This window comes from Rossellomorea vietnamensis, assembly GCF_008180615.1.
Classification (GTDB): domain Bacteria; phylum Bacillota; class Bacilli; order Bacillales; family Bacillaceae_B; genus Rossellomorea; species Rossellomorea vietnamensis_D.
In genome coordinates, this window is record NZ_VTEH01000003.1 from 57,672 (window position 1) to 389,577 (window position 331,906).

A 331,906-nucleotide genomic window follows, 5' to 3' on the forward strand; every position below is an offset into this window, starting at 1 on the left:
CATATCCTCTGCTGCGGGCGATAAATTGTCATGAAGGCCCCATCCTTCTGTGTTTTTCTCAAGGGGACTGTTATTCGGGCCGGAATGTTGAACGAATATGAGAGGAATCCTTCTATCTCTTGCATAAGAAATCATTTTTTGGATATTTTTAAGTAGTTCATTCCCTTTATGAACAGGCGGCTCCATTGTAAACATAGCGCGTTGAACATCTATGACTAGTAAAGCTGTCTTCATCCTATTCCTCCTGATTTACATTATCTATTTTAAGCCGGGAGTATTCATTACGCTATTGCTGTCCGTCTGTCCCGCTATTTCTTACTATTATACTTTAACGTTAATGATATTAGGGTGGGAGATAAGTATGTTTTGAAGGTAAATTGAGAGAGTGGAAGCGGGCAAAAAAAGAGGATAGCTCCTGTTTGAGCTATCCATCATCTAGGGAGTTTAGGGGTATGGATCTAGATGTATTTTTATAGTACCCGGCATGCAGGGTACTAAACCTATCTTTAAATATTTTTTAGGATAAATTGTCCATTTTTTTTTGAAGGCAGAATGAAGGAAATAAAAAAGATTATTTGATTGATTAGGGACGGGTAAAATTGATATGATATAGATACTGTATGACTAGCATTTTACAGAAGATGCTATTTTAAGCATAAAGGAGAGTGCAACACATGGAAATGGATTTCGATTTATTCATGAATGACGTTGTCCGACAGGCACGTCAAGAGATGGAGATTTCAGGATATAAACAGCTGACTTCTGCCGAGGAAGTGGAAGAGACGCTTTCCCAAAAAGGTACAACTCTGGTTATGATCAATTCTGTATGCGGCTGTGCCGGCGGTATTGCCCGTCCGGCAGCGGCACATGCTGTACATTATGATAAACGCCCTGACAACCTTGTAACTGTTTTTGCGGGACAGGATAAAGAAGCGACTGCGAAAGCACGCAGCTACTTCACAGGATACCCGCCGTCTTCCCCTTCTTTCGCGCTGCTTAAGGATGGAGAGATTTTGACGATGGTCGAGCGCCATGAAATTGAAGGCCATGACCCTATGTCGGTTGTCAATAAGCTGCAAGGCTACTTCGACGAGTATTGCGAAGAAGTTTAAGCTGAAAAAAGAGTGATTCTGTCACTCTTTTTTCTTTTTCAATCTTTCTTTTCCACCGGATATACACTTTAAATAAGGATTTTTCCGAAAGCAGCAATATATGTGAAAACAGCCTTAAATAAAGATTAATTAGGCAACACTACATAAGAAAAGAAACTAGTTCAGGAGCTGCAGTTTATGTTTCGTATAGGATATCGTACAGCCAAGACTGCTGTTGGCACAGCGGTCGCCATCATGATTGCCCAATGGTTTGGGCTCGAGAATTTTGCTTCTGCAGGAATTCTCACCATACTGTGTATACAGGATACCAAGAAAAAATCCTTGAAAGCCGCTTGGAGCAGGTTCCTGGCCTGTATACTGGCAATAGCTTTTGCCTCTATTTTGTTTGAACTGATTATGTATCACCCGGTTGTCATTGGACTGCTGCTCTTATTTTTCATTCCGACCACCGTCATGCTGAAAATCACTCAGGGAATTGTCACCAGCAGTGTCATTATCCTTCATGTATACTCAGCTCAAAACGTCACAATGGACTTGATTTTGAATGAACTTGGCATTATTGCAATCGGAATAGGGATCGCGCTTCTGGCCAACTTGTATATGCCAAGTGTGGAAAGTAAACTGATCGCTTACCAGAAACAGGTCGAAGAAAATTTTCACCGCATTTTCACAGAAATTGTCCGGTATCTAAGAACCAATGAAGACAGAGGCTGGGCGGGCAAGGAAATCACTGAGGTGGAAGACCTTATAAATGAGGCCAAGACGCTGGCATTTAAAGATGTTGAAAACCATTTTCTCCGTCATGAAAATCTCTATTATCTATACTTTAAGATGAGAGAAAAGCAATTTAATATCCTGCAGCGGCTCCTTCCTCTTGTGACTTCTATTTCCCTCAAGGTGGAACAGTCTAAAATGGTGGCTGATTTCATGGAAGAGTTAAGTGAACATATCCATCCTGGAAATACAGCTTTATTATATTTAAAGAAGCTGTATGATATGAGAGTGAAATTTGAAGAAATGGAGCTTCCCCAAACAAGGGAAGAGTTTGAAGCAAGAGCAGCCCTCTATCAGTTCCTGAAAGAAATGGAAGATTACCTCCTGATCAAAAGTTCCTTTAAAGGGATCAGGCCTAACCAAGAGAATGAGATGAACACAGAAGAAGCAAACTAATTCTTACTAATCCTTGAGAGGGTGTGAAGGAATTGCGTTTGCTTCTTTCTATTTTACTGATTGTTTCCCCTATCTGGCCGCTTGGCAAAAATCCGCTGCCGGGAGATCCATTTTTAATTGTCAATAAGCAAACCAATGAAATTGCCTATATACAGGGTGAGAGGATCCGTGAGCGGTATAATGCCGCAACAGGAAAGACAGATGAGCTTACACCCCAGGGGCTTTTCACTATTATTGTAAAAGCTGAAAACCCTTACTATCGAAAATTGGATATACCGGGCGGAGATGCTGATAACCCGCTCGGAACTAGGTGGATGGGCTTTGATGCTGAGGGAACGGATGGCAGGATATACGGAATTCACGGAACCAACCGTCCTGACAGTATCGGCAAATATATTTCAAATGGCTGTATCAGGATGCATAATGCCGAGGTAGAGGCACTCTTTGACAAAGTTCCATCCGGTACAAAGGTGCTGATAGTCAAGAGCGGAAAGTCTTTTGAAGAGCTGGCGAGAGAATATGGTGCGATGAGGTGAGGAGAATTTTTCTGGTTAGCAAGAAGAAAAGAGCTGCTCTCCAGTTTAGAAAGAAAAACCTTAGTATCTGGCGGAGAGTTTTGTATATGATTTTTACGAAAACCAATAAAAAATTCTATCTTAGGTTTTTAAATGATAACTATTGCTTTAGACTGTTATTTACCTTCATTCCCTTTACTTAGAAGGATTGGAGCGGAAGGCGTACCACCTCCTGCGGGACTAGCGGGACAGGTGAGACCCCCAATCCAGTTGCAGCGCCCAGCCCTCGGGGTCCAATAACCCAAAGCGAATAAAAGGAAAGGCCATCTTTTTTTCGCTTTGGAACATTTGCCTGTCGGGCCTGAGCAGGGCGATTCCCCTTTTTATACAGGCAAAGCAGAGGAGGCTCACCGCCCGCCCCGCGGAGTCGTGCGGCTGGAGTGGAAATCCATTACTTTTCCAAAGCCATACTCTATGTGAAAAGAGCCTAAGAAAAAGAGGTGCATCCCGATAAGGGAAACACCTCTTTTTAGTATTTTTTATAAGAACATGGATAGTCCCATCATGATAGTTGAAGTGATCATAGCGAATAACATTACATAAACAACTGTTTTTTGAAGTTTTTTATTGTTCATTTTTTCAACTCCCGCAGTAAAAATCTTTTTCTCCCTTATTTTATCCTCACTTGCTCAGATTGACAACCCCTGTTTAAGTTGAAACCGCTTTCGGAAATTTAGTTTTTTTGAAGGAATTTGATTTATTTTATCGAATTTATTACATGTTAAGCTTCTTAATGAAGGGGAGATATTCATGAAAAAAGTCGATCATATTGGGATAGCTGTCCAATCTATAGAGAAAGTACTGCCTTTTTATACAGAAACACTGGGGCTTTCTCTGCTTGAAATTGAAGAAGTTCAATCTGAAAAAGTGAAGGTAGCTTTTATAGATGGAGGAAATATAAAACTGGAACTGCTGGAACCTCTCGATGAAACAAGTGTGATTGCGTCTTTCCTTTCGAAAAAAGGGGAAGGCATCCACCATGTGGCATTCGGAGTAGCCGGCATCCAGGAGAGAATCGAGGAACTGCAGGAAAAAGGTGTCAGAATGATCCATGAACAGCCGAAACCAGGTGCAGGAGGTGCACAGGTAGCTTTCATGCATCCAAAATCGGCTCATGGGGTTTTATATGAACTTTGCGACAAGACCAACATCAAGGGGGAGTAAGAATGGATATCTATGAAAAAATTAATGAGTTATATGACCGCCGCAGGGAAGTCGAACGTGGCGGAGGAGATAAACGAATTGAAAAACAGCATGAAAAAGGAAAGCTGACGGCCAGGGAGCGCATCGACATTCTTGTGGACGAGGGCTCATTTGTTGAACTGAATCCATTTATTGAACATAGAAGCACAGACTTTGGCCTCGATGAGATGAAGGGTCCGGGAGATGGAGTGGTAACCGGATACGGAAAAGTGAATGGAAGGCCAATCTACTTATTTTCCCAGGACTTTACCGTTTTCGGCGGTGCACTCGGTGAGATGCATGCGAAGAAAATTGCAAACGTCATGGATCTGGCTGTTAAAAATGGAGCGCCGTTCATCGGGCTGAATGATTCCGGCGGCGCGAGGATCCAAGAAGGAGTCGTATCTTTGGATGGGTATGGCCACATCTTCTATAGAAACTCCATCTACTCAGGTGTGATTCCGCAGATTTCGGTCATCATGGGACCATGCGCAGGCGGTGCGGTCTACTCCCCGGCCATCACTGATTTTGTCTTCATGGTCGATAAAACAAGCCAGATGTTTATCACAGGGCCGAAGGTAATCGAAACCGTAACGGGTGAAAAAATCAGCTCCGAAGATCTCGGGGGTGCGAAGGTACATAATACAATCAGCGGGAATGCTCATTTCAGGGGAGAATCTGAAGAGGAAGTTCTGCAATCAGTCAGGGAACTTCTTTCCTATCTTCCGCAGAACAATGAAGAAAAGCCTCCTATGTTATCAGCCGATGAGGAAGACGACTATCGTCCGGATCTGACAGACCTTATTCCATTTGATGCCATTCGTCCTTATGATGTTAGGAAGGTCATCGGGCAGGTAGTGGATGAAGGGTCTTTCATGGAAGTGCAAAAGGAATTTGCCAAGAACATTGTCGTAGGCCTTGCCCGGATCAAAGGAGAAGTAGTCGGACTTGTGTGTAACCAGCCGAAAGTAATGGCCGGTGGACTGGACATTGATTCTTCCGATAAGGCCTCCCGTTTTATCCGTTTTTGTGACAGCTTTAATATTCCGCTGATCACATTTGAGGACGTTACCGGATTCTTTCCTGGAATCAAGCAGGAACACGGCGGGATCATCCGCCACGGAGCGAAGATTCTTTATGCCTACTCCGAAGCAACGGTTCCAAAGATGACAGTCATTCTTCGAAAAGCTTATGGCGGAGCATACGTGGCATTGAACAGTAAGTCGATTGGTGCTGACCTTGTCTTCTCCTGGCCGAATGCGGAAATTGCAGTAATGGGGCCTCAAGGGGCAGCCAACATCATATTTGCAAGGGAGATTCAAAACAGCGAAAACCCTGAAGCCGTCAGGGAGCAGAAGATCGAGGAATATCGGGAAAAGTTTGCGAATCCTTACGTCGCTGCAGCAAGGGGAATGGTCGATGATGTCATAGATCCCCGGGAAACTAGGATCAAACTGATTCAAGGCCTTGAAATGATGCGAAATAAGAAAGAAGAACGCCCGAAGAAGAAGCACGGAAATATCCCGTTATAAAGCCGGGATTTCTAACATTTGTAGACCTTCACTATAAAAGATATACTTATCTAGTGACTACATAACTGGAGGTATAAGTATGATTAATCATGAGCGTTTACTGAATGAATTCTTAGAACTGGTACAAATCGATTCTGAAACAAAATTTGAAGCGGAAATTGCCAAAGTCCTTACGAAGAAATTCGAGGACCTCGGGGTGGAAGTTTTTGAAGATGATACCATGGAACAGACAGGTCATGGTGCAGGAAACCTTGTCTGCACGCTTCAAGGGACTAAGGAGGGAGCGGATACCATCTACTTCACTTCCCATATGGATACAGTGGTTCCCGCGGTAGGCGTAAAGCCTTCTGTTAAAGATGGGTATGTGTATTCTGATGGTACGACCATTCTTGGCGCGGACGATAAAGCCGGCCTTGCTGCGATGCTGGAAATGGTGCGTGTACTGAAAGAGCAGAACATTTCACACGGTACAATCCAGTTCATCATCACAGTTGGTGAAGAATCCGGACTGGTTGGAGCAAAGGCGCTTGATTCTTCTTTGGTAAAAGCAAAATACGGCTTTGCATTGGATAGTGACGGAAAAGTCGGCAACATCATTGTTGCTGCACCAACACAGGCCAAAGTGAAGGCCACCATCAACGGAAAGACTGCCCACGCAGGGGTTGCTCCTGAAAAAGGTGCATCTGCCATCACTATGGCATCCAAAGCAATTTCCAGAATGCCCCTTGGCAGAATAGACGAAGAAACGACAGCCAATATAGGCCGTTTCGAGGGCGGCGGAGCCACAAACATCGTTTGCGACCGTGTCGATATTCTGGCAGAAGCGCGCTCACTTGTTCCGGAAAAAATGGAAACTCAAGTAGCCAAAATGAAAGAAGCATTCGAATCAGCTGCTAGTGAATTGGGTGGAAGCGCTGAAGTAGAAGTGACGGTTATGTACCCTGGCTTCAAATTCGGGGAAGGCGATCACGTAGTGGAAGTTGCACGCAAAGCAGCACAGCGAATCGGCCGTCCAAGTGAATTGCTGACAAGCGGCGGAGGCAGCGATGCTAATGTCATTGCCGGCTTCGGAGTGCCAACAGTCAATCTTGCTGTGGGTTATGAAGAAATTCATACGAAAAATGAAAGAATGTCTGTTGAAGAACTTTCTAAACTGACTGAAATGGTAGTTGCGATCGTTCAAGAGGTTTCAGGCGAATAATAGTAATCAGAGCAGACCCTGCTCTCAACACGGGGTCTGCTTTTTGTTGTATAAGAAATTAAAAATCACACTCTGTAGAGAACGTATAGCTATATTATTTACGTCCAGCTTCAGCGCCTAGCCCCTCGGGGTCAAATAACCCAAAGCGAATAAAAGGAAAGACCGCCTTTTTTTCTCTTTGGAACATTTGCCTGTCGGGGCTGATCAAGGCGCTTGCGCTTTTGTTCTTTAGTAGAGTGGTTTTTAAGCCAGCCGGTATTCCAGGTGGAAAAATTCTTAGCCGAACACTATATATTATTGTTTTTTTTACCGATAAAAAAGAGAGGTGTATTTATCATCTTCTAATTAGTTCTCACAGAAATTAATTTATATGGTAAATTAGTTCTATACATAAAACTTGGAAAGCTTACCCAATAAAGGAGCGTCATTATGGATATAAACAAAAAAGCAATTATTTTTCATGCGGGAAAAGAAGAATACGCCATTCCGGTCGGTCATGTAATATCAATTGAAAAACCTGAAAATATCACCCCAATCCCTCAGCTTCCTCAATATGTATTAGGTATTACAAAGGTAAGGGGAGAGCTGGTGCCGGTTATCGATTTTGCCAATATCCTTTATGGAAGAACAGAATCCACTTCAGATAAAAAACTGATAGTATTGAAGTCGGAAATTCTTTCACTGGGGATTATAGTGAATGAAGCAAAGGAAATATTGGATATTCCGGAAGGAGCCCTCACGCAAATGGGCTTAATGGCATACTCCCGGACGAAGTACTTCTCTGGTGTCATCAATCTTGAAGACAGGCTGATCACGATGATTGACCCTGATATTCTTGTAGAGAGTCTTGATGGAATCAGGGAAATACAAGAATATATGAAGACTCATCAATAAAAGCCTCGGTGAGGTGCTGCTGGTCTCTCCTAGAGTTGATACATGAAGATAAAAGGGATTTTGATGTACTTTGATTAGACTGCGAGGTACATCATCTTATCGTTTTCTCATTTTGATGTACTTCGCTTCGAGTGCGGGGTGCATCATCTTGTTATTTTCTCATTTTGATGTACTTCGCTTCAGGTGCGGGGTACATCATCTTGTCATTTTCTCATTTTGATGTACTTCGCTTCAGGTGAGAGGTACATCATCTTGTCATTTTCTCGTTTTGATGTACTTCGCTTCAGGTGAGAGGTACATCATCTTGTCATTTTCTCGTTTTGATGTACTTCGCTTCAGGTGCGGGRTACATCATCTTATCGTTTTCTCATTTTGATGTACTTCGGTTCGGGTGCGGGGTGCATCATCTTGTCATTTTCTCATTTTGATGTACTTCGCTTCGGGTGCGGGGTACATCATCCTTTCATTTTCTCCTTTTTATGTACTTCGCTTCGGGTGCGAGGTACATCATCCTTTCATTTTCTCCTTTTGATGTACTTCGCTTCGGGTGCGAGGTACATCATCCTTTCATTTTCTCCTTTTGATGTACTTCGCTTCGGGTGCGAGGTACATCATCCCGTCATTTTCTTATTTTGATGTACTTCGCTTCAGGTGCGAGGTACATCATCTCGTCATTTTCTCATTTTGATGTACTTCGGTTCGGGTGCGAGGTACATCATCTTGTCATTTTGTCATTTTGATGTACTTCGCTTCAGGTGCGGGGTACATCATCTTATCGTTTTCTCATTTTGATGCACTTCGCTTCAGGTGCGAGGTGCATCATCATGTTATTTTCTCATTTTGATGTACTTCGCTTCAGGTGCGAGGTACATCATTTTTATTTTTTTTACATGCAGCGTTCAGCTTGCGAGGTGCATCCCAAAAGTCTTCCAGAGTTCCCAATGCTGTCTTTTGGAATCCCGAACGTGTGCTCTGAGAGATTATATAGTACACTAATAGAGAGGGGAAAAGGGCTTGAGTGCTCATCCCAGAGAGTATTTGAAAAAAAGGGCTGGTTAGCATGCATCCTCACTATCCTAAAAACGGAAGAGTCATTCTTCATGTCGATATGAACAGCTTCTACGCTTCTGTTGAGGCTGCCTATAATCCTGAACTAAAGGGAAAACCTCTGGCAATTGCGGGGAACCCGGATGAAAGGAGAGGGATTATCGTCACCTGCAGTTATGAGGCACGCAAGTTCGGGGTCAAAACCACGATGACCTTATGGGAAGCGAAAAAGCTTTGTCCGCACATGATCATCATGCGTCCGAATTTTGACCGATATCGTGCTGCGTCGCAGGGGATGTTTGAGATATTAAGGCAGTATTCCGAGCTCGTGGAACCCGTTTCGATCGATGAAGGGTATGTTGATATAACGGACAGCCAAACATTGGGAAGCCCGTTATTTATCGCTGAGTCCATCCAGAACCAGATTCTGTCCCAGCTGGACCTGCCTTCAAGTATAGGTATCGCCCCCAATAAGTTCCTTGCCAAGACTGCTTCTGATATGAAGAAGCCGATGGGCATTACGGTACTCCGCAAGAGGGATTTACCAGGAAAGATTTGGCCGCTTGATGTAAAAGAGATGCATGGTATTGGTGATAAAACGGCTCAAAAATTATATACATTGAAGATCAACACAATCGGGGAACTGTCTAAAGCAGACGAAATCCAATTGAAAGCACAGCTGGGCATCAATGGACTCCGCTTGAAAGCAAGAGCCAACGGGCAGGATGACAGGCCCGTGGATCCTGATTCTGTTTACGACTTTAAAAGTGTCGGCAACTCGACGACTCTGCCAAGGGACACCGCGAACCAAAAGGAATTGTTGAATACGCTGAATCAGCTGTCCGCAAAAGTGGCATCAAGGATGAAATCGAAAGAGACACTTGCCTCAACGGTTATGATTACGATGAGATTCAAGAATCGAAAGACCATAACAAGAAGCAAGAAGATGAAGAACCCTGTCGGCTCGCAGGAGGAAATTTTTACAGCAGCTAAAACGCTGTTTCTTCAGCATTGGAATGGCAATTCAATCCGTTTGCTGGGAGTGACGGGCCAGGATCTTGTGGAGCGGAATGATGCCGCCCTCCAGCTTGATATCTTCTCGTTTGAAGAACATGCCAAGAAGGAGCCCCTGTACCTTGCATTAGAAAAACTTCAGACCAAGTACGGAAAAGATATGATTAAAAGAGGAATCTCGGCGAAACAGGAGAAGCGGGATCCCCATAATGATACGAGTTTTAATAAGGATTTTTTGCGGAGAGATAAGTAACCGGCAGCGGATATTATTTTCCAGATTATTTTATCAGGCCTAATGCAACAATAAGGATGAGGTGTATTGTTTGCACTTGGCCCGCTGTCTTTGTTAAATTTATAAAGATTGTTTACTTAACTAAATACAATATGAAAGGACGTATGAACATGTCGAAACAACAAATCGGTGTGATCGGCCTTGCGGTAATGGGTAAAAACCTGGCATGGAATATTGAAAGCAGAGGATATTCAGTGTCTGTTTATAATCGTTCACGTGAAAAAACGGATGAAATGCTTCAACAGTCCAAAGGCAAGAATGTAGTTGGTACATACAGCATAGAGGAATTTGTACAGTCTCTTGAAACACCAAGAAAGATTTTGCTTATGGTAAAGGCTGGAGGTCCTACAGATGCTACAATCGAACAGCTGAAGCCTTTTCTTGATAAAGGAGATATCCTGATTGACGGTGGTAACACCTTCTTCGAGGATACCCGCAGAAGGAATCACGAGCTAAGTGAATCTGGAATTCATTTTATCGGTACCGGCGTTTCCGGTGGTGAAGAGGGTGCGCTTACAGGCCCATCCATCATGCCTGGAGGACAGAAAGAAGCGTATGAACTGGTTGCACCAATCTTCAAGGATATCGCTGCAAAAGTAGATGGCGAAGCTTGTACCACATATATCGGGCCGGACGGTGCTGGACACTATGTAAAAATGGTCCATAACGGAATTGAATATGGTGACATGCAGCTAATTGGGGAATCTTATTTCCTATTGAAGCACGTAGCTGGGTTCAGTGCTGAAGAACTGCATGAAACGTTTGCAGAGTGGAACAAAGGCGAATTGGACAGTTACCTGATTGAAATCACGGCTGACATCTTCACCAAGTATGATGAAGAAACAGGAAAGCCGATGGTGGATGTGATCTTGGATAAAGCAGGGCAAAAGGGAACAGGCAAATGGACAAGCCAAAGTGCGCTTGACCTGGGAGTTTCTCTTCCAATCATCACAGAATCCGTTTTCGCACGCTTTATCTCAAGCATTAAAGACGAGAGAGTGAAGGCAAGCAAGATCCTTTCCGGACCGGAAACGAAACCATTTGACGGTGACAAAAAAGAATTGGTTGAATCCATCCGTAAAGCTCTTTATATGAGTAAAATATGTTCTTATGCACAAGGATTTGCCCAAATGCGTGCTGCTTCTGAAGAATACGGCTGGGATCTCAGCTATGGCGAAATCGCGATGATTTTCCGCGGCGGCTGTATCATCCGTGCCCAATTCCTTCAAAAAATCAAAGATGCATATGATAAAGAGCCTCATCTTTCCAACCTGCTTCTTGATGATTACTTCAAGGAAATCGTTGAAAGCTACCAATATGCTCTTCGTGACGTCATCTCAACAGCGGTGCAAAATGGTATCCCGGTACCAGGGTTCTCTGCAGCTCTTTCTTACTATGACAGCTACCGCACAGAAACTCTTCCTGCCAACCTTATCCAGGCGCAGAGAGACTACTTCGGAGCCCATACGTATGAGCGCACAGATAAAGAAGGAATCTTCCATACAGAATGGATGTCCAAATAATCGAGAAAAGCTCTCCAGGTCTTGCTGGAGAGCTTTTTTTAATGATTTTCCTCATCTTTATAAGAAAAGAGAATCATTTTATAAGGTTTTACGCCTTCTTTTTTTTCGTTCTTCACCTCGCGTTTATCCACGAGCTTCCTTACCTCATCATTCAGGTGCTGCCACTCTTCCGGGGTCAGCTCCAACCCGTATTCAGTGAACATCGCGCTGTTCTCCTGCCTTGCCGAATCACCTTCCAAATCACTCTTTAAAACGTTTAATCCCTTATTTAAACTGAACATCATCTTGGAAATCAGAAACTCCCTGTGTTCCATGGCGAATTCACCTTCGAAATTGAAAGTGATGTCATTATCGTAAAGATGCTTGGATGAATAATATTTTTCTATGATGTTGCCTACTTTTCTTTCCTCTACAACCATGATCAAACCAAGATTCTGCAGCTTTTGGATGGGATAATACAGGCGTGATTGCTTTTCATCCAGCTCTGATGCAATCTCTTTTACTGTTTTGCTGCTGAATTTTACGCTAGTAATAATCCTTTCCAGCTTCGGGTCAAAAATGGCTTTAGCTACTTCCAGATTATCAATCTTCAAGTCAATCACCTCTCACTTTGTTGTCCTCAATCTATTTTATCAGATTATTACGCTGAAAAATATTAAATCGTTAAAATTATTTTTAATGATATGCGTTTACAAAATATATTTTATCGTTTAAAATTATTTTAATGATAAAATATATTTAATTAATGGAGGAGATGTCTTTGTTCCAATTACTCAAAAACCGTTCTTATCGTCGTTTATGGTCTGCTCAGGTGATCTCTGAATTAGGAGATGGAATTTCTCATTTGTTAATATTATTTCTGGCTTCCAAGTTGACCAGCAATCCCATGGTGTTTGGTTACATTCTTATTGCCCGTCACCTTCCTGGAATGTTGTTCGGGACACTCGTTGGCCCATTGGTTGATCGGTTCTCAAGAAAGAGAATGATGATCGGTGCTGATTTATACCGGTTTGTGATTGTTCTATTAATGATTGCCGGCCAGTCATCCATCACGTTGCTGCTCCTCTTGATATTTTTGCAGGGAATTGGGGCTGTCTTCTTTGAACCAGCGAAGTCCGCCGTCATACCGACCATCATGAGAAAAGATGAGATACCCGCAGCTGTGAGCCTTTCTCAATCCACCTACATGATGATGATGATCATTGCTCCTTCCATTGGAGGATTTCTTTTGCTGATTGACCATATTTCACTGATTTTCATATTGGATGCAGCTACTTTTCTCATATCGGCCTTGTTTCTGCTAGGGTTGAAGCTGGATAATAGAGAAGAAGAGAAAAGTCATCAAGAGGCGGGGATCTCTTATCTGCAATCCCTGAAGCAGGGACTTCAGTCAGTAACCAGTAACCGTTTTATCACAGGAATATTCATCCTTCTTACCTCCGCTGTTTTCGTGCTGAGTATTGTAAGCGCCAATGTGTACGCGATTATCCTCAATGTGTTTGAAGTCAGCCAGGTGCATTTCGGTATGATGGAATCTCTTGAAGGGGCTTTTGGCATTCTTGGTGCCCTTGCTGTTCCACTCCTTATGAAAAAGGTCAGCAATAAGGCGCTTATCATGTATTCTTTTGGTTTTTCAGGACTATTAGCGGCAGTAGTGATTCCTGTGTATGACTTACATACAATGGTCCCGCTTGTTTCCCTCTATATATGGATGAGCTTGATCGGAGCCACTAATCCATTCATCAATATCCCTTTGAACAGCATGCTGATGCAGGGAGTGCCGGAAGAACTTCTCGGGAGGATCTCCGGAATCCTGACAACCTGTTTTAATGGAAGTCTGCTTGGCGGGCTTCTGCTCGGAGGATGGCTTGCCACTCTCGCTGGGCCATTATGGACAGTAACCGCAGGCGGTCTTTGTCTGATTGCTGTCAGCTTGATTTTTCCGCTGTCCAAATTCTACAGCTATCTAACAGTGGCGGTGTCTACTCCTGAAAATGCTGAAAGGGCGGGGTGACAGCATTGGAGTTACTAAAGTTTGCAGTAGTAAATAAAGCTGCTGCAGCTGAAAATTGTTAAAGTAATAGGAAACCTTGCGGGATTTCATTCGTAAATACAGTTATTAACCAATAAATGGAGATGGGAAAGAGTGATCATTGAAATCCTTGCCAATATCGGTATGGCGATGCAAATGTTTCTGCGTGGCATGCCGGAAGAAGAAAGAATCAATAAAAATATTGAAAAGCTTCAATCCTTAGAATGGTTTCAGCAGGTGTATAAAGAACATAAGGGAGCTATAGAAGAAGACCCTGATGTTCGTTACCTGATTGGATGGACAAAGGTGGATAAGGTTAAGAGAAGTGAATATCGCTCTGAGAAGTTGAGAGGAAAAATCTTAGGTATCATAAATAATCAATAGATTTTATTTGTATGTGATAATAACCAGCAGGGATATTACAAATGACTTTGACAAGTGCAACGATAAAGGATATAATCTTTAGAAAATTCGATATAATCGAGTGTTGATGAGAACAGTAGTCAGGAAGTAGATATTCACAGAGAGCTCCCTCCCGCTGAAAAGGAGCAATATCCGCCTTGATGAATAAAGCCTTGGAGCTTCTTGCCAATCTAATGAACCGCATTAGGGATAGCGAGACGGGTTCTTCCGTTATGAAGATAGGGTATGACAGTACCTGAAGAGGTTGGTATGGCGACATATCAACAAACTGAGGTGGTACCGCGAAGTGATAACTCTCGTCCTCAAGAATCATTTTCTTGGGGGTGGGAGTTTTTTTATTGTCCAAAAAATGAGTCGATGTTGTGCTCATTGAGAGTAAATCAATTCAGAAATTTTTACGATAATCCGGCTTTACTATAAACTAGTATTTCAGAAAGGTGAGTTCTATGAATCCGATTTTATTAGATGTTCCTTTACAAATTGAAACAGAGAGACTGATCCTTCGGGCACCGCACCAATCAGGGGATGGTGAAATTGTTAATCAGGCAATCAGAGAATCTTTTCCTGAGCTAAAAGCCTGGCTTCCATTCGCGCAGGAAATTCCAGCTGTTGAGGAAACAGAGGTTAACTTGAGGAATGCTCATATTAAATTTCTCCAAAGAGATAGCTTTCGTTTTCTTATCTTCCTTAAAGAGACCAGTGAATTCATCGGAACAACCAGTCTCCAGGGGATTGACTGGGACATTCCTAAATGTGAAATCGGTTATTGGATTAACACTAAGTTCAGTGGTAATGGATATATGACCGAAGCTGTAAAGGGCATAGCGGACTTAGGATTATATCATATCGGATTCAGGAGAATTGAAATCAGATGTGAATCAACTAACCTCAAAAGCCGTTCTATTCCTGAGAAACTTGGTTTTACATTTGAGGGCACGCTGAGAAATGATGACCTATCCGCGGATGGCAGCAAGCTGACTGACACTTGTTTTTATTCGGTGATAAAATAAAATGGAAATAGACTTTTATTAAAGAGGGAGCTGAATCTATATCTCCCTCCTTCAGCTGTCTCATTAGAAAGGATCATTTCATTTTTTTAAAGGAGAGGAGAAAATTGCTTGTAGGTCAAATATTATATTTGTTGGGGTTGGCTTTTGTCTTTTTTAGTATTGTATTTATAATTATGAATCTAATCCTGGGTGGCGTCGGCGGAGTTGTCATCCCGCTGTTTGCTTTGCTGAATGGACTCATTGCAATGGGTGTAGGGGATATGGTAATAGACCTCAATTATAATAAGAAAAAACTTGAAAAGAATAAGAGTAGTATTTGAGAAGAAGATATATCCTGGATTGTAACCAATAATCCGTGTATCTGAATGAGAAGAGTTGCGATGGAAGGTTGATTGTTTCAGTGGCTTGGCTAAAGGGGGGGCTTATTATGAGATTGATTTATATCGGTATATATTTTATTAGTGCCTTGGCGACAATAGTAACGTTTATCCTAGGAAACCTCCTGACCGAACCTTTAATGACTGAAAGCGGATTGGGGGAGGAGGCAACGGCAATCCGGGCCTTTTTCCTTTCGTGGTTTTATTTCCATTCTTCCTCATCTTCATTTACGGAACCTATTGGTTTTTCAGCAAGTGGATTGAAAATGTAACAATCAAGTCTAAATGGGGCTTATCTATTATCAGTTGCGCAGTTTTTACCCTGATCTTTGCGTTCACACTCAATAAAGCTGATTCACTTCGTTATTTGATTGTTAAACAGAACCCATCGTTTGAGAATGTGTCGCAGGTTGACCTTATAAATACTTATTCTAATTCAATATTCTTTAATTTTTATACTTTTATGGCACTGCTCCTCATCATTTTGGTTGCTGCGGGTATTCGGGCTCTTTTAGTGAGAAGATAATCAAACAATTTACGATGGTCGGAAGGGAAACTATTCAAGAGCTTTACCAAATGCAGCTTTTACCCAAAACAGAAAGATTGTTATCCTAGAAGAAGGCTGTTTTCGCATAAATTGTTGCTTTCGGATATCCCCGAATATTAGGTGGGTTCTCTCGAATCAGGGAGAGCAGTTCTTTTCTTTTCACTATCAACAGATTATTGGAGTGTTTTATGGTCATTTTTTTCGTAATTAATTTCAAATAGCAACAAAGTTTACGAAAAGAGTCTAGAATAAAAAGAGGTGATTTTGATGAAGGCTAAAGCAAAAATTGAGGATATAGTTGAACATATGGAATTCCAGATTGACGAATGGAGGAATTTATTAAATATAGAAACGGGAAAAGTAGTTTCCGTTTCAACAGATGAACTGGCTGCAGCTGAAGACGGAGAGCCATTTGACCACCTGCCCCAGTGGCAGAAGGAACAGCGGATGGAAGCTATGGAAGTGGTCGAGAACTTTGAAGATTACAGGGAACTTCCAACCAAGTTCGATATCAATGAATACGACATCATGAAAGATTTTTGTTTCTCTATTACCAATGAAGAACAGAAAAGTGATCTTTTAAGAGCGATCAGAGGGAGCGGCGCTTTCAGAAGCTTCAAGGATACAATCGCCGAGTGGGGTTTGAATGACCAATGGTATTCCTACAGAACAGAAAAATTTAAACAAATTGCCATTGAATGGTGCAGGGGCAACGAGATCAGCTATGTGTAAGAAGAATTGAGATGATGTAGAAAAGACTCGCCAGAATATCTGACGAGTCTTTTTACTATAAATATTTTCTTATCCGATCAACTCATCCATCAAAATAACACGTGCAGGCGATGCATCCGTGCCTTCAATTTTTAATGGGGCGGCTACCATGAAGTAGGAGCCTTCTTCAATGTCTTTCAACTGAAGGCCTTCCATGATGATGATGCGGCTGCCCATCAAGGTTCTGTGAGTCGGATGTCCTTCTTGTGCTCTTTCAATTCCAAGAGAATCGATTCCCGTTCCGGCCACTTTCTTTTCCTTCAAGTATGAAGCTGCGTCTTCTGCTACATAGATGAATTCAAAGTTAAACTCTGTATCCCAGGAGTTCTTTGTTTTAAAAAGAAGGAAATCATTTTCCTGGATATCATAGTTTTCAATATCTTTCTTGGTGATCTTTTCTTCGACAGAGGTCAGGTCCAGTACTTTAACCGGACGGACAAGCTGCTGGATATCAATCGTTTCGATTGTTTCGCCGTCATTGATCATATGAAGAGGGGCGTCCACATGGGTTCCTGTATGAACATCCATGGAGATCCTTGACTCGGTCACATGTCCATTTGTATTCGTGTTGATTTCGGGCTGTTTTTCCGGCTTGTTCTTATATACTGGCATTCCGTTAAAAATTGGTGCAGTAATGTCATAAATTTTCATTGTTCATCATCCTTTCAAGAAATATTAAATATTAACAGTCGTCGACTTCCAGTTCAGAGAATGGCCACCAGAAGAATCCGTCCTGTGCCAGCAGTTTGTCTGCGGCCAGCGGCCCCATTGTTCCTGATTGATAGTTAGGGAATTCTTCCTCAGTTGTGTTTTCCCAAACATTTGATATGGTATCCGTAAATGCCCAGGAAAGTTTAACTTCATCCCAATGCGTAAAGTTGGTTGCGTCGCCGCGCATGCAGTCATGCAGAAGCTTTTCGTAAGCCTCAGGTGTGTTCATGCCGTCGACTCCATTGTTCACAAAGTTAAGTTTGACCGGTGTCGTTTCAATATTCTGGCCCGTTTTCTTGGCATTCAAGTGAAGGGTGATTCCTTCTTCAGGCTGGATATGAATGACCAAAAGGTTCGGCGACAGTTGTTTATCGGTATTGTAATAAAGGTTCATCGGAATATCCTTGAACTGGATGACAATCTTGGTCGACTTGGCTTTCATTCTTTTTCCCGTGCGGATATAGAATGGCATGCCTGCCCAGCGGAAGTTATCGATCATCAGTTTTCCAGCGACAAATGTTTCTGTATTGGACTCAGGATCAACATTGCTTCCTGCACGGTACCCGGGAACTTCTGTATTGTTGATGAATCCGGCATCGTATTGTCCTCTGACAAAATAATCTTTCACTTCTTCCTGTTTCATTGGGCGGAGGGCTCTAAGCACCTTGACCTTTTCACTTCTGATTTCATCTGTCGTCAATTTGATCGGCGGTTCCATTGCCAGAAGAGCGACCATCTGCATCATATGGTTCTGTACCATATCTCTTAATGCTCCGCTCTTTTCATAGTACCGGCCGCGGTCCTCGACGCCCAGTTCCTCACTGGAAGTCACTTGGATGTTCGAAATGAAGCGGCTGTTCCATAAAGGTTCAAAAAGGGCATTTGCAAAACGGATGACTTCGATGTTTTGGACCATTTCTTTTCCAAGGTAATGGTCGATACGGTAGATCTCTTTCTCTGAGAACGCTGCACGAATTTGATTGTTCAGGACTTCTGCAGAAGCAAGGTCATGCCCGAATGGTTTTTCTATCACTAGGCGCTTGAATCCTTGCGTATCCGTCAAGCCATCTTGTTTCAAATGGTCGGTGATGGTGCCGAAGAATTCCGGTGCCATTGCTAGATAGAAAATTCGGTTTCCTTGCAATTCATACTGTTCGTCCAATTGTACAGCCAGCTTATTTAACTCTATGTATGAATTACTGTCGGCCACGTCATTGGACTGATAATAAAAATGAGAGACGAATTCTTCGATGTTCTCATCTTTGCCGATGGATGTCAGGACCGATTCCTTAACATGTGCCTGGAATTCCTCATTGGAAAGCTCGCGTCGTGCCACACCTATAACGGCGAAGTTTTTAGCGATTTTTCCTTTTCTAAAGAGGTGATACAGAGAAGGAAAAAGCTTCCTTTTAGCCAAATCTCCAGTTGCTCCGAAAATCATTAGTAAAGTTGATGGCGTATCATTATGTTTCACTGCTAAGACCTCACTTTTTTTCCTATTAAAATAACTTTTCCTCAAGAAAGGCCCATATGTTAACCGGCTCAAGATACCCTTCTATGCGAAAAGCCTATTATATGCTGTACCTTTTCTGAAAAACACTCTATACAAGTACTTAATTTTAAAGACTTCAGACGTATTTAGCAAATCATATGCTGTGCGATTTCAGACAGGTCCTTCTATATAGTACACAATAATTCTTTTTAGTGACATACTATTTTAGAATTAAGTTATGCTTTATTAAATGACCGTACCTTTTCAATAGTGTTTCCAATTGTGTTCTTATTATTTTGGGTGATGCTTTCTTGCAGAGTGTGGAGTTTTCCCTCAATCAGGTTAGTGGAGAAAGGAGCTTTAATACCACGCATGGTGCTGGGTTGTGCTATTATGGAGGGGATAAAAATCAGGAGAGGAGGAGCTTCAATGGACTTGCTTTTTTTGGGAACAGGTGCCGGCGTGCCTGCCAAGTCAAGAAATGTTACCTCTATTGCTTTGAAACTTTTGGAAGAGAGAGGGGCAGTCTGGCTGTTCGACTGCGGAGAAGCGACGCAGCATCAAATCTTACATACAACGTTAAAACCGAGAAAGATAGAGAAGATTTTCATCACTCATTTACATGGTGATCATATTTATGGTCTGCCGGGATTGCTGGGGAGCCGCTCCTTTCAAGGGGGAGAAACCGAATTGACGGTGTATGGTCCTCCAGGGATCAGGGAGTTCATCCAGGTTTCCTTATCCATCAGCGGAACTCATCTGCTTTATCCTTTACATATTGAAGAAATAGAAGAAGGGCCAATTTTTGAAGACGAACTGTTTTCTGTGGAAGCGCGTCTGCTTGATCATGCGATTCCTTGTTTTGGGTACCGTATTGTAGAAAAAGACAAGCCGGGCGTTCTCCAGGCGGAAAAACTGAAAGATTTGGGGGTCAAGCCTGGACCTATTTTTAAAAAGCTGAAAGAAGGTGAGACAGTCACCTTGGAAGACGGCAGGGTGATAGATGGAACCGACTTTCTCGGCCCTCCTGTAAAAGGAAGGGTTGTTACGGTCCTTGGTGACACCAGGGTTTCTACCGCAGCTGAAAAACTTGCGGAGAATGCTGATGCCCTCATTCATGAAGCCACTTTCAGCGGGGACCAGGAAAAAATGGCTCATGATTATTTTCATTCCACAACGAAGCAGGCAGCTCAAACCGCTTTGTCAGCCGGTGCAAAGAAATTGTTTTTAACCCATATCAGCTCGAGGTTCACAGAAGCGGAATGGCCTGAACTACAGCAGGAAGCGCGCGAAATCTTTCCTGAAAGTTATATAGCAAGTGATTTCTTTGAGGCGTCCATAACGAAAGAGTAGATTATCCTGTACTGATGTGCAGGCAGTGTATCAGCTGTTTGCTTGTCCGTGCCGGATATTTTTATTAATATCGGATAGAAAGCGGGGAATTACAGATGAAAAACTTATATATTGTGCGTCACGCAAAAGCGGAAGGACAGCCCCCTGAAGCAAAGCTTACGGCTCTTGGTGAGAAACAGGCCCATTCTCTGGCTGCTTTTTTTGAAGGCAGAAAAATTGATGCTTTATACAGCAGCCCGTTTTTACGTGCCAGAAAGACGATTGAGCCGCTGGCAGAAAAGAGAGGCGTTCCTATTATAGAGGATGACCGCTTGGGTGAAAGGATATTGAGCGGCACCGATCTTGATGACTGGATGATGCATCTTGAAAAGAGCTTTGAGGACTATGAATATATACTAGATGGAGGCGAGTCAAACCGTACAGCTTATGAGAGAGCTTCCTCGTTTCTTGAAGAGATCATCGAGAGCGATGATGACCATGTAGCTGTTGTTAGCCATGGCAACCTGATTACGCTGCTTCTAAGGTACTTTGATGAACGGTTTGGCTACCAAGAGCTTATGAAACTATCCAATCCGGATGTTTTTCATGTGAGTTTTGAAGATGGGGAACCTTCTGTCGATCGGATTTGGAGTGAGTGATAGATTATAGTGTTGACTCTTTAGGTTCTAACTCACTCAGATTATGGATGGTTTGAGGGATACCCTCTAGTGTCTTTGGTAGATGAGGGAGACCTAAGTCGAAAAGAAGGCTTCTAGGTGTCCCTCGAGATGGCGCCGAGCGACACCAGAGCATGAAAAGAGAGCCTCAGGTGTCCCTCGAGATGTCGACGAGCGACACTAGAGCTGGAAAAGAGGGCCTCAGGTGTCCCTCGAAAAGTCACCGAGAGACACCAAAGCTGGAAAAAAGGATCTCAGGTGTCCCTCGGGAAGGCGCCGAGGGACATCAAAGTTGAAAAAAGGCTTCTAGGTGTTCCTCGAAAAGAGTCAAGCCCTTATTCTTGTGTAAATTCATTTATACAATGTTTCAACCTGCTATAGTGTTTATGATTTTTTTGACAGGAAAGGGGGTACCCCCTTTCCTGTCAAAAAAATTTCGCGCTTCGCTTCACCTGTCATTACCTATTTCTTTTGTTCAATTGAAGGTTCTCATTTTCCATCAGAAAAGCACCTATTAATCGAAATGCTGATTGAGTGTTTGGAAAAATTCTGATGACTCTTTCACGCCTCCTGATTTCCTGGTTTAATCGCTCCAAAGAATTCGTGCTACTTATATTTATTTGATATTTGTCATCTTCATTCAGGTATTGAATAGAGTCTTCAAAGCCCTCTTCCAATATGTTTAAAGCGTTCTCAAGCTTTTTATTATCTCCGTACTTATTAATAAATTCTTCTTTGGTAGCTCTTGCTTCAGATCCTGATGCAGATTTATAAATTTTCCTCAGATCGGATATGACTTGTTTCATATTTTTTTTAGGTAGTTTTTTTATAATATTTCTTTTCAAGTGAACAGTACATCGCTGCCACGAGGTTCCAATAAACTCACGTTCAATTGCTTTTTTTAGACCAGCGTGGGCATCAGAAATGACTAATTTCGGTGATTGTAGTCCACGTGATTTTAACTCTTGAAAGAAGCCTTTCCAAGCTTCAAAGCTCTCTACATGGTCTACTTTCAGCCCAATGACTTGACGTTTTTTCTTCTCGTTCATAGCGGTCATGATATAGACTGCCTTGGACACAACTTTATTATGTTCCCTAACCTTAATGTACATAGCATCGGCATAGAGATATGGGAAATATTGAACATTGAGAGGGCGGTTGGCCCACTTATTTACAATGGGATCAAGCTTTTCTGTTAACGAAGAGACAAAAGACTTTGAAACACCTTGTCCACAGAGCTGTTCAACGATATTTGTGACTTTTCGTGTAGATACTCCGTTTACAACCATTTCAAGCATTGAGAGAGTAAGAGCTTGGTCGACACGTGAGAATTTTTCAAACACAGTAGGAGAAAAGTTGCCTTCTCTTGTCCGTGGAACGCGCAATTTTATCTTGCCGACACCGATTAGGAGATCACGCTCATAATATCCATTTCGATAATCTTGTCTCTCATTGGAGCGTTCATAAGCACCGGCTTGTAAGTAATCATCTCTTTCTTTTTCCATGAGTTGGTTTAACACCAGTACAAGTGAAGATTTCATTATAGTATCAAGGTTAGAATTCATGACAGAATCTTTTAAAATATCCAAATCTAGGCTAAACTGTATTTGAGTCATTTTTATTCCTTCTTTCAATGTTTTTCGTGGTTGAAAACATTGTTGACAAGAAAGATAAAAATGACTCTTTCTTTTTACACAATTATATGGACTTTATCCTCTCGAAAAGTCACCGAGAGACACCAAAGCTGGAAAAAAGGATCTCAGGTGTCCCTCGGGAAGGCGCCGAGGGACATCAAAGTTGAAAAAAAGGCTTCTAGGTGTCCCTCGAAAAGTCGTCGAGAGACACCAGAGCATGAAAAGAGAGCCTCAGGTGTCCCTCGAGATGTCGACGAGCGACACTAGAGCTGGAAAAGAGGGCCTCAGGTGTCCCACGAGATGTCGACGAGCGACACTAGAGCTGGAAAAAAGGGTCTCAGATGTCCCTCGGGAAGGCGCCGAGGGACACCAAAGCTGGAAAAAAGGATCTCAGGTGTCCCACGAGATGTCGACGAGCGACACTAGAGCTGGAAAAAAGGGTCTCAGATGTCCCTCGGGAAGGCGCCGAGGGACATCAAAGTTGAAAAAAAGGCGTCTAGGTGTTCCTCGAAAAGTCGTCGAGAGACACCAGAGCATGAAAAGAGAGCCTCAGGTGTCCCTCGGGAAGGCGCCGAGGGACATCAAAGTTGAAAAAAAGGCTTCTAGGTGTCCCTCGTAAAGTCGTCGAGAGACACCAAAGCTGGAAAAAAGGATCTCAGGTGTCCCTCGAAAAGTCACCGAGAGACACCAAAGCTTGAAAAAAGGGTCTCAGATGTCCCTCGGGAAGGCGCCGAGGGACATCAAAGTTGAAAAAAAGGCGTCTAGGTGTCCCTCGAAAAGTCGTCGAGCGACACAAGAGTCGGAAAAAAGGTTCCCAGGTGTCTCTCATAAAGTCGCTGAGGTACACCAGAGTCGAAAAAAAGAGCCTTAGGTGTCCCTCGTAAAGTCGCCGAGCGACACCAGAGTCGAAAAAAAGAGCCTTAGGTGTCCTTCGGGAAGGTGACGAGTGACACCAGAGCTGAAAATAGCAAGATTCCCCCCACCATTAAGCTACAAGCCATTTGTTCTATGATATTACTTAAACAGACAATCTTCATCCAAAAATCAAACAACAAAAAAGAGTGCAAACGCTATGTTTGCACTCTTTATATTACCAAGCCCTGTCATATTGCTTAGGCGGCTCGATTTCAACTCTAAGTTCTTTAGCAGCAGTTCTTGGCCAGTACGGGTCGCGAAGGAATTCCCTTGCGAGCAGAATAAGATCAGCACGATCATTTTGAAGGATTTCTTCTGCCTGAATTCCAGATGTGATCAGGCCGACTGCGCCTGTCGGAATTTCTGCCTTGCTTCTGATGGTTTCGGATAGTTTAACCTGGTAGCCAGGATAGACATCGATTTTCGCCGGTACGACTGCCCCGGAGCTGACATCGATCAGGTCGACTCCCTGTTCTTTCATCCATGATGAGTAAATGGCATAATCCTCTGCATCCAATCCGCCTTCCGCATAATCTTTTGCTGATACACGGACGAAGAGAGGGCCGTTCCACACCTCATTGACCGCTTCAAGCACTTCGCGGAGGAAGCGGTAGCGGTTCTCAGCAGAGCCGCCGTATTCGTCACTCCGCTTATTGGAAAGAGGAGAGAGGAATTCGTTGATCAAGTACCCATGTGCTGCGTGGATCTCGATTACGTCATATCCGGCTTTCTTGGCTCTTTCTGCTCCTTGTTTAAAAGCAGTGACCGTTTCTTCAATATCGTTTTTACTCATTTCTAATGGTGTTTTCATCTTCTCATTGAATGCGATGGAGGACGGAGCAATGATGTCTCCTTCAATCACAGCTTTCCTTCCTGCATGGGCCAGCTGGATACCGGTATGGGCGCCCTGTTCTTTCATCAGAGATACGAGTTCGCTGAGTCCTTCGATATGGTCGTCGCTCCAGATGCCCAGGTCCTGCGGGGAAATCCGCCCCTGTGCAGTCACAGCTGTTGCTTCCTGAATGATCAGTCCGACGCCGCCTACCGCCCTGCTCGTATAGTGGGTTTTATGCCAATTCTCCACTTTTCCATCTTCATTATGTGAAGAGTACATGCACATTGGCGCCATGACGATTCTGTTCTTCAAAGTAAGATCTTTGATTTTATATGATTCAAATAATTTGGCTGACACGCTATCCGCTCCTTTTTGATAAGCTGTTTTTCGCATTAATTGTTGCTTTCGAAAAATCCCAAGAGCGGCTCTTTTCGAGACAGCAACAAAGTTTACGAAAAGAGCCCTTATGATATTTCGCCTTCCTAAATACATGCTTATTATATCAGCAGAAAATTTTCCGAAAAAGGATTTTGCCTTAGTCCTTCTCCATGCTGCGGAGTTCCTCTAAAGAATATTTGGTGCCCCGCCAGATTACGCCTCCTCGGATAAAGGTCAGCACAACCGCTCTTATGATACTGAATATGAAGATGAGGGCGGTTACCGGAAGTGCCAGGAACAAGGCTGGATGAAAGTCAGTCATTTTTTTGATGACCGATGTGTAGCTGCCCAAAATCAAAAGGATCACCGCCAAGCTCATCAGCCTTACAGTGGTATCCGATGACAAAAGCGTCAGGAAAGGGAATACCTGTGAAAAAAACACTCCGGAAATGGCCAGGAGCACCATTGAATAGCGGTAATAAAGGCCTGCGAATGTATTCTTCTCCAGCCCTTGAAAAGCGGCTTTCAATGTAGGGTACCACTCCACCCGCAGGAGGCTGATGGCGGTCACCATTCGTTGATTTAATTTATATTCTTTGACTTTGAAGCCGAGCTGCAGATCATCATCCGGCCGGTTCTTCAAGCTTTTGTGGGTACCAATCGTTTCATAGGCCGGCCTGGTCATCAGGTTGAAAGCGCCTATTCCCATTCCGATGGAAGACCGTTCATCGTTAGCTTTCCATGGCCGTTTGAAATAAGAAAACCCAAACAGAAAGAAGGCGATGAATGACTGCAGCCAAAAGCCTTTCGCTGTCAGGGAAGGAGCCGCCGTGAGATGATCGGCATTCTCGGTTTGCAGAACTCTCACTGCTTTTGAGATAGCGTCAGGGTTATAATGGACATCGGCATCTGTAAAAAGAAGCAGCTCACCTTCCGAGTGAAGATATCCCTGATAGAGGGCATGGTTCTTTCCAAGCCAGCCCTTTGGCAGCTGAGTTAAATGAAGCGTCTTGATTCTCTTGTCCATAGAGGCGATTCTCTCAATTTCTGCACCCGTTTCATCAGTTGAGCGGTCGTTTACGATGACCCACTGAAGTCTCTTATACGTAGATTTCAACTGCGATTCTATGCTTTTCCTGATAGTGTGGGCTTCATTTCTGGCAGGCACAATGATGGAAATTAGCGGCCCATCATGCTCCGGCTCGGCCTTTTCCAATGAATCGATCTTCCGCAGTCCCAAGGCTATATCTGTAAATAAGATGGCCCAGCCAATCAAATTGATCGCAAGCAATATTAAAAGCATTCATCACTTCTCCTGTACTTTAGTCTCGTCTATTGCAATTCACTGCGTTTTTATCTATTGTAGCAATTAGTGTCTTGTCGTGCAGTTTTCAGTGTTTATCCTAGTATTTCCATTGATGTTTTGAAAAAATTACATCCTTCTCATGACATCTAGTGAGAAAAGAAGTAAAATAAAAGAATGAATACTCATTCATTTTAATTATAGAAAAAGTGGTGAAATATATGAATGCCTATTGGGCTGGAGATATAGCAAAAATAGTGCTGCCGACGCCTTTTGCAGTCGGGGATGTAAATGTCTACCTAGTAAAAGGGGAAGCGCTGAGCCTGATTGATGTCGGCCCGCAAACCGCGGAAGCCAGAAAAGTCCTGGAGTTAAATCTTGCAGAATTAGGGTATTCAATACAAGACATCGAGCAGGTCATCCTGACTCATCATCACCCGGATCATGCCGGGATGCTTGACTGGATGCCGGACCACATCGATATAATCGGCCACCCCGCCAATGAAAGATGGCTTATGAGGACCGATGATTTTCTGGAAGAGCATGACCGTTTTTATGTAAAATTATTTTTGCAGTCCGGTCTGCCGCAAGAATTCCTGCACTTCATCCATAAAATCAGGGCTCCCCTTGAGTTCATGGGAAACAGGGGGTTGACTCGTACAGTAATGCAAGGGGATCCGATTCCCGGCATGAAGGAATGGACTGTATTGGACACACCGGGCCATGCCCAGAGCCATATTTCTTTTTGGCGCGAGAAGGACGGCACGATGATTGCCGGGGACCACATTCTCTCTCATATCTCGCCCAATCCGCTGATCGAACCTCCTGAGAAAGAGGGAGAAGAGCTGCCAAAGCCTCAGCTTCAATACAATCAATCCCTGCAGGGGCTTTTGCAAGTGGATATCAATTTTGCTTATACAGGGCATGGGGAAGAGGTTGTCGATGTGCATTCTCTTATACATAAACGGCTGCAAAAACAGCATGACCGGGCAATGCATGTGAAAGAGCTGTTGAAAAATGATCCGCAGTCTCTCTTTTCACTTTGCCGAAAACTTTTTCCATCCGTTTATCGTAAAGAGCTTGGTTTGACGTTGTCTGAAACACAGGCTCAAATCGATTATTTAGAAGCGGGACATGAGATATCCCGGGAAGAACGGGATGGTGTCCTGCTGTATTACTGTTAAAAAGAAGGTGAAACCGTGAATCAGCGTTTAAAAAATAAAAATGTAGTCATTACCGGAGCGTCCGGCGGAATTGGTGAAAAAATCGCACTCAAAGCAGCGGAAAGCGGAGCAAATGTCGTGCTGATGGCCCGCAGTGAAGACCGCCTAAAAGAACTGCAAAAAACGATCGAGAGCCGGTATAAGGTGAAAGCCTTCATCCACAGTGTCGATGTATCCCGGTTTGATTCGATTCCCTCCGTTTTTCAATCGATTTACAGGGAGGTTGAGAATGTAGATGTCCTCGTCAACAATGCCGGTTACGGAATTTTTGACGAAGCCGATCAAGCAAGCTTTGAAGATATCAAAGGGATGTTTGATGTGAATGTTCTGGGGCTCATTGCCTGTACCAAGCATGTGCTGCCGATCATGAAAAAAAGAAATTCAGGGCATATCATCAACATTGCTTCCCAGGCAGGCAAGCTCGCGACACCTAAATCGAGTGCCTACTCCGCCTCAAAGCATGCTGTGCTTGGGTACACAAACAGCCTGCGCATGGAAGCATCCTCTTCAAACATCTATGTAATGGCTGTCAATCCAGGACCAATTGCAACCAACTTCTTCAACGTCGCAGACCGTTCCGGCACTTATGCCAAAAATATGGAGCGATTCATGCTCGACCCGGATGCAGTTGCCGAAAAGATCGTTGATAAGATGCTCACCAACACCAGGGAAATCAACCTGCCGCGCTGGATGAATGCGGGCAGCGTCCTTTATACCCTGTTTCCAGGGGTTGTCGAGCGTCTCGGGAGAAATGCTTTTTTCAAGAAATGATGAGAAACCCAGGACTATTTGGTCCCGGGTTTTTTCATTGTTTGCTCTCACCATCTATAACCACGCTATAAGAAATATTTAATTTATCCCAAACCCAAGCTTGAAATATTTTATCTATTTGTATCTTCAATGCTTTTTCATCCATCCCCTCGTCGATGCCTAGCTCTTCAAGAGTGAATGTTTCGGCTGCCCCTGTGCCTTCATAATTTGTACTGCTAAAAGAAAAAGTGACTGTTTTACTCAATTTGTCTCCTCCAATTAATTTCAAATATTTACAATTTTATCACAAAGAACTTGCTGGTATGGGTTCTTTAAGTAGTAAACGGTACTGTTTTTAACGGGACGCTTGGTATTGTCCAGCCCTGTCAACTTTCTAATTAAACTGTATTTCCTCGTTTGCCCTCAATTGTCCATTCCTTGCTGATTACCCTTTTTTGTCCAGAATCTCAAAATTTTTCACTGTGTACCAACAAATAATATTTGAAAACGAACGTATATTCGTATACAATTTTAGATAAAATAGAACGAATGTTCCCTTTGAGAAAGGAGTGGAGAAAATGACTGTCGACTATGGTGATCTTCCCGACCAGAAAATTTTATGCATCGATATGAAGAGTTTTTATGCAAGCTGCTCGGCTGTCATGATGGGGCTTGATCCATCCGACTGCTACCTGGCGGTGGCGGGAAAATTGGACCGCCCCGGAAGCGTCATCCTGGCTGCTTCCCCCAAATTGAAAAAGGAATTCGGCATCAAAACCGGTTCCCGTCTGTTCGAAGTGCCAAAGGACCCCAAAATTCTGGTAGTTGAACCTGCTATGGCTGCCTACATCCGCATTTCCACCGAGATCACCCGTCTGTTTCACCGGTATGTACCCAAAGATGCAATCCATACGTACAGTGTCGATGAAAGTTTTTTGAAAATAGACGGAACCTCCCATCTATGGGGTGACGCCCATACCATCGCCTGGAAAATCAAACAGGACATCGAAAGGGAGTTCCAGCTTCCCTGTGCCATCGGAATCGGCCCGAATATGCTGATGTCGAAGCTGTGCCTCGACTTGGAGGCCAAAAAGCATGGAGTCGCTGAGTGGACCTATGAAGATGTTCCTGAGAAGTTATGGCCGGTTTCCCCGCTGAGTGAAATGTGGGGAATCGGCAGGCGGCTTGAGAAAACCCTGAACCGCATGGGAATCTTCAATGTCGGCCAGCTTGCGAAATTCGATCTGCAGAAGCTGGAAAGCAAATTCGGCATCATGGGCAACCAGCTGTATTATCATGCCTGGGGAGTCGATTTGTCTGAAATCGGAGCGCCGATCATGGATGGGCAGGTAAGCTTCGGCAAAAGCCAGATTCTTCTGCGCGATTATAAAGAGGAAGAGGAAATCAAAAGCGTCATGCTTGAGATATGCGAAGAGGTGGCCCGGCGGACCCGGAATCACCGGCAGGCAGGGCGGACCATCAGCTTGAGCATAGGCTACAGCCAGGAGGAATTTGGCGGAGGATTCAACCGGTCGCGATCGATAGAAGAGCCCACGAATATCACCATGGACTTATATAAAGTCTGCCTTCAACTCTTCAAGGAAAACTACAACGGCAAAACCGTCCGCAGCATCTCCATCAGCCTCGGAAACCTCTTTCCGGATGAAAGTATGCAAGTCAGCCTGTTTGAGCCAGACCGCTGGAAAAAACGGGAGCTCGGATATGTCGTCGACCAAATCCGCCACAAATATGGTTCAGGTGCTTTGCTGCGGGCCATTTCCTACACCGCTGCCGGCACTGCCAAACACCGTGCGACTCTGGTGGGAGGACATAAGGCGTAACATGAGGGTCAAGCCGTCAAGGTCCGTCCTGTATATGCTTTCTCTTAGCTTCGCCCTTAGCCTGAAAGAGAAACCCGCAATTTTTGAAGTCAGCCGAAATAGCCAAATTGAAAGAGAAAGAGGTGATCAAAATGAACCGCGACCGTGGAAGAATCAAGTGGACCTCCATGATGCTGCCCGAGCATGTGAAACTGCTGAGGGACTGGGCACACGAAGACAGCTTTGAGCAGCAGAAGAAAGTGGATGAGCAGCATCTTGAGGAGTTGAACGAAATCACAGCGGAAGCCATGGAGTTCAGCCGCCTGGTCACCATTACCCATTATGCCGGCCGGCGCCATGAATTACTGATCGGCCGCATTCATTATTACGACGGATTGAAGGGAAAGCTTCATGTCCTTGACCGCTTCGAAAAGAAATATTACCTGTCAATCAATGACATTGCCGACATTCATTTTACAGAAGAATAATCACAAAAAAAGCCTGATATAAAGGAGGAATCCCTTTCTCAGGCTCATGGAAAACTTATTTATCATCCATTACTTTTTCTGCGCGTACACATGATTCAAACTTGCCTTTATGAGATGCATCACAGAAAGGCATTCTCGTTGAAAGTCCGCAGCGGCAAAGAGAAAATACGTTTTTTGTCGGAAAAACATTGCCTTCTGCGTCCACAAGCTCAACGTCACCTGTTACTTTTAAAGATCCATTGTCATTCACTTTGATTTGCACTTTTGTCATAAAAATCATCCTTTCTGTTTGTAACAAAGAGTCCCCACCTTGATAGTAAGTGGAAGGTTGGAAAAATGCAACAATTTCTGTGATCCTATATAGCGGCTTTTGAAATATCCAAGAGTGGAAATAATAGATGAGCCAGTTTAAAAAGGCCTTATACTTCATAATCCCTAAAAATGAAAAACAGCCAAGTCATATGGTAAACTAACGCCACAGGCATAACGTCAAGGAGGTTTACAGATGAACATCACAATAACCAATGAAGCACAAGAGGTTTTGAAGACAAAAATAGGCGGTCAAAAAGGCTATTTGAAAATAAAGTATGAAACAGAAGGCTGCGGATGCGTCATGAGCGGAATCCCTGTTTTAGAATACGTCACTCAAAAGGGGTGGGATGATATCGAAATCAGTACAGAAGCAATGCCGGTACTGGTCGAGAAATCAAAAACAGTCTTTTACGACAAGGATTTGAAAATCGACTTTTCCTCTTCCGCTAATACATTTCAGCTGAAGAGCCCCAGCCAGATATTAAATGGAAGAATGAGCTTCATCATTCGTTAAATCAAAAGGATGACTCCCTTGAATGGAGTCATCCTTTTTTATTGAGGATAAGTTAAGAAACCGGATGGGGTGCAGAAACGTCCTCCAAAAATTCATCGATAGCTTTTTCATACTCTTCCTTATTCTCATTATAGGATTGCGCATGAAGTCCATTTTCGGCAAGATATAGTTTCTTGCTTCCGCTTTTTTTATCAAACAGTTCCTGGGTCATGGAAGACAGAATAAAATCATCAGGGGTGCTGTGAATAAAAAGCACGGGTTTTTTTATGTTTTCAACAACCGATCGCGGTGAGATGTCCTTCAGGGTATAACCCTCGCGCAGCTTCAAAAACAAATCGGCAAGTGGAAGGAGAAGCCCATGGATCGGCAGCCTGACTTCCTTCGTCATTCGGTAAGAAAGCTGTTCGCCAAAGTCGGAATATGGACAGTCCGCGATATAAAAATCAGCCCGGTCCTCTACAGATCCTGCATAAAGAAGCATGGTGGAAGCCCCCATTGATTCTCCGTGGATCCCAAAGAAAACATCCTCACCCTGACGCCGAATGAGTTCCTGGACCACCGCCTGCAGGTCGTGCTTCTCATAGAAACCATAGCTCGAAGTTTTGCCGCCTGACTCCCCATGCCGGCGATGATCATAAACTACTGCATTGAAGCCCCTTTTAAGAAATAGGTTCATATACTTTAAGGAATTAAGCTTGGTCTCTGTGACGCCGTGACAAAAAATCATATATTTATTGCCGGGGTTTGGATTCACAAAAACCGCCTTAATCGTGTAGCCAAAGGGAGAAGGGATGCTGACTTCCTCCTTAGGCAGCGCATTGTAATCCTCCATATTCAAGCGTCCGGCTGAAACTTCCCGGTGAAGTATTTCCTGTTCATCCTTTTTCTTTAAATACATAAACTGGTTCGTTAAATAAATGCCGAGCCCGGCGGCGGCTGCAAGAGCCCCGCCAACAGCGGGAATCCACTTTTTCATGATAAAAGCCTCCAAGATTTAGTTCTCTATATTTTACCACTTCATGTAAACCAGGTATAGAAAACGCTCTTTCTTAGCCGGGGAAGGGAAGGTGGTCGGGGGAATGGGTCATTAACGGCAGGAAGCGAAGTACATTAAAAAAGAAACAATACATTATGATGTTCGTCGGACGGGGAGCGAAGTACATCAAAAGAGAAAAAACATGATTTAATGTGCCTCGGATCGAGAGCGAAGTACATTAAAAGAGAAAAAACTCAACAAGATGTCCATCGGAGGGAAAGCGAGGTACATCAAAAGAGAAAAAATTCAATATGATGTTCCTCGGACGGGAAGCGAAGTACATCCAAAGAGAAAAAACATGATTTGATGTCCCTCGGATCGAGAGCGAGGTACACCAAAAGAGAAAAAATTCAATATGATGTCCCTCGGATCGAGAGCCAGGAACATCAAAAGAGAAGAAACTCAATATGATGTCCCTCGGATCAGAAGCGAAGTACATCAAAAGAGAAAAAACATGATTTGATGTTCGTCGTGTGGGAAGCGAGGAACATCAAAAGAGAAAAAACATGATTTGATGTCCCTCGGATCGAGAGCGAGGGGAATCAAAAGCAAAAAAAATCAATAAGATGTCCTCCAGACCGGACCACCAATCTCTCCGTCTCCCATCAACAAGCACTCCACCCACAAAAAATAGCCGGTCCGCAAAACATACGGACCGGCCATAAAAAAATTCACATCACTGCTCAGAATTCTGGCGGTTTGTTGGATGCACAGCTTTTTCGAGTTCTTCTTTTGCGATTACATTCTGAACTGTGTCAGCATTCGGTTTCCCTTTTTGGCTGTATCCCTTTTCGCGCTTTTGGCTCATGTTTGTCTTCCTTTCCTAATAGGATATAGGATTAGGATGCTCAAGGGAGTGGGAGCTATTCAGGTTATTGACCAGCAGTTTGCAGTTTGTAATAGCCGGTGTCGATGCTGCGGGAAAGGTGAGGTGCGACAATATTCACCGCGGCAACAAGCCTGTCGAGATCAACTCCTGTGTCGATCCCCATTTGTTCAAGCATAAAAACAACATCCTCTGTGGCCGCATTGCCTGACGCACCGGGGGCAAACGGACAGCCTCCGAGTCCGCCGGCGGAAGTGTCGAAACGATCCACTCCAGCCTGAAGGGATGCAAGAATGTTAGCAAGCGCCATTTTACGTGTATCGTGGAAATGGGCTGTTATCAAAACATCCGGCAGAGTTTTCTTCAGCAAAGAAAAAAGCTCGTAGGACTCTTTCGGGTTAGCCATGCCGATTGTGTCCGCGACACTCAGTTCGTCCACCCCCATATCAGCGAATTCCCTGCACAATTGAAGAGTTTCCTGTGGAGGAATTTTTCCTTCGTAAGGGCAATAGAATGAGGTAGAGATGCAGGCGCGGACATAATGGCCTTTTTCTTTGAGTTCAGCAACAATCGGTTTCAGCTCTTCAAGGCTTTCGGTTGTCGTTTTATTGATGTTTTTCTTGTTGAAACTGTTGCTGACTCCGACAAAAACGGCAACCGCTTTTCCTTTGGTTTCAAGAACACGGTCAACACCTCTCCGATTTGGGGCAAGCACCATGTCCCGTTCGCTGTTCAAACAGGCTTCCACGATTTCACCGGCATCTTTCATCTGGGGCACCCACTTGGGCGACACAAATGAAGTGAGTTCCATTTCCTTCAAGCCCGCCCCTTTGAGAGCACGAATAAACTGTATTTTAATGTCTGTGGGAACAAAGTTTTTTTCGTTTTGCAGTCCGTCTCGCGGGCCGACTTCTATCATTGTGACTTTTATTGGTAAGTCCATTGAAATTCCTCCAGATTCAAAGATAAGTTCTATCTACATTGTAGAAAAATTCAGATTTAAAAAGCAACTATAAATATTTTGACGAATTAAAAGGAATTTAAGCGCTTACATAGAAAATATAATAAGTAGATGTAAAAAAGAGAGGCAGCTTGCCCCGTTTTCTCGCAAGTTCTGCTTAAGGAGGAACAAGATCATGAAAGAAGTAGTAATCGTGAGTGCGGTCCGTACAGCCATCGGCAGCTTCAACGGATCTTTAAAGGATATCCCGGCACCGGAACTGGGAGCGATAGTGATCAAGGATGCACTGGAAAAAGCAGGAGTATCGATGAATGATGTAGATGAAGTCATTATGGGGAATGTGCTGCAGGCAGGTCTCGGGCAGAACCCGGCAAGACAGGCGGCATTAAAAGCAGGCATGCCTGAAACGGTTCCTGCCCTGACAATCAATAAAGTATGCGGATCGGGGCTGAAAACGGTCCATTTGGCTGCACAAGCAATTATCGCAGGTGATGCAGACATAATCGTTGCGGGCGGAATGGAAAATATGAGCCAGGCACCTTATTTGCTTCCAAATGCAAGGAACGGCTATAGAATGGGCGACGGAAAAGTGGTCGACAGCATGATTTCAGACGGCTTATGGTGTGCGTTCAATGATTATCATATGGGAATGACGGCAGAAAATCTTTGCGACCGCTATTCCATCAAAAGGGAAGAGCAGGACGAATTCGCGGCATGGAGCCAGGAAAAAGCAGCGGCCGCAATGGAAGCAGGTAAATTTGACAGCGAGATTGTACCTGTCGAAATTCCTCAAAGAAAAGGGGATTCCCTTATTTTTAAAACCGATGAATTTCCGCGGAAGAGCTCGACAGCAGAGAAATTGTCAGGTTTAAGGGCGGCATTTAAAAAAGAAGGAAGTGTCACGGCAGGAAACGCATCCGGCATCAATGATGGAGCGGCTGCAGTTGTCGTCATGTCAAAAGAGAAGGCGGACCAGCTGGGAATCACTCCGCTTGTGACGATCAAAGCAAATGCCAATGCTGCGGTTGATCCGGCAGTTATGGGCATAGGACCAGTATCTGCCGTAAAGAATGTTTTGGAGAAATTAAGCTTGTCCCTGACAGATATGGACTTGATAGAAGCGAATGAAGCATTTGCTGCCCAGTCTCTTGCGGTTGACCGTGAACTTCAATTTGATAAAGAAAAGCTGAATGTGAATGGAGGGGCGATTGCCCTTGGCCATCCAATCGGCGCAAGCGGGACACGCATCCTTGTGACCCTCATTCATGAAATGGGCCGCAGAAATGCGAAGCGCGGACTCGCGACCCTTTGCATCGGCGGCGGACAAGGTGTAGCAACGATAGTAGAAAAAGTTTAGCCATAAAGCGAAGGAGGAACCTTGATGAAACAAGTATTTACTTCTTTTAATGACGCAATTGAGGATATTAAAGATGGAGCCACATTGATGGTCGGCGGATTTGGGCTGTGCGGAATCCCGGAAAACCTGATTCTTGCCCTTGTTGAGAAAGGTGTAAAAGACTTAACGGTCATTTCCAACAACTGTGGAGTGGATGACTGGGGACTTGGCTTGCTCTTGCGCAACAAGCAGATCAAGAAGATGATCGGATCCTATGTGGGCGAAAATAAAGAGTTTGAAAGACAGGTGCTTTCGGGAGAAATCGAGGTAGAGTTGGTGCCTCAAGGGACACTTGCCGAAAAAATCAGGGCAGGCGGAGCGGGAATCCCTGCATTCTACACCCCTGCAGGAGTCGGAACGCCGATTGCAGAAGGAAAAGAGACCCGGACATTCAACGGAAAAGAGTACTTATTAGAGGAAGCGTACACAGCTGACTTCAGTCTCGTCCGGGCTTGGAAAGGCGATAAAATGGGAAATCTGATCTACAACAAAACGGCAAGAAACTTCAACCCTATGATTGCAGCGGCTGGAAAAGTGACGATCGCAGAAGTGGAAGAGCTGGTGGAAACGGGCGATCTCAACCCGAATGAAATCCATACTCCAAGCATCTATGTGAAGCGCATCATCCAGGCTGAGCAGGAAAAACGGATTGAAAGAAGAACAGTCAGAAGCTAATAAATCCAAGTCAGGGAAAGGAGAGAAGAAAATGGACCGCGCGAAAATGAGAGAAAAAATAGCCAGAAGAGCAGAAAAAGAGATACAGGACGGATTCTATGTCAATCTTGGAATCGGAATGCCGACATTGGTTGCCAACTATATTTCAGACAATAAGCAGGTTGTTCTTCAATCAGAGAATGGATTACTCGGTATCGGGCCATACCCTTCAGAGGAAGAGGTGGATGCTGACCTGATCAATGCTGGAAAAGAAACGGTAACAGCGATCCCGGGCTCTTCCTACTTTGACAGCTCGGAATCTTTTGCCATGATCAGAGGCGGTCACATCAACGTGGCAATCCTTGGCGGAATGGAAGTGTCCGAGAAAGGAAATCTGGCCAACTGGATGATCCCAGGCAAGATGATCAAAGGGATGGGAGGCGCCATGGATCTTGTTCATGGAGCTCAGAAAATCATCGTCATTATGGAACATGTGAACAAAGACGGTGAGGGCAAAATTCTAAAAGAATGCAGCCTCCCGCTGACAGGAGAAGGCGTAGTGAATAGAATCATCACCGACCGTGCCGTCATTGACGTAACGGACAATGGGCTGGTTCTGCGGGAAGTGGCAGAAGGCTACACTGTTGAAGATGTAACTTCGACAACCGAACCTCAATTGATTATTGGAGATAACTTGGTGACCGATGCATTTTAGTTTCTTATACGCGAATTAGGAGTGACACTCAACTACGGAAAATAGAGGTCAGGTGTCACTCGTGCGGTTCACGAAGGACACCAACCCACAGAAAGTAGTATCCAGGTGTCACTCGTACGGTTCACGGAGGACACCTAACAACAAAAAACAGGGATTTGGTGTCACTCATATGAACCACGAAGGACACCAAACCTCGAAAAACAGTATCCTGGTAGTTTTTTGCAGAGGGAAGCGCTATGCTTCTCTTTTTTTATTTTTTTGGTAAAATCATGGTATTGCAGTTTCGGTATGGCTGATTCTCTTTAGTCTGAGAGGAGAGCTCAGAGGTTTTGAGGAAAACGTACCATCAACAAAGAGCGCTCCCTTCGATAACGGTACGATTCAGAAAGAAACGTACCAACATCAAGGACCGAGTGACAAGATAATGGCAGGATCCGGAAAGAAACATACCATTAACAAAGAGCGGGTTCTAAGATAACGGTATGATTTGAGAGGAAACGTACCATTAACAGAGAACCAGCACCTCGATAATGGTAAGTTTCTAGAAAAAACATACCATAAACAAAAAGCACCCCCTCGATATGGTGCGATTTAAAGGAAAACGCACCATCAACTAATTGCGGGTACCGCGTTAACGGTACAAATCAGAAAGAGGAGGAAAATCCCCATGAAGAAAAAACAGCAGCGGAAGCGTCCATCCGCAAAGAATAATGAAGAATTGACATTGAAGGACACATTGCAATCTGATGTTTTTCAGGCGTTAAAGGATAAAAAGAAGGAGCTTGAAAAAGAAGAAACCACCCGGAAGGAAGAGGAAGCGGAGAAAAAAAGGGAAGAAGCGAGACAGCGTGAGAAAAATAAATCATTTGAAGAACTTCTGGGTGAAAGCGGCATGAACTGGAAGGATTATAAGTGATGTCGAGGAAAGTCGAGGTGACTTCTTACCGTCCTCAGTGGAGAGAGCAATATCTTCAAGAAAAGAAAAGGCTGGAAACAGTTTTTCAAGGAACGAACGCGGTGATTCATCACATCGGCTCGACGTCGGTGGAAGGATTGGCGGCCAAACCGATCATCGACTTTCTTATTGAAATTACAGACATTGGTGCGGCGGATGACAGGACTGACAATTTAGAGGCACTGGGGTATGTGGGGAAAGGTGAAAATGGAATAGCCGGCCGCAGATATTTTTTCTTTGAAAATAAAGAAGGCGAAAGGTTGTATCATGTTCATATCTTCGCGTCAGGCAGTGAAGATATCGAAAGGCACTTGCTTTTCAGAGATTATCTGAGAATGAGGAAAAATGAAGCGGAAAAATACGGCAGGCTGAAAAGTGAATTAGCGGCAAAATATCCGAATGATATTGAAGCTTATATAGAAGGAAAAAATGATTTTGTCCAGGAGTTGGAAATGCGAGCTTTGAAATGGGCACGAAGCAGGTGAAATCAAAAGTACAGGCTGCTGCTTTTCCATGGTACAATTCCCTACCCCGCTTTCCATTACAGAAAAAAAGTAGTGTCTGGTCAGAAATCAAATCTGAACAGAACACTACTTTTTTTATGCTTACAGCTGGACTGCATCACAGAGGGATTAAACCAGCAGAAGAAGAGCAAGATACACGGGAAGTTTCATTTTATCTAAAAGGCTCTTTTCGAAAACTTTTTCTCACTTACCGAATTATAGAGTCTGTTTTTACCTTTGAAGACCTTGAATTGGTATAGACAACTATACTGATTGGGTGCTAAGATTAAAGAGAATAAAGGTGTACTGTATATAGAAAGAACCGAATGGTCTCCACTCTGAAAGGATGAAATAAGAATGACGAGCCATAAACCTATTTTGCTTAGAGGAATGCAGATTTATTCCGGGGACTCAAAGCTGGAAAAGGGTTATATAAAGATGAAAGACCACAAGATTGTCGACATTGGGCCAGAGGAGGAGTTAACCGGAGCGGAAGGATATGAAATTCTCGACTTTCCTTCTGGTTCCAAGGCTGTTCCCGGCTTCATTGATGTTCATATCCATGGAGTGAACGGTGCTGATGTGATGGATGCGACAGAGGAAGCATTGGATAATATGGCAAGAACTCTTCCCCAGGAAGGGACCACCAGTTTTTTAGCGACCACCATCACTCAAAGCAGGAATGAAATTGAAAAGGCTTTAAAAAATGCGGGAAGTTACATTCATAGACAGAAAAATAACGGGCAGTCAGAAATCATCGGCATCCATTTAGAAGGGCCATTTGTGAATGAGAAGAAGGCAGGAGCCCAGCCGAAGGAGCATATTGCAGATCCCGACGTGGATGTTTTTAAAAAGTGGCAATCTCTATCGCAGAATTCTATTAAGCTTGTCACATTGGCTGTTGAACAATCTGGCGGCCTGGAAATGGTACGGTACTTAAGGGATAACGGAGTCATTGCATCCATAGGCCATTCTGATGCTGCCTATGAAGAAGTCGGTGAAGCCATTGAGGCCGGTGCCAATCATGTCACCCATCTATTCAATCAAATGAGAGGGCTGCACCACCGTGAGCCTGGTGTTGTAGGAGCAGCCTTTTTAAGAGATGAGTTAAAAGCTGAAATCATCGCTGACGGAATTCATGTGCGTCCTGAAATGATCAAGCTGGCCTATAGGGAAAAAGGGGAAAAGGGAATCATCCTGATTACGGATTCCATGAGAGCGAAATGCTTGAAAAATGGACAATACGATTTGGGAGGCCAGGAGGTCATTGTCCAGGACGGGAAAGCAGTTCTTGAGGACGGCACCCTCGCAGGCAGTATTCTGAAGATGAGTAATGCTGTCAAAAATATGATGGCTTATACCGGCTGCGAGCTCCACGAGGTTATTGAAATGGCATCGGTTAATCCAGCAAAACAATTGAACATATTCGACCGAAAAGGAAGCATCAAAAAAGGAAAAGATGCGGATATCGTCATATTGGATGACAAAATGGATATTCTGATGACCTTCTGTCGAGGAACGATTGCTTTTAAAGAAGAGGAGAATTAAAGTGAAAATCATTGAAGCAGGAGACTACCAGGAAATGAGCCGATTGGCAGCGGATTATATTTCTGGAAAAGTCCGCAGTTCTGAAAAAATAAACATTGGCCTCGCGACAGGCGGAACACCGATCGGAACCTACACCAAATTAATTGAAGATCATCAAAAAAATCAAACTTCATATACAAACGCATCCACATTCAATTTAGATGAGTATGTCGGTCTTTCTGGAGACCATCCCAATAGTTACCGACATTATATGAATGAAAAGCTCTTCAATCATCTCGATATAAAAAAATCAAACACGCACATTCCTCGCGGCGATGCACGGGACATGCTGCAGGAATGTCTGGATTATGAAAAAAAGATAGCAGAATGCGGGGGAATCGACCTGCAGATTCTTGGGATCGGAAGCAACGGGCATATAGGCTTCAATGAGCCGGGAACCTCATTCAATTCCAACACCCATCTGGTACGATTGGCACCATCAACCCGGGAGGCAAATGCCAGGTATTTTGAAAGCCTTGAAAAGGTACCGACGAAAGCCATCACTATGGGAATTTCAACAATCATGAAGAGTAAGGAAATCCTGCTCCTTATTTCAGGTGAAAGAAAAAGAGAGGCTTTTGCCCGTCTCATGGAGAATGAAGAGACCGAAAACTTCCCTGCTTCTATATTAAGAAACCACCCCCAAGTTACAATAGTTGCTGATAAAGCAGCTCTGGGAAATAACAGTTGGTTTTTGTGAGAAAGCTTAAAAGAAAGGGTGTTCGTCTAGTAAAATGATTAAAAAAAATTCCCCTATCCCTATATATTATCAACTTGGTGAAATCATCAAAGAAAAGATAGAAAGCAGTGAGCTGAAGCCAGGTGACTCTCTCCCTGCAGAAAGAGAATATGCCGAGCAATTTCAAATCAGCCGGATGACCGTGAGACAAGCTTTCACACAATTAGTGAATGAAGGGTATTTGCACCGCATACAAGGCAAGGGCACATTCGTAGCGGAACGGAAGCCTAAAATTGAACAGGCCCTGCAGGGATTAACAAGCTTCACTGAAGATATGGTATCAAGAGGATTGAAACCCGGGAGCAAGTTGGTTCAATTTGAAATCATCCCCGCGACAAGCTACATAGCTGCTCAGCTAGGGATACAGGAAGGTGGACCTGTCTATGAAATAAGCAGAATTCGTTTAGCGGATGATATGCCAATGGCACTGGAAACCAATTATTTATCAGCCAACTTCATCAAAGGCCTGACAGAAAAGATAGTAAATCAATCACTTTATGCCTATATCGAGCAAGAATTGGATTTGAAAATTAACCATGCCTCCCAAGTGATCGAATCATCTGTGGCCAGTGAAATGGAAGCTGAACTTCTTGATATTCAACCGGGTGCACCTGTGATGCTGATCCAAAGACATACCTTCCTTACAGACGGAACCCCTGTGGAATTTGTTCAATCATCCTACCGGGCGGATCGTTATAAATTCAAAATTCAAATGAACAGATGATGGAGTGGGGGGATTGGATCGTGCTTAAGCAATATTTTAAGAAGCTTGAAGAGTTATTGAATACTGTAGAGAATGCCGAAATTGAAAATATCAAAAAAGCCGCAGTGGAAATAGCACGGAGCATCCAGCAAGGCGGAATAGTCCATGTATTCGGTTGCGGACATTCACATATCCTTGGTGAAGAATTATTTTACCGTGCCGGGGGATTGGTTCCCATCAGTCCTTTATTAATAGAAGATTCGATGCTCTATAAAGGTGCGGTACGTTCCTCACAATTGGAAAAAGAAATAATAGGCTGAAGGTTATCATACCAATTGGTTTAGATGGCTATTTTATATGAATGGGGAATTTGAGGGGTATCTCAGGCACCGCTTGGCCAAGAAAACCGAAGTGAAGAGGTTTCTAAAAAGTCTTAAGAGACCACATGGCCAGGAAAACCGACGTGAAGAGGTCTCTAAAAAGCCTCTAGAGACCACATGGCCAGAGAAACCGAAGTGAAGAGGTCTCTAAAAAGCCTCTAGAGACCACATGGCCAGAGAAACTGGAGTGAAGAGGTCTGTAAAAAGCCTCTAGAGACCACATGGCCAGAGAAACCGAAGTGAAGTGGTCTGTAAAAAGCCTCTGGAGACCACATGGCCAGAGAAACTGGAGTGAAGAGGTCTGTAAAAAGCCTCTGGAGACCAGCTGGCCAGAGAAACCGAAGTGAAGTGGTCTGTAAAAAGCCTCTAGCCACCACATGGCTGACAACGAAGTAAAATAGAATGTAAAAAAGTTAACACTGAACTCTTTTCCCGCAAAAAAAATCACAGCAATAAAAAAGCAGGGGCCATGGTTCACCACCACGGCTCCCTGCTTTTTACAAAACCTCACCCATCTTCGAAAACCTAAATGCGGTGCTGTTCATATACATTCTGCTTCGTTAATTCCTTCAATACCTGAATCTCCTCTTTGGCAAGCGGCTCTGATTTTACGGCCTTGGCGTTTTCCTGAACCTGGCGGACAGAACTTGCGCCTGGGACGACGGCGGAAACTTCCTCATGGCTTAGGATATATTGAAGGGCGATTTCGTTCATGGATCGCTCATCTGCCAGTTTGCCATGAATGCTTGAAAGGACTTCCTCGAGCTCCTGATAAGAGTAGTCGAGATATCCATTCTCTTTGATTTTTTCTGAAGCTTTTTCAAGCATCTTATCACTAAGCAGCCCCTTTGCGACAGGGCCTCTTGTCACGACGCTCACATTTTTTTCTTTAAGGAGGGGGAACAGTTCCTCCGGACGTCTGTCCAATAAGCTGTACTGCATCATTACAGAGACCAGGTTGGAGGACTCTGTGAAGCGTTTTATGACATTTTGCCGGATAGAGGAGATTCCGTAATAACGGATGATTCCTTCCTGTTGCAGTTCTTCGAAGGCTTCAATTGTTTCATCAGCGGGGTCCTCAATGGTACCGCCATGAAGCTGAAATAAATCAATATAATCAGTTCCTAGTCTTTTTAGGCTGTTCTTAGCAGCTTCCTTTATATATTCCTTAGAAGGATCCCAATGCCAGTTATCCTTGGCATCATTCCAGCGATTGCCGGCTTTAGTGGCGATGATGACATCCTCCCTGGCTGATTGCAGGGCTTTGCCGACGATTTTTTCGTTTTCACCGAAGTCGTAAAGGTCGGCTGTATCAAAATAATTGATACCCGCTTCTAAGGCTGCTTCAATGATGTGCTGAGCTTTATCAGGATTTTCTCCAAGGGACATACAGCCCAGCCCCATTTTGCTTACATACAGTTCAGAATTGCCTAATTGCCGTTTTTCCATGATTGCCTCGCGTCCTTTCTTCCTTTTTGTTAATGATATTGTACCGAATAAGGACAAGAGAAACCAAGTTTACTGTTTCGCATTCTTGGAGGCCTGGATCCACTCTTCAACATTCTGAAACTGTTTACTGTATTCTTTCAGTTTTGCTCTGACTTCCCATGCTTTTCCACAGAGAATGAATCCATTAGAGCGAATAATGACTTTCATCTGTAAAAACCTCCGCAAATGAATTTTAAAAATGATAAGGAATAGACTACAGACAGGTACGGTGTGATTAATACATATTCAAAAGAGGAAATAGTATGAGTGAAAGCAAGAAAGAAGGGATGGTAAAGAAATTTTGCTATAATGGATGACAACTATAGTTTTAGGACAGGAGTGTTATGATGAAGAAATTTGAAGAAAAGACATTGAATACAGAAAAGATTTACCAGGGGAAAATCATTGATTTGCAGGTGGATGAAGTAAGCCTGCCTAACGGAAAGACTTCAAAGCGGGAATTGATTAAGCATCCTGGTGCAGTCGCAGTCATTGCGCTGACAGAAGAGGGCAAAATCGTGATGGTCGAGCAGTACCGAAAAGCGCTGGAAAAATCAATTGTAGAAATACCTGCCGGGAAATTGGAAAAAGGCGAAGAACCTATGAAGACGGCGGAAAGGGAACTGGAAGAGGAAACAGGGTATGGCTGCAGAACCATGAAGCCGCTCATATCCTTTTATACATCACCCGGATTTGCTGATGAACTGGTGCATTTATTTATCGCAGAAGATATTTACAAGATGGAAAATGCGAGCGGGGCAGATGAAGACGAGTTTGTAGAACTGCTGGAGGTCACTCTTGAGGAAGCGCAGTCAATGATTGAGGATCAAAGGATTTTTGATGCAAAGACTGCTTATGCTGTTCAATATTTGCAATTGAAAGAAGCAATGAAGCGCTGATGAAAGAATACTTTGCCGATCTCCACATCCATATTGGAAGGACTGCAAAGGGGCGCGCGGTAAAAATAACAGGATCAAGGACCTTGACACTGCAAAATATCCTGCGTTATTCCGGAGAACCAAAAGGCCTTTATATGACCGGGATCATTGACTGCCATTCCCCTGAAGTCATTCAGGAAATTGAAGAGCTGCTCGGAACTGGGGAACTGATGGAACTGGAGGATGGCGGCTTTCAGCACCGTAACGGTCTTGTTTTGATTCCCGGAAGTGAACTTGAAATATATGATGAGAACTGTAAAGGCCCCATCCACGTCCTAGCGTATCTTCCAGAACTCGCGGCGTTGAAATCATTTTCAGCATGGCTGAGTGAAAGAGTGACCAATATCCATCTCAGTTCTCAGAGAATCTATGCAGGGGGACAGGAACTTCAGCGGGAAGTGAAGTCCCTCGGCGGCCTGTTCATACCAGCCCATATTTTCACCCCTTTCAAAAGTCTGTATGGTAAAGGAGTAAGGAACTCCCTAAGTGAAGTGTTCCTTCCAGACATGATTGATGCCGTGGAGCTGGGCTTGAGCAGCAATACGGAGATGGCCAATTCCATTGCCGAGCTGCATGCTTATACCTTCCTGACTAATTCGGATGCTCATTCGCTTGCCAAGATTGCCAGGGAGTACAACTCCATTACAATGGAAAGCCCTTCTTTTAAAGAGCTTGGAATGGCCCTTCGGAATGAAGAGGGAAGGGGGATTGCAGCCAATTACGGTTTGGATCCTCTTTTGGGAAAATATTATGAAACGACTTGCAGCGATTGCAGTACCATAGTTCCCGATAAAGGGGAAGAGTGCCCGGATTGCGGTCATACTAGAAAAATCAGAGGGGTAAAGCATCGGATCGCGGATTTATCCGGAGAGGCGGTCCCGCCGGCAAGGCCTCCATACATTCCGCAGGTCCCACTGGAATACATTCCCGGCCTAGGCCCCAAAACAATGGAAAAACTGCTGAATCATTTCGGCACAGAGATGGACATCCTTCACTTTGTTCCGAAAGAAAAGTTAGCAGAAGCCACGACTGAACCTCTTGCAGAAAGCATCCACAAAGCAAGGATTGGAAAGCTTGCCATTCATGCCGGCGGCGGAGGGAAGTACGGGAAGGTCTCCAGACAAAATAATAATCAGTAAGCATGTTATCCTTGTCGTCTTAATCATTGGAAAACAGGAGACTGAAAGAAGAGGTTCCTGAATAGTATCGTCGTGTTATCTCAACTAAATGACAATAAAACGTCCTGTGATTTGCACAGGGCGTTTTATTGTTTTAGAAGTTGCTATTGCAGAAAATAGATAACTTTTTGAAACATAATGGAAGCGGTCAGCGTCTAATCGTGAAAGAGTGTTTCAGTTGTAGTAAAGGGATGATGAGATGGACTCCATTAATCTGAGGGTTTCTATGGCAAATTTCATTAGGGATTTCAGCGGTTGCTTTTCTTTTCGGTATCATGAAAAAAATCCTTGGTTCTGCTGTTGATTAGTTTCTTAACCTCTTTATTCTTGCACCTGCTGGCGGCGAAAACGTTCAATAGCAAAAAGACTCGTTTCTTGACGAGTCTTTTTGCTATTGACCAATGCAGGTTCGAGAATAAAACTGGTCCTTCACCCTTTAGGTACTTCCCGCTCAAGTTATCCCCTCTCATTCAAGTCAAGAAACTCACAGATATTACTCACATACTCCTGTTTAGGATACGAGTTGTATAAGATACCGGCAAGGCGGACAGGGTCACCAAAGAAATACCTTTCATATTGAGTCTGCCTGGTGCCAAAGGGGCTCATGGTAAGGTCCCATGCCAGGCGGAATATCCTGGTTTTGTCCTCAGCGGTTTGGTTCGTTCCTTTAAGATACTTATCAAGGTCAGGCTTTATTGGTGAATCAAAGGCGTTTTCTGCAGGGAGGGTGACCATTCCGCTTGCTCCGATCAGCTGAAGAATTTCAGCGAAACGCGGATAGATTTTAGGAAAAATGTTCGTCGCTACCCGAAGAGGGATGATGCTTGGGCGCATGAACCCTTGTTCATCCTGTTTTGCATCATTTTCGGATTTCTCCAGCATGGCTTTCATGGTCTCGAGTCCAATGATGACTTCAGATACTTTCTCTTGAATATGGAGGTATTCTCTCACACCAATTGTCTCTATCAGGAGTTCAGCCAGGCCAAGGACAAACTCCAGCTTGACGATTTGCCTGGTCAGGACCTGGTGGGTAGCAAAGTGATGAAAAGAGCTTTCCAGGATAAGTTTGTTGGACGCGTCTGGATTGTCGTAAAAAAATACAGAGTCCCAAGGGACGAGTACATCATCGAAAACAATGATGGAGTCCATCTCCTCATATCTGGAGCTGAGGGGATGATCAAAAGTCGAACTTCCTCCTACAAATGAATCCCTGCAAATGAACTTCAGACCTTTTGTGTCAGAGGGTATTGAAAAAGCAAAAGCTTCACCAGTTTCGAATAAAAGTTTGCTCGGGGCACTGAAGACCAAAACTTCATCACTTAACCCTCCTTGTGTGGCAAGAAGGCGTGCACCTTTTATAATGAGGCCGTCCTTATTCTTATCGATGACCCTGGCAGAGACGGGGGCATCATCGTCTTCAAAATAGCTCTGCGAACGATTGACTTGAGGAGTGATGAAAGTATGGGTAAAGGACAGGTCGTTCTCCCGCGCCCGCTCGTATACTGTCTGAAAATGAGCGGGAAAACAATTCTCTTGCTCTTTTAAAATAGTCGCAGAACAAGCAAAGCTCATGAGAACCGTGCTGAGGTAATCGGGGCTTCTTCCCATCATCCCGCAAGTGTGTCCAGCCCAGCGCTCCATCATTTTCCGCCTAGTATATAGATCATCTTTTGTTACTGGCTGCAGAAAAGAAAGTCCTACAGGCTCCTTTGTGGACGGAGAAGAGTAGGTCATTTCTTTCATGTGATCCGGATTTCTTTGTAAATCATAGAGAGAGGCTTTTGTCTCGATGACCCCCTTGAAGGCGGGGTGCTCAGATAATCTTCCCTCTAATCGCTTCCCATCAAACCAAATCTCTGTTTCCATGCTATCAAGCCGGTTGATATACGTTTTTCCATTGATGGCTCCCAATTGCTTCATCCCCCCGGTGTAATGAAGGCTCACGGCCGTATTTGCGTTCATTATATTCACAGCTGTCTATGTCCGATTGAGGTATGTGTCCATAGGGGGGAATCCAGATTTGAAGAGAATTGAGTGACAGTTAGGCGGCTTTAATGGAGATGATATTCCCATTCATCCGCCAAAACTGAATATACACAGGTGTTTCTTAGGTTCTTTCCATCAGCGCTCAAGCTGTCACGGCGAAGGATACCTTCCAATGTGTAACCGAGACGCTCAGGAATCCGGCGTGACGCAATATTCAATTCATCACAGCGGATTTCCACTCTGTTGGCTGCAAAGTGTTCAAAAGCAAAGCGTGTCAGTTCTCTGACGGCTTCTGTTATATAGCCCTTTCCGCCATGACTAGATACTCCCCAATAGCCGATTTCAACGCTGCCCGCTCTCCAATCCATTCGGTGATATCCTGTCGAGCCCACCAGCTCTCCACTTTCTTTTTCGAAAATATGGAGCCGGAAATCTTTTCTGGCAATGAATTGAGCATAAGACTGCCGTACCCCTTCTTCCACTTCTTCGATGGATTGTTCTTTTTGGGCAAAGGGCATCCACTCTGACAGTGTTTTGATAGATGAGCTGATTGCTTCGTGCACCATTTTTCCGTCGCCTGGCTGGCAGGGCTTTATGTAAAGGCGGTTGGTTTCAATACGTTCTGGAAAATCAATAAGGATGGGTTTATCCATCGTGATTCCTCCTCAGTTTTCTGAAAATTATAGCGGATAAAAACACTGCCTGCAAGACAATTGGACATTTCCATGAAGGAACCTATTTTTCCAACAGACATAATTACTAGATTTGCTACATAGTATCTAGTAACACGTATTTAGGAGGAAAAAAGATGCGAAAGGGAATCTCAGCAAAAAATCCAGTAATTGAACATGTACAGTCACATTCCTCTATCTATTTATTCATATTGACTCTCTTTTTAATGGGTGTGATCTTCGGTGCTGTGGTTGTTAACAGCCTTTCATTTACTCAAAAAGAAGATTTGTATTTCTATCTCGGACAGTTTTTTGGAGAGATATCTGATGGAAAGATTGCTTCCTCAGAAGAATTATTTCGCCAGAGCTTTCTTCATAATGTAAAGTATTTGGGGTTCATGTGGCTCCTTGGCATATCCATCATTGGTCTTCCGCTCATTTTTATCCTTCTGTTTATGAAAGGGGTAGTGATAGGGTTCTCAGTAGGCTTTCTGGTGAATCAGATGGATTGGGACGGTTTCCTGCTATCTTTCGCAGCAGTTCTTCCACAAAACATCGTGATCATCCCTGCATTCATCTTTATCAGTGTCATTAGTGTCAGCTTTTCCTTGACGCTTATCCGCAAGATATTCATGAAGCTTTCACCGCACTCCCAGGTGCAAATGCTACCGCTGCTATCAAGGTACGTCCTGGCTTTCGTTCTGGCCATAGCTGTCATTACAATTGCTGCCGGGATTGAAGCTTATATTTCACCTAACCTGATGAAGGCGATGGTCAATCTATCTACTAAATAATAATTATTATTTAATATATAGTATAATCTCTTCTTTATAATTATTTTATTTTGCTTATTCCTCCCTTTTTGATATAATAATGTAGACATTGACGAGGGAGGGAGACGGATAATGGAAAGCCGGATAGACCGTATTAAAAAACAACTTTCTTCTGCCAGCTATAAGCTGACACCTCAGCGGGAAGCGACAGTAAGAGTTTTGTTGGAAAATGAAGAAGATCATCTAAGCGCAGAAGATGTATACCTCCTCGTTAAAGAAAAATCTCCCGAAATTGGATTGGCCACTGTCTATCGGACCTTGGAGCTTTTGACAGAGTTAAAGATTGTAGACAAAATAAATTTCGGCGATGGTGTATCGAGGTATGATCTCCGTCAAGAAGGAGCGGCTCACTTTCACCATCACCTGGTGTGCATAGAATGTGGAGCAGTTGATGAAATTCAAGATGATTTACTTGAAGATGTAGAAACCATTGTAGAACGAGATTGGAAGTTTAAAATAAAAGACCACCGCCTTACGTTCCATGGAATCTGCTGGAGATGCCAGGAGAAGCCTGATAATGATGAGGAAAAATAGCAGAAAATTAAGAACTGGCTGAAACGGGTCAGTTCTTTTTTTGTCGCATAGAAATTTATTGAGTCATCTTTTGGGATAACTTACTGCCACGTTATTTACGTCGAGTTCCAGCGCCTGAGGGTCCTTACCCACTGGAACGGTCTCAGTCCCTCGGGGTCAAATAACCCTCAGAGAATAAAAGGAAAGCCCGCCTTTTTTTCTCTGAGGAACATTTGCCTGTCGGGGCTGAGAGAGGCGCTTCCGCTTTTGCACGATAACCTTTCACTTTTTTAACTTTTCCCTGGTATAAATAAGCCCTTTTTCGTCATAGCTTGTTAGAAAAGACCTTTATGGAGGACAGGCGCATGTTTCAATCAGGCATGAAGACGATTTGGCACACTGTAAAAGTGTTTATATTATTCACAGGCTCTACGATTCTTTTTTACTATGGTATCATGTGTATAAGCGAAGAATATGAAAGCTACCACAGATATGATGAGCCGGAAGGTGCCGCTGTCAAGGTATCTCAGACTGTTTCAGAGGAGGAACGCAGCTGGACTGACCGGTTATTACTTTTTTATATGAATGGGGAGTAATGCAGTTTGGAGAGCAGGCTACAAGATTTTATCCATTTTTTGATTGTTGAGAGAGGACTGGCTAAAAATTCGGTGGAGTCCTATCAGCGGGACCTGAAAAATTATTTGAAATTCCTTCAAAATGTGGATTCAGTTCATAAGTGGGATGAAGTAAAACGGGTTAACATAACGGGGTTTCTGGGTCACTTGAAAAATGAAGGGAAGTCCAGTAAAACCATTGCACGGCATGTTGCCTCAATACGCTCGTTTCATCAGTTCCTTTTGCGCGAAAAGGTAACTGAACAGGACCCTTCCGTCCATATTGAATCACCGAAGATGGAGCGTTCCCTTCCAAAGGTGCTCAGTATTGATGAGGTGGAAGCCCTTTTGGAAGCACCGCAGGAAAGCACGCCTCTTGGTATAAGGGATAAGGCGATGCTTGAAGTGCTGTATGCGACAGGCATCCGAGTCTCTGAATTGATCAAGCTGCAGATGGATGATGTTCATTTGAAAATGGGATTTGTCCGATGTATCGGTAAAGGCAACAAGGAACGAATCATCCCCATCGGCAAGGCAGCCATCTCAGTCCTGGAAAAGTACTTGCACGAAGGGCGTTCCCAATTGGTCAGTAAGAAGCATAAAGATGATTCGCTATTTTTGAATCATCATGGCAAAGGATTATCAAGACAGGGGTTTTGGAAGATCTTGAAAGGACTTGCTTCGGAAGCAAAAATTTCAAAAGAACTCACTCCCCATACTCTCAGGCATTCTTTTGCCACCCATCTCCTGGAGAATGGCGCCGATCTCAGAGCCGTCCAGGAAATGCTGGGGCACGTTGATATATCAACCACACAGATCTATACACATGTGACAAAGACGAGAATGAAGGATGTTTATTCAAAATTTCACCCGCGGGCTTAAGGTCCGGGGGCTTTTTGTTATGAAAGAATTGAAGGAGATAGAAGACACTTTAGTTTCAAGAACTGGCAATAATAAGATTACATGATGCAAGAATAATGCTTATAATAGATAAGATTAACTAAGACAGTGCTTAACTTAAAAGACTGTCTTATTATTGTTTAAATAAGGAAGCCACTCGCTGCGAATAATTCTTGAAAAGTGAAAAACTTATCAAAACAAAAAAACAGTGATTGATGTAAACGCTTGTATTTTGAAAGGTTCAGACTTAAAATAAGGTTGTCTGACTTCTGACAAGTCTTCTTTTGGTTACAACATAGTAATCAGGGTATTATAAGCATAATAATGGCTTAAGGCAAAGGTGATGGTGTTCGCAGCCTTCATACTGTCAAAGAAGGAGCAAATTTCATAAGGAGGAAGAGACGGATGAGCAATTATACATATAAAAGAATCCACCTGGTTGTGATGGACTCTGTAGGAGTCGGGGAGGCGCCCGATGCCAAGGAATTCAATGACGCAGGAGCAGATACATTAGGGCATATTGCAGAAAGAATGAATGGACTCAGCATGCCGAATATGGCTGAGCTGGGTTTAGGCAACATTCATAAAGTACAGGGAATCGAGAAGCAGGAAGCCCCGCTTGCTTACTATACAAAGATGGAAGAAGCATCTGTAGGAAAAGATACGATGACCGGTCACTGGGAGATCATGGGCTTGAATATCAGCCAGCCTTTCAAGGTCTATCCGGATGGTTTTCCTGAAGAACTATTGAAAGAATTGGAAGAAAAAACAGGCAGGCCGATAATTGGAAATAAACCGGCAAGCGGTACTGCGATTATTGAAGAACTTGGAGAAGAGCATATGGAAACAGGTGCTCTGATTGTGTACACATCCGCTGATCCTGTTCTTCAGATTGCTGCTCATGAAGACATTATTCCGATTGAAGAACAATATAAAATCTGTGAAATTGCACGCCAATTGACCAAGGAAGAGAAATACCTTGTAGGCCGCGTCATTGCCCGTCCATTTGTCGGGAAACCGGGGAATTTCCAGCGTACTTCGAACAGGCATGACTATGCTTTGAAGCCTTTCGAACGCACAGTCATGAATGAATTGAAAGATTCAGGCTATGATGTGATTGCCCTAGGTAAAATTTCTGATATTTATAATGGCGAAGGAGTAACCGAATCTGTCAGGACGAAAGACAATATGGATGGGATGGATCAAATGGTAAAATCCTTCGAACAGGATTTCACTGGGCTGAGCTTCTTGAATCTTGTCGATTTTGATGCATTATTCGGCCACCGTCGTGATCCTGAGGGATACGGAAAAGCTCTTGAAGAGTTCGATGCCCGTCTTCCTGAAGTATTCGAGCGAATGACAGAGGATGATTTGCTGATCATCACGGCCGATCATGGAAATGATCCTGTTCATCATGGAACAGATCATACTAGAGAGTACGTACCTTTGCTTGTGTATTCCAAACGCATGAATGGCGGAAAAGAGCTTCCGGTACGAAAAACATTTGCTGATATCGGAGCAACAGTGGCAGATAATTTTAATGTGAAACTTCCGAAATACGGAGAAAGTTTCCTGAATGACATTAGTAAGGAGTCGTAATATGAATTTTGATAAAATTGAGAATGCAGCCCATTTTTTAAAAAACAAGTACACAGGAAAACCTGAAATCGGACTTATTCTGGGGTCTGGATTAGGTGTTCTTGCCGAGGAAATTGAAAATCCAGTAGTCGTTCCATATAAAGAAATACCTGATTTCCCAGTATCAACCGTTGCAGGCCATGCGGGACAATTAGTATTTGGCCAGCTTTCTGGAAAAGAAGTTGTCGCTATGCAAGGCAGATTTCATTTTTATGAAGGATATGGCTTTGATAAAGTGACATTTCCTGTTCGCGTTATGAAAGCACTTGGTGTCGATTCTTTGATCGTCACGAACGCAGCCGGAGGGGTAAACGAATCGTTCCAGGCAGGTGACTTGATGATCATTTCCGATCATATCAATAATATGGGTGGAAATCCGCTGATCGGGCCCAATGATGACCGTCTAGGAGTCCGTTTCCCGGATATGTCGGAGGCTTACACAAAGTCGCTCAGGGAATTGGCGAGATCGGTATCCCAAAAGCTTTCCCTCAATGTGAGAGAAGGAGTGTATGTTGGAAATACCGGTCCTGTCTATGAAACACCAGCAGAAGTCCGCATGATCAGAACACTGGGCGGAGATGCGGTCGGAATGTCGACTGTTCCTGAAGTGATCGCTGCAAGGCACTCGGGAATGAAGGTGCTTGGAATCTCTTGTATTTCCAATATGGCTGCAGGAATTCTTGATCAGCCTCTCACTCATGATGAAGTGATCGAGACGACAGAGAAGGTTCGTGAAGACTTCCTTAATTATGTTAAGGAAATCGTTAAATCGATGTAAGCGGCAATATAATGGAGGCCACAGTAATTGGCCTCTTATTTCTTCGGAAGCTTCCAAAGGCGGCTTCCTTTGTTTACTTATTACTTAAAACTTCTACTCCTGACTTCAATTTTTCAGGAGAGCAGCACAGCATAAGACAGCAGCATGACAATATGGTTGATGACAATGCACACGAGGTGAATGGAAATGAGAATGGTGGATGTAATTGAAAAGAAACGGGACGGCAATGAGCTGACCGCAGAAGAAATCAATTATTTTGTTGATGGATATACGGATGGATCGATCCCAGATTACCAGGCGAGCGCTTTAACAATGGCAATCTTCTTTCAAGGAATGTCTGAAAGAGAGAGGGCTGACCTTACAATGGCAATGGTTAAGTCAGGAGATCAAATTGACTTGTCAGCGATTGAAGGAGTTAAAGTTGATAAGCACTCTACAGGCGGTGTAGGCGATACGACGACTCTAGTCCTCGGGCCTCTTGTAGCGGCAGTCGGGGTTCCTGTTGCGAAAATGAGCGGCAGAGGTCTTGGCCACACTGGCGGGACCATTGATAAGTTAGAGGCCGTTCCAGGTTTCCACGTGGAAATCGATAACGATGAATTCATCCGTCTTGTAAATGAAAACAAAATTGCCGTAATCGGTCAAAGCGGGAATCTGACACCTGCAGACAAGAAACTGTATTCTTTGCGTGATGTAACTGGAACAGTGAACAGCATTCCCCTGATTGCCTCATCGATCATGAGTAAAAAGATTGCGGCAGGAGCTGACGCGATTGTCCTTGATGTAAAAACAGGGGCAGGGGCATTCATGAAAGAGCTCGATGATTCAAAAGAACTTGCACAAGCAATGGTCAATATTGGAAATAACGTCGGACGTAAAACAATGGCGGTGATCTCTGATATGAGCCAGCCGCTTGGATTTGCAATCGGAAATGCCCTGGAAGTAAAAGAAGCCATTGATACACTGAATGGAGAAGGACCTGAGGACTTGACAGAGCTTTGCTTAACGCTTGGTAGTCATATGGTCTACCTTGCCGGCAAGGCAGAATCCCTTGAAGAAGCTCGGGGAAAATTAGTTTCTGCCATGAAGGATGGCTCAGCACTGAACAGCTTCAAGCTTTTCCTAAAATCACAGGGCGGGGATGAATCAGTCGTTGACCAGCCGGAAAAACTTCCAAAAGCTGCGCATGTTTTCGAGCTGGAAGCCAAGCAGGATGGATATGTATCAGAAATCATTGCGGACTCTGTAGGAACAGCTGCTATGTGGCTTGGAGCAGGAAGAGCAACGAAAGATTCAGTAATCGATTTGGCTGTGGGATTGGAACTCAGGAAGAAAATCGGTGATAAGGTCCAAAAAGGCGATTCTCTTGTAACCATCCACAGTAATACACAAGATATTGAAGATGTAAAAACAAAGTTGTATGAAAGCATTAAAGTGACAGAGAAACACGTGGACGCTCCTATACTTATACACGGAGAAATCAAAGAAACAGAATAATGGAAGTGCGTGTCCACTATCCAGTAAAGGCAGAAGGCCCCTCGGGGCCCTCTGCCTTTTTTTAAACCCTGGCTATGCCGGAGGTTCCAGAGAACTTATAACCTGGTATAGAACACCCTCTTTCTATACAAAAAGCCGGTTCCTTATCACTAGATGCCATTCCAGCAGGAGGGGAGGTATCCTTTGATTGGCATTAATATAGCCTAAAATAAGCGGAGTTTTTCCGGTTAAGCTTAAGAATTGAATGTGATTTAGGGTATATAAGCGGAATTTTTCCGCTTAAGCACAGCGTAACGAACTATTTTCGCATCTTTTATACAATTAAGCGGAATTTCTTCGCTTATTATAGCTATTTTTTACACTATCGCTATGACTTAAATAAGCGGAATTTCTCCGCTTATTTCTCCACGTTTTTTCAGCCGAAATAAGGAAGGCTTCCAGCCGCAGAGCAAACCACCAGTTTAAACTGGTGGTTTTGAGTATATGAAAGAGAAATTGAACTGCATTAATTTTACAAATTCGTTGGAAATGACTGTATAAAAAAGAGAAGGATGGAAAAAATGGTGCTATGCATGTTATGAAATTTGTACATTGAATGGAGGACCAGGAATGAAACGAATACTATCGGCCATCCTTATGTTAGTCATGATCGCTTCTACAATTGCTCCGTATGCAGCTGCAGAGGAGAAAAAGTCAGAATTGGCTCCTGGAGCTAAGTCTGCTATTTTAATTGAAAGAGACACAGGGACGGTTCTATATGATAAAAACAGCCATGAAAAGCTGCCGCCTGCATCCATGACTAAAATCATGACGATGATTTTGATTATGGAAGCCCTGGACAAAGGGCAGATCAAATGGGAAGACAAAGTGAGGACAAGTGAGTATGCTGCCTCAATGGGCGGCTCACAAATCTTCCTTGAGCCTGGTGAAGAAATGACTGTTAAAGAAATGCTGCTTGGCATTTCAATCGGCTCGGCTAATGATGCATCGGTTGCAATGGCAGAACATATTGCCGGCAGTGAAGAAGGCTTCGTGGAAAAGATGAACACCAAGGTGAAGGACCTGGGATTAAAGGATACCAACTTTAAAAATCCAACAGGACTTCCAGCTGAGGACCATGTCAGCTCAGCACATGATATGTCAATGATGGCAAAAGAACTTTTGAAATATCAGGAAATCACCAATTTCACCGGGACATATGAATCCTATTTACGTGAAGATACGGATAAAAAATTCTGGCTGGTAAACACTAATAAGCTGGTACGTTTTTATCCAGGAGTAGACGGTCTAAAGACGGGCTTTACCAATGAGGCGAAGTACTGCCTGACAGCGACGGCAAAGAAAGACAATATGAGGGTTATCGCCGTTGTATTCGGAGAGCCGAGTCCAAAAGACCGAAACGCTGAAATCAGCAAGATGTTCGACTATGCGTTCAGTCAGTATCAAACGCAGCCTCTTTTTGAAAAAGGTGCGATTGTCGGAAAAACAAAAGTATCCAAAGGGAAAGATAAAGAAGTCGAAGCCATGACCAATGAGCCAATTTCTCTTTTAGCCAAGAAAGGTGAAAAGCTTGACGGTATTGAAAAGAAAGTTAAGTTGGATAAGCTGAAAGCACCTGTCAAAAAAGGAGATTCAATCGGCAAGCTTGTCATTGAAAAAGACGGAAAATCCCTGTCTGAAACTACTTTGATCGCTAAAGAAGATGTCCCTCTGGCAAGCTTCTGGCAGCTGTATAAGCGGGCATTCGGCATGTTTACGAAGAGCGGGAATTAATTGATCGCCTCCTTGTTGAAAAATTCAGCATAAAATGTCTAAATTCTTCTAGTTTTGTCTTGTAGAAGGAATTGGACTATAAAAAATAGAATTGACTCACTATACGACAGAGAAGGAGGCCTGTGAATAGTGAGTCTTACTATTGGTCTGGAAGTTAGAAGTGATGTACTTTGTATACGCCTGAGTGGGGAATTGGACCATCACACGGCAGAGCAGTTGAGGCAGCAAGCCTCTGAATTAATTGAAGAACATGGAATCAAGCACATCGTACTGAATATGGAAGCCCTTGGATTTATGGACAGCTCAGGACTTGGTGTGATTTTAGGGAGATATAAACAAATCAAGCAAAAACACGGAGAAATGGTTGTCTGTGCAATATCCCCGGCAGTCAAACGATTATTTGAAATGTCAGGTCTTTTCAAAATCATTCGTTTAGAGCCGTCTGAAGAATTTGCATTACAAAGTCTGGGGGTTGCATAAAATGAAAAATGAAATGAATATCCAATTCAGTGCAGTGAGCCAAAATGAATCCTTTGCCCGGGTTACGGTAGCTTCATTTATTGCCCAGCTGGATCCGACGATGGACGAACTGACGGAAATCAAGACAGTAGTATCAGAGGCTGTCACAAATGCCATAATTCATGGGTATGACAACAACCCTGACTGCTTTGTATATATCACAGTCAGAATGGAAGAAGGCTTCATCGACATGGAAATTAGGGATGATGGTATCGGAATCGGGGATGTAGAGGAAGCGCGCCAGCCATTGTTTACTACCAAACCGGAGCTTGAACGTTCTGGAATGGGGTTTACCATCATGGAAAATTTTATGGATGAGATAGAAGTAAATTCGCAACCTGGAGCAGGCACAACCGTTCGTTTAAAAAAGCATTTAGCCAATAGTAGAGCGCTATGCAATTAAGGAGCCGTGCTTATGGATGTGGAAGTTAAGAAGGACAAAGAGCAGAGCTTTTTAAAAGATACCGAAGTTAAAGAGCTCATACAGCTAAGCCAGGAAGGTGACCAGTCAGCCAGGGATACCATTGTCCAAAAAAATATGAGGCTTGTCTGGTCGGTTGTTCAGCGATTTTTGAATCGCGGATATGAACCGGACGATCTTTTTCAAATCGGCTGCATTGGCCTTCTCAAGTCTGTGGATAAATTTGACTTATCCTATGATGTGAAGTTCTCAACCTATGCGGTCCCGATGATTATTGGTGAAATACAAAGATTTATAAGAGATGATGGAACAGTAAAAGTAAGCCGTTCTTTAAAGGAAATGGGGAACCGGATTCGGAGGACAAAAGACGAATTATCAAAGGCTTTCGGAAGGGTTCCGACCATCAATGAAATCGCTGCTCACCTGGAACTGTCTCCAGAGGAAGTCGTCATGGCACAGGAAGCCAGCAGAGCACCATCCTCTATTCACGAAACAGTGTATGAGAATGATGGAGACCCAATTACACTTTTGGACCAGATATCCGATAACTCAGATCAGAAATGGTTCGATAAAATAGCCTTGAAGGAAGCGATCAGGGAACTGGACGAAAGAGAGCGGCTGATCGTCTATCTCCGCTACTATAAAGACCAGACCCAGTCAGAAGTTGCAGATAGGCTTGGCATTTCACAGGTGCAGGTATCGCGGCTTGAAAAAAAGATTCTTCACAATATGAAGGATAAAATGAATTTGATATAAGAGTTAAAAGAAGCAAATCGCATGCAGGCGGTTTGCTTCTTTTTTGTATTCGCACAACAGAGAGCATCGAATCAGCATAAACAAAATCGATGTCAACAGATGATTCTCTCTCATTTGAAACTGGGAAAACCACAAAAACACATATCCAACCCATCAGCAAGAACACTATTCATTCCTCCGCAAAAAACAGTTAGCAATTATTGGCTTCATGAAATTTTTGTCTGAAATCCATACTATTTATACAAGCAGGAAAATAATGTTGACCAGGATGTGATCTAGATGGAAGGTTCAGTATATATTCGGCTTAGACATAGGCTGCAGGTTAGACCGGAAAGCAGTATCCTGCTTGAAAATACTGCCCAGATCATCGCGCCTGAACATTATCTTCAGTCCATTCGGAAGATTGTTCTTCATAAGGTGACAGAAGAGGATAAGAATATTATTATCCTCGATCTCATGAGAGTTATTTCTCAAATTAAAGCTGTACTGCCAAATGTGGATGTTCAAACAATCGGGCCTTCCCAGACGATTGTGGAAGTGGTGTACAAGAGGAAAAAGGTTTCACCGCCAATGTTCGCTGCTGTCTGGCTTTTGCTGTTCATTGGGGCAGCTATGGCCATCATGAATTTTCATGAGGATGTCAGTATGCGGGAGGTACATCAGCGCCTGTATCTCATGATGACAGGACACGAAGACCCCCATCCGTTATTATTTCAGGTTCCTTATTCCTTTGGTCTTGGTTTGGGAATGATTTTATTTTTCAACCATGTATTTCGAAAGAGAATCAATGAAGAGCCCAGCCCTCTTGAGGTTGAAATGTTCAACTACCAGCAGGACCTCGATCAATACGTAATAATGCATGAAAATAAAGAGAGCATGAAGCACCTTGATGACCATTAGCATCGTTATCTTATGCTTTGTAGGCCTTGCCGGGGGACTTGCTGTGGGCTCAGGCCTGGTAGCCTTTTTGACAGTGCTGGGAATCATTCCCCGATTGACCCAATTAACCAAGACGATGAAAATGATTCATTTTTATGAATGGGCGGTAGTATTTGGGGCCGTTATTGGAAGCATCTTCAGTTTAAATGAATTCACTTTGATATTCTCGCCGTTTGTTCTAATACCTATTGGCTTAATGAGCGGCACCTTTGTAGGAATGCTGGCCGCAGCCCTAACAGAAGTATTGAATGTTTTACCGATACTCACAAAAAGAATCGGGATCAATGACCGTATCATCACTCTTTTAATGGCGATTGTCTTCGGTAAAGTGCTGGGATCACTGTTTCACTGGTTGTATTTTGTCCGCTTATAAAGGAGGAGAGCTCTTATGGCAGAAAAGAAAAACGTGATAATCATTACTGATGGAGATGAATACGCCAGGAGAGCAATCGAGGCAGCGGCAAGGGAATACGGTGCCCGGTGCATTTCCAGATCCCAAGGCAATCCGTCGGTTCTAAAGGGAAGTCAAATTGCAGGATTGATCAAGAAGGCAAAGGGAGATTTGGTGTTTGTGATGTTTGATGACAGTGGTTTTCTAGGAGAAGGCAGTGGTGAGGCAGCTATGAAATATGTGGTGAATTGCAAGGAATTCAACATTCTTGGAGCTATTGCGGTAGCTTCCAAAACAAGACAGGCTGAATGGACACGAGTGGATGTGTGTGTCGATAAATTCGGGGAACTGACTCCCTATGGCGTTGATAAATTTGGTGTTCCAGAAAATGAGATAGGGCGGCTCAATGGTGATACAGTGTACAGCTTGGACCAGTTGAAGCTGCCTATTGTGGTAGGCGTGGGCGACATTGGGAAGATGGCGAAGAGGGACCATTTCTCCAGGGGAGCTCCTATTACTAAAAAAGCAGTGGAAATAATACTCGAAAGGAGCGGTTATCTTGCCTAATATGGAAAGAGAAAAGACACCAATACCGGGAGAACTTGGAAAATTGGAACAACTGATGATCGACACAACCGGATTGAACAAAAGCTTCGACCTCGGTGTAAGGAAATTGAAGATTCTTCATAAAGGTGTTCACATATATTATATTAACGGTTTGTGTGATACTCAGTTCATTATGAGGATTGTGGAAAATCTGGTTGAGGTTAATGATCATGAAAGGCTCTCATCGAAACTTCCTGAAATTGTTCAGAACAGAATCCCTCATCAATCTATAGCACCGGTGAAAACGGTTGAAGAAATGGTGGATGAGGTCTTGTGCGGCCTGATTGCGGTTGTAGTAGAAGATGAACAGGAAGCGCTGATAGTCGATGTAAGAAGTTATCCAGGCAGACAGCCGCAGGAACCGGATACGGAAAAAGTGGTACGAGGATCACGCGATGGGTACGTGGAAAATATCATCGTTAATACAGCTTTGACGAGAAGAAGGATCAGGGACCCACGCCTGAGATTCGAGATATTCCGGGTAGGTGAAAGATCCAAAACGGATATTTCTATTGCTTATATTGAGGATGTGGCTAATCCTTCCCTGATCAACATCATTAAAAATGAATTAAAAGCTATTAAGATAGACGGCCTCACCATGGCGGATAAAACAGTAGAAGAATTCTTGGTGAAACAAGGCTACAATCCATTTCCACTGGTCAGATACACAGAAAGAGCAGATATTGGCGCGACTCATTTACTTGAAGGGCATGTACTGATTTTCGTGGATACGTCTCCCAGTGTCATCATAACTCCCACTACGTATTTTCATCATCTGCAGCATGCGGAGGAATACAGGCAGTCTCCGGCTGTCGGAACATTCGTAAGGTGGGCCAGGTTCGTTGGACTGCTTGCCAGTGTATTTTTACTGCCGCTTTGGTATTTGTTTGTACTTGATCCATCGCTTCTTCCGCCGCAGCTTGAATTTATCGGGCCGAATGAGGAAACAAACATACCTGTCATCGTCCAGTTATTGATGGCTGATTTGGGAATAGAATTCCTGAGGCTCGCGGCCATACATACCCCGACACCGCTCTCAACAGCCATGGGGTTGATCGCAGCCGTATTGATCGGACAGATTGCCATCGACGTGGGATTGTTCGTTCCGGAGGTCATCTTATATGTGTCAGTGGCCGCGATTGGAACATTCTCCACACCAAGTTATGAATTGAGTGTAGCCAATAAGCTTCTGCGCCTGGCCTTGTTAATAGTGGTGGCGATTTTCGGCATACCAGGGTTAGTCGTTGGATCAACTGTTTTCCTGCTTCTGCTGGTCAGAATCCGCTCATTGAACACACCATATTTATGGCCGTTTATTCCTTTCAGTCCTAGAGCATTTATGCAAATCATCATTAGACGTTCAATGCCGGGATCGAAAATCAGGCCGAGTATCGTCCAGCCGAGAAACAAATATAAACAGCCGGCAAAATCCCGTTAGGATTGCAACACTGCTCATTCTGTGATAAATTTACTTTTAATTACTAAAGCGATAAAGCAGTCAAAGGGATGAGAAGAATGCATTTTAATGGAACTGCCAGAATCAACAGTCGTGACCACTTGGAAATCGGGGGAGTCGACACTGTAGAATTGGCAAAAGAATATGGAACTCCGTTATATATTTACGATGTAGAATTGATCAGAGATAGAGCCAGAGGTTTCAAAGACACATTTGAAGATCTTGGCATTAAAGCTCAAGTAGCTTATGCAAGCAAGGCTTTTTCTTCAGTCGCGGTTTTTCAATTGATGGCTGAAGAAGGTTTGTCTTTGGATGTTGTATCCGGAGGGGAACTGTTTACAGCTATTAAAGCGGGATTCCCTGCTGAACGTATACATTTTCATGGCAATAACAAAAGCGAAGCAGAACTAAGAATGGCGTTGGAGCATGAAATCGGCTGTATAGTCGTTGATAATTTTTATGAAATTCAGCTGCTGGAAGAGGTTTGCCGTGATTTAAACCAGACGATGGATATATTAATCAGGGTAACTCCTGGGATTGAAGCACATACCCACGATTATATCCTCACAGGTCAAGAAGATTCAAAGTTTGGCTTTGGTTTGGAAAACGGGCAGACTGAAGAAGCATTGCTGAGAGCGGTAAAATCCCCTCATTTGAATGTGCTTGGCCTGCATTGCCATATTGGATCACAGATTTTCGAGACGACTGGTTTCGTGCTCGCAGCGAGCAAGATCATTGGCAAGTTGGCTCAATGGAAAGAACAACACGGCTACACGGCAGAAGTGCTTAACCTGGGCGGAGGCTTTGGGATTAGATACACAGCTGAAGATGATCCGATTCCAGCTTCTCAGTATGTTAAGGAGATTATAGCGGAGGTAAGAAAGAAAGCCGAAGAATCCAACCTTGATATGCCGGAAATCTGGATCGAGCCGGGGCGTTCTCTAGTTGGTGACGCGGGGACCACTTTGTATAGCGTGGGGTCCAGCAAAGAAGTTCCGGATATCAGAAAATATCTGGCGGTGGACGGCGGAATGAGTGACAATATCCGTCCTGCTCTCTACGAAGCAAAGTATGAAGCGATTCTTGCGAATAAAGCCGGACAGCCGATTCAGGAAACCGTATCGATTGCAGGAAAATGCTGTGAATCAGGAGATATGTTAATCTGGGATCTTCCCCTGCCTGAATCCTCGCAAGGAGATATTCTTGCTGTATTCTGTACAGGTGCCTACGGGTATTCCATGGCAAACAATTATAACAGAATTCCCAGGCCGCCAGTAGTCTTCGTGGAAAATGGTGAAGCAAAACTCGTCATCAGAAGAGAAAGCTTTGAAGATCTTGTTAAACTGGACTTGTCCCTTAACGAATAATATTCTATAGTGGAGGCGGACACAAAGTGTGTCTGCCTCTTTTTTCAGCAGGGTGCACAGGCGGAATTTTATTGACAAGACAAAGGAGCTGCACGATTATGAGAAAGAAAAATATACTATTATTCATTATTCTTTTAATTATGTCACTGGGTTGGGGAGTTCTCTACTGGATGTTCTTTGCAAGTTGATGCAGGTCTTAAGTTTGATATATCCCTTTTCTCGGAATAAAGTTGAATATTTTTCTTAATTTTAGTAAGATAATAAACGGTTAATACGAATACACGGAAAGAATAAAAAACATTGTGCAGAACATGCGCAAATTATAACGAGGGGTCTTTTATGCTTATACGTTACAAAAAAGCTTTCGAGAAAATTGCGATGGGGTTGCTGTCCTTTATGCCGCAGGAAAAGGATTTGAAAAAGCTGCAGCAGACAATGCTGAATTATGAGCAGGAAGATGACTGGCAGTTATTTCTCTGGAAAGACGAAGATATTGTCGGCTTGATCGGTGTCGTAATCGGGGAAGAAACCATTGAAGTAAGGCATATATCAGTTAATCCTTCACATCGCCATGAAGGTATAGGGAAAGCAATGCTTAGAACCTTAAGTGAAATTTATTCCAACAAAGTGTTAAAGCCGAATGAACATACTGCCGCTTTTTTTGAAAAATGCCATTTGGATGCTAACGATGAAAATTGATATCAGAGGGAATTAACCTCTGCCTTAAATAATACAAAAAGACTGGCATGATTGATGTCAGTCTTTTTGTTTCTGTCTATTTAACAGTGCATCTGATCTCATTTTGATCACGTCCGAGCGGTCTCGGAGTGAATGCCGGTGTATGATGGAATCAGGGATGACGTCCAATTTTCCGATCTTGCGGCATTCCTGTTCACATAGTTGTGTCAGTTCCTCATTGAGAGGAAGATTGATACTCTGATAATCAATTCCGGAAACGATGTTTTTCAAGGTTTCCTCTAGAAGCGGGAGAAGTTTATCAAAGTCAATTCCCAGGCTCTTCAAAGAGTCGGGGTGCTGCTTCAAGATATTGGTCCCTTTTCTAAGAATCCTCACTGCTCCGCTTCTGTTCTTTCGGCGATAATGGTAAAAGCCGACGGCAATCTGTATGAGCCCGACCCAAACAGACTCCCTGTTGCCCGGATCTGTTTCCTTCCAATATTCCTCGAGTACCTCGTGGCATTCAAAATAATCCCGGTCACAGTGGAAATGGATGAGGAAATCTAGATAATCATTTGGATAAGACATTGGCAAATTTCCTCCTTTTCTTCGATTAGTTTACCATATTCCCTATGCCTCGGAAAAACGCAATCCTAAATTTACTATTGGAGAATGCTTTATAATCTACTATACTAATAGATAGTCTTAAAATCGCACAAAATGGAATTGGTGATATTATGGAATACAATGTGAAGATTGATGCCTTTGAAGGTCCCCTGGACTTGCTTCTGCATTTAATTCACTCTTTGGAAGTCGATATTTATGATATTCCGATGGCTCAAATTACTGAGCAGTACTTGTTGTACATACATACTATGAAAAAACTTGAGCTTGATGTGGCCAGCGAATATCTTGTGATGGCTGCAACTTTGCTGGCGATCAAAAGCAAGATGCTTCTCCCAAAACATGAAGAAATAGCTCAAGAGGAAGATTTCGAAGTAGAGGAAGATCCACGGGACGAATTGGTTGATCGTCTGATTGAATACAAACGGTATAAAGAAGCGGCTGAGGAGCTTAAAAGCCGGGAAGAAGAAAGAGGCCGGATGTACACCAAGCCGCCAAGTGACTTATCTGAGTATGCTGAAGAGAAGGCGTCTGGAAAGCTCGATCAAGATGTGACCATTTACGACATGCTCGGGGCCTTCAATAAGCTGCTCCGCAGAAAGAAACTGCAAAAACCGGTAACCACCAAGATCACAAGACAGGAAATTCCCATCGAAAAAAGGATGGACGAAATTCTTACCCATATAAAAGGTTCCAAAGAGAAACAAAGCTTTTTCTCATTATTCCCTGACGAAGACCGTGAACATATTGTTGTTACATTCCTCGCAGTACTGGAACTTATGAAAAGAAAACAGATCATCGTCAGACAGGAACAAAATTTTGACGATTTTACTGTACAGTCATCAGAGGAGGCAGAACTGGTTGGAAATCATTAATTGGAAGGGGATACTGGAAAGCCTGCTTTTCGCTGCAGGAGATGAAGGACTATCCCTCAAACAAGTCTGTGCAGTCTTAGAAATTGAGGAGCACCAGGCAATAGAGATTATAGAAGGTCTTTTTGCCGAGTATAATAAAGACGAAAGCAGGGGCATACAGCTCATTGAATTAGCAGGCACTTACCAGCTTGTGACGAAAAAGGAACATGCCCCGTATTTGAAAAAGCTGGTTGAATCACCAAACGTCAACTCTCTATCACAGGCTGCTCTTGAGACACTGGCAATCGTCGCTTATAAACAGCCGATTACAAGGGTCGATATAGAAGAGATTAGAGGAGTCAAAACCGAGAGGCCATTAAGCACACTGGCGTCCAAAGGACTGGTCAAAGCGGTCGGAAGAGCTGAAGGAACAGGAAGAGCTATTTTATATGGAACAACAAAAGAATTCCTGGATTACTTCGGTTTGAAGGATATAAGTGAACTTCCTCCACTGCCGGAAAATATTGATGAAGAATTTATGTCGGAGGATGCCGATTTGTTTTTTGAAAAGTTTCAGGAAACAATGGATTCTCAGTCCTGACTTTATGGTAAAATTATTACAAGCTGATCGAAGGAGACGGCTTTCAATCTCCCAGATCAGCTTTTTCTTATAGTGTGTTTTCTGAAAGTTCAAAAATCGTCAGTGTAAGAGGAATTGAATGTTTTTTATCTCATAAAGATGGTAAGGAAACTAGTGAGACAATTACACCATTAATAAAAAGAAATTATGGAGGGGTTAGATGAGCAATCCTATCGTCAAATCACAAGTAGAAGAAGTACATACATTCCTGGAAAAAACAGTTGCGGAGCTGGAAGGCTATCTGAATAATATCACCATAGGCTCGCTGCTTCAGGAGAAGAGCGGAGATAGGGCTTACTATGAGGGTGTTCTTTCCAATATTAGAAGGCTCCTTGTTTATTGTGAGGAAGGTCTCGATTCATGTTCTGTTGTCTTGCAAAATGAGCCTTTCATCAAGGGTGCTGCCGAAAAAACACTCTATAAAGTCTACCATCAGTGTATAGAAGAATTTTTCTCCCCTCGCTATGATTTATGGTACGAGGACAGCCGCTCAGCTTACACAGGAAAGAACTCCATCATGTTCCGCCAGGATCTGCCGGAAAGCATCATGAGCCTGATGTCGGCTGCTGAAAGTGGTTTCCAGCAGGTAAGGGAAGAACTTGAATACTATGAAACTGATTTCAGGACTAAAATAACCCAAGCCAGGGGCTGAGTTGAACAGCAGGAAGTGAATCTTTCACTTCCTGCTGTTTTTTGTTGTGCGGGAAATATGTATCCTGCGGTGGCGTGTGGATACATGAGAGAGGAAGTTTGGCGGGAGATATGTATCCAGAGGAGGCGTGTGGATACATGAGAGAGGAAGTTTGGCGGGAGATATGTACCCAGAGGAGGCGTGTGGATACATGAGTGAGAGCGTTTGGCGGGAGATATGTACCCAGCGGTGGAGGGTGGATACATGAGAGAGGAAGTATGGCGGGAGATATGTATCTAGAGGAGCTGGGTGGATACACGAGCGGTGAAGTTTGGCGGGAGATGTGTATCCAGAGGAGGCGAGTGGATACATGAGTGAGAGAGTATGGCGGGAGATATGTATCCAGAGGAGGCGAGTGGATACATGAGTGAGGGAGTTTGGCGGGAAATATGTATCTGGAGTAGCTGGGTGGATACACGAGCGGTGAAGTTTGGCAGGAGATGTGTATTCAGAGAAGGCGTGTGGATACATGGGTAAGAGAGTGTGGCGGAAGATATGTATCCAGAGGAGGCGAGTGGATACATGAGTGAGAGAGTATGGCGGGAGATATGTATCTAGAGGAGCTGGGTGGATACACGAGCGGTGAAGTTTGGAGGGAGATGTGTATCCAGCGGTGGAGGTTGGATACATGAGAGAGGAAGTTTGGCGGGAGATATGTACCCAGAGGAGGCGTGTGGATACATGAGTGAGAGCGTTTGGCGGGAGATATGTACCCAGCGGTGGAGTGTGGATACATGAGTGAGAGAGTATGGCGGAAGATATGTAGCCAGAGCCACCAGGTGGGTACATGAGGGGGGAATTCAGCAGAAGATATGTATCTAAAGCCGTCGGGCAAATACATGAGAGTTGAAGTTTTATAGAAAATATGTTTCCCGAAAGGAGCCAGGTAGATACACAAACGGGCTGAATTTCAGCCAAGATATGTACCTGGAACAGTCAAAAGAAAAAGAGTTGTCTATCGAAGGATAAATGAAATTGTTTTTCTGCAATCATAAATCAAACCGCCCTGCATAGACTTGTACAAACACCTTTGGACAAGGAAAGGGAGTAGATGTTTATGAAGAAGATGAGACTGAGAGCCTTTATTTATAGGGTGATCATCATTTCTATCGTTTTTTCTTCTTTTAATGAAACGGCTGAGGCGGCACCTTCTGTCAGTGCGCAGAGGGCGATTGTCATAGATCAGGATACGGGAAGGGTACTGTACGAAAAAGATGCACATACCCAAAGCCGGATTGCCAGTATAACGAAGATCATGACAGCTATCCTTGCAATAGAATCAGGGAAGTTGGACGAAGAAGCAACTGTAAGCAGCAATGCTGTAAAAGCAGAAGGTTCCTCGATTTACCTTAAGCCGGGAGAGAAGATTAAGCTGGAGGATTTGGTGTATGGCTTAATGCTTCGGTCTGGCAATGATTCTGCAGTTGCGATTGCCGAGCATGTAGGAGGAAGCCTCGATGGGTTTGTTTACTTGATGAACAAGAAAGCGGAAGAAATCGGGATGGTCAATTCCAATTTCGAGAACCCTCATGGATTGGACGATCATGAGAACCACTACTCCACGGCTTATGATATGGCCATCTTGACAAGGTATGCTATGCAAAATGAAACCTACAGGGAAGTCTCAGGTACCAAAGTGCATACATCCCCTGACCCTGAAAACGATTGGGATAGGAAATGGCGGAACAAGAACAGGCTTTTGACGGAAAAATATAAGTATTGCACCGGAGGCAAGACTGGATATACAAAAAGAGCCAAAAGAACATTAGTCACAACAGCGACCAAGAATGAGCAAAACCTGATTGCTGTTACACTTAACGGTCCGGACGATTGGAATGATCATATACAGATGTTTGAATATGGATTCAAGAACTTTGATACCGTCATCGCGCTTCCACAAGGAGAAATCCAGGATATTGAGGACGAATTTTATAGGGATAAGGTCTTTATTAAAAGAGATGTGCTGATGGCAATCAAAAAGGAAGAAGAGGATCGTATAAGGATTGAATACAAGCTTCTAAAGCCTGAAGACTCCTGGAAGAACGGCAAAGTTCCTGAGGTTGTCGGCAGAGCGGTGGTATATCTGGAAGAAAAGGAAACAGAACGAGTACCTGTATTTTTCAAAAATGATGAAACAGAAGAGAAAAAAAGCTGGTGGATGTTTTGGAAACAGTCTTTCATTTCAATCATCGGAGTAAAAGTGGATGGTTAACTATATCTGGGTCGGGATGACCATCATCGGCCTTATCTTTGCTGCTGTGAACGGGAAGATGCAAGAGGTAAACGAAGCTATCTTTCAATCCGCGAACGAAGCAGTCACACTATGTATCGGTCTTGTGAGCATTTTAGTGTTCTGGCTTGGGATCATGCGGATCGCTCAGGATTCAGGTCTGCTGGATAAGCTGTCCTATTTGTTCCGGCCAATTGTCCGACGGTTGTTTCCTGAAGTGCCGCCGGACCATCCTGCTATGGGCTACATTCTTTCGAATATGATGGCCAATATGTTCGGACTGGGCAACGCTGCAACTCCTCTTGGCATCAAGGCGATGGAACAGCTGAAAGAATTAAATGGAGGAAGAGACTATGCCAGCCGTTCTATGATAACGTTTCTGGCGATCAATACATCGAGTTTAACAATAATACCAACCACGGTCATTGCTATTAGAATGAATTATGATTCGGCCTCACCTACTGAAATTGTCGGCCCGACTCTCGTGGCAACCTTTCTCTCTACTATCGGAGCAATTATGATCGACCGTTATTTTTACCACAGAAGAATCCGCAATGGAGTGAAGTGAAATGGAGATTATCTCAACAATTTCATTATGGCTGATTCCAATGCTGATTGGAATCATTCTTTTATACGGAACCTTTAAAAAAGTGCCCACCTATGAGAGCTTTGTTGATGGGGGAAAAGAAGGCATCAAAATTGCGGTTTCCATTATTCCGTTTCTGATCGGGATGCTTGTCGCCATAACGATATTCAGGGCCTCAGGTGCTCTTGAATATTTTGTTTCGCTGATAGAGCCTGTACTTCACGCGATTGGGATACCAGCCGACATAGTTCCGCTCGCTATCATCAGGCCGATTTCTGGTACAGCTGCGCTTGGGATGGTAAGTGATTTGCTGGCTGTCCATGGACCGGATTCTTTCATAGGAAGGCTGGCTTCCGTTCTTCAAGGAAGCACCGATACCACCTTTTACGTCCTAACCGTCTATTTCGGAGCGGTAGGCATCAAGAAAATGGGCGATGCCTTAAAAGTCGGACTGCTCGCAGACCTGATCGGCATCATAGCAGCAATCGTTATCGTGACCCTTATGTTTTCGTGAGGAAAAATCTTAGGACACACTCATAATTATTAGAAAATGTTTTTCAAATGGTTTAGTGTTAGTGCTCTTTTATTTAAACGTTCACATATAGTAGACAAACTCCGCGGCTGCAACAGCGGGGTTTGTCTATTTTACTTAAGTTTTAGAATTCATACTTAATATAGTATTAGCAAGCAGGTATCTACTTTAAAATTTCCTGGTCTATGGGAGCGAGGTTAAGGATCCCTATGTAGAACTGATAGTTTTCTTAGGTTAAGTAATTTAATTGCAAAAATAGAGGTAAAAAACTCCCTTATTTCATTTGTTTCTACAAAAACAGCTAAAATAGAGGAATAAATTTCCTTTACTTGACTCAAAACTTAGAAAATCAGGAGAATTTGCTTAAATAAGGGAAAAAGGTACCCTTATTTACTACCATTGTTAGCTCATAGTTGTGATTAACGGTAAAAACTTCCCTTATTTCTTTCCGCTATCGGCTCAATTAGGGAAATGAAGTTTATTTCATTTATCTTTTTACTGAGAGGGCTGTTCGCAGCAAACGTACGACCTCCTGGAGAACTAGCGGTTTTCCAGTTCCAGCGGCCGAGGATATAGACTTAGTGGAACTGTTTTGCAGGGAAAAGATCCGTCACTCACCTGGGGCATCGCTGCTTTTCTGTCTGTTCCTTTCTTTTGCCACATCAATCACTATGTTTGTTATTTTCCATAACCTATTGCGGAAGCCCCGTAACTGATTCATTGCTGACTGCATGCTTACGATTAAGAATTCATCGACCGGTCTCGGAATCGCAGGCCTGAAACAATAATGAGCAAACTTATTTAAAAAATCGAAGATACTCTAAGTCTTCTTTTTAACAGTGCACCTTTTAAAAAGTCCTTATGTTACCAATACTAATAAAGGACAATCACTTTGCATTTCCCTGCTTATATGTAATAATTCATTCATGTGAATGAATTTCAAAGTATTGATTGTATAGAAGGAATTTTATTATAGAAATCTGAAATAGATCAATGGAAATGAAACACGTATTTAATTAAGAGGTGAATTAGAATGGAACGTTTGCAAAAAGTGATTGCCCACGCAGGTGTGGCATCTAGAAGAAAAGCCGAAGAACTGATACTTGAAGGAAAAGTAAAAGTGAACGGAAAGACTGAAAGAGAATTAGGAACGAAGGTAACAGGTTCAGATAAGATTGAAGTCAACGGAGTGCAGATTGAAAGGGAAAATAAGGTTTACTATCTGCTCTATAAACCAAGAGGGGTCATTTCAGCAGTAACAGACGACAAAGACCGCAAAGTGGTAACTGACTTCTTTCCTCACATCCAGGAAAGGATTTACCCAGTAGGAAGACTTGATTATGATACGTCCGGACTCATCCTTCTGACTAACGATGGAGAGTTCGCCAACCTGTTGACCCATCCAAGCTATAATATCGACAAAACATATGTGGCGAGATTGAAAGGCATACCGCCAAAATTCAAGCTTAAAGAACTGGAAAAAGGAATCATGCTTGAAGATGGCAAAACAGCGCCGGCAAAGGTGAAAGTCTTGAAGATAGAAAAAAAGCAAGACAAGGCAATTGTGGAAATTACGATTCATGAAGGAAGGAACAGACAGGTGAAGAGGATGTTTGAAGCAGTCGGGCATCAAGTTCAAAAGCTGAAACGCGAACGATTTGCTTTCCTTGACCTTCACGGCTTGAATGCCGGAGATTCCAGAGAGCTTACCCCCCATGAAGTAAAGCAGTTGAGAGCACTGGCAGAAACCGGAAATCTCCTGTGAGTGAACTGAAATCGAAAAGTGTCACACTTCCTTCAAAAACAAGCTCCTGAAGGAAAAAACAACAATGCTATAATAGATGAGAATATAATAAACACAGACAAAAGGGACAATCGCATTGTCCCCTTTCGTTTGCAGCAAAAACTGTAAAATGCAAGGAGGCAGTAAAGAGATGGATAAAAAAAAGCGCCGCTTGCTTATCCGGACAATCATATTGGTTGTGCTCGCTGCAGCAGTCATTTATACCTTATATGCTAACTTCACTAAGGAAGAACGGGGAGTCCTGAAAGCAGGAGACCAGGCACCGGATTTTGTGCTTCAGGATATGGAGGGCAATACTCACCAGCTATCCGATTATAAGGGGCAGGGGGTCTTCCTGAACTTCTGGGGAACCTGGTGCAAGCCTTGTGAAAAAGAAATGCCGTATATGGAAAATCAATATCAGGCTTTCAAAGATGAAGGTGTACAAATACTGGCTGTAAATGTCGGGGAGTCAGATTTTCAAGTCAATAAGTTCATTGAAGAACACGACCTTACATTTCCTGTTGTAGTAGATTCCGAGATAGATGTTCAAAACGCATATGGAATAAAGCCATTGCCTACAACACTTCTAGTGGACGAGAATGGAATAATTCAGAGAATTATTACAGGGGAAATGACTGAAACGGACATAGAGCAGCATATGGAAAGCATCAAACCTAATTAACAGGAGGCCGGTTCATCTAAGCAGTATAGCTGCCGGCCTGTAGATTAAGGAGTTTTAGCATGAAGGAAATCAAATGTGAATGCGGTCATGTTAATCCCCGTGGAACGATCCTTTGTGAATCCTGCGGGAGGGCATTGACGGAGGATGCAAAAAAAGACAAGCTTCATGATATGAGATATGAAGGCAGTGCACGACGTTCACAAACGTATAAAAAATCAATCATTGATAAAATTTGGAACTTCTTTTCATCTGTAAAAGTAGGAATCTGGCTAATCTTGATTACATTGATTGCTTCTGCATTGGGAACAGCTCTGCCCCAGGAGATGTATATTCCGAACACGATGCCTGCTTCACAATATTACGGTGAAGTGTATGGCTGGTTTGGTGAACTCTACTATACTCTTGGCTTTCATAATCTATATAGCTCCTGGTGGTTCTTGTTAATGATAGCCTCTATCGGAATTTCGCTTGTTATAGCAAGCCTTGACAGGGTGATACCGCTATATAGAGCTTTGAAAAAACAGAAAGTATCAAGGCACGAAGGGTTCCTGAAAAGGCAGAGATTATACAGTGAAACAGAATTCCCAAAGGCTGAGCAAGCTATTCAGGAAGTCAAGAAGAGGATGGAAGAAAAGAGATACAATGTCCGAGAGGAAAATGGAAGCCTGCTGGCAGAAAAAGGACGTTTTTCCAGATGGGGCCCTTACGTAAACCATTTAGGATTAATCATCTTCCTTATCGGTGCCATGCTCAGATTTGTTCCAGGCATGTACGTTGATGAAGTGCTGTGGATTAGAGAAGGAGAAACCAAGGCGATTCCTGGAACCAAGAAGGAGTATTACCTGGAAAACAAAAACTTTACATTAGAGATGTATGATAAAGACAAAGATAAAGAGGTTTTTGGCGAAGCGCTGGCGAATGCTGGTGAAGTGGCTAAGAATTATCAGACAGACGCTGTCCTTTATCGTGCAGAAGAATCCAATGTTCCTGGAGAAAAGGCTGAAATGCTAGAGGAGAAAGAAAAAGCCATCCAGGTTAACCAGCCTCTTAAGTTTGGATCTTATGCGGTTTATCAGACAAGCTACCAATTAGATGAGTTTAAAGCCATGTCTTTTACACTATCTAATAAAACGACTGAAGAAGAGTTTGGGAAATTCACAGTAGATCTTTTCGATCCTCAGGAAATGTATGAGCTCGAAGATGGCAGAAAGGTAGAATTAATGGGATACTACCCTGATTTTGATGGGTTTGATGAGAAGGGTGAACCTCAAACCAAGTCACCGCTGCCGAACAATCCTGCTTTTCTCTTTAAAATGTTTTCACCTGAAAAGCCAGATGGAGAAATCAGCTTTGTCGGTATCCAGCAAAACCTTGAGCCGTTAGGCGATAACACTTACAAAATGAATTTTGCTGGTCTGGATACAAGGGATGTTTCAGCTTTGACCGTCAGAAAGGACCTGACACTTTGGGTGATTGGAATAGGCGGAGCCATTTTTATGATAGGAGTAGTTCAAGGCGCCTACTGGAATCATAGAAGGATATGGGTCCGCAAATCTGATAAAGGGTTGATAGTTGCCGGTCATACCAATAAAAACTGGCATGGATTGAAAAAAGAGATCACTTTTGTTCTTGATGGAACAGGTATTGAGGAACCAGAAGATCAGCAGGAGATCGATGGAAAAAAAAGAACATGAATTAATTTGGAAAACTATAGCGGCTGCAGGTGAACTATCAGCCGCTGCTTGTAAAAGGAGGATTTCCTGATATGGATTTGGCACAATGGAGTAGTAATCTGTTATATATATCGTTTATTCTTTACCTTATTGCCACGCTCTTTTTTGGCGGTTCCATCCGCGATAAACACAATAAAGAAAAAGGAGTAAACCGCTGGGGTAAGATTGGTATGGGATTGACTTTGGTCGGTTTTGCTGCCCAGCTTGGGTACTTTTTCACCCGCTGGTTTGCTTCTGGCCATGCACCAGTCAGCAACTTGTTTGAATTCACCACGTTTTTCGGGATGATGCTGGTCGGAGCTTTCATCATTCTTTACTTTTTATATCAATCGACCGTACTGGGATTATTTGCACTGCCGATTGCTCTCTTAATCATTGCTTATGCGAGCATGTTTCCAAGAGAGGTCAGCCCGCTTATCCCTGCTTTGCAAAGTGACTGGCTGAAAATTCACGTTACCACAGTAGCTGCCGGTGAAGCGATATTGGCCATCAGCTTTGTTGCCGGTTTGATATATCTTTTGAAAAAAGTAAATCATGCAGAGGATAAGAAGCAGTCATTCTGGCTTGAAAGTGTTATGTATGGCCTGGTGGTAGTAGTCGGATTTATTGTCTCGACAACTGCGTTCAGCCTTATGGGATACAGCGCTGAATTTCAGTATATCAACCAAGCGGGACAGGAAGCGGTTGAAGAATTCAAAATGCCTGCACTTGTTGCTCCCCATGAAGGTGAACTTCTGACTGAAGACCGTTTTGAACCCGCTGCTGACATGCCTGCGCTCATAAACGCGTTAAAGTTAAATACTGTGCTATGGTCATTTATTACTGGAACAGTCATTTACTGGGTTCTTCGTTTGGCGGCCAGAAAGAAAATCAGCTTATGGATTCAAAAATATATTAAGAATGTCAACTTGGACCTTATGGATGAAATCGGGTATCGCTCAGTGTTAATTGGTTTCCCTGTCTTCACTTTGGGAGGTTTGATTTTTGCCATGATCTGGGCCCAAATTGCCTGGAGCCGATTCTGGGGCTGGGATCCAAAAGAAGTATGGGCTCTTATTACATTTTTGTTCTATGCCGCCTTCCTTCATTTCCGTCTCTCTAGAGGATGGCATGGAGAAAAGTCAGCTTGGCTGGCAGTCATAGGCTTTATCATCATCATGTTCAACCTCGTGGCTGTTAACTTGATCATCGCTGGACTTCACTCCTACGCTTAATTGACACGTTTATAGGTATCTATTTCAGGAAATTCGGGCTGTTTTCCGGAGATTTCTTGAAAAGATGCTGAAATAATACCTCCTCCGCTTTTAGTGGAGGCTTTTTTCTATTAAAATAGGAAGTATAGTGTAGAGATTAACTAGTTTAGAGGGGGATATAAAGATGGATCAGGAAGTAAAAGTACTAATCGTAGATGATGAGGCACGGATCAGAAAGCTGTTAAGAATGTACCTGGAAAGAGAAAACTATGTAATAGAAGAAGCTGAAGATGGCGAAGGTGCCTTGGAACTGGCCTTGAATAATGAATATGACTGCATTCTGCTCGACCTGATGATGCCGGGTATGGATGGCATTGAAGTATGCAAGGAGCTGCGTCAGAAAAAATCCACACCGGTCATCATGCTGACGGCAAAGGGAGAAGAAGCTAATCGTGTGCAGGGCTTTGAAGTAGGGACCGATGACTATATCGTGAAACCGTTTTCTCCTCGGGAAGTGGTTTTAAGAGTGAAGGCTCTTTTAAGAAGATCTTCCCAAACAAGTTATATACATACTGATACCAAGGCAAAGGATATGATTGTCTACCCGCATCTGACCATTGACAATGATGCTCATAGAGTTACGGCGGATGGTAAGGATGTCAACTTGACTCCGAAGGAATATGAACTTCTGTATTTCTTATCAAAAGCACCCGATAAAGTATTTGACCGTGAACACCTTCTGAAAGAAGTATGGCACTATGACTTCTTTGGTGATTTAAGAACAGTGGATACACATGTTAAAAGGCTTCGTGAAAAACTAAATAAAGTGTCAGAGCAGGCCGCGAAGATGATTGTGACGGTCTGGGGAGTAGGCTATAAATTTGAGGTTAATAATGAATGAGACTTTGGCGGAGTGTTGTAGGAAAACTCTGGATCACCATCCTGCTGTTGGTTGCATTTGTTCTATTCATCCTAACCATCCTGCAGCTTGAGTTTTTTCAAAATTACCATCTGGAACAGGTAGAGAATGACTTATCTGACACAGCAGAAAAAATTGCTTCTGTGCTGGAAAGTCATCAAGACCTCAGCATGGGTTTGCAGATCTCAAAAGAAATCGTGGATGACCCTCATAATTTGATCGTTGCAGAAGATCGGAACCAGTTGTACTATGCAGAAGATATTACGGCTGAGCACCTGGAGCTTCATCAGGAAATCCTTCAGCAGAAAGAAGTCGCTGCAGTATTTGAACAGCAGGAATCCTTTGTCAAAGAAATTCATTTGAATGGAGAGTCGGTTTCTAACCTCTATGAAAATATTGTGGCAGTTGGAGCGCCTGTACAGCTTGGGAATGGCAATACAGGAGCCGTTTTGATCTTTCAATCTCTCGAAGAAATCAAAGAAACGACTAGGCAGACAACCAGGCTGATTCTGTTGGCAGCAGGAATCGCGATTATATTAACGACCATATTTGCCTTCTTCTTGTCTACGAGGATTACAGCACCACTAAGAAAAATGCGTGAAGCTGCTTTTGAGGTGGCCAGAGGAAGATTCGACACGAAGGTTCCGATCCTTACACATGATGAAATTGGAGAGCTGGCTACTGCCTTCAATCAGATGGGAAAACAGCTGAATTACAATATGCATGCGCTCAGCCAGGAGAAAGAACAGCTGTCCAGTATTTTGAGCAGTATGGCTGACGGGGTTATTACATTTAACCGAGACGGTACCATCCTTATAACAAACCCGCCTGCTGAACGGTTCCTGCAGCAATGGTACTATGAGCAGGAAGGAAATGAGCAGGAAGCGATTCCGCCGAATCTGAAAGAACTTCTCGAGAAAGTCATCCTTCTTGAGAACGAACAAACAGGAGAAGTAAGTCTTCAGGGACGGTCCTACGTGGTGATTGTCAGCCCGCTTTATAATGAAGAGTATGTCAGGGGCGCCGTAGCGGTCGTAAGGGATATGACAGAAGAAAGGCGCTTGGATAAATTACGTAAAGATTTCATTGCGAATGTTTCGCACGAACTCCGAACACCGATTGCGATGCTCCAGGGATACAGTGAAGCCATCATTGATGATATTGCAGCTTCTGAAGAAGAGAAAAAGGAAATCGCTAAAATCATCTATGAGGAATCACTCAGGATGGGCAGGCTTGTGAATGATCTGCTAGATCTTGCCCGGATGGAAGCTGGACATATCACGCTGAATTATGAAAAAACAGATATATCAGGATTTCTCGAACGGGTGACAAATAAATTCCAGGGGATCGCCAAAGAAAAGAATATTGAATTAAGCTTTATAGGTGAAAAATCCAATGACCAAGAACAGTTGATTTATATAGATCCTGATCGCATTGAACAGGTCTTGACGAATCTGGTTGATAATGCACTGAGGCATACCCCTGATACCGGCCATGTCCATGTGAATTATAAACCCACAAAAAGCGGCGTGCTTGTTGAGGTCAGTGATTCGGGATCTGGAATTCCTGAAGAGGATCTGCCTTTTGTATTCGAACGTTTCTACAAGGCAGATAAAGCAAGGACGCGAGGTAAATCGGGGACAGGACTCGGATTGGCCATCGCAAGAAATATCATCGATGCCCATAACGGCCAAATCAGTGTGCACAGCAAACTGGACCAGGGTACGACTTTCTCCTTCTTCCTTCCTCAATAATCGCCAAATTTTTATTGTGGAATAAAGGAGCGGCCGTCCCATAATGGGGATTGGTGACGATTAATCTTGTTACACGGGAAACATTGCAGGCAGCGCCCAGAGAAATCTGGGCGTTTTGTGTTGGGCGGAATTTGTCTTAAGCAGAATAGCCGCTGCATTGAAAGGCTTTTTTCTTTAGGTTAAGAAATGGTATTCTCATATGTGTTTCACCTGCAATACCATATATTTTTTTGTTAGTTTGTAAAATCACCTTCCTTTTTCAAAAAATTAATAATATAGTTGAGGATGTAACTTTCATATAAAAAATCCGTCTAATCCATTGAACGGGGAGGGGAAGAAATGGACTCCGTTTTTGAAGAGCTATATTCAAAATATCATCAGGATGTTTTCCAGTTTTTAATTTATACGGTCAGAAGCCGGCAGCTTGCCGAAGATCTGGTCCAGGAAGTCTATATTCGTGTCTTGAAATCACATAATAACTTTGAGGGGAAAAGTTCAGAAAAGACCTGGCTTTTTTCTATAGCAAAAAATGTAGCGATAGACCACTTTCGTAAACAAAAGGGCTGGAAAGGAAAGATACTCGAGAAATTCGATTGGAGTCAGCCCATTAAAGACGATAAGGATATTCCAGAAGAAGTGGCAATGCAAAAAGAAGAGGTCAGAGATTTATATAGCTGCATCAGAGAGTGTACCACGGATCAAAGAATGGTGATTACAATGAGATATATCCAGGATTTATCCATCTCAGAAACGGCGGATGTACTAGATTGGACAGAAAGCAAAGTAAAAACGACCCAGCATCGTGCCATCAAAACTTTGAAAAGGCTGATGGAGCAGCAAAAACGAGAGGAGGGTGCCAGCAATGAAGAAAAACAATTTGGACGAAACAGAAATTGAAAATCTCCTTAGAGAAATGCCTTCGATGAAAGACAGCAGAAACCGGAAGGAAATTTATGCTGCAGTGGAGAGGTCCAACAATAAGAAAAGGCCAAATACCTGGGGTTATCCAGCAATTGCCGGAATTGCAGCTTTATTGATTCTTTTCCTGATTACTCCATCTCTCTTCAACTCCAGCAATCAGACTCAATATGAAAATTCAGCCGCGGATATGGCAGCAGAGGATTCTGGCGAAGCGGGTTCTGCCCAAAAGGAGATGGCCTCGCTGCAAGAGACTGAAGAAAATGCTGCACTGGACGAAAGCTCCAATAATGCCGAAAGCAGGCAGCAGTCATTAATGGGGAAAGCTGAAACTTCAGAAAGAAGCAATGTTTACCAAGATGATTTGCTGCATTATGATTTATTCACCTTCGGCTTGGTGACACCTGATGCATCCGTTGTTCCGGTAAGTGTCCTTTCAGAAAAAAGAGACTCTGCCGGGTGGCTGGAAAGGTTTGTTAATGTTTCTGAGGAGATCCCTGAACAAAGCTGGGGATTTGATGAGTACTATCCTCTGACAGGTAAATTAGATTTGAATGAGGATAACAGTGAATTGATCTATACTTTAACGGAAGAAGAGATGACGAATCCCGGCAGCGGAGGTGAGGACATTTTCTATGACTCCATTGCTATTACTTTGGAAGGCTCTGACTATGAAAAGGTGACCCTTCAAAAAGAAGATGGTACAGTTCCTTTGTTTTCGCATATGGGTAAAATCTCTGAAATCCCAAAAGCGGGCTCCTCGAATAAAGGGTACTATAAATATTCACTCTCAAATGGAGACACATACCTTGTTCCAGGAGAAGAAGATCATAAAAACATTAGTGATGCGCTGGAGAGGATGAAGATGTCGCCCAATAGTCTGTACGAACCGCTCATTCCTGAGCAGCTAAATCTAGAGGCATCTGCAGAAAATAACCTCTTGACCATCTCATTTGGAGAAACGCTTAAACTGAATGAAGAAATTGATCCTCTTTTTGCCGAGGCACTATTGCTGACAGCCAAGGAGTTTGGCTATGAAGAAGTGTTGTTCAAAAATATTGAAGGTACTGGACGGAATGGATTTGACTTTTCAGAGCCGATATCCGTCCCTGTCAGTCCAAATAAAAAAATAGTGAATTAAAACAGGTAGTGCAGATAAAGAGAGAACAATCTGCTGCCGCTTCTATCAGAGTGATAATAAAGCAGGAGAATGGACGGAGTTAAAAGGAAGTAATTTTTTGAGGTGTATTAAGGCAAAATAGAACCCTGGTCTCACAGCGGATCGGAGTGAACCTCACAATCATGTTCCGGGTCAAAAAGGCTTAAAGGCGCAGTCCTTTAAGCCTTTTTAGATTGTCTTTTAGTCACTAAAGCAGAGGTGGTGGTAAGAGGAGATACTTCTTTTATTAAGGCTCTTTTCGTAAACTTTCTTGCTCCTTGATACTAATTCCGAAGAAATATCAATATTAAGAAGTGAAAAATATGGTAATGATGAAAAGAAATCAGCCACTTTTCCCTGATAAGAGATAAAACACTTAGTATCCGGGGATATTCGAAAGGATTCGGGCTGCTGACTCAATAAACGTTAAAATGGTTATTTTACTCTGCTTAATCAGAGTAACTCCGCAAAAAATATCCCGACCAAAGTTCAATGCTGCAATCTAACCGGTCAATACTACTTCAATGTTAATTCTCTATTTGAATCACGTACTCTCTCATCATGAATTCATTCGCTATGATTTACTATCTTAGTTAGTAAAAAAGTCGCAATTATAGATTTCTTAAATCATATTAGAAATGTCCGTCAGTAAATAGTGCAGAAAGTGCTGCACCCCGTTTGCACCTGTAAAGTAAATACGTAAATTTACTTTATGGAATTTTTTATTGTTCTTTTTTTACTGTCGCGGTATGAATTTCAAGAAATCAAAAACTCTCTCCTCCCAACTCGGTCCATATGACTTGTAGCTGAAAAATTATTTATAGCAAATATAAACCTATGTTGCCAGGAAAATACATAATTAAGGTGATAGGAGCATATGCTATTAGGGTGGACTTTGTCATGAATAAAGCCCTTTATGTCCCTGTGGTTAAGGAGAAATGATACATTTGCCTGTCAGGGCTGAGCAGGGCGCTTCCGCTTTTGTTCCGTCCAGCTGCAGCGCCTAGCCCCTCGGGGTCAAATAAACTCAAGAGAATAAAAGGAAAAACCGCCTTTTTTTCTCTTGAGAACACTTGCCTGTCGGGGCTATACAGGGCGCTTCCGCTTTTGTTGTTCTATCGTGGTACAAGCTGTCATAGTTTTAGAGCGTACCCGAAATTAAAGGAGGATATTAATGGTTGTCGATTATATAAGAAGAATTCTGATTGTCAGTTTGCTTGCCCTGTGTGTTAGTTTGTTATTCTGGAGCGGTTCAGCAGCCCACGCGGAAGAATCAGGAATTTCTACGTGGGTTTTTCCGGCTGATGGGTATATTACCGATCATTATGGAACCAGAGGAGGAAACCACAAAGGGATGGATATAGGCGGAGAGCATGGTTCTCCTGTCTATTCGGTGGATGAAGGAGTTGTTAGTAAATCTTATTATTCTTCAAGTTACGGCCATGTAGTCTTTGTAAAACATCCCAATGGTTATGAAACAGTATACGGCCATCTGCATGAAAGAGCAGTGTCAGAGGGACAGGCTGTGGGGAAGGGCGAAAAGATAGGGGAAATGGGCAATACAGGCAGATCAACGGGCACCCATCTGCATTTTGAGGTCCATAATGGTGAGTGGACTGAACACAAAGACCATGCAATTGACCCTTACCTGGTTTTTGGGGAGGGTGAAACAGGACAAACGGTATTCGCCAAAGAACATGATCCGTATCAAATCCGTGAAGTTGCTCTGAAGGTTACTAAACTAGAGGCTCTGCAGCCCTTATCAGCTGCGATAGGGCAAGAGGGTTCTGATGGAAATGTGTTACATAGAGTAGCAAAGGGAGAAACACTTTGGGGAATATCTCAAGTTTACGGGGTGAGCACCTCCCAGCTAATGAAACAAAATGGTCTTGGTGATTCTACCATAATTTCCGGGCAGCAGCTTATCATTCCTTCCGGAAAAAAGTCGGTGCACCTGGTGAAGTCTGGAGAGACCTTATTTGGGATAGCCAGACTATATAATGTTTCTGTTGACGATTTACTTGTTTGGAATGAAGTGCAGAAAGATGATCCGATTATCCCTGCACAAGAACTAATTGTGAACAAAGATTAAGGTTTTTGGAATAGGCTCTTTTCGTAAATTTTGTTGCTGTTTCAAATAAATTTCTAGATTTACCACCGTATGCAGTCAAAAGCCCGCAGACTTAATTGAGCGGAAATAACTTGATAAGCAAGAAAGAAAAGAGCTGACCTTCCTGGTTAGAGAAAAGTCGGGTTCCAGGGATAAAATCCGGCACTTGGGATTTTACGGAAAGCCACAATGTGTAAGAAAACAGCCTTTCAAGAAAGAAAATAGCTTCGTAATCTGGTTAGTATACAACACTTGCAAGGCTGTGCACAGGCTTGCCGAAGCATATGAGCTAAGTATGTTCTGTGCCAAAGAGCTCAATCACTGCAGCAAGAAACTGTAGTTTTATGAAGCGGTGTAAGCACAGTGATGCCTTAACTGCGGGAGGATATATTTAAGGCTTCACCGGCTCTTCCGAAAATTAATGTCTCGAATTCGAATCAATCTCTTCACACAACAGCCATTCTTTTGTATAATGATGGTGTAACAAAAAAATATAGATTCGTCTTCGGGGCAGGGTGAAATTCCCGACCGGCGGTAATGAATGTTTAATTCTGAGCCCGCGAGCCTGTTTTTTGGGCAGGATTTGGTGTGATTCCAAAGCCGACAGTACAGTCTGGATGGGAGGAGATGAAGGTGGAGCCGCGTTCAAAAACGGATGTTTTGAACGTCTATTTGGGCATGCCTTTGACTTCTCAAGAGAATCTCTTGAGTTTTTTTAGGTTGCTCTGGCAATACTTTTCTTCTAACGTGAGATGAGTCACAAGGGAGAGAGAAAGTATGAAGAAATTGAACACCAGAGGATTTATCCTGATTGGAATGTTGAGCGCGGTATCGTATGTGTTAATGCTGCTGAACTTTCCAATTCCGCCATTCCCTAGTTTTTTGATGGTCGATTTCAGTGATGTACCTGCATTGATCGCAGCAATCACTTTGGGGCCGCTTGCAGGGATACTGGTAGAATTGATGAAGAATGTGCTGGATTATGTCATGACAGGAAGCGACACAGGAGTTCCGATTGGCCACTTTGCCAATTTCATGGCGGGCATTTCATTTATCTTACCGGTGTACTATATTTATAACCGTATTCAATCAAAAAGAGGAATGGTAACGGGGCTTGTTGCAGGAACAATGATTATGTCTATCTTAATGAGCGTATTAAATTACTTTATCATTTTGCCGGCGTATAAGTATTTCATGAACTTTGAACTGCCGACAACCATTATTGTAACCGGAATCCTTCCTTTTAATATACTGAAAGGTATCTTGATCGCCATCGTCTTTGTCCTGTTATTCACCAGGATGCAGGTATGGCTGAACAAACAATTTGCCTTTAAACGTGCGTAATGGAAAGCGGCTGACTCTGTCAGCCGCTTTTTTATTTTGTTATTTAGGCAGGGAAGGGCTTACCTGTTTCATTAAATGAAGTTTGTAATATGGATTTCCGTTCAAGCCGCCCGACTTTGTGAGAATGGCGGTGACCTTTTAAGCGAAAATGCCCGTTCAGCAGAGGAAGGATTTTTTGGCTCTCATTTAAGGAAGGGGATATACAACGAATGTAACGAGTTGAATATAAGGGGAAAATATCCCTTTATTCACCAACTAATTGTGCTTAAAGCTGAGATTAAGGGGAAAAATTCCTCTTTTTTTTTACCGCTGGACTTTTAAAGAAAAGAGCTGCTCTTCCAGATCTGAGCGAAAACCCATAGTATTTAGGGGAAACTCCGGCTCATGGGATTTTTCCGAAAGCAACAATGTATGCGAAAACAGCCATTTATAAAGCACAAACGGCTTGGTTCACCCCTGTTGTGAAAATGTTCTTAAGGTAAATAAAGGAGCTGGGTACTCAAAAAACAGTCTGTTAAAAAACACCTTCAGCCATGAATGAGGTTGTGGACATAGTGATATGGGCTGAAATTCAACCAATGGAACACTCCCTGGACACTAATATTAATTTGTTAAGAAAAGAATTTAAAGTATTTAGACACAAAAAAACGGCTGAGAGTTCCAGCCGTTTCACATGATATTTATTCAAATTTCAAAGCGTCTCCGTTGAACGGCTCATCTGCAACCTTGATGGAATCCGTCGGGCAGCCTTCGAAAGCATCGATCATATCATCTTCGAGTACATCAGGTACTTCAACTGTACCTTCGTTATCATCCAGAACCACAAATGCAATACCTTCATCATCGTAATCATAGATGTCTGGAGCAGCAGCGCCGCAAGCCCCACATGCAATGCATGTATCTTTATCAACAATCGTATACTTTGGCAATGAAAAAACCTCCTGAAAAATGGTCGATATTGTTAAGTATCATACACTTGTTCCAATAAGTGTATTAATATTCATATTATTATTCTAATGGTGATTCAGAAAACTTTCAATAGTTAAGGTACCCATCGGTGATAATTTCTATCTTGGCTACTGTAAAGTTAAGTAGGAATAAGTCGCAAAATGTCGGTTTCGTGATACAATAATTTAAATAAGAACAAGTGTTTAAAGGAGTTAGCATATGACCTATATCGAGGCTGTCGTATTGTATTGCCTTAAGGAAATCAAAGGGGAGAGAACCATTTTCTCCATATTCCACTTGCTTAAAGGGAAAAGGTCTTCCCAAACTATACAGGATGCTCATTTATACTCTTTGACTTCTTTGTTTTATTCTTATCCCCCGATTGACCGGGACAGCTTTACAAAAGTGGTCAGGGGTCTTTATAAGAAGAAGCTGATTGCTGAGAGTGAGGCTGAAAAATACATCCTTACAGAAGAAGGAGACCAGCAATTAACCATTTTTTTTAAGGAGAAGCCCTTTCCTGAGTGGTTAAACGGCTGGCTGTATGGGTCAACTGTGGAAGTTCTTTGGAAAAGGCTGTCCCTTTTAGTTCAGGTGCTGTCTCATTACATAAGAGCCAGTCAGCGGTACTATCCTGTTCAGAGAGAGCGTGATGTTCAAACATGGATAAAATCATTTCTTAATGAACCGCCCGTTCCGTTGAAGCAATTAAACAATTTGTTATTTACAGATATAGTGTCTTTAGCCAGACAGGAATCTTTTCCGGATGATCCTGATATTCTGATCTGCCGGCTTACTGGCGGGGAATTTATAGGTCTTACAAGAGGGCAGGCAGCTGATCGATTGGGTATGGGGGAGGATGAATACTGGTACCGTTTTTTGAATGTGCTGCATTATACAGCCGGCGAAGTAACCTCAGAAAAAACAAAGTATCCTGTACTTTATGCCCTTATTAAAGATTTGGTGCCTGAAATTACGCTGACTCAATCCAGTGAAGAAACGTATAAGCTTTTAAAACGAGGCATGGATATAAAGCGGATTTCTGAATTGAGAAGGTTGAAGGAGAGCACTATCGAGGATCATGTAGTAGAAATTGCACTTAATGATAAAGTTTTCTCTATTGAACGTTTCGTCCCCGAAGCTGATATAGAGCATATTCTTCACATAGCCAGAAAAGTGAAGATGCGGAAGCTGAAACCGATAAAGGATGCTTTGCCGCAGCTTTCCTATTTTCAAATCAGATTGACTCTTGCCAGGTATGGTGATCAAATATGAATTTGCGTAATGAACTGAATAAATGGTTTGGTTATAAGGACTTCAGACAGGGACAGGAAGAAGTGATACAGTCGGTGTTAAAGGGGAAAGATACGATTGCAATGCTTCCAACAGGCACTGGTAAATCATTGTGTTATCAGCTTCCTGCGTATATTACTGGAGGGACGGTGCTGGTGATTTCCCCTCTTTTATCACTGATGCAGGACCAGGTGGAGCATATGAAGGTTATGGGAGAGAAGAAGGCTGCCGCGCTGAATTCTTTTCTTGATTTCCGGGAAAAGAATTACTTATTGAATAACCTTGGAAAGTTCCGTTTCATCTTTATTTCTCCTGAAATGTTGATGGGAGAGAAAGTGATAGAAAAATTAAAAAGGATAACGGTTTCTCTATTTGTCGTTGATGAAGCTCATTGCATTTCCCAGTGGGGCCATGATTTCCGTCCGGATTACCAACGCTTGGGAGAAGTAAGGAAACTGCTTGGTTCTCCGGTGACACTCGCCTTGACGGCAACCGGAAATGCGGAAGTGCGGGAAGATATTAAAGACATCCTGCGAATGAAGGACAGTCAGGAAATTGTCTATTCAGCAGACCGGCCAAATATCAGTCTGTCCATCACCAACGTTTCTTCCTATCACGATAAGATGGAACGTCTTCTGGAATATGTCTCTGCCTTTCAAAATCCTGGAATCATTTATTTTTCCAGCAAAAAGATGGCCGAGGAGACAGCTGTTTGGCTTAAACAAAACGGTCTTCATAAAACCTCTTTTTATCATGGTGGAATGGAACAGGAGCAGAGGATCCTCATTCAGCAGCAATTCCTTCATGGCCAGCTTGATATTATTTGTGCTACAAGCGCATTTGGCATGGGCATCAACAAACCCGATATCCGGTTTGTCATTCACTTTCACCTTCCAGCCAGTGCTGAAGCTTATTTGCAGGAGGTTGGAAGGGCAGGAAGGGATGGAGAAAGTAGTATTGCAATGCTTCTCTATTCTCCAGGAGACGAAGGACTATTATATCAAATGATAGACAATGAAATGCCATCAGATTTTCAGATTGAGGAGTATTTTAAACAGGCTGGAATCAAGGCAGACCAGGAATTAATGGACCTGCTTGGATTGAATGAAATCCATTTTAGGTTTTTAAGCTTTTATAACCAGGTATATATAAATAGAACCAGGGATTCAGTTCCCGATGCTGGCAATGCTGCTTCATTTGTGAAGAGGATTAGAGACGTGCGGATGGAGAACAAGCGTATGAAGATTGGTTTGATGGCAGGATGGGCTATGGAAGACGGATGCAGAAGAAAAGGGATTCTGGAAATGTTCGGAGAGGAACCGAGAGAGCTTCAAGAAAAGTGCTGTGATTCCTGCGGCTTGGATTACAGGGAATTTAAAGGTAATCTTTTTCCTGATACCCCTGCAGAAAATTCTTTTACATGGGAAGAGCAGCTGCGTAATATGCTGCTAAACAGCGTTTATGAAAAATAATCAAAAAGAACTTGTCATGCAGATTACAGACCGTGAGTTAACCTTTCATCTCTATGCCACTCAAATAATCCTATTAACTTTGGCTATTATTATGGGTATATTTTTAAATGACGATATTTCAGATTTTACTAATCAATTTGCCTGGAATCGTCAAATCTTGCTATTTGGAGTGAGCAGCGGAATCGCTATTGTCATCATTGATCTTCTTCTGATGAAGCTGCTGCCGGCAAAGTATTACGATGACGGGGGGATTAATGACAGGATCTTCCGCAATAGGAGCATTATTCATATCATGCTTCTGGCAGCCGTTATCTCAGTATGTGAAGAATTATTATTCAGGGGGATCATTCAATATCATTTTGGTTTCTTTGCAGCAACCCTCATTTTTGCCCTCGTACACATCAGGTATTGGGGGAATTGGTTCCTTATTATTAATATTGTCCTCCTCAGTGCCTGGATTGGAATGGTTTATGAATGGACAGCCAATCTTGCTGTCACTATGGTGATGCATTTTATCATCGACTTTTTATTAGGACTGGCCATTAAGTTTCAAGCAGAAAATCAAGAAAAAAGAAGGGATGTTTTATGAGAAGAGATCCTTATCGTGCTCAAGCCGAAAAACTCCGACAAAAAATTGAAAGAGTGGAACGCGTGCCGGAGCAGGAAGTTAAACAGAAGAAATCACTCCCAAAAAGAAGTGATATACATCAGGAGAAAAGGAAGAAAATCAAGTACCCTCTTATAAAAGGAATGCTGGCATTTTTTGTCCTGTTACCAGTTTTAATGTATGGTCTTTATTCATCCTTAGACGTGAGTGGAAATGAGAACAGAAGTGTGGTTACAGAACAAGGACAGCCGGAAGAAGTTACTTATGAAACAAAAGAAGTGAAAGAAAAAGTAGAAAGCGGAGTGGCTGCAGAAGAAAAAAAGGAAACTGGTGACTCTGAATCAGCCTCAGCAGCCGATGAAGCTGAAGAGCCCGTGCAAGCAAAAGAAGTAGAAGAGGAAACACAAGTAGAAGAGGTGTCTAATGAAAATCTTCTGCAGTTAACTGATCAGGAAGAAACGGTTCAAGAAGATGAATACGGAGCAAATGTACAGATTATAGAGCACACTGTAAAACCTGAGGAGACTTTATTCCGAATAGCGATGAATTATTATAAGTCTCAAGAAGGAATCGACAAAATCAAAGAATGGAATAATATTGATCACCATGATCTGGAGGCAGGACAAGTACTAAAGATTCCTCTTCCTGTGGATTGATGCGTGAAAAAGTTATCAAAGCCTCATTAAGGGTACTCCTTTATGAGGCTATTTTGTTGTGAAGAAATTATAAAATTATGCTCTGTGAATGGCTTATCCTGTAATATCCACATCCAGGGCACCTAAAGGCATGTACCCAAACAAGGCAGGTGGGTACTTCAGTGGAGAGGTAAGCCTGCAGACATGTACCCAAACGGGGCAAGTGGGAGCACGAGTGAGGCAGTAAGGTCGAAGATATGTACCCAGAGTCCATTCTTCTTGTGCATGTTGTTTCAACAAATCTTGACTGATTTATACAATCGCCCCAAATGCTCCTGCTAAGTTTCACGAAGACACCATGAGCTTAGGCGTATTACAGACACCTTAATGAAATATTTACATTCTGTTACAAATACACTAACAAACTTCCCATACAATAATAATGAAAACAGTTAGAAAAGGGGATGCGTATGGAAAGGGTAAGGTCGAGAATTTTTCATTATGATGAAAGCCTGTTTTACCACTTTAACGGACATCAAGGATTTATTTTATCTTTCTTCCATATGATTACTCACTTGGGAGGGGCAAGATTCACAATCAGCGCCATGCTGGTTATGTACCTGCTGGCTGAACAAGGAACCTTACTTAGAAAAACGGTTATCATTGCGATGCTTGCACTAACGGTCAGCCACTTGATTGCAGCGGGAATCAAGAAGCTTGTCAAAAGAATTCGCCCCTACGCAGCTTTGCCCAATGCTAATTTATATGGCCATCAATTCAAAGACCATTCTTTTCCTTCAGGACATACAACCGCTGTTTTTTCCATTACAGCACCCTTTATGATTCATTATCCTGCACTCATAATGGTTCTATTACCAGTTTCCCTGTTAACGGCTTTATCCAGGGTGGTGTTGGGCGTCCATTATCCCAGCGACATCTTGGCGGGGTCTTTCCTCGGCACAGTGACAGCGGTACTGATATTGATACAGTTTTATTAAGAAGTGGTTTGGGAGTGTTATCTAAAAAGCTTCATTCAGGAGGGGATAATATTGAGAATCGCTGTTTTCTCAGATACTTATGATCCACAGGTGAATGGTGTAGCCAGAACGCTGAAAAGACTGACTGATCACATGAAAAAGAGGGAAGTGGAGTTTGAACTATTTGTACCGGAGATAGGGAATGACGGCCGGACTTATCCTAATATCCATCAGCACACAAGCTTCCCGTTCTTTTTCTATCCTGAATGCAGAACCGCCATTGCCAACCCTAGAAAAATTGAAAAAAGACTAAGAGAGTTTTCCCCTGACCTTATTCATCTGGCCACTCCTTTGACAATGGGTCTGTATGGGCTTCATGCCGCCAAGAAGCTGGGAATTCCGTTGGTAGCCTCTTATCATACACATTTTGATCGATATCTTGATTACTACAAAATGTCTTGGATTTCTCCTTTCTTATGGAAATATATGAAATGGTTTCATGCTGACTGTGAGAAAATATTTGTGCCTTCCTTAGAAACACTGCAGCATCTGGAACAACAAGGTTTGAGCAACCTTTCTATCTGGACGAGAGGAGTGGATTGTTCAATGTTTACTCCCGAAAAAAGAACTTGTGAAGTAAGAGAGAAATATAACATTCAAAAAAAATTTATTATACTATTTGCCGGGAGGCTCGCTCCTGAAAAAGATCTCACCACCTTGATGTCTGCCATAGAAGGACTCTCCCCGCACATAAAAGAACAAGTTCATTGGATTATTGCGGGAAATGGTCCTTGTTATCATGAAGTAAAGAAAAAGATGCAGGGAGAAAGTGTCACGTTGACAGGTTATTTAAACAGCAATGAGCTTTCTGAAATTTATGCATCATCGGATCTATTTGTCTTCCCCTCGCCTACCGAAACATTCGGTAATGTAGTACTCGAAGCATCCGCTTCAGGTATTCCTTCAGTGGTTGCGGATCAAGGAGGAGTGACAGGCATCATTAAAGATAACTTCAATGGCCTGGTATGTCCCGCGCATTCCGATTCTGAATTCATTAAGGCAGTAGAGTATCTGGTTAATAATGAAGGCGAGCGGAAAAGAATGGGCCAGCATGCAAGAGTGCTTGCCGAAAAGCAATCATGGGAGAGGATCTTTGACGGGCTGCTCAATGAGTACGGAGAGGTAGTAGACGCATATAAAGAGATCAGACAGCATGCCTAGAAGTGCATGCGCCTCTATTAGCCTCCAATCACGCGCTGAGTCTGTAATTGAACCGCTGTTTAATTTTAGTCAAAAAATTTTATACTTCATTCACTTTTAAAGAAGGGGGCACAGCTCCCTTTTTCATTTATGAATTGAAGAACGAATTTTTAATTGGAAAACAAAATAGGGGGAAAATTGTTTTCTAAGTGAGGGACCTGAAATAAATAATGATAAAAAATAAACTCCTGCCACTTTATTAACGAGCCTGCAATAGATGAAATGCAGTAAGCAGCTGATGAAATATATCAAACTGCATGATAATCCCTTCTATTTTCAGGACAAGTTCATATATTTATAACAGAAGATAAATGGACTTTGAGGTGAAGGCGATGAATCCGCATATTTTAAGGCTTAACGACAGAACTGATTTGGCGACAAAACAGATGCTGCATAATGTAATCGATAAAAAACAAAAATGGGACAAGTTAAAACGCCTCCACCTTCTGCTGCTGTGGAGCAGCGTCTTTCTTGCTTTCTGTTTCCTATATTACTTCTATAACAAAATTATTGATCCATATTCTTATTCTTTCGAAGCTGTATTCTCTGCCATTTTTTCTAAAGAAAGCCACTTGTATGTATTTCTTTTCCTTGTCGGGATGTTTGGTGCAGTGAAAGTTCTTTATACGAAAAGAGAAAAAGCTGAAAAAGAGTACCATGCACTAAGAAGTGAAATCATCGATCGGAGCAAAGACCTATGGAAGGAAGACTCATGGAAAAAGAGGAATGAAGTATACGAACTGATGAAAAAAGAGTGGGATATCAATTTATACCATGTGAGCAAGTAGGTCAGAGGAAACTCTAAGAGTTATGCAGAAAGAAAGAGAACCTGCAATAGATGCAGGCTTTGTTCTTGCTTAGTAAATTATAAAATTAATCAGTGTGGACAAGTTTCAGAGAATAAAAGGAAAGAGCTCCTTTTCTTCTCTAAGGAACATTTGCCTGTCGGGGCTGGACAAGGCGCTTCCGCTTTTGTTTGTTCTAAAATATTTTCTTTCGGTCCCGCTCATCTTTAAGGATTTCAACAGCTTCCCTGAATCTTTGGGAATGGACGATTTCTCTTTCCCTCAAGAAACGAAGACCGTCATTTAAATCTGGGTCGTCACTCATGTTGATAATCCATTGATAGGTAGCTCTGGCTTTTTCCTCAGCAGCAATATCTTCATATAAGTCTGCTATCGGATCGCCTTTTGCCTGAATGTAAGATGCGGTCCAAGGCACGCCGGCAGCATTATGATAGAACAAAGCATTGTCATGGTTCACATAATGCGGTTCCAGTCCTGCTTCCTTAAGCATTTCTGGCGTTGCGTCCTTTGTTAGTTTATAAATCATCGTAGCAATCATTTCCAGATGAGCAAACTCTTCTGTGCCTATGTCAGTCAGCAGCCCAATGACTTTGTCAGGTATAGTATAGCGCTGATTTAAATACCTCAGAGCAGCAGCGAGTTCGCCATCAGCACCTCCGTACTGTTCAATTAAGTATTTGGCAAGTCTGGGGTTGCAAGTGCTTACTCTTACTGGATATTGCAATTTCTTCTCATAAACCCACATGTAGATGATCTCCCTCCTAGTTAATAAAGCTTATACCTGCCATGGCCAAGGCGCTTCAGGCCATTCGTATGGATATCGGGAGTAGCTGTACCCGAAATTTGTCAGCATGCCAAACCTTTCCTCAAAAGCTTTTTTTATTTGTTTCCGCTGTTTGACGAACTGGTTGTACTGCTGGATGGCATTTGAATCATCAGGATGTGTATCCAGGTATAATGTGAGATCGACGATGACAAAATCGGCTGTCTGCAGTTCTTCGAGCAATTGATAATATTCAGCAGGCATTTGTTTCACCGAAATCACTCCTTGTATTTTTCATAAGGACTGTAATATGGGTCATAGAATACCTTCCATAACGTTCCAGCCTTTAAAGCTTCTTTTGGAGTGAATTGCGGCAGGTCCGGAGGCTGGTATCCCAAATAAAGATTGGGAGGAGTAGAATAGGTTTTTACTTTAATAGGCGGACACGGATCGAAAGGGGAAATATAAGGTTTGTAGCTTTTATACAAACTATGCAAAGCAATCCCTCCAGAAATTAGTAATTCCTATTAAATTGTATGAATGACAAAGTAATACATTCCAAAAGTTTTAGTTTTGCTACGTTAAAAAGAGGTATTTACCGAATGAGTGGTGAATTATAATAATATAGTTAATTTAAAATGAGGTGATAGGTATGTTTGTGAAAAGTGCAATGATTCCAAAACACAAATGTTATGTTGTCCAGGAAAATGATTCTGTTGAAAAAGCTTTGGACGTGCTTGAACATCATCAGATAGATGGTGTACCGGTTCTTTCAGGAGATCAATATGCTGGAGTCGTAACACGATATAATATTTATCAAAACTTTTTCTCTTCAGAAAAATTAAAAGCCGATTTCGTTAAAGAAACCCTAGTTAAGGACATTGTTACTCACCATGATAAGTATCTGGTCGGAGATGAAATGTTTGAGAAAACCCTGCTTGAATTACAGGACTTCCCGATTTTGTCCGTAGTGGATGAGGATAACAGATTTCTTGGACTCGTTACGCGTTATGATATTCTTGAACAGTTCCAAAGTGCTTTCGGCATGCACCGTGAAGGAATCAGGATTGCCTTTACTTCAGTAGAAACAGAAGGCCGGATCGCGCGTTTAGGCGAGATCATCCAGCAGCATCATGAATCCGTTATTTCTTTGGTCACATTTGATGCGACGGATAAACTGCTGCGAAGAATTGTACTGAAGATTGAAAAGAAAGACAATGTCGATAAGTTTTTGAAAAAACTGGAGAAATCTGGTTTCCGGATTTTAGATATTACCGAAGACTGAATTCATTAAAAAAGATCCCTCTCATAAGATTTATGGGAGGGATTTTTTTGCTGGTTTATATACTTAAGATTTTCATGTCCTTAGTAACAGGGTATCTTTTTATAATGTGGTGCCCTGTCATTGAATTATTAAGCTTCTCAGATATCATCGTGAAGCTTGTGTTAAATCCTATTCAGTTCTTTGCTTCTTCAATTGCCTTTATGGCGGGTGTACTTGTAAATGCCGACCTGATCAAAAAAGAATTCTTTTTGCTGGCCCATTTTTTTCAGGGAGAGTATTCTTTTGAGGTTCTGGCCATACCGCTGCATATAGCCGGACTCTGCTTTCTTAGTACAATCGGGATATGGCAGACACTCTTATTTTTATGTTTGGCTCTGTTTTATGGTATGCTTTCTGTAGATTTTTCAGAGAGCAGGAGGGCTCCATGGTAGTGTTTATTGGAATAGTATTAGTCAGTGGTTTATTACTGCTGTTATATATGCTGAGAGAAGCATTTCTTAATAAGGTTAAAATAAATGAGCTTTCCTTTGAAAATTATCCAGAGAATGCTTCGCCGCTGAGTATTTTCTTTATTTCGGACGTCCATAGAAGGGCGATACATGACAGCCTCATCGAGAAAGTTAAAGACAAAACGGATTTAGTTGTCATTGGGGGAGACCTGACCGAAAAAGGTGTCTCATTTGACCGCGTCAGTGAAAATATCCATAAACTGAAAAAAGCAGGACCTGTATACTTTATATGGGGTAACAATGATTATGAAGCGGGCATTAAGGAATTCCGGAATTTATTAAAGAGCTTGGGTGTCACAGTGCTGGAAAATTCATCTGTACTCCTTAAAACAGGTTATGAACATTCGATTGCCTTGATTGGTACGGAAGATCTCAGCTTAGGAAGGGACAATGTGGAAAAAGCATTTGAGAATGTTCCTGAAAAAACATTCCGAATCTTCTTGGCCCACAACCCTGACACAATAAAGAAATTAAATAAGCAGCACAATATCAGTTTAATGCTGAGCGGGCATACTCATGGAGGGCAAATACGTATCTTTGGATTTGGTATGTATAAAAAAGGAGAAATCAGCAATGTGGCTGGGACGACAATCCTCATAAGCAATGGCTATGGTACGACAGCATTACCACTGAGGCTCGGTGCACCCCCTGAAACCCATTTAATTACAATAAAAGGAAAATCATAGAGAGTTAGAGGAGTACTTTAATTTTACAGTTGTAAATCACTCCATTATAATTTTAATACATGGTACATTTGGAGGATTTGAAATGACAAAGCAATCTGAAGGAAAATATAATATTAAAGCTATTTCCAAAATGCTTGGTATCCAGCCGGGAACTCTAAGAGCATGGGAAAGAAGATATAAGATGATTGCGCCTGTCCGGAATGAATCCGGACACCGTTTATATTCAGAAGAACATTTACGAGTATTAAAATGGCTGGTAGGCAAAGTGGAACAGGGCTTTACCATCAGCCAGGCGGTTTCGCTTCTGGACAAGCAGGGCCTCACAGAAGAAACAGATACAGCAAGCCCCACCGGCAACAGGGTAGACGACTTAACGGAGGAATTAATGCAGTCTCTGCTGAATTTTGATGAGACCAAGGCCCATCAGTTGATGAACAGGGCATTTTCAATGTATACAATTGATAAAGTGGTCATTGATGTTCTAGGGACATTGCTTGTCAGAATCGGTGATCTATGGGAGCACAATCAAATTACGACTGCCCATGAACATTTTGCCACTGCTGTATTAAGGGCCCGCATATCAAATCTTATGCAGACATTCCCTCATAACGGACTGCTGCCTAAAGTAATAGCCGTGTGTGGACCGAATGAACACCATGAGCTTGGGCTTCTCATGTTTACGCTTTATGTGAGACGGAAGGGCTTTGAAGTGATTTATCTTGGATCCAGCATCAAGGAAGAAGATATGGAAGTGGTCATTGATACCGTGAAACCCCGTTTTCTTTTTTTATCTTGTACAATGAGGGAAAATATCGACCAGACACTTGGTGTTATCGATCAGCTGCAGAAAACGAAAGACTTCGTGCATGTAGGCATCGGAGGCCTTGCCGTCAACTCGCTGCCTCAGCGTATTAAAGAAGCATATAAGGAAAACCTAGTAGGATCAAGCAGGGAAGACTGGGACACCTGGTTGAAGACAAATCTATAAAGATGGCCACCGGCTCAAACGATAGGTTCCGTTTGAGTAACGGGTTCTGTTTTCGAGAACCAAATTAACAACTTTAAATAAAAAGGAATGTCAAATCGCATTGATTTAGGCACTCCTTTTTTGTTGATTTAAGGGTATTCATGCTGGTAAATCTGTTCAATAGGTAATACAAAATGTACCCCTAAATAGCAAATGACAGAACTTTTTGTTCTGCAAAATTTGTGGCACAATTTCCTATATACTTTCAATCCTAATACTAATATATAGGAGAGTAGTTAATTATTAAAAATCTAACAATAATTTGATTGGAACGGAAGGTGCGTGACTTCCTGCGGGACTAGCGTGCGTCTGCGATAAGTCAACATCAACTCACTACGTTTGTTGTGTTTCCTTTATCTCATGCGGAGTCAGTCCAGTCCGTACGCCGCTGAGCGGGGCCATTCCACTTTATAAAGATAAGTCATCATCGAATCGCTATCGCTCTTCGTGATTCCTTTATCTCATACGAGAGCCCTAAAATCTGTACGTCGCTGAACGGCCGCTTCCGCTTTTACTTCACCGCACGCCCCGCGGAGTCACACACCTGAAGTGGAAATCAATAGACATTGTTTTCGGGTACGAATAACTTAACCTTTTCTTTGGCTAATTAGAAGTTTGTACTTTAAAACAGAACCCGTTACTGTTTGAGCTGTTTCTTTTTATACGCAGGGATCCATTCATCACCTTTCTTTGAAGCATTGATTGCCTCTAAATACATCCTCCGGCAATTTGCGAACCTTCTTTTTCCTCTTACATACTATGTTGGTAACCATTCATACTCAGGGGGCGGAAAAATGAAGCTTGAGAGGTTATCGAGTAATACAGTAAAGTTTTCCATAAGTATAGCCGAATTAGAAATGAAAGGTATCCTCGAGGATGACCAATGGAAAGATTCATTGGTCTGGCATGAATTTTTCGAAGGATTGATGGATGAAATGTACGATGAATACGGAATCGATCTTGAAAGCACAGTTACAGTTGAAATCAATTCAGTTAACGCCAGTGAGATGGTTTTGATATTGACATTGAGTGAAGAAGGTTTCTTTGAAGATGATCCTTTTAAGGAAAAGGAAATAGTGGATGAAGATCTTCTGTTATATAAGTTTGGGTTGTTTGAGGATGTTTTGGCCTTTACTTACCGCCTGAACTGCGGAGACTATGAGGAAATCTCTCTTTATTCCAAGGGAGAAAGCTATTTTTTGGAGGTTTATGGAGGAAGCGAAAGGCTGGCGCCTTTAGCAGAAGAATATGGGGAAAAGGCAAGTGAAACCATATATACATTGAAGGAATATGGAAGTAAAATCATAGACAAAACATGCAGAGAAACTCTGTTGCAATATTTTCAATAAAGGAACGTTTTGGGGGCAGGAAGTACAGCCTCCTTTTTTGTGCAGTCCTGCTCTTGAATAGGAGTTGGACCGTGCGTTTCAGCTTTTGTCCTTTACTATAAAAGATTGAACATTTTAACGGGATTCCCCAAAATTCAGGGTAATCCAATAAAAACATTCATTATTACGAATATGAAGAACTCTTTCGGGTAAAAAACTAATGGAAGAAGAAATAGAAAGATAAGGCATTCAGCAGGGATGACAGCGTTTTCAATAAATTGAACTTTTTTTATTTTAGTATCTTTGCAACACCATATCTAACGTGTATACTATTGCTTGTAAAGACGGACGTGTTTCCGTAATACAGTGAAATACAGTGAACAAACTGGGAGGTTTACTAATGGTAGCCGAGAAAGATGCAGCAAGCAACAATCCTGAAGATAAAAATGATGTACTGAAATCAACTCAAACCGTAATTCAGCTAGCTCTGGAAAAACTGGGATATTCAGATGAAGTATTCGAGCTTCTTAAAGAGCCATTGAGAATGCTTACAGTTAAAATACCTGTCCGAATGGACGATGGAAAAATAAAAGTGTTTACTGGTTACCGTGCACAGCATAATGATGCGGTCGGCCCTACGAAAGGCGGGATCCGCTTCCATCCGAATGTGACTGAAAAAGAAGTTAAAGCTCTTTCCATCTGGATGAGCCTTAAATGTGGAATTGTTGATCTTCCATATGGTGGAGGAAAAGGAGGAATCATCTGTGATCCCCGCGATATGTCCTTCAGGGAATTGGAAAGATTGAGCCGCGGTTATGTCCGCGCCATAAGCCAAATTGTGGGGCCTACAAAAGATATTCCGGCTCCTGACGTTTTCACTAACTCACAAATCATGGCGTGGATGATGGATGAATACAGCCGGATAGATGAATTCAATTCGCCAGGATTTATTACAGGAAAGCCACTGGTCCTTGGAGGGTCGCATGGCCGGGAAACAGCGACTGCCAAAGGGGTAACAATATGTATCAGGGAAGCAGCTAAGAAGAAAGGCATTGATATTGAAGGAGCGAGAGTCGTCGTTCAAGGATTTGGTAATGCAGGAAGTTTCCTCGCGAAGTTCATGCATGATGCAGGAGCTAAAGTCATTGGTATCTCGGATGCATATGGCGGCCTTCATGACCCAAATGGTTTGGACATTGATTATTTGCTGGACAGGCGCGACAGTTTCGGAACGGTTACAAAGCTCTTCAACAATACTATATCAAATAAAGAATTGCTGGAACTTGATTGTGATATCCTGGTTCCGGCAGCAATCGAGAACCAGATCACAGAAGAAAATGCAGCAAATATCCGCGCGGGTATCGTTGTTGAAGCGGCAAATGGCCCTACTACACTTGAGGCTACCAAGATCCTTACAGAGCGGGGAATCCTGCTAGTGCCGGATGTATTGGCTTCTTCAGGTGGAGTGACAGTTTCTTACTTTGAGTGGGTACAAAACAATCAAGGATACTACTGGACAGAAGAAGAAGTCGAAGAAAAGCTTGAAAGGATTCTTGTGGCTTCCTTCAACAATGTATATGAAGCTGCTCATACCCGCCGAGTGGACATGAGGCTGGCAGCTTACATGGTAGGCGTTAGAAAAATGGCAGAAGCCAGCAGATTCAGGGGCTGGATTTGATTTGTAAGGGAGGATGTCTTTATAAAGGCATCCTCCTTTTTAATTTTCCGGATATAAAAAAGGCTGTTTTTGCATATAGTGTTGCTTTCGGAGTTATTACTTTCTAATCGGGAAGAGCAGCTCTTTTCTCTTCCTGTTTACGAGGTTATAGCTGTGAATTACGATTATTTTTTCGGAACTAGTGTGAAATAGCAGCAAAGCCTTTTAAAAAACAACTTACATCATTATTAAAATCATTTTTGCTGACACCTAATGTTTTGCATCTCCGCTAAAATTCTCCTATCATATTATGGTGGGAGAATTTTTTATTAATAAGTAAATTAGTTATGATATAGATTAGTGAATAGTGATGAACGACCTCAAGAGGAGTGAAGGCAATGAGACAAGAAGAGTGCATTATAGTCGGCGGAGGTCCCTGCGGATTGTCAGCTGCTATTGAATTAAAGAAGATTGGGATAGATCCGTTAATTATTGAAAAGGGCAATGTGGTCAATGCTATCTACAACTACCCTACCCACCAGACATTCTTCAGTTCAAGTGAGAAGCTGGCAATCGGAAATGTGCCCTTTATAATCGAACAGCATAAACCAAAACGGAACCAGGCATTGGTCTATTATCGTGAAGTGGTAAAAATGCATGATTTAAGGATAAATCGATTTGAAGAAGTGGAGGCTGTATTCAAGTTAGATGACGGCCGGTTTTCTGTTAAAACTTCCAAAGACCAGTATCAAACCCGGAAGGTCATCATTGCCACTGGATATTATGATCACCCTAATAAATTAGATACAGAAGGGGGCGACCTTGAAAAGGTACACCATTACTTCAAAGAGGCCCACCCGTATTTTGATACTGATGTGGCAGTCATTGGAGGCAAGAATTCCGCCGTTGATGCAGCCATAGAATTAGAAAAAGCAGGTGCTCGTGTTACGGTCATTTACCGGGGCAGTAATTATTCCAGCAGTATCAAACCTTGGATTCTGCCTGAGTTCGAAGCTTTGGTCAAAAACGGGAAAGTGATGATGGAGTTTGAAGCAGAAGTAGAATCCATCACTCATCACAAAGTAAACTATACGGCGGCAGGTGTATCCAAAGAGATAAAGAATGATTTTGTATTTGCAATGATCGGGTACCATCCTGATCATTCATTTCTTACTAAGATGGGCGTGAACATTGACCAGGAAACGGGAAGGCCGGAATTTAACCCTGATACAATGGAGACAAACGTAGAAGGGATTTACATTGCCGGTGTGATAGCGGCTGGGAACAATGCGAATGAAATCTTCATTGAAAACGGCCGCTTTCATGGCGGGATAATAGCAGATGCCATAAAGAATTCCTAATAAAAGGCCGGAAACCAGGTAACAGGTTTCCGGCCTTCGTCTTTGCTTAGGAAATTATTAAAACATCCTCTGTGGATAATTTATTGATAAATTATCCACGCCCAGCTTTAGCGCCAAGCCCCTCGGGGTCAAATAAACCTCAGAGAAATAAAAGGAAATAGCACCGTTGATTCTCTGAGGAACATTTGCCTGTCGGGGCTGATCAAGGCGCTTCCGCTTTTGTTCTTAAATCAATTAATTTTTAAAGATATCTTCAAGTTCTTTTAAGCTTGGTGCATTGGCGGTTGACAAGGCTACAAGCAGTTTCATTCGGGCCTTTTGCCCATTTAAGCCGTTTGAGAAAATCACACCCATTTCTTTAAGTTGTTTTCCTCCCCCTGCATACCCGTATATATCCTGGGCGATGCCGTTAAAGCACCTGGAAACAAGAATCACAGGGATTTCAGAGCGCAGAAGAGACTCCACTCCCTCTACAGCGCCTGGAGGAAGATTTCCCTGACCCAGCGCTTCTATAATTACTCCGTCAAATTGAAGGTCCTTCAAAGCAGACAACAGGGCTGAATCCATACCGGCATGTGCTTTTATAAGAGCAATTTTCTTAGAAACAGATTTCACAGGATATTTCTCAAGTGACGTAGGTTTATGGTGAAAAATCACTCCGCGCTTAGTGACAATTCCTATGGGACCATATTGCGGGCTTTGAAAGGTGGAAACATTGCTTGTATGGGTTTTGGTTACATTTTTAGCAGAATGGATTTCATCATTCAGGACGACGAGAACGCCTTTGTCAGCAGAGTCTTCATTAGATGCTACCTTAACCGAAGAGAGAAGGTTATAAAGTCCATCTGCGCCAATCTCATTGCTCGACCGCATGGCGCCGGTTACCACAACGGAAATGGGCAAGTCGACAGTTAAATCGAGAAAATAAGCTGTCTCCTCAAGAGTATCGGTTCCGTGCGTAATGACAACTCCTTGAATTTTGTTTTTCTTGTATTCTTCTTCAATGATCTTTTTCAGCTGCAGCATATGATCTGGTGTTATGTGCGGGGAAGGCAGGTGAAATGCTTCCTTTACTGTTATGTCAGCCAGCTGGCTCAGGGATGAAGAATGTGCGGACAAAGGATTTTCTTCACTGGGCTGGACTGAACCGGTGGCCGCATCTTCCATCATGGAAATGGTCCCGCCTGTATGTATGACTACTATATATTTTTTCATAAATAATCTTCATCTCCTTCGAATATATTTATGTAATTGCATTCTGATATTTTCTTTCTTCCTTCTACATGATACGATTAAGAAAACAGAAAGAAAAGAGGACAAATTATATGCTGGTGATTTTATCAGCTGGTTTTGCACCGGGGCTGGCACTGCTCAGCTATTTCTATCTGCGTGATGAATTTGAATCAGAACCGGTTTCCTTCATCATTAAGACGTTTATGTATGGTGCAATTCTGACTTTTCCCCTCATGTTCCTGCAATATGTACTGCAGGCAGAGGCCGTTGTTTCTTCACCATGGATTCATGCTTATTTTTCCGCAGGGCTTTTAGAAGAATTCTTTAAATGGTTCATATTGTTTTTTGCAGTCTTTCAGCATGTTGAATTCAACGACCCCTACGATGGAATTATTTATGGAGCAAGTGTCTCGCTTGGTTTCGCTACTGTTGAAAATATTTTATATCTTGTAGCACATGGAGTTGAATTCGCCATTGGAAGAGCGCTGCTTCCTGTATCCGCACACGCATTATTTGGTGTACTAATGGGGTATTATCTCGGCAAAGCAAAATTTGCGGGCGAAAAAATGAAATGGAGAAGTATCTTCATCTCTTTCTTTCTTCCATTCATTTTGCATGGGACCTATGATTTTATCCTTGGTTCAGGTAAGAATTGGATCTTCTACATGATTCCCTTCATGCTGTTTCTATGGTGGACCGGAATTAGGAAAATCAAGAGCGCCCACCGCATGACCACTTCACATTATGACCAAAATGATATCAATAAAAAGATCTCAATATAGGCCTCTTATTCAGTAAAGACTGAATGGGGGCCTTTTTGATTGCAAAGGAAATTAGAATCTACATTTGTGGATAACTTTTAAGTATTTGATGTGCGGCCAGCTGCAGCGCCTAGCCCCTCGGGGTCAAATAACCTCAAGAGAATAAAAGGGAAGACCGCCTTTTTTTCTCTTGAGAACATTTGCCTGTCGGGGCTGGACAAGGCGCTTCCGCTTTTGTTCCTTATCATTCCTAAACGGAAATAGAACACCTGAGTATGTATAAAATGGATTTTACTACAGAAACTAGCCTTAATGTTAATACAAGATTTGGAGGGTAGTATGATGAAAAAACGTATCAAGTTGTTAACGGTCTTTCTGCTCATGGTACTTATATTAACAACTTTATCATTCAAGGGCGAGATTGACCACGCTGAGGCATTTTCCAATCAGGTGATCCAAAAAGGAGCAACTGGCGAGGATGTTATCGAACTTCAATCGCGCTTGCAGTACGTCGGCTACTATAATGGAAAAATCGACGGGGTGTTCGGCTGGGGTACATACTGGGCTCTAAGGAACTTTCAGTATGAATTCGGGCTGCCCATCGACGGACTTGCCGGGCAGGAAACAAAAGATAAACTTGTCAAAGCATCCAAATATAATAAAGATTTTGTGAAGAAACAAATTAATCAAGGCAAGGATTTCAGCCATTATGGCGGAACCGATTTATCCAGCCAGTCGAAAGGCGGCGGACAAGGTGGCGGCGGTACCCCGGCCAAGCAGGGAACTCCTCCACAGCAGGCAGAGCAGCCAAAACAGCCCACTGCTGTCAATATGCCGAACGGATTTTCGCAGAATGATATTCAGCTCATGGCCAATGCGGTTTATGGTGAAGCCAGGGGTGAACCGTATGAAGGGCAGGTTGCAGTTGCTGCAGTCATTTTAAATAGAATCGACAGTCCATCATTTCCAAATACAGTTTCAGGCGTCATTTTTGAACCGGGTGCATTTACAGCAGTTGCAGATGGACAAATCTGGCTCACACCAAATGAAAAAGCGAAAGAAGCAGTGATGGATGCCATTCAGGGATGGGACCCTTCAGAGAACGCTCAGTATTACTTTAACCCTGTCACCGCCACTAGTAAATGGATCTGGACAAGACCTCAAATCAAAAAAATTGGAAAACACATATTCTGTAACTAAAGAGGTGAATAGAATTGATACGAGGTATATTGATTGCAGTTCTGACGATCGGAGTAGCAGGAACAGCTTACTGGGGTTATCAGGAACATCAAGAGAAAAACGCTATACTCATTAACGCTGAGAATAATTATCAGCGTGCATTTCATGAGTTGACCTACCAAATCGATTTATTGCATGACAAAATAGGAACTACACTTGCGATGAATTCAAGGAATTCACTCTCGCCTGAACTAGCAGATGTATGGAGGCTGACTTCTCAGGCACATAGTGATGTCGGGCAGCTCCCGCTTACGCTTCTTCCATTCAACAAAACAGAAGAATTTTTAGCGAATATCGGTGATTTCAGTTACAGGGCTGCAGTAAGGGACTTGGATAAAGAGCCCCTGTCTGATGATGAATACAATACCCTGCAAAAACTGTATGAGCAAAGTGCAGATATTCAAAAAGAGTTAAGGAATGTTCAGCATCTAGTCATCGAGAACAATCTTCGCTGGATGGATGTCGAGCTGGCGCTGGCTACTGGTGAAGAACAGGCTGACAATACGATCATCGACGGTTTTAAAACGGTTGAAAAGACGGTTGACGGGTACGATGAAGCCAATTTTGGAGGACCTACGTTCGTCAACACTCAAAAGAAAAATGATGATTATAAGAACTTAAAAGGTGAACCGATTTCTAAACAAAAAGCTGTCGATATTATGAAGAAATACACAGAAATCAAGGATGTAAAAGAAGTGAAAGTAACCGAGAATGGAAAAGGCGCAAACTTCGGGTTTTATAGTGTTTCTATGCAAAACACGGACAGCGAAGCAAGTATGGATGTGACTAAGAAGGGCGGTTACCCGATTTACTTTATTCATAACCGTGAAGTGAAAGAAAACAACATTGGTTTGAATGAAGCGGCGAATAAAGCCGTATCGTTCCTTAAAGACAATGAGTTCAAAGATATGGAATTGTTTGAAAGTGCACAGTATGACAATGTCGGAACGTTTACTTTTGTCACTATTATTGATGGAGTGCGCGTTTATCCGGATGCATTAAAGCTGAAGGTGGCACTTGATAATGGCCAGGTAATCGGATTTGCAGCGGAGGAATTCCTGAAAAATCATCAGGACCGGGAAATACCTGAACCGCAGATCAGCAAGAGTGAAGCAGAGGGTAAAATTAACCCGAAGGTAAAAATTATGGAAGACAGACTGGCAGTCATTGTCAATGATCTGAATGAAGAAGTATTATGCTATGAATTCTTAGGAATGCTAGGAAATGACACTTACAGAATTTTTATTAACGCAGACAGTGCCATTGAAGAAAAAGTAGAGAAGCTGAAGAATGCTGAACCAATATTTGAAGAAACGGTGTAAGAGAAAACCAGGCAGCAGGTTGGACCAGCTGCCTGGTTTTTGTTCATTCTATAAACCAGGTGAGCCTCAGGCGGCGGAGGTGCAGATTCGTAAGCGGCTGGCGGCTGCATAACCTGGGTGGTTTTACGTGAGAAAAGTATCCAAGCCGGGGTGAGGGCTGTATGGGTTGTGGTGTTTCAGGTAGAATTTCATGGCATACAAATCAAATAGGTACAAACTCATAAAAACTATGGCAGAAATAAAAAAATCATGACATAATATACCTATAAGAATTTATTGGTTGAATTTTGAAAAAATCTCATCACAGCTTGAAATGCTGCAAACGTATAGGAAGTGTAGTTATGTTAAAAATAGGTACCACTTTGACGTTAGAACCAATCCAGACGGATAAAGCCGAAAAGTTCAGATGTAAAGCCGTTGAATTCAAAGACTCTAAGCTATATATTGATTACCCTGTTCATACGGAAACGGAAAGGACTGTGTTTTTGATTGATGGAACCCAGCTGAAAGTAAGCTTTGTTTATAATGAAAATACTGTCTTTTCTTTTCAAACAGAAGTCACTGGAAGAAAGAAAAGCAATATTCCGATGATCTGCCTCCACTATCCAGGCGATGGTGAATTGGTTAAGGTACAGCGAAGGCAGTTTGTACGGGTTGAAACTTCGGTGGATGCAGCTGTCATTACCCCATCAGCCTCTTACACGACCATCACAACAGACCTCAGTGCAGGAGGCTGCGCGGTCAAGGTTCATAAAGACCATAGGTATGAGGCAGGAATGGAAGTGGAGATTATACTGGTGCTGCTCATGCAGACAGGGGAATATCATTATTTCAATGTTCCCGGCAAAGTCGTCAGAGTCTGGGATAAGGGATCCGGCAGGATTGCTTCACTCGAATTCAACGAACTTAAAGACAATCAACAGCAGAACATCCTTCGTTTTTGTTTTGAGAGGCAGCTTTCCTTAAGAAATAAAGGGCTGGTTGAGTATTAAGGTTAGAAAAAACAGTTAGGTTGTGGAGAAGTGAAGGCCAATGGGGATAAGTAGTTAATGAAAAGTATGAAGAAAAGAATAAAAAATATCAGGATAACCCATACTTTTAGTAAACCTAAAAGAATGGAAGATAAAAATGAAAGCAGTCGAACGAATTATTATTAAACTCGCATTTTTTCATTTTATTCTGCTTCTCGTTATTCAAATAGCTGTCCATGCCTTTCAATTTCTGCCGGAAATGAATAAATTGGCCTTTTATGAAGGAGTCAACAAGCAGGAGCATTCTGAAATCATCGAAGTATTGAATAACAGCACAGAGGGAGACTGATGACTCTCTCTTTTTTTGTTGCTTTTGAAATTCATAAAATCAACCTCTGTGGAAAACTATAATTATGTTACCCGCGGCTGCACCGCATGACTCTACGGAACAAATAATAATCAGTCAGAAAATAATAGGGAAGACTAACGGGTTCTGATTTGAAGTACAAACTTCTATTTAGTAAAAGAAATGGTCGAGTGATTCTCCCCCCAAAAAAACAATTTTATTGATTTCCACTCCAGGTGCAATCAAATCATTGCTAGATTTTTAATAAACAACTCTCCTTCTTATTAATATGGGATTGAAAGTGTAGAGGAGATTGGGACACAAATTTTAAAAACAAAAAAGTTCTGTCATTTGCTATTTAGGGTACATTTTGTATTGCCAATGGAACAGATTTACCAACGGGAATACCGTTAAATCAACAAAAAAACAGAGTTTTAAAATCAATGCAATTTAATACTCCTTTTGATGTGTAATTGTTAATTTTGTACTCGAAAACAGAACATTTACCTGTCGGGGCTGGACAAGGCGCATGCGATTTTGAGCCCGCCTTAAGTGAGAATCAATACAAAAAGGCAGGAAAAGGGCGATTCATGCAGAATGGAACATACTATGTTTGTAATTATTTTTTTATGGTAAAATATACGAGGATTTAAGCAATAGAATATAAAGTGGGTGTTTTTTAATGGAAAAGAAACTAAGGATAGCGATCGACGGCCCGGCAGCTGCCGGAAAGAGCACGGTTGCAAAAATCGTCGCTGAGAATCTTTCATACATTTATATTGATACAGGGGCAATGTACAGGGCAATTACCTTTAAAGCTATACAACAAGAGGTTGACTTAAATGATGAAGACAGCCTGCATGAACTGCTTCTTCAAACAAAAATCGATTTGGAACCAGGCCAGGAAGGACAGCTTGTTTACATTGATGGTAATGAAGTAACACATGAAATCAGGCAGAATGAAGTAACTAATTCAGTTTCCATAACAGCCAAACATCGTCTGGTCCGGGAAGAAATGGTGAAAAGGCAGCAGGAGCTTGCCAATGAAGGCGGAGTGGTGATGGATGGCCGGGATATCGGCACACATGTCATTCCTGATGCAGAAGTGAAAGTGTTTCTGCTTGCAAGTGTAGAAGAGAGGGCAAAAAGGCGGCACAGTGAGAATACAACAAAAAGTATTCCTTCTGACCTCCAACAATTGAAAACTGAAATCGCGCAAAGAGATAAGCTTGATTCTGAAAGAGAAGTTTCTCCTCTAAAAAAAGCAAGCGATGCAGTTGAAATTGATACTACTTCATTGGGAATCGAAGAAGTAGCCGCCGAAATCCTGAAATTGGCATCAGAAAGGACGGGCACCTGATGAAATTTTATTATTTTGCTAAAGGTGTGGTGAAAAGCATCCTGGGACCTCTTTATAGAATAGAGGTCCAGGGGACAGAACACTTCCCCAAAGACGGAGGAGTGCTTCTTTGCAGCAATCACATCAATAATTTGGACCCCCCTGTAGTGGGCATTAGCTGTCCAAGACCGGTGGCGTTTATGGCAAAAGAAGAATTATTCAAGGCGCCGATCCTGAAGCAAATCCTGCCGCACGTACATGCCTTTCCTGTAAAGCGGGGAATGAGTGACAGAGAGGCGCTCAGGACAGGAATGAAAATTTTAAAAGAAAATAATGTTTTAGGACTTTTTCCTGAGGGTACTAGAAGTAAAACCGGAAAGTTAGGTAAAGGGCTTGCTGGCGCGGGATTCTTTGCTTTGCGCACGGATGCTGCTGTAGTGCCCTGTGCAATCATTGGCTCCTACAAACCTTTCAGAAAACTGAAAGTGGTCTTCGGGCCGCCTGTCGACATTGAAGGACTCCGTACTGAGAAGGCAAACGCTGAAAAAGTTACAGAAGTTATAATGGCAGATATCCAAAAACTTTTGGATGAGCATGATTGAGGTTTTCTGCTTGACAAATGAGGCTATTTATTAGAAGTTAATAGAAAGAATATTTTTAAAGAAATGTGAATTCATTCACTTTAAAAAGATTAGCAGTCATGGATTAAGGAGGAGTACATATGGTAGAAGACATGAACCAAGTGGAAGTAAATAACCTTGAAGTAGGTGACAAGGTTAAGGGAACAGTCACGAAAGTTGAAGAAAAGCAGGTCCTGGTAGATGTAGAAAGCAGTAAAGTGGACGGCATTATCCCAATCAGTGAATTATCCAGCCTCCATATTGAAAAAGCTTCTGATGCTTGCCAGGAAGGCGATGTACTTGATTTAATCGTAACAAAAGTGGAAGAGGAGCTTTTAGTCCTTTCAAAACGCAAAGTCGATGCTGAAAAGGCATGGGATGAAATGCAGAACCGTTTTGAAAGCGGAGAAGTATTCGAAGCTGAAGTGAAGGATGTTGTAAAAGGCGGCCTTGTTGTCGATCTTGGTGTCCGCGGATTCGTTCCTGCTTCACTTGTTGAAGATCACTATGTGGAAGACTTCAGTGATTATAAAGGAAAATCACTTACGTTTAAAATTGTAGAACTTGAAAAAGATAAAAACCGCTTAATCCTTTCTCACCGTGCTGTCGTTGAGGAACAAAAGGAAGAGCAAAAGAAAGAAATCCTGGACAAAATCCAGACTGGCGAAGTGCTTGAAGGAACAGTACAGCGCTTGACTGATTTCGGTGCTTTCGTGGATATCGGCGGTGTTGACGGCCTTGTCCATATCTCCCAGCTCTCACATGAGCATGTGGAAAAGCCATCCGATGTGGTAACGGAAGGCCAGCAGGTCAATGTTAAAGTACTGTCCGTAGACAGGGATAATGAAAGAATCTCTCTTTCTATTAAAGAAACCCTGCCTGGGCCATGGAATGACATCGCAAGCAAAGCCCCAAGAGGTGAAGTTCTTGAGGGTGAAGTGAAACGCCTTGTATCTTATGGTGCGTTTGTAGAAGTATTCCCTGGAGTAGAGGGGCTTGTACACATCTCTCAGATTTCACATAAGCATATAGGCACCCCTCATGAAGAACTTGAAGAGGGCCAAACCGTTAAAGTGAAGGTGCTTGATGTGAATGAAAATGACCAGCGTCTGTCATTGAGCATCAAAGAACTTGCGGAAAAGCCTGTTGATGACTATGATAATTATGAAATGCCTGAAGAAAACACTGGCTTCCAGCTTGGTGATATGATCGGGGATAAATTGAAGAATTTTAAAAAGTAATAGTAAAAGCCGGCCATTTTGGCCGGCTTTTTTGTGTATTCCAGAGGGTGATAAATGGGAAGAAGGGAAGAGAAGGATTCTCTGGGGCTTCATCAAAGCTAATGGAATGAAAAAATAAAGTGAGGGTCTCATGGAGGCTTAAAGAGAACCAAGGAAGTAAAATGAGTAAAGAAGGGGTCTCAAGGAAGCATCAAGAGACCCATGAAAGCGGACAAAAGCAAAAAAAGGGTCTCAACAGACCATAAGAACCCAACAGGAAGCATAAAAGTAAATACTGCGCAAAACATCTCCTCGAGCTATCAGCTTAAACCTTTGGCAGTCCATCTCCTTGACTCGAGATCACTCTTTGTTCAGCGCTTCATCAAGTAGCCCTTACAATCTGGTCGTAAACCCTAAGCAAACTTATACAAACAGGAAAAACGTCTAGAGAGAAGCTCTAGACGTTTTACGTTTGTCATACAGGTCTGTTCATAATTCAAATGTCCTTACCCACTCAAAGTTAGTGGTCGTTCAAATCGTTCACCAGTTATCTTTGTCTTCGCCTGGATTCCTCTGGTCCTTCCAATCTGGTTGCTCCAGCTTTTTCTATAGTCTGGTCTCGGTCAGATTCAACTCTCCCGCTCTGTCTCAACTTTTTCTCCTGACGGTCTTTTCCCATTTCAGCCACACCTCCTCTCTTTACTTTTTCTCAGAAGATTTCAAGTATGCATGAATGGATTACATAAAGATTTTCCATAATGGAATAATAGGAGGTAGGTACATGAATGGATTAATTTTTTTGTGGCTGATGTGGGCAGGATGGATCGTCAGTACATTTTTATTGAGTAAAAAAAACAGTTGGCGTTTCAGGGGTTCCGCCGCTTCTCTAATTTTGATAATCAGTTTTCCTTACGGGATAGGTTTGCCAGGACAGCATGCAGGCTTGACCGTTGTTCTAATATTCCTGTTTTCTATGTTGATGATCAGAAATTACAGCCTTACAGAAAAGCTTTTTTTATTCATAAGCAGCTTTATCATCGGTTTATCATATTCAAGCTTCAAGCTCTTATCCTTTTATGATCCAATCATAATGATTTTTGATGAGAAGGTAATGGTTACAGCTATACTCCTGGTTATTTCTTATTTGTTATACAGTGACGCTGAACAGGTGAAGAAAAGACTGCTTGCATTAGTTATCGGCTTGATTATAGGTGAGTTTCTAACGGGTGTTGTTTTTTTGCAGCATAAGCTGCCGTATGCGGCAGGAGGACATTTTTTTCTTGACTTGTTTTCTATAATAGCGGTCAGCGGAGCAGTTGTGCACCTATTACAGTTATTAACCAACACCCAATCGAGCTTCATAAAAACTGCACTTAAAAAAGGAGAAGTCAAGAATTTATGAATGAATATGTTTATCCAGTGGTATTTGGTGTACTAGTTGGAACATTAACCCGGGTTTACATGCTTAGAACAGACTACCGCCAATACCCTACTTACTTACATGGCAAAATCATACATATCGCGCTTGGGTTTATTGCAGCAGGGCTGGGTACCATAGCGGTTCCTGCGCTGCTGGAAGAAAATTTTACAGCCATCACATTTTTAACGGTGGCAGCCTCCCAGTTCAGGGATGTGCGTAATATGGAAAGAAATACATTGACTGAGCTTGACGCCTTTGAATTGGTTCCAAGAGGTGCAACATATATTGAGGGAATTGCTATAGCATTTGAAAGTCGTAATTATCTCGTGATATTTGCTTCGTTGTTGACGACTTTGGCCTACCTAGTCGTTAATTTCTGGGCTGCTGTAGTCGTTGGGATTATCAGCATAATAGCTGCCCACAGGCTGATGGCCGGAGGGAAGCTGAAGGACATTGTCAATATCGAATTTGTACAGCCGCATTTTGATGGAGCAGGCCTTTACGTGGATAACATTTATATCATGAATATTGGTTTGCCGGCCAGGCAGGAAGAAATAATTAGATATGGGATGGGGTTTTTACTGACTCCAAAATCTTTTGACTCCAGATCCACGATTGCCAATCTGGGACAGAGACAGGCGATTTTACATGATATGTCGACGACCTTAGGGATTTATAAGGATTCAGGAACACCGGCGCTGACTCCATTAGCCAAGAGGGACTTGGATGATGGGCGGGTCGGCGTATTCGTCCTTCCGCAGCAAAAGGATGTTGAAAAGGCGATTGCGGTCCTGGGACAGGTACCGACCCTTGAAAATGCAATCAGGATGCCGACTGAATCTAAAGCGAACAAAAAGGGGAGGAAGCTTAAATGAGTACTGTTGACAAATTTATACTCGCTGCAGTCACCACCTACCCCGAAAAGGTGCCAAGCGGGACGGCTGTATTTCATTGCCGGACACAAGAAGAGCTGCTGAAGGTTTCTGCGAACTTGGAAGCAATTCTTGATGGGATAGCCCATGAATTGGATGATGGCTTGTTCATCATCGTCAGGCACTAGTTATTCAAAGATTCCTGTTAAAGCTCTAAGAAAAAAATTTAAAACAGAGATAATAGGAAGATTAATTGCTAGAATTTGCTTTTACTGATAAAATAACGAAGTTAAGGGGGCTGGCCTGTAAGGAGATTAAACCTTAAAAGGTCAGTCTTTAATTTATCCTCAAAAAAATAGAGGATTGCCTGCATCATTAGCCGAAGTCACTACTGACACGCATTATGAATCGTAGAAGATATGATGATTAATTAACTCAGGCTCTTTTCCTGAATTTTATAAAAAATCACTGAAACGTAAATATAACCTTTTGAAAAAAGCCTGCAATTAACATTAGGAATTATTGCTTCTAAAAAACGAAACAGATGAATGAAAACGGCCTTTAATGTACCTAACAAACAGAAAGGGTGAACAGTATGTCAAAACCTGTAGTTGCAATTGTGGGACGTCCCAATGTAGGGAAGTCGACCATATTCAACCGCATCGTCGGAGAAAGGATCTCCATTGTAGAAGATGTTCCCGGAGTGACAAGAGACCGGATTTACAGCTCAGCTGACTGGCTGACTCATGATTTTAACCTTATTGATACTGGAGGAATTGAAATCGGCGATGAGCCGTTCCTTGAACAGATCCGTCAACAGGCCGAAATCGCCATAGATGAAGCAGACGTCATTATCTTCCTTACCAATGGCCGCGAAGGAGTGACCGCAGCGGATGAAATCGTTGCGAAAATTCTTTATCGTTCCAAAAAGCCTGTCGTATTGGCAGTCAATAAAATCGATAATCCGGAGATGAGGGAAATGGTTTATGATTTCTACTCATTAGGATTTGGAGAACCATTCCCGATATCCGGATCGCACGGCATCGGCCTTGGAGACTTGCTTGATGAAGTTGCCAGGAATTTCAAGCAGGATTCAGGAGACAATTACGCAGAAGATGTGATCAAGTTTTCTTTGATCGGCCGTCCAAATGTAGGGAAATCATCCCTTGTCAATGCCATGCTGGGTGAGGATCGCGTTATTGTCAGCGATGTCGCGGGCACAACACGGGATGCCATTGACTCCAGGCTGAAGGTTGACGGGCAGGACTATGTGATCATCGACACAGCTGGAATGAGGAAAAAAGGGAAGGTATACGAATCCACTGAGAAATACAGTGTGCTGCGTGCCTTAAGAGCAATTGAACGCTCTGATGTGGTTCTCGTTGTCATCGATGGAGAAGAAGGAATCATCGAACAGGATAAGAAGATTGCAGGCTATGCGCATGAAGCTGGCCGAGCTGTCATCATTGTAGTCAACAAGTGGGATGCGGTAGAAAAAGATGAAAAGACAATGAAGGCTTTCGAGCAGAATATCAGGGAGCACTTCCTTTTCCTTGATTATGCACCTATCCTGTTCTTGTCTGCTAAAACCAAGAAAAGAATTCACACGCTGGTTCCAGTCATCAACCAGGTTAGTGAGAACCATGCGTTGAGAGTACAATCAAGTGTACTGAACGAAGTAATTGCTGACGCGGTCGCTATGAACCCTACACCTACTGATAAAGGAAAAAGGCTGAAAGTTTTTTATGCTACTCAAGTAGCTGTAAAACCGCCTACTTTTGTTGTTTTTGTAAATGAGCCTGAATTAATGCACTTTTCTTATTCGCGATTCCTTGAAAACAGGATACGGGAAGCATTTGTTTTTGAAGGAACACCGATCCGGATTATTGCACGTGCTCGAAAATAGGACAGGAGGGTGAAAAAGTGGAGAAACCTTTGAAAACTGTTACAGTACTCGGTGCGGGAAGCTGGGGGACTGCACTCGCAATGGTGCTGGCTGATAATCAGCACAGAGTCAACCTCTGGGGACATAACGCAGTGCTTATGGAAGAAATCAACGCCAGACATACGAATGAGAAGTATTTAAAGGGTGTACAGCTGCCAGAAGGTATAAAGGGACATACAGACCTTAGTAAAGCTTTGGAAGGTGCTGAGACGGTCATACTGGCTGTTCCGACTAAAGCTGTCAGAGAAGTTCTTCAGAAGGTGAAGAGCGCTGTATCCAAGCCTTTGACGATTGTGCATGTTAGCAAAGGGATTGAACCTGACACCTTGATGCGCATTTCTGAGATGATTAAGGAGGAAATGGGTGATTCAGGATTAAAAGATGTCGTCGTCCTTTCGGGCCCGAGCCATGCAGAAGAAGTCAGCCTGAGGCATCCGACAACTGTCACGGTATCTTCTGAGAACATGGAATCGGCTGAACATGTGCAGGACCTCTTTATGAATCAGCATTTCAGAGTATATACAAATCCGGATGTCATCGGTGTAGAAATAGGGGGAGCACTCAAAAATATCATCGCCCTCGCTGCAGGGATCACAGATGGTCTGGGCTATGGCGATAACGCAAAAGCCGCTCTGATTACAAGGGGGCTTGCTGAAATAGCCAGACTTGGTACCAAAATGGGAGCTAATCCACTTACTTTCTCAGGACTGACAGGAATAGGCGATCTGATTGTGACTTGTACAAGTGTCCACTCCCGAAACTGGAGAGCGGGTAATCAGCTTGGAAAAGGAAAGAACCTTCAAGATGTCCTGGATGAAATGGGCATGGTCGTCGAGGGTGTCAGAACCACTAAAGCAGCACATCAGCTTGCGGCCAAATTTGGTGTTCAGATGCCGATCACACAAGCCCTTTATGATGTCTTATTCAATGATATTCCTCCCAAACAAGCGGTTGATTCATTGATGGGACGAATGAAGACCCATGAAATGGAAGATCTGTTTAACATTCTTGGAGAAAAAATGACTGAATAATACCCAATTATAGGCATTCGACGATGCAAATACCTTTTGTTTGCATACGATGAATGGAACATAAACAGCTTTAAACATGGATGGGGTAACTGTCACTTTGGACTGAAGCAGGGAATCTTTCCCGCTTCAGTCTTTTTTCTGCTTGATTATCCTTAAATAGCCAATCAGAGGCGTAAATAAGGAGGTTTGGCTATTGGGGGGGCAAGATATAAGGAAATAGAGAAAACGGCTGTTTAAAGCGTCTGGGTGGCTGTCTGTCTGTATCTGCCTAGATCAGTAGGATTTTTTTGAAAGTATTTCAGATATCATTCTCTTGAGGTCGATTACTAACTTCTCGAAATTCGCCCTGCATCCCTCTTCTGAAGAAGGATTGGAGCGGAAATTCATTGCTTTCAACTGCCGCAATCTTTCCGAGAAGAGGGTTTTTTTAAAAGGCTCTTTTCGTAAACTAGGTTGCTTTTGGATGCTACTTTAATTTCTTCCCTTTCATATGGGGATTTGAGTGGAATTCCATTTCATCTCAACCCCAAATTCTTAATTATTGTATCCCTAAATCATTGTAGCTTTTGAGTACTATCTTACCTTCCTTCCTTTATCGTAAGGGGAGCGGAAATCCAATTCTTTTAAAACAGCCGCACTCTTTGCGAGAAGGTCCCTTTTTAATAAATCATCCAAAAAAACGACATAACCGTGAATTATCTCCATTTTCTATTAACATTTTAATTGTGTGTGATATAATACTTTCGATATATAAGGAGGGATGTCCAATGTCTTCGATGATGAAAATGTGGGTTTCATTTGCTTCCATGGGCTTTATGATATTTGCGATATTATCTATTTATGTAAGCAGATATAAATTGAAAAAAGGCTTTTTCCGCTTTGTTACCGCACTAATAGCTTATGTTCTTATGATTACCGGCGGATTGATGATGGCGTATATTGTGTTAAGCGGTCCTACGAACTAGAAATGTTAATTATGAATTTAATGTAACTGATAAGAAGCAATTTAAGTATTGTTTCAATCAACAGATGAAGTTATGCTTGAAGGATGTGTTACTTTGAAGAAAATTACCGCCGCACTTCTGATGGTGCTGACAGTGTCGCTTCTGACAGGCTGCCTGTATCCCCAGGAGCAGCTGCAGCAGAATCAGCTGCCTTATGACGATCAAATTGCAGCCGTACAGTCTGCTGTCGAAAAGTATCAATCAGAAAACAGCGGGATCCTGCCTATTAAAACAAAGGACCAGGACACACCCATTTATATAAAATATCCTATTGAATTTAACAAACTGAAAGGGCCGTATCTTTCCGAGGTTCCTGGAAATGCCTTTGAAAATGGAGGAGTCTTTCAATATGTCTTGATTGACGTGGAAGAAAAACCGACGGTAAAGATATTTGACTTGAGAATTGCAGAAAAAATCCGCGAGATCAATATCAGGATCCGTTCAGCCGGTTACCCTCCATTCAAAGAGAGTATTGCGGACAATGTTTATACACTTGATTATTCCCAAATTGGTTATGATGAAGAGCCATTTGTCGTAAGCCCTTACTCTAAGCAGAATCTTCCGCTTCTAATCAGCGGCAGCGGGGAAATTTTTGTGGATTATACAAATGATTTGAACATTAAGCTTCAGGAGCAAGAGTATAATCTGGAAAAAGGAGAGGATATCCGTTCAATACTGACGGAAGACTCCGCTTTCGTCCCGGCTTACTCGCCCCCGTATACCATAAATGATAAAAATGAACCGGTCTTTATGACGAAATAGGCATAACCCCTTACTTGCAAAATATATTTGTAAGGAAAGGGGTTTTTTCATTTTTGTTTTCCCATTTCTGATCTGCCATTTTCTTGTCTCCGCCATTTATTTTCCCATTTTAGTAATAAGGAGGCAAAAAAAACATATTAATAGTCATAAGTAATTGGGACAACATCATAAATATAAATTGTCCAAACAGCTAACCGGATGAAACATCCCTGGAAGATAAAGATTGGAGGGAATCTCTTGGAAAAAGTAGATCTGTTTAAAGACATTGCAGAAAGAACCGGCGGAGATATTTACCTAGGTGTTGTAGGAGCCGTTCGAACCGGGAAATCGACATTCATCAAGAAATTCATGGAACTAGTCGTCCTTCCTAATATTTCAAGTGAGTCAGAGCGGGCACGAGCACAAGACGAACTGCCTCAAAGTGCAGCTGGCAGAACAATCATGACAACGGAACCTAAATTCGTTCCAAATCAAGCGGTTTCTGTTCACGTGGATGAGGGCTTGGATGTTAATATCCGATTGGTTGATTGTGTAGGCTATACAGTCCCTGGAGCTAAAGGCTATGAAGACGAGAATGGGCCTAGAATGATAAATACACCTTGGTATGAGGAACCGATCCCATTTCATGAAGCAGCTGAAATTGGCACAAGGAAGGTCATTCAGGAGCACTCTACAATCGGTGTGGTTGTCACGACAGACGGCTCCATTGGCGAGATTCCTAGAAGTGATTACCTGGTTGCTGAAGAAAGAGTGATTGAGGAACTGAAGGAAGTCGGAAAGCCTTTTATCATGGTGATTAACTCCGTCAAACCTCATGCCGCTGAGACAGAGGATCTCCGGATTCAACTTCAAGAAAAGTATGATATTCCTGTACTTGCTATGAGCGTTGAGAGTATGAGAGATTCAGATGTTCTGAATGTACTGCGCGAGGCATTGTATGAGTTCCCTGTGCTTGAAGTGAATGTTAATCTTCCAAGCTGGGTAATGGTGCTGAACGAGGATCACTGGCTTCGTGAAAATTATCAGGAAGCAGTAAAAGAAACGGTCAAAGATATTAAACGCTTAAGAGATGTCGACCGTGTTGTCCATTACTTCAGTGAATTTGAGTATATTGAAAGAGCCGGCCTGGCTGGAATTGAAATGGGTCAAGGTGTTGCGGAAATCGACTTATATGCGCCTGATGAACTATACGATGAAGTGCTGAAAGAAATAGTCGGCGTTGAGATTCGCGGAAAAGATCACCTGCTGGAACTGATGCAGGACTTTGCTCATGCGAAGCGTGAATATGACCAAGTAGCAGATGCGTTAAAAATGGTAAAACAAACGGGATACGGCATTGCAGCTCCTTCGCTGGCCGATATGAGCCTGGATGAGCCGGAAATCATCCGTCAAGGGTCCCGCTTTGGTGTCAGTTTAAAAGCAGTGGCTCCGTCCATCCACATGATCAAGGTCGATGTGCAGTCCAAATTCGAACCTATCATCGGCACTGAAAAACAAAGCGAGGAGCTTGTAAGATACCTGATGCAGGACTTTGAAGATGACCCGCTTTCCATCTGGAATTCTGATATCTTTGGAAGAAGCTTAAGTTCAATCGTCAGGGAGGGAATACAGGCTAAATTGTCCTTAATGCCTGAAAATGCACGATATAAATTGAAGGATACGCTGGAAAGAATCATCAATGAAGGTTCTGGCGGCCTGATCGCAATCATCTTGTAGGAGGCTCTCTTTTAGAGAGTCTTTTTTTTGTTGCTATTCTATACTAATTTTAACCCTAACACAAAGATGAAATCTGGCAATGCCATAAGAAAAGAGCTGCTCTTCCCCGTATAAAGTTTAAACTCTTAGTATCCGGGGACGTCCGAGAGCAACAATATTTGCGAAAACAGCCTGTTGTATTGTTTTTAATGAGATTCGCCAATAATTAGTTCAGTCTTTCTTACCGCACAATGAAGCTGCCTGGTCAGTCTTCTTTTACTAATGTTTTTCGTAACTTTGTAGTATTTGTTAGTAGCGCTATAAAGAGCGAAAGACCTTTGTATTCGTAAGGGAGACGGCTTTTGAGATTTTTCCGAAAACCGCTCTTTACTAAAGAAACGTGCTTATGAAATCTGCATTATCTTCGCTTCCTTCAACAAATTTCATTGCGTAAATCACCGCAATTACTCTAGAAAATAGTACAGAACGGAGTTGGCCAGGCAGCCTTGTATAATAAAAATAGTTCCCGGATTTGCTTTATTAAGAAATTAGCTGTCCTTGCAACCCCTTCTATAAAAGGTTTTTCTCTATAAATTTTTACTCTAAACGTTAAAATAACAGTAAAATTCGTTCTTTAAAAAGAATTCGCGGTCCGGAAAAGAAAAGATTCCCATTATTTCTTGGATTATTCTTGCTAACCTTATTTTTATATGATAATCTTTTAACAGAATTGATGTCGAACATTGATTCTACAACGTTTTTTGCGGTTTTTGTTCTCGCTGATGTATAGAAACCGAAAAATATGTTCACTAATGTAACAAGACAGTTATATGAATCATGACTGAGACATTTCCTTTGGGAGGAGGTGAATGGCATGAACAAGACAGAACTAATTAATGCTGTTGCAGAAGCTGCTGAGCTATCCAAGAAAGACGCTACAAAAGCAGTTGATGCCGTTTTTGAAAGTATTCAAAACGCACTGGCAAATGGTGATAAAGTACAATTAATCGGTTTTGGTAACTTCGAAGTACGCGAACGCGCTGCACGTAAAGGACGCAACCCGCAAACTGGAGAAGAGATCGAAATCTCAGCTAGCAAAGTACCTGCATTCAAACCAGGTAAAGCGCTTAAAGATGCAGTAAAATAATTACATACTTTAAAGCGTAAAAAGAGCCGCGCACAATGCGGCTCTTTTTTTGAATTTATTTTAAAATGGGAAGACTGCATAAAGAAAATGGTATATGGCGGGATTACACTTTTTGGAGGTAATAGTGCCATGTGCTACTATTACCTTTATAATGTTAAGGATAGACCATTGGGAAGAAGTACAGGTTTTGTCCCTTTCCTATTACTCACCGCAATGCTAAAGAAGTCTGATAGGATGATGAATGAAGAGTGTTTCTAAGTTGAAACACCGATTCTTCGAAATAGTTTGATACAATAATCATCAAGAATATAAGAAACCCTTTATAAATTGGTTTCAAAACCATGAAACAGGAGTGAAGAGAATGGCTAATAACCAAACAGATTATATTGTGATTAAAGCAATCGAAGATGGGGTCAACGTGATAGGCTTGACCAGGGGAACGGATACTAAATTTCACCATTCCGAAAAGCTTGATAGAGGCGAAGTAATGATAGCTCAATTCACTGAGCATACTTCCGCCATCAAAGTTCGTGGCAAAGCAAAAATCATCACAAGTAACGGGGAAATCGAGAGTGAAATGAAAGAAAAGTAATCCTTTCCACCTGAACATATTCAGCGGCAGAACCAGCCCAATCGTACTGCTGCTTTTTTTACTTTTTAGGAATTATAAAATCACCATCTGTGGTTAAGTTATAGCTGTAATATCGACACCCCTCGGGGTCAAGTAACCCTCAGAGAAATTTTTCGCTTTGGAACATTTGCCTGTTGGGGCTGTTCAAGGCGATTGCGCTTTTGATCCGTCCAGCTTTCTCAAACTGCTGGCTATTGGTCCTGCATTCATTTTTCATCATATGCAGAGCCTGCCGCCGCCAAAACGAACCATGAAGCACTTTGAAATCTTCAATGGGCATCCCAGTTGAGAGAGGCAGCGGCCGTGTGAACTCATGGCCGGAGATAATGTATTCGCCCGGTATAGCTTATTATGTTATAATATTTGTTGCTGAAACGACTAAGTAGATACATATACGAAATGGGGATTTGGGTTTATGAAACGTTTGGACTGTTTTCATCTTGAAGCATCAATAAAACACTATGTGGAAGAGAAATTATCTTACTCTTATTTGCAAAAGTATATTGATTCTCCTCAAATTGATGAAGACAGGATCAGCTTTTTGCTCGTTCCATTTCTACAAGATGGCTATCAGCTCGAGGAAAAGGAGATCATCCGTGTCATCTCGACTGTGATGCTGATCCAAATAGGACTCGATACCCATGAAAAGGTTTCTAACTCACCAACCGATTCCTTGAAGGAAAGACAATTGACTGTTCTGGCTGGAGTTTATTTCAGCGGCCAGTATTATAAAATTCTTTCTGATCTGGAAAATGTAAGCCTGATCAATCAACTGGCAAAAGCAATTAAAATGGTGAATGAAAGCAAAATTTCCCTATATAAACAAGAATATTCAACCATTCATGATATCATGGAAAGCATCAAGACAATTGAATCGGCTGTAATTACAAGCTTCCTTGGACACTATGGGTCATCACGATGCAATGAACTTGTGAGCGAGGTATTGTTTTTAAGAAGGCTGCTGTATGAAAAAAGCAACTTGAAATCCGGAATGATGACGGCAGTGCACCCGTCCGTGAGATCCGCATTGCTGCTTCAGGGTACTCTCCCATCAGTAAGGGGAAGCGTTAATGAGCAGCTGGAAGAAATCTTCACAGAGTATATTGATGAATCGGGTGAAAAGATTGCCGTACTGCTGAGGAACCAGCCATTGGAAGGCCTGAGGGTGGAAAGCCGGATACACTCGCTGCTCAAACTGACCAGGCCGGATACGAAAATTTTTGCGGAAGAGGGTTAATGGATGAACCAGTCAAAGGAACAGAGAGTTCATACCGTTTTTGAAAAAATTTACGGAAATTATGACAAAATGAACTCCCTTATAAGTTTCCAACAACATAAAAGATGGCGGAAAGATACAATGAAGCGGATGGCCGTTGAAAAAGGGAGTTCCGCACTTGATGTTTGCTGCGGTACTGCCGATTGGACGCTGGCACTGGCAGATGCTGTCGGAGAAACAGGAATGGTAAAAGGATTGGACTTCAGTAAAAATATGTTAAAAATCGGGGAAGAAAAGGTTCGTGATTCCAACATGGACCAAATTGAATTGATCCATGGCAATGCGATGGAACTTCCCTTTGAGGATAACTCTTTTGACTATGTCACAATCGGCTTCGGACTCAGGAATGTCCCTGACTACCTGCATGTGCTTAAAGAAATGAACCGGGTGCTCAAACCTGGCGGCATGGCTGTGTGCCTGGAAACGTCTCAGCCAACCATGTTTGGCTACCGTCAGGCTTACTATTTTTATTTTCAGTTCCTGATGCCTTTGTTCGGCAAAGTGTTTGCTAAAAGCTATAGTGAATATTCCTGGCTGCAGGAATCTGCTAAAGATTTTCCTGGAATGGAGGAGCTCTCCGGCATGTTCCGTGAAGCAGGTTTTGATAATGTGGCTTGCAAGCCATATACCGGCGGGGTAGCAGCAATGCATATGGGGTTCAAGAAGAAATAATCAATAGAAAATTTAAATCTGGGTGGAAATGAAATGAAGTTTAAAATGATATATTCGTTTCTGAAAGCGGATATCGACCTCATTGAAAAAGAATTAAAGCAGGCTATCGATTCCCGCTCGCCTCTTTTAAACGAAGCATCACTTCACTTGGTGGAGGCGGGCGGCAAACGCATCCGCCCTGTTTTTGTTTTGTTGTCTGCCAAGTTCGGCAGATATGACATTCACAGCATCAAAAATGTAGCGGTTGCCTTGGAACTCATTCACAGTGCATCTCTTGTCCATGATGATGTAATTGATGATGCGGATTTAAGAAGAGGGAGACCGACGATTAAGTCTCAGTGGGATAACAGGACGGCGATGTATACAGGGGATTATATATTCGCCCGCTCATTGGAATATATGACGAAAATCCAAAATGAAGATGCTCATAAAATCCTTTCTAATGCAATCGTCGAATTGACAGTCGGGGAAATTGAGCAGATCAAGGATAAGTACCGTTTTGACCAGGATCTGAAGGATTACCTCAGAAGAATAAAGAGGAAAACAGCTTTGCTGATAGCGGTCAGCTGCCAGCTTGGAGCCATTTCAGCGGGTGCGCCTCCTCACATACATAAAAAGTTATACAGATTTGGATACAATGTGGGGATGTCCTTTCAAATCACAGATGATATTCTGGATTTCACAGCCAGTGAGGAAGAGCTTGGGAAGCCTGCCGGAAGTGATCTTCTCCAGGGGAATATTACACTTCCGGTTTTGTTTGCGATGCAGGAACCTTGGTTGAAAGAAAAAATTATCAGAGTCGATGAAACTGCAGATCAGGAGTATTTAACTTCTGTTATTGAGGATATCAAGAGGTGCGGAGCGATAGAACAATCTCATGAACTCAGTTCACGCTATTTGAAGAAGGCTTTGAAAGAGCTTGAAGGCCTCCCGAAGAACGGGGCAAACAAAACGCTGAGAGACATCGCCAATTTCATCGGCAGGCGGAAATTTTAGAAAATTTCAAATGGAAACGTTGCCAAAATGTGAAATCAATGATACCATTTTTTGTGGGAAATGAAATAGAGACCCATACATACATACTTAGGAGTGGAGAAAAATGGAAAAAACATTTTTGATGGTAAAGCCTGACGGCGTACAACGCGGTTTAATTGCTGAATTTGTTTCTCGTTTTGAAAAAAAAGGCTTCCAACTTGCTGGTGCCAAGTTGATGAGCATTTCTAAAGAATTGGCTGAAGAACATTACGGTGAACATAAAGAGCGTCCATTCTTCGGAGAGCTTGTGGACTTTATCACTTCTGGTCCTGTATTCGCTATGGTATGGCAAGGAGAGAACGTCATCACTACAGCTCGTACAATGATGGGTGCTACCAACCCGAAAGATGCTGCTCCGGGAACTATTCGTGGTGATTTCGGAATCACTGTAGGGAAAAACGTCATTCACGGATCTGACTCTGTTGAAAGTGCAGAAAGAGAAATCGGTTTGTTCTTCAAAGAAGAAGAGTTGGTTGAGTACTCTAAATTAATGAATGAGTGGATCTACTAATATCCATTTGATAGAAGCTTTCCTTTCATAAGAGAGTATATGGATAGGAGAGAATAAACAAAAAGCCTGATTTGGGAGATATCTTCCTGGATCAGGCTTTTTACATAGTGTAAAGATTTCAGAAGGCTCAGTATAAAAAATTGTGGTTTAAACAGTGCCTTTCTTACCGCTAGGGAACTGCAGGAGGAGCGGAAATCTATGTGATTAGAAAAGCAGCAATTTTTGAGATCAGATAGAATATACGACCTATTATTTTTCTACAAATTCACCCTTTTCCTGAAAAATTCCGCTATACTAGAAAGGAACTTATTAACCATTGCTGGAGTGTATGCATGATGTATGATTATGGCCAATTTACTAAAGATATACATAAAAAAACAGGCATTGACCTTTCCTTATATAAAGAAGCCCAAATGAAGAGAAGGCTCACCTCTCTCTATGAAAAAAAGGGTTTTTCTGATTTCAAGGATTTTTATAAAGGAATAGATTCGGATACGCCGCTGCTACATGAATTTCTCGACAGGATGACCATCAATGTTACTGAATTTTACCGAAATGAAAAAAGATGGTCGGTTTTGCAGGAGAAGATCTTTCCAAGGCTTCTGTCACAGAATAATAGATTGAAGATCTGGAGTGCTGCCTGCTCAACAGGTGAAGAACCATATACGATAGCCATGGTGCTTTCCAACTACCTGCCTCTTTCAGAGATTTCGATAAAGGCTACAGATTTAGATGATAATGCAATTGCAAAAGCTAAACTTGGCGTTTATCCAGAACGCTCATTGAATGAAGTACCAGCTCCTATTAAGCAGAAATACTTCTCGAAAAGCGGCGACTTTTATAATGTATCTCCCCAGATTAAATCAAGGGTCGCGTTCAAGAAGCATAACCTTCTCTCTGATTACTATGAAACCAATCATGATTTAATCGTTTGCCGAAATGTCATGATTTATTTTACTGAAGAAGCAAAGGAAGAAATATATCATAATTTCAGTTCAGCCCTGCGACCTGGCGGTGTGCTGTTTGTCGGTAGTACCGAGCAGATATTCAACCCTGCCAAATATGGATTAGAAACAGAAGATACTTTTTTTTATAGAAAAAAGTAAAGGGAGCGCCGGGCTTGAACGGCGTTTTTTTTGTTGTTACTGCTTAGGAAATAATTAATCAACCTCTGTGTACAACTTATAGCTATGTTTTTATCCGCATTCAGCGCCCGGCCAACTCATGGTCAAATAACCTCATGAGAATAGAAGGAAAGAGCGCATTTTGGCTGCATTAAACTTCATTTAAAGCAATGGAGTAGAGGCTGCCAATCGTGCTTTTAAACCGGTTATAGGGATAAAGGTTATAGCTTTGAATGCTAAACCCTTTGATGTAAAGAATCTTCGCTGGAGGCGTGCAGCCTTTTGAAGGACCAGCTGGGAAATCTATTACTTTCATAAGGCGCATTCTTTAGGAAAGGCTGTTTTCGTATATACTGTTGCTCTCGGATGTCCCCAAAAACTAAGATTTTTTTCTTCAGACAGGGGGAGTAGCTTTTTCTTTCTTACCAGGGTATTTTCTAATAAATGGGGATTTTTCGCAAAATTCATATTAAATAGCAGCAAAGCTACGAAAAAGCATTGGGAAAACAGCGTTCTATAAAGATTATCTTCTATGTATTCGATAGGAGAATGTGTTATATTGATACAAAATTATTTAAGATGGGAAGGGGAAAGACTGGATGAGATACTTAACAGCCGGAGAATCACATGGACCGCAATTAACAGCGATCCTTGAAGGAGTGCCTGCAGGGATGCCCCTTAGTGCTCAAGATATCAATAATGAGCTTGCGAGACGCCAGAAGGGTTACGGGCGCGGACGGAGGATGCAGATAGAAAAGGACCAGGTTAATATTGCCGGAGGTGTGAGGCATGGGATGACGCTGGGCTCTCCACTGGCACTATTAGTAGAAAACAAAGACTGGACTCATTGGACGAAAGTCATGGGAATTGAACCGATTTCTCCTGATGAGCAGGAGGAAGTCAAAAGGAAGATTACAAGACCGCGTCCCGGCCATGCCGATTTAAATGGCGGAATCAAGTACGGACATCGTGATCTCAGGAATGTACTTGAGAGATCCTCTGCAAGGGAAACGACAGTGAGAGTGGCGGCTGGAGCTGTAGCCAAAAAGCTGCTGAATGAGCTTGGAATCAAGGTGGCAGGACATGTTATGGAGATAGGAGGAATCATTGCCAATGATGTGTCCTATTCGTCTATTGAAGAATTAATCGAGAAAACAGAGAGTTCCCCAGTGCGCTGTTTGGACGATGAAGCAGCGGAAAAGATGATGGCCGCAATTGATTCTGCGAAGAAAGCTGGTGACTCTATTGGAGGAGTCGTTGAAGTCATTGTGGAAGGAATGCCTGCTGGGATAGGAAGCTATGTCCATTATGACCGCAAGCTTGATGCAAAAATCGCAATGGCGGTCATGAGCATAAATGCCTTTAAAGGAGTAGAGTTCGGTCTGGGGTTTGAAATGGCGAGAAAACCCGGAAGCGAAGTGCACGATGAGATTGCTTGGAGTGAAGAGCAGGGCTACTATCGCAAAACCAATCGGCTTGGAGGTTTCGAAGGAGGGATGACGACTGGTATGCCGATTGTTGTTAAAGGTGTAATGAAACCGATCCCCACCCTTTATAAGCCGTTGAAAAGTGTCGATATTGAAAGCAAGGAAGAGTTTACAGCAAGCATTGAACGTTCTGACAGCTGTGCAGTGCCCGCAGCCAGCGTCGTTGCAGAATCGGTTGTGGCATGGGAACTGGCAAATGCTATCACGGAACAATTCAACAGTGATCAATTTCAGCGGCTGAAGCATGATATAGCCGAATACCGCAAGCAGTCCAAGGATTATTAAGCTATGGATCTTTTGCAAATTGAAACAGAAACAAAACATTACCCTGTATACATAGGCAGCGGGATAATAGGCAAGCTTAAAGACTTCTTGACCAGTCAAGCGAAGCCTATATCGCATATAATGGTTATTGCTGATGAAAAAGTGTATGAATTACATGGTGATACGCTGAAAAATTCTCTGCCTTCATCCATTGATTATTCTGTATTCACTGTACCTTCAGGTGAAGAAGCCAAGACATTGAAGGTCTATGACGACTGCATGACATTTGCCATCGATAAGGGGCTGGACCGCCAGTCGTGCATCCTTGCATTTGGAGGCGGAGCCTGCGGGGATTTGGCTGGCTTTGTCGCAGCCACCTATATGAGGGGAGTGAGGTTTGTGGGACTTCCGACAACGATTCTTGCCCATGATAGTTCAGTAGGAGGCAAAGTGGCAGTCAATCACAGGCTGGGGAAGAATATGATTGGACAATTTTATCATCCTGAAGCCGTGTTTTATGAAACGGAATTCCTGAGAAGCCTCCCTTTAAAGGAGATCAGATCTGGTATGGCTGAGGTCATCAAGCATTCCTTAATATCGGACGAAGCTTTTTATAAGATGCTGAAAGCAAATCTTAAAACCTTAACTTCTATTGATCAAACATTTCTAATAAACTCCTTGAAACAAGGAATTGCCGTCAAGGCTGAAATAGTAGGACAGGATGAAAGAGAAAAAGGAATCAGAGCTTATTTGAATTTTGGACATACTTACGGACACTCCTTGGAAAACCTTGAGGGCTACAAAGGTATTTCCCATGGTGAAGCGGTTATGACTGGAATGATTTTTGCCCTTTTTCTCAGTGTGAAACACGCTGGATTACGGTTTGACCTTTCCGAATTCACCAGTTGGGTCAAGCAGGTGGGATATACATCTGAAGCTGCAGCTAAGCATTCATTTGATGAAATCTACGAAGTCATGACAAGAGACAAAAAAGCTGAAAATAAGATTCCTCAATTCGTCCTCCTGAGTGAAATCGGCAAGCCTCTTTTGAAAAGGATAAATAAGGAAGACCTGAAAGAAGCTCATGATTATGTGCTTGCTGTGGGGTGAATATTCAAAGGGAAGTTTATGATACATGCAGTAGGTTCTTGAGGTAGAATTCGTTATGTCGTCGTGTTAGAGAAGGTGCAGAAGGATAGCCACCCGGTTCTTTTTTGCCATGACTCTTATTCATCGTCCTCCTGGACCGCTTTACAGTCAATTCTATATAGATATTCACAGGAATTATGTGATAGTATTAATCTTGTAACGCTTTAACGTGATAACGCATTAGAGAATTGAAGGAAAAGGGTGGGTTCACAGTGAATTGGAAAAAACAAATACAGAACTTAAAAGCTTATCAGCCTGGCAAAACAATAGATGACGTCAAAAAATTATATGGGTTAAGCTCCATTGTAAAATTATCTTCAAATGAAAATCCGTTCGGTTTTTCTGCAAAGGTAGAAGAGTACTTGAAAAAGGCAGAGTTCACTTATTCCATTTATCCGGATGGTTACGCTAATATACTCAGAAATTCACTTTCTTCGCACCTTGGAGTATCAGAAAAACAAGTCATTCTTGGAAACGGTTCAGATGAAATTATTCAAATCATTGCAAGGGGGCTGCTGCAGCAGGGTGCGAATACTGTTATGGCAAGTCCGACTTTCCCTCAATACAAGCACAATGCTGTTATTGAAGGAGCGGAGGTAAGAGAGGTAGTATTGGATGAGTATGGCCGCCACAACCTTGATGAAATGCTTAGGGCTATTGATGAAAATACGACTGTTGTATGGCTTTGCAGTCCGAACAACCCGAGTGGGGAGTACATTTCAGAGAAGTCCTTGACTAACTTCCTGAACAGCGTCCCTCCTCATGTATTAACTGTGTTGGATGAAGCCTACTTTGAGTATGTGACCGCGGGCGATTATTATGATGCCATCAAGCTGATTCAAAAGTATCCGCGCCTTCTGGTCACAAGGACTTTTTCAAAAGCATATGGGCTGGCGGGTCTGCGTGTCGGCTACGGAATCGCCAATGAAGAAATCATCTCGAAACTTGAACCATTGCGTGAACCTTTCAATAATAATATTGTTGCTCAAGGAGCTGCCGCTGCTGCGCTTACAGATCAGGCGTTCATAGAGAGCTGCCGGCTTGAAAACAGAAAGGGCATGGAACAGTATTATGAACTATGCAGAGAGAAAGAACTGAAGTATTTCCCTTCGCAAGCCAACTTCATCGTGATCGATTTTGGAATTGATGGAGATGAAGTTTTTCAGCACTTATTAAGTAAGGGGTATATCGTCCGGTCCGGAAAGGCTCTGGGCTTTCCGACAGCCGTAAGAATAACGATAGGAACTCCTGTACAAAACCAAGGCTTACTGGAAGCAATCAGAGATTTCCTGAATACGGCTGACTAATATCTAGCAGGCACTTTGATAAACAAACAGAAAAAGAAGGTGAAACTCTTGAAAGGAACAGTTCTGGCAGCCGGACTAGGTTTAATCGGCGGTTCCCTTTGCATCAGCATCAAAAAAGCGCACCCTGACTGCACGATCATTGGATTTGACAGAAAGAAGGAAGAGCAGAAGCGGGCAAAGGAACTCGGAGTCATAGATGAAGAAGCTTGTTCTTTTGAAGAGGCAGCCGAAGCAGCTGACTTGATCATCTTAGCTGCACCAGTCAACGGAATCGTAAAGTTAATTGAGAAGCTGCAGAGCGTAAATTTGAAAGAAAATGTCTTGATAACAGACGCTGGCAGTGTGAAAAGTCCAATTATGAAAGCTTCTAAACAGCTGGCAGAGAAAGGAGCTGCCTTTATAGGCGGACACCCGATGGCGGGTTCGCATAAAAGCGGCGTGATAGCGGCTAAAGATCTTCTTTTTGAAAATGCTTATTATATTTTGACACCTGGAGACGGAACTTCCGAAGAGAAATCAGCAGAACTTCAAAGATGGCTTGAAGGAACAAGAGCGAAATTTCTTATACTTGATCCATCGGATCATGACGAGCTCACCGGGGTTGTCAGCCACTTCCCTCATTTGATTGCCTCATCCTTGGTCCACACGGCCATGAGCGCTGAAGATCAATTTCCTTATATCTCGAGGCTCGCCGCAGGAGGCTTTAAAGATACAACAAGAATTGCATCCGCAGATCCGCAGATGTGGAGTGATATTACACTGCAGAACAATCAGGTGCTTCTCAAACTCCTAAGAGAATGGAAGGAAAGTATGGATGTGCTCATTGAAAGAATTGAAGGAGAAGATAAAGAAAATGTGTTTCGTTTCTTTTCTGAGGCTAAAACATTCCGGGATGGACTTCCGGTGAAAAGCAAAGGAGCGATACCTGCTTTCTATGATTTGTATGTGGATATTCCAGACAATCCCGGAGTTATTGCAGAGATAACTGGCTTACTGGCAAAAGAACAGATCAGCCTCACTAACATAAGGGTTTTGGAAATGAGGGAAGACTCTGTGGGAAGGCTGGTAATCAGCTTCCAGAACAATACCGATCTTGAAAGAAGTAAAAAGGTCTTGATAGAAGAAACCAGTTTTGAAGTATTTTAAAACTTAAAACACATCGTTAACTAGGGAGGCTGTTATGGAATCTTCGAAAAAGTTAGCTTTTATGAGCAATGGGATTAAAGGGGAAATGAAGGTGCCCGGCGACAAGTCCATCTCCCATCGCTCTATTATGTTCGGAGCGATTGCCAGGGGCACAACGGTCATCCATAATTTTTTGAAAGCAGAAGATTGCATCAGTACGATGACCTGCTTTAAGCAAATGGGACTGGAAATAGAGGAAGAGGATAATAAGGTAATTGTCTACGGCAAAGGCTGGGAAGGCCTTAAAGAGCCTGAGGATATTCTAGATGTCGGAAATTCCGGTACGACCGCCAGACTGATGGCCGGTATGTTGGCAGGACGGCCGTTTCATTCTGTCATTGTGGGGGATGAATCCATTGCCAAGAGGCCTATGAAACGTGTCACAGGCCCCCTCAGTCTTTTCGGAGCAGATATAGCCGGCCGGAGAAATGGAGAATTCACCCCTTTGTCCATCAGGGGAGGAAAGCTTTCTCCTGTTGATTACCACCTTACAGTAGCAAGTGCGCAAGTGAAATCAGCCATGATCTTTGCAGCCCTTCAAGCAGATGGGATTTCGGCTATTAAGGAACCGGTTTCTACTCGTAATCATACCGAAACAATGATCAAAAAATTCGGCGGCGATATCAGCAATGAGAATGGCTTGATTACTGTGAGCGGTGGTCAGCAATTCAAAGGAACAGAAGTTAGAGTCCCTGGAGACATTTCTTCAGCCGCCTTCTTCCTTGTGGCAGCTGCAATAGTGCCTGGCAGTACATTGGTCCTGCAGGATGTTGGGCTTAATCCGACAAGAACAGGAATCATAACAGTGATGGAAAGAATGGGTGCGAATATTACGGTAGTAAAATCAAAAGAAAACAATGAATTTGAAGAGAGGGGTACCATTACGGTTGAAACTTCGTCACTAAGAGGAATTGAGATTGGTGGAGAAATTATCCCTTCACTGATAGATGAACTCCCTGTAATCGCCTTACTGGCTACGCAAGCAGAAGGGCGTACGATCATCAAAGATGCAGAAGAACTGAAAGTGAAAGAAACCAACCGGATTGATGCCATTGTCTCTCAATTGAAGGTCCTTGGAGCCGATATTGAAAGCACGGAGGATGGCATGATCATTAATGGAAAAACCGAATTATATGGCGGGACGGTTGATTCCATGGGAGATCATAGAATAGGCATGACGCTCGCTGTGGCAGCTTTGCTCAGCAAAGAAGAAGTCACCTTGAAAAATGCCGATGCCGTCAATATCTCTTTTCCTGCGTTTTATTCAGACCTTGCTTCATTGTCCATTACTTAGACTGTTTTCTCAAATAGTGTGGCTGTTGGAAAACCCTCAAGAGCCGGATTTTTCTCCGGATACTAAAGGTTTTCTATCTAATCGGGAAGAGCAGCTCTTAGGTTATTCAAGTAAATTTTGTTTATTTATTCAGAATTAGTATCAAATAGCAGCAAAGTTTACGTAAAGAGCCATTACTAAAATTCATCTCTGAAAGGTGTTTCTGTTCAAGGGTCGAACGGAGACGCCTTTTTCTTATATCAAAAATGTCCGGGGCAGATTGAATCTCTCGATTTCTTTTACAGGGTCTTCGATGTCTCTTGGAACTCCAGCAGACTATTTGTTCACTCCCTTCGTTTTCAAAAGGATATTAAGAGGAGCCGGGAATTTTTTGTATCTAAAACGCCGGATACCGTTTGGCCCCCCACTGAGGAATGTGTCTCTTGAGGAAACTAGCAGTGCATTTCCATAGGATAATAGAGAATCTAAATTATCAATAATTTGTCATCACTTTGCTCTTTTTCTCATAGCTTGTCTTAAGAGAAGAAGGGAGAGCTGGCGATGGCTTATATTATAGAAAATGTACCCTGTATTGAGTATGACCGGAGAAGAGATATCACCATGCTTATACAAGATAATAGAATTCGATCAATTAATTCAAACTTTAAACGTTATACTTTCCCGCGGATGAATGTTTCCCCTTTCTTGATGTCGCCTGTCCACGTTATGGCAGATCTTGAACTTCCTGATTTTTTAAAATTTGACCATTTCAAGTCGTATTTTACAACTGAATTCATTATGAAAGGGTGCACAACCCTGGTTACGTCATTTTCAATAGATTATCACTCGCAATTTGAAATGAATTTAAGACGCTTGAGGACTTCGCTGCTGAGCAGTCCAATAGATTATGTCATTGTCCTCCGGTGTAAAGCCAAGGTGATTACACCCGAACTTATCAGGAGGTTGAAGCGGAGTAAGATTCCTGCGGTTTTTATTGAATTTTCATCAGAAGAAGATCTAAGGAACATAGCGTGGGGATGGGTAAAAGAAGCCTCATATGGTTACCCGTTGGTTTTTTGTCCTCTTATTTCAACAGAAATCGACAAAAGGAAAAGAGACAGGTTAGTAAATTCATGGCAGGAAATCCTATCAGATCAAGGAGTTCCGCATATTCAGTCACCAATCTCCACCAAAAAGCCGCTGCCCCTGCAGATTTTGAAAAAAATTGGTATCTTTCCTCTTAAAGGGAATTTCATGGTGGGCGGAGAAATTAGTTATAACCTATATGAAAGCCCAGCCTCTGAAATAGTTGCCCATTGCCAATCATTTCTTTATGATAATCATATGTTAATTCTTACAGTAAACAAGGGTAAAGTACTTATGTCTAATGGAAGATGCTTCTTTCAGCCAGGGATCGGGGAAGAATTGATTATTAAAAATCCCGGCTATTTAACGTGATCATCTCTTGATATAATTTCTAATTAACCCTTCTATAAAAGTATTTGTAGAAGAAAGGATTTTTGATATGAACTATGCAGAAGAAATGCTGACATCACTGGAACAAGGAGACCTTGACAACGCTGCAAAACATTTCAAGCGGGTGAAGAATCTAGGTACTGATGAAGAGAAGTTTACACTTGCAGAAAATCTTTACCACTTAGGGTTTTTGCAAGAGACAAAAGAATTGCTCGAACTGCTTTTAGCAAGCTACCCTGGTGAAGGTGAGCTGATTGTGACCCTTGCGGAAGTCCTCGTTGAAATGGATGATGAGGAAGGTGCCCTTGAACTGCTTTCAGAAATGGGGGAAGGGGACCCTGACTATCCGAGGGCCTTGCTGCTACAAGCAGACTTGTATCAAATGCAGGGGCTTTTTGAAGTGAGTGAGCAAAAGCTGCTTCAGGCTAAGAAGATTCTCCCGGCAGAACCAGTGATTGATTTTGCGCTTGGCGAACTTTACCTTGAGATAGGAAAGTTTCTCGAAGCGATCCGGTCTTACGAAAATGTCCTTAAAGCTCAAAAGACGAATGTCGGCGGAGTGGATGTCCATCAAAGGATGGGTGAGGCTCTCAGTGCCGGGGGAGACTTTGAACAGGCACTGGATCATTACGAGAAGGCTCTTGATGAGCATTTGGAAATCAATACGCTGTTTGGCTATGCCTTTACAGCCTATCAAGCGGGGTACTATACCAAGGCGATAGAAAAATTGGAATCTGTGAAAGCACTGGATCCTGACTATAACTCGCTGTATCTGCTCCTGTCCAAGGCATACGAACACGAAGAGGAGCTTGATAAGAGTCTGGAAACAGTGAAAGAAGGGATTACTCATGACGAGTTCAACAAGGAACTTCTATTCCACGGAGGGAAAATTTCCTTGAAGCTCGGCATGGAAGAGGATGCTGAAAAATTCATGCGTGAATCCCTGGCGCTTGACCAGGGCTATATGGAAGCAGCTCTGACCTTGAACAAACTCTTCCTCCGTCAGGAAAGATACGAAGATGTTCTTGAAATCATTAAATTGATGGAGAGTGAAGGAGAGGAAGATCCCCAGCTTCATTGGGACGCAGCGGCAGCATATGAAAAAACAGAGGATTATAAAGAAGCATTAAAACAATACCGCCTTGCATATACTTTCTTTAAAGAACATCCAGACTTTCTTCAGGAATATGGATATTTCCTTATCGAAGAAGGAAAACGAGGAGAGGCCAGAGAAGTATTTAATGAATTGGTACAGAAAGACCCAACAAATGAAGAGTGGGCTATGATGATTGAAAGGTTGGAAGAATGACTGCCTGTATAACACTGCAGGACAAAATACGCAGAGGAGGGAAATGAATGAAGACCCCTGTATCTGTCAACGAGAAAAAGGATTTCATCCGGTGGTTCTTAAATCGTTACCAGCTGAAGAGACGTGAGTGTGTCTGGATTCTGAATTACCTTATGAGCCATGACCAGCTAATGAAAAAAGTTCATTTTGTTGAAGAAGCACAATATTGTCCAAGAGGGCTGGTCATGTCCACCCATTGTGTAGAGGAAGTACCGTTCAGGTTTTATAAAGAGAACATTATGACAACGGATGCTGAAAAATCTTTTCATGATATCAGGCTGAATAAGGATGAGGATATTTATATTCAGCTCAATTTCACTAAAGCCAATGCTTCATACCAGTATGCCGCGGTCCGTGAAGAAAATCCTTTCATGCCGAAATACTTGTTAATTAATGAGAAAGACAGGATTATAGCGGAGCAGTTTCTAAAATCAAGTATAGAAACCTATCAGAGACAGAAAATCCTCGATGCCATCGATGATGCTTTGGATAGAAATGATAAAAAGAAGTTCAGGGAATTGACTTCAAAATTAAAGAACTTGCCGGTTTGACCGTGGAGCTGACAATCTAACAGGATTGTCAGCTTTTTTGTGGGTCTTTAAAGGCATTGTAACTTATACTGCCGCTGCCGATTTTCGATTCACCGCCCGCCTCGTGGAGCCGTTTATTACTTTTCACTAGGCATAATCTTTGCGGGGGTATTACTTGAAAACACCTATTAATTTTAAAAAACACTGTGATATTTACACTTTTGGATTTCCCATGTTTCGTTAACCTTTCAAAGTCTTCTCTAAAGTGATATCATATTCCGCAAGAAGAACAAATAAGAGGTGTGGTATAGTGAATTGGAATGGAAAAGAAGTAGAAACTTATATGAAAGAGAAAAAGTATATAGATACAGCAATTATTCCGCTTCTTCCGCTTGGGTTCGATGAGGAAATGAAGACATCTGCTGTACAAGGAGAGTTCATTTCTTTATTAGCCATGCATCTGGAGCATCAATTTAAAGGCAGGCTGATGTTATTTCCTTCCTTTACATATCTTAAAAGCGAAGAAGAAGGCCTTGCAGAAAAGAGGCTGAAGCAATGGAGAGACACAATGATAGATTCAGGTTTTCAATATGTTTTCTTCCTGACTTCGGACAGCGATTGGAGATTCACCAGCGATGAACTTGAACGCAGCCTCATGTGGCTTCCTTCAATCCCGCTGGATAATATGGATGAGAAATATAAGCATTCAATCATGGATGATCAGGTTAAACAGCTCTTGAATGTCATCGTGAAAAAATGGCAGAGTGAAGGCTGATTGAAAAAAGTCACATTGTTGACATCTTTTTAAAGGACTGAGTTATTGACCTGATAGAGAGATTAATATATCATTATTATGTCCTAGTTTTATATTTGTGCGAAAAATGTCCATCGGACTGACCTTACGATAGAGGGGGGATAAGGATGAGCAAACAACGAGTATCTAGACGTCAATTCCTTAATTATACGCTTACTGGTGTAGGCGGTTTCATGGCTGCTGGAATGTTGATGCCAATGGTTCGATTTGCAGTGGATCCTGTTTTGAAAGCGGAAGCAGGTGGAGACTTCATTGCAACGAAGCAAAGAGTTGATGAAATAACAACTGAACCTGTGCGTGTGGATTACAGCTACGAGCAAGTCGATGCATGGTACACTTCTGACGTTACTCAGACGGCTTGGGTTTACAAAAATGAAAATGATGAAATCATTGCACTTTCACCTGTTTGTAAACACTTGGGATGTACAGTTAACTGGAATGGCGACAAGAACAATGAAAATATGTTCTACTGCCCATGCCATGGCGGTCTTTACAAGAAAAACGGGAACAATGTTCCTGGAACTCCGCCGGTATCACCGTTGGATGTATATCCAACACAAGTTAAAGACGGTATTCTGTACCTTGGGAAACCGGAAGCAAATAATTTAGTAAAGGAGGCGTAATCCGTGCTTAACAAAATGTATGATTGGGTTGATGAGCGTTTGGACATTACGCCTTTATGGCGGGATATCGCTGACCACGAAGTGCCTGAGCATGTTAACCCTGCACATCATTTCTCTGCATTTGTTTACTGCTTTGGCGGATTGACTTTCTTCGTGACAGTCATCCAAATTTTGTCTGGTATGTTCCTGACAATGTACTATGTTCCGGATATTCAAAATGCTTGGCAATCTGTTTATTATCTTCAAAATGAAGTAGCTTTCGGACAAATTGTCCGGGGTATGCACCACTGGGGAGCGAGTTTAGTTATTGTAATGATGTTTTTACATACACTGCGCGTCTTTTTCCAAGGAGCATACAAGAAACCTCGTGAATTGAACTGGGTTGTCGGAGTGCTTATCTTCTTCGTAATGCTTGGTCTTGGTTTCACAGGATACTTACTCCCATGGGATATGAAAGCGCTATTTGCGACTAAGGTCGGCTTGGAAATTGCGGCTGCGACTCCTTTCATCGGGGAACAAGTTAAAATCCTGCTTGCCGGTGATGCTTCGATCGTAGGAGCTCAGACTCTTACCCGTTTCTTTGCCATCCATGTGTTCTTCCTGCCTGCAGCATTGCTGGGATTAATGGGAGCTCACTTCCTGATGATCCGTAAACAAGGGATTTCAGGTCCGTTGTAAAATCTTAATACAATGAGGTTATTGATTCACTTTAACTAAAAAGGAGGGGACACTATGCATAGAGGGAAAGGGATGAAGTTCGTAGGCGATTCTCGTGTGCCTGCAGAACGTAAGCCTAATATTCCGAAAGATTATTCCGAGTTCCCGGGAAAAACGGAAGCCTTCTGGCCTAACTTCTTATTAAAAGAATGGTTGGTCGGAGCGGTATTCTTAATCGGTTATCTTTGTCTGACGGTCGCTCACCCATCACCGTTAGAACGTATTGCCGATCCAACGGATGCGGGATATATTCCATTACCAGACTGGTATTTCTTATTTCTTTATCAATTATTGAAGTATACTTATGCATCAGGTCCATATAATGTCATCGGTGCATTTGTAATTCCAGGGATTGCATTTGGAGCACTTCTTCTGGCTCCATTTATCGACCGTGGAGTTGAACGCCGCCCGGTGAAACGTCCATTTGCTACAGGATTTATGCTTCTGGCTCTTGCAGCGACTATATTCCTTACTTGGGAATCTGTCGTTAACCATGATTGGGATGCAGCTAAGAAGCAAGGGCAAATCGTAGCAGAAGTGGAAGTTGATACGGAGTCTGAAGGCTACCAGATTTATCAGGAAAACGGTTGTATCAACTGTCACGGCGATACACTTCAGGGTGGTTCGACTGCACCTTCACTAGCTAACTTAGAGCTTACCGAAGAAGAAATCGCTGATATCGCAGTGAACGGAAAGCCGCCGGGAATGCCTGCCGGGTTGTTTGAAGGTACTGACGAAGAACTTGAAACTCTTGCAGCATTCATCGCTGGACTTGAAAGTGAATAAAGACAAGAGATCCGGCTGATGCCGGATCTTTTTTTGAATGAAATAATGGGCATGACGGGAATGAAAAACTTCTCGCTTTTCCTTATAATGTTATACATAACTGTTTATAGTGATTATGGATATGAAAAGGAGAAAGTATGATTCAACTATATTCCTACTTAACACATAAATCATTTCTGGTCCTGCTGCTTGTTATCAATATACTGGGCACCATTTACGGATACATTTGGTATCTTCCTCAATTGGAAAGAACGGCTCCCCAGTTTATGATTTTTGTCCCGGACAGTCCTACAGCGAGTCTCTTCTTTTGTTTCGTGGTGGCGGCTTTATTAAGGGGGAAAAATTGGCCTCTAATGGAAGCTTTGGCAATTATAACTTTATTCAAATATGGTATTTGGGCGGTTGTCATGAATCTGCTGACATACGGGGTCACTGGTTACCTTTCGTGGGAAGGATATATGTTAATAGGTTCTCACTTTGCCATGGCAGTTCAGGGGATTCTTTACTCTCCGTATTACCGTGTAAGGATCTGGCATATTATTGCTGCTTCTATATGGACACTGCACAACGATATCATTGATTACGTATTCATGCAGTATCCCGTCTATTCGCAGCTTCATCTTTATATCAGCGAAATAGGATACTTTACATTCTGGTTGAGTTTATTTTCGATTCTTCTATGCTATTACTTTACACAAAGAGTGGAAAGACGCGTAATTCCACTGCAGTAATAGAATTTGGAGGTCTACTCTTGCCCTTGTCCTCATACACTTTATTAGTAGTTTGAGGGGGGACAAGTATGAAATTATTACGGTCGATTTTTATAGCGCTCATCCTTTTAATGATAAGCTTTCCTATGCACACATCAGCTGAAGAGGCTTCTTTGAAGGAGCTGGATACGATTGCGGACGAGGCCTTGCAAATGACCAAATCGGGCAGGTTTGATGAAGCGAAGCAGCTTTTACAATATTTTTCGGACAAGTTTTCTGAAGTGAATGCAAGAGACCGTTCCTTTTCCATGGATGAACTCCGGATTCTTACTGTGGCGCATGAAGGAGCTTTGCAATCTCTTGCTAATACCTCTGAGTCGATAGAGCAGAGAATCGATTCGGTCATTACTTTCAGGCTTGTCATGGATACAATATCCTCACAGCACCAGCCTTTATGGACCGAAATGGAAAAGCCGATTATGTCAGCTTTCCAGCAGATGCAGACGGCAGCAAATGAGGGAGATACAGAAGCATATCATTCGACCCTTAATCAATTTTTGACAAAGTACAGCATCATCCAGCCAAGCATTAAGTTGGATGTTCCTGTAGAAAAAGTACAGCAGCTTGATTCAAGGATTACATTCATCGATCGCTATAGAAGTGAAAGTGGAAGCAGCACGGAGACAATCAATGAATTGAATACCTTGGAAGATGATTTGGAAAAACTATTCGATGGTCTCACAGAAGATGAAGCAGACCCTTCGCTCTGGTGGGTGATCACCACCACAGGGAGTATTATTATCCTTACATTATCTTATGTAGGCTGGAGAAAATATAAAGGGGAATCTGAGCAGTCCCGCTCTGAGAGGCAAAAGGATTGACAACCAATACTGGAGAAGATAAAATTTAAGTAATTAGGCTGTTTTCTAAAATATTGTTGTTTTCGGGAAAATCTCAAGCGCCATATGTTTCCCCTGAATTACTTAATAGGGGTATTTTCGCTCAATAATGGAGATTTTTATATTGCATAGCAGCAAAGTTTACGAAAAGAGCCAATAATTACATCTAGATGGAGGTTTGAAATGGGAGGATTTATCCTTTATTTCATTTTAATATCACTAATACCGATTTTGGCAAGTATGAATGTTAAGAGAACATTTAAGAAATATTCTAGGGTTGCCACTACTTCAGGAATGACTGGGGCGGAAATGGCCCGCCGTATTCTTAATGAAAACGGACTGTACGATGTGAAAGTGGTTGAAGGACGCGGTTTTCTGAGTGACCATTACAACCCTTTAAATAAAACCGTTGCATTATCACCTGATAATTACCATGGCCATTCGGTTGCTGGTGCTGCAGTCGCTGCTCATGAAGTAGGACATGCAATTCAGGACAGTGAGAGCTATGCTTTTCTAAGATTTCGACATGCACTTGTCCCTGTAGCGAATATCAGCTCCAACTTGTCATTTGTGTTTATCTTAATAGGGATCTTCAGCCAGCTATCAGGAATGTTCCTATTGGGTATCGTCTTAATGGCTGCCGGGGTTCTGTTCCAATTTATCACCCTGCCGGTGGAATTCAATGCTTCCTCCAGGGCGATGAATCAAATCGTTTCACTGGGATTGATTCGTAATGAAGAAGAACGCCATGCGAAAAAAGTGTTGAATGCTGCTGCGTTGACGTACGTGGCTGCTGCAGCTGTTGCGCTTATTGAACTGCTTCGTCTGCTGATGATTTACACAGGTATGCAGGGAGAAGATTAATTAGAAAGCTGAAAAGCCAGCTTGGGATTTGGAGCTGGATTCAGAAACGCAGTCCCAACTCCAATACGTAACTCCTGTGCTTTCTTATCAGAGTAAAAAAGTGCTTCCCAATCGGGAAGCACTTTTTTTAGTCCTCAAGAGGATTCTTATTTGCATCAAGAGTGAAACCTTCACCGAGTACATCGTGAACCACCGTGACAGAAACAAAAGCATGGGGGTCGACAAAGCTGATGATATTCTTTAAACGTACAATTTCATTTTTTCCAACCACACAATAAAGGACATTGCGGTTTTCTTTTGTGAATGAGCCGTGTCCTTTAAGGACGGTAACTCCCCTGTCCATTTTTTCATTGATCGTATCTGCAATTTCCTCATGCTTATCAGAGATGATCATAGCCCCCCTGGCTGCATAGGCACCTTCCTGCATGAAATCGATCACTCTTGCCCCCACAAATACGGCCACAAGGGTGTACATGGCTTCCCTGTATCCTAAGTACGTAATAAGGGAAACCCCTATGACAAGGGCATCAAAGATGAACATAGTTTTCCCCATGCTCCAACCTACATATTTATGAACGAGCCTTGCAATAATATCTACACCGCCGGTCGTTCCCCCATATCTGAAAATGATTCCAAGTCCTACGCCGAGAAAAGCTCCGGCAAAAAGAGCGGCAAGAAATAAATCACCCTCCAATGGGATTCTGACTTGGTATCTTTGGAAAATCCATAGAAATACAGAAAGTGCAATCGTACCGATGATGGTATAGTAAAAAGCACGCCTTCCTAAAAATTTCCAACCGATAAAGAAGATAGGGATGTTCAAGGCAAGGTTAGAATAAGAAGGGTCAATGCCGGCAAGAAAGTATAATAATAACGTTATGCCTGTAAACCCGCCTTCTGCCAGTTCATTCTGGATGTTGAAATGGACTAGTCCAAATGCAAAGATTGCAGAACCGAGAATGATGAAAAATGTATTTTTGACACGCAGTCCGAGTAACATGATTGTTCCTCCAATCTTTCATTAAGTAAATATAAGAGCAGTATACCGGCTGATTATTTATGCCATTATTCAATATTTTCAGGGTGATCACTTTCATTGATGTCCTGCTCCTGAAGACAACCGCCGTATTCTTTTCTTATAACAGAGCAATTATATAGGAAGAGATGTAAACTATCAATAAGGCTTTTTTTCTGTAGTTTTTCTTATGCTCTGCCTGAAATTTCAAAGAGGCTTCATGATTCAAATTACAATATAAATCTGGCAGCATCTTGAGAAAAGAGCAATGTGAAAAGTAGTAATTATTAAAATTTGCAGAGTCCGAATGCTGTTGTTGAAATATCGAAGCAGTTAGAAAAGCCCTTGTTTTTTTGAGGCACAAACTATGGCTGAGAAGGTATAATTTTCTGTAAAAGGATAATCAGCCCCGGCGGATTAACAACATTTGTACAGAAACATAAAAAAGCAGCCATGGTTTAATTATTTGTCAAAAATCAATTCTTTAGCTAACATAATAGAAGAAATTAGCGAGGTGTTACTATGGGAGAAAATAAAACTATTAAAGAAATGCAGATCGAAGTAGATACATACATAGGGCAGTTTAAAGAAGGGTACTTCAGTCCGCTCGCAATGATGGCCAGACTCACAGAAGAAATGGGTGAACTGGCAAGAGAAGTCAATCATTACCACGGTGAAAAGCCGAAAAAAAGTACTGAAGAAGAAAACACCATAGAAGAAGAGCTTGGCGATATTCTCTTTGTCGTCACATGCCTGGCCAATTCACTGGGGATTGACCTCGAAACTGCACATAATTCAGTTATGCATAAATTTAATACCAGAGATAAAGACCGATGGACAAGAAAAGAGGGGGAAGGAATCAATGGCAGCAATTAAAGTGACGATAGCTGGTCCAAGGGGAAGAATGGGCCGGGAAGCTGTAAAAATGGTAGAAAGTACAGAGGAATTCATGCTGATCAGTGTGCTGGATCATAAGCACGAAGGAAAAAGGCTGAGTGATTTAGAGGGCTTCTCTGGATCCGATGTTCCTGTTTATACAGATATTAAGGAGTGCTTTGATACCGAAGCTCCTCATGTCCTGATTGATTTGACAATCCCTGAAACAGGTTATTTACATACAAAAACAGCTTTGGAATACGGAGTGAGGCCTGTGGTAGGTACAACTGGATTTTCCTCGGGACAGCTGGCTGAATTGAAAGATTTGGCGGAGAAAAAAGGATTAGGCTGTATCATTGCACCCAATTTTGCTGTTGGAGCAGTCTTGATGATGAAGTTTTCCCAAATGGCAGCAAAGTACTTTTCTGACGTTGAAATCATTGAACTTCATCATGACCAAAAGCTTGATGCGCCTTCAGGTACAGCTGTGAAAACGGCTGAAATGATTGCTTCCCAAAGGAAAATGAAGGTACAGGGCCATCCTGAGGAAAAGGAAACAATAGAAGGCGCAAGAGGGGCAGACTATGAGGGGATGCACATTCACAGTGTTCGTCTGCCTGGACTTATTGCACATCAGCAAGTCATGTTCGGCGCTGAAGGTCAAAGTTTGACCATCCGACATGACTCCTATAACCGAGCTTCCTTCATGTCAGGGGTTAAAGTATGTGTTGATACGGTCATGAAGCTTGATACATTGGTTTACGGACTGGAGAATATACTGGATTAAAACGGAGGCCGATCTGCAAGAGTAAATCTCGCAGGGGGCTTTACTTCGAGTTGAGGAGTGAAAGTTTTGAATATTGCTTTAATCGCACATGATAAGAAGAAGGATAATTTAATTCGTTTCGTATTGGCATACAAGGATATTTTTCAACAACACAATTTATATGCCACTGGGACAACTGGATCAAGAATAATGGAAGAGACCGGCTTAGACCTGCACAGATTTAAGTCAGGCCCGCTCGGCGGTGATCAGGAAATTGGATCATTCATCGCCAATGATAAAATGGATGTTGTCATCTTTTTCAGAGATCCATTGACTGCACAGCCTCATGAACCGGACGTAACAGCTCTCATCCGCCTTTGTGATGTCTACTCTGTTCCTTTGGCAACCAATATGGGTACGGCTGAAATCATTATCAGAGGGCTGCAGCGAGGAGATATTCACTGGCGGGAGGTTGTGAAGGAGCAAAAGGAGAATGACGGTAATGGAAGTTGATATCCTGGCATTCGGTGCCCATTCAGATGATGTAGAAATCGGCATGGGCGGCACGCTGGCCAAGTATGCAGCAGCCGGGAAGACAATAGTGATATGCGATTTGACCAGAGCAGAACTGTCCTCTAACGGCACACCTGAAACAAGGGAAAAAGAGGCTGAAGACGCAGCCTCCATATTAGGTGTATTGGAAAGGGTGAACATTGGTTTGCCTGACAGGGGACTTTACATACAGAAAGACTATATTGATCAAATCGTACATGTCATCAGACAGTACAGACCAAAAATCGTATTTGCTCCATATGAAGCCGACAGGCACCCGGATCATGGGAATGCCTCTTCCTTGGTGAAAGAAGCTTTCTTTTCAGCTGGTATTAAAAAGTATGGAGAAGGAGAACCGCATAAACCAATAGCATTATATTTTTATATGATAAACGGTTTTCACAAGCCTGATTTTGTCATAGATATAGATCAATACATAGAGACCAAAATAAAAAGCCTGGAAGCATATCAAAGTCAATTTATCAGCAGGGAGGGAAGTATTTCTACTCCTCTGACAGAAGGGTATCTTGAATCGGTAGAGGCAAGGGAAAGAATGATGGGCAAAGCAGCCGGTCTTTCATTTGCAGAAGGGTTTTTTGCTCATACCGCTTTGATTGTCGACAAGGACTTATTAGGAGAGTAGTTTATGAAATTAAAAATAGGAATCACCTGCTATCCTACGGTCGGCGGGTCAGGGGTAGTGGCTACTGAACTTGGTAAACTTCTCGCTGAAAGAGGACATGAAATCCATTTCATCACTTCCAGTGTTCCTTTCAGACTTAATAGAATGTATCCGAATATTTATTATCATCAGGTAGAGGTGAGTCAGTACTCTGTCTTTCAGCACGCACCTTATGACATAGCCCTCGCTAATAAGATGGCTGTGGTTGCGAAAAGGGAAAACCTGGACATTCTGCATGTCCACTATGCAGTGCCGCATGCTGTCTGCGCGATACTGGCAAAACAAATGGCAGATACCGATCTTAAGATTGTCACCACATTGCATGGAACGGATATAACGGTACTGGGGTACGACCCATCGTTAACAGAAGCCATCCGTTTTGGCATTGAACAGTCAGATCATGTTACAGCAGTATCACACGCGCTTGTCGACCAGACATATAGTCTTATTACACCAGACAAGGACATTGAGACCGTTTATAATTTTATCGATGAACGAGTTTATCGCAAGGTAGATTCTGAGCATCTGAAAAAAGAATACGGTTTACTTCCGGAAGAAAAAGTCATCATTCATGTCTCGAATTTCAGGGGTGTCAAGAGGGTGCAAGATGTGGTTCAGGCATTCAGCAGGATTGCCAAGGAGATTCCTGCTAAACTCCTCTTGGTTGGCGACGGACCGGAAATGACGGTCATCTGCCAGCTGGTCAGGGAACTTGGGCTTAAAGAGAAGGTCCTTTTTCTCGGTAAACAGGATAGCCTTGAAGAACTGTATTCGCTCAGTGACCTTATGCTTCTGCTTTCAGAGAAAGAAAGCTTTGGACTGGTGGCTCTTGAAGCGATGGCCTGCGGAGTACCTTGCATTGGGACTGACATTGGCGGGATACCGGAAGTGATTGAAGATGGAGTCAATGGGTATATTTGTCCTTTAGGAGCTGTTGATTCTGTTTCGGAAAAGGCTGTGTCATTGCTCACAAATGAGAAACTTTATCAGGATCTCTCGGAAAACGCTTTGGAGACGGCCAGATCAAAGTTTCATTGGAGCAAAATTGTAGATCAATATGAACAAATTTACGGAAAGCTTACAGTAGAAGGGTAGGTGATGATAATGCTTCCTGACCTATTTCAACGGGCATTGCCTGTCCTGAAGGAATTGGAAGACGCAGGATATCAGGCTTACTTTGTCGGAGGTTCCGTAAGAGACCTTCTTTTAAATAGAAAAACAAATGATATTGATATTGCCACTTCAGCTTTACCCCACCAAGTGAAGGCGGTTTTTCCTAAAACAATAGATGTTGGAATTGAACACGGGACGGTGGTTGCAGTTTATAACCAAACTCCCTATGAAATCACTACTTTCAGGAGCGAGGATGATTATAAAGATCATCGAAGACCGGATTCAGTGACTTTTATTACGTCCTTGAAAGAAGATCTCCAGAGAAGGGATTTTACGATTAATGCCATGGCGATGGACAGTTCAGGGGAGCTCCATGACCCATTTCTGGGAAGGGAAGATCTTAAGGCTAGGGTGATCCGTACAGTTGGGGATGCGGATGAACGTTTCAAAGAAGATGCCCTTAGAATGATGAGGGCCGTCCGCTTTATGGCTCAGCTGGATTTCAGTATTGATGCCGACACTTTCAACAGTATTTTGAACAACCGAGACACTCTTCAGTACATTGCTATTGAAAGATTGTCAGCAGAATTTGAAAAGTTGCTGGCTGCCCCGTATAAACGTGCTTCTTTTAAAGTGATGGAAGAAACCAGGCTCTATGAATTTCTGCCGGAATTGAAAAGCGAAGTGGTAAGAACTGCTGCTGTCCTGCCAGTCGATCACCTGACATATGGACAAATGTGGCTGCTGCTGAATCATCTTTCTCAATACTCTTCTGACTTTTTGAATCAATGGAGACTTCCTTCTAAGAAAATAAAATATATCTCAAGTGCTTCATCGTTCCTTTCCAGAAGAATGGAAAAGGAATGGACCGCTTACAGTGTTTATTTAGCAGGAATGCCGGCAGCGATAGATGTTGAAAGGGTATATCAGGTGCTGAATTCTTCTGTTGGAAAAGCAGATGACAGTTACTTAAGGGATATGCATGATTCTTTGCCGATTAAAAAAAGGGATGAACTGGATTTGTCGGGAAATGATTTGATGAAATGGACCGGTAAAACCGGTGGTCCTTGGATAAAAGAACTTATCGAAAAAACAGAAAGAGCGGTTATACAAGGGGAAGTACCTAATGAAAAATCAACCATAAGGGAGTGGTTAGGACTTTGCAATCACCAATAAGAGTGAAATTAATGGAAGCCTTCAGGAAAGCTGATGGAGAGTTTTTATCGGGACAAGCCCTGGCAGATATAGCCGGCTGCTCCCGTACAGCTGTATGGAAGCATATTGAAGAGCTGAGAAAAGAAGGGTTTGTTTTCGAAGCTGTTAAAAAAAGGGGATACAGGATTTTGAAATCCCCTGACAGGGTGAGCGGGGAAGAGATTTACCCAGGTTTAAGGACCAGGGCCATTGGAAGAGTGATTGAATATAAGGAATCTGTTCCGTCTACACAAAAAATTGCTCATACCCTTGCTCAGGAAGGCAGCGGGGAAGGAACCACGGTCATAGCCGATGAGCAGACAGAGGGAAGAGGAAGGCTCCTGAGAAGCTGGCATTCTCCAAAAGGAACCGGCATCTGGATGAGCATCATCCTGAAACCCCAGCTTCCTCCTCAAAGAGCTCCGCAATTTACTCTGATAGCGGCTGTAGCGGTTGTGCAGGCAATCGAGGAGGTATGCGGCTTGAGTCCTGAAATAAAGTGGCCGAATGATATTTTGCTGCACGGCAAAAAGGTAACAGGCATTTTGACAGAACTTCAGGCTGAAGCGGATAAAATCAACTCCATTATTATCGGAATCGGGATGAACGTCAACCAGAAGGCAGATGATTTCCCTGAAGAACTGAAATCAATTGCTACATCTTTATCCTTAGAAAAAGAAGAAAAAGTATCAAGAGCAAAATTAATTCAAAAGGTGTTTGAAAAATTAGAGTTATACTATGATTTATATATGGAAAAAGGATTCACACCTATTAAGCTGCTTTGGGAAAGTTATGCCGTCAGTATCGGCAGGCAGATTACAGCTAGAACCATCACCGGAAGCATACAGGGAAAAGCTCTTGGGATCAATGAAGACGGCGTCTTAAGAATACAAGATGCAAAGGGAGCCATTCATGAGGTGTACTCGGCGGATATTGAATTAAATTAAAGTGAAAACGTTTTCTTTCAGTCTTTTTTTCTATTGAATTCCCCGATTCTTTTGTTATAATCGTTTAGTGAAGGGCAGTATCTCAAATGAACTGCACCATTAGATTAAAATTGAATATATCAGCTTATTTCTGCCTTGATCCAACTGGACAGGGACGGAGGGTCGAAACTTTAAAATGAACTTAACGGGATCCTTCTGCCTTTTAGCGGAAGGGTCCCTTTTTGTCAGGCTCTAGTGCGGCATCTTTTTCTACTTGAAGGGACTGCACAAGCTGCCTTATTACAATTTGTTTCGCCGCCTCTGATAAAAAAGGAGGAACGGAAAATGAAGAGCACATCAGATTTTATAAAAATGAAAAGTGAAAATGAAAAAATATCGATGGTAACTGCCTATGATTATCCATCTGCCAAGCTTTCAGAACAGGCCGGCATCGACATGCTGCTGGTGGGAGATTCCCTCGGCATGGTTGTTCTCGGCTATGATTCTACTGTTGCTGTGACGCTTGACGATATGATCCACCATACAAAGGCGGTAAAAAGGGGAGCACCCGATACTTTCGTGGTGACGGATATGCCCTTTATGACGTATCATCTTTCAAAACGCGATACGTTACAAGCTGCAGCGGACATCGTTCAACAGAGCGGGGCACATGCAGTCAAAGTTGAAGGCGGCGGAAAGGTAATTGATACAATTACTGACCTTACAACAGCAGGAATTCCCGTTGTTGCCCACCTTGGCCTTACTCCCCAATCAGTTGGCGTGCTTGGCGGATATAAAGTACAGGGGAAAACGGCAGAAGCGGCTGAAAAACTTATAGAAGAAGCCAAAAGATGCGAAGAGGCCGGTGCGTTTGCGCTTGTTGTGGAATGCATCCCCCGCCAGCTGGCAGCTGAAGTGTCGAGAAGCATCAATATCCCGGTGATCGGCATTGGGGCGGGAAGCGAAACGGACGGCCAGGTCCTGGTCTTTCATGACATCATGACCTATGGGGTGGAAAGAATCCCAAAATTCGTAAAGAAATACGCAGATTTCAACGAGGCGGCAGCTGCCGGACTCCAGAATTATCATCATGAGGTTAAAGAAGGGCTGTTTCCAGAGGTCGGCCACACTTTCACAATGAAAGAAGAAGAACTGCAATCCTTATATGGGGGAAAGAAGTAACATGAAAAAATATACCTCAATTTCTTCTATCCAGGAGTTTTTAGTAAAAGAAAAGCGAAGAGGAAAGACAGTAGGCTTCGTGCCGACAATGGGCTTTCTCCATGAAGGCCATCTTACCTTGGCGCAGCAGGCCAGGCGGGAAAATGATATAGTCGTCATGAGTATCTTTGTGAATCCGCTGCAGTTCGGCCCTAATGAGGACTTTGAAAGCTATCCCCGCAATCCTGAGAGAGATGCCGAGCTTGCCCGGTCAGCAGGTGTAGATGTACTTTTTCTCCCTGAGGCAGATGAAATGTACTCAGGATCTTCTATAAAAATGCATGTCACCGAGCGGACCCAGGTCCTATGTGGAAGCAAGCGGGAAGGTCATTTTGACGGAGTTGTCACTGTGGTATCGAAGCTATTCAATATTGTGGGCCCGGATAATGCTTATTTTGGATTAAAGGATGCGCAGCAGGTAGCTGTTATAGAAGGGCTGGTTAACGACCTGAATTTTCCTGTGAATATCGTCCGTGTTCCAACGGTCAGGGAAGATGATGGCTTGGCAAAGAGTTCGAGGAACGTCTACCTTTCCGATTCGGAAAGAATAGAAGCTCCAGTTTTGAATAAAAGCCTGAAAGATGCAGAAAGATTAATCAGGGAAGGTGAAGCAGATCCCGGACGCATTATTTCTTATATCCAGAATAGAATCAGTGCGGAAACCAGCGGAATCATTGATTATATCGAAATTTATTCTTATCCTGAATTAACACCCATAGATCAACTACAGGGTGAGTTCATAATAGCCTTAGCAGTGAAATTTAATAAAGCCCGGCTGATTGATAACATTATCATCAAAGCGGCACAGGAGGAGATACACCATGTTTAGAACGATGATGAGTGGAAAAATCCATAGAGCGACAGTGACAGAAGCAAACTTGAACTATGTAGGCAGCATTACGATTGACCAGGATATCCTTGATAATGTCGGTATGCTTCCAAATGAAAAAGTACAAATCGTCAATAATAATAATGGCGCAAGACTTGAAACGTATATCATACCGGGAGAACGCGGAAGCGGTGTTTTCTGCCTGAATGGTGCGGCTGCCCGTCTTGTACAGCCAGGTGATGTCATCATCGTCATTTCATATAAGCTTGTACCTGATGAAAAAGCACATACTCATGTCCCGAAAGTGGCCATTATGGATGAAAAGAATAATATTGTAGAAATGCTGGGAACAGAGCCGGAAGCAACGGTATATTGATCTTTAGTAGATAGCATTGGAAATTATGAGTGACTAATTTTTTAGTCACAAATAGTACCTGCTAATGGGGGCGAAATCGTTTAAGGTTTCGTCCTCTTCTTTTTTTGAGCGGGAAATTCTCATTTTTAAAGTTATTGCGGCACCAGCTCATCGAGGTTATAGGGACTGATGACCCGTCAGCGTAGAATGGATGGGTACTGGATTCTTCTTAAGGTTTATGAATTTTGTATCTTTTAGCACAGACGCAGTGGATCCATATTTCCGTTGAGAATCTGAAGATCGTGATTCAGACTCTTGGTGTAGGTACATATCTCAGTAGAAAGACTGTGCCTCATGTATCCAGAAGCCCGGAGTGAGTACATATCTCAGCAGCAAACCCAAGACTCGTGTATCCACCCGCCCGGAGTGGGTACATATCTCAGTAGAAAAACGGTTCCTCATGTATTCATAAGCTCGGTGTGGATACATATCTCAGCAGAAAAACGGTTCCTCATGTATCCAGAACCTCGGTGTGGATACATATCTCAGCAGAAAAACGGTTCCTCATGTATCCAGAAGCTCGGTGTGGGTACATATCTCAGCAGAAAAACGGTTCCTCATGTATCCAGAAGCTCGGTGTGGGTACATATCTCAGTAGAAAAACGGTTCCTCATGTATCCAGAAGCTGGGAGTGGGTACATGTCTCGGCAGAAAGCCGGTTCCTCATGTATCCAGAAGCTCGGTGTGGGTACATATCTCAGCAGAAAACCAACGACACGTGTATCCAGAAGCTCAATGTGGGTACATATCTCGGCAGAAAACGGATGACACGTGTATCCAGAAGCCGGGTGTGGGTACATATCTCAGTAGAAAAACGGTTCCTCATGTATCCAGAAGCTCGGTGTGGGTACATGTCTCGGCAGAAAACCGATGCCTTATGTATCCACCCGCCCGGAGTAGGTACATATCTCGGCAGAAAATCGATAACTCATGTATCTATAATCCCTATGTGAATACATATCTCAGCAGCAAACCCGTGACTCGTGTCTCCACCCGCCTAGAGTCAACACATATCTCAGCTCAAAACGCAAAACTCATGTATCCACCAGTCCGGGGGTATATTGTTTTACAGATAGCGGATTGGCATGCAACCGCCTATACATATGGCAACTCGGATTATCCAAAGACATTCAAATATATCAGCACCCTCTCTTCTGGCTCTGCTCCAAGGTATTATGGTACACTTGTGAAGATAAAGAGATGATAAAGGCTGTGTGATTTTATGGTACCTCATAAAATAGTTGTAGTAGATTTAGAAACTACAGGTAACTCCCCGAAAAAGGGAGACAAAATAATTCAATTAGCTGCAATGGTGGTCCAAGATGGAGCTGTTGTAGATTCGTATACCACTTTTATGAATCCCGGTGTGAGGATACCTTCGTTTATAGAGGAATTGACCGGGATCAATGATGAAATGGTTAAGGACGCCCCTGAGTTTTCCGAGATAGCCCCAAAAGTTTTGGAGCTGCTGGACGGGGCTGTTTTTTGTGCTCATAATGTCCAATTTGATTTGGGATTTCTCCAGGCTGAGCTGGAGGAGGCCGGCTACAATACGTTTACCGGCCCTTCCTTTGATACTGTCGAGCTCGCGAAGATCACTCTTCCCACCGCGGACAGTTATAAACTGACGGAACTTTCCGATCGATTTTCCTTTAACCACAGCCGTCCGCATCAAGCTGATAGTGACGCATTGGTCACGGCAGAATTGCTTATCCATTTTATAGAGAAGCTTGCAGAACTTCCGCTCGTGACACTTGAGCATATGGAAAAGTTGTCCAATTGGCTGAAAAGTGATTTATCCCTGCTTTTTTCCAATATTCTTACCCAAAAGAGAAAATCGATTGAGGACATTGATCCGGAACTGGAGGTTTTCAGGGGAATCGCCATCAGAAAGAAGAAGGTTCAGCCTCACGTGCGTGTTGATGAATCAGAGGCGGCTTATCCAATAGAGGATGAGGATAAAATTGCTTTGTTGTCCACGGCCATATCTTCATTTGAGAAAAGGGAAGGCCAATTTTTGATGATGAATAAGGCTTATGAAGCGATGACAGAAAATAAGCACATCATCATCGAAGCGGGTACTGGTGTGGGCAAGTCTTTAGGCTATCTTCTGCCTGCCATCCTGCATAGTAAGCAGGAAGAAGTTCCGGTGGTGGTGAGCACGTATACCATTCAGCTTCAGGAACAGCTTCTGGAGAAGGAAGTTGGATTCCTTAGAGAGATGCTGGAATTCCCTTTTAATGCCGTTCTCTTGAAAGGAAAGAACCACTACTTGAATTTGTTCAAATTTGAGCAGTCTTTGACAGAAGAAGAGAATCACTACGATATTGCTCTTACGAAGATGCAGATTCTTGTCTGGCTGACATCAACTGAAACTGGCGATGTGGATGAGCTTAATTTGACAAGCGGCGGAAGATTATTCTGGAATAGAATCAGGCACGACGGCTGGCATATCAAAAAGGATCCATGGATCGGCAGGGACTTTTATCTGCATGCCCGAAATCTTTCCAAGAGTGCCGACTTGATTGTCACCAACCATTCGATGCTGCTTGCGGATTTGGTGAGTGAAAGGCGGCTCCTTCCGGAATATGAGACAGTCATCATAGATGAGGCTCACCATCTGGAGAAGTCGGCGAGAAGCCACTTCGGCAAAATGATCGATTATCTATCAGTCAAGTTTGTCATTGGGCAGCTTGGGCTGATCGATCAAAATCAACTTTTGTTCAAAATGGAAAAAATGATAGAAAAATATTCACTTCAACCGAAACTTCATTCTTTTGAGCTTGAACAGTATGTCAATGATTTTTACAGAGAAATAGAAGAATGCTTTTCGGTCATTACGTCTCTCTTCTTAAAGCAGGCAAAAAAGAGAAAAGGAATCCAAAAAATCCAAATGAGACTTACCCATTCGCTGTTGAATTCCAGTGAATGGAGACCGGCAATCATGTGTGTGGAACGAGTCGTCTCCGAAATGAAGAGAATCGAGGGAGAAATGGAAAGCCGGTTGGAAATGTTGAAGGAGAAAGAAAACTTCCTGGATGATTCCGAAAAGGCTTCCTTGGAGGAAATGTACAGCTTCCTTGTTGAATGGGTGGAACTAAGATCAAACTTGCGGGAAGTATTTATGTTTCCTTCAGATAACGATGTGATTTGGCTGGAAGGAGATCTCCGCTCCTTGCCTAACAGCCTGTTGATCCAGTCTCAGCTTGCAGCAGTCGGGGAAAAACTAAAGAGTTCGTTTTTCGATCAAAAGAAATGTGCCATTATGACCTCGGCTACATTGACTGTCCAGAATTCTTTCAATTATTTTAAGGAAGAAGTCGGTTTGTCACGCCATGAAGTGGACGCTGTCCGGATTTCTTCCCCATTCAATTACAATGAGATGACCAAGCTGTTCATTCCAACAGATGTTCCTGAAATACAGAATGTGTCATTGGATGAATATGTTGAAGCCATTGCGACGCACTTAATTGGTGTGGCTCAGGCAACGAAGGGCAGGATGCTGGTGTTATTCACCGCTTTTGATATGCTTCGAAAAACTCATGATTTAATGAAAGACAGCGGTTTGCTGGATGACTTCGTGTTGATGGCACAAGGAATTTCTGGGGGAAGCAGGACTAGGCTGACAAAGAACTTCCAGAGATTTGACAAGGCTATTTTATTTGGCACAAGCAGCTTTTGGGAGGGTGTTGATATTCCGGGTGAAGATCTGTCCTGTCTTGTGCTGGTAAGGCTGCCATTTTCACCGCCGGATGAACCCGTAGCACAGGCAAAAAGTGATTTCTTGAAAAGCGAAGGGAAAAATCCGTTTTCTCAATACTCTCTGCCCGAAGCGATCCTCCGTTTCAAGCAGGGTGTCGGGAGACTGATAAGACGAAACACGGATAGGGGAATCGTGATTGTATTCGACAGAAGGATTGTTACAGCCAGATACGGCAAGGCGTTCCTTGACTCCATTCCTGATATGCCAGTCCGCCAGGGAGAGCTTCATGAAATGGTAGAATTGATCGAAGAGTGGCTGTGAAATCCATTCGACTTTATCGGATAAATTTTCATGATTAACGTACTCTAATTGTAGAGATAAAATAGGAGGTATGTTAGTCATGAGAGGGTTTACGGCGGCGTTCCTGATGATAATGTTTTTTCTTTTATCAGAAGGGAATATACTAGCAGCTGGTCCACAGGTGGACCTGAAGTTAAAACCAGACGAGTTTGCGTTGTCTTTCCTGCCTTTTGAAAAAGGGGAAGTTGCGGTTATCCACCTGCCGGAAGGTGTGAATTACCTGATCAACACAAGTACAAGCAGCCAGTCGGATTCGCTTTTTTCCATTTTGGATAAGTATGGAATCAAAAAGATAAAAGGAATACTTGTCACCGATAGTACAGAATATCATAGAGATGTTCTCAATAGGATTGCCGGACAATGGGGAGTGGAAGAAGTGCTGACAGGTGCAAAACTTGCTCCGGGTATCACTGGTTCGGAAGTGCCTGTGATTCCTCTGGAAAAAGGCACTAAGCATGCGCTAAATCAGAATGTTGCCATCGATGTCATGTTTGACGGCGGCACGGAAAATGAAGGGCTGGATTTTTCTATCACTTCTTTGCCCCATCGTTTCCTTTGGCTGAGTTCTCATTCCCAGGAGGCAGAGAACTTATTAATGAATGAGCAGTTAAGTGATGTCAATATATTGAAGGTTCCGTTGTATAACAAAACGGAGTTATTATCGGAACGGCTGTTAAAACATATCGATCCGCAAACAGCTGTTTTTTACCGAGATAAGAAAAAATATATGAATACAGATCTTGTGGAACTTTTCCATGAGAGCTGGATTGATGTTTATTTTACAGGCCAGCATGGGCTTATCACGATTAAATTCAATGAAAACAACTATGAAGTAATTACCTTTCCAGAGGAAAATCAGGTGCTTGGCTGACAGGCACTGCGAAAAGAGGACTGTTCAGACAGCCCCCTGCTGGAGTGTGTGTGGAATAGAATTGTTTTTGTTTGTTTGTGTTCGGATTTAAGTCCATTTGCTGTTATAATGAGAAATGGTTCTAATGTTATTTTGCCTTAATACTGTTTCAATATTTATAACAATTTTTGTGAAGTTAGGGGGATTTTCTTTGGAAAGCAAAATCGAGGTTTTATCAACCGTCAAAATTCAGCATTCGCCTGATTTTTACAAAGTGGTCGATGCTTTAAATCGTACTCTGAAAGAAAGAGATCTGATGTTTGGACTTGCCTTGGATCCTGAAGATCAAGAACAGGCAGTTTTTACAATCTATCGTACATAAAGAAGTGGTGAAATGAAAAAACTCATAATTTTCTCAGTATTAATTTTACTCCTAATGGCAGGAGCGGCAGCAGCCGTATTCCTGAATGCCAGATCCCCAGCTAATGAAAGGGCCGAGTCTGCTCTAATAAGGGCTGAAGCTGAAACCGAAATAACATCAACAGAGGATGTTGCTCTATACAATGGCAATAAGTCATATGTAGTCATTACAGGCGAAGATGCAGCCGGGGAAAAGATCATCCTATGGGTTCCTCAAAACGATGAAGAAATTATCGAAAAAAAATGGGCCGATGGAATCTCGAAAGAAGATGCGATTAATAAACTAAATCAAGAAAACGATGTTTCCGATATTCTGTCTGTCAAATTGGGCATGGAAAGTGTAGGACCCGTATGGGAAATGACGTATCTTGATGAAAATGAGCACCTGAACTACTATTACCTTCTCTTTGAAACGGGAGAATGGTGGAGGAAGATTGAAAATCTCTAATAGGGGGAAATGCATATGAAATTGGAATTGGCACATAGAGTCAGTGCTTTAACTCCATCTACAACCCTTGCCATTACGGCAAAGGCGAAAGAGATGAAATCACAGGGTATAGATGTTATAGGGCTTGGTGCCGGTGAACCGGACTTCAATACTCCTGACCATATTATGACAGCTGCGACTGATTCGATGTACGATGGACATACAAAGTATACTCCAGCAGGCGGTTTGCCACAATTAAAAGAAGCCATTATCAATAAATTTAAAAAGGATCAAGGTATTTCCTATGATCCGTCGCAAGTGATGGTCACAAGCGGTGCGAAACATGGTTTGTACACTTTATTCCAGGTTCTTCTTAATGAGGGAGATGAAGTAGTCATTCCCACTCCCTACTGGGTCAGCTATCCCGAACAAGTAAAATTGGCAGGCGGCAGTCCTGTATTCATCGAAGGTAAAGAGGAAAATGAGTACAAAATAACTCCTGACCAGCTCAAAAATGCTGTTACAGACAAAACAAAAGCAGTCATTATCAATTCACCAAGCAACCCTACAGGCATGCTGTACAGCAGGGATGAACTGGAAGCTCTCGGCAGAGTCTGTCTTGATCACAATATCCTGATCGTGTCTGATGAGATTTATGAAAAGCTTGTTTATGGTGAAAATAGCCATGTTTCGATTGCGGAGATTTCACCTGAATTAAAAGAGCAGACGGTTGTCATCAATGGAGTATCAAAGTCACATTCCATGACAGGCTGGAGAATCGGCTATGCAGCAGGGGATGCACGGCTTATCAAAGCCATGACGAACCTTGCCAGCCATTCAACCTCCAATCCTACGACAACTTCGCAGCACGGTGCTATTGCCGCCTATGAGGGGACACAAGAGCCAGTCGAAGACATGAGGAAAGCCTTTCAGGACCGTTTAGGCATCGTCATTGAAAAGCTGAATGCAATTCCAGGGTTCACCTGCATTAAACCACAGGGAGCATTTTATCTTTTCCCCAATGTAAAAGAAGCCGCGTTACTAACCGGGCATGAGTCGGTTGACGACTTTACGAAAGCTCTGCTTGAAGAAGCCAAGGTGGCCGTTATTCCAGGATCCGGTTTTGGTTCGCCTGATAATATACGGTTATCATACGCAACATCTCTTGATTCTTTTGAAAAAGCATTAGAGAGAATCCATTCTTTTGTTAAGGGTAAAATGGAGCAATCAAAATAAAAAGCAGGTTCAGGCGGCAGATTTTCTGCCGCTTAATCTGATGAATCACCCCTTGCTGTGTTTTCTCTGTTGCTAGGGGTTGGGTGGATATGTATAATAAAAAGAAATTGATACATAAGTGTGTTGAGTTTTTGGAGGGAATTAAACGTGAAAACAACAATTGCAGAAGTAAATAAGCATGTTGGAGAAGAAGTGACGATCGGTGCTTGGCTGGCAAACAAAAGATCAAGCGGCAAGATTGCCTTCCTTCAACTTAGAGATGGTACAGGCTTCATTCAGGGTGTTGTCGTCAAGAGTGAAGTCGAAGAGGAGATTTTTCAGAAGGCGAAGTCCATCACTCAGGAGACATCTCTATATGTCACTGGTGTGATCCAGGAGGACACCCGCTCTCCTTTCGGCTATGAGATGCAGGTGAAAAGCCTTGAAGTCATCCATGAGGCTGTTGATTATCCTATTACACCGAAAGAACATGGTACAGAATTCTTGATGGACAACCGTCATTTATGGCTGCGTTCCCGCCGCCAGCATGCAGTAATGAAGGTTCGGAATGAAATCATCCGTGCAACCTATGAATACTTCAATAAAGAAGGTTTCGTCAAAGTGGATCCTCCTATACTGACAGGAAGCGCTCCCGAAGGAACATCGGAGCTTTTCCATACGAAGTATTTCGAGGAAGATGCTTACCTTTCTCAAAGCGGACAGTTGTATATGGAAGCAGCGGCAATGGCTCTTGGAAAAGTATTTTCTTTCGGACCTACTTTCCGTGCTGAAAAGTCAAAAACCCGCCGCCATTTAATTGAGTTTTGGATGATAGAACCTGAAATGGCTTTTTATGAGCATGAGGACAGTCTTAAAGTACAGGAAGAGTATGTATCCCATATTGTACAATCAGTGCTTGAAAACTGTAAACTGGAATTGGAAAGATTGGGACGCGATACTTCCAAGCTTGAAAATATCAAAGCACCTTTCCCGCGTATCACATATGATGATGCAGTTAAATTCCTTCAGGAAAAAGGATTTAATGATATAGAGTGGGGAGATGATTTTGGCGCTCCTCATGAGACGGCCATTGCTGAAAGCTACGATAAGCCGGTATTCATCACCCATTATCCAACTTCCCTGAAGCCTTTCTACATGCAGCCGGATCCAAATCGTGAGGATGTTGTTCTGTGTGCGGACTTGATTGCCCCAGAAGGGTATGGAGAGATCATAGGGGGGTCCGAGCGTCTGCATGACCACGATATCCTCAGTCAGCGCATCGAAGAGCATGAGCTGGATCCTGAGGCGTACAAATGGTATTTGGAACTGCGCAAATACGGTTCAGTTCCTCACTCAGGGTTTGGCCTTGGACTCGAGAGAACTGTGGCATGGATCAGCGGCGTTGAACACGTGCGCGAAACGATTCCATTCCCAAGATTATTAAACCGTCTATATCCTTAATAGATGGAAGCATTTAAACGACTGCCTTGCGATTGATTCCTTGGCGGTCGTTTTTACTTGTTCTTTCGAAAACTTTGTTTTTATTATTCAGAAGTCAGAAGAATACCTCCATATTTCTCCAGAGATAAATTGGCAAGCAAGAAATAAAGCTGTTCCCAATTCAGAGAGGTAAGCAAAAGTATCCAGGAGATTATATAAGGCGATTAAGGAAATCCGGCCTTTCTTCATAAGGAGGAAACCTGGAATTGTTTTGCTTTGACTAGTGATTGCGTATACCTTGAACTGGTAAAAGTACTTTTGTAGTCTTTTCCATGTTCAGTGTTTCTTTCATCATGATATACTATTATTTGAGGTGGACGTATTATGGATTATAAACAATTAATGGTAAGCTGGCTGGAAGAGGGGACTATCAGTATCCCTCAGCTGCTTCTTTCCAATTACAATAAACTCGGTTTGAGTGAATCAGAATTTGTTTTGCTTCTTCAAGTTTACTCCTTTATCGATAAAGGCAACGATTTTCCTACTCCTGAAGAACTTTCCTCCAACATGAGCTTTTCGAGTGAGGAGTGCTCCTCGATTCTCAGAAGGCTCGTGCAAAATCAATTCATTTCAATAGTGGAAGGCAATTCTTCCAGTGGAATTCTTTATGAGCAATACACATTGAAACCGCTCTGGTCAAAACTTGCTGAATTTGTGGTAAATGAAAGCAAAGGAGAAGGCATGGAAAAGGCTCTTCTGGATGAAACAGATTTGTATACCGTTTTTGAACAGGAATTCAGCCGGCCGCTTTCCCCATTGGAGTGCGAGACACTTGCCATGTGGGTTGATCAAGATGAACATAATGCTGTCATTATTAAGGCGGCACTGCGGGAAGCTGTCATATCCGGGAAACTGAACTTTCGGTATATCGACCGAATCCTGTTTGAGTGGAAAAAGAACGGTGTTAAAACCATTGAACAAGCCAAAAAGCAGGGAGAAAAGTTCAGGCCGCATCAAAAACAGCAAATATCCTCACAGTCTTCTCAATCTGATAAAAAAACTGTCCCTTTTTATAACTGGCTCGAACAGTAAATATCTGCTAAGAAGGAGTGCCGTGGCAAGGCGGCATTCCTTTATTTTTAAGGCTCTTTTCGTGAATTTTGTGGCTATTAGATATTAATTACGAAAGATAGCGGCATAATCAACAAGGAAAATTCTGTTAAACAAGATAGAAAAGAGCTTCTCTCTTCGTTTAGAGAAAAAAGCCTAGTATTCAGGGGGGAATCCGGCTTTTGGGATTTTTCCGAAAGCAACAATGGATGCGAAAAAAGGCTTTTTTAAACAGAGGGTAAGAGGCTGAGGATTTTGGAACATAAATTTTTTAGACGTGCAGAAAGAAGCGGAATTAAGCTGGGGAACTCATTAGCTTGCTGAAGTGTGGACTTTCTGTAACAAAAGACTTTATGCAGCCTTGATAAAAGTTTGAGGCATTTAGATTCTAATTAAACTCCCTGGCCTTTTAGAAGGGGACTGGGCGGAAATCAACTGCTTATTACAGCAAAAAATCTAACAATCAATCAGTGGTGATTATTATATGTTGAATAAAAGTCAAATAGAGTACTGCTTGACCGAAATGGAGAGAATGTTTCCTGATGCTCACTGTGAGTTAAACCATAGAAATCCCTTTGACCTCGTCATTGCCGTTCTTTTGTCAGCTCAATGCACGGATGTCCTGGTCAATAAAGTGACCAAAAGTTTATTTGAGAAATATAAAGAGCCGGAAGACTACTTAAAGGTCAGTCTGGAAGAACTGCAGCAGGATATCCGTTCAATTGGACTTTACCGAAATAAGGCAAAGAATATAAGAAGTCTTTGTGAGATTCTTTTGGAAGAGCATGCTGGGGAAGTCCCGCAAACAAGAGACGAGCTTGTCAAACTGCCAGGGGTGGGGAGAAAGACGGCTAATGTAGTAGTTTCTGTTGCATTTGGGGAACCCGCATTGGCCGTAGACACACATGTTGAAAGGGTCAGTAAAAGGCTGGCTATCTGCCGCTGGAAAGATAGTGTACTCGAAGTCGAGAAAACGTTGATGAGAAAGATTCCAAGAGAGAAGTGGACTGATACCCACCACCGCCTGATTTTCTTTGGAAGGTACCATTGTAAAGCCCAGTCTCCTCAATGTGAATTATGTCCACTTCTGGATCTTTGCAGGGAAGGCAAGAAGCGGATGAAGAGTAAGAAGTAATGAAGAAACTTTATCAGGTACCTGAAGAGGTTACGCATTCCTACTTCTATAGTGAATCAGAAGATGAGGTCTTCATTGATGACGAGAACATGGATTCACTGCACCCTGTTTTTTCATATGAAATCCTTTACTACAATGATGGCAGTCATTTAGGGGCGCCCTGGGGGGATCCTGTCTCCATAAGAAAGGTGGAAGGGACTCTGACGGAACTGCGTGAAAAACTGAATGAAGCTTTTTCTAGGCGTGCTTCTGTTGAGGTAAAGGGACTAATGAAAAAAGCGGCTGCACAGTTCATAATGTATTTATTTTGGTCAAACGGCAAACCTGTGAATCTTCTTAGGTTGAAAGAAGAGCTTCAGCTTCTGTCAATAAAACCGGTGAACGTGGCTGAAAGGCTGGATTTTGTTTTAACACAGCCGTCTTTGTTTCATTCTTACAAGCAGCTGGATCAGTTGTTCATCGAACAAACAAAGCAATATGCCAAGAACCAGGCTCTTCAAAAACACCGTCATTAAATCAAAACCACCAGTTTAAACTGGTGGTTTGCTCTGCGGCTGGAAGCCTTCCTTACAAGCCTCGGCCTAAAAGGCCCAATGAATTATTTTCTCTGGCTATATATTCCGGCTGAAAAAAACGAGGAGAAATAAGCGGAGAAATTCCGCTTATTTAAGTCATAGGGTGAAAAACAGCTATAATAAGCGGAGAAATTCCGCTTATTTGTATAAAAGATGCGAAAATAGTTCGTTTCGCTGTGCTTAAGCGGAAAAATTCCGCTTATATACCCTAAATAACATTCAATTCTTAAGCTTAACCGGAAAAACTCCGCTTATTTTAGGCTTTATTAATGCCAATCAACAAGGATACCTCCTCTCCTGCTGGAAGGGCATGTAGTGATAAGGAACCGGCTTTTTCTATAGAAAGAGGTTGTTCTATACCGCGCTATAAGCTCTCTGGAGCCCCCTTCATAGCCAGGGGGTTTTCAAGACCATAAAAAAAGGCTGTTTTCGCATAGATTGTTGCTTTCGGAAAAATACCAAGAGCCGGATTTTTCCCTGGATACGGAGGATTTTCTCTGTAAAAGGAGGGAGTAGCTCTTTTCTCTCATGCTTAACAGGTTATGTGGAGGGAATTATGATTTTATTTTCCGAATGAGATTATAAATAGCAACAAAGTTTACGAAAAGAGCTTTTAAAAAGGCTGTTTTCTCAAAGATTGTGGCTTTATAAAACAAAATGGATTTCCGCTCCAGGCGTACGACTCCGCGGGGCGGGCGGTGAGCCTCCTCGGCTGCGCCTGTATAAAAAGTGGAAGCGCCTTGGTCAGCCCCGACAGGCAAATGTTCTCAAGAGAAAAAAAGGCGATCTTTCCTTTTATTCTCTTGAGGTTATTTGACCCCGAGGGGCTAGGCGCTGGAACTAGATTGCGGGGTCTCACCTGTCCCGCTAGTCCCGCAGGAGATCGTACGCCTTCCGCTTCAATCCTCCTTGTAAAGAGGGATGAAGGTAAAATCGTTTTTAAATCAGCAATTTATTAGCAAACACCCTTTAAATAGACTGTATCCGCATTTGATTGCTTTCGGCAGTATCTCACATCAGATATTAAGATTTTTCTCTAAACCGGTTAACCACTCATTTTTTTGGATAGCCGAATAAAATTGCGTTATCTTACGAAATTAATATGAAAAAGCAATAAAGTTTACGACAAGAGCTTAAAAAAACAGCGTCTGACTATGTCAGACGCTGTTTTTTTGTATTATTGATCATCATTAGAGTTAGTGTCTGTTCCAGTGCCGCCGGTGTTTCCATTGCCTTCGCCTTGGTCTTCGCCAGCATCATCGTCATTTTCCTCGTCAGTGCCATCTTCGGCAGGTGGTGTCGTTTCATCCTCTTCATTTTCACCATCGCCGTTTCCTTCACCATTTTCTTCCTCATCCTCTTCATTGGCACCGTCTTCGTTTTCTTCACCTTCAGGAGTTTCTTCTATATCCTCTTCAGGCTCCTCCTCAGGCTCTTGGCCCTCAACGTTGACGGTAACTGATACAGGCTCACTGCGCTGTTCTCCATCGACAGCAGTTACGGTGAATGTGTAGCTTCCGTCAGCTGCGATGTTCTCAACAATCAGTCCCTTTTCAGAAGTAGTAGAGAGGACTTTGGAATCTTCTCCATTGAAGGATGCTTTAACTTCAAAGCTTGGTTTACGATCATCATCATCATAGTCCCAAGTTAAGGTGATGGTTTTTTTGTCGTTATCGAATTCTCCCTCCAGCCCTTTTGGAGCAGGTATTTTATCGAATTGTTCAGAGACTTTGCTTGGCTCTGTCCCTCGAACAAATAATTCATAAGTAATCCTGTCTTCCGGTGTGTAATCACTTGGAAGCCGTGCAGGGTTGGATCCTTTTTCTACAGGAGATTCGACCACACTCTTAGGTTTCTTGAAGTCCTGTGTGTCGATATCCTGTGAGACGTAGCTCATGATGTCTTTGACGATATACTGAGCAATTCTTCGTTCTAAAGGATTTAACGAATACTGCATTTCTTTATATCCCGTCCAAACGGAAGCCGTATAGTTTGTTGTGTAGCCTACGAACCAAGAATCTGGTGCTTCGTTCTTAGGGATACCATTTTCAGCTATATAGGTCTTATCATAGTTAGTAGTACCTGACTTTCCAGCCATAGGCAATCCTGGGACATTTGCATAAATTCCGGTAGCGCCTGGCTGCAATACATCCTTCAGCATGTCATTGATCATATAAGCGGTGTAATCTTTCATTACCGTTTTCGGTTCAGGATCAACATTTACCTCAGTTTCTCCATCTCTTAAAATAACCTTGGTGACAGAGTGCGGTTTGTTGTAGATTCCGCCATTTCCAAAGGCTGCATAGGCTCCAGCCATTTGAACACTGTTGACTCCTGGTGTTGCTCCAATAGCAGAAGATTCATAAAGGGGCTCATCAAACTTTAATCCTAAGTTTGCGATGAATTCTGTTCCCTTATCAATTCCTACTTCTTTCAAGGCTTTAACAGCAGGGACGTTTCGGGAATCCCATAATGAAAGCCTCATAGAAACATCACCTTTGAATTGGCCGTCCCAGTTATTGACCTCTGTGCCCTTCTCATAGGTATACGGCTCATCTTTAAACTGGTGGTAGGTTGACCATTTTTCATGTTCAATTCCAGGTGCATAATCAAGAAGGGGTTTAATGGTTGAACCAGGCTGTCTTTTTTGATCGACAGCAAAGTTGAATCCACGTTTGTTTTCTTCTCCATAAGCCTGGCCGCCGCCAATAGCGCGTATTTCCCCGGTTTGAGTGTCGAGAAGGGTAATCCCGGCCTGGAATATCTCTTCATGACGAGTGGGATAGTCAAAATCAATCGCTTCACCTGCAAGAATAGCTTCCACACGCTCCTGTGCTTTAGGATCTACAGTGGTATAAACCTTCAGGCCGTCCGTAAACAGGTTATAGTCTCCAAGCTCCGCTACCTCATCAATCACAACATCAACAAATGCTTGATATTTATCAATAGAGCGTTCTTCTCTTGCTTCCTCGGAAACGAGAGACTCTGTGACAGGCATTGCCTGCGCCTGTTCCATTTCTTCCTGGCTGATTTTTTCATGCTGGTGCATCAAGCTGAGAACGATATTTCTTCGCTTTTCAGCATTTTCCGGATAATCAAAAGGATTATAGTTATTAGGGCTCTGCGGCATTCCGGCAAGCAGTGCTGCCTCATGCAGCTCAAGGTCCTTTAATTCTTTTCCATAATAATAGGTAGCAGCAGTGCCGAAGCCATTGATCCCGGCAGACATATATACCTTGTTGAAGTACATTTCAAAAATTTCCTGCTTCGTGTAATCCTGTTCAAGCTTGACTGCAAGCCACGCTTCCTGCGCCTTTCGTTCCAGCGTTTTGTCAGGAGACAGGAAAGATCCTTTAATGACCTGCTGAGTAAGGGTGCTCGCACCCTCTGAACCGAATCCATTAGTTACGTTGGCAATCACCGCACCGCCCAAACGGATTATGTCGATCCCGTTATGTTTATAGAAGCGGTTATCTTCGGTAGCAAGTATGGCATCTTCCATTAGAGGAGGAATCTGTTCATAATTGACATAATCCCGCTTCTCTGTCCCTACGGTGGTGATCAAATCGCCGTTCATATCGAAAATTTCTGAAGCGATCGGATCTTTCAAAAGAGACTCGTCCAACTCGGGTGCTTTGCTGGCATAGTACGCAAAAAGGCCTGCTCCTGAAAGCATCCCTATGATCCCAATGATAAATAAACTGATAATGGCCTTTGCAAAAAAAGATTTCTTTTTGCCTTTGCCATTACCTTTAGCCTTTTTTTGCTGAGCAAGGCGTTTTTCTTCCCTGGATTTATATTGACCAGACATAGTGTGTATCCTCTCTTTCATCTTCACTCCACTTTCGCTGCATGCTCTCTAATTGCACTTCAGCTGGAGCCTTGATTTTAAAAATATAATGAATGTACCGTCTTGAGATAATCAATTCGGGGATGAAAGCCTAAAGAGATTTTCACTCCATCTGCTTCAATCTCTTCTTTCTTGATAGATTTTCTTCCGCCCTGATTCATTCTCTGCCAATACTTATAAAGCTCTATGAATTTCATGAAGAAAATTTCCTCTGTCGTTGAAAAACGGATTAAGATAAACGCAATGCCATCCTGTTCATCAACCTGTTTCATATGCTGAATTTGATGGCTGTGAAGATTCTGCAGTGGGAAAGAGGTTTTGTTCCTCGTTTCTTTTGCTTCAAAATCAATGTATCTGCCTTTATAAAGTCCATTGTAATCCGTCGTAGAAGGCTGTTTGAAATATGCCTCCTTAATGACTGCCGCACTTCGCTGGGGATAGTGGACATCGACAATTTGAACGGGTGTCGGTTTCTTATGGATAACGGCGACTCCATTTGCAAGATAATATTTATTGGTTTCGTTGATATCCTCCTCAAGAGTCATTCCCCGGTTGCTATATGAGGCTTTTTTTGCCCCCGTTTTTTTATTGACGGGGGAAGCCTTCTGAATGAATTTTTTTCCATTGGGATAATGGAAGTTCATATTCCCACCTCACAAACTAATCTATATCATATCAGATACGTCAAGATGATGGGTGAATAAAAATGCCTAAATCTCGTTAACATAACCCTATAATGACGAACGGGGCGGTTAATATGGCCAAAATATCCTTTTTTCACGGGTTTTTACCCGAATGCTCGCTTGCTGAAACTCCTGAACAAATAATCAGAACCATTCGCGAACAAACCTTTAGATATAACCGAGATAATATATCAAGAACAAAGGCTTATCAAGAGTATTACCTATTACATCCAGAAATAAAATGGTCTTTTTTAGCCTCGATGGTCTCCCGGAACGCCGGATGGAATATGTGTGACCTGCAAGGGGCCTGGTTTCCGTCGATGATTGATGCAAAAACAAGGAAGGCTCTATTCCTGACTTATGAACGGGCCAATTGGCTGATCTTTCAAGATATATTTCCTCAGCTCCTGATACATCACTATAAGACGGAAATAGAGGAAGAAATGTTTCACTTATTTCGTGAATTTTTTGTGTCTTCGTTCATGCAGGAGGAGTGGAGGGGGTTTTGGGAGACAGGAGACAGGGACAGGTTGATGCAGTCCTTGATCATCAATGAACAAAATGTTATAGAAGAACCAGTTATCGGGCATCCGGTTTATAAAAGGAGAGTCTTTAAAAGTAAATTGTTTTTCCTGGAAGACCGATTTCATTTCTCTTCAGTTGTTTTTCCCACGAAGAGGGGGAACCTTTACGGAGCCAGTGTGAGTGACTTCAGAAAATTGGACAGCAGGATTGCTCTTGGAAACAGATTATCTCAAATTTTGTTTAAGGAAGATTTATACCCGCACTTTAAGGAATTTGCACTTTCTACAGAACCCACCGGATCCAGGAGGGATTATGAGCGCTTTTGCCAAGATGCGCCTTATACAGGCACTCCACTATTAAGAACGGTATATGAGGAACAAGAGCACCATGTTCACAAGCAGCTGGAAGATTGGTCAAAGAAAAGAAAAGTGAAAGAAAGCTGGTTCCAGAGGTCGGCGTTTGAAGAACCGGTAAAATTGACAGAGTGGTTCTTCCGTAAGCAGAGACAGATTCACAAACTGATTAAACTGGAAGAACTGTTCAAGAAATAAATGCTTTCATCAAATCTCGGGGTTCATGCTGTTATAGGAAGCAAGGTTTTATGAGCTGCGGTATCAACAAAATCAGAGGCCAAATAACAATGCCGGCGATGCTTCTTCCATGAGCATGCCGGCACTGTATAATAAAATGTATTAAGTAGATGGACGGTCGGGACCTGATAATTTTGGATTGCCTTGTCCAGCTTTCGTTTCGCTGCGCTTCGCTTCTTTAATTCTTTGTTCCTTGCTTTCGTTTTTTGCCATGATCCTTAACACCTCCTCATTATATTGTTCGAAATAGCTGCGGTTTTCATGCAGTGATTCTGTCGAAAGACTTTGCTCAACTTGTTTGATTCCGACTTTCTTTGCCGAAAGAGTACTAGTTTTGTCAGGGTGGAAGGTGCCGGTAAAAGAAGAGCGAATAGGTATATAAACGAAATTCGAGGAGGCTTTAAAATGGTGTGCAAAGATGACCTGCTCCTGCTGCTGACGGATATTGAAAGTCAATTGGATGAATTGGAAGAGATCATAAACGTGAAGGTTACCGAAGAAAGAAATTCACTGGTCAATGAGAGAAAGTTAAAATTGGCAAAGGCTGAAAAAAAATATACCAAGGCGGAGACGCGTGTTCTTCTCAAAATGAGCTTATACGGAGAAACCTCTCTTGATAAAGCGATGAATAATCTTGAATTATCTTACAAAACCACATAAAATGAAGAAACAATAAAAGCAGCTGGCAAAAGCTGCTTTTTTAAATTCATAAAAGCCGGTTCTCAAAGAGTAATCATGCTGAAAAAGGATACTGGCGGAAAAAACCTATTCAGCAGTACAAGAAACAAAATAATCTGCCTCATAGGCATCTTAAAGCAAAGGAGAGGTTGAATGAATAATTTAGGGAAATTAACTTCAGAACTCCTGGAAACCAATGGAGAAATCTTAAAAATATATAAAGAAACACGAGAGCGGGGAGAAAAAGGCGATTTTTATCAAGAAGTAAAGCCTTTTGCAGATGGAGCCAAAGAAAAGATCGACCTTTGGCAGGAAACGGCCCTGGACTGGATGAAACAAGACAGACCGAAAAACCTTCACCCCAGCCAGATTATCAATACAGCTGAAAACTTGGAGATGATTTCTATACAAGCCTTTTTCCCGGAAGCAAGTTATAAAAGATTCATCAGCCATTCTCAGTCTGTGCACTATGTGCTTAAAACAGTTCTTGAACAATTAAAGGAAGAACAGCAATAGAAAAGGGGCAGGATTCTAAAAGAATCTGCCCCTTTTATTTATATAATTAATGTGAAACCATCGGAGCGTCCGATGCAGGATAGGCTGCTTCAATTTCCTTAACAAGCTGCCTGTATTCCGTAATCGTAATTTCATTCAATATGTAGCATTTTCGGGCAAAAGTCAGAAGTTCATTTAACGAGGCTGGTTTAAAGTTGTATTTCTCTTGAAATAATTCCTGAATAGTTTCCAAATTCATTATGAATCCTCCCCTTTGTTACGTTAGTATCAGCAGGTATCTCCCGCTTCCCCTTACATGCTTATACTAACATGGATTGCCAAATTTTAAAGTTGTAAGAAAAATGGAACTTCCGACAAAGTTCTGCAATTGTCGAATATTCTTTTGAATTAGAGAGACCAAAGGCCAAACAGGGCATCTGCACATTTTTTCTGAGAGAAACATAGTTTATAGCAGAGATTCCTTTGTCAGGAGGATGAATGGAAATGTATCAGTTTCAGAATCAGTTTCAGAATAGGAGACTTCCTGCCTACTACCGTTATAACGGGTATCAAAACACATATAATGGCACCATGCCTTATCCCCATTATGGTAATCCGCAGCAGTACCAGCAAACGCCCTATTCACAGCAGCTGCCTTATGGTTATGAGCAGGGGTATCAAAACCCATCCGGAGAATATGGAATGTACGCCCATGGCAATCCTTATGCCAATCAGTACTTCCAGAACCCGCTACAGCCTGATGAAACCAGTTATTCACAAAGCGGAAGTTATAACGAGTATCAAGGAATGGTGAATCCATACCCTAAAGGAAGTTTTATGGCAAAGCCGCAATCCTCAGGGGTGGGAACAATCATGAAGTCCTTTAAATCACAGGATGGTTCCCTTGATTTTAATAAAATGGTGAATACGGCCGGGCAAATGATGAACGCTATGTCACAAGTCTCTTCGATGGTTAAGGGTCTGGGAGGTATTTTCAAGGTTTAGGATAAGTGTAGAAAAAAGCTCAGGGCCTGCCCTGAGCTTCTTGTAATGATTGAGAGAATAAAAGGGGGAGCTGGTTCATTCTAATGGCAGCAATTTTCGAGCCAAGGCTGAACAGGGTCCTTCTATATTCTTTTACAATTCTACTTTCTTCCCCTTTAATTTCCCTATCTTTAACGTCAATAATCCATCCTGATAGGAAGCCTTTACCTTACGTTCATCCACCATGCCGGGGAGCGGGATTGTTCTGGAGTTGTGCTGCTTCAGCTGTTTCTGGAAAAAGACGTTTGATCTTTCATTTTCAGAAGTGTGGATTTCTTCATTATGGACTGAAAGGGTTACATAATTTTGAAAAACATCAATATCTATTTGTTCTTTCTTCACCCCGGGCAGCTTGGCTGTGATCGTATAATTTGTTTTTGATTCTTTAAGCTCCACTGGAAATCCTCCAAAGGGGAATGGTGAAGAGAAAAAGCCATCGATGCTTTCCAGGATCCCTCGCACCGGCTTTTCTTGAAAAAAGGAATCCATCAATTCACCAAACTTGGGTTTCTTTTTATCAGGCAGGTTACCATCCATCATACTTGTCTCCTTTCAAACCGTTTTCACGATTTATTTTATGTGGGTCTGCAGGGAATTGTGTTAATGTCCCCGCACGTTTAGCCGATTTCTTGAAGGGCAATATAAAGAATAGATTCTGAAGAAGGGCGGGATAAGAATGGATACTCAGCGTGTCGGCATAAATGAACTTGCTTATAAAGATATGGGTGAAGGACAGACAGTCATTCTGCTGCACGGTTTTTGCGGAAGCTCCGACTATTGGGAAAAAGTCATTCCATTGTTAGACCAATATCGTGTAATTGCAGTAGATCTTCGCGGACATGGAGGATCCGGAATTCCAGAAGGAGGATATTCCATAGAGGATATGGCTAAGGATATATACTACTTCATGGACCAAAAGCAATTGAAAGATGTATATATGCTGGGGCATTCACTCGGAGGATATGTGACTCTGTCCTTTGTGCAAAACTTTCCTGACAAGCTTAAAGGCTTTGGATTAATTCATTCAACGCCGCTGCCGGATAATGAGAGTACCAAGGATAAAAGGACAGAATCTATAGATAAAATTGATTCAAAGGGCATGTATTCTTTCATTGACGAAATGGTTCCAGCTCTTTTTAGTAAGGACAGGCTGGAAGAACTTAAAGAGGAAATCAATAAAGTAAAAGAGATTGGGTATAACACCAGTCCGGCTGGTGCAAAAGAAACACTGAAAGCCATGCGCAGCCGAGGAGATTTGCAGCATGTCATTGAAAGCGCCAGTCTTCCGGTTTTATTGGTGGCAGGAGCCAATGACAGCGTTGTTCCAAAAGAAAAAACGTTTACCTCAGACCGCCCTCATATTAAGAAAGTACTGCTGGAGAATTCGGGGCATATGGGATTATATGAAGAGCCGGAAAAACTCTCTTACGAAATAAAGAACTTTATAGAGGAGACCAAATAAAGATGAGATGCCGGGTGATATTGGCCAAGCCAATTATTACCTGGCATTTTTTTCTCTTTTTATTCGAACGTTTATTCGCTAAAATAAAGAGAGAGGTGAAAAAGCATGCTTCGTAAAAGAAACTTGCAAGAGATGATAGATCAATTTCAACAACAGACAGAACATAAAGGGCAAATTGTCCATTGGCATACTATAGAAGAAAAAAAAGCACAGGTTAGAGAATTACCGGAAAGAATTCATCCCAAACTGAAGTCAGCTTTAAATAAGCGGGGAATAGAAAATCTTTATACACATCAGGCGACCGCTTTCGATACAGCCATGAGCGGGAAGAGTTTTACAGCAGTTACGCCGACTGCTTCGGGAAAAACACTCTGTTACAACCTGCCTGTGCTGCAATCCATATTAGAAAACAAGAATACGAGAGCTCTCTATATATTTCCTACCAAAGCTTTGGCTCAGGACCAGAAGAGTGAACTGAATGAGATTATCGCTGAAGCGGATGCCGCGATCAACAGCTATACATATGATGGCGATACTTCTGCGAATATCCGCCAGAAGGTCAGGAAAGCCGGCCATATTGTCATTACGAATCCAGATATGCTTCATTCTGCCATTCTGCCTCATCATACGAAATGGGTATCACTCTTTGAAAACCTGAAATATGTTGTGATTGATGAACTTCATATTTATCGAGGTGTATTCGGCAGCCATGTCAGCAATGTGATAAGGCGGCTCAGGAGGATTTGCAGGTTTTATGGCAGTGACCCTATATTCATTTGTACCTCGGCCACCATCGCCAATCCCAACGAGCTCGCAGAAGGGCTGACAGAAAAGAAGATGGAGCTGATTGATAATAATGGGGCGCCGAGCGGTAAGAAGCATTTCGTGTTCTATAACCCGCCCATCGTCAACAAGCCATTGAATATCAGGAGAAGTGCGACCCTTGAAGTGAGGGATATAGCAGGAGCACTGCTGAAAAATAAAATACAAACAATTATTTTTGCAAGAAGCAGAGTCAGGGTGGAAATCATTCTGACCTATTTACAGGAGCTGGTGAAGTCCCAACTAGGCCCGAAGTCCATCCGGGGATACCGAGGTGGATACCTGCCGACTCAGCGGCGTGAAATTGAAAAGGGCTTGCGCAGCGGAGAAATATATGGAGTCGTCAGTACGAATGCGCTGGAGCTGGGTGTGGATATAGGCCAGCTGCAGGTGTGCATCATGACCGGTTATCCCGGGACAATCGCTAGTGCCTGGCAGCAGGCAGGAAGGGCAGGAAGAAGACAGGATGAGGCGCTGGTCATCATGGTTGCCAGTTCAAGTCCCCTCGATCAATACATCATTGAAAATCCCAAATACTTCTTCGAGAATTCGCCTGAGACTGCCCGTATTAACCCTGACAACTTGATCATTCTGATTGACCATCTTAAATGTGCTGCTTATGAATTGCCCTTTAAGGAAGGAGAGCAATTTGGCGGATTGGATATAGAGGATATTCTTGACTTTCTAGCTGAGGAACGTGTCATTCACAAAAATGGAGAAAAATGGTATTGGATGAATGATTCATTCCCTGCACATAACATCAGCCTGCGTTCTGCTTCACAAGAGAATGTCATTATCATTGATCAAAGCGATGTTGCCAACGTGAAAGTTATTGGAGAAATGGACAGGTTTTCGGCTATGACACTTCTTCATGATGAAGCCATTTACCTGCATCAGGGCATCCAATTTCAAGTTGAGCTTCTGGATTGGGAGGAGAAGAAAGCCTTTGTAAGGGAAGTGGATGTAGACTATTTTACCGACGCCAATTTAGCAGTTCAGCTGAGGGTGCTGGAAGAGGACAAATCGAAGTCCAGTGAATCCGCTGAAACTGCCTATGGCGATGTCACTGTCCAGGCGATGGCCACCATCTTTAAGAAAATCAAGTTCGATACACATGAAAATATCGGTTCAGGTCCGATTCATCTGCCTGAAGAAGAGCTGCATACCAGTTCAACCTGGGTTTCGTTAAAGAAAGAGATAGATCTATCGACTGACCGGATCGAACAAGGATTAATTGGACTCTCGCAAAGCTTGAAGGCTATTGTGCCATTATTCGTCATGTGTGATCCAAGTGACGTCTATGTGGTTCCGCAGGTCAAAGCTGCTCACAATGAAAAACCTACTATTTTTATCTACGACCGCTACCCTGGGGGAGTAGGGCTCAGCGAAAAGGTTTATGATCAAATGGGTGATATTTTGCTGGAGGCTAAGAGGATGATAGCAGGATGTCTATGTGAAAATGGCTGTCCTTCTTGTATCGGCACAGATATTTCATCAGACGAGGCGAAAAACGATTCGGTAAAATTGCTGGATATGTTTCTGGAAAGCATTTCTGATTAACAGAGCTGGAATGGCTGCGTTAAGTTAAAAGAAATCTTCAAAATTATCTATAGCCGGTCATCGGAAGGGAGGGATACAATGTCACTAAAAAACAAGCTGAATCGCATGAAAAATCATATAGTGAGAGATAAGCCGGATCAGCATGTTGAACATCTTGAGCCTGTTGTAAGGATGGAGATTCCCTTCTTGGAAACCTGGACATCCCACGGAGTCAAACCCTATTATTTAGATGAAGATTATTGTCTGATTCTCGAGAAGACATACAAATTGTCCGATTACCATGGAAAATATCGCTTGGGGCAAATAAAAGACGCGGTTGATGCCTGGAATCAGTTTGAAGGTACGCACCCTCTATCTGCAAAAGGACTTGCTGTGGAAGATCTATTCTTCTTTGACACAGAAACTACCGGCCTCGGAGGCGGCACAGGCAATACCATCTTTCTTTTGGGTTATGCAAAGGTAAAAGGAGACCAGCTAATCTTGAGGCAGCATATCCTTCCTCGACCGGGAAGTGAAATTCCTCTATATCACAGTTTCCTTGAAAAGGTAGACTATAACACCCTTGTGACTTATAACGGCAAAGCATTTGACTGGCCGCAGGTAAAAACCAGGCATACTTTAATCAGGGAGCATGTACCTAAACTTCCTTCATTTGGCCACTTTGATCTATTTCATGGAAGCAGAAGGCTTTGGAAATCGAAGATGGATTCTGTCAAATTAAGCAATGTGGAAAAAGAAATCCTTGATTTTCATCGAACGGATGATGTCCCCGGCTACTTAGCTCCGATGATTTATTTTGATTTCGTTGAGCGGAAAGACCCGGAAGGAATGTTTAAGGTCCTCCTTCATAATGAATTGGACATCCTGTCTTTGGTTGTGCTTTACGTTCATCTGAGCTTTCAAATACTGGGCATTGATTCAACTCAAAGCAGCGATGAAAAACTGCTGGTCGGAAAATGGTTTGACTACTTGGGAGATAAGGAGCAGGCTGTGAAAAAGCTGGAACAGCTTATTTCAGAATCAGCAGGCCCCGAGTCATTGGCTGCAAAACATACGCTGGCTTTTCAATATAAACGGCTGAAAAATTATTCCACCGCATATGACTATTGGAATGAAGTAAGGGAAACGGGACCGGAAGATCTAAGATTGGAAGCCTGTATTGAACTGGCCAAGCTGTCAGAGCATCAGTTCAAAAGGTATGACAAAGCCTTGATGTTTAGTGAAAAGGCTTATGAGGAAATGAAGGAAAGAGCAGTATCTAATGAGAAGGTATCTTATGACTTGGAGAAAAGACTGGAGAGACTCGAAAGAAAATTAGCGAAATAACGGTCATTTCCCGGGTAACCGCAGCATTCGCTAACTTTTTCAGCGTTTGTCGAAAAAAAGCAGGCATTACCTGCACGGATGAATGGATGTCAGGCTGTAACTGAGGAACTCATGCTGTGGTTTAATCGTTCTGCTGGAAAGGTGCTGCACTGCAAATTAAGTTGTCAAACAACTGTCACGTTTTCCATTAATTTCTTATTGAGGAATCTCCTGAGCTTTTGTAAAATGTTGAATTGTGTTGAAATTCGTTGATTCTAATTTTGAGATAGGATGATAATCGATGAGCAGAGCTTTAGTTTTTCTTTTTTTCGTAGTCATAGGCTTAACCGCTTTCATCTTTTCAAGCATGAAAGACGGCTCTTATACGTTGCTTGGATAGCTTGATTCCTTATATGGGCAGGTCTTAAGCCTGGATTGCTTCTAAAGTATCCGCAGGTTATACCGGCCAAATCCCTAAAAATAGGTATTTGCATTAGTACATGTTCTACCCTTTCATCATAGGCTGTTAATGTAAAGGAACAAAAGATGAAAGGAGAAATTAGTATGCATCGCAGACCTAATCAAGTTCTTCCGACAGTTATGCATCCTACCAAATGCTGTACAGTAAATAACTTCTCAACGTATGAAGTGCCGCATGTTCATCCCCAGCATACGACTGTCGTAAATAATCAAATGTACCAGCATAAGCATTATTTCCCTCAATCACAATCGATGGTGGATAGTGTATCCCACCAGCACTTCAATTGCGGTCAGGGACCTGGACCAGGAGGCCCTGGCGCGACGGGACCTATGGGACCAATGGGCGGCCCTATGGGACCGTTCGGACCAGGCAGATAATGTTAGAAACCAAGGACAATTTTGTTCTTGGTTTTTATTTTGTTTGATGGTCTTGAAAACTCCTGGCTATGCCGGGGGTTCCAGAGAGCTTATAGCGTGGTATAGAACACCCTCTTTCTATAGAAAAAGCCGGTTCCTTATTACCACATGCCATTCCAGCAGGAGGGGAGGTATCCTTGCTGATTGGCATTAATATAGCCTAAAATAAGCGGAATTTTTCCGGTTAAGCTTAAGAATTAAATGTGATTTAGGGTATATAAGCGGAATTTTTCCGCTTAAGCACAGCGAAACGAACCATTTTCGCATCTTTTATACAAATAAGCGGAATTTCTTCGCTTATTATAGCTGTTTTTCGCGTGATGATTTAAATAAGCGGAATTTCTCCGCTTAATTCTCCACGTTTTACAGCCGGAATAAATAGCCAGAGAAAATAATCCATTGGGCCTTTTATGCCAAGGCTGGTAAGGAAGGCTTCCAGCCGCAGAGTAAGCCACCAGTTTAAACGGGTGGTTATGATTTTGTTGAAAGCTGTTTTTGTATGATTTGATGCTTTCAGATATTCCCTTTTTCCGCTCTAAACGGAGAGAGAAGTTCTTTCTCTCTCTTGCTTAATGGGATTTTTACGCTTCATTTTTGAGCTGCCTTTCAAAATCAATATCAAACAGCCACAAGGTTTAAGAAAAGAGCCATGAAGAAACAGTCCCAAGAGAACTATAATATGTCCCGGCAAAAGAAAAAGGTGCCGTTCTTCACGGGAGCACTGCAAATCTGTCTATCGCTGGACGGCATTCATCACCCGTTTCTCAAAGTCGCATGGCAGGAGTGGGAGTCCATTCCTTAATCCGCAATCTTAACGAGAAGAGTATTTTACAAAGAAAACAAAATTGATTATAGTGTAAAGAACAGAGGCGTGAGCAAGGAGGTAAGCAGATGGGATTGGTGGCAGCTGTAACAGGCTATAAATCATATGAATTAGGTATCTTTAAAGAAGAAGAACCAGCATTGAAGTATATTAAGGCTGCGATTCAAAAGCAGCTGCAAGGCCTTCTTGAAGAAGGGCTGGAATGGGTTTTGATAAGCGGACAGATCGGAACAGAATTATGGGCCGCAGAAGTCGTATTTGAATTGCAGCTGGAGTATCCGGATCTAAAGCTGGCCATATTGACTCCCTTCATGAATCAGGAAGAAAATTGGAATGAAAACAATAAAGAATTCTACGAAATGATTACTTCTCAAGCTGATTTTATGGACAGCGTTTCCAAGCAGCCGTATACCAGCCCGGCCCAGTTTAAAAACAGGGATCAGCTGTTCTTAGATAAAAGTGATGCTCTTGTCATCTTATATGATGAAGAGAAAGAAGGATCTCCTCAGTATTTCTTTAAAGCGGCAAAGGAATACAAGGAAAATCATCACCTGGATATTAGGCAGATTACTTTTATGGATTTACAATGGATAGTGGAAGAGGAACAATTAAATACTATGGATTGAAAGAAAAATTGACAAATAGCGTTTTTTTTGAAAAAATATACTTGATGTTGGTTGAATTTAGAGGTGAAAATATGATATCTGATAAAGTGAAATTGACCGCAAAAGATATACTCGAAAAAGAATTCAAACCGGGAATGCGCGGCTATAAACAAGAAGACGTGGATAAATTCCTTGATTTGATCATCAAAGATTATGAAACATTTCATCAGGAAATTGAAGATTTGCAGCAAGAAAACCTGCGCTTGAAGAAACAGGTTGAAGAATCAAACCGCCGCACTCCGTCTCCGCAGCAGCAGACCGGTACGACTAACTTTGATATACTGAAAAGACTGTCGAATCTGGAGAAGCATGTGTTCGGTAACAAGTTGTACGATTGATTCTGGAAAATACTAACGCTTGTACTATAGCTGGTTCTTCTGTATAATTACTTTTTGGATATACTAATAATAACATTCGGGTAATCGCTGCAACGTTAGTTGTAGAGGAAAGTCCATGCTCGCACGGTGCTGAGATGCCCGTAGTGTTCGTGCCTAGCCAATTCATAAGCTAGGGCAGTCTGCAGATGCAGATTGACGGCAGGGAAAACACCTAAGTCCTCAGGATATGGTGTGAATACCTTGAAAGTGCCACAGTGACGGAGTCTTGCAAGAAATTGCAAGAGTGGAACGAGGTAAACCCCGCGAGCGAGAAACCCAAAATATGGTAGGGGCATCTTCTTCGAGGAATTCAACGAGAAGAAGGACGAAACATCCGTTTCGTAGATAGATGATTGCCGCCGGAGTACGAGATGACCCATCGTTTGCAGTACGAAGGAACAAAACATGGCTTACAGAATGTTATTATGGGTATTATAAAATTGTTAAGTGATGCTCTCCTTTTCTTAGAGGAGAGCTTTTATTATGTTGATATACACAATGATTATATCGTAAGGCTGGATTATGCTGTTAAAATCACTGTTTTCTTTGTGTATCTGTTGCTTAAACTCAACTTCAATGGTTACACTTAGAAATGAAGAGAAACCTACATATTATGTGCAAATTCAATAACTATACGGTTTGTATTGCGTTATTCATATCTTAAAAGTTAGGGTGAAAAATATGAGATTCAAATTGATTGCTACAGCTGCGATGGGGCTTGAGGCCCTTGTGGCTAAAGAGGTAAGAGATCTTGGTTATGAATGTGAAGTGGAAAATGGCAAAGTCATTTTTGAAGGTGATGAAAAAGCCATTGCTCGTGCAAACATGTGGCTGAGGACCGCAGATCGTGTAAAAATACTGGTTGGTGAATTTAAAGCTTATTCCTTCGACGAATTGTTTGAAAAAACAAAAGCACTTCCGTGGGAAGATTATCTTCCGGAAGACGCTGAGTTCCCTGTACAGGGAAAATCGGTGAAGTCTAAGTTATATAGTGTATCCGATTGCCAAGCTATAACAAAAAAGGCAATTGTTCAACGATTGCAAACAGCATACAACCGTTCCAGCTGGCTGGAGGAAAGCGGATCTTTATTCAAGCTGGAAGTGGCTATACATAAAGATGTCGTTTCGCTGACCATGGATACAAGCGGGCAGGGCCTTCATAAACGAGGGTATCGAATCGGCCAAAGTGAAGCTCCTTTAAAAGAAACGCTTGCAGCCGCATTGATTCAATTGACTACTTGGAATGCGGATAGACCATTTGCTGATCCCTTCTGTGGATCTGGAACCATTCCGATTGAGGCTGCGTTAATCGGCCAAAATATCGCTCCGGGATTCAACAGAGACTTCTTATCTGAAGAGTGGCCATGGATGCCTGAAAAGATTTGGGAAGAAGTCAGGATGGAAGCCGAAGACCTGGCCAACTACGATCAGCCGCTTGAAATCCTGGGAACAGACATCGATCACCGCATGATTGAAGTCTCCAAGAATAACGCCTTTGAGGCAGGTTTGGGTGAACTCATTCAGTTTAAACAGATGCAGGTAAGGGATTTCCATAGCGATAAGAGCTATGGTGTCATCGTCGGCAATCCGCCTTATGGTGAACGAATCGGTGATAGAAAAGAAGTGGAACACATGTACAAGTCTATGGGTCAGGCGTTTGAAAAGATGGATACATGGTCAAAATATATCATGACCTCGCACGAAGGATTTGAAGAGTGTTACGGCAAGAAAGCCACGAAGAAAAGAAAGCTTTTCAATGGCTTCATCAGAACTGACTACTACCAGTACTGGGGACCAAGACCACCGAGGAAAGACTGATTAATCATAGAGCCTATTACAAAAACCGTCTGATCAGGCGGTTTAATGTAATGGGCTCTTTTTATTAACTAAGTGTCATAACAAACCTGTACTACTTAGGGGATGAGTTGAAAAAACTTAGAGATCTTTGTTCTTTAACCCTATTTGACTGAGATTTACACGGTGAAGTCCTTATAATGTGTAAGTTTATTTGACCTGCTTTTAACCGTTTTGTAACTAACAAGAAAACCTGTAATCAATTTACACCTGGTTTTCTGATCAATATAATGATGTTATAGAGACACTCAAACGAATCTGTGAAATATAAAGTCCGGGCGATATCATTTAATAGAAAGCCTATTAACACTTTGTTGCTAACTTTCTATTTTTTTATTTCTATTAGAAAGAAAGGGCCCTTTTCTAAGGATTCTTTTAGTAAACTTTGTTGCTATTCTATATAAAATTCAAAAACTGCCGCCATAATTAAACAGAAATAACCTGATATGCAAGAAAGAAAAGAGCTATCCTTCCTGGTTGGAGAGGAAAACTCAGATTCCAGGGGGGAAATCCGGTACTTGGGATTTTGCCGAAAGCCACAATTTATGAGAAAACAGCGTTTCTAAATGATTGGTGCTTTGGAATGCTTTATTAACCTCATCTCTGTTTTAACGGAGGAGGATTGGAGCGGAAGGCGCGTGACCTCCTGCGGGACTAGCGGGACAGGTGAGACCCCACAGGCGAAGCCGAGGAGGCTCAACGCCCGCCCCGCGGAGTCGTGCGCCTGGAGCGGAAATCCTTTAGTTTTAAAATAGCCACATTCTATGCGAAAACAGCAATTAGGAAGGAAGGAACTATTTGAAACGGAATGGTCTTTCCCTGTCATGTTCATTATGGGTGTATCCATTTCTTGTTTTTTCATTAAGAGAAATAAACAGCATGGTGATTCTGGAAAGGAGTCTGGAGGAATAATAGTTGTCTTTCTGTTTTTATTCCTCTTTTCGTTTTTCTTTGTTTACCTAAACAAGTAAGGTTTTTAAGGAGTGAAAGCAGTGTATTTAAAACGGATTACATTGATGCGGGACAAGATAACAAATGACAAGCGGTATCCTTTCTCCATACCGGCAATCAACCATTTTGAGTCATTGGAGCTTGAGAATCCTGTCACATTTTTCGTAGGCGAAAACGGATCTGGCAAGTCTACCCTTCTTGAAGCAGTTGCCCATCAATGCGGCTTTAATAATGCCAGCGGAGGCAGGAACACGAACTATTCCGTTGAAGCATCTCAATCAGACCTTGGCCAATATATCAGGCTTTCTTGGCTTCCGAAAATCAATCGGGGATTCTTCTTGAGAGCGGAAAGTTTCTATCATTTTGCTTCTTACCTGGATGAACTGGCGAAAGAAGATCCAACCTTTGGATATAAGGGGTATGGAGGGAGATCTCTGCACGAGCAGTCTCATGGGGAGGCATTTCTGTCTTTGTTTCTTAACCGTTTCGGGGAGGAGAGCCTTTATCTACTGGATGAACCGGAAGCCGCTTTATCTCCTGCCCGTCAATTGGCATTTTTGAAAATCATTAATGATTTGGCAGGGAGGGGCGATGCGCAATTTATCATTGCCACCCACTCCCCGATTCTTCTTGGGTATCCTGATGCTTCTATTTATAATTTTGATAGTGCTCCTATTGAAAAAATCAACTACGAAGATACAGAACATTATCAAATTACATCAGGCTTCCTTAATCGAAAAGAACAGTTTCTAAAAGAATTATTCAGGGATGATGAATAGTAGCGAGAAGTTCGGTTGTTTGTTGATCATTAGAGTAAGGTGTGATTTTTGGAGCAGTCATAATTAACAGAAAATCTGCGTATACTTCTCAATATAGATTAATGAGGAGTGAAACACAGTGGAAAAATCACCAATAGACTATAATCGAATTTCCAAAGCATTACAGTCTACAATTGAATTAATAGAAGACGAAAACGTTCAGATGGACAGCGAGGTGCTGGGAGGATTGTTATCAGCAAAGGAAGAACTGACGAATGCTCTTGCCTTTGAATTGTTTTACAGCAATCCCCGCAACCAGTCTTGAGATTTAAGACTACTGCCTTGTGAAATCCTCCCGAAATCTGGTTGTAATCTAATCTGATACTGTATGAAACGAAAAGAGATACTATTTAAAGATGATAACTTGCAGGACACAAATATAGCTGCTACAGAAACGCAAGCGCTGGATGCTTGCGTTTTCTTTTGTTAAAGTATAGAATTAATCTTTTATGGATTAAGAAATTTTACATTAATATATAATAGATTTCAGAGTGAAGATGGAGGAAGCTATGAGAGGTAAATTACCATTTGCATTGTCCAAGGAGCAGTCTTTTTATGAAGGGCTTGGTGACTGGATAGGAGACGTATTCTATGATATTCTCCCTGAAAAAGGCTTTGAGCTGAGGGATGAACAAATTTATATGGCTTTTCAGGTGCTGAAATCATTTCAGGACAAAAAAGTTATGTTCGCTGAAGCGGGTGTGGGTACCGGCAAAACGCTTGTTTATCTACTCTATGCCCTGGCGTATGCCCGATATACCGGAAAGCCGGCAATCATTGCCTGCGCAGATGAAACACTGATCGAACAGATTGTTAAAAAAGAAGGCGATATCAAGAAGATTGAACAGGCATTAAACCTTGAGGTGGACGTAAGATTGGCGAAGTCAAGGGAACAATATCTGTGCTTGCAGAAGCTTGAGTCCGAAATGCTTGAAGAGGATAAATTCATGGATATATTCAACACGCTGCCTGAATTCGTCCATGGAAAGTCTTCTATGACGAAATACCACCGTTATGGAGATCGCAAAGAGTATAGCGGATTGAGTGATACGGAATGGGAAGCTGTCGGCTGGGATAACCTTCAAGACTGTATGTCCTGTGCGCAGCGCCACCGCTGCGGCCAGACATTGAACAGGGACTATTACCGTGAAGCGGCTGATTTGATAGTCGTGTCGCATGATTTTTATATGGAACACATATGGACGAAAGAATCCAGAGTGAGAGAAGGTCAGCTCCCATTGCTTCCCCAAGCCAGTTCCGTTATTTTTGATGAGGGCCACCTCCTTGAATTTGCTTCTCAGAAGGCATTGACCTACCGGATCAGAAAAGAGACGCTCGAAAGCCTGCTTGAAAAAATGACCGCCAGTGACATGCGGGAAAATACTATGTATCTCATTGAGGACATCATTAATCAAAATGACTATTGGTTTCAGTGTTTGAACGAGGCTGCCAATAAAGATGAGAATGCATTCCGTCTTCATGTTGACAAGACAGAGAGTGTGAAAGAGGAAGGCCGGAAATTGGTAGGTTTAATAGATAAATTGACTGAAGAACTTGTATTTGAATCCGAAATGTATGTTATGGACGAGTATTTGTTGAAGGTGATTGAAGAGTACCTGGAACAAATCCTTTACTCATTGAAGTTGTTCCTGGAAGAAAATAAGGGAATTAACTGGCTGGAAACTAACAAAGGGAATGACACGCTCGTCATCATGCCTCGGCTGGTAGAGGAGATACTCAGGCAGAAAGTGTTCAATCAAAAGATTCCTTTTGTCTTTTCATCAGCTACCTTGTCAAATAACAAAGATTTTTCCTATTTGGCGAACAGCCTTGGAATCGATCAGTACGAATCATTTTCGGTAGAATCACCTTTCGATTATGAGGAAAATATGAAGATCGATATTCCTGCATTAACTTCAGGACTTTCAGAGGAAAAGCTGCAGTACTGTCTGGAGAAGATAGAAGAAAATGAAGGGAAGACCCTCTTGTTATTCTCTAGCAAACGAGACCTGGAGATATTTAAAGGGTATCTTCAGGATAAGAATTTGCCTTATCCAGTTTACTACGAAGGAGATGAAGAGATCAGCTTGGCTGTTGAACGGTTCCAAAATGAACGTAACAGTGTTCTCTGCTCCTACCACCTATGGGAAGGACTGGATATTCCAGGAGACTCGCTGTCACAGGTGCTGATCTATTCATTGCCATTCCCACCGAAGGATCCTGTCTTTGATGCAAAAAGAAATCATGCTGAAAATCCATTTGAAGAAGTGGATCTTCCCTACATGCTGCTGCGGCTTAAACAGGGACTAGGCAGGCTTATAAGGACATCAGAGGATAAGGGAAGAGTATCTATCTTGCTTGAAGAGAATGAAAAGCATCTTCTGCCTCAAATCAAGTCTGTACTGCCATATTAATACTTTGTAAAGCGGAAAATACGTGTATTGTATTTTCCGCTTTATCGTTTTCAGCATTTTTCAAGACCTTGTACCATATTTATAAAAGAGGGTTGTTTTTCATTGCCGGAAATTTAGAAGCAGTCTTTCACAAATAGTAGATTAAATCATAGTTTACAAAAGATAAAAACAATAGCGATAGCGGTCTTGAAAGAAGAACTTATCAGAAAACTATGATAAAATAGCAAGGGAAACCGAGATTAGGGGGAATAATATGACAACAGAGATTAAAGAAATTGAAAAAGACTTTTTAGAATATGTAAAGAAAATGTCAGCATACAACGAAGCGCTGGGTCTTATTTTTTGGGACTTAAGGACTGGAGCGCCTAAAAATGGAATTGAACAGCGATCCGAAGTAATCGGACTCTTGTCTTCCGAAGTGTTTGAAATGTCAACGAGCAAAGAGATGGCAGCTTACATAGCAAAATTATCCGCACATAAATCCGATCTAACTGAAATGGTCCTCAAGGTTTTGGAAGAGTGCCAGAAAGAATACGACCGCAACAAAAAAATACCCGCAGATGAATATAAGGAATATGTCGTGCTTCAATCCAAAGCCGAAAGTGCATGGGAAGCGGCAAAAGAAAATGATGACTTTGATTCCTTCCAGCCTTACCTTGAAAAATTGGTAGAGATTAATAAGAAGTTTATAGGGTATTGGGGCTACGAAGGCAATAAATACAATACGCTGCTGGATATGTATGAGCCGGGCGTCACTGTGGAAGTTCTCGACAGAGTATTTGGCGAGCTCCGTGAAAAAATCGTTCCTCTTGTGCAGCGTATAAGTGAAAGTAACAGCAAGCCAAAAACTGATTTTATCTTTGAACATTTTCCTAAAGGAAAGCAAAAAGAATTCAGTCTTAAGATTCTGGAGCAAATGGGATACGACTTCAATTCCGGGAGACTGGACGAAACGGTCCATCCTTTCGCCATCGGCTTGAACCCTGGAGATGTAAGGGTTACAACAAAGTACGATGAAGGTGATTGGAGAACAGCAGTCTTCGGTACCATTCATGAAGGCGGCCACGCGCTGTATGAACAGAATATTTCCGCCGACCTGACAGGCACTCCGCTTGCGACCGGCACCTCTATGGGAATCCATGAATCTCAATCACTATTCTACGAGAATTTTGTAGGAAGAAACTATTCCTTCTGGGAAAAGAACTATTCTCTGCTAAAAGAATTTGGAGAAGGCCAGTTTGATCAAGTCGGACTGGAAGATTTCTATCGTGCCATCAATGAATCCAAGCCATCTTTAATCAGGATTGAAGCGGATGAACTGACATACCCGCTTCACATCATGATCCGCTACGAAATTGAGAAAGGTCTTTTCAACGATGAAATTGAAGTGAAAGACCTGCCGCAAATCTGGAATGACAAATACGAAGAGTATCTTGGAATCAGACCGGAAACCAATGCAAGGGGCGTGCTGCAAGATGTCCATTGGGCAGGCGGCAGCTTCGGCTATTTCCCTTCCTATGCATTGGGTTATATGTATGCAGCTCAATTTAAGGAAGCGATGATCAAAGACATTCCGAATTATGATGAACTGCTTCAAAAAGGCGACCTGGCTCCTGTCCGTGAATGGATGACAAAGAATGTCCATCAGTGGGGGAAAATGAAGAAGCCGCTTGAAATTCTTACTGAGGTGACAGGAGAAGGGCTGAATGCCACTCATCTTGTAAACTACCTCACTGAGAAGTATTCCGGAGTTTATAACTTATCTTAATAATTTACAGTTGAAACCGGCAGTCCCTTGATGGGTCCGCCGGTTTTTTGCTCTCCAAAGCAATGTAATGAGTTCTTTGGAAAACGTTTGGAAGGTGCATTAGGTAGACCATTCTCTTCTTAAAGGGAGCGGGATACATTTAAACGAAAAATCGAGAAGATGATGTACTTCGCTAAGGAAGCGAGTCACATTAAAGTGGAAATACTTAAAGATGATGTATCTCGCTAAGGAAGGGAAGTACATCAAACGATAAAATCGAGAAGATGATGTACTTCGCCAGGGAAGGGAGGTACATCAAAACCAAAAATCACAAAAGATAATGTACTTCGCTAAGGAAGCGAAGTACATCAAAATGAAAAATCTAAAATATGATGTACCTCGCTAAAGAAGCGAGGCACTTCAAAACCCAAAATCATAAAGATAATGTACTTCGCTAGGGAAGCGAGGTACATCAAAACCAAAAATCACAAAGATAATGTACTTCGCTAAGGAAGCGAGGTACATCAAAACCAAAAATCACAAAGATAATGTAGCTCGCTAAGGAAGCGAGGTACATCAAAATCAAAAATCGCAAAGATGATGTACTTCGCTAAGGAAGCGAGGTACATCACAACCAAAAACCACAAAGATAATGTACCTCGCTAAAGAAGCGAGGTACATCAAAACAAAAAATCACAAAGATAATGTACTTCGCTAAGGAAGCGAGGTACATCACAACCAAAAATCGCAAAGAAGATGTACTTCGCTAAGGAAGCGAGGTACATCAAAACAAAAAATCACAAAGATAATGGACTTCGTTAAGGAAGCGAGGTACATCAAAACCAAAAATCACAAAGATAATGTACTTCGCTAAGGAAGCGAGGTACATCAAAACCAAAAATCACAAAGATAATGTACTTCGCTAAGGAAGCGAGGTACATTAAAACGAAAAATCGCAAAGATGATGTACCTCGCCAGGGAAGCGAGGTACATCAAAATCAAAAATCGCCAAGATGATGTACTTCGCTAAGGAAGCGAGGTACATCAAAATGAAAAATCGCAAAGATGATGTACCTCGCCAGGGAAGCGAGGTACATCAAAGTGAAAAATCGCAAAGATGATGTACCTCGCCAGGGAAGCGAGGTACATCAAAACCAAAAATCACAAAGATAATGTACTTCGCTAAGGAAGCGAGGTACATCAAAACCAAATTGCAAAGATAATGTACTTCGCTAAGGAAGCGAGGTACATCAAAACAAAAAATCGCAAAGATGATGTACCTCGCTAAGGAAGCGAGGTACATCAAAATCAAAAATCGCAAAGATGATGTACCTCGCCAGGGAAGCGAGGTACATCAAAATCAAAAATCGCCAAGATGATGTACTTCGCTAAGGAAGCGAGGTACATCAAAATCAAAAATCACAAAGATGATGTACTTCGCCAGGGAAGCGAGGTACATCAAAACCAAAAATTACAAAGATAATGTACTTCGCTAAGGAAGCGAGGTACATTAAAACGAAAAATGACTTTCCCGCTAAGAAAACGAGTACACCGACCTAGTAATCGCAAGGGTTACGCCCTCGAGAATAACCCTGCCTTAAGATTCAATTATAAAATAACAATAAGTCACGCCGCCTTAACCATGAATTTTCTCCAAAATTACACAAAAAAACAGGCCTCTATTAAAAGAGACCTGAAACCACATTCACCACAACTTAAATCCTTTGGAACCCGGCGGCGCGTTTTGAATCATATCCGCAAACGGAACCGTATAAGCGATCAGAATCAAAGCTGCCAGAACAGTAAGCCAAATTTCCCAATTTTCCAGCACCATCGGGGTCTTTTCTGCTTCATCGGCTGTTTCTCCGATTGGGAACTCTTCTTCGCCTTTAGGAGCAAAGAATGCCAGGTTGACGAAGATGTAAAGAATCAAGATGATTCCCAGGAATAAGATGGTCCCTCCGACTGCCTGTGCGACCTGATAGGGAATCCAGTCCAATGCCTGAGGGGCGTCACCATATGTTGAGAAAGAAGAACGTCTTGGTGCACCGAGCAGCCCGACAGCATGCATGGCACCGGACATGATGCTCATTCCCACTGCCCATACTACTGCTTGGACGATTGCCAGTTTGTTCATTTTTTTAGTAAGAACGCGTCCGGTCAAATGAGGAACGAGCCAATAGGCTATCCCGAAGAAGGTTAATACAACAGACGTTGCGAGTGTCAAATGGAAGTGTCCTGTAACCCAAATGGTATTGTGGACCACCTGGTTCATTTGGTTTGAGGCATTGATCAGTCCGCCTGCTCCCGCAGGGATGAAAGCTGCCATTCCGATGAATGGAACAGTAAAGCGGGCGTCTCCCCAAGGAAGTTTTTTGAACCAGCCGAATAATCCTGTTGCCCCTTTGGATCTTCCATACATTTCAAAGGTTGCAAACAACGAGAAAGCAGTCATTAATGATGGGATGACAACCATGAAGGTTAAAACAACCTGCAGGAACTTCCAAGATGCATCTATTCCGGGCTCAACCAGCTGATGGTGAAATCCTACTGGAATGGAGAAGAGCAGGAATAAGATAAAAGACAGACGTGCCAGTGAATCAGAGAAAATTTTTCCACCAATGATTTTTGGGATGATCACATACCAAGCCATGTAAGCTGGAAGCAGCCAGAAATATACAAGCGGGTGGCCGAAGTACCAGAAAAGGGTACGGCTGATCAGGACGTCAACTTCAGAAACTAGTCCGAGTGACCATGGCAGCAGTTGAAATAAGACCGTTCCTGCAACTCCCAATGTAGCCACAATCCATAAAACAGTATTGATGATGGCCATAAACGTCAAAAGAGGACTAGGCTGGCCGGGATGCTGTTTTCTCCAGTGGATATATTCAGCAATCATTGCACCTCCGCCGATCCAGCTGCCCACCACAACAAAAGTCAAACCAAGATAGAAAATCCAGTGAGCTTGAAGTGGAGCATAAAAGGTATATAGAACAGTAGCTTCATTTAATAAAATCATAACAGCTGCCATAGCTGTCCCGGTAAGCATTACCCAGAATCCAATCCAGCCTGCTTTGCGTGAACCACTGCGATATGTGCCGGATGTTCTTGAAATAGCGGCATGCTGGAAACCTAAGATAAAAAATGTCGTAAGTACAAGTCCCAATAGAACTCCATGAACGGTTAAAACTTGATAGTAACCAATATTCGCAGGAAGAGTGAAGCTTCCTGACCTTACCAGTACCTGCAGCAGCCCTGCAAGGCCTCCAAGAGCCAGTGCAATGAACGCTACATATAAATGTGCAAGAGCTAAACGGCCATCCCTTCGATCAACTTTTGTCATCATGTCAATCCACCACCTTGATCTTTGTTTGCATCATATGGTGACCTGTCCCGCAATACTCATTGCACAAAACGAGATATTCACCTTTTTTATCAAAAGTTGTTACGTATTCACTAATGAAGCCCGGCTCAAGCATCATGTTAATATTAGTGCCTGCCACTTGAAATCCATGCACTACGTCTTTTGTAGTCGCAATGATTTTCACCCTTGAGTCAACAGGAACTTCAATTTCCTCACCGGCGAAGTAAAAGAAGGCTGAACCGACAACGACCAGTTCATAATCCCAGTCTTTGCCCTCGACTTTTTTTAATCCAGGCTCACTGAATGGAGCGATTTGATCTACCTGCTCAGGATCGATATACGCCTTGGCGCTTGGCGGAGTATGACCTGAATGAAAAGCGCCGATACCTAGAATGACTAAGAATATAATAAGAGACCCAGTACCAAAAGCAAGCCACCATTTTTCATAACGGTGCATATGCATAACAATCTTCCCCTTCCACTTAGAAACGATCTATGAAAATATAAAAAACACCAAACCAGCTGAGGATAAGAAACAGCCCGAGTAACAATACGGCCGCGAAAGTTCCTTTCAAAGATGAGGAATCTTCGGTCTTTACCTTCGTCTTGTGATTTAACTGCGGATTTGCCATGCGGCTCACTCCTTTCCTGTAGCTAACACTATCTTGATACTTTAATAATAGGGAAGAAACTATATCCTATCTGTGATAAAAGTCACACCTGATAAGAATATTTGTGAAAGAAGTGTGAAGAACGAGGATGAGGAGTTTTAAGAAGGATTTGAAAATCAAATCTAACAGTATAAATAAGCGAACAAATGATACAAAAGTTTGTTTATTGTTCGTATATTTGTCTAAAAAGACTTGAAATTCCATTCTGACCTGATATACTAATGAGTAATTACATAACACTTACTCATATAACCGCGGGAATATGGCCCGCAAGTCTCTACCGGATAACCGTAAATTATTCGACTATGAGTGAGCAATGGACGGAAGAGTTCTTTCTGTTTTCTTTGGTTTTTTAAAGCTCAAAGGCATTGTCTCGCTCAAATGATGAGTGTGATGCCCTTGAGCTTTTTTCAGTTGAAGGGCGGAAGGAGGAGAATGGTTTGAAAAAGTTAGAAGAGAAAATCATCAAAGAGGGCAGCGTGTTATCTGACTCAGTTCTAAAAGTGGATTCCTTTTTAAACCATCAGGTCGACCCGTTTTTAATGAAAGAGATTGGAGAAGAGTTTTCGAGGCTTTTCGCGGATGAAGGGATTACAAAGATTGTGACTCTTGAATCATCTGGAATCGCTCCTGCTGTGATGGCGGCGCTGACTATGAACGTGCCTCTTGTCTTCGCCCGGAAACGAAAATCGCTTACTTTGACGGAGGACCTGCTTACCGCTGAAGTATATTCATTCACCAAAGAAGAAACCAATACAATCACAGTCTCTAAAAAGTACATAGACAATAATGACACAGTCCTGATCATAGATGATTTCCTTGCCAATGGACAAGCTGCAGAAGGATTGATCAACATTATTTCCCAAACAGGTGCCTCCATTGCAGGCATCGGGATTGTCATAGAAAAAGCTTTTCAAGATGGAGGTAAGCTGCTGAGAGAGAAAGGATATAAGGTAGAGTCTCTTGCAAGCCTTCAATCATTGTCAGGCCGTAAAGTAGTATTCGCAGAGGAGGCATTAGCATGAACTCATTGAAATTATCATCACTTGCGCTCCAGCATGTGCTTGCCATGTATGCGGGAGCCGTCATCGTTCCCTTGATTGTGGGCGGGGCACTTGGTCTTACCGGCGAGCAGCTTACTTACTTAGTTTCGATTGATATTCTTATGTGCGGTGTGGCGACCATTTTACAAGTTTGGAAGAATCGTTTCTTCGGTATCGGGCTTCCGGTTGTACTTGGCTGTACATTTACTGCAGTGGGGCCGATGATTGCGATTGGCGGGCAGTATGGAATTCCGGCCATCTATGGGTCCATTCTTGTATCGGGTCTGTTCGTAATGGTGATTTCAAAATACTTTGGCAAGCTGATTCGTTTCTTCCCGCCGGTAGTCACTGGATCCGTTGTGACGATAATCGGAATTACGCTGATTCCGGTGGCTATGAATAACATGGCAGGCGGTGAAGGCTCAGCTGACTTTGGAGCTCTTTCCAACATCGGCTTGGCTTTTGGAACCCTGTTTTTCATCATTTTATTGTTCCGTTTCTTTAAAGGATTTGTTAGAGCGGTAGCCATCCTATTGGGACTGTTGGCCGGCACGATAGCAGCAGGGTTTATGGGCAAGGTTGACTTTTCACCGGTAGCTGAAGCTTCTTGGTTCCACTTGGCCCAGCCGTTCTACTTCGGAATGCCGGAATTTCATTTGACAGCCATTTTAACCATGATTCTGGTAGCGATGGTCAGTCTGGTAGAATCGACAGGTGTATATTTTGCGTTAAGTGACATTTGTGAAGAAAAAATTGAGGAAAACGATGTGGCGAGGGGATACCGTGCGGAAGGGGCAGCCATCGTGCTGGGAGCGATTTTCAATGCTTTCCCTTACACTACCTACTCTCAAAACGTTGGGCTCACTCAACTTTCAGGTGTAAAAACGAAGAATGTGATTTATTTGACTGGTGCCATGCTGGTCGTGCTTGGGCTTGTACCAAAAATCGGAGCGCTGACCACTGTCATTCCATCTCCTGTACTTGGAGGCGCGATGATTGCCATGTTCGGCATGGTGGTCGCTTATGGAATCAAAATGCTTGGCCGTGTTGAATTCAATTCACAGGAAAACCTATTGATTGTTGCCTGTGCAGTCGGAATGGGCATGGGAGTTACCGTGGTTCCTGACATGTTCAGCCAGCTGCCTGGAAGCCTGCAGATCCTGACCAGTAACGGCATCGTAGCAGGAAGCCTGACAGCCATTCTTCTGAATATTGTTTTCAATGTAAGAAAATCGGAAAAAACTGTGAGAGTAGTGGAGCAGAGAGCTTCGTGAATGGAGAGTACGCCACTATCATTTTCTACTATTTAGAGAATGAGGTGGCGTATTTTTCTAAGAAGAAAAATACGCGTTAAAGACAAAAATAATAAATGCAGCAGTTAATTGGTGTTATTTTTTTCATAAAATTCTTTTACAATGGGGTGAATGTCAGGTTCGGTTGAGTAGTAGACATCGCCTATTTGAGATGATCCAAATGAACAGGTTTCGGTATCTCCTTCAAAAAAGTTGATTGAATAACGAAACCCATCCCTTGGCGATTGATCTTCCAGAGGAATAAACTCTATATGTTTCGTTTCTTCAATGAATTTATGGACAGCTTCTGGTTCAGTCACCGTTAGGGAACTGCCAGTACTGCCGTCCACAATTTCAATTTTATTAACATCCGAAATATCGCCTTTATAGAACTCACTTAACCGCTTTGTTTCTAAACCACATCCAGTTAAAATAAAAACACTTACAACTAATAAGGTAAAAGATCTCCGCAAGAGACACCTCATTTATTTTTTATCGGCGGGCATCACATAGCTTAAACTCTCACTGCATGCTTCCTGCATGAGACAGCACCATTTCACTAGAACTCCGCGGTTTTATTTTAGTAATAATCTCAGCAAACTATAAATTCTACTAGAATAGTAAAATTACCTCTTTTCCATACCAACGACTTATCGATAAATTGATAACAAGTTGTTTTTCAATCTTTCTGGCCACAAGACTATCTCCTGAGACAGACACCATACTGGAGCTTAGTGCATACAATGGAAGCAGCGAGTTCATGGAGGTATGAAAATGGAGAAATTTTATTGTGACAGATGTCGGAGACTCTTTGAAAAGGAAGATATATGTGATTTATGCTGCGAAGAAACCAAGAAAATAACGATTCAAAATCATTTTCATAAAATTTCAGATCAACAGGATTAATGATGTAAGAGCAATCTCCTCATGAAAGTATAAGGCTTATGTTAAAATGAGGAAAATAGTTAAAAGGGGAGATTGTGATGTTTTTACCATCTTTTGAGCTAAAGGGAAAGACGGCCGTTGTTACAGGAGCAGGCAGAGGCATAGGCCGGGCAATTGCCATCGGAATGGCGGAAGCTGGCGCTGACGTAGCCATTTTATCCAGAACAGAGGAAGATTTGAAAGAAACTGCATCTCATATTGAAAGGACCGGAAGAAAAGCATACATAATGACCACAGATGTGACGGTAAGAGAAGAAGTAGAAAAAGCTATTTCAAGTGTGAAAGAACAGGCGGGATCTATCGACATTCTTGTCAATAATGCCGGAATGAATATCAGGTCCAAAGCTCTGGATGTAACCGATGATGAATGGCAGAAAATCATGGATACCAATCTTAAATCCGCGTTCATGATGAGCCAGGAAGCAGGTAAAATCATGAGAGAGCAAAACAGCGGTAAAATCATTACGATTGCATCTGTTGCAGGCCATGTTGCACTGCGGACTGGGGTGGTCTATGCAGCCACAAAAGCTGCACTGATCCAGATGACGAAAGTTCTTGCATTAGAGTGGGGAAGTTATAATATCAACGTCAATAGCATCGGGCCATGGTACTTCAAAACGCCCCTGACTGAAAAACTCCTGGCGGATGAAGAATACATGAAGGATATTTTGGCGGTCACTCCCATGAAGCGGGTTGGTGAATTGGACGAGCTGGTGGGTCCGGCTGTATTCCTTGCTTCTTCAGCTGGAAACTATGTGACCGGACAGACTCTCTTCGTAGACGGCGGGATGACGATCCAGGGATTTTGATTAAGTTATATGCTTAACATAATTAGCGGTCTAATTAGTTTATAGAGTTCCAGGTTCTGGGCTTATTCTCTTGCAGCCTCTGATACAGGGCTGGGGATCACCATGGATGTTAGGCCGAGATTTAGGGATACAGACCAAAAGGTAAGAAGAAAACCATAGATATTGGCCCGTAAAGAGAAGATACGGGCCAATGAGAAAGAAGAAATTCATAGATATTGGCCCGCAAAGCAGAAATACGGGCCAATGAGAGTGAAGAAATCCATAGATATTGGCCTGCAAAGAGAAGATACGATCCAATGAGAAAGAAGAAATTCATAGATATTGGCCCGCAAAGAGAAGATACGGGCCAATGAGAGTGAAGAAATCCATAGATATTGGCCCGCAAAGAGAAGATACGATCCAATGAGAAAGAAGAAATGCTTAGATATTGGCCCGCAAAGCAGAAATACTGGCCAATGAGAAAGAAGAAATTCATAGATATTGGCCCGCAAAGCAGAAATACGGGCCAATGAGAGTGAAGAAATCCATAGATATTGGCCCGCAAAGAGAAGATACGGGCCAATGAGAGTGAAGAAATCCATAGATATTGGCCTGCAAAGAGAAGATACGATCCAATGAGAAAGAAGAAATGCTTAGATATTGGCCCGCAGAGCAGAAATAACCGAGCAGGCTGCTATATTCCCAAGAATTAATGTAACTAGTAAAATAACAAAGAGAGAAGGCATGCGAATAAACGATTCGTATGTCTTCTCTCTTTGTCATAATTTTTTAGTCTAGGTCGACCATTATCACAACAATGAATTTTCCGCCGTTTTCTAGAGTGATTGGAAGCCTTAATGCCCGGTCAAAACCGGACAGCCTTGATTCGCCTGCAATGACAGTAGGCGGGGTAATATCCATTGAATGACCCAGCTGGGATATGTGTGTAGAGAGGTTGCCGGCAATCATATTGCCCAGTTCACCTGCAAAGGATTCGAGCATTTCACCTTCCAGGGGCATTCCGAACATGGCATTTCCAAGACCTTGGAAGTCCTCTATATCTCCATCGAAGATGATCTGCCCCCGAATGTCACCAGTAAGACCGATTAATACACCAATCTTATGTGTCCTCAAAGGCTCTGAAAGAAGAGTGGGCTGATCGACTTTTACAGGGAGGGGAATGACCGATTTGATTGACTGTATCGTACCATTTAAAATATCGGTAACACTTTTAGCTGTTGTAGTCATGTCGAATCCTCCATTATTTTGTCTTTTTTAGCTTAGCATAATTTCTAGGAAAAAAGAATGATGATTTTGAATTTTGAAAAAGCAGATCGTTGCTTCTTTAAAAAGTAGTGCTTTTTACATGATTTCTATGTATATAGGTATTATCGACAGGAAACACCGCTTGTTTACTGTCTCTGTTAAGAAAAATGAATGATTTTTTTCAGCTTGGTAAAGATATCCTTACTGAGGTAAGGAGAGATCATTATGCCTAAAATCATAAACGTAGAAACCGCCATCCCCCCGCACTCTATTAAACAAGGGGAAGTGGCGAACTTTGCCGAAAATTTATTTTCCCGGGATTTCAAAGACATTAAAAGACTTTTGCCTGTATTCCAGAATGGTGAAATTGAATCCAGGCATTTTGTCCATGATATTGAATGGTTCAAAAGGCCTCATTCATTTCAGGAAAAGAATGACTCTTTTATAGAAAATGCAGTCAAATTAGGGACAGAAGCAATTCAAAAGTGTATTGAAAGAGACAGTCCGGTTTCTTACGAGGATATTGACGCTATTTTCACTATATGTACGACTGGACTTGCCACCCCAAGTATTGAGGCAAGGATTATGAACCACCTTCCATTTCCGGATCATGTGAAAAGAATCCCGATTTGGGGCCTGGGGTGTGCGGGAGGGGCAAGCGGCTTGTCAAGGGCTTATGAGTACTGCCTAGCCTTTCCGCAGGCTAACGTTTTGGTGCTGACGATTGAACTCTGCTCCCTGACATTTCAGTACGGAGACCGGTCGAAGAGCAACCTGATCGGCACCTCTTTGTTTGCTGATGGAACAGCCTGCTGTCTAGTGAGCGGTGATGAAAGCGAGGCTGTAAAAAAAGCAGATGCACCGCTGCCTGCCATCTTCGCAACACAAACGACTACTATGAAAAACTCTCTGGATGTCATGGGATGGGATATCAAAGATGATGGATTATTTGTTGTTTTTTCAAAAGATATTCCTTCGATTATAGAGGAATGGTTAAAGCCAAATGTTGAAAAACTGCTGAAGCAGCATAAATTATCGCTAAAGGACATTAATCACTTTGTTGCCCACCCTGGAGGGAAGAAGGTAATCGAAGCTTATGACAAGGCACTGATGTTGAAAGAAGGCCTTCTTGATATCTCGAGAGATACATTGAGAAAATTCGGCAATATGTCTTCAGCAACAATCCTTTATGTGTTAAAAGAGCACTTGAACAAAGATATAAAAGAGGGTGATATCGGACTTGGGGTGGCTCTTGGCCCGGGATTCAGTTCAGAATTACTACTGATGAGGTGGGAATGATGTTTTATGTATTGTTTGCAGTCATAGCGATTCAGCGTATGGTAGAACTGTTTATCGCTAAAAGAAATGAAAAATGGATGAAAGGCAGGGGCGCAAGGGAATATGGGCAGAAACATTATAAGCTGATGGTTTCCATTCATCTGCTTTTCTTTATTTCTTTATTGGTCGAAGAATTCTTCTTAAAAAGAACTATGAATGATTACTGGGGTTTGTTATTTATCCTTTTTCTCATCACTCAGGCTGGCCGGGTGTGGGTTATTGCTTCATTGGGGAAATATTGGAATACGAAAATCATAGTGCTGCCACAGGCAGAAGTGGTAGCGAAAGGCCCCTATAAATTTATCAAGCATCCCAATTATTTTATTGTCACAGTCGAATTGATTGTCATACCTTTAATGTTTAACGCCTATTGGACATTATTCATTTTTGCTCTGCTCAACCAATTTATTTTGTCTGTACGCATTCCCCTGGAAGAAAAAGCCCTGAGAGAATCAACAAACTATCAGGCTGTTCATCAAGGAAAAAAACGGTTTCTGCCTGTAATAAAAAAAGAAGAAATTGACTGAGTTACTGCTGCCTAAATAGTGGCTGATTTCAACATTCGAATTAAAAAGCAGCAAATTTTTAAAAAATGAATGAAACATCATTGAAAATGATTATCATATTTGGTAAAATTCTAATTGAAGATGAAAATTATTCTCAAGACGAGTTATAGGAAAGGGGTTTCTACATGGTTTTATTTTTGGTCATTTTTACAGCTGCAGCTTACAGCTTGGTCATGAAGTATGTGCTGAATAATGTGTTCGTTACAAAAAGTGCTTCCGCAGCTGCTTCTAAAGGCGGGCTGGGGGAAGAGAAAAAACCAACAGAACTGGTTCCTGCCTATAATCGTCAATAGCTTCCGAAAAGGACTGAATGTTCAAGACTTCTTGAATATTGAGTCCTTTTTTGTTGTTCAGAAAGCTTTATTCCGCCTGTGCGGGTGCTATGATACCCAGGTCCAGCTCCTAGGGACGAATGTTCTGAAGACATAAAAAGGAAAGACCGCTTTCTTTCTCTCTGGAACATTTGCCTGCCGGGGCTTAACAGGGCCTTGCACTTTTGGTCTTTCTCTTTTTCTGAGGAACCGAACTGCAGCCGTAACCAAGTATCTCATTGGTTTTTTGCTATGTTTTAATAGGAAAGAAGCGAATTATAAGCTAAAATAAAGATGCATATTATTATCATGACTACTCAAAGGTGTAAGGGGAAGGTTCTTTTGCAAACGCTATCAGACAAAAAGACTACAGATAAATTAAATAAACTGGCTTCTCTACATGAAATTCTTATAGATACCGGAGATAAAGAAACGGCTGCCAAAGCCGAACTGCTGGCTCATAAGTTTTGGAAAAATGAATTTATAGCAGGATTCTGCGGACACTTTTCTGCAGGTAAATCGACAATGATCAACGCACTGGCAGGCGAGGAATTGCTGCCTTCAAGCCCGATTCCCACATCTGCAAACCTGGTAAAGCTTCATCATGCAGATTCAGATTTTGCAAAGATTCATTATCATGACCGGAAATCAGTTATTTTCAATGGTGCTTATGACTTCAATATTGTGAAAAGGTATTGTAAAGATGGAGAAAACGTTCAAAGCATTGAGATAGGAAAGAAGGATACTAAGCTTCCTGACGGAGTGACCGTCCTGGATACACCGGGAGTGGACAGTACGGATGATGCTCACCGTATATCAACCGAGTCGGCTCTCCATCTAGCTGATATTGTGTTCTATGTAATGGATTACAACCATGTGCAGTCGCAGCTGAACTTCGAATATGCACGAGAGCTGGCTAACCATGGAGTGAGGCTGTACCTCATAGTAAATCAAATTGATAAACATAACGAAGACGAATTGTCTTTTGAAAATTTCAAGCAATCGGTATCGGAGTCATTCTCAGCATGGCAGGTGAATCCTGAACGGATATTTTTCACTTCTCTCAGGGATACCGATAATCCTGACAATGAATTTTCTGAAGTCAGAAACTTGATCAACAGCCAATTTATGAATAAGGATGAACTTCTTCAGCATTCTTTTGCAGCCGGTGTCAACCTCCTTGCCAGTGAACATGAGCGATGGCTGAAAGAAAACTTAAAGGAGCAGCGCGATTCTCTTGCCGATATACTATCGGATGAAGATTTCCAGAATAAAGAGGCATTGTATCAGCGTGAGTCTCAATTAAGTGAAAAGATTGCCAGAAACAGTTCTAAGCACTACGTCGATATCTTTGACGAGGAAAGAGAAAAGATTCTTAAGAACGCTTATTTAATGCCATTCGAAACAAGGGAATCCGCCAAAAGGTATCTGGAATCACTTCAAGATGATTTCAAGGTAGGGATGATCTTTGCCAAGAAGAAAACAGAAGAAGAGCGGCATCAGCGTATGAAAGAGCTGATCCGTAATCTTGGAAGTAATGTTCAGTCCCAGCTGGAGTGGCATTTGCGTGGATTAGGCAGTCTTGTGATGAAAAAGGCTGGATTTCATAACGAAGGTTTAATTGCCAAATCAGAAGGACTGACCGTGCAAGTTACAGAAGAAGATTTAAAGGAAACGGCAAGGCCCGGTGCCAGGGTGACTGGAGAGTATGTCCTTAATTACTGTGAAGAACTGGCAGGAAAGCTGAAAAGAAAAGCAAGAAATGAAACGGAAGAATTAAAAAACAGCCTTATTGAGTTGGTTGAAGCAGAAAAAGACCAAGAAAATGAAGAATTAGGTTTAAAGTATAAGGAGATAAAACAGAAAACCGATGCTTTGAGAAAGCTTGAATTTATTAATGAAGACTTGGAAATCAAGATCAATAACCTTCAGAGCATCATTCAAGATAAAGTAAATCTTCCATCAACAGAGATGATCAACCAGTGGGATGAAGAGTGGGAAAAGAAAGAGAAAGACTATATCTTGTATACTGAAGATCTTGTAGAAGATGAGTTGCTCGAAAACGAAACGGCTGCCTCAGAGATTGAAGAAAAACAATCAGAAGCTGACAACCGGAACCTTTCACTGGAACCATTGATTCAGCGTTTGAATGTAATGGGGTCAAAATTTGAAACCATCAACGGGTTAAAACAAACAGCTCAAGTGTTGCAAAAGAAGGCAGAAAGGCTTCAGGATCAACAATTTACCATTGCGTTATTCGGTGCCTTCAGTGCCGGAAAATCTTCTTTTGCCAATGCGCTTCTGGGAAGCAAGGTGCTGCCGGTAAGCCCAAATCCTACTACTGCTTCCATCAATCGTATCAGGCCGCCTATGAATGGAAATCATCATGGAACGGCAAAAGTGTTCTTGAAAAGCGAGAAGGAAATGTTGATAGACGTCCAGAATTCAATGAAAGTCTTCAAGTACCATGCCGATTCACTTAGTGAAGCTGCAGAGCGCATTCCTGAACTGTTAAACAGCAAAGATGGAGAAGGAAAGGAGAAAGTCCATCTTTCGTTCCTTGCCGCGTTTTTAAGGGGATACTCTGACTATCGTTCACAGCTTGGTGAGGTACTAAAAGTCGATTTGGAGGAATTTAAGGGATTTGTAGCAAATGAAAGTCAGTCTTGTTTCGTAGAATCAATTGATCTTTTCTACGATTCTCCTATTACCAGGCAGGGAATCACCTTGGTAGATACTCCTGGAGCTGATTCAATCAATGCCAGACATACCGGGGTGGCTTTCCAATATATCAAAAATTCTGATGCGATTCTGTTTGTAACCTATTATAATCATGCTTTTGCAAAAGCAGATCGTGAATTCCTGATCCAGCTTGGCAGGGTGAAGGATGCTTTTGAAATGGATAAGATGTTCTTCGTTGTCAATGCGGTGGACCTTGCAAAAGACGAGAACGAAAAGCATGAAGTTATTGATTATGTAAAAAACCAGCTAGTTGAGTACGGAATTCGTTTTCCAAGAATTTTTGGAGTGTCTTCCAAGCTGGCAATAGAGGAAGAGAACGCAAGTCTTTCCGGTATGGACTTATTCAAAGAAGATTTCGATCAATTTATAGATGGTGAATTAAAGTGGATGGCAGCTCAATCTGCAGAAGCAGAGTGGAAGAGGGGATTAGAGCGATTAAGAACACTGATCGAGAACTCTTCCATGGATGAGCAGAAGCGTGATGCGAGAAGAGAAGAATTGCTGCTGCTTAGAGAAAAACTGAAAGACTTTCTGAAGAGCGAGGCTCCGGAAAGCATAAAGCTGCGTGTAACTCAAGAGATTAAAGAGCTGATTCATTATGTGAAACAAAGAGTGTTCTTGCGTTTTTCAGATTTTTTTAAGGAAGCATTTCATCCGGCTCTTTTTTCGCAGCATTCCACTTCAAAGGCAGCACTTCACTCGGCACTTGAAGAACTTCTTGATTCAACAGGCTTTGATTTTGCTCAGGAGATGAGGGCAACCACTTTAAGAGCAGAAAAATTCGCAGAAAAACAGCTGAGTTCACAATTCGAAGTATACCTGGAAAAAATCAGTAAGCTGCAGGAAGACCTTGTAATGTCTCCTTATGAAAAGGAAGACCCTGAAGCCCTTGATTTTTCAAAGGCGTTTTCAGAAATTGAAAGGGAACGGTTTCAGCCGGCATTAAAGCTGTTCAAGAATTCAAAAGACTTTTTTGAGAATAACGGCAAGAAAAAAGTAATGGAAAAGCTGAAGGATGATTTGGAGTTGCCGGCTGATCATTATCTTGAAGAATCTAAAGACATCATTCTTAAGTGGGCTTTGGAATTCATGGAAATGGAGCATAGACGGATGACGGACTCCTTATTATCTCAATCTGCTGATCAAATCGACTCTTGGCTGGAAGCGCTGCAGTCCGTTGAAAACCTTGAGACGTGGAAGGCCGTATACACAGAACTGTCTTCGTACAGCTAAGGGGGAGCAGCATATGAAGAAGAGCCGATTTCATGCCTGTGCCACCTGCGAGCATTTTTCTGCCAAAAGGGTAAGCGGAGAGATGCTCTACCAATGCACAAGGCTTGGTTTTGAGACTCAGCCCCAATATGAGTTCAACTGCTGGAGTCCTAAAGAACATATTAGGAACCTTATGAGAAAGGAGGAGGATTCTGATGGAGCATATTAAAGAAATAGAGTGGCTCTCGTCCAATTATCTCAGTGAAAATGTCAGGATCTTAGACTGCCGATATAAATTGGGAGAACCTCATTATGGCAAAACACTTTTTCAAGAAGCGCACATTCCCGGGGCGGTTTATTTTGATCTGGAAGAAGATCTTTCAGGCGAAATTAAGGTGCACGGAGGACGTCATCCGCTTCCTGATATAGACGATTTTGTCCAGAAGCTGCAAAATGCCGGAATAACGAACACAACTAAAGTCATTGCCTATGATTCTGGTGAAGGAGCATTTGCGGCACGGTGCTGGTGGATGTTAAAGTACCTCGGCCACAAGGAAGCATTTATTTTAAATGGCGGCTTTGAAGCCTGGAAGAATGAAGGCTTTGAAGTATCATCGGAAATGACTGAGTTTTCTCCTGAAGAATACCACCCGGATATGCAGGCGGATATGTCAGCGGCTGTGGAGGATGTCAGATTGATATCGGACGGAGAAGCAGAAGGAAGGCTGGTCGATTCAAGAGCCAAGGACCGGTATTTAGGGCGTATTGAACCAATTGATAAAGTTGCCGGCCATATTCCGGGAGCTGTAAACTATGATTGGACAGAAGCGTTCAAAAATGGCAGCTTTCTTTCTAAAGAGAATCACCAAAAAAGATGGGTGGATATCAATAAGGATGAGCCGATCATTGTTTATTGCGGTTCAGGAGTTACCGCTGCTGCGAATATTCTTTCCTTGTGGACAGCAGGGTATAAAAATGCAAAGCTCTATACAGGCAGCTACAGTGACTGGGTATCTTATGAGGAAAATAGTGTGGAAACGGAATAATAGACAGGGTTGACCAAAGGCCGGGCATCCAAAAGGAGCCGGTCTTTTTTTGTTTATTGTGAGAATCAGACTATATGTGATTCGTCCTTCTCCTAAGAATTCCTAAAAAAATTCATACGGAAATATGTTATAATGCTAAGGTGAACAAAGGAGTGGTTAAAGTGGAAAAACATAACGAACATTTATTATTGATAGATGGTATGGCATTATTATTTCGCTCATTTTTTGCTACTGCCGTTTCAGGGCAATTTATGATTAACTCGAAAGGCCAGCCTACAAACGGGGTTCAGGGGTTCATGAAGCACCTTCTGATGGCCGTGGAGCATATCGGGCCGACACATACAGCAGTCTGCTGGGATATGGGAAGCTCGACATTCCGTAATGAAATTTATTCAGACTACAAATCTAACCGAAATGCACCTCCTGTTGAGTTGATTCCTCAATTCGACCTTGCAAAAGAGGTGGCAGAAGGGTTTGCTCTTTATAATATAGGTTTAAGCGGCTTTGAAGCAGACGATTGTATAGGTACCATTGCCAAAAGTGCCACTAAAGAAACAAAAGTATCGATCTTGAGCGGTGACCAGGATTTGCTGCAGCTGCTGGATGATAATATAGATGTAGTTCTATTGAAAAAGGGCTTCGGTAACTATCACACGTATTCAAAAGACTACTTTATTGAAGAAAAAGGGCTGACTCCCTCTCAGTTCATTGACGTTAAAGCGCTTATGGGCGATACGAGCGACGGATATCCTGGTGTAAAAGGAATCGGCGAAAAGACAGCGGTAAAACTGATTCAGGAACATCAGCATATCCAGGGAATCCTTGAGGGGATCCACCTTCTTACGCCGGCTCAACGAAAGAAAATTGAGGCTGATCTCGACATGCTTCATGTATCCCGCCAGCTAGCTGAAATTAAATGCGATGTCCCTCTGAAATTCAATATGGAATCTGCCAAATGGGAAGCGATAGCTCCTGATGCTATTTCCATGATGGACGAGCTTGAGTTAAGAGTACTGAGAAGATATCTGGTCGGGAAAGACCATTTGCTCAGTCAGCATGCTTAATATTTCAAAAGGGACTTTTCAAAAGCAGTATGCCTTTGAAGAGTCCCTTTTTTTATCTATTACCTTTAGGTGGCACTGACTTCATGGTATGTTTTGCTGGCTAATCGCACCATTATCTACGAGTTGCTCTGACTTAAGGGTATGTTTTTTGGCTAATCGCACCATTATCTAGGAGCTGCTCTGACTTAATGGTATGTTTTTTGGCTAATCGTATCAGATTAAAACTTATCTTTTCGTGTTGGAGTGTTTGGCTCTGTTTTCAAGTTCCGTTTTAGGGTCGGGAGTTTTTACGCCATCTTGTCCGAATCCTTGCGGGTTAACACCTGGTGCCTTGGTGCCTCTGTTATTACTATGGTTTTTGCTCATAATCTCACCTCCGTTTTTATTTTCGCCACTAGTGATGGTTTTAATGTAAGTCTCTTTTCGTAAACTTTGCTGCTATTTCAAACTAATTTGAAAAAATAACCATAATCCACCGGAATTACCTCGTAAATAGGAAAAAAAGCTGCTCTCTCAGATCTGAGAGAAAACCCTTAGAGTATGGGGGAAATCCGGTCTTGGGATTTTTTTTGAAAGCAACAATGTATGCGAATACAGCCTAATGTAATTAAATCAATTGGACACACTATTGGGGTAAATACTTTTAGAACGAGAGGCAGGCGTTTCATGATGAATAGAGGAGTCGTTACGGCCTTATTGAGCATTGTTGCAGCTCAAGGTTTAAAGATTCCATTGTATTATCTCAAAACAGGAAAATGGAATCCCATGCTGTTATTTCAGACCGGGGGGATGCCAAGCTCCCATTCAGCAGGGGTTTCCTCTTTGACCACTTTTATAGCATTAAAAAAGGGATTTTCAACTATCGACTTTGCTCTTTCCTTCGTTTTTGGGCTGATTGTCATGTACGATGCCCAAGGGATTCGCAGGCAAACAGGTGAACTGACTTTAAAGGTGAATTCCCTGGACGAACTGGTAAGCAAAGCCGACCAGAACCGGGCCATTCCCTTTGAAGAAAAGCCAAAGAAACTAAAAGAAATGCTGGGCCATCAGCCGGCAGAAGTAGTCGGCGGTGCCATCTTCGGCTCCCTCCTAGGCGCAGCCAGCTTCCACCTCGAAAAAAAACAAAGACAAAAAAGAAAATATTTTGTAAGATAGAATCAAAAGCGGAAGTGCCCCGTTCAGCGGCGTACGGACTGTACCAGCTCCGCATGAGATAAAGGAAACACAACGAACGAAGTGAGTTGATGTTGACTTATCGCAAGGAGGAGATGGGCAGTACGCTAGCCGTTGGGGCATTGAAGCTGGCCGAATCAAAAGCAGAAGCGGCCGTTCAGCGACGTACAGATTTCAGAGCTTCCGCATGAGATAAAGGAAACACGGAGAGCGAAGCGATCCGATGTTGACTTATCGCAAGGAGGAAGAACGAAATCTGCTAGTCGTTGGCCGCTGTAGCTGGCCGAATCAAAAGCGGAAGTGCCCCGTTCAGCGGCGTACGGACTGTACCAGCTCCGCATGAGATAAAGGAAACACAACGAACGAAGTGAGTTGATGTTGACTTATCGCAAGGAGGAGATGGGCAGTACGCTAGCCGTTGGGGCACTGTAGCTGGCCGGGATCAAAAGCGGAAGCGGCCGTTCAGCGGCGTACAGATTTCAGGGCTTCCGCTTAAATCAAATACTGATGTCAGGGAAAGATAAATACATACAAATGAGTTCTAATCTAATATGCAGGGTGAGGAAAATAGTGAAATACAGTAAACAAACAACTGAAGACTTTCTTATTCATTTAGAGAACAAAGGATTCAAATTCGGGGAAGATGCAATCGGTTTTATATATTTTGGAAAGCGGTCATTAAATGCCTCTGATGAAATTGTTAATACTGCTATTGAAATTACTTTAAAGGCGCAAAAGGGGTTCGATAACAGCTTTTATATGTCTTTTTTGGAAACCTTGCATTCCAGCAAAATCACGACAAGACAGGACGCTTGGAAGCATGCGGAAAGCCTGAAACTGCTGGCCTGAGTCACGGGGCTTTTGCGTGGTCTTTAATCCTGTAAGAAAGTAACTGAAAAAAGCTATCCTCAAGAATAAAATATTCAAAACAAAAAAGCTTGGGAAACCCAAGCTTTTTTGTTTAATTTGAATTGTTGATTCATACTCCCAACGTAAGCTATTTGGTTTAAGCGTCATATTAAGAGGAGGAAAAACTGGTAACACCGAAAAAGAAAAGAGCTACTCTCCCTCGATAAGAGATAAATTCTTAGTGTCCGGGGATATCCGAAAGCAGCAATTTATGCGAGAACAGCCTTCTTTTATAAGCAAATGCAAAAGTGCGAGAAGAAAGAATCCAGCATGGAAACCGGACTGTGTTCAATGTGAACGGCGGCAGTGATGAGATAGCGCTCTGTATGACAACAAATGTTGTTCCCCAAACAAATGCCACCGCCAGCAGTGACAGGTCTGCCCCCAGCTTATTTCTATTCTTCTGCAGCCTCAATGTTCAAGTGGATGGCTTTTCGTGCAAGTTCATCGGCTCTTTTGTTTTCTTTACTAGGTATCCATTTAATAAAAAATAAATCAAATTCTCTTGAGAGGAGAAGAATTTGTTCCAAAAGCGGCCTATACTTTTTGTTTTTTGCAAATTCTTTTTCGACAGCATTGACTACTGCCTGAGAATCACTCCGGAAAGACAGCACACCGTAATTTTTTTCTTTGCAGATTTGTAGTGCTTTAATACAAGCAAGAAACTCTGCTTCGTGATTCTCCTTTATGCCCAATGGGATGGAATAAGAGTGGTTATCTCCATTATTTTTTATAAAAATTCCTGCACCGCTTTGACCGGGATCTCCAGCACTCGCTCCATCTATGTATACTTCAATCATTTTTTCACCTCGACTATGTTAACTATTATATTTAGTTTAATCAGAAGTACAAAAAACATCAATTATAACAATGGTTCCCGGCAATAGAAAAGCCGCTTGAATACTCAGGGTAAGTTCCAAGCGGCAGGAGCAATCAGTCTTTTGGTGAGATCCTTTTCGCCAAATAGCCAAAGGGAGTATCGATAACTGACACAATCCATTTTAATAAATAAGTCGTGAAAGCAATTTGTATCCATACCTCAAAAGGAAATTCGCCTAAAAAGGCAATAGAGGTGAACACAAGAGTATCAAGCAGTTGGCTGATCATGGTGCTTCCATTATTGCGAATCCAGAATTGGGAGTCCCTTGGGAATTTTTTCTTTAGAAATGCAAAAATATAAACATCCGCAAATTGGCTTACCAGGTAGGCGCCAAGGCTTCCTAAAGCGATTCGCGGAATCATGCCGAAGACTGTTTCCAGTGAGCCCTGTGCAAAGTCATCAGGATGAGGTTCGAAGAGCAGAGCCAGCTGCATGATGATCGTCATCGTCAATAATGTGAAGAAGCCAAGCCAAACCGCTTTTTGCGCCTCTTTTTTCCCGTACTTCTCATTCAGTATATCGGTGACGAGGAAGGCGGTCCCGTACATAGCATTTCCGAGGGTGGCGGTCAGCCCGAAAACCTCGATGGTTTTAATGACCTGTAAATTGGCTAATATAGTTGAGACGCCTATCCAGACAAAGAGGCCGGTCTTTCCGAACATCCGGTACATTGCCAGGACAAGGATGAAATTGACAAGAATAAATAAAAGTCCAAACCATTCATTAAACATAACAGCATCTCCCTGTAATTATAGTGAATTAATGCATATACTATAAACAATCAATAGTATATATTCTTAACGCAAAGCAGACTAAATACGCACTAATAAAATATAGCTGTTTTCGCATAGATTGTTGCTTTCGGATGTCCCTGGATATTAAGGGATTTTTCTCTAAGCGTTAAAAGCAGCTCTTTTCTTTTCATGATTACCAGGTTATTAAGGTAATTAATGAATAGTTTTTTTGGAATTAGAATCAGATAGCAACAAAGTTTACGAAAAGAGCTAAAATAAAAAGACCTTGTACATTATACATAGTTAAGACAAATCGGACAAATAGGAAGACTGAAAGGAGAGGGAACCCATGAAAATGAAAGTGATTTGGAATTACAACGGAAAGATTCCGGAGAAGATCACATTTGAATCTGATTGGATGAATAGGAAATTTGTGGATTATTTAATTGAAGACCTAATGAGAACGGGGAGAGCGAAGAATATCATTATCCGCGATGAAATGGAGAATGAGTGGAGCAGAAAAGAGTTTCTTAAATTGAATGAAGAGCTCGAACAGGAACCAGAAGATATTACAGTTTATTTTGATGGCGGATACGATAAAGAAAATGCGCTTGCCGGTCTTGGGATGGTGATATACTATCAAAAAGGCGGGGAGGATTTCAGAATCAGGAAGAACGAAAAACTTCTCGAGATTGATAATAATAATGAAGCTGAATATGCTGCTCTTTATTCCTGCATGGGTCTGCTCGAAGAACTAGGTGTTCACCACGTACCTTGTGTGATAAAAGGGGATTCACAGGTGGTATTGAAACAGCTTGAAGGAGAATGGCCCTGCTATGAAGAATCATTGAATAATTGGCTCGACCGCATTGAAACAAAAATTAAATCACTTGGCATCAGGCCTGTCTATGAGGCAATTGGCCGGAAAGAAAATAAAGAAGCAGATCATTTGGCAAATCAAGCGCTGCAGGATACATTTATCCACAGCCACTCTAAATATTAAGTACGGCATAGAAGAAAGGTGATGAACGTGGAACGAACTCAAGTCATTGGAAAACTGGACGAAATTCATGCCACATACTGTGAGGACTGTCTGTTGAAAGCACACTTCAGAAAGGAGCATGGCAAAACCTACGCTCATCGCTTTTGCATAGAAAAATGCACAGTCGGCCAGGAGATCAAGGAATTGGGAAAGAACTTAACTTAGAAGGGCAGTGCAAAGAAGCTTTAAACAAGCTTCTTTTTTATATTTTTATTCTTGGAGAAAATAAAAAAGGAAGCTGCCAATACAGCTTCCTTTACTATCTATAATAGTCGAAATTATAATTTAGTTACGTTAGCAGCTTGAGGTCCGCGGTTGCCTTCTACGATTTCGAAAGAAACTTCCTGACCTTCTTCTAATGATTTGAAACCTTCACCTTGGATAGCAGTGAAATGAACAAATACATCGTCTCCGCCTTCTACTTCGATGAATCCAAAACCTTTTTCGTTATTGAACCATTTTACTTTACCGTTTTGCATAATACTGTTCCTCCTAAATCTTTCAAGCACATTCTTGTGCTCTTGGAAATATTATCATTATAAGAACCTTTTGTCAGTCTCATCAGAAGAAGACATAGAATTCTGTAAATGATGTCTTAAATATACAATACGGTGTTCCAATGAGTCAAGGAAGTTAGCGAAGATTTTGTGAGAAAATTTAAACGTTTTCATCTATTTCCTTTTACCCTAGGAAAATGGCGGTAAAGGTCTCACTTCAGGTGTTAAGAAACAAGGCCTTTGTCACTTGCGGTTGTATTCAAGAAGCATCTATAGTAAACTTTTAATGATATTTTACCAATGTGGAGGGTTCGATATGCCAACGCCAAGTATGGAAGATTATATAGAACAGATCTATTTACTGATCGATAATAAAGGATACGCCAGAGTTTCAGATATAGCTGATGCCCTGTCTGTCCATCCCTCCTCAGTAACCAAGATGGTACAGAAGTTAGATAAAGATGATTATCTTGTATATGAAAAATACCGGGGGCTTGTATTGACTGCCAAGGGAACCAAGATCGGAAAAAGACTGGTTTTCAGGCATGAGCTCCTGGAACAATTCTTAAATATTATCGGTGTGAAAGAAGAAAATATTTATGAGGATGTTGAAGGAATAGAACATCATTTAAGCTGGGATTCGATCGACAGAATCGGAGATCTTGTACAGCTTTTCGAGGAAAATGATGAGCTCCTTAAAAGCTTAAAGGATATACAGGCTAAAAATGAAAACGAATGAAAAGAGGACGATTTCCTAAATCGTCCTCTTTTTGATCACACTCTTCGTTAAGGGCTGGTCCCGCTTAGTTTTCTGCTTTCGGGTATTCTCGGATGCTAAGAAGGGTGTATTCTCTAAACAACAAAGCTGCTTATTTCTTTTATTTCATCTGACTAATGGCGATGATTAATCAAATTTTAGTATAAATGGCGAATAGAGCCTGGGAAAGAAGGGTGCATGACTCTGGGGACTGAAGGCAGTTCTCCCATGCTCACCCCGCTAGTCATGCAGCAGCTGAAAACCTTCCTCTCCCATCCCTGTTCAATGAGTACCAAGAACATTATTGTACTTGATACTCAAAAAATCTCCGGCAAATCGGAAAATCCTGTATCACCGTCTACGCTGCTCGATAAATGGGTCATTCCATCTTCATCAAGTCCGAAGCTGACTCCGGTTAAACTTCCTTCTTGAGCCTCCATCAAAGCCTTTTGATAGGAGATGATCCTCCCTGACGAGGTCTGAAAACTGATGATCTGTCCGTCATGTTTCCTTTGAATCTTTGTGATTTCCTCCATCGTTTACCCATCCTTTAAATTATTTTCACACCTAGTATGGTCAAAAAAAGCAAATTTAAAAGGGGGTTTTGGAAATTGCCCGGAGCATGCTGTTTGACTTAGAGATGGTTGCTTGAGGACGCCTCTTTCTCCCTATCGGCTGCATATGGCCAATCAGAGAAAAATAACACCCAAGAAAGAAGGCGCGAAAAGAAGGATTTTGGAAATCTATTGAGAAAAGAGTAGTGATGGGAAATTTACTTACATACCTTAATGGCAAAGCAGGTGACAGACAGTGAAAAAGAATGAATGGCATCATAGTGCGCAAGAGCGCTGGAATAACAATGCAGGAAACTGGCATAGCAGAAGTGTGAACATGTGGACAGAGGGCAGCAGGAAAGAGATTATACCGTTCATGGTAAAACATCTAACGGAAGGCAGCAAGGTAGCCGACTTAGGCTGCGGAGATGGATTTGGCTCCTATTTACTGTATGAAAAGGGGTATAAAGTGACAGGGATGGACTTGTCAGAAAAAATGGTTGAAATCGCCAAAAAGCAAGAAAAGGACGGATTAAGTTTTATTCAGGGAGACCTTTCGAAGCCTCCCTTTGAGAAAGAAGAATTTGACGCAGTCATGATGATTAATTCTTTGGAATGGACAGAAAATCCTCTTCACGCATTGAAGGAAGTTAAAGGACTTGTGAAACAGAATGGCATGTTATGCATAGGAATTCTCGGTCCGACGGCTCACCCTAGGGAAAACTCATTCCCCCGGTTATACGGTGAAAAAGTTATTTGTAATACCATGATGCCGTGGGAGCTTGAAAAACTTGCTCTTGATAGTGGAATGGTGAAAGACGACGAGATATGGGTTTATAAACAGGGTGTTCCTGAGAAGCATATAGAGAATCTTTCCTCTGAATTAAAACAGGCATTATCATTCATGACCTTATTCATGTTCAGAATACAAGACAACTAACGGGAGGTACGGATATGAAACAGCGTTTTTCTATAGATGAATTTATCAAACAGACACAACAGGAAGATAAAGGTGAAGGATTATTTGAATTGGAAACACCAAGGATGCTCGAAGTTAACCTGGATGGTGATGTCTGGGCGAAAATGGGCGCAATGGTTTCCTACAGAGGCTCCATCAAATTCGAGAGAGAGGGCGTACTTGAACACGGATTGGGCAAGATGTTCAAAAAGGCATTTACAGGTGAGGGCACTTCCTTAATGAAAGCAGCGGGTCAAGGAAAACTGTATCTTGCTGATCAAGGGAAGAAAATTTCCATCCTTCATTTGAACAATGAGTCGATTTATGTGAACGGAAATGACTTGCTGGCGTTTCAGCCAGGAATGAAGTGGGATATTAAACTGATGAGAAGAGTAGCGGGCATGATGGCAGGCGGTTTGTTCAATGTACACATCGAGGGAACCGGGATGGTTGCTATTACATCACATTACGAACCTTTGACACTGATTGTGAGGCCGGGCAGCCCAGTCTATACCGACCCTAATGCTACCGTAGCTTGGTCAGGTGATCTTGAGCCTGATTTTGTGACAGATGTCTCTTTGAAGACCTTCTTCGGGCGAGGAAGCGGCGAATCCATACAAATGAAGTTTGAAGGAGAAGGGTTTGTTGTGGTTCAGCCATTTGAGGAAGTGTATTACACCGAGCAGCAATAAAGGAGTTCTATAGATTGGCCGGATGTTCTTTTCGGACATTGAAAACCCCGCTCCGTCATTTGATGGAGTGGGGTTTGAGTTTAAGGACTAAGCCCATAGAATAAGTCATCCTATGCGCCGCATTAATAAATCATTATTCAACTGATTTACCTTTTTCTTGAAGTGGAAAGGGCTGTGGAACCAGCCTGCATATGCTTTTCCACTGGTAAGGGATTTATTTAGCACAAATACTGCCATGAAGGGAAAGAAAAGTTTTTTCCTGAAACGCAAATCGATCCACCTGACTTCAATCCTGTTCTTTCGGTGTACAACTTTCGGCAGTACAAACGGTGTACTGAAAAGAAAATCGGTAATTTCTTCATCTTGCAAGGAAACCTGCACGCTGCTATCTATTTCTAAGGATTTACTCATTATAGTTTCAATGACAAGATTACCGAGTGTGTACTGCCCGAGAATAAAATCTTTTTCTGTTTCAATGATGACATGAAAACTCCATAAATTCATTGATGGAATGATTTTTATTCTTCCTGCGTTCTTGAAATGAGCATTCAGATGTTTTTTGACTGAAAAAGAGACCAGCAATCTCATGCCAAAATAAACCGCCAGAACCCCATAAACAATAAGGAAGGTTTCACCGGGTGGTTCCCCCAATCCAATCGCAATGAATCCTGCTGCATGAATGGCTATGATAAAAAAGTCAAAGAGGGGGATGGCATCAAGGGACACCCATTTTGCTGAAAAAGGACGCAGAGCCTGTGTTCCATGTATATTGAGAACATCAGAAATAACATGAAATTGTACAGATAGATATATCCAAAAGGCTATATGGAACAGAAACACAGGAGAAGCCAATGGAGCAAAAAGCAAGGAAATCAATAGTGTCCATACCAGTATCATGGGAAGGGAATGCGAAAAACCTCTATGGTTACGGTAATAAGAACTTTTTCCTTTTATCTTGTATAAGTAATCAAGATCAGGAGCATTAGAGCCGAGTATACAAGATGCATAAATGAGTGGAGTGATTCCTGATTCAGCTATAACAGGATCCAGCATGCTTAAGGATGCAATTCCACCACCGATGATCACATGAGTCAGTGTATCCATATTAGTTGGCTCCTTTTTGTTGACGAAGATGAACATTTCGTTCAAGGATATCATCCGCGATCTTCAAGGCTGCTCCTCTTTTATAAATAGATTGGTATCCTTTGGCAAACTGCTGTCTGAGAACTTCATCAGAAAGAATGGAGGAAACATATTTCGATATGGAATCGGCTTTTGAGGCTATGACGGCTGCGCCTTTACTGGCAAAGTAGCGTGCATTTTCAGTCTCCTGTCCTGGATTCGGGCTTACTAAGATAACCGGTATATTCAATGAAGCGGCTTCTGTAAGAGTGATAGCGCCAGGCTTGGTGACGAGGCAGTCAGTTACAGACATGAGTTCAAGTATGTTATCGACATAGCCTAAGACTTTGATATTTCCGTAGGATCTATAAACATCCGAAAGTTGATTTTTTAATTCACTATTCCTTCCGGTGACGAGGACAATTTGGATGCTGCGCGTATTCAGCCCTTTAGAGATTTCATCTATATCGGGCAGAAGACCTAGTCCACCACCAGCAATAACAACTGTTTTTTTAGTGTGATCCAGGCCGAATTTCTTGAAGGTTTCCATTGACCGATCAGGAGGGTGGCTAAATCCTTTTCGGATAGGTATGCCTGTCACTCCGATTCGATTCTCGTTCACTCCGAAACTGGTAAGGGTATTTTTAACCTGTTGTGAGGCGACATAATACTGATCAATCAAGGGATGGGTCCATAAAGGGTGGGCACAATAATCAGTGATGACGGTGTATGTCGGTATGTTGAATGCCGGACGTGAACGCAGATAGGCCCCTGCATGCATAGGAAAAGTAGTAATGATAATATCCGGGCGGTATGCTTGGAGTAATTCAATGAGTCTTTTCTTTCCAAGGTGTTGGTAGAAGTATGAAAGCCCCTTGGCTGACAGCTTATCTGTGCCGTAATAGAACACTTTATACAAGGGAGCTCCTAATCTTGAAAAACTTTTCTTCAGCAGAGTTTGTGCAAAGCTATGGATTGCCGGATAAGCTTCCCCGTATAGATCACAAACATGGACATTTTGCACACCTTTCTCAATGAATGTATCAGCAAGCGTTTGAGCAGTCTGGACATGTCCTTCACCGTAATGGGCAGTCAATATCAAAATCGTCATTTTATTATGCACAAACAGAGCCCCCTCATTATAAAGAAAAAATGGTATCCTATAAAAATAGGTTACAAAGAATTTGTAAAGTGTATATGAAGGAACTAAGCCATTTTTGTAAAAGTTACATAGGTTAAAAAGATTTATGCGATGCTTTAAGATTTCAGGAGGAATGAAAATGGAACAAAATAAAAAGAAATTTCTATCAGACATTGAAATAGCCCAGAAGGCTGAAATGCTTCCTATCTTGGATATAGCAGGATCCCTCGGTCTTCAGGAAGAGGATATAGAACTGTACGGAAAATTCAAAGCGAAATTATCGTTTGAGGTGTTGAATAACCTGCAGGACAAACAGGATGGGAAGCTGATACTGGTTACATCCATTAATCCCACACCAGCCGGAGAAGGAAAATCAACTGTAACCGTAGGGCTTGGCGATGCTCTGAATTCAATCAATAAAAAAACAATGATCGCTCTCAGGGAACCTTCATTAGGACCGACAATGGGTGTCAAAGGCGGAGCGGCAGGCGGTGGATATGCGCAGGTTCTTCCGATGGAAGATATTAATCTTCATTTTACAGGGGATATCCATGCCATAACTACTGCAAATAATGCATTAGCGGCAATGATCGATAATCATATTCACCAGGGAAATGAACTTGAAATAGATCAGAGAAGAATCACCTGGAAACGTGCGCTCGACATGAATGACCGCGCTTTAAGACAGATTGTCATTGGATTGGGAGGCCCAGTCCAGGGGGTGCCGAGAGAAGATGGATTTGACATAACGGTCGCATCTGAAATCATGGCCGTTCTATGCCTGGCGAATGACCTTGATGATTTAAAAAACCGCCTTGGCAGCATGGTGATCGCTTATAACACCCGTAAGGAACCAGTCACCGTTCAGCAGCTTGGAGTAGCAGGAGCACTCACCATGCTGCTGAAGGACGCCATGAAACCCAACCTTGTACAGACTATTGAGCATACACCAGCTCTTGTTCATGGCGGTCCTTTTGCTAACATCGCTCATGGCTGCAACTCTGTCATTGCTACACGCACTGCTTTGAAACTTTCAGATTATGTGGTGACAGAATCCGGCTTTGGAGCTGATTTAGGGGCAGAAAAATTCATGAACATCAAAACCTCAGCACTTGGAACCAGCCCGGATGCAGTAGTGCTGGTAGCAACTGTACGTGCGCTGAAGATGCATGGAGGGCAGAACAAGAAGGATTTATCTCAAGAGAATCTGCCTGCACTTGAAAAAGGATTAGAGAACCTTCAGAAACATATGGAAACCATCAGCCTGTTCGGAGTTCCTTATGTCATAGCTGTTAATAAGTTCATCACGGACACAGAGGCGGAACTATCTTTTCTTATGAACTGGTGTGAAAGCCATGGGGCAGCTGTATCGCTGACCGAAGTATGGGAAAACGGGGGAAAAGGCGGAGAGGATTTAGCTCACAAAGTGATCGATGTCATCGCCAATGGCCGGAAGTCTTTTAAAAGATTGTATGACAATCAGGTAAGCGTTGAAGATAAAATCAAAACGGTCGCTTACAATGTTTACGGAGCGGGTGCCGTTGAGTTTTCTGGAAAAGCAGAAAGACAGCTTAAAGAAATTGAAGGTAATGGGTGGGGGCAGCTGCCTGTGTGTATGGCTAAAACCCAATATTCACTTTCCGATGATGCGAAAAAAATGGGAAGACCAAGAGATTTCTCCATACACATCAGGGAGCTCAGGCCCAAGATAGGTGCAGGGTTCATCGTTGCTTTGACTGGCGAAGTCATGACAATGCCGGGCCTTCCCAAAACCCCTGCAGCTTATGGGATGGACGTAGACGAAAAAGGAAATGTGAGCGGACTTTATTAAGTCGGACACGAAAGGAGAAAAGAGCAGTGTTTGATCCTACAGCCTATGAAAACCTTAAAGTGGTCCTCCAGGGAGCTCTTTATGAACTCGAATTATTAGGATCGCTCAAGGTGGTAAATAGAGAGGATATTGTCGATTTGGCAAGCTTAGCCAGGAGGTATTCTCTTACCCTTTGCAATCCTGTTAAAGAGGACATCACAGTGACGGTCACCCTGTCTGCAGGTGCAAAGGAATGGAATGCAGAAGCTTTTCCTGAGTATGGAGGTGAACCGGGGGCAAGGCTTCAAGTTCTATATGAATCAGAAGGAAGCCCATTTCCAGAAACCTTCATCTCAGGCATGGAAGAATGGTGGGGGGAACGCCGGAAAATTGAATGGAGGGAAGTGACTTCCACCCTCCATCCCTCCTTCCACCAGGCAATTATTGATTTTAACCGGATCATTACAGAAGAAATGGTGGATGATTTGGAGGAAGTTGTCCTGCATATAGAGAATTCATTGCTGAAATTATTCTAATTAAGTTCATAGATAAATAGTGCATGGACATACATATAGAGTGAGGGGGATGAGGATGATGAAGATAGCGTGGGTGACCGACAGTACTGCATGCAGGACTGAAAAGTTGGATGAATTGAATAATGTATTCGTGGTGCCAATGAACATATTGATTGGGGGCAAGGAGTACAAGGACGGGGTCGACTTATTTCCTCAAGAACTATTTCACTTGTTAAAGGAAAACGGCACCGATGCGAAAACTTCCCAGCCATCTATCGGAGTATTCAAGGAACTTTACTCAAAACTTCAAGAGAAGTATGACCATATTTTTTCCATACATGTGTCAGCAGCTTTCAGCGGAACCATTTCTTCTGCACGCCAGGCAGCACAGCTTGTGGATATACCTGTGACCGTCATTGATTCCAAAATCTTATCCTACCCTCTGACAAAGCTGATAGAGGAAGGTATCGATGCGTGGAAAAAAAGTAAGAGTCCTTCTGAAATTGAAGAGCTCTTATTGTCCAAAATCGATTCCGGTGAAACGTATGTCATGGTAGGCAGCCTGGAACAACTTAATAAAAGCGGGAGAATGAACGGAGTATCTTTTTTTCTGGGTTCTGTCTTGAAAATTAAACCGATCCTGGCGATAAAAGATGGAAAACTCGAAGTAGAGGAAAAGGTAAGAAGCACAGTAAAAGGCTACAGCAGGATGAAAGACTATTTAAATGAAGTGCTTTTGCACAAAAAAATCAAAGAAGTTTATATTCTTTATGGATCGAATAAAGAAGAAGCGGATTCCTGGATTACCGGCCTTTCAGCAAAGTACCCTGATATTGACTTCTCCTCGCATGAACTAGGTGCTGTCATCGGGGTTCATGCAGGGGAAAACACATTGGGAATCAGCTGGTTTGCTCAGTAATGTGGAGGGAAGGTTCCCTCTTCTTTTTTTTGTACTTAATAAAAATTAATCTTTGTGGACAAATTTTGACTATGTTATCCACGTCCAGCTCTTCGGGGTCAAATAACCCAAAAGGAAAGACAGAGACCGCCTTTTTTTACTTTGGAACATTTGCCTGTCGGGGCTGAGGTGCTAACCTATATAAGGATGATAACGTCTTTATTAACAAAGATAACCTTCTAAACAAGAAGCAGAAGATCTGGCAGCCGGGAAAAGTGCCATTAAGTCAGGAAGCTAAGAAGAAAATGGCACGATTAGCCGGGAAACGTACCATTAAGTCAGTACGCGATGAAGAAAATGGCACGATTAGCCGGGAAACGGACCATTAAATCAGGAAGCTAAGAAGAATGGCTTGGTCATTCGAAAAAATCTCCCATCCTTTATGAAAAGAGAGTTGTACCAAGAGTAATAATCCATACGATTTAATGCTCCAGAGTTTTACAGAAAAAATATTTTTCCAGGCCCAAGAAGGGTCTATTCAATTGTCTCCTAATCTCTCCTTGGTCAATAATCAGAGTACCAATAAATTCACTTCTCCAATCTGTTAAAATAGATTTATAAGCAAAAGTTCCCTTCTTATCTTCCACAGGCAAATGTCCTCCATAGGTTATTTGCTCCCTAGAGGCTAAGAAGAACTCTTGGGTGCTGAAACTGGATTCAAAAGGCTGCCTGATTTTCGATCAATAACGTAATTTCTTATCTTTTTAAAAGGAGGAACCCTCCATGAAAAACAACCTCAAACTTCTGGAAGAGCTAGTGAAAGAAATTCATGCCGGGGACTCAAGCGGACATGACTGGTACCATATAGACAGAGTAAGAAACCTTGCATTATATATAGGAAGAAATGAAGGAAGCTGCCACCTTGATAGGATAGAGGCCGCTGCTCTGCTGCATGATGTGGCAGATGATAAGCTTAATGAAAGTGAACAGGAGGGGCAGGATAAGTTACATAGAGTACTGAATAGTATAGAATTACATAATGAAGAAAAAGAAAAGATTCTAGATATTATATCGGTGATTTCCTATCGCGGCGGTCAAGAGGGCACACTGGATACCCTGGAAGCGAAAGCAGTCAGGGATGCAGACAGGCTGGATGCGGTCGGTGCCATCGGTATTGCCAGGACCTTTGCTTATGGAGGTAAAAAAGGCAATCCGATCTATGTCCCTGGACTCTCAGTAAGAGAGAATATGACACATGATGAATACCGTAATGGGCAATCATCTACCATACATCATTTTTATGAGAAGCTGCTTCTCTTAAAGGATAAGATGTGCACAGAGACTGGAAAAGAGGTCGCAGAAGAACGCCATCAGTTTATGGAACTTTTTCTTAAGCAATTTTACAAAGAATGGAATGGTCAGCAATGAGGATGTTAACAGTTGAAAATATTACAAAATCCTACGGGGAGAAAACCCTTTTCAAGAATATAGGCTTTACAATAACAGATAAAGAGAGAGCTGGGCTGATAGGAGTTAACGGAACTGGGAAATCAAGCCTTTTGAAAATTATTGCAGGCTGGGATGAAGCAGATAGTGGAGATATGACCAAGCCGAATGATTATGTGATTTCATATTTGTCTCAGGAGCCAGATCTTGATCCTGCATTAACCGTACTAAGCCAGGTGTTCCGAAGCGATGCCGCGGTTATCAAGGTTATGCGTGATTACGAAACTGCCCTGCTCCAGTTAGAAGAAAACCCTGAAAGCCAGCGCAATCAGGAAGTATTATTTGAGGCGCAAAGGCAGATGGAAATCCATAATGCTTGGGATGCCAACGCCAATGCAAAGGCAGTGTTGACTAAACTCGGCATTTCGCAGTTTTCTAAAAAGGTCGGTGAGCTTTCGGGGGGCCAGAAGAAGCGTGTGGCACTTGCACAAGTGTTGATTGAAACACCTGATCTTCTAATACTCGACGAGCCTACCAACCATCTCGATTATCAGTCAATTAAGTGGCTTGAGGATTACCTGTCAAGGTATCAGGGCGCTGTGCTGGTTGTCACACACGATAGATATTTTCTGGACCGCGTCACTAACCGGATCTTTGAACTTGATGGAGGCAGCCTTTACTCCTATAAAGGAAATTACCAGGCATTCATTGAGGCGAAGGCCGAAAGAAGTGAACAAGAAAAACATATGGCTGAAAAGCAAAAGAATCTCTATCGCAGGGAGTTAGCCTGGATGAGACGTGGTGCCAAAGCACGGACGACCAAGCAGAAGGCGAGGATTCAGCGTTTTGAAAATCTGGAAGAGGACATGTCTCCTTCAGGTTCAAGTGATGGAATTGATATGTCTCTTTCAGGGAGCCGTCTGGGCAAGCAGGTTTTTGAATTTAAGGATGCGGTAAAAAGCTACCCGGGACAGATTATTCTCGACAGATTCAATTACTTGATTAAGCCTGGCGATCGAATTGGGGTTGTCGGCAGAAACGGAAGCGGAAAATCGACATTCCTTAATATTCTAGCTGGCACCGACGAACTCGATTCTGGTGTTTTGAACCAGGGGCAGACAGTGAAGATTGCTTATTACACTCAGGGCCATGAAGAGATGGACGAAAATAAAAGAATGATTGAATATATCAGGGAATCCGCGGAAGTAATTACAACTGACAGCGGAGACCAAATATCGGCCGCAAGCATGCTCGAACGTTTCCTGTTTCCGATGCACAGTCATGGAACGCTGATCAGAAAGCTTTCAGGAGGAGAAAAACGAAGGCTTTTCTTGTTGAAATTATTAATGACCAAGCCGAATGTACTTCTGCTCGATGAGCCTACCAATGATCTTGACACAGAAACATTGACCGTTCTTGAGGACTATATTATGGATTTTTCAGGTGTAGTCATTACGGTCTCCCATGATCGTTATTTTCTTGATAAAACGGCAGAGCAGCTTCTCGTATTTGAAGGAAGCGGTCATATCGGGACCTATTTAGGAGAATACTCTGAGTATCTTGCCCAGAAAACGGATGAGAAAGCGGAAGTGAAAGAAAAGAAGCCTTCAGAAAAGCCAGCTGCAAAGCCTGCTTCTGAGAAAAAAAAGCGGATGAATTATAACGAGAAAAGGGAATGGGAAGCAATCGATGACAAAATCGCGGATACGGAAGAAAAGCTTGCTGAGGCCCAAGCTTCACTTGAAGCGGTCGGAAGCAATTTTGAAAGAGCACAGAAACTAATGGAAGAAATCGATCAGTATAATACATCCCTGGAACATTTAATTGAACGCTGGTCCTACCTTTCTGAAATTGCGGAGGATTAAGCACATTCATTAGAAACCTATTCTGTCTATGTTAAACTATAGATAATTATGACGGAGAAAGGGGTCAAGTTCATGAGGATCAAATCCATAGAACCAACGCCAAGCCCAAATACAATGAAAATCATTTTAGATGAAGAAATGGCTGGCGGCAAAAGCAATAACTATAAAAAAGAGGATGCGGATTCGGCACCTAAGAGAATTAAAGATATCCTGGAGATTGAAGGAATTAAAGGTGTCTATCATGTTGCCGACTTCCTGGCTGTTGAAAGGAATGCTAAATTTGACTGGCAGGAGCTTCTTCCCCGAGTAAGAAAAGCATTCGGAGAAGATTCAGAAGCTCATAGTGAATCATTGCAAGCTGATGACCATTTTGGGGAAGTCGCTGTCAGTGTACAGGAATTCAAAGGAATTCCCATGCAGGTGAAGCTTTCAACTGATTCGGAGGAAAAACGCTTTTCCATGCCGGAACAGTTCGTTAAGGCTGTAAGCGATGCACAAATGGAAGGAGATAATGTGGTTCTCCTTAGAAAATGGAAAGACCAAGGCGCCCGCTATGGTGAACTGGAAGAAATCGGGGAGAGCGTGGTGGAAGAGCTTCTGGCAGCCTACCCCCAAGAACGTCTGGACTCACTTGTCAAGAAAGCGAAAAATCCTGACAGCAAGGAAGAGAAGTCAGGTAAAGGCGGAAAGAAAGTGACCGTTGAAGATTTCAATGCACCTGATTGGCAGACACGCTATCAGCTTTTAGAAAGCATGAAGGATCCTGAGCTGGAAGACTTGCCTCTTCTTGAGAAAGCATTGAATGATGAAAAAGCTTCCATCCGCAGGCTGGCTGTCGTATATGTGGGAATGATCGAGGACAAAATGGTGCTTCCTTTATTATATAAAGGGTTGAAAGACAAGACCGTGACAGTCAGAAGAACCGCAGGAGACTGTCTCTCAGACCTCGGTTTTAAAGAGGCAATGAATGAAATGGCGGACGCCCTTCAGGATAAAAATAAGCTTGTGCGGTGGCGTGCGGCCATGTTCCTATATGAAGCAGGAGATGAAAGCATACTGCCTGTTTTGAAAGCTGCCGAAGATGATCCCGAATTTGAAGTCAAGCTTCAGGTCAGAATGGCTATTGAAAGAATTGAAGGCGGAGAGGCTGCCAAAGGTTCTGTGTGGAAGCAGATGACAGAAGCGCGAAAACAGTAAAAGGCTCGTTACCCACCCAAAAAGATGATCAAATCATAATGGTGTACATTGTAAAAGCATACACTTGAGAAGAAGAGCATACAGACCAGCTCAATAGTTAAAGAAACAGAAAAAGTAAAAGGAGATGGATAAACATGTCAATGGCATATGAAGAATATATGAAACAAGTAGTCAAGCCGATGAGGACAGAATTAACACAAGCGGGATTCAAGGAATTAGTAACAGCAGAAGAAGTGGAGCAGACAATGGAACAATCTGAAGGGATTTCATTGATTGTCGTGAATTCTGTCTGTGGATGTGCAGCGGGGCTTGCACGACCGGCGGCCACTCAATCTGTATTGAACAGCGAAAAACAGCCTGATCAGCTGCTTACGGTCTTTGCCGGACAGGATAAGGAAGCAACGGCGAAGATGCGGGAATACTTTACAGGATACGAGCCTTCATCTCCATCAATGGCTGTCATGAAGGGCAAGGAAGTTATCCACTTCATCCCTCGCGACAATATTGAAGATCATTCTATTGAAGAAATTATGTCTGAAATCCAAACTGGGCTTGAAAAAACACAGAAATAAACGCAATGAATCCAGGTGGATGGAATGAATAATTCCTTCCTCCTGGATTTTCTATTATGGCTTAAAGGAAAGGTGGAAACAGCTTTGTTGGTTACAACGGCAGGCAGAACAACTAACGAAATGATTGAAAAAGCGTTAAAAACGGCAGATGAATTGAACCTCTCTTACATCAGTAGAGAAAAGAAAACAGTAAAGTGGCTGAAGGAGAAATATGAACAGGATATCTTAGTCGTTGGAAAAGAGCGTATGGAATTATTTTCACTGAATTCTGACCAGCCTTTTTTCTTTCATCCCAATTCAGCCTCCTTCCGCATGAAAAGGATTCTTAAGGGAGAAAGAGATACTTTTGCAGAAGCCGCGGGATTAAAGAAGGGAATGAGCTTCCTCGACTGCACCTTGGGCATGGGTTCTGACAGTATCATTGCTAGTCACACGGTCGGGATGGAAGGAGAAGTTAAAGGGATTGAAGCAAGCCTGCCTATTTCATACTTGGTTAAACAAGGTTTAAAAGTGTGGGATTCTGGAGTCATGGAGATGGATGCGGCAATGAAGAGAATTGAAGTCGTGCACAGCAGGGCAATCGACTATTTGAAGTCATTGGAGGATAACAGCTTTGATACAGTTTACTTTGATCCAATGTTTGAGGAGCCAATTGAAGACTCAGCTGGTATCAGTACATTGCGCAAATGGGCGGTATATCAGCGGATCGATAAAGAGACAGTCGGAGAGGCAGTAAGAGTTGCAAAAGGCAGAGTCATCCTTAAGGAACACTACAACTCACCATTGTTTGAAGAACTAGGATTTTATGTGAACAAACGTCCGTCAGCAAAGTTTCAGTATGGAACTATCTCCATTAATGAATAACGGGATCTGCTCCCTTGAGCAAACCCCGTTATCGTGTAAGTATTTTGATCAATCCGTTATAGTCAGGGTAATAAAATAAAACAGTAAAAGCAAGAAACCGATGCTCACCATAATTTCAACGTTCATGGATACTCCTCCTCTTTACAAGTTCTTTTAATATAGTACCATATTCCTCATTTAATATCCTTCATAAAATTTTCGAAACCTTTTTGACCATTCATCCGTCTATATATGTATAATGGAAAAAGAGAGATACATATAGAAAGGAAGAATCTCCGTGTCTAATTGGATGAGAAAATCATTTGTAGTATTGATCTCCATTTTAACATTTGGGCTGGTTACTCCCTCACAGGCATTTCTTAATGAGAATGAAACCCTTACTAAAACCAATACGAAAGCCGCTTCAAGTATACATAGCCAGACTGAGTCAACCGAAGCTGCAGAAGAAGCCGGGGTTGATCATGAGGTCTTTGTCCAAAAAATGTTAACTGAAGCAGAACACCAGGCTTATATTAAATTTGGAAGCAAAATCAAGCCGGTGATTGAAAATGAATTTCAAAGTGTTATTCTGCCAAAAATCCAAGCCGCTATTGAAGAAACGACAGAGCAATTTCCTGAAAGTGAACTTTCACACTTAACCATTTCGGAAGTACCTGCTTATGCGAAAAGCGAAAAGATCTTTCATATTTATGATGAGCGAAGCGGTGAAGATATCATCCGTTTTCATGTAAGAAGAGACCATCCTCCTTTAGAGGGTTACTATTTTAATTTTCATTATCATACCAAGCATGATAATTTCCAGGAGCATCACACTTTGGGGGATATATACTGGGATAAAAATGTACCTCCCCAGTGGAGCAGTCTATCATAGAGTACCAGTTAGCAAGAACGTGAAGACGTTCTTGTTTTTTTTTGTGAAAATTCACTAGAATGAGTAAAGATAATCTTTCATTACCTGCTGAATTTCATAAAGAGACTATATGAACATTGCTTTTCATTATTATGAAAGGCTCTTTTCTAAAGAATTGTTGTTTTTGATGCTATTTTTATTCTCTCCTCATTTTCCCGGGAAAGGATTGGAGCGGAGTCGAGCGCCTGGAGAGGAAATCCATTACTTTTAAAATAGCCACAATCTTTGAGAAAAAAGTCTTGTGAAAACCTACTATTTCATCCAAATACTATTTATAGTGATTGTATATAGTGTGATTTTTCAATAATCTTACAGAGAAATATTATTGTAATATATGTTATGATAGATACATAGTCCACTAATCGGTTAAGAAGCCTCATGCGATAGAAAGGGTGACAACAGGTATGTATCAGAAACTTTCATTACTTGTCACTGCTGTCTTTGCAGGAGTCTTTTTTATTTTGCAGAATTCCTCCGCAGATTATCCCGGGTTATTACTCGAAAAGGCCCCTATAAAAAAAGACATCAAACTAAATTCCGAAGTTCTCGAAAAAATCATTCTCCTTCCCGAGGAACCATTTGATGAACCGGAAGCCAGGCAGATTATTTACCGCCTTGACCATCTGCCTCCAAGGCTCCTTCATTCTGTTCAAACAGAAGGAATCATGATCCGCCTGTTTCAAGATAAATTAACAAGTTTCCCCACAACTCAACACTTGAAAGGAGTCACTCCGAGAGGGTACACTAATACAGAAAGAACCTGGGATGAGGTGCCTGGTATAGGAGGATCAAAGCTGGTTCTCGTGAAAATCGGGCACAGCGAAAAAGGTTCCGGCCACGGATCCATTAATCTTGAACTCCATGAACTGGCACACAGCATCAATCGTTATGTGCTGGATGATCTCTACTATAGAATGAAGTTCACTGCTATTTGGAAACAGGAAGCCCATCTTCTATTTCCAGAAGAAGATTATTTTCTGAATTATGAAGAGGAATACTTCGCAGAGGCCTTTGCGATGTACTACCTGAACTTGAAAACCAATGAGGAGCTGGAAGAAAAAGCTCCAGCGACACACCAATTTTTTGCAGAATTGGAATCTATGTAAAAGGGGTACGACATGAAACAATATCTAGAGCTTTGCGAACACGTATTGAACAATGGGACTGAGAAAGGAGACAGGACTGGTACTGGAACAGTCAGCACTTTCGGATATCAGATGCGCTTTGATCTCAGTGAAGGCTTTCCGATGCTCACGACAAAAAAGCTGCACTTGAAGTCGATCATTCACGAACTTCTCTGGTTTCTCAATGGCGATACCAATGTGAAATACCTTCAAGATAACGGTGTTCGTATCTGGAATGAATGGGCGGATGAAACCGGCGATCTTGGTCCAGTATATGGTAAGCAATGGCGTTCATGGGAAGGTGCCAGCGGAGAAACGATCGACCAGATTTCCGAGCTGATACAAAACATCAAGAATAACCCCGATTCCAGAAGATTGATTGTGAATGCCTGGAATGTTGGTGAAATTGAGAAGATGGCCCTGCCGCCCTGCCATTGCTTGTTTCAATTCTATGTGGCAGACGGGAAGTTATCCTGCCAGTTATACCAGCGATCGGCAGATGTTTTCCTGGGCGTTCCATTTAATATTGCCTCCTATGCACTGCTGACAATGATGGTAGCCAATGTATGTGATTTAGAGCCGGGAGAGTTTGTCCATACCTTCGGTGATGTGCATATTTATCAAAATCATATGGAACAGGTCAAACTTCAATTATCGCGAGAGCCCCGCGCTCTTCCAACCATACGTATTAATAAAGATGTCAAAGATATTTTCAGCTACAGCTTTGATGATTTCACTTTAGAAAACTATGATCCTCATCCTCATATTAAAGGAGTGGTAAGTGTATGATCTCATTCGTATGGGCAATGGATAAAAATGGTGTAATCGGCTATGAAAATAAACTTCCGTGGAGACTGCCGGAGGATTTGAAGTTCTTTAAAGAAACAACAATGGGCCATCCAATCGTTATGGGACGAAAAACGTTCGAATCCATCGGAAAGCCGCTTCCCGGAAGAGAAAACATCATCCTCACGAGAGATGTTTCTTATGAAGCAGAAGGCTGCATTGTCTATCATGATATAAAAGAAGTCCTCCATCATGCTGAAGAAATGGAGGTGGAGGTCATGGTGACAGGGGGAGCGGTGATATTTGAGAAATTCATCCCCTACGCGGACAAGCTGTATGTGACAAGAATTCATGAAACCTTCGAAGGAGATACCTACTTCCCTGATCTCAATTGGGATGAGTATGAATTGATTTCCACTAAGCAGGGAGTACAAAACGAACAAAATCCCTATCATTATGTGTTTGAAGTTTACAAGAAGAAATAATTTAAAAGAGCCGGCAGACGTTAGAGTCTGCCGGCTCTTATTAAATGTTTTTACCTTAATCTTTGTTGTTCAAAGGTTTTTAGGTTGTTTTAAAAATAATAAAAAGTATAAAAGTTAGCTTTCAAGAACCACAAGATTCTAAAAGGGGTCTTTTCATACACTTTGGTGCTTTTTCTTTAACTTCTCAAGGTAAAGGCATTATTTTCTGGTAAAGCCAAAGGAAATGAGATGTTCCCCGTTTAGAAAAAAACCTTAGTACACGGAGGGGATCCTGCCGAAAGCAAAACTCAAGGCGAAAACAGTCTATTTAATAGGTTTTTTTCAAATTAATTGCTGTATAAAAATGTTATTTTACCTTCGTCCCCCTTTACGTGGAGCGGAAATCCATTCCATTATACAAGCCATAATCTTTGCGAAAAGAGCCTTTTAATACCAGCTCTTTACCCTGCCTATTAACTGAAATGAGCAAGTGTACACATCTATTAACGCAGCTCTTTCCCTTGAAAAACATTCATAAAATAATGCATCCTCCAAATTTCAAGAAAAAAAGAAGTCATACAATATAAAAAAAGATATAATAACAGAGAGAAAATCAGAAAGGGGTTTACCATGTTTCGTTTTTTGTATGTGCTATCATTTATGGCTTTATATTTGATTTATAGTGTGCCCAATCTTGTGAAAATGAAAAATATCAGCGGTTCTCTTCCTGTAGAGGAGAAAGATAGAAAGAGACATGCCATGGCTAAAAGGTGGGCCAGAGGGATCATTAAGAGGACTGGCACTGCTGTGGAGGTAACCGGGGAAGGGAATATCCCGGATGGCCCTGTACTGTTCATCTCCAACCATGAGGGTGATTTCGATATTCCTGTCCTTTTAGGGTATGTAGATAAGCCATTCGGATTCATGTCGAAAATCGAGGTGAAAAAAGTGCCGATCATCAGTGGCTGGATGGATGTCCTGAATTGTGTCTTTGTTGATAGAAAGAATAAAAGGCAGTCCGTCCTTTCCTTAAGGGAATGTACTGCCAAACTGAAGGACGGCCATTCTCTGGTTATTTTTCCAGAGGGAACTCGGAATAAAGGCAGAGGCATTGGCGAGTTTAAAACCGGTGCATCCAGAATTGCCCTAGACGCAGGTGTGCCGGTAGTCCCTATTCATATAAGCGGCACTGCCGATATTTACGAAAATCAGAAAAGAGGGCTTAAACCAGCTTCTGTTAGTATTAACATCCTGCCAGCCCTTCAGCTTATTGACTACCAAGGCAAAACGCCAAGGGATATGGCGGACTTCTTAAAAGAAATCATAGAAAGCGGCAGAATCAACAAAGCTTCATAAAATGTACCAATACACTCATCTGATAATAATTTTTTCTCAGTGTGTTCATGATGGTTTAGTCTAATGGCAACCGGGAATATAGACACTGTAGCAATTAATAAAAAGGAGATGAGACAGAATGGAACACAACACTAATACTAATGACAGTAAAGTAGGCAGCAAAGTAGAAGGCAAACTTTCAAACATGTCAGAGGATAAAAAAGAAGACATTCTTGAAAACTTCGAAAGCTTCAAATCCTATTTAGGCGACAAAGTAGATAAGGCGGACAAATTAGGCTTAAATGAAGAGCAGAAGGCAAAAGCAGCTCAAAAAGTCGGAGATTACCTGGCAAAGCATGAAGAGCCGAAAAACCGAGAAGAAAAACTTTTATATGAACTATGGAAAGCCGGTAATAAAGAAGAGCAGCATATGCTTTCCCATATGCTAGTGAAACTGGTATCCTAATGCAGTTTAAATGAGTAAAAAAGACCCTGCTGGATGGCTGCTGCCGTCCTGCGGGGTCTTTTTTATAGAAATCAAGCTGCCTATTAAACGTAAAGCAATACACACAAAAACATAAAAGTGCTTCCTGCTAATACGAATAAATGCCAAATCGCATGGTTGTATGGAAGCTTGTTCCATACGTAAAAAACTGCTCCGATGGAATAAAAGATTCCGCCAGTCAAAAGAAGCAAAAATCCAGTAGGGCTGAGGATTTCGTACAGCGGCTTGACGGCTATGATAATCATCCATCCCATGAGAAGGTATACTATGGTCGAAATTATTTGATAGCGGTCAACAAAATAACACTTGAAGACAACCCCAGCTATAGCCAGCCCCCATATGATCCCAAAAATCGTCCATCCCAAAGGAGTGCGGAAACTGACTAACATAAATGGAGTATAGGTTCCGGCAATCAGCAGATATATAGCTGAATGGTCCAGGATGGCAAACAATTTTTTTATTCGTGAAGGTTTAAAGCTGTGAAGTAATGTTGAAAACAAATACAGAAGCAGCATGGTAACCCCGAAAATCGTATAACTTACAATATGCCAGGCAGTCCCTTTTTCAACTGCAGCCAAGATCAGCAGCACAAGAGCCGGGATGCTCAGGAGAAACCCGATACCGTGTGTCACAGCGTTCGCAATTTCTTCTTTCCAGTTTGTATAATCAAAGGCCAACCGTTTTGTACCTCCTTTTTTTATCCTGTTTTCATCATAATATGGCGGAGGCGGTATGGCAAATGAAAGATGTTAACAGATGCTTAGCTTCTGTAAGAACTTAGATATAAGGGAGTTTTCAAATAAAAGTATCTTCAGATTCTCCCTAGATAGTAAGTTTTTTTCTGAATGGGAAGAACAGTTCTTTTCTTGTTGTTTGATAGGAATGTAAATAAGGCGTTTTTAAGGAATTTTATTTTAAATAGTTCCGAAGTTTGAGAAAAGAGCTTGATAAAGAATGCCCGCGATTTTAATGAAGATTCGCCTTAATCCATTGAATCGCTTTTTGGTAATCAATTGAGGACGTGAAGCTGCCGGGCTCCAAATTCGTCATATACCAGGCTAAAAGATCTTCAGGATCATTAAAAACTTCTCCGCTTGTATCACTCTTTCGGATTGTATAGATACCGTTATCCGGATCAATTGTTACAATAACAGGAATTTCACTGTCCACAGCATTAAGTTTGTAATCCATCAGTAAGAAACCTCCATTGCTTTTATTAGGTTTGCTCCAAAAAGTCTTATATAATATGTGTCATAATTGAAATTACATACAAAAGGGAGGCAGCAGCCATGTGTGGACGGTTCACATTGACAATGTCTTTTGAAGAACTTGTCGAAAAATTTCTTATTGATGAATGGGTCGATGAATGGGGACCTCGCTTCAATGTTGCTCCATCACAGGCGGTCCTATCCTTAATTACAGGTAAAGGACAGCGGATGGCGGGTCCGATTCGATGGGGACTTATCCCATCTTGGGTAAATGATCGAAGCAAGTGGAAGCCCCTTATCAATGCCAGAAGTGAAACACTGGAGGAAAAATCAAGCTTCAAGCACCTGCTGAACAAAAGGAGAACGGCGATTCTCGCGGACAGCTTCTTTGAGTGGAAGAGAAAGGACGGAGAAAAGCAGCCCTATCGCTTTATGATGAAGGATAAGGAACCGTTTGCTTTTGCCGGCTTGTGGGATAAGCAGACAAACGGCAATTCTGCAGCCGTTTCTTCGACCATCATCACGACCTCTGCCAATGATCTTGTACAGCCGGTGCATGACCGGATGCCTGTCATTCTAAAGGGAGAGGAAAACATCAACAAATGGATTTCGACGGCAGACTACACCTTCAATGAAGTGAAGGAGCTGCTTGTTCCTTTTCCTTCAGAGTTCATGACAAAATACAAAGTGTCACAAGAAGTCAATTCTACCAGGAATGATTTTGAATCCTGTGTAAAACCGTTGGAGAATTTGTCATAATAAAAATGAGAAATTGCGATAACATCTCATCTGCCAGCATCAATTATAATGTATAATATAAGTATAAACGGGTGAAAAAGAGGATTGATATTTTGTTACTGAAAAGCCTTGAGTTCAAAAATAGTTATGGACAGAAGGTAAAGATTTTAGACATTCCAGTGTTGGCCAATGACAACCCGCTCTATTTTAAAGTCAATATGCGGCTTCAATTGTTCCTGTCAGATATTAATCAGGGCACCGGGAAGAAGGTTTTCAGTTTCCGTGATTATTTAAAAAGGCATTTGAAGTGGCCGGAATACCAAAGTATCTATCATGCCGTAGAATTGAAGAATAATGCGTAGCCCCTTGATTTGGAAGCACTCCTCCTGTGATGTGCTTCTTTTTTTGTGAAAAAATATCAGGTTATACAGGGGAGTATTCGTTAAAAAGCTGAACTATTCAATTAAAGTCTATATTGGCGGAAGGTCTGTTTAGTATTCAGAAGTGGACTATGAATGAAAGACCTCGTCATTTTTGTATTATTGTAATCTTTTTTATGGCTCTTTTCGTAAACTTTGTTGCTATTTAATATGGATATCGAAGGATAACGCCATAATTCACCTATAATAAATTGGTAACTCAGAAAAAAAGAGCTGCTTCCTCGGATTAAAGCGGGCAGGAGCCCTGCAGAATCTTACTTCTTGAGCGGAAATCACCAACCGATTACAATGCAGTTAACTACACTGAACTGATCTTTTGATAACACGGTTTCAAAAAAAGAAGCTGTACATACTGTAAAATGTTTTAAAACGGTTCCATATCAAGGTATAATACAAGCATACACGAGACAAGGATGTGTGGAAATGAAAGATATAAAAATTGTAACGGACTCTACAGTTGATCTCTCAAAAGAAGAAATTGAAACCTACGGCATTCACGTAGTCCCTCTTTCAATATCGATCGATGGGGAGAATTATCTTGATAGGGTTGACATCACTCCCAAAGAATTTATGGAGAAGATGAAGCAGTCCAATGAACTTCCCAAAAGCTCGCAGCCCCCTGCAGGAGAATTTGTAAAATTATATGACAAATTGGGCAGCGATGGAAGTACTGTACTTTCAATACATATGACTGGGAATATGAGCGGCACGGTGAGATCTGCTGAAAGTGCAGCTGAGATGAGCTCTGCGAATGTGAAAGTCGTTGATTCCCGTTTTATTTCTAAAGCTCTTGGCTTTCAGGTAATAGAGGCTGCCAAGATGGCGGCGGACGGGAAAAGCCTGGAAAACATCCTGGAAAGACTGGATCAGATTAGAAATGAAACCAATCTATTCGTGGTAGTGGATACTTTGGAGAATCTTGTTAAAGGCGGAAGAATAGGAAAGGGAAGAGCCTTGATCGGGTCTCTCCTGAACATCAAGCCAATTGCCTCACTGGCTGGAGGAGAATATACTCCTGTAGCAAAAGTCCGGAGCCATTCACAGGTGGTTAAATATTTAGCTGCCCAATTTGTGGAAGACGTAAAAGGAAAGACGATCCGCGGCGTAGGACTGGTCCATGCAGATGGGCAGGATCTCGCTCAGAAGTTGAAGAGCCGGATCACTGAATTAACAGGCTATGAAGCTATCGAAATCGAGGATACGACTCCGATTATCAGCACCCACACAGGTCCTGGTGCGATCGGCTTTATGTATTATACGGATTGAAAAGAAAGAGGCTGGGACATAAGTTGGGATAGTAGAAAAATAAAACCGCATGAGTTCAAGGTTTTATACTTGATTTCATGCGGTTCTTTCATTTTAATTGGCTCTATTTGAAAGATGTTGCTTTCAAGGATATTTATCGATTTTTCCTGAACGTAGACGGATTGGTGCGGAAGGTGTGCGACCTCCTGTGGGACTAGCGGGACAGGTGAGACCCCTAATCCAGTTGCAGCGCCCATCCCCTCGGGGTCAAATAACCTCAAGAGAATAAAAGGAAAAAGCGCCTTTTTTTCTCTTGAGAACATTTGCCTGTCGGGGCTGACCAGGGCGCTTCCACTTTATATGCAGGCAAAGCCGAGGAGGCTCATCCAGCTCCAGCGGCCAGCGACTAGCAGATTTCGGTCTCTCTCCTTGCTAATCTAGCTGCATGACCCCAACGGCTAGCGTACTTCCCTGCCTCCTCCTTGCGATAAGTCAACATCAACTCACTATGTTCGTTGTGTTTCCTTTATCTCATGCGGAGTCAGTCCAGTCCGTACGCCGCTGAGCGGGGCCATTTCACTTTATATAGATAAGTCATCATCGAATCGCGGTCGCTCTCCGTGATTCCTTTATCTCATGCGAGAGCCCTAAAATCTGTACGTCGCTGAACGGCCACTTCCGCTTTTGCTTCACCGCCCGCCCCGCGGAGGCGTGCACCTGGAGCGGAAATCCATTCTTTTTACTCAGCCACAATCTTTGCGAAGAGAGCTTTTTATTATGGTCTTGTCCCAGCCTCTTTCTCTTAACAGATAGGAAAGCCTGAGTGCTTGCAGCAGCAGGTCAATCGTTCTGCTATAAGTTTATTAATTATATCAAAGGATTTATCATTAAGAAGGCATCGGTGTCTGAGTCGGCTTGGCATATCCTTCTTTATATTTTTCATCAATATAATTTCGGATATCTTTGAGGGACTCTCCTTTTTCATGCATCACAATGGATTCTGCAGCGATTTCAAGACAGGCAAGACACCTTGGGCCATGATCATCCCATATGACTTTATCATCCTCAATTTCATGGACAAAGCAATTCAGATTATTCATGTGCCCGGCAGACTCTCCACACCCACAGTAGCATGGAATGTATTGGAGTAATTCCGGATTTTGAGCAGCCGAGGCATAGACCAGCTGAATGTTTTCATCTTTATCATCTAAAAAAGACGGCAGCAGTTCAGGTCCTGCAGTCTCTTCTCTTATATCTCCGTTAGCATGCTCCTCATGATGATCATGATCCTCTGAAGACGCGGTGGTGTTTTTTTCATTCGTACTGCACCCTGCTATGAATAACATCAGCACTGCCAGACTAACAATATATAAAGCTATCCCTTTATGCATATTCATCACTTCCTTTTTTAAATGATTTTATCATAACAGGCTGGACATTACCGTGGTATATAATTGTGCAATTGTTAAAACTTTGTCACGAGAACCTATTTTCATGAGGGGTAACTTAGTAATGTTGTAATGCTGATTAATCACAATCAGCCTGATGTCTGTATGGCTTAACATATGCAGTAAGGCTTCTGACAAAATGGGAAAAGGCGTTTTAATGTCGTAATCTTAAGGTGAGGGAGTGGTGATGAGTGGCAAGAAAAAAAGTGCTGCTGTTTTCTGATTTCGGAGTGGATGACGTTATAGCCCTTCTTTATGGTTTCTATAGTGAAGAGATCGAGATAGTGGGTATCGTCGCTGATTATGGAAATGTCTCAAAAGAAACCGCTTTAAAAAATGTGGCCTACCTTCAAACGTTGACAGGCGCAGAAAGGCCGGTCATTGGAGGGGCTGTTTCTCCTTTGACAGGGGATCTGCCGCTATACTTTCCAGAGATACATGGAATAGCGGGCCTAGGCCCGATTATTCCCGAAAATCACCATGAAGATGAAACTTTATTAGAAAATTTCTTTGAAGTGAAAAATATCATTACGCAATATCAACATGACATTACCATCTTTAGCGCAGGCAGGCTTACGTCATTGGCTGCTGCTTTTATTCTTTATCCTGAAACAATGAAGCTGGTGAACGATTTTTATCTCATGGGAGGGGCTTTTGGGGTACCTGGAAATATCACCCCTGTAGCAGAAGCAAACATTTACGGAGATCCTTATGCGGCCAATATCGTCTTACAGTTGTCGCCGAAGCCTGTCTACATCGTACCTTTGGATGTCACCAAGTATGCTCTCTTCACGCCCCAAATGATAAACGATCTGGATAACTACTTTAAACAAACAGGTGATAAAGTGGGGGAGATTATTAAACCGCTGGTAGATTATTATCAGAAGTTTTATAAGAAAACATATCCGGAACTAGCTGGAAGTCCGCTGCATGACCTTCTTGCTCTTTGGTCGATCAAGCCTGATTCAGAAATGGAATTTGTGAAGGTTCCTGTAAAGATTGAAGTGAACCTGGGCACTACATTCGGTCAAAGTTCAGGCGATTTCAGGGACAGCACAGAAAAAATAGACTGGAAATCCCATAACGTTGCTGTCAATTTTAATTACAGCAGTTTTATAAAAGACGTGTTTCAAACGTTTAAAAATCCTCCTGCCCGTTAAAAATTGATGAAAGAGCAAGGCATTTGCAGAATAGAATCCAGATTACACTGGGTGCTGCGGTTTTGTGAAAGCAGTGAAGCAAAAAGAATCGGACTTCAATATATACTCATGATATAATGAAAACAAAAGGGCCTATTCTAAAGTGCTGCTGCTTAAATGACTATGAGGAAGCACCCTCCTGCTTACTTAAATTATTCCGGTAAGCAAGTCTTGAAAAAACTTCTTCTTTACTAGAATCATAAATATTTTTCTAAGCAGCAATTTTATTCGAATAATGCCAAAAAAGAGAGGAGATCTGTCTTATGAAAAAAATTCTCTTCTCTCTCTTGTTCATTTTACTAGTCCTCTCAGGCTGCTCCAGTGAGAATATTGAACCGCACCCGCAAGTCACCCATACCTTACTGCAGAAGGAACAGCCGCCCGCGGACTTCATACCGAAAGATATTAAGATTGTCTCAATTGGTGATTCCTTGACACAAGGGGTGGGAGACAGCACCAAAAGTGGTGGATATGTTCCATTCTTGCAGTCCGATCTTGAAAGACTTGATTCCATAAAAAAAGCTGAATTTACTAATTATGGCGTAAGAGGGAATCGAACAGATCAGTTATTGAAAAGGCTGAAAAGTGAAGAGGTAAGCAGGGCCGTCTCAGACTCTGACTTGGTTTTCATTACCATTGGCGGTAATGATGTCATGAAGGTATTTAAGGAAAACCTCTATGATTTAAATCTTGCTGTCTTTAATAAAGAAATGGTTAACTATGCTAATCGCCTCCGGGAAATCCTTACACTTATCCGGCAGTACAACCCTGACGGCGGCATTGTATTGGTCGGTATCTATAATCCTTTCAATACGTGGTTCTCAGAAATTAAAGAGGTTGATGAAATCATCCTTAACTGGAATCTGCTTAGTGAAGAAGTATTGGCTGAGTATGACAGGACAGCCTTTGTCACAATAAATGAAATCTTTATCGAAGGGCAGGACAGCCTCCTGTTTGAAGGTGACTACTTCCACCCTAATGACGACGGTTATGAATTAATGGCGGAGAGAATGTTTGAAGAACTGACTGAACGGGAAACGTTAGCAGAGTTGACTCAAAGTGAATTTATTGTCGGGGAAGAGGGGCTTTGATATGAAAAAAAGATGGAAGGCAAGCTTTTTTACTCTCCTGGGACTTAACATTTTGCTGCTTCTGTTCGTTGCCGTTTTGTTAATGGTGCCAATTGAGGATGATGAGCTGCCTGATGAAAGTCTTACTGAGAGAGAAAACGTCGCTTTCCAAATAAGAGCGACCAAGAAGGATTTAAATCAAATGATCGACCATTATATTGAGGACGAATTCACTGCTCCTGTTGATTATTCGGTTATATTGGATGATCAGGTTGTATTAAATGGTGCAGTGCCTGTCTTTACCAGCGAAATAAACTTTAAGATGACATTTGAACCAAGAGCTTTGGAGAATGGTGATTTACTCCTGAAGCAGGACTCCATTTCGGTGGGAGCCCTGAAGCTGCCCGTAGAGCATGTGTTAAAGATCATACGAGATTCATATGAGTTCCCAGAATGGATAAAAATCCAGCCAAACGAAGAGTTAATTTATGTATCACTGCAAAACTTGGAAATGAAGAGTGATCTTCAGGTGCGTGCAGAAAAGTTCGACTTGGAAAATGATGATATTGTTTTTAATATGCTCGTGCCGGTTGAATAAAATCTTTATACACTAAAATGATGGGGGTTCCGCGGAAGGACCCTGAAAATCTACCGTATTCTATAAACGGCTTGTTATGATCAAAGATAAAGTCAACTATCCTTCCTCGAATAGGAAGAATAGTTGACTTTTTTCTTTTACAGCATTGGAAATGCTGCTCTTTTTACTACAATAGCTTTAGAATCCTTTGAAGTTTTTATTGAACATAAAATTATGGCCTGATCAGGAGGGAAAAAACGGCTTTTACGTCCATGGTCTGGAATCTTAGAAAGAACAACTAGAAGAGCTCAGTACTATCATATATCCGGGCTAATATCACATCACCCCATAACCAATAGCGCATCCAATTCTGGAGAATCATTTAGCAGGCCAACCGCAAAAATAGTATAGGATTGATTAGGCTGTAAAGAAACATTAGGAACACTCAGTACAGCATCCTTTGTCCCTGCGGCTCTTACCTCGAGATTTACAGTCATCGGCGTCAGCCCGAGATAATCCGTTGCCTGCTTGAACGAAACCTTCGGAAAGATAACATCTCCTTTGGCAACAGCAATATCGACAGCCGGAGCGTCCGGTGACAAATGGATAAAGCGCACTTTTGTTTCACCGTGAGGAACGAATGGATCCGTTACGTATGGAAGAAGCTGCAGTTTGTTTCCTTGCCCGACTGCGGCAAGAGTATAAATGCTTCCTGCTTCCACCGTCACTTTTTTGCTGATGACAGTGCTGACACTTGTGCCGGCAGGGTAGATATCAATATGATATTTTCCGGCAGGCAGCGGCATGAATCCAGTGATGTCTTTAAAAGCTATATCACTCAAGACTAGATTGCCATTTACATATATATCTACATTCGGGGCATCAGGGACTGCATGAAGGACCCTTACTTGGGCAGGGCGTTCCTGCTGATGGTCTCTCATACTGTGAACCCCTTTTTGCATGTACTTTAGATGCTTTTGATAATAATGTATGTGCAGCCGGGGATCGGAATATTTAAAATACATGGATAACAAATCATACATGGCAGCTTTCTGAAGATAGAACTCTCTGTTTGTCATTCATCTCTCTCCTATATTTGAATTTACTTCAATACACTATGCTCCTTTGGAAAAATTGGTGAAAACACCTAGATTTAAAAGCAATGTCCTGAGTTAATGTTTTTTAGAATGAACTTGTAAATTCAAAAAGTTTAAGAAAGAACAATAAATAAAGAGCTCGTCAGGAAATAGCGAATATAAAAATAAGATAACGTTGCAATTTTTAGAAAAGTAAGCCATAATGAAGATAATAAATAGAAAGCAGGTGATGTGTTATGAGTAGATCTAATTTGTACTTTGTCTTTGATTTCACTGACACGGCCTGTTTTCAATGTGCGGATGTATCATGATGGCTGGTTGATTCTTTGGATTCAACTGTTTCTTCGATATGCATATAAAACCATGGCCGTGTCTATGCCATGGTTTTTTTGTGTGTTCATTTTTCCGGAAGACCGGATATATTAGGAGGAAACAATTTAAACGGATTAGAAATGATTTTTTTAGAAAAGGCCAACCAGTTGAAGGATAAAGCCCTTGAAATAGGAAGAGTGACTTCACAGCACAAGGGAGTATATACGCTGCTGTCTCTTGAAGGAGAGTTTCAGGCAAAGCTCCCAGGAAAATTTTACTATCAGGCTCATACAAATGAAGAATTGCCGGCAGTTGGTGACTGGGTAGGTTTCATACCTCTTGAGCATGAACAGGCGATGATCGAGAAAGTGCTGCCGCGCACAAGCAAATTCTCCAGAAAGAAAGCGGGAGATGAAGCAGAGGAGCAAATCATTGCCGCCAATATCGATTTTTTATTCATTGTTTCATCATTGAACGGAGACTTGAATATCAACCGGCTTGAAAGATATCTGCTTCTCTGCTGGGAAAGCGGTGCAAGTCCTGTGCTGATCCTGAGCAAAGCGGACTTATGTGACAATATTATCGAGAAGGCTGCCGAGGTCGAGGCAGTTGCGATGGGAGTACCGATTATTCCCGTTTCTTCATTAGAAAAGTGGGGAATGGGAGAGCTCAGTCCGTATTTGGCTATGGGAAAAACAGCTGCGTTAGTAGGATCTTCCGGTGTGGGGAAATCAACACTGTTGAACAGTTTGGCGGGCAGAAGCCTGCAGGCTGTAAAGGAGATAAGAGAACAAGACAGCAAGGGAAAGCATACGACAACACACAGGGAGATGTTCCTGCTGGAAAATGGAGCTTTCATCATTGACACACCCGGTATGAGAGAGCTGCAAATGTGGGAAGGCAATGAAGGGATTTCCACTCAGTTCGGGGATGTAGAAGAGTATGCAGAGCTGTGCAAGTTCCGTGATTGCACACATGAAGAAGAACCTCAATGTGCGATCAGGCAGGCAATTCAACAAGGACTTCTGCAAGAAGAGCGGTATAGGAGTTATCAAAAGCTGCAGAGGGAAATCCAATATTCCAAAAGAAGAGCGGATAAACGCCTTCAATCTCTTGAAAAAAAGAAGTGGAAGAAGACCGCGCAAAACAGAATGGGCCAATGGTAATCTAATTCTTTTACCTCTCCTCATTTTCACGTTAGAATTATGCAATAAAGGGAATATTGTTATGGAGAACGCAGAAAGGATGAGAGTGATGAAGGAAATTCCTGAGGCTCGGAAAGCAACCTTTGCCGGCGGCTGCTTTTGGTGCATGGTTCAGCCGTTTGAGGAAATGCCGGGTATACTGAATGTGGTGTCCGGCTATACCGGCGGAGACAAGGAAAACCCAACTTACCGCGAAGTGTGTTCAGAAACAACAGGCCATTATGAGGCTGTCCAAATCACCTATGATCCGGAAAAGTTTCCTTATGAGAAATTGCTGGAACTTTACTGGCAGCAAATAGATCCCACTGATCCAGGCGGACAGTTTTTTGACAGGGGACAATCCTATACAACGGCCATTTTCTATCATGATGAAGATCAACGGACAGCAGCGGAAGAATCGAAACAGGACTTGGCTAAGAGCGGCAAGTTTCAAAAACCGATTGTTACCAAGATCCTGCCGGCCAAAGATTTTTATGAAGCAGAGGACTATCATCAGCAGTACTACAAGAAGAATCCTTCGCATTATCAAAGATACAGTATTGGTTCAGGCCGAAAAGCATTTACCAAAAAGCATTGGGGGGAGCAGCAGTGAAGAAAAAGGAAGAATTGAAAAAAGAGTTAACACCCATGCAGTATGAGGTAACTCAAAACAACGGAACAGAACCTCCTTTCAAAAATGAATATTGGGATGAATTCGGTGACGGTATCTATGTTGATGTCGTTTCCGGCAAACCATTGTTCAGCAGCAAAGATAAGTATGATGCAGGCTGCGGATGGCCAAGTTTCACAAAGCCGATCACAGAAGAGGAAGTCGAAGAAAAGATGGATTACAGCCACTTCATGGTCAGAAAGGAAGTCAGAAGCAAATCTGGTGACTCGCATCTCGGTCACGTCTTTGATGATGGTCCAGGGCCGGATCAGCTCAGATACTGCATCAACTCAGCAGCAATGAAGTTCATTCCTAAGGAAGACCTTGAAAAAGAGGGGTATGGCGAATATAATAAACTCTTTGAGTGATTGCTGAGAGGCTGATTGAATCATTCCTTTATAACATAATCTATGACAAACTTCAGACACAGAAAGGTTGATTGAAATGCTTAAGAAACTATTCGGAAAAAAAGAAGAAGCACCAACTTCCATCAATGTGCATTCTCCTCTAACTGGCAGGATGCTTGATCTTGAAGAGGTGCCGGACCCTGTATTCTCTCAGAAAATGATGGGTGATGGAATTGCTGTCGAGCCATCAGAAGGAAAAGTGGTTTCACCTGTAAATGGAGAAATCATTCAAGTGTTCCCAACCAAACATGCTGTCGGCATCAAAGCTGAGAATGGTGCTGAACTTCTCATTCATATCGGACTTGAAACAGTTTCCATGAATGGAGAAGGGTTTGAAGCCCATGTATCTGAAGGGAAAAAAGTCAAAGTGGGAGATCCGCTTGTGACCTTTGATATCAATCTTGTAAAAGAGAAAGCGAAGAGTACCATCACACCTGTCATCATTACAAATGGAGATGACTTAGGGGCAATCGAGAAAGCAGAAACAGGAGATGTAACAGCCGGCGACAGCCAGGTAATGAAGGTTTCTGCAAAATAATAAAAAAGAGCTGAAAATTTTTTCAGCTCTTTTTTTGTGGCTGTTTTCGACTAGTTCATTATTTCGGACCAGATCACGAAAATCACAACCACTTAGACTTTCTTATTTTTTTGAGGATGTCATGCCGCCGGATAAAATGAACTTCATGGCATCTTCAGGACTGACATCAATGATCTCCACTTCTTCTTTCGGAACTAAAAAAGTGAATCCGGCCACCTGAAAAGTTTGCGGAATATAGACAGCGACATATGGCTGTAGATGGCCATGGAACTTTTCTAGCTCCTCTGAGGTGATGAAGCCGAGAGATTTCATTCCAGTGCCGGGAAGAGTAACAAGCGCCACTTGTGAAAACGACTTCTTATCACCTATAAACGAATGTACTGTATCCTTAATGATGCTGTACAGAGTCTTAACCAAAGGAATTTTTTTAAGAGTAAAATCAAGCAGTTTGATGACTGAACCGGTTATGAATCTTGTGGAAAGCCATCCAAGGAGCGTGATCAATATTACCGTTGCCAATATGCCAATACCGGGAATATAATTCTCATTCATGTGGGGTCTGAGTACATTCCCAAGCAGACCGTCTAGAAAAATAAAAAGCTTATAAACTACGTAAATCACCAAACCGATTGGCAAAATGGTCAATACACCGTTAAAGAAATTTTTTATTAAGTACTTCATCCTGATCTCCTTGTTATTCATATAAGTTTGAAAGTATTTTTAAATCCAATTGAACTTCCTTGATTACTATTTTGTAAGTATAAAGCAAATAGATGCTTTGGGGAAGGGGGCAGCACAAGCACCGCCTGCTGGTGGCTGCAGTGAAGAGAAATTGGGCAAAAGCACAAACACATTAGGCGTTTGATACATAAAGTAATGGTGAAACAGAAATAAATCCGAGGAGTGATATGTTTTATGCATTACGGATATGATGATTGTTGTTATGCTTATCCTGCGGGACCTGTAGCTGGTGCGGGGTATGCAGGTGGATTCGCGTTGATTGTTGTGCTGTTTATTTTATTGATTATTATCGGGGCGGTTTGCTACGCGCCTAAATGCTGACATTAATGTAAATATGAAATGAAGTGATACGAAAAAAGGCCGATGTCTCATCGGTCTTTTTTTGCTGAAGAATAATACTTTTCAAACAGAGTGGATTACGTAGGATCCATAAATATTTATTGTTTCAGCTACTTGATTTTTACTGGGAGGATAGATTTTCAATTTAAATGATTGGCTGGAAGCAGTGTCGTGCAGACAGCATGAAGTTGAAGAATAGTGGAATCCGTGGAGTCAGCGAGCCGTTCTTGCAGTTTCGATTCTCAGATGCGCCAGTACCTGCAGCCAGATAGCCAAACTGATTTCTTGCTTAAGCAGATAATTATAGAATCCAAGCTTCCTCTCCTATATTAACTTTTTCTAGAAAGATTCTTCAGCTCAAACATAAGTATTAGTAAGAGTAGAACTTCATACAAATCAGGAGGGGGTTTCATGCCTCATTCGCACCTAATCAAACCGATGCTATCTGAGCTTTATCCTGAAATCGACTATGGCAAGGGTGTTTTTCTTTATGACAAGGCAGGTTTTGAATACTTGGACGCATGTTCCGGAGCAGTGACAGCTAATATTGGTCATGGTATCGAAGAAATATTGCAAGCTATTTACAGGCAGGGGCAGCAGGTTTCGTTTGTATATCGTTCGCAGTTCACGAACGAGCCAAGTGAACAACTTGCTGCCCTTCTTTCAAAAGAAACGGGGCTGGATTGGTGTTTCCTAGTCAACAGCGGGTCGGAAGCAGTTGAAACGGCTGTGAAGATTGCCATCCAGCACTGGCAGGAAAAAGGAAGACCCTCAAAACGGAGGGTGATTTCCAGGTGGTTAAGCTATCACGGAATTACCTTAGGTGCTTTATCAGCTTCCGGCCACCCTGTCAGGAGAGAAAGGTTTGATTCATTTGTGGGTGACTGGCCTGCCGTTGAGCCCCCTTACTGTTACCGTTGCCCATTTGGCAAGACCTATCCCGGATGCAATGTTCAGTGTGCCAGACAGTTAGAAACAGTAATCAGAAGAATAGGAGAAGGAAATGTTGCTGCTTTCATTGCGGAGCCTGTTATCGGAGCGGCAGGAGGAGCGATCGACGCACCGCCGGAATATTTCAGGATCATCAAAGAGATCTGTGAAAAGTATGAGATTCTTTTCATTGCGGATGAAGTCATGACAGGATGCGGTAGAACCGGCACATTCCTGGCGATGGAACATTGGGGAATCAAGCCGGATATAGTTGCGCTTGGAAAAGGCTTGAGTGCAGGTTACGCCCCTATTGCGGCTGCGCTAGTTACGAAGGAAGTGCTCCAACCCATCCTTCAGGGATCGCAAGTCATCATGAGCGGACACACCTTCAGTGCAAACCCTCTTTCTAGTGCCGCGGCCCTGGCTGTGCTCAAACTTATAAAATCAGAGAAAATGATTGAAGGGATTGGAGAGAAAGCTGAGTACCTGCAAAATGAATTAAAAGAAATGAAGAAGAATTATTCCTTTATCGGTGATGTCCGGGGAATAGGGCTGATGATTGGAATTGAATTCGCGGGGTCAGTCAACGGGAAAAAAATTGATGCTGCCTTCACTACAATTTTGGTGGAGGGTGCAAAAAAGGAAGGGCTCCTTTTGTATCCAGCAGCTGCAGGAATTGATGGAAGAAGCGGGTCGGCTGTAATGATTGCTCCCCCTTTCACAATCACCATACCCGAAATTGATGAACTTATAGCACGTTTAGAAAGGACGTTTAAATCCATTACAGAGATTTAAATTGAAGGAAGGGAAGATCATGGCGGAGCATAAGGTCAGTGATTACGAGGAAATTAAAGGCTATTTTCGGAATGGAATGACACTGATGTTTGGAGGGTTTGGGGGAGTGGGGTCCCCTCCAAACCTTATCAAGCACATTCTGCATTGGAATCTATCTGGCTTAACCTTAATTGGAAACGACACAGGATTTCCTTCAATCGGAATAGGGCAGCTGGTTTCTGAAGGAAGGGCAGTAAAAGTGATTGCATCTCATATTGGAAGCAATCCTGTTGCAGGAAGGCTGATGAGCGAAGGAAAATTAGAAGTTGAATTCTCCCCGCAAGGCATCCTCGCAGAAAGGATAAGAGCAGGAGGAAGCGGGTTATACGGCATCATAACGGATGTGGGTTCGGATGATCCATTTTTAAATAGTGATAAAGCGACCCTCGATGTGAATGGAAAAACTTATTTAATCGAGACAGCGCTGACGGCAGAAGCAGGTATCATTTATGCAAGAAAAGCTGATAAGCTTGGTAACCTTGTCTATGACAAAAGCGCAAGAAATACCAATCCTTTAGTGGCAATGGCTGCCGATGTCACTATTGTGGAGGCGGAAGAAATCGTAGAGCCGGGAGAACTCCATCCTGAGGAAATTGTTACACCAGGAGTTTTCGTTGATAAAATTGTGCTTTCAAAAGGGGTTGACTGGAAGTGGGCTTGGGAGTAAGGGAGAAAAACGCAATGGCAGCGAGAGCGGCACTAGAAATCAGCGAAGGAATGGTCGTTAATCTTGGAATCGGTATCCCATCCTTAGTTCCTAACCATGTAAAAGAAGTGAAGAACATTCTCTTTCATGCAGAAAATGGAATCCTTGGGATTGGAAAATCACCGCCAGTAGGAGAAGAAGATCCCAACCTTTGTAACGCCGGGGGCTTTCCGGTCACTCTGGAACGGGGAGGAAGTTATTTTGACAGCTTGACGGCCTTCAGCATCATCAGAAGGGGGCTGCTGGACCTGACGATCCTGGGAGCACTTGAAGTCAGCGAAAGAGGAGATCTTGCTAATTGGATCATTCCAGGCAAGAAAGTACCTGGAATGGGGGGAGCAACCGAATTAGCTATGAAGACCAAAAAAGTGATTGTGGTGATGGCCCATCGTGATAAATATGGAAACAGTAAAATTGTTAAAGAATGCAAGCTGCCGTTGACCGCCAAAGGCTGTGTGAATATGATCATCACCGACATGGGTGTATTTGAGACAACCGAAACTGGATTGAGGCTCCTGGAAATATTTCACCCCTATACACTTAGTGACATTACACAAAACACAGAAGCTCCTTTTGAAGCAGCCGACAATCTAGGTTTCATTTGAACTTTTAAGTTTTAAGACCCATGGTATGAAAAGAACTCCTCTGGAAAGTGCCCAAGTGATTCTGAGGAGGCAACTTAAGAGGCACATTTCCAGGGAAAAAGGACTCGAGTGTTCCATAGAATTATTCTAGAAGATACTTGGCTGCGTAAAAAGCGCCTAAGTGCCCCGTAGGAACTTTGGAAAAGACACTTCGCTGGGAAAGTAGCGCTCAAGTATTCGATAGAAGCTTTGTAAAAGACACTTCGCAATGAAAAAAGCCTCAAAGTGTACCTAAACACAAATTTACAGGTTAGGTAAAGAACATTAAGTAAAGACCCTATCAACAACGAAGGATGTGAAAGAAATGGACAATAATGCGGTCAAACAATGGATCCACAGCCAGGAAACGCAGGCTGTCCGTCTCTTGCAAAAACTTGTTCAGGAAAAGAGTGTCCGCGGCAATGAATCCAAGGCGCAGGCGGTAATTGTAGAAAAATGCAGGGAATTGGGAATGGAATTGGACATTTGGGAGGTCGAGAAAAAGGAAATTGCGAACCATCCATTCTTTCGCTGCGATCGTGAAGAGTTCCAGGGAAACCCAAATGTTGTCGGTGTGATAAAAGGAAAAGGCGGCGGGAGGTCCATCATCCTTAATGGACATATTGATGTGGTACCAGAGGGAGATGAATCTGCCTGGAATATCGATCCATATAGCGGAGAGTACCTTAACGGAAAGGTTTTTGGCAGAGGATCGACCGACATGAAAGGCGGGACAGTAGCCCTTTTGCTGGCAGTTGAAGCATTAAGAGAAAATGGAATTGAATTAAAGGGCGATATCATCTTTCAGAGTGTAATAGAAGAAGAAAGCGGAGGGACTGGAACTTTGGCAGCGTTGGTAAGAGGCTACACAGCAGATGCAGCCATTATTCCTGAACCAACGAACTTAAAGATGTTTCCGAAGCAGCAGGGCTCCATGTGGTTCAGGCTTTCTATTAAAGGTAAACAGGCACACGGAGGAACCCGGTATGAGGGCGTGAATGCCATTGAGAAAGCAGTTATTGTTTTGAAGGCATTGCAGGAGCTGGAGCAAAAGAGAAATGAAAAGGTGGCAGATCCCCTATATAGAAGTATACCAATCCCATTTCCAATCAACGTCGGAAAAATTGAAAGCGGCAAATGGCCATCATCAGTCCCTGACTTGGCAGTGGTAGAGGGGAGAATTGGTGTTGGTCCGGATGAAACGATGGAAGAAGTGGGGAAACAATTGGAATCTTGTTTGAAGAAACTTTCAGACTATGATAACTGGTTTGAGCATCATCCGGTCCTGCTGGAATGGTTTGGAGGAAGATGGCAGCCGGGAAGTCTTGAGCCGGATCATCCCTTCCTGGACGTAATGGAAGATGCTTACCAGGATGTGTTTGGTTCAGATCCTGTCATTGAAGCTTCCCCGTGGGGAACAGACGGCGGAATATTGTCAAAGGGAGGAAATATCCCCGTAATAGTATTCGGGCCAGGTACAACAGAAGCTGCTCATGATGCAAATGAATACATTGAAGTTCCCAAGATTCTGCTGGCAGCAGAAGTGATTGCCTCTGCTCTCATCAAATGGTGTGAGGTATCAGACGCTATAGACCAATAAACTGGTGGAAGTATCGGTGTTCCAGAAGGCGCATGCCTAAGCTAGTTATCCAGTGTGCCTAAAAAGTAGTTAAGGAGTTTAAATCTAAGGAGAGTAACAGCTAGTCATTATTAAAAATGATGAAAGCCAGCCTCAATTAAATTTCAAAATGAAGAAAGCAGGGAGAGGGATGCAATACACTAAAGAAATCAAAGGAGACAGAGCGAGCGTCAAAATCTATTGTGATTCTTTCAATGAGAGAATCAGGATAGACGGCTATTCAGGAAATTTAGATGAAGTCAATGAAATGATAAATAAAGCTGCACAGGAGGCAGCTGCAGAGAAAGTGATCATCAAGTCCCAACGTGAACATCTCCATTATTTTATAGAAAATGGCTATGAGTTAGAGGCATATATTAACGGATACTTTCATGGAAGCGATGCCTATTTTTTGGCAAAGTTTTTAACGGTCAAGAGAAAGATGAGCACTGGCTGGGAAAAATCCAATAGAATCTTGACAGAAGTTCAGAAGCTGAAGCCTGAGGATAAGTATCCTTTATACTCCTACAGTCTTCAAAGAGCTGATATCGACCATGCTGAAAGGCTGGCCGGCCTGTATAAAAGAGTCTTCCCTGTGTACCCGGTCCCATTGCAGGATGCGAAGTATGTTCGGAAATCGATTGAAAGCGGTACCATTTTTTTGTTTGTTGAAAAGAGCGGGGAAATCATAAGCGCTGCGTCTGCAGAAATCGACAAGTGCCTTCGAAGTGCAGAACTGACTGATTGTGCCACACTTCCTGCTTTCAGGGGAGGGGGCCTGATGAAACAGCTGTTGAACGGGCTGGAAGAAGAACTGGTAAAGCAGGAATTCTATTGTGCCTATACAATAGCCAGATCGCTTTCTTTCGGGATGAACGCCGCATTCAGGCAGCTTGGGTACCGCTATGGAGGCAGGCTGGTGAACAATTGTTATATCTATGACAAAATGGAGGATATGAATATTTGGTGGAAGGATTTAAGTGCCTTATAAAATCTTGCTATAAAATCAGAAACCATTTTTCCTGGCCCATCATAGCCTAGAAGTAACTAGAATTTTTTTTGTGGAAGGGCTGTCAGTCTGGTGAAATGATGGAGAAGGGTTGGTGCTTCAAATGTTGAATGATCTATATAAACCTAAGAGACATTGGAAGGACATAGAAGTATGGAAGGACGTCACGGAGGAACAATGGAATGATTGGATTTGGCAGCTGACCAATACAATCAGGACCCTCGATGATTTAAAGAAAGTGATCAACCTGACTCCCGAGGAAGAAGAAGGAGTCAGAATCTCCACGAAAACCATTCCGCTGAATATTACTCCCTATTATGCCTGGCTGATGGATGAACAGGATGCCCGTTGTCCTATCAGGATGCAGTCGGTGCCAATAGGAAAGGAAATTCACAAAACGAAATATGATATGGAGGATCCTCTGCATGAAGATGAGGACTCCCCTGTCCCCGGACTTACTCACAGATATCCTGACCGAGTACTCTTTCTTGTCACCAATCAATGTTCAATGTACTGCCGCTATTGTACAAGAAGGCGCTTTTCCGGCCAAATCGGGATGGGTGTCCCAAAGAAGCAGCTGGATGAAGCAATCAATTATATACGGGAAACCCCTCAGGTCAGGGATGTTCTGCTTTCAGGCGGGGACGGCCTGCTTATTAATGACAAAATCCTTGAATACATCTTGAAGAATCTAAGGGAAATTCCACACGTGGAAATCATTCGTATCGGTACTCGTGCACCTGTGGTATTTCCCCATCGCATCACGGAAAACCTTTGCGCCATCCTGAAAAAGTATCACCCCGTTTGGCTTAACACCCATTTCAATACATCCATTGAAATCACCGAGGAAGCCAAAAAAGCTTGTGAAATGCTTGCTGATGCAGGAGTTCCTGTAGGGAACCAGGCGGTCATTCTCGCTGGAATCAATGACAGTGTACCTATCATGAAAAAACTGATGCATGATCTCGTGAAAATCCGTGTCCGCCCTTATTACATTTATCAATGTGATTTATCTGAAGGAATCGGACATTTCAGAGCTCCTGTTTCAAAAGGACTTGAAATCATTGAAGGCTTAAGGGGCCACACATCAGGATATGCCGTACCTACCTTTGTAGTGGATGCACCGGGCGGCGGAGGCAAGATTGCTCTTCAGCCAAATTATCTTATTTCACAAAGTGCAGGAAAAGTGGTCCTCCGAAACTTTGAAGGAGTTATCACCACCTATCCAGAGCCGGAAAATTATACACCGGGCAGGGCAGACGAATACTTTAATTCCATCTATCCTTTGAAAAACTTTGAATCCTCCATAGGGATTACCGGGCTTCTGAATGAATCTAAATCCACACTCGTTCCTGAGGGACTGCACAGGCAGGACAGAAGAGAGAATTATGTCACAAATCCCGATCATAAATCACTGAAGGACTTTCGGGAAAAAAGGGACGTTCTTAAAGAGAAAAAGTACCAGGCGCAGCTGAAGAAAATGGATAAGGCAGACTCTTCCGATGATTGAAAGGTTTGAGTGCGAATGGTGCGGGGAAGAAGAAGCTTATAGAAGCAGAGGGCCGGTTTTTTGGGAACTTCCCGACGGATCAAGAGCTATTGAGATTACAGGAACTCCGCAGGTCTTTTGCAGCGGCTGCGGTATAGTCTTTACTGAGGAAGCGGTTACAATCGAATTAGAAGACCAGTTGCTGCTGATTGATACAAAGCCTCTGGAAGAAAAGGTTTCATATCGGGACTTGATGAAGATAGAGAGGAAACTTAAAAGAAATTATTTCCGTTTTGACTGATTTGATTTCTCCGTTTCTCTTTACGTTTTCTGTTTGTTTATGTATTCTAATACAAAAGAACCAACGTGTATGAAGCAATAGATATACTAAACAGTTTTCACAGGGCAGGAGATTACTATGAGAAAATCATTTTACCACTTTTTAATGAAATACCGTCAGCCTACTGACCGTGATGAACTTACAGCCTTCGCCAATAACGTGTACGATGACCTGGCTTTCCCGAAGCAGGCTGAAGATTATGATGAGGTGAGTTCATATTTGGAATTGAACGGTCTGTACCTGGAGAGCATGCGGATTTTTGATGAAGCGTGGGAGCAATACCTGATTGAAGAAAAATACTAGAGATTAAAAGGCTGCCTGTTGCCACGAGGGCACTGAAAATCTGCCGATTTCTAAACTATAACTATGATTAATAAAGAAAAAGCCAACCCTTCTTCCTATAAAAGGAAGAAGGGTTGGCTTTTTTCTTGGATATCAGCATATATGCCATATATGCTGCCCCTTTATTATCACATTAGTTTTAGGATCCTTTTAATGTTTACTGCAAATATAGCCATGGCCCCTTGTAATTCCATGCCAATTAGACCCGAGGATTCTGCCACATCATACCCGTGTCTGTGTTTTAACTCACTATTTTTCGCTTCAATTTTATATCGTTCTTTTGCCTTCTCCTTAAAGTATTCACTTTCCTGGAATTTTGCTTGGGAGGAGTGCTGATCGGACTTTATGGAAACGGAGTACGTCTTACTTTTGGCTCCTTCTTTGTAGCACCCTTCTCTGAGAGGGCATCTCTTACATTTATCGACGTTATAATAGTAAGTGTCAACTTGGTTTTTTCCTACTCCTGTTTTGCCTTGCCTAGCTTTCCGTGTGGCCAAATGTCCTGCCTTACAGACATAAAGTCCCGCATCCTTATTGAACTCAAATTCGTTCTCTTTTTTTCGGGCACCCTGAGTGATTTGGGGATGCAATCTTGAAACCAGTTTGATACCATTTCCCTTACTATATTCAATATTGTTTTTCTCCGAATAGGCTGTATCCCCAATAACCGTCTCAACTTCCATGCCCGCGCTTATACTTTTCTCTATGAGTGTCTGGAGTTCTTTTCCGTCACTCTTTTCGCCGGTGGTAATGGTTGCGGCTGTGATAATACGTTCTTCACTCATCGAAAGATGGGTTTTGTAGCCAAAGAAGGATGAGTCAGCGGTTTTGTGCCCCACTTTGGCATCCTGATCTTTCATAGATTGGAGCTGCTCAATATCATCGGCAATCGTTTCTTTCAGGAGATTTAGCTGCTCCTTTACTTTTGGGTATTCTAAAAGGGTCTCTTCCTTTTCTATCACCCCAATAAGCTTTTGTGAGTAGGCGATCTCATCTTCCAACACATCACTGGTTGGTTTCAAAGGGAATTTGTCTTTCATATTTTCGTTTATCTTATAAATCGCTTTCCTAAGGTTTTTTGAGCGCTCCACCAGAATTTCTTTTGGCTTCATTTGATTATAGCGCGACTTGGTATGGGTGGCATCCACAATAATGGACTTACTTTTTATGATTTCTTTCTCTATGGCGATCTCAACCGTCTTGTTGACAAGTAAGTCTAATAAGTTCATATCCTTTAACCTAAGCTTTCGAAACTTAGTCAGAGAACTTGAATCAATGACGGGCTCTTCTGGAGCCATATTCAAAAAATACTTGAAAGACATATCATATTTAGACCGCTCAACAATATCGACATCTGATACATCGTGAATGGTTTTCAAAAACAAATATTTGAACATGCGAATAGGATCAATCGCATTTCGCCCATTATCATGACAATATTTATTCTTTAATTCATCAAAAATAAAGGAGAAGTCGATTAAATCGTTTATTTTCCTTAACATATTGTCCTGAGGAACGACGATATCATAAAGGTCCATATACTTACTGAACATCATTGTTTGTTGTTGTTGAATCATTGGAAACCACCCACTTTTATTGTTAGTTCTATTATAAAGTAAGGCTTTATTAGCGGGTAGTGTTCTTTTTTCTCAGCGTTGATTGGAGTGGAAGGTGCACGATCTCCTGCGGGACTAGCGGGACAGGTGAGACCCCGCAGGCGAAGCCGAGGAGGCTCAACGCCCGCCCCGCGGAGTCGTGCACCTGGAACGGAAATCAACACTTATTCGTGAAACTTTAAGTGAAAAAGGCAGAATCGCTCTTTGAAGTGAGCGATTCTGCCTTTTTGATCTTTATTGGACTTTTTCAGTGCCCTCGTTGCCACAGGCGGTTTTTTGTTTTTCAAAGGGGATTCTTAGCGGACTATTTTTTATGAGTAAGTTCCCAATCAGGTAATACGGGCAGAATTCTCTGGAACTACAATGATTAAAAATTGATTGACAAAAATCCTGTCTCAATAGGCTGCAATGATGAGCGTTATTTATGGGTTTGCATATGATAATAACAAATAAGCTAAACGGGGAGGGGAGAAAATGGGCAAGCGGAAACAACCGAAATTCAAGGCGGGAGACACGGTAGTTGTAACGATTTATGGGACAGTAGGAAAAGTGACTAATATCAAGCTCCTCGAAGGAGAATATGTATACGAAGTCAATGAAAGTGAAGGTCTTTTCAAGGAGGATTGTTTAAGGCTGCTTGATGAGTATGATGGCTATTTACTTGAACAGGAACAGATCGATATTGAATACAAATTTTTGTTTGGGGATTTAGTCAGAGTTAAAGGCTATGATAATGACTTATTTAAAGTGGTGGGTTTTCGGACTGAAATTTGGAGATATAAAGAAGATGCATGGGAAGATGTCATTTATGAATTGACCAGAATCAACGATGGTGAATGGCTGGAAGCCGATGAAGATGAATTGACACTTATTGCAGACTATGATCAAGCGGAAACCTTTATTAAAAAATATGGAATTGTTACTCCTGTTAAACAAGAAAAAGCATTGCTGCCTTCTCCTCGATATCAGGATGACAGCATTGTCGACAGGCTGCTTGATCATTACAATGATTATAAAGCCTTATACTATTTGTTTAATGATAAAAAATATAAAAGAAAAATGAATTCTATTGTCGATCAGCTCAAGAATCACCTGAATTCTAATTCAGATGTAACCTAGAGACAAGTATTACAATAAACAAAGAAGGAACACTGGGAAGCTTAGGATGAAAAAAGCTTTCAGCATCCAACTCAGCAATCGTTCCATCCCTTTCATTATCAGTCCATCATCATTTTGGATATCCTCTTCAACGAAACTTTTCAGTGTTTTGACTGCATCCATGGTCCATTCTCCTTTGTATAAAATGATATAATTTCTTCTTTGTATCCTCACTTTATGCTTGTCCAGGCATGTATATGAAAACTTTATTCAGCTTGCATAACTTTCTTAAGATTTTCATAGATTGAAGTACAAGGGGGCGATACTATGCGTGAAATCGAAGTGTTCATCGATACGGAAGAAATTGCAGAATTTTTCTTTCAGGAACTTGTTCGCAGAGGGTATGTACCCTCAGAAGTTGAATTAGAGGAGATAGCTGACATTACGTTTGAATATTTAATTGAAAAATGCATCATCGATGAAGATCCGGACGATGATGAGTATTGATTCTATATGAGACAGAAACTATGTCTCTGTTACATACGAAAGGCTTCCTCTAACCGGGAAGCCTTTTTCAATAGATAAGAAAGAATAAATTCTTATATCGAAAATCAGGCAGCTCCAGCGCCTGAGGGTCCGTACCCACTGGAACGGACCCAGCCCCTCAAGGTGAAATAACCCAAAGAGAATAAAAGGGAAGACCGCCTTTTTTTCTCTTTGGAACATTTGCCAGTCGGGGCTGATCAAGGCGCTTGCGCTTTTTAGGTAGAAATATGTTTCAACTCTGTTGCAAGCGTCACTAAAATTCCAGCCTGTACCGTAACGTCAAAATGGCGGGGAGGGGAGAGGGTTTCAAGGACATCAAAATGCCCGATGGTCTTTTTGTCCAGCCAATCCTCAGAGGAAAAGGTATGAGTGACGTCCTTCCAGACGCTTTTTAGATGCGGGCTGTAAATTTTTTTGGTATCGGCATAGCATGAAGAATAACTTTCCGGCCAGTAGTCGCTTCTTGAGCCCGTGTGAGGGGTATTCTCAGCGTATTGAAACGAGGTTTGCTTTACGATATTTTTCAGGAAAAGAATACTGTACAATTTTTTTCCGATTTCAATTCGTTTTTCTGGAAGTTCAAAATGAGAAATACTGGTGCCGGCAAGATAAATGGTCTTTTTGTATTTCGATTTTCTTTGATAAGGAAAGAAAACAGTTGTCAGCTCAAGCCGGTCCTGCAGGAGGAACAAGACCTTTTCCTGGAGGAATCCATCTCCCAATTTAGAAAGAAGCCTTTTTTGCAGCATGTTTTGTTCATTGATGACTAAAGAGAGTGAAAGTTCAGCCGGTTTCCTGTCCTGCCAAAAGCGTTTCCAGAACACAGACATCGCCCTCGAAACACCAAAAGCAGGAAGTAAGTGAAACAGAGGCCTCTTTTTTTCAATACTTTTACGATAAAGCAGGAGTTGAGGATAGGCATCGTGAAAAATATAAGCATTGGCTCTTTCGAGAAATAAAAAGAAATTTTCTGCCTCTTCCCTTTTTAGTATGGAAGGAAGGAGCTCTCCCTTTAAGTCTGTCATATGGTATCCTGCGTTTCTCGAAACCATATGAGCAAGAAATGCCCAATGAATTTCAGGGTGGCTGCAGTAGAAATCCAGATAAGCCTTTGTGCGGGTGACATTGTCAGCATTTTTGAGCAGAGTCTCTCTCTTGATTTCCTTAATGATCAACTGCTCATCAGTAAGTATCGCAATGGGGGTGCTGTCTTTGAGGAAAAGGCCTCTTTTTACCTTTTCAATTTCATTCGAATCCATGATCGGGATCTTCTTTTCCTTAGAGGTGAAGAGGTTTTGGATCAAAGATAAAACCATAATAATTCACTCCAGTGTGAAACTTTCTTAAGTAATAAAACGTATTTATTAAGTGGGAGTAAAGAAAAAGCAGGTACAATTTAAAAGCCCAATTTTTTCATTCATTAAGGCATTAAAAAATTTCAAATAGAAATGGGATGGTTTTGGTATGTCGTTTTTTAATAAGGTATTTGCTTCAGTCGGAATTGGTGCAGCGTCGGTTGATACAAAATTAGAAAAAACACGTTATGCGGCTGGGGAAAGAGTATCCGGTATTGTGGAAGTGAAAGGTGGCAGCGTGGAACAGGAAGTAGACTCTATCTATTTAATGTTGTATACAACTTACATTCGGGAATCTGACGATAAAAAGTACACCGACAGTGCATGTATAGAAAAAGTTCAGATATCAGAACCATTCGTGATTAAAGCAAATGAAACCAGACAGTTTCCGGTTAGCTTCGAGCTTCCGTGTGATACTCCTGTGACAGTCGGAAATACCCGCGTCTGGGTGGCAACAGGTTTGGATATAAAGAATGCTGTTGACCCCAAGGATAAAGATTATATCGACATTCTTCCAAATGACATGATGAAAGCAGTGTTTACTTCCTTGGAAAGACTGGGATTCAAGCTGAGGAAGGCGGACTGCGAACAAGCTCCAAGACACTTAAGAGGCAAAAACCCATTCGTCCAGGAATTTGAATTTGTCCCGTCATCAGGAGCATACCGCAGCAGACTCGATGAACTTGAAGTAGTTTTCTTGAATCAGTCGATCTCTTCCTTGACCATCCTTTTTGAAGTGGATCGTAAAGCAAGGGGATTTGGCGGCTTTTTGGCTGAAGCTCTTGAGATGGATGAATCGTTGGTAAAAATGACCATTTCCACTTCCGATATCCCTGTAATGGATGAAAAAATCACAAAAATATTAGATCAATTTTCCTGATTTCTCTTCTTCGACAAAAGCAGTCTAATTACGATGAAGGATTCGACAAGCTGAAAAGCCAATTCTATAAGAACCAAATGATGGAGGGGTTCTTATGGCATTGCTCGAAAAAATCATTCGTCCGAAATCCTATACTAAAACTTTTGATGTCACGATCTTTCAGACACCTCAATTCGGCCAAAGGAAAGGATATAAAAAAGTTTATCGCATGGCGGTTCCTGCACAAGACAGGATGGAAGCGCTGAACCAGACGTTCAGTCTGTTCAATGTACCTGACAGGATGCCTGGTGACTATAAAGGGAGATATATTACTACAGGAGACATTATTTTTGTCGATGAAGGCAGACGCGGCCATTTTTATTTCAGGCTGGAGCCGGGAGGATGGAAAGAAGTCAACAGAGTTATCATTAGATAGGCGGCTGTTTGAAAAAAACGGCTATCGCGGGAATAAGGCTGAACCCGGCTCAAAGGGTGAAAACCGAGCCGGGTCCAAAATGCCGATTTATTCTGATGCCTTTTCAAAACAATCCAGATCGACTGTCACGAATTGAGAATCCAGTACAGTATTTCCTTCCTGTGCTTCAAGGTTCAAGTTTCTCCCAAATGTGTTGGCAATAAGGTTATTTCCTCCTGCATGTACGACTCTGACTTCATAAAAGGTCACTCCTTGGAGGGGAGCATACATGACAGCAAGACTATTAGGGCGCAAACAATAAGGAAAGTGAACTTCATCATTATCGCCGATTAAGACAGAGATCCTTTGAGGGGTTGTATAGGAAGACCAATCCCAGATTTCCACCCATACATCTTCGGTCCTGCAAAAATTAATAAGATTTACTGTGGCCGTAACTGTATCTGGCTGTCTTCTGAGAACACCTGTAGAATATACAGTTGGTTTTCTCATTATATTCTCTCCTTTCTCTATTAGATTCATTAACATCTTATGAAAATAATAGAAGTATGAAAGGGACAAGTTGGAAAATATATTTAAAAGGTTGTTTTCGCATATACTGCTGCTTTAGGAATAAACCCAGGAGCCGGATTTTTCCCTTATACTAAGAAATTTATCTTTTATCGGGGGAAGAGCAGCTCTTTTCTTTTCGATACAGCCGTATTTTTTTCTTTTTGGTATTAATATTTTTTCGGAATAGTACCAAATAGCAACAAACTTTACGAGAAGAGCCATTTAAAAAGAAGAGCCAATCAAAAAGAAGCTGACCTGGTCAGCTTCTTTTTGATTATATATTGTGGCCGGGACCGTTTTTACGTTTGTTTCCTGAATGTTCTTTATTGTGTGCCTCGTGTTCAGCGATGATCGCTTCTGGCGGTATATGGTTATTTTTTTTTGGCTGGTTAATGCGTGCTCGGTGCTTTTTTCCCATAGCAGTTACCTCCCGCTGTTGAATCTTTCTGTTTTAGAAGAGTTAGGCTGGTTTCTTGAACGTGAAGATGGATTGGTGCTGTTTGCATAATCGACTGCTTGACGAAGTTTTTTGCTCATTTTTTCTTTAGCCATAGTAATCCCTCCTTGAAATTAGTTTAGCCACTTCGTTCGCTGTTATCCGGGATATGTCTTCGTTGCATGAATTGGTAAAAAAGCTTACAATGTTCATGCATAGCCTTGGCAAAGGGTAGAAAGCTAAGTGTGAGGAATTCTGAAGTCTTATTATCTAACACAGGAGGAATTAAAATGAGTATACATATTGGTGCTAAAGAAAATGAAATCGCAGAAACGGTTCTGCTTCCAGGAGATCCTTTACGTGCAAAATACATTGCGGAAACTTTTTTGGAAGACCCTGTCTGCTATAACGAAGTAAGAAACATGTTTGGCTACACAGGTACATATAAAGGGAAACGTATTTCCGTCCAGGGAACTGGTATGGGTGTGCCTTCCATCTCGATCTATATCAATGAGCTTATGCAAAGCTATAATGTACAGAATTTGATTCGTGTTGGTACATGCGGAGCGATACAAAAGGATGTAAAAGTAAGGGACGTCATCTTGGCGATGAGTTCTTCGACTGATTCTCAGATGAACCGCCTGACGTTCAACGGAATTGATTATGCTCCAACTGCAGACTTCTCTTTATTGAAGAAGGCTTATGATGCAGGTGAGGAAAAAGGACTTAATTTGAAGGTTGGAAATGTGTTCACGGCAGATATGTTCTACAATGATAATGCGGAACATGAAAAATGGGCGCAATATGGAATCCTTGCTCTTGAAATGGAAACATCGGCACTGTACACGCTGGCTGCTAAATACGGGCGGAAAGCACTGTCAGTTCTTACTGTTTCTGATCACATCCTGACAGGGGAAGAAACAACTTCGGAAGAAAGACAAACAACGTTCAACGAAATGATCGAAGTGGCTCTTGAAGCAGCGATTAAATAAAGTGAATAAGCCTCGCCGGGTATAATAATCCGGCAGGGCTTTTTATTTTTGGCTCTTTCATAAACTTTATTGTTATTTTGTATTAATTCCGAAAAAATAACCTTTTTCATTGAATAACTTAGTTAGCATAAAAAGAAATGAGCTGCTATCCCTATTTAGAGATAACCCACAGTATCGAGGGGACCCGGCTCTTGGGCTTTTTCCGAAAGCAGCATTGTATGAGAGAACAGACTTATTTTTTTTGAAAAAGCAATGAAGTTATTTCTGAAAAGGAATTAATTTGAAGGAAAAAATCTGCACAAAAATCAATTTGTACTCATGATGGTCTCAAATAAAGTTTGAAGTACCTAAACTGAAGAAGTGCTTTTTACCCTGATTACAGATTTTATTAGAAATGGTATGATGGTTTAGACAAAGATAGAGAAGGTGAAAGAAATGAAGAAATTAGTCATGGTGCCGGCAGTTCTGCTGCTGCTTTCCGGATGTCAGCAGGCAGAGGAATGGACTAAAGATTTATTTGGCTCCAATGAACAGACTCAGGAACAAGAAAATTCAGAGGACATCACTCAGGAACATGAACCTGGCATTGACGATGACAGCCAGGAAACCCCCGATACGGAGAATGGACAGAATCAAGATGGAAAAACATCAGAAGAAGATTCTTCTGGACAAAAGGAAGAAGAGATACCTCCTGCTTTGCAGCTGGAATCCCAATTCTTTAATAATGTCCAGACCGTTGATGGTAAAAAAGTGATCACAAACCCTGAAAATACGTTAGCTTTGGTAAATAAAGAGTTTGGCCTGACCGGCGATTACAAACCTACGGACTTGGTAAGGCCTGAGGTACCATTTGTTTTCGGCAGCCAGGATATTGAGAAAGCATATATTCGTGAAGAAGCTGCCAAGGCACTGGAGGAAATGTTTGCTGCTGCAGAAAAGGATGGGCAGTATTTGACAGCCATTTCAGGATACCGAAGCTATCAATATCAGCAAGCGCTGCTGGAAAGGGAAATCAAGCAGTTTGGAGAAGAAAAAGCGGTAAAAGCTGTAGCTCCCCCAGGCAATAGTGAACATCAATCAGGCCTTGCTATGGATATATCCAGCAAGAGCAATGATTTTCAAGTCAGCGAAGAACTTGAAAATACACCAGAAGGAAAATGGATGAAAGAAAATGCTCACAAATTTGGCTTTATCCTACGGTACCCTAGAGGGAAAGAAGACATAACGGGATATCAATATGAACCATGGCATTATCGATACGTTGGAAAAGAAGCTGCCCAGGTTATTTTTGAAAATGACTGGACTCTTGAAGAGTATTTTAACAACGTTAAAAAGATTTAACCATAAAGGCTTGGAAGGGGGCATCCTTTCAAGCCCTTTTTATCTTCTAGCAGGGAGAAATTTTTCTCATTTAGGGAGTATCATCCAGAACAGCTCAAATAGAGGGGCACTTCCAACTCAATAACAATAATTCTGTTTTCTCTGGGATTTATTACGAGGAATAAATCCCAGAGAAAGTATATTCAAGCCTCACAGTGAAAGGTGCGTTTTCCTGTGTGTTTTGAATGCTTACAAATACTAAAATAAAATCCGTTCCCATAAGGATATGATGTTAGCAGGATATCTCAATCAACTGAACTTCTTCTGGACAGAGTGCAGGATTCATTTGAAGCATAATGAATTTCAACCAATACATAAATAAAACCCCTCCTTCTTACATATATGTTAATAAGGTGTACAGGCTTATAATGTGATGGCCTCAGCTTGTAAACGATACGGAGGGGATGATTTTGTACAAGGTTTACCTTCAAATTGCTCTCGGGAGTCTTCTGGTGGCCATCGGGATCAATGCCTTTTTTGTGCCGCAGCATTTTTTGGACGGAGGGATGATCGGCATTGGTTTAATCAGCCACTATTGGCTTGATCTTAAACCCGGTCTGACGATAGTGATCCTGAGTATCCCCCTGTATGTTCTGGCTTTCTTCCTCGATAAAAATTTATTTTTCAAGAGTATACACGGTTTATGGCTTTCCTCGCTGTTAATTGACGTCCTTCAGCCTATTTCCGAGAATATCTACTTGATTCCCATTTTGGCTGCCTTGGCAGGAGGGGTATTTGTGGGTGTTGGGATTGGACTTATGCTGCTTGCAGAAGCAGCGACAGGAGGAACAGACCTGCTTGCACAACTTATTGGAAAAAGCACAGGCTGGAATGTCGGAATCATCATTTTTTTTATTGATACATTAGTCCTTCTTGCGGGCTTCAGCCTGATTGGTGCCTATTCTTTTCTCCATTCCCTGCTTGCTGTCAGTACTGTTGGTTTTTTTACCGCGCTTTTAACTCATACTAAAAAACGGAAAGGGTTTTCCTTTCGTTAAATATTTGAAACTGATAAAATGTATAAGGTGTAAAAATAGTGTAAAATTTTTAGAAACATGCTATCCTTAGGAAAATATGCTAGCAAGATATGCAATGAAAGTGGTGATGGTTTATGGACAAGGATCAGCAGCAAAATGAAAACACATCAAACGAACAGAACCCTTCCGGATACATAAAAATCCGTAAATTTCAATTTGTCATGTTAATTTTCTTTTTAGTATTTGCGACAGCGGGCATAACAACCTTTGCTCTAGCTTTTGGCGATGAAAAAGCGGTGAATGTAGGTGTTCAGGAAAGAAATGAATTTCAAAAACTTTATGAAGCTTACGATGCTCTCAACAATGATTATTTCAAGGACCTGAAACAGGAGGACCTTGTGAATGGTGCTATTAATGGAATGCTTGATTCCCTTGAAGATCCTTATTCAGATTATATGAATGAAGAAGAAGCAAAACGCTTTGAAGAAAGCATTACTTCCTCTTTTGAAGGAATAGGTGCGGAAATACAGGAGAAGGACGGAAATATTACAATAGTATCTCCAATTAAAGGTTCTCCAGCAGAAAAAGCAGGCCTGCGTCCAAATGATAGAATCCTCGAAGTTGACGGAGAAAGCATTCAAGGTGTTGGTGTAACGGATGCGGTTCTTCAAATCAGGGGAGAAAAGGGCACGAAGGTGACACTGACCATCCAGCGCCCTGGAACTGAAGAATCAACCGAGGTAACGATTACGAGAGATGAAATACCACTTGAAACCGTTTATGCAGAAATGCTGGATAACGGTATAGCTAAAGTTCAGATTACAAGTTTTTCTGATGATACCTTCAATGAACTTACAAACGCATTGGAACAAATGCAGGCAGAAGGCATGGAAGGCCTTATCATCGATGTCCGGCAAAATCCAGGAGGGCTGCTGGACCAGGCAATCCAGATCTCTTCCTTGTTTGTTGAGGAAGGGGAAGTCCTTCTGCAGGTGGAAGATAGTGAAGGAAATAAAGAAAGTATTGCTGCCCAAGGCGGACAAAAAGTCGACATTCCTGTGACAGTACTGATCGATAAAGGAAGTGCGAGTGCATCAGAAATTCTAGCCGCTGCAGTCAGTGAGTCTTCTGATATTCCATTGATCGGTGTTAATTCATTTGGAAAAGGAACTGTCCAGACAGCCGAAAACTTCTCAGATGGATCGAACATGAAATTCACAACAGCTAAATGGCTGACACCTGAAGGGACATGGATCCATGAGAAAGGGATCAAACCTGATTATGAAGTTTCCCTGCCTGCATACGCAGAACTTCCATACATCAACCCTGATCAGGAGTTAAAAGAGTCAGACTTGTCCGACCAAGTGAAGGCTGCCGAGGAAATGCTGAAAGCGGCAGGTTATGAGCCAGGAAAAACAGATGGATTCTTTGATGACCAGACAACAGAAGCTGTAAGATCATTCCAGGAAGCAGAAGATCTGGAAGTCACGGGTACATTGAACAGCGAAAGCATTCTCAAGCTCATGGAAAATATGAGAAATCTGATTCAAGAAAATGATACGCAAGTAAATAAGGCAGTGGAAGTTCTTTCAGAAAAAATGAACTAACTGCTCAACACTCAGCCGGCTTACAGGTTAATTCCTGTAAGCTTTTTTTGGTCTTTGAAAACTCTGACTATTACGGGAGTTACAGGGAGCATATAGCGTGTATCGCGGTATGAAAAATTATCCCTTTATCATAGGGGAATCAGGTTTCACAATCACTTCGACCCTTTTCAACTGTAGGTATGCACTACGTGGACATGGGTAATCCTATCTAAATTAAGTGGAAATTTTCCGGTTAAGCCATGGAATAGTAATCGGCTTGGGGTATATAAACGAAATTTCTCCGCTTATTTTAGCTGTTTCTCGTACTTTTTCTTTAATAAGCGGAATTTCTTCCCTTATTTCTCAAAATTGCTGGAGTTAATAGAAATCATTCAGCGTGCTTTTAGGCTGAGCCCTGCAAGAGAAGCTTTCAGCGGCAGAGCAAACCACCATTTCACAAGGTTGGTTACGAAGATAGCGCTTGTCTCTTTCTCCGGAAAAATGAAAAAATTATGCTAGTCAATGAAACTAACAAGAATTCCCCTTCTTAAGAACGTTTTTTGTATAGACTGCTTTTTTCTGGCCGAGAATGATAACACCAATTAGTTACTCTGATTTTAAGAAAAGAAGAGATTTTTTCTTAAGCCTCACTTTTTACATAGCCATGTGCTTAGCAACCAGCGTTTCCAAAAACTCATCAAAATTTCTAACTAACCGCTTTATTTAATAGCGGATTCAGTGTAACTAGTTTCATAAAAGAAGGTGAATAAAATGAAATCAATTAGAAGGATACTTCAACTCGGGATTTGCTTTCTAATCATTCATGGCTGCTCGGACGATTGGAATGGTAATGATGAAGCAGCAGAAAATGGGCAGAATTCTTTATTAGAAGAAAAACCCGAAACTAAAACCAGCGTTGAAAAAACAGATAATAGAAAAGAAGGAATCAGCTTATTTGAAAGTGAAGAGGAACCGTTAAATATTTTAATTATCGGTTACGACCAGAGGGGTACTGAAGCTTCAAGGGCTGATACCATCATGATTGCACAATACCATCCGGGTGCCAAAACAGCCAAGGTGATGTCCATCATGAGAGATTCATACGTTTTTATCCCGGGATACGGAAAGAGTAAAATCAATCATGCTTACTCATGGGGCGGCGACCAGTTATTAAAAGAAACAATTGAAGAAAATTTCAATGTGAAGGCTGACCGTACCATTAAAATTGATTTTCAAGGGTTTGTGTCTTTTATAGACAAAGTGCTTCCAAAGGGAATTGAAGTAGAGGTGCCTGCAGAAATGATCAATTACTGGAAATGGGATATGGAACCAGGCCTCCAGGTTTTAAACGGACAGGAGCTTTTGAACTATGTGAGATTCCGTAAAGATAGTGAGAGTGACTTTGGAAGGGTGAGAAGACAGCAGGAAGTATTGGAACTGATTCAGAAGAATATTTTAAAACAACTTACAGATGGTGAAGGGATTAAGACTGTATCCTCCCTAATAAAAGATGGAAAAGAGGCTGTTGAAACAGATCTGGCCCTGAGTGATTTTCTTCAACTGGATTTTACGTCAATGCTTAAACCAGTAGAATCATTTGATTCGCTGAGAATTCCAATAGAGAATTCTTACGAGAATGTAATGACAAAGGATGACGGTCTGGTTTTGGAGCTTGATACTGAAGCAAATGCTGAAGCGGCTGCGAAATTTCTGAGTAGGGAATAGGGAACTGGTCCTCGAGCTGAAAACACTCAATTTAATACCTTTCAGGACAATAACTAACTATTAGAAACTCATGTAAATTTGTTTTCAAAGGCTCGTTTTGTATAATTTGTTGCTATTTAATATTACCTTCGTAAGATAACGGCTTTTTATTCTGCTAAGCCAAAAGGATTGAGCTGCTCCCCTTTTAGAGAGAGAACTCTAAATGTCCGGAGGGTGATACTCCCAAAAGCAAAATTAATGCGACAACAGTCTTTCAAAAAGAAGAAGGCCCTCTTAATGAGGGCGCCGAAAACTACCAAATATTAAAATCTACTTTTTATTCAGACAGAAAAAACAATGAATATGTTGCTCTCTATACTCCATAGCTTTAGAATACTTTAGTCTATTTTGGAACATTTGCCTGCAGAAGCTTCTTTCCATCTTTCATAACTAGTCGATGAAAAGAAGCTTATTCATGGAAGTGACCGGTGGCACTTATCAAAGCTGTTCAGTATGTTGGGTAGTATATAGCTGAAAAAAGTTCCCTTATTTACTAAAAAGCATTTAAAAAAGCTTAAATAAGGGAATTAAATTCCCTTATTTAACTTCAAACACTAAAAAAATGTGCTTTTTAAACAAATAAGAGAAAAAATTTCCTCTATTTATCCCAGAATTAGCTCAGTTTTAAAATTAAGGGAAAAAAGTTCCCTTATTCTTACTGCTGTGCACTTAATTAAGGAACTAGCAGGCACTTCTCTATTAGATCAGGCTCCGGCCCAGCTAAGCCGGGTATTTGAACGCAATCCAACACTCTTTCATAATTTTGAAAGCTGAAAAGGTACGTTTCAATAACTTTAAATCTTTATAGTACTTTTTCAGTGAGCGCCTCGGAATACAGAGCCTTCTTCTTTTAGGAAACAAACATTTGTAGATTATTTTTTACACACAGCTATGCCAAAAGGATAGTGTTTTCCCTCTCTTTTAGGTTCCACTAGTACACTTCTTTGATAATAAAATTCCTCTTCAGAATAATCATTAAAGAGTCCTGTGAATTCCTTTTCCGTTAACTGATGGACGTGGTATTTTTCATTTGTCGCCTGCCCTCGTCCGGCCCCAAACGGAGTGGATATGATGAGGGTGCCTCCTGGTTTGAGCATTTGGTAGAGGTTATTCATAAAAATTTCTTCATGGTACAGATGTTCAAGGGTCTCGAAGCTGATGATGCAGTCAAACTGCCCCAGTGTTCCAGGCAGTTCTGGATCTTCCGCGTTCATATTTGTATATTGAATTAATGGGTGGTAATGTTTCGATTTAGCATAGTGCAAAGTTTCTTCATCGTTATCGACGGCAATGATTTCATCAAGAAAAGCCTTCTGTGCTTTAGCAATGATTTTTGATCCATAACCAGTGCCACACGAAATATCCAGAACTCTTCCTTTTGAATATTCAATGGCAAAGTAATATCGTGCCAAGTGTTCAAGAAGCATTCCATTCATAGGATCCATCTTTTCAGGGATAACACGCTCTCCTGTTAAATTCAGCAATACAGCGACCTCCTTAGGTGTATTCATTATATCAAATACGGTCTTAAGATTGTAATGGCTGCTTTCTTCGACTAGAATGAGCTAAGAAGGATGTTGAAAGGAAGATTATAATGAAAAAAGATGTGTATCTGCTTTCCGGATTTCTAGGAAGCGGGAAAACGACATTATTGAAGAATTTGATTGCTGCTTTAAAAGAAAATCAGTTAAAGCCTGCTGTATTAATGAATGAGCTAGGAAGTGTTTCAATAGATTCACAGGAAGTGGAAGAAGATACTCCTCTTAAAGAGCTGCTCGATGGCTGCATTTGCTGTTCTATCCAAGATAAGTTAGAGTCTCAGCTGCAGGAGCTGCTTTTTCACGATAAATTTGATGCGCTGGTCATAGAGACGACAGGAGCCGCTCACCCTGTTGAAGTGGTCGATGCTGTAATGTCACCGCTATTTGCTGACCATTTTCATTTTAAAGGAATTATTACAGTGGTAGACGGTAAGCAGTGGGTATCAAGGGGGGCCTTCAGTCCTCAGGTGCTGCAGTTGATGAGGGAACAGATAAGACATGCTCATCTACTGATATTCAATAAAGAAGATTTGTTGACTGAAATGGAAAAGGGAACAGCCCTTTTTGAAATTCAGCAGTTGAATCCTGGTGCTAAGCTGATCATGACAAACTATAGCAAAGTATCTTCATCCACTCTGCTTGAACTTGAAGGGCTTTCACCCAAAGGGGATAGGGAAAAAACAGCCATTGGCCATCAGCTTAACTTAAGCGCTCATGTACATAAATTCACAGGGGCTGTATCCCAAACAGATTTTGAGGAATGGCTCAGGCAGCTGCCTGATTCAATTTACCGGATGAAAGGATACATTCCTTTTACCGGAAGGAAATACCCTTTCATGTTTCAATATTCCTATGGTATGCCCGTCCTGCTGCCGGAGGATATGAATCTTCCAAAAAATCTTGTCATAATAGGTGAGAACCTGGATGAAACAAAGATAACAACCCAATTAAAAGAGATGGAGAGAAGTAATAAAAGTTGACGTAAATGTCCATATTTCGTAAGATTAAATAGTTAACCAACTGAAGTATTTCTCTTTCTGAAAGGTGTAAGATATTATTGAATAGTGAAATGTTTCAATTAGAAGAATTATTCCGCAATGTATTTCGTATGATGAAACAGGATATCACAAGGCTTTATGGAAAGTATTTATCAAGTGGAGAGCTTCTCGTATTGAAATATCTTTCGGAGCATGGTGATATGAAATCATCTGATTTATCAAAGAAAATGGACGTTTCTGCAAGCCACATTACCAGTGTTACGGATAACCTTTCCGAAAAAGGATATATAACCCGTCAAAGATCATCGTCAGATCGACGCGTAGTTGAACTGGTTCTTACGGATAAGGGAAGCGAAATCCTTAAAAAGTGCCTGGAAATCAAAGTGGAGTATTTTCAAGAGAAGTTCAATACTTTCTCACAGGAAGAAATTACTCAATTAATTAACTTATTCTCAAAGTTGTATAAGACGAAATAATGTCAGGAATATAAGGGCTAACTTTCTTGGTACAGAAAGTTACCCTTTTCCTTATGCTAAAAGGTTAACATGGTTAAATATTTATCTTATAAACAAAAGGGGCTGCACTATGGAACATTTAGAACCGAAGAAAAAAATATTAATCATGCTGGCCATCATGTCGGCAATGCTGTTTGCTGCTTTGAATCAGACAATTGTCGGGACAGCTCTTCCTACAATTATTTCAGAGCTCGGCGGAATTGAATACTACAGCTGGGTATTTACGATCTTTATGCTGACTTCTTCTGTAACAGCAATTCTTGTCGGCAAGCTGTCCGATATGTATGGTCGAAAACCATTTATCTTGATCGGTATAGGTGTTTTTACAGCAGGGTCATTTCTTAATGGGCTCTCCACTTCGATTATAGAATTGATAGCTTTCCGTGGAATTCAAGGCTTAGGTGCCGGTATGATTATGTCCACTTCTTTTACAGCAGTAGGTGATTTATTTGCACCGAGGGAAAGGGGAAGATGGCAGGGGCTCATGGGCGGGATTTTTGGTCTGGCAAGTGTTTTTGGACCGACGCTAGGAGGCTGGATAGTCGATAATGCTGAATGGCACTGGGTTTTTTGGGTTTTTCTTCCCTTTGGGTTGGTAGCCTTTTTGATGATTTGGCGTTTGTTTCCTTCCCAGACAATTAAGGAAAAAAAGAAAGTGGATTATCTGGGATCCATCATGTTGTCACTTACTATTATCCCATTGTTACTGGCATTCACATGGGGAGGAAATGACTTTGAGTGGGTTTCCTTTCAAATTATAGGTCTATTTTCAGTGACTGCAGCAGCATTAATTCTTTTTATCATGATAGAGAAACGGGCTGCAAATCCTGTCCTTCCTCTTCACCTGTTCAAAAATCAAATTTTTACATTGTCTAATGCCATTGGCTTCATTCTTGGTGCAGGAATGTTTGGAGCGATTATGTATATGCCCTTCTTTATCCAGGGGGTCATTGGCACATCAGCTACAAAATCAGGATTTGTCATGATGCCTATGACACTGAGTATGGTATTCGCTTCAGCCATTGGAGGGCAGATAATCACAAAAACAGGTAAATACAAATTAATTGCATTAATCGGCCTGTTTGTAATGGGAAGCGGCCTGGCATCGCTATCGATGATGGGAACCGATACCACAAATACAACAGCCGTTATCAATATGATTATCGTTGGTTTAGGCCTTGGCCTCAGCTTTCCGGTCTTCACGCTAACAGTTCAAAATGCTGTGCAGCACCAGTACCTGGGGGTTGCCACGGCAGCGACTCAGTTGTTCAGGCAGATAGGTGGGACGGTTGGCGTTGCCATCATGGGAACTGTCATGAACAATTCAATGTCTACTAGAATGAATCAGGAACTATCCAAGTTAAAGGGAAATTCCGATTTGGAAGCACTGCCTCCTGAAGCAGCAGCACAACTGCAGACATTACAGAGCCCTCAGAGTTTAATGGATGGGGAAAAACTTCAGGAAATTCAAGCTTCCTTGCCGAATGAAATGCAAGCCGTTTTTGTCAAAACGATAGAAATCGTCAGAGAGTCATTAAGCTATTCCCTGACAAATGTTTTCCTTATTGGAGCTTTCGTGCTTTTTTCAGGCTTCCTGCTTACATTCTTTTTAAAGGAAATTCCCTTGCGGATGACGAATAAAGATGAACCGGAGAACGAAATTCAATCAGGGCAAGAATCTCAATCAGTAAAAGCATGAGCACGAAGAGACCATCCTGGGAAAAGGATGGTCTCTTGCTCATTCAATTACTAGGTCTGACTCATTCAAGTTGAATAGAATTGTTTACTTTAATTTATCAAGCAAGCTGTTCAAATCACTATAATCAGAAAGGTTAAATTGATTTTTCAGTGACTCGTTCATTGATTCTTGATTCTTTTTAAAGTCTTCCTGCAGTTTTCGCTGGCTTTTTGTCCTTTGCTGCTGTGAAAGCAGATTGTTCAAGGATCCACTGTTCATTTCCTGCAGGTGTTTGACTAGTTCGTTAATATCTTTTGCCATGAAGAATGCTCCTCCTTTTGGATTAAAGTACGTCCAGTTTAACGACGATGGCTACAAGGATTTGAAGAAGAGCTTGAATGTTGATAGCTAGGTCTGTGTCAGTAGTAACAACCTTTACTTTCTTGGAGTTTTCAATAATTGTTTTCTGTTTATTACTCTGCCTTGTTTTAATGAATTGTTTAATATCTTGAGCTACTGCTTTGCCTTGGTCGGAATCACCGATTGTGATACTGATGACAGCCGCAATTGCCGCTTGGATTCCCAATTGAAGGGAAACAGCCGCCTGGGTGTCCGTAGTTTGTACATCTACACCTTCTGAATCTTTAATGATGATCCACTCATAGGATTTTTGTTCATTTTTGACGTACTGATCTGCATCTTGTTCTACATCTGCTCCGTGGCCTTTATCATCACAGTGGTGATCAAGAGCTCTCCATTTTTTTTCTTCCATTTTAATTCACCTCTTTAATTTTTTTTTAAAGAATATCCAATTTAACTACCAATGCGACAAGAACTTGAAGCAATGCTTGAATATTGACAGCCAAGTCAGTGTCCGTTGTTGTTACGTTGACATCTTTTGAATTATCGATATAAATTTTTTGATAGTTTGTTTGTTCAGCATCAAATTTCTGGAATAGTTCTTGTGCTACTGCTTTTCCTTTGTCAGAATCGCCGACAGTGATGCTGACCACTAAAGCGATTGCCAGCTGCAGACCGACTTGAAGAGAAACCGCTGCTTGAGTATCTGTCGTTTGCACGGATACGTTGCAAGAGTTTCTAATCCAAATCAACTCATCTGATTCCTGGTCGTTCAATGAAACCTGGGTTCCATCCTGAAGGACGATGTGATCGTCATCTTTGCCATGACATTTATCCTGATACCCATAGCAGTCTCCATGGCTTTCATATTCATGATCTCCATGGTAATAGCTATTATTGTAACTATAATTTTTGTTCATCAATTAACACTCCTTTTTATTGGTATGCTATATACTATTGTTCTCTTGTCCTGAGGGAGTGTGCAGATTCCCTGAGTAAAATAACCATTTTCTGAGGATAAAGAGAAATTTGAGCGATAATATAAAAAATCGCCGTTTATTTAGGCGATATAAACTAATGAACTATTATTCTTTCTTATCTTTTTCATTTGAATTTACAAAAGAATCCACTTGCCCGCTTAACTCTTGAACCATTTCTTTTATCCACTTTTTTTGCTCGTCTGAGAGCTTTCCTTTCACTTCATCTTCTTTTACACCATTCTTTCTGAAAATATCGCTGACCAATAAGTCAACAACAGTGGAAGGGATTGCTTTAGGCTGCTTTTTAGAACCATCACTCATGAAAAACTCCTCCTTATATGGATTTCATGCTACTAACATATGCAATTCACCCTGCGGAGACACTGTCCCTGCCCAGGAAAAGCAGCCCTTTTTAAAAATGGGTCTAAAAATCACATATACAAGGTCTTTACAAAACAATGTAAAAATCCACCAGTGGGAACTGGTGGTTTGCTCTGCGGTTTTTAGCCTCTCTTCCCGGCCACACCCTAAAAGGCCCAATGATTGATTTCATCAGCAATTTATCCTCACTGAAAAAATTCCAAGAATTAAGGGGAGAAATTCCGCTTATTTTAATTAATCATGTCCGTTACAGATAAATTGCCTGCTTGAATGGTAAGAAGTGTTAGGGTAACCTGCTTATCCCCTCATGAAAGGAGATTTTCTATACCTCGCTATAAGCTCGCTGGTACCCATGGCCAGGGGTTTTCATGGTCATAAAAAAAAGAAAGCTAATTAAATTAGCTTTCCCCGAATTTCTTGAATGTCCTTTCGTCTTCCACAAGCCCGCAAGCCCCGCACTGCACTTTATACTCAGGCCCTTTGTATGGGATGTGGAAGGGGTCCAAGTTGCTGTTATCGTATTGCTGCACCACTTCACCAGACCCTGGATCAAGTTTCACACTCTGAGGAACCTGCTGTATAATGTTGAAGCGGGACCGGTTCGTCTTACAATTCGGACAACGGTATGGCGTGCTCATTAAGATGCACCATCCTTTCGTGTTTAAAACTAGTATGAGAAGCAGAAACAAAAAATATGCATCATTAGGAAGGGGAGGCAATTATGGAACACAATTACGAAGAGCTGCTAAATTTGTATAAAAAAATCTGGAATAGCCGAGAAATTAAATCAGAAGAAGATTCTGCAGTAGTCCTGAAAGAAGCAATGAAAAGAGAATTGAATGATGAAAACAGTCATCCCAGGGTGCGGAAGAATAAAGAAACCAAGTTTTTCTTTGCAATCAAGAGAGTGGCAGAGTCAGAATTGACAATAGAGGAAAAGTATAAGCTCATAGCCTGTTATACCGGTGAACTAGAGAAATTGCGAACCAACCGTTGAAATTTAAACATTGATAACTTCCTGTCATAATTGAAAAAATTCACGTTAATTTAAAAGTCTGTCAATACGGTAAACCTGGTAATATCCACTATCATATCCTTATTTTAACATAATATTAATGTGGTTGATTTCTCGCAAGAATCACTGCTGATAAGATATTTTTCCTTTTAGGATGGAAAAAAATTGATTTTTGCTGTTCTCTTACAATTTTAGCCAAAAATATGACAGAAACTCCGGTGATATGATGGTTGTGCAAGACAGCAACCACATTTCAGAGGAGGAACATCATGAATACAAAAAAGAAAATGATCGTTTCAACAGCTACTGCTTTAACACTTATGGCCGCACCATTTCTTAATAATGCGGAAGCGGCAAGCGGCAATACTACAACCCAAACACAACAAAAGGTACACACCTATCAATTCTCTGGAAACCATGATGAACTTTATAAGTGGATCCAGGAAATTATGTCTAAATATAATGTGAAGTGGACTAATCAACAGCAAACAAGCAAACCGGCGAAAGAACAGCCAGTTAATGAAAAGCAGCCTGAACCTGCAGAGACACCGGCTGCAAATGAAGCAGCACCGGAAAGCTCTGTTCCTGCAGCACCACAGCAGCCAACAGAACAACCTAAACAAACGACAGAAGCTGCAACCGGAACACTCAGTCAGTTTGAAAGACAAGTAGTTGACCTTACTAACCAGGAAAGAGCTAAAGCGGGGCTTCCTGCTTTATCAGCAGATGCAGAACTGAGTAATGTGGCACGAGAAAAATCTAACGACATGCAGACTAAGAACTATTTCTCTCATACAAGCCCCACTTACGGATCTCCATTTGATATGATGAACAGCTTTGGCATTGACTATCGTGCAGCTGGCGAAAATATTGCCATGGGACAGAGAACACCTGAAGAGGTGGTAAAGGCATGGATGAATAGTGATGGACACCGCAAGAATATCTTGAGCAGCAACTTCACTCATATTGGTGTCGGCCACGATGCGAATGGCAACTACTGGACTCAAATGTTTATCGGAAAATAATATAGTACCAGATTAGAAAGCCTGAAATTCAGGCTTTCTTTTTTTGGTTTTTTTCTCGATGTTCCTGCTCAGCCTGCCAATCCTGTATGAAATTTCTCCATAAAGGAAAATATATCCGTGATGACCGACAGACAGCAAAGTTGAAAAGAACGGATCTTAATGGTAATTTCAATAGCACAAAGGGGGCTCTGTCATAGGGCTCATCAGGCATAGCAGGTAAAGAAGGAGAGATGCATCAGTGACATATCATATCCGAAAAGGAAAAAAGGAAGATATTGCAGAGATAATGAAGATGGTCAGGAAAACAGTGGACATTATGAAAAGAGAGGACATTGATCAGTGGACAGATGAGTATCCGCTGGCCGAAGATTTCATAAATGATGCTGAAAACATGTCCCTATATGTCGCTGTAGATCGGGAGGGTAAGGTGGCAGGAAGTATCACGATTGATCAGGCGGAGCCGGTGGAATACAGTAATTCAGAATGGCGAAAAGAAGGCCCGGCATATTTGTTTCACCGTTTGGTGGTGGACCCAGAGGTTAGGGGAAAAGGAATAGCCTCACTTTTGATCAAACAGACAGAACATGTGGCGAGAGCAAACCATGTTTTTTACATACGCACGGATACTTATTCACTGAATAAAAAAGCCCAAATGTTATTCAGGAAAAATGGATTTAAGCAAACAGGTGAAATTGAGTTCATGGGAAAGGACAATCCCTTTTATACGTTTGATAAAGTGCTGGAAGAGGAGTAAAACGAATCGAATGAACAGGCAGCAGTGCAGATCTGTCAGGGAAGATCCACTCAGGATGCTGCACAGAAGGCCCATTTAATACAATAATCCTGTCGTGGACTTTGTCCGGCTTTTTATAAATATAATCATATGAAGAGGGATGAAAACTGGTGTCACCGAAATGAAAAGAGCTGCTCTTCCTCGATAAGGGATAGAACTCTTAGTAACCGAGGGAAAATACGGATCTAGAGATTTTTCCAAAAGCAACAATATTTACGAAAAACAGCCTTTTTAAGAGTCTATAATTCAAAAAACGGAGGGCAGAATCATTAGCGATTCAGCCCTCCATTTTATGTGGGTAAGCAGACAATCTCCTGAGTACCGCAATTTGTTTCTATCGACAATTAAGTCTTTCTAATTTTCATTTTTGTCTTCTTTTGAACAATTACCAGTCGCCAAGAGAGAGTGATGGCACCGGCCGTAAGACCTGAAATCAATCCTATCCAGTAGCCGTAAGGACCGAACTCGGTGAACTTTGCCAGTATATATCCGAGGGGCAGGCCGAGGACCCAATAGGAAATCAACGCCATAATAAAGGTAATATTGACATCCTTATACCCGCGAAGAGCTCCTTGTACAGGTGCTTGAATGGCATCCGAAAGCTGAAAGAGCACCGCATAGAGCAAGAAGTTAACGATAAGCGCACTAACTTCAGGATTATCTGTATAAAGGATGGATATTGGTTCTCTGAACAGCAGCAGGATGATTCCATAAATGATGGCAAGGATAATCGCGGTGAAAATCCCCATTAAACTATAAGTCTTAGCATCATCGAGCCTCTTGGCACCAACCTCGAATCCTACTACAATCGTTAATCCCATCGAAATGCTCAAGGGAATCATATATAGAAATGAAGCAAAGTTGATGGCTGCTGTATGTGCAGCTATAACATTTGTGCTGTATTCACTCATGAATAATGTGACGGCCGAAAAAATACTGACTTCAAAGAAGATCGAAAGGCCGATGGGAATCCCAATGAGAAGGATTTCCTTCCACTTGGACAGTGAAATAGCGAACCATTTGCCGAAAATATTATACTTCCTTAGAGGATAGTATCGGGCAATGACGAACCAGGCAATGAGGGTGATGAGCCAATAAGTTATAGATGAAGCGATCCCTGCACCAACACCTCCCATTTCAGGGAATCCAAATTTACCGAAAATCAGTACATAATTGAAAAAGATGTTGATTGGCAAAGATGTCAGCGTCACATACATTGTCACTGTGGTCATACCCAGAGCGTCGATAAACGAACGCAGAACATTGTATATAAACACGGGAATCACCCCGAACGCTAAAGCAATCAAGTACTGTCTGGCTACGGTACGGACACCTTCTTCAAGGTTCATATTATTCAAGATAGGATCAAGGAAGACGAATCCTGCAATGATCACCACGAGGGCGAGTACAGCTGCAGCATAGATTCCTTGAATGACGGAAAAAGCGATCTCTTTTTGTCTGCCTCCGCCGACTAATTGGGCGACAATCGGCGTCACGGCCAGCAAGATGCCGCTCAATCCGGTAAAAATGGGAACCCACAGCGAGGAACCTATTGCCACGCCCGCCAAATCGACTGACGAGAATTTTCCGGACATCATCGTATCAAAAAAGCTCATGCTGAACATGCCTAACTGAGTGACAAGAATCGGAACCAGTACAATGAGAAACTGGTTGAATTTTTCTTTAATGGTTGTAGTTTGTCTCATTATAGTTACAGCCTCTCAAAACAAATTTTACTTAAATATAAAGGCATTTTTCGTATGGATTGCTGCCTGAGGAGTCCCCGGGACACTAAGGCTGTTATTTCAAAGGATATTTTCTTTCTTACCTGACGGGATTCTTCCTGTAAAGTTTATGGAAACTCATAATAAATAACTGCAAATTTTACGAATAGAACCATTATAAATGAACTAGTGAATTATATCATAATTGTAAGCATGCAAGGGTAAGTAAAGATTGATTGAACGATTTCCCGCTCGTAAGCAGCCGAGTTCCATGTTAATATATAAACTTGATATTGTTTAGGAAAATACCGTGTATAATGATAAAGGATACTTTATGGATAGGAGCTTGATTATGAGCAAACATATACTTTTTACCGGCGGCGGGTCTGCCGGACATGTGACAGTCAACGCGGCCCTTATCCCCTTTTTTATAAAGCAGGGATGGAAGGTCTCATACATAGGTTCAAAAGATGGAATTGAAAATGAGATCATAACAGAACAATTTCCTGAGATTCCTTACCGCGGAATTTCCAGCGGTAAATTGCGAAGATATTTCTCTTGGAAGAACTTTTCAGATCCTTTCAAGGTTATGAAGGGACTTATGGAAGCCAAGGGGGTCATAAAGAAAACCAGGCCCGATGTCATCTTTTCAAAAGGCGGTTTTGTTTCTGTTCCTGTTGTAATGGCAGCCAAAATGTCCGGAATACCGACAGCAATCCATGAATCTGATTTCACCCCCGGACTCGCTAATAAGCTGGCTGTTCCGTTTGCGACGAGAATCTTCACGACATTTCCTGAAACACTGAACAGCATGCCGGCGGATAAATCGATTTGTGCCGGTGCAATCATCCGCGAAGAATTGTTTTCCGGAGACAAAGCGGAAGGAAAAAGGATTACAGGATTCTATGACAATAAACCAATCCTGATGATTATGGGAGGAAGCCTGGGGTCCCGGAAGATTAATGAAGCTGTCAGGAAAAACCTTGACGAATTGCTGAAGAGCTATCAAATTGTCCATCTTTGTGGAAAAGGCAATCTTGACACTTCTCTTGAACAAAAAGGCTACAAGCAATATGAATATGTTTCAACAGAGCTGCCGCATTTCCTCGACATGACAGACTTTGTCATTTCTCGTGCGGGTTCTAATTCTATCTTTGAATTCTTAGCCCTTAAAAAGCCGATGCTGCTGATTCCTCTTTCCAGGGAAGCGAGCAGGGGAGACCAGATCATCAATGCTGATTCATTTGTGAAGCAGGGAATCGCACTAAAGCTTGAAGAGGAAGAGCTGAGTCCTGAGACATTTAAGCATAACCTTGATGAACTGGAACGAAGAAGCGAAGAAATGATTTTGGCTATGGAGAAGAATAAGTCTTCCTACACCATAGAAGATATGTTTAATGAGCTTTCACGTTTATCAAAATAATATTTCTTTCGCTGTGAAGAGGCTGGTACTTATACGTATCAGCCTCTTTTTATGGTTGAGGGTATAGGGGGAGAAATCGAGTCCGGGGAGAGAGAGCCGATTCAGGTTCGAAAACAGTTTTTTAGGGAGACGAAAAAGAGGAGGTCCCAGAGGATTTTGATAGCTATAGAACAGATATTTTTGAACACGATTCAGTCTGATGGGATTTGATACAACAGAGAATTTAGACTTAGGACCGGAGCAGTCAGAAGCTATATCACCCAGCACGAATTCTGAGATTACTGAAGTTAATTTTCAGTGAAGGAAGGGCTTAAACAGCAGTACCTCAAGGCTAACTGAAGTAGATGCAGTAAAGGAAAGGTTTAAACAGCACTAACTATGAGGGTTACTGAAGTTGATGCCGTCAAAGAAGGGTTTAAACAGCACTAACTATGTGGATTACTAAAGTTGATGCCGTAAAGGAAGAGTTTAAACAGCACTAACTATGTGGATTACTGAAGTTGATGCCGTAAAAGAAGGGTTTAAACAGCACTAACTATGAGGGTTACTGAAGTTGATGCAGTAAAGAAAGGGTTTAAACAGCATGAACTCCGAGATCCCTGAAGTTGATGCAGTAAAGAAAGTGTTTAAACAGCACTAAGTATGAGATTCTAGAAGTTGATGCAGTAAAGAAAGGGTTTAAACAGCACTAAGTGTGAGATTCTAGAAGTTGATGCAGTAAAGGAAAGGTTTAAACAGCATGAACTCCGAGATCCCTGAAGTTGATGCAGTAAAGAAAGTGTTTAAACAGCACTAAGTATGAGATTCTAGAAGTTGATGCAGTAAAGAAAGGGTTTAAACAGCAGTAACTCCGAGACCGCATGAATGAGATGCAGATAAAGAAGTTTAAAATTATCTTAATTCTAAACGGTGGTTTCAATCAGTATTGCACCTCCAGGCAATCTCAAAACAAAAAAAAGCCCTGGTCCCAAAAACGGAACCCAGGGCTTTCTTATGCCTCCAACGCCTGCTCCTCTTCTTGAGGAGTGCTGTAGAGGTGCATGGTGTATAGATCTTTTGGAATTTCATATAAGTCATAAATATCTCCATCAGCATTCAATTGCTGGTAGATGGATGGCCTTAATTCATTTGCTTTGATTACGTAAGGCAGTTTCTCCGCTGCTTTTTGTGAGCGGATGTTTACTTTTCGGATTCTCATAAAGACAGTTTCCATTCCTAGCTCATAGAAAAGCTCTTGGAAGAAGGCATCTTTAGCTGGCTTGTTGTAGCCTTTGCCGTGGTATGGTTTGCCGATCCATGTTCCGAGGAAACCGGCGGCATTTTCAATATCAAACAGGTTGATGGTTCCGATCGGGCTGCCCCATTCATCAACGATGGTACGTGAAATTAATTCTCCGCGCTCTTCTGCTTCTATCGTGCTTTTTGACAAAAAGAGAAACTCCTCGTAGGAATGGGCTTTTTGACGCACGAAAGGGAAGACCTCCGGGTGCACCATTAAATCGAACAGAACGTGACAGTCCTGCAATTCGCGTTTCTTGATCATCTGTATCCCTCCATGAGGGCAGTCTTTTAGTGTAAAGACTCCACCCTCGAAATTTTTCATAAACAGCATAAAAAATTTCGGGGTGGGAATCGAACCCACTAAGACCAGTCAAGAAACTGGTGGCGCACCATTTGCCTTCCCTCTATTACAAAAGCCATATATCCAATTGCCCGGCTAGTGAACAATATAATGGAATATATCATCTGAAAGTATCATACTAAAAAAAATTATAAAATGAAATAGGTAATTCGTTAATTTTTTATGAAAAAATTCACCAATTTTCTACAAATTATTGAAAGCGATTTCCCCATTGACCAATGTTAGCAGGGGCTTCGCCATAAAATGGAAAGGATGGTCGCTCCAGAGCACGAGATCGGCATCTTTTCCTCTCTCGATACTGCCGAGCTTGTGGTCGATTCCCAGGTTTTTTGCAGGAATTATAGTTATGCCTTCCAGTGCCTTTTCGGGGTCCCATCCTTCCCTCACCGCAATGGCAGCACACATGTTCAAATATTGGACAGGAGTATAAGGATGGTCAGTGGTGATGGAAACTTCCACGCCATTATTCGTCAGTTCTTGATAGGTCAGCCAGCTTTTGTTTTTAAGCTCGACCTTCGAGCGGCGGGTGAAAGTAGGACCGACACTGACTTTTAAATTAAGATCTCGCAGTTCATGTGCTATGAGATGTCCCTCTGTACAGTGTTCAATTCTTAAATCCAGATCGAATTCACAGGCAAAGCGTACAGCAGAAAGGATATCATCAGCTCGGTGCGCGTGGATTCGGACAGGGATTTCTTTTTTCAATGCCATGACTAACGGTGCCACTCTCAGTTCTTCAGGCTGATCACAGTACTTTGCATGAAAAAAAGCTTCCCTCAGCATTCCCATGATTCCCATTCGGGTAATCGAATCTTTATTACCATTACTGTGAATTCTTTTTGGATTTTCGCCGAGTGCCAGTTTCAAGCCGGAAGTTTCACGGACCATCATAGTCGCAATGTTTTTGCCGAATGTCTTGATGACTGCCGTTGTACCGCCTATGACGTTCGCGCTTCCCGGCATGACATTCACGGTGGTGATACCGTATTTAAGAGCGTCCTGAAACCCGGGGTCCAAAGGATACACACCGTCGAATGCACGAATGTGAGGAGTCATTGGTTCAATTGTTTCATTGGCATCATTTCCTGCCCATCCTGTTCCTTCGTCATAAAGGCCAAGATGTGTGTGGACATCAATAAAGCCAGGAAGAAGAGGTTTTCCTTTACAGTCGATGGTTTTTACACCGGGAATCGTTTGGGTCCAGTGGGTCGATATCTTTTTAATTTTTCCTTCTTCAATCCAGACATTTCCATTTGGGATAATTCCTGATGTGATGGTATACAGAGTAGCATTTTTTAAAATTAGTGTTTGCATGACTTCAGTTCCTTTACTGGTTATGAACTTGAAACATTAGCTATTTCATCCTATTTTAAACGTGTTTCTGGAAAAATAGAAGACATTGAAAGACGGTCCTTAATTTTTCTTCTTTCTGGCTTTCCAAGCTTGAACAGCGAAGTAAAGTGCTATGCCTGTTCCTGCAAAAAAGGCAATAGGCTTGATGTATTGGCTTCCGATAATTTCAATCTGCTTCCAGTGATCGCCGAGTTCCATTCCAATAAGGAGAAAGAGAACCGTCCATGGAATCATAGCAGCAAATGTATAAAGTAAGAATAACGAAAATTTCATTTTTCCTATTCCAGCCGGAATCGAGATCGCGTGCCGGACTACTGGGATGAACCTGGCTGAGAAGATGACAAAGGTGCCATATTTGGTAAACCACTCTTCCGAAGCATCCAAATGTTTTTCACTGATTAGTAGAAATTTGCCCCACTTATTAAAGAAAGGCCTTCCGCCATAAAGTCCAAGCCAATATAAAAATAATTGAGCCAGTGTACCTCCGATTACACCTGCAAGAAGTGCTCCAACGAAATGAAGCTTGTTTTCAGATACCAGGAAACCTCCATAGCTTAATACCAATTCACTAGGGATCACTTCTACCATCAATCCGAGGGCAATTCCAAGATAGCCCCATTCAGAGAGGGTTTGAAGCAGTTCAAATATCCATTCATGTGCCACTTCATCACCCCCTTAAAATATTCCTGCCCATTGAAGAACTAAAATGAGAATGCCCAGCCCCCATACATAATAGGAGAATATTTTCAAAGAGCGGTTTTTCAGGAAGTTAATCATGGCGACAATGGCTATATAGCCGAAGACAGCAGAGGCCGCAGTTCCGACCATCAAAGCGGGAAGGGAAACAGCTTCAACATGTCCTGAGAAAAGATCCTTTCCTTTAATCAGCAATCCACCAAGGATGGCTGGAGTTGAAAGCAGGAAGGAAAAGTATGCAGCTGTCTGACGGTCAAGTTTTCGGAATAAACCTGCAGCTATGGTTAACCCGGACCTTGAAAGAGCAGGGAAAATGGCGGCAGCCTGAAAGCTTCCTATGACAAATGCATCAGTATAAGTAAGGTCTTCAAGCTTTTTATAACCATCCTTGACTCCATCCGCTATATACATAACCAGACCTGTTATGAGAAATTCCCATCCTATTGTACTTCCCGTTGTGGAAATTCGGTCAAAATAATCTTCAAAGGAAAATCCGATGATAACAGCAGGAATCGTTCCTATGATCAGAATCATGCTCAATCTGCTGAAAGGGTGGCGGATCATATGCAGCAGTTCCTTCTGGTAGACAACTAGAACCGCAAGAAGAGTTCCGAGGTGAAGCATCGTATCCAGGAAAAGGCCCGCATCTTCAAGTCCGAACGCTTTCCGTCCAATATACAGATGGCCGGTGCTGGAGATCGGCAGGAATTCGGTTAGCCCCTGAATCATTCCCAATATCAAGGCTTCAAGTTTAGACATCATAAAAATTCATCCTTCCTGGACAAGGTCTCTATTAACATATATTCAAAAAAGCTGGAAGAATGCCTTGACTTTACCCCTTTAAAGCACGAAGAGGGACTGTCCCTCTTCGTGCTTTAAAGGATTAAAGAAAATCAGTCGAAACTTTTCATTTTCTCAAGCGTATAGTTAAGTAGATGATATTTTCCGGTGGCTCTTTTCGTAATCGCTGCTGCAAGTCAATGTATATTGAAATTACGCCATAAGTTAATCACCAGGAGAAAAAACTTTGAATCCGGAGATATCCTAAAGCAGCAACCCCAGCCAAAAAAGACTTATAGAGGAGGGATAGTGTGGAACCAACAAAAGAAGAAAGACTATTAGCCGCATTCATTTATATTATCAGCTTCTTTACAGTTTTCATTGGACCGCTGGTTATCTGGCTCATCAAGAAAGACGAATCAGAGTATATCGACCATCACGGAAAAGAGTATATGAACTTTCTTATTTCCTATTTCATCTATGGACTGATAAGTTCGCTGCTGATGTTAGTACTGATCGGATTTATCCTTGCACCGATTGTCGGGCTGCTTGCCTTCATTTTTACAATCCTTGGAGCGATAAAGGCATATGAAGGAGAGTACTACCGAATTCCAGCGATTTTCCGAATTTTATAAGGAATAAGATTCAGCGGGTAACCACGTTGATTAGTGAAAGAAAAGCCGTCTGCGCAAAAGTGCAGACGGCTTTTCTAGTAGGCTGTTTTCTCATGCATGTGGCTTCTGGAAAAATCTCAAGAGCCGGATTTGCCCCGTATACTAAAGGTTTTCTCTCTAATCGGGGAGAGCAGCTCTTTTCTTTTCCTATTTACGAGATTATACCCGTGAATTAGTGTTATTTCTTCGGAATTAGTGTGAATTAGCAGCAAAGCTTACGAAAAGAGCCTTCTAATAAGAAGAAACTGATACTTTACTAGGAGCCAAAGATTTCTTCAAAAAAAATTTAATAATTATTGAACGTTTTTTCCTTCTCTTCGTATTATCATCGAGAATACAAAAGAAATAATGAGGAGGAATATAAATGACAGAACTACAACAAGTTTTAGAATCAATCAACTGGGGGCTGGTTGCTCCTTTGCTGATCATCCAGCTCATTTTAATGGTTACAGCTCTTGTAGATTTAATTAGGGTCAAGAATACCAATGGACCGAAATGGCTGTGGGTATTGATCATATTATTTATCAACATTATTGGTCCCATTATCTACTTTGTCATTGGAAGGAGACAAAATGGATGAATGTCATCACTGTTAAAGAGTTAAGAAAAGAATATAAAGAAAAGCTTGCGGTCAACAACGTGACCTTCCAACTGGAAGAAGGAAAGTGCACAGCACTGCTGGGACCCAATGGGGCGGGAAAGACAACCACCATTCAAATGCTCGCGGGACTTATTACTCCCAGTTCAGGAAGTGTGCATTCGGATCTTCTGCCCAAGACCAAGGATCTGCGGTCGTTAATCGGCTACCTTCCCCAGTACCCATCTTTCTTTGAGTGGATGTCAGGGGAGGAGTACATGATATTCTCTGGTGAAATTGCGGGAATGACAAAGAAAGCGGCCCAAAAACGAACCGGTGATCTTCTTGATCTCGTCGGCCTTGAAGACGCAAAAGTTCGGAAGATAGGAGAGTTTTCCGGCGGAATGAAACAAAGGCTTGGAATAGCTCAGGCGTTAATTCACAAACCTAAATTGCTTATGCTCGACGAACCTGTGTCAGCGCTGGATCCTTTTGGAAGAAGAGAAGTGCTGGAGTTGATGGGAAGGTTGAAAAAAGATACAACCATCCTCTTCTCCACACATATTCTAAATGATGCAGAAGAAATCTGTGATGATGTCCTGTTTCTCCATAATGGAAATTTAGTAGAGGGTGGGGCCTTGCAAGACATCAAAGAGAGATATAAAGAGGCAGTTCTTATATTACAATTTGAAGAAACAGCCGATCAATTCATCAAGCATTTCTTAGATAGTCCATTTATTCAGGAATATACAATAAATGGGGACACTATCCTGCTAAAAGTTGCAGATATCAGTAAGGCCAGAAATGAAATACTGCAGATTGCTGTTCAGCATTCGCTTCCACTCATTAGATTCGAAACAAGCGAGAGCAGTCTGGAAGATATATTCATGAAGGTGGTCAAATGATGAAACAATTCTTCGTATTTCTTAGGAAAGAATTGCTTGAATCAAGGAGGAATTTCAAATGGATTTGGTTGCCGATTGTATTCATCTTATTTGGGATCTCAGAACCTTTGACTGCCTATTATATGCCTGATATTTTGGATGCAGTGGGAAATCTTCCGGAAGGGGCAGTCATTGAAATTCCTCCTCCATCGTCCCAAGAAGTACTTCTTGCTGTGATCAGTCAGTACAGCACGTTGGGCGTCCTGGTAATTGTTCTGGGTTTCATGGGGACTGTGGCAGGAGAAAGAAAAAATGGAAGCGCTGCTCTTGTGCTGGTTAAACCCGTATCGTACTTTAGCTATATTCTGTCAAAATGGACCGCTGCTATAATTCTTGTCGAAGTTTCCTATGTAATCGGGATGGTTGCAAGTTGGTACTATATCAATATATTATTTGATGGAATTGCGGTGTCTGATTTCATTCAAGCATTGCTGGCTTATGGAATTTGGTTGTCCTTCATTGTTACGTTGACAATCTTTTTCAGCAGCCTGACATCTTCCCCTGGTTTAGCAGCTTTCTCAACAATTGGACTCTCGATTTTTATTACTTTTCTCTCAAGTATGCTTTCCAGCCAATTAAAATGGTCTCCTTCTCAAATACCTTCTTATGTAACTGAGATTCTTGGAAAAGGAAATTGGTCCACTGATTTGACTTTAACCTTAATCGTCACACTCGGAATGGTCATTCTTATCATGGCGGCTGCACCATTGCTTTTCAAAAGGCTCTTTTCGTAAACCCCGTTGCTATTTAACATGGAATACGTAAGATATAACTAAAATAATGGTAAGAAAGAAAAGAGCTGTACTCAATTAGAGAGGAAAAACTTAGTATCCGGGGAGAAATCCGGCTCTTGGGATTTTCCGAAATAAACAGTTTTTATGAAAACAGCTTTTCAAAAAAAGTAAATTAGCCCAGGAAAAATAAAACTCTTGTAGAATATAGTAAAGAAACCAAGGCCGGTTCTGGTAGAGAATCGGTCTTTTGTCTATAGGGGGAAAAGGAATGGTAACGTATTTTCTTACAAATAAGGTGAAAAGTTTAATAAGCAATGCTGAATCTATTTGTGAGGGGCCGGTTGAACCAGTGGATCTGTTTCTGGGGGCGGCCCTTGTAAGGAAGGGAACACTGTTGGAAATGTACCTGCTGATGGAAGAGGAAATTCATGACCTGCTCGTCTTAAAAAGGGCTAAAGAAGAGGTGAGTGTTCCTCATAAAGACTTTTCAAGAAGTATTTCCAGAAGAACAGAGCAGGTATGGAACAGAGCCCTCGAAATTATGCATAATTACAATCAACTTTATCTGAACGAAGGCCATATCATAAAAGCATTCTATCAATCCTGGTCTGAAGAAGAGCAGCAATTCCTTAAAGCCCTTCCTCATGAAAAAATAAAAGCTGCAGTAACGACGGCCCGCGACTTGCTCGTGTCCTTGAATACTTACACTAAAAAAGTATTCTCAGGTCAACAGGCAGTGATTAAAAGAGCAGAAAAGGAGGACGAACCGGCAGTCATGAAATTTGTTGAGGAGAACTTTGGAGGATCCTGGACAGAGTCGATTCTCAATGGATTCCGGCAAAAAGAAATTCCCGTCTTTCTTGCTTGGGAAGGGTCAAAGCTTATCGGATTTTCTTCCTATGATGTCTACCGCAGCCAAAAAGGGATATACGGCCCTATGGGCGTGTTAAAAACAGAAAGAAATAACAGGGTGGGAAGCCAGCTTCTTCATCAAGCACTTCAAGATATGAAAGAAAAGAATTATGCCTATATAGTATTAGGGGAAGCTGGACCCATAGAATATTACGAAAAAGAATGCGGTGCAGTTATCATCCCTTTAAAGTCTATCTTTAATGAAGATTAAGATTAATACACATTCTTTCCTTCCTATGAGACACTAATCACGAGAGTTATAAAATGCAATTATACTTAATGAAAGAATACATTTTGAAGAGGTGAAAGAATGATGCTTTTCGATCAAACCGGGCTTGTACTGGAAGGCGGGGGGATGAGAGGAGTATATACAGCAGGAGTCTTGGAGTATCTATTAGAAAACGAAGTAGAGTTTCCTTACGTTATCGGGGTTTCAGCAGGTGCTTGTATTGCGGCCTCATACCTGTCTAAGCAAAAAGGAAGAAACAAAAAAGTGAACATCGGGTTTGCGGGAGATCCGAATTACCTCTCGTGGAGAAACTACATTAAAAAAAGGGAACTGTTTGGGATGGATTTCGTATTTAATGAAATTCCCAATAAAATCGTTCCATATGACTATGAAGCTTTTCAAAACAGTACTTCCCAATTTGTAATCGGAACAACAGACTGCCATACGGGCGAGTCTGTCTATCATAATAGAAGTGATTATGGTGAAGATGTTTTAACGCCCATTCGTGCATCAAGCTCGCTTCCATTCGTGGCGCCAGTTGTACAGTTTCACTCCCGCCACTTACTTGATGGCGGAATCAGCGACCCCATACCTGTTAGAAAAGCGGAAGCGGACGGTTATTCAAAGAACGTAGTCATTCTGACAAGGAATAAAGGATATTTAAAAAGCCCATCGAAGTTTAATTACCTGGTTAAACGAAAATATCCTCAATATCCTGGTCTAAGAGAAGCAATGATGAATCGTTATAAAGTATATAATGAGACCGTTGAATACCTGGAAAAGGAAGAAGAGAAGGGCAGCGTGTTTATTATTCGTCCTGAAATGCCGTTGAAAGTCGGTAGAATTGAACGGAATCCAAGGAAACTTGAGGAGTTATACAACCAAGGATATGAAGATGCCAGGCTAAAGTTTGAAGAGCTTTTGGCATGGAAGGATGTACAATCACAAATGGTGACAATGAGATAGATTTCAGGTGACGGTGATAATAACCTTTTCCCTTAAAGTCTGGTGAGTTTGGGCACCAAGTTGCATGCTTGGCGCCCTTTTCCTTTAGAGTCTGGTAATTTTGGGTACCTAAGCGCCCGCTTGGTTACCTATTCCTTTGATTTTTGTGGAGTTTAGGCATAAAGGCGTTCGCTTGGTTACCTTTACCCTTAATTTTTGTGAAGTTTGGGCACCCAGAGACCTTCTTGGTGCCCTTTTTCCTTATATTCTTGTTAGTTTGGGCACCTAGGCGTCCGCTTGGTTACTTTTTTCCCCATGCCTTTAATTTAAGTTGCCTTCTTTTGCAGCTGTTCTTTTTTCTCTATCAATTTCATACTATGAAAAGAACTCTCTTAAGGAGTGACTACTGGATGAATATTACTCTTTTCTATAAAAAAATGAGCTTTCAATATTTCAAAAGAGCAGTAGTAATGCTGCTGCTTGCTGTGCTGCTCAGTGTTTTCATTCGAGGTCTGCATATTCTTTTCTATTTAACCTTAATTTTGCTCGGAATATCCTGCGTTTTCATGTATTTGATATACGAGAGAGAAGTGAAACGTTCAAGGGCTGCCATAAAGTCTCCTGCTGATGGAAATGGGGCTTGTCTGGTTGTGATTAAAAAGGACAAGACCTATAATTTCTTTGGCTTTGACGGAGTAATGAAAGGCTGTTGTTCATCTAAAAATGGTTCGTGGAAACTGGATATAAGTGATATACAGGCCATACTAAAAAAAGGCGAGGGTTCAGTGGAACTTGAATGCCAAGGCGACTATAGGAAGTTTGTTAAAATTCATGAAAATTGGAATGACGCTGAAGGAAATGCAATTTCACTACTGAGCCAAGGAGAAGGCTGGAGCCTGACGATTAATGATAAGAAAGTATGCTCGATAACGCGGGGACGCATGTCAGCAGAAATACAGCAGTTGTTTGATCCTTCAAGCATTATTCTTCGGTTTGAGAAAGTGGATGATGAGCAAAGAATTTGGGGCATCCTTTTTTTAGTGCTGTACATGGACAATTACTACCTTATTTAGTTGTTCTTTTAAATTTGAGTCAAAGAAAGAGATGATCAGTGTTTAAGATATTTGAATTGGCAAGAGGATGGTTTAGGGCATGCTAAAAGAGAAAAAGGGTCCAAGAATGTCTTCGAGAGAGTACTCATCACACCAAAAGAGTATAAATTGTAACCCCTCACTGCCAATAAACTTAAGCCGGTATAACAAGGCAATATCAGCTCGATTTTTCGCTTTGAAGGCACGAAATCTTAATGTGTGAACATTCAAGCATTCTGTGATGCAACTCCTTTATTATTATGGTATAGTAAACTCAATCGAATAGTATTCCTTCGGGGCAGGGTGAAATTCCCTACCGGCGGTGATGAACGAAAGTGTTCTTAGTCCGTGACCCGTCATTTTAACAAATGGCGGTGGATTTGGTGAAACTCCAAGGCCGACAGTTAAAGTCTGGATGGGAGAAGGAAGAAGCGCGTAAAAATTTCTTTTTATACGCTTATTTAATTATGACTGTCTCCCTGAGTGCTCCAACCACTCAGGGTTATTTATTATCAGCAATATGTTTGGGGACCTATTGCTTCAGGAAGGAGGACCAATCCTTGCAAGAACGTGATTACATGGAATTAGCACTGTCGCTCGCCAAAGCAGGCAAGGGACAGACCTCGCCGAATCCCGCAGTTGGTGCAGTAGTAGTGAAAGACGGAGAAATTGCCGGAATGGGTGCCCATTTGAAAGCCGGGGAACCGCATGCAGAGGTTCACGCCATTAGGCAGGCTGGTAAGAAGGCAGAGGGTGCAGACATCTATGTCACTTTAGAACCCTGTGCACATACCGGGAAAACGCCTCCGTGTGCCAACCTTATCGTTGAAAACAAATTAAAAAGAGTGTTTATAGCAAGCATGGACCCCAATCCATTGGTCGCCGGCAAAGGGATAGACATCCTGAAAAAAGCCGGGATCGAAGTAACTACAGGCATCTGTGAAAAAGAGGCACTGGATCTGAATGCGTATTTCTTTCATTTTATCCAGAACCAGACACCTTATATTACGCTGAAAACAGCCATGACACTTGACGGTAAAACAGCCTCTTATACAGGAGACAGCAAATGGATCACTTCTGAAGAGTCCAGGCTGGATGTACATAAGTACCGGCATGCTCATGATGCCATTTTAGTTGGAGTAAATACGGTCATACAAGATAACCCCCTTCTCACCACCCGATTGCCCCGAGGTGGAAAAAATCCCATTCGAATAGTATTGGATACAAATTTAAAAATTCCAATTGAAAGCAGAATTTTAGACGTGCAAGAGGCTGAAACGCTTATTTTCTGTGGGAAAAATGCCACCATTGAGAAAAAAGAACTCCTGCTTGATAAAGGAGTAAGGATTGAACAACTGAATTCTCCAGATATTTCGATTAATCAAGTTTTAAAACGGCTTGGCGAGCTGAAAATTACTTCTCTCTTAGTAGAGGGCGGCTCTGCTGTACATTTTTCTTTTTTACGAGAAAAGGCGTACCAGGAAGTGGTCATCTATATGGCACCTAAGCTTATTGGCGGATCTAATGCCTTCTCCAGTTTTGGCGGGAAAGGGTTTCCGCTTATCTCAGATGGTGATGAATTAGAGTTTTCTTCTGTAGAAAATATCGGTAATGATTTAAAGATTATTGCCAAGCCATTGAGGAAGGGATGAGCTAAATAAAATGTTTACCGGAATAATTGAAGAGATCGGTACAATTGAAAAAATCAGCAAATCGTCTGCTTCCATGGTCCTGTCGATTTCGGCAAAAAAGGTACTGGAAGATGTGAAGCTGGGAGACAGTATTTCGGTTAATGGCACATGCCTGACTGTGACTTCCTTCAGCAGCCGCTCATTCACTGTTGATGTAATGCCTGAGACCTTTGACAATACTTCATTGAAGCTGCTGGGGGCTGGAGCTCCTGTGAACCTTGAAAGAGCAATGGCTGCCAATGGACGTTTTGGGGGGCATTTTGTGACAGGGCATATTGATGGCACTGGAACCATCGCGTCCACTCAGTTTGTCGAGAATGCTCTTTACATCACCATTGAAATTCCGGAAGAGTTAACACGTTATTTTATTGATAGAGGATCTGTCTGTCTGGATGGCACCTCTCTAACCGTGTTTAGAACGGAACATAACACAATTACAGTTTCTTTGATTCCGCAAACAAGACATGACACGATCCTCGGGAGTAAAAAGGCAGGCGATGTTGTCAACCTTGAGTGCGATATGATGGCAAAGTATATTTATAAATTCATGAATGGCGGAAGGTCCGGAAAGCCTGGTAAAAAGGATATCGGAACAGATTTCCTGACACAGCATGGCTTCATGGGATGAGTAAGTGGTTGAGAAGGAGGCGGACTAATTGTTTAATACAATCGAGGAAGCATTGGAAGATTTAAAAACAGGAAAAGTAATTATTGTCATTGATGATGAGGACCGTGAAAATGAAGGGGATTTTGTATCTCTTGCAGAAAAAGCGACCCCTGAAGTCATCAATTTCATGGCAGCAGAGGGAAGGGGCTTGATTTGTACGCCTATCACGGCAGAGAAAGCTTCACAGCTGCAATTGAATCCAATGACAGATCAAAATACCGATCCATACGGCACAGCATTCACGATCAGCGTGGACCATATCAATACAACTACAGGTATCAGTGCATTCGAGCGGTCGACGACTATACTGGAAATGATAAAAGAAGAGGCGAAGCCAAGTGATTTAAAACGCCCAGGACATATATTCCCGCTGATAGCAAAAAAAGGCGGGGTTCTCAAAAGGGCCGGCCATACGGAAGCTGCCGTTGACCTGGCTTCCCTATGCGGCTCAGCACAGGCGGGTGTCATTTGCGAGATCATGAATCCCGATGGGACAATGGCAAGGGTGCCTGAACTTAAAACTATTGCAGAGAAATTCAACTTGAAAATAATCACCATCCAGGATTTGATTGCCTACAGAAGGAAAGAAGAAAAGCTGGTGGAAAAAGAAGTGGAAATCAGTATGCCTACTGAATTCGGCGATTTTAAAGCAGTAGCTTACACGGAAAAACTGACAGGCCAGGAGCATGTTGCACTGATCAAAGGAGAAATCCGTCCTGAAGAACCAGTGCTGGTAAGGGTCCATTCAGAATGCTTAACTGGTGACGTATTCGGTTCCAATCGCTGTGATTGCGGTCCGCAGCTGCATGCAGCACTTTCACAAATTGAGAAAGAAGGCCATGGAGTTTTGTTGTATATGCGTCAGGAAGGGCGGGGAATCGGCCTGGTCAACAAGATGAAAGCCTACAAGCTTCAAGAAGAAGGACTTGACACGGTCGAAGCAAATCATAAACTTGGATTTGCCGCTGACTTGCGTGACTATGGGATAGGAGCGCAAATCCTCAAGGATCTGGGAGTAACCAAGATGAGGCTCTTAACAAATAACCCGCGAAAAATTACCGGAATCAAAGGATACGGCTTGGAGGTTGAAGAACGAGTCGCAATCCAGATGCCGTCAAAAGCAGAAAATGAAAAATACTTAAAAACTAAAAAAGGTAAGTTAGGACACTTACTTCAATTCTAAGGAGGATACACAATGAAAACAATTTATGAAGGTAATTTAGTAGGATCAGGATTAAAGGTTGCGATCGTAGTTGCCCGCTTTAACGAATTCATCACAAGCAAGTTATTGGGCGGGGCAGAAGATGCTCTGAAAAGACATGGAATCGACGAAGCTGATATTACAGTCACATGGGTACCGGGTGCATTTGAAATTCCGGTCATCGCCAAGAAGCTGGCTGCATCGAAAAAGTATGATGCCGTTATCACACTCGGCACTGTAATCAGGGGAGCAACTGCACACTTTGAATATGTGAGCGGAGAAGTAGCAAAAGGCGTAGCCAATGTCGGCCTTCAAGAGGAAGTTCCTGTTATCTTCGGTGTTTTGACAACCGATACGATCGAGCAGGCGATTGAACGTGCAGGAACAAAAGCAGGAAACAAAGGATGGGAAGCTGCTGTCAGTGCTATTGAAATGGCTAATCTTATCCGCCAAATCAATCAATAATATTCAGCGATACGACGCCGTTACGATGGCTGGCTTTAATTCGAAAACGCAGAGGTTTTTTAACCGTCTGCGTTTTTTGTTATTTTTTTTTCTTGTCATTCACTAATTCTTTCCGACGAAATAATGCTGATTCGTTTCCTTCTATTTCAATTACTCTTACACCAGCAATTGAAATTTCGCCAGAAGCATGTTTATCAGTGCTGCTTTAAACCTGAAGAAAAGTAGATTTACTACTGCCCGCCGGCCCTATAATCGCTATAATCTCTCCTTTTTTAATGGAAAGGCTCACTCCTTTCAGTGCAGTTGTTGATCTTTTATTAACTGGTGCGCTGTAAGAATTACCTATATTATTTACTTCTGAAAATGACCAACACCATTCCACCATTTCTGTAATGTTATTTTTAGAGATGCTTTTAAGGTCGATTAGAGAGACACCATAGGACTGATTTATGGGGCTGGTCCTTCAAGGTCGGCTGGTGAGACACTAGATAAAGAATATGGAATCATAGAGTCCGTATATTAAGAGTAGCTAAAAGAATATTTATTATTTCAACCACTTAAAACAGCTTTTACAAAAAAGGAAATCTACTTCTCTATCAAAGATCAGCATTAGGACCGCAATATAGGAAGTAGTGAACCGCTGCTCAAAACAAGATACATATTGGCAAAGGTACGTACATCTGCTAAAATTAATCCTTGTGGCTTCCCTTTTTGGGTAAGCGGGTAGGGAGAGGGCTGTGTCGTAAGGACATGATATTTATGAAAACAACAGGAGGTATTTTTCGTTTAGAGCAGCACGGAACAACAGTTAAGAAAGAAGTGACGGCAGGAGCAATCGGCTATTTTACGATTGTTTATATTATTGCTGTCAATGCTATGATTCTTTCGGAGGCGGGAATGCCGTTTGAAGGAGCGGTAATGGCCACTATTCTGGCTTCATTTTTTGGATGCCTGGTGATGGCATTTTGGGCTAATGCCCCGATTCTTCTGGTTCCTGGAATGGGGATCAATGCGATGTTCACTTTTACAATGGTGGAATCGATGGGTCTTACATGGCAGGAAGCCCTGGCGGCTGTTTTTGTTTCAGGACTGTTATTCATGATTGTTGCTTTTACGAGGTTATCAAGTATTTTATCAAAAGCGATTCCTAAAGCTCTTAAAGAAGCTATCACAGTCGGACTTGGGATGTTTCTGCTGCTGATCGGTCTTGAAAAAGGCGGTATTGTGGAGCGGGGTTCCAGTGCTTTGATCAGTTTGGGAGATATTAGTGATATTACAGTCATAGCGGCTATCTTGACTTTTCTTGTGGCGATTTTTCTTTTCATTAGAAATGTTAAAGGCGGGTTTCTCTGGAGTATTGGCTTTGGAACTGTGCTTGGCTTTCTTTTTGGAATTGAACCTCAAACAGGTCAATCAGGGATGGGCTTGTCAGAATATGCGTCTGTATTCGGCCAGATGTCCTTTGCCAAAATAGTGGAGCTTCCGTTTTGGATTGCTGCTTTTTCCATCACTATGGTATTGGTTTTTGAAAATATCGGTTTGGTGCACGGACATATGGATATGGCAGGAACACCTGAAAAGTATCCAAGGGCTTTTCAGTCTAATGCTTTTTCGGCAGCGACTTGCGGAGTGTTTGGAACAAGTCCGACCGTTTCCACAGTGGAAAGCGCCGCGGCCATAGCGGCAGGCGGAAGAACCGGGCTGACTTCTTTAACCACGGGTGTGCTTTTCCTGGCTTCGACGTTGTTTATTCCATATCTTAAGTGGATACCGGACCACGCGATTGCTCCGATCCTGATGATTATTGGCGGATTGATGATCCAGAATATCAGGCATATGGATTTAAGAGATTTAACTGAAGCATTTCCGGCCATCTTCATTATTGCGATGATTCCATTTACGTATAGTATAGCAGATGGAATTGCCATCGGATTCATTTTATATCCTATCTTGAAGATCGCAAATGGAAAGGCTAAAGATGTATCGCTTCCTTTATATATAATTGCAGCACTGTTTTTGGTCAATTTCCTTGTCCATTCAGTGCATTAAGATCAAAAGCGGAAGCGCCTTGTCCAGCCCCGACAGGCAAATGTTCTTCAGAGAAAAAAAGGCGTTTTTTCCTTTTATTCTCTGAGGGTTATTTGACCCCGAGGGGCTAAGTCCGTTCCAGTGGGTACGGACCCTCAGGCGCTGAAGCTGGACGTGGATAATATAGCTATAAGTTATCCACAGAGGGTGACTTTATAATTTCCTAAACAAAATGAAAAACAGCATCAGGGGCTTATGCCCCTGATGCTGTTTTTCATTTAGATGTAGTAGTAAGAATGTAAGTTTCTTTACCGCTTGAAAGCATGAAGAGGGACTGTCCCTTTTTGTGCTTTAGAGTGGTGAAGCGTATGGGATATATTAGATAGACGTATGGTTTGTTTATTGGTATTCTAGTAGAGTGAATCTTCAAATTTTAACCTTTTTTCTGTGATTTTGGAACTATTATAGATATTTTCATTTTCTCGTAGGAGTGAATAAAGATGGAAGTTTTTGTAGCGAGGCAGCCTATCTTCAATGCAAGTGAAGAGGCAATTGCTTATGAGTTGTTATATAGAAATAATCAGGAAAATTTCTTTCCTAATATAGATGGAGACAGGGCGACTGCTGACGTCATTATTAACAGTTTTTTGAACATAGGGATTGATCAGCTTTCCGGTGGCAAACCCTGTTTTATAAATTTTACAGAAACGCTGTTGAAGCTGAAGGTTCCCACTTACTTCAGGCCGAGGGAAATCGTTATAGAAATTCTTGAAACAGTCAAACCCTCACCGGAAATCATAAAGATTTGCAGAGAACTCAGGAAGCTTGGCTATAAGATAGCATTGGATGACTTTGTATTTGACAAAGAAAACCCGTACTGCAAAGAATTAATGAAGCTGGCTGACTATATTAAAGTAGACATGCTGGCTGCTACAGAGAAAAAAAGGGAAGAGATTGAATTGATTGCAAGGCTTCTGGACATTAAGCTCTTGGCAGAAAAAGTGGAAACGCGAAGAGATTTCGAAGAAGCAAAGAAGCGGGGATATACTCTGTTTCAAGGGTTTTTCTTCAGTAAACCTGTGATATTAAGCACCTATGATGTTCCTGTCTATTTTCATTCTTACTATGAAGTCATACAAAGGCTGGAAATGAGTGAACCCAATATGGAAAGGATTGCAGAACTTATAGAACAGGATCTTTCACTGTCATATAAACTGCTTAAACTCATTAATTCACCTGCATACAGGCCTAAGCACAAAATCAACTCAATCAGGCAGGCGATCATTCTTCTGGGATTGATTGAAATTCAGCGATGGATTTATGTACTGGCTATTCGGGACATGACAGGTTCAGACCGGCAAATATCGGATGAAGTCATCAAGTTATGCCTTACCCGTGCAAAAATGTGTGAGTTAATTTCAACTAAGCTGTCAGAAGAAGCTGTGCCATCCAGTTTTTTTCTTACAGGGATGTTTTCCTTAATGGAAGACATAATTGGGCAGCCCATAGGAAAAGTGTTAAAGGATATGCCGCTGCAAGATGATATTTGCGATGCCTTGAGAGGAAAGCAAAATAATTTAAAGAAAGTACTCGATCTTGTAATCGCTATTGAGCAGGCCGATTGGGAAAGGGCCGGCAGTCCGGAGTTAGATATCAATATAACTCAAAATGAGTACAATCAGTTTTACATTCATTCATGTCAATGGGCTGAAGGGCTGTTGAGGGCGGAATACCTGCAGGGTGAAACTCTCAAGAGCAAAGTCGATCAGCTGTAATCACCAGGTTCCAGAAACCGCTTCTGGGGTTTAATGTATCTTTTCAGCTCGAAAGGAAGAGTCCTGCGCAGAAGTGGATCTTTAACCTTTTCGGCTATCGCTTTAGGGACGGGGAAGATACCGATATCTGTTATTCTGACTGGAAAAACGTTTTCAAGGCAGACTTGATTTCTGCCTTTTTTTATTTTGGTATGAACAAGCACTTCTTTTGTATTATGGGCATCCTCTATTACAACTACTTTTTTTACAGAAAAGTAGAACTTGAATTCTTCTGTCATCCATTCAATCCTCCTAAGAATTTAAGTTGTTACAGATTAAGGATACCGTGTTTCGCCCAAATATTGAATTAATTAAGCTTCCCGGAAGGTTGGCGGCAAGTCGGTTTCTGCCTATTGCGAAATAGGCTTTGATGTGGCAAGCTAAATATATTAGAATTAGAGATTAATTGGCTGACGGGATTAATATCTCTCGTTTCAGCAAGATACTCCTTGGAGGGTTTTTTTATGAACTTGAATTTAATTAAATGTCATGGATCAGGTAATGACTTTCTTCTGATCGATGAAATCACGGAAACTTATCAATTCTCGGAAAAGGATCGGCAAAACTTAGCAATCGCCCTTTGTGACCGTAAAAAGGGACTAGGAGCCGACGGGATTTTGTTTGTTCTGGATAGTGATAGATGTGATGCAAAAATGCGGGTCTTCAATGCAGATGGATCAGAAGCTTCCATGTGTGGAAATGGCTTGAGGTGTGTCGGGCGGTATGTGACGGAAGTGAAGAAAAGAGAAGAGATTACAATCGAAACAATGAAAGCCGATTTAAAGGTTTCAAAAGAACCATCCATTTTTGAGGATATTCCTACTTATAAGGTAGAGATCTCACCAGTGCTGTTCGGTTTAAAGCATTTACCGATGAACATGGAGAAGGAAACCCTTATATCTGAAAAAATACCGGAAATCTCTGATACTTTAAACTTTACGGCGGTTGCAGTACCGAATCCTCATTTGATCAGTATTGTTGAAAACGAACATATCCTTTCCAATGAGCAAAAAAATATCTCTGAAACAGTGAATGGACCCAATAATCTCTTTCCTGATGGAGTAAATGTAAGCTTTGTACAGGATCTCGGAAGAGCGGGCATTTATGTAAGAACCTTTGAAAGAGGAGTAGGATTCACGAATGCATGCGGTACCGCAATGTCAGCATCTACTTTGGTAACATGTCTGACAGGGCTGAATGCATATGAAAAGGAAATCGATGTGTTTAACAACGGCGGGAAGGTACGGGTCATCGTTCATAAGAATGAAGAGCTCTATTCGATGGATCTCATCGGCAACGCAACCTATGTAAGCCGCATCGGGATAGAAGTCGATGTAAAAGAACCGGAAAGTTTCGTCACAGTGGATGAATTCATATTCGATGAAGAAGCAGGCTATTCAGAGCTTCAGGAGCATGCCAAAGACATTGTGGAAAGAAGTGTTTTTCTGAAAGCATAGATAGATGAACAAAAGACAGGAGCTTTAGGTAACGGGTTCTTTTTTGAAGTCAAATTTCTGATTAGTATAAGAAATAGTTGAGGGATTAACACCTAAAAACAATGTCTTTTGATTTCCACTCCAGGTGAGTGACTCCGCGGGGCGTGCGGTGAGCCTCCTCGGCTTTTCGCCTGTATAAAAAGTGGAAGCGCCCTGATCAGACCCGACAGGCAAATGTTCTCAAGAGAAAAAAAGGTGGTCTTTCCTTTTATTCTCTTGAGGTTATTTGACCCCGAGGGGCTGGGCGCTGGAACTGGATTGTGGGGTCTCACCTGTCACGCTAGTCCCGAAGGAGGTCACGCACCTTCCGTTCCAATCAAATAATTGCTACATTTTTAATAATCAACTCTCTTTCTTTTTAATATTGGGATTGAAAGTGTATATGAATTTGTGCCACAAAATTTGAGAAAAAAAAGTTCTGTCACTTGCTATTAAGAGTGCATTTTTATTACCAATTGATCAGATTACCTGCAAGAATACGGTTAAAAAGGAGTGTCAAAATCAATGCGATTTGACACTCCTTTTCATGTTTAATTGTTAAATTTTGTACTCGAAAACAGAACCAGTCATGCTTCAAACATCCTGTCTTTTTAGTGCGCTCAAAGAGTATTCTCACTAGGGACCGCTGAAGCTAGAAACTTCCCTTTGACAGAGGAGAGAGCAGTTTGTTTTTCTTGAATGCCCTTATACTCAGGCTGTTGCTGGCGTGCCGTCTAAATGCAAAAAAACTTTACGAAAAGTGCGGTTAGAATAAAACATTTATAAAACGTGCCTTGAATTAAGTTTTATCTATATCTTGGCAAGCATCAGGCCAGGTAATGGATTCTTCTGTTCTTATCTAACTCCCTTACCTTTATTACTTTTAAGAAAAGCAAGTATATCTTTTATGTTCTGTTTTTCTTTTGCTTCTTCGTAGCCAGCAAACGGACACCCCTTCTTCTGCAGTCTCTCTAAGACAGTCTGCATGGTAAAACGTTCGGGTCTTAGTTCTTCTGTCACTTCATCCCAGAAGAGCGGGGCAGATACAAGCGCATCTTCATTGGCTCTTGGAGAATAGGGGCAGATAATGGTCTTTCCTTCTGCATGCTGGATATAATCAACGTACAATCGGTTATTTCTATTCTTTTTCAATCTTTCAGTAGTGAATTCATCAGGATACTGGTTGGTTAAATAATCTGCTATGAACTCTGTGAAGAGATGAGTATCGCTCCAGGTATACCCCTCCGGTAAAGGAATATAAACCTGCAGCCCTTTATTGCCGGAAGTTTTAATGAAGCTGATCAAATTCATCTGATCAAAAAGCTTTTTCATCTCTAAGGCGGCTTTCACGGCCAATTGAAAATAATCTCTTGAAGGGGGATCAAGGTCAAAGACAATCTCATTCACATAACGTGATCCTGCTTTCTGAAAAGGAATATGAAACTCAATAGCCAGTTGGTTGCCCAGCCACATCAAAGTCTCTAAATCATCACAGACAATGTAATCGATATTTTCATTTTTGACTGTTTTAATAAATGTAGGTGCGTAATCCGGGCAGTTCTTCTGGTAGAAAGATTCACCGAACATCCCGTGAGGAAGCCTGATGACAGTCAAGGGCCGCTGGCGAAGAAAGAACAATAGACGTGGAGCTGCCTTTCTTAAATAGCGGATATAATTCAGTTTGTCGATGGGAGGCGTTTCCCAAAGGGGCTTTAGAGGATGGGTGATTTCAACGGCTTCTGGAAGGGACGCTTCGTCCATCATCAATCTTTCCCAGGTGCATTCTTCAGGCTTCGATTGAAAAAGAAACTGCTGAAAATGGGGTTCCCTCATTTGATTCTCATACCATTCAAGGTAGTTAAGTTCAACGCAAAGGCCAGGATGCACAAAAGATTTCCCTCGTTCGGATTTATAAGCATTTTCTTTAATAATCGAGTTCAGTGCATGCTTTTCTTCAGGGCTGATACCAAAATAAAAAGAACCGATTGAAATGATTTTTTCCTTATTAAAAACACCAACTTCATAATAGCCGTTTTGGTTGTCGCGGGAAAGAATGAAGCAGAAAGCTTTCCGCCAGTTCTTCACTTTTCTCCAAGTCGATGTTCGCCTGCCTTCTTCCCACTGGCTGCTGCCATCTTTGGCAATCAATCCTTCTCCATCAAAACTTCTGATCTTAATCCAGATTTCACGGATTTCACTATAGAAAGGGATCATGTGTAATCTTGAGGAGGAGCCATAGGAAGGCTTCAATGGCAGACTGCTTTTCTCAAAGAGATCTTTCAAGGCCTTTTTCCTTGCAGAGTATTCTTTGCTGGTAAAACTGATTCCTTCGATTTGAAGGAGGTCAAATGCGAGGAATGTACAAGGGTTCAGTGCCGCAGCTTTCTGGATGTTCGGCTCTGACTTCATTCTGCCCCTGGTCTGGACACCGCTGAAATTGCTTTTGAAATCATTCTCCAATAAAACAATCTCGCCATCCAGTATTATGGGGAGCGGCCATTTCAATTCAGAGAGCATGCCCTCCAAAAAATCTTTAATTTCCGGAAAGAGGGGAAGCAGTTCTTTTCCATTCCGGCTCATCAGACTGATTTCTTCTTTGGACCTCATCGTCAGTATTCCTCTGAATCCATCAAATTTCACTTCATAATTCCAATTTCCATTTACAGGTGCTTCATCAAATAACGAAGGAAGCATAGGTTTCATTTTAATCACCACTAAATCAACAGGATAAATCTTATCTTTCCCAGAGTAACCATAACTATTTCCAGAACTTTTATAGAATAACGAGAGAGCAGAATACCCCAAATTAACCATAAGACAAATCAAAATGGAGGATGCTCATGCACACGATATGGAAAGGAAGCATCAGCTTTGGGCTTGTAAACATTCCGATAAAGCTTCACGCTGCCACGGAAGATAAAGATATCAAAATGCGGTCGCTGCATCGGGAGTGCCACACACCGATCAAATACGAAAAAATCTGCCCGGTATGTGAGAAGGATCTGGAATACGAAGACATTGTTAAAGGGTATGAAATTGCAAAAGGGAAGTTTGTCGTCATAGAAGATGAGGAAATAAAAGAGTTAAGAGATAATAGCGAAGAAAAAGCTGTGGAAATTGTTGACTTTATCAAAATTGAAGAGATTGACCCGATTTATTTTAACCGCAGCTATTTTATTTCACCAAACGAGGGAGGAAAGAAGGCTTACAGCTTATTGAGAAAGGCGTTAGTTGAATCCAACAAAGTCGGGATTGCGAAAATTGTGATGCGTTCAAAGGAGCAGCTTGCTGTCGTGCGGATCTATCAAAACACAATGGTAATGGAAACCATTCATTTTCCCGATGAAGTCCGGCAAACGGGTGATGTTCCCAATGTGCCTGCGGAAGATGAAGTCGGTCAGAAGGAGTTGGATACGGCTATCATGCTGATTGACCAGTTGTCGACTGAATTTGATCCGGAAAAATATGAAGATGATTACCGTAAGAAATTGATGGATCTTATCCAGAGTAAACAGACAGGGGAAAAGTTTGTTACACCTAAAGAGAAAGCGCCTGCCGCCAATGTGACAGACTTAATGTCTGCCCTGCAGGCCTCTATAGATAACACGAAACCTAAAATAGATAAGGAAGCATCAGAAAAGGTTCCTGCTTCAAAGATTACCAAAAAGAAAAGAACCACTAAGAAATTAAAAGCGCAATAACCTGTTTCAAAAGGTGAAGGGAGAGTCGATGAAAAAAAGACAAATCCATTGGAAGCAAGCGTTATTTTTTAGCGGTGGGATAGGTTTCATCATTTTGTTGGCATCAGGTTTTATTACAATCGTTGACGAGTGGCAGGAACAGGAAATTGAAGCCTTTGATTCTGCTGTGTACTCAGGGGTGAGCACTTTGAGAGCTCCCTGGGTAACAGAATTCATGAAAGGAATCACCTTTTTTGGAGGAATCGAGTGGATATCCATTCTGACTGCTTTGGCATTCATTTTATTCTTGGTATTTAAAAAGTACTCTTTAGGGTTTTATGTCTTGTTCACGATCGCGCTGGGAGGAGGATTTAATTGGCTTCTTAAAGCGTACTTCAAAAGAGAAAGACCTGATATTGAAGCATTGGTTGAACAAGGCGGGTACAGCTTTCCAAGCGGCCATTCCATGGGGTCATTCGTTTTGTATGGAACCTTGGCTTTTGCGGTATTCCGTCTGTATGATCATACATGGTCGAAAATCCTGGGGGCAGCTGCCCTGATGCTATTAGTGCTCTTAATAGGATTGAGCAGAATTTATTTAGGCGTTCATTACCCGAGTGATATCTTGGGAGGGTTTTCAGCAGGAGGGGTATGGCTCCTATTTTCCATTCTCGTGTATACCTTCATTAAAGGGGGAAGACCGTGGAAGAAAATCAGCAGCCTATAATACATTCAACAAGGCTCTCTTCGTATACTTTGTGGCTATTTGATACTACTTCCAAAAAACCCCTATATAACGAAGGTGAAATCTGGTAACACTGAAAAGGAAAGGTGTTTAGAGATAAAACTCTTAGTATCCGGGAATATACGAATGCAACATTATAGCGATAACAGCCTTCAATAAAGAGAAACACGGACTGCGTAAGTCCGTGTTTCTTGTGATAATTTTAGAACAGGTTAAAAACATACGTACCAATACTAGTAATATAAAGCATAATATATACTCCAATGAAGTAAAAGGCTCCTCCGAAAGTACCCCACTCCGGGTCACGGCCGAACTTCCAGACCACTGTAGAGACTGCTGTGATTATCAGCAGCAGAATCCATCCGCTTCCTGAAAAAGTAAGATACGAAGGTGCAATCTCATAAAAGTATCCATTCATCGCTTTATCAATGAAGGTAAAAGGCATCAGTGCGAAAATGGCTATCGATACATATTCTACCCAATTGATCTCTTCCTTTTCAAAGATATTAGGTTTCGTCATGTAGAGGACTATCAGCAAGAGAAGTGAAGGCAGAATCCAATAGAACGAAACCAGGAAAGTCACCATACTGCTTCCCAGCATCAATACTGTGTTAATTCCTGCTTCCTTCCATGAGCTTGAATTAAGCTCAGTACTGGCAGCCATTACTTCAGGAGATTGAGAAGCACCGTAAAGGGTATAGTTTCCTCCTTTATAATCAAGCCATACAATTGAATCGCCTAATCCTTCTACAGGAAAGTGGGAAATTCCTTCTGTTGTTGTAATGGATGAAGACTGTATAGTTGTTGAACCATCATAAGTTCCCGTATACAGGCTGACCGTATTGCCAGCCCCGACTCCTTGCGCTTCTGCAGTGAAAAGGAGAGTCGGAGTGTCTGTTGATGTCATGAACTGCACATAACGAGGTGTTACAAGTTTTGCTCCGTTTGCTTCATTAATAATTTGAACCAATTCAGGTTTCAGTAAAGTATTTCCCAGTTCGTTTATGGAAGCCTTAGCCATATACATGCTGTAGGAAAGGACACCTTGCGATCTCAATTGTGAATCATAAAGAAAGGTGATTTCGCCGTCTTGTGCAACATAGGATAAGTTGCCGAGTTTGTTGTTCTTGTTATTGGCAACTTTCAGGAAAGGGCTTGCATTTACTGCATCGTCTGCAGTGACATAGAACAGCTCTGCATTTACATCATCAGTCTGCTCTGCAATGACATAATTTCCATCACTGCCAAAGAATACGTTCGCTACTTCATTTGAAAAGTTGTGAAGATTTTTAGATTCCCATGTTTCAAGATCTAATTTGAACACATTTCCTTCTTGCCAGTAGATGACCCTATCTTCTGCCGTGGCCACACCTGTTACTTCTTCTGCTAATACCTTTTCGTTCTCCCCATTCAGCGTAAGGACTCCCTGGCTCAGAGTGACGAATTGTTCACCGTCAGTCCAAAATGAATATCCACGTGGAACAGTAAAGGAGATATCACCTTCATTTTTCACTTCAAGTCCTTCATTCACACTATAATGGTGCACCTGATCTTCTTCACTGTAGAAGATTTCATTTCCTTTATGGAACACGATAGGCTTTTCCTCTGTCTCCAATTCAAAAGGAATAGAACGGCTCCACTTTTCATTTGGAAGTTCAGTCAATGTCTGCAGCTGCTGGAAAAATAGTATGCCTATCAAAACCGATATTGCCATTAACGGCAGTCCAAAAGCTTTTAATTTTTCTTTCATATTTTACCCCCAAATTTTTTTCTATTTCCCTAATTTAGAATTTTACCACAATTTAGGTAGTGGGAATATAATTTTTTGGCGGGTTAATAAAATTAAAATATTCAGAATAAATAGTAAAATATTGAGGGCAGGTAAATTTTTTATTAAGATAGAGTAGTATTTGGGGACGATTGTGTTGATCACCTGTAAAATATAAATTGAAATGGAGGGTTGTAAATTTGTTAATACCAGGTGAAATGACTGATTTTCAGATGTTTTCTGTGACTCATATCGCGGTTCTTTCTTTATTTTTTGGGCTTATGCTCACCTTCGTTCTACTAAAGAAAGACAAGCTTCCTAAAGGAATAGGAATTTGTCTGCTAACCATATTGATCGGCTCGGAAATTTCTTACCAAATATGGGCGGTCACTTATGAGGTTTGGGATGCCAGGTTTTTTCTGCCTCTTCAGCTTTGCTCTTTCAGTACATTTTTTGGCATTTATCTCTTTTGGAAACGAAATAAGACGGTATTTTATTTTTATTACTACATAGGCTTGTTCCCGCCGATTCTGGCATTAATTACACCTGATTTAATTTACGATTTCCCTCATTACCGGTTCTTCAAATTCTTCCTGCATCATATGGCTATTCCATTAATGGCTGTCTATCTTTATAAGACAAAAGAATATACTTTACCTCTTAACTCCATTTGGCAGGGGATGTTGATGCTGAACATTATGATTCTTCCGATATATATTCTTAACGTATTCCTTGGAAGTAATTATTTTTTCCTCAATGGACCACCAGAAGGGAATACAGCTTTATCGCTGTTCGGCAGCGGAATTCAATACTATGTCAACCTGGAAATAGCTGCCTTGATCATCTTTTTCGTCAGCTTTCTTATCTGCAGAGGGGCAGTATTCATCAGCAGGAGCAGGACACCGTTTGAGCAAATGATAAAAAAAGCTGGATGAATCAGGTTAGTGTGTTGACAAGGAAACGTATATAGAATAAAATGATATTGAAAATCATTCTCATTCAAATGACAAGAGTCCCCCTCTTGAGAGAATGCATATTTAATGCTTAAAAGAAGTGAGGAGCAGCCTCATTTCTTTTTTTGTATAAACAATCCATATTAAACCAGTTCCTTGGACATCCATATTTCATCGTAATATTTCTCATTACATTTCATTGCGTTTTTTTCAACCCCGAATTCCACAAATCCTGTTTTTTCATACAGCTTCACTGCTGAAGGATTAGTGGTTACCACCGTTAATTGCAGTAATTCCACTTGAGAACTTTTAGCTGCTTTTTCTGCTTCAGCAAGCAGCGCTCTGCCAATTCCCCTCTTCCTGAAGTGAGGAGAAACATACATTGCCACAATCGAAGCCTTATGTTTCATTTTCTCCAGCGAATTGTATAAAACCGTAACATTTCCTGTCAGATTTCCATCAATAAAAGCACCAAAGGTGATGCTTCCTGGTGAAGATAAATTATTTTCTACCCGTTCAATCGGGTTAGAACGTGAGTTGGATTCCTCATATGTTATGGCAAATGCCTCACCATTTGTTTTAAGGGCTTCTAGGCGCAGGTCCCAATAGTCATTTGCATCTTCAGCGGTTAGCTCCCTAATTATCATCTAAAAACACCTCCTAAATTGTTTAGTATTATAACGGAAAAACTTCTGGGGGGCTAGATGAATTTCCAATTTCTCTATTTAGAACGTTCGAATGAAAGGATAGAATGGTGAGAAAACTACATTTATGAAAGGAGAGATAGCCATTATGACAAAACGAAATATAAAAACTAAATCAGGACTTCAGTCTGCTAAATCACTGACATCTGAAGAATTTTCAAAAGAACTCACTTCAGGTAAAGGAAATCAGAAAGCAGAGAAAACGAAACCCAACACGTAAAAAGGACGAAAAGCAATTGCTTTAAAAACTGATGACTTTTTTCAACATGGCAGAAGGGGAAAGAATCTGGAATGTCGAATGTATCTGCAGAGGTGAAGGAAATGAATTTAGTAGTTTTTACCGATGTAAATCATTTTGATGAAACAGTACGGCCCCTTCTGTTAAGGGAAGAAGCAGAAAATAATTTACCACTGGGGTTACTGGACCAGATTAAAGCAGGCCGGTACAAAGATCCTTTTTTAGCTGTCTTTAAAGAAGATGAAGAAATTCATGCAGTCTTTGTCAGAACCCCTCCTCACTATTTGATCGTAACTGTCTTTAATTATGAAAAGACAGGAATGATAGGGGAGTCTTTGTGGAATTTTACTGAGAAGCATAGTATGAACTTCCCTGGTTTTATAGGCAATAGTAAGGCTGTAGAGCCCTTAGCAGAGTTTTGGAGTGAAAAAACCAATAAGCCTTATGAAACCCATATGAGGCAGAGGATATACAAACTGCAGCAAGTCAATGACATAGACTTCAGCCAAGGTGAGATGGAGCTGGCTGGAGTAGAAGATGTGGAACTTGTGTCAGAATGGCTTCAAGGCTTCATCGAAGATACACCGGAGAGTCCAATTCCTAAAGAGGATGCAAGAAAACGGGCTGCGGAGATGCTAGAAGAAGATTCTGTATTTCTTTGGAAAGTGGATGGAGTTCCAGTTTCCATGGCTAGGCGGGCAAGGAAAACAGATAACGGAGTCACAGTGAATTTCGTATTTACTCCAAGAGACTGCCGCCGAAAGGGATATGGAAGATCCGTAGTTGCAAAACTGAGCGAAAAGCTGCTTGAAACCAACCAATTTTGCACTTTATATACAGATCTTGATAATCCGACATCCAACAAAATTTATATGGAAATTGGTTATGAGCCAGTTTGTGATTCCAAGATGATTAATCTTTAACAGAGAAATGCCCTATCCTTTACAAAGGCTGGGGCATTTTATTTTTCTTATGACGGAGGAGTTAATATGACTGCCTGCTTACCAGAGCAGCCAGCTGTATACATAGAGAATATTCGGATGGAAGGGAATGTAAAAGATATTTTAAGGACTGTAAATGCCTTAATAAGTGATTGTTAAAAACAGGTAAAAGTGCTTTCCTTGGTGGGAAATTCATGTAAGATAAACATGTAGTTCGCAATGCAACATTCCAAAGGAGGCTATTATGATGAAAAAAATGTTACTTATGGTTTTAACAGCATTAACGGTCGTAGGCTTTTCAGCAGGTTGCAGCAACACAGAAGAAGAGAACACAGGAACTAATACTGAAGAAAATACTACTGAAAACACAGAAGAAAACGCTGAATAATGAACACAATGGCTGTCAGTCTTTCAGGCTGGCAGCTTTCCTATTTGTTTCCTTCTAATAGAATCTTCAACCACTGTGTCCGCTGTAAAGGATCTTTTTAACTGCTAAGAAACAGGTTAAACTACAATCAAGATCATAATAAATTTTCAAATTTTACCCTTGCTTTCTCCTGCTATTTCACATAAGATAGTAAACAATAATTATTTGCATTGAAGAGAAGAGTAAATCAATAAGGAACCCTTAACAGAGAGCTTCGGAAGCTGAAAAGAAGCAGGGGAAAAATTGATTGAAGATGGTCTCTGAGCATTCCATTCGAACCAGATGGTGTAGGGTGGAACGGGATTTGGCTTCCGTTATCATTGCCACAGTATAAGAATGTTCTATTTCCGCATTCCGTACTTTATGAGGCTGACGGCGCGAGCCCTCAGTGAACTAAGGTGGTACCGCGAGCAGACCCCCTCGTCCTTAGATGTCTATACATCTATGGACGAGGGGTTTTTTGTTTGTTTATAACACTTTAGGAGGAGATAGGAATGGGTATATTTATTGGAGGAGCCTGGCCTTATGCGAATGGATCCCTGCATATCGGGCACTTGGCGGCATTGCTGCCAGGCGATATATTAGCGAGATATTACCGGCTGAAGGGGGAGCGGGTGCTGTATGTTTCAGGAAGCGATTGTAATGGCACGCCCATTGAAATCAGGGCAAATAAAGATGGATTGCAGGTAAGTGATATTGCTGACAGATATCATCTGGAGTTTCAGAAATGCTTTCAGGATTTCGGCTTCAGCTATGATTTTTATAGCAGAACAGATTCCGAACGGCATCACCAGGAAGTCCGTAATATTTTTTTGAAATTAATAGAGAATGATCTCTTATATGAAAAAACGACAGAAGAAACATACTGTTTGGAATGTGAACGATTTTTACCCGATCGTTTCGTTGAAGGAAATTGTCCGGAATGCGGAGAACAAGCAAGAGGAGATCAGTGTGACGCTTGCGGCCTTATTTTAAATCCTGTCCAATTGAAGGATAAATATTGCAAGCTCTGTCACCAACCGCCCATTTTAAAAGAAACAACTCATTTTTATCTTGCTTTATCGGCACTGCAAGGAAAGTTACAAGAATATGCATGTGAAAATAAGGGAAAATGGAGGGAAAATGCAATCCACTTAACTCAGCGCTACCTAAAGGAAGGGCTTCAAGATCGAGCAGTGACCAGAGATATAGGGAACGGAGTGGCGGTACCGGTCGAGGGATATGGAGATAAGAAAATTTATGTGTGGATTGAAGCTGTTAGCGGTTATCTTACGGCATCCATAGAATGGGCTGACAAAACAGGCAGTGATTGGAGTGAGTTTTGGGATAAGGAAACCGTCTCTTATTATGTTCATGGAAAAGACAACATACCATTTCATACCATCATTTGGCCTGCGGTTCTTCAAGGTATAAAGAATGAGAATCTCCCGGATTGGATAGTTTCAAGTGAGTATGTGACACTTGAAAAAAAGAAAATATCTACGAGTAAAGATTGGGCAGTCTGGCTGCCGGATGTTTTGAAAGAATATAACCCTGATTCTCTTCGTTACTATTTCAGTGTGAATTATCCTGATAAAAGAGATGCTGATTTTTCCTGGAGGGAATTCGTGTTTAAACATAACAGTGAGTTGCTGGGGGGACTTGGAAACTTCATTCAGAGAACGGTTAAATTTTATAGAAAAGAGTTCGGTGATGATGCCGTTTTAGGGAAAGTTGATACACAAGTAATGAATCAAGTTGATGCTGTTTTCAGAGAAACCGGAGAATGGCTGGAAAAAGGCGAGGTCCGGAAAGCGGCAAGACGGGCATTTGAACTCGTTCGCTGGGGGAATAAATATTTTGACAGCGGGCAGCCATGGAAAGTCATAAAAGAAGATCGCGGGCAAGCCAGGCTAATCTTAGAAAGCTGTCTCTATATCAGCATTAACCTGTCCGTTTTGCTTGCTCCATTCCTGCCGTTTACATCTGAAAGGATATATAATCAATTCGAGTTAAATGAACAGCTGCTATGGAAACCGTTCAGACTTTCAGTAAAGATAGGGATTTCAGGCCATGAACCCCTATTTACAGCCATACCTCAAGAAAAAATTGAAATAGAGCGCGCTAAATTGGGTAGATAAACTATGTGATTTGTTTGGAGGGATGTTAATTTGAGAATAGTCGTCGTCAGTGACACCCATATGCCAAATAAAGGAAGGGAGCTTCCTGGACCCTTAAAAATGGAATTGATCAATGCTGATTTAATCATTCATGGGGGGATTGGAACAGCATTGAAGTGTATGAGATGCTGAAAGGCTATGCCAAAGTTGAAGGGGTGTATGGGAATACAGATAACCAAGAGATCAGAAGCTTATTTCCGCGTAAAAAGGTTCTGAAAGCAGGGAAGTTCTTAATTGGTGTCGTCCATGGGGATGGGAAAAACAAGACGACCGAGAAAAGGGTGCTGGATGAATTCGAAGACAAGCCCGATATCATTGTTTTTGGGCATTCTCATATCCCTTATTTAAGGTTTGATCAAGGCACACTGTTATTTAACCCGGGATCTGCTACTGACAAGCGAAAGCAGCCATACTACTCATTTGGAATTTTGGAGATAGAAGATGAGATAAAATCTAAACATGTTTTTTATAGCAATAAGAATGAATAAAATAAAAGGCTGGGTCATCGACTCAGCCTTTTACTTCATCATTATAATCCCTCAAAATTATAGTAGTCCTGTACCTGATACGAGTTAAACCCTGCAGCTTCATACAGCTTTAATGCGTGAGCATTTTTAGCCTCTACTTCCAAGAAGATGTCTCTGCCGGTTTCATTTTCAATTACTACTGTTTTTGCAAGCACGCTTCTCCCGATTCCTTTGCCTTGATGAGAGGGGTGCACAGCAAATCCGAATATATAGCTTCTGCCACTTTCACGCTGGATGTGGATTTTGCCAACTTTTTCTCCTTTATATTCAATCATGAAGCTGCAGCTATCTTCGTCTTGTTTGACTGTTTTCATGAATTCTAAAGAATCTTCACGTGCCACATTGAAACATAAAAAATCCAGTTCTATGATCAGAGGGAGATCCTCCTTTGTAACTTCAATTAATTCTATATCCGATTCGTCACTATTTATCTCTCTCTTTTGCCACTTCATTTGGTATTCTGAAAAGGAATAGCAGGCAGGCTGGGCTTCAATGAATGCTTTTCCTGAGGGAGATGAACCAGGGGCATTTAAGAGAAGCTTGGTAATTTCCCGTTCTTTAAGAGAAGCTAACGCTTTATCAAAAAGACTTTTGAAAATCCCTCTGTTGCGATACTGGGGATGAACCATGCCGCAAAGTTCATAGCTTGAACCAAACCCATATAAACCGAGGAACCCGGTTAATTTTCCATCCTCATAATGAAAGTAATCATCTTGTCCGCTCGTCCGTGAGCGAAGCATGTCTCCATTTAGTTTCAATTTACAGTTATCGTGTTCTTCACATAGATGCTGTAATTCCTCTATTTCATTCAATCTGCTGTTGGCCAGCATAATGTATTCCCCCTTGTTACATAGAATCTAAGTTTAATTATAGTCTCTTTAATATAGAATAGAAGGAAGTTTATAAATATTATTTTGTAATTTGGTTTGTACTGTCAAAGATACTTATTGAAAAAAATAGTGGCGGCAAGTTGGATAGGATAAATAATATTAAAAGGCTCTTTTCTAAAGGCTCTTTTCGTAAACTTTGTTGCTATTTGATACTAATTCGGAGAAATATCAATTTCAAGAAGGAAAAAATACGGTGATATCGAAAAGATAAGAGCTGCTCTTCCTTGATAAGAGATAAAAATCTTAGTATCCGGGGATATTCGAAAGAAGCAATATATGCGAAAACAGCCTTTCTAAAAGATTGTTGCTTTTGAATGCTTTATTATCCTCCCCCTCATTTTTACGATAGAGGATTGGAGCGGAAGGCGCACGACCTCCTGCGGGACTAGCGGGCGTCTAGTTGCAGCGCCCAGCCCCTCGGGGTCAAATAACCTCAAGAGAATAAAAGGATAGAGCGCCTTTTTTCTCTTGAGAACATTTGCCTGTCGGGTCTGGATCGGGGCGCTTTCACTTTATATACAGGCGAAGCCGAGGAGGCTCACCGCCCGCCCCGCAGAGTCGTGCGCCTGGAGCGGAAATCCTTTACTTTTAAAATAGCCGCAATCTATGAGAAAACAGCTTATTAAAAAGGCCAGCCTGAGATCCTGGGCTGACCTTTTAAGTATATGAATTTAGACTATTCGCCTTTTCGTTGAATCCGTTCTATAACATCCTGCAGATCATCAGGCTTTAAAAATTCAATAGGGGAGGCGCCTTTTTCAAATTGAACAGAGTCTCCCTCGATTAAGAGCATATACCGGCCGTTCACTTTAGCTATATGAATGGTATCTCCGAAATCAGACAGCATGGCTTTTACATCGATATGATCCAATTTCATCTTCAATTCAACTTCAGGGGATTGTTCTATTATTTGCGAAGTGGCCTCTACAACCTGCTCGGTGGTGAATCTCTCTTGCAGCTCCCGTTTCGGACTGACGGACCAGGCCTCCACAGCGGATTCAAATTCCACTCTTTCTTCACTTTCAGGCTCATAAGATTCTTCAATGTGTTCCTGAACCATACCCATTACCTGCGTCCTTACGATTTCCGGCATGGATTTTTCGAATTCCACGAATTTAAGAAAGTCTTCAAAATACCTGGCGTGAGAAGCCTGGTGGATTTTTAGTTCTGCTTCATCCATCATTCCTTCTTCAGGCATGAATGGATACTGGATGGATTTCATGTTTTTAGTAGTGATGGCCATTTCGACATTATGAATCAAGGTGGTTTCATCAGTGATTCTCGCTACCTTTGGCTCAAAATCACACTTCATTAGAAACAGAAAAGGATCATCAAAGTATTTCCGCAGCTTTGCGAGAGCCACAATGAAAACGCCGCCCCTGACTGCACTTGCTTCTACGTAAGCATTGACGAATTGGAGAGAGGCTTCCTTAAAGGCATCAATTGATTCAGGGTTTCTGGCACGGTCAAATAAATTATAGTTTGGATTTGAGTCCAATGCATGACCCGGCTCCACGATAAATCTGCCTATCTTAGTTGGTGCACCTTCGGACTTGCTGTGCCGGTCCACTTTTCGCTTGGCAATTTTGGTCAATTCCCCATCCAGGAAATCTTTTAATGGGTTATTCTCATATCCTTGTTCGTCAAGTGTTTGAAAATGCTTATATCTCTTATCGGCATTTTCTCCTTTTCCTTCCACTTCAACCACGTAAAAGGACAAGTATTTGATTTCAAAGTCCATTGTTTTCATCCTGTTCATGTAGATTTGCTTTACTCAGTATAGAGAAAGGACTTCGTTTCGTCAACGAGCCGTTGTTCACGCTGACTAGTGAGGAGGGGGGCTTGAAAAGTCCGCATAATAATATTTCTTTTTGAAAGGCTGTTTTCGCAAAAATTGTGGCTGTGTTAAAAGTAATGAATTTCCACTCCAGGCGCACGACTCCGCGGGGCGGGCGCCCGGCCTCCTCAGCTTCGCCTGCGGGGTCTCACCTGTCCCGCTAGTCCCGCAGGAGTTCGCACGCCTTCCGCTACAATCCTTCTGCGTAAAGGGGGAGGGGAATAGGATAAAATAGTATTCAAAGCCACAACCTTTTAGAAAAGAGCTTTTTTGAAAAGTCCCCAGATTGAATTCGCCCTGCTCTAACACAATGAGAGAAATGTTCGTGCATACTCAATAGGGAATTAAATGGGGGAATTAGCTGCTTTTGGATGCTATTTTAATTTCTCCACTTTTATATGGGGATTGGAACGGAGATCCATTGCTTTTCAAAAGCCGCAATTCTTTATGAAAGGCTCTTTTCTAAGAAAAATGTTGCTTTTGATTAATAACTTGTCTTTCTCCCTTTAATGTAGGGCAAGGCGCTGCCGCTTTAGAAGACAGGTGAGACCAGAATGCAGCCTTTAGCCCCTCGGGGTCAAATAACCTCAAGGGAACCAAAGGAAAGACCGCCTTTTTTCTCTTGAGGTTATTGACCTGTCGGGGCTGACCAAAGCGCTTCCTCTTTTCATTAGACTTTACAAAAGAGCCTTGTTATAGCAGCAAAGGTTAAAGAAAAGAGCAAGATAAAATAGTGCAAATGAATTATCCTGCTGAATCATCCAACGGTGCTGTTTCGGTCATATTGCAGCAGGAGAGTAAGAAGTTCTTTATTGGGAAGCGGCTTGCTGAATACATATCCTTGAAGTGTGTCACATCCAATCACTTCGAGTATCTGCTGCTGTGCCAAGGTTTCTACACCTTCCGCAACAACTTCCATTCCTAAACTATGAGCCATTTGAATCAGGGCTTTCACAATGGCGGTATCATTTGGGTTCGTTTCAAGATCATTGATAAAGCTCCGGTCGATTTTCAAGATATCGACTGGAAGGTTTTTTAAATGATGCAGGGAGGAGAAACCTGTCCCAAAGTCATCAAGTGCTAAATCGATGTTCATTTCCTTTAACAGCAGCAGCCGGCTGATGGTTTTTTCCGGCTGTGACATTGCAGCACTTTCAGTGATTTCTAATTTTAAATTAGAGGGATTTAATTTATTCTTTTGCAGATGATTGTTAATCGTCCTGATAAGGTTTTCATGTAGAAATTGCTTCATGGAAACATTCACGCTTATATTCAGTTTTCCGGCTCCTGCCCTCTTCCAGAGTTTTGCATCCCTGCACGCTTTTTCGATGACCCACTCACCAATTTCTATGATCAAGCCCGACTCCTCCGCTATGGGAATGAATTCAGAGGGAGAGACTATCCCTAACTCAGGATGAAACCAGCGAAGCAGTGCTTCAACACCTGTAATTCTAGAGGACTTCAGGTCAATTTGGGGTTGATAATATAGTTCGAGCTGGTGTCTCTCAATCGCCCGCCTTAGTTCATTTTCCATCCTCACCTTTGAAACGGCCAGCTGTCTGATATTCGAATTATAAAATTGGTAGTTGTTTTTTCCTTTTTCCTTTGCTGCATACATTGCCATGTCTGCATTCTTGACCAGGTTATGAATCTCTTCACCATCATCTGGATAAAGGCTTATTCCCAGGGAAGCCGTAATATGATAGGTTTCCCCAAACAAATTATAGCTTTTAGAAAGGGCCTTGACGATCTTACTGGCTTTTAGAGCTGCTTCTTCCTCAGATGCTAAAAAAGGAATAAAAATAATGAATTCGTCTCCGCCTTGTCTCGCAATGATATCTTCCTTGTCACATTCTTTTTTTAATCTCTCAGCAACCTCTTTAAGAACTCGATCTCCTGTATGATGACCTAGTGTGTCATTAATAATCTTGAAACGATCTAAATCGATGAAGAACACAGCCATTTTCCTGTCCTCAGCTTCTTCGGTAAACTGAGTGAACTTTTCCAAGATATAGTTCCGGTTATACACATTCGTCAGCAGATCAAAGTGAGCCAGATAAGTGAGGTTTTCCTGAGCCGATAAAATGTCATTAAACATATTTCTGATCTTATTTTCGGTCGTTTTGAAGTTATCGACTATTTCCGATATTTCTCGAATGAGCACTTTTGGCCAGACAATCTTCTCATCTCTTGCGATTTTCTCTGGAAGGTTATTGGTCAAGCGGGCAACCTTTCTAAGCGAGATTTGCAGCGAATAACTGATGAAAATGGAAAAAGCAAGGGCTATGCCCGCGAATAAGTAAGCAAAGAGCATAAGGTTGATTAACTTTCCATATAACTGATCTTTGTATGTCGATATAGGCATGGAAATATGGATGCTCCAAGGAATACTTTTACTGAAAGTAGAGGTTGAACTGTAGGAATGCTCAGACCACTCATTCAAAGAAGAGATCTTGTCTTCTAATTTATCAGCATCGGGACGCTCAAAATCTATTTCTTTCTTATTCCTTTTGAACACATCGTTTGGGTTTAAATTGCTTTGCGTGGAAAAGACAACGCTTTTTCTTTCATCCAAAATAGTAATGCTCAAATCACGTGTATTTAGTTCACTTGCTAAAACAGAAAAGTCAGAAGCCGGGATGATGCCTGCCAGCACTCCCCATTGAGTATTGGACTGATTGAGGATTACAGGCTGGTTCAACGCCACAAAAGGCTCGGTGACAGACCCTGAAGGAGGATTTATGGATGAAAACACAGCGTCATGTTCTATTCTGTCTACTAAGTCGTTATGGCTGTAAAAATTATTATAGTCTTTAGTTGAACTGTAATGATGGATTTCTTTTTTCCCCTGATATAGAGAGACACTCACAAATCCAGGCGCTGATTCCGCGGCTTTTCTTAATTCTGCAGAAAGATACTCCTCTGGCATGGGATTGTTCATATAAATCTTTTCTTCAAGGTTGTAGGAAATTTTTTCAAGTGGTTTTGTATACATGTTATATAAATTATAGAATCCCAGGGTTAATTCATCATTTGCCCGACTAATTTTGGACTGAATGTCCGACCTCACTTCATCCACTTCAGTCCTGCCCAGAAAGACCAGCGAAATGACAACTGGAACCAGAAAGGAAAGCATCAAAAGAGTAAACAATAATTCTTGGTAAGATACTTTCCTCACCGAAGGAGAACCTCTTAAAGAATCAATCAGGATGATTATGAGATTAGCCATAAGAACGTTCAACACCATATTAATGCCTTGTTTCATTATTATAAGGATTGTTTCCAGCCAATCCATCCCCAGTAAAAAACGGCTTGAAAAAGCAGAGAGGGGAAAGGATATTAATAATATGAACAGACCGTCCAGAAGAATTAAGCTTTTTTTATATTTATGATAAAAAAACCCAACAAACCAAGCTTCCAATAATAAACATATCAGTCCGTATGGATTTCCCCATAAAAAGAGGGTGTACCCTCCGCATATAAATGCAGAAAGAAGACCCGCAGCCGTACCAAAATAACGCATGGTTAAAAAAATGAATATTGACCCAAAGACTAAATCAATTCCCCGGAATAACTCTATATTCAAAATCATTCCTATAAAAGAAAGAGTAAACAGCAAAATAACATATATGTTGGCAGAAAGCTTTTTATGTAACAATATGATACCACCTAGAAGTATAAGGAATGTGTGTTTCGGCAAAAATCGACAATCTCATTATAGCTTGTAAACCTGGCTGTGTTTGTTAAGATTTCATAAATCTTACAAAGGGGGAATAGCTGTTTCTTTCAAGATCGGAAAGGGTATAGAAGTAATGCCTGTACAGAAAGAATAATTAGAGGATGTGTGAAAAATCGAACCGATAATGAATTTCCTTGTTGGCCTGGGAATATGGGGCCTATTGCTGGGAGTCTTAATAGAAGCTGTTTCATTGCCTTTTCCGGCAGCATTGTTCATCTTGATTTATGGATATATTCTGCAGCCAAGCCCCTTGGAAATCCTTCTATACAGTTTGGCTGTCAGCGTGTTTTATGTCATGGTCAGCTATATACCTTATTGGCTAAGTATTAAATATGAAGATGATATCCGCCGGAAGTTATCCAAAAGGAAGCAGGAAAAATTCGACCGATGGACTGATAAATACGGAGATTGGACCATTACATTGGGAAGGATCCTGGGAATGGGGTACATTGCTTATCTTGGCGGCTTCTGCAGTATCAAGCCTGCCAGATATGGACTGCTGACGTTTTTAGGCATCCTGCCCATTTCAATTGCCATGTTTTATCTGGGAAGCATAGGAAATCTTGACGCCTTGAAGGAGGGCTTCAATAATGTACAGTGGATTATAAACGGCTTGCTTCTGACAGTAACAGTAAGTTACATCCTGATGAAACTTCTTAAGAGAAAACCTGTATTGGCTAAAGTCAAACAAAAGGACAATGCCTAAAAGAACCTCAATTTATTGGGGTTCTTTAGTTAGTTAAAGTATAAAAAGGACTGTCCATTTTATGCTTTAACCTACTAAACAGATCAACAGGCTATTGTTTACATATTAAGAGAAAGATATAATAGAATTATGTAATTATTTGGCACAAATGCTATCAAAGGACGATGTTATGAAGAATAATCTGGATAAATTGAAGGAAAAAGCAGATGAACTGGAAAAAGAAGTTGAGCTTTACCGTGAGATGATAAAAAAGCTTCCCTTCAGTTTTACTTACAATGATCCTGCTTCGGGGAAAAAAATCATCAAGAATCAGGAGTCCTTCTCTTTAATTGAGGGAATTGCAGAAACAGAATCATCGGGAATTACTTCTACTCTCGATATACCATTTGACCAAATGGAATATTTTTTAACGCCGATTCTGGACTTGGTGCATCACCACATCGTTTTCATCGATGCGAAAGGGCTGGTGACGCTTTGCAATTTGCAGGCAGCCGCCGATCTTGGAGTGAAACGGGATGAAGTAGTCGGAAGGCACATTCGCGAACTTTTGGGCCTCCCTGACTCTAAGATAAATCTTCTGGAAACTCTACGGACGGAAAAGCCAATAGTCAACAGGGAAGTATTAGATAAAAATTACGGAATCAATAATACTCAAATTATTAGGGACCCGAATGGCGAACTGCTCCGGGTGGTGGGGACTTTTCAGTTTTTGAATGGAGTGAAAGAAGCTGAAAAAAGAGGCCTTGCCGGGAGGATCGCTGCGGGAATAGCCCATGAAATCAGGAACCCTTTAACTACAGTAAGAGGCTATCTTCAGCTGATGCATACCCAGTCAGATGAAAAGACCGGGTCCTTGATTAAAGGTCTGCTTATTCCGGAGATAGACAGGGCAAACAAAATCATCACAGATTTCCTGAGAATCGCAAAACCGCTGGAGACCCCGTCTGAAAAGTTGGAAATAGAAGCTTTCATGGTTGAATACATCAGCAAATTCCTCAACAGCGAAGCGCTGTTATATAATATCTCCTTTGATTGTACCGTAGCGGAAGAAGCGAAAGGGTGCCTTATCAATGGAAATAAAGAAGAATTTCTTCAGGTATTCATCAATTTGTTCAGCAATTCGTTCCAGGCACGCACTGGCTCGCTGAAGATCGTAATAGACGTAATAAAAAAGGGGTCTGACCTTGAAATACATTTTAAGGATAATGGTTCAGGGATTAAGCCTTCCATGATCTCTCATGTATTTGATCCCTTCTTCACAACGAAAGATGATGGAACTGGCCTTGGACTTTCCGTCAGTAAAAAAATCATTGAAAATCATGGCGGAAATATGAGTGTATCCAGCGAGAGCTCTGGTACCATTTTTACCATTATACTGCCCATTTTGAATTAAAGTCATTATTTCCCATGAAAAGAAAACTTGTAAAAAATTGATGATCATGCTATATTAAGTGAGCGATGAGCTAATTGTGTAAGCCGATAGACAAGCTTTCTAAGCAACGTGCGATGTGGCGCACGGTCTCTCGCCTCAATACGCATCAAAGGCGCCTGTTTTCGAACAGGCGCCTTTTTCTATTTTCTTAAGTAATGTACATTTAAGGCTAGTAATGGATTACATATACATGAAAGAATGTTATGATTGTTTTATCAACATATGAACATTTGTTCATATAATAAAATAGAGCTGAAAGAGGTAGTCGATCTATGGAGAAGGGAAAACATGAATTTTTACAAGAAGCAACTGTTGATAAGGTTTCCAGGACATTCAAAGCCCTTTCTGATCCCACCAGAGTACGAATTCTCTATCTTCTCACACAGGAAGAATGTTCGGTCGGGCACATAGCTGAAGTTCTCGGTTTGTCACAATCGGCGGTTTCTCATCAACTGTCTTTTTTGAAGAACCAAAGGCTTGTCAAAGCAAGAAGGGATGGACAATCGTTTTATTACAGTTATGATGATGACCATGTCATCGAAATACTGAAACAGGTTATCAATCATTCACTTCATGACTAGGAGGAATTAACGTGCATCATCACCACGGACACGCGCATGGACATGATCATGGGCACCATCACGGACATGATCACACGAGAGAAGGAAACAAAAAAGGGCTTCTGATTGCGTTGATTATTACTACCGGCATCATGGTTCTCGAGTTCTTCGGGGGATTGATCACCAATAGTCTTGCTTTGCTCTCCGATTCAGGACATATGCTGAGTGACGCAAGTTCATTGGCATTAAGTTTGGCAGCCATGTGGCTGGCTGGAAGGGCAGCTTCTTCTGCCAAGACGTTTGGATACTATCGATTTGAGATTCTGGCTGCTTTACTCAATGGTGTTACATTATTTTTGATAGCAGGATTTATTGTTTATGAAGCCTATGAACGCCTTCTTGATCCTCCAGCGGTATCAAGCGGCACCATGATGGTGATAGCTTTTATCGGTCTGCTGGCCAATCTGTTAAGCGCTTGGGCGCTGATCAAGCAAGGGGACGTTAAAGATAACGTCAATCTTCGCAGTGCGTACCTGCATGTACTTGGAGATGCTTTAGGTTCAGTAGGGGCCATTATAGCAGGTGCCATCATGCTTTGGTTTGACTGGTATTGGGCAGATCCTCTCATCAGCGTCCTGGTTGCCTTGCTGATCTTGAAAAGTGCATGGGGGATCATCACCCATACAGTGCATATTTTGATGGAAGGAGTCCCAGCAGGAATAGACGTGCAGAAGGTGAGAAGGACCTTGGAGAGTATTGAGGGCATTTGTAACGTTCATGATCTCCATATTTGGACAATAACTTCAGGAATGAATTCACTGAGCTGTCATATATTAATTGAAGATGAGGAAGACGACCAGGAAATTTTACAGAAAGCTATTAATCTCATTGAGGAAGAATTCCATATTAACCATACAACCATCCAAATCGAACGCTCAGAACTGACACATGGAGCTGTCCATACTTGATTATAATTAATCCCCACCCTTGCCAAGCAGGGAGGGGATTGTTTTTTATACTGAATCTTCTCGGGAGTGAAGTCTGTCTAAGATTCTTCTTTTTCGATAAAGGACTGTACCAGCCTCTGCAATATCACTGATCATGGCCCTGTTAGTGAAAGCACCAAAAATTATCCCGGCTACCGGCACCATTTGAAACAGCTTCTTCCAGCCAAATTGATCCCGGTAAGTATACACTACTTCACGCCACCCCTGAATTTGAGCCATGACCTCATTGGTTGATACTTCTCCTTCGTAATAGGCAGATAGATTGCCGAGAACAGCTTTCTTACCGACAATATCAGCAGAAGCAAACTGAAGACACTTAATCATGAAGACTCTTTCTTTTTTATCATTGGGGTCATATCCGTGAATCACTGCAATTTCTTGGAGGGTCTTCAATGAAATGCCGAGCAATGCAGGTATATCAATTGTCAAAGTAAAGAGTCCGCCGATTCCTGTCGTTGCTCCTTGTATTGCTGCGGTCTTCTTTCTTGATTCGGCAAGGGTCTTGCTGAGCTGGTCCATTTCAGCAAGGTTGAGAGTGGAAATGTCTTCTAAATTCGAGATTGTCCTGCCTGTCTTCTTTTCGATATAGGAGTACATCGATTTTTGGGAGGTGAGATATTTTCCTCCATTTTGTATATAGCCGCCCATTTCGTCCAGCAAAGAACCGATTTTTTTATGAACAAACTGGGGGGTGATTTTATCAAGTATCTTAAAGGGAAGTCTGGTCCACCTTTCCCAGAACCAGGCTTTCTTCTGGTCCTCAATCCAAAGGTTTGTTTCTTGAAGTGCTGCAAGTAATTCTGGCTTTGTTTCCATCTTGTCCTCCTTAAGGTAAAACGTTTTAATGATATTACTATCATAAATTACACCCATTGAAAAACCAAATTAAAAGAAAAGGGTGAGTGAGTGATTTTTAATGGTATAATAATAGAAATCAGAAAGAAATTTACGGAGAGTGAAGAATCTAAAATGCGACTTAAGAAAAGCATTCCTAACATGTTTACTTTGGGTAATTTATATTGCGGATTTTTGTCCATTGGCTTTGCAGCTAACGGGCAGTTCAAAAATGCTGCGATTCTGATATTGATCGGTATGATGCTGGATAGCATGGATGGCCGTCTGGCAAGAATGCTGAAAGCAGATTCTGTCCTTGGAAAAGAACTTGATTCTTTGGCGGATATTGTGACTTTCGGTGTTGCGCCGTCCTTTTTAGTGTACTATACATATTTTTTTCAATTCGGCATGGTTGGATTTGCCGTTGCAGGATTGTTTCCCTTGTTTGGGGCATACAGGCTGGCCAGGTTCAATATCAGTTCAGATAAAACAGGCCTGAGTTACTTCATAGGTGTCCCAATTACTGCAGCAGGAGGAATCCTGGCGTTACTGACTCTTTTCGGGAACTTCATTCCCAACATAGTAACAACTGTGGTATTCACAGCCCTTTGCTTTTTAATGGTCAGCAGGGTACGGATTCCTAGTTTAAAGGACATTCCGCTGCCTAAATACGGCACGATCATCACGATCTTCATAGCAGGTCTTTTGTTTATCATTTACAGAGGGACATATGAGCAGTTCCCTTATTTGATATATGTGGCTGTTCCTTTATACATTGCCTATTTGTCCTATCGCTTTGTGAAGGGAAAAAGCAGAAGAGAATAATAGTAAATAGTTTGAAGGGCGAAATCACTTTGATTTCGTCCTTTTTTTGATGGTCTTGAAAACGCATGGCTATGCCGGGGGTTCCAGAGAGCTTATAGCGTGGTATAGAACACCCTCTTTCTGTAGAAAAAGCCGGTTCTTTATCACTACATGTCATTCCAGCAGGAGAGGAGGTATCCTTGCTGATTGGCATTAGGAAAGGCTAAAATAAGCGGAGTTTTTCCGGTTAAGCTTAAGAGTTGAATGTGATTTAGGGTATATAAGCGGAATTTTTCCGCTTAAACACAGCGAAACGAACTACTTTCGCAACTTTTATACAAATAAGCGGAATTTCTTCGCTTATTAAAGCTATTTTTTCACGTTATGACCTAAATAAGCGGAATTTCTCCGCTTATTTCTCCACGTTTTTTCAGCCGGAATAAATAGCCAGAGAAAATAATTCATTGGGCCTTTAAGGCAGAGGCTGGTAAGGAAGGCTTCCAGCCTCAGAGCAAACCACCAGTTCAAACTGGTGGTTTTGATTGGCTTTAGAAATAATAAAATCAACCATGTTGGAAACTAACAGCTGTGTTATCTGCGTCCAGCTGCAGCGCCTAGCCCCTCGGGGTCAAATAACCCAAAGAGAATAAAAGGAAGAGCGCCTTTTTTCTCTTTGGAACATTTGCCTGTCGGGGCTGGACAAGGGGCTTCCGCTTTTGTTTCGATCAATTTTCCAAGATTGAAACGGCTTCTAATAAAGCGTTATATGTGTCCTGTCCGTACATTTGGAAATTGCCTTTAAAAAACTTGTGGAATGTAATATCCTTTGCCTGCTGCAAAGTACACCCTTTGGAGTTCATCACCAATGTAAGATACGAGATGAAATATTCCTTGGTAAGTTTACCTGAATGATTGACTGTCATTTGGATCCCTCTTTCCATGGATTTTTGATAGTTGCAGCTGAAGACCTTTGATTACACGAAGTAGAATATAAAGCCGGATATGGTCGACATGGATACCACTGAGAGCACAAACATGATAACCAATTCTTTTTTGAATATCGATCTGAGTAATACGATCTCTGGCAAGCTTGCCCCAGCGGAACTGATCATCATCGCCATGACGGGCCCCAGGGCCATTCCTTTCATGATGAGTATCTGTGATATCGGAATCATGCTGGAAAGGCGGATATATAAAGGTATTCCTAAAATCGCTGCCAAGGGGATTAACCACCACTTTTCATCTCCAAAGAGATCAGAGATAAATTCAGTCGGCACCAGCCCATGAATGACTGCTCCGATAGCAGCACCGGCAATCAAGTAGGGAAGAACACTTTTCATTAAACTGATTGTTTCAGAAACAGCCAGTTTGAAATTGAATTTTCTTTTTTCTTCTTGATAACCGCTCATCACAACATTTTTAACTGATTTCTCGAATCCCAATTTTTCTAGAGCAAAACCGATGATGATCGAGAGAGTTGATGTAATCATGATATATAAAATGGTCACCTTCCAACCCAGAAGGACACCCATGATGGTTAAAATAGTGGGATCCAGGACAGGAGACGAGAATAAGAAAATCATCACAATCCCAAACGGCATTTTTTTCTTCAGCATATTTACAACGATAGGAATGGTTGAGCAGGAACAAAAAGGAGTGATGAACGCGAAGATTATTGCTGCAAAGGCAGCAATGTATCTGTTTTTTCCTGAAAGCTTTCTTTCAATTCTTTCATATGGGATGATTCCTTGAAACAAACTGATAAAAAAGGAAATGACAATGAAAAGCAGTGTCAGCTCCACAGCAATGAATGCAAAACTTTTGATTGTTTCGATAAACATTATAACCCCTCCTGATTTAATATCAATAAAAATTGATTTATTAATCAAAAAAAATTGATTTACTATCCAAAAAGAAAGCTGCTACTTGGATTAACAGCTGTTTTTCCGAAAGAGACAGCAAAGCTCTTCGGATAATAAGTGATTAATTTCATGGGGATTCAGCCTATAATAGCTCCAGGTTCCTCTGGTTTCCTTCAAAATTATACCTGCATCCAGCAGTATCTTTAGATGGTAGGAAAGCTTGGATTGCGACATTTCCATCAGGGGTGCCAGGTCACAAACACACATTTCCCCCTTTTCAGTTAGAATATTCATAATATGGAGCCTCTTTCTATCGGCCAGGGCTTTGAATTTTTGCTCATAATTTTCAAAAAGCACATCTTTTGAAAGACTGTTAGTTCTCAGATCAGTATCCATAATTTTCACCTCTTTTTAAGTATCAAATTTACTTGATGTATTAATTTTAATTCCATAATTTTCTTTTGTCAATAATAAATCAAAAATAATTGATTAAGGGTTGCGAAAGATGCGATGAGGTAATATAGTAAGAATATAAATCAAAAAAAATTGATAAAGGAGTTGTAAAGATGAAGTTTTTCAAGAAGATAAACGTAATAAAACAGGAAAGCTCAAAAGAATGCTGTAAAATAAAGATTGAAGAGATTCCTTCCACTGATAAATCACAATCTTGCTGCCCAGAAAAAGATGCTGCCTGCTGTTAAATATGTATCTGTTATAAAAGTGGTAATCGAGCAGGCTGAAAAGCCGTGACAATGATCTTAATTAAAGAGGATCTGTGCCCCGCACAGATCACTCTTCCTCTACTCCTAAAGCCCATTTTAAATAATTAAGTAATAATGTGGTCTGTTCTTTTAATTCGAGTGTCCTGCTGTCTAAAATGGCATGGCCCAATGCAAGTCCATCTATATAAGATATAATGGATTTGGCTATAAGTCTGCTGGGAAATCTGGGAGTGAATTCACCTGCAGTTTCGCCTCTTTCAATAATCTTTGTCGTCATCTCAAAAGCATCAAAATATCTACGCCGGGCATACTCCCGGCGTTTTTCGTCATTTCTGCCTGTTACGAAATATTCCAGTTTTGAAGGAGAAAGGGGATCCATTTTATCATTGGATTCTTTTTTTTCTCCCAGCATGATAACCAGCAGGACATCCCAGTAGGAATTCTGCTGCTTTATCATTCTTTCGAGTGAACCTTCGATGATTTTTTCTTGTTTCCCTTCAATGACTTCACGGAACAGATCTTCTTTATTTTCAAAATATTGATATAATCCCCCTCGGCTTACACCTGCTTTGACCATGACGTGCTTCATAGTGGCCGCTTCATAACCGTTTTCAATAAATACTTCTGCAGCGGCTTCAATTAACTTGGCGCGACGCTGCTCCTTGTGTTCCTGGCTGACTTTCGGTGACATGTTCATCCTCCTGTTCGACTTTGTTTCGGAAAATTAATGAGATGAAGAAAAGGAATATGAGCAAAGAACTTGTGATAACAAAAGATGGAATGATTCCTATTACGGTGGCCAGCGCTCCTCCAGCAAGGGGACCGATAATTGTAGCAGTGGTTGTCGTGCTGTTGATCACCCCAAAAACCCTTCCTGTCAAATGAACTGGTGTCTTCTCTTGTACTGCTGATTGAAAGGGGATAAAAACCAACCCTGCCGCTATACCTACTACCAGCCCGAGAGCTGGAACCCAAACAATTGAGAGGGCGAGGTCGAGGTAAGTGAGAGCAGCCATCCCCCCGAAACCGGCTCCAATACCTAAGACACCGAGACACATATACAAGTAAGCATTGTAATCTGTCTTTTTTGAAAGAGCAATGCCGGTGATCAGCATTCCCAAACCTGAACTAGTTACGGCATAACCGAATAAATCCGGTGAAACATTGGTCAATTCACGGAGCAAAATGATAATCTGTGAATCTGACAACTGGAGGATCAATAAACTGATTCCCAACAGAAATAACCCATACATTAGGTAACTGCTCTGCCTGATAAACGTGAATCCTTCCTGTAAATCGCTTCTGAGAGATGAGGCCTGTTTACCTTCCTGTTTGTTGTTAAGGGGTTCCTTAGCTGTTGCAGGCAGCAGCAAAATAAGAAGAGCAGAAAGAAAAAAGGTTGCTGAATCGATATAAAAAACATTGTACGTACCGAACGAAGAAACCAATATACCACTGATCAGCGGTCCCAATACTTTAGTACTTGAATCGATCATTGAGGTAAGGGACATGGCTCCTTTAATATTCTCATCCTTTACAAGCTCTTTTAACTTTCCGTTTTTGGCAGGGACGAATACTGATGAAAAAATTCCTGTTGCAAATAAAATGATATAAACCATCCAGACACTGCTTGCAAGGGTCAGCAGCAGGATGAGTATCCCTCTAACCACATCAGAGATAATCATTAATTTTTTACGATCCAGCCGGTCGGCAATAGCTCCTGATACTGGACCAAATACAGCCATAGGCATGGCAAGGCTCAATATTATGAGAGACATCTGCATAGGTGTTGCTTCCCATTTTAACCCAACCAGCGTAATGATTGCTACAATACTTAACCAATCACCTAAACTGGAGATAGCTTGAGCTGTGATCAAAGTGACGAAATTTTTGTTTTGTTTTAAATTAGGTTTCATGTGAAGTCCTCCATTTATAACGACACTATTGTCGTTTTATTTAACTTCATTATAATGACACTGGTGTCGTTTTACAAGGTTTTTTTAAAAAGTTGATTCATTAAGGAGAGAGGGCGGTTATATATGAAGTGGTATTGCCCTGGTCAGCTCCGACGGGCAAATGTTCTGAAGAAAAAAATGCGGTGTTCCTTTTATTCTGTTCGGGTTATTTGACCCCGAGGAGCTGAGCGCTGGAACTGGACATCCTGCTAGTTCCTCATGAGGCAGCACGCCTTCCATTCCGATCCCCGAACATTAAAGGGAGGAAGGCAAGATAGTAATGAAATGCAACAATTTATTAGTAAAGAGCCCCTTCATAAATAGAAGGATTAGAATTGGGAATTTAAAAGAATAATAGTCCTTGGTGAAAAGCTTTCTTGAAAAAATGTCTCGATGTGCACTAAGAAAAATCAAGAGACTAGAATAGACTGTTAATTCATGGACTGTTCTGAGGCAAAAAATGGTATAATGTCAATAATATGATACGAAGACAGGATGTTATGGATATGAATCAAAATGATCTACAGATATTAGAGCAGAAAACAACGATCATGAATGCAATGGAAGCTACACCGTTTCCAGTCCTTCTGGGCAGGGACGGGATATTTCTGTTTGCTAATAAACATGCGCTGAAACTTTTAGAAGCAGATAACCTCGAACTTATCAGAGGAAAACATGTTATTGACTTTACTCATGAAACCTCTTATCACCACACAATGAAAGAATTGGCCATGTTAAAAAGGGATGTTGCTCAAAGCAGCTCCCTGAAAAATATTTTGACTATGAAAGGCAATGTGCTGGAAATTGAAACAGTAGTATCAAAGGTCACGGTGAATGGCGAAAAGCTGGACTATATTATTGTGAAAGATTCCAGTGAAAGCAGCAGGCTTCAACACAGATACCTTATGCAGAAGAAGCATTATCAAACGTTGGTTGATAACTCTATAGATACTGTAGCTTTGGTAACGGATAATGTTTTTCAATATATTAACAAGGCTGGTCTGAAGCTTTTCAGAGCAAAGCATGAAAGCGAAATAATCGGCAGATCCGTATTGGATTTTATTCATCCACGAGACCACGAGAATGTCTTGCAAAGGACGATAGACGTCATTGGTCATCCTAATGTGCCGGCGGAAAGGGTAGAGCGCGAATTTATCAGGCTTGATGGCACCTCCAGGTTTGTCGAATCTGTTGTCATGCCGTTTAATATAGATAATAAACCCTCACTGCAGGTAATTCTAAGGGATATTACCGAAAACAAACAGCAGCATGAACATATAGTGAAGAACGAAAAATTATTGACTGCCGGCCAGCTGTCTGCCGGAATCGCTCATGAAATTAGAAATCCCCTAACCTCAATTAAAGGGTTCTTACAGCTGATTGAGAATAAAATTCCTGAAGAAAACCAAAGGTACGCAGAGATTATGAGAGAGGAAATTGACAAAATAGAAAGAATAACTGGTGAAATGCTTTCCCTCTCCAAATCACAGGCTATCATACGCACACAGCACAATATCATTACACTAATAGACCAAGTCATCACGCTGCTTGAACCCCAAGCAGCACTGAAAAATGTAGTCATCAAGAATACGATTGATGACCAGGAAATAGTTATTCTATGTGATAAGCAGCAAATCAAACAAGTATTCATCAATATTATGAAAAATGCCATTGAGTCGATGGAAGGCGGAGGGGATGTTTCTGTAGGCTTATCTGTGGAAAATGGCTGGGTTGAAGTAACTGTAACAGATGAAGGCTGCGGGATACCCCAAAGTTTACTTGGTCAAATTACAGAACCATTCTTCACAACTAAAGGAACGGGAACAGGTCTCGGATTGACCATCTGCAATAGGATTCTCAAAGAATATGGAGGGGAACTGCACATAGATAGTATTGAAGGGCAAGGGACTGTTTTTACAGTGGTTTTTCCTTATGCAAACGAATGAAAAAGCAGCTGGGTACTTCCAGCTGCTTTTTTTGTGCCGAAGTATGGGGAACAGGAAACAGTATTAGCTGAGAAGCTGATAAAATAATTACTAACTAGACCACTCGCTAAAAAATCATTTAAACCAAGCCTTTTTTAGGAGCAACTTTGTAATTCTTGAATAACATTAAATTAAGCAGTTGACAGAAAAGAGATGTTCTTATAAAATTATCTCGAATTCAAGATAAATTTTTATATTCTAAAGAATAATGGGACTGCACTTATTTCAAGAAGATAACGTGAAAAAATTTTATTAAGATATCTCGAATTCAAAGTATATTAAACTTTTAGGAGGAATAAGTATGTTGGATACAGGTTTATTAATAATTAGATTAGTGATTGGTCTTTCGTTCATTGGCCATGGCGCTCAAAAGCTGTTTGGCTGGTTTGGCGGTTATGGATTGGAGGGAACAGGAGGGTGGATGGAGTCTCTTGGAATGAAACCAGGAAAGACAATGGCGCTTATGGCAGGACTTGCTGAATTTGTGGGAGGTATTTTCTTTGTCCTGGGACTTCTTACGCCGCTTGCCGGTATCATGATAGCCATCACGATGCTGATAGCCATCGTAAAGGTCCACTATGCAAATGGCTATTGGTCAACAAATAATGGCTATGAATACAACCTTGCTTTGTTGGCAGTGGCAATTGGGCTTGCGCTGGCTGGTCCAGGGAAATATGCTTTGGATGCCCTCTTATTTTAGAATGTGAATGACAAGATTTTTGAGGGATAACTCCTTATATCCTATAATGGACATACCAAAATACAGAAATTATTCTTGACTAAATAGGAGTGAAACTTACTATGGAGAAAAAAATGAAGGGAATTCACCATATAACAGCGATTGTCGGAAACCCCCAGGAAAATGTTGATTTTTACGCAGGGGTTCTGGGCTTGAGGATGGTTAAACAAACGGTCAATTTTGATGACCCTGGGACATACCACTTATATTTTGGAGATGAACAGGGAAGCCCCGGCTCGATTATTACTTTCTTTCCTTGGGATGGAGCCCATAAAGGCAGGATTGGCGGCGGCCAGGTGGGTACTACCTCTTATGCTGTTCCGGAAGGTTCGCTGTCCTTCTGGGAAAGCCGCCTTAAAAAATTTAAAGTCTCTTTCAGCAGGGATGAGAGATTCGGAGAAACCAGCCTTGTCTTCAATGATCCTCATGGGCTTCAGTTAGAACTGGTTGAACGCGGGAGTGGTAAGGTCAACCAATGGACTGCGGGTGATGTGACTTCAGATTCCGCAATCAAAGGATTTGCTGGAGCCAGTCTCTTATCAGCCAATCCGGAGCTGACAGCACAATTGCTCATAGATGTCATGGGTCTTGAACAAATAGGTGAGGATGACGAATTTATCCGCTTCAAATCCATTGCGGATATTGGGAATATAGTGGATTTGAAGAAGGAAGCGGTGGCGCGTGGAAGAATGGGTGTCGGCACTGTGCATCATATTGCCTGGCGAGCGGATGATGACATTGATCAACTTCAATGGAAAGAGCATCTGGAAAAAAACAGCTATCCAGTCACTCCTGTTCAGGACAGAAATTACTTCAACGCCATTTATTTCAGAGAACACGGAGACATCCTCTTCGAAATTGCGACAGATCCACCTGGATTTTCCATAGATGAGGCACCTGAAGAATTAGGTTCTAATTTAAAGCTGCCGGTTCAATATGAAACTCATAGAGAACAGCTCATGCAAGTTCTGCAGCCGATTGAGGTGCGTTTATTGGATTGAAGAAACCGTAACGATTCACTTTAAATATTCAAACACTTAATACACGTATAGAACGCACTTGAATTCACAATAGAATTCACAGTGCGTTTTTATTGATTTATCAAGTTTTGGCACAATCACTACTGGGCTGTGAAAAAAATGTACCTAGCCCTGTTATCCTAATAGGCAGGTGGATCTTTAGTGTAAAAAGCCCGCCATTATAATTATTGAAACCCTTATATCTTTCTTTCATTCTCTGGAAAAAGAAAATAAGTAATCACCCCGGAGAGAATCGTACCCCCAAGTGCAATCAAAATCCTTGTCAATTGTTCTATTTCACTATAGTTACTGGATAAAAACCAAAGTGCCAGTATAAAGACAAGAATAGAAACCGATATTGCGACAGCCAGCCTTTTTTTCACTACATCACGTCCTTAAGAAATAAATATAAGACTTTTATAGTTTACCATAATTGTTTTGAAGGAGTTTATCGAATACTAAATCGACTTAATGAACGGGCTGGCAGCCTGCACTGGTACCTGCTTGAATATTACTGAAAATATTTGTGAAATTCAATTTCCCTGCAAGAGTTCCTTATAGTATGATAAAAAAAGTGAAAAGAGAATGGGGGGTGTTTTCTTGAGAAAAATTTATATAGCTTTGTCTATGGCTGCTTTGATGATCCTGCTGGGAGGATGCAGTAATAAAATTGAAATGGTTGATAACGCGAGTGTTTCATTATCTGAAGATGGAAAGCAATTGGAGATCAATATCATTTTGAACGATGAAAACATGGAGCCAGAGACTTCGTATCAAGTAAGACTTTTTGCTTATGACGGCGAATTGATTAGGGCACTTGGAAAAGATCTCTTCATTTTTGAAGAAGAATATATCAGCCATAAAGAAGGCGAAAAATCCAAAACGATAGAAATTAAGGAGACATTGCCTTTAGCCGAAGAAATTTCTGAAGAAAAGCTTAAGGATATCATTGAAGATAAAGAGGAAAATGCGTTGGAAATTGATGTCCTGAATACTGAAAAAGTGTTTGCTACAGAAGAAATTCATAAAGTGAATTAATTTCTAAATAGCAGAAAAAGAGCTGCTTCATGAGGAAGGTCCATGTTCTATTTAAAATAGAAGCTGGATATTTGGAAGAGGGAAATATCAAGTGAACCAAAGGAGGAAATCATCCTTTGGTTTTTTTCGTATGGCTCTTTTCGTAAACTTTATTTTTACTGAATATAAATATATCAAAAACTATCACCATATTTCACCTGAAGTAACCTGGTAAGCTCCAAAGAAAAGAGCTGCTTATCCTGTTCAGCGAGAAAAACTTCGGCTCATGGATTTTTCCGGTAACAACCATTCATGAGAAAACAACCTTTCGTTGAGAAAGTAAGTAGTAAATTTCTTGAATACAGGATATTTAGCACTAGTAAGCTGAAGTCGTCTGCTTTCAACCTTATTTCATCGGCCGCTTCAATGCGTATAAATCTTCTTCAAGCATCAGCATTTTATCCATAAGGACGTCTTTGGAATCCATTATCCCTTTATTATAAAAGAAAGGACCCAGTTCTCGAATGAAAAACTCAAAAAGGTTTTCTGCTCCTAACATGCCGATTTCCTCGCCATGCTGTTCATAATGAAAAGTTTGAATTCTGCAGAGAATTTCCTCTTTTTCTTCTTTTGTCATTTTTATTGTTAACACTTCTACCCATCCTCTCAAGTAGTTTTCTTCATAATAACACAGAAATGCTGGGATTTTGCCATTGGTTATCTATTTAGCTGTCGTTCTTCTATCAGGTCGGAAGAATACAAACCGGCGGCATATTCTGTTATATGAGGCTGGATTTTAGGATATAGAGTAATAGAATGGAGTTTTTCAATGGCAACCCACTCCGCGCCTATTTGGTTGAAATCAGGGGAGTCAGGCAAGGGAGAGTTCAAGCCAGAAATCCGGCAGTCGAAAAAGAGACTGAGGTTCGGCGTACTTCCGTATATGTCATTATTTTGGTGAGGTGCATACTCATAGATGAACGCCAATTTTGATACAGAAACATCTACTCCTGCTTCTTCCTTGGCTTCTCTTACCGCGGCTTCTGCTGTGGACTCACCTTCTTCCACTCCGCCGCCTGGAAGATTGTAGTGAATTCCGTTTTCATCTTCAAATTTTGCCAAGAGGACTTTTTTATCATGAATAATTAATGCGCCTGCTCTTACTCGAATTGGATAACTCATTGAAACACTTCCTTTTACAATAATAGTAATTCATTCTGCCAGATTTAAATTCATTTGGAAATAATGTACAATCCAGTATAGAACCAGTGAAAGAAAGGGTGTGTAATGTGATTTCTCGTGGAGTCATTGTAAGGGACGGCCATGTATTAATGGTCAGGCAATATGTACAAAGAGGGGACATTATCTGGACTTTTCCTGGAGGAGGTATTGAGAAAGGGGAAACTCCAGAACAGGCAATGATCAGGGAGGTGAAGGAAGAGACGGGGTATGTGACAAAAGTAAATGAACAGCTGCCGTCTCAACATGACAAGTTTACATACATTGCTGAAATAATATCAGGAAAGCTGTTCTTGGATAAACAACTACCTGGTAATGCTGATGTTTTGGAATCAGCTTGGATTAATCTTAAAGACAAAGAAAAATTTGATGCCTACACTCTTCCTGTCATAGAGCAGCTGTTACACAGAATGGGGAAGCCGGATTAACGAACAATTAATTTCCATCAGTAAAGAAGTGCCTTCATTAATCTCGGATCTTTTCTTGAAGCCGGCCTTTTCATAGCAGCGGACAGCCCTTTTGTTTTCCATGGAAGGATCGAGGACGATAAAGCTTGGTGTATCCTCCTGGATGATTTGGTTAATAAATTCTTTCACCATTTTCGTACCGATGCCTTTGTTGAATAATTCTGATTCTCCGATGAAACAGTCGATGCCGATTATAGACTCTTCTTTTGCAAATCCCCATTGGAAAGATTGGGATTCTTCAATTTTATATTTTTGGAGATATCCTGCAGGAGTACCGTCATAAAGGAAGATATAGGGTCTGACAAAATGGCTGCCGAGAATTCTAGGGTTATATTTTTTCCGAACGGCCTCAGGCTCCATTGGTTTGCCTCCGTAAAATTCATAGACCGGGGGTGATTGCAGCCACTTCTCCATTAAGGGAATGTCTTCTGCAGTCATTTCTTTGAACAGTATTACTTTTTCCATTAGAGCACCTTCTTCTCAATTGGGCAATATTACTAATTAATATGATACTATAGGATAGTAGAGTATGGAAAGTGCAAGGGGGATTTCAAATGGATATCGATAAGGAACTGTTATTGATTAAAGAAAAAGAAGGCTTTAAAAAGGACTTCTCGGTTTTGATTTCTATGATGGACTATGCCAGATTTACCACATTGGCAGATTTGAAGGACGTTACTCAGGAAGAAATCGATTATCGATATGGGGGAGAGTTCAATTCGATCGCTATGCTGCTGGGCCACTTGGCAGCCATCGAGAAGGTGTTTCAAAAACTCACCTTTGAAGAAATGAATGATGAAGAGATTAATAATTATGCAGATTCTCTTGAACCGGCAGTCGGACTTGGTGCGGAGGCTTTTACTATAAAAGGCAAACCAGTTAAGTTTTATCTGGAAGAACTTGCTTCAATCAGGAAGATAACGAAGGAGAAATTTGCTTCACTTGATGAAAGCTGGCTGTACCGAGAGACTGATTGGTGGTTTGAACGAAAGGGAAATAACTTTTTTAAATGGTTCCACGTCTTTGAGGACGAAATTAATCACAGGGGCCAGATCAGGCTTATACGGAAACTTTATGCAAAAGAAAGAGAGCTTGTGTGAGGTCTTGCGCTTCAAGATTTTATTTAAAATTTGAGATTATGTCAGGGTATTTCGGAATCTAAAATCAAAAATACTTTCAGATAAGAGTAATGGACATAGGTTGATGCTTTTTATAAGCTAGTGTTGAAAAACTTCACTTTCTTGCATGAGATAAAGGGAAATAGCAGGTTGGGTTCTATCATAAAATTAGGCTCTTTTTTTAAGTTGTTGCTTTTGAATGCCATTTTATCCCTCTTCCCTATGATTCGTAGAAGGATTGGAGGGGAAGGCGTGCGATCTCCTGCGGGACTAGCGGGACAGGTGAGACCCCGCAGGCGAAGCCGAGGAGCATTCCTGTTTATAAACTTTTAGAGGTCTTGAAAAAGAAAAAGTCCTCTTGTATGATGCATGAGTGTCAACGACCAAATCGAAACTCACTACCATACAGGAGGACCATAATGAATCGTAATATGAATCACAAAATTAATCAAGTCTCTGAAGACACCCTGGTCATTGGAATCGACATTGCCAAAAAGAAACACTTCGCATGTGCGATGGATGATCGTGGTCGTGTTTTACAAAAGTCTTTTCCATTTTTTCAATCACAAGCTGGATTTGAACAGCTGGACAAAAGAATTCAATCTCTACAAGCTTTACATGAAAAATCAAAGGTTATAGTGGGCTTTGAACCCACCGGACACTACTGGATGAACTTAGCTGCGTATTTGGTCGACCAGCACATTCAGTTTGTCATGGTGAACCCTATGCATGTGAATAGAACGAAAGAGTTAGATGATAACCTTNAGCCGAGGAGCATTCCTGTTTATAAACTTTTAGAGGTCTTGAAAAAGAAAAAGTCCTCTTGTATGATGCATGAGTGTCAACGACCAAATCGAAACTCACTACCATACAGGAGGACCATAATGAATCGTAATATGAATCACAAAATTAATCAAGTCTCTGAAGACACCCTGGTCATTGGAATCGATATTGCCAAAAAGAAACACTTCGCATGTGCGATGGATGATCGTGGTCGTGTTTTACAAAAGTCTTTTCCATTTTTTCAATCACAAGCTGGATTTGAACAGCTGGACAAAAGAATTCAATCTCTACAAGCTTTACATGAAAAATCAAAGGTTATAGTGGGCTTTGAACCCACCGGACACTACTGGATGAACTTAGCTGCGTATTTGGTCGACCAGCACATTCAGTTTGTCATGGTGAACCCTATGCATGTGAATAGAACGAAAGAGTTAGATGATAACCTTCAAACCAAGAACGATCAGAAAGACGCACGTGTTATCGCCAGCTTAATTCGTGACGGCCGTTTCAACTATTCACGAACCTTAGAAGGGGTAGAAGCCGAACTTCGTAATGGGTCTAGTCTACGTTCTAAGATACAAGAAGACCTTACGGCTCTCAAAAACCGTATGATCCGATGGATAGATCTTTATTTTCCMGAGTTTCATCATGTATTTAAGAGCTTTGGAAAAAACGCTTGTGCCGTACTKGAGAAGACACCTTTACCTATTGATTTTGATGGGAARARTGATGAAGAACTTATTGAGCTTTACAAAAGTGTGGAGGGACTAAAATGTCTTTCTGTTTCTAGTATCAAAAAGGTAAAAGCCGCAGCCCCTCAGACCATTGGGTTAATGGAAGGGCTGGAAATGGCACGGTTTGAGATGAATACGTTAATTACTCAATTTAAATCTCTCTCCAAYCAAYTGGAGAYCTTATCAGCCAGATTAACTGAGCTGGCTGAACAATTGACCGACTACGAGTATATCCTTTCAATGGATGGGTTAGGTGAAAATACAGCTGTTGATTTACTCTCTGAGATAGGCTCTCTAAGCCGATACGAGCATCCACGCCAATTAATTAAACTAGCGGGACTCACACTTAGAGAAAACTCTTCTGGCCAACATAAAGGCCAAAAGAAAATCTCGAAAAGGGGGCGTAGGAAGTTAAGGGCCATATTATTTAGGGTCATACTTCCTTTGATTCAACACAACGCTGCCTTTAAGACTTTATATCACTACTACACAACTCGTACTGTCAATCCACTGAAGAAGAAAGAAGCTATGGTTGTATTATGTGGCAAGTTACTGAAAATCCTACACGCCTTGTGTACCAAACGTGTGCACTTTAATGAAAGCCTTATGATCGCAGACCTTCATTGCCTCCAAGAGGCGGCTTGAGCACTTTCTTAGTAGTTTGATATCTAAACAATAAGATGACACGGAGAAGCCGGCACCGAATGAGCCATTAGACCAAGAGTCCCTCGAGGAGCATCGCCRGCCTCTGCCTTATGAATAGACCGAACGAAGGAATGTACGCGCTAGACGCCAAGAGACATGGGAGGGTACGTCATCATAAGAATAGCAGAGATCCAAGGTGCATCACATAGGTAATGAGAGTTAATGATTTCCAATTAGCTCTAGCGAAGCGTTAGGATGATTTTACAAATTCTTATAGATTTAGAAAATCCTGATTATTAGTAACAAAGAAAAAAATTTTATAGTTGTTAAAAACTGCTTTAAACGTTGATACTCCAACATTTCTAGAGGGAGGCTCACCGC

General features: G+C 41.9%; 335 protein-coding genes, 1 other RNA gene, 2 pseudogenes, 3 riboswitches and 2 other annotated features (1 of these 343 running past the window's edge). Of the genes and pseudogenes, 256 read left to right on the forward strand and 82 right to left on the reverse strand.

Annotated features, from left to right (window positions below; translation table 11 throughout):
• Positions 1–234 carry the start of a cysteine hydrolase family protein gene (locus FZC79_RS05565; protein WP_148945850.1) on the reverse strand. 288 nt of this gene lie to the left of the window's left edge, so 234 of the gene's 522 nt are visible here — the first part of the coding sequence; the start codon lies at positions 232–234; its stop codon lies beyond the left edge, outside the window.
• A gap of 440 nt (positions 235–674) precedes the next feature.
• Here FZC79_RS05565 and FZC79_RS05570 point away from each other — a divergent pair, with 440 nt between their 5' ends.
• From FZC79_RS05570 to FZC79_RS05580, 3 genes are all read left to right on the forward strand, one after another.
• Positions 675–1,112, forward strand: coding sequence for a BrxA/BrxB family bacilliredoxin (locus tag FZC79_RS05570; protein ID WP_113930915.1), 438 nt, complete (start codon positions 675–677; stop codon positions 1,110–1,112).
• A 177-nt stretch (positions 1,113–1,289) separates the two neighbouring features.
• Entirely contained in the window at positions 1,290–2,282 is a 993-nt protein-coding gene (locus FZC79_RS05575) for an aromatic acid exporter family protein (protein WP_148945851.1), read from the forward strand.
• Positions 2,283–2,314: 32 nt separating this feature from the next.
• Positions 2,315–2,818 carry a L,D-transpeptidase gene (locus FZC79_RS05580; RefSeq protein WP_148945852.1) on the forward strand — a complete coding sequence of 168 codons (504 nt, stop codon included), beginning with the start codon at positions 2,315–2,317 and terminating at the stop codon, positions 2,816–2,818.
• A gap of 518 nt (positions 2,819–3,336) precedes the next feature.
• Here the strand turns inward: FZC79_RS05580 and prli42 are convergent.
• Positions 3,337–3,432, reverse strand: a complete 96-nt coding sequence (gene prli42, locus FZC79_RS23795) for a stressosome-associated protein Prli42 (protein WP_148945853.1) — start codon at positions 3,430–3,432, stop codon at positions 3,337–3,339.
• Between the two features lie 175 nt (positions 3,433–3,607).
• On the opposite strand from prli42, the gene mce reads away from it, so the two are divergent.
• The 6 genes from mce (at position 3,608) to gndA (ending at position 11,542) form a co-directional block, all read left to right on the forward strand.
• Complete coding sequence (gene mce / locus FZC79_RS05590; RefSeq protein ID WP_148945854.1) at positions 3,608–4,021, forward strand: methylmalonyl-CoA epimerase; 414 nt, start codon at positions 3,608–3,610, stop codon at positions 4,019–4,021.
• A 2-nt stretch (positions 4,022–4,023) separates the two neighbouring features.
• Positions 4,024–5,571, forward strand: a complete 1,548-nt coding sequence (locus tag FZC79_RS05595) for an acyl-CoA carboxylase subunit beta (RefSeq protein ID WP_148945855.1) — start codon at positions 4,024–4,026, stop codon at positions 5,569–5,571.
• Between the two features lie 79 nt (positions 5,572–5,650).
• Positions 5,651–6,772 carry a tripeptidase T gene (locus FZC79_RS05600; RefSeq protein ID WP_148945856.1) on the forward strand — a complete coding sequence of 374 codons (1,122 nt, stop codon included), beginning with the start codon at positions 5,651–5,653 and terminating at the stop codon, positions 6,770–6,772.
• Between the two features lie 429 nt (positions 6,773–7,201).
• A complete protein-coding gene (locus FZC79_RS05605) occupies positions 7,202–7,666 on the forward strand; it encodes a chemotaxis protein CheW (RefSeq protein ID WP_148945857.1) in 465 nt (154 codons plus the stop codon).
• A 1,060-nt stretch (positions 7,667–8,726) separates the two neighbouring features.
• Complete coding sequence (locus FZC79_RS05610) at positions 8,727–9,980, forward strand: DNA polymerase IV (protein ID WP_148945858.1); 1,254 nt, start codon at positions 8,727–8,729, stop codon at positions 9,978–9,980.
• 149 nt (positions 9,981–10,129) lie between these two features.
• On the forward strand, positions 10,130–11,542 hold the full coding sequence (gene gndA / locus FZC79_RS05615) for an NADP-dependent phosphogluconate dehydrogenase (protein ID WP_148945859.1): 1,413 nt from the start codon (positions 10,130–10,132) through the stop codon (positions 11,540–11,542).
• Between the two features lie 38 nt (positions 11,543–11,580).
• Here gndA and FZC79_RS05620 read toward each other — a convergent pair whose 3' ends face one another.
• A complete protein-coding gene (locus FZC79_RS05620) occupies positions 11,581–12,144 on the reverse strand; it encodes a winged helix-turn-helix domain-containing protein (RefSeq protein ID WP_148945860.1) in 564 nt (187 codons plus the stop codon).
• A 152-nt stretch (positions 12,145–12,296) separates the two neighbouring features.
• Here FZC79_RS05620 and FZC79_RS05625 point away from each other — a divergent pair, with 152 nt between their 5' ends.
• The 6 genes from FZC79_RS05625 to FZC79_RS05645 all read left to right on the forward strand — a co-directional run bounded on the left by FZC79_RS05625 (position 12,297) and on the right by FZC79_RS05645 (position 16,663).
• The gene (locus FZC79_RS05625; protein WP_397541129.1) at positions 12,297–13,556 is read left to right on the forward strand and encodes an MFS transporter; all 1,260 of its coding nucleotides are present in this window, start codon (positions 12,297–12,299) and stop codon (positions 13,554–13,556) included.
• A gap of 132 nt (positions 13,557–13,688) precedes the next feature.
• On the forward strand, positions 13,689–13,958 hold the full coding sequence (locus FZC79_RS05630) for a hypothetical protein (RefSeq protein ID WP_148945862.1): 270 nt from the start codon (positions 13,689–13,691) through the stop codon (positions 13,956–13,958).
• Between the two features lie 94 nt (positions 13,959–14,052).
• Positions 14,053–14,304, forward strand: a binding site (T-box leader).
• Positions 14,305–14,443: 139 nt separating this feature from the next.
• On the forward strand, positions 14,444–15,007 hold the full coding sequence (locus tag FZC79_RS05635) for a GNAT family N-acetyltransferase (RefSeq protein ID WP_148945863.1): 564 nt from the start codon (positions 14,444–14,446) through the stop codon (positions 15,005–15,007).
• A gap of 104 nt (positions 15,008–15,111) precedes the next feature.
• Complete coding sequence (locus tag FZC79_RS22985) at positions 15,112–15,327, forward strand: hypothetical protein (RefSeq protein WP_148992344.1); 216 nt, start codon at positions 15,112–15,114, stop codon at positions 15,325–15,327.
• 107 nt (positions 15,328–15,434) lie between these two features.
• On the forward strand, positions 15,435–15,656 hold the full coding sequence (locus tag FZC79_RS05640; RefSeq protein ID WP_148945864.1) for a hypothetical protein: 222 nt from the start codon (positions 15,435–15,437) through the stop codon (positions 15,654–15,656).
• Positions 15,657–16,198: 542 nt separating this feature from the next.
• On the forward strand, positions 16,199–16,663 hold the full coding sequence (locus FZC79_RS05645) for a UPF0158 family protein (RefSeq protein WP_148945865.1): 465 nt from the start codon (positions 16,199–16,201) through the stop codon (positions 16,661–16,663).
• A gap of 69 nt (positions 16,664–16,732) precedes the next feature.
• Here FZC79_RS05645 and FZC79_RS05650 read toward each other — a convergent pair whose 3' ends face one another.
• Both FZC79_RS05650 and zwf read right to left on the reverse strand, forming a co-directional pair.
• Positions 16,733–17,353, reverse strand: coding sequence for a cyclase family protein (locus FZC79_RS05650; RefSeq protein ID WP_148945866.1), 621 nt, complete (start codon positions 17,351–17,353; stop codon positions 16,733–16,735).
• 31 nt (positions 17,354–17,384) lie between these two features.
• On the reverse strand, positions 17,385–18,887 hold the full coding sequence (gene zwf, locus FZC79_RS05655) for a glucose-6-phosphate dehydrogenase (protein ID WP_187442657.1): 1,503 nt from the start codon (positions 18,885–18,887) through the stop codon (positions 17,385–17,387).
• A gap of 447 nt (positions 18,888–19,334) precedes the next feature.
• Here zwf and rnz point away from each other — a divergent pair, with 447 nt between their 5' ends.
• Positions 19,335–20,258 carry a ribonuclease Z gene (gene rnz / locus FZC79_RS05660; RefSeq protein ID WP_148945867.1) on the forward strand — a complete coding sequence of 308 codons (924 nt, stop codon included), beginning with the start codon at positions 19,335–19,337 and terminating at the stop codon, positions 20,256–20,258.
• A gap of 95 nt (positions 20,259–20,353) precedes the next feature.
• A complete protein-coding gene (locus FZC79_RS05665; RefSeq protein WP_148945868.1) occupies positions 20,354–20,896 on the forward strand; it encodes a histidine phosphatase family protein in 543 nt (180 codons plus the stop codon).
• A 476-nt stretch (positions 20,897–21,372) separates the two neighbouring features.
• Here the strand turns inward: FZC79_RS05665 and FZC79_RS05670 are convergent, their stop codons facing one another.
• The 3 genes from FZC79_RS05670 to FZC79_RS05680 form a co-directional block, all read right to left on the reverse strand.
• Positions 21,373–22,530 carry an IS256 family transposase gene (locus FZC79_RS05670; protein ID WP_148945869.1) on the reverse strand — a complete coding sequence of 386 codons (1,158 nt, stop codon included), beginning with the start codon at positions 22,528–22,530 and terminating at the stop codon, positions 21,373–21,375.
• A 1,108-nt stretch (positions 22,531–23,638) separates the two neighbouring features.
• Entirely contained in the window at positions 23,639–24,655 is a 1,017-nt protein-coding gene (gene namA / locus FZC79_RS05675) for an NADPH dehydrogenase NamA (protein WP_148945870.1), read from the reverse strand.
• A 178-nt stretch (positions 24,656–24,833) separates the two neighbouring features.
• Positions 24,834–25,979 carry a glycosyltransferase gene (locus FZC79_RS05680; protein ID WP_148945871.1) on the reverse strand — a complete coding sequence of 382 codons (1,146 nt, stop codon included), beginning with the start codon at positions 25,977–25,979 and terminating at the stop codon, positions 24,834–24,836.
• Positions 25,980–26,200: 221 nt separating this feature from the next.
• Here FZC79_RS05680 and FZC79_RS05685 point away from each other — a divergent pair, with 221 nt between their 5' ends.
• Positions 26,201–27,163 (forward strand): MBL fold metallo-hydrolase, encoded by a 963-nt coding sequence (locus FZC79_RS05685; protein WP_148945872.1) that lies wholly within the window; start codon positions 26,201–26,203, stop codon positions 27,161–27,163.
• A 15-nt stretch (positions 27,164–27,178) separates the two neighbouring features.
• Positions 27,179–27,973, forward strand: coding sequence for an SDR family NAD(P)-dependent oxidoreductase (locus FZC79_RS05690; protein ID WP_148945873.1), 795 nt, complete (start codon positions 27,179–27,181; stop codon positions 27,971–27,973).
• A 34-nt stretch (positions 27,974–28,007) separates the two neighbouring features.
• Here the strand turns inward: FZC79_RS05690 and FZC79_RS05695 are convergent, their stop codons facing one another.
• On the reverse strand, positions 28,008–28,217 hold the full coding sequence (locus FZC79_RS05695) for a hypothetical protein (protein WP_148945874.1): 210 nt from the start codon (positions 28,215–28,217) through the stop codon (positions 28,008–28,010).
• Between the two features lie 313 nt (positions 28,218–28,530).
• On the opposite strand from FZC79_RS05695, the gene FZC79_RS05700 reads away from it, so the two are divergent.
• Both FZC79_RS05700 and FZC79_RS05705 read left to right on the forward strand, forming a co-directional pair.
• Positions 28,531–29,793 (forward strand): DinB/UmuC family translesion DNA polymerase, encoded by a 1,263-nt coding sequence (locus tag FZC79_RS05700; RefSeq protein ID WP_148938702.1) that lies wholly within the window; start codon positions 28,531–28,533, stop codon positions 29,791–29,793.
• A gap of 131 nt (positions 29,794–29,924) precedes the next feature.
• Positions 29,925–30,260 carry a YolD-like family protein gene (locus FZC79_RS05705; protein WP_148938701.1) on the forward strand — a complete coding sequence of 112 codons (336 nt, stop codon included), beginning with the start codon at positions 29,925–29,927 and terminating at the stop codon, positions 30,258–30,260.
• 55 nt (positions 30,261–30,315) lie between these two features.
• On the opposite strand, the gene FZC79_RS05710 is transcribed toward FZC79_RS05705, so the two are convergent.
• The gene (locus FZC79_RS05710; protein WP_148946127.1) at positions 30,316–30,531 is read right to left on the reverse strand and encodes a CDGSH iron-sulfur domain-containing protein; all 216 of its coding nucleotides are present in this window, start codon (positions 30,529–30,531) and stop codon (positions 30,316–30,318) included.
• Between the two features lie 234 nt (positions 30,532–30,765).
• On the opposite strand from FZC79_RS05710, the gene FZC79_RS05715 reads away from it, so the two are divergent.
• Positions 30,766–31,086, forward strand: a complete 321-nt coding sequence (locus FZC79_RS05715) for an iron-sulfur cluster biosynthesis family protein (protein ID WP_148945875.1) — start codon at positions 30,766–30,768, stop codon at positions 31,084–31,086.
• Positions 31,087–31,138: 52 nt separating this feature from the next.
• On the opposite strand, the gene FZC79_RS05720 is transcribed toward FZC79_RS05715, so the two are convergent.
• The 3 genes from FZC79_RS05720 to FZC79_RS05725 form a co-directional block, all read right to left on the reverse strand.
• Positions 31,139–32,062, reverse strand: coding sequence for an alpha/beta hydrolase (locus FZC79_RS05720; RefSeq protein WP_148945876.1), 924 nt, complete (start codon positions 32,060–32,062; stop codon positions 31,139–31,141).
• Positions 32,063–32,798: 736 nt separating this feature from the next.
• Positions 32,799–32,930 (reverse strand): hypothetical protein, encoded by a 132-nt coding sequence (locus FZC79_RS23800; RefSeq protein ID WP_262372231.1) that lies wholly within the window; start codon positions 32,928–32,930, stop codon positions 32,799–32,801.
• A 64-nt stretch (positions 32,931–32,994) separates the two neighbouring features.
• Positions 32,995–33,891, reverse strand: a complete 897-nt coding sequence (locus FZC79_RS05725; protein WP_187442658.1) for a hydroxymethylglutaryl-CoA lyase — start codon at positions 33,889–33,891, stop codon at positions 32,995–32,997.
• 193 nt (positions 33,892–34,084) lie between these two features.
• Here FZC79_RS05725 and FZC79_RS05730 point away from each other — a divergent pair, with 193 nt between their 5' ends.
• The 9 genes from FZC79_RS05730 to FZC79_RS05775 all read left to right on the forward strand — a co-directional run bounded on the left by FZC79_RS05730 (position 34,085) and on the right by FZC79_RS05775 (position 41,481).
• Positions 34,085–35,266: an acetyl-CoA C-acetyltransferase gene (locus tag FZC79_RS05730; RefSeq protein ID WP_148945878.1), complete on the forward strand. Its 1,182-nt coding sequence runs from the start codon at positions 34,085–34,087 to the stop codon at positions 35,264–35,266.
• Positions 35,267–35,290: 24 nt separating this feature from the next.
• Entirely contained in the window at positions 35,291–35,980 is a 690-nt protein-coding gene (locus tag FZC79_RS05735; protein ID WP_148945879.1) for a CoA transferase subunit A, read from the forward strand.
• Between the two features lie 31 nt (positions 35,981–36,011).
• On the forward strand, positions 36,012–36,674 hold the full coding sequence (locus FZC79_RS05740) for a CoA transferase subunit B (protein ID WP_148946128.1): 663 nt from the start codon (positions 36,012–36,014) through the stop codon (positions 36,672–36,674).
• 667 nt (positions 36,675–37,341) lie between these two features.
• Positions 37,342–37,590 carry a DUF3886 domain-containing protein gene (locus FZC79_RS05745; RefSeq protein ID WP_148945880.1) on the forward strand — a complete coding sequence of 83 codons (249 nt, stop codon included), beginning with the start codon at positions 37,342–37,344 and terminating at the stop codon, positions 37,588–37,590.
• A complete protein-coding gene (locus tag FZC79_RS05750; protein WP_148945881.1) occupies positions 37,590–38,114 on the forward strand; it encodes a GrpB family protein in 525 nt (174 codons plus the stop codon). Before FZC79_RS05745 ends, FZC79_RS05750 begins: the two co-directional genes overlap by 1 nt.
• A 375-nt stretch (positions 38,115–38,489) precedes the next feature.
• Positions 38,490–39,680, forward strand: coding sequence for an N-acetylglucosamine-6-phosphate deacetylase (gene nagA / locus FZC79_RS05760; protein ID WP_148945883.1), 1,191 nt, complete (start codon positions 38,490–38,492; stop codon positions 39,678–39,680).
• A 1-nt stretch (position 39,681) separates the two neighbouring features.
• The gene (gene nagB, locus FZC79_RS05765; protein WP_148945884.1) at positions 39,682–40,419 is read left to right on the forward strand and encodes a glucosamine-6-phosphate deaminase; all 738 of its coding nucleotides are present in this window, start codon (positions 39,682–39,684) and stop codon (positions 40,417–40,419) included.
• A 34-nt stretch (positions 40,420–40,453) separates the two neighbouring features.
• The gene (locus tag FZC79_RS05770; RefSeq protein ID WP_148945885.1) at positions 40,454–41,182 is read left to right on the forward strand and encodes a GntR family transcriptional regulator; all 729 of its coding nucleotides are present in this window, start codon (positions 40,454–40,456) and stop codon (positions 41,180–41,182) included.
• Positions 41,183–41,202: 20 nt separating this feature from the next.
• A complete protein-coding gene (locus FZC79_RS05775; RefSeq protein WP_148945886.1) occupies positions 41,203–41,481 on the forward strand; it encodes an SIS domain-containing protein in 279 nt (92 codons plus the stop codon).
• A gap of 585 nt (positions 41,482–42,066) precedes the next feature.
• Here FZC79_RS05775 and FZC79_RS05780 read toward each other — a convergent pair.
• Both FZC79_RS05780 and mciZ read right to left on the reverse strand, forming a co-directional pair.
• Positions 42,067–42,990 (reverse strand): aldo/keto reductase, encoded by a 924-nt coding sequence (locus FZC79_RS05780; protein ID WP_148945887.1) that lies wholly within the window; start codon positions 42,988–42,990, stop codon positions 42,067–42,069.
• A 69-nt stretch (positions 42,991–43,059) separates the two neighbouring features.
• Positions 43,060–43,197 carry a Z-ring formation inhibitor MciZ gene (gene mciZ / locus FZC79_RS05785; RefSeq protein WP_148938688.1) on the reverse strand — a complete coding sequence of 46 codons (138 nt, stop codon included), beginning with the start codon at positions 43,195–43,197 and terminating at the stop codon, positions 43,060–43,062.
• 179 nt (positions 43,198–43,376) lie between these two features.
• On the opposite strand from mciZ, the gene FZC79_RS05790 reads away from it, so the two are divergent.
• Together FZC79_RS05790 and FZC79_RS05795 are read left to right on the forward strand one after the other, a co-directional pair.
• Complete coding sequence (locus FZC79_RS05790; RefSeq protein ID WP_148945888.1) at positions 43,377–43,928, forward strand: NUDIX hydrolase; 552 nt, start codon at positions 43,377–43,379, stop codon at positions 43,926–43,928.
• The gene (locus FZC79_RS05795; RefSeq protein WP_148945889.1) at positions 43,928–45,106 is read left to right on the forward strand and encodes an endonuclease Q family protein; all 1,179 of its coding nucleotides are present in this window, start codon (positions 43,928–43,930) and stop codon (positions 45,104–45,106) included. The genes FZC79_RS05790 and FZC79_RS05795 overlap by 1 nt, the downstream gene beginning before the upstream one ends.
• A gap of 495 nt (positions 45,107–45,601) precedes the next feature.
• Here FZC79_RS05795 and hpaB read toward each other — a convergent pair whose 3' ends face one another.
• Both hpaB and FZC79_RS05805 read right to left on the reverse strand, forming a co-directional pair.
• Positions 45,602–47,056 (reverse strand): 4-hydroxyphenylacetate 3-monooxygenase, oxygenase component, encoded by a 1,455-nt coding sequence (hpaB, locus tag FZC79_RS05800; protein WP_148946129.1) that lies wholly within the window; start codon positions 47,054–47,056, stop codon positions 45,602–45,604.
• 140 nt (positions 47,057–47,196) lie between these two features.
• Positions 47,197–47,784, reverse strand: coding sequence for a GNAT family N-acetyltransferase (locus tag FZC79_RS05805; RefSeq protein WP_148945890.1), 588 nt, complete (start codon positions 47,782–47,784; stop codon positions 47,197–47,199).
• A 155-nt stretch (positions 47,785–47,939) separates the two neighbouring features.
• Here FZC79_RS05805 and spoIIM point away from each other — a divergent pair, with 155 nt between their 5' ends.
• The 18 genes from spoIIM to FZC79_RS05900 all read left to right on the forward strand — a co-directional run bounded on the left by spoIIM (position 47,940) and on the right by FZC79_RS05900 (position 63,502).
• The gene (gene spoIIM / locus FZC79_RS05810; RefSeq protein ID WP_148945891.1) at positions 47,940–48,596 is read left to right on the forward strand and encodes a stage II sporulation protein M; all 657 of its coding nucleotides are present in this window, start codon (positions 47,940–47,942) and stop codon (positions 48,594–48,596) included.
• A 111-nt stretch (positions 48,597–48,707) separates the two neighbouring features.
• The gene (locus FZC79_RS05815) at positions 48,708–49,169 is read left to right on the forward strand and encodes a Fur family transcriptional regulator (RefSeq protein WP_148938683.1); all 462 of its coding nucleotides are present in this window, start codon (positions 48,708–48,710) and stop codon (positions 49,167–49,169) included.
• Between the two features lie 344 nt (positions 49,170–49,513).
• Positions 49,514–49,744 (forward strand): YqzK family protein, encoded by a 231-nt coding sequence (locus FZC79_RS05825; protein WP_252183261.1) that lies wholly within the window; start codon positions 49,514–49,516, stop codon positions 49,742–49,744.
• 6 nt (positions 49,745–49,750) lie between these two features.
• Positions 49,751–50,644 carry a site-specific tyrosine recombinase XerD gene (xerD, locus tag FZC79_RS05830; protein ID WP_148945892.1) on the forward strand — a complete coding sequence of 298 codons (894 nt, stop codon included), beginning with the start codon at positions 49,751–49,753 and terminating at the stop codon, positions 50,642–50,644.
• A 423-nt stretch (positions 50,645–51,067) separates the two neighbouring features.
• The gene (gene deoB, locus FZC79_RS05835; RefSeq protein ID WP_148945893.1) at positions 51,068–52,261 is read left to right on the forward strand and encodes a phosphopentomutase; all 1,194 of its coding nucleotides are present in this window, start codon (positions 51,068–51,070) and stop codon (positions 52,259–52,261) included.
• A gap of 1 nt (position 52,262) precedes the next feature.
• On the forward strand, positions 52,263–53,078 hold the full coding sequence (locus tag FZC79_RS05840; RefSeq protein ID WP_148945894.1) for a purine-nucleoside phosphorylase: 816 nt from the start codon (positions 52,263–52,265) through the stop codon (positions 53,076–53,078).
• Between the two features lie 11 nt (positions 53,079–53,089).
• Positions 53,090–53,287, forward strand: a complete 198-nt coding sequence (locus FZC79_RS05845) for a hypothetical protein (RefSeq protein WP_148945895.1) — start codon at positions 53,090–53,092, stop codon at positions 53,285–53,287.
• The gene (locus FZC79_RS05850; RefSeq protein WP_148945896.1) at positions 53,265–54,575 is read left to right on the forward strand and encodes a pyrimidine-nucleoside phosphorylase; all 1,311 of its coding nucleotides are present in this window, start codon (positions 53,265–53,267) and stop codon (positions 54,573–54,575) included. Before FZC79_RS05845 ends, FZC79_RS05850 begins: the two co-directional genes overlap by 23 nt.
• Positions 54,576–55,184: 609 nt before the next feature.
• Positions 55,185–56,348, forward strand: a complete 1,164-nt coding sequence (locus FZC79_RS05855; protein WP_148945897.1) for a D-alanyl-D-alanine carboxypeptidase family protein — start codon at positions 55,185–55,187, stop codon at positions 56,346–56,348.
• Between the two features lie 129 nt (positions 56,349–56,477).
• The gene (gene spoIIAA / locus FZC79_RS05860; protein WP_148945898.1) at positions 56,478–56,828 is read left to right on the forward strand and encodes an anti-sigma F factor antagonist; all 351 of its coding nucleotides are present in this window, start codon (positions 56,478–56,480) and stop codon (positions 56,826–56,828) included.
• Between the two features lies 1 nt (position 56,829).
• Entirely contained in the window at positions 56,830–57,270 is a 441-nt protein-coding gene (gene spoIIAB, locus FZC79_RS05865; RefSeq protein ID WP_148945899.1) for an anti-sigma F factor, read from the forward strand.
• A gap of 12 nt (positions 57,271–57,282) precedes the next feature.
• Entirely contained in the window at positions 57,283–58,044 is a 762-nt protein-coding gene (sigF, locus tag FZC79_RS05870; protein ID WP_148945900.1) for an RNA polymerase sporulation sigma factor SigF, read from the forward strand.
• 279 nt (positions 58,045–58,323) lie between these two features.
• Positions 58,324–58,944, forward strand: coding sequence for a stage V sporulation protein AA (locus tag FZC79_RS05875; RefSeq protein ID WP_148945901.1), 621 nt, complete (start codon positions 58,324–58,326; stop codon positions 58,942–58,944).
• A complete protein-coding gene (locus FZC79_RS05880; RefSeq protein WP_148938672.1) occupies positions 58,934–59,356 on the forward strand; it encodes a stage V sporulation protein AB in 423 nt (140 codons plus the stop codon). Before FZC79_RS05875 ends, FZC79_RS05880 begins: the two co-directional genes overlap by 11 nt.
• A gap of 15 nt (positions 59,357–59,371) precedes the next feature.
• The gene (locus tag FZC79_RS05885) at positions 59,372–59,941 is read left to right on the forward strand and encodes a stage V sporulation protein AE (RefSeq protein WP_148945902.1); all 570 of its coding nucleotides are present in this window, start codon (positions 59,372–59,374) and stop codon (positions 59,939–59,941) included.
• A 1-nt stretch (position 59,942) separates the two neighbouring features.
• Positions 59,943–61,418 (forward strand): spore germination protein, encoded by a 1,476-nt coding sequence (locus tag FZC79_RS05890; RefSeq protein ID WP_148946130.1) that lies wholly within the window; start codon positions 59,943–59,945, stop codon positions 61,416–61,418.
• A gap of 77 nt (positions 61,419–61,495) precedes the next feature.
• Entirely contained in the window at positions 61,496–62,803 is a 1,308-nt protein-coding gene (lysA, locus tag FZC79_RS05895; RefSeq protein ID WP_148946131.1) for a diaminopimelate decarboxylase, read from the forward strand.
• Positions 62,804–63,142: 339 nt separating this feature from the next.
• Complete coding sequence (locus FZC79_RS05900) at positions 63,143–63,502, forward strand: GNAT family N-acetyltransferase (protein WP_148945903.1); 360 nt, start codon at positions 63,143–63,145, stop codon at positions 63,500–63,502.
• A 57-nt stretch (positions 63,503–63,559) separates the two neighbouring features.
• Here FZC79_RS05900 and FZC79_RS05905 read toward each other — a convergent pair whose 3' ends face one another.
• Entirely contained in the window at positions 63,560–64,069 is a 510-nt protein-coding gene (locus FZC79_RS05905; RefSeq protein WP_148945904.1) for a DUF309 domain-containing protein, read from the reverse strand.
• A 149-nt stretch (positions 64,070–64,218) separates the two neighbouring features.
• On the opposite strand from FZC79_RS05905, the gene FZC79_RS05910 reads away from it, so the two are divergent.
• The 16 genes from FZC79_RS05910 to FZC79_RS05990 all read left to right on the forward strand — a co-directional run bounded on the left by FZC79_RS05910 (position 64,219) and on the right by FZC79_RS05990 (position 83,236).
• A complete protein-coding gene (locus FZC79_RS05910) occupies positions 64,219–64,980 on the forward strand; it encodes a segregation/condensation protein A (protein WP_148945905.1) in 762 nt (253 codons plus the stop codon).
• Positions 64,967–65,560: an SMC-Scp complex subunit ScpB gene (gene scpB / locus FZC79_RS05915; RefSeq protein WP_148945906.1), complete on the forward strand. Its 594-nt coding sequence runs from the start codon at positions 64,967–64,969 to the stop codon at positions 65,558–65,560. The genes FZC79_RS05910 and scpB overlap by 14 nt, the downstream gene beginning before the upstream one ends.
• A 199-nt stretch (positions 65,561–65,759) precedes the next feature.
• Positions 65,760–66,251, forward strand: a complete 492-nt coding sequence (locus FZC79_RS05920; RefSeq protein ID WP_148945907.1) for a YpuI family protein — start codon at positions 65,760–65,762, stop codon at positions 66,249–66,251.
• A 1,096-nt stretch (positions 66,252–67,347) separates the two neighbouring features.
• The gene (locus tag FZC79_RS05925; protein ID WP_148945908.1) at positions 67,348–68,502 is read left to right on the forward strand and encodes a D-alanyl-D-alanine carboxypeptidase family protein; all 1,155 of its coding nucleotides are present in this window, start codon (positions 67,348–67,350) and stop codon (positions 68,500–68,502) included.
• On the forward strand, positions 68,495–69,088 hold the full coding sequence (locus FZC79_RS05930) for a nucleoside recognition domain-containing protein (protein WP_148938664.1): 594 nt from the start codon (positions 68,495–68,497) through the stop codon (positions 69,086–69,088). Before FZC79_RS05925 ends, FZC79_RS05930 begins: the two co-directional genes overlap by 8 nt.
• 1 nt (position 69,089) lies before the next feature.
• Positions 69,090–69,620 (forward strand): spore maturation protein, encoded by a 531-nt coding sequence (locus tag FZC79_RS05935; protein ID WP_148945909.1) that lies wholly within the window; start codon positions 69,090–69,092, stop codon positions 69,618–69,620.
• 1,051 nt (positions 69,621–70,671) lie between these two features.
• Complete coding sequence (rluB, locus tag FZC79_RS05940) at positions 70,672–71,403, forward strand: 23S rRNA pseudouridine(2605) synthase RluB (RefSeq protein ID WP_148945910.1); 732 nt, start codon at positions 70,672–70,674, stop codon at positions 71,401–71,403.
• Between the two features lie 169 nt (positions 71,404–71,572).
• A complete protein-coding gene (gene resA / locus FZC79_RS05945) occupies positions 71,573–72,106 on the forward strand; it encodes a thiol-disulfide oxidoreductase ResA (RefSeq protein WP_148945911.1) in 534 nt (177 codons plus the stop codon).
• 59 nt (positions 72,107–72,165) lie between these two features.
• Positions 72,166–73,800, forward strand: coding sequence for a cytochrome c biogenesis protein ResB (gene resB, locus FZC79_RS05950; RefSeq protein ID WP_148945912.1), 1,635 nt, complete (start codon positions 72,166–72,168; stop codon positions 73,798–73,800).
• A 77-nt stretch (positions 73,801–73,877) separates the two neighbouring features.
• The gene (ccsB, locus tag FZC79_RS05955; protein WP_148946132.1) at positions 73,878–75,053 is read left to right on the forward strand and encodes a c-type cytochrome biogenesis protein CcsB; all 1,176 of its coding nucleotides are present in this window, start codon (positions 73,878–73,880) and stop codon (positions 75,051–75,053) included.
• A 163-nt stretch (positions 75,054–75,216) separates the two neighbouring features.
• Complete coding sequence (locus FZC79_RS05960; RefSeq protein ID WP_148945913.1) at positions 75,217–75,933, forward strand: response regulator transcription factor; 717 nt, start codon at positions 75,217–75,219, stop codon at positions 75,931–75,933.
• The gene (locus tag FZC79_RS05965) at positions 75,930–77,705 is read left to right on the forward strand and encodes an ATP-binding protein (RefSeq protein ID WP_148945914.1); all 1,776 of its coding nucleotides are present in this window, start codon (positions 75,930–75,932) and stop codon (positions 77,703–77,705) included. Before FZC79_RS05960 ends, FZC79_RS05965 begins: the two co-directional genes overlap by 4 nt.
• Before the next feature lie 339 nt (positions 77,706–78,044).
• A complete protein-coding gene (gene sigX / locus FZC79_RS05970; protein WP_148945915.1) occupies positions 78,045–78,602 on the forward strand; it encodes an RNA polymerase sigma factor SigX in 558 nt (185 codons plus the stop codon).
• Positions 78,568–79,764 (forward strand): hypothetical protein, encoded by a 1,197-nt coding sequence (locus tag FZC79_RS05975; RefSeq protein ID WP_148945916.1) that lies wholly within the window; start codon positions 78,568–78,570, stop codon positions 79,762–79,764. Before sigX ends, FZC79_RS05975 begins: the two co-directional genes overlap by 35 nt.
• A 1,192-nt stretch (positions 79,765–80,956) precedes the next feature.
• Positions 80,957–81,874 (forward strand): peptidoglycan DD-metalloendopeptidase family protein, encoded by a 918-nt coding sequence (locus tag FZC79_RS05985; protein ID WP_148945917.1) that lies wholly within the window; start codon positions 80,957–80,959, stop codon positions 81,872–81,874.
• A gap of 515 nt (positions 81,875–82,389) precedes the next feature.
• Positions 82,390–82,525, forward strand: a riboswitch (FMN riboswitch).
• A gap of 144 nt (positions 82,526–82,669) precedes the next feature.
• Complete coding sequence (locus FZC79_RS05990; protein ID WP_148938654.1) at positions 82,670–83,236, forward strand: ECF transporter S component; 567 nt, start codon at positions 82,670–82,672, stop codon at positions 83,234–83,236.
• Positions 83,237–83,916: 680 nt separating this feature from the next.
• On the opposite strand, the gene FZC79_RS06000 is transcribed toward FZC79_RS05990, so the two are convergent.
• On the reverse strand, positions 83,917–84,165 hold the full coding sequence (locus FZC79_RS06000; RefSeq protein ID WP_148938653.1) for a ferredoxin: 249 nt from the start codon (positions 84,163–84,165) through the stop codon (positions 83,917–83,919).
• 238 nt (positions 84,166–84,403) lie between these two features.
• Here FZC79_RS06000 and FZC79_RS06005 point away from each other — a divergent pair, with 238 nt between their 5' ends.
• The 7 genes from FZC79_RS06005 to FZC79_RS06035 all read left to right on the forward strand — a co-directional run bounded on the left by FZC79_RS06005 (position 84,404) and on the right by FZC79_RS06035 (position 91,216).
• Positions 84,404–85,459 carry a helix-turn-helix domain-containing protein gene (locus FZC79_RS06005; protein ID WP_148945919.1) on the forward strand — a complete coding sequence of 352 codons (1,056 nt, stop codon included), beginning with the start codon at positions 84,404–84,406 and terminating at the stop codon, positions 85,457–85,459.
• Positions 85,456–86,949 carry a RecQ family ATP-dependent DNA helicase gene (locus tag FZC79_RS06010; RefSeq protein WP_148945920.1) on the forward strand — a complete coding sequence of 498 codons (1,494 nt, stop codon included), beginning with the start codon at positions 85,456–85,458 and terminating at the stop codon, positions 86,947–86,949. Before FZC79_RS06005 ends, FZC79_RS06010 begins: the two co-directional genes overlap by 4 nt.
• Positions 86,939–87,538 carry a CPBP family intramembrane glutamic endopeptidase gene (locus FZC79_RS06015; protein WP_148945921.1) on the forward strand — a complete coding sequence of 200 codons (600 nt, stop codon included), beginning with the start codon at positions 86,939–86,941 and terminating at the stop codon, positions 87,536–87,538. Before FZC79_RS06010 ends, FZC79_RS06015 begins: the two co-directional genes overlap by 11 nt.
• On the forward strand, positions 87,535–88,212 hold the full coding sequence (locus FZC79_RS06020) for a LysM peptidoglycan-binding domain-containing protein (protein ID WP_148945922.1): 678 nt from the start codon (positions 87,535–87,537) through the stop codon (positions 88,210–88,212). Before FZC79_RS06015 ends, FZC79_RS06020 begins: the two co-directional genes overlap by 4 nt.
• A gap of 449 nt (positions 88,213–88,661) precedes the next feature.
• Positions 88,662–89,189 (forward strand): phosphatase PAP2 family protein, encoded by a 528-nt coding sequence (locus FZC79_RS06025; protein WP_148945923.1) that lies wholly within the window; start codon positions 88,662–88,664, stop codon positions 89,187–89,189.
• A 51-nt stretch (positions 89,190–89,240) separates the two neighbouring features.
• Entirely contained in the window at positions 89,241–90,389 is a 1,149-nt protein-coding gene (locus FZC79_RS06030) for a glycosyltransferase family 4 protein (protein WP_148945924.1), read from the forward strand.
• 371 nt (positions 90,390–90,760) lie between these two features.
• Positions 90,761–91,216 carry a DUF2663 family protein gene (locus FZC79_RS06035; RefSeq protein ID WP_148946133.1) on the forward strand — a complete coding sequence of 152 codons (456 nt, stop codon included), beginning with the start codon at positions 90,761–90,763 and terminating at the stop codon, positions 91,214–91,216.
• A 193-nt stretch (positions 91,217–91,409) separates the two neighbouring features.
• On the opposite strand, the gene cotJC is transcribed toward FZC79_RS06035, so the two are convergent.
• The 3 genes from cotJC to FZC79_RS06050 are packed head-to-tail and all read right to left on the reverse strand — an operon-like array spanning position 91,410 to position 92,494.
• Positions 91,410–91,979: a spore coat protein CotJC gene (gene cotJC / locus FZC79_RS06040; RefSeq protein ID WP_148938645.1), complete on the reverse strand. Its 570-nt coding sequence runs from the start codon at positions 91,977–91,979 to the stop codon at positions 91,410–91,412.
• A gap of 30 nt (positions 91,980–92,009) precedes the next feature.
• Positions 92,010–92,270, reverse strand: coding sequence for a spore coat protein CotJB (locus FZC79_RS06045; protein ID WP_148945925.1), 261 nt, complete (start codon positions 92,268–92,270; stop codon positions 92,010–92,012).
• A 5-nt stretch (positions 92,271–92,275) separates the two neighbouring features.
• Positions 92,276–92,494 carry a spore coat associated protein CotJA gene (locus FZC79_RS06050; protein WP_113928680.1) on the reverse strand — a complete coding sequence of 73 codons (219 nt, stop codon included), beginning with the start codon at positions 92,492–92,494 and terminating at the stop codon, positions 92,276–92,278.
• A 155-nt stretch (positions 92,495–92,649) separates the two neighbouring features.
• Here FZC79_RS06050 and FZC79_RS06055 point away from each other — a divergent pair, with 155 nt between their 5' ends.
• From FZC79_RS06055 to FZC79_RS06085, 7 genes are all read left to right on the forward strand, one after another.
• Positions 92,650–93,282 carry a CBS domain-containing protein gene (locus FZC79_RS06055; protein ID WP_148945926.1) on the forward strand — a complete coding sequence of 211 codons (633 nt, stop codon included), beginning with the start codon at positions 92,650–92,652 and terminating at the stop codon, positions 93,280–93,282.
• A gap of 47 nt (positions 93,283–93,329) precedes the next feature.
• A complete protein-coding gene (locus FZC79_RS06060) occupies positions 93,330–93,713 on the forward strand; it encodes a hypothetical protein (RefSeq protein ID WP_148945927.1) in 384 nt (127 codons plus the stop codon).
• Positions 93,707–94,477 carry a metallophosphoesterase gene (locus FZC79_RS06065; protein WP_148945928.1) on the forward strand — a complete coding sequence of 257 codons (771 nt, stop codon included), beginning with the start codon at positions 93,707–93,709 and terminating at the stop codon, positions 94,475–94,477. Before FZC79_RS06060 ends, FZC79_RS06065 begins: the two co-directional genes overlap by 7 nt.
• Positions 94,478–94,559: 82 nt before the next feature.
• Positions 94,560–95,465: a MerR family transcriptional regulator gene (locus tag FZC79_RS06070; protein ID WP_148945929.1), complete on the forward strand. Its 906-nt coding sequence runs from the start codon at positions 94,560–94,562 to the stop codon at positions 95,463–95,465.
• An 833-nt stretch (positions 95,466–96,298) separates the two neighbouring features.
• Positions 96,299–96,853, forward strand: coding sequence for an adaptor protein MecA (locus FZC79_RS06075; protein ID WP_148945930.1), 555 nt, complete (start codon positions 96,299–96,301; stop codon positions 96,851–96,853).
• A 379-nt stretch (positions 96,854–97,232) separates the two neighbouring features.
• Complete coding sequence (locus tag FZC79_RS06080; protein WP_148945931.1) at positions 97,233–98,510, forward strand: Glu/Leu/Phe/Val family dehydrogenase; 1,278 nt, start codon at positions 97,233–97,235, stop codon at positions 98,508–98,510.
• A 377-nt stretch (positions 98,511–98,887) separates the two neighbouring features.
• Positions 98,888–99,850: a YpdA family putative bacillithiol disulfide reductase gene (locus tag FZC79_RS06085; protein ID WP_148945932.1), complete on the forward strand. Its 963-nt coding sequence runs from the start codon at positions 98,888–98,890 to the stop codon at positions 99,848–99,850.
• 234 nt (positions 99,851–100,084) lie between these two features.
• Here the strand turns inward: FZC79_RS06085 and FZC79_RS06095 are convergent, their stop codons facing one another.
• Positions 100,085–101,065 carry an asparaginase gene (locus FZC79_RS06095; RefSeq protein ID WP_148945933.1) on the reverse strand — a complete coding sequence of 327 codons (981 nt, stop codon included), beginning with the start codon at positions 101,063–101,065 and terminating at the stop codon, positions 100,085–100,087.
• A gap of 110 nt (positions 101,066–101,175) precedes the next feature.
• On the opposite strand from FZC79_RS06095, the gene prsW reads away from it, so the two are divergent.
• The 8 genes from prsW to rpsA all read left to right on the forward strand — a co-directional run bounded on the left by prsW (position 101,176) and on the right by rpsA (position 108,922).
• Positions 101,176–101,865: a glutamic-type intramembrane protease PrsW gene (gene prsW, locus FZC79_RS06100; RefSeq protein WP_148945934.1), complete on the forward strand. Its 690-nt coding sequence runs from the start codon at positions 101,176–101,178 to the stop codon at positions 101,863–101,865.
• Positions 101,866–102,225: 360 nt separating this feature from the next.
• Positions 102,226–103,044: a spore cortex-lytic enzyme gene (sleB, locus tag FZC79_RS06105; protein WP_435873930.1), complete on the forward strand. Its 819-nt coding sequence runs from the start codon at positions 102,226–102,228 to the stop codon at positions 103,042–103,044.
• A 14-nt stretch (positions 103,045–103,058) separates the two neighbouring features.
• Positions 103,059–104,405 carry a germination protein YpeB gene (ypeB, locus tag FZC79_RS06110; RefSeq protein WP_148945936.1) on the forward strand — a complete coding sequence of 449 codons (1,347 nt, stop codon included), beginning with the start codon at positions 103,059–103,061 and terminating at the stop codon, positions 104,403–104,405.
• 341 nt (positions 104,406–104,746) lie between these two features.
• Positions 104,747–105,397, forward strand: coding sequence for a flagellar brake protein (locus FZC79_RS06115; RefSeq protein WP_148945937.1), 651 nt, complete (start codon positions 104,747–104,749; stop codon positions 105,395–105,397).
• 136 nt (positions 105,398–105,533) lie between these two features.
• Positions 105,534–105,725 (forward strand): YpfB family protein, encoded by a 192-nt coding sequence (locus FZC79_RS06120; RefSeq protein WP_148945938.1) that lies wholly within the window; start codon positions 105,534–105,536, stop codon positions 105,723–105,725.
• A 679-nt stretch (positions 105,726–106,404) separates the two neighbouring features.
• Entirely contained in the window at positions 106,405–107,082 is a 678-nt protein-coding gene (gene cmk, locus FZC79_RS06125; RefSeq protein ID WP_148945939.1) for a (d)CMP kinase, read from the forward strand.
• Complete coding sequence (locus tag FZC79_RS06130; RefSeq protein WP_148945940.1) at positions 107,082–107,663, forward strand: lysophospholipid acyltransferase family protein; 582 nt, start codon at positions 107,082–107,084, stop codon at positions 107,661–107,663. The genes cmk and FZC79_RS06130 overlap by 1 nt, the downstream gene beginning before the upstream one ends.
• Before the next feature lie 119 nt (positions 107,664–107,782).
• On the forward strand, positions 107,783–108,922 hold the full coding sequence (gene rpsA / locus FZC79_RS06135) for a 30S ribosomal protein S1 (protein WP_148945941.1): 1,140 nt from the start codon (positions 107,783–107,785) through the stop codon (positions 108,920–108,922).
• Positions 108,923–109,448: 526 nt separating this feature from the next.
• On the opposite strand, the gene FZC79_RS06140 is transcribed toward rpsA, so the two are convergent.
• Positions 109,449–109,580: a YpzI family protein gene (locus FZC79_RS06140; protein ID WP_148945942.1), complete on the reverse strand. Its 132-nt coding sequence runs from the start codon at positions 109,578–109,580 to the stop codon at positions 109,449–109,451.
• 102 nt (positions 109,581–109,682) lie between these two features.
• Here FZC79_RS06140 and FZC79_RS06145 point away from each other — a divergent pair, with 102 nt between their 5' ends.
• From FZC79_RS06145 to FZC79_RS06295, 30 genes are all read left to right on the forward strand, one after another.
• Entirely contained in the window at positions 109,683–110,303 is a 621-nt protein-coding gene (locus tag FZC79_RS06145; protein ID WP_148945943.1) for a YphA family membrane protein, read from the forward strand.
• Positions 110,300–111,196 (forward strand): YIEGIA family protein, encoded by an 897-nt coding sequence (locus tag FZC79_RS06150; RefSeq protein WP_148945944.1) that lies wholly within the window; start codon positions 110,300–110,302, stop codon positions 111,194–111,196. Before FZC79_RS06145 ends, FZC79_RS06150 begins: the two co-directional genes overlap by 4 nt.
• Positions 111,193–111,381: a capping complex subunit for YIEGIA gene (locus FZC79_RS06155; protein ID WP_148938624.1), complete on the forward strand. Its 189-nt coding sequence runs from the start codon at positions 111,193–111,195 to the stop codon at positions 111,379–111,381. Before FZC79_RS06150 ends, FZC79_RS06155 begins: the two co-directional genes overlap by 4 nt.
• A 407-nt stretch (positions 111,382–111,788) precedes the next feature.
• Complete coding sequence (gene der / locus FZC79_RS06160) at positions 111,789–113,099, forward strand: ribosome biogenesis GTPase Der (RefSeq protein WP_148945945.1); 1,311 nt, start codon at positions 111,789–111,791, stop codon at positions 113,097–113,099.
• 17 nt (positions 113,100–113,116) lie between these two features.
• Positions 113,117–114,169 carry an NAD(P)H-dependent glycerol-3-phosphate dehydrogenase gene (locus FZC79_RS06165; RefSeq protein ID WP_148945946.1) on the forward strand — a complete coding sequence of 351 codons (1,053 nt, stop codon included), beginning with the start codon at positions 113,117–113,119 and terminating at the stop codon, positions 114,167–114,169.
• Positions 114,170–114,945: 776 nt separating this feature from the next.
• The gene (locus FZC79_RS06170; protein ID WP_397541115.1) at positions 114,946–115,134 is read left to right on the forward strand and encodes a DUF2768 domain-containing protein; all 189 of its coding nucleotides are present in this window, start codon (positions 114,946–114,948) and stop codon (positions 115,132–115,134) included.
• Positions 115,135–115,227: 93 nt separating this feature from the next.
• Positions 115,228–115,935: a hypothetical protein gene (locus FZC79_RS06175; protein ID WP_148945947.1), complete on the forward strand. Its 708-nt coding sequence runs from the start codon at positions 115,228–115,230 to the stop codon at positions 115,933–115,935.
• A 237-nt stretch (positions 115,936–116,172) separates the two neighbouring features.
• Positions 116,173–117,651, forward strand: a complete 1,479-nt coding sequence (gene spoIVA / locus FZC79_RS06180) for a stage IV sporulation protein A (RefSeq protein ID WP_148945948.1) — start codon at positions 116,173–116,175, stop codon at positions 117,649–117,651.
• Positions 117,652–118,504: 853 nt separating this feature from the next.
• Positions 118,505–118,777, forward strand: coding sequence for an HU family DNA-binding protein (locus FZC79_RS06185; protein WP_113928653.1), 273 nt, complete (start codon positions 118,505–118,507; stop codon positions 118,775–118,777).
• A 361-nt stretch (positions 118,778–119,138) separates the two neighbouring features.
• Positions 119,139–119,369 (forward strand): trp RNA-binding attenuation protein MtrB, encoded by a 231-nt coding sequence (mtrB, locus tag FZC79_RS06190; protein WP_148938618.1) that lies wholly within the window; start codon positions 119,139–119,141, stop codon positions 119,367–119,369.
• A gap of 454 nt (positions 119,370–119,823) precedes the next feature.
• Positions 119,824–120,645 carry a heptaprenyl diphosphate synthase component 1 gene (locus FZC79_RS06200; RefSeq protein ID WP_148945950.1) on the forward strand — a complete coding sequence of 274 codons (822 nt, stop codon included), beginning with the start codon at positions 119,824–119,826 and terminating at the stop codon, positions 120,643–120,645.
• Between the two features lie 3 nt (positions 120,646–120,648).
• Positions 120,649–121,356 carry a demethylmenaquinone methyltransferase gene (locus tag FZC79_RS06205; protein ID WP_148945951.1) on the forward strand — a complete coding sequence of 236 codons (708 nt, stop codon included), beginning with the start codon at positions 120,649–120,651 and terminating at the stop codon, positions 121,354–121,356.
• Positions 121,357–121,389: 33 nt separating this feature from the next.
• A complete protein-coding gene (gene hepT / locus FZC79_RS06210; RefSeq protein ID WP_148945952.1) occupies positions 121,390–122,352 on the forward strand; it encodes a heptaprenyl diphosphate synthase component II in 963 nt (320 codons plus the stop codon).
• A 103-nt stretch (positions 122,353–122,455) separates the two neighbouring features.
• On the forward strand, positions 122,456–122,902 hold the full coding sequence (gene ndk, locus FZC79_RS06215; RefSeq protein WP_148938614.1) for a nucleoside-diphosphate kinase: 447 nt from the start codon (positions 122,456–122,458) through the stop codon (positions 122,900–122,902).
• A gap of 335 nt (positions 122,903–123,237) precedes the next feature.
• Entirely contained in the window at positions 123,238–124,008 is a 771-nt protein-coding gene (locus FZC79_RS06220; protein WP_148946134.1) for a CheR family methyltransferase, read from the forward strand.
• A gap of 617 nt (positions 124,009–124,625) precedes the next feature.
• Positions 124,626–125,798: a chorismate synthase gene (aroC, locus tag FZC79_RS06225; protein WP_148945953.1), complete on the forward strand. Its 1,173-nt coding sequence runs from the start codon at positions 124,626–124,628 to the stop codon at positions 125,796–125,798.
• Positions 125,799–125,801: 3 nt separating this feature from the next.
• Entirely contained in the window at positions 125,802–126,887 is a 1,086-nt protein-coding gene (gene aroB / locus FZC79_RS06230) for a 3-dehydroquinate synthase (protein WP_148945954.1), read from the forward strand.
• A gap of 251 nt (positions 126,888–127,138) precedes the next feature.
• Positions 127,139–128,233: a histidinol-phosphate transaminase gene (gene hisC / locus FZC79_RS06235; protein WP_148945955.1), complete on the forward strand. Its 1,095-nt coding sequence runs from the start codon at positions 127,139–127,141 to the stop codon at positions 128,231–128,233.
• A 48-nt stretch (positions 128,234–128,281) separates the two neighbouring features.
• Positions 128,282–129,379 (forward strand): prephenate dehydrogenase, encoded by a 1,098-nt coding sequence (locus tag FZC79_RS06240; RefSeq protein ID WP_148945956.1) that lies wholly within the window; start codon positions 128,282–128,284, stop codon positions 129,377–129,379.
• Between the two features lie 34 nt (positions 129,380–129,413).
• A complete protein-coding gene (gene aroA, locus FZC79_RS06245) occupies positions 129,414–130,712 on the forward strand; it encodes a 3-phosphoshikimate 1-carboxyvinyltransferase (RefSeq protein WP_148945957.1) in 1,299 nt (432 codons plus the stop codon).
• A gap of 540 nt (positions 130,713–131,252) precedes the next feature.
• The gene (locus FZC79_RS06250) at positions 131,253–132,149 is read left to right on the forward strand and encodes a hypothetical protein (RefSeq protein ID WP_148945958.1); all 897 of its coding nucleotides are present in this window, start codon (positions 131,253–131,255) and stop codon (positions 132,147–132,149) included.
• Between the two features lie 67 nt (positions 132,150–132,216).
• Entirely contained in the window at positions 132,217–133,476 is a 1,260-nt protein-coding gene (locus FZC79_RS06255) for a tetratricopeptide repeat protein (RefSeq protein ID WP_148945959.1), read from the forward strand.
• A gap of 47 nt (positions 133,477–133,523) precedes the next feature.
• Positions 133,524–134,066 (forward strand): ReoY family proteolytic degradation factor, encoded by a 543-nt coding sequence (locus tag FZC79_RS06260; protein ID WP_148945960.1) that lies wholly within the window; start codon positions 133,524–133,526, stop codon positions 134,064–134,066.
• Positions 134,067–134,355: 289 nt separating this feature from the next.
• Entirely contained in the window at positions 134,356–134,820 is a 465-nt protein-coding gene (locus tag FZC79_RS06265; protein ID WP_148945961.1) for a YpiF family protein, read from the forward strand.
• A 146-nt stretch (positions 134,821–134,966) separates the two neighbouring features.
• Positions 134,967–135,482, forward strand: a complete 516-nt coding sequence (locus FZC79_RS06270; RefSeq protein ID WP_148945962.1) for a ubiquinol-cytochrome c reductase iron-sulfur subunit — start codon at positions 134,967–134,969, stop codon at positions 135,480–135,482.
• Between the two features lie 3 nt (positions 135,483–135,485).
• Positions 135,486–136,160, forward strand: a complete 675-nt coding sequence (gene qcrB, locus FZC79_RS06275; protein ID WP_113928639.1) for a menaquinol-cytochrome c reductase cytochrome b subunit — start codon at positions 135,486–135,488, stop codon at positions 136,158–136,160.
• A gap of 54 nt (positions 136,161–136,214) precedes the next feature.
• Positions 136,215–136,985, forward strand: a complete 771-nt coding sequence (locus FZC79_RS06280; protein WP_148945963.1) for a menaquinol-cytochrome c reductase cytochrome b/c subunit — start codon at positions 136,215–136,217, stop codon at positions 136,983–136,985.
• A 137-nt stretch (positions 136,986–137,122) separates the two neighbouring features.
• The gene (locus FZC79_RS06285) at positions 137,123–137,716 is read left to right on the forward strand and encodes a DUF1405 domain-containing protein (protein ID WP_148945964.1); all 594 of its coding nucleotides are present in this window, start codon (positions 137,123–137,125) and stop codon (positions 137,714–137,716) included.
• Between the two features lie 68 nt (positions 137,717–137,784).
• Positions 137,785–138,576 (forward strand): sporulation protein YpjB, encoded by a 792-nt coding sequence (gene ypjB / locus FZC79_RS06290; protein WP_148945965.1) that lies wholly within the window; start codon positions 137,785–137,787, stop codon positions 138,574–138,576.
• A 201-nt stretch (positions 138,577–138,777) separates the two neighbouring features.
• A complete protein-coding gene (locus FZC79_RS06295; protein ID WP_148945966.1) occupies positions 138,778–139,458 on the forward strand; it encodes a zinc metallopeptidase in 681 nt (226 codons plus the stop codon).
• Between the two features lie 127 nt (positions 139,459–139,585).
• Here the strand turns inward: FZC79_RS06295 and FZC79_RS06300 are convergent, their stop codons facing one another.
• Complete coding sequence (locus FZC79_RS06300; RefSeq protein ID WP_148945967.1) at positions 139,586–140,458, reverse strand: YitT family protein; 873 nt, start codon at positions 140,456–140,458, stop codon at positions 139,586–139,588.
• A gap of 537 nt (positions 140,459–140,995) precedes the next feature.
• On the opposite strand from FZC79_RS06300, the gene FZC79_RS06305 reads away from it, so the two are divergent.
• From FZC79_RS06305 to FZC79_RS06395, 19 genes are all read left to right on the forward strand, one after another.
• Positions 140,996–141,349 (forward strand): nucleotide pyrophosphohydrolase, encoded by a 354-nt coding sequence (locus FZC79_RS06305; protein ID WP_148945968.1) that lies wholly within the window; start codon positions 140,996–140,998, stop codon positions 141,347–141,349.
• Entirely contained in the window at positions 141,336–142,136 is an 801-nt protein-coding gene (gene dapB, locus FZC79_RS06310; protein ID WP_148945969.1) for a 4-hydroxy-tetrahydrodipicolinate reductase, read from the forward strand. Before FZC79_RS06305 ends, dapB begins: the two co-directional genes overlap by 14 nt.
• 66 nt (positions 142,137–142,202) lie before the next feature.
• The gene (mgsA, locus tag FZC79_RS06315; RefSeq protein WP_148945970.1) at positions 142,203–142,628 is read left to right on the forward strand and encodes a methylglyoxal synthase; all 426 of its coding nucleotides are present in this window, start codon (positions 142,203–142,205) and stop codon (positions 142,626–142,628) included.
• Positions 142,618–143,310, forward strand: a complete 693-nt coding sequence (bshB1, locus tag FZC79_RS06320; protein WP_148946135.1) for a bacillithiol biosynthesis deacetylase BshB1 — start codon at positions 142,618–142,620, stop codon at positions 143,308–143,310. Before mgsA ends, bshB1 begins: the two co-directional genes overlap by 11 nt.
• Positions 143,311–143,313: 3 nt before the next feature.
• The gene (bshA, locus tag FZC79_RS06325) at positions 143,314–144,444 is read left to right on the forward strand and encodes an N-acetyl-alpha-D-glucosaminyl L-malate synthase BshA (protein WP_148945971.1); all 1,131 of its coding nucleotides are present in this window, start codon (positions 143,314–143,316) and stop codon (positions 144,442–144,444) included.
• Positions 144,445–144,447: 3 nt separating this feature from the next.
• Positions 144,448–145,638 carry a CCA tRNA nucleotidyltransferase gene (locus tag FZC79_RS06330; protein WP_148945972.1) on the forward strand — a complete coding sequence of 397 codons (1,191 nt, stop codon included), beginning with the start codon at positions 144,448–144,450 and terminating at the stop codon, positions 145,636–145,638.
• Positions 145,623–146,603: a biotin--[acetyl-CoA-carboxylase] ligase gene (locus FZC79_RS06335; RefSeq protein ID WP_148945973.1), complete on the forward strand. Its 981-nt coding sequence runs from the start codon at positions 145,623–145,625 to the stop codon at positions 146,601–146,603. Before FZC79_RS06330 ends, FZC79_RS06335 begins: the two co-directional genes overlap by 16 nt.
• A 324-nt stretch (positions 146,604–146,927) precedes the next feature.
• Positions 146,928–147,764, forward strand: coding sequence for a 3-methyl-2-oxobutanoate hydroxymethyltransferase (gene panB / locus FZC79_RS06340; protein ID WP_148945974.1), 837 nt, complete (start codon positions 146,928–146,930; stop codon positions 147,762–147,764).
• 1 nt (position 147,765) lies between these two features.
• Positions 147,766–148,632: a pantoate--beta-alanine ligase gene (panC, locus tag FZC79_RS06345; protein ID WP_148945975.1), complete on the forward strand. Its 867-nt coding sequence runs from the start codon at positions 147,766–147,768 to the stop codon at positions 148,630–148,632.
• Positions 148,625–149,008 carry an aspartate 1-decarboxylase gene (gene panD / locus FZC79_RS06350; RefSeq protein ID WP_148938588.1) on the forward strand — a complete coding sequence of 128 codons (384 nt, stop codon included), beginning with the start codon at positions 148,625–148,627 and terminating at the stop codon, positions 149,006–149,008. Before panC ends, panD begins: the two co-directional genes overlap by 8 nt.
• 1,261 nt (positions 149,009–150,269) lie before the next feature.
• The gene (gene dinG / locus FZC79_RS06355; RefSeq protein WP_148945976.1) at positions 150,270–153,071 is read left to right on the forward strand and encodes an ATP-dependent DNA helicase DinG; all 2,802 of its coding nucleotides are present in this window, start codon (positions 150,270–150,272) and stop codon (positions 153,069–153,071) included.
• A 79-nt stretch (positions 153,072–153,150) separates the two neighbouring features.
• Complete coding sequence (locus tag FZC79_RS06360; RefSeq protein ID WP_148945977.1) at positions 153,151–153,981, forward strand: hypothetical protein; 831 nt, start codon at positions 153,151–153,153, stop codon at positions 153,979–153,981.
• A 190-nt stretch (positions 153,982–154,171) separates the two neighbouring features.
• Positions 154,172–154,342, forward strand: coding sequence for a YpmA family protein (locus FZC79_RS06365; RefSeq protein ID WP_113928625.1), 171 nt, complete (start codon positions 154,172–154,174; stop codon positions 154,340–154,342).
• A 12-nt stretch (positions 154,343–154,354) separates the two neighbouring features.
• Positions 154,355–154,828: a DUF5590 domain-containing protein gene (locus FZC79_RS06370; RefSeq protein ID WP_148945978.1), complete on the forward strand. Its 474-nt coding sequence runs from the start codon at positions 154,355–154,357 to the stop codon at positions 154,826–154,828.
• 21 nt (positions 154,829–154,849) lie between these two features.
• Positions 154,850–156,043, forward strand: coding sequence for a pyridoxal phosphate-dependent aminotransferase (locus FZC79_RS06375; protein ID WP_148946136.1), 1,194 nt, complete (start codon positions 154,850–154,852; stop codon positions 156,041–156,043).
• Between the two features lie 147 nt (positions 156,044–156,190).
• The gene (gene asnS / locus FZC79_RS06380; protein ID WP_148945979.1) at positions 156,191–157,483 is read left to right on the forward strand and encodes an asparagine--tRNA ligase; all 1,293 of its coding nucleotides are present in this window, start codon (positions 156,191–156,193) and stop codon (positions 157,481–157,483) included.
• A 363-nt stretch (positions 157,484–157,846) separates the two neighbouring features.
• Positions 157,847–158,554 (forward strand): DnaD domain-containing protein, encoded by a 708-nt coding sequence (locus FZC79_RS06385; RefSeq protein ID WP_148945980.1) that lies wholly within the window; start codon positions 157,847–157,849, stop codon positions 158,552–158,554.
• A 502-nt stretch (positions 158,555–159,056) separates the two neighbouring features.
• The gene (nth, locus tag FZC79_RS06390; RefSeq protein ID WP_148945981.1) at positions 159,057–159,707 is read left to right on the forward strand and encodes an endonuclease III; all 651 of its coding nucleotides are present in this window, start codon (positions 159,057–159,059) and stop codon (positions 159,705–159,707) included.
• Positions 159,707–160,222, forward strand: a complete 516-nt coding sequence (locus tag FZC79_RS06395; RefSeq protein ID WP_148945982.1) for a YpoC family protein — start codon at positions 159,707–159,709, stop codon at positions 160,220–160,222. Before nth ends, FZC79_RS06395 begins: the two co-directional genes overlap by 1 nt.
• A gap of 1,237 nt (positions 160,223–161,459) precedes the next feature.
• Here FZC79_RS06395 and FZC79_RS06410 read toward each other — a convergent pair.
• The gene (locus FZC79_RS06410; RefSeq protein ID WP_252183262.1) at positions 161,460–164,093 is read right to left on the reverse strand and encodes a penicillin-binding protein 1A; all 2,634 of its coding nucleotides are present in this window, start codon (positions 164,091–164,093) and stop codon (positions 161,460–161,462) included.
• A gap of 77 nt (positions 164,094–164,170) precedes the next feature.
• Positions 164,171–164,776, reverse strand: a complete 606-nt coding sequence (gene recU, locus FZC79_RS06415) for a Holliday junction resolvase RecU (protein WP_148945986.1) — start codon at positions 164,774–164,776, stop codon at positions 164,171–164,173.
• A 113-nt stretch (positions 164,777–164,889) separates the two neighbouring features.
• Here recU and FZC79_RS06420 point away from each other — a divergent pair, with 113 nt between their 5' ends.
• The 3 genes from FZC79_RS06420 (at position 164,890) to FZC79_RS06430 (ending at position 167,124) form a co-directional block, all read left to right on the forward strand.
• On the forward strand, positions 164,890–165,891 hold the full coding sequence (locus tag FZC79_RS06420; RefSeq protein ID WP_353733599.1) for a DUF2515 family protein: 1,002 nt from the start codon (positions 164,890–164,892) through the stop codon (positions 165,889–165,891).
• Positions 165,892–166,335: 444 nt separating this feature from the next.
• On the forward strand, positions 166,336–166,590 hold the full coding sequence (locus tag FZC79_RS06425; protein ID WP_148945988.1) for a hypothetical protein: 255 nt from the start codon (positions 166,336–166,338) through the stop codon (positions 166,588–166,590).
• Between the two features lie 171 nt (positions 166,591–166,761).
• Positions 166,762–167,124, forward strand: coding sequence for a YppE family protein (locus FZC79_RS06430; RefSeq protein WP_148945989.1), 363 nt, complete (start codon positions 166,762–166,764; stop codon positions 167,122–167,124).
• 46 nt (positions 167,125–167,170) lie between these two features.
• On the opposite strand, the gene yppF is transcribed toward FZC79_RS06430, so the two are convergent.
• Positions 167,171–167,362, reverse strand: a complete 192-nt coding sequence (gene yppF, locus FZC79_RS06435) for a YppF family protein (protein ID WP_148945990.1) — start codon at positions 167,360–167,362, stop codon at positions 167,171–167,173.
• A 245-nt stretch (positions 167,363–167,607) separates the two neighbouring features.
• On the opposite strand from yppF, the gene FZC79_RS06440 reads away from it, so the two are divergent.
• On the forward strand, positions 167,608–168,108 hold the full coding sequence (locus FZC79_RS06440) for a YppG family protein (protein WP_252183263.1): 501 nt from the start codon (positions 167,608–167,610) through the stop codon (positions 168,106–168,108).
• Positions 168,109–168,240: 132 nt separating this feature from the next.
• Here FZC79_RS06440 and FZC79_RS06445 read toward each other — a convergent pair whose 3' ends face one another.
• Positions 168,241–168,687: an Hsp20/alpha crystallin family protein gene (locus FZC79_RS06445; RefSeq protein WP_148945991.1), complete on the reverse strand. Its 447-nt coding sequence runs from the start codon at positions 168,685–168,687 to the stop codon at positions 168,241–168,243.
• Positions 168,688–168,823: 136 nt separating this feature from the next.
• Here FZC79_RS06445 and FZC79_RS06450 point away from each other — a divergent pair, with 136 nt between their 5' ends.
• The 13 genes from FZC79_RS06450 (at position 168,824) to FZC79_RS06510 (ending at position 183,863) form a co-directional block, all read left to right on the forward strand.
• Positions 168,824–169,609 carry an alpha/beta fold hydrolase gene (locus FZC79_RS06450; protein WP_148945992.1) on the forward strand — a complete coding sequence of 262 codons (786 nt, stop codon included), beginning with the start codon at positions 168,824–168,826 and terminating at the stop codon, positions 169,607–169,609.
• Positions 169,610–169,714: 105 nt separating this feature from the next.
• Positions 169,715–171,991 carry a DEAD/DEAH box helicase gene (locus tag FZC79_RS06455; RefSeq protein WP_148945993.1) on the forward strand — a complete coding sequence of 759 codons (2,277 nt, stop codon included), beginning with the start codon at positions 169,715–169,717 and terminating at the stop codon, positions 171,989–171,991.
• Positions 171,992–172,069: 78 nt separating this feature from the next.
• Complete coding sequence (locus FZC79_RS06460; RefSeq protein ID WP_148945994.1) at positions 172,070–173,317, forward strand: ribonuclease H-like domain-containing protein; 1,248 nt, start codon at positions 172,070–172,072, stop codon at positions 173,315–173,317.
• A gap of 543 nt (positions 173,318–173,860) precedes the next feature.
• The gene (locus FZC79_RS06465) at positions 173,861–174,154 is read left to right on the forward strand and encodes a CotD family spore coat protein (protein ID WP_148945995.1); all 294 of its coding nucleotides are present in this window, start codon (positions 173,861–173,863) and stop codon (positions 174,152–174,154) included.
• Between the two features lie 688 nt (positions 174,155–174,842).
• Positions 174,843–174,995 (forward strand): hypothetical protein, encoded by a 153-nt coding sequence (locus FZC79_RS22990; RefSeq protein WP_187442659.1) that lies wholly within the window; start codon positions 174,843–174,845, stop codon positions 174,993–174,995.
• Between the two features lie 89 nt (positions 174,996–175,084).
• The gene (locus FZC79_RS06470) at positions 175,085–175,642 is read left to right on the forward strand and encodes a DUF1273 domain-containing protein (protein ID WP_148945996.1); all 558 of its coding nucleotides are present in this window, start codon (positions 175,085–175,087) and stop codon (positions 175,640–175,642) included.
• 71 nt (positions 175,643–175,713) lie between these two features.
• The gene (gene gpsB / locus FZC79_RS06475) at positions 175,714–176,019 is read left to right on the forward strand and encodes a cell division regulator GpsB (RefSeq protein WP_148946138.1); all 306 of its coding nucleotides are present in this window, start codon (positions 175,714–175,716) and stop codon (positions 176,017–176,019) included.
• A 72-nt stretch (positions 176,020–176,091) separates the two neighbouring features.
• Positions 176,092–176,476, forward strand: an RNA gene (gene rnpB / locus FZC79_RS06480) — RNase P RNA component class B.
• Positions 176,477–176,739: 263 nt separating this feature from the next.
• Positions 176,740–177,876 (forward strand): THUMP domain-containing class I SAM-dependent RNA methyltransferase, encoded by a 1,137-nt coding sequence (locus FZC79_RS06485; protein ID WP_148945997.1) that lies wholly within the window; start codon positions 176,740–176,742, stop codon positions 177,874–177,876.
• Between the two features lie 1,028 nt (positions 177,877–178,904).
• The gene (locus FZC79_RS06495) at positions 178,905–179,642 is read left to right on the forward strand and encodes an AAA family ATPase (protein WP_148945999.1); all 738 of its coding nucleotides are present in this window, start codon (positions 178,905–178,907) and stop codon (positions 179,640–179,642) included.
• Positions 179,643–179,760: 118 nt separating this feature from the next.
• Positions 179,761–179,946, forward strand: coding sequence for a hypothetical protein (locus FZC79_RS06500; RefSeq protein ID WP_148946000.1), 186 nt, complete (start codon positions 179,761–179,763; stop codon positions 179,944–179,946).
• Between the two features lie 244 nt (positions 179,947–180,190).
• Positions 180,191–182,095 carry an ATP-dependent DNA helicase gene (locus FZC79_RS06505; RefSeq protein WP_148946001.1) on the forward strand — a complete coding sequence of 635 codons (1,905 nt, stop codon included), beginning with the start codon at positions 180,191–180,193 and terminating at the stop codon, positions 182,093–182,095.
• A gap of 253 nt (positions 182,096–182,348) precedes the next feature.
• On the forward strand, positions 182,349–183,863 hold the full coding sequence (locus tag FZC79_RS06510; RefSeq protein WP_148946002.1) for a carboxypeptidase M32: 1,515 nt from the start codon (positions 182,349–182,351) through the stop codon (positions 183,861–183,863).
• 1,684 nt (positions 183,864–185,547) lie between these two features.
• On the opposite strand, the gene FZC79_RS06515 is transcribed toward FZC79_RS06510, so the two are convergent.
• The 3 genes from FZC79_RS06515 to FZC79_RS06525 are packed head-to-tail and all read right to left on the reverse strand — an operon-like array spanning position 185,548 to position 187,838.
• Positions 185,548–187,188: a b(o/a)3-type cytochrome-c oxidase subunit 1 gene (locus FZC79_RS06515; RefSeq protein ID WP_148946003.1), complete on the reverse strand. Its 1,641-nt coding sequence runs from the start codon at positions 187,186–187,188 to the stop codon at positions 185,548–185,550.
• Between the two features lies 1 nt (position 187,189).
• Entirely contained in the window at positions 187,190–187,669 is a 480-nt protein-coding gene (locus tag FZC79_RS06520) for a cytochrome c oxidase subunit II (protein ID WP_148946004.1), read from the reverse strand.
• A 19-nt stretch (positions 187,670–187,688) separates the two neighbouring features.
• The gene (locus tag FZC79_RS06525; protein ID WP_148938557.1) at positions 187,689–187,838 is read right to left on the reverse strand and encodes a cytochrome c oxidase subunit 2A; all 150 of its coding nucleotides are present in this window, start codon (positions 187,836–187,838) and stop codon (positions 187,689–187,691) included.
• 263 nt (positions 187,839–188,101) lie between these two features.
• Positions 188,102–188,203, forward strand: a riboswitch (purine riboswitch).
• 114 nt (positions 188,204–188,317) lie between these two features.
• Here FZC79_RS06525 and FZC79_RS06530 point away from each other — a divergent pair.
• Together FZC79_RS06530 and FZC79_RS06535 are read left to right on the forward strand one after the other, a co-directional pair.
• Positions 188,318–188,902, forward strand: coding sequence for a xanthine phosphoribosyltransferase (locus FZC79_RS06530; RefSeq protein WP_148946005.1), 585 nt, complete (start codon positions 188,318–188,320; stop codon positions 188,900–188,902).
• Complete coding sequence (locus FZC79_RS06535) at positions 188,899–190,194, forward strand: nucleobase:cation symporter-2 family protein (protein ID WP_148946006.1); 1,296 nt, start codon at positions 188,899–188,901, stop codon at positions 190,192–190,194. Before FZC79_RS06530 ends, FZC79_RS06535 begins: the two co-directional genes overlap by 4 nt.
• 104 nt (positions 190,195–190,298) lie before the next feature.
• Here FZC79_RS06535 and FZC79_RS06540 read toward each other — a convergent pair whose 3' ends face one another.
• Positions 190,299–190,685: a hypothetical protein gene (locus tag FZC79_RS06540; protein WP_252183264.1), complete on the reverse strand. Its 387-nt coding sequence runs from the start codon at positions 190,683–190,685 to the stop codon at positions 190,299–190,301.
• A 510-nt stretch (positions 190,686–191,195) separates the two neighbouring features.
• Here FZC79_RS06540 and FZC79_RS06545 point away from each other — a divergent pair.
• Positions 191,196–191,966 (forward strand): SDR family NAD(P)-dependent oxidoreductase, encoded by a 771-nt coding sequence (locus FZC79_RS06545; RefSeq protein WP_148946008.1) that lies wholly within the window; start codon positions 191,196–191,198, stop codon positions 191,964–191,966.
• A 768-nt stretch (positions 191,967–192,734) separates the two neighbouring features.
• Here the strand turns inward: FZC79_RS06545 and FZC79_RS06550 are convergent.
• Positions 192,735–193,193, reverse strand: a complete 459-nt coding sequence (locus FZC79_RS06550; RefSeq protein WP_148946009.1) for a chemotaxis protein CheX — start codon at positions 193,191–193,193, stop codon at positions 192,735–192,737.
• 243 nt (positions 193,194–193,436) lie between these two features.
• Between FZC79_RS06550 and FZC79_RS06555 the strand changes: the two genes are divergently transcribed.
• The 6 genes from FZC79_RS06555 (at position 193,437) to FZC79_RS06580 (ending at position 201,490) form a co-directional block, all read left to right on the forward strand.
• Positions 193,437–194,510, forward strand: a complete 1,074-nt coding sequence (locus FZC79_RS06555) for a type III polyketide synthase (RefSeq protein ID WP_148946010.1) — start codon at positions 193,437–193,439, stop codon at positions 194,508–194,510.
• Positions 194,507–195,076, forward strand: coding sequence for an isoprenylcysteine carboxyl methyltransferase family protein (locus FZC79_RS06560; RefSeq protein WP_148946011.1), 570 nt, complete (start codon positions 194,507–194,509; stop codon positions 195,074–195,076). The genes FZC79_RS06555 and FZC79_RS06560 overlap by 4 nt, the downstream gene beginning before the upstream one ends.
• A 164-nt stretch (positions 195,077–195,240) precedes the next feature.
• Positions 195,241–195,408, forward strand: coding sequence for a hypothetical protein (locus tag FZC79_RS22995; RefSeq protein ID WP_187442660.1), 168 nt, complete (start codon positions 195,241–195,243; stop codon positions 195,406–195,408).
• A gap of 360 nt (positions 195,409–195,768) precedes the next feature.
• Positions 195,769–199,401, forward strand: coding sequence for a dynamin family protein (locus FZC79_RS06565; protein WP_252183265.1), 3,633 nt, complete (start codon positions 195,769–195,771; stop codon positions 199,399–199,401).
• A gap of 194 nt (positions 199,402–199,595) precedes the next feature.
• Positions 199,596–200,426, forward strand: a complete 831-nt coding sequence (locus FZC79_RS06575) for a sulfurtransferase (protein WP_148946013.1) — start codon at positions 199,596–199,598, stop codon at positions 200,424–200,426.
• Positions 200,427–200,626: 200 nt separating this feature from the next.
• Positions 200,627–201,490: a 5'-3' exonuclease gene (locus FZC79_RS06580; RefSeq protein ID WP_252183277.1), complete on the forward strand. Its 864-nt coding sequence runs from the start codon at positions 200,627–200,629 to the stop codon at positions 201,488–201,490.
• Between the two features lie 225 nt (positions 201,491–201,715).
• Here FZC79_RS06580 and sspL read toward each other — a convergent pair whose 3' ends face one another.
• Positions 201,716–201,856, reverse strand: a complete 141-nt coding sequence (gene sspL, locus FZC79_RS06585; protein WP_148938546.1) for a small, acid-soluble spore protein L — start codon at positions 201,854–201,856, stop codon at positions 201,716–201,718.
• 303 nt (positions 201,857–202,159) lie between these two features.
• Here sspL and FZC79_RS06590 point away from each other — a divergent pair, with 303 nt between their 5' ends.
• On the forward strand, positions 202,160–202,645 hold the full coding sequence (locus FZC79_RS06590; protein WP_148946140.1) for a divergent PAP2 family protein: 486 nt from the start codon (positions 202,160–202,162) through the stop codon (positions 202,643–202,645).
• 552 nt (positions 202,646–203,197) lie between these two features.
• Entirely contained in the window at positions 203,198–203,512 is a 315-nt protein-coding gene (locus FZC79_RS06595; protein WP_148946141.1) for a DUF6123 family protein, read from the forward strand.
• Between the two features lie 238 nt (positions 203,513–203,750).
• Here FZC79_RS06595 and FZC79_RS23975 read toward each other — a convergent pair whose 3' ends face one another.
• The 3 genes from FZC79_RS23975 to FZC79_RS06610 all read right to left on the reverse strand — a co-directional run bounded on the left by FZC79_RS23975 (position 203,751) and on the right by FZC79_RS06610 (position 205,183).
• Positions 203,751–203,933 carry a hypothetical protein gene (locus FZC79_RS23975; protein WP_397541116.1) on the reverse strand — a complete coding sequence of 61 codons (183 nt, stop codon included), beginning with the start codon at positions 203,931–203,933 and terminating at the stop codon, positions 203,751–203,753.
• A 34-nt stretch (positions 203,934–203,967) separates the two neighbouring features.
• Positions 203,968–204,372, reverse strand: coding sequence for a reverse transcriptase-like protein (locus FZC79_RS06605; RefSeq protein ID WP_148946015.1), 405 nt, complete (start codon positions 204,370–204,372; stop codon positions 203,968–203,970).
• A gap of 133 nt (positions 204,373–204,505) precedes the next feature.
• On the reverse strand, positions 204,506–205,183 hold the full coding sequence (locus FZC79_RS06610) for a queuosine precursor transporter (RefSeq protein WP_148946016.1): 678 nt from the start codon (positions 205,181–205,183) through the stop codon (positions 204,506–204,508).
• Between the two features lie 352 nt (positions 205,184–205,535).
• On the opposite strand from FZC79_RS06610, the gene FZC79_RS06615 reads away from it, so the two are divergent.
• The gene (locus FZC79_RS06615; RefSeq protein WP_148946017.1) at positions 205,536–206,189 is read left to right on the forward strand and encodes a reverse transcriptase-like protein; all 654 of its coding nucleotides are present in this window, start codon (positions 205,536–205,538) and stop codon (positions 206,187–206,189) included.
• Positions 206,190–206,216: 27 nt separating this feature from the next.
• Positions 206,217–206,393, forward strand: a complete 177-nt coding sequence (locus FZC79_RS06620) for a zinc-finger domain-containing protein (protein ID WP_148938541.1) — start codon at positions 206,217–206,219, stop codon at positions 206,391–206,393.
• Positions 206,394–206,506: 113 nt separating this feature from the next.
• Here the strand turns inward: FZC79_RS06620 and cspD are convergent, their stop codons facing one another.
• Positions 206,507–206,707, reverse strand: coding sequence for a cold-shock protein CspD (gene cspD, locus FZC79_RS06625; RefSeq protein ID WP_113929350.1), 201 nt, complete (start codon positions 206,705–206,707; stop codon positions 206,507–206,509).
• A 334-nt stretch (positions 206,708–207,041) separates the two neighbouring features.
• On the opposite strand from cspD, the gene mntR reads away from it, so the two are divergent.
• Positions 207,042–207,464, forward strand: a complete 423-nt coding sequence (gene mntR / locus FZC79_RS06630) for a transcriptional regulator MntR (RefSeq protein WP_148946018.1) — start codon at positions 207,042–207,044, stop codon at positions 207,462–207,464.
• Positions 207,465–207,799: 335 nt separating this feature from the next.
• On the opposite strand, the gene FZC79_RS06635 is transcribed toward mntR, so the two are convergent.
• Positions 207,800–208,018: a DUF3892 domain-containing protein gene (locus FZC79_RS06635; RefSeq protein WP_148946019.1), complete on the reverse strand. Its 219-nt coding sequence runs from the start codon at positions 208,016–208,018 to the stop codon at positions 207,800–207,802.
• A gap of 274 nt (positions 208,019–208,292) precedes the next feature.
• Here FZC79_RS06635 and FZC79_RS06640 point away from each other — a divergent pair, with 274 nt between their 5' ends.
• Positions 208,293–208,976: a class I SAM-dependent methyltransferase gene (locus FZC79_RS06640; protein WP_148946020.1), complete on the forward strand. Its 684-nt coding sequence runs from the start codon at positions 208,293–208,295 to the stop codon at positions 208,974–208,976.
• 14 nt (positions 208,977–208,990) lie between these two features.
• The gene (locus FZC79_RS06645; protein ID WP_148946021.1) at positions 208,991–209,686 is read left to right on the forward strand and encodes an AIM24 family protein; all 696 of its coding nucleotides are present in this window, start codon (positions 208,991–208,993) and stop codon (positions 209,684–209,686) included.
• Between the two features lie 105 nt (positions 209,687–209,791).
• Here FZC79_RS06645 and FZC79_RS06650 read toward each other — a convergent pair whose 3' ends face one another.
• Both FZC79_RS06650 and FZC79_RS06655 read right to left on the reverse strand, forming a co-directional pair.
• Positions 209,792–210,790, reverse strand: a complete 999-nt coding sequence (locus FZC79_RS06650; protein ID WP_187442661.1) for a metal-dependent hydrolase — start codon at positions 210,788–210,790, stop codon at positions 209,792–209,794.
• A gap of 1 nt (position 210,791) precedes the next feature.
• Complete coding sequence (locus tag FZC79_RS06655) at positions 210,792–211,931, reverse strand: MGDG synthase family glycosyltransferase (protein WP_187442662.1); 1,140 nt, start codon at positions 211,929–211,931, stop codon at positions 210,792–210,794.
• Between the two features lie 157 nt (positions 211,932–212,088).
• Between FZC79_RS06655 and FZC79_RS06660 the strand changes: the two genes are divergently transcribed.
• From FZC79_RS06660 to FZC79_RS06725, 14 genes are all read left to right on the forward strand, one after another.
• Entirely contained in the window at positions 212,089–213,780 is a 1,692-nt protein-coding gene (locus FZC79_RS06660) for a formate--tetrahydrofolate ligase (RefSeq protein WP_148946024.1), read from the forward strand.
• 26 nt (positions 213,781–213,806) lie between these two features.
• The gene (locus FZC79_RS06665) at positions 213,807–214,295 is read left to right on the forward strand and encodes a hypothetical protein (protein WP_148946025.1); all 489 of its coding nucleotides are present in this window, start codon (positions 213,807–213,809) and stop codon (positions 214,293–214,295) included.
• Positions 214,296–214,350: 55 nt separating this feature from the next.
• Positions 214,351–215,193: a DegV family protein gene (locus tag FZC79_RS06670; RefSeq protein ID WP_148946026.1), complete on the forward strand. Its 843-nt coding sequence runs from the start codon at positions 214,351–214,353 to the stop codon at positions 215,191–215,193.
• A 762-nt stretch (positions 215,194–215,955) separates the two neighbouring features.
• Positions 215,956–216,600, forward strand: coding sequence for an HD domain-containing protein (locus tag FZC79_RS06675; RefSeq protein ID WP_148946027.1), 645 nt, complete (start codon positions 215,956–215,958; stop codon positions 216,598–216,600).
• Positions 216,597–218,483 (forward strand): ABC-F family ATP-binding cassette domain-containing protein, encoded by a 1,887-nt coding sequence (locus tag FZC79_RS06680; protein ID WP_148946143.1) that lies wholly within the window; start codon positions 216,597–216,599, stop codon positions 218,481–218,483. The genes FZC79_RS06675 and FZC79_RS06680 overlap by 4 nt, the downstream gene beginning before the upstream one ends.
• Positions 218,484–218,555: 72 nt before the next feature.
• Positions 218,556–219,680: a conserved virulence factor C family protein gene (locus tag FZC79_RS06685; RefSeq protein WP_148946028.1), complete on the forward strand. Its 1,125-nt coding sequence runs from the start codon at positions 218,556–218,558 to the stop codon at positions 219,678–219,680.
• A 134-nt stretch (positions 219,681–219,814) separates the two neighbouring features.
• Positions 219,815–220,252, forward strand: a complete 438-nt coding sequence (locus FZC79_RS06690) for a BrxA/BrxB family bacilliredoxin (RefSeq protein ID WP_148946029.1) — start codon at positions 219,815–219,817, stop codon at positions 220,250–220,252.
• Positions 220,253–220,276: 24 nt separating this feature from the next.
• Positions 220,277–221,116 (forward strand): class I SAM-dependent methyltransferase, encoded by an 840-nt coding sequence (locus FZC79_RS06695; protein WP_252183266.1) that lies wholly within the window; start codon positions 220,277–220,279, stop codon positions 221,114–221,116.
• Between the two features lie 277 nt (positions 221,117–221,393).
• Positions 221,394–221,987 (forward strand): YpjP family protein, encoded by a 594-nt coding sequence (locus FZC79_RS06700; protein ID WP_148946030.1) that lies wholly within the window; start codon positions 221,394–221,396, stop codon positions 221,985–221,987.
• Between the two features lie 443 nt (positions 221,988–222,430).
• Positions 222,431–223,132, forward strand: coding sequence for an anthrax toxin lethal factor-related metalloendopeptidase (locus FZC79_RS06705; protein WP_148946031.1), 702 nt, complete (start codon positions 222,431–222,433; stop codon positions 223,130–223,132).
• Between the two features lie 12 nt (positions 223,133–223,144).
• Entirely contained in the window at positions 223,145–223,939 is a 795-nt protein-coding gene (locus FZC79_RS06710; protein WP_148946032.1) for a thymidylate synthase, read from the forward strand.
• Positions 223,936–224,421 carry a dihydrofolate reductase gene (locus tag FZC79_RS06715; RefSeq protein WP_148946033.1) on the forward strand — a complete coding sequence of 162 codons (486 nt, stop codon included), beginning with the start codon at positions 223,936–223,938 and terminating at the stop codon, positions 224,419–224,421. Before FZC79_RS06710 ends, FZC79_RS06715 begins: the two co-directional genes overlap by 4 nt.
• 609 nt (positions 224,422–225,030) lie before the next feature.
• Positions 225,031–225,756 (forward strand): lysophospholipid acyltransferase family protein, encoded by a 726-nt coding sequence (locus tag FZC79_RS06720; protein WP_252183267.1) that lies wholly within the window; start codon positions 225,031–225,033, stop codon positions 225,754–225,756.
• A 118-nt stretch (positions 225,757–225,874) separates the two neighbouring features.
• Complete coding sequence (locus FZC79_RS06725) at positions 225,875–226,201, forward strand: DUF3243 domain-containing protein (RefSeq protein ID WP_148946034.1); 327 nt, start codon at positions 225,875–225,877, stop codon at positions 226,199–226,201.
• 83 nt (positions 226,202–226,284) lie between these two features.
• Here the strand turns inward: FZC79_RS06725 and trhA are convergent, their stop codons facing one another.
• Both trhA and FZC79_RS06735 read right to left on the reverse strand, forming a co-directional pair.
• Positions 226,285–226,917 (reverse strand): PAQR family membrane homeostasis protein TrhA, encoded by a 633-nt coding sequence (trhA, locus tag FZC79_RS06730; protein WP_148946035.1) that lies wholly within the window; start codon positions 226,915–226,917, stop codon positions 226,285–226,287.
• A 289-nt stretch (positions 226,918–227,206) separates the two neighbouring features.
• Complete coding sequence (locus FZC79_RS06735; protein WP_148946036.1) at positions 227,207–227,431, reverse strand: hypothetical protein; 225 nt, start codon at positions 227,429–227,431, stop codon at positions 227,207–227,209.
• A 98-nt stretch (positions 227,432–227,529) separates the two neighbouring features.
• On the opposite strand from FZC79_RS06735, the gene FZC79_RS06740 reads away from it, so the two are divergent.
• The 3 genes from FZC79_RS06740 (at position 227,530) to FZC79_RS06750 (ending at position 229,892) form a co-directional block, all read left to right on the forward strand.
• Complete coding sequence (locus FZC79_RS06740) at positions 227,530–228,207, forward strand: SOS response-associated peptidase (RefSeq protein WP_148946037.1); 678 nt, start codon at positions 227,530–227,532, stop codon at positions 228,205–228,207.
• A 92-nt stretch (positions 228,208–228,299) separates the two neighbouring features.
• Positions 228,300–228,548, forward strand: coding sequence for a DUF2535 family protein (locus tag FZC79_RS06745; protein WP_148938519.1), 249 nt, complete (start codon positions 228,300–228,302; stop codon positions 228,546–228,548).
• 501 nt (positions 228,549–229,049) lie between these two features.
• The gene (locus FZC79_RS06750) at positions 229,050–229,892 is read left to right on the forward strand and encodes a DegV family protein (RefSeq protein ID WP_148946038.1); all 843 of its coding nucleotides are present in this window, start codon (positions 229,050–229,052) and stop codon (positions 229,890–229,892) included.
• An 866-nt stretch (positions 229,893–230,758) separates the two neighbouring features.
• Here FZC79_RS06750 and FZC79_RS06760 read toward each other — a convergent pair.
• The gene (locus FZC79_RS06760; RefSeq protein WP_187442677.1) at positions 230,759–231,250 is read right to left on the reverse strand and encodes a PCYCGC motif-containing (lipo)protein; all 492 of its coding nucleotides are present in this window, start codon (positions 231,248–231,250) and stop codon (positions 230,759–230,761) included.
• Between the two features lie 260 nt (positions 231,251–231,510).
• On the opposite strand from FZC79_RS06760, the gene FZC79_RS06765 reads away from it, so the two are divergent.
• The 3 genes from FZC79_RS06765 to FZC79_RS06775 all read left to right on the forward strand — a co-directional run bounded on the left by FZC79_RS06765 (position 231,511) and on the right by FZC79_RS06775 (position 234,186).
• Positions 231,511–232,479 carry a nucleoside hydrolase gene (locus FZC79_RS06765; RefSeq protein ID WP_148946041.1) on the forward strand — a complete coding sequence of 323 codons (969 nt, stop codon included), beginning with the start codon at positions 231,511–231,513 and terminating at the stop codon, positions 232,477–232,479.
• A 302-nt stretch (positions 232,480–232,781) separates the two neighbouring features.
• Complete coding sequence (locus tag FZC79_RS06770) at positions 232,782–233,609, forward strand: SGNH/GDSL hydrolase family protein (RefSeq protein ID WP_187442663.1); 828 nt, start codon at positions 232,782–232,784, stop codon at positions 233,607–233,609.
• A gap of 1 nt (position 233,610) precedes the next feature.
• Positions 233,611–234,186, forward strand: a complete 576-nt coding sequence (locus FZC79_RS06775; protein ID WP_148946043.1) for a YpmS family protein — start codon at positions 233,611–233,613, stop codon at positions 234,184–234,186.
• Positions 234,187–234,506: 320 nt separating this feature from the next.
• Here the strand turns inward: FZC79_RS06775 and FZC79_RS06780 are convergent, their stop codons facing one another.
• Positions 234,507–235,244, reverse strand: a complete 738-nt coding sequence (locus FZC79_RS06780) for a DUF4397 domain-containing protein (protein WP_148946044.1) — start codon at positions 235,242–235,244, stop codon at positions 234,507–234,509.
• A 470-nt stretch (positions 235,245–235,714) separates the two neighbouring features.
• Between FZC79_RS06780 and rsgA the strand changes: the two genes are divergently transcribed.
• The 4 genes from rsgA (at position 235,715) to FZC79_RS06800 (ending at position 238,373) form a co-directional block, all read left to right on the forward strand.
• Positions 235,715–236,740, forward strand: a complete 1,026-nt coding sequence (rsgA, locus tag FZC79_RS06785) for a ribosome small subunit-dependent GTPase A (RefSeq protein ID WP_148946045.1) — start codon at positions 235,715–235,717, stop codon at positions 236,738–236,740.
• Positions 236,741–236,801: 61 nt separating this feature from the next.
• Positions 236,802–237,371, forward strand: a complete 570-nt coding sequence (gene msrA, locus FZC79_RS06790) for a peptide-methionine (S)-S-oxide reductase MsrA (RefSeq protein WP_148946046.1) — start codon at positions 236,802–236,804, stop codon at positions 237,369–237,371.
• A gap of 35 nt (positions 237,372–237,406) precedes the next feature.
• A complete protein-coding gene (gene msrB, locus FZC79_RS06795) occupies positions 237,407–237,796 on the forward strand; it encodes a peptide-methionine (R)-S-oxide reductase MsrB (RefSeq protein WP_148946146.1) in 390 nt (129 codons plus the stop codon).
• A gap of 76 nt (positions 237,797–237,872) precedes the next feature.
• On the forward strand, positions 237,873–238,373 hold the full coding sequence (locus FZC79_RS06800; protein ID WP_148946047.1) for a PTS sugar transporter subunit IIA: 501 nt from the start codon (positions 237,873–237,875) through the stop codon (positions 238,371–238,373).
• 102 nt (positions 238,374–238,475) lie between these two features.
• Here FZC79_RS06800 and FZC79_RS06805 read toward each other — a convergent pair whose 3' ends face one another.
• On the reverse strand, positions 238,476–239,054 hold the full coding sequence (locus FZC79_RS06805; RefSeq protein WP_148946048.1) for a DUF502 domain-containing protein: 579 nt from the start codon (positions 239,052–239,054) through the stop codon (positions 238,476–238,478).
• Between the two features lie 288 nt (positions 239,055–239,342).
• Here FZC79_RS06805 and FZC79_RS24055 point away from each other — a divergent pair.
• The 9 genes and pseudogenes from FZC79_RS24055 to FZC79_RS06850 all read left to right on the forward strand — a co-directional run.
• Positions 239,343–239,435, forward strand: a pseudogene (locus FZC79_RS24055) (YjcZ family sporulation protein); the annotation flags it as partial.
• Between the two features lie 429 nt (positions 239,436–239,864).
• Complete coding sequence (locus tag FZC79_RS06815) at positions 239,865–241,178, forward strand: aspartate aminotransferase family protein (RefSeq protein WP_148946050.1); 1,314 nt, start codon at positions 239,865–239,867, stop codon at positions 241,176–241,178.
• A 19-nt stretch (positions 241,179–241,197) separates the two neighbouring features.
• The gene (locus FZC79_RS06820) at positions 241,198–241,884 is read left to right on the forward strand and encodes a 3-oxoacid CoA-transferase subunit A (protein WP_148946051.1); all 687 of its coding nucleotides are present in this window, start codon (positions 241,198–241,200) and stop codon (positions 241,882–241,884) included.
• Positions 241,869–242,528, forward strand: coding sequence for a 3-oxoacid CoA-transferase subunit B (locus tag FZC79_RS06825; protein WP_148946052.1), 660 nt, complete (start codon positions 241,869–241,871; stop codon positions 242,526–242,528). The genes FZC79_RS06820 and FZC79_RS06825 overlap by 16 nt, the downstream gene beginning before the upstream one ends.
• A gap of 343 nt (positions 242,529–242,871) precedes the next feature.
• On the forward strand, positions 242,872–244,146 hold the full coding sequence (locus FZC79_RS06830) for a peptidase (RefSeq protein ID WP_148946053.1): 1,275 nt from the start codon (positions 242,872–242,874) through the stop codon (positions 244,144–244,146).
• A 169-nt stretch (positions 244,147–244,315) separates the two neighbouring features.
• Entirely contained in the window at positions 244,316–245,155 is an 840-nt protein-coding gene (gene ablB / locus FZC79_RS06835) for a putative beta-lysine N-acetyltransferase (RefSeq protein ID WP_187442664.1), read from the forward strand.
• A gap of 121 nt (positions 245,156–245,276) precedes the next feature.
• On the forward strand, positions 245,277–246,683 hold the full coding sequence (gene ablA / locus FZC79_RS06840) for a lysine 2,3-aminomutase (RefSeq protein WP_148946147.1): 1,407 nt from the start codon (positions 245,277–245,279) through the stop codon (positions 246,681–246,683).
• Positions 246,676–246,963 carry a YokU family protein gene (locus FZC79_RS06845; protein ID WP_148946055.1) on the forward strand — a complete coding sequence of 96 codons (288 nt, stop codon included), beginning with the start codon at positions 246,676–246,678 and terminating at the stop codon, positions 246,961–246,963. Before ablA ends, FZC79_RS06845 begins: the two co-directional genes overlap by 8 nt.
• A gap of 117 nt (positions 246,964–247,080) precedes the next feature.
• Complete coding sequence (locus FZC79_RS06850; protein ID WP_148946056.1) at positions 247,081–247,305, forward strand: YozE family protein; 225 nt, start codon at positions 247,081–247,083, stop codon at positions 247,303–247,305.
• Positions 247,306–247,472: 167 nt separating this feature from the next.
• Here the strand turns inward: FZC79_RS06850 and FZC79_RS06855 are convergent, their stop codons facing one another.
• Positions 247,473–248,921: an IS1182 family transposase gene (locus FZC79_RS06855; RefSeq protein WP_187442665.1), complete on the reverse strand. Its 1,449-nt coding sequence runs from the start codon at positions 248,919–248,921 to the stop codon at positions 247,473–247,475.
• Positions 248,922–249,434: 513 nt separating this feature from the next.
• On the opposite strand from FZC79_RS06855, the gene FZC79_RS06860 reads away from it, so the two are divergent.
• Entirely contained in the window at positions 249,435–250,079 is a 645-nt protein-coding gene (locus FZC79_RS06860) for a hypothetical protein (protein WP_148946057.1), read from the forward strand.
• A gap of 9 nt (positions 250,080–250,088) precedes the next feature.
• On the opposite strand, the gene FZC79_RS23000 is transcribed toward FZC79_RS06860, so the two are convergent.
• Positions 250,089–250,241: a hypothetical protein gene (locus tag FZC79_RS23000; protein ID WP_187442666.1), complete on the reverse strand. Its 153-nt coding sequence runs from the start codon at positions 250,239–250,241 to the stop codon at positions 250,089–250,091.
• A 144-nt stretch (positions 250,242–250,385) separates the two neighbouring features.
• Here FZC79_RS23000 and FZC79_RS06865 point away from each other — a divergent pair, with 144 nt between their 5' ends.
• Complete coding sequence (locus FZC79_RS06865; protein WP_148938499.1) at positions 250,386–250,565, forward strand: YozD family protein; 180 nt, start codon at positions 250,386–250,388, stop codon at positions 250,563–250,565.
• Between the two features lie 254 nt (positions 250,566–250,819).
• On the opposite strand, the gene FZC79_RS06875 is transcribed toward FZC79_RS06865, so the two are convergent.
• The gene (locus FZC79_RS06875) at positions 250,820–251,920 is read right to left on the reverse strand and encodes a DUF2515 family protein (RefSeq protein ID WP_148946058.1); all 1,101 of its coding nucleotides are present in this window, start codon (positions 251,918–251,920) and stop codon (positions 250,820–250,822) included.
• 148 nt (positions 251,921–252,068) lie between these two features.
• On the opposite strand from FZC79_RS06875, the gene FZC79_RS06880 reads away from it, so the two are divergent.
• Both FZC79_RS06880 and FZC79_RS06885 read left to right on the forward strand, forming a co-directional pair.
• Entirely contained in the window at positions 252,069–252,839 is a 771-nt protein-coding gene (locus FZC79_RS06880; RefSeq protein ID WP_148946059.1) for a sporulation protein, read from the forward strand.
• A 94-nt stretch (positions 252,840–252,933) separates the two neighbouring features.
• Positions 252,934–253,254, forward strand: a complete 321-nt coding sequence (locus FZC79_RS06885; protein WP_148946060.1) for a YodL domain-containing protein — start codon at positions 252,934–252,936, stop codon at positions 253,252–253,254.
• 87 nt (positions 253,255–253,341) lie between these two features.
• Here FZC79_RS06885 and FZC79_RS06890 read toward each other — a convergent pair whose 3' ends face one another.
• From FZC79_RS06890 to FZC79_RS23805, 3 genes are all read right to left on the reverse strand, one after another.
• Entirely contained in the window at positions 253,342–253,743 is a 402-nt protein-coding gene (locus tag FZC79_RS06890; RefSeq protein ID WP_148946061.1) for a hypothetical protein, read from the reverse strand.
• A 334-nt stretch (positions 253,744–254,077) separates the two neighbouring features.
• Positions 254,078–254,221: a hypothetical protein gene (locus tag FZC79_RS23005; protein WP_187442667.1), complete on the reverse strand. Its 144-nt coding sequence runs from the start codon at positions 254,219–254,221 to the stop codon at positions 254,078–254,080.
• Positions 254,222–254,226: 5 nt separating this feature from the next.
• On the reverse strand, positions 254,227–254,355 hold the full coding sequence (locus tag FZC79_RS23805) for a hypothetical protein (protein WP_262372163.1): 129 nt from the start codon (positions 254,353–254,355) through the stop codon (positions 254,227–254,229).
• 174 nt (positions 254,356–254,529) lie between these two features.
• Between FZC79_RS23805 and deoD the strand changes: the two genes are divergently transcribed.
• The 5 genes from deoD to FZC79_RS06915 all read left to right on the forward strand — a co-directional run bounded on the left by deoD (position 254,530) and on the right by FZC79_RS06915 (position 260,899).
• Positions 254,530–255,231 carry a purine-nucleoside phosphorylase gene (deoD, locus tag FZC79_RS06895; protein WP_148946062.1) on the forward strand — a complete coding sequence of 234 codons (702 nt, stop codon included), beginning with the start codon at positions 254,530–254,532 and terminating at the stop codon, positions 255,229–255,231.
• Between the two features lie 435 nt (positions 255,232–255,666).
• On the forward strand, positions 255,667–256,572 hold the full coding sequence (locus tag FZC79_RS06900) for a M15 family metallopeptidase (RefSeq protein ID WP_148946063.1): 906 nt from the start codon (positions 255,667–255,669) through the stop codon (positions 256,570–256,572).
• Positions 256,573–257,021: 449 nt separating this feature from the next.
• A complete protein-coding gene (locus FZC79_RS06905; RefSeq protein ID WP_397541114.1) occupies positions 257,022–257,609 on the forward strand; it encodes a YitT family protein in 588 nt (195 codons plus the stop codon).
• A 113-nt stretch (positions 257,610–257,722) separates the two neighbouring features.
• Positions 257,723–259,195 (forward strand): S41 family peptidase, encoded by a 1,473-nt coding sequence (locus FZC79_RS06910; protein ID WP_148946065.1) that lies wholly within the window; start codon positions 257,723–257,725, stop codon positions 259,193–259,195.
• Between the two features lie 750 nt (positions 259,196–259,945).
• A complete protein-coding gene (locus FZC79_RS06915; protein WP_148946066.1) occupies positions 259,946–260,899 on the forward strand; it encodes an LCP family protein in 954 nt (317 codons plus the stop codon).
• Between the two features lie 911 nt (positions 260,900–261,810).
• Here the strand turns inward: FZC79_RS06915 and FZC79_RS06920 are convergent.
• Positions 261,811–262,422, reverse strand: a complete 612-nt coding sequence (locus FZC79_RS06920; protein WP_252183268.1) for a class I SAM-dependent methyltransferase — start codon at positions 262,420–262,422, stop codon at positions 261,811–261,813.
• Positions 262,423–262,532: 110 nt separating this feature from the next.
• Here FZC79_RS06920 and FZC79_RS06925 point away from each other — a divergent pair, with 110 nt between their 5' ends.
• The 3 genes from FZC79_RS06925 (at position 262,533) to FZC79_RS06935 (ending at position 265,691) form a co-directional block, all read left to right on the forward strand.
• On the forward strand, positions 262,533–263,459 hold the full coding sequence (locus FZC79_RS06925; RefSeq protein ID WP_148946068.1) for a CobW family GTP-binding protein: 927 nt from the start codon (positions 262,533–262,535) through the stop codon (positions 263,457–263,459).
• 77 nt (positions 263,460–263,536) lie between these two features.
• A complete protein-coding gene (locus tag FZC79_RS06930; protein WP_252183269.1) occupies positions 263,537–263,953 on the forward strand; it encodes a MarR family winged helix-turn-helix transcriptional regulator in 417 nt (138 codons plus the stop codon).
• A gap of 109 nt (positions 263,954–264,062) precedes the next feature.
• Complete coding sequence (locus FZC79_RS06935; RefSeq protein WP_148946069.1) at positions 264,063–265,691, forward strand: MDR family MFS transporter; 1,629 nt, start codon at positions 264,063–264,065, stop codon at positions 265,689–265,691.
• Positions 265,692–265,775: 84 nt separating this feature from the next.
• Here the strand turns inward: FZC79_RS06935 and FZC79_RS06940 are convergent, their stop codons facing one another.
• The 5 genes from FZC79_RS06940 to FZC79_RS06960 form a co-directional block, all read right to left on the reverse strand.
• Positions 265,776–265,991: a hypothetical protein gene (locus tag FZC79_RS06940; protein WP_148946070.1), complete on the reverse strand. Its 216-nt coding sequence runs from the start codon at positions 265,989–265,991 to the stop codon at positions 265,776–265,778.
• Between the two features lie 22 nt (positions 265,992–266,013).
• On the reverse strand, positions 266,014–266,442 hold the full coding sequence (locus FZC79_RS06945; protein ID WP_148946071.1) for a spore coat protein: 429 nt from the start codon (positions 266,440–266,442) through the stop codon (positions 266,014–266,016).
• Positions 266,443–266,467: 25 nt separating this feature from the next.
• Positions 266,468–266,950 (reverse strand): spore coat protein, encoded by a 483-nt coding sequence (locus FZC79_RS06950; RefSeq protein WP_148946072.1) that lies wholly within the window; start codon positions 266,948–266,950, stop codon positions 266,468–266,470.
• 165 nt (positions 266,951–267,115) lie between these two features.
• A complete protein-coding gene (locus tag FZC79_RS06955; RefSeq protein ID WP_148946073.1) occupies positions 267,116–267,331 on the reverse strand; it encodes a spore coat protein in 216 nt (71 codons plus the stop codon).
• Between the two features lie 458 nt (positions 267,332–267,789).
• Positions 267,790–268,029, reverse strand: coding sequence for a DNA alkylation repair protein (locus FZC79_RS06960; protein WP_148946074.1), 240 nt, complete (start codon positions 268,027–268,029; stop codon positions 267,790–267,792).
• Between the two features lie 83 nt (positions 268,030–268,112).
• Between FZC79_RS06960 and FZC79_RS06965 the strand changes: the two genes are divergently transcribed.
• The 3 genes from FZC79_RS06965 (at position 268,113) to FZC79_RS06975 (ending at position 270,185) form a co-directional block, all read left to right on the forward strand.
• Entirely contained in the window at positions 268,113–268,388 is a 276-nt protein-coding gene (locus FZC79_RS06965; protein ID WP_148946075.1) for a hypothetical protein, read from the forward strand.
• Positions 268,389–268,675: 287 nt separating this feature from the next.
• On the forward strand, positions 268,676–269,431 hold the full coding sequence (locus tag FZC79_RS06970; protein WP_148946076.1) for a CAP domain-containing protein: 756 nt from the start codon (positions 268,676–268,678) through the stop codon (positions 269,429–269,431).
• A gap of 238 nt (positions 269,432–269,669) precedes the next feature.
• On the forward strand, positions 269,670–270,185 hold the full coding sequence (locus tag FZC79_RS06975) for a GNAT family N-acetyltransferase (protein ID WP_187442668.1): 516 nt from the start codon (positions 269,670–269,672) through the stop codon (positions 270,183–270,185).
• A 383-nt stretch (positions 270,186–270,568) separates the two neighbouring features.
• On the opposite strand, the gene FZC79_RS06980 is transcribed toward FZC79_RS06975, so the two are convergent.
• Entirely contained in the window at positions 270,569–271,930 is a 1,362-nt protein-coding gene (locus FZC79_RS06980) for an MATE family efflux transporter (protein ID WP_148946077.1), read from the reverse strand.
• Positions 271,931–272,300: 370 nt separating this feature from the next.
• Here FZC79_RS06980 and FZC79_RS06985 point away from each other — a divergent pair, with 370 nt between their 5' ends.
• Positions 272,301–273,371, forward strand: a complete 1,071-nt coding sequence (locus FZC79_RS06985) for an undecaprenyldiphospho-muramoylpentapeptide beta-N-acetylglucosaminyltransferase (protein ID WP_187442669.1) — start codon at positions 272,301–272,303, stop codon at positions 273,369–273,371.
• Between the two features lie 991 nt (positions 273,372–274,362).
• Here the strand turns inward: FZC79_RS06985 and FZC79_RS06990 are convergent.
• The 4 genes from FZC79_RS06990 to FZC79_RS07005 all read right to left on the reverse strand — a co-directional run bounded on the left by FZC79_RS06990 (position 274,363) and on the right by FZC79_RS07005 (position 277,821).
• Positions 274,363–274,914, reverse strand: coding sequence for a GNAT family N-acetyltransferase (locus FZC79_RS06990; RefSeq protein WP_148946078.1), 552 nt, complete (start codon positions 274,912–274,914; stop codon positions 274,363–274,365).
• Positions 274,915–275,196: 282 nt separating this feature from the next.
• Positions 275,197–276,327 (reverse strand): amidohydrolase, encoded by a 1,131-nt coding sequence (locus tag FZC79_RS06995; protein WP_148946079.1) that lies wholly within the window; start codon positions 276,325–276,327, stop codon positions 275,197–275,199.
• A gap of 99 nt (positions 276,328–276,426) precedes the next feature.
• Positions 276,427–277,029 (reverse strand): DedA family protein, encoded by a 603-nt coding sequence (locus FZC79_RS07000; protein WP_252183270.1) that lies wholly within the window; start codon positions 277,027–277,029, stop codon positions 276,427–276,429.
• A gap of 12 nt (positions 277,030–277,041) precedes the next feature.
• Positions 277,042–277,821 (reverse strand): undecaprenyl-diphosphate phosphatase, encoded by a 780-nt coding sequence (locus tag FZC79_RS07005; RefSeq protein ID WP_148938809.1) that lies wholly within the window; start codon positions 277,819–277,821, stop codon positions 277,042–277,044.
• A 332-nt stretch (positions 277,822–278,153) separates the two neighbouring features.
• On the opposite strand from FZC79_RS07005, the gene FZC79_RS07010 reads away from it, so the two are divergent.
• The 11 genes from FZC79_RS07010 to ribH all read left to right on the forward strand — a co-directional run bounded on the left by FZC79_RS07010 (position 278,154) and on the right by ribH (position 287,972).
• On the forward strand, positions 278,154–278,477 hold the full coding sequence (locus tag FZC79_RS07010) for a DUF4870 domain-containing protein (RefSeq protein ID WP_148946080.1): 324 nt from the start codon (positions 278,154–278,156) through the stop codon (positions 278,475–278,477).
• Positions 278,478–278,880: 403 nt separating this feature from the next.
• Positions 278,881–279,096, forward strand: a complete 216-nt coding sequence (locus FZC79_RS07015) for a PLD nuclease N-terminal domain-containing protein (RefSeq protein WP_148946081.1) — start codon at positions 278,881–278,883, stop codon at positions 279,094–279,096.
• Positions 279,093–279,998 carry an ABC transporter ATP-binding protein gene (locus FZC79_RS07020; RefSeq protein WP_148946082.1) on the forward strand — a complete coding sequence of 302 codons (906 nt, stop codon included), beginning with the start codon at positions 279,093–279,095 and terminating at the stop codon, positions 279,996–279,998. Before FZC79_RS07015 ends, FZC79_RS07020 begins: the two co-directional genes overlap by 4 nt.
• Complete coding sequence (locus tag FZC79_RS07025) at positions 279,995–280,771, forward strand: ABC transporter permease (protein ID WP_252183271.1); 777 nt, start codon at positions 279,995–279,997, stop codon at positions 280,769–280,771. Before FZC79_RS07020 ends, FZC79_RS07025 begins: the two co-directional genes overlap by 4 nt.
• Positions 280,772–281,039: 268 nt before the next feature.
• Positions 281,040–281,894 carry a GNAT family N-acetyltransferase gene (locus FZC79_RS07030; RefSeq protein ID WP_148946084.1) on the forward strand — a complete coding sequence of 285 codons (855 nt, stop codon included), beginning with the start codon at positions 281,040–281,042 and terminating at the stop codon, positions 281,892–281,894.
• A gap of 102 nt (positions 281,895–281,996) precedes the next feature.
• Positions 281,997–282,878 carry a patatin-like phospholipase family protein gene (locus tag FZC79_RS07035; RefSeq protein ID WP_148946153.1) on the forward strand — a complete coding sequence of 294 codons (882 nt, stop codon included), beginning with the start codon at positions 281,997–281,999 and terminating at the stop codon, positions 282,876–282,878.
• Between the two features lie 389 nt (positions 282,879–283,267).
• A complete protein-coding gene (locus tag FZC79_RS07040; protein ID WP_148946085.1) occupies positions 283,268–283,930 on the forward strand; it encodes a hypothetical protein in 663 nt (220 codons plus the stop codon).
• Positions 283,931–284,233: 303 nt separating this feature from the next.
• A riboswitch (FMN riboswitch) is annotated at positions 284,234–284,379 on the forward strand.
• A gap of 129 nt (positions 284,380–284,508) precedes the next feature.
• Positions 284,509–285,600, forward strand: coding sequence for a bifunctional diaminohydroxyphosphoribosylaminopyrimidine deaminase/5-amino-6-(5-phosphoribosylamino)uracil reductase RibD (gene ribD, locus FZC79_RS07045; protein ID WP_148946086.1), 1,092 nt, complete (start codon positions 284,509–284,511; stop codon positions 285,598–285,600).
• Positions 285,601–285,610: 10 nt separating this feature from the next.
• Positions 285,611–286,267 carry a riboflavin synthase gene (locus FZC79_RS07050; RefSeq protein WP_148946087.1) on the forward strand — a complete coding sequence of 219 codons (657 nt, stop codon included), beginning with the start codon at positions 285,611–285,613 and terminating at the stop codon, positions 286,265–286,267.
• A 28-nt stretch (positions 286,268–286,295) separates the two neighbouring features.
• Positions 286,296–287,489 (forward strand): bifunctional 3,4-dihydroxy-2-butanone-4-phosphate synthase/GTP cyclohydrolase II, encoded by a 1,194-nt coding sequence (locus FZC79_RS07055; RefSeq protein ID WP_148946088.1) that lies wholly within the window; start codon positions 286,296–286,298, stop codon positions 287,487–287,489.
• A 12-nt stretch (positions 287,490–287,501) separates the two neighbouring features.
• The gene (gene ribH, locus FZC79_RS07060; protein ID WP_113929275.1) at positions 287,502–287,972 is read left to right on the forward strand and encodes a 6,7-dimethyl-8-ribityllumazine synthase; all 471 of its coding nucleotides are present in this window, start codon (positions 287,502–287,504) and stop codon (positions 287,970–287,972) included.
• 205 nt (positions 287,973–288,177) lie between these two features.
• On the opposite strand, the gene FZC79_RS23980 is transcribed toward ribH, so the two are convergent.
• Complete coding sequence (locus tag FZC79_RS23980; protein WP_148946089.1) at positions 288,178–288,357, reverse strand: ATP-binding cassette domain-containing protein; 180 nt, start codon at positions 288,355–288,357, stop codon at positions 288,178–288,180.
• A 374-nt stretch (positions 288,358–288,731) separates the two neighbouring features.
• Between FZC79_RS23980 and FZC79_RS07070 the strand changes: the two genes are divergently transcribed.
• Together FZC79_RS07070 and FZC79_RS07075 are read left to right on the forward strand one after the other, a co-directional pair.
• The gene (locus FZC79_RS07070; protein WP_148946090.1) at positions 288,732–290,021 is read left to right on the forward strand and encodes an NCS2 family permease; all 1,290 of its coding nucleotides are present in this window, start codon (positions 288,732–288,734) and stop codon (positions 290,019–290,021) included.
• Between the two features lie 479 nt (positions 290,022–290,500).
• Complete coding sequence (locus FZC79_RS07075) at positions 290,501–291,775, forward strand: EAL and HDOD domain-containing protein (protein WP_148946091.1); 1,275 nt, start codon at positions 290,501–290,503, stop codon at positions 291,773–291,775.
• On the opposite strand, the gene FZC79_RS07080 is transcribed toward FZC79_RS07075, so the two are convergent.
• On the reverse strand, positions 291,766–292,053 hold the full coding sequence (locus FZC79_RS07080; RefSeq protein WP_148946092.1) for a hypothetical protein: 288 nt from the start codon (positions 292,051–292,053) through the stop codon (positions 291,766–291,768). The two genes, FZC79_RS07075 and FZC79_RS07080, sit on opposite strands and share 10 nt — an antisense overlap.
• A gap of 225 nt (positions 292,054–292,278) precedes the next feature.
• Between FZC79_RS07080 and dapF the strand changes: the two genes are divergently transcribed.
• Positions 292,279–293,271, forward strand: a complete 993-nt coding sequence (gene dapF / locus FZC79_RS07085; RefSeq protein ID WP_148946093.1) for a diaminopimelate epimerase — start codon at positions 292,279–292,281, stop codon at positions 293,269–293,271.
• A gap of 873 nt (positions 293,272–294,144) precedes the next feature.
• Here dapF and FZC79_RS07095 read toward each other — a convergent pair.
• Positions 294,145–295,992 carry a DNA ligase D gene (locus tag FZC79_RS07095; protein ID WP_148946154.1) on the reverse strand — a complete coding sequence of 616 codons (1,848 nt, stop codon included), beginning with the start codon at positions 295,990–295,992 and terminating at the stop codon, positions 294,145–294,147.
• A gap of 137 nt (positions 295,993–296,129) precedes the next feature.
• Between FZC79_RS07095 and FZC79_RS07100 the strand changes: the two genes are divergently transcribed.
• Positions 296,130–296,990, forward strand: a complete 861-nt coding sequence (locus FZC79_RS07100; protein ID WP_148946094.1) for a Ku protein — start codon at positions 296,130–296,132, stop codon at positions 296,988–296,990.
• A 28-nt stretch (positions 296,991–297,018) separates the two neighbouring features.
• Positions 297,019–297,696, forward strand: coding sequence for a phosphatase PAP2 family protein (locus FZC79_RS23575; protein WP_252183272.1), 678 nt, complete (start codon positions 297,019–297,021; stop codon positions 297,694–297,696).
• Between the two features lie 220 nt (positions 297,697–297,916).
• Here the strand turns inward: FZC79_RS23575 and FZC79_RS07110 are convergent, their stop codons facing one another.
• Complete coding sequence (locus FZC79_RS07110) at positions 297,917–299,464, reverse strand: hypothetical protein (RefSeq protein ID WP_148946095.1); 1,548 nt, start codon at positions 299,462–299,464, stop codon at positions 297,917–297,919.
• 218 nt (positions 299,465–299,682) lie between these two features.
• Between FZC79_RS07110 and FZC79_RS07115 the strand changes: the two genes are divergently transcribed.
• Positions 299,683–300,417 (forward strand): YwaF family protein, encoded by a 735-nt coding sequence (locus tag FZC79_RS07115; protein WP_148946096.1) that lies wholly within the window; start codon positions 299,683–299,685, stop codon positions 300,415–300,417.
• 161 nt (positions 300,418–300,578) lie between these two features.
• Here FZC79_RS07115 and FZC79_RS07120 read toward each other — a convergent pair whose 3' ends face one another.
• Complete coding sequence (locus FZC79_RS07120; protein ID WP_148946156.1) at positions 300,579–301,079, reverse strand: GNAT family N-acetyltransferase; 501 nt, start codon at positions 301,077–301,079, stop codon at positions 300,579–300,581.
• Positions 301,080–301,227: 148 nt separating this feature from the next.
• On the opposite strand from FZC79_RS07120, the gene FZC79_RS23810 reads away from it, so the two are divergent.
• The 5 genes from FZC79_RS23810 to FZC79_RS07135 all read left to right on the forward strand — a co-directional run bounded on the left by FZC79_RS23810 (position 301,228) and on the right by FZC79_RS07135 (position 305,392).
• Positions 301,228–301,359, forward strand: a complete 132-nt coding sequence (locus FZC79_RS23810) for a hypothetical protein (protein ID WP_286365356.1) — start codon at positions 301,228–301,230, stop codon at positions 301,357–301,359.
• Positions 301,360–301,430: 71 nt separating this feature from the next.
• A complete protein-coding gene (locus tag FZC79_RS07125) occupies positions 301,431–302,300 on the forward strand; it encodes a GNAT family N-acetyltransferase (protein ID WP_148946097.1) in 870 nt (289 codons plus the stop codon).
• A 262-nt stretch (positions 302,301–302,562) separates the two neighbouring features.
• A complete protein-coding gene (locus FZC79_RS23010) occupies positions 302,563–302,706 on the forward strand; it encodes a hypothetical protein (protein ID WP_187442670.1) in 144 nt (47 codons plus the stop codon).
• Between the two features lie 200 nt (positions 302,707–302,906).
• Positions 302,907–303,176: a binding site (T-box leader), on the forward strand.
• 63 nt (positions 303,177–303,239) lie between these two features.
• On the forward strand, positions 303,240–304,865 hold the full coding sequence (metG, locus tag FZC79_RS07130; protein ID WP_148946098.1) for a methionine--tRNA ligase: 1,626 nt from the start codon (positions 303,240–303,242) through the stop codon (positions 304,863–304,865).
• A gap of 164 nt (positions 304,866–305,029) precedes the next feature.
• Positions 305,030–305,392 (forward strand): metallophosphoesterase family protein, encoded by a 363-nt coding sequence (locus FZC79_RS07135; protein WP_353733600.1) that lies wholly within the window; start codon positions 305,030–305,032, stop codon positions 305,390–305,392.
• Positions 305,393–305,433: 41 nt separating this feature from the next.
• Here the strand turns inward: FZC79_RS07135 and FZC79_RS07140 are convergent, their stop codons facing one another.
• The 3 genes from FZC79_RS07140 to FZC79_RS23580 form a co-directional block, all read right to left on the reverse strand.
• Entirely contained in the window at positions 305,434–306,261 is an 828-nt protein-coding gene (locus tag FZC79_RS07140; protein WP_148946099.1) for a GNAT family N-acetyltransferase, read from the reverse strand.
• A gap of 736 nt (positions 306,262–306,997) precedes the next feature.
• Positions 306,998–308,062 carry a DUF3900 domain-containing protein gene (locus tag FZC79_RS07145; RefSeq protein WP_148946100.1) on the reverse strand — a complete coding sequence of 355 codons (1,065 nt, stop codon included), beginning with the start codon at positions 308,060–308,062 and terminating at the stop codon, positions 306,998–307,000.
• A gap of 853 nt (positions 308,063–308,915) precedes the next feature.
• Entirely contained in the window at positions 308,916–311,816 is a 2,901-nt protein-coding gene (locus tag FZC79_RS23580) for a putative bifunctional diguanylate cyclase/phosphodiesterase (protein ID WP_252183273.1), read from the reverse strand.
• Positions 311,817–312,057: 241 nt separating this feature from the next.
• Here FZC79_RS23580 and FZC79_RS07160 point away from each other — a divergent pair, with 241 nt between their 5' ends.
• From FZC79_RS07160 to FZC79_RS07175, 4 genes are all read left to right on the forward strand, one after another.
• Complete coding sequence (locus tag FZC79_RS07160; RefSeq protein ID WP_187442671.1) at positions 312,058–312,603, forward strand: DedA family protein; 546 nt, start codon at positions 312,058–312,060, stop codon at positions 312,601–312,603.
• A 169-nt stretch (positions 312,604–312,772) separates the two neighbouring features.
• Complete coding sequence (locus FZC79_RS07165) at positions 312,773–313,996, forward strand: ATP-binding protein (protein WP_148946103.1); 1,224 nt, start codon at positions 312,773–312,775, stop codon at positions 313,994–313,996.
• Between the two features lie 311 nt (positions 313,997–314,307).
• Complete coding sequence (locus tag FZC79_RS07170; RefSeq protein ID WP_148946104.1) at positions 314,308–314,616, forward strand: ArsR/SmtB family transcription factor; 309 nt, start codon at positions 314,308–314,310, stop codon at positions 314,614–314,616.
• A gap of 11 nt (positions 314,617–314,627) precedes the next feature.
• Entirely contained in the window at positions 314,628–315,563 is a 936-nt protein-coding gene (locus FZC79_RS07175) for a cation diffusion facilitator family transporter (RefSeq protein ID WP_148946105.1), read from the forward strand.
• Positions 315,564–315,608: 45 nt separating this feature from the next.
• Here FZC79_RS07175 and FZC79_RS07180 read toward each other — a convergent pair whose 3' ends face one another.
• Complete coding sequence (locus tag FZC79_RS07180; protein WP_148946106.1) at positions 315,609–316,418, reverse strand: EcsC family protein; 810 nt, start codon at positions 316,416–316,418, stop codon at positions 315,609–315,611.
• Positions 316,419–316,571: 153 nt separating this feature from the next.
• Here FZC79_RS07180 and pssA point away from each other — a divergent pair, with 153 nt between their 5' ends.
• Positions 316,572–317,261 (forward strand): CDP-diacylglycerol--serine O-phosphatidyltransferase, encoded by a 690-nt coding sequence (gene pssA / locus FZC79_RS07185; RefSeq protein ID WP_148946107.1) that lies wholly within the window; start codon positions 316,572–316,574, stop codon positions 317,259–317,261.
• A gap of 704 nt (positions 317,262–317,965) precedes the next feature.
• Here pssA and FZC79_RS07195 read toward each other — a convergent pair.
• From FZC79_RS07195 to FZC79_RS07205, 3 genes are all read right to left on the reverse strand, one after another.
• Entirely contained in the window at positions 317,966–318,163 is a 198-nt protein-coding gene (locus tag FZC79_RS07195) for a hypothetical protein (RefSeq protein WP_148946108.1), read from the reverse strand.
• Positions 318,164–318,214: 51 nt separating this feature from the next.
• On the reverse strand, positions 318,215–319,081 hold the full coding sequence (locus FZC79_RS07200; protein WP_148946109.1) for a permease: 867 nt from the start codon (positions 319,079–319,081) through the stop codon (positions 318,215–318,217).
• A 90-nt stretch (positions 319,082–319,171) separates the two neighbouring features.
• On the reverse strand, positions 319,172–319,498 hold the full coding sequence (locus FZC79_RS07205) for an ArsR/SmtB family transcription factor (RefSeq protein WP_148946110.1): 327 nt from the start codon (positions 319,496–319,498) through the stop codon (positions 319,172–319,174).
• A gap of 170 nt (positions 319,499–319,668) precedes the next feature.
• Between FZC79_RS07205 and FZC79_RS23815 the strand changes: the two genes are divergently transcribed.
• Positions 319,669–319,803, forward strand: coding sequence for a hypothetical protein (locus FZC79_RS23815; RefSeq protein ID WP_286365357.1), 135 nt, complete (start codon positions 319,669–319,671; stop codon positions 319,801–319,803).
• An 88-nt stretch (positions 319,804–319,891) separates the two neighbouring features.
• On the opposite strand, the gene FZC79_RS07210 is transcribed toward FZC79_RS23815, so the two are convergent.
• Together FZC79_RS07210 and FZC79_RS07215 are read right to left on the reverse strand one after the other, a co-directional pair.
• Complete coding sequence (locus FZC79_RS07210) at positions 319,892–320,515, reverse strand: TetR/AcrR family transcriptional regulator (RefSeq protein WP_148946111.1); 624 nt, start codon at positions 320,513–320,515, stop codon at positions 319,892–319,894.
• Positions 320,460–321,740: an MFS transporter gene (locus FZC79_RS07215; RefSeq protein ID WP_148946112.1), complete on the reverse strand. Its 1,281-nt coding sequence runs from the start codon at positions 321,738–321,740 to the stop codon at positions 320,460–320,462. The genes FZC79_RS07210 and FZC79_RS07215 overlap by 56 nt, the downstream gene beginning before the upstream one ends.
• A 545-nt stretch (positions 321,741–322,285) precedes the next feature.
• Here FZC79_RS07215 and FZC79_RS07220 point away from each other — a divergent pair.
• The 3 genes from FZC79_RS07220 to FZC79_RS07230 all read left to right on the forward strand — a co-directional run bounded on the left by FZC79_RS07220 (position 322,286) and on the right by FZC79_RS07230 (position 325,504).
• On the forward strand, positions 322,286–323,725 hold the full coding sequence (locus FZC79_RS07220; RefSeq protein ID WP_187442672.1) for a PAS domain-containing sensor histidine kinase: 1,440 nt from the start codon (positions 322,286–322,288) through the stop codon (positions 323,723–323,725).
• Between the two features lie 340 nt (positions 323,726–324,065).
• Positions 324,066–324,464, forward strand: coding sequence for a DoxX family protein (locus FZC79_RS07225; protein WP_148946114.1), 399 nt, complete (start codon positions 324,066–324,068; stop codon positions 324,462–324,464).
• A 101-nt stretch (positions 324,465–324,565) separates the two neighbouring features.
• Positions 324,566–325,504 (forward strand): ring-cleaving dioxygenase, encoded by a 939-nt coding sequence (locus tag FZC79_RS07230; RefSeq protein ID WP_148946115.1) that lies wholly within the window; start codon positions 324,566–324,568, stop codon positions 325,502–325,504.
• Positions 325,505–325,719: 215 nt separating this feature from the next.
• Here the strand turns inward: FZC79_RS07230 and FZC79_RS07235 are convergent, their stop codons facing one another.
• On the reverse strand, positions 325,720–325,905 hold the full coding sequence (locus FZC79_RS07235) for a histidine kinase (RefSeq protein ID WP_148946116.1): 186 nt from the start codon (positions 325,903–325,905) through the stop codon (positions 325,720–325,722).
• Positions 325,906–326,122: 217 nt separating this feature from the next.
• On the opposite strand from FZC79_RS07235, the gene FZC79_RS07240 reads away from it, so the two are divergent.
• Entirely contained in the window at positions 326,123–326,560 is a 438-nt protein-coding gene (locus tag FZC79_RS07240) for a hypothetical protein (RefSeq protein WP_148946117.1), read from the forward strand.
• A 385-nt stretch (positions 326,561–326,945) separates the two neighbouring features.
• Here FZC79_RS07240 and FZC79_RS07245 read toward each other — a convergent pair whose 3' ends face one another.
• Both FZC79_RS07245 and FZC79_RS07250 read right to left on the reverse strand, forming a co-directional pair.
• On the reverse strand, positions 326,946–327,191 hold the full coding sequence (locus tag FZC79_RS07245) for a DUF2164 domain-containing protein (RefSeq protein ID WP_148946118.1): 246 nt from the start codon (positions 327,189–327,191) through the stop codon (positions 326,946–326,948).
• Positions 327,192–327,256: 65 nt separating this feature from the next.
• On the reverse strand, positions 327,257–327,721 hold the full coding sequence (locus FZC79_RS07250; protein WP_148946119.1) for an NUDIX domain-containing protein: 465 nt from the start codon (positions 327,719–327,721) through the stop codon (positions 327,257–327,259).
• 107 nt (positions 327,722–327,828) lie between these two features.
• On the opposite strand from FZC79_RS07250, the gene FZC79_RS07255 reads away from it, so the two are divergent.
• Positions 327,829–328,206 carry an NUDIX hydrolase gene (locus FZC79_RS07255; protein ID WP_148946120.1) on the forward strand — a complete coding sequence of 126 codons (378 nt, stop codon included), beginning with the start codon at positions 327,829–327,831 and terminating at the stop codon, positions 328,204–328,206.
• Here FZC79_RS07255 and FZC79_RS07260 read toward each other — a convergent pair.
• Complete coding sequence (locus tag FZC79_RS07260) at positions 328,180–328,710, reverse strand: GNAT family N-acetyltransferase (protein WP_148946121.1); 531 nt, start codon at positions 328,708–328,710, stop codon at positions 328,180–328,182. The two genes, FZC79_RS07255 and FZC79_RS07260, sit on opposite strands and share 27 nt — an antisense overlap.
• Positions 328,711–328,799: 89 nt before the next feature.
• Here FZC79_RS07260 and FZC79_RS07265 point away from each other — a divergent pair, with 89 nt between their 5' ends.
• From FZC79_RS07265 to FZC79_RS07275, 3 genes and pseudogenes are all read left to right on the forward strand, one after another.
• Positions 328,800–329,345, forward strand: coding sequence for a DinB family protein (locus tag FZC79_RS07265; RefSeq protein WP_148946122.1), 546 nt, complete (start codon positions 328,800–328,802; stop codon positions 329,343–329,345).
• A 437-nt stretch (positions 329,346–329,782) separates the two neighbouring features.
• Positions 329,783–330,127: pseudogene (locus FZC79_RS07270) on the forward strand (IS110 family transposase); the annotation flags it as partial.
• A gap of 120 nt (positions 330,128–330,247) precedes the next feature.
• On the forward strand, positions 330,248–331,525 hold the full coding sequence (locus tag FZC79_RS07275; protein WP_148946158.1) for an IS110 family transposase: 1,278 nt from the start codon (positions 330,248–330,250) through the stop codon (positions 331,523–331,525).
• The last annotated feature ends 381 nt before the right edge of the window (positions 331,526–331,906 follow it).

Excerpts from the sequence above, each read along its gene's own strand:
- FZC79_RS05570 (WP_113930915.1), top strand. The coding sequence starts at position 675 with ATGGAAATGGATTTCGATTTATTCATGAATGACGTTGTCCGACAGGCA.
- FZC79_RS05575 (WP_148945851.1), top strand. The coding sequence starts at position 1,290 with ATGTTTCGTATAGGATATCGTACAGCCAAGACTGCTGTTGGCACAGCG.
- prli42 (WP_148945853.1), bottom strand. The coding sequence starts at position 3,432 with ATGAACAATAAAAAACTTCAAAAAACAGTTGTTTATGTAATGTTATTC.
- mce (WP_148945854.1), top strand. The coding sequence starts at position 3,608 with ATGAAAAAAGTCGATCATATTGGGATAGCTGTCCAATCTATAGAGAAA.
- FZC79_RS05595 (WP_148945855.1), top strand. The coding sequence starts at position 4,024 with ATGGATATCTATGAAAAAATTAATGAGTTATATGACCGCCGCAGGGAA.
- FZC79_RS05600 (WP_148945856.1), top strand. The coding sequence starts at position 5,651 with ATGATTAATCATGAGCGTTTACTGAATGAATTCTTAGAACTGGTACAA.
- FZC79_RS05605 (WP_148945857.1), top strand. The coding sequence starts at position 7,202 with ATGGATATAAACAAAAAAGCAATTATTTTTCATGCGGGAAAAGAAGAA.
- FZC79_RS05610 (WP_148945858.1), top strand. The coding sequence starts at position 8,727 with ATGCATCCTCACTATCCTAAAAACGGAAGAGTCATTCTTCATGTCGAT.
- gndA (WP_148945859.1), top strand. The coding sequence starts at position 10,130 with ATGTCGAAACAACAAATCGGTGTGATCGGCCTTGCGGTAATGGGTAAA.
- FZC79_RS05625 (WP_397541129.1), top strand. The coding sequence starts at position 12,297 with ATGTCTTTGTTCCAATTACTCAAAAACCGTTCTTATCGTCGTTTATGG.
- FZC79_RS05635 (WP_148945863.1), top strand. The coding sequence starts at position 14,444 with ATGAATCCGATTTTATTAGATGTTCCTTTACAAATTGAAACAGAGAGA.
- FZC79_RS05640 (WP_148945864.1), top strand. The coding sequence starts at position 15,435 with ATGAGATTGATTTATATCGGTATATATTTTATTAGTGCCTTGGCGACA.
- FZC79_RS05645 (WP_148945865.1), top strand. The coding sequence starts at position 16,199 with ATGAAGGCTAAAGCAAAAATTGAGGATATAGTTGAACATATGGAATTC.
- FZC79_RS05650 (WP_148945866.1), bottom strand. The coding sequence starts at position 17,353 with ATGAAAATTTATGACATTACTGCACCAATTTTTAACGGAATGCCAGTA.
- rnz (WP_148945867.1), top strand. The coding sequence starts at position 19,335 with ATGGACTTGCTTTTTTTGGGAACAGGTGCCGGCGTGCCTGCCAAGTCA.
- FZC79_RS05665 (WP_148945868.1), top strand. The coding sequence starts at position 20,354 with ATGAAAAACTTATATATTGTGCGTCACGCAAAAGCGGAAGGACAGCCC.
- FZC79_RS05670 (WP_148945869.1), bottom strand. The coding sequence starts at position 22,530 with ATGACTCAAATACAGTTTAGCCTAGATTTGGATATTTTAAAAGATTCT.
- FZC79_RS05680 (WP_148945871.1), bottom strand. The coding sequence starts at position 25,979 with ATGCTTTTAATATTGCTTGCGATCAATTTGATTGGCTGGGCCATCTTA.
- FZC79_RS05685 (WP_148945872.1), top strand. The coding sequence starts at position 26,201 with ATGAATGCCTATTGGGCTGGAGATATAGCAAAAATAGTGCTGCCGACG.
- FZC79_RS05700 (WP_148938702.1), top strand. The coding sequence starts at position 28,531 with ATGACTGTCGACTATGGTGATCTTCCCGACCAGAAAATTTTATGCATC.
- FZC79_RS05705 (WP_148938701.1), top strand. The coding sequence starts at position 29,925 with ATGAACCGCGACCGTGGAAGAATCAAGTGGACCTCCATGATGCTGCCC.
- FZC79_RS05710 (WP_148946127.1), bottom strand. The coding sequence starts at position 30,531 with ATGACAAAAGTGCAAATCAAAGTGAATGACAATGGATCTTTAAAAGTA.
- FZC79_RS05715 (WP_148945875.1), top strand. The coding sequence starts at position 30,766 with ATGAACATCACAATAACCAATGAAGCACAAGAGGTTTTGAAGACAAAA.
- FZC79_RS05720 (WP_148945876.1), bottom strand. The coding sequence starts at position 32,062 with ATGAAAAAGTGGATTCCCGCTGTTGGCGGGGCTCTTGCAGCCGCCGCC.
- FZC79_RS23800 (WP_262372231.1), bottom strand. The coding sequence starts at position 32,930 with ATGAGCCAAAAGCGCGAAAAGGGATACAGCCAAAAAGGGAAACCGAAT.
- FZC79_RS05725 (WP_187442658.1), bottom strand. The coding sequence starts at position 33,891 with ATGGACTTACCAATAAAAGTCACAATGATAGAAGTCGGCCCGCGAGAC.
- FZC79_RS05730 (WP_148945878.1), top strand. The coding sequence starts at position 34,085 with ATGAAAGAAGTAGTAATCGTGAGTGCGGTCCGTACAGCCATCGGCAGC.
- FZC79_RS05735 (WP_148945879.1), top strand. The coding sequence starts at position 35,291 with ATGAAACAAGTATTTACTTCTTTTAATGACGCAATTGAGGATATTAAA.
- FZC79_RS05740 (WP_148946128.1), top strand. The coding sequence starts at position 36,012 with ATGGACCGCGCGAAAATGAGAGAAAAAATAGCCAGAAGAGCAGAAAAA.
- FZC79_RS05745 (WP_148945880.1), top strand. The coding sequence starts at position 37,342 with ATGAAGAAAAAACAGCAGCGGAAGCGTCCATCCGCAAAGAATAATGAA.
- FZC79_RS05750 (WP_148945881.1), top strand. The coding sequence starts at position 37,590 with ATGTCGAGGAAAGTCGAGGTGACTTCTTACCGTCCTCAGTGGAGAGAG.
- nagA (WP_148945883.1), top strand. The coding sequence starts at position 38,490 with ATGACGAGCCATAAACCTATTTTGCTTAGAGGAATGCAGATTTATTCC.
- FZC79_RS05770 (WP_148945885.1), top strand. The coding sequence starts at position 40,454 with ATGATTAAAAAAAATTCCCCTATCCCTATATATTATCAACTTGGTGAA.
- FZC79_RS05780 (WP_148945887.1), bottom strand. The coding sequence starts at position 42,990 with ATGGAAAAACGGCAATTAGGCAATTCTGAACTGTATGTAAGCAAAATG.
- mciZ (WP_148938688.1), bottom strand. The coding sequence starts at position 43,197 with ATGAAAGTCATTATTCGCTCTAATGGATTCATTCTCTGTGGAAAAGCA.
- FZC79_RS05790 (WP_148945888.1), top strand. The coding sequence starts at position 43,377 with ATGAAGAAATTTGAAGAAAAGACATTGAATACAGAAAAGATTTACCAG.
- FZC79_RS05795 (WP_148945889.1), top strand. The coding sequence starts at position 43,928 with ATGAAAGAATACTTTGCCGATCTCCACATCCATATTGGAAGGACTGCA.
- FZC79_RS05805 (WP_148945890.1), bottom strand. The coding sequence starts at position 47,784 with ATGGATAAACCCATCCTTATTGATTTTCCAGAACGTATTGAAACCAAC.
- spoIIM (WP_148945891.1), top strand. The coding sequence starts at position 47,940 with ATGCGAAAGGGAATCTCAGCAAAAAATCCAGTAATTGAACATGTACAG.
- FZC79_RS05815 (WP_148938683.1), top strand. The coding sequence starts at position 48,708 with ATGGAAAGCCGGATAGACCGTATTAAAAAACAACTTTCTTCTGCCAGC.
- FZC79_RS05825 (WP_252183261.1), top strand. The coding sequence starts at position 49,514 with ATGTTTCAATCAGGCATGAAGACGATTTGGCACACTGTAAAAGTGTTT.
- deoB (WP_148945893.1), top strand. The coding sequence starts at position 51,068 with ATGAGCAATTATACATATAAAAGAATCCACCTGGTTGTGATGGACTCT.
- FZC79_RS05840 (WP_148945894.1), top strand. The coding sequence starts at position 52,263 with ATGAATTTTGATAAAATTGAGAATGCAGCCCATTTTTTAAAAAACAAG.
- FZC79_RS05845 (WP_148945895.1), top strand. The coding sequence starts at position 53,090 with ATGGAGGCCACAGTAATTGGCCTCTTATTTCTTCGGAAGCTTCCAAAG.
- FZC79_RS05850 (WP_148945896.1), top strand. The coding sequence starts at position 53,265 with ATGAGAATGGTGGATGTAATTGAAAAGAAACGGGACGGCAATGAGCTG.
- FZC79_RS05855 (WP_148945897.1), top strand. The coding sequence starts at position 55,185 with ATGAAACGAATACTATCGGCCATCCTTATGTTAGTCATGATCGCTTCT.
- spoIIAB (WP_148945899.1), top strand. The coding sequence starts at position 56,830 with ATGAAAAATGAAATGAATATCCAATTCAGTGCAGTGAGCCAAAATGAA.
- sigF (WP_148945900.1), top strand. The coding sequence starts at position 57,283 with ATGGATGTGGAAGTTAAGAAGGACAAAGAGCAGAGCTTTTTAAAAGAT.
- FZC79_RS05875 (WP_148945901.1), top strand. The coding sequence starts at position 58,324 with ATGGAAGGTTCAGTATATATTCGGCTTAGACATAGGCTGCAGGTTAGA.
- FZC79_RS05880 (WP_148938672.1), top strand. The coding sequence starts at position 58,934 with ATGACCATTAGCATCGTTATCTTATGCTTTGTAGGCCTTGCCGGGGGA.
- FZC79_RS05885 (WP_148945902.1), top strand. The coding sequence starts at position 59,372 with ATGGCAGAAAAGAAAAACGTGATAATCATTACTGATGGAGATGAATAC.
- FZC79_RS05890 (WP_148946130.1), top strand. The coding sequence starts at position 59,943 with ATGGAAAGAGAAAAGACACCAATACCGGGAGAACTTGGAAAATTGGAA.
- lysA (WP_148946131.1), top strand. The coding sequence starts at position 61,496 with ATGCATTTTAATGGAACTGCCAGAATCAACAGTCGTGACCACTTGGAA.
- FZC79_RS05900 (WP_148945903.1), top strand. The coding sequence starts at position 63,143 with ATGCTTATACGTTACAAAAAAGCTTTCGAGAAAATTGCGATGGGGTTG.
- FZC79_RS05905 (WP_148945904.1), bottom strand. The coding sequence starts at position 64,069 with ATGTCTTATCCAAATGATTATCTAGATTTCCTCATCCATTTCCACTGT.
- FZC79_RS05910 (WP_148945905.1), top strand. The coding sequence starts at position 64,219 with ATGGAATACAATGTGAAGATTGATGCCTTTGAAGGTCCCCTGGACTTG.
- FZC79_RS05920 (WP_148945907.1), top strand. The coding sequence starts at position 65,760 with ATGAGCAATCCTATCGTCAAATCACAAGTAGAAGAAGTACATACATTC.
- FZC79_RS05925 (WP_148945908.1), top strand. The coding sequence starts at position 67,348 with ATGAAGAAGATGAGACTGAGAGCCTTTATTTATAGGGTGATCATCATT.
- FZC79_RS05930 (WP_148938664.1), top strand. The coding sequence starts at position 68,495 with ATGGTTAACTATATCTGGGTCGGGATGACCATCATCGGCCTTATCTTT.
- FZC79_RS05935 (WP_148945909.1), top strand. The coding sequence starts at position 69,090 with ATGGAGATTATCTCAACAATTTCATTATGGCTGATTCCAATGCTGATT.
- rluB (WP_148945910.1), top strand. The coding sequence starts at position 70,672 with ATGGAACGTTTGCAAAAAGTGATTGCCCACGCAGGTGTGGCATCTAGA.
- resA (WP_148945911.1), top strand. The coding sequence starts at position 71,573 with ATGGATAAAAAAAAGCGCCGCTTGCTTATCCGGACAATCATATTGGTT.
- resB (WP_148945912.1), top strand. The coding sequence starts at position 72,166 with ATGAAGGAAATCAAATGTGAATGCGGTCATGTTAATCCCCGTGGAACG.
- FZC79_RS05960 (WP_148945913.1), top strand. The coding sequence starts at position 75,217 with ATGGATCAGGAAGTAAAAGTACTAATCGTAGATGATGAGGCACGGATC.
- FZC79_RS05965 (WP_148945914.1), top strand. The coding sequence starts at position 75,930 with ATGAGACTTTGGCGGAGTGTTGTAGGAAAACTCTGGATCACCATCCTG.
- sigX (WP_148945915.1), top strand. The coding sequence starts at position 78,045 with ATGGACTCCGTTTTTGAAGAGCTATATTCAAAATATCATCAGGATGTT.
- FZC79_RS05975 (WP_148945916.1), top strand. The coding sequence starts at position 78,568 with ATGAAGAAAAACAATTTGGACGAAACAGAAATTGAAAATCTCCTTAGA.
- FZC79_RS05985 (WP_148945917.1), top strand. The coding sequence starts at position 80,957 with ATGGTTGTCGATTATATAAGAAGAATTCTGATTGTCAGTTTGCTTGCC.
- FZC79_RS05990 (WP_148938654.1), top strand. The coding sequence starts at position 82,670 with ATGAAGAAATTGAACACCAGAGGATTTATCCTGATTGGAATGTTGAGC.
- FZC79_RS06005 (WP_148945919.1), top strand. The coding sequence starts at position 84,404 with ATGACCTATATCGAGGCTGTCGTATTGTATTGCCTTAAGGAAATCAAA.
- FZC79_RS06010 (WP_148945920.1), top strand. The coding sequence starts at position 85,456 with ATGAATTTGCGTAATGAACTGAATAAATGGTTTGGTTATAAGGACTTC.
- FZC79_RS06015 (WP_148945921.1), top strand. The coding sequence starts at position 86,939 with ATGAAAAATAATCAAAAAGAACTTGTCATGCAGATTACAGACCGTGAG.
- FZC79_RS06020 (WP_148945922.1), top strand. The coding sequence starts at position 87,535 with ATGAGAAGAGATCCTTATCGTGCTCAAGCCGAAAAACTCCGACAAAAA.
- FZC79_RS06025 (WP_148945923.1), top strand. The coding sequence starts at position 88,662 with ATGGAAAGGGTAAGGTCGAGAATTTTTCATTATGATGAAAGCCTGTTT.
- FZC79_RS06035 (WP_148946133.1), top strand. The coding sequence starts at position 90,761 with ATGAATCCGCATATTTTAAGGCTTAACGACAGAACTGATTTGGCGACA.
- cotJC (WP_148938645.1), bottom strand. The coding sequence starts at position 91,979 with ATGTGGGTTTATGAGAAGAAATTGCAATATCCAGTAAGAGTAAGCACT.
- FZC79_RS06055 (WP_148945926.1), top strand. The coding sequence starts at position 92,650 with ATGTTTGTGAAAAGTGCAATGATTCCAAAACACAAATGTTATGTTGTC.
- FZC79_RS06065 (WP_148945928.1), top strand. The coding sequence starts at position 93,707 with ATGGTAGTGTTTATTGGAATAGTATTAGTCAGTGGTTTATTACTGCTG.
- FZC79_RS06070 (WP_148945929.1), top strand. The coding sequence starts at position 94,560 with ATGACAAAGCAATCTGAAGGAAAATATAATATTAAAGCTATTTCCAAA.
- FZC79_RS06075 (WP_148945930.1), top strand. The coding sequence starts at position 96,299 with ATGAAGCTTGAGAGGTTATCGAGTAATACAGTAAAGTTTTCCATAAGT.
- FZC79_RS06080 (WP_148945931.1), top strand. The coding sequence starts at position 97,233 with ATGGTAGCCGAGAAAGATGCAGCAAGCAACAATCCTGAAGATAAAAAT.
- FZC79_RS06085 (WP_148945932.1), top strand. The coding sequence starts at position 98,888 with ATGAGACAAGAAGAGTGCATTATAGTCGGCGGAGGTCCCTGCGGATTG.
- FZC79_RS06095 (WP_148945933.1), bottom strand. The coding sequence starts at position 101,065 with ATGAAAAAATATATAGTAGTCATACATACAGGCGGGACCATTTCCATG.
- prsW (WP_148945934.1), top strand. The coding sequence starts at position 101,176 with ATGCTGGTGATTTTATCAGCTGGTTTTGCACCGGGGCTGGCACTGCTC.
- sleB (WP_435873930.1), top strand. The coding sequence starts at position 102,226 with ATGGTACTTATATTAACAACTTTATCATTCAAGGGCGAGATTGACCAC.
- FZC79_RS06115 (WP_148945937.1), top strand. The coding sequence starts at position 104,747 with ATGTTAAAAATAGGTACCACTTTGACGTTAGAACCAATCCAGACGGAT.
- FZC79_RS06120 (WP_148945938.1), top strand. The coding sequence starts at position 105,534 with ATGAAAGCAGTCGAACGAATTATTATTAAACTCGCATTTTTTCATTTT.
- cmk (WP_148945939.1), top strand. The coding sequence starts at position 106,405 with ATGGAAAAGAAACTAAGGATAGCGATCGACGGCCCGGCAGCTGCCGGA.
- FZC79_RS06130 (WP_148945940.1), top strand. The coding sequence starts at position 107,082 with ATGAAATTTTATTATTTTGCTAAAGGTGTGGTGAAAAGCATCCTGGGA.
- rpsA (WP_148945941.1), top strand. The coding sequence starts at position 107,783 with ATGGTAGAAGACATGAACCAAGTGGAAGTAAATAACCTTGAAGTAGGT.
- FZC79_RS06140 (WP_148945942.1), bottom strand. The coding sequence starts at position 109,580 with ATGGGAAAAGACCGTCAGGAGAAAAAGTTGAGACAGAGCGGGAGAGTT.
- FZC79_RS06145 (WP_148945943.1), top strand. The coding sequence starts at position 109,683 with ATGAATGGATTAATTTTTTTGTGGCTGATGTGGGCAGGATGGATCGTC.
- FZC79_RS06150 (WP_148945944.1), top strand. The coding sequence starts at position 110,300 with ATGAATGAATATGTTTATCCAGTGGTATTTGGTGTACTAGTTGGAACA.
- FZC79_RS06155 (WP_148938624.1), top strand. The coding sequence starts at position 111,193 with ATGAGTACTGTTGACAAATTTATACTCGCTGCAGTCACCACCTACCCC.
- der (WP_148945945.1), top strand. The coding sequence starts at position 111,789 with ATGTCAAAACCTGTAGTTGCAATTGTGGGACGTCCCAATGTAGGGAAG.
- FZC79_RS06170 (WP_397541115.1), top strand. The coding sequence starts at position 114,946 with ATGATGAAAATGTGGGTTTCATTTGCTTCCATGGGCTTTATGATATTT.
- FZC79_RS06185 (WP_113928653.1), top strand. The coding sequence starts at position 118,505 with ATGAACAAGACAGAACTAATTAATGCTGTTGCAGAAGCTGCTGAGCTA.
- mtrB (WP_148938618.1), top strand. The coding sequence starts at position 119,139 with ATGGCTAATAACCAAACAGATTATATTGTGATTAAAGCAATCGAAGAT.
- FZC79_RS06200 (WP_148945950.1), top strand. The coding sequence starts at position 119,824 with ATGAAACGTTTGGACTGTTTTCATCTTGAAGCATCAATAAAACACTAT.
- FZC79_RS06205 (WP_148945951.1), top strand. The coding sequence starts at position 120,649 with ATGAACCAGTCAAAGGAACAGAGAGTTCATACCGTTTTTGAAAAAATT.
- hepT (WP_148945952.1), top strand. The coding sequence starts at position 121,390 with ATGAAGTTTAAAATGATATATTCGTTTCTGAAAGCGGATATCGACCTC.
- ndk (WP_148938614.1), top strand. The coding sequence starts at position 122,456 with ATGGAAAAAACATTTTTGATGGTAAAGCCTGACGGCGTACAACGCGGT.
- FZC79_RS06220 (WP_148946134.1), top strand. The coding sequence starts at position 123,238 with ATGTATGATTATGGCCAATTTACTAAAGATATACATAAAAAAACAGGC.
- aroC (WP_148945953.1), top strand. The coding sequence starts at position 124,626 with ATGAGATACTTAACAGCCGGAGAATCACATGGACCGCAATTAACAGCG.
- aroB (WP_148945954.1), top strand. The coding sequence starts at position 125,802 with ATGGATCTTTTGCAAATTGAAACAGAAACAAAACATTACCCTGTATAC.
- aroA (WP_148945957.1), top strand. The coding sequence starts at position 129,414 with ATGGAATCTTCGAAAAAGTTAGCTTTTATGAGCAATGGGATTAAAGGG.
- FZC79_RS06250 (WP_148945958.1), top strand. The coding sequence starts at position 131,253 with ATGGCTTATATTATAGAAAATGTACCCTGTATTGAGTATGACCGGAGA.
- FZC79_RS06255 (WP_148945959.1), top strand. The coding sequence starts at position 132,217 with ATGAACTATGCAGAAGAAATGCTGACATCACTGGAACAAGGAGACCTT.
- FZC79_RS06260 (WP_148945960.1), top strand. The coding sequence starts at position 133,524 with ATGAAGACCCCTGTATCTGTCAACGAGAAAAAGGATTTCATCCGGTGG.
- FZC79_RS06270 (WP_148945962.1), top strand. The coding sequence starts at position 134,967 with ATGAGCAAACAACGAGTATCTAGACGTCAATTCCTTAATTATACGCTT.
- FZC79_RS06280 (WP_148945963.1), top strand. The coding sequence starts at position 136,215 with ATGCATAGAGGGAAAGGGATGAAGTTCGTAGGCGATTCTCGTGTGCCT.
- FZC79_RS06285 (WP_148945964.1), top strand. The coding sequence starts at position 137,123 with ATGATTCAACTATATTCCTACTTAACACATAAATCATTTCTGGTCCTG.
- ypjB (WP_148945965.1), top strand. The coding sequence starts at position 137,785 with ATGAAATTATTACGGTCGATTTTTATAGCGCTCATCCTTTTAATGATA.
- FZC79_RS06295 (WP_148945966.1), top strand. The coding sequence starts at position 138,778 with ATGGGAGGATTTATCCTTTATTTCATTTTAATATCACTAATACCGATT.
- FZC79_RS06300 (WP_148945967.1), bottom strand. The coding sequence starts at position 140,458 with ATGTTACTCGGACTGCGTGTCAAAAATACATTTTTCATCATTCTCGGT.
- FZC79_RS06305 (WP_148945968.1), top strand. The coding sequence starts at position 140,996 with ATGGGAGAAAATAAAACTATTAAAGAAATGCAGATCGAAGTAGATACA.
- dapB (WP_148945969.1), top strand. The coding sequence starts at position 141,336 with ATGGCAGCAATTAAAGTGACGATAGCTGGTCCAAGGGGAAGAATGGGC.
- bshB1 (WP_148946135.1), top strand. The coding sequence starts at position 142,618 with ATGGAAGTTGATATCCTGGCATTCGGTGCCCATTCAGATGATGTAGAA.
- bshA (WP_148945971.1), top strand. The coding sequence starts at position 143,314 with ATGAAATTAAAAATAGGAATCACCTGCTATCCTACGGTCGGCGGGTCA.
- FZC79_RS06330 (WP_148945972.1), top strand. The coding sequence starts at position 144,448 with ATGATAATGCTTCCTGACCTATTTCAACGGGCATTGCCTGTCCTGAAG.
- panB (WP_148945974.1), top strand. The coding sequence starts at position 146,928 with ATGAAGAGCACATCAGATTTTATAAAAATGAAAAGTGAAAATGAAAAA.
- panC (WP_148945975.1), top strand. The coding sequence starts at position 147,766 with ATGAAAAAATATACCTCAATTTCTTCTATCCAGGAGTTTTTAGTAAAA.
- panD (WP_148938588.1), top strand. The coding sequence starts at position 148,625 with ATGTTTAGAACGATGATGAGTGGAAAAATCCATAGAGCGACAGTGACA.
- dinG (WP_148945976.1), top strand. The coding sequence starts at position 150,270 with ATGGTACCTCATAAAATAGTTGTAGTAGATTTAGAAACTACAGGTAAC.
- FZC79_RS06360 (WP_148945977.1), top strand. The coding sequence starts at position 153,151 with ATGAGAGGGTTTACGGCGGCGTTCCTGATGATAATGTTTTTTCTTTTA.
- FZC79_RS06370 (WP_148945978.1), top strand. The coding sequence starts at position 154,355 with ATGAAAAAACTCATAATTTTCTCAGTATTAATTTTACTCCTAATGGCA.
- FZC79_RS06385 (WP_148945980.1), top strand. The coding sequence starts at position 157,847 with ATGGATTATAAACAATTAATGGTAAGCTGGCTGGAAGAGGGGACTATC.
- nth (WP_148945981.1), top strand. The coding sequence starts at position 159,057 with ATGTTGAATAAAAGTCAAATAGAGTACTGCTTGACCGAAATGGAGAGA.
- FZC79_RS06395 (WP_148945982.1), top strand. The coding sequence starts at position 159,707 with ATGAAGAAACTTTATCAGGTACCTGAAGAGGTTACGCATTCCTACTTC.
- FZC79_RS06410 (WP_252183262.1), bottom strand. The coding sequence starts at position 164,093 with ATGTCTGGTCAATATAAATCCAGGGAAGAAAAACGCCTTGCTCAGCAA.
- recU (WP_148945986.1), bottom strand. The coding sequence starts at position 164,776 with ATGAACTTCCATTATCCCAATGGAAAAAAATTCATTCAGAAGGCTTCC.
- FZC79_RS06420 (WP_353733599.1), top strand. The coding sequence starts at position 164,890 with ATGGCCAAAATATCCTTTTTTCACGGGTTTTTACCCGAATGCTCGCTT.
- FZC79_RS06425 (WP_148945988.1), top strand. The coding sequence starts at position 166,336 with ATGGTGTGCAAAGATGACCTGCTCCTGCTGCTGACGGATATTGAAAGT.
- FZC79_RS06430 (WP_148945989.1), top strand. The coding sequence starts at position 166,762 with ATGAATAATTTAGGGAAATTAACTTCAGAACTCCTGGAAACCAATGGA.
- yppF (WP_148945990.1), bottom strand. The coding sequence starts at position 167,362 with ATGAATTTGGAAACTATTCAGGAATTATTTCAAGAGAAATACAACTTT.
- FZC79_RS06440 (WP_252183263.1), top strand. The coding sequence starts at position 167,608 with ATGTATCAGTTTCAGAATCAGTTTCAGAATAGGAGACTTCCTGCCTAC.
- FZC79_RS06445 (WP_148945991.1), bottom strand. The coding sequence starts at position 168,687 with ATGATGGATGGTAACCTGCCTGATAAAAAGAAACCCAAGTTTGGTGAA.
- FZC79_RS06450 (WP_148945992.1), top strand. The coding sequence starts at position 168,824 with ATGGATACTCAGCGTGTCGGCATAAATGAACTTGCTTATAAAGATATG.
- FZC79_RS06455 (WP_148945993.1), top strand. The coding sequence starts at position 169,715 with ATGCTTCGTAAAAGAAACTTGCAAGAGATGATAGATCAATTTCAACAA.
- FZC79_RS06460 (WP_148945994.1), top strand. The coding sequence starts at position 172,070 with ATGTCACTAAAAAACAAGCTGAATCGCATGAAAAATCATATAGTGAGA.
- FZC79_RS06465 (WP_148945995.1), top strand. The coding sequence starts at position 173,861 with ATGCATCGCAGACCTAATCAAGTTCTTCCGACAGTTATGCATCCTACC.
- FZC79_RS22990 (WP_187442659.1), top strand. The coding sequence starts at position 174,843 with ATGAAGAAACAGTCCCAAGAGAACTATAATATGTCCCGGCAAAAGAAA.
- FZC79_RS06470 (WP_148945996.1), top strand. The coding sequence starts at position 175,085 with ATGGGATTGGTGGCAGCTGTAACAGGCTATAAATCATATGAATTAGGT.
- gpsB (WP_148946138.1), top strand. The coding sequence starts at position 175,714 with ATGATATCTGATAAAGTGAAATTGACCGCAAAAGATATACTCGAAAAA.
- FZC79_RS06485 (WP_148945997.1), top strand. The coding sequence starts at position 176,740 with ATGAGATTCAAATTGATTGCTACAGCTGCGATGGGGCTTGAGGCCCTT.
- FZC79_RS06505 (WP_148946001.1), top strand. The coding sequence starts at position 180,191 with ATGAGAGGTAAATTACCATTTGCATTGTCCAAGGAGCAGTCTTTTTAT.
- FZC79_RS06510 (WP_148946002.1), top strand. The coding sequence starts at position 182,349 with ATGACAACAGAGATTAAAGAAATTGAAAAAGACTTTTTAGAATATGTA.
- FZC79_RS06515 (WP_148946003.1), bottom strand. The coding sequence starts at position 187,188 with ATGATGACAAAAGTTGATCGAAGGGATGGCCGTTTAGCTCTTGCACAT.
- FZC79_RS06520 (WP_148946004.1), bottom strand. The coding sequence starts at position 187,669 with ATGCATATGCACCGTTATGAAAAATGGTGGCTTGCTTTTGGTACTGGG.
- FZC79_RS06525 (WP_148938557.1), bottom strand. The coding sequence starts at position 187,838 with ATGGCAAATCCGCAGTTAAATCACAAGACGAAGGTAAAGACCGAAGAT.
- FZC79_RS06535 (WP_148946006.1), top strand. The coding sequence starts at position 188,899 with ATGAACTCATTGAAATTATCATCACTTGCGCTCCAGCATGTGCTTGCC.
- FZC79_RS06545 (WP_148946008.1), top strand. The coding sequence starts at position 191,196 with ATGTTTTTACCATCTTTTGAGCTAAAGGGAAAGACGGCCGTTGTTACA.
- FZC79_RS06550 (WP_148946009.1), bottom strand. The coding sequence starts at position 193,193 with ATGACTACAACAGCTAAAAGTGTTACCGATATTTTAAATGGTACGATA.
- FZC79_RS06555 (WP_148946010.1), top strand. The coding sequence starts at position 193,437 with ATGCCTAAAATCATAAACGTAGAAACCGCCATCCCCCCGCACTCTATT.
- FZC79_RS06560 (WP_148946011.1), top strand. The coding sequence starts at position 194,507 with ATGATGTTTTATGTATTGTTTGCAGTCATAGCGATTCAGCGTATGGTA.
- FZC79_RS22995 (WP_187442660.1), top strand. The coding sequence starts at position 195,241 with ATGGTTTTATTTTTGGTCATTTTTACAGCTGCAGCTTACAGCTTGGTC.
- FZC79_RS06575 (WP_148946013.1), top strand. The coding sequence starts at position 199,596 with ATGGAGCATATTAAAGAAATAGAGTGGCTCTCGTCCAATTATCTCAGT.
- FZC79_RS06580 (WP_252183277.1), top strand. The coding sequence starts at position 200,627 with ATGGCATTATTATTTCGCTCATTTTTTGCTACTGCCGTTTCAGGGCAA.
- sspL (WP_148938546.1), bottom strand. The coding sequence starts at position 201,856 with ATGAGCAAAAACCATAGTAATAACAGAGGCACCAAGGCACCAGGTGTT.
- FZC79_RS06590 (WP_148946140.1), top strand. The coding sequence starts at position 202,160 with ATGAATAGAGGAGTCGTTACGGCCTTATTGAGCATTGTTGCAGCTCAA.
- FZC79_RS06595 (WP_148946141.1), top strand. The coding sequence starts at position 203,198 with ATGAGTTCTAATCTAATATGCAGGGTGAGGAAAATAGTGAAATACAGT.
- FZC79_RS06605 (WP_148946015.1), bottom strand. The coding sequence starts at position 204,372 with ATGATTGAAGTATACATAGATGGAGCGAGTGCTGGAGATCCCGGTCAA.
- FZC79_RS06610 (WP_148946016.1), bottom strand. The coding sequence starts at position 205,183 with ATGTTTAATGAATGGTTTGGACTTTTATTTATTCTTGTCAATTTCATC.
- FZC79_RS06615 (WP_148946017.1), top strand. The coding sequence starts at position 205,536 with ATGAAAATGAAAGTGATTTGGAATTACAACGGAAAGATTCCGGAGAAG.
- cspD (WP_113929350.1), bottom strand. The coding sequence starts at position 206,707 with ATGCAAAACGGTAAAGTAAAATGGTTCAATAACGAAAAAGGTTTTGGA.
- mntR (WP_148946018.1), top strand. The coding sequence starts at position 207,042 with ATGCCAACGCCAAGTATGGAAGATTATATAGAACAGATCTATTTACTG.
- FZC79_RS06635 (WP_148946019.1), bottom strand. The coding sequence starts at position 208,018 with ATGGAGGAAATCACAAAGATTCAAAGGAAACATGACGGACAGATCATC.
- FZC79_RS06645 (WP_148946021.1), top strand. The coding sequence starts at position 208,991 with ATGAAACAGCGTTTTTCTATAGATGAATTTATCAAACAGACACAACAG.
- FZC79_RS06650 (WP_187442661.1), bottom strand. The coding sequence starts at position 210,790 with ATGGATACACTGACTCATGTGATCATCGGTGGTGGAATTGCATCCTTA.
- FZC79_RS06660 (WP_148946024.1), top strand. The coding sequence starts at position 212,089 with ATGGAACAAAATAAAAAGAAATTTCTATCAGACATTGAAATAGCCCAG.
- FZC79_RS06670 (WP_148946026.1), top strand. The coding sequence starts at position 214,351 with ATGATGAAGATAGCGTGGGTGACCGACAGTACTGCATGCAGGACTGAA.
- FZC79_RS06675 (WP_148946027.1), top strand. The coding sequence starts at position 215,956 with ATGAAAAACAACCTCAAACTTCTGGAAGAGCTAGTGAAAGAAATTCAT.
- FZC79_RS06680 (WP_148946143.1), top strand. The coding sequence starts at position 216,597 with ATGAGGATGTTAACAGTTGAAAATATTACAAAATCCTACGGGGAGAAA.
- FZC79_RS06685 (WP_148946028.1), top strand. The coding sequence starts at position 218,556 with ATGAGGATCAAATCCATAGAACCAACGCCAAGCCCAAATACAATGAAA.
- FZC79_RS06690 (WP_148946029.1), top strand. The coding sequence starts at position 219,815 with ATGTCAATGGCATATGAAGAATATATGAAACAAGTAGTCAAGCCGATG.
- FZC79_RS06695 (WP_252183266.1), top strand. The coding sequence starts at position 220,277 with ATGAATAATTCCTTCCTCCTGGATTTTCTATTATGGCTTAAAGGAAAG.
- FZC79_RS06705 (WP_148946031.1), top strand. The coding sequence starts at position 222,431 with ATGTATCAGAAACTTTCATTACTTGTCACTGCTGTCTTTGCAGGAGTC.
- FZC79_RS06710 (WP_148946032.1), top strand. The coding sequence starts at position 223,145 with ATGAAACAATATCTAGAGCTTTGCGAACACGTATTGAACAATGGGACT.
- FZC79_RS06715 (WP_148946033.1), top strand. The coding sequence starts at position 223,936 with ATGATCTCATTCGTATGGGCAATGGATAAAAATGGTGTAATCGGCTAT.
- FZC79_RS06720 (WP_252183267.1), top strand. The coding sequence starts at position 225,031 with ATGTTTCGTTTTTTGTATGTGCTATCATTTATGGCTTTATATTTGATT.
- FZC79_RS06725 (WP_148946034.1), top strand. The coding sequence starts at position 225,875 with ATGGAACACAACACTAATACTAATGACAGTAAAGTAGGCAGCAAAGTA.
- FZC79_RS06735 (WP_148946036.1), bottom strand. The coding sequence starts at position 227,431 with ATGGATTACAAACTTAATGCTGTGGACAGTGAAATTCCTGTTATTGTA.
- FZC79_RS06740 (WP_148946037.1), top strand. The coding sequence starts at position 227,530 with ATGTGTGGACGGTTCACATTGACAATGTCTTTTGAAGAACTTGTCGAA.
- FZC79_RS06750 (WP_148946038.1), top strand. The coding sequence starts at position 229,050 with ATGAAAGATATAAAAATTGTAACGGACTCTACAGTTGATCTCTCAAAA.
- FZC79_RS06770 (WP_187442663.1), top strand. The coding sequence starts at position 232,782 with ATGAAAAAAATTCTCTTCTCTCTCTTGTTCATTTTACTAGTCCTCTCA.
- FZC79_RS06775 (WP_148946043.1), top strand. The coding sequence starts at position 233,611 with ATGAAAAAAAGATGGAAGGCAAGCTTTTTTACTCTCCTGGGACTTAAC.
- FZC79_RS06780 (WP_148946044.1), bottom strand. The coding sequence starts at position 235,244 with ATGACAAACAGAGAGTTCTATCTTCAGAAAGCTGCCATGTATGATTTG.
- rsgA (WP_148946045.1), top strand. The coding sequence starts at position 235,715 with ATGATTTTTTTAGAAAAGGCCAACCAGTTGAAGGATAAAGCCCTTGAA.
- msrA (WP_148946046.1), top strand. The coding sequence starts at position 236,802 with ATGGAGAACGCAGAAAGGATGAGAGTGATGAAGGAAATTCCTGAGGCT.
- msrB (WP_148946146.1), top strand. The coding sequence starts at position 237,407 with ATGCAGTATGAGGTAACTCAAAACAACGGAACAGAACCTCCTTTCAAA.
- FZC79_RS06800 (WP_148946047.1), top strand. The coding sequence starts at position 237,873 with ATGCTTAAGAAACTATTCGGAAAAAAAGAAGAAGCACCAACTTCCATC.
- FZC79_RS06805 (WP_148946048.1), bottom strand. The coding sequence starts at position 239,054 with ATGAAGTACTTAATAAAAAATTTCTTTAACGGTGTATTGACCATTTTG.
- FZC79_RS06815 (WP_148946050.1), top strand. The coding sequence starts at position 239,865 with ATGCCTCATTCGCACCTAATCAAACCGATGCTATCTGAGCTTTATCCT.
- FZC79_RS06820 (WP_148946051.1), top strand. The coding sequence starts at position 241,198 with ATGGCGGAGCATAAGGTCAGTGATTACGAGGAAATTAAAGGCTATTTT.
- FZC79_RS06830 (WP_148946053.1), top strand. The coding sequence starts at position 242,872 with ATGGACAATAATGCGGTCAAACAATGGATCCACAGCCAGGAAACGCAG.
- ablB (WP_187442664.1), top strand. The coding sequence starts at position 244,316 with ATGCAATACACTAAAGAAATCAAAGGAGACAGAGCGAGCGTCAAAATC.
- ablA (WP_148946147.1), top strand. The coding sequence starts at position 245,277 with ATGTTGAATGATCTATATAAACCTAAGAGACATTGGAAGGACATAGAA.
- FZC79_RS06845 (WP_148946055.1), top strand. The coding sequence starts at position 246,676 with ATGATTGAAAGGTTTGAGTGCGAATGGTGCGGGGAAGAAGAAGCTTAT.
- FZC79_RS06850 (WP_148946056.1), top strand. The coding sequence starts at position 247,081 with ATGAGAAAATCATTTTACCACTTTTTAATGAAATACCGTCAGCCTACT.
- FZC79_RS06855 (WP_187442665.1), bottom strand. The coding sequence starts at position 248,921 with ATGATTCAACAACAACAAACAATGATGTTCAGTAAGTATATGGACCTT.
- FZC79_RS06860 (WP_148946057.1), top strand. The coding sequence starts at position 249,435 with ATGGGCAAGCGGAAACAACCGAAATTCAAGGCGGGAGACACGGTAGTT.
- FZC79_RS23000 (WP_187442666.1), bottom strand. The coding sequence starts at position 250,241 with ATGGATGCAGTCAAAACACTGAAAAGTTTCGTTGAAGAGGATATCCAA.
- FZC79_RS06865 (WP_148938499.1), top strand. The coding sequence starts at position 250,386 with ATGCGTGAAATCGAAGTGTTCATCGATACGGAAGAAATTGCAGAATTT.
- FZC79_RS06875 (WP_148946058.1), bottom strand. The coding sequence starts at position 251,920 with ATGGTTTTATCTTTGATCCAAAACCTCTTCACCTCTAAGGAAAAGAAG.
- FZC79_RS06880 (WP_148946059.1), top strand. The coding sequence starts at position 252,069 with ATGTCGTTTTTTAATAAGGTATTTGCTTCAGTCGGAATTGGTGCAGCG.
- FZC79_RS06885 (WP_148946060.1), top strand. The coding sequence starts at position 252,934 with ATGGCATTGCTCGAAAAAATCATTCGTCCGAAATCCTATACTAAAACT.
- FZC79_RS06890 (WP_148946061.1), bottom strand. The coding sequence starts at position 253,743 with ATGAGAAAACCAACTGTATATTCTACAGGTGTTCTCAGAAGACAGCCA.
- FZC79_RS23005 (WP_187442667.1), bottom strand. The coding sequence starts at position 254,221 with ATGGGAAAAAAGCACCGAGCACGCATTAACCAGCCAAAAAAAAATAAC.
- FZC79_RS23805 (WP_262372163.1), bottom strand. The coding sequence starts at position 254,355 with ATGGCTAAAGAAAAAATGAGCAAAAAACTTCGTCAAGCAGTCGATTAT.
- deoD (WP_148946062.1), top strand. The coding sequence starts at position 254,530 with ATGAGTATACATATTGGTGCTAAAGAAAATGAAATCGCAGAAACGGTT.
- FZC79_RS06900 (WP_148946063.1), top strand. The coding sequence starts at position 255,667 with ATGAAGAAATTAGTCATGGTGCCGGCAGTTCTGCTGCTGCTTTCCGGA.
- FZC79_RS06910 (WP_148946065.1), top strand. The coding sequence starts at position 257,723 with ATGGACAAGGATCAGCAGCAAAATGAAAACACATCAAACGAACAGAAC.
- FZC79_RS06915 (WP_148946066.1), top strand. The coding sequence starts at position 259,946 with ATGAAATCAATTAGAAGGATACTTCAACTCGGGATTTGCTTTCTAATC.
- FZC79_RS06925 (WP_148946068.1), top strand. The coding sequence starts at position 262,533 with ATGAAAAAAGATGTGTATCTGCTTTCCGGATTTCTAGGAAGCGGGAAA.
- FZC79_RS06935 (WP_148946069.1), top strand. The coding sequence starts at position 264,063 with ATGGAACATTTAGAACCGAAGAAAAAAATATTAATCATGCTGGCCATC.
- FZC79_RS06940 (WP_148946070.1), bottom strand. The coding sequence starts at position 265,991 with ATGGCAAAAGATATTAACGAACTAGTCAAACACCTGCAGGAAATGAAC.
- FZC79_RS06945 (WP_148946071.1), bottom strand. The coding sequence starts at position 266,442 with ATGGAAGAAAAAAAATGGAGAGCTCTTGATCACCACTGTGATGATAAA.
- FZC79_RS06950 (WP_148946072.1), bottom strand. The coding sequence starts at position 266,950 with ATGAACAAAAATTATAGTTACAATAATAGCTATTACCATGGAGATCAT.
- FZC79_RS06955 (WP_148946073.1), bottom strand. The coding sequence starts at position 267,331 with ATGAGTGATGGTTCTAAAAAGCAGCCTAAAGCAATCCCTTCCACTGTT.
- FZC79_RS06960 (WP_148946074.1), bottom strand. The coding sequence starts at position 268,029 with ATGAGCACGCCATACCGTTGTCCGAATTGTAAGACGAACCGGTCCCGC.
- FZC79_RS06965 (WP_148946075.1), top strand. The coding sequence starts at position 268,113 with ATGGAACACAATTACGAAGAGCTGCTAAATTTGTATAAAAAAATCTGG.
- FZC79_RS06970 (WP_148946076.1), top strand. The coding sequence starts at position 268,676 with ATGAATACAAAAAAGAAAATGATCGTTTCAACAGCTACTGCTTTAACA.
- FZC79_RS06980 (WP_148946077.1), bottom strand. The coding sequence starts at position 271,930 with ATGAGACAAACTACAACCATTAAAGAAAAATTCAACCAGTTTCTCATT.
- FZC79_RS06985 (WP_187442669.1), top strand. The coding sequence starts at position 272,301 with ATGAGCAAACATATACTTTTTACCGGCGGCGGGTCTGCCGGACATGTG.
- FZC79_RS06990 (WP_148946078.1), bottom strand. The coding sequence starts at position 274,914 with ATGATCAAGAAACGCGAATTGCAGGACTGTCACGTTCTGTTCGATTTA.
- FZC79_RS06995 (WP_148946079.1), bottom strand. The coding sequence starts at position 276,327 with ATGCAAACACTAATTTTAAAAAATGCTACTCTGTATACCATCACATCA.
- FZC79_RS07005 (WP_148938809.1), bottom strand. The coding sequence starts at position 277,821 with ATGTCTAAACTTGAAGCCTTGATATTGGGAATGATTCAGGGGCTAACC.
- FZC79_RS07015 (WP_148946081.1), top strand. The coding sequence starts at position 278,881 with ATGACAGAACTACAACAAGTTTTAGAATCAATCAACTGGGGGCTGGTT.
- FZC79_RS07020 (WP_148946082.1), top strand. The coding sequence starts at position 279,093 with ATGAATGTCATCACTGTTAAAGAGTTAAGAAAAGAATATAAAGAAAAG.
- FZC79_RS07025 (WP_252183271.1), top strand. The coding sequence starts at position 279,995 with ATGATGAAACAATTCTTCGTATTTCTTAGGAAAGAATTGCTTGAATCA.
- FZC79_RS07030 (WP_148946084.1), top strand. The coding sequence starts at position 281,040 with ATGGTAACGTATTTTCTTACAAATAAGGTGAAAAGTTTAATAAGCAAT.
- FZC79_RS07035 (WP_148946153.1), top strand. The coding sequence starts at position 281,997 with ATGCTTTTCGATCAAACCGGGCTTGTACTGGAAGGCGGGGGGATGAGA.
- FZC79_RS07040 (WP_148946085.1), top strand. The coding sequence starts at position 283,268 with ATGAATATTACTCTTTTCTATAAAAAAATGAGCTTTCAATATTTCAAA.
- FZC79_RS07050 (WP_148946087.1), top strand. The coding sequence starts at position 285,611 with ATGTTTACCGGAATAATTGAAGAGATCGGTACAATTGAAAAAATCAGC.
- ribH (WP_113929275.1), top strand. The coding sequence starts at position 287,502 with ATGAAAACAATTTATGAAGGTAATTTAGTAGGATCAGGATTAAAGGTT.
- FZC79_RS23980 (WP_148946089.1), bottom strand. The coding sequence starts at position 288,357 with ATGGTGGAATGGTGTTGGTCATTTTCAGAAGTAAATAATATAGGTAAT.
- FZC79_RS07070 (WP_148946090.1), top strand. The coding sequence starts at position 288,732 with ATGAAAACAACAGGAGGTATTTTTCGTTTAGAGCAGCACGGAACAACA.
- FZC79_RS07075 (WP_148946091.1), top strand. The coding sequence starts at position 290,501 with ATGGAAGTTTTTGTAGCGAGGCAGCCTATCTTCAATGCAAGTGAAGAG.
- FZC79_RS07080 (WP_148946092.1), bottom strand. The coding sequence starts at position 292,053 with ATGACAGAAGAATTCAAGTTCTACTTTTCTGTAAAAAAAGTAGTTGTA.
- dapF (WP_148946093.1), top strand. The coding sequence starts at position 292,279 with ATGAACTTGAATTTAATTAAATGTCATGGATCAGGTAATGACTTTCTT.
- FZC79_RS07095 (WP_148946154.1), bottom strand. The coding sequence starts at position 295,992 with ATGAAACCTATGCTTCCTTCGTTATTTGATGAAGCACCTGTAAATGGA.
- FZC79_RS07100 (WP_148946094.1), top strand. The coding sequence starts at position 296,130 with ATGCACACGATATGGAAAGGAAGCATCAGCTTTGGGCTTGTAAACATT.
- FZC79_RS23575 (WP_252183272.1), top strand. The coding sequence starts at position 297,019 with ATGAAAAAAAGACAAATCCATTGGAAGCAAGCGTTATTTTTTAGCGGT.
- FZC79_RS07110 (WP_148946095.1), bottom strand. The coding sequence starts at position 299,464 with ATGAAAGAAAAATTAAAAGCTTTTGGACTGCCGTTAATGGCAATATCG.
- FZC79_RS23810 (WP_286365356.1), top strand. The coding sequence starts at position 301,228 with ATGACAAAACGAAATATAAAAACTAAATCAGGACTTCAGTCTGCTAAA.
- FZC79_RS07125 (WP_148946097.1), top strand. The coding sequence starts at position 301,431 with ATGTCGAATGTATCTGCAGAGGTGAAGGAAATGAATTTAGTAGTTTTT.
- FZC79_RS23010 (WP_187442670.1), top strand. The coding sequence starts at position 302,563 with ATGATGAAAAAAATGTTACTTATGGTTTTAACAGCATTAACGGTCGTA.
- metG (WP_148946098.1), top strand. The coding sequence starts at position 303,240 with ATGGGTATATTTATTGGAGGAGCCTGGCCTTATGCGAATGGATCCCTG.
- FZC79_RS07135 (WP_353733600.1), top strand. The coding sequence starts at position 305,030 with ATGCTGAAAGGCTATGCCAAAGTTGAAGGGGTGTATGGGAATACAGAT.
- FZC79_RS07140 (WP_148946099.1), bottom strand. The coding sequence starts at position 306,261 with ATGCTGGCCAACAGCAGATTGAATGAAATAGAGGAATTACAGCATCTA.
- FZC79_RS07145 (WP_148946100.1), bottom strand. The coding sequence starts at position 308,062 with ATGGACTTTGAAATCAAATACTTGTCCTTTTACGTGGTTGAAGTGGAA.
- FZC79_RS07165 (WP_148946103.1), top strand. The coding sequence starts at position 312,773 with ATGAAGAATAATCTGGATAAATTGAAGGAAAAAGCAGATGAACTGGAA.
- FZC79_RS07170 (WP_148946104.1), top strand. The coding sequence starts at position 314,308 with ATGGAGAAGGGAAAACATGAATTTTTACAAGAAGCAACTGTTGATAAG.
- FZC79_RS07180 (WP_148946106.1), bottom strand. The coding sequence starts at position 316,418 with ATGGAAACAAAGCCAGAATTACTTGCAGCACTTCAAGAAACAAACCTT.
- pssA (WP_148946107.1), top strand. The coding sequence starts at position 316,572 with ATGCGACTTAAGAAAAGCATTCCTAACATGTTTACTTTGGGTAATTTA.
- FZC79_RS07195 (WP_148946108.1), bottom strand. The coding sequence starts at position 318,163 with ATGACAGTCAATCATTCAGGTAAACTTACCAAGGAATATTTCATCTCG.
- FZC79_RS07200 (WP_148946109.1), bottom strand. The coding sequence starts at position 319,081 with ATGTTTATCGAAACAATCAAAAGTTTTGCATTCATTGCTGTGGAGCTG.
- FZC79_RS07205 (WP_148946110.1), bottom strand. The coding sequence starts at position 319,498 with ATGGATACTGATCTGAGAACTAACAGTCTTTCAAAAGATGTGCTTTTT.
- FZC79_RS23815 (WP_286365357.1), top strand. The coding sequence starts at position 319,669 with ATGAAGTTTTTCAAGAAGATAAACGTAATAAAACAGGAAAGCTCAAAA.
- FZC79_RS07210 (WP_148946111.1), bottom strand. The coding sequence starts at position 320,515 with ATGTCACCGAAAGTCAGCCAGGAACACAAGGAGCAGCGTCGCGCCAAG.
- FZC79_RS07215 (WP_148946112.1), bottom strand. The coding sequence starts at position 321,740 with ATGAAACCTAATTTAAAACAAAACAAAAATTTCGTCACTTTGATCACA.
- FZC79_RS07220 (WP_187442672.1), top strand. The coding sequence starts at position 322,286 with ATGAATCAAAATGATCTACAGATATTAGAGCAGAAAACAACGATCATG.
- FZC79_RS07225 (WP_148946114.1), top strand. The coding sequence starts at position 324,066 with ATGTTGGATACAGGTTTATTAATAATTAGATTAGTGATTGGTCTTTCG.
- FZC79_RS07230 (WP_148946115.1), top strand. The coding sequence starts at position 324,566 with ATGGAGAAAAAAATGAAGGGAATTCACCATATAACAGCGATTGTCGGA.
- FZC79_RS07250 (WP_148946119.1), bottom strand. The coding sequence starts at position 327,721 with ATGAGTTATCCAATTCGAGTAAGAGCAGGCGCATTAATTATTCATGAT.
- FZC79_RS07260 (WP_148946121.1), bottom strand. The coding sequence starts at position 328,710 with ATGGAAAAAGTAATACTGTTCAAAGAAATGACTGCAGAAGACATTCCC.
- FZC79_RS07265 (WP_148946122.1), top strand. The coding sequence starts at position 328,800 with ATGGATATCGATAAGGAACTGTTATTGATTAAAGAAAAAGAAGGCTTT.